The organism is Akkermansia sp. N21169, assembly GCF_029854675.1.
In the GTDB taxonomy this organism is placed as follows: domain Bacteria; phylum Verrucomicrobiota; class Verrucomicrobiia; order Verrucomicrobiales; family Akkermansiaceae; genus Akkermansia.
In genome coordinates, this window is the sequence record NZ_JARWNC010000041.1 from 1 (window position 1) to 461,373 (window position 461,373).

Annotated in this window: 325 protein-coding genes, 10 tRNA genes, 2 pseudogenes and 1 riboswitch (1 of these 338 only partly in view); of the genes and pseudogenes, 176 read left to right on the forward strand and 161 right to left on the reverse strand. The window is 53.0% G+C overall.

What is annotated here, in order from left to right; genetic code table 11:
- On the reverse strand, window positions 1-2,530 hold a 2,530-nt coding region (locus tag QET40_RS10705), incomplete at its 3' end, for a hypothetical protein (protein WP_280127166.1).
- A gap of 400 nt (window positions 2,531-2,930) precedes the next feature.
- Between QET40_RS10705 and pyrE the strand changes: the two genes are divergently transcribed.
- From pyrE to QET40_RS10740, 7 genes are all read left to right on the forward strand, one after another.
- The gene (gene pyrE / locus QET40_RS10710) at window positions 2,931-3,497 is read left to right on the forward strand and encodes an orotate phosphoribosyltransferase (protein ID WP_280127167.1); all 567 of its coding nucleotides are present in this window, start codon (window positions 2,931-2,933) and stop codon (window positions 3,495-3,497) included.
- A gap of 22 nt (window positions 3,498-3,519) precedes the next feature.
- Window positions 3,520-3,894 (forward strand): VOC family protein, encoded by a 375-nt coding sequence (locus QET40_RS10715; protein WP_280127168.1) that lies wholly within the window; start codon window positions 3,520-3,522, stop codon window positions 3,892-3,894.
- 13 nt (window positions 3,895-3,907) lie between these two features.
- Window positions 3,908-4,972: a beta-N-acetylhexosaminidase gene (gene nagZ / locus QET40_RS10720; protein ID WP_280127169.1), complete on the forward strand. Its 1,065-nt coding sequence runs from the start codon at window positions 3,908-3,910 to the stop codon at window positions 4,970-4,972.
- A 115-nt stretch (window positions 4,973-5,087) separates the two neighbouring features.
- Window positions 5,088-5,162, forward strand: a tRNA-His gene (locus QET40_RS10725).
- Between the two features lie 809 nt (window positions 5,163-5,971).
- Window positions 5,972-8,551 carry a glycoside hydrolase family 3 N-terminal domain-containing protein gene (locus QET40_RS10730; protein WP_280127170.1) on the forward strand — a complete coding sequence of 860 codons (2,580 nt, stop codon included), beginning with the start codon at window positions 5,972-5,974 and terminating at the stop codon, window positions 8,549-8,551.
- A gap of 136 nt (window positions 8,552-8,687) precedes the next feature.
- Window positions 8,688-10,376, forward strand: a complete 1,689-nt coding sequence (gene rpiB, locus QET40_RS10735) for a ribose 5-phosphate isomerase B (protein WP_280127171.1) — start codon at window positions 8,688-8,690, stop codon at window positions 10,374-10,376.
- Between the two features lie 182 nt (window positions 10,377-10,558).
- Window positions 10,559-11,629: a hypothetical protein gene (locus QET40_RS10740; protein WP_280127172.1), complete on the forward strand. Its 1,071-nt coding sequence runs from the start codon at window positions 10,559-10,561 to the stop codon at window positions 11,627-11,629.
- An 83-nt stretch (window positions 11,630-11,712) separates the two neighbouring features.
- Here QET40_RS10740 and QET40_RS10745 read toward each other — a convergent pair whose 3' ends face one another.
- From QET40_RS10745 to QET40_RS10760, 4 genes are all read right to left on the reverse strand, one after another.
- Window positions 11,713-12,015: a hypothetical protein gene (locus QET40_RS10745; protein ID WP_280127173.1), complete on the reverse strand. Its 303-nt coding sequence runs from the start codon at window positions 12,013-12,015 to the stop codon at window positions 11,713-11,715.
- Between the two features lie 108 nt (window positions 12,016-12,123).
- The gene (locus QET40_RS10750) at window positions 12,124-14,178 is read right to left on the reverse strand and encodes a polysaccharide lyase family 8 super-sandwich domain-containing protein (RefSeq protein WP_280127174.1); all 2,055 of its coding nucleotides are present in this window, start codon (window positions 14,176-14,178) and stop codon (window positions 12,124-12,126) included.
- A 136-nt stretch (window positions 14,179-14,314) separates the two neighbouring features.
- Window positions 14,315-15,412 carry a glycoside hydrolase family 88 protein gene (locus tag QET40_RS10755; protein ID WP_345783078.1) on the reverse strand — a complete coding sequence of 366 codons (1,098 nt, stop codon included), beginning with the start codon at window positions 15,410-15,412 and terminating at the stop codon, window positions 14,315-14,317.
- A 275-nt stretch (window positions 15,413-15,687) separates the two neighbouring features.
- A complete protein-coding gene (locus tag QET40_RS10760; RefSeq protein ID WP_345783079.1) occupies window positions 15,688-17,340 on the reverse strand; it encodes a fumarate hydratase in 1,653 nt (550 codons plus the stop codon).
- 155 nt (window positions 17,341-17,495) lie between these two features.
- Here QET40_RS10760 and pgsA point away from each other — a divergent pair, with 155 nt between their 5' ends.
- From pgsA to QET40_RS10805, 9 genes are all read left to right on the forward strand, one after another.
- Window positions 17,496-18,110: a CDP-diacylglycerol--glycerol-3-phosphate 3-phosphatidyltransferase gene (gene pgsA / locus QET40_RS10765; protein ID WP_280127177.1), complete on the forward strand. Its 615-nt coding sequence runs from the start codon at window positions 17,496-17,498 to the stop codon at window positions 18,108-18,110.
- Window positions 18,107-19,825 (forward strand): hypothetical protein, encoded by a 1,719-nt coding sequence (locus QET40_RS10770; RefSeq protein WP_280127178.1) that lies wholly within the window; start codon window positions 18,107-18,109, stop codon window positions 19,823-19,825. Before pgsA ends, QET40_RS10770 begins: the two co-directional genes overlap by 4 nt.
- A 73-nt stretch (window positions 19,826-19,898) precedes the next feature.
- Window positions 19,899-20,492 carry a sigma-70 family RNA polymerase sigma factor gene (locus QET40_RS10775; protein ID WP_280127179.1) on the forward strand — a complete coding sequence of 198 codons (594 nt, stop codon included), beginning with the start codon at window positions 19,899-19,901 and terminating at the stop codon, window positions 20,490-20,492.
- 131 nt (window positions 20,493-20,623) lie between these two features.
- Window positions 20,624-24,112, forward strand: a complete 3,489-nt coding sequence (locus QET40_RS10780; protein ID WP_280127180.1) for a protein kinase — start codon at window positions 20,624-20,626, stop codon at window positions 24,110-24,112.
- Between the two features lie 44 nt (window positions 24,113-24,156).
- Window positions 24,157-25,368 carry a hypothetical protein gene (locus tag QET40_RS10785; protein WP_280127181.1) on the forward strand — a complete coding sequence of 404 codons (1,212 nt, stop codon included), beginning with the start codon at window positions 24,157-24,159 and terminating at the stop codon, window positions 25,366-25,368.
- A 45-nt stretch (window positions 25,369-25,413) separates the two neighbouring features.
- Complete coding sequence (locus QET40_RS10790; RefSeq protein WP_280127182.1) at window positions 25,414-26,418, forward strand: phosphotransferase; 1,005 nt, start codon at window positions 25,414-25,416, stop codon at window positions 26,416-26,418.
- Window positions 26,412-27,890, forward strand: a complete 1,479-nt coding sequence (locus QET40_RS10795) for a hypothetical protein (RefSeq protein WP_280127183.1) — start codon at window positions 26,412-26,414, stop codon at window positions 27,888-27,890. Before QET40_RS10790 ends, QET40_RS10795 begins: the two co-directional genes overlap by 7 nt.
- A gap of 29 nt (window positions 27,891-27,919) precedes the next feature.
- A complete protein-coding gene (locus tag QET40_RS10800; RefSeq protein WP_280127184.1) occupies window positions 27,920-28,378 on the forward strand; it encodes a hypothetical protein in 459 nt (152 codons plus the stop codon).
- A 111-nt stretch (window positions 28,379-28,489) separates the two neighbouring features.
- A complete protein-coding gene (locus tag QET40_RS10805) occupies window positions 28,490-29,815 on the forward strand; it encodes a hypothetical protein (RefSeq protein ID WP_280127185.1) in 1,326 nt (441 codons plus the stop codon).
- A 110-nt stretch (window positions 29,816-29,925) separates the two neighbouring features.
- Here QET40_RS10805 and QET40_RS10810 read toward each other — a convergent pair whose 3' ends face one another.
- Window positions 29,926-31,137, reverse strand: a complete 1,212-nt coding sequence (locus QET40_RS10810; protein ID WP_280127186.1) for an endonuclease/exonuclease/phosphatase family protein — start codon at window positions 31,135-31,137, stop codon at window positions 29,926-29,928.
- 34 nt (window positions 31,138-31,171) lie between these two features.
- Here QET40_RS10810 and QET40_RS10815 point away from each other — a divergent pair, with 34 nt between their 5' ends.
- Entirely contained in the window at window positions 31,172-33,736 is a 2,565-nt protein-coding gene (locus tag QET40_RS10815) for an alpha-N-acetylglucosaminidase (RefSeq protein WP_280127187.1), read from the forward strand.
- Window positions 33,737-33,822: 86 nt separating this feature from the next.
- Here the strand turns inward: QET40_RS10815 and QET40_RS10820 are convergent, their stop codons facing one another.
- Genes QET40_RS10820 through QET40_RS10830 form a run of 3 tightly spaced genes read right to left on the reverse strand, consistent with a single transcriptional unit; the run spans window position 33,823 to window position 44,237 of the window.
- On the reverse strand, window positions 33,823-42,657 hold the full coding sequence (locus tag QET40_RS10820) for an autotransporter-associated beta strand repeat-containing protein (protein WP_280127188.1): 8,835 nt from the start codon (window positions 42,655-42,657) through the stop codon (window positions 33,823-33,825).
- Window positions 42,608-43,264, reverse strand: coding sequence for a hypothetical protein (locus QET40_RS10825; protein ID WP_280127189.1), 657 nt, complete (start codon window positions 43,262-43,264; stop codon window positions 42,608-42,610). Before QET40_RS10825 ends, QET40_RS10820 begins: the two co-directional genes overlap by 50 nt.
- Before the next feature lie 31 nt (window positions 43,265-43,295).
- Window positions 43,296-44,237: a metallophosphoesterase gene (locus QET40_RS10830; RefSeq protein WP_280127190.1), complete on the reverse strand. Its 942-nt coding sequence runs from the start codon at window positions 44,235-44,237 to the stop codon at window positions 43,296-43,298.
- A 209-nt stretch (window positions 44,238-44,446) separates the two neighbouring features.
- Between QET40_RS10830 and QET40_RS10835 the strand changes: the two genes are divergently transcribed.
- Together QET40_RS10835 and QET40_RS10840 are read left to right on the forward strand one after the other, a co-directional pair.
- Entirely contained in the window at window positions 44,447-45,442 is a 996-nt protein-coding gene (locus QET40_RS10835) for a hypothetical protein (protein WP_280127191.1), read from the forward strand.
- Window positions 45,439-46,500, forward strand: a complete 1,062-nt coding sequence (locus QET40_RS10840) for a hypothetical protein (RefSeq protein WP_280127192.1) — start codon at window positions 45,439-45,441, stop codon at window positions 46,498-46,500. Before QET40_RS10835 ends, QET40_RS10840 begins: the two co-directional genes overlap by 4 nt.
- Window positions 46,501-46,518: 18 nt before the next feature.
- On the opposite strand, the gene QET40_RS10845 is transcribed toward QET40_RS10840, so the two are convergent.
- The 14 genes from QET40_RS10845 to QET40_RS10910 all read right to left on the reverse strand — a co-directional run bounded on the left by QET40_RS10845 (window position 46,519) and on the right by QET40_RS10910 (window position 60,886).
- Window positions 46,519-47,799, reverse strand: coding sequence for a hypothetical protein (locus QET40_RS10845; protein ID WP_280127193.1), 1,281 nt, complete (start codon window positions 47,797-47,799; stop codon window positions 46,519-46,521).
- A gap of 87 nt (window positions 47,800-47,886) precedes the next feature.
- The gene (locus QET40_RS10850; protein ID WP_280127194.1) at window positions 47,887-49,023 is read right to left on the reverse strand and encodes a hypothetical protein; all 1,137 of its coding nucleotides are present in this window, start codon (window positions 49,021-49,023) and stop codon (window positions 47,887-47,889) included.
- Complete coding sequence (locus QET40_RS10855; protein WP_280127195.1) at window positions 48,986-49,618, reverse strand: ATP-binding cassette domain-containing protein; 633 nt, start codon at window positions 49,616-49,618, stop codon at window positions 48,986-48,988. The genes QET40_RS10850 and QET40_RS10855 overlap by 38 nt, the downstream gene beginning before the upstream one ends.
- Entirely contained in the window at window positions 49,615-50,655 is a 1,041-nt protein-coding gene (locus QET40_RS10860; RefSeq protein ID WP_280127196.1) for a hypothetical protein, read from the reverse strand. Before QET40_RS10860 ends, QET40_RS10855 begins: the two co-directional genes overlap by 4 nt.
- 141 nt (window positions 50,656-50,796) lie before the next feature.
- Complete coding sequence (locus tag QET40_RS10865; protein WP_280127197.1) at window positions 50,797-51,339, reverse strand: hypothetical protein; 543 nt, start codon at window positions 51,337-51,339, stop codon at window positions 50,797-50,799.
- A gap of 143 nt (window positions 51,340-51,482) precedes the next feature.
- On the reverse strand, window positions 51,483-53,561 hold the full coding sequence (feoB, locus tag QET40_RS10870; protein ID WP_280127198.1) for a ferrous iron transport protein B: 2,079 nt from the start codon (window positions 53,559-53,561) through the stop codon (window positions 51,483-51,485).
- A gap of 23 nt (window positions 53,562-53,584) precedes the next feature.
- Window positions 53,585-53,947 (reverse strand): FeoA family protein, encoded by a 363-nt coding sequence (locus tag QET40_RS10875; protein ID WP_322189990.1) that lies wholly within the window; start codon window positions 53,945-53,947, stop codon window positions 53,585-53,587.
- A gap of 71 nt (window positions 53,948-54,018) precedes the next feature.
- Complete coding sequence (locus QET40_RS10880; RefSeq protein ID WP_280127200.1) at window positions 54,019-54,693, reverse strand: DtxR family transcriptional regulator; 675 nt, start codon at window positions 54,691-54,693, stop codon at window positions 54,019-54,021.
- A 72-nt stretch (window positions 54,694-54,765) separates the two neighbouring features.
- Window positions 54,766-56,106, reverse strand: a complete 1,341-nt coding sequence (locus QET40_RS10885) for a LemA family protein (protein ID WP_280127201.1) — start codon at window positions 56,104-56,106, stop codon at window positions 54,766-54,768.
- A gap of 43 nt (window positions 56,107-56,149) precedes the next feature.
- Window positions 56,150-56,740 (reverse strand): LemA family protein, encoded by a 591-nt coding sequence (locus tag QET40_RS10890; protein WP_280127202.1) that lies wholly within the window; start codon window positions 56,738-56,740, stop codon window positions 56,150-56,152.
- A gap of 21 nt (window positions 56,741-56,761) precedes the next feature.
- Entirely contained in the window at window positions 56,762-57,196 is a 435-nt protein-coding gene (locus tag QET40_RS10895; RefSeq protein WP_280127203.1) for a DUF4870 domain-containing protein, read from the reverse strand.
- A 159-nt stretch (window positions 57,197-57,355) separates the two neighbouring features.
- On the reverse strand, window positions 57,356-58,174 hold the full coding sequence (locus QET40_RS10900; RefSeq protein WP_280127204.1) for an HAD hydrolase family protein: 819 nt from the start codon (window positions 58,172-58,174) through the stop codon (window positions 57,356-57,358).
- 43 nt (window positions 58,175-58,217) lie between these two features.
- The gene (locus QET40_RS10905) at window positions 58,218-59,822 is read right to left on the reverse strand and encodes an OmpA family protein (RefSeq protein ID WP_280127205.1); all 1,605 of its coding nucleotides are present in this window, start codon (window positions 59,820-59,822) and stop codon (window positions 58,218-58,220) included.
- An 11-nt stretch (window positions 59,823-59,833) separates the two neighbouring features.
- Window positions 59,834-60,886, reverse strand: coding sequence for a hypothetical protein (locus QET40_RS10910; RefSeq protein ID WP_280127206.1), 1,053 nt, complete (start codon window positions 60,884-60,886; stop codon window positions 59,834-59,836).
- Window positions 60,887-61,087: 201 nt separating this feature from the next.
- On the opposite strand from QET40_RS10910, the gene QET40_RS10915 reads away from it, so the two are divergent.
- Together QET40_RS10915 and QET40_RS10920 are read left to right on the forward strand one after the other, a co-directional pair.
- Complete coding sequence (locus QET40_RS10915; RefSeq protein ID WP_280127207.1) at window positions 61,088-61,456, forward strand: hypothetical protein; 369 nt, start codon at window positions 61,088-61,090, stop codon at window positions 61,454-61,456.
- 6 nt (window positions 61,457-61,462) lie between these two features.
- On the forward strand, window positions 61,463-62,347 hold the full coding sequence (locus tag QET40_RS10920) for a 4-hydroxythreonine-4-phosphate dehydrogenase PdxA (RefSeq protein ID WP_280127208.1): 885 nt from the start codon (window positions 61,463-61,465) through the stop codon (window positions 62,345-62,347).
- 28 nt (window positions 62,348-62,375) lie between these two features.
- Here QET40_RS10920 and QET40_RS10925 read toward each other — a convergent pair whose 3' ends face one another.
- Both QET40_RS10925 and QET40_RS10930 read right to left on the reverse strand, forming a co-directional pair.
- The gene (locus QET40_RS10925; RefSeq protein WP_280127209.1) at window positions 62,376-63,794 is read right to left on the reverse strand and encodes an MBL fold metallo-hydrolase; all 1,419 of its coding nucleotides are present in this window, start codon (window positions 63,792-63,794) and stop codon (window positions 62,376-62,378) included.
- Window positions 63,795-63,866: 72 nt separating this feature from the next.
- Window positions 63,867-64,382, reverse strand: a complete 516-nt coding sequence (locus QET40_RS10930; RefSeq protein WP_280127210.1) for a hypothetical protein — start codon at window positions 64,380-64,382, stop codon at window positions 63,867-63,869.
- A gap of 224 nt (window positions 64,383-64,606) precedes the next feature.
- Here QET40_RS10930 and QET40_RS10935 point away from each other — a divergent pair, with 224 nt between their 5' ends.
- From QET40_RS10935 to QET40_RS10955, 5 genes are all read left to right on the forward strand, one after another.
- Entirely contained in the window at window positions 64,607-66,022 is a 1,416-nt protein-coding gene (locus QET40_RS10935) for an LptF/LptG family permease (protein WP_280127211.1), read from the forward strand.
- A complete protein-coding gene (locus tag QET40_RS10940; RefSeq protein WP_280127212.1) occupies window positions 66,019-66,699 on the forward strand; it encodes an HAD-IA family hydrolase in 681 nt (226 codons plus the stop codon). Before QET40_RS10935 ends, QET40_RS10940 begins: the two co-directional genes overlap by 4 nt.
- Before the next feature lie 168 nt (window positions 66,700-66,867).
- Window positions 66,868-69,564 (forward strand): 2-oxoglutarate dehydrogenase E1 component, encoded by a 2,697-nt coding sequence (locus QET40_RS10945; RefSeq protein ID WP_280127213.1) that lies wholly within the window; start codon window positions 66,868-66,870, stop codon window positions 69,562-69,564.
- Window positions 69,565-69,585: 21 nt separating this feature from the next.
- Window positions 69,586-70,638, forward strand: coding sequence for a 2-oxo acid dehydrogenase subunit E2 (locus QET40_RS10950; protein WP_280127214.1), 1,053 nt, complete (start codon window positions 69,586-69,588; stop codon window positions 70,636-70,638).
- 19 nt (window positions 70,639-70,657) lie between these two features.
- The gene (locus QET40_RS10955; protein ID WP_280127215.1) at window positions 70,658-71,206 is read left to right on the forward strand and encodes a DUF4328 domain-containing protein; all 549 of its coding nucleotides are present in this window, start codon (window positions 70,658-70,660) and stop codon (window positions 71,204-71,206) included.
- A gap of 24 nt (window positions 71,207-71,230) precedes the next feature.
- Here the strand turns inward: QET40_RS10955 and QET40_RS10960 are convergent, their stop codons facing one another.
- From QET40_RS10960 to QET40_RS10985, 6 genes are all read right to left on the reverse strand, one after another.
- Entirely contained in the window at window positions 71,231-73,228 is a 1,998-nt protein-coding gene (locus QET40_RS10960) for a prolipoprotein diacylglyceryl transferase family protein (protein ID WP_280127216.1), read from the reverse strand.
- Window positions 73,225-74,037, reverse strand: coding sequence for a hypothetical protein (locus QET40_RS10965; protein WP_280127217.1), 813 nt, complete (start codon window positions 74,035-74,037; stop codon window positions 73,225-73,227). Before QET40_RS10965 ends, QET40_RS10960 begins: the two co-directional genes overlap by 4 nt.
- Window positions 74,038-74,377: 340 nt before the next feature.
- Window positions 74,378-75,025, reverse strand: coding sequence for an ankyrin repeat domain-containing protein (locus QET40_RS10970; protein WP_280127218.1), 648 nt, complete (start codon window positions 75,023-75,025; stop codon window positions 74,378-74,380).
- Window positions 75,026-75,040: 15 nt separating this feature from the next.
- Window positions 75,041-75,199: a hypothetical protein gene (locus QET40_RS10975; protein WP_280127219.1), complete on the reverse strand. Its 159-nt coding sequence runs from the start codon at window positions 75,197-75,199 to the stop codon at window positions 75,041-75,043.
- A gap of 306 nt (window positions 75,200-75,505) precedes the next feature.
- A complete protein-coding gene (locus QET40_RS10980) occupies window positions 75,506-77,737 on the reverse strand; it encodes a TIM-barrel domain-containing protein (RefSeq protein WP_280127220.1) in 2,232 nt (743 codons plus the stop codon).
- A 141-nt stretch (window positions 77,738-77,878) separates the two neighbouring features.
- Window positions 77,879-78,499 (reverse strand): N-acetyltransferase, encoded by a 621-nt coding sequence (locus tag QET40_RS10985; protein WP_280127221.1) that lies wholly within the window; start codon window positions 78,497-78,499, stop codon window positions 77,879-77,881.
- Window positions 78,500-78,718: 219 nt separating this feature from the next.
- On the opposite strand from QET40_RS10985, the gene QET40_RS10990 reads away from it, so the two are divergent.
- Complete coding sequence (locus tag QET40_RS10990) at window positions 78,719-79,216, forward strand: hypothetical protein (protein ID WP_280127222.1); 498 nt, start codon at window positions 78,719-78,721, stop codon at window positions 79,214-79,216.
- 49 nt (window positions 79,217-79,265) lie between these two features.
- Here QET40_RS10990 and QET40_RS10995 read toward each other — a convergent pair whose 3' ends face one another.
- The 6 genes from QET40_RS10995 to QET40_RS11020 all read right to left on the reverse strand — a co-directional run bounded on the left by QET40_RS10995 (window position 79,266) and on the right by QET40_RS11020 (window position 90,510).
- A complete protein-coding gene (locus tag QET40_RS10995; RefSeq protein WP_280127223.1) occupies window positions 79,266-80,285 on the reverse strand; it encodes a chorismate-binding protein in 1,020 nt (339 codons plus the stop codon).
- Between the two features lie 96 nt (window positions 80,286-80,381).
- Window positions 80,382-81,656: a glutamate-5-semialdehyde dehydrogenase gene (locus QET40_RS11000; RefSeq protein WP_280127224.1), complete on the reverse strand. Its 1,275-nt coding sequence runs from the start codon at window positions 81,654-81,656 to the stop codon at window positions 80,382-80,384.
- Window positions 81,656-82,411 carry a glutamate 5-kinase gene (gene proB / locus QET40_RS11005; protein ID WP_280127225.1) on the reverse strand — a complete coding sequence of 252 codons (756 nt, stop codon included), beginning with the start codon at window positions 82,409-82,411 and terminating at the stop codon, window positions 81,656-81,658. The genes QET40_RS11000 and proB overlap by 1 nt, the downstream gene beginning before the upstream one ends.
- 85 nt (window positions 82,412-82,496) lie before the next feature.
- Window positions 82,497-83,432, reverse strand: coding sequence for an HlyD family efflux transporter periplasmic adaptor subunit (locus QET40_RS11010; RefSeq protein WP_280127226.1), 936 nt, complete (start codon window positions 83,430-83,432; stop codon window positions 82,497-82,499).
- Window positions 83,433-83,578: 146 nt separating this feature from the next.
- The gene (locus QET40_RS11015; protein ID WP_280127227.1) at window positions 83,579-84,031 is read right to left on the reverse strand and encodes a YbjN domain-containing protein; all 453 of its coding nucleotides are present in this window, start codon (window positions 84,029-84,031) and stop codon (window positions 83,579-83,581) included.
- A gap of 236 nt (window positions 84,032-84,267) precedes the next feature.
- On the reverse strand, window positions 84,268-90,510 hold the full coding sequence (locus QET40_RS11020; RefSeq protein ID WP_280127228.1) for an autotransporter domain-containing protein: 6,243 nt from the start codon (window positions 90,508-90,510) through the stop codon (window positions 84,268-84,270).
- A gap of 397 nt (window positions 90,511-90,907) precedes the next feature.
- Here QET40_RS11020 and QET40_RS11025 point away from each other — a divergent pair, with 397 nt between their 5' ends.
- Window positions 90,908-91,474 (forward strand): shikimate kinase, encoded by a 567-nt coding sequence (locus tag QET40_RS11025; RefSeq protein WP_280127229.1) that lies wholly within the window; start codon window positions 90,908-90,910, stop codon window positions 91,472-91,474.
- Between the two features lie 44 nt (window positions 91,475-91,518).
- Here the strand turns inward: QET40_RS11025 and QET40_RS11030 are convergent.
- The 10 genes from QET40_RS11030 to dnaG form a co-directional block, all read right to left on the reverse strand.
- Window positions 91,519-91,593: transfer RNA gene (locus QET40_RS11030), tRNA-Arg, on the reverse strand.
- Between the two features lie 258 nt (window positions 91,594-91,851).
- Window positions 91,852-93,498, reverse strand: a complete 1,647-nt coding sequence (gene groL / locus QET40_RS11035) for a chaperonin GroEL (protein ID WP_280127512.1) — start codon at window positions 93,496-93,498, stop codon at window positions 91,852-91,854.
- A 52-nt stretch (window positions 93,499-93,550) separates the two neighbouring features.
- The gene (groES, locus tag QET40_RS11040) at window positions 93,551-93,841 is read right to left on the reverse strand and encodes a co-chaperone GroES (RefSeq protein WP_280127230.1); all 291 of its coding nucleotides are present in this window, start codon (window positions 93,839-93,841) and stop codon (window positions 93,551-93,553) included.
- A 123-nt stretch (window positions 93,842-93,964) separates the two neighbouring features.
- Window positions 93,965-95,893, reverse strand: coding sequence for a molecular chaperone DnaK (gene dnaK / locus QET40_RS11045; protein WP_280127231.1), 1,929 nt, complete (start codon window positions 95,891-95,893; stop codon window positions 93,965-93,967).
- 249 nt (window positions 95,894-96,142) lie between these two features.
- Window positions 96,143-98,047, reverse strand: a complete 1,905-nt coding sequence (locus QET40_RS11050) for a metallophosphoesterase (protein ID WP_280127232.1) — start codon at window positions 98,045-98,047, stop codon at window positions 96,143-96,145.
- 84 nt (window positions 98,048-98,131) lie between these two features.
- A complete protein-coding gene (locus tag QET40_RS11055; protein ID WP_280127233.1) occupies window positions 98,132-98,836 on the reverse strand; it encodes a riboflavin synthase in 705 nt (234 codons plus the stop codon).
- Window positions 98,837-98,851: 15 nt separating this feature from the next.
- Window positions 98,852-100,474 (reverse strand): putative Na+/H+ antiporter, encoded by a 1,623-nt coding sequence (locus QET40_RS11060; protein ID WP_280127234.1) that lies wholly within the window; start codon window positions 100,472-100,474, stop codon window positions 98,852-98,854.
- A gap of 95 nt (window positions 100,475-100,569) precedes the next feature.
- A complete protein-coding gene (locus QET40_RS11065) occupies window positions 100,570-101,352 on the reverse strand; it encodes a M15 family metallopeptidase (RefSeq protein WP_280127235.1) in 783 nt (260 codons plus the stop codon).
- A gap of 76 nt (window positions 101,353-101,428) precedes the next feature.
- Window positions 101,429-103,687 carry an RNA polymerase sigma factor RpoD gene (rpoD, locus tag QET40_RS12555; RefSeq protein WP_322189999.1) on the reverse strand — a complete coding sequence of 753 codons (2,259 nt, stop codon included), beginning with the start codon at window positions 103,685-103,687 and terminating at the stop codon, window positions 101,429-101,431.
- Between the two features lie 43 nt (window positions 103,688-103,730).
- Window positions 103,731-105,620, reverse strand: a complete 1,890-nt coding sequence (dnaG, locus tag QET40_RS11080; protein ID WP_280127236.1) for a DNA primase — start codon at window positions 105,618-105,620, stop codon at window positions 103,731-103,733.
- A 65-nt stretch (window positions 105,621-105,685) separates the two neighbouring features.
- Here dnaG and QET40_RS11085 point away from each other — a divergent pair, with 65 nt between their 5' ends.
- On the forward strand, window positions 105,686-106,261 hold the full coding sequence (locus QET40_RS11085; protein ID WP_280127237.1) for a hypothetical protein: 576 nt from the start codon (window positions 105,686-105,688) through the stop codon (window positions 106,259-106,261).
- Between the two features lie 24 nt (window positions 106,262-106,285).
- Here the strand turns inward: QET40_RS11085 and QET40_RS11090 are convergent, their stop codons facing one another.
- From QET40_RS11090 to QET40_RS11110, 5 genes are all read right to left on the reverse strand, one after another.
- The gene (locus QET40_RS11090; protein ID WP_280127238.1) at window positions 106,286-107,194 is read right to left on the reverse strand and encodes a hypothetical protein; all 909 of its coding nucleotides are present in this window, start codon (window positions 107,192-107,194) and stop codon (window positions 106,286-106,288) included.
- 173 nt (window positions 107,195-107,367) lie between these two features.
- Complete coding sequence (gene proS / locus QET40_RS11095) at window positions 107,368-108,888, reverse strand: proline--tRNA ligase (RefSeq protein ID WP_280127239.1); 1,521 nt, start codon at window positions 108,886-108,888, stop codon at window positions 107,368-107,370.
- A gap of 23 nt (window positions 108,889-108,911) precedes the next feature.
- Complete coding sequence (locus tag QET40_RS11100; RefSeq protein ID WP_280127240.1) at window positions 108,912-109,634, reverse strand: site-2 protease family protein; 723 nt, start codon at window positions 109,632-109,634, stop codon at window positions 108,912-108,914.
- Between the two features lie 220 nt (window positions 109,635-109,854).
- Complete coding sequence (locus QET40_RS11105; protein WP_280127241.1) at window positions 109,855-111,042, reverse strand: glycoside hydrolase family 57 protein; 1,188 nt, start codon at window positions 111,040-111,042, stop codon at window positions 109,855-109,857.
- A gap of 49 nt (window positions 111,043-111,091) precedes the next feature.
- Entirely contained in the window at window positions 111,092-112,393 is a 1,302-nt protein-coding gene (locus tag QET40_RS11110; protein ID WP_280127242.1) for a glycosyltransferase, read from the reverse strand.
- 210 nt (window positions 112,394-112,603) lie between these two features.
- Here QET40_RS11110 and QET40_RS11115 point away from each other — a divergent pair, with 210 nt between their 5' ends.
- The 12 genes from QET40_RS11115 to QET40_RS11170 all read left to right on the forward strand — a co-directional run bounded on the left by QET40_RS11115 (window position 112,604) and on the right by QET40_RS11170 (window position 130,150).
- The gene (locus QET40_RS11115; protein ID WP_280127243.1) at window positions 112,604-115,048 is read left to right on the forward strand and encodes a TIM-barrel domain-containing protein; all 2,445 of its coding nucleotides are present in this window, start codon (window positions 112,604-112,606) and stop codon (window positions 115,046-115,048) included.
- 45 nt (window positions 115,049-115,093) lie between these two features.
- Window positions 115,094-115,270, forward strand: a complete 177-nt coding sequence (locus QET40_RS11120; protein WP_280127244.1) for a hypothetical protein — start codon at window positions 115,094-115,096, stop codon at window positions 115,268-115,270.
- A 1-nt stretch (window position 115,271) separates the two neighbouring features.
- The gene (locus QET40_RS11125) at window positions 115,272-117,017 is read left to right on the forward strand and encodes a trypsin-like peptidase domain-containing protein (RefSeq protein ID WP_280127245.1); all 1,746 of its coding nucleotides are present in this window, start codon (window positions 115,272-115,274) and stop codon (window positions 117,015-117,017) included.
- Window positions 117,014-119,014: an alpha amylase C-terminal domain-containing protein gene (locus QET40_RS11130; protein WP_280127246.1), complete on the forward strand. Its 2,001-nt coding sequence runs from the start codon at window positions 117,014-117,016 to the stop codon at window positions 119,012-119,014. Before QET40_RS11125 ends, QET40_RS11130 begins: the two co-directional genes overlap by 4 nt.
- Window positions 119,015-119,112: 98 nt before the next feature.
- A riboswitch (cobalamin riboswitch) is annotated at window positions 119,113-119,314 on the forward strand.
- Between the two features lie 233 nt (window positions 119,315-119,547).
- A complete protein-coding gene (locus tag QET40_RS11135) occupies window positions 119,548-120,459 on the forward strand; it encodes a sirohydrochlorin cobaltochelatase (protein ID WP_280127247.1) in 912 nt (303 codons plus the stop codon).
- 6 nt (window positions 120,460-120,465) lie between these two features.
- Entirely contained in the window at window positions 120,466-121,170 is a 705-nt protein-coding gene (gene cobI / locus QET40_RS11140) for a precorrin-2 C(20)-methyltransferase (protein WP_280127248.1), read from the forward strand.
- On the forward strand, window positions 121,167-122,432 hold the full coding sequence (locus QET40_RS11145; protein WP_280127249.1) for a hypothetical protein: 1,266 nt from the start codon (window positions 121,167-121,169) through the stop codon (window positions 122,430-122,432). Before cobI ends, QET40_RS11145 begins: the two co-directional genes overlap by 4 nt.
- Before the next feature lie 15 nt (window positions 122,433-122,447).
- A complete protein-coding gene (locus QET40_RS11150; RefSeq protein ID WP_280127250.1) occupies window positions 122,448-123,113 on the forward strand; it encodes a precorrin-8X methylmutase in 666 nt (221 codons plus the stop codon).
- A gap of 29 nt (window positions 123,114-123,142) precedes the next feature.
- Complete coding sequence (cbiD, locus tag QET40_RS11155; protein ID WP_280127251.1) at window positions 123,143-124,285, forward strand: cobalt-precorrin-5B (C(1))-methyltransferase CbiD; 1,143 nt, start codon at window positions 123,143-123,145, stop codon at window positions 124,283-124,285.
- Window positions 124,273-125,499: a precorrin-6Y C5,15-methyltransferase (decarboxylating) subunit CbiT gene (gene cbiT / locus QET40_RS11160; protein WP_280127252.1), complete on the forward strand. Its 1,227-nt coding sequence runs from the start codon at window positions 124,273-124,275 to the stop codon at window positions 125,497-125,499. The genes cbiD and cbiT overlap by 13 nt, the downstream gene beginning before the upstream one ends.
- A complete protein-coding gene (gene cobM, locus QET40_RS11165; protein ID WP_280127253.1) occupies window positions 125,496-128,117 on the forward strand; it encodes a precorrin-4 C(11)-methyltransferase in 2,622 nt (873 codons plus the stop codon). The genes cbiT and cobM overlap by 4 nt, the downstream gene beginning before the upstream one ends.
- Before the next feature lie 41 nt (window positions 128,118-128,158).
- Complete coding sequence (locus QET40_RS11170; protein ID WP_280127254.1) at window positions 128,159-130,150, forward strand: cobyrinate a,c-diamide synthase; 1,992 nt, start codon at window positions 128,159-128,161, stop codon at window positions 130,148-130,150.
- Window positions 130,151-130,185: 35 nt separating this feature from the next.
- On the opposite strand, the gene QET40_RS11175 is transcribed toward QET40_RS11170, so the two are convergent.
- The 8 genes from QET40_RS11175 to bamA all read right to left on the reverse strand — a co-directional run bounded on the left by QET40_RS11175 (window position 130,186) and on the right by bamA (window position 140,543).
- Complete coding sequence (locus QET40_RS11175) at window positions 130,186-130,722, reverse strand: cob(I)yrinic acid a,c-diamide adenosyltransferase (RefSeq protein WP_280127255.1); 537 nt, start codon at window positions 130,720-130,722, stop codon at window positions 130,186-130,188.
- Window positions 130,723-130,985: 263 nt separating this feature from the next.
- Window positions 130,986-131,336, reverse strand: a complete 351-nt coding sequence (locus QET40_RS11180; RefSeq protein WP_280127256.1) for a hypothetical protein — start codon at window positions 131,334-131,336, stop codon at window positions 130,986-130,988.
- A gap of 433 nt (window positions 131,337-131,769) precedes the next feature.
- Window positions 131,770-134,340 carry a DNA translocase FtsK gene (locus QET40_RS11185; RefSeq protein WP_280127257.1) on the reverse strand — a complete coding sequence of 857 codons (2,571 nt, stop codon included), beginning with the start codon at window positions 134,338-134,340 and terminating at the stop codon, window positions 131,770-131,772.
- A gap of 83 nt (window positions 134,341-134,423) precedes the next feature.
- A complete protein-coding gene (locus tag QET40_RS11190; RefSeq protein WP_280127258.1) occupies window positions 134,424-135,269 on the reverse strand; it encodes a hypothetical protein in 846 nt (281 codons plus the stop codon).
- 174 nt (window positions 135,270-135,443) lie between these two features.
- The gene (locus tag QET40_RS11195) at window positions 135,444-136,238 is read right to left on the reverse strand and encodes a tetratricopeptide repeat protein (protein WP_280127259.1); all 795 of its coding nucleotides are present in this window, start codon (window positions 136,236-136,238) and stop codon (window positions 135,444-135,446) included.
- Window positions 136,239-136,294: 56 nt separating this feature from the next.
- Entirely contained in the window at window positions 136,295-137,227 is a 933-nt protein-coding gene (metF, locus tag QET40_RS11200) for a methylenetetrahydrofolate reductase [NAD(P)H] (RefSeq protein ID WP_280127260.1), read from the reverse strand.
- Between the two features lie 12 nt (window positions 137,228-137,239).
- On the reverse strand, window positions 137,240-138,016 hold the full coding sequence (locus tag QET40_RS11205; RefSeq protein WP_280127261.1) for a hypothetical protein: 777 nt from the start codon (window positions 138,014-138,016) through the stop codon (window positions 137,240-137,242).
- An 82-nt stretch (window positions 138,017-138,098) separates the two neighbouring features.
- Entirely contained in the window at window positions 138,099-140,543 is a 2,445-nt protein-coding gene (gene bamA / locus QET40_RS11210) for an outer membrane protein assembly factor BamA (protein ID WP_280127262.1), read from the reverse strand.
- Between the two features lie 240 nt (window positions 140,544-140,783).
- On the opposite strand from bamA, the gene tig reads away from it, so the two are divergent.
- From tig to rpoC, 15 genes are all read left to right on the forward strand, one after another.
- Window positions 140,784-142,103, forward strand: a complete 1,320-nt coding sequence (gene tig, locus QET40_RS11215; protein ID WP_280127263.1) for a trigger factor — start codon at window positions 140,784-140,786, stop codon at window positions 142,101-142,103.
- Window positions 142,104-142,215: 112 nt separating this feature from the next.
- The gene (locus QET40_RS11220) at window positions 142,216-142,839 is read left to right on the forward strand and encodes an ATP-dependent Clp protease proteolytic subunit (RefSeq protein WP_280127264.1); all 624 of its coding nucleotides are present in this window, start codon (window positions 142,216-142,218) and stop codon (window positions 142,837-142,839) included.
- A gap of 43 nt (window positions 142,840-142,882) precedes the next feature.
- The gene (clpX, locus tag QET40_RS11225) at window positions 142,883-144,265 is read left to right on the forward strand and encodes an ATP-dependent Clp protease ATP-binding subunit ClpX (protein ID WP_280127265.1); all 1,383 of its coding nucleotides are present in this window, start codon (window positions 142,883-142,885) and stop codon (window positions 144,263-144,265) included.
- Window positions 144,266-144,288: 23 nt separating this feature from the next.
- On the forward strand, window positions 144,289-145,386 hold the full coding sequence (gene tsaD, locus QET40_RS11230) for a tRNA (adenosine(37)-N6)-threonylcarbamoyltransferase complex transferase subunit TsaD (protein WP_280127266.1): 1,098 nt from the start codon (window positions 144,289-144,291) through the stop codon (window positions 145,384-145,386).
- Window positions 145,387-145,579: 193 nt separating this feature from the next.
- A tRNA-Thr gene (locus QET40_RS11235) sits at window positions 145,580-145,654 on the forward strand.
- 44 nt (window positions 145,655-145,698) lie between these two features.
- Window positions 145,699-146,886: an elongation factor Tu gene (gene tuf / locus QET40_RS11240; RefSeq protein WP_280127267.1), complete on the forward strand. Its 1,188-nt coding sequence runs from the start codon at window positions 145,699-145,701 to the stop codon at window positions 146,884-146,886.
- 103 nt (window positions 146,887-146,989) lie between these two features.
- Window positions 146,990-147,065, forward strand: a tRNA-Trp gene (locus QET40_RS11245).
- 26 nt (window positions 147,066-147,091) lie between these two features.
- On the forward strand, window positions 147,092-147,319 hold the full coding sequence (locus tag QET40_RS11250; RefSeq protein WP_280127268.1) for a preprotein translocase subunit SecE: 228 nt from the start codon (window positions 147,092-147,094) through the stop codon (window positions 147,317-147,319).
- Window positions 147,320-147,367: 48 nt separating this feature from the next.
- Window positions 147,368-147,937 carry a transcription termination/antitermination protein NusG gene (nusG, locus tag QET40_RS11255; protein ID WP_280127269.1) on the forward strand — a complete coding sequence of 190 codons (570 nt, stop codon included), beginning with the start codon at window positions 147,368-147,370 and terminating at the stop codon, window positions 147,935-147,937.
- Between the two features lie 43 nt (window positions 147,938-147,980).
- Window positions 147,981-148,409 (forward strand): 50S ribosomal protein L11, encoded by a 429-nt coding sequence (gene rplK / locus QET40_RS11260; RefSeq protein ID WP_280127270.1) that lies wholly within the window; start codon window positions 147,981-147,983, stop codon window positions 148,407-148,409.
- A 57-nt stretch (window positions 148,410-148,466) separates the two neighbouring features.
- Window positions 148,467-149,168, forward strand: a complete 702-nt coding sequence (gene rplA / locus QET40_RS11265) for a 50S ribosomal protein L1 (protein ID WP_280127271.1) — start codon at window positions 148,467-148,469, stop codon at window positions 149,166-149,168.
- Window positions 149,169-149,191: 23 nt separating this feature from the next.
- Window positions 149,192-149,695: a 50S ribosomal protein L10 gene (gene rplJ, locus QET40_RS11270; protein WP_280127272.1), complete on the forward strand. Its 504-nt coding sequence runs from the start codon at window positions 149,192-149,194 to the stop codon at window positions 149,693-149,695.
- 149 nt (window positions 149,696-149,844) lie between these two features.
- Window positions 149,845-150,219 (forward strand): 50S ribosomal protein L7/L12, encoded by a 375-nt coding sequence (gene rplL, locus QET40_RS11275; protein WP_280127273.1) that lies wholly within the window; start codon window positions 149,845-149,847, stop codon window positions 150,217-150,219.
- Window positions 150,220-150,425: 206 nt separating this feature from the next.
- Complete coding sequence (gene rpoB / locus QET40_RS11280) at window positions 150,426-154,358, forward strand: DNA-directed RNA polymerase subunit beta (RefSeq protein ID WP_280127274.1); 3,933 nt, start codon at window positions 150,426-150,428, stop codon at window positions 154,356-154,358.
- 97 nt (window positions 154,359-154,455) lie between these two features.
- Window positions 154,456-158,646, forward strand: a complete 4,191-nt coding sequence (rpoC, locus tag QET40_RS11285) for a DNA-directed RNA polymerase subunit beta' (RefSeq protein WP_280127275.1) — start codon at window positions 154,456-154,458, stop codon at window positions 158,644-158,646.
- Between the two features lie 99 nt (window positions 158,647-158,745).
- Here rpoC and QET40_RS11290 read toward each other — a convergent pair whose 3' ends face one another.
- The 4 genes from QET40_RS11290 to QET40_RS11305 all read right to left on the reverse strand — a co-directional run bounded on the left by QET40_RS11290 (window position 158,746) and on the right by QET40_RS11305 (window position 164,632).
- Window positions 158,746-159,561 carry an alpha/beta fold hydrolase gene (locus QET40_RS11290; RefSeq protein WP_280127276.1) on the reverse strand — a complete coding sequence of 272 codons (816 nt, stop codon included), beginning with the start codon at window positions 159,559-159,561 and terminating at the stop codon, window positions 158,746-158,748.
- A gap of 207 nt (window positions 159,562-159,768) precedes the next feature.
- Entirely contained in the window at window positions 159,769-162,177 is a 2,409-nt protein-coding gene (locus QET40_RS11295) for a glycoside hydrolase family 88 protein (RefSeq protein ID WP_280127277.1), read from the reverse strand.
- Between the two features lie 25 nt (window positions 162,178-162,202).
- Window positions 162,203-163,327 carry a hypothetical protein gene (locus QET40_RS11300; RefSeq protein WP_280127278.1) on the reverse strand — a complete coding sequence of 375 codons (1,125 nt, stop codon included), beginning with the start codon at window positions 163,325-163,327 and terminating at the stop codon, window positions 162,203-162,205.
- 129 nt (window positions 163,328-163,456) lie between these two features.
- The gene (locus tag QET40_RS11305) at window positions 163,457-164,632 is read right to left on the reverse strand and encodes an FN3 domain-containing metallophosphoesterase family protein (RefSeq protein WP_280127279.1); all 1,176 of its coding nucleotides are present in this window, start codon (window positions 164,630-164,632) and stop codon (window positions 163,457-163,459) included.
- Between the two features lie 164 nt (window positions 164,633-164,796).
- On the opposite strand from QET40_RS11305, the gene QET40_RS11310 reads away from it, so the two are divergent.
- The 3 genes from QET40_RS11310 to QET40_RS11320 are packed head-to-tail and all read left to right on the forward strand — an operon-like array spanning window position 164,797 to window position 170,924.
- Entirely contained in the window at window positions 164,797-167,067 is a 2,271-nt protein-coding gene (locus QET40_RS11310; protein WP_280127280.1) for a GH92 family glycosyl hydrolase, read from the forward strand.
- 9 nt (window positions 167,068-167,076) lie between these two features.
- Entirely contained in the window at window positions 167,077-169,740 is a 2,664-nt protein-coding gene (locus QET40_RS11315) for a glycoside hydrolase family 2 TIM barrel-domain containing protein (RefSeq protein WP_280127281.1), read from the forward strand.
- Window positions 169,737-170,924: a transglutaminase-like domain-containing protein gene (locus QET40_RS11320; protein ID WP_280127282.1), complete on the forward strand. Its 1,188-nt coding sequence runs from the start codon at window positions 169,737-169,739 to the stop codon at window positions 170,922-170,924. The genes QET40_RS11315 and QET40_RS11320 overlap by 4 nt, the downstream gene beginning before the upstream one ends.
- 6 nt (window positions 170,925-170,930) lie before the next feature.
- On the opposite strand, the gene QET40_RS11325 is transcribed toward QET40_RS11320, so the two are convergent.
- From QET40_RS11325 to QET40_RS11335, 3 genes are read right to left on the reverse strand one after another with little or no spacing between them, the layout of a single operon-like run.
- The gene (locus tag QET40_RS11325) at window positions 170,931-172,052 is read right to left on the reverse strand and encodes an ROK family protein (RefSeq protein WP_280127283.1); all 1,122 of its coding nucleotides are present in this window, start codon (window positions 172,050-172,052) and stop codon (window positions 170,931-170,933) included.
- Window positions 172,045-173,253: an MFS transporter gene (locus QET40_RS11330; protein ID WP_280127284.1), complete on the reverse strand. Its 1,209-nt coding sequence runs from the start codon at window positions 173,251-173,253 to the stop codon at window positions 172,045-172,047. Before QET40_RS11330 ends, QET40_RS11325 begins: the two co-directional genes overlap by 8 nt.
- Window positions 173,254-173,282: 29 nt before the next feature.
- Window positions 173,283-174,776 carry a glycoside hydrolase family 125 protein gene (locus QET40_RS11335; protein WP_280127285.1) on the reverse strand — a complete coding sequence of 498 codons (1,494 nt, stop codon included), beginning with the start codon at window positions 174,774-174,776 and terminating at the stop codon, window positions 173,283-173,285.
- A gap of 303 nt (window positions 174,777-175,079) precedes the next feature.
- Here QET40_RS11335 and lepA point away from each other — a divergent pair, with 303 nt between their 5' ends.
- The 8 genes from lepA to QET40_RS11375 all read left to right on the forward strand — a co-directional run bounded on the left by lepA (window position 175,080) and on the right by QET40_RS11375 (window position 185,265).
- Window positions 175,080-176,879: a translation elongation factor 4 gene (gene lepA / locus QET40_RS11340; RefSeq protein ID WP_280127286.1), complete on the forward strand. Its 1,800-nt coding sequence runs from the start codon at window positions 175,080-175,082 to the stop codon at window positions 176,877-176,879.
- Between the two features lie 109 nt (window positions 176,880-176,988).
- Window positions 176,989-177,975 (forward strand): thioredoxin family protein, encoded by a 987-nt coding sequence (locus QET40_RS11345; RefSeq protein WP_280127287.1) that lies wholly within the window; start codon window positions 176,989-176,991, stop codon window positions 177,973-177,975.
- An 88-nt stretch (window positions 177,976-178,063) separates the two neighbouring features.
- Window positions 178,064-178,498, forward strand: coding sequence for a hypothetical protein (locus QET40_RS11350; RefSeq protein WP_280127288.1), 435 nt, complete (start codon window positions 178,064-178,066; stop codon window positions 178,496-178,498).
- Between the two features lie 79 nt (window positions 178,499-178,577).
- Window positions 178,578-179,999 carry a cysteine--tRNA ligase gene (cysS, locus tag QET40_RS11355; RefSeq protein ID WP_280127289.1) on the forward strand — a complete coding sequence of 474 codons (1,422 nt, stop codon included), beginning with the start codon at window positions 178,578-178,580 and terminating at the stop codon, window positions 179,997-179,999.
- A gap of 80 nt (window positions 180,000-180,079) precedes the next feature.
- Entirely contained in the window at window positions 180,080-181,171 is a 1,092-nt protein-coding gene (locus tag QET40_RS11360) for an LptF/LptG family permease (protein ID WP_280127290.1), read from the forward strand.
- A gap of 67 nt (window positions 181,172-181,238) precedes the next feature.
- A complete protein-coding gene (gene der, locus QET40_RS11365; protein WP_280127291.1) occupies window positions 181,239-182,648 on the forward strand; it encodes a ribosome biogenesis GTPase Der in 1,410 nt (469 codons plus the stop codon).
- A 37-nt stretch (window positions 182,649-182,685) separates the two neighbouring features.
- Window positions 182,686-183,666: an ABC transporter ATP-binding protein gene (locus QET40_RS11370; protein WP_280127292.1), complete on the forward strand. Its 981-nt coding sequence runs from the start codon at window positions 182,686-182,688 to the stop codon at window positions 183,664-183,666.
- 105 nt (window positions 183,667-183,771) lie between these two features.
- Window positions 183,772-185,265: an arylsulfatase gene (locus QET40_RS11375; RefSeq protein ID WP_280127293.1), complete on the forward strand. Its 1,494-nt coding sequence runs from the start codon at window positions 183,772-183,774 to the stop codon at window positions 185,263-185,265.
- 733 nt (window positions 185,266-185,998) lie between these two features.
- On the opposite strand, the gene QET40_RS11380 is transcribed toward QET40_RS11375, so the two are convergent.
- The 4 genes from QET40_RS11380 to QET40_RS11395 form a co-directional block, all read right to left on the reverse strand.
- Window positions 185,999-188,092 carry a family 20 glycosylhydrolase gene (locus QET40_RS11380; protein WP_280127294.1) on the reverse strand — a complete coding sequence of 698 codons (2,094 nt, stop codon included), beginning with the start codon at window positions 188,090-188,092 and terminating at the stop codon, window positions 185,999-186,001.
- Window positions 188,093-188,129: 37 nt separating this feature from the next.
- Window positions 188,130-191,429 (reverse strand): discoidin domain-containing protein, encoded by a 3,300-nt coding sequence (locus QET40_RS11385; protein ID WP_280127295.1) that lies wholly within the window; start codon window positions 191,427-191,429, stop codon window positions 188,130-188,132.
- Between the two features lie 69 nt (window positions 191,430-191,498).
- Window positions 191,499-191,828 (reverse strand): cupin domain-containing protein, encoded by a 330-nt coding sequence (locus QET40_RS11390; protein WP_280127296.1) that lies wholly within the window; start codon window positions 191,826-191,828, stop codon window positions 191,499-191,501.
- Window positions 191,829-191,894: 66 nt separating this feature from the next.
- A tRNA-Ser gene (locus QET40_RS11395) sits at window positions 191,895-191,987 on the reverse strand.
- Between the two features lie 252 nt (window positions 191,988-192,239).
- On the opposite strand from QET40_RS11395, the gene QET40_RS11400 reads away from it, so the two are divergent.
- The 6 genes from QET40_RS11400 to QET40_RS11425 all read left to right on the forward strand — a co-directional run bounded on the left by QET40_RS11400 (window position 192,240) and on the right by QET40_RS11425 (window position 210,338).
- Window positions 192,240-194,843: a mechanosensitive ion channel family protein gene (locus QET40_RS11400; protein WP_280127297.1), complete on the forward strand. Its 2,604-nt coding sequence runs from the start codon at window positions 192,240-192,242 to the stop codon at window positions 194,841-194,843.
- Window positions 194,844-194,901: 58 nt separating this feature from the next.
- Window positions 194,902-195,312 (forward strand): preQ(1) synthase, encoded by a 411-nt coding sequence (queF, locus tag QET40_RS11405; RefSeq protein WP_280127298.1) that lies wholly within the window; start codon window positions 194,902-194,904, stop codon window positions 195,310-195,312.
- A gap of 18 nt (window positions 195,313-195,330) precedes the next feature.
- Window positions 195,331-195,996: a 7-cyano-7-deazaguanine synthase QueC gene (queC, locus tag QET40_RS11410; protein ID WP_280127299.1), complete on the forward strand. Its 666-nt coding sequence runs from the start codon at window positions 195,331-195,333 to the stop codon at window positions 195,994-195,996.
- A gap of 227 nt (window positions 195,997-196,223) precedes the next feature.
- Window positions 196,224-198,713 (forward strand): hypothetical protein, encoded by a 2,490-nt coding sequence (locus QET40_RS11415; RefSeq protein WP_280127300.1) that lies wholly within the window; start codon window positions 196,224-196,226, stop codon window positions 198,711-198,713.
- 214 nt (window positions 198,714-198,927) lie between these two features.
- A complete protein-coding gene (locus QET40_RS11420) occupies window positions 198,928-208,881 on the forward strand; it encodes an autotransporter domain-containing protein (protein WP_280127301.1) in 9,954 nt (3,317 codons plus the stop codon).
- A gap of 326 nt (window positions 208,882-209,207) precedes the next feature.
- Window positions 209,208-210,338 carry a PA14 domain-containing protein gene (locus tag QET40_RS11425; protein WP_280127302.1) on the forward strand — a complete coding sequence of 377 codons (1,131 nt, stop codon included), beginning with the start codon at window positions 209,208-209,210 and terminating at the stop codon, window positions 210,336-210,338.
- Window positions 210,339-210,457: 119 nt separating this feature from the next.
- On the opposite strand, the gene QET40_RS11430 is transcribed toward QET40_RS11425, so the two are convergent.
- A tRNA-Gly gene (locus QET40_RS11430) sits at window positions 210,458-210,531 on the reverse strand.
- A 133-nt stretch (window positions 210,532-210,664) separates the two neighbouring features.
- On the opposite strand from QET40_RS11430, the gene QET40_RS11435 reads away from it, so the two are divergent.
- Window positions 210,665-210,738, forward strand: a tRNA-Gly gene (locus tag QET40_RS11435).
- A gap of 89 nt (window positions 210,739-210,827) precedes the next feature.
- Here QET40_RS11435 and QET40_RS11440 read toward each other — a convergent pair.
- The gene (locus tag QET40_RS11440) at window positions 210,828-211,274 is read right to left on the reverse strand and encodes a PepSY domain-containing protein (protein ID WP_280127303.1); all 447 of its coding nucleotides are present in this window, start codon (window positions 211,272-211,274) and stop codon (window positions 210,828-210,830) included.
- Window positions 211,275-211,548: 274 nt separating this feature from the next.
- On the opposite strand from QET40_RS11440, the gene QET40_RS11445 reads away from it, so the two are divergent.
- Together QET40_RS11445 and QET40_RS11450 are read left to right on the forward strand one after the other, a co-directional pair.
- On the forward strand, window positions 211,549-214,770 hold the full coding sequence (locus QET40_RS11445) for a S41 family peptidase (RefSeq protein ID WP_280127304.1): 3,222 nt from the start codon (window positions 211,549-211,551) through the stop codon (window positions 214,768-214,770).
- 442 nt (window positions 214,771-215,212) lie between these two features.
- Entirely contained in the window at window positions 215,213-216,292 is a 1,080-nt protein-coding gene (locus tag QET40_RS11450; RefSeq protein WP_280127305.1) for a hypothetical protein, read from the forward strand.
- A 39-nt stretch (window positions 216,293-216,331) separates the two neighbouring features.
- Here QET40_RS11450 and QET40_RS11455 read toward each other — a convergent pair whose 3' ends face one another.
- Window positions 216,332-217,006, reverse strand: coding sequence for a metallophosphoesterase (locus QET40_RS11455; protein WP_280127306.1), 675 nt, complete (start codon window positions 217,004-217,006; stop codon window positions 216,332-216,334).
- A gap of 770 nt (window positions 217,007-217,776) precedes the next feature.
- On the opposite strand from QET40_RS11455, the gene QET40_RS11460 reads away from it, so the two are divergent.
- The 5 genes and pseudogenes from QET40_RS11460 to eda all read left to right on the forward strand — a co-directional run bounded on the left by QET40_RS11460 (window position 217,777) and on the right by eda (window position 222,947).
- Window positions 217,777-218,871: a sugar kinase gene (locus QET40_RS11460; RefSeq protein WP_280127307.1), complete on the forward strand. Its 1,095-nt coding sequence runs from the start codon at window positions 217,777-217,779 to the stop codon at window positions 218,869-218,871.
- Between the two features lie 15 nt (window positions 218,872-218,886).
- Window positions 218,887-220,044: pseudogene (gene uxuA, locus QET40_RS12560) on the forward strand (mannonate dehydratase); the annotation flags it as partial.
- On the forward strand, window positions 220,033-220,890 hold the full coding sequence (locus QET40_RS12565; protein WP_345783080.1) for an SDR family oxidoreductase: 858 nt from the start codon (window positions 220,033-220,035) through the stop codon (window positions 220,888-220,890). The pseudogene uxuA and the gene QET40_RS12565, both read left to right, overlap by 12 nt.
- Before the next feature lie 26 nt (window positions 220,891-220,916).
- Window positions 220,917-222,311, forward strand: a complete 1,395-nt coding sequence (gene uxaC, locus QET40_RS11470) for a glucuronate isomerase (protein WP_280127309.1) — start codon at window positions 220,917-220,919, stop codon at window positions 222,309-222,311.
- Window positions 222,312-222,314: 3 nt separating this feature from the next.
- The gene (gene eda, locus QET40_RS11475; protein WP_280127310.1) at window positions 222,315-222,947 is read left to right on the forward strand and encodes a bifunctional 4-hydroxy-2-oxoglutarate aldolase/2-dehydro-3-deoxy-phosphogluconate aldolase; all 633 of its coding nucleotides are present in this window, start codon (window positions 222,315-222,317) and stop codon (window positions 222,945-222,947) included.
- A 98-nt stretch (window positions 222,948-223,045) separates the two neighbouring features.
- Here eda and QET40_RS11480 read toward each other — a convergent pair whose 3' ends face one another.
- The 3 genes from QET40_RS11480 to QET40_RS11490 all read right to left on the reverse strand — a co-directional run bounded on the left by QET40_RS11480 (window position 223,046) and on the right by QET40_RS11490 (window position 226,804).
- Window positions 223,046-224,998 carry a M60 family metallopeptidase gene (locus QET40_RS11480; RefSeq protein WP_280127311.1) on the reverse strand — a complete coding sequence of 651 codons (1,953 nt, stop codon included), beginning with the start codon at window positions 224,996-224,998 and terminating at the stop codon, window positions 223,046-223,048.
- A gap of 242 nt (window positions 224,999-225,240) precedes the next feature.
- Window positions 225,241-225,651, reverse strand: coding sequence for a 50S ribosomal protein L17 (gene rplQ, locus QET40_RS11485; RefSeq protein ID WP_280127312.1), 411 nt, complete (start codon window positions 225,649-225,651; stop codon window positions 225,241-225,243).
- Between the two features lie 37 nt (window positions 225,652-225,688).
- Window positions 225,689-226,804, reverse strand: coding sequence for a DNA-directed RNA polymerase subunit alpha (locus QET40_RS11490; RefSeq protein ID WP_280127313.1), 1,116 nt, complete (start codon window positions 226,802-226,804; stop codon window positions 225,689-225,691).
- Between the two features lie 221 nt (window positions 226,805-227,025).
- On the opposite strand from QET40_RS11490, the gene QET40_RS11495 reads away from it, so the two are divergent.
- Window positions 227,026-228,123: a TIGR00730 family Rossman fold protein gene (locus QET40_RS11495; protein ID WP_280127314.1), complete on the forward strand. Its 1,098-nt coding sequence runs from the start codon at window positions 227,026-227,028 to the stop codon at window positions 228,121-228,123.
- A gap of 31 nt (window positions 228,124-228,154) precedes the next feature.
- The gene (locus tag QET40_RS11500; protein WP_280127315.1) at window positions 228,155-229,267 is read left to right on the forward strand and encodes a prepilin peptidase; all 1,113 of its coding nucleotides are present in this window, start codon (window positions 228,155-228,157) and stop codon (window positions 229,265-229,267) included.
- A gap of 35 nt (window positions 229,268-229,302) precedes the next feature.
- Here the strand turns inward: QET40_RS11500 and QET40_RS11505 are convergent, their stop codons facing one another.
- The 3 genes from QET40_RS11505 to QET40_RS11515 form a co-directional block, all read right to left on the reverse strand.
- Entirely contained in the window at window positions 229,303-230,178 is an 876-nt protein-coding gene (locus tag QET40_RS11505) for an ABC transporter ATP-binding protein (protein WP_280127316.1), read from the reverse strand.
- Window positions 230,179-230,211: 33 nt separating this feature from the next.
- On the reverse strand, window positions 230,212-231,555 hold the full coding sequence (locus QET40_RS11510) for a dipeptidase (protein WP_280127317.1): 1,344 nt from the start codon (window positions 231,553-231,555) through the stop codon (window positions 230,212-230,214).
- A gap of 171 nt (window positions 231,556-231,726) precedes the next feature.
- Window positions 231,727-240,075, reverse strand: a complete 8,349-nt coding sequence (locus tag QET40_RS11515; RefSeq protein WP_280127318.1) for an autotransporter domain-containing protein — start codon at window positions 240,073-240,075, stop codon at window positions 231,727-231,729.
- A gap of 293 nt (window positions 240,076-240,368) precedes the next feature.
- Between QET40_RS11515 and QET40_RS11520 the strand changes: the two genes are divergently transcribed.
- Both QET40_RS11520 and QET40_RS11525 read left to right on the forward strand, forming a co-directional pair.
- A complete protein-coding gene (locus QET40_RS11520; RefSeq protein ID WP_280127319.1) occupies window positions 240,369-241,829 on the forward strand; it encodes a Gfo/Idh/MocA family oxidoreductase in 1,461 nt (486 codons plus the stop codon).
- Window positions 241,830-242,511: 682 nt separating this feature from the next.
- Window positions 242,512-245,280: an autotransporter outer membrane beta-barrel domain-containing protein gene (locus tag QET40_RS11525; RefSeq protein WP_280127320.1), complete on the forward strand. Its 2,769-nt coding sequence runs from the start codon at window positions 242,512-242,514 to the stop codon at window positions 245,278-245,280.
- A 377-nt stretch (window positions 245,281-245,657) separates the two neighbouring features.
- On the opposite strand, the gene QET40_RS11530 is transcribed toward QET40_RS11525, so the two are convergent.
- Window positions 245,658-245,954 (reverse strand): KH domain-containing protein, encoded by a 297-nt coding sequence (locus tag QET40_RS11530; protein ID WP_280127321.1) that lies wholly within the window; start codon window positions 245,952-245,954, stop codon window positions 245,658-245,660.
- A 200-nt stretch (window positions 245,955-246,154) separates the two neighbouring features.
- On the opposite strand from QET40_RS11530, the gene QET40_RS11535 reads away from it, so the two are divergent.
- From QET40_RS11535 to QET40_RS11545, 3 genes are read left to right on the forward strand one after another with little or no spacing between them, the layout of a single operon-like run.
- The gene (locus tag QET40_RS11535; protein WP_280127322.1) at window positions 246,155-247,642 is read left to right on the forward strand and encodes a Gfo/Idh/MocA family oxidoreductase; all 1,488 of its coding nucleotides are present in this window, start codon (window positions 246,155-246,157) and stop codon (window positions 247,640-247,642) included.
- Window positions 247,643-247,691: 49 nt separating this feature from the next.
- Complete coding sequence (locus tag QET40_RS11540; protein ID WP_280127323.1) at window positions 247,692-248,552, forward strand: DUF1080 domain-containing protein; 861 nt, start codon at window positions 247,692-247,694, stop codon at window positions 248,550-248,552.
- Between the two features lie 31 nt (window positions 248,553-248,583).
- The gene (locus tag QET40_RS11545) at window positions 248,584-249,546 is read left to right on the forward strand and encodes a sugar phosphate isomerase/epimerase (RefSeq protein WP_280127324.1); all 963 of its coding nucleotides are present in this window, start codon (window positions 248,584-248,586) and stop codon (window positions 249,544-249,546) included.
- A gap of 1,290 nt (window positions 249,547-250,836) precedes the next feature.
- On the opposite strand, the gene QET40_RS11550 is transcribed toward QET40_RS11545, so the two are convergent.
- Window positions 250,837-250,911: transfer RNA gene (locus QET40_RS11550), tRNA-Gln, on the reverse strand.
- A 150-nt stretch (window positions 250,912-251,061) separates the two neighbouring features.
- Between QET40_RS11550 and QET40_RS11555 the strand changes: the two genes are divergently transcribed.
- The 7 genes from QET40_RS11555 to QET40_RS11585 are packed head-to-tail and all read left to right on the forward strand — an operon-like array spanning window position 251,062 to window position 261,476.
- Window positions 251,062-252,087: a MoxR family ATPase gene (locus QET40_RS11555; RefSeq protein ID WP_280127325.1), complete on the forward strand. Its 1,026-nt coding sequence runs from the start codon at window positions 251,062-251,064 to the stop codon at window positions 252,085-252,087.
- Between the two features lie 35 nt (window positions 252,088-252,122).
- A complete protein-coding gene (locus tag QET40_RS11560) occupies window positions 252,123-253,787 on the forward strand; it encodes a hypothetical protein (protein ID WP_280127326.1) in 1,665 nt (554 codons plus the stop codon).
- A 5-nt stretch (window positions 253,788-253,792) separates the two neighbouring features.
- Window positions 253,793-254,809 (forward strand): ABC transporter ATP-binding protein, encoded by a 1,017-nt coding sequence (locus tag QET40_RS11565; RefSeq protein WP_280127327.1) that lies wholly within the window; start codon window positions 253,793-253,795, stop codon window positions 254,807-254,809.
- Window positions 254,806-256,254 carry a hypothetical protein gene (locus tag QET40_RS11570; RefSeq protein WP_280127328.1) on the forward strand — a complete coding sequence of 483 codons (1,449 nt, stop codon included), beginning with the start codon at window positions 254,806-254,808 and terminating at the stop codon, window positions 256,252-256,254. Before QET40_RS11565 ends, QET40_RS11570 begins: the two co-directional genes overlap by 4 nt.
- Window positions 256,251-257,123 carry a DUF58 domain-containing protein gene (locus tag QET40_RS11575; RefSeq protein WP_280127329.1) on the forward strand — a complete coding sequence of 291 codons (873 nt, stop codon included), beginning with the start codon at window positions 256,251-256,253 and terminating at the stop codon, window positions 257,121-257,123. The genes QET40_RS11570 and QET40_RS11575 overlap by 4 nt, the downstream gene beginning before the upstream one ends.
- A gap of 34 nt (window positions 257,124-257,157) precedes the next feature.
- Entirely contained in the window at window positions 257,158-258,897 is a 1,740-nt protein-coding gene (locus tag QET40_RS11580) for a BatA domain-containing protein (RefSeq protein WP_280127330.1), read from the forward strand.
- On the forward strand, window positions 258,897-261,476 hold the full coding sequence (locus tag QET40_RS11585; RefSeq protein WP_280127331.1) for a VWA domain-containing protein: 2,580 nt from the start codon (window positions 258,897-258,899) through the stop codon (window positions 261,474-261,476). The genes QET40_RS11580 and QET40_RS11585 overlap by 1 nt, the downstream gene beginning before the upstream one ends.
- A gap of 17 nt (window positions 261,477-261,493) precedes the next feature.
- On the opposite strand, the gene QET40_RS11590 is transcribed toward QET40_RS11585, so the two are convergent.
- Window positions 261,494-262,717: a hypothetical protein gene (locus QET40_RS11590; RefSeq protein ID WP_280127332.1), complete on the reverse strand. Its 1,224-nt coding sequence runs from the start codon at window positions 262,715-262,717 to the stop codon at window positions 261,494-261,496.
- A gap of 90 nt (window positions 262,718-262,807) precedes the next feature.
- Between QET40_RS11590 and QET40_RS11595 the strand changes: the two genes are divergently transcribed.
- Entirely contained in the window at window positions 262,808-263,215 is a 408-nt protein-coding gene (locus tag QET40_RS11595; RefSeq protein WP_280127333.1) for a hypothetical protein, read from the forward strand.
- A 45-nt stretch (window positions 263,216-263,260) separates the two neighbouring features.
- Here QET40_RS11595 and QET40_RS11600 read toward each other — a convergent pair whose 3' ends face one another.
- Window positions 263,261-264,169: an aspartyl protease family protein gene (locus tag QET40_RS11600; protein ID WP_280127334.1), complete on the reverse strand. Its 909-nt coding sequence runs from the start codon at window positions 264,167-264,169 to the stop codon at window positions 263,261-263,263.
- Window positions 264,170-264,272: 103 nt separating this feature from the next.
- Between QET40_RS11600 and gcvT the strand changes: the two genes are divergently transcribed.
- From gcvT to QET40_RS11625, 5 genes are all read left to right on the forward strand, one after another.
- Window positions 264,273-265,358 (forward strand): glycine cleavage system aminomethyltransferase GcvT, encoded by a 1,086-nt coding sequence (gene gcvT / locus QET40_RS11605; protein WP_280127335.1) that lies wholly within the window; start codon window positions 264,273-264,275, stop codon window positions 265,356-265,358.
- 66 nt (window positions 265,359-265,424) lie between these two features.
- Complete coding sequence (gcvH, locus tag QET40_RS11610) at window positions 265,425-265,805, forward strand: glycine cleavage system protein GcvH (RefSeq protein WP_280127336.1); 381 nt, start codon at window positions 265,425-265,427, stop codon at window positions 265,803-265,805.
- Window positions 265,806-265,890: 85 nt separating this feature from the next.
- Window positions 265,891-268,734, forward strand: coding sequence for an aminomethyl-transferring glycine dehydrogenase (gene gcvP / locus QET40_RS11615; protein ID WP_280127337.1), 2,844 nt, complete (start codon window positions 265,891-265,893; stop codon window positions 268,732-268,734).
- 131 nt (window positions 268,735-268,865) lie between these two features.
- Window positions 268,866-271,523, forward strand: coding sequence for a glycoside hydrolase family 2 TIM barrel-domain containing protein (locus QET40_RS11620; RefSeq protein WP_280127338.1), 2,658 nt, complete (start codon window positions 268,866-268,868; stop codon window positions 271,521-271,523).
- A 282-nt stretch (window positions 271,524-271,805) separates the two neighbouring features.
- Complete coding sequence (locus tag QET40_RS11625; protein WP_280127339.1) at window positions 271,806-273,674, forward strand: OPT family oligopeptide transporter; 1,869 nt, start codon at window positions 271,806-271,808, stop codon at window positions 273,672-273,674.
- 68 nt (window positions 273,675-273,742) lie between these two features.
- Here QET40_RS11625 and QET40_RS11630 read toward each other — a convergent pair whose 3' ends face one another.
- Both QET40_RS11630 and QET40_RS11635 read right to left on the reverse strand, forming a co-directional pair.
- Window positions 273,743-274,780: a YeiH family protein gene (locus tag QET40_RS11630; RefSeq protein WP_280127340.1), complete on the reverse strand. Its 1,038-nt coding sequence runs from the start codon at window positions 274,778-274,780 to the stop codon at window positions 273,743-273,745.
- A gap of 81 nt (window positions 274,781-274,861) precedes the next feature.
- Entirely contained in the window at window positions 274,862-275,761 is a 900-nt protein-coding gene (locus QET40_RS11635) for a LysR substrate-binding domain-containing protein (protein WP_280127341.1), read from the reverse strand.
- Between the two features lie 141 nt (window positions 275,762-275,902).
- Here QET40_RS11635 and QET40_RS11640 point away from each other — a divergent pair.
- Window positions 275,903-275,978, forward strand: a tRNA-Glu gene (locus QET40_RS11640).
- A gap of 141 nt (window positions 275,979-276,119) precedes the next feature.
- Window positions 276,120-277,988: a DNA mismatch repair endonuclease MutL gene (mutL, locus tag QET40_RS11645; RefSeq protein ID WP_280127342.1), complete on the forward strand. Its 1,869-nt coding sequence runs from the start codon at window positions 276,120-276,122 to the stop codon at window positions 277,986-277,988.
- 15 nt (window positions 277,989-278,003) lie between these two features.
- Here the strand turns inward: mutL and hemC are convergent, their stop codons facing one another.
- The 7 genes from hemC to QET40_RS11680 all read right to left on the reverse strand — a co-directional run bounded on the left by hemC (window position 278,004) and on the right by QET40_RS11680 (window position 282,720).
- A complete protein-coding gene (gene hemC / locus QET40_RS11650) occupies window positions 278,004-278,933 on the reverse strand; it encodes a hydroxymethylbilane synthase (RefSeq protein WP_280127343.1) in 930 nt (309 codons plus the stop codon).
- Window positions 278,930-279,946 carry a glutamyl-tRNA reductase gene (gene hemA / locus QET40_RS11655; RefSeq protein ID WP_280127344.1) on the reverse strand — a complete coding sequence of 339 codons (1,017 nt, stop codon included), beginning with the start codon at window positions 279,944-279,946 and terminating at the stop codon, window positions 278,930-278,932. Before hemA ends, hemC begins: the two co-directional genes overlap by 4 nt.
- Entirely contained in the window at window positions 279,943-280,704 is a 762-nt protein-coding gene (ccsA, locus tag QET40_RS11660; protein ID WP_280127345.1) for a cytochrome c biogenesis protein CcsA, read from the reverse strand. The genes hemA and ccsA overlap by 4 nt, the downstream gene beginning before the upstream one ends.
- A gap of 9 nt (window positions 280,705-280,713) precedes the next feature.
- Entirely contained in the window at window positions 280,714-281,517 is an 804-nt protein-coding gene (gene folE2, locus QET40_RS11665; protein WP_280127346.1) for a GTP cyclohydrolase FolE2, read from the reverse strand.
- A gap of 92 nt (window positions 281,518-281,609) precedes the next feature.
- Window positions 281,610-281,855, reverse strand: a complete 246-nt coding sequence (gene rpsR, locus QET40_RS11670) for a 30S ribosomal protein S18 (protein ID WP_280127347.1) — start codon at window positions 281,853-281,855, stop codon at window positions 281,610-281,612.
- 36 nt (window positions 281,856-281,891) lie between these two features.
- Entirely contained in the window at window positions 281,892-282,065 is a 174-nt protein-coding gene (rpmG, locus tag QET40_RS11675; protein WP_280127348.1) for a 50S ribosomal protein L33, read from the reverse strand.
- A 34-nt stretch (window positions 282,066-282,099) separates the two neighbouring features.
- A complete protein-coding gene (locus QET40_RS11680; RefSeq protein ID WP_280127349.1) occupies window positions 282,100-282,720 on the reverse strand; it encodes a TraR/DksA C4-type zinc finger protein in 621 nt (206 codons plus the stop codon).
- Between the two features lie 280 nt (window positions 282,721-283,000).
- On the opposite strand from QET40_RS11680, the gene QET40_RS11685 reads away from it, so the two are divergent.
- The 5 genes from QET40_RS11685 (at window position 283,001) to QET40_RS11705 (ending at window position 298,262) form a co-directional block, all read left to right on the forward strand.
- A complete protein-coding gene (locus QET40_RS11685; RefSeq protein ID WP_280127350.1) occupies window positions 283,001-283,957 on the forward strand; it encodes an ROK family protein in 957 nt (318 codons plus the stop codon).
- A gap of 7 nt (window positions 283,958-283,964) precedes the next feature.
- Complete coding sequence (locus QET40_RS11690) at window positions 283,965-284,948, forward strand: RsmB/NOP family class I SAM-dependent RNA methyltransferase (protein WP_280127351.1); 984 nt, start codon at window positions 283,965-283,967, stop codon at window positions 284,946-284,948.
- A 9-nt stretch (window positions 284,949-284,957) separates the two neighbouring features.
- Window positions 284,958-285,464 (forward strand): metallophosphoesterase family protein, encoded by a 507-nt coding sequence (locus QET40_RS11695; RefSeq protein WP_280127352.1) that lies wholly within the window; start codon window positions 284,958-284,960, stop codon window positions 285,462-285,464.
- The gene (locus QET40_RS11700) at window positions 285,461-285,862 is read left to right on the forward strand and encodes a (deoxy)nucleoside triphosphate pyrophosphohydrolase (protein ID WP_280127353.1); all 402 of its coding nucleotides are present in this window, start codon (window positions 285,461-285,463) and stop codon (window positions 285,860-285,862) included. The genes QET40_RS11695 and QET40_RS11700 overlap by 4 nt, the downstream gene beginning before the upstream one ends.
- Window positions 285,863-286,853: 991 nt before the next feature.
- Window positions 286,854-298,262, forward strand: coding sequence for an autotransporter-associated beta strand repeat-containing protein (locus QET40_RS11705; protein ID WP_280127354.1), 11,409 nt, complete (start codon window positions 286,854-286,856; stop codon window positions 298,260-298,262).
- Between the two features lie 104 nt (window positions 298,263-298,366).
- Here the strand turns inward: QET40_RS11705 and QET40_RS11710 are convergent, their stop codons facing one another.
- Complete coding sequence (locus QET40_RS11710; RefSeq protein ID WP_280127355.1) at window positions 298,367-299,605, reverse strand: competence/damage-inducible protein A; 1,239 nt, start codon at window positions 299,603-299,605, stop codon at window positions 298,367-298,369.
- A 137-nt stretch (window positions 299,606-299,742) separates the two neighbouring features.
- Here QET40_RS11710 and pyk point away from each other — a divergent pair, with 137 nt between their 5' ends.
- Complete coding sequence (gene pyk / locus QET40_RS11715) at window positions 299,743-301,167, forward strand: pyruvate kinase (protein WP_280127356.1); 1,425 nt, start codon at window positions 299,743-299,745, stop codon at window positions 301,165-301,167.
- Between the two features lie 99 nt (window positions 301,168-301,266).
- Here pyk and QET40_RS11720 read toward each other — a convergent pair whose 3' ends face one another.
- The 3 genes from QET40_RS11720 to QET40_RS11730 form a co-directional block, all read right to left on the reverse strand.
- Window positions 301,267-303,537, reverse strand: a complete 2,271-nt coding sequence (locus QET40_RS11720) for a carboxy terminal-processing peptidase (protein ID WP_280127357.1) — start codon at window positions 303,535-303,537, stop codon at window positions 301,267-301,269.
- 178 nt (window positions 303,538-303,715) lie between these two features.
- A complete protein-coding gene (locus QET40_RS11725) occupies window positions 303,716-305,989 on the reverse strand; it encodes a carboxy terminal-processing peptidase (RefSeq protein WP_280127358.1) in 2,274 nt (757 codons plus the stop codon).
- A 25-nt stretch (window positions 305,990-306,014) separates the two neighbouring features.
- Window positions 306,015-308,252, reverse strand: a complete 2,238-nt coding sequence (locus tag QET40_RS11730) for a carboxy terminal-processing peptidase (protein ID WP_280127359.1) — start codon at window positions 308,250-308,252, stop codon at window positions 306,015-306,017.
- 176 nt (window positions 308,253-308,428) lie between these two features.
- Between QET40_RS11730 and QET40_RS11735 the strand changes: the two genes are divergently transcribed.
- The 11 genes from QET40_RS11735 to QET40_RS11785 all read left to right on the forward strand — a co-directional run bounded on the left by QET40_RS11735 (window position 308,429) and on the right by QET40_RS11785 (window position 320,887).
- Window positions 308,429-309,058, forward strand: a complete 630-nt coding sequence (locus QET40_RS11735; RefSeq protein ID WP_280127360.1) for an MBL fold metallo-hydrolase — start codon at window positions 308,429-308,431, stop codon at window positions 309,056-309,058.
- A gap of 54 nt (window positions 309,059-309,112) precedes the next feature.
- The gene (locus QET40_RS11740; protein ID WP_280127361.1) at window positions 309,113-310,318 is read left to right on the forward strand and encodes a DEAD/DEAH box helicase; all 1,206 of its coding nucleotides are present in this window, start codon (window positions 309,113-309,115) and stop codon (window positions 310,316-310,318) included.
- 40 nt (window positions 310,319-310,358) lie between these two features.
- On the forward strand, window positions 310,359-310,865 hold the full coding sequence (gene ruvC, locus QET40_RS11745; RefSeq protein WP_280127362.1) for a crossover junction endodeoxyribonuclease RuvC: 507 nt from the start codon (window positions 310,359-310,361) through the stop codon (window positions 310,863-310,865).
- A 554-nt stretch (window positions 310,866-311,419) separates the two neighbouring features.
- Entirely contained in the window at window positions 311,420-312,721 is a 1,302-nt protein-coding gene (locus tag QET40_RS11750; protein ID WP_280127363.1) for a Gfo/Idh/MocA family oxidoreductase, read from the forward strand.
- A gap of 52 nt (window positions 312,722-312,773) precedes the next feature.
- The gene (locus tag QET40_RS11755; RefSeq protein ID WP_280127364.1) at window positions 312,774-315,509 is read left to right on the forward strand and encodes a family 16 glycoside hydrolase; all 2,736 of its coding nucleotides are present in this window, start codon (window positions 312,774-312,776) and stop codon (window positions 315,507-315,509) included.
- Window positions 315,510-315,526: 17 nt separating this feature from the next.
- On the forward strand, window positions 315,527-316,759 hold the full coding sequence (locus tag QET40_RS11760) for a Gfo/Idh/MocA family oxidoreductase (protein ID WP_280127365.1): 1,233 nt from the start codon (window positions 315,527-315,529) through the stop codon (window positions 316,757-316,759).
- Window positions 316,760-316,802: 43 nt separating this feature from the next.
- On the forward strand, window positions 316,803-318,077 hold the full coding sequence (locus tag QET40_RS11765; RefSeq protein WP_280127366.1) for a DUF1080 domain-containing protein: 1,275 nt from the start codon (window positions 316,803-316,805) through the stop codon (window positions 318,075-318,077).
- Between the two features lie 684 nt (window positions 318,078-318,761).
- Window positions 318,762-318,974 (forward strand): hypothetical protein, encoded by a 213-nt coding sequence (locus QET40_RS11770; RefSeq protein ID WP_280127367.1) that lies wholly within the window; start codon window positions 318,762-318,764, stop codon window positions 318,972-318,974.
- A 15-nt stretch (window positions 318,975-318,989) separates the two neighbouring features.
- The gene (locus QET40_RS11775; RefSeq protein WP_280127368.1) at window positions 318,990-319,472 is read left to right on the forward strand and encodes a DUF6714 family protein; all 483 of its coding nucleotides are present in this window, start codon (window positions 318,990-318,992) and stop codon (window positions 319,470-319,472) included.
- A 205-nt stretch (window positions 319,473-319,677) separates the two neighbouring features.
- Window positions 319,678-320,145, forward strand: coding sequence for a hypothetical protein (locus QET40_RS11780; protein WP_280127369.1), 468 nt, complete (start codon window positions 319,678-319,680; stop codon window positions 320,143-320,145).
- A gap of 136 nt (window positions 320,146-320,281) precedes the next feature.
- On the forward strand, window positions 320,282-320,887 hold the full coding sequence (locus QET40_RS11785) for a hypothetical protein (protein WP_280127370.1): 606 nt from the start codon (window positions 320,282-320,284) through the stop codon (window positions 320,885-320,887).
- Window positions 320,888-321,391: 504 nt separating this feature from the next.
- On the opposite strand, the gene QET40_RS11790 is transcribed toward QET40_RS11785, so the two are convergent.
- Window positions 321,392-321,796 (reverse strand): hypothetical protein, encoded by a 405-nt coding sequence (locus tag QET40_RS11790; RefSeq protein WP_280127371.1) that lies wholly within the window; start codon window positions 321,794-321,796, stop codon window positions 321,392-321,394.
- Between QET40_RS11790 and QET40_RS11795 the strand changes: the two genes are divergently transcribed.
- The 4 genes from QET40_RS11795 to QET40_RS11810 all read left to right on the forward strand — a co-directional run bounded on the left by QET40_RS11795 (window position 321,791) and on the right by QET40_RS11810 (window position 325,853).
- Window positions 321,791-322,405 carry a hypothetical protein gene (locus QET40_RS11795; protein WP_280127372.1) on the forward strand — a complete coding sequence of 205 codons (615 nt, stop codon included), beginning with the start codon at window positions 321,791-321,793 and terminating at the stop codon, window positions 322,403-322,405. The two genes, QET40_RS11790 and QET40_RS11795, sit on opposite strands and share 6 nt — an antisense overlap.
- A 428-nt stretch (window positions 322,406-322,833) precedes the next feature.
- On the forward strand, window positions 322,834-323,415 hold the full coding sequence (locus QET40_RS11800) for a hypothetical protein (RefSeq protein WP_280127373.1): 582 nt from the start codon (window positions 322,834-322,836) through the stop codon (window positions 323,413-323,415).
- A 355-nt stretch (window positions 323,416-323,770) separates the two neighbouring features.
- Entirely contained in the window at window positions 323,771-324,238 is a 468-nt protein-coding gene (locus QET40_RS11805) for a hypothetical protein (protein WP_280127374.1), read from the forward strand.
- A 766-nt stretch (window positions 324,239-325,004) separates the two neighbouring features.
- The gene (locus QET40_RS11810) at window positions 325,005-325,853 is read left to right on the forward strand and encodes a hypothetical protein (protein ID WP_280127375.1); all 849 of its coding nucleotides are present in this window, start codon (window positions 325,005-325,007) and stop codon (window positions 325,851-325,853) included.
- A gap of 551 nt (window positions 325,854-326,404) precedes the next feature.
- Here QET40_RS11810 and QET40_RS11815 read toward each other — a convergent pair.
- Together QET40_RS11815 and QET40_RS11820 are read right to left on the reverse strand one after the other, a co-directional pair.
- On the reverse strand, window positions 326,405-326,767 hold the full coding sequence (locus QET40_RS11815) for an RNA-binding protein (RefSeq protein ID WP_280127376.1): 363 nt from the start codon (window positions 326,765-326,767) through the stop codon (window positions 326,405-326,407).
- Window positions 326,768-327,243: 476 nt separating this feature from the next.
- Window positions 327,244-329,055 (reverse strand): lysophospholipid acyltransferase family protein, encoded by a 1,812-nt coding sequence (locus QET40_RS11820; RefSeq protein ID WP_280127377.1) that lies wholly within the window; start codon window positions 329,053-329,055, stop codon window positions 327,244-327,246.
- Window positions 329,056-329,206: 151 nt separating this feature from the next.
- Between QET40_RS11820 and QET40_RS11825 the strand changes: the two genes are divergently transcribed.
- From QET40_RS11825 to rnc, 5 genes are read left to right on the forward strand one after another with little or no spacing between them, the layout of a single operon-like run.
- Window positions 329,207-331,285, forward strand: coding sequence for an enterotoxin (locus QET40_RS11825; protein WP_280127378.1), 2,079 nt, complete (start codon window positions 329,207-329,209; stop codon window positions 331,283-331,285).
- Window positions 331,286-331,328: 43 nt separating this feature from the next.
- Entirely contained in the window at window positions 331,329-331,970 is a 642-nt protein-coding gene (gene cmk, locus QET40_RS11830; RefSeq protein ID WP_280127379.1) for a (d)CMP kinase, read from the forward strand.
- Entirely contained in the window at window positions 331,967-332,581 is a 615-nt protein-coding gene (locus QET40_RS11835; RefSeq protein WP_280127380.1) for a lysophospholipid acyltransferase family protein, read from the forward strand. The genes cmk and QET40_RS11835 overlap by 4 nt, the downstream gene beginning before the upstream one ends.
- 9 nt (window positions 332,582-332,590) lie before the next feature.
- Entirely contained in the window at window positions 332,591-333,655 is a 1,065-nt protein-coding gene (recF, locus tag QET40_RS11840) for a DNA replication and repair protein RecF (protein WP_280127381.1), read from the forward strand.
- A gap of 31 nt (window positions 333,656-333,686) precedes the next feature.
- Window positions 333,687-334,388 (forward strand): ribonuclease III, encoded by a 702-nt coding sequence (gene rnc / locus QET40_RS11845; RefSeq protein WP_280127382.1) that lies wholly within the window; start codon window positions 333,687-333,689, stop codon window positions 334,386-334,388.
- Between the two features lie 18 nt (window positions 334,389-334,406).
- Here rnc and QET40_RS11850 read toward each other — a convergent pair whose 3' ends face one another.
- On the reverse strand, window positions 334,407-334,877 hold the full coding sequence (locus tag QET40_RS11850) for a MauE/DoxX family redox-associated membrane protein (protein WP_280127383.1): 471 nt from the start codon (window positions 334,875-334,877) through the stop codon (window positions 334,407-334,409).
- 333 nt (window positions 334,878-335,210) lie between these two features.
- On the opposite strand from QET40_RS11850, the gene QET40_RS11855 reads away from it, so the two are divergent.
- From QET40_RS11855 to QET40_RS11870, 4 genes are all read left to right on the forward strand, one after another.
- Window positions 335,211-336,239, forward strand: coding sequence for a rod shape-determining protein (locus QET40_RS11855; protein ID WP_280127384.1), 1,029 nt, complete (start codon window positions 335,211-335,213; stop codon window positions 336,237-336,239).
- Window positions 336,240-336,424: 185 nt separating this feature from the next.
- Window positions 336,425-338,017, forward strand: a complete 1,593-nt coding sequence (locus QET40_RS11860) for an Rne/Rng family ribonuclease (protein ID WP_280127385.1) — start codon at window positions 336,425-336,427, stop codon at window positions 338,015-338,017.
- Between the two features lie 80 nt (window positions 338,018-338,097).
- On the forward strand, window positions 338,098-338,841 hold the full coding sequence (locus QET40_RS11865) for an MBL fold metallo-hydrolase (protein WP_280127386.1): 744 nt from the start codon (window positions 338,098-338,100) through the stop codon (window positions 338,839-338,841).
- Between the two features lie 86 nt (window positions 338,842-338,927).
- Complete coding sequence (locus QET40_RS11870; protein WP_280127387.1) at window positions 338,928-340,031, forward strand: Lrp/AsnC family transcriptional regulator; 1,104 nt, start codon at window positions 338,928-338,930, stop codon at window positions 340,029-340,031.
- 100 nt (window positions 340,032-340,131) lie between these two features.
- Here the strand turns inward: QET40_RS11870 and QET40_RS11875 are convergent, their stop codons facing one another.
- From QET40_RS11875 to QET40_RS11905, 7 genes are all read right to left on the reverse strand, one after another.
- Window positions 340,132-341,220: a hypothetical protein gene (locus tag QET40_RS11875; protein WP_280127388.1), complete on the reverse strand. Its 1,089-nt coding sequence runs from the start codon at window positions 341,218-341,220 to the stop codon at window positions 340,132-340,134.
- 33 nt (window positions 341,221-341,253) lie between these two features.
- On the reverse strand, window positions 341,254-344,376 hold the full coding sequence (locus tag QET40_RS11880; RefSeq protein ID WP_280127389.1) for a tetratricopeptide repeat protein: 3,123 nt from the start codon (window positions 344,374-344,376) through the stop codon (window positions 341,254-341,256).
- A gap of 275 nt (window positions 344,377-344,651) precedes the next feature.
- The gene (locus QET40_RS11885; RefSeq protein WP_280127390.1) at window positions 344,652-345,122 is read right to left on the reverse strand and encodes a biopolymer transporter ExbD; all 471 of its coding nucleotides are present in this window, start codon (window positions 345,120-345,122) and stop codon (window positions 344,652-344,654) included.
- A gap of 49 nt (window positions 345,123-345,171) precedes the next feature.
- A complete protein-coding gene (locus QET40_RS11890) occupies window positions 345,172-345,642 on the reverse strand; it encodes a biopolymer transporter ExbD (RefSeq protein WP_280127391.1) in 471 nt (156 codons plus the stop codon).
- 83 nt (window positions 345,643-345,725) lie between these two features.
- On the reverse strand, window positions 345,726-346,526 hold the full coding sequence (locus QET40_RS11895; protein WP_280127392.1) for a MotA/TolQ/ExbB proton channel family protein: 801 nt from the start codon (window positions 346,524-346,526) through the stop codon (window positions 345,726-345,728).
- Window positions 346,527-346,632: 106 nt separating this feature from the next.
- Entirely contained in the window at window positions 346,633-347,256 is a 624-nt protein-coding gene (gene nth, locus QET40_RS11900) for an endonuclease III (protein ID WP_280127393.1), read from the reverse strand.
- An 83-nt stretch (window positions 347,257-347,339) separates the two neighbouring features.
- Window positions 347,340-348,011: a 3D domain-containing protein gene (locus QET40_RS11905; protein WP_280127394.1), complete on the reverse strand. Its 672-nt coding sequence runs from the start codon at window positions 348,009-348,011 to the stop codon at window positions 347,340-347,342.
- A gap of 234 nt (window positions 348,012-348,245) precedes the next feature.
- Here QET40_RS11905 and QET40_RS11910 point away from each other — a divergent pair, with 234 nt between their 5' ends.
- The 3 genes from QET40_RS11910 to QET40_RS11920 are packed head-to-tail and all read left to right on the forward strand — an operon-like array spanning window position 348,246 to window position 351,507.
- Entirely contained in the window at window positions 348,246-349,211 is a 966-nt protein-coding gene (locus QET40_RS11910; protein WP_280127395.1) for a uracil-DNA glycosylase, read from the forward strand.
- 12 nt (window positions 349,212-349,223) lie between these two features.
- Complete coding sequence (locus QET40_RS11915) at window positions 349,224-350,033, forward strand: indole-3-glycerol-phosphate synthase (RefSeq protein WP_280127396.1); 810 nt, start codon at window positions 349,224-349,226, stop codon at window positions 350,031-350,033.
- A 58-nt stretch (window positions 350,034-350,091) separates the two neighbouring features.
- A complete protein-coding gene (locus tag QET40_RS11920; RefSeq protein ID WP_280127397.1) occupies window positions 350,092-351,507 on the forward strand; it encodes a sulfatase-like hydrolase/transferase in 1,416 nt (471 codons plus the stop codon).
- A 67-nt stretch (window positions 351,508-351,574) separates the two neighbouring features.
- Here QET40_RS11920 and QET40_RS11925 read toward each other — a convergent pair whose 3' ends face one another.
- The 5 genes from QET40_RS11925 to rpsN form a co-directional block, all read right to left on the reverse strand.
- Window positions 351,575-351,979 (reverse strand): YraN family protein, encoded by a 405-nt coding sequence (locus QET40_RS11925; protein ID WP_280127398.1) that lies wholly within the window; start codon window positions 351,977-351,979, stop codon window positions 351,575-351,577.
- A 16-nt stretch (window positions 351,980-351,995) separates the two neighbouring features.
- Complete coding sequence (locus QET40_RS11930) at window positions 351,996-352,637, reverse strand: ribonuclease HII (protein ID WP_280127399.1); 642 nt, start codon at window positions 352,635-352,637, stop codon at window positions 351,996-351,998.
- A 40-nt stretch (window positions 352,638-352,677) separates the two neighbouring features.
- Window positions 352,678-354,090, reverse strand: coding sequence for a hemolysin family protein (locus QET40_RS11935; RefSeq protein WP_280127400.1), 1,413 nt, complete (start codon window positions 354,088-354,090; stop codon window positions 352,678-352,680).
- Window positions 354,091-354,168: 78 nt separating this feature from the next.
- Window positions 354,169-354,429: a zinc ribbon domain-containing protein gene (locus tag QET40_RS11940; RefSeq protein WP_280127401.1), complete on the reverse strand. Its 261-nt coding sequence runs from the start codon at window positions 354,427-354,429 to the stop codon at window positions 354,169-354,171.
- Window positions 354,430-354,513: 84 nt separating this feature from the next.
- Window positions 354,514-354,783: a 30S ribosomal protein S14 gene (gene rpsN, locus QET40_RS11945; RefSeq protein WP_280127402.1), complete on the reverse strand. Its 270-nt coding sequence runs from the start codon at window positions 354,781-354,783 to the stop codon at window positions 354,514-354,516.
- Window positions 354,784-354,998: 215 nt separating this feature from the next.
- Between rpsN and QET40_RS11950 the strand changes: the two genes are divergently transcribed.
- From QET40_RS11950 to QET40_RS11990, 9 genes are all read left to right on the forward strand, one after another.
- Window positions 354,999-355,172 (forward strand): hypothetical protein, encoded by a 174-nt coding sequence (locus QET40_RS11950; RefSeq protein ID WP_280127403.1) that lies wholly within the window; start codon window positions 354,999-355,001, stop codon window positions 355,170-355,172.
- Window positions 355,173-355,285: 113 nt separating this feature from the next.
- A complete protein-coding gene (locus tag QET40_RS11955) occupies window positions 355,286-356,050 on the forward strand; it encodes a hypothetical protein (RefSeq protein WP_280127404.1) in 765 nt (254 codons plus the stop codon).
- A 141-nt stretch (window positions 356,051-356,191) separates the two neighbouring features.
- A complete protein-coding gene (locus QET40_RS11960) occupies window positions 356,192-357,484 on the forward strand; it encodes an argininosuccinate synthase (RefSeq protein ID WP_280127405.1) in 1,293 nt (430 codons plus the stop codon).
- A gap of 132 nt (window positions 357,485-357,616) precedes the next feature.
- Window positions 357,617-359,185, forward strand: coding sequence for a sulfatase-like hydrolase/transferase (locus tag QET40_RS11965; protein ID WP_280127406.1), 1,569 nt, complete (start codon window positions 357,617-357,619; stop codon window positions 359,183-359,185).
- A 101-nt stretch (window positions 359,186-359,286) separates the two neighbouring features.
- Window positions 359,287-360,522 carry a 16S rRNA (cytosine(967)-C(5))-methyltransferase RsmB gene (gene rsmB, locus QET40_RS11970; RefSeq protein WP_280127407.1) on the forward strand — a complete coding sequence of 412 codons (1,236 nt, stop codon included), beginning with the start codon at window positions 359,287-359,289 and terminating at the stop codon, window positions 360,520-360,522.
- A gap of 46 nt (window positions 360,523-360,568) precedes the next feature.
- Window positions 360,569-361,333 carry a triose-phosphate isomerase gene (tpiA, locus tag QET40_RS11975; RefSeq protein ID WP_280127408.1) on the forward strand — a complete coding sequence of 255 codons (765 nt, stop codon included), beginning with the start codon at window positions 360,569-360,571 and terminating at the stop codon, window positions 361,331-361,333.
- Between the two features lie 312 nt (window positions 361,334-361,645).
- Window positions 361,646-362,137, forward strand: a complete 492-nt coding sequence (gene nrdR / locus QET40_RS11980) for a transcriptional regulator NrdR (protein WP_280127409.1) — start codon at window positions 361,646-361,648, stop codon at window positions 362,135-362,137.
- Window positions 362,138-362,176: 39 nt separating this feature from the next.
- The gene (locus QET40_RS11985; RefSeq protein ID WP_280127410.1) at window positions 362,177-362,689 is read left to right on the forward strand and encodes a hypothetical protein; all 513 of its coding nucleotides are present in this window, start codon (window positions 362,177-362,179) and stop codon (window positions 362,687-362,689) included.
- A 246-nt stretch (window positions 362,690-362,935) separates the two neighbouring features.
- Complete coding sequence (locus QET40_RS11990) at window positions 362,936-364,168, forward strand: DEAD/DEAH box helicase (protein WP_280127411.1); 1,233 nt, start codon at window positions 362,936-362,938, stop codon at window positions 364,166-364,168.
- Between the two features lie 83 nt (window positions 364,169-364,251).
- On the opposite strand, the gene ispF is transcribed toward QET40_RS11990, so the two are convergent.
- The 6 genes from ispF to QET40_RS12020 are packed head-to-tail and all read right to left on the reverse strand — an operon-like array spanning window position 364,252 to window position 371,221.
- Complete coding sequence (gene ispF, locus QET40_RS11995) at window positions 364,252-364,770, reverse strand: 2-C-methyl-D-erythritol 2,4-cyclodiphosphate synthase (protein WP_280127412.1); 519 nt, start codon at window positions 364,768-364,770, stop codon at window positions 364,252-364,254.
- A 21-nt stretch (window positions 364,771-364,791) separates the two neighbouring features.
- A complete protein-coding gene (locus tag QET40_RS12000) occupies window positions 364,792-365,559 on the reverse strand; it encodes an inositol monophosphatase family protein (RefSeq protein WP_280127413.1) in 768 nt (255 codons plus the stop codon).
- Window positions 365,560-365,580: 21 nt separating this feature from the next.
- Window positions 365,581-367,455 carry a transglycosylase domain-containing protein gene (locus QET40_RS12005; RefSeq protein WP_280127414.1) on the reverse strand — a complete coding sequence of 625 codons (1,875 nt, stop codon included), beginning with the start codon at window positions 367,453-367,455 and terminating at the stop codon, window positions 365,581-365,583.
- Between the two features lie 28 nt (window positions 367,456-367,483).
- Complete coding sequence (locus QET40_RS12010; RefSeq protein ID WP_280127415.1) at window positions 367,484-369,937, reverse strand: tetratricopeptide repeat protein; 2,454 nt, start codon at window positions 369,935-369,937, stop codon at window positions 367,484-367,486.
- Window positions 369,934-370,386, reverse strand: a complete 453-nt coding sequence (locus QET40_RS12015; protein ID WP_280127416.1) for a biopolymer transporter ExbD — start codon at window positions 370,384-370,386, stop codon at window positions 369,934-369,936. The genes QET40_RS12010 and QET40_RS12015 overlap by 4 nt, the downstream gene beginning before the upstream one ends.
- A 37-nt stretch (window positions 370,387-370,423) precedes the next feature.
- Complete coding sequence (locus QET40_RS12020; protein ID WP_280127417.1) at window positions 370,424-371,221, reverse strand: MotA/TolQ/ExbB proton channel family protein; 798 nt, start codon at window positions 371,219-371,221, stop codon at window positions 370,424-370,426.
- Between the two features lie 123 nt (window positions 371,222-371,344).
- On the opposite strand from QET40_RS12020, the gene QET40_RS12025 reads away from it, so the two are divergent.
- Together QET40_RS12025 and QET40_RS12030 are read left to right on the forward strand one after the other, a co-directional pair.
- On the forward strand, window positions 371,345-372,895 hold the full coding sequence (locus QET40_RS12025) for an excinuclease ABC subunit UvrC (protein ID WP_345783076.1): 1,551 nt from the start codon (window positions 371,345-371,347) through the stop codon (window positions 372,893-372,895).
- A gap of 13 nt (window positions 372,896-372,908) precedes the next feature.
- The gene (locus QET40_RS12030) at window positions 372,909-373,346 is read left to right on the forward strand and encodes a 23S rRNA (pseudouridine(1915)-N(3))-methyltransferase RlmH (RefSeq protein WP_280127419.1); all 438 of its coding nucleotides are present in this window, start codon (window positions 372,909-372,911) and stop codon (window positions 373,344-373,346) included.
- A 126-nt stretch (window positions 373,347-373,472) separates the two neighbouring features.
- Here the strand turns inward: QET40_RS12030 and rpsI are convergent, their stop codons facing one another.
- Together rpsI and rplM are read right to left on the reverse strand one after the other, a co-directional pair.
- Window positions 373,473-373,868, reverse strand: a complete 396-nt coding sequence (gene rpsI, locus QET40_RS12035; protein WP_280127420.1) for a 30S ribosomal protein S9 — start codon at window positions 373,866-373,868, stop codon at window positions 373,473-373,475.
- 8 nt (window positions 373,869-373,876) lie between these two features.
- On the reverse strand, window positions 373,877-374,308 hold the full coding sequence (rplM, locus tag QET40_RS12040) for a 50S ribosomal protein L13 (RefSeq protein WP_280127421.1): 432 nt from the start codon (window positions 374,306-374,308) through the stop codon (window positions 373,877-373,879).
- Between the two features lie 620 nt (window positions 374,309-374,928).
- Here rplM and infA point away from each other — a divergent pair.
- The 3 genes from infA to radC all read left to right on the forward strand — a co-directional run bounded on the left by infA (window position 374,929) and on the right by radC (window position 377,449).
- A complete protein-coding gene (gene infA, locus QET40_RS12045) occupies window positions 374,929-375,129 on the forward strand; it encodes a translation initiation factor IF-1 (RefSeq protein WP_280127513.1) in 201 nt (66 codons plus the stop codon).
- Between the two features lie 104 nt (window positions 375,130-375,233).
- Entirely contained in the window at window positions 375,234-376,733 is a 1,500-nt protein-coding gene (locus QET40_RS12050; protein ID WP_280127422.1) for an NAD(P)H-hydrate dehydratase, read from the forward strand.
- Window positions 376,730-377,449 (forward strand): DNA repair protein RadC, encoded by a 720-nt coding sequence (radC, locus tag QET40_RS12055; protein WP_280127423.1) that lies wholly within the window; start codon window positions 376,730-376,732, stop codon window positions 377,447-377,449. Before QET40_RS12050 ends, radC begins: the two co-directional genes overlap by 4 nt.
- Window positions 377,450-377,548: 99 nt before the next feature.
- On the opposite strand, the gene QET40_RS12060 is transcribed toward radC, so the two are convergent.
- Together QET40_RS12060 and QET40_RS12065 are read right to left on the reverse strand one after the other, a co-directional pair.
- Entirely contained in the window at window positions 377,549-377,800 is a 252-nt protein-coding gene (locus QET40_RS12060) for a hypothetical protein (protein WP_280127424.1), read from the reverse strand.
- Window positions 377,801-377,925: 125 nt separating this feature from the next.
- Window positions 377,926-378,016 (reverse strand) — tRNA-Ser (locus QET40_RS12065).
- Window positions 378,017-378,224: 208 nt separating this feature from the next.
- On the opposite strand from QET40_RS12065, the gene QET40_RS12070 reads away from it, so the two are divergent.
- Window positions 378,225-380,444 carry an alpha-N-acetylglucosaminidase gene (locus tag QET40_RS12070; protein ID WP_280127425.1) on the forward strand — a complete coding sequence of 740 codons (2,220 nt, stop codon included), beginning with the start codon at window positions 378,225-378,227 and terminating at the stop codon, window positions 380,442-380,444.
- A 95-nt stretch (window positions 380,445-380,539) separates the two neighbouring features.
- Here the strand turns inward: QET40_RS12070 and QET40_RS12075 are convergent, their stop codons facing one another.
- The 3 genes from QET40_RS12075 to QET40_RS12085 form a co-directional block, all read right to left on the reverse strand.
- Window positions 380,540-380,758, reverse strand: coding sequence for a hypothetical protein (locus QET40_RS12075; RefSeq protein ID WP_280127426.1), 219 nt, complete (start codon window positions 380,756-380,758; stop codon window positions 380,540-380,542).
- Between the two features lie 435 nt (window positions 380,759-381,193).
- On the reverse strand, window positions 381,194-381,976 hold the full coding sequence (locus QET40_RS12080; RefSeq protein ID WP_280127427.1) for a hypothetical protein: 783 nt from the start codon (window positions 381,974-381,976) through the stop codon (window positions 381,194-381,196).
- Between the two features lie 35 nt (window positions 381,977-382,011).
- Window positions 382,012-382,785 carry a hypothetical protein gene (locus QET40_RS12085; RefSeq protein WP_280127428.1) on the reverse strand — a complete coding sequence of 258 codons (774 nt, stop codon included), beginning with the start codon at window positions 382,783-382,785 and terminating at the stop codon, window positions 382,012-382,014.
- A 135-nt stretch (window positions 382,786-382,920) separates the two neighbouring features.
- Between QET40_RS12085 and QET40_RS12090 the strand changes: the two genes are divergently transcribed.
- The 4 genes from QET40_RS12090 to QET40_RS12105 all read left to right on the forward strand — a co-directional run bounded on the left by QET40_RS12090 (window position 382,921) and on the right by QET40_RS12105 (window position 388,454).
- A complete protein-coding gene (locus QET40_RS12090; protein WP_280127514.1) occupies window positions 382,921-384,654 on the forward strand; it encodes an ABC transporter ATP-binding protein in 1,734 nt (577 codons plus the stop codon).
- 205 nt (window positions 384,655-384,859) lie between these two features.
- Window positions 384,860-387,025, forward strand: a complete 2,166-nt coding sequence (dnaX, locus tag QET40_RS12095; RefSeq protein ID WP_280127429.1) for a DNA polymerase III subunit gamma/tau — start codon at window positions 384,860-384,862, stop codon at window positions 387,023-387,025.
- Window positions 387,026-387,078: 53 nt separating this feature from the next.
- Window positions 387,079-387,393 carry a YbaB/EbfC family nucleoid-associated protein gene (locus tag QET40_RS12100; RefSeq protein WP_280127430.1) on the forward strand — a complete coding sequence of 105 codons (315 nt, stop codon included), beginning with the start codon at window positions 387,079-387,081 and terminating at the stop codon, window positions 387,391-387,393.
- Window positions 387,394-387,608: 215 nt separating this feature from the next.
- Window positions 387,609-388,454 (forward strand): endonuclease/exonuclease/phosphatase family protein, encoded by an 846-nt coding sequence (locus tag QET40_RS12105; protein ID WP_280127431.1) that lies wholly within the window; start codon window positions 387,609-387,611, stop codon window positions 388,452-388,454.
- Between the two features lie 33 nt (window positions 388,455-388,487).
- Here QET40_RS12105 and QET40_RS12110 read toward each other — a convergent pair whose 3' ends face one another.
- From QET40_RS12110 to QET40_RS12185, 16 genes are all read right to left on the reverse strand, one after another.
- Complete coding sequence (locus tag QET40_RS12110) at window positions 388,488-390,494, reverse strand: UvrD-helicase domain-containing protein (RefSeq protein WP_280127432.1); 2,007 nt, start codon at window positions 390,492-390,494, stop codon at window positions 388,488-388,490.
- Window positions 390,495-390,504: 10 nt separating this feature from the next.
- Window positions 390,505-391,467: a methionyl-tRNA formyltransferase gene (fmt, locus tag QET40_RS12115; RefSeq protein ID WP_280127433.1), complete on the reverse strand. Its 963-nt coding sequence runs from the start codon at window positions 391,465-391,467 to the stop codon at window positions 390,505-390,507.
- Between the two features lie 62 nt (window positions 391,468-391,529).
- Window positions 391,530-392,453: an FtsQ-type POTRA domain-containing protein gene (locus QET40_RS12120; protein WP_280127434.1), complete on the reverse strand. Its 924-nt coding sequence runs from the start codon at window positions 392,451-392,453 to the stop codon at window positions 391,530-391,532.
- Window positions 392,454-392,489: 36 nt separating this feature from the next.
- Window positions 392,490-393,422 carry a D-alanine--D-alanine ligase gene (locus QET40_RS12125; RefSeq protein WP_280127435.1) on the reverse strand — a complete coding sequence of 311 codons (933 nt, stop codon included), beginning with the start codon at window positions 393,420-393,422 and terminating at the stop codon, window positions 392,490-392,492.
- An 18-nt stretch (window positions 393,423-393,440) separates the two neighbouring features.
- Complete coding sequence (gene murC / locus QET40_RS12130) at window positions 393,441-395,759, reverse strand: UDP-N-acetylmuramate--L-alanine ligase (protein ID WP_280127436.1); 2,319 nt, start codon at window positions 395,757-395,759, stop codon at window positions 393,441-393,443.
- Window positions 395,737-396,855, reverse strand: coding sequence for an undecaprenyldiphospho-muramoylpentapeptide beta-N-acetylglucosaminyltransferase (gene murG / locus QET40_RS12135; protein ID WP_280127437.1), 1,119 nt, complete (start codon window positions 396,853-396,855; stop codon window positions 395,737-395,739). Before murG ends, murC begins: the two co-directional genes overlap by 23 nt.
- Window positions 396,852-397,994: a putative peptidoglycan glycosyltransferase FtsW gene (locus QET40_RS12140; RefSeq protein WP_280127438.1), complete on the reverse strand. Its 1,143-nt coding sequence runs from the start codon at window positions 397,992-397,994 to the stop codon at window positions 396,852-396,854. Before QET40_RS12140 ends, murG begins: the two co-directional genes overlap by 4 nt.
- A 24-nt stretch (window positions 397,995-398,018) precedes the next feature.
- Complete coding sequence (locus QET40_RS12145) at window positions 398,019-398,879, reverse strand: LysM peptidoglycan-binding domain-containing protein (protein WP_280127439.1); 861 nt, start codon at window positions 398,877-398,879, stop codon at window positions 398,019-398,021.
- 82 nt (window positions 398,880-398,961) lie between these two features.
- On the reverse strand, window positions 398,962-400,269 hold the full coding sequence (gene murD / locus QET40_RS12150) for a UDP-N-acetylmuramoyl-L-alanine--D-glutamate ligase (RefSeq protein WP_280127440.1): 1,308 nt from the start codon (window positions 400,267-400,269) through the stop codon (window positions 398,962-398,964).
- A gap of 4 nt (window positions 400,270-400,273) precedes the next feature.
- Window positions 400,274-401,377 carry a phospho-N-acetylmuramoyl-pentapeptide-transferase gene (gene mraY / locus QET40_RS12155; RefSeq protein ID WP_280127441.1) on the reverse strand — a complete coding sequence of 368 codons (1,104 nt, stop codon included), beginning with the start codon at window positions 401,375-401,377 and terminating at the stop codon, window positions 400,274-400,276.
- Window positions 401,374-402,753, reverse strand: a complete 1,380-nt coding sequence (murF, locus tag QET40_RS12160; RefSeq protein WP_280127442.1) for a UDP-N-acetylmuramoyl-tripeptide--D-alanyl-D-alanine ligase — start codon at window positions 402,751-402,753, stop codon at window positions 401,374-401,376. The genes mraY and murF overlap by 4 nt, the downstream gene beginning before the upstream one ends.
- 22 nt (window positions 402,754-402,775) lie before the next feature.
- Window positions 402,776-404,269: a UDP-N-acetylmuramoyl-L-alanyl-D-glutamate--2,6-diaminopimelate ligase gene (locus tag QET40_RS12165; protein WP_280127443.1), complete on the reverse strand. Its 1,494-nt coding sequence runs from the start codon at window positions 404,267-404,269 to the stop codon at window positions 402,776-402,778.
- Entirely contained in the window at window positions 404,266-406,392 is a 2,127-nt protein-coding gene (locus tag QET40_RS12170; protein ID WP_280127515.1) for a penicillin-binding protein 2, read from the reverse strand. The genes QET40_RS12165 and QET40_RS12170 overlap by 4 nt, the downstream gene beginning before the upstream one ends.
- Window positions 406,393-406,509: 117 nt before the next feature.
- Window positions 406,510-406,851: a hypothetical protein gene (locus QET40_RS12175; protein ID WP_280127444.1), complete on the reverse strand. Its 342-nt coding sequence runs from the start codon at window positions 406,849-406,851 to the stop codon at window positions 406,510-406,512.
- 10 nt (window positions 406,852-406,861) lie between these two features.
- Window positions 406,862-408,412, reverse strand: coding sequence for a 16S rRNA (cytosine(1402)-N(4))-methyltransferase RsmH (gene rsmH / locus QET40_RS12180; protein ID WP_280127445.1), 1,551 nt, complete (start codon window positions 408,410-408,412; stop codon window positions 406,862-406,864).
- Window positions 408,409-408,867: a division/cell wall cluster transcriptional repressor MraZ gene (locus QET40_RS12185; protein WP_280127446.1), complete on the reverse strand. Its 459-nt coding sequence runs from the start codon at window positions 408,865-408,867 to the stop codon at window positions 408,409-408,411. The genes rsmH and QET40_RS12185 overlap by 4 nt, the downstream gene beginning before the upstream one ends.
- 154 nt (window positions 408,868-409,021) lie before the next feature.
- On the opposite strand from QET40_RS12185, the gene QET40_RS12190 reads away from it, so the two are divergent.
- The 4 genes from QET40_RS12190 to QET40_RS12205 all read left to right on the forward strand — a co-directional run bounded on the left by QET40_RS12190 (window position 409,022) and on the right by QET40_RS12205 (window position 413,388).
- Window positions 409,022-409,801: an MBL fold metallo-hydrolase gene (locus tag QET40_RS12190; RefSeq protein ID WP_280127447.1), complete on the forward strand. Its 780-nt coding sequence runs from the start codon at window positions 409,022-409,024 to the stop codon at window positions 409,799-409,801.
- Window positions 409,802-409,836: 35 nt separating this feature from the next.
- Window positions 409,837-410,496, forward strand: a complete 660-nt coding sequence (locus QET40_RS12195) for a trimeric intracellular cation channel family protein (protein ID WP_280127448.1) — start codon at window positions 409,837-409,839, stop codon at window positions 410,494-410,496.
- A gap of 79 nt (window positions 410,497-410,575) precedes the next feature.
- Window positions 410,576-412,720, forward strand: a complete 2,145-nt coding sequence (locus tag QET40_RS12200; protein WP_280127449.1) for a glycoside hydrolase domain-containing protein — start codon at window positions 410,576-410,578, stop codon at window positions 412,718-412,720.
- A 200-nt stretch (window positions 412,721-412,920) separates the two neighbouring features.
- Window positions 412,921-413,388, forward strand: coding sequence for a hypothetical protein (locus tag QET40_RS12205; protein WP_280127450.1), 468 nt, complete (start codon window positions 412,921-412,923; stop codon window positions 413,386-413,388).
- Between the two features lie 88 nt (window positions 413,389-413,476).
- Here QET40_RS12205 and QET40_RS12210 read toward each other — a convergent pair whose 3' ends face one another.
- From QET40_RS12210 to QET40_RS12240, 7 genes are all read right to left on the reverse strand, one after another.
- Window positions 413,477-415,417, reverse strand: coding sequence for a beta-galactosidase (locus QET40_RS12210; protein WP_280127451.1), 1,941 nt, complete (start codon window positions 415,415-415,417; stop codon window positions 413,477-413,479).
- Window positions 415,418-415,517: 100 nt separating this feature from the next.
- A complete protein-coding gene (gene tkt / locus QET40_RS12215) occupies window positions 415,518-417,521 on the reverse strand; it encodes a transketolase (protein ID WP_280127452.1) in 2,004 nt (667 codons plus the stop codon).
- Window positions 417,522-417,656: 135 nt separating this feature from the next.
- The gene (gene cysE / locus QET40_RS12220; RefSeq protein ID WP_280127453.1) at window positions 417,657-418,505 is read right to left on the reverse strand and encodes a serine O-acetyltransferase; all 849 of its coding nucleotides are present in this window, start codon (window positions 418,503-418,505) and stop codon (window positions 417,657-417,659) included.
- 49 nt (window positions 418,506-418,554) lie between these two features.
- Window positions 418,555-419,814 carry a terpene cyclase/mutase family protein gene (locus QET40_RS12225; protein WP_280127454.1) on the reverse strand — a complete coding sequence of 420 codons (1,260 nt, stop codon included), beginning with the start codon at window positions 419,812-419,814 and terminating at the stop codon, window positions 418,555-418,557.
- The gene (locus tag QET40_RS12230) at window positions 419,811-420,629 is read right to left on the reverse strand and encodes a YdjY domain-containing protein (protein WP_280127455.1); all 819 of its coding nucleotides are present in this window, start codon (window positions 420,627-420,629) and stop codon (window positions 419,811-419,813) included. The genes QET40_RS12225 and QET40_RS12230 overlap by 4 nt, the downstream gene beginning before the upstream one ends.
- A 62-nt stretch (window positions 420,630-420,691) precedes the next feature.
- On the reverse strand, window positions 420,692-422,404 hold the full coding sequence (locus QET40_RS12235) for a cation:proton antiporter (protein WP_280127456.1): 1,713 nt from the start codon (window positions 422,402-422,404) through the stop codon (window positions 420,692-420,694).
- Between the two features lie 34 nt (window positions 422,405-422,438).
- Window positions 422,439-423,548, reverse strand: a complete 1,110-nt coding sequence (locus tag QET40_RS12240) for an aminopeptidase (protein WP_280127457.1) — start codon at window positions 423,546-423,548, stop codon at window positions 422,439-422,441.
- Between the two features lie 83 nt (window positions 423,549-423,631).
- Between QET40_RS12240 and purN the strand changes: the two genes are divergently transcribed.
- From purN to QET40_RS12260, 4 genes are all read left to right on the forward strand, one after another.
- Window positions 423,632-424,234: a phosphoribosylglycinamide formyltransferase gene (gene purN / locus QET40_RS12245; protein WP_280127458.1), complete on the forward strand. Its 603-nt coding sequence runs from the start codon at window positions 423,632-423,634 to the stop codon at window positions 424,232-424,234.
- Between the two features lie 85 nt (window positions 424,235-424,319).
- Window positions 424,320-425,162, forward strand: a complete 843-nt coding sequence (locus QET40_RS12250) for an FKBP-type peptidyl-prolyl cis-trans isomerase N-terminal domain-containing protein (RefSeq protein WP_280127459.1) — start codon at window positions 424,320-424,322, stop codon at window positions 425,160-425,162.
- Between the two features lie 161 nt (window positions 425,163-425,323).
- Window positions 425,324-426,568 (forward strand): galactokinase, encoded by a 1,245-nt coding sequence (galK, locus tag QET40_RS12255; protein WP_280127460.1) that lies wholly within the window; start codon window positions 425,324-425,326, stop codon window positions 426,566-426,568.
- A gap of 26 nt (window positions 426,569-426,594) precedes the next feature.
- The gene (locus tag QET40_RS12260) at window positions 426,595-428,937 is read left to right on the forward strand and encodes a sodium/solute symporter (RefSeq protein WP_345783081.1); all 2,343 of its coding nucleotides are present in this window, start codon (window positions 426,595-426,597) and stop codon (window positions 428,935-428,937) included.
- A gap of 208 nt (window positions 428,938-429,145) precedes the next feature.
- Here the strand turns inward: QET40_RS12260 and QET40_RS12265 are convergent.
- Window positions 429,146-429,553: pseudogene (locus QET40_RS12265) on the reverse strand (methionine-R-sulfoxide reductase); the annotation flags it as partial.
- 170 nt (window positions 429,554-429,723) lie between these two features.
- Between QET40_RS12265 and QET40_RS12270 the strand changes: the two are divergent.
- The gene (locus tag QET40_RS12270; protein ID WP_280127463.1) at window positions 429,724-430,326 is read left to right on the forward strand and encodes a hypothetical protein; all 603 of its coding nucleotides are present in this window, start codon (window positions 429,724-429,726) and stop codon (window positions 430,324-430,326) included.
- Between the two features lie 36 nt (window positions 430,327-430,362).
- On the opposite strand, the gene QET40_RS12275 is transcribed toward QET40_RS12270, so the two are convergent.
- Together QET40_RS12275 and QET40_RS12280 are read right to left on the reverse strand one after the other, a co-directional pair.
- Window positions 430,363-431,559 carry a PDZ domain-containing protein gene (locus QET40_RS12275; protein WP_280127464.1) on the reverse strand — a complete coding sequence of 399 codons (1,197 nt, stop codon included), beginning with the start codon at window positions 431,557-431,559 and terminating at the stop codon, window positions 430,363-430,365.
- A gap of 16 nt (window positions 431,560-431,575) precedes the next feature.
- Complete coding sequence (locus tag QET40_RS12280; protein WP_280127465.1) at window positions 431,576-432,580, reverse strand: trypsin-like peptidase domain-containing protein; 1,005 nt, start codon at window positions 432,578-432,580, stop codon at window positions 431,576-431,578.
- A 148-nt stretch (window positions 432,581-432,728) separates the two neighbouring features.
- On the opposite strand from QET40_RS12280, the gene QET40_RS12285 reads away from it, so the two are divergent.
- The gene (locus QET40_RS12285; protein ID WP_280127466.1) at window positions 432,729-435,467 is read left to right on the forward strand and encodes a transglycosylase domain-containing protein; all 2,739 of its coding nucleotides are present in this window, start codon (window positions 432,729-432,731) and stop codon (window positions 435,465-435,467) included.
- 35 nt (window positions 435,468-435,502) lie between these two features.
- On the opposite strand, the gene QET40_RS12290 is transcribed toward QET40_RS12285, so the two are convergent.
- Window positions 435,503-438,859, reverse strand: coding sequence for a glycoside hydrolase family 2 TIM barrel-domain containing protein (locus QET40_RS12290; RefSeq protein WP_280127467.1), 3,357 nt, complete (start codon window positions 438,857-438,859; stop codon window positions 435,503-435,505).
- 202 nt (window positions 438,860-439,061) lie between these two features.
- Between QET40_RS12290 and QET40_RS12295 the strand changes: the two genes are divergently transcribed.
- The 5 genes from QET40_RS12295 (at window position 439,062) to QET40_RS12315 (ending at window position 445,709) form a co-directional block, all read left to right on the forward strand.
- A complete protein-coding gene (locus tag QET40_RS12295; RefSeq protein ID WP_280127468.1) occupies window positions 439,062-440,363 on the forward strand; it encodes a DNA recombination protein RmuC in 1,302 nt (433 codons plus the stop codon).
- Between the two features lie 11 nt (window positions 440,364-440,374).
- A complete protein-coding gene (locus tag QET40_RS12300; RefSeq protein WP_280127516.1) occupies window positions 440,375-440,500 on the forward strand; it encodes a CD225/dispanin family protein in 126 nt (41 codons plus the stop codon).
- Window positions 440,501-441,074: 574 nt separating this feature from the next.
- Complete coding sequence (gene mutS, locus QET40_RS12305; protein ID WP_280127469.1) at window positions 441,075-443,582, forward strand: DNA mismatch repair protein MutS; 2,508 nt, start codon at window positions 441,075-441,077, stop codon at window positions 443,580-443,582.
- Window positions 443,583-443,606: 24 nt separating this feature from the next.
- Entirely contained in the window at window positions 443,607-444,203 is a 597-nt protein-coding gene (locus QET40_RS12310; RefSeq protein WP_280127470.1) for a 3'-5' exonuclease, read from the forward strand.
- A gap of 84 nt (window positions 444,204-444,287) precedes the next feature.
- Entirely contained in the window at window positions 444,288-445,709 is a 1,422-nt protein-coding gene (locus tag QET40_RS12315) for a trehalase family glycosidase (RefSeq protein ID WP_280127471.1), read from the forward strand.
- Window positions 445,710-445,780: 71 nt separating this feature from the next.
- Here QET40_RS12315 and QET40_RS12320 read toward each other — a convergent pair whose 3' ends face one another.
- Window positions 445,781-447,403 (reverse strand): hypothetical protein, encoded by a 1,623-nt coding sequence (locus QET40_RS12320; RefSeq protein WP_280127472.1) that lies wholly within the window; start codon window positions 447,401-447,403, stop codon window positions 445,781-445,783.
- Between the two features lie 46 nt (window positions 447,404-447,449).
- Window positions 447,450-448,709, reverse strand: a complete 1,260-nt coding sequence (gene ftsA / locus QET40_RS12325) for a cell division protein FtsA (RefSeq protein ID WP_322190014.1) — start codon at window positions 448,707-448,709, stop codon at window positions 447,450-447,452.
- Between the two features lie 125 nt (window positions 448,710-448,834).
- Between ftsA and QET40_RS12330 the strand changes: the two genes are divergently transcribed.
- Window positions 448,835-449,995, forward strand: coding sequence for an iron-containing alcohol dehydrogenase (locus QET40_RS12330; protein ID WP_280127474.1), 1,161 nt, complete (start codon window positions 448,835-448,837; stop codon window positions 449,993-449,995).
- A 56-nt stretch (window positions 449,996-450,051) separates the two neighbouring features.
- Window positions 450,052-450,987 (forward strand): PfkB family carbohydrate kinase, encoded by a 936-nt coding sequence (locus QET40_RS12335; protein WP_280127475.1) that lies wholly within the window; start codon window positions 450,052-450,054, stop codon window positions 450,985-450,987.
- Window positions 450,988-451,086: 99 nt separating this feature from the next.
- Here the strand turns inward: QET40_RS12335 and QET40_RS12340 are convergent, their stop codons facing one another.
- The 4 genes from QET40_RS12340 to QET40_RS12355 form a co-directional block, all read right to left on the reverse strand.
- Window positions 451,087-453,207 carry an alpha-L-fucosidase gene (locus QET40_RS12340; RefSeq protein WP_280127476.1) on the reverse strand — a complete coding sequence of 707 codons (2,121 nt, stop codon included), beginning with the start codon at window positions 453,205-453,207 and terminating at the stop codon, window positions 451,087-451,089.
- Between the two features lie 62 nt (window positions 453,208-453,269).
- Window positions 453,270-454,244 carry a cysteine synthase A gene (cysK, locus tag QET40_RS12345; RefSeq protein WP_280127477.1) on the reverse strand — a complete coding sequence of 325 codons (975 nt, stop codon included), beginning with the start codon at window positions 454,242-454,244 and terminating at the stop codon, window positions 453,270-453,272.
- A gap of 102 nt (window positions 454,245-454,346) precedes the next feature.
- Complete coding sequence (locus tag QET40_RS12350) at window positions 454,347-454,805, reverse strand: nucleoside-diphosphate kinase (protein WP_280127478.1); 459 nt, start codon at window positions 454,803-454,805, stop codon at window positions 454,347-454,349.
- 95 nt (window positions 454,806-454,900) lie between these two features.
- Complete coding sequence (locus tag QET40_RS12355; RefSeq protein WP_280127479.1) at window positions 454,901-455,677, reverse strand: hypothetical protein; 777 nt, start codon at window positions 455,675-455,677, stop codon at window positions 454,901-454,903.
- Window positions 455,678-455,816: 139 nt separating this feature from the next.
- Here QET40_RS12355 and QET40_RS12360 point away from each other — a divergent pair, with 139 nt between their 5' ends.
- Entirely contained in the window at window positions 455,817-457,001 is a 1,185-nt protein-coding gene (locus QET40_RS12360) for a multidrug effflux MFS transporter (protein ID WP_280127480.1), read from the forward strand.
- Between the two features lie 84 nt (window positions 457,002-457,085).
- Here the strand turns inward: QET40_RS12360 and QET40_RS12365 are convergent, their stop codons facing one another.
- Window positions 457,086-459,257, reverse strand: coding sequence for a sulfatase-like hydrolase/transferase (locus QET40_RS12365; RefSeq protein ID WP_280127481.1), 2,172 nt, complete (start codon window positions 459,255-459,257; stop codon window positions 457,086-457,088).
- A gap of 105 nt (window positions 459,258-459,362) precedes the next feature.
- A complete protein-coding gene (locus QET40_RS12370) occupies window positions 459,363-459,875 on the reverse strand; it encodes a hypothetical protein (RefSeq protein ID WP_280127482.1) in 513 nt (170 codons plus the stop codon).
- On the opposite strand from QET40_RS12370, the gene QET40_RS12375 reads away from it, so the two are divergent.
- The 3 genes from QET40_RS12375 to QET40_RS12385 all read left to right on the forward strand — a co-directional run.
- Window positions 459,874-460,149 (forward strand): hypothetical protein, encoded by a 276-nt coding sequence (locus QET40_RS12375; RefSeq protein ID WP_280127483.1) that lies wholly within the window; start codon window positions 459,874-459,876, stop codon window positions 460,147-460,149. The two genes, QET40_RS12370 and QET40_RS12375, sit on opposite strands and share 2 nt — an antisense overlap.
- A 274-nt stretch (window positions 460,150-460,423) precedes the next feature.
- Window positions 460,424-461,098 carry a tRNA (adenosine(37)-N6)-threonylcarbamoyltransferase complex dimerization subunit type 1 TsaB gene (tsaB, locus tag QET40_RS12380; RefSeq protein ID WP_280127484.1) on the forward strand — a complete coding sequence of 225 codons (675 nt, stop codon included), beginning with the start codon at window positions 460,424-460,426 and terminating at the stop codon, window positions 461,096-461,098.
- 76 nt (window positions 461,099-461,174) lie between these two features.
- On the forward strand, window positions 461,175-461,373 hold the 5' portion of the coding sequence (locus QET40_RS12385) for a citrate/2-methylcitrate synthase (RefSeq protein WP_280127485.1). Its footprint extends 944 nt past the window's final position; the window shows 199 of its 1,143 coding nt (coding positions 1-199); it begins with the start codon at window positions 461,175-461,177; its stop codon lies beyond the right edge, outside the window.

The following is a 461,373-nucleotide window of genomic DNA, read 5'->3' on the forward strand; positions in this document are numbered from 1 at the left end:
AATCCCCTCCCCCCATGTTGAGAGAGGAGACGAGCAGGAACCCCGCGTTACTCCCGTCCTCAATCGTAAATGTCCCTGTGGTTTCGTTAAAAGACAAAGTTTCTTTAACATTCAGAGTGACTCCGTTCAACGTCAATGTATCATTATTAGGATCATCGGCCAGCGTATCCACAATCAAGCGTTTCATCGTATACGATGTTTCGCCGTTTGATTTGACAGCCAGAGTTTCCCCGCCAATGCGGTTGTAAACAAGAGAATCTCCGGACGGGCTGTCCTGCACCAATGCCGACTGAATGGAAAACACCAAATGTCCGTCTTTATAAGTACAGGAGTAAAGTTCTGTCCCGTACTTGGCCATTATGGAATTGCCAAGCCAGGAGGGAACACTGCCTCCGACGAATGACGCTGTAATATCCAGATTCGTAATTTCGTTAGAATCATTTTTCAGAACCGTTCCATCAAGAAGAAGGGAAAGAGTGGATCCGGTATTGTCCAGGCTGATCGTTCCCAAGCCAAAAGTAGAGGTGGAAGCATCCAGCATCAGGTTGATCTGCGAAGTTCCGGACAAATTAGTCGATGCAAAACTCTTACCGACGATTCCTTCCACTTCCCCTCCATCCAGAAGCGTCAGATTGGAACCAACCGCCGAAACTGTTCCCAACTTCACGATACCTCCGGCATGCAGAGATCCACCGTTACCGATATGCACTTGAGTTGCCAATGAATCGGTCTTAATCACAAGGGCACCGCCATTCACGGTCCAGTCCTTGTCAACGGCTGACAAATCCCCGCTGAAGGTCTGTTTTCCCGCTCCCGTCTTGACAATACTCACGTTTGCTCCGACAGCGCTCGTAAAATCATTGTTTGCAGAAGCAGCTGCGTTGATCGTCAATGTCCGTTGCGTATCATTGGAACGCACCAAATTGTAAGCAGTTTCACTTTTCAGACCACCGATCGTCGTATCATTTAGAACCAGATCCAACACGCTGGAGCCATATGTCCCCGCGCTATTGTTGACACCATAAAGACTGATCGTCGCATACTGGGCAGCCTTGGCACTGTTCAACTGGAGGACTTGGGTTTTCCCTCCGTTACTGGAATTGCACATGCTGCCGACCCGTATTGTTCCCGCAAAATCATTGTCACCATTCAGCACAACGGTCGAGATGGCCGGATTACCATAGTCACGACTCAATGTCAGAACTGAATCCGCCTTCCCGCCAGACAAGGAACCGACAGTAAACGTCACATTGCCTCCCCGGATCAGAATCTCCGAAGAAGCGGCAGCCGGATCAAGCGTAATGGAAGAGACATTGACCTTGCCCGTACCGGGGAATCTAAGAATCCCACCGTCACCGAGTTCTATTTTAACATTGGAGATGTCTTTCCCGGTTCCCTCCTTGTGCAGATCAATGATACCATTGGAAGCTTTCAGCAATTTGAGATCTTTCAGATCATAATCAACGCCCAACGTAATATTCCCGCCCTCGGCAATCAAACGGCCGGCAAACCCATTCAAACCGCCGGCACCATTGATCGTCATGGTACCGCCATTCGAGATGACGTCGCAACCAAGGGAATCCCCGGACAAAGAGGTTGCAATAGAAAATGTTCCACCTGTTTTTGAAACAAGATTACCCTTGAATCCGGACAAATCCAGGTCCGCATTCAATTTGATTGTTCCTCCTCCAACAACAAGATTGCCGGAATAACCGGTCATAATTACCCCTTTTTGGAATTCTATACTCCCTTGCTTACTTACAATACTTCCCTTGAATTGACTAAAATCAGCAGTGTATGTCTTCCCGTCCTCGGAGCGGGTTGTTATATCGAAACGAATCGGCCCAGTTCCATTTTTTTCAAAATCTCCATTCCCGGAAAAAACACTGTAAATATTGATATAATAGGAGCCACCACCTCTATTATTAATCAACGTGCCTGAATCTAAAATGTGGACTCTTCCTCCCCATTGCATCGTATGCTGGCTACTATAGGATGCGCCATCACTCCAGGTACTCCTGCCAAAAATCATGTCATTCCCAATCCATCCGCCACCAGATAAACTACCGGAAGATTGAGGCAAATACATACGTCCCCCGTCAATGATCAAGACACCTGCGTTGGATAGATTATTCGTAAAAACGTTAAACGATCCGGAGGCCAACCATAACGAAGAAGACAAAGCATCCGTTCCCACTTGATAGGCCGCAGTTTCCCTTCCTGTTAGTTTAATATGATTATCTGCTCCGGAAAAAACAATATTTGCCGTTCCTGCATAATCCAAAACAAAATTTGTATCTTCCGTAACGATTCCCGCCTGTCCGGCAGCTGTTATCGTTTGAGAAGCATAGTCGATATTTAGATATTGCTCATACCATTCCGCCGCATAGGCCGGAGACATCATGGAGGAAACGATCAGCACACAAGCGCCTGTGGCAAATGTACCGGTAGCAACGGTGGTGCACACGGATACGGAAGATATGCATGCGACAACAGCCGCACGCAACAACGAGGGTAATCGAAGTTTCATAGAATGAAAAAGAGAAAGAATTGACGCTCTGAACATATCGTATTCAAAATCCGTCATAAATGATTCATAATGTTCTAATTATAAATATTTTATAATTATTTTGAAATCAATTTTTTGTGAAAAAATACCATCACGGATATCTTTTTCCAGAAAGGGTAAATTTCTTCTTGATAGCGGATTTTGAAATCGCTACTCCACCTCAAGAACAGAATGAAAGAAAACAAAAAATAATCACCATAAATCATTGATAATTAAAGGATATAAATATTCCCAACAAGAGGAATGCCTTTGTAATATTTATTGTACAAATGTTCAAAAAATCACGATCTTCCGCATTGCTTTGAACAACAGTTATGCTATAAACTATGTATATTCAGTTTTTCAACTCCAGTAGACGATCATGCAATCCCCTCAGGAACATCTCAAATCCATTCTCCTCCAGAAATCTGTACGTACCGGCACTTTTACTCTCGCATCCGGCAAAGTCTCCGATCTGTACGTAGACTGCCGAGTGACGGCGCTTGATCCCGTGGGGGCAACATTGATCGGCAGTATCGGCTGGGACTTGGTCGAAGGAGAAATTCTCCGTCAGTTCCCCGAGATTTGTGCCATTGGCGGCATGACAATGGGAGCCGACCCTATTTCCTTGGCGATCGGAATGACCGGAGCCCTACGAAAAGCCGACAAAATGCTTCAGGTGTTCACCGTCCGCAAGGAAGCCAAAGACCATGGGCGCGGACGCCGCATCGAAGGTAACTTCAATAGCGGCGACACTGTCCTCGTCGTAGACGACGTCATCACGACAGGCGGATCCACGCTGAAAGCAATTGACGCTATTGAGGCAGAAGGCGGCAAGGTAGCGGCAGCGCTCGTGCTGGTCGACCGCGAAGAAGGCGGACGCCAGGCAATCGAAGCTCGCGGCATTCCCGTTTTCCCCCTGTTCTCGCGATCGAGCCTCCTGGGATAACTCTCTCACTCCTTTTCCCGTTATGATGAAATTCCTCCATACCCGCATTCGAGTAGCCGACATGGAAGCCACGATTGCATTCTACACGAAGCTCGGCTTCGAGCTGGCAAGGCAATCCGTCTCCCCCCAGGGCAACAAGCTTGCCTATTTGAACGTCCCCGGCGCCGAACATCAATTGGAACTCTGCTGGAGTCCCGAATACGAAGTCAAGGTTCCGGAGGATTTGATGCATACGTGCATCGGAGTCGATGATATCGTCTCCTACTGTGCAGAGCTAGAAACACAAGGCATCGACATCTGGCCCGGCGATTGGAAGGAATCTTTCACCCAGGGAGGGCTGAAGATGGCATTCGTCACCGATCCCGACGGCTATGAGGTGGAAATTCTGGAAAACTAATCCCGTTCCCCCTATGCTCCCCGTTCTCATGGGGATAGGCGGACTCCGCCTTACCCCCGGAGAAGAAGACTTGATCCGCCGGTGCCAGCCGGCGGGATTTGTTTTGTTCTCCCGCAATATCGCCAACGCCCGGCAAACCAGGGAACTGACCGATTCCCTCCGGGCTCTGTGCCGCCATGTCCCGGTCATCGCCGTCGACCAGGAAGGGGGTCGTGTCGTCCGAACAACTGCACTTGGACTGGAACTTCCGGCCGCTAGCCAAATCCGCCGATCAGGCAATATCCCCGCCCTCGTCAAAATGGCAGAAAATATCGCCATCTCGCTGCGCCTGCTCGGATTCAACATGGATCTTGCACCTGTGCTGGATATCTGCCACGATGAAACCGTTCGCAACGCATTGCCCAGCCGGTGCTGGGGCATAACTCCGGACGAAGTCGTCTCCATGGGAGGCATGTTCAACCGCAACCTGCGCCACTACGGAATAACCACCTGTGCCAAGCACTTCCCCGGCATGGGACTTGCCCAAAGCGATCCGCACGCCGATCTGCCCACAATCGACGCATCGCGAGAAGAATTGCTGCAATCCTCTCTCATTCCCTTCATGGCGCTGGAGCCGGAACTGCCCGCTATCATGTCCGCCCACATTCTCGTTCCTCACCTGGATGCCAACCTGCCCGCCACTCTGTCACATACAATCATGACAGGCCTGCTCCGCTTCCAGCTCGGTTACAAGGGCGTCATCATGACGGACGACCTCTGCATGGGTGCTATCACCAACAACTACGGAGTCCCGCAGGCCGCGGACATGGCACTGGAGGCCGGTTGCGACCTCGTACTGATCTGTCATCATGCCGAGGAACATCTCAATGAATGGCATCCCCGCCCTTCCCCGCAAAACGGCACGGACAGAGATGAATCGCTTCTTCGTCTGGAACGCTTTTCACGCGACCTCGTCCCCCCTCTCCGGTGGGATGACCGACTATGGGAACAATGTCTCCATTCGGCACAAAATCTTGTCGAAGAAATGCAGCCATTCTCTTCTCCGGCCTCCCCTTCTTCACCGGTTCAGCACATGTAGTTTGCCCCGGAATCCCGGTTTTGACATCATTATCGAAAATTTTTCCGTTCATCCAAAAATTCTCTTGTACAATCGCGGCGTACCGTGTAGATTGCGTCCGCATTTCTACCAAATGGTACAGGTAGTTCAATGGTAGAGCCCCAGATTGTGGTTCTGGTTGTTGCGGGTTCGAGTCCCGTCCTGTACCCCATCTTTTCATCAAAGCCATTCCCTTCCGAGAGAATGGCTTTGATCTTTTACAAGTCCCCCCATTCCCGTGGCAGGCATGTCATGCATACTTAAAAAGCAGCGCTGCAACTTCGCGAAAAGCTGCAGCGCCACATTCACCTGCAATTAATTTAACTCACTTGGAATTATGTTATGCACCTTAAATCCGTCACGGGTTCACCCCCGTCAGCATGGCCTCCGACCCGTACAAAACGGAAAACATGCCGTTGTGAATGATTGTTATGGCTATTCACAAAAAGGGATGAAATGAGGAAATCCTATCGTTTCTACATGCCGGCATCCGCTTGGCGCGATGCGGCATCCGTTCTCTTCGCCGCCTGAGGCGAACAAGAAGAAGAACACAAACCACATGCACCTCCACAACATCCGCGGCAGCACGACGAGGCAGGACACGACGCGTCAACATTTCCGCGATTCATGAGAAATGTTTCCGACAACAATTTCTTGAATCGCGACCGAATGCCTGGCGAAGTTCTCCGTCCTTGGGGTTGAGGATTTTTCATCTCGAAAGAAAGTTAGATAAAACTAACATTGATTGCAAGACTATTTTTATAAAAGTCGAAAATCAGGTAATTTTTCATGTCCTCTCCGAGGGAGGGAATCCGTTCTCCTCCCCCAGGGAAAGAGTCTTTCCAAGTCCGAAATGAACAGACCAAGAGAAGGAGGAGAAGATGAAATATGTGTTTGACGCCTACGAATGGAATGAGCATAGTATGCGGTATTGTATAATTGACGATTATTCAGGACAAATAGCCCTCCTGCCTTTCTCTTATGACTTTCTCCACCCTCACTCGTTGTTCCTGTTTTTGCGTGATCGCGACAGGAATTGGTTCTTCTGTTCTCCAAGCAGCGGACAGCCTTCTCCACAAGCCCTCCTATGACGAATGCATGGAACAAAACGTCCCCGTCATCACGCGGCACGACATCTACCGGGAAGGATGGATCGATCTCAACAAAAACGGGAAAAAGGACATCTACGAAGACCCCGGGCAACCGACGGAAAAACGCGTTGCCGACCTCGTCTCACAAATGACCCTTGACGAAAAAACCGCGCAACTGGCCACGCTCTACGGCTACAAGCGCGTCCTCCCCGATGCCCTTCCCATGCAATCCTGGACAACACGGCTTTGGAAAGACGGCATCGGCAATATCGACGAACATCTCAACGGCCTACGGAACAACGAATGGGTTTTCCCCGCCTCCAAACATGCATGGGCTATCAATGAAATCCAGCGTTTCTTCATTGAAGATACCCGTCTTGGCATTCCCGCCGACTTCACCAATGAAGCGGTCGGAGGCCTCAACTATCTGAAGTCTACCAACTTCCCCTATCCTCTGGCCCTTGGCTGTACCTGGGACCGGGATCTCGTCCGTCAAGTAGGAGAAGTCATGGGCAAGGAAGCAGCGGCAATCGGCTACACAAACATCTACGCACCTCTCCTCGACGTCATCCGTGATCCGCGCTGGGGGCGCTGCCCCGAAGACTTCGGCGAAAGCCCCTACCTTGTTTCCGAACTGGGCATAGGCATGGTACGCGGCATCCGCAAGGCGGGAGTAGCCTCCACGCTCAAGCATTTTGCCATCCACTCCAACAACAAGGGAGCCCGCGAAGGAGAAGCCCGGCTTGACCCGCAATGCAGCCCCTCAGAAGCGGAAGCCATCCACCTGTGGCCCTTTGCGCGCGTCATCCGCGAAGCACAGCCGGAAGGCATCATGAGTTCGTACAACGACTATTCCGGTGACGTTGTCCAGTCGAGCCGCCATTTCCTGCATGACATCCTTCGGGAACGCATGGGATTCAACGGCTACATTGTCAGCGACAGCAACGCCGTGGAATGGCAGCACACGACGCGGCGCACGGCCAGGGACCAGAAAGATGCCGTTCGGCAATCCATCCTAGCCGGATTGAACGTCCGAACCAACTTCACCATGCCGGACAAGTATGTCCTGCCCCTGCGGGAGCTCGTCCGGGAAGGAGCCGTCCCGATGGAGGTCATCGACCAACGGGTTGCCGATGTCTTGAAAGTCAAATTCAATCTGGGACTCTTCGACCAGCCCTATAAAGATATCAGCCAAGCCGACCGGGCCGTGCGTTCTCCCGAAAACCTGGAACTGGCCAGAAAAGCCGCCAGGGAATCCATCGTCCTGCTCAAGAACGACAACAACACCCTGCCTCTCGACATCAACGCACTCAAGACCATCGCTGTCTGCGGGCCAAACGCCGACACCCCCGCCCTGGCTGTCAACCGCTACGGGACCATCGATTCCAAGGGAGTCGTCACCTTGCGGAAAACCATTGAGGAAAAAGCAGCGGCCCACAATGTCAAAGTCCTTTATACCAAAGGCTGCAATCACCGCGACGAACGCTGGCCGGAAACGGAAATCATGAGGGAAGCTCCCACGGACAAAGAACAGAAAATGATCGATGAAGCCGTCGAACAAGCTCGCCAGGCAGACGTCGCCATCATCGCCGTAGGAGATTTGATCGCCTCAACCGTCGGAGAAGGAGCTTCCCGCACCGGACTCGACCTCCCGGGTAGACAGGACGACCTGATCCGCGCCGTAGCCGCCACCGGCAAACCGGTCGTCATCATCCACAACAGCGGACGAGCCAACAGCATCAACTGGGCCAACAAGCTCTCCCCGGCAATCATCCAGGCATTCTTCCCCGGAGCCTATGGCGACACTGCCATAGCCGAAGTCATCTTTGGAGACATCAACCCCGGAGGCAAGCTCACCACCACCTTCCCTAAATCAGTCGGCCAGCTTCCCTTCAATTTTCCCAGCATCTCGGCGTCCCAACTCGAACTGAAGGGAGCCTCCGTTTCCGGTACGTTGTGGAAATTCGGTCACGGTCTCAGTTACACTACATTCCAATTCAGCAATATGAAGATGGATTGGAACGGCAGGAGCGAAGGGAAAGCCCCATCCGTCACGGATACCATCACCGTCTCCTGCACCGTGACCAACACAGGCCAACGAGCCGGAGACGAAGTCGTCCAACTCTACACACATCGCCTGCTTTCCCCCGTCGTTACCTACGACCAAAACCTCCGGGGTTTTGAACGCATCCATCTGGCTCCCGGAGAAGGCCGTACCGTGACATTCAAACTCACGCCGGAACTCCTGGCCCTCGTCGACGCCAACCAGCAATGGATCAACCCTCCCGGCCCTGTTGAAATACAACTGGGCAATGCTTCGGCCTTCATCCCTAATTCCAAGAATAAAAAACAAAACAGGGCTGACCGCACAGGTATCGATATTCCTACCGGTTCATCCACAGCCGACCAGGAACCGACCGGACAACCTACCTGCGGCATCCAACTCAGGCAGACGCTGGTGCTGGAATAATGACCGGGGCAACCACTCCTCATTTCACCACCACAAGTCCAACCGGAACCGCTCCTCGGGAAATTCAAACGCAGAAGGAGCTTGCTTGTTAAGCCGAAACTGACAGAATACGGGTGCGATATTATCACTTGTAACCATGGACGCAAAATACAGAATAGCCATCGGCTCCGACCACGCCGGAGTAGACTTGAAGGAAACTGTCATCGAATTCCTCCGCGGCTGGGGTCATGAAGTCACGGACAAAGGCACATACACCAAGGCCTCCTGCGATTACGCCGATTATGCCAATGCCGTTGCAAGTTCCGTCGCAGACGGTTCCAGTGACAAAGGCATTCTGATCTGCCGCACCGGTATCGGAATGAACATTGCGGCCAACCGCTGGATCGGCGTCCGCGCCGCTACCTGCCGCACAGCTCCGGCCGCCGCGCTATCCCGTCAGCACAACAACTCCAACATCCTCTGCATGGGATCCGCCTACGTTGATTCCGAAGCCGTGGAAGATGTTCTGGAAGCCTGGCTTGCCGCAGAATTTGAAGGAGGACGCCACGAACGCCGCGTCATCAAATCTTCTGGCAGTCCGCTGCTGATGAGCGATCCCGTCCTGGCTGCCCTGATCCAGGAAGAAGGCCAGCGCCAACGCAACAACATCGAATTGATCGCTTCCGAAAATTTCGCTTCACGGGCCGTCCGCGAAGCCCAGGGATCCCTCCTGACCAACAAATATGCTGAAGGCTATCCCGGCCGCCGCTGGTACGGAGGATGTGAATTTGTCGACATGGTCGAACAACTCGCCATCGACCGGGTCCTGCAAATCTTCGGCGGAGACCACGCCAATGTCCAACCTCACTCGGGTTCCCAGGCCAACATGGCCGTCTACTTTTCCGTTCTCAAACCGGGCGATACCATCCTGACGATGGATCTCGCCCATGGCGGCCACCTGACCCACGGTCACAAGGCCAACTTCTCCGGCAAGCTTTACAATGTCGTCCACTACGGTGTTTCCCAAGAAACCGAAACCATCGACTACGATGCTCTGGAAAAGGTTGCCATGGAACTCAAGCCTAACATGATCACGGCCGGAGCCAGTGCCTACTCCCGCATCATCGACTTTGAACGCATGGGACAAATCGCCAAGTCCTGCGGAGCCTACCTCTTCGTGGACATGGCTCACATCGCCGGCCTCGTTGCCGCAGGAGAGCACCCGAATCCCGTCCCCTACGCCGATTTCGTCACATCCACGACTCACAAGTCCCTGCGCGGTCCACGCGGCGGCTTCATCATCTGCCGCGAAGAATTCGCCAAGAAAATCGATTCCACCGTATTCCCCGGCGTCCAGGGGGGACCTCTCATGCACGTCATCGCCGCCAAGGCAGCCTGTTTCGGAGAGGCCTTGAAGCCCGAATTCAAGACTTATGCCAAGCAGATCGTCGCCAATGCCAGCGCGATGTCCAACAAGCTAAAGGAACTCGGCTTCCGCATTGTGGCCAATGGCACCGACAACCATGTTTTCATGGTAGATCTGCGGTCCAAGGGAATGAATGGAGCCGATGCCCAAATCACCCTTGACCGGGTCGGCATCACCGTCAACAAGAACGCTATCCCCTATGACACCGGTTCCCCGGCAAAACCCTCCGGCATCCGCATCGGCACACCCGCCGTCACAACGCGCGGCATGCTGGAAAAAGATGTGGAAAAAGTGGCTGAATTCATTTCTCGTGCCCTGGCCCTTCACGCCGCCGAACAGGTTCATCCCGATCCGGCCGCCTTCGAAGCTCTCCGTGAGGAAGTTTACGAATTCAACCGTGCATTCCCCCTGCCCCTCTAACGGGTAAATAGAGCGGACTCAAATCCGTCAAACACACTATTAAAACGGAGCCATTCCCTCGTAAGGAAAGGCTCCGTTGCCTTTTGTTTTCAAAGGTTAGAAAATATAAACAACAATTTATTTTTTACTTGCAACCAATACGCACTACCGGTGTTTTAATAAATAACCCCTTCCTCTACAAAATGAACACCCCATATCATTCCAGATCATTTCCCCGGCTATGCTGGATCATTGCAGCCGCATCTATCGGGATCTCCATCGCTCCCGCGCAGGAAAAACTGACGGACGCCCAACGCCAGGAAGCTGCAACATGGCTTGAACAAGCGAAAAACAGCTTCAACACTCTCAGCTCCTCCCGTTTGAAAAAAGCGGAAGCAGCCATCACTGCAGCAACCGCCAGCGAAAATGCCGCTATGGATCTCTACTTGAAAGCCATGAAGGATTCTTTCACAAATACGGAGAGCATGACTTCACGTATTCTGGGTGCCTCTCGCGGAGGAGGCGGACGTTTCTTCATGATGGGAGGCAGAGGCGGAGCAGGCAACAACAGAGCCCAATCGCCAGCCAGTGCCTTCAATGACTGGAAAAAGCAAATGACCGGATCCAACACCAAGCCCGGTTTCAAAAAAGCCCTGCAGATCCAGTTGAAATGGATGCTCGTCTGTCTGAAAAAGGCTGCTGCCGAAAGGCAGGAAACGGAATTGGATGTCTCGTCCAGCGCACAGTCCCTTCTGAATGAAATCGGCTCCAACTCCAAGGACATAGCCGATCAGATCTTCTCCGTCGGCGGCGCTTCCAACGCCATCCGCCAATACCTCGACATATCGGACTTCCGGTCCAGGGAAATCCCGGACAACATCGGCGATATCGGCGGTATCTATGAGCGTGTGATCCTGAAGCCATACATCGACAAAGGCGATTTTGAAAATTACAGGACACAATACCAGCGCCGTATCTTCCTGGAATCCGCCCTGGTCGCAGCTTCCGGAGACGACAAAAAGACATCCGAAGCTTCCGCTGCCAAGTTACGCCTCAAGCGCCAGTGGGAAATGGAAAAAGCCTGCTTCAACCTCGGCGACGAAGTTCGTGCCTTGAATAACATGAAGAAGGCCATCAGCGCGCTACAGGACCCCAATGACAAAAACCAGGCTCTGCGCGATCTGGAGGCACTCCTCTCCCCCAAGACATCCAATTCGGATTCCCCGTCGTCTGCCACTGCCGGACGCAATCCCAGAAGAGGCAATCGTTCCTAATCCCGTCAATCAAACTACCTGATTTCAACAATACCGGCGGCAAGCAATTTGCCCGCCGGTATTTTCATGTCCTCTACAGGCGTCTAATTCTCGCATCCACCATCGGCATCATCATCATCCTCTACGCCGGTCGCCTTACCGACAACCCACATTTTCCAGAATCCATACATCGCCAACATAATAAATGACGCGATAGCAACCATCTCGCCAAAATGCTTTTCAATAAAACATGTCGCACCAATCAGCGCGAACACTCCAAGAGCCATGATGGAATAGAAAACCTTTTTACAAAACTGGCAAGACCGTTTCCGAGCCGCATACTCGACTATTTCGCAAGCAAGACCGAACAGCATGAATGGCAAAATAAGGTATAAGATAATGTCCATATCTTACTTATTCCTGACATATGTTCTCTCCAAAATCAAGAAAATGAGTTACTTCCTCCTAATCTTGTCATTTTGGGAACATCTGTACGGTCACCATAGTTCCCTGTTTCAGGATTCCAGAGGCACACGCATTTCCCGTCCATCCAGAATCAACAGGCATGTTCCGTTCTTACCGGTCGCATCACCTTGCGGAAGAGCCGCCGTCATTCCCCCTCGGGCATCCACGCACACCAAACAAGGAATCTGCGACGCAAGAATCTTACCATTTGGAAGCTTGCACTCAGCTGGCTTAAAAAAGGCAATACGCACTTCTCCATCACGGGCAACAGCGTGGACGGACTCCGTATTGCAAACAATCTTCACTCCATTCCAAAGGGCATCCGGAGAATTCTTTCCAGTCAATCCTCCTCCTGGAAGCACCTGGTAGGCATACCCGGCACCGGACGGTTGCGTACCGTGATCGACGGCCAACAAGAAAACCATCTTAGAGACAGGATCACCCTGACTCACAGAACGGATATCCTTCCACGATCCTCGCCGTTCCGCCTTTTCGATCACCAATTGAGTATCGGAAGGAAACAAATAGAGACATCCGCCATGGGAAACTCCCTTCGTGACGCTCCCATTCAACCGGGCAATCCGTCCGTTTTTTTCATTAAGAAGATTTTGTTCTACACTCGTCAGAATCGGATTATCCGTTTTGCCGGCATGGGAACCGGGCTCCACGGAGATGCCGCTTCCCAGGCATACGACACGATCCGGGTAAAAAAACCACGATTTGTTGGCTTTCAATCCAAAACGTTCCAGCGTCATCGCTGCGGTACCGGCATTCATCACGGCAGCAAAGTCACTTCCCCCTCTCTTGCCGCTCCAAGTTTTAAAACCAGGAAGGAAACCGCGACGAGCAGTCGTACCTGGAATGCAGGTCCAGTCCCACACCGGAAAAATCCCTTCATATTCCCCTCCAGTTCCATATGTCAGCATACATCCATCGGAAAGATAGGCCCCTTTCAAGTTATCGCCATTGCATTCTTCGCCTACCAGGGTTCTTTTGGAAGACATGCGAACGCTCGCCATAAAGCCGGGAGCCCGATGGACAATGTAATCGGAGAAAGGAAATGCACGGGTTCCCAACAGAGATTCTTCCTTTAATGGCGCCGCCCCCCTCTTAACGGACAAGCTGCGGGTTAAAGCGTCTATCTCCTGTTTCCGGGAAGAGCCAGCCGCAGACAACATCCGGCAAACATGGACAAGATCCGGTCCCTGAACGCGGTCATTGTAAGAAATCTGACGTCCCCATACGCTGTAATCCAGAAGCTCGCCCCAGCACATCCAGCGAGTTCCATCAAGAAGGAAATTTTGCACGATAACTTCCTTTTCCGGCCTGGCACAGGACAACCCGGATGTCACAGCCACCAGTTTACCGGCTGAATGAAGATAATGCCGTCCATAATTCCCCTGATACAACTGGCTTCCATGTTGATGAAAAGACATATCCGGCTGAATTCCCTCGTCTCCCTTGGCAGCAATGCGAATCGTTTCATGCAATGCATGAAGAGCCTTCTCCACACGTTCCTCGTCGCGTTCTACCAATCCTGCCAGAAAAGAATTCCAGCTTTTCCACAACCTGTTCTGTCCTGTCATGGAAGGATGGATTTTCTTGACGATTTCCCGGAATGCGGCCAGTCGCCCGGGCGTCATGTCCTGTTGATCCAGTAGGAGAGAGATATTACCCAGCATCATGGGCACATACACATCGTTATTCCACCAGTTGGGGTTGACGGGCCTTTTCTGAAGCCACCAGTCGAACGACTTCAAGCATGTCTCCCTGACCTTGTATTTTTTCAGGACATGTTCCGGAAAAACATGCAGGGCAATAGCCAGCGTACGGCAATTGTCCAGATGCTGTAAGGCATCCCAGGCGGAGCGATCCTTCTTCTGATAATCAATCCCTTCGAAAGATCCGTCAGGACGCATGTTTTTACGGATCGCAGCCAGATCCTTCTCGGAAACAGCCGGGGCTTCATCCACTCCAAAACAATTCTCCACATGATGCCTGAGAACTCGAGCATGCAGAGTGGGAGCCGCCTCCAGCTTCACAATACGGTCGCGGAACTCCCGCCAAGAACCCTCGTCCATCCCCAAACCCTGGCAAATTCCCACGACCATCGAAAGGCAAAATAAACCATTTAATTTCGATTTCAAGTTCATATATCCACTCAATAATTAATACTCATTCAACAGGCCAATGAAGAAGGGGAAGGATCCCTCCTTCCCCTTCCTATCCACTCTGTTTCTATTATTTGGACAACTTGTAAACTTCCGCCGCTGTCAGCAAAAAGGCACCGACTCCGTATACTTCCGTATTCTGTTTGTCCACATGCTTGGGATCCGCCCCGACGGGTTGTACCCAATAAAGCTTGCCATCCGGTCCAACTGAATTGACAAGGGCTTTCCAACCCTTTTCCACGGCAGGCAAGAACTGGTCTCGGGGAAGAATTCCCTGTTCGACACCATACGCCATGCCATAGGTAATAAACCCGGTCGCACTCGTCTCCGGGGAAGGGTAACTTTCCGGATCAAGCAGGCTTGCCCTCCAGAAACCGTCCTTGCACTGCAACTTGAGAAGGCGGGAACAAAGCGTCACAAATAACTTTTCATAGAAAGGCCGGTAGGTTTTATCGTCTTGAGGAAGCTCCTTGAGCATCTCCGCCAAACCGCCTACGACCCATCCGTTGCCGCGTCCCCAGAAAATCTTTTTGCCATTGGCTTCCTTTTTGCCAAAATAGGTACTGTCCCGGAAGAAAAGATTTTCTTCCTTGTCGAACAATTTATCATACGTCGCCTTATATTCCTTATCGGCAAAATCCATGAACTTCCTGTCTCCGGTCAAGGCATACATGCGGGCATAAACCGGAGGAGCCATGAAAAGGGCATCGCACCATGACCAGCGTTCCAAAGAAGAAGGTTTGCCGTAATTCAAGTCCATGCTTCCTTGGGAAGGGTGGTTGACTACCCACTCCGTGCGGGCCTGTGTCGGCCACAGCATGGTTTCCTTTTTATGCTTGCGATACATGTCCAAGTAAGTCTGGCAGACAGCCACGTCATCGGCATGGTACATGCGCGGAGCCGGTCTCCATTTGAAACTGTTGAACTTCTTCATCAGCCAATCGTCGATTTTCTTGTCTCCCGTCAGGTCGGCCCAGTCCATCATGCCGAGGTACAGGGCACCGTTCAGCCAGCTTTCAGGGAAAGAAGAAGACTTCATCTTCGAAAAGTTCTCCATTTGCCATTCGGCAACACTATTGCCGACTTTAAGGACATCGGCCTTGTTGAACGCAGAAGAAAAAGTCTGGGAAGACTCCTCGGAGAGAACGACATTCTCCTCCTCTGCCATGGAAGAAACTCCGGCAAGGACAAGACATCCGATAGAGGCAAGAGAAAGTACGGAAATGCGCAATGTATGTGTCATATTCGTTTGATTGAGGATTGAGAAGAAACAAAGGGATCCCATTCAGGTCTCCGACACGGAAATACGTAACAATTCCTATCAATCTATCGGGAATTTTACTTTTTTAACATTTTCCTAATCATCACACACAAGCGCAAAAAGGGGATGCAGCCAAAACCGCATCCCCTCTGGAGAATCAATTATGCCTGAGAAAGCAAGGATCAATGGCCGCAACCACCGCAGGCCCAAGGCCAGTTGGCGCGGATCTGGTCAAAGAAATCATTGCCCTTGTCATCCACAAGAATAAAGGCGGGGAAGTCTTCCACTTCAATCTTCCAAATGGCTTCCATGCCCAATTCAGGGTACTCAAGAAGTTCTACCTTCTTGATACTATCCTTGGCAAGGATGGCAGCAGGACCGCCGATGGAGCCGAGATAGAAACCGCCATGCTTCTTGCATGCATCCGTCACTGCCTGGGAACGGTTACCCTTGGCAATCATGATCAAGGAGCCGCCGTTTTCCTGAAAAAGATCCACGTAGGAATCCATGCGCCCGGCCGTCGTCGGGCCGAAGGAACCGGAAGCGTAGTTTTCGGGAGTCTTGGCAGGACCAGCGTAATATACGGGATGATCCTTGATGTAATCCGGCAAGCCTTCTCCAGCATCAATGCGTTCCTTGAGCTTGGCATGGGCAATGTCACGAGCTACTACGATCGTACCGTTGAGGCTGAGGCGGGTCGTTACGGGGTACTGGGAAAGTTCCGCAAGGACATCCTTCATCGGACGATTGAGGTCGATCTTGACGGCATCGGCAGAAACCGTACGGAGTCTCTCCGGAATAAAACGGCCGGGGTTGCGTTCCAGTTCTTCCAGGAAAATGCCTTCAGGAGTAATCTTCGCTTTGGCATTGCGGTCGGCGGAGCAGGAGACGGCCAGCCCAACCGGACAGGAAGCGCCGTGGCGGGGCAGACGGATAACGCGCACGTCCAAGGCGTACCACTTGCCTCCGAACTGGGCTCCGAGACCGAGTTTCTTGGCTTCTTCATGCAGTTCGGTTTCCAGTTCCACATCGCGGAAGGCACGGCCGAATTCGTTGCCGGAAGTCGGCAATTCATCGTAATAGCGGGTAGAGGCCAGTTTGGCGGTCTTGAGACAAAGCTCGGCAGATGTTCCGCCGACGACGAAAGCCACGTGGTAGGGAGGACAAGCGGCAGTACCAAGCGTACTCATTTTTTCCACGAGGAATTTCTTGAGGGTAGCAGGATTGAGCAGAGCCTTCGTTTCCTGATAAAGATAGGTCTTGTTGGCAGAGCCGCCTCCTTTGGCAACGAAGAGGAAACTGTACTTCATGCCTTCCGTGGCAAACACGTCGATCTGAGCAGGAAGATTGGTCCCGGTATTCTTCTCCTTATACATGTCCAAAGCAACCGTCTGGGAATAGCGGAGATTGTTCTGGGTATACGCATCGTACACGCCATGGGAAAGATATTCCGTATCGTCACACCCCGTCCAGACCTGCTGGCCCTTCTTGCCGACGATATTGGCCGTGCCCGTATCCTGGCAGAACGGCAGAACGCCCGCACTGGATACTTCCGCATTGCGAAGCAGAGTAAGAGCAACACTTTTGTCATTGGCGCTCGCTTCCGGGTCGTCAAGGATCGCCGCCACTTTTTCCAAATGGGAGGCGCGCAGGAAAAAAGCAATATCGTGAAAAGCCTCAGCCGCCAACAGGCGCAGCCCTTCGGGCTCTACCTTCAGGATAGGTTTTCCTTCAAATTCGCTCACGCTGACATAGTCGCTGGTAACAAGACGGTATTTCGTTTCGTCCTTCGCCAGCGGGAACATTTCCTGGTAATGAAATTCGGGGGTTGCCATAACTGAGGTCAACATACGCCTGAACTTCTTCCGTTTCGAGGAAAAAAACGAAGATATGATTCCCTGCCATTCATAGGGTCAATCTGCCGGAAAACCTCGTTCGTCTACAGATTATTCTTGCCGATGAACAGAAAGTCGCCCTAATAGGAGAAACGATGCTTAACCTCCCCAATTCCATCACTCTGACACGCATCGCACTCGTTGTCGTTTTTACTATTGCCATCTCCGTGACTCCCGATTACAGAGTTGGTTATCCTGTCGCCCTGCTCGCTTTTCTCCTTGCCGCTTTCAGCGACTGGCTGGACGGCTACCTGGCACGTAAATTGCAGGAGGTAACCACATTCGGTAAATTGATCGATCCACTGGCGGACAAAATCGCCGTATCCGCCGCGTTCATCTACTTGACATCGGTCGATGCCTGCCCTGCCTGGGCCACCATTCTAATAATTACGAGAGAATTCCTGGTCACCGGTATCCGGCAAATTGCCCAGGAACATGGTATCATTATTGCAGCCGACCGAACGGGCAAATGGAAAACAGCTTTTCAGCTCGCCTTTTGTACCGGAACCCTGCTCTATCTAACGGTAAAATCCTATCCCAATGTCGCGGCTCCGCTTGTCTGGCTGGCCGAACTCTGTGCCCCGTCCGGTTCTCATGCATGGCTCTACCCGCTCCTGCTCTGGGGGGCAATCATCCTGACGGCCTGGTCCGGCATCGCCTACTGCATCGGTGCCAGGAAATTTCTTTTCCGAGAACGCCAGCAACCATGAACCTATCCACTCTGGCAGCCGGCTTCGGCTGGTGCGCTCCGGTTGCCGTCACAGCACTAGGCCTCCTGGCGGCACTTCCCGGAAGTGCCGACGAGCAAAAAATAGTCCCTCCGCCCGTCATCAATGCTCCGGAGCAACTTCCCTCCCGGAAGCAGCCGCCCCTCGGCAGCGCTGCCAAGGAACAGGATGACATTCCGATTGATGAAAAAAGCGTACCTTCCGATGCATCGGATGCTCCGGCGGACAGACCGGCAAGAGTCACGAAAGAAGGTAAAATCATTGAACCCGCCCGCCCTGCAGTAACCGATACCGACGGAAAAGAAGCCCCGGGAAAAGACATGTCTGCCATCCCGACGGCCCAGCCCATCTCCCCCGCCGCTTTGGATAACTCCCAGCCAGTTCATCAACCCAACCAGACATTCACCAGTTTATCCGCATCCAAACAGTTCATCGTGCGCGGTAAGGACGTCAATCTGACATCGGCTATCAGCACCAGGGCAGATGAAATACGCTCCGGCCTCCTCTCTCTGATGAAACTTCCCAATACATGGAAAGACAACATCTTTATCAACCTCCACGGAAATCCCGGAACCCCTCCCCCGGCCAACCCGATCCGCATGGGAATCGACCTCATCGAAACCAAGCCCAATTACTACATCAACCTGCATGTGGGACGCGGCATTGATCTGGATGCCCTCTACAACGCCGTCACCACCATGTTGCTCTATGAAATCATGCTCCGCGACATCAACCCGGACGGGCTCCCGGAACGCATCTCCCTTCCCCAGTGGCTCCTGACCGGCATTGAGCAAGCCGTTCAATGGAAGAACGACCAAGCAGACCGCAACCTCTACGCCACTTTGTTTGAACGGGGGGAAATCCTCTCTCCCAAAGCCATCCTCTCCATCAAGGACCCCTGGAAGGAATTGGACGCTACCAGCCTGCTCGCCTACAAGGCTTCCTGCGGTTCCATCGTTCTTTGTCTGCTCAATCAGAAAGCCGGCGAAGAAGCCATGTTCAGACTTCTCAACGAAGCCATCCTTGGATCAGACGATCCGGAAAACCTCATCAAGCGCAACTTCCCCAGGCTCAACCTCACACCTACTTCGTTGCATAAATGGTGGAGCCTCCAACTCTCCACCATGGCTACTCCGGCCGTTACGGAAGCTCTCTCCCTGCAGAATACGGAGAAGAAACTGGACGAATTGCTCGTCCTACTGAAATACGATCCGGAAACACGCATCTCCACCCGCATCTCCCTTTCCAATCTGGAGGAAGCCCTCAAAATACCGAATGTTTACGAACAATTGTCCGCCACCCTCAACAATCTCAGTTACCTGCACATCCGCAGCTTTCCTACGTACAAGCCTCTGATCACCGACTACATCAAAATTATTGTCCTGCTGAAAAACAGCCGGGTTACCAAGGAACCTTTAGATAAAAAATCCCTCCAGGAGAGACTGGACAAACTGGCTAAATTCCGGGCTCTTTCCATGCAGGCGGCCATACGGGCCCGCGACTACATGGACTGGTACGAAATCAACTCCCGGCACACACTTTCCAACACATTTTCCTCCTACATATCTACCATCAACATGCTGAGAAATCCAGCCAAGTCATCACCTACCCCCCTCAGCCGGTATCTGGACGATATAGAAGCTCTGTACCTCCTTCCGGCCCAGGCACCCACCCCCGACCTTTCCGCAGACAAATAGGAAAGTCTGACGCGAAAAAAGAAGACAAATAACGGCAACCGGAGCGCTTCTCCGGTGTTAATTGTACGAACGGATGAGTGACGAACAGGAAAGCCTTACTGAAGACAACCTCGACGCACATCTCATGTTGCGGATTCGGGGAGGGGATTCACAGGCCATGGAAGAATTGATCCGCCGTCACCAAAACTCCGTCTACGCCACCGTAGCCAGCATGCTGCGCCATGGAGGAGACGTGGAAGACATCTCCCAGCAGGTTTTCATCCGCATTTGGAAGGGAGCCGCCACATACGAGCCCTCTTCCAAATTCACGACTTGGATGTACACGATCGTCCGCAATCTCGTTTTTAATGAACTGCGTCGCCAAAAGCGAAAACCCGTCCTTTCCGCCGATGCTATTGAGGAAGAACACGGCCAAATTCTCTCAATCGACACCGCTCCGTCTCCGGATTCCTCCCTGGAACACAAAGAGCTCACGCAAGCTGTGGAAGACGCCATCGCCAGCCTCCCGGAACAAGCCTCCCTCGCCATCCAGCTGCGCCGCTATGAAAATCTTTCTTATGAGGAAATCTCCCAGGTTCTCGGCATCAGCGTCTCCGCTACCAAAAGCCTTCTTTTCCGGGCACGCAACACGTTAAAGGAACAACTGTCCGGATTTCTCGGACAATAAATATTTTCTCTTCCGCCATTCGAAACAGGAGCATCCGGTTGCCCATCCCCTCCTGTTCTCAAGTTTATGCTTGCGGACAAGAAGGATTCATGAATGATACTGGGCACGTCTCATTCCAAGCAGGTAAAACCATGACCAACGATACTTCCTCCACAAGCATCCATCTAAACCCCGGAGCCATGTTGCTTTCCTACAGGATCGAAAGGATCCTTGGAGCAGGAGGGTTCGGAGTTACCTACCTGGCAACAGACACGTCAACGGAACACCAAGTCGTTATCAAAGAAAATTTTCCCCGCGCATTCGCTGTCCGCGATACCGTCAGCGGTACCATTCATCCCCTGTCCGACAATACGAAAGACAACTTCCTCAAAACGCAAAAAAACTTTCTGGAAGAATCCCGCAAGCTCGCCTCCATCCATCATCCGAATATTGTCGAAATACTCAATGTCTTCGAAGCTAACGGCACAGCATACTTCACCATGCCCTACCTCGGTGCCAATAATCTGCAGAGATACGGCTTCAAGGAACACGGCAAAAGGATTCCGGAAAAACAATGCCGGATCCTCCTCAAGGGCATCCTGGATGCTCTGACCTGCCTTCATTCCCAAAACATACTCCACCGTGACATCAAGCCGGCCAATATCCTGATCACCGACAGCGGTGTCCCTGTCCTGATCGACTTTGGTTGCATGCGGAGCATGGACATGCCGCAAACGACCGCAGCCCAGGCTACTGAAGACTTCGTCGCACCAGAACTCATGCTGGGACTTACTAACAAACTCGGTCCCTGGACGGATTTGTACAGCCTTGGTGCTTCTATTTACTATCTGCTCACCGGTACCATGCCGCAGAGAGGAGATACCCGCCTGTTCAACGACACACTCGTTCCTCTGGCTTCCATAGAGGATCTCACACGGGAATACTCCCGCGCATTCCTGGCAACAATCGACAAGGCCATGGCTCCGGACTTATCCACAAGGTACCAGTCCGCCGAAGCATGGGGGATGGACATAGAGCACCCTGAACATGCTCAGCGGGTTTCTGCCGCTCCTAAAAAACCAGCCTCCTCCGCAACAAAATCTCCCAGACCCGCGCATCCATCCTCACGGCAGAAGAGCAGGAAAAAAGGTTCCGGTGCCCGAGCCCTCACCGGACTCATCCTTCTGGCCGCCCTGATTGGCGGCGGTTGGTATGCCTACGACAATGGCATGATTCCCCTTCTTGACCGCATGCTGCAGAGCAAAGAAGCAGCGGGCAAAACATCCGGAACATCCACGGCTCCACCCACCGGCGAGATCGTCAAGGCCACACCTCGCCCTGCAGATACCGTCAGCAAGGTTCCTTCGGGCCCCTCCGTTGCCAAAAATACACAGGCTGTCTCCCCTGTTCCGTCTCAAGACAATGCCACGGAACAACAAGAGATCAAGGCTGACTCCGTCCCCCAGATAGAACATGTTAAAAAGCCGATTCCTCCCGTTCCGGCTCTCGACATCCGCAAATCGCGCCTTCCTTCTGCATTTCTTTCCAAAATCGCGTCAGGCGACTATGCCGGCCTTCAAAAAGCGGTTCTGGACGGCATCAAAGCCATGAGCGACAAAAGCGACGATCCCATGGCCGATCCCCGGTACAGCCATCTCCTGTCCGTTGCTGAACTGATCAATGCCACCACACCTTCGGAACTGATCAAATACCATCGTTCTTCCCCTCAAGCCCAGGCATTCATGAAAGAATTCCTCAATGATCCGGAATGGCTGGAACTCTACCTCGGCGCCGGATTAATCCCTGAAAAAACGACCAAAGGACTTGAGGTTCTGGAAGAAATCTGGAAGTTTGACGGCAAATCCCCCGACTTCCGTACATATCTTCCTCTGGCTACCGGCATTGCCAATATCTGGAGCGTCGGCCCTACAGCTGAGAACATGGAACGGAATGATGACGTCTGCAACCCGCTTAACCGCTACAAATTCTTTAAGACTTATCACAAGCAGGGACGTCTCCACCCCGACTTTCTGAAGCTCCGCCCGTGGGAAATTCGCTTCGTCGCCGGACATCCTTGGGACGACGAATCGTACGAATGGGCCATGCAAAACGTCAATATCCCCTGGAGACGTTATACAGACGCCTGCTGGTTTGCCGACTACACGGGAACCAATACCTTCGGGGACACGATTCAAGGTCCCCTCTTCTACGCTCCATGGCGCGACATGTACGGTCAGGCGGAAAATACCAAACTTCACGGAGGTGTCTGCGGAGGTCTTTCCACTTTCGGCAGTCTCTGTGCCGCCGCACACGGCATGCCAACCTACACGGTCGGACAGCCCGGCCACTGCGCCTACGCCGTGCGGGCCAAACGCAACGACTGGCAAGGCGGTTTCGGCGGTCCGGACGGAGGGATGCACAACCACATTTTCGGTTCCCAGGCTCCTACTTCGTATATGCTGATGGAAACGGTATTCGGCGACGACAAAACAATCGACCACGCCTACCGGTATGCCCGCCAGGCCTCCGCCCTGCAGCAAGCCGGAGACAAGGACAAAGCCTTGGAAGCCATTGACAAAGCCATTTCCTACTCTCCCGTTCAGCCGGTCTTCCGCCAACTCCAGCAGAAACAGCTCATCGAAAAAGGAGGAATGACCCCTCAGGACTGGCTTGAATACGCAGAAGAAGCCTTGCCCTACTACGAAGGCAACGGCTATGCTGCTCTGGAAGCTCTGCGGCCCGCCGAAGAGCAATTCATCGCTGCCATCCCGGAACAAGACCGCTTGAAATGGTACCGGGGAGTCCACGACATCCTGGCCGGAACCCGTACCTCGTGGGCAGTCAAAATCGACTCCATCCTCGATTCCCAGCTCGCCAACATCGACTCAGACCAAGGGAGGGAACAATTCCTGGAAGCAGTCTTCTCACGCCACCTCAATGCCAAGGACACCACCAACTTCGGACAGGTCCTGGAATGGGCGGTCAAAACATTTGTCAACGGTCAGCAGGATGCCCTTTTCAACAAGGCTTTCACGGTTGCTGCGGCTTCTGCCGCCCAATCCAAGTCCGCTCAGGACGAAAAGAGTACCAAATCTCTCAAGGAAGCCTACAGCAAAGCGATTTTTGCGGCTGAACAGGCTCATTCCATTCCTGCTTTCCAGGCCTTGACAAAGGCAGCTCTCATGCTTACTCCACCCAAGGCTGAAGAGAGGACATACAAATCCGAGCCGCTGCCAGGCAAACTCGTACCGCCGTCCGGCATGATCCGCGTGTCATCCACCAGCGGCTGGGACAGACCTTGGGAGCACATGGACATGTTGAAACCATGCGGTGGCTTCAATCATACCGACAAAGAAAGCCAGCCTTACGTCATCGCCGAACTTCCGAACACAGTTAATCTCTCAGGCGTCATTGTCAGCAAGGCGGATGGTTCGCAGGACCGCATCAAGAAGGCAAAAGTATCAACATCCGTGGACGGAGCCACATGGTTCCCAATGGGAGAAACGGACAACATGCAGTCCGAATGGCGGCTCGAAGCTCCAGCAGAAGGTCGCAAGGCCAAATGGATACGGTTTGAGGCCATCAACGACACTGAACCCAACTTCCTGCATCTGAAGCACTTCCTCATCTTCGCCAAATAGCCGGGCGTTCCTTTTCATCATTTCACACAAACCACCTTCCGCATATGCACATCTTCCAAGGATTCCTGACCCTATTGGCAGCTACAGCACTTCTCTGCCAAGCGGAACTTGCATCTTTCCCCGACGCACTCGAAACAGGCAAGAAGGAAAATAAAAACATCGTTGTCGTCTGGAACGGTTCCGATTGGTCCAAACTGGCTCCGAAAGTCGTCGAAGAAGTAGAAAAAAAGTCTAAAACCACAACGACCGATGCCGTTTGGGCCGTTTACGACGACAAAGGCACCATGACTCCGGAAGAACAGGAAGCCGACAAAAAGAGCAGGCCTCCCGTCAATGTCTGGAACATTCCAGCCATCCAGGTATACACACCGGATAAACAGCTTCTCTTCTCATCGGATGGAGTTAACCTGAAAAACCTGCAAAACGTTCTCTCCAATATTCCGAAAGCCATTAAAAATGGTAAGGAGGCAGAAGAATTGTTCAAGAAGGCGGAAGAAAGCAAATCTCCCGATGAAGCCCTCGCTTTATACGACAAAGGATTGAGCCTTTTCCCGCGCTCCGTCGCCAAAACGCGCCGCGATATACTGGATAAAATCCGCAATCTGGACAAAGACGATACCAAGGGATTCCGCTTCAAGCATGAAAGCAGTTTCCTCGGTTTTATCGAAAAAGTCTGCCACCTCGTCTTTGATGAGAAAAAGCCGGAAGAAGCCAAAAAGCTCATCGAACAACGTTTATCCATTCCCGGACTTACCCCGGAAGAGCGCCAAAAAATCATGGCCGGCTACTTCGTCCTCGCCCGAGGAGACAATAACAATAAACAAGCCATGCTCTCCTCCCTCCAGAATATCGTCAAGGTCGATCCCAAAACGGATATGGGACGCGGAGCCATGGCTTACTACAACTATTTTGCCAAACCCGTCATCATGAAGAACAACCGACTGAACGGCAAATTGTTGCGACCGGAATTCTCTCCTCTTGTACTCAATGTCCGCGACAAAGTCAAAGTCGCCGGAACATACCGCATCGAATGCAAAGTCAAGCGGGGAGGGGCTGATTTCCGTAACGCCCGGTTCATGTCCGGCAATCGCGTTCTGGCCGAAATCACCTCCGAACAAAAGGACAAGAACCGGAGAGACTTCATGTTGACGCTGGCAGATCATAACGTTCCCTCGAACATCACACTCGTCATCGACACGAAAGGTTCCGGCTGGTTTGACCTTGATGGGGAAATCATCATCACCCAGCTTTTCTGAGTTCTCCCTATCTTCCTGCGCCGTTTCCACTTCCGGCATCAATCCATGATTTCCGTCCTTCCATCCGACACCATCGCACCGGAAAAAATCCTTGCAGAAATGGCCGGAGCATATTACAGGAATTCACCGGAATGCCTGGCTTTGTACCCCATTACCCAGGGAGCTTCCGGGAGGACAATTGTCCGCATCGTCCCACCGGAAGGTCAGACATCCTGCATCGGCATTCACTGGACGGGAGTTCGCCCCGACAACGCAGCGTTCATCACAGCAGCCCGTTTCTTGAAATCGCATGGTCTGAGAGTACCGGCCCTGCTGACCGCTACAGAACAACCCACGGGTTCCGGAGCCGCCTTGGCGGAAGATCTGGGCGATCAAAACCTACTGGGACTCAAATCCGCCCATTGGGCAACAAAATCGGCCGCTTATGGTTCAGCCATGGAACAAGTTCATCTCCTGCACAGTCTGGATGCAGCCGCAGTCCCTACCCTCCAGCAGCCCTTCGATGCATCTCTCTACCTTTGGGAACAGGAATACTTTGCCGAACATGTCATCGCCTCCATGTGCGGACAAAATCCCTCTTTCTTTCTCGAGAACCCGGCCAGACGTCAATTAGCCGAAGACCTGGCCTCCCTCCCCCGCTGTTTGATCCATCGCGATTTCCAGTCGCAGAATATCCACATCATCCATGGCAAGGCCTGGCTCATCGACTTTCAAGGAATGCGGTATGGCTTGGCGGAATACGACCTTGCTTCCCTCATTTACGATCCCTACGCCGGACTTTCCGCAACCGAGAGGGATATCCTTCTCTCGCACTGGGAACGCATCACGGGCGCCTCAGTCAACCGAACTCTTCTCCAACTGTGCGCCTTGCAAAGAATCATGCAAGCTACGGCAGCCTTCGCCCGTTACGGTCTCGCCGGACACCCATGGTATGCGGCCCAGTTAAAGCCAGCTCTTGACATTCTCAGGGAACTCTCCCAATCTTCGCCGCTGGAGCACCTGCTTGTCCCGGCCATTCACTCAGCATACGACCATCTGCCTTCATGCTAAGTTTCCGTTCATTTATTTATCTGGCTATCTTCCACGTAGCCATCGGCATCAGCCTCCTGGCCGGGTACTTCTCGGATTCCATGCATGCATGGATGTACCAGGCTCCCATCCAATGGATGTATGGAGGAGATTACATCAATCTGCGCATGGATGGCCTCGATAAGCAGGGTAATTACAAGGCAACCCCGTTCGACTACGACACCCCGCCTGAAGTCCCTGTCGTCACCCTCTACAAGGATGCCGTCGCCGACACCTTTGCGAGTTACCCCCCCGCCCCCATGGACATGGCAGTGCTCTTTTACCAGCTTCATTGCCAGGGAGTCGGCAAACTTGCGCTAATGAGTCCTCTTTACTGGGAACAAAACCCGGACGTCTTTGTCAAAGACGCCGTCATGCATGAGCTGGCGTCGTACAAGACCCTGGCAGTCGGTCGGGCACTTACCCTGTCCGCCCGGGAAGAAGCTCTGCCCGAGAATTGGAAATCACTCATTATCAAGCCCGGACAAATAGCCGGTTCCACCAGTCAGCTACCACCGGCCAACAAACTCGTCGGAGAAACTCCTCAGCTTCCGATCCAGAAATGGAGCGTACCCTCGGTCATTGAAAACGATGCCCTGTTCCGAGAAATGGGGGCAGGAGGCAAGTCATCCCCGTTGTTTGTCCGCTGGGGAGAAGCCGTTCTCCCCACTCTGCCTCTAATGGCGGCCCTGGATGTCTTGAACCTGAAGCTGGAAGACATCCATGTCCACCTGGGAGGACAACTTCGTTTAGGCGACAAAAAGAACATTCCTATCGACACGGCAGGCCGCATCCGCCTCAGACCGGATACCAATGGCATTCCGATCAGCCTGGCCGATATCATCACCATTGACGGACTCCCCCGGAATTCCCTCACCATGGAGAAAACAGCAATCTCCAAACTCCTCAAGAAAGCGGCCTGTACCCTCGTGGAAGAACCGTCAACCATTGCAACCGGCCCCTCGAAAGAAGCCCTCCTTTCCGCCCAGACCATTCGTAATCTCCTCTCCGGCATCACGGAACAGCCACCGCTGCTCTTCCCACAATCCAGTCAATTAACACAATGGATCCTGCTGATTGATATTCTCATTATCGCCATTTTCGCCCTGCATTTTTCCGGTCCCATCAGGAAAACCCTTCTCGGGATTTCCATTGCCATTCCGATTTTGGCAGCCATCATTTTGTTCCTGCACGATTATGAATGGTTTCCCTTCATTCCTGCTACCATCGCCTGCCTGTTCGTCGCCGCCTGCTCTTTCTTCGTGAAACCGGCTATCGTCCCGCATCCAGCAGGCGCGGTTTCGCCTTCGGAAAATGCCGAGCCGGATGAACAGGAAGAGAACGCTCCGGAAATGCCCATGGAGGAACCGGAGTTCCACGAACCGGAAGAAATCCCCATTCCCCATCGTTCCCAAGAAGAAAAAGAGGATCAGGGCAACAAGACAAAACGCTGACTTCTACCACTTCCAGACATCTTCTCTCCATGTCACATCCCTCCTTCCACAAAGTTCTCTTCGTCTGTACGGGCAACACATGCAGAAGTCCCATGGCAGAAGGACTATTCCGCATAAAAACCGCAAAGTATCCCGAATGGACCGCCGCTTCGGCCGGATTAGCCGCTTGCGACGGGGCTCCAGTCAGCCGGGAAACACGACAGATTCTCCTCGAACGCGCCCCATGGCTCACCATCCCTTCCAGCCGTAAAATAACGGAATCCATGCTTCGTGAGTCCACAGACATCCTTTGCCTTACCCGGGAACATCTCGTCATCCTGGGACACCATTTCCCCGAATATATCCATAAAATGCACCTTGTCACCGCCTGGGCGGACAACAAAGACATCCCCGATCCCATCGGAAGGGGGGCGGCGGCCTACAGGCAGGTAGGAGATATGCTTGATCGGGCTCTTGATGCTCTCATTGCCCACTGGGCAGATTGCTGAACGGAGATTAAGGTTCTCTCTCGAACGTTTCCCCGGAAGAAGTGAAAATAATCCACTCTTCCCGCATTTCCCCCTTGCTTCCACAGGAGCATATCTCTAATATCTTACACTATGAAATTCGGCCCATGCCTTCTTGCGCTTTGCCTCCTCACTTCCGGGTTCGTCCATGCCGAAGGCCTGTCGGAAGAGGATAAGCAAAAACTCCTTGATACTCTGGAAAATATTCTCCAGGGGAATGAATCCGCCGAAGACAAAAATGTCCGAGAGGCGTTGAAAGTACTCGCCGCTGCCGCCATGGATGAAAACGCAGCATCCGACCTCTACGAAAAATCCTACAAGAAAATCAACTTCGAGGACAAAGAGAGGAAAGACAAAGACTGGAGAGAATGGAAGGACAAAAACAAAGACCGTCTTACCAGTTCCGCTTTCAAGCGCATTCTGAAATACCAGTGCCAATGGGCCGTTCTCACCCTTCAGGCAGCTAAAAACAAATCCGAGAACCCCGACTTCTCCCAATACTCCAGCCAGGCATTGAGCATGCTCAATACAATTGCTGCAGACTATAAGGATTTGAAGAAATTCCGGGGAGACATGCAGGGCAGTATCCTGAGCGGTCCCGTTGGACGTGTTTTAAAGGTCAACGGTATCCAGGCAGCCAGATGGCCCACGTCCATTTTCGACGTCAATGCAGTCTTTGAACAGATCATTTTTCCGCAATACCGTAATGCCGCCAACATCTCGGGATTGAGAAGTGCATGGAACAAGAGGATCTCACTCGAACTGGCCTTCTCCAACACCAAAGAGGAAGAAGCAGCAACCTTCCTGGGGATTGGAGATGACAGAAGGAAGAAAACAACCGGTTCCAAGCATACCCAGGGAGGTACTCCGGCCAAAAACGACATCGCCGAAGCATCCATGAAAGCTATCAATTCACTGAGATGGAACTGCGAAGTGGATTGTTACAAAATAGGCGACGAAGCAACAGCCAGCGCCAATATGCTTTCCATGATCCGGGCAATCAAAGATACACGGGAACAGAATAATAAAATCCAGGAACTGACTGCTATCCTTTCCGGAGAAAATACAGATGGAGAAACCGATTCTTTAGCCATGACCTCCGGCAATTCTTCCTCTGCTTCAGTGCCTTCAACGCCACCTGTCCCCCGGCAGATACCGAAGCATGACGATTCCGATTTCGTTTACGACGGTCCTCTTCCACCCAGAAATGCACCTTCGTCCGAAACCTCCAAAAATGCGGGCAAGCCATCTGCTCCGAAGGTGGTGGAAATCACCGATGAAGTTTCGGAGACTCCGGTTCCCGCCCAGCAGCCCAAGCCCCCGGTCGAAATCACTGGCCAGGAGACCAAGCAGGACGATCCAGGAAAATCCGGAGCCACCCCTCCCAAGAAGGCCGACGACGACTTCTTCGGAGACTGATCAATTTTCTCTCAACAGCGCCAACACTACTACCGGCGAACCGGGCTGCACCTCATCATGGGAGGCAGTCCGGTTTTTTCTGATCCCAATCCTCGAACAATGATACGCTTTCAACGCAAATCGACCCAGATGGCGCGATGGTCGCTTGCCTCCGCAGATTCCGGGATATCGACAATCCCCAGGGAACCGGAACGCCCCATTCGTTTCTTCTGGATCTTGTTGATCAGGATATGATCATAGGCATGGTAACTATCACCTTCGTCATGGAATATCGTCCATGACGTCCCTCGGGAATCGACGGGTTTCAAAAGCTGCATGCCGGACGGACTGTTTTGAGACCCGCGGACCAGATAAACAGCTGCTTCCGCCGTGCCGTCGTTGAAATCCCCGGCAACGACAACCGGTTCATCCGAATCACCCTTCATGATCGAGTCAAGATACAGGCGCAAAGCCATCGCCTCTCTCCGGCGTAACGCCAAAGCCCTGTCGTCTTCATTAAATTTTGATTTGAGATGTACTTCCAAAATCCGGAATTCCCGCCCATCATCCACTCGAACCACCACATCCAGAATTCCGCGGAGCATCATGCCTCCCGTACCGCCGCCGCCAGGCAACGGCACGTCACGCCGGGAAGCATTTTTCGTGATGGGATAGACAGACAACACCCCCAGGCCGCGCGGTTCGCCGGGACGTTCCAGAACAACAGCATACGGGTATTCCCTGCCCCGGGCCTCCAGGCGTTTTTTCAAATCCTCCAAAGCATGACTTCCGCCGATTTCGCACAATCCCACAATATCCGGTTCCGCAGAAGCAATCACGGATGCAACGGCATCCCGGGCAACATCCGGTTTCTCGGAAATCTTATACCGGCTTCTTACCGGTTCCCCGGCTACAAAGTAATTCTGAACATTCATGTGAAGGAAGCGGACGGGGCTGTTTTTTCCCGTCACCGCCTTTCGCGATGAATGCCCGGATCCGTTCCTTCGCACCGGAGTTGTTTTGGGAGAATCCTCCCGGAGCACACCTGAAACAGGCGGAGTCTCTTCCGTCCAGCCGGAACTGCTGTCTTCCAGGTAGAACGGAAGAACAATCAAGGCAAGAATCAGAAAGACAATCGTAGACAAGTCCGCCCGGAGTTTCCTCCGTCGACCCGGTTTCTTGCGGTGGTTTGGGGACAACATCATCTCATCAGCTCTCAGGACTCCAGAATCCCTTCCTTCCCCCAGTTCTACAGATTCGGAAGAAACAACACAACCCCATTCACGGCAGTATGACCGCCATCCTTCCAGATTGACATTGCAGACAGAGCAACTTTTGCCCATATATAGGGCAGATTATCCCAGCGAAAGCTCTTTTATGTCTTATTCCCTGCTTACTTCATGTTTTCTTGCGGCTTCCGCAGTCACTCCGGTCATAGCTTCCGCAGCCGCCGTTCCCGCCTCCGTCTCTGCACTCATTGCCCGCACAACACCGCAATTGGCCAAGCAATTCAAGTTACAAATCGATCCTTCCATGAATGGATTCAGAATCACTCCATCCACCGGAGGATTCGTTTCCATCACCGCCGGCAATGTCAACGAACTGACTGCCGGATACGGCTACTACCTCCGTCATGTCCTCGGAGTCCACTGGTCGTGGAACGGCAACAGGATGGACATCCCGAACAAGGCCATTATGCCACAAACCCCCATCGAGGTCAAAAGCCCGTGGAAATGGCGCTACGCTTACAATTACTGCACGCTCTCCTACACCATGGGCTTCTGGGGGCCGAAGGAATGGCAGGCGGAAATCGACCGAATGGCTCTCAACGGCGTCAATATAGCTCTCGTCCAGGCCGGACTGGAAAAAGTTTGGCAGCTCACTCTGCGCGATCTAGGCTATCCTGAGGATAAAATCAGAGCTTTCATCCCGAATCCGTCCGCAGCCGCCTGGTGGAATATGGGCAATCTGGAAGGCATGAGCGGCCCCATCAGCCAGGATGTCATTGATCGTGAGGCCCAGCTCGGCAAAGCTATCGTCTCCGCCATGGAATCCTATGGAATGACGCCCGTATTGCAAGGCTTTGTCGGACTCGTCCCCCACGACCTGGAGCAGTACCTCCATGGGAAAGACGCTCATTATATTCCCCAGGGAGAATGGTGCGGACAGACGCGTCCCATCGTTCTCGACCCCACTTGCCCGGCATTCGCCAAAGTTGCCTCCATCTGGTACAAAAACCTGCAAAAAGTGTACGGTATCTCCCCCAAAGCCCTGGGTGGAGACCTCTTCCACGAAGGAGGCAATTCCGGTGGAGTTGACATTCAAAATGCCGCGACAGCCGTCCAGAAAAGCATGCATGCCTCCTGCCCGCAAAGTATCTGGCTCCTCCAGGCATGGGGTGGCAATCCCCGCAAGGAACTGATGGATGGCCTGAATCAAAAATACGTCCTCGTTCTTGCGCTGGACCGCGATATGAGCTCCCCTTTCCGGGAAGGTTCCACCAATGCCTACAAGAATGCACCGTGGATATGGACGGAACTTCTCAACTTCGGTGGCAATCACGGACTCTACGGCAGCCTGAAAAAAATCGCATCTCTCGGCGCCATGCAGCAGTTTGCCAACAAGGATAACCTGCAAGGGCTCGGCCTAATCTCGGAAGGCGTCGAAACCAACCCGATGTACTACGAGTTCTTCTTCCAACGCTTGTGGTCCCCCAAAGAACAAGTGCAGACAGCCGATGAAATTTCCTCATGGATGAAGACCTATGCCCAAAACCGTTACGGCAGCGCTCCGGAGCCTGTCCTGAAAGGGCTGCAACTTCTGGAACGTTCCGTCTATTCCCCCCAGCGCATGCAGGAAGGTTGTACGGAATCAATCCTTTGCGCCCGCCCCGGCCGCAATGTTCAAAAAGCTTCGACATGGTCTTCGGGACAGATCTATTACAATACGGAAGACGTTATCAACGCCGCGGCCGCCTATCTGCAGGCGGCCAGAGAAAACCCCGAACTCCTGCGCCAGGAAACCTTCCGCTACGATCTCATCGATATTCTCCGCCAAATGATTTCCGATATGGCAAGACCTCTGCTGGCAGAAGCCATGCAGGCTTATGACTCCGGCGACAAAAAAGAATTTGAAGCCAAAGCTTCTCTCTTCCTGGATTTGATCAACAACACGGATCAACTCCTCGGCACCTACCCGCAGTGGCGATTCGGGCAAATGTACGAACGAGCCATCGCCAAAGGCCGGACACCGGAAGAAAAAAACAATATGGCTATGGCATGCAAACGCCTCGTCACAACCTGGAGCGGTCACATCGACGGGCTCAACGACTATTCCCATCGCCAGCTGGCAGGCTTGATGAAGGATTTCTACGGAAAACGGTGGCAACTCTTCTTCGATTCCTATCGCCAGGGGTTGGAAGGCAAACTGGACAAAAAGGCCGTGGACGGCGATTTCAGAACCCGCGACCACGCATTCGAGCTCGGATGGGAAAAACAGCCCGCATCCTACTCCTCCAAACCGGAAGGAAATCTGGCTCAAATAGCTCAACAGGTTTTCGACAAATTCGAAAAACCCGCCCGTCAACTTGCCAAAAGCTACTCCAAACTCCACAATGCGCCCAAATGGACATTGAAAGACGGAGCCACGACTCTAACATTCGACGTCTCGGGCATCATCACCGCTCCGGGAACTTACAAAGCGACATTCCTGTGGAAAAGCGGTAACAGCGCTCTCGAAATCAGCAAAGTTACCCTGTACGAAGGCAGCAAGATCGTTGCCGTAGACGAACATCCGGGATGGACCGGGATCGAAAACAAGCGGAATACTTACACCCTGCCTGTTGAAAAACTGAGAACCAACCTCGATTCGTACACCATCAAAGCCGAGGTCAAAGGAGCCAGCGGCACGGATTCTTCCGGGGTCTTCATCTTCGACAACTAACCCGCCACCATCCTCAATATCAGGGGCCGTCCTTCCACCCGGAAAGACGGCCCCCTTTCTTGCGACTTCTCTTTTGCTTCTTCTTATCAGAAGTTATACCGGTAGCCGAGGCTGCCGTTCGCGGAAGTGGCCCCGCTGCGGATATCCGCATTGGCTTCCACAAAAATCGTTCCATTGGTGCCTGTCGGCAAGCTGAGTCCGGCCCCGACCTGTAAGCCGGTCTTTCCGATGTCGGCCCCCTTCACTGTACGTCCATATCCCGGATTACCCAGGAAGGAGACATCGGATTCTCCACGGTCGTCACCTATGTCCTGGGCCACCTGCACACGGAGTTCACCCAACGTTTCACGTCCGAACACGTTGCTGCCAATCAACCCCAACAGGCGGGAACCGACGGCAATAGTTGCCGTAGTCCATTTCATGTCCCCTACTTTCAATCCGGCGTTACCGGCACCGGATTCCTCGTAGGCATCAATGCCGGCGTATGCGACACTCACATTGACCAGGGGCTGAAGGAGGGATGAGTGATTCTCATCTAAAGCGATGTCGTATGTCACCTCGTACATGGCCCCCCAGCTGCTGCCGTTCGTATCGCCAGTCCCTTCGTAGGAATCTGCTCCGAAACGGACGCTTCGGGTCACCGAGATATCATTTTGACCGCAGGTAGCCATGAAGTTGTGTCCCCAGTTCTTGTGCTGATAGCGGGCGAACAGGTTGACATAGAAACTATCCAGATTTCCGGTAAGGGAGTCCGCTCCCGTGGAATCCAGGTCTCCATAGGATGCCGTAAAGGCAGCTCCAAACGTCAGCTCTCCGGAGACGCTGACATCCACGCCGGCCGTTCCTCCCCAGGTATTGAGCTGGTACCCGGCAAAATCCCCATCACCATTAAGCGTGTTATAAGAGCCGTTGCCTTGGATCCATGCATTGAATAGGGGGAGTTCCCCCTCGTAATTGTAATCCGGATTCAGTCCCATGGTCGTCATCCTGTTGCGGATAAGCATCTGCTGGTATCGGAAGTCCGCCATCTGCGCCGCGTTCATGGACGTAACAGTACTGCCTGCTGAAGCAGCCATGGAGCGGCTGGCCGAGGTACCATTGCCGCCTTTAATATCATCCATAATGGAGGAGAGCAGATTGTCCAGATTGGAGCCTCCCGCCTGAATGCCCGCGAACCAAAGCATGTTGGCTCCGGCCAGGGCCGTGTCGCTCTTGGCATATTGCTCCAGAGTATTGACCTTGTTGAATACCGGAGTTGCCATCAGGGACTTGCCGTCGGCTCCGACATGGATATTGGCGGACGAGTAGAAAAGGGAAATGCTCTTTTCCAACGTTACCTTCCAATCGGAAAAACCTGTTCCAGCCAGTAGAGCCTCACCTCCGGCGTTGATCAATCCTTCTCCGGCCATCATGACCACAAGGTCATCCGCTGTAGCAATACTGCCTGATCCGTTATTGACAAGGTTGACAGTCATGCTGTTCGGCAAAGTAATCGTACCCGTTGCCGCGACGCCGCCTTTCTCATTGGGAACAATCGTGCTCAGGGAGGAACCTTCTTCAAATACGGCATTGCCATCCACAAACAGAGAGACGGGAGCATATTGCCTGTCGGCATCGGCATCCCCCAGAGTCAGGACGCCATGATTCCGGACGACAAGTTCGGTTGCCTTGGTATCCGTACGAAGGAGGAGTTCCGCATGTCCGTCATCCAGAGGGCCGACACTTAACCTGTCAAATGCCGGCATGCTTTCAGTGACGTTCTTTCGATTGATTTCCATCACTCCATTGCGGGTATCAAGGCTCAGTCCCTTGGCGGAGACGCGCAGGATTTGCCGACTCCCGCCTGTCTTGACGATACTGCCCAAGCTGTCGGCATCCAGGGTACCGGTAAATTCGGCATCCTTGTCTCCTGCAAGCGTCACGACGGATTCATTGGAAATTGACAAGGTATTGTCACCGTCAAGCCCGGATATTGAAATATCCGAATCGGCACGAAGAGTCCAATTCCGGCCCAGCTCAAAGATAATGCCGGCATCGATAGACGAACCGCCCGATACGGTCAGAGAACTGCCATTGGCAAGGATCAAAGAACCACTGCCGGAAATGGATGTCCCGGAACCGATCACATTGCTGCCGGCTTCATCGTGCAGGATGATATCGGCCTGGTGGAGGGAAATCTTCCCATTGCCGGTCAATCGGAGACTGCCGGAATCCAGATTACCGCCCAAAACAAGCGAAGCATCGCGACCGACCTCTGTTGTCCCCGTCACGCTCGCCGCGCCTCCTATTGAGAGGGAAACCGGTTTGCCGGCCATGGACGACGCTACCGTCAATTCATCCGTGGAAAATAAACCGCCTATAGAAAGTTTCCCTTCCCGAATATCGACGGCCCCTCCATTGGCAGAGACATTGCCTCCAATGGCAAGGGAATTGCCTCCCGTTTTGACGATACTGCCGGAACCGGTTATACTGCCTGCATAGCTCGTATCAAGCCCGTCATTGCTTAATACGACGGTAATAGAGGAATCGGCCCCCAAATCAATCCATGCCTCTGTCGCCCAGGAATCGCTCTGCAGTTTTTTGAAAACAATTTCCTGATCGGGTTTGATCCTTATATGGAGTTTGCCATTCACAAACAAGGAAGGATACCGTTCCAGAGAAATAGGGTTTTTGATGGTCTTTTCTTCGTCGGAAAGGACGGAAAAGGGAGTATCAACCGTGCGGCCGTCGATGGAAACGTAGCCGCCGCTCACCTCGAGAAGGTCGTATCCCAGATCGGCAAGATAAGGGGTAAAGGCAATGTTATCCGTATCTTCGGCAACCGCTCCGGCCAGGGTACCGTTCGTAACAAGAACCTTGTACTCATCGCGGTGATCCTTGAGGAAAGACTCAATCGAGACTACATCCAGAGTCAACCGGTCTAGCGTCAGCGTACTGTCGGTCTGGTTAAACTCAACGGCAGCTATCCCGGAATGGGATATACTATCCATATTCTCCTCACCAATACCAATGGTTGCCGATCCGAGGGAGATATTTCCGTTGATGTTGGAAATGATGCCCGCCGAACTCGTCAGGCTCTTGATCATGCTGCCGTCAATGCCTCCCATGTCCACATGCCCGGTCGCGTCGATATGGAGGTTGGTTGCGTGCCCGGCATTGGCAAGGATACCATGCACCATGGTAATGGCATTGCTATAGGCCTGATCGCCAAGATCCAGCGTTCCTCCTCCGGACACAGATACATGACCCGTATAATCTCCGGGAGAAGCCGTATGGATAGAGAGAACGCCGCTGCCGCCATGGACAAGGTTCAGACCGCCGGAGATTTGGGACAGATCCAGTGACTGGGAATTCAATACGGTCAATTCTCCGTTTCCGGTCATCGCTCCAGCCCAGGAGGCGCCATCGGCAAGCACAGCACGGGTATCCACCGTGAGTGTTCCGGACGAAGTACAGGCTCCTGTCAGAGTGAGAACTCCATTCCCGGCCTGGCGCAAGGCAGCAGTACCCGAGACAATGGATCCCAGACTGGCATCATTGGAGTAGTCCAACACAAAGGCACCATCTCCGTACAGACTCGCGGCCCGGGTCAGGAATCCATCTTCCGTCAATGCGGCATCATGACCATCGCCCAAGAGGATCATACATCCCGTTCCGGAGGCAATGGAACCATTGAAACGGCTGATGTCTCCCGCCAATGCCAACTGGTTGATTCCTCCGTCCGCAGCAAAAAATACGGATCCGGTTCCGCTCAGGCTTCCCGTCAATTTGTAACTCTGACCGCTATTACCGTCAAAGGCAACCCCGCCGGGCTGAATGAGCATATCCGCTCCGATTACTATTTCACCAGAACCTTCCACATAAAGGTTGGAGCCATCGACTTCGATGCCGGACACGTGATCAAACAGGCTTGTATTGCTGAATTGATAACGGTTGTTCCGCGTCAGGGGATCCTGTCCGATGAGGACGAGTTTACCGGAAAAGCCACTGTAATCACCGGCAAAAACCGTACTCCTGCTACTCCCCGTATTCCGGGATTCGAGCATCAACGTCCCGCTTCCCGATACGGCCCCCGATAAAGTGCCTGCTCCATCCACGGAAATCTTGAGCGTTCCTGCTCCGATGGTAAGTCCGGAAGACAAACTCCCGGTCACGGCAATATTAAGCTGCCCGGCGGATTGTCCTTCTTCAAGACCGTTATTGAGGATCAAATCCCTGCCGATCGCATTCCATGCGGCGGACCAGGATACGCTATGCGGAGATGTCCCGTTCTGAAGGACATGCACCCGGACGGCATCCGTGGACATATCAAGGTCAATCAAGGACGATGTATCTTGAGCGGATCCCGCCGAATAGACTAACGTACCTCCCTGGAACGCCAGCTTATTGCCGGATGTCAGGATTTCTCCCGCCCGGTCAAGTACCAGGTTTCCATCGTGAAGGGCAACGCCCCCCGTTCCCAGGCCTCCCACAGATTGAAGCACGATGGCCCCTCCCTCCAGCGTCGTACCGCCGGAAAAAGTATTGGCCTGACCCTGATTGATCGTCAATGTTGAGCTGCCACTCTTTCGCAGAGTCGTCACGTGATCAGGGTGGTCACCGATGGCTCCGGCGCCCTGCCAGGTATAGTCCGTTCCGTCCGATGAAACGGCGATGCTCGCCGGGTTGACAACCAGTTTGCCTTCACTGCCAATGGTAATCACCGAGTGGCTTGATTCCATATCGGTAAACGTGACAGCCTTGTTATTGACGTATTCAATACTGCCATCCATCCAGCCTGTCGTACCGTTGGACCAGGTACCGTTGCCCGTTATCTCATCGCCCACCCAGACGACGGACGTCAGCCCCATGATGGAGAGATAGAGTTTTCCATCGATATTCTGGAACGAATAGAAACGCGCAATATCGGGGGCAAGCTGCGTCTTCCAGGATATGCTGTCCGTCGACAAATTGTTCCCCGCATTGGAAAGGATCACATACTTGCCATCCACATCCGGGATGAGCTTCCCACCGGAGTTATCGATCGTCAGGGAAAACGTACCGGGATCAGTCGTCAAATTGCCGCTGACAGTCAGAGCCGCAAATCCGGAAGCCAATGCCGTGGAATCCACAATCAGCCCCCCGGTTCCGAGTGCAAGATCTCCGGAAATCACTTGCCCGCCGGAACTGATATACAGATTGCCTCCTCCCGTTGTCAGCGATCCCCCGAAATTCCTGGAGGCAGATCCGAGCGTTACATGGGCATTGTTCACGTTCAACGACCCCGTGAAAGCGGTATTGTCACCAGTAAGTTCCAATTGGCTGGTCATGGCGCTACCTTCCGCCGGAGCCTTGAGCGTAATGTCCAACACGCCTCCACCGGACAGGCCCCCTTCCATCTTCAGGGCATTGCCGGCCGTAATTTCCGTCGTGTTAGTACCGTCCGTCGTGATGGAGATCATTCCTCCCAATGTAGCAATTCCATTGCCCATCATCTTGAGGGAGGCCTTGCCGCCAAATGCTCGCAGAGTCACGTTGTTATTGATTCTGTAGACCGTAGTCTCGGTAGTCGTTGCGGACAGAGTTACGGGAGTGGGGCTTGTATCGGCAGTCTCCCAGTCGGCCACAGTTCTGTCGATGCCGATCGTGACATCACCCGTCCCCCAGGGAGTCAGGATGCCGCTTCCCGGTACTGCACCTGAATAGGTCAAGTTGGTTGCATCCCCCCCTCCTTCCGAAGTACCAATATAGGTATTGCCCACGTATGTATTGTTTAAGGGCAAGGTCAGAATGTTGGACCAGCCGCTCATATTGTTTACCTGCAAATTACCCTGGCCGGAAATGGCTTTGCCAACCGTTGTCCCGCCACTGACTGTTCCGTCAATATTGGCGATTCCATCCGTTCCGGTATTGAGTTGAATGCCCATTCCAAACGTCGTTCCCCAATAATTGCCATTCCAAAGGATAAGCCTGGATCCGGCACCCATGGTCAGTTTGCCATTCACATTGCCAATCGATTCTCCCGCATCCCCAAGTTTCAATGTGGCACCGGGACCACTAAGATTGATATTGAAGGAACCGGAAGAAACATTTCCCTTCAACACAAGTTCTCCTTCACGAACATCAAAATTCAGATTTTGGGAATTGCTGAATGTCCTTGAGTCTATCGTCAACGAACCGCTGCCCGTCTTGGCAATATTGCCGGAAAGAACGACCGTATTGGAAATCGTTGTTGCAGCATTGGTGTTCAGGATAATGGTGCCGTCTCCCGTGCTGGTCAACTTGCCGGAGTAGGCTGTTTCATTGAGGACCAGGGAACCGTCCCCCGACTTGACCAGGTTTCTATCAGCCAGGGATGCATTGCCGGAAGCCCAGGAAAAACTGTTGTTTCCGTCGACGACGATCTTTACGTCCACCCCTTCAATGGTTGAAACGGCAACATTGTCGACACCAAGGACAAGCGATCCCCCGTTGAATTTCAATGTTCCGGTTCCCAACGCATTGACATGTCCGGCTACGAGAAAACCTTCTTTCAGATCAATCGTCCCGGACATTCCGGAATTGTCTGTGGCAAGAGTCACCGAGGCGGAACCTTTTTTGACGATGCCGAACGTTCCGCTCAGAACCCCTGACGCACTTCCCTGAGTCAGGACATAGTGATCCTTCGAGTTGGAAAATTCAATGTAGCCGGGAGAAAGCTTTCCCTCCAGATTCACCGTCAGAGTCGTTCCCGTATCTCCAACCGTCAAATCCCGGAAGACAACGGAATTACCCGGATTGTAGGTTGAGGCCGTTCCCCCTCGATTTACCCAAATAGCTTCTCCTCCATCCTTCCAAACGCCGGAATCGGCCTTGTTCCAGTACAAAATCCCTTCCTTGGACGTTACGTTCAACACTAACTTTCCATCGCTTTTGGAAACCGCATAGGAATAATAGGGCGAGATTTCAACATCCAGATAGGCCGATGCCAACGCACCGTCTGACCAGGTGCCGAAAGTTCCAGTCGCCAGGATATATTCCCCGGAAAGATCGGCCACTCCACTACCATCGAAATTCACCAAAGAAAACTGCGAAGAGCCGGACGATGTCAACGTCCCTGTCACAGCCAGCAACGGAGTATCGGTTCCGGCAAGACCAACGAGAGCTCCGCAATCGACCGTAAAAACACCACCTTCATTGATATTGAGACCCATTGTCAAATTGGCGCTGCCGGACGTCCCGGCTCCGACTCCAATCCCCTTGCCCCCGGCCAAAGTCAGGGCGGCATCGGCAAAGGAATCTTCAGCCTTCAATGTGGCTCCACGGGAAATCGTACTGATCCCCGTCCCCAAGGCATCCATCGAGCTGATGGAGAGGATGCCGGACTTGACAACAGTCCCCCCGGAATGAGTGTTAGTACCCGTTAATACGAGAGAACCGGCCCCTTCTGTTGCAATTTTACCGACTCCGGACAAATTCCCCGAAATAGTGATTTTCTTTCCTTCGTTTCCCTTGGTATAGGCCAGCGTATCGTCATCAATCGTATAGCCGGTCGTATCGAATGTTACGGAACCGCCGATGTTGGCAGGAACGGACAAATCCCAATCAGCCGAAGCTCCAAGTGTACCTCCGTTTAAATTGACGGAAAGCGTTATCGCCGTATCACCGGAACCGCTCATTCGAATTCCGATACCTCCCAGAATCATTGTACCACCGTCAAGAGTCAATGTGGACGATGTTGCTGCATTACGCACCATATTGATCCCCTCTGCCCCCAGGAATCCACCCTTTTGCACAAAAGCCCCCGTACCACTCTGAGCAACCGTCAGCTGTTTTTTTAGAAGAATATTCCCTTTTTCCTGAGTAAAAGTCGTCGTTTTCCCCCAATCGGACAATTGCATGGAAAAATCTGTTGAATCGTAGTTGCCCCCTCCCTTGACAAGCAAAGTGCCCCCTGTCATCAAAATCGTATTGGTTCCGGAACTGTTCATTCCAACATCGAATTTATCGTTAATCACAATCTTGGTATCATCTCCGGATATGGTCAGTTGCCCACGTGTCATATTCACCATGTTCGTAAGCTCCCAAATTCCACTCAATTCCATAGCGGTATTGTCGCTGGCAGCATTGAAATGAATACCCGAAATTGTCCCTTGGGAATCGGTCGCCCCATGTATGGAACCTCCTGTCACCAGCAGTTCTCCCATCGAAGCTCCATCTCCCAATCGAATAGTTCCCGACATGCCCGCCTTGAGAGTAAAATCTCCAAATCCTGCGGCATTCAGATTGAGCGTACCTTGATTCAAGCTCAAATTACCGAGAGTCAGCGTCGCGTTTGTAACACTCACAGAACCTGTAATTTTATTAACGTTCGAAAACGTTACATGTGTGGGGATATCGTCGGAACCACTGATGTACAGGCCTCCGGCCAAATTGATCATCGAGTCGGCATCAGCGGAGACAAACGTATACTCGCCTCCGGTTACCTTCATCAGAGACGGGGACAATACCCCTTCTATCGTAACCGTCCCTTCGTGACCGACATCAAACAGGGCAATTTTTCCATCGGAGAAACTCACCTCGGCTCCAGTATGATCAGCCCAGTTGGTTCCCGTCGAATTCCAGGAAGCGGTACCACCCATCCACGTCATCACCATCTCGGAGACTTCATTGCCGATCGTCGTCGCATAGTCTACATAAAAACCGCCATCCGTTCCACGGTACAGGTAGAATTTGTTCAAGGAACTCTCCGAGGCAGTCAAGGCAGTTGACGAGGCCGTCAAGGCAATATCTCCATCCGTCAGGTTGAAGAAATTTTCCGTTCCGAAGGTTCCCCCCAGAGAGACTCGATCAGCAACGGACCAAAGACGACGGGAATAGACGATATAATTGGAATCTCCATCCATGGAAACATCATTGACGGAAATACTGCCCGGCGTTGCTCTTAAACCCTTCTTCACCATACCGGAGAAGTGTCGTATTATGAAACGTGTAGGTCATGTTTCCACCGCTCTGACTAGCATCCGAATGGATACTACCCAGCGTTCCCAGAGAAATATTCGCGGCCCCGCCATATCTCTTCCATCCCTGTTTGAAGACGAGCCCCTCGTAGGGTAGAACCGACATATTAAATACGGAATCGACACCATTCCCGGGCATATTCATGTCCCATACCAATTTGGAATTCTCCCCGATATCAATGCCAGTATTCGGTCCCTGTAATTTCTGAATCGTCCCTTTCAGATTGATTCTGGCTCCGTTAAGGACGGCTATTTTAAAATCCCATCCTTCCAAATCCAGATTTTCAAACGATAGCGATCCTTCTTTATTAAAGCGAACCGTTGATCCCCAATTACCGCTGCTTCTCCAGTTCGGGCCCATTTCTATATCCGCAGGAACCGCTCCATCCGCATAATTCCAATGGTTCTTGTCCTGCCATCCCGATGCTTCGGCGAATGTACCGTCGGCGTCGCCCTGCCACGTCCAAAAAGTCTCTTCGGCGGAATGCCCCTCAGAATGATAACAATAAAGGACAGCCGAGAGGAGTGTAAGAGGGAGTCGTAATTTCATATAATAAATTGGTTGATGTTGATCTAGGTAGTTAATAGTGGATTCTTCTATTTTTGATACAGGGGAAGATTTTATCGGCATTCGGACACGTTTTCCCATTGGGGACCGGCGGTTTGAACTTGCTTTGTTCTCCTTTGATCGAGATAGATCTGTTGGCGGGATCCAGAGTCACGAAGGCAAAAAGCGGATCCTTGTATTCCGCCATGTGTCCGTTGGAAAACCCCTGAGCCTCCTCCACCCAATAATAGGAGGCGCTGTTGATCTGGACGTAGTGAACGTCTTCAATGACCATGTGGTGGTCCACGTGATGGTGGCCGCAGAAGCAGGCAATCACTTTCTTCCCACCTCCGCCATTCGCTTCCCGGATCACTTGGCGAACATCCATTTTGCTGGGAGAAGTCTCTCCCTGCCAGACATCGTCAAACGCTTCATGAGAAAACAGAATGGACGGTTTGACCGCCTTGCGCAGATCTTCCCGCAACCATTCCAGCTCCTCCGGACTGACCATGTCGCGTTTCTCGGCACTATAGTAATTGCCATGGTTGTTGTCGTACATCTTTCCGTCTTTCACACAGTGGTTTGCATCCAGAACGACGAAATGATACCCACCCCGGTCATAAGAATAGTATGGACCGGACATACCCTGTTCCCGGACGACATCAGCCTTGCTCATATGGTCCATATCGTGGTTGCCGAGAACATGGAACCTATCCCCGGGAAAACGATTCCATATCTCCAGCATATCCTTCATCCCGGGACCATGGTGCAAATCTCCCAACTGGATGATGAAATCCGGTTTCACCCGCATGCAACGTTCCATGAAAATTTCCAATCTCTGTTTCGCGTCCGGCTGCAAATCAGCATGCACATCGGAGATAATTCCGAACGTTATCTTGCCTCCAGAAACGCCGGACCGGGCAAAAGACATAGGAGAAGAAAGCAAAACAACCCCGCCCATTCCGAGGCCTTTCATAAAATTCCGCCGGGAAAGAAAATGAAATTTTTCCCCCGGAGAATTCAATTTTTCTAAATTCTTGTCCTTCATGCGAGTATCTTCATATGTAAAGATCCGGCAATTTTGTTTCAAGTATGATTAACGATAAAAAAACGTTAAATACAGAGATAATTAATGTGCCAGAGACAAATATGCTAAGGGGGATCAACCGTTTTCCTTTACCGCCCATGCCACCGTCTCCTCCATCCCTGCTCAATTCTTCCTGGCCCGATGCTCACTGGGACGTATCGGGAATCTTTTCCAATGACCTCGAATTGGCGCATATTCACGACTATTTTCTGAAGTACTTTGGAATCCAATTATTTACACTCGTCCACGGTTCCCCTCTCTTGCTCTGGAACAGCGGACGCGTCCTCCCTCATTTGATCCGTTCGGCCCGGGAAATCGAACAATGTCTGAACACATGGTTCCGGAGAAACGTAGCCATCGATTTAACGTTTTCCAACCCCTATATTCATGAGGATCATCTCAAGCTTCCTCTGGGCAACGACTTGCTGCAAATCGTAGAAGCCAACAACCCGACCGGTAATAATGGCGTTATCATGTCCTCCGATCTGTTTTATGAATACGTTCGGACGAAATACCCCGGCCTCAAAACAGTCTCTTCCATCCTGAAAGTGACCATGGAACGAGGAGGCGGCAAGCTGGATTATTACCTCCGCCTTGCCGATCAATACGACAAAGTCATGGTACATCCGGATGACAATACCAATTACGACCTGCTGGAAAAGCTGGAAGATAAAAGCAAATTTGAAATCCTCGTCAACGAGAACTGTACCCGCCAATGCCCCATCCGGCGCAAGCATTATGATTCTTTGTCAAAGACATCCCTCAATTTCCTGGGATACGGCGACAGCTTCGAGGAACTCCGCCTCAACAACGCCTGTTCGCATCTGGATGTTCTGATGGGCAATGGCCCTCACTGTACGACCCAGCTCTCACGCCAGGAGATGAGGCGACTCTACGAAATGGGATTCCGCCAGTTTAAAATCCAGGGACGCGGCCTCAGTCATTCCGGGGCTCAAATCCTGGATATCCTGAGACTGATGCTGAATGACGACAGAAGTACGCCCGATACCATGGCCTATGCCGTCATGAAATGCCTGGAATCCTTCGGCGCCATGCCTCCCCATGAGACTTTATCCCAGCCCTCCATGCCATGAAGTTCGAATTCAATCTGTCCGGTTCCCCGGAACCCGTCACTCCTCGTCCACTCTCAGAGCTGCTCCATCCGTCACTTCCCCCGGCGTCCTGGACAATCGGGGGTACCGGTATCTGGGATTCATTAATGGAAATGTGTCTGGCAATGATCAACACGATCTCCTCCCCCGAAGGCGCAAAACCGGATTTCATCCTGACTCCGTCCTGCCTATGGACGCTGGAGCCGTTTGACCCCGGGAAGAATACTTCCCTTGACCGCATCGAATCGATCCTGAACTTATACTCGGAAGAAAACGCCGGCGTGTTCCTGAATTTCGACAATCCGCGGCTCCAGCAACGGGATTTGGAAGATTCGTATGGGAACGCCCTGTTTGAATTACTGCTCTCCGCCAATGCCCGCCATCTCCACGGAGTCTATGTTGCCAGCGACCTTCTAGCCCGGCATCTGCGGCAGAAATGCCCCGGCCTCAATATTCGTCTTGGAATGAACCGTCTGCTGATGGAAAAAAAACGCGATGCCGGATTTTACAATATGCTGGCCACTAAATTCAACCGCGTTGCCATAGATCCGAGGGATACTCTGGATGCAAAATTACTCTCCCGCCTTCGAGAGAAGAAAAAATTCGAGATCACGGTCAATGATCCCGGCATTTTTCCCATGGCGGGGCGGGAAGCTTTCTGGGAGGCTGTCTGCAAGCTGAAGCGCGAACCATGGAACATGGATCTGGTTTCCAAATGCAAGAATTTGTTCTCTAAATGGACAGGAGGCTGCTCTCCGTTGTTACCGCCGGGATGCAGGCCGCTCTGCCTCTCCCAACAGGAAATCGACACATTAATTCACATGGGATTTCGCCATTTCAGAATTCAGTCGGAAACCATCCGCAGCGAACTTGCCATGGCCTGGGCCATTACACGCTGGTTTCTAAACCCGGATTCTTCTCTGAGTCATCGAAAAGCCGTCATCGAATATGGAATTCTCGGCCATCGCCCCGGGGAGGCTCACAAACTCCCGACAGGAACCGGAAACTATTTTTTCCGAAATTCCGAAATGCAAACATAATCGCTGCAAAAAGAACCATCAGTAGGTCAGGAAACCATATTCCATAATCAAGGCCGCTTCCGTTTGCAGATTTTTTTCACGATTGGAATAGAGATCCCGGTACATTTTGCTGACCTCCTGCTGGTTGTTCTTGTATTCCTCCACAGACAATGGCTGGGTAGCGTCCAGAAAAGCAGCCCGTTTTTTGATATAAGACGCCCACGCTTCAAAGTCTTCCCGACTCTTCATCAACTTCTTCACTTTGTCCTTGCGCTCCAACGCCCTCATGAAAACCTCTTTTTCCAGGATGGCATGGGATGCCTTGGCCGACTGAAGGTTATCCCACACGCTCAGCTTGGTATCCAACTGCAGGGAAAGGTTCATATTCACATACATATCCCCGCTGTCGGCAAAAAAGCCGCCATACGTACCACCGGTGTTCGTAAAAAGAGAAGGGCTGTAAAAATTGACATTCAACTCGGGAAAATACCTCATCTTGATCCCCAAAACATTCAGGCGGGATGCCTCCAACTCCATGGCCATCATCGCCAGAACGAGATGATCCAACTTACCGGATGCCGCCTTATAACGGTCCCAGGAAACTTTGGGTACGGTTTTTTCATCAATTTGCCAGCGGTAATGCGTGTCGCCCATCAGGGAAATCAGTTCCATTGCCAGGGTACGGGATTTTTCACGCCACTCATGGTCGACATTGGAAACCGTTCCGTCACTCCGTTCCTTAATGTCCGATTCCTGTTTGGAGAGTTCATACCGGGCTCTGGCAATTTCCAGACTGCGGACATTTTTATACAATTTGGAAATGAGTTCCCTCTTCTTCATTTCCATGGATTTATTAGCCCGGAACACGGATGCTTTAGCCGTATAGTAGGTAATGGGAATCTGTGTCAGGGACGGGAGATTGAAGAGGATGTTCGTATGGAAACCGATGTCATCGCTGGACACGCTCCCCAGGTTTCCGATGTCTTTCGTCATCAGGGCATCCAGGTTCACGCCGGGGATCATATCCATGTACACGCGGCGCACTCTCCGTTCGGCATCGTCGATCGACAACTGCCCCTGTTTGATTTCCAAATTGTTTTTCAGGGCAAAAGCTACAGCGTCATTCCACGAAACCTTGCGCACGGGCAGTTGATCCAGGTCAGGTTGCCTTTCCACCTCGGCAGAAAGCGCCTCTACACGCTTCTGTACCATCTTTTCGACAGAACAGGAGGTCACGGCCAGCATCATACCGCCCGCCGCCACAATACGCCAGAACCCGGAAGGCATGTTCAAAAGATTCAACACGTTCATACAGTTCATGGCAAACGGAAATAAATAGGAAAAGCGACAAGAGTTTATACCATTCCGGACTCACTGCCCAACATATTTTTAGTATTTCGGATACGATTATTTCAAAACGCGGCCAATCTCACGGTAAGCCGATACCATAATCGGAACGGATGAGACCAGGACACAGACAACGAGAGAGGCGGAAAGAAGGATGATTTCCGGGAGGAGTTCCTGGATTCCAAGCAGAGGATTGGCTCCTTTGAAGAATTCCCTGAGGAGCATGTCCTGCACCCGGATAAACACCACGACGGCCAGGACGAAAGCCCCCAATACCACGAAAAGGTTCTCTGCAATAAAGGTCATGACCAGCATGAATGGCTGGACGCCAAAGCTCTTCATCAATGTGTACACATACTCGTTCTGCCGGAATTCCATCGATGCCAAAGCCGTCAGCAGAATCCCTACAATGAAGGCGATTCCCAAGGAGAACCCGGCACGGCACTCCGTCTGGTTATCCAGCAGGGATTCCAGCTTCTTCAGAATAGAGGCGCTGCTTCGGGCGTGGGTTGTCGTTCCGTCGAGACGGCCGATGTTATTCAATGTATCCTCAACCAACTTGAGCGTCACATAGCTCATTTCCTTGACGCGTACCAAAAAGTTGCGATGCACCATCGCGTTGCTGCCGGACAAATCCACAACGCCTTCCGGCACGAGAATAACGCCTCGGCTATACACATGCGCCAATACATGTCCGGAAGGCATTTCCCTCACAACAATGGGAAAGGAAAAATCTTCCACCGTCAATTTGGACGGAGCCGGAAGCACGCCTTCGCTTCGAGGCATAAGTGCCAGATAGGGGAATTCCTGGAGGGGCAAATCTTTCAGCCCGGACAAGGATTCGTCACTGTAAGCGACAATAGGGATTTTCTTCCCTTCAATGTCACCGACGGACAATTCGCTGACAATCACCATCTCGGCATCGCAAAGGGAGGAAAGGCTTTCTTTCATCAACCTGGTTTTCCCCGGATCCGCCTTGGTCTCAAAATCGGACATGATAACCATGTCCCCCCCATTCTTCCGCACTTCATTTCTCAAAGTCTGAGTCGAAATCACATACGTGGCCAAGACGGACAAGGCACACACAGACAGGAAAAACACCACGAGAATACGCGACAACAGACTGGAAGGACGTTCCTTCCAGCGGTACAACGTATCCTTAAAGAGATACAGGCTGGTTAAAATCAATGACTTCATCTGCTATCTCCAGAAGCCGGGCATCGTGTGTACTCACGATGCAAATCTTGTTGGCGGCATCACTTACAATCAGGTTTTTAATAATGTTGGTGTTAAAGTCGTCCAAGCCCGATGTCGGCTCGTCCAATAACAAAATCGGGGAATCCTTCATGAGGGTTCTGGCAAGAGCCGCCCTCTGCGCCTGTCCACCGGAGAGGCTGTTCGCTTTTTTGTTCCGCAGGTCTTTCAATCCCAGGGCTTCCGTCAAATCGTCCGCACGCTTTTTCCACTTTGAAGACGGCATCATTGCCATTTCGGCACATAATCTCAAATTACGGCTCACCGTAGCCAGAGGAAGGAGGTTAATCCCCTGGAACATGTAGCTCACGTATTTCCGGCGAAACGCAAGGCTGTTGATCGAACAGCCATTGGGCGTCACAATGCGACCGGAGGAAATTTTCAAATATCCCGCCAGGATTTTCAACAGAGTTGTTTTCCCGCACCCGGAATATCCCTTCAAGACGGTAATCCCCGCTGAAAACGTCTTCGTATAACGATCGAAAACTTTTTTCCCGCGGACGTATTCAAACGTTACGGCATCACATTCAAGTTTCATTTCTTGCGGGCGAAAAGTTGAGTTTCCCCGATCAAAATCAATTCGTAATCGGGAGCCACCTGCTTGATGATTTCCTGCCAATCAATTGCGGCGGAAGCTAAAGGCAGACGGGCGAGATCCATCTTCCCGAACACGCGGATATCGTCATCAACCTTGAAGTAAAGTTTGGCCACACAATTGGCTCCCAGCATGGAATAGAGGATATCATGATCCTTGGGATCGACCTTAAAGTAGAACACAAGCATGTCCATGTTCCCTCCCCCGGACTGATTCTTCTCCACTCTCTTGTGGGAAAAATGGCCGTCAATCACACAGGAATTATTCACTTCCAGACTCAATTTCAATTTATCGGAAGGAATATTCGCAATTTCCGGATTGGAAATAACCACTGTCAGATAAAATGCCGAATCATCGCAGACGGCAGCAATTTCCTTCCCGGTTTCCAGGAATGCTCCTTCCTGGTCACTGGAATCATTTTTCTGAAATTGGTACTGAAGACGACCGTCATAAGGCATCTTTACTACGTAGGATTCCTCTTTCTTCGCGAATTCCGCACGTTTTTGAGAATCAAGCAGCTCAATTTGCCGCTGCGCCAGTTCAATCTTTTCGTCAATGGTTTTCAGGACTTCCTTGGAGGAATTGACATTCTTCCCGCTCTGGTCATAGAACTGACGTTCCTTGCGGGGCAGAGAACTGATGAATTCGATTTCTTCACGTTCCTTGCGCAATTTCTGAATTTCGTCTTTGCGAGCAACCCGTTCCTTGAGGATTTCCATCTCCATGGTCTTGCGATCCAGTTCCAAGTCCTCCTTGTTAACGCGGGCAATGATTGTTCCTTTTGCAATGCGCTTATCCGACGCCACCAGATCCGTCACAACACCCTGTGCCGGCATCATAAAGACGCGAGCCCGTTCCGGAGCTATTTTAGTACGGTACTGTCCGACATAAAACCACTCTTTCCGGACGGCATCGGAAGTCCCGGTCTGTTCGCCGGAGGCATACGACAATTCGCCCAACGTCCCAAACAAGACACACAAAATCCCAATCCAATACTTGAGCAACGAGATCATCCTTCCTTCCATCGCTGAAAAAATAAGCGCAACCTCCTCAAAGGTCACGCTTATTCATCTAAGTTCTGTGTACTACGCGGTATTCTCGCAGACAACTATCCCCGGAGGTTAATTATTGGCATTATAGTTGATCCCATAAATACCGGTCCCTTTGTATGTCTTTTTCTCCGTTGCGGTTTCTTCGTGACCATCAAGGGTTACCTCATAATCGCAATTACCGGAAAGATAGGTAGGAAGCTTACCGGATTCCTCCACCTTGTCTCCAAGATCCAACGTAGCCTGAACACCCGCCTGCATATACAAAACATGAATGACAGGCCCGGGATACGTAATATAGGACTCATCTACATACCTGAAAGACGTTGTAAATATGGCTCTGGTGCCGGTTCTCTGGAAAGAGAACGCAACATTAGTGGCGGGATCTTTGCCTTTAAACGTCATTTGCCCGACATTGTTATTGGTAACAACGCAGGTCAGGAACAGTGGGGCATCGCTAGACTCGTTCATATTCAAGTCCAGTCTGGAACCGACAGGAAGCGAATCCCACGCACTCGTATTGTTACTCCCGCTACCACCGCAGGATACGAAGTTGAACGCTACAAGAGCAAGCGCGAAGAGAGAGGCTGATTTTTTAACAGAAGGAAATCTCATACCAGGAATAGTGCAGTGTTCCTAACTATAGGAGATAGGGTGTTCGAGTCAATGAATAATTCATACAACTTGCAAGAGTATTGAAAGAAAGCGGTTTCCAGAGACGAGACATCCTCTCTTCTTCCCATTCCACTCCGATTTTCCTACAGTCTCAGACCGATCTGATATACCAGTATTGCGAGGAACAGACCCATAAAGTCCAGGAAAAGTACATTCCCGAGTGTGAACAACCACGAGCCGGACTCCTTCTTCATCGTTGCGACCGTCGCCATGCATGGCATGGCAATCAGACAGACAAGCATGAGGCAAATCCCCTGCAGGGGAGAATAATGGGTACTGATCTCCCGGCGCAAAAGCGCCTGTTTTTCTCCGGAATCATCTTGAGTTCCCTCCGGTACGGCGTACAGGATACCGAGCTGGGCCACGAAAATTTCCTTGGCGGCAAAAGCTCCGATCAATGCGGAATTGGTCTTCCAATCCATCCCGGCATACTGGGTCAACGGCTCGAAAAAGCGTCCGATGGATGCCGAGTAGGAATGTTCCAAGACCTGGGCCGATGCGACGGCGCCCCCATCTTCCTGACGAACGGTTTCGTCTTCAGATCCCGGATGCGTGTTGAGAAACCAAAGGATTACGGATGCGAAAAGAATCATCCCTCCGGCTTTCTTTAAATACATCAAAGCCCGCTGCCACATGACCATCATAAGGTTGCATGACGACGGCATCCTGTATGGAGGCAACTCCATGATGAACAATTCATCCCCACCCTTGAACAAAGTAGACTTCAACACACGTGCCGTGCAGACAGCCAGAAGAATCCCTATCAAATAGAAACACCACAGAATCTCGGCTTGATAACCTTCCGGAAACAAAGCCGTAATGAAGAGAACGAAAATAGGAAGCCGCGCTCCGCAACTCATCAAGGGAAGCACGAAAATAGTCGCCAAGCGGTCGCGGCGAGACTCAATGCTGCGCGTTGCCATCATGGCCGGCACCGTACAGCCGAAACCGATAAGCATGGGAATGAAACTCTTGCCATGCAACCCCATCTTATGCATGAACCTGTCCATGATGAAGGCGGCACGAGCCATATAACCGCTCTCTTCCAGCAAGGCGATGAATAAGAACAAAATCAGAATCGTCGGAATAAAGGACAGAACCCCTCCAACACCACCCAACACTCCGTCACACACGAGAGATTGTAATTGAGGGGAATCCGATAAGAGGCTACCCGCCTTCGCCCCCAACCACTCGAAAAAGGTCTCGGTCCATCCCACAAGAGGATCCCCCAAAGTAAACGTCACGTAAAAAACAACGTACATGGCCACCAGAAACAGCGGTATGCCGAACCAGCGGTGAGTTGCTACGGAATCCAGACGATCCGTCCAGAGAAGACGCTCCCGACGATTTTCCAACAACACCTCGCGGACAAGACCGGAAATATAACCGTACCGCCTGTCGGCAAAAACGACCGGAGCCGGGAGATTGTCCCTCTCGGTCAACACACGGCGGAGAAGAGCAGCCTTTTCAACGGCGGCCCTGCCCTCATTCCCTCGTTGCTCGAAACGTGAGACTATTTCCTGATCCCCTTCCAAAAGCTTTTCCGCCAAATAGGATTCAGGCTCGGGATCCCTGCCGGAAACGGCATTTCGGAGAGACTCCTTCATTTCCTCGATGACAGCTTCCTCGGTCACCCCGTAGGGCATGGGTTTCGGATGCTCATAGCCACCCGGTTTGAAGGCGACGGAAGCAATCATGCGCTTCAAGGTCTCAATCCCTTCGCCACGGGAACCCGAAGTCCGGACGATGCGCACTCCCAGCAGTTTCTCCAGCAGTTCCACATCAAACAAAAGGCCCTGGGATTCCGCCTCATCCGTCATATTCATCACAAGGATTACGGGAAGAGAAAAATGCCAGAGTTGAAGCGTCAAATACAGATGGCGATCCAGATTGGTACTGTCTACCACATTGACAATCAAATCAATATCTTTTCCTGAAAGACTTTCCGTCACGACCCGTTCCTCGGGAGCGCCTCCGCCCAGGCGATATACCCCAGGAAGATCTACCGCAAGCACATCCCCCCTCTCCGTATGGATCACGCCACTCTTACTCTCCACCGTCACTCCAGGGTAATTGCCAACGTGCTGCCGGGCGCCGGTCAGAGCATTGAAAATCGTCGTCTTGCCGCAATTGGGGTTTCCCAGCAAGGCCACTTTGGGCATGTGTTCTTTCATTGAACCTGTTTTTATACTTCAGCCTGAACTTCGATGCGCGAAGCCTCGTGAGGACGCAGAGCCAGCACGGAACCGCGTACCCGGATCAGCAAAGGACCGCCAAAAGGCGCCTTCTCCTGGATTTCTACCACGACGCCGGGCGTAATTCCCATGTCGGCCAGCTTGTACATGCCCAGTCTGTCCATCCGGACCGATATGATCCTGACGGAATGCCTGATCCGAACCCGATCCAAAGTTCTCGGTTCACCCATTCTGCGGCCATTTTCGCAATTGCCAAAAAAACGACGAAATCTTCTCCACAAAAACCGCCTCCTCACATGTCTCCCGCGTTTCTTGCAATGGCACAGGCAGTTCTCTTCTCCGTGGTTCCTCATAGTGCGGAAGTAATGTTAGAAGAATCTAAGTCACTGTCAATGTCCGACTGCATGTAAAGTTGCCTTGAACATTACTTTTTACCGTCATCAAGGATTCTGACGGTAACGGACATTCCCTCATCCTTGCGAAACACAATACATGAGCCGCGGAGGCGAATGCTGATGGGATCCCCCATCGGAGCCGAACCGATTACGTAAATTTCCGCTCCCGGCACCAGTCCCAAATCCGCCATTCTGGCAATTCCTTTCATCTGCGGATCCACAGACTTGATGATACACCGCTGACCGGTACGCACCCGGTCAAGCGTTACTACCTGATCCTCATTATCGGATAGTTGTCCGACATCGATAAAACCTTTCAACAGAGGAGCATGAGCCGTCACACAGGCCGTCAATTCCGCAATGCGTTCGATTTCCTCCTGAGTCATGACGTGCTCCACCTGGCAGGCTATCTCATCCGCACGGCTATCCGGCAATTGCAGAATATCCCTAAAGAATGCATGAAGAGTCCTGTGACACTGGATAATTCTGTCAGCCAGTTTAGCCCCCTTCTTTGTTAACCTGACAGGAGCATACTGGACATATTCCACCAGGCCCAGTTCCGCCAGTTGGCGTACAGCCGAGGTAACTGAAGGCATTTTCACATTCATCACCGTGGCAATATCCCTGACCTGGGCAATGCCACGTTCACGAACGAGAAGTCCTATCGCTTCCAAATAATCTTCATTGCTCTTGGTCAATTCCATGGCATAGAGGAAATATGATAGTCATATACGCTAAAACGGCAAGACTTAACTTTCCTTCACATCTCAAGAACATCATTCCCCCTTGACGCAGGAATCATCCCGAAATACCCCTTCAACCAAATTGACGCATTTTACACCAAACATATTCCCGATTACTCCGTCGGGGAACACAGCCAAACGCGTATTCAGATGCGTGGCAATTGTATTGTAATACTCCCGCGCCATGGCAATGCGCAACTCGGTATCGGAAAGTTCCTGCATGAGTTGTTCATACAGGGGAGCCGCTTTCAAACCGGGATATGCCTCCTGCAGAGCATTGATACTTTCGTGATCCAATTGCTGCCGGCGTCGCAAACGGGCAACCAGGAACATGGCTTCACTCTCATGCCGCGTATATTCCTCAACCACCCGGCACAGAGAGGGGATCAATTCATAACGTCTCTGTAAAAGAACCTCTACCTGGGCCCATCCCTGCCGCACACGGTTACGGATATCGACAAGGCTGTTATACACCGTCCACATCCACGACACCAGCCAAGCCAGCACATAAATGCCTCCGGCAACAATCCACAAGGGCCACGCACTGCCATCGGCGGAGTCAATTCCGTAGATCCCGGATCTCAGGAAATAGGAGCCTCCCGCCAAAATCCCCAGTCCCAGTATGGCAAAACACCATGCTTTAACCCCTTTCGTTCTCCTGATGGCTTCCTCATCGCGAGTAGAAATGATAAACTCTTCCCCATCCTGGCCGGAGGCGATTTCGGCAGCAACTCTATCCCGGCATTCACGGGACGGTCCTACCAGATAAATCCTCGTTCCTATGGGAACGGCCTCCTCGGTGAAGCGACGTTCAAATGTACTATTGGCAATACTCCCCTGCGGTCCTTTGGCATAGTAGGCATCATCGGAAGGAGTACTGAAGAAAGAGGCCACTCGCATCGGTTCTATATCCGCACCTTGGGGATGAACGGCAATTTCCCCCGTATCGTCCCGCAGGAAAAATGACTTCAGTCTTCCACCCTCTGCCACAGTCGACCATCCCGACCTCACCACCGTACGGGTACGCCTTTTACCGTTCTCAACGACGGTTCTCACCTCCACCCTCCTCCAATGTTCCTCCACCGTGTAGCTGTACCACACGCATGGTTTTTCAGCGATGAACGATACCAGAGGATCGGCGCATTCCGCCGTCCCTTTCAACTCCACCAATCCAATGAACACTCCACGCACACTGGATGTGGGCAGGGCATCCATCAAGCGCCTCAACCGGTTGGCGCGGTGGCTTCCCCTCAACAACACCCAGGGACAAAGCAGCCAGCATCCGGCAACAAGGACACTAAGAACAAAAGCCATGTATTCTCCCGATGACAAATAGCCTTCCAATGAATCGGAAAGGAAGAGAAGCTCCTGCATGGATCATCAAGGGAAAAACGCTGGAATCCAGCGCCGGCTCTTTCTATTGGAAACTTACCTTCGGTGCCTGCCGGGCCGTTTCGGTCTCCACCTTGAACATCTCCGACGGCTGGAAGTTGAACACCGATGCAATAACATTCGTCGGGAACACCTCCCGCTTCGTATTGTATTTCATCACGGCGTTGTTATACGTCTGCCGGGCATAGGCAACACTATCCTCCGTCTCACGCAATTCCTGCATCAATCTGGACATTTGACTATCCGCCTTCAAGTCGGGATAGGATTCCGACAGGGCAAACAGACGCTCCATGACACCGCCAAGAGAGTTTTCCGCAGCAACCAGAGCCTTAACCGATTCCGGATTCGCCGGATCAATCACTGCTTTTTCAGAGGCTTTGCATGCCACATTACGTGCCGCAATCACAGCCTCCAGCGTCTCGCGTTCATGTTCCATGTATTTTTTTGCAACTTCAACGAGATTGGGGATGAGATCATACCGGCGTTGAAGTTGCACGTCGATACCTGCAAAAGCATTCCGAACGGCATTGCGCAACGTCACCAAACCGTTGTAACCGGAAGCCACCATGCCTCCGGCAACGATAATAACCGCCAAACAAACAATAGTTGCAAACATAGTCAGAAAATATGATGGGTATTAGTCCTTGAAAAATCGGATCGTCAATGGAGGAACATAGTCGGGACGAGAATTGGCCCGGACTAGCATGATGATTGTAAATACAAGAAAAACAATCATATACGCTATTACAAGAAGAACCCACAACAAGACTGGAACCCAAAATATTGCCACACCTGGCTCCCTCGCATGACCAGCAGCAGTCAGGAAAAATCCAACACCCGCTATCAACATTAAAATGATGCATCCAACAATCAACCAGATAGTCCATGAAATCTGGAAATTCAACACTCTCTTGAAGAAAGGAACCGCTTGCGGAGTCGTATCCTTGAAACACAGGAAAAGAATGGCCGGCACTATAATATTACAAAAATATAGATTCAGCAGAAGAGCCAACAAAGGAGACAACGCCGCCCACATGCGTATGGAATACAATCTTCTCAACTCGGGGGACATGGCTGTCTCACCGGAAAAGGGAGGGGGTGATGTCTGATTTTCCATTGCCTATCACGATCCTATCGCAGTTCTATTTTGTCAAACTCAAAATTACCCCAAGTTACATCAAGGCTCAAACAATCGATCACTGGGATACATTGCCGGAACGGGAATAAGCGTTCATTCCATCCAAGGGATAACAGACTGCACCAAGGCATCCATTACACCTTCAGGCCCAGGAAAAGGACTTTCATAACCGGCTCGGGCAGCCACAAGGTGACGAACGGAATCTACGGCATTGGAAGGACAACAGCAAAACGCCTGAGGATTTTCTTTCATCGCATCCAGATCATTGAAACTGTCCCCGAAAATACAGATGCGCTCTCCCGGAATCCCGAGCAGTTCCGCCACATGGGCCAGTGCACTTCCTTTGTTGTAATCGGCATGGCAGAATCGCAGATAAGGACCTGCCCGCTGGAAGGATATTTCAGGATGTTCGGCGATAGCAGGCATAATGAGTCGCTCCGCCCAATCGAGATCCGCCGGATCAGCCATTTCCAGAGAGTAAGGATCCTCTTTCTGCAACCACCAATCCACATGGGCGCAATGAGCTTCCAAATCACGGAGCAAATCCGTAAAAAACTTGCGGTAATGCCGGAACAACTTGGCATGTGCTTCATCGCAGGCATCATTCCACGGTACATAGGGCCTGATATGAAGGCCCTGATCTGCAAGATGGATGTCGCGCTCGCGCGTCACTAAAAAATCCGGGGCAAAAGGCGCCCGGGAATCGCGTTCATAACCTTCCGCCAGGTAGTCCAGACTTCTGCCCGTGTTGATCCCCCACATGATTCCGTAGTCGGTACGCAACCTGCGTATCAGAGAAAAGAAATCCGGTGGCACGCCATGGGCGGAACGCGCATCGTACAACGTATCGTCGAAATCAAAGGACAATAACCATCCCGGCCGATCCGGAGGAGGAAGCGCTTGCAATCTCATATGCCCCACCGTACCTGAAGCATTACCGCATGGCAACCCATTCTCAGGGCAGGAGAGGCTCCTGAAAAGCCGGTTCCTGAGGACTATTCCCGCCCTTCTCCGGTTTTCCGGCAGGATCGGCTCCGGAACCGTGTACCGGTTCCGCCACGGGAATAGCGGCAGGAATATCATCGTGAACAGGCTGGGCAACAGGAATATCATCCTCCTTGCCAACGACGCGGGCAGGTAAATCTTCCAAATCGACCTCCTCATCGTCAACCACCGGCGCTTCCTGGTTGGAGCCGGAAACTACAGGAGGCCGGGCTCCCTGACGAACGAAAGAACCGGTTGCAGTCCCCTGCCCTTGACCGGGTGCCGGAACGACAACCGGAGACGGCTGGCGAACATTCCCCGCCGCCGGAGTAGGCGTTGCGGGACGAACAGCAGCAGGGGAAGTGACCGGAGGCACCGAAGGGACAACCGGTTTGGCAGGAACAACGGGAGCTACAGGACGCCCCTGATCCGAAGAAGGAACAGGCAAAGCCCCAGTCCCTTGCTTCATCGCGGCAATCTGACGTGCGATCGGAGTTTCCATATCCACTTTGTATGAGATCGGCAAGGCATCCGCCGGGAGATCTTCACCCTTCTTGCGCATGTGGATTTCCACACGTCTGTTGGCGGCCTGGGCTCTGCGGTCACCGGTAATCGGCACAACGGGACGTTCATTCCCGCATGCCCTGATGTACACATGCGTCATGTCGATCCCATTGGCCTGGAGCCACAACCGGACGGCATTGGCGCGCATGAGGGAAAGGAGTTTGTTGTACTCCCGGGAACCAAAACTGTCCGTATGGCCCTCGATAATGAATGAAGTTTGGGGATTCTTGCAGATCAATGCCGCGAGCTGAAGCAAGCCGATTCTGGCGGAATTCTTCATAACCGCTTTGTCATATTCAAACAACAGGTCTGCACCGATCAATCCATGACCGCTCTTCTTCCCGAGTGAATTGGATGGCTGAGCCAACAGGTCAGTCAAGGATTTCGTACCGCTCGGTAAGTTGGCATCGCTGACTCCTTTATTGCCCGTCAGATTTTCCCTGTTCCATACATCAGGGTCGATTTCCGGCAGTCCGTCCGACTTGACAACCTTGAGCGGATTGGACGTAATCGCCAATGCCTCGCTCATGCCCGGTTCCGGGCTGCCGGCAGAGCCAACCGAATCAGCCAATTGCTCCATCTGCGAAGCAAGAGCCTGGGATTCCGTAGAATCCATGCTTTCCAGTCCAATGGACGTCTCTCCGGGGGCAATACTCACATCCTCCAGTTCCATATCAACCGGATCCGGAGTCTGAATATCCTCCACAGGCAAATTGTCCGGGTCGGCAGTAGGCAATTCATCAGGTATTTCCTCTCGCTCTTCTTCGTCACTTTGCAAGACGACGGGTCGAAGAATTTCCTCTTTGCTATTTGGTGGCAACTGGCCTTCCACAGGAGAAAGAGTCATCCCCACCCCGGTTACGCGCAAGACAAAATAACCCAATAAATGGACCAGAATGGCACTTGTCAGGGCACCGAGGACAATCGCCCAGAAATGCCTCTGGCTCCGCAAAGCAAATCTGGATTTGCGGCGCTGATTTTGGACGATGTGAGTGTTTTCCGATCCTGTCATGCGAAAATGAATCAAATTTTACGAGTCGATCCCGGGATTTCACCAGGCAGCACCTTAGGTTTGGGCAGACGGTTATTGTCCTGAATCCACTCAGCAACGGAAGCCATCAAATCGTCTTCCCCGTCATACACGTGGATTTGATAACGTTCCTCGAACTTTTCCCCCTTTTTACCCTCCACCATCTGCACATGTTCCCGGGTTTTTGTACCGTACGGTTCTCCGTCCGCCCGGCCATTGTACACAACCTTGTTCTCCGAAGTGACAGCAGAATACAAAGTCAGCGTATCCTTCATATCCGAAAAGAACAACTCATCCGTACAAACCAGCATCGCGGGAACCGTCAAATCACGGGCGGCATCGACGGGAACGACATCGTAGCTGCTATACCCGGCACGCGTACATATCCCCAATTCCGCCAACCAGAACGCGGCGTAACATGTCGGCTTGCCCATGTCATCCTCCATGGCCCGCATGATGGCGGACTTTAAGATGCAAAAACTGTCCATGGCCACCACACAGCGGATGCGCGGTTCCCTGACGGCGGACTGCATCAGCAACGCCGCACCAAATCCCTGCCCCACGGCCGCAACGGGAGCAGTATCTCCCAATTCCTTCTCCACGGCATCAAGCAGCAATGGCACATCCGCCGATTCATAATAACCATACGAACAATAAGGCCTCACCTGGTCTCTTCCCCGGGAATTCCACAACACGCAGGTATAGCCGGCACTGGCTAGACTCTCTGCATAGTTCATGGAATTCTCAATTCCATGATTCCAAGTCGTACTGATCAGGACAATGCCGGGCTGTCGTTCCAGATTGGATAACTTCCCTCGATTTCTCAAAAGGTCCCTCATGCGGCTCAGGCGGGGAGTCGTTTCTCCTCCCTGGTTTTTCATGGACACAATACAGGCATCTACCTTCACGCCGTCCGCTCCGTCAAACTCCAGGAAACGAAGGTCCAATCCTTCCGCCCGGCGTATATCGCCGGCGGGACGGGTATAGGGCACGAGAACCGGTGTCGAGGCATACCACGCATACCACGCCATCAATATAACCAACACCGCAACAAGCCAAAGAAACAGCTTGAAGGCTTTCGATAAGATCTGTTGGAAAAAGCGCACAGCACACAGGAAGATTTACATATCATGCATCCCGAACAGCATGATTACAGACGGATTTATACATGGAGTATGTACTGATTCAAAGAGGAAATTCTTTCAATCTGACTTGAATGAACGGCATTTCGGCTTCATGCTGTCGGCATGAGATCCTGCCTTGGTTCCATCCTTCTGTTTATCGTTATCGTCATGCTAGCCGCAACAGCTTTCTATCAATGGAATACCAATGCCAAAATAGAATTCTCTGTGAGGAACCCGGAAGATCCCATGATCACAACGAAGCGGTATTCCATTGATTCTCTCCACCCCGATCAAAAACCTCTATCCAACAAGCAGGATTCCCCGAATCAGGCGCATGACCCCTACTCTATTTCCGATAACGTCATGCCCGTCAAGCCAGTTCCGGTCTCCCAGCCGGAAGAAGACATCCCGACAGCAGAACCAGTCTCCGATTCCGAGGATATCCCTACCGCGGAACCCGTTCAATCTCCGGAACAAAACGAAATCCGATAATCATAGATGTCCCAGATCACAATCGGCTATACACTCGGAGACCAAGCCGGCATCGGGCCGGAAGTCATCGCCCAAGCCCTGGCTTCTCCCGATTTGCCCCGAAACGTCCAATACACGCTCATCGGAGAAAAAATCAATGCCGTTCCCGGTTCTCCATCGCGCGAGTCCGCCCAAGCCGCCTTCGACCATCTGGAACTGGCTGTCCAGGCTTTGCGCCATGGAACTATCGATGCCATCGTCACAGCACCCGTCTCCAAGGAAGCACTCCACGAAGTCGGTTTCGCCTGGCCGGGGCAGACGGAATTCTTTGCCGCCCGCCTTGGAGAACCCAACTTTGCCATGTGCCTTTCCGGAGTCCACCTGACCGTGGCACTGGCTACCACCCACGTTGCGATCAAAGATGTTCCTTCCCTTCTGAAGACCTCGGAACTCGTTCGCATCGGCAAGCTGCTGGCCGATTTCTGCCTGTGCCGCACATGCAAACGTCCGCAAATCGCCCTCGCCGCCCTCAACCCCCATGCCGGTGAACACGGAGCTTTCGGCAGCGAAGACATGCGTATCATCGCTCCTGCCGTCGGCATTCTCAACAAGGAATGCCCCGACGCCGACTTCTACGGTCCCGAAGTACCGGACACCGTCTACCGCGATGCCCTGCAAGGCCGTTTCGACGGCATCCTGGCTCCTTATCATGACCAAGGGCTCATTCCATTGAAGATGCTCGACTTCAACACAGCCGTTAACATCACCCTCGGTCTGCCCCGGCCACGCGTCAGCCCAGATCACGGCACGGCATTCGGAATCGCCGGCAAAGGCATCGCCGACCCATCCAGTACCTTGCAGGCCTTCCGGGTCGCCGTTCAGGTTGCCTCGCACAGCAGGCTCCAATTCTGAACCTGCCAGCCCCCTCTGGTCGATCGCATCACACCGGATATTCCATTCCAAGCTCCGCGATCACAAGATCGCGTCCGTCGTCGGGGAACTCCTCCTGCAAGGCATCATACATCGCCTGGGAAGCTTTCGGTTCACCGTGGACAAGGAAGACAGTAGAGCGAGAGCCCCCCATTTCCTTGAAATAACTAAGCAATTCATCGTGGTCGGCATGTCCCGAGAACGAATCCATCTCTTCGATTGCCGCCCGAACCGTGTACTGCTTGCCCAGAATAGGCACATCTTTCCAACCGTCCATAATCTTGCGCCCCAACGTAGATGGAGCACAATAACCCACAAATAAGACCGTATTGCGGGGATTACCGATATTATTGGCCAGATGATGCAGAATGCGTCCAGCTTCGCACATGCCCGAAGCGGAAATAATAATCCCCTGTTCCTTCATTTTGTTCAGGGCTTGGGATTCCTCAACAGAACGGATCAGCCGCAAATGTTCAAACCCGAACGGATCTTTCTCCCGGAACAGGAACTCATACGCCTCGGAGTTGAAACATTCGGGATGGAGCCTGTAAATCTCCGTGGCACTTACCGCCATCGGGCTATCCACATACACGGTAAGCTGCGGCAGCTTACCTTCCTGAAAAGCTTTGTGAAGCAAATACAGGAGCTGCTGAGTACGTTCCACGGCAAAAGCGGGAATATAAATGCTGCCGCCTCGTTCCAATGATCGTTCAATACAGGCACAAAACGTCTCGTCATCCCTTGGAGGAGACTCATGGTGACGTCCTCCGTACGTCGATTCCATAATGAGGATATCCACATCCGGTACTGGGACGGGATCCCTCAGCAGTTCGTTATTTCCGCGACCCACGTCACCGGAAAATACCAATCTTTTCTTCCGTCCTCCGTCATCCTCGTCAACAATATCCAGGCAAACCTGGGCTGCACCGAGAATGTGGCCCGCATCATAGAAAGACAACGTGACGCCGGGAGCAATCATCTGAGGGCGTTCGTAGTTAATATTCATGAACAGGCGCGTACACATCTCGGCATCTTGAGGCGTATAATTCGGCACGGCAAGAGGGCCGCGAATACCATTACGGGCATTAATCTTGTTAATGAACGCACAATCGTGTTCCTGAATGCGGGCGGCATCGGCCAGCATGATCAGACACAGGTCTCGCGTCGCCGGCGTACAATAAATATTGCCGTCAAAGCCCTTTTTCACCAAATTCGGCAGGTTTCCGGAGTGGTCGATATGCGCATGAGACAGAACGACACAATCAATCCCCTTCGGATCAAAATACGGAAACTCTCGGTTAATCCTCAGGGATTCCTCACGCCGGCCCTGAAACATCCCGCAATCCAGCAGGATACGAGCGCCGTTCACTTCCAGCAAATGTTGGGACCCAGTCGTCGTCCCTGCTGCACCGCAGAATTTGATTTTCATATGGAACCTACTTTTAATGCAAAAACATCCGGAAATCAAGGAGACTCTTCTTCCCCCCGGCAACAAGAGGTACTACGATTCCACCGTTCCCGGTTCCTGACGGACCTCGGATGGGACAGGAGCAATCCCCAACACCCGGCGCTGAGGGGAAGATACCCCGCCGTGAGTCACATACAAATGAGCCCATGACAGTTCGACCATATCCCCTTTCTTCAGCCCGCGGATTGCTGCCAGGACGGCAGGAGACTGGGGATCTTCTCTGTCATTCTCTTTCATATTCACAAAAAATACCTCCTGCTCGGCATCGCCATACTTACCGAAACACCCGTAATTCAAATAACGGACAACCTTGAAACGCGCCACGTCACGTGCATGTCCGCACTTGTCCGGACACAGCGAAGTCCGAAACATGCAGGGTTTATGCTCCACGCCTTCAAAGCTCGCTACGACGCGGTTGAAAGCCAGGAGTTCCACGCGGGCGGGAGAGTCCCCCTCCTCCAGTGGTTTTTCTTCAGCCCCGGACTGCAACACGACGGCACATCCCAGCATGAACACGGACAACAAACACTTTGCAATTTTTACATTCATATCCAAATCGTGCTAGCTCTCCGCAAATATGTCAAGATACCACGGCGGCACACATCCTACCTCATGCGTCATTCATACAGCAAAGCCACCTCTCCAGGATCATTCCATCCCCCAACCCGGTACCTGGTAAAAAAGAGAAAGACAAGGAAACGCAAACTTACCGGGTGAAGGCAAAATTCAGGCTTCCGTTCCCTGAGCGGGTTATTATAATGCGCTCCGTCCCCATGAGTTCAGCCTCTGCACAGCTCCGTCGATTTCTGCCATTTATCCTGACTTTGGGGATCGGCAGCGTGCTGGCCTTCTATTTGATGAACCGCGAGTGGTCGCAGATGCAATGGGAAATCCCCGGCACGCGGGCAGAGTATCCACTTGCCCAGTCATTACGGCCCTGGCTGATATCCATCGGGTGTTTCCTGCCGGCAGTCGGAGCATTGATCTATGCTTTCATCGATATCATGGATCGGTACATTACCCGGATGTTCCTGTCATCTTTCCTGTTATGTACGGGCATCCTCTCCCTGATCTTCATTCTGGGGGACTTCGCAGAGAATGTGGGAGAATTCGGGGAATTTGACGATCCCATTCTATCTACCGTCCATTTCTACTTGCTGCAGATGCCGATGATTCTCAATCTCGTGCTTCCCTACACGCTGCTGCTCGGCGTATTGTGGGCACTCAGCAAGTTGTCCGGATCTTCGGAAATCACCGGAATGCTGCAATCCGGGCGTTCCCTTCTGCGCATCACGGCGCCCATTATTGTAGGTTCTTGCTTCGTGGCGGCGTATTTCGGAATTTTCGGGTTCCACTGGGCGCCCAATTCCACGCTATACCGCAAGCTCCTGTTTGCATCCATATCCGACAGCCGGAATATGGAAAACAACCCTTTTGCCAAAGCCTGCCGATATAAAAACGAAGTAGCCGGGCGCATTTGGAATATTCGCATCCCTCCTGAAATCGATTCTCCGGGTGCGCCTCTTATCGATGTTCATATCGAACAATTCTCCGCTCCCGGTGTGTTGAATTACGAAATTTTCGCAGATTCTGCTTCTTGGAACCATGCCACACGAGTCTGGACGTTCAAGAATGCCGTTTACCGCAAACACAATGAAACTCCGAAAAACTTGGAAATCGTCCCGGAATTCGAAAAAAAGATTCATCCTACCCTGGTAACCGAATTCCCGGAAACGCCCTGGCAGTTGATTTCGCCGTCGTTTCGTGTTGATACGCAAGGAACGCCAACCATCAAAAGCATTATCGACAATCGCTCCGTCAATCCCAAGATGTCCCGGGCTTTGCATACGGAATGGCATGTCCGTATTGCTAAAATCTTCTCCTGCATCCTGCTGGGCATCATCGCTATCCCTTCAGCCATTACATTCCAGAGGCGTTCCCCAATGGCGGGCATCGGCATTGCCATTTTCCTGGCTGCCGCCATGCTGTTCCTCTACGAATTTTTTCCGACACTGGCATCTGCCGGTTACTTCCCTTCCTGGCTGGGAGCCTGGCTGCCTAATATCATCTACGCCATCATTGCCGTATACCTTTTCAAGAAGCGCCTTGCCATGCGTTCGTTCCAAGAGTGGTTCGCCCAGTTTAAAGCCGAACGGGCAGCCTCCCGTAATCCCCATATCCCCTCATGATCGAATCGCCCGTTCCCTTCTCCAAAGCTGTTCTTTTTGACTTCGACGGTGTCCTTGTCGACACGGAATGGGCCATTTATCAATCCTGGGAACGCGTGTTCCGGGCTCATGGGCATGCCCTGCCTTTGGACTGCTTCAACCAATGCCTCGGAAGCGGATACACGCACTGGAATCCGGCCGACCATCTGGAAAGCCTCACGGGTAAAACATACGACTGGGAGACCATCAATGCCGAACGCCAAAAACGCATCCATGCCGATCTGGCCCATTCCGGGCTAATGACCGGTGCCTTGGAACTGCTAAACTGGTGCCGGAAACAAGCCCTGCCATTGGCCGTAGCCTCCAGTTCATCCCATCGATGGGTGGACGGATGGTTGGAAAAACTGGGGATTCGCGACCGCTTTGTCTCCGTCCTCTGCCGAGACGACGGGCTACCCGTCAAACCGGATCCTGCCTTGTACGTTGAATCGGCACGGCGACTGTCCCTGCCCCCTGCGGACTGCCTCGTCATCGAAGACTCCGAAAACGGCACAACAGCCGCCCATCGCGCAGGAATCCCGGTCATTGCCGTTCCGAACAGAATCACCGAATGCGCCAATTTTGAACTGGCGACCTGCCGTGTCTCCTCCTTGCATAAGGTTCTGGAACTGTTGCAGCATTCCCCATTGGCTCGCTAGTCGATTCCACCGGAAAATCGCATCTACCTCAAACTTTTAAGTACAAGTCTATTGTGCGATATGACAAAAGACATTGATATTGCATGACACTTTTTCCGACTCTTTCCGGGATTTTGAATTTTGATTTTACAGTTTCAAGTTCTAGGGTGTAAGAGAATCAAGAATCTCATGAGCTCCTCTATCTTCGCTCGCTTAAATCCAACTGAAATCGAACTGCTTTACCAATCTTGGAACAATGACCCCACATCCGTGGATCCCGTCTGGGCCGCCTACTTTGAAGGCTATGCCCTCGGTTCCGGCAAAGAAGCCGCACCTTCAAGGCCGACATCCAGGTTGCCTTTTGTTCCTGTGGAAACCGTTCAAGAAATCGTCTCAGCCGATCCGTCTACCTACTTCCGCCGCAACGGTCACCATTTTGCGGACATCAACCCGCTCTATCCCATTTCCAGGGAAGAACGCCTTGCCTCCCTGCCGGAGGGCATTTGCGCCGATGCGGAAACAATCTGCCGATTGTTCGACTTGTATTGCGACAAGACGGGTTACGAATACACCCACATTGATTCCCCGGAAATCGTCAACTGGATCAAGGCCAGAATCGAATCCAGCGATCAGGAAGTTCTCAATACACCGGAAAAACGTATCTCCGCTCTGGAAAAACTCCTCCAGTCGGAACAATTTGAAGAATTTCTGGGCAAAAAATTCCTTGGTGAAAAACGCTTCTCCCTCGAAGGCGGAGAAGGCTTGATCGTCCTCCTCCAAAGTATCTTGGACAACTGCCCCGCCAACGAAATCTCCCATGTGGAACTAGGAATGGCCCACCGCGGACGCCTGAATGTCCTGGCCAATATCTTGCACAAATCCCTTCGCAATATCTTCTACGAATTCACGCCCGACTACATGCCGGACAACCCCGAAGGAGGAAGCGACGTCAAATACCACCTCGGTTACGCTACCACCCTCACCTTCCCGGATGGGCAGTCGCTGGACGTCACCCTTTCCGCCAATCCTAGCCACCTCGAAGCCGTCGACCCCATCGTGGAAGGCCGCGCCCGTGCCGTCCAGCATGAAATCGGTGACAATGCCCGCAAGAAAGTCCTGCCCATCCTCATCCACGGAGATGCCGCATTTGCCGGGCAAGGCCTCGTCAGCGAAGTGCTGAACCTATCCCAACTGCGGGGGTACAAGACCGGCGGTACCATCCATATCATCGTCAACAACCAGATCGGCTTCACAACCGATCCGGGAGAAGCGCGTTCCAGCCGTTATGCAACGGATATGGCCAAGATGGTGCAGGCTCCTATTCTTCATGTCAACGGAGAGTCTCCCGAAGCCCTTGTCAAGGCCGCCCTTTTTGCCCTCGACTTCCGCCAGAAATTCGCCTTCGACATCGTGCTGGACATCTATTGCTACCGCAAGCTCGGTCACAATGAAACCGACCAGTCCTCCTTCACCAATCCCATGCTGGCGGCTACAATCGCCAACCACCCCGGAGCCGTTGCCAGCTATTCCCGCGAACTCATCGAGCGCGGCGACCTGACCGAAGCCGGCTTCAAGGAAATAGCAGACCGCCAGTGGCAAGCTATGGAAGAACAGCTCCAGCAGCTCTCTGTCATGTCTGTCCACTCCATCATGCCGCCCCTCTCCTCGACCCGCGGCCACGGCGTCCTGCCATACTCGCACGACATTATCAACACCGGCATCACGCCGAATATGTACCGCTTCGTCGGAGAAGGCATCACCCGCCTTCCGGAAGGATTCCACCTTCACCCCACTCTGGAAAAGCGCGTATTTGCCCGTCGCAAAGCCGCCTTCGAAAACGGGACTCCTCTCGATTGGGGCATGGGAGAAGCCCTCGCCTGGGGTTCACTAATGATGGAAGGCACTCCCGTCCGCATTAGCGGACAAGACTGCCAGCGAGGCACGTTCTCGCACCGTCACGCCGTCGTCCACGATCAGGAAACGGGAGCCATTCACATCCCGCTGGAACACCTCTCCCCAGACCAGGCTCCCTTCCGCATCTTCAATTCCTCCCTGTCGGAAGCCTCCATCCTTGGCTTCGAATACGGATACTCCCTCGGTTCTCCGGATACACTCACCATGTGGGAAGCCCAGTTCGGCGATTTTGCCAACGGAGCACAGGTTATCATTGATCAGTTTATCGCAGCGGCGGAAGCCAAGTGGCGCCAGGGCTCCAGCATTACCCTACTCCTGCCCCACGGATACGAAGGAGCCGGTTCGGAACACTCCAGCGCGAGAATCGAACGCTACCTGCAACTCTGTGCCCAGCGCAACATGCAAATTCTGAACCTGACGACTCCCGCCCAGCTCTTCCATGCCCTCCGCCGCCAAATCAAGCAGAAGGCAGCCAAGCCGATGGTAATCTTCACCCCCAAGAGCCTGCTCTCCCTGCCGGACGCCGTCTCCCCCATGAAGGACTTCCTCTCCCCATCCGGGTTCCAGGAAATCCTCCCCGACCCGGAATCTCCGACCCCTCGGGAGTGCAGACGCGTCATCCTATGTTCCGGCAAGGTCTTCTACGACCTCATGAACTATCGCCGGGAACACGGTATCACAGACACTCTTATCGTCCGGATCGAACAGCTCTACCCCATCTACGACGAACTGCTCACCTACACCTTGGCCCCCTACGAACACATCCGGGATTACTGCTGGTGCCAGGAAGAACCGGAAAACATGGGACCGTGGAATCACATCCGTCCCCGTCTCAACAGGATACTCTCCGCCTCCTTCCGATACGCCGGACGTCTCGCCATGGCGTGCCCCGCAGAAGGTGCCAAATCCCTGCATAAGGCCGCCCAAAAGCGCCTTCTCAGCTCCGCATTCAACACCCGTGAAACCCTCTAACCTCTTACCATCTTTTCTCTCATGAGCGATATCATCATCCCCAACTTCGGTGAATCCGTCACATCGGCCACCATCTCTACCTGGAACGTTGAATCCGGAGCCCGAGTCAACGCAGGAGACGTACTCGTCACTCTGGAAACGGACAAAGTAGCATCCGAACTGGAAGCACAGGAAAACGGCATCCTTGAGATCCTCGTCCCCGAAGGCAATGACGTCGGCATCGGAGATGTTATTGGACGCATCTCCGCAACATCCGCCGGGACAGTCCCTTCTCCCGTTGCATCCAAGGTAGCCCAACCGGCACCCCGCCCCGCTCCGGTAGAAGAAAAACCCGCAGCCGCATCCATCCCTGTTCCCGCAGTCTCCCCCCAGTCACCTGTGGAAGAAACGCGCTACTCACGCACCCGCATGTCCCCCTTGAGGCGTACGATTGCAGCAAAACTCGTTGAAGTCCAACACCAGTCTGCCCTATTGACGACATTCAACGAATGCGACATGAGCGCCATCATGGAATTACGGCGCCAGTTCAAAAGCATGCCCAACCCCACCGGAGCACGCCTCGGCTTCATGAGCTTTTTCATCAAGGCCGTCGTCGGAGCACTTCAGGAAGTCCCCCAGGTCAATGCCCGCATCGACGGTGACGACATCATCACCAACCACTATTATGACATCTCCATTGCCGTCGGTACGGACAAGGGCCTCACCGTCCCCGTCCTGCGAAACTGCGACGAGAAAAACCACCTCCAACTGGAACAGGAACTGGCCGAACTCTCCGAAAAAGCCCGCACCAACCGCCTGGGCTGGGAAGACCTCCAGGGGGGAGTCTTCACCATCACCAACGGCGGCGTGTATGGCTCCATGCTCTCCACTCCCATCCCCAATCCGCCTCAAAGCGCCATCCTCGGCATGCACGCTATCATGGAACGCCCCGTCGCCAAGGACGGTCAAATCGTCATCCGCCCGATGATGTACCTGGCCCTTTCCTACGACCACCGGCTTATCGACGGCAAACAGGCAGTCACCTTCCTCGTCAAGATCAAGGAGCTTCTGGAAAACCCCGTCTTCCAGCTCTAACTGTCGTCACCAGGACACCATGCTCTCCCGGCTTACCCGGAAATGTATCTTCCTGATGTCCGCAGCCCTCGCCGTCCGGCTGGTAGCGGACATCAGGTATACCATGGAAAGAGACCTGTACCTCTGCGGCATTCAGGATACCCTGACCAGTTCCCTCATGGCTCTGGACGTCTTCCTGTTCTTCCTGGCTACAGCCGTCTTCCTCACTTGGCTCTACAAATCAGTGGAGATGTTATCCGCCCAGGGAGGACAGTTCCCCATCCGATACACGCCGGGAGCCGCCGTCGCCGGATGCCTGATTCCGCCGCTCTTTCTATATCGACCCTGCCTCGTCCTGATGGATATCCGCCGGGCGACGGCTCCAGACAAATCCATAGCGCCCGTCTTCATATGGTGGGGGTTGCTATGGGGAGGCATCGCCACCAGCATCATAGCCAGTTGCCTGGGATTCTCGCTCACCCCTTCCGAAGCATGGGCCTTCTCCCTCATCTCCCAAAGCGCCGTCATCATATCGACGGGAACCCTCTTCGTCGTCATGAACGGCATTGTCTCAGTCAAAGCACAATAAATTCATACAAAAACGTCAACCCTCTCAGGAAGTCAGACGAGAAAAACGCTTGTTGGAATCCGGAAAATCCATACTCATGCAAAACGCATAAAGTACCCCGAGCAACCCACCCGGAACAAGAGCTTCCGAATTCCACGACGGCAACGGTACGGGCACCATTGCCGAAGGAATATTCCAGAAGACAAAAGCCAGGCACACAAAGCCGACGGCCAGCCACTGGTAATCGGACAATCCCCCATGCCTCCCGGTCTGAGGTTCACCTCGATAGGACTCCTCGACAAAACGGGACAATCCGGCCAAGACAAAATACAGCCCAATCAACAATCCGGCAGGCAATCCCGTACACCAAAGACGCACCAACACCCAGCCGCTCACAATATTAAAACCGATGGAATACAGCGCCGTCGCATGCAGCGGCACACCTGCCCACTCCGTCAATCGGCACACACGAGAAGCCGGGTTGGTATGGACAATGCCCCAATGCCTACAGCAATCGCCAACGGGATGACCGTGGCAACATCCTTGTACCAGGCAACGCAAACGTCCTATCGCCTGAATCCACGGCGACGCTACAGCCATCGCGGCAAACAGGACCCAGCCACTAAACCCGTTCCCACCGTCCGACGCTGGATGAAGCAGAGCCGCTCCTGCGACGCCAACCAGCCCCCCAAGGATAGCTCCATAATAACCGAACGGTCGAAGCAGCCGGGCGGAACCTTCCACGACCTGGGCCCAGACACCGGCTCCAAGCAGAGAGCAGACCGCAACTACGGCAATACCAATCCGATATTCTCTCCCTGCCAGAGACACTGCCAGAACATACCCAAGAAACGCAGCCAGAAACACGTAGGCACCATGGTTGATTATACGCAATGGACCAATCCGGCACGCTCTCCAGGAATTGGCCAGCCTTTCCGCCAATTCCAGCGCAGCCCGGGCAAGAGGCCGCGCGCCGGCAACCACAAAAAAAACCGCCAAGGCCCCCAACACATCCAGCCAGCCGTGCATCCCCGTCTCCACGCAACTCCAAGCCAAGGCACAAGCCCACACGACGGCAGCTGCAATCAGCCACCGGGGTACATACCGCCAGGCGAACCCTGCTACCATCAACGCCCACAATACATGGAACGACGGGAACGCAATACAATAATCGGGTAGACCCTCGCGATCCATCTGCAAACAAAAATCCGCCAGCGTTACCGGATAAAAATCATCCAGGGGACATGACAGAGGAAACATCAGAAACATAAGCACCCCCAACCCGAAACATCCGTATGCCCACAACTCCATACACCTCAGCTTTGCATTGGTATTCAGAGAAAAAACAAGCACAAGCGGTACAATCAGATAAATACTTTGGTAAATCCAAATCGCGGCATCAGAAATATCCGCCGCCGCATCTTCGCCAAAAATCCGGCAATCGGGGGCACTCTCCGCCACCCCGGTCAACGCCCCTCCATAATAAGCCAGAGCCCACACAACGCCAATCATCGCCACCCCGGCGAAACGCTTCACCCAGCCGGGACGCTCTCCATTGGCGAGAGGCAGCCCTAAAAGAGTCGGCGGAGCCGATGAACCAAAACGCCGGATCAAATCCTGGCGCTCATAACCCCAGACAATCGCCGCACACCCCAACATGCTCAACGGCGTCATTACATACAAGCCGGCCGACGACCCCGTCAGCAACGAAACACCGGCACACGACAGGCAAAATCCCCAATAAATAGGATGGGGCACAATCCCGTAAAAACCCGTCGAAACAAACTTAGGCGGAGGAAACGCATTCATCGGAAGACCGCCCCCCTTCACCTTCAGCGCAACCATAGCCCCCGCCATCAGGCAAACGCCGAAAAACAGGGACAAACCTCCAAGCCACACAGAATGGATAGCCTCCAGCTTCACCCAAGGTTCCCATACAAGGGTTCCATTCCACAATAGGCAGGGAATCAAGACACAAAAAGCAAACCCATAAAAAAACCGCCCCCTCACCAAGAGACTCAGACCCCGAACAATAGTATTCATGGTTTAAAACGAACAACCTCGTGAATGGCATACCCATTTTCAGGAGCTCCCAACCCGGGAGCAACCAAAGAAGCAGGCCCCCCCCATTTGGTTTCCTTCAAGTGCAGGATAGAATCGGGAAGCAGGCGTCTCAAAACCATGGGGCTACGAGTCAACACCGTCTCGGAAATATCACCGGAACGCAGGACGCGCTCGCAACTCAGATCCAGACTGCAACCCGCAAAATCCAATCCCTCCCCTGACGGTCTCGTCTTAATCCCTCCCGGCAAAGAAATCGGTTTCCCATTCTCCAGCATAATCGACAAGGGATGGTCCCCCTCCCATACAATCCACGTTAGAGCCCGTCCATTATCCGCATGAAACCGCCCCCAATGCAAGGAATCCAAAGGTAAACTCCACGGTTCCAAATTCATGGTCAGGCATTCCATATACCCGGTACCCTCCAGACGCCATCCCTTTGTAGACATCCAAACCTTGGCTCGGGGCGCCAGGCATTGCCATGAAACATTCCTCCATGGCCCCGATCCATACAAGCTGATCGGGGCGGCAGTCGGCACCACCGGTGTCCACGATCCCTGAATGGAAAGAGGCCAGCATCTCCACTGCCACTTGCCACGCACAAACTCCGGCAACATCCCCCGGATAAACGACTGCCGGGACACAACCATCCCGTCAATATCAACAATCAACAGAGAAGAATGCTTCACATGGACACTCCCCAGAGTAAGATCGGAAGCATAAGCAAGAACAACCGTGCCATCCTCGGTTACACAATCCATATAGTATTTGGTTAAAGAAAATCCTCTCACGTGTATCAACAGTCTTTTTGATAAAGTATAAAATCAATCGCACTTTGGCAATCTAATCCACCCCTGAACTACCAAGCCTTCCCCGTCCCCTTCCCGCCCTGTCTGCTGCCTTTCCAAAAAACGATCATTTTTTGCATTCCGTTTCTTTTCACCAACTCCAAGGGAGGATCGGCATGATCATCGGAAGAAAGAAGAAGAGCCCCGCCCAGAGAAGCAGCACTATCATAGTCATATTGTCCTATTCCACAGCAACATGCAGAAAAGGCCTTTTCGCACCATTACATACATCCACGTCGGCTCCGGTTTCAATCAAAGACTCCACAGACCATATTTTCACCCCTCAGTCACCGCATCCATCAAAAGAATCCCCATTCTTCTCTCTCAGCTCATCGCCCTTGAGCATAGCCTCGGACAAAAAATCCAAACAGCGATCCAATTCATCATGATCACCATTTTGAGCCAAATCCAGAGGAGTTTTCCCTTTTTTATCAAGCGCAAACACATTGCTCCCGGCTTGCAGCAGCATATCTACAATAAAATCATGCCGGTAATAAGCAGCAACATGCAAAGGAGTTCTGCCTTCGTCATCACAAACATTCACGTCCGCGCCCAAAAACAATAAAATCTCCACTTTCATTTCTTCGTTATATTCGGTCGCAAGATGCAATGCAGTTTGTCCGCGATTATCACAGGCATTAATGTCCGCACCGCCGGCAACCAAAATATCTACGACATACGAGTTAGACAGATGCAGAGGAGTTCGCCCCTCCACGTCCCGTGCATGAATATCAGCCCCGAGAGCCAACAAAGACAGAATAGAATTATCATCAAAACAAAATTGAACAGCCTCATGCAAGGGAGTCCTCCCCTGGCTATCCCGAACATGAACATTCATTCCTTCTCGGATCAGCTCTTCTTCATTAAAAAAATCCTGTTCGTCCTCCTCTTTACCAGGGACATTTTCCCGATCTTCATTCTCACTACTCATCGTTTCATTCTCATTTTATTCACTATAAAAAATCAACTGCCCTTTGGCAATCAGATCAAACACACTGACAACGGCTGAAACAAATTCCCTCTCACTGACAAATGTGTAATCCATGGACATCATTTCGACACGGAAGAAGAAAGGAATCATGTCGCGCACCGGAAATTGTATCATGAAGGTCGAATTCCATCTTTCCTATGTGTAAGACGAACTTCCGTCCATACAAGTCCGGAAACTGGAAGATTAAAACAAAATCTACCGGAAAACCAGTGAATCGACATAGCAGCAAGAGCCTCTGTCGATCAAGAAGGTTTGTAAGATTCCCGGCCCCCCGGGACTGAATCTATATCGGGATAAACCGGGGGCACCAATCCCCCGCAGAACCGAAACGGCAGCCACAAGAACACAGGGGGAATATTCGACCCGTCCATCCCTTCACCTGTGTGAAAGAATGGACGGGCAAAAAAGTAACGATAGGAGTTATTTGGCGCTGAAACGCAGCGTTACTTTCTCCCGGATATCGGTTTCGGGGACTTCAACGGTAAAGCCTTGGAGGGATTCATCCGGAGTAACCTGGACGTCTTTTCCATTGACCGTTGCCCGGATGTCAGCCGAGGTCGAGGGAAGTTCAAAGCGGTAACTGCGGGCTTTCACCTGTCCCTGGTAGGAACCTTCGGCGGGGTTGACAGTGATTTCCGTCACACCGTCCTTCAGGGAATAATCCAGTCTGGTTGAAGCGCATTTGCCTTGTTCGTAGTCTCGGGTCATTCCATCGTCTTCGTACAGGGAGAAGCTGTTGGAAGCACCTTCGGAGCCGGGATAGCAACGGACGACCAGTGTCTTCAAGTCGGCGGATGTCATACGGTCGGTGTATGGCTGCATCGGCATGGGATAACCTCCCTTGACAAAGAGGGGGAAAGAGTTGATGTCGCAGCTTTCCGTCACGTATTGACCGCCGCCATACTTCTTGCCACTGTAGAACTGGTACCAGACGTCATGCGGGGGCAGCCACACGCGTTGTTCGGCCACTTTGGCATCGCCTTTGCCAGCTGTCGTGATCGGAGCCCCCAGCAACAAGTCTCCGAAGAGAAATTCCTGCGGATTTTTATAGGCATCTTCTTCTCCCGGGTACTCGATGTACATGGCACGGTTCAGCGGCAGCATGTCCGTATGGCACTGGCGCACGGAAGAATAGATGTAAGGCATCAAGCGGGAACGCAAATGATAAACGGAACGCATGGAGTTTTCCGCCTGTTCCCCCCACTTCCACGGACGGCGATCGGGATTGCCGACGGAATGCAGGCGGAGCGACGAGTTCAACAGACCGAACTGGATCCAGCGAGCCATCAGTTCCGCATCTTCGCCGCCGTAGAATCCGCCCAGATCATGGGCCCAGAAGAAACATCCGGCGTTACCGCTTGTAGCGGTCAATTCGATTTCGAACTTCAACATGTTCCAATTGCCTCCGGAATCGCCGGAAAACTGGATCGGGTGACGGTGGTCTCCCCAACCGCCCCAACGGCTGAATCCGGCACCGCGCAGATTGTCTTGCTTGGAATAGTTGAAGTAAAGATGATTGAGCCAGGGAAGATGTTTCATGTTGGTGCCGCGAACGACGGGATAAACGTAGTCCTGCTGCCAGTCCAGCCACCAGAAAGCCACGCCCATCTTATCCGACTCTTCATGGGCATGTTTCATAAAGGCATCCATGTACTTTTTGTCCCCGGCGTCGAAGACAATATTCTTTCCTTGAACCGGTTCCTGGCCCATTTCTTTCATGAAGGCGGGGTACATGTCCTCGTGGTCGCGGATGCCGTCGTGAGGGTGTTCGTTCAGGACTACGCTGATATTGTCCTTCTTGAACTCTGCGATCAGTCCCGCCGGATCGGGGATCAATTGACGATTCCAGGAATACCCCGTCCATCCGCGAGTACCTGCATGAGCCGTACCCACCCGTCCATCCTTCCGGTGCCAGTCCATGTCAAAAACCATGATATCCAGCGGGAAGTCATGTTCCTTGTACTCCTTGACCAGCTGGCGGTAATCATCAGCCGTATAACTCCACCAGCGGCAGTACCACGAGCCATGGACATACTTGCGCGGCATCGGGGCCGCTCCGCTGACCGCTTTCAAGGACTGAAGCGCGGCCTTGTAATCGTTCCCGTACACGAAAAGGTATAAATCCTGAACGTGATCCCTATCGCGCAGAGTTACCCAGTCATTTTTCAGGACTTCCTTGTTCGAGTCCTGGATCAAATACCAGCCGTCACGGCTCAACAGGCCTTCTTCGAGGGGAACAGGCCCACCGATGCCATCCAACGTTGCGATGGCGCCCTTCAGATTGCGCCTCTGGGAACTGGCCATCCCCCATCCGCAATCCTTGCCGTCCATTTTGAAACTGGCCTTTATGTTCGACTGGCCGAACGGGAACCCGTCATTCTGATACTCAAGCCGCATGGCCGGAGTCGTAAATACATAGCGGTTGTTATCTTTTTTTTCGACCTGAACGCCATCGAACAAGATGTCCCGGTTTTGTGCAAACAAGGTCTTGTCATCCAAAAATTTCCCTTTGTTCGCATATTCCATGCGGACAAGATTGGGTGTAATGAAGGTAAACCGGCAATTATCGATGACGATGGGATTTCCATGGGCATCCGTCCATGCGACTGAGGCAATACCAGCTACGGCAAGCATTTTGGTAAGAGAAGTCATGTCCCCATATACGAAAATGAAACAGAATTTGTTTCACTCCCCTTTGCCTTTTCTCCATCATCTCCTCCTTTTTCAGGCAAAAATACCGGATTGAGACTATTTCTCCCTCCTTCCCACATGTGGCTGGATTCCGGAGTATCTCTACGGAAGTTGGGTATCCGTAATGTGTTTTTCACGGAATGGGAAACGCCTGTCGAATTCCTCCACCTCTTCACTTCCTACTTCAAAAGCCGGGTCGGTATGGAATTCTCCCTCCACACTACTCATGCTTCCGGGCTGCAACTCCAGAAGCATGAGTTCATCAATCATGCCAATGCCCGGCAAACCGATTTGCCAGGGGCGGGTACACTGAAACCCGAAACGTCCGTAGTACTCCGGATGTCCGACAAGGACGACAGCAAGAAACCCGAGTTCCTTTGCCCGGGACACAATCGCCCGTATCAACACCCCTCCCACTCCCTGCTTCCGGCAATCAGGAGCAACGCTCAATGGGCCAAGACACAGGATCCGGTCTTCATCCCGCCTGCCGGGAGACACGATTTTGGCCCTCGTCGCCATTCCATGCCCAATAATGCGCCCTTCCCTCTCGGCCACCAAGTTCAGTTCCGGAATCATCCCGGAAGCCGATCTCAGACGGTGAAGGATCAGATGTTCGCTGCACCCGGGATGGTAAACATCCCAAAATGCGTCTCTTGTCAGGGTTTCGGTTGTGTTGCGGTCCTGTTCCGTTTCCGGACGGATGATCAATTGTGTATCATTCATGATTGTAACATCGAAAGGGGCGCTCCTCTCAGCACCACCGAGGAAGACATGCCGTTTTAATTTATCAAAGGTGTAGCATACCGGTCAACCAGGATCCATTCGCGGCTTCTAACTGGAAGAGGGCGACCTGTCGATCACAAATTTCGTATTTCATGGACGTCAACACGGTCATCTCCCTATTGACCTGGCAGCATTCGTGCAGTATCTTCAAGTCAAACCATGAGAAGTCCACTCCACAACCTGATTCCGCTTCTCGGAGCCACCCTGGCGCTGACAGCCTGTACCGTGGAAGAACCCCTTCTCCGGGCGGAACCCTATTCCACCCCGAAGAGCTTCTTCGACAACTGGCAGCGTGTGGACGCCATGGTCAAATCGGGAACCACCAATCTGCCGGATGCAGAAGCCTCCTTCCGCAAACTCTACGGCGGGCGCCTGACAACTCTCAGAAGCTACCCCTTTGACAACGAATGCATCATCCATGATCCGCCCACGGAACTGATCCTGCTGCATATCCGTACAAAACAACAATTCGAGAGTTTCCTGCGCCATCTCATCAGCGACAACGACTTCATCGATCAGGCACTGACGCACTTCAAAGGTCCTATTCTTGCTCTCGGCAGCGATGCCAGTTCCTGGGTTCTCCTCTTTTTTGATCGTAACGGCATGCTTATCGAAGCCTTTGGAAGAGCCGCTCCGGATGAAGCCAGACCCAGGTAGTATTCCACGGCACTAGGGATATCGCTTCAGGCAACCGTATCGTATCCTCCTATAACCCGAGGGAATGGAGAATCGTGCGGCGCTTCAAAGCCAGTTCACGCCATTCATGGATCAGGCCCGATCCCCGTACGACTCCGCATCCGGCAGTCAGGGCAATATGATCGCCCTCCCAATGGAGGGAACGGATGGCCACCAGCAGGATCGCCTTGCCGTCCACGGAAATGCCGAAGGGGGCTCCGAACTGACGTGGGCAAAGCATGCGATCCCTCCACTCCTGAAGCTGCCGCAGGGTTTCCGGAGTACGGGGCTTGGATCCCAGAGCAGGCGTCGGATGCAAGAGGTTGATCCAAAATCCGGGAGACTTGGCATCCCGCGTTTCCAAATGGATGGAGGAATACATGTGGATCAACGTATCCAGATTCAAAATCCCGCGTGGAGAACGCGTCAGGCGTCCATACGGGGCCAGTCTGCTCATCAGTGTACCGGCCACGATCTCGTGTTCCCGGATTTCCTTGGAATCATGGATGAAAACATTTTCGTCTTCCGGACGGGCCGTTCCGGCCAATGCCATGGTTTCCAGAGTGCGTCCCTCCTGAATAAAGAGATACTCCGGAGTCACTCCGCAAAACCCTTCCCCGCCCGCCCAAAAACCGTACGGATACAATTTCGGAGACGCCTCCAGACACCTAACCATCAATTCCGCCACATCGCCAGGCCGATGCAGCACCCCGGATTCAGCCAAAGCCGGAACTGTTTTTTCGAGGCGTCCGGCTTCGATTTCGGCCATCATCTCGGAAAAAACCTGGGCAAAAGAATCGGGCGCGGGAGCCTCCCAGGAAATATCCACTTCCTTCGTCACCCTGCCGACAGGAGAAGATGTTTCTTCCACCCGTGCAGGAATCTTCCACGGTAGCGGATCCGACAAATCGAACGAGTTAATATAGAAAGCCACACCTTCGCCAGGAGGTTCCGCCGCTTCGGAAAACGGCCCGATCCCCCACAAGACGCGACCACCGTCGAGGCGGACAAACGCTCCGGAATGGATATCTGGGGGCAGAGGCAAATTCACGATACCGATGAATATAGCCCCCTCCCCTGCCGGAATCCAGCGCGATTTGGCATCATGCCCGCCTTCCCATTAGGATGAAGTGGCTGAAAGGCGTTTTCATTCCATCCCCCTGACTCTGTCATGATCCTTCAGCTGCCCGGAGCCTTCGATCTCGTACTTATACGTCGTCAACTCCCGGAGCCCCATAGGCCCCCGAGCATGGAGTTTACCCGTACCAATGCCGATTTCCGCGCCAAAGCCGAACTCTTCCCCATCACTGAACCGAGTCGAGCAATTATGGTAAACGCATGCACTATCCACCATCGTCATGAAAAGCTTCACCGCTCCGGCATCCTCCGTGACAATGGCATCACTGTGGTGAGAACCGTAACGGTTGATATGACTTATGGCGGCATCCAGTCCATCAACAATACAAACGGAAAGAATCAAATCCTCGTACTCCGTCCTCCAATCCTCTTCACTGGCCGGAGAAGCCGTATTACCCAGCAAAGGAAGGCTCTCCGGACACCCACGCAGCTCCACTCCCCGCCGCTCCATTCTGGCCGCCAGACGAGGCAGGAATTCCGAAGCAATATTGCGGCAGACCAGGAGGGTCTCCATCGCGTTGCAAACGCCCGGACGCTGGGTCTTGGCATCGTCACAAATATCCAGGGCCATCTCCAACCGCGCCGAGGCATCAACGTAAGTATGGCAAATACCGTCCAGGTGCTTTAAGACAGGCATGCGCGCATACTGGCTTACAGCAGAAACTAGTCCCTTGCCTCCCCGGGGAATCAGAACATGGACATAGTCTTCCAACTCGCACAACTGGCGGACTTCGTCACGGCCGCCGCCGGCCACCAATTGAACGGCATCCTCAGGCAATCCGCTTTCCACCAAAGCACGCCGGATAGCTCCGATCATCACTTCATTCGTCCTGCGGGACTCCTTCCCTCCGCGAAGAATCACGGCATTACCCGCCTTCACGCACAAAGACGCCGCATCGCACGTCACCGTGCCCCGGCTCTCGTAAATAAACCCGATTACTCCGATCGGTACACTTACCTTTCTGATGATAAGCCCATTGGGACGGTTCCACTCCTCCAGTATCCGCCCCGAAGGATCAGGCAGGGAAGCAACCTTGCGGACACAGGCCACCACTTGGCGCATGCGCCCGGCATCCAGCATCAGCCGGTCGATAAACGCCGCATTGCGTCCCTCTTCACAAGCCATACGGACATCCGCTGCATTAGCCTGCAGGATGGCCGGAGTTTCTTCCTCCAGCAAAGCAGCCATGCGTTCCAAGGCCTCGTTCTTGCGGGCAGTACCCAGCCCCTGCATGGCAATGGCTGCGTCACGGGCGCGTTCTCCATAAACGGTCAAGGGATTCATCACCGTACAGGTTTGAAATAAGTTCCTATTCCGCGGCCTTCCATCAACTCCCCGATGCGTTCCGGGCAGTATCCATTGACGATCCATGTGCCGATCCCCGATTCAACGGCGCGTTTGACGGCACGGAGCTTGGCATGCATACCTCCCATGGAAAACTTCCCGTGGTCCTCTCCTGCAAATCCCAGCACATCATCCACATTCTCCACTTCGGAGATAATCGTCTTGCGTTCCTCGTCCGGCGGGTACAAGCCATCCACCCCGGTCAGGAGGAACAACCTGTCAGCCTGGATCAATTCCGCCATCAGAACGGAAAGAATATCGTTATCTCCGAACTTCAATTCCTGGACAGCAACCGTGTCGTTCTCATTGATAATAGGAATGATATTGCCGCGTTTCGCCAGGCAATCCAGCGTTGCATGCACATAATCCCGTCTGTCCCGCAAGTCGTCGGCCGTCAACAGGAGCTGGGCGGCATTAATCCCGAAGTGCTGGAAAAGGTTGTCGTAAATATGCATCAGGCGGGTCTGTCCGACGGCAGCACAAGCCTGCCTGACCGAGAGTTCGGACGGATAGGCTGAAAGCCCCATCACATTCACCCCGGCCCCCACCGCGCCGGAACTGACGAGAAAGACTTGATGACCGTCCTCCATCAACGAGGCCAATGCACTCACGAGATGCACGATGGAAGCTTCGTCCAAAGTGCCGGATTCCTGTTTGGTCAGAACGCCTGTCCCGACTTTTACAACTATTTTCATATCATTGTTCGCATGGTTATCGATTAGTAAAAACAAAAAAGGAACGACCATCCGGTCATTCCCTCCTGAAGCAGAATCAAACAAATCAGGCTGCAACTCCCGGAGGGGCGGAGGCAGGCATTGGAGGACAAGGTTCTCCCGCAGGTCGCTCTTCTTGCTTCAATACGGGAACGCCATCGGCACCATCACCGGCTACACCGGACGGCAACAACTCGACGCGGACAGACAATCCAACCGGCGCCACACGCAAATTAACCGGATTCGCCTCATTGGCATCCATACGGGCCACCAGCATCAAATCAGCCGATTTGGGATCCACCCGTCCCTCCAGCCGATCCACCTTCCCTTCCCATTGGTAGCGAAGTTCCCCCACCTGGATATAGGCATACACACGGGCATTGGTATTTCCCTCGGAGTTCCACCCCAGTTGTTCAAGATTTTTGACAGGAACGGCAACGCGCACCACCCGCTCATCCAAGGAAAACAACGAAGCAACAGGAGTACCATCCTGCACCCGGCTTCCCTTGTCGACCAAGCGGGAGCCGATCACGCAATCGTATGGGGCCACAACCGTAGTTCTCTCAAGCGCTTGCTCCGCAATTTTGACTTCCGCCTCCATAGCCTCGACACGAGCAGCCAAAGCCCGGCGATGCGGAAGCCTGACAAGCAGTTCGGATGAACTTCCCTGCTTGTGCGATTTATCTCCCACCCAGGAACCCACCGAATTAATAGCCTGGGCTTTTTCTTCGACCATTTCCAGGCGAGTTTGTTCCAAATCCGCCTTGGCTTGGGACAAGCGAGCCAAATACTCCAACTTGCCCACCTTGAGCATTTCCTGCCCTTTGCGAAACTTGCCTCCCGGAGTCAATTCCGGACTGATCCATTCGACGAATCCCGTAACACCGGAGGTCAGTTCCGTCTCATGCAGGGCTTCCACCGTGCCAAACACGCACACCGGTTCCGGCGCCGCTTGCTGCTTTTCCTCCAACGGAGGGAGAAGCTGGTTTGCGGGAGAATTCATGGAAACCTCGCATTCAAGAGGTTCCGATTTCCGGAGACCGACAAAACAGAGAATGCCTATTTGCAACACGAGAATAGCAATGAGCACCCATTGCGTTCCCTTATGAGCATCCGGTTTCATGAAATGGCTCGCCGAGAATTCGCCCTTTAACCGGGGAATTCGGTTTCCAGCGTTTGCGCATATGTTTCAGCCGTATCCAATCCGATTCGTTCCAGATTGAAGATAAGCTGATTAAACTGTTCTGCGGAAAGATTCAGTTTTTCAACCACAACGGACTGGCGGAAATACACATACCCGCTATTGAGATCCAGACGGAAATCGCCGCACATTTGGTCTTCATTCAATTTACCGAGGATCAGGCTCATTTCCACATGTCTGTCCTGCGGAACTTTGGCAGCAAAGAGCACATCCAGAATCAGTGTCTGGGGATTGGACGCCTCCGTGAAAAGGAAGCTCGTCGGAATCATGGTATCATATTGGACGTAGGCAATGCCCGTCTTCGTGGATAAATCCCCCGATTCGGAAATCCATTCAAATTCATCTCCACGCTGAACAAGAATACTGCAAACGCGATCAAGCAGACTTGGTTTTGTTTCCATAAGTTAAAATCGACTACGGTGTAGAACAGCCTATCCTCCACGGGAATCATCTCAGCCATCCTGTGTAACCAGATTAACCTTCCCCGTAGGAGAGTCAAGACATAGCTGAGGGCTTTGAACACTCTCCTGCAGAAAACTGCGACAGTAGAAAAGAGAACAATCCGTCCATAAAAAATCCCCAGCCCGGAACAACCCGGACAGGGGATGAAAGGATTTGTACCGATAAAACCGGGATTTTACAGTTGCACGCGATAACCAAGGCTGGCATCAAGAGCAATCTGGCGGCTGCGGGCATCCAAGTTAAAGTCGAGGTAGATGGCAGCATCCACACCCACCGGCACGGCCATGCCGGCACCGGCCTGGATAGCTGTCGTCCCTGCTTCCGATGCACGCACCTTCTGTGAGAACCCGGCATTGCCAAGCAAGTTCACCTTCGCTTCGCTGCGAGTGTCTCCAAAATCCTGGGCCACGTTCAACCGCAGATGGAAGATCGATCCACGGCCAAACATGTTTTCTCCGCCAACCGTCACCACACGGCCGCCGAGAGCCAGCGTTGCGAGCGTACCGCTCAGGTCACGAACATCCAATCCGGCATCACCTGCACTGTTTTCGCAGAAGTCGTTCAGATTGGCCCGGATTACCGATGCGTTGAACAGAGGCTGCCAGACCGTATTGCCATTGTCGTCTCCCGGGATGTCGTAGGTCAATTCATACATGGCGCCGAATCCGAAGCCCGTCGGCTTGGCCTTTGCCGTATAACTGCCGCCATCGTAGGCAACGGTACGATCCATGTCCGCATTGTTCCAGCCGCCGGTTAAGATCAGCGTATGCCCCCAGGCCTTGCTCTGGTAACGTCCGAACATACTCAGGTAGTAGTACTCCGTATCGGCCGACAAGTGATCCACGTCGTTCGAAGTAAAGTCTCCGTAGGAGACAGTCAAAGCCGCGCCGAGAGTCAGGTTCCTCGTCACGTCGCAATCCATGCCGAGCATGCCGCCCCAGGAGTTCATCTTGTAGCCGCTATCGTCACCATCGGCATCCAGCTGACTATAATTGCCGGTTGCCTGTACCCACATGTTGTAGTAGGGGAGATCCTTGGTTTCGAATCCCTGCGATGTTCCCATGAAGACCGTCCGGTTCCGTAATTGCGACAATTGTGTGCGCAGCATATCCTTCTGGGCAGTCAACAAGCTCGGGATGGAGCTGCCGGCCATGGCTGCCAACGATTTGGAAACAGTAGACGAATCGGCGGAATACACTGAATCGGCCATCGCCGCCAGGGCGCTTCCCAGGACGGAAGATTCACTAACCGCCATACGGGCATCCCAGGCAAGTTCGGCACCGGCCCGGGCATTGGAGGACTGGGCAACGCGCAGGAAGATGTTGTCATCCTGCTGACGCCCTGTCAGAACAATTGAACCGGCACCGTCATTAACAAGCGCAAGATCGGTGTAATACACCAGGAAGAGTCCTTTGCCTTCTACCGTCACATGATCCCCCAGGCTCGCCTGAGATCCCTTGAAGAGAACCATGGAAAGGTCTGAGAAGCTTTCCGGATTCTTGTACTCTTCCCCACAGCCCAGTACAAACAATGAACCGGAGCCGACAGATACGTTCCCCTGGGTCGTCACGACGGGGCCCGCCATACCGGCGCGTACAAGCGGAATCACGGACAATTCGACACGCGTGTTGTTAGCAAGCTCCAAATTACCGGACCCCAGGTCCATCGACATATTGGAGGAACCATCCGCACCGGGAGCCAGCTTCAAGGTCGTCCCCGAAGCCGTAGACAGCCCGGCATAGGCAACATGTCCGTCAGGAGAGCCGGACAGGGCCAGAATACCTTTGTTCAGGGATAAAGCGATACCGGAGGTACCGGCAGTTTTCAAAGAAAGAGAACCGCTGCCATCCTTGGCAACCGTACCGTTTCCGGACAATTGACCGGAAAAGACATCGCTGCCGTCTGTTGCCACCGTCAGCCGGCCTCCCTCGCCCTTCAAGGTACCATCGCCGTTAAACGATGACACGGAGTGCGTTTCCGCCCCCATATTGAAAACGGCATTCTCGCGGACTTCCAATTCCTGCCCGGATAATCGGCTGCCTTCCCCCATCTTGAGGTTGGCATTGCCCTTCAGCATCCATGTTGTTTTTCCGGAAACAGTCACGCCGGACAAGACGGATTCGGAACCATCCGTCCCGGTAAGAGTAAGCACTTTACCGTCCTGGATCGTCAAGGAACCGTCCGTACCGCCCAGGGCGCCAGTCGTAATGGAGTTGGCAATATCCAGAACACCGCCGTCCAGCAGGATACTGCCGGTCGTGACGGATTTGCTGTTCAAGATCAACGTTCCATCACCAGCAATCAAAGCGCCGTCCGTGTTGATGTCTCCGTCAACAACCGTCGTACCCTCTCCGGTCTTGCGAAAATCAACACCGTTTTTCCCGGACAAATCAGCGGAAACAATCAAGCCTCCGTTCTGCGAAATTTCGCTGTTGATATCCACAAGAGCATTCCCGGTTCCCGCCGTATTGGTCACAAGGATGTGGGAGCCTTCATCCGCAATCAGGTTTTTCAGTTCCAGGCCACGGCCTTCACGATCCGCTTCAGGAGCCCCTGGGAAGTTGATCTTCAGGGTCTGTCCTCCTTCCACAGCAATGGATTCAAACGGCTCCATGGTTCCATAAGCTTCGATCACATGTGAATTGGTTGTGTCCGCATCATCCGTCACCAAATAAACCTTGCCGGTGTAACCGCTCATATAGAAGCAACCGTCATCCTTCCAGCCCAAGGCCGCATCGTCTTTGCCGATAGCGGCAAAACCGAGATACCCCAGGAGAGGAGACGCACTGACATCATTAATATTGCCCGTAACAACCAGTTTTCCATTCGTCACGGCAATCCCGGCAACACCATGATCATTCTGGCTGCGCAAGTCCTTCAGCAAAGAAATCGTCGCTTCATTATTCAGATTGAAGGACAATTTGGATGCCGCCACCGTAACCGTATCAACAGAATCTTTCAATTGGACAAGATTGACCGCCTCGGCCCGGTCGGAAGCAAGATCCAGCACTTCCGGATTGGAAGCAATGTAAATGTTGCCGGCCCGGACAGTCAGGGCCAGTTTGTCCAAAGACATTCCTCCGGTGATGCCGGATATAACCGGCCCGGAATCCGTAGCGGAATTAACAGCGGAAGTATCAATGGATTTCAGGGCAGAACCGCCCATACCGCCAAGAGACATGTCTCCAGCTCCGGACGTCATCTTCACCGTTACATTTTTAACGCCGTTAAACTGTTCTGCCTGAAGAACGCTACCTTTTTCCAAAAGCATCTCGTTACCCATGGTTTTACCACCGAGATCCAGGATACCGTCGGTAAGTATGAATTTGCCTGTACCGAAAGATCCATCCTTCGTAGCCGTCAGCGTACCGCCTCCAGACACAATTGTATTGCCTTGATACGTATTGTCGCCGTTCAGCGTCACATTCCCCGATCCGGCATGAGTGATCCCTCCGTTTCCGGAGATATTGCTGTTCACCGCCATGTTGGTTGAGCCAAGGGAGAACTTCAACGCGCCATTATTGGCAATGCTCGTCGAGGTCAGTTGGGTCACGCCAGCGCCCAGGGTAAGAGTACCGCCCTCGATCGTAACATTCGCAATTGTCACGTCTTTCGTCAATGTCATGGCATTCGTTCCCTTTTTGATCAGGGTTCCCGTACCGGCGTAGGCATTAGCGGATTGAACATCATTGACATAATTGTAAACGACATGACCGGCAGACGTAATCGTACCCGTACCGGAAACGTGATTCAGATTGCCCATGGCAAAAACGGCTCCGTCCGGCCCTCCAAAGACAATCTTGTTGTCATAGTTCGAAGAGTAATCAGGAAGGAAAGTCATGTTTCCTGCGAATCCCGACATATCGCCGGAGAAAATATAGGAGTCTTTGATGGTCGCAGAATTTCTTGTGAAATTGCCGTCCCCCGTCCAAGTTCCGGTAAACTGGTAAATGGAAGAGGAATAACCATTTTTAAGACTTAACCCACCGTTCGCAAGTTCAATATTCTGCTCAAAAACACAGATTCCCTCCTGAACCTTCTTAAAATAGCGATCTGTATCCGAAGCACAATTATCGAACACGACCGTTGCATTCTTTCCAAGTTGCGTCAGATCCAGATTTTTTTCGAAATAATTGTCGAAAATCCATTTCCCGGTAAATTCTTCCTGGGCTTCCAAAGAGACAGGTACGCCCGTGGAGGACAGAATCAAGCCTTCCGTACCACCCGACAACCGGACGGCTCCTTCCCCCTTCAATGCCGCTGGCACCGTAAATGCACCATCCGACATATTCAACACCCATTCCGTACCCTTGCCCAATGTCAAAGTTCCGCTCGGGAGAGTCGAGGTCTTCAACGCACCCACGGTATCCGTGTTGGAATTGGACAGCGTGACATCCGTCAGCCAGTCGGTACTGTTCTTCGCCTGAGCCGTCCACGTAACCTTATTGCCATTCAAATCCAAACGCATTACGCCGCTGACACGGGTGGACAAGTCATCGACAGTCGTTTCGAAAGCGGGTGCAATTCCATCTCCGTATTTCAACTGACCGCTCGTCGCACCAAAAGCCAATTTACCGGTACCGCCTAGAGCACCAACATTGTTCAGCACAAGCGTACCTCCGTTGAGAAGGATATCGCCATTGATCGTATTTGCATTGGAAAGCGTCAATGTCGAAGCACCGTACTTGGTCAATTTCGTTGCCGTGGCAGCCCCGCCCTCCAACGTATAATTGGAATTCTTTCCGGCAACAACCGTTATGTCGCCGGCCGTCACACCATCATCGGCAACTGTCACCGTATGGGTCGTCGGCACCGTATCGTCAGCTAGATCATGGAAACGAACAGCCGAATTATTCGTGAAGTTGCCATCTGTCTCCGTGTCTCCAATTGTCCAACCATCAGCACCATCCGCCCAAGTAACCTCGGCGGTATTTTTCCACACGGCTTCCGCGGCAGAAATCGACAATTTATTGAGTAGCAATCCTGTATCTGATAAATCCACCCAGAAGTCAGCCTTCTGCAAAGTTTCAGGCTCAGCTAGAACGGCAAAAGAAGAATCCTTCAAACCGGAAAAACCTTTCGCAGCGGTCAACACATAATTAACACCATCCGATGCCGTTGATCCATCGATATAATAGGTTTCATCAAGAGAGCCAACCAAAGCTCCCCCGATCTGGATGCGTACATCATCCGGCGTAGACGACGACACACCAATCGTGTTTCCGTACCCCTCCTCACTGTTCGCATCACCTTTGAGTACCATGTCTCCTCCCGTTGTCAGGCGCCCCTGACCCTCCATCCAGAGATTGCCGGCCAAATTGAGCTTCCCGTCAAAGGAAAGCGACGAAGTATCTGAAACTTGAATATCACGCAAAGTCACTTCACCAGCCTCAAAAGCCAACTTGGATTGATGGCTCACCATCGTAAAACCGGTGTATCTGGGAGCATTCACCAATGTAACATCCGCCTCATAAACGGATACGGACAACACGTTGTCCGGATTGTCTTCAAAAGTGATACGGTTATTGGCAATCTTCCTCTTGTTATCGGATAAAACGCCTGAGTAAGTCGTCGATTCCATACCGGAAAGATTCAAACGCTGCTTTCCCTGGGCTGCAATAACACCGCCGCCACTCAAGGAACCTGTCACAGTCGTAATCCCCATAGGCAAATTATTACCAATGTCTACAACGTCTCTAGCCAAAATAACTTCCGATCCATCGCCATCCAACGCCATGGAGCGAATGGCAAAGTTTTCATAAAACGTTCCATCTTGATTGTCGGTATAATCCCCTACTCCACCAAGGACAAGACGATTCATCTTGGCGGAATGGGGATTGCTGCCGGTAGCCCCACCAACGGAAGTAACGATAAGATCCGCACTACTGTTTTGTATGGTTCCCGTTGTACCAAGAACAGTCTCACTCCATATCCCCGCTCTTTCAGGTGCGGCAATATTAATCGCACCATCCTGGGCCCAGAGAAACCTCACCACAGTACGGCTCTCTGTCATATTCTTGATCGTCAGAGGCGTTGCCTTTGGATCCCCTTGATCATCAATATTAGTTGTTACCGTTAGAGTATCAATCAACAAGTCACTCGCATCCGTATTGCCGTTTTGAATCGTATTGCTACCCGTTGAGCTGAGACTCGGCATGATCGATGTACTGCCGCTCGTAACGAGTTTGGAGCCATTGCCGCCTAAGCTGATACGGGAATTATTCTGTATATTCAGCAACTCGACATTATTCAAAGTCAAAATACCTCCATTAATAACCAAAATAGGATACATACCCGTAGTTTCGGCGGAAATCGTCGTGTTTTCCCCAGCATCAATAATTGTAATTGCGAATGAGGAACACACGGAACACGCAGCAACAACGGCTGCCAATAACTTGGTTGGTAATCTAAGTTTCATGGAATCAAAGAGAGAATTTTTTCGCAGGAATTTTCGGTAATAAACAGAGAGTTGCCTTCTCCTGTACCGGGAGGAAACATGTAGAAATCTATCAACAGATATTGACTTCATTCCCCAGAGGACGCAGAGAAACCACTTGTTTCAGATTACCTGCTCATCGAAAGATAGCAAGATAGTTTCTACAAAAAATAACAAAAAAAATAACTGCCTTTATAACTCGTTCCAATCCATACATTACCACATCTTGTCCATTCTATCGGAGAAGCATTCTCCCCTCTTTTTCCTTTTCCCAAAGGATTTATTAAAAATCATTCAAAAAAAAATATTGTCCACTAAACTCCATGCTTCGGAACAATTTCATTGCCCAGAAGACGGGGGTTCTCTAAAGTCATGTCAGATGCAGACCTCCACCTCCGACTCCTCGACACCGCTCCACATCGTCCTGATTGGATTGATGGGGTGTGGCAAGACAACGGTCGGAAGGGAACTCCACCGTACCATGAATCTTCCTTTCCTCGATACGGATGCCGTTATTGAGAAAGATCAGAACACGACGATCCCGGAGATCTTTGCAGGTCAGGGGGAAGATTATTTCCGGGGCTTGGAAACAAGCCTTCTCCGGCGCATTTTGACAACTCCGGAAAACGGATCCATGGTTATTTCGACAGGGGGCGGCATCGTCATCCGTCCGGAAAACCGGGAATTGCTCCGTTCCCTCGGCTACGTCATCTGGCTCCATGCCGATGTCGATACCCTGCTGCAACGCGTATCCCGTTGTTCCAACCGTCCCCTGCTCCGTACCCCAAATCCACGTAAAACACTCTCCGACCTGACAGCCGAACGAACTCCGTGGTACAAGGAGAGTTCACATCTCTCCATCAACACTTCCAATTTAACCGTTTCGGAAATCGTCTTCGGCATTATGGAATCCGCCCATGTCTTCATGAGCCAACGCAAGATCTGACACATCTCCTCACCAGCAAACAAACCGCTCCTCATATTTACAAGTGGCGGCCCCGACGAGAATCGAACTCATATCTACCCTTTAGGAGAGGGTCGTTCTATCCATTGAACTACGGGGCCGTTAACGGGGCAAAAGTATAGAGAATTGACGAAGGGGAGACAAGCGGGATTTTGCAGCATGGCAGATGTAATTCATAAGATCTGATGGTGAGTCCCTTGTAGGAAAAGACTTTTCCTGTTTTCCTTCCTTTCCTGAATTCCATACCGAATCCCGGTAGGGAATCCTGCCCGGCCGAGACAAAAAACGAGAGCCGCCCCCCGATCAAGGGAGCGGCTCCGAGAGTCAAATTCCGGTATTGGTTTGACTGGAGGGGATGATTACATCATGCCGCCCATGCCACCCATTCCGCCCATGTCGGGAGCGCCGCCACCGCAGCTGCACTTCTTCTCGGGAAGGTCAGCGATGAGGCATTCCGTGGTAAGCAGGAGGCCGGAGATGGAGGCAGCATGCTGAAGAGCGGAGCGGGTCACCTTGGTCGGGTCGACGACACCGGCGGCAAGCAGATCTTCATACTTGTCAGTCACGACGTTGTAACCCATGTTCGCCTGGTCCATCTTCTTGACGTTGGCAACGATGAGAGCGCCTTCGCGGCCGGCATTGGAAGCAAGCTGGCGAAGCGGTGCTTCGATAGCACGATACACAATCTGGGCACCGGTCGCTTCGTCACCTTCGAGCGTCAGTTTTTCAATCGCGCTTTGGGCACGGATGAGGGCAACGCCGCCGCCGGGAACAATACCTTCTTCCACGGCTGCGCGGGTAGCATGCAGAGCATCGTCCACACGGGCCTTCTTTTCCTTCATTTCGGTTTCGGTAGCGGCACCCACATGGATGACGGCTACGCCGCCGGCCAGTTTGGCAAGGCGTTCCTGAAGTTTTTCGCGGTCGTAATCGGAGGTTGTATCTTCGATCTGACGGCGAATCTGGGACACACGAGCGGAGATGGCTTCGGAAGAACCGCTGCCTTCCACAATCACGGTGTCATCCTTGGAGACAACGATGCGCTTGGCCTGTCCGAGATCTTCGAGTCCGACATTTTCCAGCTTGAGACCGAGGTCTTCGGTGATGCACTTGCCACCGGTAAGGATGGCGATGTCTTCAAGCATGGCCTTGCGGCGGTCGCCGAAGCCGGGAGCCTTGACAGCGCAGATATTGAGGACGCCGCGGAGGCGGTTCACAACGAGAGTTGCGAGGGCTTCGCCTTCAATGTCTTCGGCAATGACGAGGAACGGACGGCCGGTCTTGGCAACCTTTTCCAGAAGAGGAAGGAAATCCTTGAGGTTGGTGATCTTCTTCTCATGGATGAGAATGTAGGGATTTTCCAAAATGGCTTCCATCGTTTCCGCATTGGTCACGAAATAGGGAGACAGGTACCCCTTGTCGAACTGCATGCCTTCCACCACGTCAAGCGTGGTTTCGATGCCTTTGGCTTCTTCTACAGTGATCGTGCCATCCTTGCCGACCTTGTCCATGGCTTCGGCGATAATCTGGCCGATTTCAGCGTCCCAGTTAGCGGAAACGGTCGCGACCTGGGCAACTTCCTTGGCGGAATCGACAGGCTTGCTGATCACCTTGAGTTCTTCCACGATGGCATCGGCAGCTTTCATGATGCCGCGCTGCAGGGAGATCGGGTTGGCTCCGGCAGTCACGTTGCGGAGACCTTCGCGGTAGATGCTTTCGGCAAGCACGGTCGCAGTCGTCGTTCCGTCGCCGGCGATGTCGTTGGTCTTGGAGGAAACTTCGCGAACAAGCTGGGCGCCCATGTTTTCATAGGGATCTTCCAGTTCGATTTCCTTGGCCACGGTAACACCATCCTTGGTAATCATGGGAGAGCCGAACTTCTTGTCGATCACGACATTGCGTCCGGCAGGCCCGAGCGTGCTCTTGACAGCCTTGGCGATTTTTTCCACGCCGCGAAGAAGGGACTGGCGTGCGGGTTCTTCAAATTCAATTTGTTTAGCCATAATAATGTGTCTTGGTAATTGTTAAATAAGTGTCCTGGATTTCAGGGAAAATGTTTTAGCCGATGATGCCGAGAATATCGGTTTCGGAGATGATCACATAATCAACGCCATCAATCTTGACGTCCGTGCCACCGTAACGGGAGGTCAGAACGCGGTCGCCAACTTTGACAGTGAATTCGATCAGCTTACCCTGGTCGTCACGACCGCCGGTACCTACGGCGATCACTTCTGCTTCCTGGGGCTTTTCCTTGGCAGTGTCCGGCAGGAAAAGACCGCCAGCCGTTTTCTGTTCAGCTTCGATGCGTTTGATAAGAACGCGCTGTCCGAGTGGTTTGATTGTAGCCATATGTTTTAGTTATTATGTATGTTGGTTTGTTCTACCGTTTTGTAGAAATGCGTCTTGTTATTCAAGAATCGGAGGTCCGCACGGAATGTCCATTTCCCGGACATCCCGTGCAGACGATGAGGGTTATTTGTCGTCGTCAACGATTTCAGCGTCGACAACACGGCCTTTAGCCTTGCGGGGCTCGCCGGAGTCTTCCGGAGCATCGGCAGGAGAGGCTCCCGGCATGGGGCCGGCACCTGCACCCTGAGCAGCCTGGGCGGCACGGTTAAGATCTTCGAGCTTGCGTTCGAGAGCTTCCTTGGCGCTCTTGGCGGCGTCCACATCCTTCTTCTCAACAGCTTCGCGGAGAGTCTTGATGCGGGCTTCCAGATCGCTCTTGAGGTCGGCGGGCACCTTGTCTCCAAGGTCCTTGAGCTGACGTTCCACGGAGAAGGCGAGGGAATCGGCCTGGTTGATGACTTCGATGTTTTCGGCACGCTTCTTGTCTTCTTCGGCGTGGGCTTCGGCATCACGTTTGGCACGTTCGATTTCATCCTTGGAAAGGCCGCTGGATCCCTGGATGGAGATCTGCTGTTCCTTGCCCGTCCCCTTGTCCTTGGCGGACACGTGGAGAATGCCGTTGGCATCGATATCGAACGTCACTTCGATCTGGGGCACTCCACGCGGAGCGGGGGCAATGCCATCAAGCTTGAAGTTGCCCAAAAGCTTGTTGTCTTCGAACATCTTGCGTTCACCCTGGCAGATACGGATGTCCACAGCAGGCTGGTTGTCGGCCGCCGTCGAGAACACCTGGCTCTTGCGAACCGGGATGGTCGTGTTGCGGTCGATCATCGGCGTTGCGATACCGCCCATCGTTTCGATGGAAAGCGTCAGAGGAGTCACGTCGAGTAGAAGGACGTCATTCACGTCTCCCTGGAGAACACCGCCCTGAATGGCGGCGCCGACCGCGACGACTTCGTCCGGATTCACCCCCTTGTGAGGTTCCTTACCTGCGAGGCGATGGGCCATTTCCTGAACGGCCGGCATACGGGTCATGCCACCGACGAGCACGAGTTCATTGATGTCGGACTTGGAAATACCGGCTTCCTGAATAGCTCCTTCGGTCGGGCGCTTCGTGCGATCCAGCAGATTTTCTGTAAGCTGTTCGAGCTTGCTGCGGGTCAGCGTCAGCTGGATGTGCTTCGGTCCCGTGGCATCGGCCGTAATGAACGGCAGGCTGATATCGTAGGACTGGGTGGACGAAAGGGCAATCTTGGCCTTTTCGGCTTCTTCCTTAATACGCTGGATAGCGTCGGCCTGCTTGGAAATATCCATGCCGTTGGCAGCCTGGAACTCGTCCAGTATCCACTTGACGATGGCATTATCCCAGTCATCGCCGCCAAGGTGGGTATCACCATCGGAAGCCATTACTTCGAATACACCGTCGCCGATGTCAAGGACGGACACGTCGAAAGTGCCGCCGCCGAGGTCATAGACGGCAATCTTTTCATTGCTCTTCTTGTCGAGTCCGTAGGCCAACGCGGCAGCCGTCGGTTCATTAATGATACGGCGTACTTTCAGGCCGGCGATTTCACCGGCGGCTTTCGTCGCATTACGCTGGGCGTCGTTGAAGTAGGCTGGCACGGTGATCACGGCTTCCGTAATCGTTTCGCCAAGCTTGGCTTCAGCGTCGGACTTCAGTTTACCGAGCACCATCGCTCCGATTTCCTGGGGAGAAAATACCTTCTTCTCTCCGGCAATTTCCACTTCGATGTGGGCATCGCCATTAGGGGCTTCAACGATAGCGTAAGGAACGTTTTTGTCTTCCGCGCTCAGTTCGCTGAACTTGCGCCCGATCAAGCGCTTGGCCGAGAAAATCGTGTTTCTGGGGTTAGTGACGGCCTGGCGTTTGGCTGCCTGGCCGACGATGCGTTCGCCGCTCTTGGTGAACGCGACGATGGAAGGAGTCGTACGGGCTCCTTCGCTGTTTTCAAGGACGGTCGCCTGACCGCCTTCCATGACGGCCATACAGGAATTGGTCGTCCCAAGGTCAATACCGAGAATCTTGCTCATAATTGTTTTATTCCTCTCTTGATTTTATTTGTTAGTAGATCATGGATGCTCCCCCTCCGGAAGCAATCCTCACTTGTTTCGATACTTTCTTTAGTGCAAATGTCGTGCCAATTTTTCGACACAGGACTTCAAATACATATAACTATCTTATTATCAACAATATTTTAATTGGAAAAACAAAACGCTCTACAATTGATATCTCCTATTCCTGGTCGGAATACCCACAATAAGTGTGACATTTTAACCCACCTAGGACATTTCGTCGCACTCATGTGTGACAGAATGCTCCACCGTCAGACGCCTCATCCACTCGTCGTACTGGATGAGATTGAGACGACCGTCCGATTCCTCAATAATAGCCGTCATGGACTCGACCCAGTCTCCGCAGTTCATGTAATGGATATTACCGATCCATTTGTCTGCGCCATGGTGGATGTGTCCGGCAATCATGCCGTCGCAGCGGCTCCTTCTTGCCATGTTTTCGAGCTGTTTCTCATAATCTCCGATAAAGTTGACAGCACTTTTAACCTTCTGTTTGATGGCTTTGGAAACGGAATAATATTCCTTGCCGCGCCATGCACGGAACCTGTTATAAAAACGGTTGATCCACAGAAGAACATCGTATCCCAGGGAACCGAGGAGAGCCAGCCACCGGAAATGGGAGCATACGTTGTCAAACCCGTCCCCATGAATACATAAATAAGTCCTTCCGCTGCGCGTCGTATGGACGTATTCGCCGGCCAGACGAAGCTTGCCCAACGTCATAGGCATGAACTTCTCCATCACCTCGTCGTGGTTCCCGCGGAGATAGACAATCTCAGTCTGTTCCCGGTCCATTTTCCTCAACAAGGCACGAACGAGCCTGCCGTGCTTGTTGCGCCAAACGGACCCGCGAGACAAGGCCCATGCGTCAATGATGTCTCCGACCAATACGATCTTGTCTGCCCGGATATGTTTCAGGAACCTCCGGCATTCATCCGCTTTACAATCCTTGGTTCCGAGATGGATATCGGAAAGAAACACCGTCCGGCACGTATGCACGGCATCCCGGGGAGCCCGACCGGAACCGCGTATTTCCGGTTGTAGAAGACACAGACGGAGCAGTTGTTCCACTTCTCCATGAATTCGTCGGGAATCCATGGGAAACGTCATTTCCCGGGCATTCCGCCGCATGGAATCATCCGTTCCCGCAGAACCGGCCAGAGCGTCCAGTATCTTCATACAGGAGTAATCGTCATCGGACTCGAAACAATGCACAGGCGAGGCATCGCCTTCGTTCATACTATCTGCACAATCCCCCGTACAAGGACAAACAACAGGAGTCCCGCTGCTCAAAGCCTCGCGGAAAGTTTGTCCAGAAACACAGGACGGATCCGTACATAACAACACGTCTATGGAAGCAAATACCCGAGACTTGGCATCCCGGGATTTCACAGGATGGATCACGACATCCGGAAATTCATCCCTGATTGCCGGCAGGAGCCTTCCCTCTCCAGCCACAACCAGGGCAACACGGGGCCCCCAATGGAGCTTCAAACGCCGGAAACGGTCCAACATGGCATAACACCGGGCATCAGGCTCGAACCTGCCAGCCATCCCGAAAACGACCGTATTCGCAGAAATTCCCCAGGATGCCCGCAGGGTGTCATCCCTGCGTCCCGGATGGAACATCCGCCTGTCCACCCCCTGATCGAGAAGCGATACACGGAAAATTCCCAAAGAGCTCAGCAAGGCCGCAAACGACTCATCCTGAATAATGACGTGCAACCCATGATGGTTGATCTCGGCTACTTCCGCAGCCAGCCTGTCGAATGTCTCTTCTCCGTCCAGCCATGCCCTAAGATCCAGCACTACCGGGATTTCCAGGCTGCGTGCCAGGCGCACGGAAGACGTGGTAATTGTCCGCGTAAGCGCCAGATAGACAATATCCGGTCTTTTCTTGCTCCAGCGAGATTTAAAATCCACGCCTGACACATCATCGTCCGGGTCGGCAACAAACGCCAACTCACTTTCCACCAGCTTGCAACCCGTGTCCACGTCCCGGGAGGACACCCGGTGCCCCCTCAGTTTAAACGAATCAACCAACTGCCGGAAAACCACGGCAGAGCCACATGTCGAAGACGGACCAACATCCGTCAGAAAATCAATTCTCATGTACCGCCAGTCTAGACGACACCCCTCTCACAGCAACGGAAAGAGGGTGGCAAAATCGTCACTCTCCCCCAGCCGGAGACAACATCATGCATCTTCCCGGGACATTTCCGGAAACGACAAAGGAATATTCTCATTCTTCTCCATGTCTTCCGGCAGAGAGTGCTGTTCCGTTGCCTGTCCGGGAAGACCAGCCGCCGCCAAAGTCGCGCCAAACAGGCGTTCCACATACTTGGCCAGCATATCCACTTCAACGTCCACAGGATCCCCCACAGACATCGCCTGCAAATTAGTTCGATCGAACGTATGGGGAGTAATCCAGAATTCAAGTCGGTTCCTTCCATTGATATTGGCAATCGTCAACGAGATTCCGTCAATCGTGATTGATCCCTTATCAATGCAATAGCGCATGTACTCCATGGGAATCTCCACTTCAAGGCGGTGATCCTGCCCAACGGGTTCCAAAGCCGTCACCCGTCCGCAGGCATCCACATGCCCCATGACAAAATGCCCGCCCAAGCGGTCGGAAGCCCGCATGGCGCGTTCCAAATTGACCGTGCCGCCCTCCTTCAAAAAGCCGAGGCTGGTTACCTTCAAAGTTTGGGACAAAAGGTCAAAGCTCACCCAGTGTCCATCCAGAGCATCCACCGTCAGGCAGCAACCATTGACGGCCACGGAATCTCCAAGGCTCAACTCCCCGGAAAAAGGGATATCCAGCGTCAACCTGGCCCCACCCGCTATGGGAAGGATACGGTTGACTTTGCCGGTTGTTTCAACAAGTCCAGTAAACATGGTTTCTTATTCTATTCAATGTCCGAAGCAGGTGTAGAACACATACACGACCGCCGTCGGGAAAATGGCAAACACAAACAGCCAAAGAGGATTGATCCCCTTGAAATACTTGCCGAGGATCGCCTGCCCGGCCGGATTCGGAGCATTTGCAATTACCGTCAAGCCGCCCCCCGTCACAGCACCGGCCACCACGGCATATTTAACGCCCTCGCTCAGGTTCGGCACCGTCGAGGCCAGGAAAGTCACGGCGGCATTGTCATTGAAAGCCGTCAACATAGTCGCCCCCAGCATGACGTCGTCCGCATTCAGCCCCATCAGCACGGGCTGCAGCCACCAAGCCTGTACGCCACCGAGAATCACAAGACCGGCCAGGAAGAAGGCCACCATCATCGGCACCTTGATCGTCATATTGTTCTGGAACTGGGGCGTTGCCAGCGTAAAGCCCATATAGAACAGGAAACCGCCGATGAACAACACCGGAACATGCGAAAAATACACCGTCCATGCCAGGAAAAGCACATGTGCCACCGTCACCCAGACCGGGATACTGTCCTTGCGATCCTCCCAGGCCAGGGGAATGGCATCTCCAAACTCGGAAGCGGCTTCGCTCTCTGCGGTCAAACGCCGGAATTCCTTCCGGAACGCCATATAATACACGATATTGGAAATGATAATGGCCGCCACGGCCTTCCATCCGAAATGAATCACCATGTGGGACATCCCCCAGCCCCATTTTTCGGCCACCATCACTACGGGAGGAGCAGCGAAGGAAGACAGTGTCCCGCCAATGGAAATATTCACGAATAAAAGCGCCAGCGTCGCATACATCAGAGGACGGCTCGGCTTAAGGTCGTAAAAGCGTTTGGCCAGCAAAAGAGCTCCAATCGTCATCGCGGCAGGCTCCGTAATCAGGGACCCGAGAAGAGGAGCCAGGCACATGACAGACAGCCACCAGGCAGCAGGAGTCGCCCCGCCAAGCCTCGCCCCCATGTGAAGAACGGATTCCGCCAAACGAAACACCGGACGGGAGGAAGCAATGATCATAACGACCATCACAAACAACGGCTCCGTAAACGAGCAATCGTAATTCAAATACAGCTTGAAATCTTCAAAACTGTAGTAATTGTTACAGACGATCAGAAACGGGATGATCCACAAACCGAATACCGCCTCCACTTCACCTAAAAAGTGGAACACGACGGACAGGAACGACACGGGGGGGCGCTCCTCCGGATGCATCACCCGGTACCCGGACTTCTGAAGTTTGGCCTTGTGCCTCTGGGCCAGACGATGGGAAATCCGTTCAAATTTGGCAGCCATGAACGTATGGATAATCGCCCCAAGGAAAACCAGGGTCACAGCCAGATTGAAGGGATCCTTCTGGACGCGGAACACAAGCTGGTCCCACACCCCCGAAATACCTGCCGCCTTTTCCTCCTGTTCATAAACGCTCAAAGGTACGGGGAAATGGCTGAACTGGGGTTTTACCCCTTCGTCCTCAGCATGGTACGCGGGCGTCACCGAATGCGAACCGGCAGCGGCTGCATCCTGCGGAGCTACTGCGACCATGCCGGAAAACACCATAATCAACAGGCATAGCAAACGCAGGAATCTCTTTCTGAAGCAATCTTCAATCATGGTTCTGGCGGGAAGATACAGCGATGAAAAAGGCTTGCCCAGCAAAATCGGCGTCATCCTTCCGGGAATCGGATTCGAGAAAGAGGCTTGGTTCCCTAAGATTTTGCCGGAGTTTCCGGAGAAACCGTCTCTTTCCGCATCCCATCCCAAACGGGGAAGTAGTAGTAGGCAGTCATATCCGGTTCGGGGGAAAGGCGGTAATGCCACCATTCCGGTTCGTAATTGACGAATCCCCTCCTTGCCATGGCTTGCTTGAGAAGCTGGCGGTTCTTTTGCCGGGCTGGAGTCACAAGATTGGTATCCGTTGCCGAGGTCGGATCCAGAAAGTCATGGTGCCCTCCCATATCGACAGGCTTGCGGGATCCGCGCTTCACCAGTGTAATATCCACGGCAACGCCACGGGAATGCTCCGAACAATCGCGGATGTACTTGTCCTCGAAAATCTGTTTCTTCTCAATACCGGGATAGAATTTCCGTTTCATCTTCTGGTCGGACAGATCCCTGCCCCAGTTATTGATGTCGATCATCGCAATATGGGGGCGGTAGGCATCGTAAATCAGCAACTGGTATCCCTGAGACCACAAATCGTCGGAAACCTGCTTCAACGCTTCCGCCGCCTGCGTCCGTAGAATGGGTCTTTTTCCCCGGTAGCCAGCCATCGGCCTCCCAATGAAATTATCGTTTCCAGCGTATTTCAGATCGGCAAGAACGCGGGGAGCCACTTCATCGACATAGGTAAAGCCATGGGGCATAACCGGCGCATTCGGCTGCTCCAAAGAAGGCTGAACGGGAGAAGAAGATGTAGTACATCCCGCCATCCCCAGCGTCAGAAAAGCAAAGGACAGGCAGGCAAGACATTTCAAATTATGGGAGATCATATACTGTCGACAGTTATAAAAACGGGAATGAGCGGCAATCGCCCATTCCCGGTATGGAAAAAGATGAGATTCCGGATCAGGACTCCGTCATTTCCAGGAACCCTCTAATCTTGTTCAGACGAATGGGGTGACGGAGCTTACGGAGAGCCTTGGCCTCAATCTGGCGGATACGTTCGCGCGTCACATTGAACTGGCGTCCGACTTCTTCCAGCGTACGGGGACTGCCATCGCGGAGGCCAAAACGTTGTTCGATCACTTCGCGTTCGCGTTCGGTCAAGGTATCCAGCACGTCCTTGATCTTCTCTTTCAGGAAAGAGAACGATGCCTCTTCCATCGGGTTTTCAGCCGCCTTGTCTTCGATGAAGTCGCCGAAGGAGGTATCGTCGGAATCACCGACCGGAGCCTGCAGAGAAATAGGCTGCTGAGCCATTTTGAGGACGGAACGAACCCGTTCGACCGGCAGGTTGATTTCTTCCGCAATTTCCTCGGGGGAGGGTTCACGGCCGAATTCCTGCACCAACTGCTTCTGCACGCGCATCAGCTTGTTGATCGTTTCAATCATGTGGACGGGAATACGGATCGTACGGGCCTGGTCGGCAATCGAACGCGTAATCGCCTGGCGAATCCACCACGTCGCATACGTGGAAAACTTATAGCCACGGCGGTATTCGAACTTTTCCACGGCCTTCATGAGCCCCATGTTGCCTTCCTGAATCAAGTCCAGGAACGAAAGACCGCGGTTCGTGTACTTCTTGGCAATGGAGATAACAAGACGGAGGTTGGCTTCCACCATTTCATCCTTGGCCCGGCGGGCTTCACGAATCCATTTGCGAAGTTCCTTGTAGGCAACTCCCATTTCTTCATGCGTCATCCACATCCGCATTTCATATTCCAGAAGCTTTTCCTGAACAGCGGATTTTTCATCCGGAGTTTCTGTCGGGGAATCAATCTTCTTGACGGCACGAACCACGCTTTCCTTGGCTTCGTCGATCATTGTACAAAAATCTTCAATGATCTTGTGCTTGAAATACAGGCGACCATACAGTTTCACCAGCGAGGAGTGAATTTTCTGAAACTCGGCTTCGCGCGCCTTCGTTGTCTTGCCGGACTTACGCGTCTGATGAAGCTTCTTATAAGCGACTTCGGCGTCGGCATGTGCCTGTACGATCTGATTGCACAGATGGGGCAAAGCTTTCATGTAGCGGTCGCGAGAATCGATCTTCTTGTCGAGAATCACGCGATCGAAGCGTTCTTCCCCTTCATTCAGGTGGAAAGCCACTTTCAGATAAGCTCTGGCAATGAAGCCGAACTTATGGGCACAGCGCTGAACATTCTGTTCGGCGGTTTCGATACGCTTGGAGATTTCAACTTCCTGCTCGCGGGTCAGCAGGGGAACCTGCCCCATCTGCTTGAGGTACATGCGGACGGGATCGTCCAGAATGTCCATTTTGGCTTCCAGCTTTTCCTCCTCGTCCTCTTCCTCGGTATCGCGAATGCGGATGCGATCCGTATAAGTATCTACTTCGGAGGCATCAATGATATCGAATGCCATGCTACGCAGGCGTTCCATGATGCTCTCGTAATCCTGGGGATCGACGATGTCGTTGGGAAGAGCGTCATTGATGTCGTCGAAAGTCAGGTAGCCTTGCTCCTTGGCAAGTTTGATCAAATCACGGATCTTTTCCTGAATTTCCGGAGCATCGATCGGGCTGTTCACCTTGCGGCGGGCAGCGCGGGCACGATCCTCCTCGAGGAGTTCACTGATCTTTTTAATGCGTTCCCCTTCTTTTTGAGCAGCAGTCTTTTCCTCGGAAGTCTTGGATGACTTGGACGCAGATTTCTTAGCCGCCGGCTGCTTGACCGGGGCCTGTTTCGTTTCGGCATCCGGAGAGGATTTGGCAGCCTTGGCAGGTTTTACGACCGGCTTAGCGGCTGGCTTGGCTGGAGCTTTGCCCGTCGCTTTGGCTGGAGCTTTTTTGGCAGGAGTTTTTTCCGCAGCAGGTTGTTTAGCCGGGGCTGAAGAAGCGGCGGGAGCCTTGGTTGCAGCTTTCTTTTTAGGAGCAGCCGGCTTGGATGCCGGAGCGGATTTGGAGGATTTGGCGGATTTGTCAGCCTTCCCGGAAGCCGGGTTTGCCGATTTGGTCGTTGGAGATACCTTCGGTTCACCGGGTTTTACCGGTGTCTTTTTGACAGCAGGGGCTTTAGCCCCGGTGCCGGAGGCTGCCTTGGAGGCAGTTTTTTTGGCATCAGCCTTGGACGCGGAAGAAGATTTGACCTTCTTGGCGGAAGAATCCTTGGCTGAAGACGAAGACGATGAATCACCGGATTTGGACATAAGAAAAAATTCTGGGCACTATGCAACCATTATACAAGCCCTCCTAGGGCGTGTGGGTGAAAATACTAAAGAGGAGGTTCTTCAAGTCAATACTTTTTTGTATCAGCTCCATGCGTTTTTCAACCGGCAAATTTTCATCCTGCAACTCCGCCAGGACGGCATCCTTCTGGCGTTCCAGGGAAATGCGGATAAGGCCGGAACAAGCTTCGGCTGCAGCCCGTTCCGGGTCAGACATGGGAGGAGTGTTCATATTCATCTGCAACAGGGCGGCGCTTTCTTCAGGAGGCAGGGAGTGAATGAACGCCTGGATAGCTGCCGGATCTTCGGGACATGGAGCCTTGTTCAGGATTTTCCTCAACACCTCTCCGCCGGGCACCCAGTTCATGGCTTCCCAAATATCCTCAATGCGTTCTACGAGGTAGGACTGAGCCTTCGCATCGTTCAAAGCCATCTCGCACAGCACGACGACGGAACGGTCCACACGGATAGGTTCTATCCTCTCTTCATCCCGGGCGTTCTCCTTCTCGTTTCTGGAAGAGTTCGATGCCTGCTCGTACCGAAATGAGCGGACGGCCTTCTGCACCTCGCGCTTCGTTTCTTCAAATCCCATGCGCATGCGCGTAGCCATGTCCGATGCAGCAAGATCCCGTGCAACGGCATCTTTGATACATCCCATCAGACTGATCATATCGCGGGAAAATGCCATCCGGGACGAAGAATCGTTCAACAGTCCCTGGTTTCTGGCCCGGTTCACCCGGGCTTCAAAGAAGGGGCGCGCCCCGTCCAGAAGAACGGCGAACGCCTCGGCCCCCTCGCGTTTGATGAAAGAATCCGGATCATCGCCTGCCGGAAGATCTACCAATTCCACATCCAGCCCCGCCGGAGCGAGAATACGAAAAGCCTTATCCGCAGCCGACATCCCGGCGCGATCGGCATCAAAGCATAACAACACCTTCTTCGGCCTGTACCGTAATAACAACGGTACATGATCGTTGGTAAAAGCGGTACCCAGGGGAGCCACGACGCATGTTTGCCCTGCCTCATGGCAGGCGATCACATCCAGCTGCCCCTCGCAAAGTACGACTCGCCCCATCTTGTCGAACGACTTTTTGGCACGGTCCAGCCCAAACAAAATGTCCCGCTTTCGGAACAATTGCGTTTCCGGGCTATTCACATATTTACCCGTATTTACAGCCTGCCCCAAAACGCGCCCGGAAAAAGCCACACACTCGCCCCGGTCATTGCAGATGGGAAACATCAGACGATCCCGGAAGCGGCAGTACATGTCATTTCTTTCCCCGATACTCGCCAAACCGGAATCGATCAAATACCGGGCGGGAATATTCTTCGACTGAGCCCAGCGCAAAAACGAGGACGATTGGTCGGGAGCCCACCCCACCTTCCACCGGGCGGCCATGTCCGAACCAAATCCCCTGGATTTCATGTACTCTCTCGCATGATCCGCCTTCTTCGATTTCATCAAAAGGTTGTGGAAATACTCCATTGCCATCCGGTTCACCTCCAACAGCCCCGTTCTTTGCTTGCGGCGTCGGTCTTCTTCCGGACTGCTCTGCTCCTCAATCAGCGGAATCCCGGCTCGTTCCGCCAGCTTCCGCACAGCATCGGCAAAGGGCAGATTCTCATACTTCATCACGAAGCTCAAGGCATCCCCCCCCGTCTGGCAGGCAAAGCACATGAAGCTCTGGCGCACGGGACTGACGGTCATCGAAGGATGCGTATCGTTATGAAACGGGCAGACACCTTTCCAACTGGCTCCCGCCTTCTTCAACGGGATATAGGAATTGATCAGGTCCACGATATCCGTGGCCCCAAGAACGCGCTTGATGCTTTCCTCCGAGATCTTTCCCATGGGCGTGGGGCATCCTATCACTTCTCCGGCAGGATTCACGGTTTTTTCTCGTCCTTTCGTCATGCTCGGCCTCCAAGTCTTGCAAATCAGCGGAACTTGTTCCAAATTACTGGAAGGATTAGAAAATCATGAGTACAAGCCCCATCAACTTCCGTTTGGTCATCCCCTGTGGCATGGCTCTCCTGCTGCCATGGGCATTCACCTCATGCTCGGATTGCCTCTGCTCCGGCAAAGGCGTCGGCACCATCGCCAAAGTTTCCCTGAAACACGACGACCAGCCCTGGTACCGCTGCGTCACCATTGATCAGAAAACCATGTACATGACCGGCACCCGCGTCAGTTGGACATTCCAGCACGAACTGGGGTACTGGGAAGCCTTCGACACCCGGAACAAGAAACTCTGCATGACGGCTCGCGGCAAAACCTTCACCATCGAACCGGGCTACGTCTGGGACGGAGCAACCGAAGGCCCCACCACAGCCAAATTGCTCACCCCCACCCTCTTCCACGACGCCATGCTGCATGCCATCATGAACGGAGCACCACTCGGACGCGATCAGGCCGACGGAGCATTCTACCAACTGATGAAGGCCGAAAACTTCACGATGGCCCGCCCTTACTACGAACTCGTCCGTAACTTCGGTGAAGCCTACCTCAACCGCCAAAATCCCCCTACCCTCACCATCAAGGCAATCAAAAGATAAACACCCGGCGATCTATCGGAATATTTATTGAGCCGCCGAAGCCTTCGCAGCTTGGGCGGCCTTTTTCTTGAGCAACTTATCGTTCTCCTGACGGTGCTTCCCGCGATACAGGAAGTCCGTTGACGCATCCCTTCCTACCGTCCGGTCAATCAATCCGGGAATTTCGTCTTCCGTGTATCCCGCCTTCAATAGGTATTCCTTCACATCGTTATACCTGCCAGGAAAAACATGCACAAGCGTTCTCATAAATTGCGGTTCCATCCATGGAGTCACAGTCTCCACAAAACTATTCCTTTTATTGATAAATGAATTTGTAAAACCTGTCTTCTGCATTTCTTCCGGCATCTGTCGAAATACGACCTCAATTCCAAGGCGCAACCGATCTTTCCTTGGCCTACCCCAAGGATTCGTTTCATGCGCATTCTTGAACTGATTGAGGATGCAAGCATAGTAGGAAAGAATAGTCCGCGTCAATATTTGCTTCTTCAATGATTCCTTAATTTTATTAGAATCATGAAGGTTCATATTAGCGATTGCAAGCGAAGGTGTAGATTGCAATTTAAGCCACAAATCAAAAATTGCATTAAATTCATGATAGTGATAAGTTTCCGATTCTGTTTCCATATATAATTTCGAATCAAACACAGGAAGGCTAGCCAGAAAATAGCAATACCATACAAAATTACGAAATTCCTCATCAATATCCTTATCAGAAGTTATCTTCCGAGGATTTTTAGCACCAAATTCACGCAGTTCCTTGTAATACGATTTATACTTTTTCTCTTTTAATAGATCCAAAAGTTTATCAATAGCGGGATTCTTGACCCGCAATTGAGGAATGCACGCCGGGGATTCCGGGCACACCTCGGCACGCGAAACATAGGCGCCAATTCCTGATAATAAAGCAATCACAAGGATTAATATATTTCTCATTATACTCACCGAATCAGTTCTTCATGCATAATTTCCTGATCATGTATTCCTACGGCAACGGTTCCGTAAAAGTTTCCCATGAAAACCTCGCTCTACATTCCCTAGCAAAAACCCCCATCCATTACCAGAGAACAGATGGGGGTTTTAGAAAATAAAAACAGGGAAAGCGAGGATCAATAACTACGAGCCCAGATCACGCGGCGCGTCGTCGGCTTGCCGGTCAGGATGCACGGGGCTTCCTCTCCTGTCCCCATGGAACCGACAGGAATGCAGCGGATCGAGATACGGAGACGCTTGGCCAGTTCTTCTTCCTGTTCGGGGGAACCGTCCCACGGCACAAGAAGCCAGTCGGCATCCTGTTCTCCGGAGAAGTTGGCTTCCAGCTCCGCCATGCTTGAAGCCCGGCGGATATGAGAATCGCGAAATTCGGTGGCTTTACGGAGCAGGTTCTGCTGGATGTCATCCAACAGGGCCACCATGCCGTCAACGACTTCAGCTTCCGGTTTGAAAACCTTTTCCGACGTGGATTGGTCACGGCGTTGCAAGCAAACCGAACCTTTTTCCAAATCGCGAGGGCCGATTTCAAGGCGGACCGGAACCCCTTTCTTCACCCATTCCCACTTCTTCGTACCACCGCTCAAGTCGCGCTTGTCAACAACAACGCGCAGAGGCTCGCCATGGAAACTTTGGGAGCGCAGCCTGGCCGCCAATTCTTCGCAATGGGCAATCACGGCATCGGCGGTGTCGGCCTTGGGCGTGACCGGGATAATCACCACCTGCTGAGGAGCAACGCGAGGAGGGCAAACGAGGCCATCGTCGTCGGAGTGCGTCATGATCAGGGCGCCGATCATGCGGGTAGAAACGCCCCAGGAGCTCGTCCAGGCAAACTGAACCGTGTTGTCGCGTCCGGTGAAGCTGATGTTCTGAGCCTTGGAGAAATTCTGCCCTAGGAAGTGAGACGTGCCCGCCTGAATGGCCTTGCGATCCTGCACCATCGCTTCCACCGTCAAAGTCATTTCTGCCCCCGGGAAGCGTTCTGCCTCCGTTTTTTCACCGGGAATCGTCGGGATAGCCAGCACGTCGCGCTGGAAATCCTCATACACTTTGTGCATCATCCTGGCTTCGCCGATGGCCTCATCGCGCGTTTCGTGAGCCGTATGCCCTTCTTGCCAAAGGAATTCCGCCGTCCGGAGGAAAATGCGGGGGCGCATCTCCCAGCGCATGACGTTGCACCACTGGTTGATCTTGAGAGGCAAATCACGGTAGCTGGATGTCCAGCGGGCGAAAGCAGCGCCAATGACAGTTTCCGAAGTCGGGCGAATGACAAATTTTTCAGTCAGTTCTCCTTCCGGAATCATGCGGGTTTTACCCGTCGCGGGATCCTTCCGGGCCTGAAGGCGGTGATGAGTCACTACGGCGCATTCCGTGGCGAAACCCTCTGCATGTTCGGCCTCCTTCTCCAAATAGGAGATAGGGATCAACAGCGGGAAATAGGCATTGCTGTGCCCGGTTTCTTTAAACCGACGGTCAAGATCCTTCTGGATCAATTCCCAGATGGCATAGCCCCACGGTTTGATGACCATGCAGCCGCGGACTTCGGAATTTTCCGCCATGTCGGCGGCCTTAATGACTTGCTGATACCATTCCGGGAAATCCTGGGCCCGGGTAGGAGTGATGGCAGTTTGTTGGGACATAGGTGTGTGTGATGGAAAAAGAGTTAAAACGGAGCCCGTTTCATGCCCTGATAATTTTCAAAGGCGAACATAATCATGAAAAAGCCCAGGAGCATGGCTCCCATGTAAAGGAAGGAGAAAGCCCCCAAAATGACGGAAAGAGCCAAGCCAACCTGGTGAAGACGCCTGGGAGACTTCATGTATTCTCCCAGGAACTGGCCGCCGTCGAGAGGATAGATCGGCAACACATTCAACACGGTCCACCAAAAGGATGTAAAAAGGAGACATCCCAGAAAGTACAGTTGAATGCCAACTTGGTCGTCAAAACCCAGGGGTTCAGCCAATTGGAACCCATGCCACGGGGAAAGCGACAAGGCTACTGTGGAAACCCACCAGGCCAACATATTGCCTCCGGTATAAAAAAACAAGATCAGAGCAGCAAGAATACCGGGAATCAGCGACGCCAAAGGACCGGCCAGTATGGACAAGGCCCGGCCATGCTTCCCAAACCGAGGATGAAAATATTGCGTATAGGCTCCGAGGAAAACCATTTCGATCGCCGCAGACGCATTCCCCAACCAACGTCCTGCCAAAGCATGACCCAGTTCATGAATGAGGATCGTCAGGGTTCCGGCAATCATGAACAAGGCGACCATCATCAGATCCGATGAATTGGTAATCCGCAACGCTCCACCCAAAAAAGCCATCCCCAGCCAAAATATGGGCCGGATGCGAATAGGAAAGCCAAAAAGAGTGAATTCAATCATGGGCAGAAATTATCCGAACTCCCACCCCTTTGCCAAGCATGGAACAAGACAGCCGCTCCGACTTCTGCCTCAGGGTGGCATCGAATCACGTTCTGTACCCCGGAATACCGACAAAAAAACAAGATTAGTTCTTTCCGATGCCTCCAACGAAAAAGGGAGGAGACCGTCAGGCCCCCTCCCTTCGTTGCATGATGAATCGGATAAACCGGATGCGTGGAAATCAGACCAGCCGTTCGTTCTTTTTCGCCGCAAGCAGGGCCGCCGTCCTCTTGACGCGGATCTGAAGGTCGGAAAGAGCGTTCATATAATAAATATAGGCATCGAAGGGTGATGCGTACGGCGTAAAGGAATTGCCTTTTTCCATATAATGGAAGTGGTCGGCACTCTGAAGCTTTCTCCAGACATGGGTCAGATCGGCGTCATTGGCCGCTTTGACTGCGCCTTCAAGCCGATAAATTTTCTTAATCGCTTCATCCTGCATGACGTTGCCGTTCCAGTGCGACATGGAACCGAATGTCGAACAAGTCATCTCCCTCGTGCAATTGCAAACTCCGGCAGGTTTGATTTTTTCCGCTACTTCCGTGGGTGTCATAAACGTATTGCCGCGTTCCACACAGTTAAGGATCATCGTCCTCCAGAATTCAAACACTCCTGTAGCGGCATTTTGCCGTTCTCCAAGAGTTTCGTAGTCCATGGAAAGCGTGGTCACAGAACCGGGCTGGTTCGAGAGCCAGTCGGTAAACGTCAACGGGGAAAGAGGATATTCCGACCAGGAGGAATCCGTTCTGCGGTTAGCCAGATCATTGGAAAGCGTCCTATTCCGGAAAATGGTCGTCGTCCGAAACACCTGGGGAGCCAGGAAAACCTCGTTATCCCAGAAATTCTGAAGAACCGTCGGATTGCCATCCGCCAGTATGCCCTTGAATCCCAAGGTTTCCGCCTGTGAGGCAATGGCATTGGAATAGAGCATGCCCGTATTGACCAGAACGGAAGATTCCGTCCCGAAGAGTTTTTTCAACAGATCCCGGTGTTCCTGTACCTGGTCGGCAAATTCCTGGGGAGAATAAACGGAAGCCAGGGAATTGTAATACGGCATGATCATGAACTCCACGCATCCCGTATCGGCCAATTCACGCAAGGATTCGACCAGATCGGGGCGATGGTAGGTGGCCTGTTCCAGAACCACGCCGCTCAAAGCCAGCCCGAATCTGAATTTCCCTTCCGTAAATTCAATGAGCTGCTTCATCAAACGGTTGGCAGGTAAGTAGCAGCGCTCGGAAACAGCGCTCAGAACGCGGCCGTTCAACGCATCGTCTTCATAGAAAGCGTGTTCGCCAATCTTGAAGAAGTCATAAGGAATAAGCCTGTTGGGCTGGTGGGCGGTGAATGTCAGGCAGATGTTGCTCATGGAAGTAGTATCAATAATGAGTTAAGTTCTATGGAAGAAGGAAAAGCTCTCAATCCCGGTGTAACACCTTGTTATAAACCTTGATCACCTTGTCGGCCGCAGCATCCCAGGTGGAAGCCTGAATATCGGCTGCCCCCTGGCGGACGACCTTGTCATAAAGCTCGTCATCCGTAATCAGGGATACGATATGCTGAGCCATCATGTTCACATCCCAGAAATCGGCTTTCAACGCCCCCTTCATCACTTCGGCCACACCGGATTGCTTGGAAATAACGGCAGGAATGTTGAACTGGGCCGCCTCCAGAGCAGACAGGCCGAACGGCTCGGATACGGACGGCATACAGTAAACATCCGTGATGGAAAGCAGGTCGTTGACACGCTTTTTGTTGAGGAAACCCGTAAAATGGAAACGGTCCCCAACTCCCTTGAAAGCTCCCGTTTCAATTAGCTGGCGGAGTTTCTCTCCAGTGCCGGCCATGACGAAACGCACGTTATCCGTCTGTTCCAAAACCTTGGCCGCAATCTGCAGGAAAAATTCCGGCCCTTTCTGCGCGGTCAAACGCCCCAGGAACAAAACCAGTTTTTCAGGAAATTTCTTTTTCCCTCGGAACGCGCATACGGGATCCGCCCCGTTGTGTACCGGGAAAATCTTGCGCGGGTTAATGGCATAATGCCCGCTGACGACCGTACCCGTATATTTACTGACGGGAATCACGGCATCCGCCTGCTCCATGCCGTACTTTTCAATATCGTAAATCCAGCCCCGGGCATCGGCTCCGGCCCGGTCGAACTGCGAGGCATGCACATGAACAACCAGCGGCTTGCCGGTCGCTTTTTTGATTTCTACACCGGCAAGATAGGTCAGCCAGTCGTGTGCGTGGACAACGTCAAAATCATGTTTCAAGGCCAATTTGGCGGCAATCTTGGAAAACTCAATCACCTTCCGAGCCAAATCGCCCGCATACAAATCCTCGGATGACTGGAACAGTCCCAAATCCTCGCGGCTGGTCCTGGAAAAATTGATTTTCCCCTCTTGAGTAAAAACGATGCGATCCTTGGAACCTTCCACCGTCGTGTACGGATCAAGCGCGATCGGAGCGCGCTCCACAAGAGCAAAACTTTCATAAGCATACCGGCGTTCCACGTTTTCCACATCCTCCAGGCTGATGTTATTGATACCCGTCAGTTGGAATCCCTGATAATGAGTCATGAGATCCGCCTTCGGAACAATCACGCTCAACTCAACTTTGGACGCCAATGCCTTGGACAAGCCCAAACAGGCCACACCCAATCCCCCGTTGACCATCGGGGGAAATTCCCAGCCGAGCTCTAATACTCTAATTTTACTCATGGGATCTGTTTTCCTTTTCTTTCTTGGTTTATCTAGGGAAGGCTCATGCAACGCCCACCCTCTTCGAGATTGTATCTAGGATAAAGCAAAGACAACTCTCAGTCTAGCCGTTATTCAAAAAAACTTCAATATGCCGCAATAACTTAATATTCACTAAAACCTTCTTGTCTTCGCAAATTGGAACCAGTAGAATGAGAGAGCGTACCTATTATGTTTTCTTTCTCACAAATCCCCAGAAAGAAACGGACAACCACTACCGCCGCCTCTCTCCTGGACAGTCCGGCCAACGGTGGGGAGATCCGTGACTTTGAGTCGGCCGGCGGTGAATATTCCCTCAGACTCAACATTCTGGAAAGCGGAATCATCCGCATCCGCTATGTTGTCGGCAACCTGCTCGAAGCCTGGCCCAGTTATGCAGTCGATCCCGGATACGTCTCCCAGCCCCTCTCCTTGGAAGAACAGTCCAACAAGACATACCACAGGATATCCACCGGAGATCTCAGAATCACCATCGACAAGGAAACGCTGAAGCTCGCTTTCTATTCCCAGCATGACGGCAAACTCCTCCAGAAAGACGAGTATGGATTCGGCTACGAAATCAACGCCTGGACGGGAGGAAAGAAAAACTGGGTCAGAAAAACCATCCGCCCCAAAGAGTATTTCTTCGGACTAGGAGACAAACCCTGCGATCTTAATCTTCGGGGCAGACGCCTGGAAATGTGGGGAGCCGACCACTACGCCTTCCATGAACACTCCGACCCTCTTTATAAAAACATCCCATTTTTCCTGGGGCTCAGTGAAGGATCCTGCTACGGAATTTTCTACGACAATACGGCAAGGACCTACTTCGACTTCGGAGCAACGGAAGAAAACATCCTTCTCTTCGGCGCCGATCGCGGAATGATGGACTACTACTTTATCCATGCAAAGTCCCCCATCGGCATCATCGCCGCCTATACCCGCTTGACAGGACTTCCCGCCATGCCTCCTTTATGGGCATTAGGCTATCACCAGTCCAAATGGAGTTACTATCCTGAAGACACCGTCATCGAATTGGCAGACAAACTCCGTACAGACAGCATCCCGTGCGATGCCATCCACCTGGACATCCACCACATGGACAAATACGAGAGTTTTTCCTGGGATCCGTCCATGTTTCCCAATCCCGGCCAGCTCATCAATCATCTGGAAGAGGAAGGGATTAAAACCGTCACCATCGTCAACCCCGGCATCAAAATCGACCATCATGCATCTATCTGGCGCTCCGGCTACCAGTTCAACTGTTTCTGCCGGAGACACGACGGTTCCCTGCTGGAAGGCGTTGCGTGGCCGGGGCTGTGCAACTTCCCCGACTATACGGACCCCTACGTCAGGGACTGGTGGGCCGACCTGTTCGAACACGATGTATCGCGACTCGGTATCAGGGGAATATGGACGGACATGAACGAACCGGTCATTTTCCCGGACAAAACATTCCCCGAAGACACCCGGCATTTCTATGACGGCAGGCCGTGCTCGCACACCAAGGCCCACAACGTGTACGGCCATTGCATGGCCATGGCTACCCGCGAAGGCATGTTGCGCTTTGGAGGTAACAGGAGGCCCTTCGTCCTTACCCGTTCCGGGTATGCAGGAATGCAGCGATTCGCCGCAACATGGACAGGCGACAACTGCTCCACGTGGGAACATCTGAAAATGGCTAATTTCCAATGCCAGCGTCTGGCAGCTTCCGGAGTCTCCTTTGCCGGATCCGATACAGGAGGCTTCCTGGAACATCCGTCAGGAGAACTGTTTTGCCGATGGATCCAGCTGGCTGCCTTCCACGTCTTCTTCCGCAACCACTCTTCAGGAGAATACGGAGGTCAGGAACCATGGTGTTTCGGTGAAGAAATCGAAAATTATGTCCGGACAGCCATCGAAGGCCGCTACCGCCTCCTGCCCTATTTCTATACCCAGTTCTACCTGTTCGCCAAGAAGGGCCTGCCCATCATCCGTTCCCTTCCCTTGCAATGTTACCACGATCCGGACACCTATTGGCGCGGGGTCGAATTCTTCGTAGGGGAACACATGTATGTCGTCCCCGTCCTCAATCCTCAAACAGGCGGCTGTTCCCTCTATGTTCCGCCCGGCCACTGGTATTCCTACCGGGACGATGCCAGCCTGGACGGAGTCAAGTCCGATTCATGGCTATCCTGCGACCTGTCCACCATTCCAGTTTTCGTCCGCGGAGGCGCCGTAATCCCGCACTGGCCCGTTCAGCAATTCGTCGGCGAGTTCGAACGCCCGGATTCTCTCCTGGATCTTTGGTGGGCTCCCCATACGGAATGCGAAAGCCACCTGTACGAAGACTCGGGAGACGGATTCGAACACCTGGAAGGCAACTTCACCTTTAGCACATTTTCCTACCGTTCCGAGGCTGACGGATTCAAACTCATCCGCCACCGGGAAGGGGAAGGGAGCGGTTTCCATGCCAGCCAGACCCTCCTCGTCCATGCTCTGCCAGGCATCGCAGGAGAACTCGGTTGCGAAATCGACGGCATACCGGTACCTGTTGCCCATCGTCAGAATGGAGTCGCAGCAATCACCCTGCCGGAAAACTTCTCGGAGCTAACCCTTTCCTGGAAACCTTCCGCAAAAGACGGGGATCATGCATAGAAATCACTGGCATGTTCCCGGTAAATTCATACACTGGCATCAACCATGAGAGATATCATCATCGTCGTCGTAACCTTGGCTGGAATTTTTGCAGGAATTCATTTCTATGACGACCTGATTGCCGCAATAGGCATCCAGGAAAATACGGAGGCCGTAACAACGCTTCCGGACGAACCATCTGCCCCCCCAGCAGAAGATGCGACTCCGGCAGACGTCCAGTAACATGTTTCCCTTTCCCGGCATGCGCTTTCCCTTCCGGCTATTCCTCTGCGCCTGCTGCCTCATCTTGTCCACGGGTGCCCCGGCAGCCGACCAGGCACCGAAGCCCCGGAGTGTTCTTCCCGCAGGAACGCCCGCCGACATAGAGGAATTGAAAACCATCCAGAAAGCCCTACGGGACGCTCTCCCGAAAATCCTCCCTTCCATTGTGGAAATCTACGCTGCCGGCAATCATGGCAGCGGCGTTTTCGTCAACCGCGACGGTTGCATCTACTCAGCAGCCCACGTCACACGCCAACCGGGCACCAAACTCCAGATCACCCTGTCAGGATCAGAACGAATCGAAGGCAGAACCATCATTCAGGATACGGAGACAGACGCCGGGATCGCATTCCTCCCCCCCCCGTTCACTACTTCACGCCCGGCTGTTCCCATCGCGTCGGCTCCACCTGTCGTCGGCGAATGGGTCTTTGCCCTGGGACACCCCGGCGGTTATGATGCCGCCCGTGGCCCGGTCGTCCGTCTGGGGCGTGTCGTGTCCGTCAAGGACGGCATGCTGCAGACGGATTGCAAGGTCATCGGAGGAGACTCCGGAGGCCCCCTCTTCAATATGAAAGGAGAACTCGTCGGCATTCACAGTAAAGTAGGCACCGGACTGGAAGACAACGTCCACATCCCCATAGCCGTCTTTACCGCTTTGCAGGAACAGGCCTCCTCCGAGCCATCGGCTGTCCAGGACTCGACCGGGCTTGAATTCGACAAACGCCTCAATGGTCGCGAAGTTCTCGCTTCCGTCGCTCCCGTGCGGCAGGACATACAAAACGCCAGTGTGGTCTTCTACGACGACCACGACTCCATCGCCTACGGTATCCCCGTCAGCAGTGACGGGGACGTCACGACCAAATCCTCCGAAGTCCCGGAAGGTAAAACCTACCTGGTCCGGGCAGGTAATCAAAGTTACGCCGAAGCTATCTGCATCGCCCGGGATCCCTCCACCGACCTGGCCCTGTTCCATATTCCCGGCATGCAAATGCCGCAGCCCCGTTTCCGGGAAGAACCTCCCCCCATCGGCACGATCGTCGTCAGCAACGGCTCCACAACCAGAAAAGACCGCCGTATCCGCCTCGGCACGGTCGGCGCCACCACGCGTTCCATTCCCCGGAAATCTGATCTGGTCCCTTACATGGGAATTGCTTTCGAACCGCCTTGCAGCATTGCCGAAGTCGTCTCCGGAACCCCCGCCGACCAAGCCGGACTAAAGCCTGGGGATACCGTCATCAGCCTGGCTGGCCATCCCGTCTCCTCTCTGGAAGATCTCGGCCCCGCCATGCAGGACAAAAAGCCGGGAGACGCCCTCCCCATCTCCGTTTCCCGCAAGGGCGCCCGCATTGATGCTACCATGCACCTGGCGGCAAGATCTGCTTTCGTGAAAGACGAAGACGCCCCTGATCCCAACGAAGACATCAACGGACGGGTCAGTTCTCGCCGTGATAATTTTCCGATGGTCATCCAGCACGACACCCCTCTGCAACCCTCCATGGCAGGAGGCCCTCTGATGGACCTCGACGGCAATATCATCGGTCTCAACATCGCCCGTGCCAACCGGGCGGAAACCTTCGCCCTCCCCATCCGCCTCGTTCTGGCAACATACCGGCGCATGAAGCAACAGGCAAAAACTCCATCAAATTCCCCATCGGACGGGATAAGTTCATCGACAAATCCATCTCCACTCCCTACACTGAAACAATGAGAAGACCTCCAATTCCCGGACTCGTCATGGCCGATGGCTGGCTGGCACCCTTCACCCGCCAAATCAAGGACAGACAACGCATGTTCGACTTCCGCCTCAAAGGGATCAGGGAACATTTCGGCACTCTGGAGGAATGTGCCAACGCATACAGGTATTACGGATTCAACCGCGATCCTGAGACCGGAGAATGGATTTATCGCGAATGGGCTCCCGGTGCGAGGGAACTTTATCTCATCGGTGACTTCAACGGCTGGAACCGCACTTCCCACCCGATGACACGCAACAACCGCGGTGTCTGGGAAATCCGCCTGCCCTCCGATTCCCTGATCCACGAACAGAGAGTCAAAGTCCATGTCATCGGAGCCGACGGAGAGAACAAGGACCGTATCCCCGCGTGGATCCATAGAGCCGTTCAAAACCCGGATACCTATGACTTTTCCGGCCAGATATGGGATCCGTCAACACCATACGACTGGCAAACTCCCCAGTTCGACCCCTCGCGCATCGACACACCCATAATCTATGAGGCCCATGTCGGCATGTCGGGGGAAGAAGAACGCATCCACAGCTACCGTGAATTTGCCGACCATGTCCTTCCGCGCATCTCCGACGGCGGGTATAACACCATCCAGCTGATGGCTATCCAGGAACACCCGTATTACGGTTCCTTCGGCTACCATGTCTCCTCCTTTTTCGCACCTTCTTCCAGATTCGGTACACCGGACGATCTCAAGTACCTCATCGACAAGGCACACGGCCTTGGCATTGCCGTCCTCCTCGACATTGTTCACTCCCACGCCGTCAAGAATGAGGCCGAAGGGCTCAGCAACTTCGACGGTTCCGGCGGACAATATTTCCTCTCCGGTCAACGCGGACACCACCCTGACTGGGACTCGTGCTGTTTCGATTACGGACGCAACGAAGTCATTCAGTTCCTCCTCTCCAATGCACGGTGGTGGCTGGATGAATTCCACTTCGACGGATTCCGTTTCGACGGAATCACCTCCATGCTCTACTTCCACCGAGGACATGAACCATTCGACAACCTAGGAGCCTACTTCGGCCCCTCCGTCGACCACGATGCCGTAGCCTACCTTCAACTCGCCAACACCCTCATCCAGTCCGTCAAGCCGGGAGCAATCGTCATCGCGGAAGACATGTCCGGCATGCCCGGACTCTGCCGCCCCATCGACGAAGGAGGCATCGGCTTCACCCATCGCCTCGCCATGGGCATCCCCGACTACTGGATCAAACTCATCAAAGAAAAGAAGGATGAAGAGTGGCGCATGGGCGATATGTGGTACACCCTCTCCAACCGCCGCCATGGCGAACCTCATATCGCCTACTGCGAAAGCCATGACCAGGCCCTTGTCGGCGACAAGACCCTTGCCTTCCGCCTCATGGATGCCGACATGTACTGGTCCATGAGCAAAGATCAGAAAAGCATCGTCGTCGACCGCGGCATCGCCCTGCACAAAATGATCCGCCTCGTTTCCCTCGCCGCCGGCGGTGAAGGCTGGCTCACCTTCATGGGCAATGAATTCGGCCACCCGGAATGGATCGACTTCCCTCGGGAAGGCAACAACTGGTCCTACCAATACTGCCGCCGCCAATGGACGCTTGTCGACAATCCCTCTCTGAAATTCGACTTCCTCCGGGAATTCGATAAAGCCATGGTGCATATGGCGGAACAGAGTCGCCTGCTGACCGTTTCCAACGCCTACCCTCTCAACATCGACGAAACCAACCAAGTGCTCGCCTTCCGCCGGGGCAAATTGATCTTCATCTTCAACTGGTCCGGCGACAAGGCCCTGCCCGACTATCTCCTGCCCGTTGATGAAGAAGGAGAATGGCGCATCATCCTTGACACCGATGATCTCCGCTTTGGCGGATTCGGGCGTCAGGATAACGCCATCCACCACTTCACCGCCAACGGTAAGCTCTCTCTCTACCTCCTTCCGCGCACCGCCATCGTCCTCCAGCGAACGGGAAGGTAAAAACATCTTTGCTCCGAATCATCACCAACCGTCTCAAATGGTTTTCATCATTTGAGACGGCTTTGTTTTTCCTGTAAAGAAGAAAATACCATCCAACACAGTTGACTTGGAGGCATGATTTCTCTATCACTTTCGCCAAGCAACGGGGAATTCCGTGAGAACCGGAAACAGTCGCGCTGCGGTATCGGGTTACGACTCTTCAAGGCGGTCACACGCTTAAGCCAGTCCCGCAAGGGGTGAAGGCGAAGAGAAGAAATGAAGCCCGGAGTCCGAATATCCGTTATGACCACATAGACTATTCAACGCATGATTGATCCAAACACTCTTCTGAAGAAGGGCTTACCTCCTTGTTTCGCCCTGTCGCCGTCACCCTGGGCACAGACTCTACCGCCATCGCTGACGAACCTTGCCGTTGTTGGTTAAGGGCTTTTGCAACCGACATTTTTTTGCTGGGTCTTCACCTCATGATTGAGGGGTTGCCTTGTCTGATTTCTTTATTCGTAAAACACCCGTTCTTTGAATCCCATTTTACCATGATCCTCCGCTTCTTCAAAACCCTTTGCATCCTCGCCACCGCCAGCCTTGGTACTTCCATGCTCCCCGCCCAGACTCCAATCGACCGGGACGGTCTCCTCATCGTCGCCTTCGGAACAAGCCATCAAAAAGCTTTGACGTCCTACACCAGTACGGAGAAAACACTCACAACCTGTTTCCCGGCAGATAAAACATCCTGGGCTTACACCTCCGACATCATCCGCCACAAGATCGCCAAAGAAGGCCGCCCTGTTCCGTCTATCCAGGAAAGCCTTAAAATGCTCTCGGACAAAGGCGTCAAAACCCTCTGCGTCCAGTCGCTCCACATGGCAGCCGGAGAAGAATTCTCCCAAATGGAACGCACGATTCAGCGTTATCTGGAGCACAATCCCGGGGCATTTGAAAAAGTTTTGATCGGTCGCCCCCTGCTGGAAAGCAACCGCGATATGCAGGAAGTGGTCACCGCCATCCTCACGGAGTTCCCTCAGGAACGCAAGGCAGACGAAGCCATTGTTCTGATGGGGCACGGTCAGAAGGAAGGCCGCGCCGACCTCGTGTTCGCTGCCGTGCAAACCGAGCTTCACCGGAAGGATCCCAAGGCATTCCTGGCCACAGTCGAAGGAACAACGGGGTTCGATTCCATCCTTGCCGAACTGAAGAAGCTCCAGAAACAGGGGCTCAAAACCGTATGGCTGGCACCTTTCATGATCGTTGCTGGCGACCACGCCACGAATGACCTCGCCGGAGACGAAGAAGACTCCTGGGCAAGCGTCCTGAAGAAGGAGGGCTTCGAAGTCAAATTGAACCTCAAGGGACTGGGCGAACTGCAAGGCATCCGTAATGTCTTCCTGCGCCACGCCCGCGAAACGACGGACAACATCCTGGTCGTCAAAAAAGGAATGAAAGAATAAACATCTATGCAACTCGGCACATTTTACGGCGTGGGCATCGGCCCCGGAAACCCAGAGTACCTGACGCTTCGCGCCGCAAGGGTTCTCGCGGAAGTAGACATCATCTTCACAGTAACGGGGCCCAACACGGAAACCAGCATTTCGTCCTCCGTTGTCGAATCGCTGGGAGCCATCAAGGGCACCATCGTCCCCCTGCTCTTCTCCATGTCGCGCGACAAGACGGATCGCGAGCTTCACATCGCTGCCAACGCCATGATTATTGCCCAACAGCTGGAGGAAGGCAAAAACTGTGCCTTTGCCACGCTGGGCGACGCCATGACCTACAGCACATTCGGATATATCCTCAAGTTGTTGCAGACACAAATGCCCGGATTGAAGACGGAGGTCGTACCGGGCATTACCTCGTATTGCACGCTCTCTTCACTCTCCCAAACGGTGCTTGTGGAGAATGGTGAAAGCCTGCGCGTCATCCCGGCATTCCGTGCGGAAATGGTCGATCAGCTCGACTTCCCGCCCAATTCAACCACGGTGCTGATGAAAACCTACCGGAGCCGCAATGCTCTCATCCGCAGGGTACTCAATGAACCCGGCACCCGGATCGTCTATGGCGAACGCCTTGGCATGCCCGGACAATTCATCTCCCACAATGGTGAAGAAATCCTGGAACGTCCCGAAGAATACCTCTCCCTGATGATGGTGAAAAAGGCATGAAAAAAGCCTCTCATCTACCCCCCTGGAAACGTCCGTGGCAGTGGTTCTGGCTCGTGCTGGCACTGGCTTCTTCGCTGATTCTGATCCAGACGATGCCGCCCGGCAACAACATGAGGGGAGATGAAATGGACATGCCTTCGCCTGCCGCAGCATCCACAGCGGATTCTCCCAACGTCACCCCCAAAAGGCATGGAAAGGCGGCCTCCAATACCATCGCCACCCCTGCCTCCCCAAAAGCTGAAGGCAGTGAAGGCGGCATGATGAAGAAGCGGCACAGCACCTCTACTACCAACAAAGGATGGTGGAGCAAGGTCGAGCGCAAAGCCTCCGTTATTGGCAAGCTCCTGTTGATGGTGTCTATCGCCGCCATGGTCGGCAGCATTGCGGAAGCACGCAAGTGGCATTTGATTTTCGGCTACATCCTCGGGAGATTCTCGCGCCTGATGCGCCTGCCCGCCATCGTCAGCATCGCCATGCCCACCGCCCTGTATTCCAACACGGCAGCCAACAGCATGCTCGTCAGCAGCCATGCCGAAGGCAAAATCGAACACTCGACGCTGATAGCCGGCGGCATGGCCAACAGCTACCTCTCCTACCTGTCGCACTCCCTGCGCGTTATGTACCCGGTTCTCGGAGCCGTGGGCATCCCCGGCGCACTTTATTTTGGCGGGCAATTCAGCTTCGGCTTCCTCTTCATTCTGGGGGTTCTTCTCTGGCACAGACGCAGGATGGCCGGGAAATCGAATACGGATTCCGATGAAGTAGGCACCACGGATAGCCCCTACGAAGCCCCTCTTTCCTGGGGACAAACCGGGATCAAGACCATCCAGCGCGTCTGTACCCTCCTGTTCCGCATGATGATTCTGACGGTGCCCTTGATGCTCCTGGTAGAATGGATGATGAAAAAAGGCCTGTTCGACTTCTGGGAACAACTCGTGCCTGACTGGGTCAATCGCATCTTCCCGCCCGAATTGATGAGCATCGTCGCCACGCAAATGGGCGGACTCGTCCAGGCCGCCGCCGTCGCCGCCAACCTGCGCGACCACGGAGCCGTAACCAACGCCCAAATCCTGCTGGCCATGTTCGTAGGCAGTGCCATCGGCAACCCCTTCCGCGCCTTGCGCCGCAATCTCCCCTCCGCGCTGGGCATCTTCCCGGCCAGGGAAGCCGTAACGATTGTCGTAGGCATGCAGCTTTCCCGCATCATCGGCGTCATCATCCTCATTGTGGTGACAGCTCTGTTCATCCATTACACCCATTAGTCCATTTCACATACCATGCCTGATTCTCCCCAAGACTACCCGCCCCTGCGTTGGAACCTCAGTGCCACGGAAATCGAAGAGGAAAGTTTCCGCACGATTGAAAGCGAATGCCCGGAAGCGGTCTCCATGCCCCAGCCTCAATGGCGCGTTGCACGCCGCTTGATCCACACGACGGCGGATATGGAGATCATCCGCACGCTGGCATTCCGCCACGCCCCCATCGAATGTGCGCTGGAGGCACTCAAACGCCGTGCCCCCATATTTTGCGACACCAACATGATCCGCGCCGGTATCTCGGTTGATCGCCTCCGACGCCTCAATCCCGCTTATGAACGGGAAGACATCCATTGCTATATCAGCGATCCCGATGTCGTTGCCAAGGCGCGAGCTGCCAACCAGCCCCGCGCCCTCAGTGCCGCCCAAAAAGCCCTGCCTCTGCTGGATGGCGGCATCGTCCTCGTCGGCAATGCTCCGCTATGCCTCGCACGCATCGCACGTTACATTCTGGAGGAAAAGGTGCGTCCAGCCCTCGTCATCGGCATGCCTGTAGGCTTCGTCAATGTCGTGGAGTCCAAGCAGTTGCTCGCCATGTGCGAGGTCCCGCAAATCGTCCTCGAAGGTCGCCGTGGAGGCAGTGCCCTGGCCGTTGCCACACTGCATGCCATTATTGAAAGTGCCTGAAAAGCATTGCTTGCCTATTATCGCCAGTCATGCCTTCTTCGCCAACACGCCGCCACCTGAGACAGGGCTACTCCACGGGAGCCTGCGTCACGGCTGTCATCATGGCGGCATGGGAATCCCTGTGTTCCGGTTTGTGTCGGCATGCCGCCGAAAGGGTGATTCTCTTTCCGGATGGCAAACACCGCGTTCTGATTATGAAGGATCAGAACCCCGGTTTTGCCGCGACCATCAAGGATGGAGGCGACGATCCCGACTGCACGCACCTTGCTAAAATTTACGCCCGCGTCCGGCGGGGCACTCCCGACGAAGCCGGAGAACACGACTACGTGCTCCATGCAGGAGAAGGCATGCTCATTCTCCGCGCCGTGGAAGGAATAGGACTCTGCACACGCCCGGGGTTGGATTGCGAACAAAATCGCTGGGCGATCAACATCGGTCCACGTCGCATGATCGCCGATAATCTGGCAGAAGCTTCCGCGTTCTCCGCTTGTTTCATCGCGGAAATCGGCGTCAAAAACGGCGAACAACTGGCGACAAAAACCCTCAATGCCCAGCTCGGCATCCTCGGCGGGATTTCGATTCTCGGGACGACGGGCATCGTCCGCCCCTTCAGCCACGAAGCCTACATCGAAACCATCCGCATCTGCATGAGGTCGGCCCGCCTGTCCGGATTCGACGAAGTCATCCTCTGCACCGGAGGCCGCACTCAAAGCAGAGCAAAACGCCACCTTCCCGGCATCCCGGATGCCAGTTTCGTCTGCATGGGGGACTTCATTGCCGACAGCCTCCATGCCGCCCGTGAGCAAGGATTGCGTCGTCTCACCATCGCCTGCATGCCCGGCAAACTGTGCAAATATGCCGCCGGGTTCGACAACACGCACGCCCACCGCGTCCGCCAGGACATCGACCTCTTCCTCGATACGCTGGAACAATTCCACTCCCCCACTGCCGAGGATAAACAGGCCATCGCCGCATGTGCCTCCGTCCGGCAGGCACTCGAACACATCCCTGCCGATTGTCGGCTACCCCTTTACAGACGGCTATGCACACTGGCCTTCCGCCAATTTGCCCGTCGGGCTCCCTTGCTTGAATTCCGGCTTTTGATCTGCGATTTTGACGGAAGCCTCCTGCTGGACACCACTTCACAAGATTCCCTGCCATGCCTCCCCTGACCCTCCTCTCCTGCGGCGTTGAATCCGAATCCCGCCTGCCCCGTTCCACCCAATGGGAACTCTGGGCCGAGTGGGCGGATTGTGTGTACGGTTCCGCCAAATTGCTGGCTCTATTCCCCGGATTTCAAGCCAAGGGAATTGTCCTCGGCGCCGATGCCCGCGCCAAAGCACAGGAAGCTCTGGAGGCCTCGCGCAACGGAAAGCGAGTGCTGATTCTGGGCTCGGGCGACGTCCTGTTCCACGGTATCGGGGGCACGCTTTACGATCTGGCTGGAGATGAAGATGAATTGTGCTTCATCCCGGCAGAAACCGCCTTCCAGACGCTCTTCCACCGCCTGGGGCTTCCCTGGGACAAGGCACGAGTCTTCAGCGCCCATGCAACGGAGAACATCCCGTTGGGCGAAATCCTCTCCTGTCCGCTGGCCGTCGTGTATGGTGGAACGCGCCTCACGGCGGCGAGGTTGGCTCAACGATGCGTTGAGTTCCTGCCATCCTGTGCCGGACGTCATGCCATTCTCGCGGAGAATCTCGGCACGCCCGACGAACGCATTTGTGCCGCCAGCCTGCATGAACTTTCGGGGCAGGAATGCTCGCCAACTTCGATGCTGTTGCTACTCCCCACGGGTGACGCACGGATGGCGCCAACTCTGCCTCTGGGCTCCGACAACGTCCGTTTCGTGAAGGAAAACAATCTCATCACTGGAGAGGAAGTCCGCGCCATCGCTCTCTCCAAACTGCGCTTGCCCGCCTGGGGCGTTCTCTGGGATGTCGGCGCAGGCAGTGGTTCGGTTGGGCTGGAAGCCGCCGCTCTCCGCCCCGGGCTACGCGTCCATGGCGTGGAGAAGAACGAATCCCGATTGGAACTCATCCTTGCCAACCAGCTACAGATGGCTCTCCCCAACTACACTCTGCATGCCGGGGCCGCCCCCGAAGCGCTGGCAGACCTGCCCCGACCCGACCGCATTTTCATCGGAGGCGGCGGCGATAATCTGGAGGTCATTCTGGACGCCTGTTTTGAGGCACTCGCGCCCTGGGGCATCATCGTCGCCACCTCGGTGACGCTGGAGAGCACGCACAAACTCCGCAACTGGCACCCGGAATACCGCACGGGATGCCAGGAAATTTCCATCGCCGAAGAATGCCGCATCGCCGGCAAATATCACCACTTCCAACAGCAACACCGCATCACCCTCGTCACCTTCAGCAAGCCATGATCCAAGATTTCTCCTCCCCCCTCGTTTATTTCGTTGGTGCCGGTCCCGGCGCGGAAGACCTCATCACGCAACGGGGCGCGCGCCTTCTGGAAACGGCTGACGTCGTCGTTTATGCGGGTTCCCTCGTCAACCCGGCTCACCTTGCTCGATGCCAGGAAGGCTGTATCTGCCACGACAGCGCCAAACTCAGCCTTGAGGAACAGGTGAGCATCCTGTCCGAACACGCCCTTGCCGGGAAGAAAGTTGTCCGTCTCCACACGGGCGATCCCTCGATGTATGGCGCAATCGCCGAGCAAATTGAAGGCCTGCGACAGCGCGGAGTCGAGCCGGAAGTCGTCCCGGGAGTCAGCAGCGTCTTTGCCGCCGCCGCCGCACTCAAAACCGAACTCACCTACCCCGGACTCAGCCAAAGCCTCGTACTGACGCGCACTGCCGGGCGTACACCGATGCCCGCTGGAGAAAACCCGACCGCCTTCGCAAAAACGGGAGCCACGCTCGCCTTCTTCCTGAGCATGGGCAACATTCGTCCCCTCGCGGACGAACTCATGACGGCAGGACTGGAGGACTCCACGCCCGCCGCCATCGTCTATCGCGCGTCCTGGCCCGATGAACGGGTCATTCGCGGAACACTCGGCACCATTGCCGGGCTGGCCGAGGAATCCGGTATCGGGCGACAGGCCCTCATTCTCGTCGGGAAGGCACTGGAAGGCAGCGGAGCCCAGTCGAAGCTCTACGATCACAAGTTCAGCCACGGTTACCGCAACCACCTTCCCCAAGAACAATTCGACGGCACATGCGCTATCTACGCCTTCACGGACAAGGGGGTATCGAAGGCGCGCGAACTCTCTTCAGCCATGGAGGGAAGCCGCATCTTCACGACGCGCCCGGGACAGCCCGGAGAAATCAGGGACGGCATCCAACTGGTAGCATCGGCGGATTTTGATGCTCTGCTGGCCCGCCAATGGAAGTACTACGACGCCCATATTTTCATCGGAGCCACCGGCATCGCCGTCCGCAAAACAGCCCCCCTGCTCGTCTCGAAGGCAGGAGACCCGGCCGTCGTTTCCTGCACGGAAGACGGTGGATGGGTCATCAGCCTCGTCTCCGGCCATCTGGGAGGAGCCAACCGCCTCAGCCGCAAGATCGCCCGCATCACCGGAGGTCAGGCCGTCATCAGCACGGCGACCGACACCCGCGGCATAACGGCATTCGACGAAGCTGCCGCCCTCGAAGGCGCATGCGTCAGCAATCCGGAAGCGATCAAGACCGCCAATGCCGCCCTGCTGGATGGCAGTCCCATCCTCTTTGACGGTCCCGTGGACTTGTACGATCGATACTGGAAGAGCCTTCCCCATGTTCGCCACGGACTTGCGGCGGACAAAATGCCGGAAGACATCCTCGTTGTCTGGGGTCATGCCGAGATAGAAGTTCCCGGCGCGCTCGTCATCCGTCCGGCGGCTTCCTACATACTGGGGATTGGCTGTAAACGCGGTACGACCTGTGAGCTTCTGCAACAATCCGTTGCGGACTTCCTGAGCAGCAACACCATCGCCCCCCGTCAGGTGGTAGGGCTGGCAAGTTGCGAGATCAAGGCGGATGAACCCGCCCTGCTGGAATTGTCCCGTCATCTGGAGTTGCCCGTGAGTTATTTTTCTGCGGAACAACTCGCCGAGGTAGAGACGCCCACGCCATCCGACATCGTCCGGGAGAAGACGGGCACGCCGTCCGTTTCCGAAGCATCCGCCATCCTTGCCTCAGGCGGCCCCATCAAGGTTTGCAAGACGAAGTACGAGGGCATCACTCTGGCACTCGCTCAGGTACCGCACGGTGCGAGCAAGCCCAACCAGGGTACAAAACGCGGAAGCATCGTCGTCGTCGGACTCGGTTCCGGCTCGCCGTCGCACATTACGCCGGAGGTATCAGAAGCCATCGAACGCTGTGACCAGATTGCCGGGTACACCAAATACATCGACTTCATCCGCAACCGCATTGGCGACAAGCCCTTGATCCAGACGGGCATGCTCGGCGAAGTCTCGCGCTGTCGTGCCGCCCTGCAATCGGCAGCCGAAGGGCGCGAGGTCTGCATGGTTTGCTCCGGAGACCCCGGCATCCTCGCCATGGCGGGCTTGCTCTACGAAATGCAGGAAAAGAGCCCCGAATTTTCGGAAGTCGCCATCCGCGTGCTGCCCGGCATCACCTCCGCCAACATCGCGGCGGCAAGTCTCGGAGCCCCGCTACAGAATGGTTTTTGCCTCATCAGCCTGTCCGACCTCCTCGTCCCTGCCGACGAAGTACGCACCAACCTGCGCAACGCCGCGCAAACCGAACTGCCCGTTGTGCTCTACAACCCCGCCGGACGCAAACGCCGTCACCTGCTGGAAGAAGCCCTGGACTTGTTCGCCTCGGTGCGCGGAAACGAAACGCTCTCGGCTATTGTTCGCCATGCGGGACGCCCCGCCGAGGAAAAGTGGGTGGGCACTCTCGCCGAGTTCCCGCGTGATCGCGTGGATATGTCGTCGCTGGTGCTCATTGGCGGCCATCGCACTCGCCGCCATGGGGAAACCCTCTACGAAGCTCGCGGGTACGACGACAAGTACGACGTTTCACCCGGCGAATAACAAAGCTCAAAGCTACCCCCAGCCCACCCTCTCACACAGCCATGTCGCAAGCCCCCGAAGCCTCTCAGGGTTCCCCATCATCCTCGCGCCCTTTCCATGCCTTCTGCCTCGCAGCTCCGCATTCCGGGGGCGGCAAAACGACGATTGCCCTGATGCTGATGCGGGCCTTCCGCAACCGGGGAATGCGCGTGCAGGGGTTCAAATGCGGGCCGGATTACATCGATCCCTCCTTCCACCGTCAGGCAACAGGCAATCCCTCGTTCAACCTCGACACCTGGATGATGGGGCATGAAGGCGTCCGCGCCGTCTGGCAAAAGCACGCGGCACAAGCCGACATCACCATCTGTGAGGGCGTCATGGGACTGTTCGATTCTCGCCAGCCGGGAGACATGGCGGGCAGCACCGCAGACTGTGCGCTGGCTCTCGACATCCCGGTCATCCTCGTCGTCCCGGCCAAAGGCATGGCGGGCTCGATCGCCCCACTCGTCGCCGGGTTCCGCGACTTCCATCCCAGGGTTCACATCGCGGGAGTCATCGCCAATGGTGTCGGCAGCATCAAACACGCGCGCCTTCTCGCAGAAGCCCTGAAGCAGGAAGGCCTCCCGCCGCTCGTCGGAGCACTGACCAATCAGGAGCAATGGAAATTGCCCGAACGTCAACTGGGACTCGTTCCGGCGGAAGAATACGACCAGCTCGAATCATGGTTCGATGCTTTGGACGGCGAGTGGAACACAAAATGGTTCGAGTTCGACACCATTCTGGAACTCACGCGGACAAACTCCCCGGAGCAACTCGCCAAGGGCGGCGCCACGCCCCCACTTGGCGGCAAAGGACGCATCGGCATCGCCCGCGATGAAGCCTTCTGCTTCTACTACGACGAAAACCTCGACCACCTCACCCGACAGGGCTGGGAACTCGTCCCCTTCTCCCCCCTCAACGATACCTCCCTGCCCGATCATCTGGACATGCTCTACCTCGGCGGCGGTTACCCGGAAGTCTTCGCCAAAGAACTGTCCGGAAATGTCTCCATGAGGGAATCCATCCGCGCCTTTGCCGCCACCGGGAAACGCATCTTTGCCGAATGCGGCGGCTACATGTACCTTGGCACGACTCTCATCACCGCACAGGGAGACGCCTACCCCATGTGCAGCCTGATCAACGGCACCTGCCACATGGGAACAAAACTCCGTTCTCTGGGCTACCGGGAAGTGGAGCTGGCTCCTGGCTCTCTCCCATGGCACCCCGGAGTCACGAGCCTGCGCGGGCACGAATTCCACTGGTCGGACATGGAACTGCACGAATCCTATCCCCCCCTGTACAGCTACCGTGACCTCCGCGGCAACGAATGCCGCGACGGTGTCGTCCACAACAACATCCGCGCCGGGTACATTCACCTCTACTGGGCTCACACGCCGGAAACCGCCCTTCCCCAGAGCTCCGTTCCACGCCACGCGGGCAGGGTTCTGCTCCTGAACGGAGCCTCCAGTTCCGGCAAAACCAGTCTGGCGCATGCCTTTCGCCAGCATTGCCTCTTCCCCGTCATGATCTTCTCTATCGACAGCTTTTTGCCCATCTGCGGCAGTGCCGGGCAATCCGTTGCCGAAGCCGTCGATGATACACGGCTTCCCCTGATCGAAGCCTTCCACGCCGGAATAGCCGCTTCCGCCCGCGCCGGAGCCTTCGTCGTCGTCGATCACGTCATCGGAGAAAGCGCCGCTTGGGTGCGCGACCTCAACATGCGCCTCGGTTCCCTCCCCCTCCAAACAATTCAGGTTCATTGTGACCAAGACATGCTCATTGCCCGCGAAAACTCCCGCACCGACCGCCAACCGGACATTCCCCACGCCCTCCGGCAAGCCAGCACCATCCACCAGTGCATGGACTACAAGCTCGACATCGACACCACGCACCAATCCGCCGATGCTTGCGCGCTCGAACTCCTCAAGGCTCTAGAAAGCATCCCCGGATTCCTCCCTTCTTCCGCTGTGGATACACCAGGACAAGACAGCCCCGGCACATCGCCGAGGCCATAAGCAGAAAGAGTTGGAGAAATTAGAAAAACAACGCGTCAGAACTCCACATTCTCCTGTGCCTCCACGCCCGATTGCAAGGCGTGTTTGACGCATTCCACCCGGCTGACCGTATCAGCCAAAGCCACCAATTCCTCCGGAGCACCGCGCCCCGTCATCACCAGCACACGACCACCGCCGGACTGTTGAAACTCCCGTACGGCATCCAGCGCATCTTCAAGGGCGATGTGGCCGTACTTGATCGGATAGAACACCTCATCGAGAACCAGTGTCCGAATCGCCTCGTCACGCATCCTCTCCAAGGCACAACGCCAACCACCGCGAGCGGCATCGGCATGGCGTTCCCATTGCGCAGAATCCTCATGGCGCGGAGTAAAACCCAGCCCGGAACAAATTACCTCTGCCCCAGGCAAGAGCCTCAAAGCCTCCACCTCGCCATACCCTCCATCATGCTTGATGAATTGCACCACCGCCGCCCTCTGCCCGTGCCCCAAGGCACGCAAAGCCATCCCGAAAGCCGACGTCGTCTTCCCCTTGCCATCCCCCGTCACAATCAACACGCGATTCTGTTCCATGCCCCCATTCTCTCCTCATCCCCGTGCCTCGTCAAAAACATTCTCCAAGGTTTGAGACCGGAAATTTCCCCCCACAAGCCCCTGCATTCCATTCCTCCGCCTACTTCTGATTATTCAAAAGCTGAGCCTCCACTACCGATGGGTTGACATGGTACTCCCTCGCTTTTTCGCCAGGGAAGCCAGTCACCAGAACAAGCAACTCCCGTATGCACAGCATGATTGGGGATACGGGAGCGATAGTTTCGGTGACGAAGGGAATGAAATCAATCAAAGGCTACCATATCGTCCAGATACGGGCGGGAAACACTGACGATTGTTCCTCGACCCATTTCGGCATTTTTCTCAGTATCAAATTCTACATCGATTTTGATCATGGGGCATGCCTTGAACACATAAGTTGCGACTTTGCCGGGAGCTACCAGCCCCCCGGCAGGCATGAACAATCTATTGAGATCAGCTATGCTTGATCCTGCCTTGATCGTTTTGATCAGCGGGATACTCTTCCTCAACCACGATTCCACCTGAAGAGCAGATTCATCTCTCGGCACCGACACAGTATCTGCCAATGTCTGAGGTACACCCAGCATCATTGTCGATGCTGCCAATAATATCATGATTTTTAATGCTTTCATATTTTCATGCTTCTGGGGCTAGTCAATTGCAAAGGATTTGTTCAAATCAGCAACCGCATGTCCTGCTTGATCTCTTCCGATCAGGAAAATGTGTTGCTGGAATCAGGTGGAGGTGATTTCCGCCGCAAGTTCAGTGCTACTCACCTTATCAGGGGACTTGGAGTCTCCGAACCAAAAACTCCCCCGGAGTTGCAAGCACAATGTGATTCCATTGTTTCAATATAAAAGGAGTTTGGAGTACGTATTAATCTAAAAAATGCGATCCATACTCATAGCAACTAGCATATCCCCGACAATGTACAATCTATTTCAGAAGAGAAATTTTCATTCATAAAAACAGGATATCCACTCACCCTCTATCGCTTTCAATACAAAAGCCACAAAGGGTAAACGACGATTCCTCTCTATACTTCTCTTATTCTTCGTGCGGCTTAATCAGAACCTCGCGGGGACGATTGGTTCCATCGGAGGGAGCGATGACGCGGCGAGCTTCAAGAAGTTCCATCATCCGGGCAGCCTTGCTGTAACCTATGCGAAGACGGCGCTGCAGAAGCGAGGTGCTGGCCTTGCGTTCGGCTCGGACGACTTCAACGCATTTTTCGAAGGTTTCTTCATCGGCGGGATCGACCCCGCCTTCTTCTTCAGGCGAATCGCCACCAAGTTCGACGGTTTGCTGGGCATCAAGCAGGAACTGTTGTTTGGCCTGCTTGCTGCAGTGCGCCACGATGGCTTCAACTTCCTCATCGGAAACGAAAGCCCCCTGGGCGCGTTCCAACTTGGCGGAACCGGGAGGAAGAAAAAGCAAATCTCCCTTGCCGACGAGATTTTCCGCACCGCCCTGATCGAGGATAATGCGACTATCGAGAGAGCTGGATACCTGAAAAGCGATACGGCTCGGAATGTTGGCCTTGATCAGGCCGGTCACGACATTGGAACGCGGAGTCTGTGTCGCGACGATCAAGTGGATGCCGGCGGCTCTTGCTTTCTGAGTCAGGCGACCGATGTAGCCTTCCGTATCGGCGGGCGCGGTCTGCATCAAGTCGGCCAACTCGTCGATAATCACGACGATATATGGAAGACGATCGGGGATTTCGTCTTCATCGGATCCGGGGTCATCATCTTCGGCTTCCCACACAGAAGCAGGAGATTCTCCCTGGGATTCAAACTCACGAGCAATAGAATCGGCCAGGAGTTCATCGGCAAACGGTTCTTCCTCCTCTTCTTCTTCCGGCAAGGGGGCATCTTTGGGCCGACTGTTAAAGGATTCGAAGTTGCGGACATGGACGCGTTTGAAAAGGCCATATCGATGCTCCATTTCATTGACACACCAGCGGAGGGCGCCAACAACCTTTTTGGGATCCGTCACAACGGGAACGATCAGGTGAGGCAGGCGGGAATAGGGTTCCATTTCCACGACTTTCGGGTCCACGAGAATAAACTTGAGTTCGTCGGGGCGGAAACGGTAGAGGATGGAGGTAATGATGCTGTTGATGCAGACGGATTTACCCGAACCGGTCGTCCCGGCCACCAGCAAGTGGGGCATGGCGGCCAGATCTCCAATGACGGTATTACCGTAGACGTCTTTTCCCAACGCGATGGGGATTTTTTTCTTGGATGAAGTAAAGCCCGGATCTTCCAGCAGAGTACGGAGCGAAACGGGCACTTTCTTGTCATTGGCGATTTCGATACCGACAGTGTCCTTGCCGGGAATAGGAGCCAGGATATTGATGAAAACGGCCTTGACGGCGCGGGCAAGGTCGTCCTTCAGGTTGGTAATCCTGTTCACACGCAGACCGGGAGCCGGATAGACCTCGTAACGGGTAATCGTCGGCCCCTTGGTGATGTTGCCCGGCGTCACGGAGAGCCCGAAAGATTTGAGCGTTTCGACAATAACGTTCTGGGTATTGACGAGTTCCTGGCTTTCCGAGGCTGTTTGTTCCTTCGGGATCTCCACCTTCTTCATCAATTCATAAGGAGGAAAGACATAATTCTCCAAATTCCCCTGTGCGGGAAACAAGGAAGACGCAGGTCTGGCAGGTGGAGTCGCCGTAGGCCTTACCATCTGGTTGGAATCAAAAATCTTGGGAGTATAGGTCAGGGGCAGCTGTTGCTGGGCCATCTCCTTCTCGACTTCTTCCTCAAGAATTTCCAGAGGATCTCCCGTTCTCTTGCGCGGACGAGGCACAACGGGAGCGTCCGTATCAATGACCGCAGGTTTCTTTTCGTGCGAAAAGATCTCTTCTTTCAATTCCTGTTTGAGCTCGGAAAATTTCTTGCGACTTCGTTCGCGTTTTTCCTCTTCTTCCAGAGCTTTCTTCTTCTCAGCCAGACTCCAGGCCGCTTCGCGTTTAGAGCGGCGGCGTTTCCTGAAGGCAACGTATTCCGCAGCAAGACCTTTCCATATGGCCTTGGGCGTCAAAGCGACAGCATAAATAAAAGCCAGGCTATAAACCACGAAGGACAAAGCAAGAGTCCCCCCGGTCCCCATCAGGTTCCGCAGACATTTGACACCCAGAAGATACCCCCATGCACCACCGGGACCATAGACGGCATGGGTTTCCGCCCAGGCTCTTCCGGCCCAAGGCTGAACGGCAATGAAAATGCAAGCGCAGGTTACGGCGACACCCCCCGCATACCACATGAATTTGATCCGGTCACCTCCACGTAAAATACGATAAAAACCAATCCACTCCAACAATACCGCCAAAAACCATGTTCCGATGCCAAAACACCAATACAACAATCCGGCCAGATAGAGGCCAAAAACACCTAATACATTGGTGTTCAGGTCAACAACAATTCCTGTTTCATTCAAAAAGTCCCAACTGATTTCCTCCAGACGAAACGAGGATAGGCAAACGATCAGCAACAAACCGCAGGCCATCGGAATACATCCCCACAGGCGATCGGTCCAATGGGATCGGGGGACTTCCCTCCCAATGGGTTCATCAACATCGTATCGGCTTTGACTTTTCCGAAGCGCCATGCCCAGACATTAGATGAGAAATGCCTCCGCCTCAAGTTCAAAGGAGAACATGAGGGGAGGCTTTCGTCAGGATGTCTTAAAAATCAGAAAGAGTAAACTGCCTGGACACCGGCCACAAGCTGGAAAGAGTCGATCACCCGCACTCCACAAGCGCGATTGACTTCACCCCGGGTATCGCCGGCCCACAAAGCCTGAATAAACGGAACAACTTTAAACCCGTGGTCGAAACTTGCCGAATTGATTTTGAATGGTAAAGCGGCTTTCACATTAAGCTGGTCGCATCCATGGACGCCTCCCGCCCAGAATCCGTAGGAAAGCCCGGTTCCGGCACTCACCTCAAGATCCGCCTGGGAGTGCAGAAATCCCTGCCAGCGCTTGCCGGCTTCCAGTTCAAAACGCCAGCCGGTCAAGCCGTAAAATCCGCCATAGAGTTTTGCCGAGGCAAAAAGCCCACGTCCGGGATCATCATAGCTGAGGTAACCCTTAAAGTCCTGAGCCAGGGAATGGGGAGCCTTGCCGCAGATCTTGGCCACATAACCGGGCAGGCCGCCGTAGTTCAAGTCGTATCCCGCACCTGCTTTCAAATTAGGGAAGATTTCCGTATCCGCCGTCCAATTGGCCTGGAACACGTCCCGGTCGGACAAACGACCATCCAGAACGGCTCCGTACGTCGCACCGATATGTTGCTGCATCCGCATCAAAGGAAGATTCACCAAGCCGGAAACATTGAATACGCCGGACTTGTTCAGCCATGAAGATGCTGCGATGTCCTGATAAGTATACCGGGAGTTGTAACCGATGGAAGCGCTCCCGGACAAATTGTTCTGGTAATAGCTTACAGGCCGGGGACTATCCAGTGCTTCCATATACGTATAGGCACTGGCGGCAGTCGCCGCCATAAGCAATGTTGCTACGGCTGATTTCATCATGGTATACTAACTACCTTTCTGCCTTTTCCAATGCAAGCCTTATTTAAGAAATCCTAATTATCTCCAAAATTCGAGCTTTGCCCACCGCCCAGGAAACAGGACAAAAAAGGAACCGGCAATCGCAGAACTGCCGGTTCCTCATTGGAAAATCAATCATTTCTGTAAATCCGGGGTCTACTTGGTCTCCCCGGAAAGCTCCGATCCCGCCGAAACCGGGGGAACAGAAGCATCTTTTTCTCCAGCAGGTGCGGGAGCAGGAGAAACCGGAGGAGCCACTTTTTCAGGAGCCGTAATATCCAAAAGATCTTCGCGGGAAGAAACACCGAATTCATTCGTGCCAAACGCACCGTCCGGAAATCTCTGGGCAATGTTATCATAATACTGCTGTGCAGTTTTGAAATCGCCCTTGGCACGCGCCATATCGCCCAGGCAGAGATAAGCCAGAGGGGTATAAATCCCTTCCTGTGAATCAATGACAGTTTCGAACTGGCGAATGGCATCCTCCGTTTGTCCCATCCTCATGTACTGGCATCCAAGAACGGCCAAAGCCTGGTTGGAAAACTCGGCAGAAGGAGCGTTCTTGATGAATTCTTCCATACGGGCACATCCTTCCTTATCCTTGCCTTGGTTCCATAAGGCGATAGCTTCCAGATAACCGGCTGTTACAGATGCAGCCGTACCGGAATAATTGGCAGGAATAGCCTGCAGCTTGGCAAGATCCAACTGCCCCTCCTTGTCGAAGGAAGCCACAAGCGCAGCGCCTGCACTATGTTCCCGATCTTCGGAAATGCCGTTGTAGACAATCAGTCCGCCAAAAACAAGTCCGGCAGCCAGGACAATCAAGGTAATTTTTTTATAATTTTTATCAAGGAACTGCTCGTGCTTGGCGGGACCAACTTCAATTTCGGCCACGGGGCGGACGCCTTCCGCGGCGAACAGATCATCGACGTTCTGAGGATTTTTCTTCATAGAGGTGCTTGGGGAAAATAACTAACTGGAATAGGACGGCAAATCAATGACGTTTTTCATGCACTGCCACCTTCTTTCTGCAATTGCCTGGAATCTTTGAGTCCGAGGTTACGATAAATACGCCGCGTCGCCCCGGATTGATTCAGGGTGTAGAAATGAATGCCGTCCACCCCGTTGTCCAATAATTCGGCACACTGAGACGAAGCGTACTGAATGCCGACCTCGCGGATAGCGTCGGGATCTCCTCCGGCACGGTTGAGCGCCTTGAGCAAGCGGGCCGGAAAACAGGTACCGCCCGAAAGCTCCGCCATCCTTTTCATCCCGGAAAGACTGGTAATGGGCATGATGCCCGCAATGATGGGAACCTTGATCCCTGCCAAGGCGCAACGCTCGCGGTAATCAAAAAAGGCATGGTTGTCAAAAAACAGTTGCGTACAAATATAATCGGCTCCGGCATCGATTTTCGCTTTCAAAAAATCCATCTCCAGCAGGCGGTTGGGCATCTCCGGATGGCCTTCCGGGAAACCGGCTACGCCGACGGCAAAACCGCGTTTGTCCGGATGCATTCCGGACTCGTTATACTCGCGGATGAACGAGACAAGCTCCGAAGCATGTTGGAACGCATCCGAAGAACGGTCATACCGGGTTTCTCCACGAGGTGGATCTCCGCGCAAAGCCAGTACGGCACTGACGCCCGCCCGGGCATAGCGACTCAGGATAGAGATGATTTCATCCCGGGAATGACCGACGCAGGTCAAATGAGGTACAGTAGGCAGCATGGACTGCTCCTGGATTCTCATGACAACGTCACGAGTCAGTTCACGAGTGGAACCGCCGGCACCGTAGGTAACACTGACAAAAGTTGGCTTGTATTCCTCAAGCTCTTTAATAGTCCGATAAAGTTGTTTGGCCGCCTCTTCGTTTTTGGGAGGAAAAAACTCAAAAGAAAAGGTCGGCCCCGACAGGGAGATCAGGTCTAGCAGATGCACGGCAAAGGATAATTACGAAGCAGGCGCAAAGTCCGGCTCCATCGGAATGGGAGGAAGTTTTGTATTGAGCTGATTCGTCTTGAGATCGGGCAAATCAAGCTCAAGTTCCTTGGGTGCAATAATGACTTCATCACCAACGATCAAGGAATCTTCCTTGTTGGAATCGTAGAGTTCATTCCTTTTCACCTCTGCCGAATAATTGCCCGTCTGGGGATCCAGCTCTTCAATAATAAGAGTGACGAAAATGGCTCCGCGTCTACGGACGGCAAGTTCCTCGCCATTTTTCAGAATCGGCTGACCGACAGGCTGAAGGATCACCAGATTATTCTCCCGGTCATAGAAGGTCACTTTGCCGACAAGGCGAGCATCCATAACTTGATTGACCTCCTTGAGAGAGGCATTGTTCTTCTCGGCATCCTTGGTGGCGAACAGGGTTTTTTCCTCCGCTTCAAGTGCTTGTTTGTTTTTAATGCGCTCTTCTTCAGCCTTCTGGCGACTGGCGATGGAATCCTGCAGTTGATTAGACGAAGCAGTCGTTCCTCCGGCGGCGGGTCGCGAAACATCTGTTGCTGTGTCCGTACCGGAAGACGCACCTTCAAAGGGGGATGCGTTCTTCTTACGGAGCATGGCAAGCTCCTGCTCTTGTTTGGCGAATTTACTATCCAGAGCCTGCTGTTCCTGCATACGCTGGAGCTCATCGAACTTCTGTGCATTCATCAGATACAAGCCTCCGAGCCCGACGAGACACAGGAGCAGGACAGCTAAAATGGCAATTTGTGTTTTGTTCATGTTGCGGATGAGGGGTACGGAAAAGGACGGCAGGAGAGAACAAGGCCTCAGCCCGGATCCAGACGTCCCAGACCTGATGATTTTAATAGGAATAGTTCAAATAGAACTGGAACTGACCACCTCTGTCAATTGCATTCCCCGTCTGAATCGGAATGGCATAGTCCACGGCAAGCGGGCCGATCGGCAAATTCAGACGAAGACCGATACCGTAATCGGACACTACATTCTTGCCCTTGAAGTCAAAAGCGTCTTCATGAACGAAACCGATGTCGTAGAAGAAGGCCACGCGGACTTCCTCAATGACCGGAACGGACAATTCAAACTGACAAAAGGCAGACGTCTTTCCGCCCATCGTTTCATCTCCCGTAAGTTCTTCGGAATGAATACCGACATCGCGGAAACGGAAACCGCGCATATTGTAAGGACCGCCAAGGTATTCACGTTCGAAGATAGGAACATTTTTGTTATTGTCCGTTCCTTCGACGGTTGCAAGGCCGCCGTTAATGCTGAAAATGGTATCCCATTTGAGATTCCAATAATAGGCGGCATTAATGCCGAAATTGTACGTCTTGACATCACCTCCCAAACCGGAATAACCGCCAATGGCTTCAAACTTGCCGCCCTTGCGAGGGAATATCTGGGCATCCCGGCTGTCATAAAGGTAAGACAGCTCAATATGACTGCGAAGATAGCTGCCGTCCTGGGAACGGAAATAAGCAGGCGCACCACCTTTGGCATCAATATCGAAGTTTTCGACTCTATATTCCAGTTTGACGGATTCAAGGTCACCCAACGGTTTACGAAGGAAAACGGAAACACCGTAGTTCTGCTGGTCGTAGAAATCGGAGAAATACGTCGAATTGCTATAGAAGATTTCCGTACCCAGAGACAATTTGCGATCCATGAACCAGGGGTCAACCCAGGAAATGGAAGCATCCTGTGTTTCCGTACCCAGTTTTCCGTTAATAGCAAACCGCTGGCCGCCACCGACAAAGGAACGCCAGTCGTAAAGGTCAAAGTTGGACTGCGTCACACCTGCAAACAGATAAACGCTTTCAATCGACGAGAACGCCACACCGATGTTCAGCATTCCCGTGCGCCGTTCCATCACTTCGATATTCACGTCGCGGTAGCCGGGACGGGACGAAGCCAGCTGGCTGATGTCCACCATGTCGTAGTAGCCCAGGTTCATCAAACGCTTCTGAGCGGTTTCCAAATCGACGGAATTAAGAGGATCGTTCGACTGGAGGGGAAGTTCCCGGCGAATCACATAGTCTTTGGACTTGCTGTTGCCCGTGATGCTGATATTGCCGACGCGGTAGGGATCCCCTTCCTTGACGCGGTAGACGATGTCGATCAAACCGTAGCCGTTGGCATCCGTTCCCACTTCCTGAATGTCTGGGGCAACCTGGGCATCGGCGTATCCGCGGGAACCGTAATAACGGCGAATCATCGTCACGTCGTCAGCCACCTTCTGACCGGAGTAGGCATCGCCGTTGTACATGCTCAACCCGGGGACGAGCTCTTCCGCTGTGAATACCTTCGTCGGCCCGAAGGCTACACGATTAACCTTATAGCGTTTTCCTTCGTCAATTGTAATTTTGAATGTAACAAGCTGTTTGTTGCCGGAACCCCGGACAAATTGTTCCACCTTGGCAAGACGGGCGCGAAGGTAACCGTGGTTACGGTAGAAAGTAATTAAGGCAGCCAGGTCGTCCTCCCAAATTTCGCGATCAAGACGGCCCGATTTGGTGATCCATGTCAACCAGCCGCGTTCTTTTGTCTTAAGAACTTCGCGAAGCTGGCGGGAATCAAAATGTTGATTGCCGACGAAATCGATGTCAATTACATTAATATGCTTCCCTTCCTGAATGTCGAAGATCAAGTCGACGAAGCCCGGACGTTCCGTCGGTACAAAACGGTAGTGTATTGACACATCGGGATAACGGGAATCCTGATAATAGGAACGCAGCTTAGTCAACGCGTCGCTGATGGCACGATCACTCAACACCTGGCCGCCGACGAGCTTCGTTTCTTCCGCCAGCTCCTGATTGTCGAATTCGGCATTGCCGGTAAACCCGACCCCCCCCAAAAGCTTCTGGGAAGACACTTCGAAAACAATCTGGACGGAATTGGGGCCCGTAGGTTCCACGGCAATCGTTGTATCGCCCGTTACAAGTCCGTCATTGACGAGGCGCTCCAAATCATGATTCACCACTTCGGAAGAATACTTGCCCCCTTTCTTCGTGGAAATACGGTCCAACAAGCGGGCTTTGTCCACCATTTCACCGGCCCCTTTATAGCGAATACCTACATTGGATACCGTAAACCCGTCATAGGCCTGGTCACCGGCAAAAAGACCCGTTCCCGGCCCCAGTTCCTTCATCACCTGTTCCGCTGTCATAATTTCCCCTGTAAATGGAGAATTCTGGGGAGGGAGAGCATCCTGTGCTGTTGCGCCGCCGGCAAAAATGGGAGCAGTTGCCAGAACCGTACATGCCTTTTTGTAGTAGTTGTTCAGGGACATATGAAATTATTGGACGGGATCAGTGTCGGTGTATTGAGGACTTTTCCTTCTATCTAGTCAAGGCACTAAATAGGGTGTGATGCTTTTTAGAGGAACAATCGTGTCATTTCCATTCAAGATTCTTGCCAAGAGATACAATGAAGCCTAACTTCTCCCAGCCGGGATTCCCCGTTTTCCCCGTTTCCCCTGGGACCGAACACACCTATCCCGTTGCATCATTTTACTCAACACTCTACATTCATGGACATCACTGTCGAGACACAGCCCGATTGCACAGCAACGCTGAAAGCAACCGTATCCGCCGCCGATACCGCCTCACGCCGCAAGGCCATCGTCGCCACCTACGCCAGCCGCGTGAAGCTCCCGGGTTTCCGCCCCGGCAAAGCCCCCGCTTCCACCGTTGAAAAACGCTTCAACAAGGAAATCACCGCTGAACTCTCCGATTCCCTTTTTCAAGACATCTGCTCCGAAGCCCTCGAAAAGAATCCCAAACTCAAAGTGCTCGACTTTGGCAAACCCGTAGAATCCTACGAACAGGATGGCGCTTTCACCGTAACGTCCAGCCTTACCATCGTCCCCGACTTCACCTTGCCCGAATACAAGGGTATCGAAGTTACAGTCCCTTCGGAAGAAGTAACGGAAGACGACATTGAGAAAGCCCTCTCCGACTTGGCCAACCGCCTTGCCGAATACAACACCGTCGAAAAAGCTGCCGCCGAAGGCGACGTCACCATTATCGACTTCACAACCACGCTCGACGGCAAGCCCGTCGCCGAAGCACTCGGCAAACCCGCCGGCTTCCTGGAAGGTCGTGAAGGCCAGTGGATGAAGGTAGAAGAAGACGGTTTCATCCCCGGTTTCTCCAAGGGGCTTGAAGGCACTAAAGCCGGAGATACCAAGGATATCCCCGTTACCTTGTCCGATTCCTTCCCCTTCACCGAATTGCGTAACAAGGAAGTCGTCTTCCACGTTACCATCAAGGAAGTCAAGGAACAGGTCGTCCCCGCTATCGACGAAGCCTTCGCGGAACGTCTGATGCCCGGCAAGAGCCTGGAAGAAGTCAAAGTCATGCTCAAGGAAGACCTCATCAAGCGCAAGAAGAACGAGATCGACAACATCAAGGCCGACCAGATTACGGAAAAACTCGCCGATGCTCTCGACTTCGAACTGCCGGCAGCCTTGATTGAGCGCGAATCCTACGGCATCACCCAGCAAAAAATGCAGGAACTCATGTACTCCGGTCAGGTTACCACCCCCGAAGATATGGAAAGCCGCATGGAATCTGTCCGTGAAGAAGCCACCAAAGATGCTAAACGCAATCTGAAAGTCTACTTCATGCTTCAGGAAATTGCCCGAGAAGAAAAAATTGACGTCACTGACCAGGAGTTGACTGCCGAAATCTTCCAGCAAGCCCAGCGTTCCAAGCAAAATCCAAAAACATATATTCGCCAGCTTCGGCGCGAAGGCCGCATCCACGGCATCCGTATGAGCCTGCTGACGGCAAAGGTTCTCGACTCTCTCGTCAAGAATGCTACCGTCAAGGTGAGCGAAGACAAGTAAGGGTAACACCTTCTTTTCCATCCCCCGGGGAGATGGGAGCTCAAGCTCCTTTCTCCCCCTTTTTTTCTTCTTTAACCAATAAAAGACAACAATGTTTTCCAATCTGAATTCCATGAATCCTACCCCCGTACGCAACTACGTCCCCATCGTCATTGAACAGGATGGACGCGGAGAACGTTCCTTCGACATCTACTCACGCCTGTTGAAGGATCGCGTCATATTCATCGGTACCGCCATTGACGACTTTGTCGCCAACTCCGTCATCGCCCAGCTTCTGTTCCTCCAGATGGCCGACCCCAAAAAGGACATCCACATCTACATCAACTCCCCCGGCGGCTCCGTCACATCCGGCCTTGCCATCTATGACACCATGCAATTCGTCTCCTGCGACGTCAACACCTACTGCCTCGGCATTGCCGCCTCCATGGGCTCCGTCCTCCTGGCTGCCGGCACAAAAGGTAAACGCTTCTGTCTACCCAACTCCCATGTCATGATCCATCAGGTTTCCGGCGGAGCACAAGGCACAGCCTCCGATGTGGAACGCACCGTCGGATTCATGTTCAACCTGAAAAAACGTCTCAACGGCATCCTGGCCAAACACACCGGAAAAACCGTCGAACAAATTGAACATGACGCCGATCGCGACAATTATATGACCGCCGAAGAAGCAGCTGCCTACGGTCTGGTCGACAAAGTCCTGGAACACAACAAAGCGACCACAGACAAAAAGGACTAATTCTCCTCCCTTCTCAGCCCGCCCACTCACTACCAAAGACTCCATGAGCACATCCGACCAGAACAACCTCCTCCGTTGTTCCTTCTGCCTCAAAACAGAAAAAGACGTTCCGAAAATCATTCGGGCCACGGAAACCATCAACATCTGCAGCAATTGCGGAGAAGCCTGTGCGGCTGTCTTCCTGCGCGAATTGGGTGAAAACGAGGGAGACCGCATCCTGAACCTCGTCGCGAGATTCCGCCCGGAATCCCTCGCAAAAGCCATCCAGCGCTCCATGCCCACTCCGCTGGAAGGCACCGCACAACCCGAACCCGAGACGAACATTGGCGACGACGACTTTGCTACGCGCAAGCTCCCGACGCCGGCGGAACTCTGCAAAGCGCTTGACGGATATGTCGTCGGACAGGCTCGCGCAAAAAAAGTGCTTTCCGTCGCCGTTTACAACCACTACCAGCGCCTTCGGCAGAACAAGATATCTATTGACGGCTCCATGGATGATGTGGAAATCGAAAAATCCAACATCCTCATGGCCGGCCCGACAGGATCCGGAAAAACTCTTCTTGCCAGAACCCTCGCACGAATTCTCGACGTACCTTTCTGCATTGTTGATGCCACCACACTGACAGAAGCCGGCTACGTGGGCGAAGACGTCGAAAATGTCGTTCAACGCCTCCTTCAAGCAGCCAACTTCGACGTTGCCAAAGCTGAACGAGGCATTATCTATATCGACGAGATCGACAAAATCGGTCGCAAAACGCAGAACGTCTCCGTCACACGCGACGTATCGGGAGAAGGCGTCCAGCAAGCCCTCCTGAAAATTGTCGAAGGGACCATTTGCAACGTCCCTCCTTCCGGAGGGCGCAAACATCCTCAACAAGAATACATCAAGGTCAACACGGAAAAAATCCTCTTCATCTGCGGCGGAGCCTTCGTCGGATTGGAGGACATCATCCGCAAACGCCTCGGAGCCAGCCAAATGGGATTCGCAGCCATCGACTCCGAACGCAACCGCCAGGAAATTTCCGAAGAAGAAGTCCTCAGCCAGGCCATGCCGGAAGACTTCTTCTCTTTCGGTATGATTCCCGAATTTGTAGGCCGCTTCCCGATCTTTACCGCCCTGACCACCCTGGACGAAGACCAGCTTGTCCGCTTGCTTACCGAGCCGCGCAATGCCCTCGTCAAGCAGTATACAAAATTACTGGCCCTATCAGGTGCCGTGCTCAACATCCAGCCGGGAGCCCTGAAAGCCATGGCCAAAAAAGCCATTGAACGCGGTACGGGAGCCCGTGCCCTCCGCGCCATTTTCGAGGATCTCATGCTCGACGTCATGTTCGACATCCCCAGCATGAAAGACGTCGAATCCGTCACTATCACCAAAGATGTTGTCGCTAAGGGTAAAAAACCTGTCATAGCCACCAAATCCTAAAACTCAGCCGATCATATCCGGACATGAAGGAAATCACCGTACTCGGTATCGAATCCTCTTGTGACGAAACGGCCGTAGCCATTTTGTGTGCACCGGCATCCACTGGCGCACGCAAAGTCCCCACTCTTCTCTCCTCTGTCATCTCTACCCAGATCGCCCTGCACAGGCAGCACGGAGGCGTCGTCCCGGAACTTGCCTCGCGTAACCACTCGGTCGATCTTCCGCGCGTCATCCGCGAAGCCTGCCGGCAGGCCGGCATAGAGCCCGGCCAAGCGGACGCATACGCCGCCACCTCCGGTCCCGGCCTCGTCGCAGCCCTGCTCGTCGGCAACACCACCGCCAAGGCTCTTGCCTTGACAACAGGTAAACCATTCATCGCCGTCAACCACCTCGAAGGGCACATGCTTTCCCCCTTCATTACTTCGGACGAAGGCATCATCCCCCACCTCGCTCTTGTCGTCTCCGGCGGTCACACCCTCTACATCGACGTTCAAAGCTTCGGTAATTACCGTCTCCTCGGCCGTTCGCTGGACGATGCAGCCGGAGAAGCATTCGATAAAGTCGGTAAAATGCTCGGCCTCCCCTACCCCGGAGGCCCGGAAATCGACAAACTCGCTGCGCAAGGCGATTCGGGTGCCTTTAACCTACCCCGGGCTCTCCTCAAAGACCCCGGCATGAACGTCAGTTTCTCCGGCCTGAAAACAGCCGTTCTCTACACCCTCCCCAAACTGACACCATCCGGAAACCCGGCCGATCTTCCGGAACAAACGCTTTGCGACCTTTGCGCCTCTTTTCAACAAGCGGTTATCGACACCCTGATTACCAAAGCCCTTCGCGGCCTTCGCTCAACCGGTCACCAGTCTCTTGCACTTTCCGGAGGAGTCTCTTGCAACCAGGCGTTAAGAAACCAATTGCAAGCAACATGCAATCTCCACGGCATACGACTCATCCTTCCTTCTCCTGCATTTACAACAGATAATGCAGCCATGATCGCATTCGCCGGCCTGCATCACGCATTACACGGGCATCACCACCCTCTGGATTGTGACGTCGACCCCAACCTCAAACTGACAGACGAATCCAACCGTTCAAAACAGGATAAATACATTGGAAATCACTGATTTATATGATAACAAAAATATAAAAAAGAAAAATATTTGCCTTTATCATTGACAGAACACCACTGTAACACTAAACTGTTTTCCGCTTTTCGTCAGGCGCCATACGGGAGGATGAGCATCCGCTAGAACCGAAGGTTTGGGCGGGCTACCGGCCCCGGTATAAGCTCCAGCGAAAAGCAAAAGGAAAGAGAACGCTTCTGTAGCTCAGGGGTAGAGCGCATCCTTGGTAAGGATGAGGTCGCGGGTTCAATTCCCGCCAGAAGCTCCACTTTTTCCCGCTAGACCAAAGCAGCCCAAACCATTCAAAAAATCATGGCCAAAGAGCAATTCCAGCGCAACAAGCCCCACGTCAACGTGGGCACGATCGGTCACGTCGACCACGGTAAAACCTCCCTTACCGCCGCTATCACCACCGTACTCGCCAAGCAGGGCTTCAACGCAACCGCTAAGAAGTACGACGAAATTGACGCCGCCCCCGAAGAACGCGAACGCGGCATCACGATTTCCACGGCTCACGTCGAATACGAAACCGCGAAACGTCACTATGCACACGTCGACTGCCCCGGACACGCCGACTACGTGAAGAACATGATCACGGGTGCCGCCCAGATGGACGGAGCCATTCTCGTTGTTTCCGCCGCCGACGGCCCCATGCCGCAGACTCGCGAACACATCCTTCTTGCCCGCCAGGTAGGTGTGCCCGCCGTTGTTGTTTTCATGAACAAGTGCGACCTCGTCGACGATCCTGAACTCATCGAACTCGTGGAAATGGAAATCCGCGAACTCCTTTCCTCCTACGAATTCCCGGGCGACGACATTCCGATCGTTTCCGGTTCCGCCGTCAAAGCTCTTGAAGGCGTTGCCGAATACGAGCAGAAGATCCTCGACCTCATGGACGCAGTTGACTCCTACATCCCGGAACCCGAACGTCCCGTGGATCAGCCCTTCCTCATGCCCGTCGAAGACGTGTTCTCCATTTCCGGTCGTGGTACCGTTGCTACCGGCCGTATCGAACGCGGTATCATCAAGAAGATGGAAGAAGTCGAAATCGTCGGCATCAAGGACACCCAGAAGACCGCCGTTACGGACATCGAAATGTTCCGCAAATTGCTCGACGAAGGTCGTGCCGGTGACAACGTCGGCCTGCTTCTCCGTGGCCTCAAGAAGGAAGACATCGAACGCGGCCAGGTGATTGCCAAGCCGGGTTCCGTCAAGCCTCACAAGAAGTTCACGGCTGAAGTATACGTCCTTTCCAAGGATGAAGGCGGTCGTCACACCCCGTTCTTCAATAACTATCGTCCTCAGTTCTACTTCCGTACGACGGACGTGACCGGTTGCGTCACCCTGCCCGAAGGAACGGAAATGGTTATGCCTGGCGACAACGTCTCCATGACCATCGAACTCATCACGCCCATCGCCATGGAAAAAACCATGCGTTTCGCTATCCGTGAAGGTGGACGTACCGTGGGTGCCGGCCGTGTTGCCGACATTCTCGACTAAGCATCCTAATACTGGGCTGCAGTAGATCTGCACCCTTGGTCATGTTGAGGGTGCCTCCGGATGGGGCACCCTCAATATACCGAACAATAAGAAAAGTTATCACAGGGTAGTAGTTCAATTGGTAGAGCAGCGGTCTCCAAAACCGCAAGTTGTGGGTTCGAGCCCCTCCTACCCTGCCACTTTTCATCAGATGATCCCTTGAAGCATGTTTCGCAAGATTTTCCAATACATCGCCGAGATTAAAGGCGAACTTAAAAAAACAACTTGGCCTTGGGACAGCGATCCGAAAGCTAAAGGCTTTAAAAAGTATCGCGAACTCTGGGGATCCACATTGGTCGTTCTGATCGCAATGGTACTGCTAGGCGCTTATGTGGCGTCTTTTGACGTCATCCTTGCCTTTGTCGTTAACTGGATCATCAGTGTCGCCAGTTAATCCGCCTGCAATTTTTTTAATCCATCCCACCCGATACGCAATACTTCCATGTCCAGTATCCCTGAGCCCAAGAATCAATGGTATGTGATGCACGTTCTTTCCGGCCAGGAAGGACGTGTCCGTGACCGTATTCTCCGCAAAGTCTGCGCCGAAGAGATGGGTGAATATATCTTCGACATCCTTGTGCCGACCGAAATGGTTTCCGAAATCCGCAACGGAAAGAAAATGGAAACCAAGCGCAAGTTCTTCCCTGGATACGTCCTGGCCAATATGGCGCTCCTCCAGCCCGACGGTTCATTGAACAAGAACGTCTGGTATTTCGTCCTTCAGACCGATGGAGTTATCGGCTTTGCCGGTTCCAGAGACAAGCCCATGCCTATGCGCGAACGAGAAGTGGAAGACATGCTTGCCCAAATCCAGGAACGTTCCGAAGGTACCCGTCCGAAAATTCAATTTGAAGTGGGCGATACCGTCCGTGTGGCGGAAGGTCCCTTCCAGAGCCAGGAAGGCATCATTGAGGAAATTGATCCTGAACGAGGCAAACTTCGCGTCAGCGTTTCCATTTTCGGACGTTCCACTCCCGTTGATCTGGAATTCTGGCAGGTTGAAAAAGCCTGAGTCTCCACGTCACCCCCCCTTTCCCCGCTAACAAAGTAAAACCATGGCAAAAGAAGTAACAAAAATCATCAAGCTCCAGATCTCTGCCGGCGCGGCAAATCCGTCGCCGCCCGTGGGTCCCGCCCTCGGTCAGGCTGGTGTCAACATCATGGCGTTTTGCAAGGAATTCAACGCAGCCACACAGAAGCAGGCTGGCGATATCCTTCCCGTCGTGATCACCGTCTATAAGGACAAATCCTTCTCCTTCATCACCAAGCAGCCCCCGGGTGCCGTTCTTCTCAAGAAGGCTGCCGGTATTGCTTCCGGTTCTGGAGAACCGAACAAGAAAACGGTCGCCACGATCTCCAAGGCCAAGCTTATGGAAGTCGTCAACACCAAGCTCCCTGACATGAATACTCAGGATCCAGAAAAGGCCGCCCTCATCCTGGCTGGCCAGGCCCGTCAAATGGGTATCCAAATCGAAGGTATGTAATTTCCATCCGCAGGAGGATCCCCCCTCAAGGATCCGAACGCACTGCCCAACACACACATGTCCAAAAAACGCAGCAAGCGATATCAAGAAGCAGCCAAGCTCGTTACCCCCGGTAAGAGCTACAGCATCCCGGAAGCCGTGGAAACGATGAAGTCTTTCCCCGCTCCCAAATTCGACCCCACCGTCACCGTCTCGTTCCACCTGACGGTAGACCCCCGCAAGTCCGACCAGATGGTTCGCGGGAGCGTTTCCCTTCCCCATGGTACCGGTAAGAACGTACGCGTTCTCGTCTTTGCCAAGGGTGATGCTGCAAAAGCAGCAGAAGAAGCAGGAGCCGAATACGTTGGTTTCGAAGATCTCATCAAGAAAGTCCAGGAAGGATTCACCGACTTTGACTCGGCCATTGCCACCCCCGACGCCATGACGGAGGTTCGCAAGGTTGCCCGTGTCCTCGGTCCCCGCGGCCTGATGCCCAACCCGAAGACCGGAACGGTTACCGACGACACAGCCAAGGCTGTTCGCGAAGTCAAGGCCGGTCGTGTCGACTACAAGGTCGACAAAAACGCCAACATCTCTGCCGCTGTCGGCAAGCTCTCCTTCGATAACGAAAAAATCGCTGAAAACGCCAAGGCATTCATCGATTCCGTCGTCAAGGCTCGTCCCTCCTCCGCGAAGGGCGCCTACATCGAATCCGCCACAATTTCCTGCGCTATGTGCCCCGGTCTGACCGTTGACTCCGCAGAACTCGGCAAACTGTAAACACAAACCGGAACACAATACATATGAATCCTGATAAGCGCATCATCATCGACGACTTGATCGCCCGCGTCAACGGGTCTCCGTTCCTGATTGTTATCGACTACACGAAGGTTACCGTCCCCGAATTTACCGGTCTTCGCGCCAAGCTCTCCGAGTCCGGCGCCCAGTGCCACGTCGTGAAGAACAACTTCATGCACAAAGCTTTGACAGAAGCAGGCCTTCCGGACATCGGAGAATACCTCACCGGACAAACCGCATTCATCACCGGTTCTTCCGACATTATCGGAGCGGCCAAAGTCATGAACGCCTTCAACAAGACCTCTAAAAAAGGTGCCTACAAAGTGGCCCTGGTTGATGGTTCCGTTCTTGATGCCGCCGCTATCCAAGCCCTCGGCGAACTTCCCTCCCGTGAAGCCCTCCTTGCCAAACTCCTCGGAACTATCAACGCTGCCGGCTCCGCCCTCGCTCGCGTTATCCAGGCTTATGTGGACAAGGAAAACGGATCGGACGAAGCCCCTGCCGCCTAATCACTTGACCAGATGGCTCGGTTGCATTATAACATCCAACCCAACCGAGCCTGAATCTCCAGAATGGTTCCTTTGTCGGAACTCCGGCCGGAGAACTGAAATGCCGGGGAGCCCCCCGGCGCGACTTGAACCTAAACTAATACAATACAATGGCTGATATTAATAAAATCGCAGAAGACCTCGGCACGCTGACCATCCTTGAAGCTGCTGAACTCGTCAAGCTCCTCGAAGAAAAGTGGGGCGTTTCCGCCGCTGCTCCCGTAGCCGCCGCCGGTGCCGCTGCCGCTCCCGCCGAAGCTGCTGAAGAAAAAACCGAATTCAACCTCGTCATCGCTGAAGGTGGTCCCAACAAGATTGCCGTCATTAAGGTTGTCCGCGAAGTCAAGGCCGGTCTCGGACTTGCCGATGCCAAGAAGCTTGTGGAAAGCGCTCCCGCTGTCCTGCTTGAAGGTGTCTCCAAGGATGAAGCTGAAGCTGGCAAAGCCAAGCTGGAAGCTGCCGGTGCCAAGGCTGAAATCAAGTAAGCTTTTTCTCCCCTGCGCAGCAGGAGAGGGCGCAAATCCTTCTCCTGCTGCGTTCGCGTGCATCCATTCGGGATGCCCCCCATGACATGATCGACCGGAGTTCGCCGGATTGAACCTGCGGGTTCCGGTCGGTTCTGTCTAAAACGAACCAAGCCCAGCATCCGGGCGCAAGGATGCAACCAGTAACATCTCCTCTACAGCAGCCCATGTCACAGCGACTCTACTTCGGGAACATTAAGGAAGTCATCGAACCGCCAAATTTGATTGAGATTCAACTTCAATCATACTTTGATTTTCTCCAGAAAGACACTCCCGCAGCAGAGCGGAAGGATATCGGTCTTCAAGGAGTGATGAAGGAAATCTTCCCCATCAAGAGCTACGACGAAAACATTGAACTGGACTTCGTTTCCTATGAAATTGAAGATCCCAAAGTCAGTGATTACGAAGCTATCCGCTCCGGCGAAACTTATGGTGCTGCCCTACAGGTCAATTTCCGTCTGAAATCCGAAAATGAATCCAAGACGGAAACCGTTTACATGGGAGAAATTCCCATGATGACCAATCGCGGCACATTCGTTATCAACGGCGCGGAACGCGTCATCGTCTCCCAGTTGCACCGTTCTCCGGGTATTTGCTTTGAAAGTACCCAGCACCTCAACGGGAAGATGCTTCATTCCTTCCGCATCATCCCCGATCGCGGTTCCTGGCTTGAAGTCCAGTTCGACACGAACGATCTCCTTTACGTTTACCTTGACCGCCGCCGCCGCCGCCGCAAGTTTCTTGCCACAACGTTCATGCGTTACCTCGGGTTCACGTCCGACCGGGATATCGTCAAGCAATTCTACGATATCAAGAAACTGGACTTGAACGAAGATCTCACCGAAGAGGAACTCACCAACCTCGTCGTCGTCGAGTCCGTCATTCGCGACGAAAAGACCATCGTCAAGGCATTCGACGCCGTCACCAAGGGGGTCGTTCTCCAGCTTCTCCAATTCGGAGTTAAAGAAATCGAAGTCATCGACCAGTCTCAGGAAGAAGTCCTTATCAAGACCCTCAAGAAGGATCCTGCCAAGGATGAAGATTCCGCCTTGAAGGAAATCTACAAGCGTCTCCGCCCCGGCGATCCCGCTACGGCAACGCAAGCCCGCACTTTGCTCAACCGTCTCTTCAATGATCCGAAGAAGTACGACCTGACCCGTGTCGGACGTTACAAGATCAACCAAAAGCTCGGTCTCACGACCAGCCTCGACCAGCGTCTGATGACTGCCGAGGACTTTCTCAGTTCCCTCAAGTACCTTCTCAAACTCAAGAAGGGCGAAGGTGTGGTCGACGATATCGACCACCTTGGTAGCCGCCGTGTACGTGCCGTTGGCGAACTGATGGCCAATCAGTGCCGCGTGGGTCTTGCTCGTACGGAACGCCTGGTTAAGGAACGCATGACCCTCATCGACCAGAACATCGAAGGAGTCACCCCCAGCAAGCTCATCAATCCGAAGGCACTCAGCGCCGTTGTCCGCGATTTCTTCGGACGTTCCCAGTTGAGCCAGTTCATGGATCAGATCAATCCCCTGGCCGAACTGACTCACAAGCGCCGTCTCTCCGCCCTCGGACCGGGTGGTCTGAACCGCGACCGCGCCGGATTCGAAGTTCGAGACGTACATCCTTCCCACTACGGACGCATCTGCCCGATCGAAACGCCGGAAGGTCCCAACATCGGCCTCATCAACTCGATGTGTACTTATGCACGCATCAATGAATTCGGTTTCATCGAAACGCCCTACCGTAAAGTCATCAACGGTCGTGTCTCCAACGAAATCGAGTACATCACCGCCGACCAGGAAGAAGGACACCTCGTTGCCCAGGCGAACAACAAAATCGACGACGAAGGCAACTTCCTCACGGCAAACGTGACCGCCCGTCTCGGAGGCGACTTCATCGAAGTCGACCCGATGGACGTCACCTACATGGACGTTTCACCCAAGCAACTCGTTTCCATCGCCGCAGGCCTCATCCCGTTCCTCGAACACGATGACGCCAACCGTGCACTCATGGGTTCGAACATGCAGCGCCAAGGTGTGCCTCTCATGGTCGCCGAATCTCCCCTCGTCGGTACCGGTCTCGAAGGCAAGTCGGCCCGCGATTCGCGTTCCGTCGTACTCGCAGAAGCCGATGGTATCGTCGCCTCCGCGTCGGCCGAAGTCATCATCACCACCCCCGATGGTCAGTTGCCCGTCCGTCCCGAAGTCTTCCTTTCCGATCCGGAAAGCGTCAAGACCGATCGCGACAACGGCATCTACGTCTATCCTCTTCGCAAGTTCATGCGTTCCAATGCAGGCACCTGCATCAACCAGAGACCTATCGTCCGTCGCGGACAGGCCGTTAAGACCGGAGATGTCCTGGCTGACGGCCCGAACACCGACGGAGGAGAACTCGCCCTCGGACGCAATGTTCTCGTGGCTTACATGCCTTGGAACGGATACAACTTCGAAGACGCCATTGTCATCTCCCAGCGTGTCGTCATGAACGACACCTACACATCGATTCACATCTCTGAATTCGAAGTACAGGCTCGCGATACCAAGCTGGGACCGGAAGAAATCACCCGGGACATTCCGAATGCCGGCGACGAAGCCCTCAAAAACCTCGACCACGACGGTGTCATCCGCATCGGTGCCGAAGTGAAACCCGGCGATATTCTCGTTGGCAAGATCACTCCGAAGTCCGAAACGGAACTCGCTCCCGAAGAACGCCTCCTGCGAGCCATCTTCGGTGAGAAGGCAGCCGAAGTGAAAGATACTTCCCTGCGCGTACCTTCCGGTTGTACAGGTATCGTAATGGATGTCCGCACGTCGTCCCACAGTTCCACCCGCGGTCATGACGATCTGATCGTCGACACAGCCGAGAAGAAGAAGCAATTCAAGAAGATTAACGACGAGCACAAGAAGAAGATCGACCAATTGATCGATCAGCTTACCAAGAAGCTCTCCGACATCCTGCTGGGTGAAAAAATCCCGCTCGACGTTGTCAATGCCCAGACGGGTGAAATCATCATTCCTGCCAATCGCAAGATCACCAAGACCCTACTTCGCAAGCTCGCCCTCGTCCACGACCACATCGAAATCGACCCGAGCCCGATCCGCAACAAAATCTTTGAAATCATCACCTCCTTCGAAGGACGCTTCACCGAACTCGATGAAGAACGCGAACATCGCCTCGACCTCATGGAATCAGGAGATGAATCCGAACCTGGCGGAATCAAAGAAGTCAAGGTTTACATCGCAGCCAAGCGTAAGCTCGGCGTCGGTGACAAGATGGCAGGCCGCCACGGAAACAAAGGCGTCGTCGCCAAGATTGTTCCCGAAGCCGACATGCCCTTCCTCTCGGACGGAACTCCGGTTGACATCGTGCTGAACCCCCTGGGCGTGCCTTCTCGAATGAATGTCGGCCAGGTGCTTGAAGCTCACTTGGGCGTCGCAGCCAAGGCTCTCGGTTTCAAGGTAGCCACCCCCGTTTTCGACGGCATTCACGAATCCAAGATCTGGGATTACATGTCCCAAGCTAAAAAGATCGACGGTTTCACCTGGATTGGCGACGGGAAAGACGGCACAGTGGCCGGCAAGAGCACTCTTTACGACGGTCTCACCGGCGAACCGTTCCACAACCCGGTCGTGGTCGGTTATACCTACATGCTCAAGTTGAACCACTTGGTTGCAGACAAGATCCACGCCCGTGCAGTCGGTCCCTACAGCCTCGTGACTCAGCAACCCCTCGGCGGCAAAGCCCAATACGGCGGTCAGCGCTTCGGGGAAATGGAAGTGTGGGCACTGGAAGCATACGGCGCAGCGTACACGCTGCAGGAACTCCTTACCGTCAAATCCGACGACGTTCAGGGCCGTACGCGTATCTACGAATCCATCGTCAAGGGGGACAACTCCCTGGAAGCCGGTACCCCGGAATCCTTTAACGTGTTGATCAAGGAAATGCAGTCCCTTGGCCTGGATGTCCGTCCCGGCAGCAAGGAAGACCTCGCGAAGTCCCGCGACGAGCTGGACGAACTGGGTGACCTCGACCTTTCCTTCGACATGTCCGCCGATATGTCCGACATCTCCTCTGATGACGACATCCTCGGTGACCTGTAACCATATCCTCGTCCAACCAGAACACACACAGTTCAAAATCCGCCTTGCGTCTTCAGGGGCGCAAGGCAAAACCCCACCACTCCAAGCTTAATCAGATATGTCTGAAGCCCCTTCCATCCGGGAACTCCATGGATATAACGACAAGCCCAAGTCGTTCGATCAAGTATCCATCACCGTTGCCAATCCCGACGCCATCCGCGCCTGGTCCTTCGGTGAGGTTACCAATCCAGAGACAATCAATTACCGTACGTTCAAGCCAGAAAAAGGCGGCTTGTTCTGCGAACGCATTTTCGGACCGACGCGCGATATGGAATGCGCCTGCGGCAAGTACAAGAGAGTCAAGCACAAGGGTGTCGTCTGCGACCGTTGCGGCGTAGAAGTTACCAACTCCCGAGTCCGCCGTGAACGCATGGGACACATTGAATTGGCCGTCCCCGTCTCCCACATTTGGTTCTACAAGTGCATGCCCAGCCGCATCGGCCTGATGCTGGACATGACGGCACGCCATCTGGAACGCGTCATCTACTACGAAGATTACATCGTCATCGATCCTCTGGACACGCCCCTGGAAAAGGGACAGATCCTCACTGAGGATGAATTCCGCAGTTATGAAGACGAATACGGTGACGACGCATTCAAGGCAGGAATGGGAGCCGACGCCATCCAGGAAATGCTTAAAAACATTGATCTGGAAGCTCTTATCGCCCAACTGCAGGAGGAAATGGAAAACACCAATTCCAAGCAGAACAAGCGTAAAATCGCCAAGCGTCTGAAACTCGCCCAGGGATTCCTCCAGTCCAATACCCGCCCGGAATGGATGATCATGAATGTCCTGCCGGTTATTCCTCCCGACCTCCGTCCTCTCGTTCCCCTCGAAGGCGGACGCTTCGCTACCTCCGACCTCAACGATCTGTACCGCCGCGTCATCAATCGCAACAACCGATTGAAGACCCTGCTTCAGCTCAAGACGCCGGAAGTCATCATTCGCAACGAAAAGCGCATGCTTCAGGAAGCCGTTGACGCCCTGTTCGACAATGGTCGCCATGGTCGGGCCGTAACCGGAGCTGGTAATCGTCCCCTCAAGTCCCTGTCCGACATGCTTAAGGGCAAAGGAGGCCGCTTCCGTCAGAACCTCCTCGGCAAACGCGTCGACTACTCGGGACGATCCGTCATCGTGATTGGACCGGAACTGAAGATGAGCCAATGCGGTCTTCCCAAGAAGATGGCCCTCGTCCTCTTCGAACCCTTCATCATCCACCGCCTCAAGGAACTCGGATACGTCCATACCGTACGCTCCGCCAAGAAACTCATCGACCGCAAGACGCCTGAAGTATGGGACATCCTTGAAGAGGTCACCAAGGGACATCCGGTCATGCTGAACCGCGCCCCGACCCTTCACCGCCTGTCCATTCAGGCATTTGAACCGGTTCTGATCGAAGGTTCTGCAATCCGCTTGCATCCGCTTGTTTGCAATGCCTACAATGCTGACTTCGACGGAGACCAGATGGCCGTGCACGTTCCTCTTTCCGTGGAAGCCCAGCTCGAAGCAAGGCAGCTCATGTTGTCCACCAACAACATTTTCTCCCCGGCCTCCGGCAAGCCCATCACCACGCCTACGCAGGACATTATTCTCGGCGCCTACTTCCTCACGCACACCCGTGCCGTGGAAATCAAGAACCAACAAGATAATCCCCACCTTCTTCCCCTCTTCGAGTCTATCGGAGAAGTGGAATACGCCATTGCCGCCCGCAAGATCGGCTACCACAACTGGATTCGTCTCCGCAACCCCGACTACGGTAAAAAGCCCGAAGAAGTCGTCTACGGAGACGTCACCAAAAAGGTGCTTATCACTACGGCCGGACGTGTCCGTTTTAATGAAATCTGGCCAGAGGAAATCGGTTACATCAACCGTAACGTCGGCAAGAAGCAAATGGGGGATATCATTTGGCGCTGCTACCAGACGGTAGGCAAGGAACGTACCGTTCAAACCCTTGACGCTCTCAAAAACCTCGGTTTCAAGGAAGCTACGCGTTCCGGGTGCTCCATCGGTATTGTCGACATGGTCGTTCCCTCCCAGAAGAAGGAAGAAATCGACAAGGCCTACAAAGCCGTCGAAAAAGTCACCAAGCAGTACAAGAACGGTATCATCACCGATGGCGAACGCTATCAGAAGATCGTCGACATCTGGACTCAGACCACCGACATCATCCAGAAAGCCCTCTACTCCAAACTGGAACACAACGAAGGTTCCGCCATGGCCAGCCCGCTCTATATGATGGTTGACTCCGGCGCCCGCGGTAACAAGGCCCAGGTCAAGCAGCTCTCCGGCATGCGCGGTCTTATGGCCAAGCCCAGTGGTGAAATTATCGAACGCCCGATTACGTCCAACTTCCGAGAAGGCCTCTCCGTGCTGGAATACTTCATTTCCACCCACGGCGCCCGCAAGGGGTTGGCTGACACCGCTTTGAAGACGGCAGACTCCGGGTACATGACCCGCAAGCTCGTCGATGTAGCCCAGGATGTCATCGTCTTCGCCGACGATTGCCACACATCCAACGGGATCACCGTTCATGCCATCTATGACGGTGAAGACGAAGTAGCCTCCCTCGCCAGCCGCATTTACGGACGCGTTTCCTGTGAACGTATCGTGGATCCGGTCTCCGGCGAAGTCATTGTGGACGTCAACCAGCTCATTGATGAAAAGCAGGCCGACAAGCTTGAAAAAATCGGTGTGGAACAGCTCAAGATCCGTTCTGTCCTCACCTGCGACCTCAAGCGCGGCTGCTGTGCCAAATGCTATGGTCTCAACCTCGCTACCGGCCTCGAAGTAAAAATCGGCGAAGCCGTCGGCATCATTGCCGCCCAGTCCATCGGTGAACCCGGTACGCAGCTCACCATGCGTACGTTCCACGTCGGCGGTACGGCGACCACAGCATTCAAACAGCCTATCATTAAGGTCAAGAATCCCGGTAAAGTCGTCTACCCCGAAGACCTCACCGTCGTCGAAGACGCCAATGGCAACCACGTTGTCCTCAACAAACAGGGCTCCGTATCCATCGTCAACGACAAGGGACGCGAAATTGATTCCTACCAGATCATCCTCGGTACCGTTCTCTATGTGCCAAACGGCGGTACAATCAACAAGGACGATACCCTCGCCACTTGGGATCCGTACAACGTACCTGTCATTTCGCAATTCTCCGGTAAAGTAGAATTCAAGGACATCATTGTCGGCATCACCGTTTCCAAGGAAAAGGACAATCAGACCGGCACCTCTTCCATGGTCGTCATTGAGCACAAACAGGAACTCCATCCGCAGGTCGTTATCAAGGATTCCAAGACCCACGAAATCCTGGCTTCCTACGCCATTCCCTCTGGAGCCAATATCTCCGTCAAGGAAGGTGAAAACATCACCGCAGGTACCATGCTGGCCAGAACGCCCCGCAAAGCGTCCAAGACGAAGGATATTACTGGTGGTCTTCCCCGCGTTGCCGAACTCTTTGAAGCTCGCAAGCCCAAAGATGCCTGCACGATCGCCCGTATCGACGGTACGGTCAAAATGGACGGAGTTCCCAACTCCCGCGGCAAGAAGAATATTATCGTCGTCGATCCCTCCACGGGAGAAGAAGTCGATCACCTCGTCCCGCTCAATAAGCATATCGTCGTCCACGAAGGCGACCACGTGCATCAAGGCGATCAACTGACGGAAGGCTCAGTCTCCCCGGATGAAATCCTCGACGTCTGCGGCAAGGAAAAACTTCAGGAACACCTCGTCAACGAAGTTCAGGAAGTCTATCGTCTCCAAGGGGTGGAAATTAACGACAAGCACGTCGAAATCATCATTCGGCAGATGCTGCGTAAAGTCGTCATCATCGAACCCGGCAACACCGAGTTCCTGTGGGGCGACCAGGTCGACAAAACCACCTTTGACCGCGTCAACGAAGAAACAGTCGCCAAAGGCGGTACTCCCGCCATTGCCCGACCGGTTCTCCTCGGTATCACGAAAGCATCCCTCGAAACGGAATCCTTTATCTCCGCCGCTTCCTTCCAAGATACGACACGCGTCCTGACGGAAGCCTCTACTCTCGGCAAGACCGATATGCTGGAAGGCTTCAAGGAAAACGTCATCATGGGGCACCTCATTCCCGCCGGCACGGGCTTTTCGACCTACCGTAACATTGAAGTACATCCCGCCGACGGAGTCGAAGAGATCATACCTACCCCCGAAACTCCGGACGACGGAGAAGGAGGAATCGAAGATTCCATCAACTTCGGTGAAGACCGCTAAGTCATCCCGAAGCCGATAGAATCCCCTTCCAAAACTTCAGAGGCTGTTCCGCATGTTCGGAACAGCCTCTTTTGCTTATCAATAATACGGTATCCGCACTCACAACGGAGCACAGGCATGTTCTTTCAAGGAACGTCGGGCTTCTGGTCTCGCCCAAATCGCTTCATGCCCTCCAGGGAATTCCTCATAGGAAACATCCGCAAATCTGTCTCGAAGCCTGCGGGCCTGTTCTACCGGAATCTGCCGGTCATGCGTCGCGGCCAGGATGACGACCGGCACCTTGATCCGGGGAGCATACAAGTCGGAACGGAATATTCCACCCACCAGCACGGACACCATCCAATCCGGGGCATACATCCGGGCACATGCTCCGAAACTGTCGAACGGCACACAGAGGATCAATCTTCCTACGGAGCGCCGGGCTGCTATGTGCGTTGCTACTCCGGTTCCCAACGAGTTACCTACCAGAACCACCTGTGACCAATTCCGGCCCGTCTCCTGCAAAATAGTTTCCACAACACGGATCATATCGTCCACTACTGTTTCCTCCGACGGCCATCCGGAACTTCTCCCGGAACCACGGTAATTCACTAGGAGCTTTGCCACAGGCCAGGAATCGACAGCACTTAGATAACTGGCAACATCACGCCCTCTTCCCGGGCAAAAAACGATCAAAGGCGCTCCAGGTTTCTCTTGAAACCATCCATCCAGTTGTTCTCCCCCCACCTCAAAACTCCGTTTGCTCTCCGACCATGCGGCATAACGCCGGGCATAAGTATTCGCATCCTTCATCGGTTGCGGATTGAATACTACAAGCCCCCTTCCCCACATCACCCATGCCACCCAGCAAGCCGCCAGCAAGACAAGCACAATCCCCCCCAGGATACACACTCTTTTTCCCGTACCCCGTAACATTCCTTTACTTGTTGAATTTCTCAAACATCGAATCATTACTTACGTTCCATTCTGCATTCTCCGTTGAAAGATGCAATTGAACTCTCAATTATTCTCATCCATGATTTTATCTTCAGGAAAACAGAACTTGAAACACAGCCAACAATATACGGAGCTTCGGAGTCATCCCTCCAAAGCCCCGTTGAATATCGATAATTTTAGAAACTGCTAATCCGATAGCTTGTACACCTCCGCGGCGCTCATCAGGAACGCGCCAGTGCCGTACACTTCAGTATTGCTTTTCTGCACCTGTTTCGGATCGGCTCCAACGGGTTGCACCCAGCAGAGTTTGCCTTCTGTATCGACAGAGTTCACCAGAGCCTTCCATCCCTTTTGGACAATGGGAAGAAAACGCTTCTTCGGTAACAATCCCGCATTGATACCGTAAGCCATGGCATAGGTCATAAAGCCTGTCGCACTAGTTTCCGGAGCGGGATAACTGGCTGGATCCAACAGGCTGGCGTGCCAGCATCCGTCTTCCTGCTGGAGTCCGGCAAGACGGTCACACATTTCCACGAAAAGCTTTTCATAGAAGGGTCTGTACCTCTTGTCATCGGCAGGCAGTGCCTTGAGTATCTCTGCCAAGCCCCCCATCACCCATCCATTGCCACGCCCCCAGAAAACCTTCTGCCCGTTGGCTTCCTTTTTATTGATGTACGAGGCATCGCGAAAGAACAGGCGTTCCTCAACATCGTAGAGTTTGTCATAGGTTGCCTTGTATTCACTGGAGGCAAACTCCATATACTTTTCATCCCCCGTCAAGGTATAAAGCCGGGCATAGACAGGAGGCGCCATAAACAGGGCATCGCACCACGACCAGCGTTCATACTGCCCGGAGGTGCCATGAATCATCTTGGCTGGATCCATGCAGCGATTGGCAATCACCCAGTCGGCCCGCGCCTGCGTCGGCATCTTCATCAGCTTCTTCCCATGCTTGGCATACATGTCCAGATATGCCTGACCGACACAAATATCGTCGGCATGATACATGTAAGGCCCCACCTGCCATATCATACGGTTAAAGAGCTTCTGGAGCCACTGATCATATTTTTTATCGCCGCTCAATTCCGCCCAGTCGAACATGCCTACATACAGGGCACCATTGAGCCAGCTCTGCGGAGACCGGGACGAGGGTTGATCCGGAAAGTACGAAATTTGCCAATCAGCCACTTTGCGTGCAATATTCAGCACATCCTGCTTCCGGAAGTCCGAAGCATATGACCGTGCCGGGGCATTCATGCGAATGGCTGTTTCAAAAGCACGAAATCCCGGATATTTATAGTTGTACATCCACAGAAGATTGGACTTACCCTGGGTTCCACTTACCACAAATGGTCGGACATTGTCCCTCCGGGACGATGCCGTCACTGGTTCCGATTTCCATGTTTTACCCTTATCGGATGTTTCCCAGCGCTCAATTTCGAAAATGTCCTTCACCGGGCGCGAAGCATAGACAACATCGGGATTATCATGGTCGAGGTACACCCCTCCGGAATAATTACATTCGTATTCCGACTGTTCTTTGGGGTAGACGTTTCTTTGGAACCACCGACCGGCCTTTGTGATCTTGTGATTGTTCCACTTCGAGCCATCCCAGCGAGCATACCAGTAGGAATGTTCCGTCAGGACATTGCTAAATCGGGCATATACAAGGACTGGATACTCGTTTTCATCGAAAGCCACATCCCAGATCCACGCTTTCTCCAACGTTTTGCCAGCATCATAGACCTTGTCGCATCGGGAAGGAGGCACCGCTCCGCCATCCGCCAACTTGCCAATGAGACGTCCATCAGCTCCCCAGAGGGAGCCATCCCGGTACATGGCGAAGTAGATGGAGTTTGTCGGTTCATTCCTTGGATGTCCATCTGTGAAAGCCAGAAAGATCTTATCCTTCCCGTTGTTGGTGGCCTTCAGATAGGGTCGTACGGAATTGTTCGTCTTTTCATCCTGAATCAAGGTCTGTGCCGGACTCCACGTCTTCAAATCGTCCGTATACACCATGTTCGGTTTGAAATTCGGTCCCCGGAACAAGAGGTAAATCCTGCCGTTTTCTCCAGTCAGCAAAGCCGGATTGGTATAGCAAACCCCCATCGGACCTTTAACATCGGGTCTGATACTTAGTTCTTCATCCCATTCCGATATATCGCCGGGCTTTTTAGTTACACGGTAATAGATCGGAGAATTCTTCGTCCCTCCATGAGCGGAATAAAATGCTGCCACACGCTTGTCAGGAAGAACCAGGAAAGAAGGATTGGCGTGGTCGTCATAATCCAGCTTGTCATGAAGCTTAAACGATTTCTTCTCCCCGGAGGTAGGATTCATAGAAAAAGCCCGGATACTGCCCTCCCTGTCTACCGCTCCGCCAATGATCACACTGTCCACATACACAGCGCGTGGATCGGAAAACCAGCACCAGGCACCGTCATCGGCTACAACCTCGCAGTCTTCCGCATAAGGAGGCATGGAAGGAGGTGATGCCAAAACGGTTCCAACTCCAGAGTACCACAAAAGAGATGCGCACGCTACCGTACGCAGGTGAGAAAGCCCTCCTGACAAAAGCTTCATTCTTTTCTTCATATCAGCAGAGGAGGAATGGTGATTATTACTTATCAAGTTTGATCACGGACAAGCCGATAGGGAGGTCATGCTTGGTATTCTTCATCCCGGGAAATGGCATGTCAAAGTTGACGATGATGAGCTCGTCCCCGATCACAAGAGGTTCACAAGGCTGGTCAAGTTTGCCTCCGGCACCGGTTGTATTGCCGTTTTCGCTGATGATCCGGAAGGTAGACTTATCCACATCATACATATGGATCGAATTTCGTTTCGAATTTGTCACGTAGATTTTGTTGGTATCCCGGTCACACACGATGCCATCACAGCAATTGATCGAAGGATCATCGACAATGATTTCCTGCTTAATAGGTTTGCCACTGGCGGAAAAAGTCGTCCGGGAAATCACACCGTCACCGAATCGTCCACTGTACATGCGCCCCTGATTATCGAACGTAACGCCATCGGCTCCGTCGGTTTCCGCTTGGGGATCTGCAGACGGTTTGGCATCATACTGGGCTACCAGATGAGGATCGGAAGCATTGGGAAGCAGCTTCACTTCGCCCTTCTTCATCTCATCGAGGGAAATGGCATAAACCCCGCTCTGATTCGGCTTGCCGGGAAGATCGAAATGGGTATCGCTGACATATGCCTTTCCATTATGCCAACGCACGGCATTGGCCAGTTTAAAGCCGGATGCCGCCACTTCACACCGTATGGGCTTCCCGTTTTCCACAACAATACGAAGAAGGCGAGATTTGTAGTTTTTGTCGTTAAAATACTGATTATCGGCAATGTACAGATTACCGTCGGGTCCAAATTCAATGCCCATGGGGTGTACCTTGCCCGTGTCCGGATGAGGAGTCAGTTTATCGAACCAAATACTTACATTCCTGTTTTTATCGATACGGAACAATTTGGATCCACCTACCTTCTCATAGTCGATGTAATTCGGGGCGGAAAGAATAATGCTTCCGTCAGCCGCCACAGACATGCCGTCGGGTACCGAACAAGTAGCGGGATCCAAATTGACAAACATCTGCGGTTTCAAAGAAAGCGGAGGGAGGACCTGGGTTGAAGCGACGGCATTCGTCGATTCCGGTAAACTGGAACAACCAGCAGAAACAAGAACAGCACCAAGCGCCGACACTAAGAGGAGATATTGGTTTTTCATAAAAAATTGTGTGATACGAGAAATACGACTATCTCTGACACAATCTTTCATCAATAAAAACACGGGCGGCTCCGTTCCTTGAGAACGTTAAGCCGCCCGAGCAGGCCATTCAAAAAGCCAAGGTATATTTTAACGTTTGGTCGGGAATTTTTTCTCAATCAACGTCTTGCCATCCGTATCAAAGGCGCGCATTTTAATGCCGCTCCTGTCAATATCCAGTCTGGCTCCGCTGTGGTTGCTACCGACCAGAAGAGGATAGTTCCTCTTTCCTCGTACCGGTTCATGGAAGTCATACCTATGCGTATGCCCGGCAATCATCAGATCAATCCCAGCCTTATTCAGCATATTGAGCATCTTGGAGCTGATGTCGTTCATTCCATGTTCCTTGTTATATTGCTCAATTTCAGAAATCGGGAAATGGGACATCACAATGCGATGGCGTGCCTTTTTGAAATCCGGACTTTGCAGAACACCCTTCAACCACTCGGCCTGTTCCGTCCTGTAATGATCAAAATCCGTCAATCCGGCATAAACAGGATGCGTATCGGGTTTATCCTCTCCACAATCCAGAAATATGACAAACGTATCTCCAATCGTTTGCGTTCCGTATATATTCCCGCTCTCTTGAGGAACATAGCCAGAATAGTCGCGAGCCAAAGCCCCTCTCGTTTCATGGTTGCCGCGGACAAGAATAAAGGGCTTTTCTTTGGCAAACATATTGACGCACAAATCAATGTAGCTCTTGTAAGGTTGTCCCGCAGACGTACAGTAGCTTGTAATATCCCCCACGAGGAACATGGCGTCGCAAGAACCATAGTCTCCAAGCTCCAGTAATTTTTTCAGTTTGCCGGGGTCATCGTGAATATCGCTGGCCGCAAACAGAGAACATTTGTCAATTCTCGGTGAAAAGGTTTTGAAATCATACCACGGAGACTGGATCTCCTTGCCATACACCACCTTGTAAGGTTGAAAAGTGGTAATCTCCTTAGAACAAAGCCGGTACTGGTAGGCTGTACCCGGTTCCAAATCGTGAACGCGAATGGCATTGAATGTATTGTTGGCTTCCTTCAACCCGTCTCGACGAGAATAATAAACTTTGGCATCACTGTCGGGAGCGCCTTGTTTCTTCACTTCAACCCAGGAAAATCCTTTCCCCGTTGTCGTAAACAGGAAGGAAACCCCCTTATTGCCGACTTCCTGCAAATAGGGACCGTGGTCAAATGAATATTCGTCCCCGGCCAAGGCCGGGTTTGCGTAAAAGCTCAAACTCAACAGAGCTGCAGCTACTAATAACTTGATTTTCATGGTATCGTACAATGGTAGATGAATAAATTCTGTACATGACCACTTACGTTCCTGTAAGGATAAAAATTTCCTTTATCCTGATTTTTTCTGAAAAATTCATTCCCATTCATCCGGAAATATCTTTTCCATGAAAGATTGCCTCTCCTCCGGGCGTAGGTGATTGTATGAGTTTTTCCTTTCTCACCTCTTGGAGGGCATTCATGCTCCTGGCTGTAACATTCCTGCCATGTTTGTCCGAATCAAAGGGAGAGGAGCTCCCCCGCCCGGCACCTTCCTCATTCGTCGATCCCCACATTGGAACGGGAGGGCACGGACACGTTTTTGTGGGAGCCAGCGTGCCTTTCGGACTCGTCCAGCTTGGTCCTACCAATGTTTCCCAAGGCTGGGACTGGTGTTCCGGATACCACATATCGGACGCAAGTATCATCGGCTTCAGCCACACGCATCTGAGCGGTACAGGATGCCACGATCTTGGAGATATCTCCCTCATGCCAGTCATCGGAGAAGTTCCCTTGTCCCGCGGTTCCAAGGATAATCTGCTTTCCGGAGTCGGATCATCCTTCGACCATTCCTCGGAACAAGTTCGACCCGGATACTATGCCGTCCATCTGGACCGATTCGGGATTGATGTGAAATTAACAGCCACACAGAGAACAGGTTTCCACAAATACACGTTTCCCAAGACTGAAGACGCACGAATCATCGTAGACCTGAAACATGGGGTCGGCAGTGGAAATCAAACCGAAGTCCAATTCCACCGGGAGAGCAATACCGTCATATCGGGATTCCGCCACACCAAAGGCTGGGCAAACAATCGGAAGCTCTTCTTCGTCATAGAATTTTCTCGTCCGATGAAACAATGGATGGAATCCGAAGGCTCACATCCGTCGACAAACTGTCCCGGCAAGCCTTTCGGACAGGCTGTCTTCGATACAAGGGACGAGAACCCCGTCTTCGTCAAAGTCGCTATCTCACTGGTGAGCGTGGAAAATGCCAAGGCCAACATGCAAGCCGAACTACCCGGTTGGGATTTCAACAAAACCGTGATCCAAGCCGATCAGGCCTGGAACCGCGAACTCTCCAAAATTTCCATTTCCACTCGTAACGACAAAGTACGCCGCATCTTCTACACCGCCTTGTACCATACCATGATCTACCCTGCCGTCTGTTCCGATGTCAACGGGGACTATCGCGGGGCGGACGGCAACATCCACAAAAGCTCTCATCTCCAGTACACGGGATTTTCTCTTTGGGATACCTACCGTGCAGCCCATCCCCTGATGACTCTCATCCAACCTGAAAAAGTACCCGACCTGATCAACTCCATGCTGGACATCTACCAAAAGCAGGGGAAATTGCCCGTCTGGCACCTGATGGCCTGTGAAACAGACTGCATGGTAGGCAATCCGGCCGTTTGCGTCGTCGCAGATGCCGTAATGAAAAATTTTGAGGGGATATCAGCCGAAAAGGCATTCACAGCCATGAAGGAATCCTCCCTTTTAGACGAACGCGGACTCAAGTACCTCAAGGAATACGGCTATATTCCCTATGACAAGGAAGGAGAAGGTCTTTCCAAATGCATGGAATACGCCGTCGCCGACTGGAGTCTTGCCCAGGTTGCGGACAAACTCGGAAAAACCCAGGATCACGATTACTTCCTGAAACGGAGTAAATCCTATAAGCATTACTTCGACCCGAAAACGGAATTCGTCCGGGGATTATCCTCGGAAGGAGTGTTCGGAAAAAACTTCGACCCGTTTGTCTCCGTCCACCGGAACAATGATTATACCGAAGGCAATGCATGGCAATACACCTGGCTGGTACCGCACGACATAAAAGGACTTGTCGAATTGTTCGGGAATACGGAAAAGTTCCTGGCCAAACTAGACGGGCTATTTACGGCACAGGGAGATCTAGGCAAAGACGCCTCCCCCGACATCTCCGGAATGATCGGGCAGTATGCGCATGGCAACGAGCCCAGCCACCACGTCGCCTACATGTACACTTGCGTCGACAAACCATGGAAAACAGCGGATAAAGTCCGGGAAATACTTTCCACCATGTATGACGACACGCCGGAGGGACTCTGCGGCAATGAAGACATGGGACAAATGTCCGCCTGGTACATCCTTTCCGCCCTCGGATTTTACCAAGTAGAGCCGGCAGGAGGCAAATTCGTATTCGGCAGTCCGATTGTCGATGGAGCGGAACTCCAGGTCGGGAACGGGAAAACATTCCGTATCATCGTCCGCGACAATAGCCCCGAACGTAAATATATCGGAAAAATTCTCTTGAACGGAAGACCGCATTCACTGAAGTTTATCGACTTCAAGGACATTGCAGCCGGAGGAACACTGGAAATCCAGATGACCGGGGATTCCTCCCTCTGCTGGCTGCCGTCCTGCAATGAGTCCTCCATGGCTTCCAATCCCTGACATTCCGCTATGTTCTTCAAATTCCTGATTCCGCTCATCCTCCTTGCCGCCGGCATTCCGGCTCTTGCCATGGATGATCATTATGAATTGAAAACGGACTGGAAATGTCTTCCCTCCACGCAAACAACCGCCTCCGGAGAAACAATTTCCAATCCTTCGTTCGCTCTGGACAACTGGAAACCCGCTGTTGTGCCCGGAACCGTCCTGACCACGCAGCTGGCCAATGGAGAAATTCCCGATCCGTTCTACGGCATGAACAATGAAAAGATCCCGGACATCCATGCCACGGGCCGAGAATACTATACCTACTGGTTCGTCAAGGACTTCCGGGAACTTCCTCCCAAGGAAGGAGGGCAGGTATGGCTAACGTTTCGAGGCATCAATTATTCCTGTGATATTTTCCTGAATGGTCACAAGGTCAACGCCAAACCCTATCGGGGAATGTTCCTGAGGAAAACGTTCAACATCACAGACTTATTGAAGCCCGACGGAGTGAACCGTCTGGCCGTAATCGTCTATCCCCCGGATCATGTCGGCAATCCGAACGGGGGCCAGGGAGGAGATGGACGCATCGCCCGTAACCTGACGCATCAATATGTGGCCGGATGGGACTGGATCCAACCTATCCGAGATCGTAACACCGGCATATGGGACAAGGTCATTCTGGAAAAAACCGGACGTATCCGCATCAAGGAACCGCATATCGTCACCCGCGTCCCCGGGGTCAGGAAACCATCATCTCCCCAGGAAAATGCCTTTATGAACCTTTCTGCCGAACTGGAAAACCCCACCGGGCAAACAGTTCGCGGTACGCTTGCCTGTCTCCTCGGCAATAAACAGACAGAATGCCGTGTGGAAATCCCTCCGAACTCCACTGTCCAAGCAAAACTACCAGAGATCGTTCTGGAGAATCCCAAACTCTGGTGGCCAACCGGTTACGGTCCCCAGAATATGTACACCCTTCGCCTTGAATTCAGGGAGAACGGACAGCTATCCGCTTCGGATGTTCATTCCATCAACTTCGGTGTCAGAGAACTCGACACGGCATGGAACGAACGGACCCGCAGCCGGGAAATGTTCGTCAACGGGCAACGGCTTTTCATTCGAGGCGGCAACTGGATTATTTCCGACGCCATGCTCAGGTTCTCCCCGGAACGCTACGATGCCGAAATCCGCTACCACCGGGACATGAACCTGAACCTCATCCGCATTTGGGGAGGGGCTCTGACGGAACGTCCGGAATTCTATGAAGCCTGCGATCGCTACGGTCTGCTCGTCATGCAGGATTTCTGGTTTTCCGGCGATTGCAACGGTCGCTGGCGCGATGCACTAAAAGCGGATGATCAATGGACTCGCAGGAAGTATCCCGACGATCATGCCCTCGTACTGGAAGCTGCGGAAGACATGGTCAAAATGATCCGTAACCATCCTTCTCTTGCAGCTTGGTGCGGCGGCAATGAAATCCCCCCTCCGTCCGGGATTCTGGATGCCCTCAGAAACCGCATCCTGCCCAGCCTGGATGGAACCCGCTGGTTCATCGACTACTCCAACTCCTGCGAGATGTCCTACAATTCTCTGGGAGGAAATGGGGACGGTCCATACAGAATCCAGCCGATATCGACTTTCTGGCAGGAAAAAACCTGGCCGTTCAACTCGGAAATAGGCTCGATCGGAGTTGGCGACTATGAATCCCTCGAACGATTCATCCCCGAAGATTCCATGATCGTCCCTACCCTTGATCCAACCGAACCTTTCGGAGAAAAGGTCAACGATGTCTGGACCTACCACAAATACACGGGAGTCGGATACGAAGACCATTTGATCCCCTATGGTCCCCCTTCCGATGTGCGGGACTTTACCCGCAAGGCTCAACTCGTCAACTATGAGCAATACCGGGCAATTATGGAAGGATTTTCCTCCCATATGTGGGACTGGTACACAGGATTTATCATCTGGAAAACACAAAATCCATGGACGGCCATGCGGGGACAAATGTACGACTACTATTTGGACCCCAACGCCTGCCTCTTCGGGACCCGCAAGGGTGGCGAACCCCTCCATGCCATGTGCAACCCTGTTACGGGAGAAGTCATGGTCGTCAACAACGGACTGGAGCCGGCCCGGGATGTCATGCTCGTCGTCCGTTTGTTCAACACGGAAGGCAAAGAGAAAAAGAACGACCAGGTATTCTGCTACGTCAATGCCTCCAATTGTCTGAAGATCATGTCCCTGTCTGCAAGAATCAAGGATGTATGCCGGGACAAGGGAGGCTTCCTTCTGCTCCAGCTAATGGACGCCGATGGGAAACTCATCAGTGACAATTTCTATTGGTTTCCGAATCAGGACGGACAATATTCCGGACTCCGCTCCATGAGCAAAGCCGATCTGCAGGTAACAGCCACCTCTCCGAAACCGGGAACAGTCATCGTCCGACTTACCGCCCCGAAAGAGGGAGGGATAGCATTCTTCAACCGCATCTCCCTGGTGGACGCCAAATCGGGTAAACGTATCATGCCTGCCTTCTACCAGGACAACTATGTCTCCCTCGTTCCCGGCTCCACCCGGGAAATTCCTATCGACTATATTCCCGGAGACAACGGAATTCCGGCGGTCACCGTCGAAGGCTGGAATGTCGATCAACAAACTATTCTCCCCACTTCACCACAACTATGAATCGAATACTCATCCCCTGCGTCTGCATGGCGCTGGCAACCGGATCCTTTGGCGGCCAAGGAGCTACTTCATCAACATCAGGCCTGGAACAAGCCCTCTCCAAAGCCGGTTCCAATGCCCGTCCCCTGCAAGACTTGTTATCCGAACTGCCTGCCGAACAAAAAGCCGGAGCGGCTTTTCTCATCGAACACATGCCGGAACGGGATTTGACCAGTATCGACAAAGCACTCCTCTCCTCCAACATCGCCCTGGCCTATCAAGCGAAAGCATCCTTCCCTTGGGGCCGTGACATCCCTGAAGACATCTTCCTCAACGATGTCCTCCCCTATGCCGTCGTAGATGAAACCCGTGAAAACTGGCGTCAGGGATTCTTCGACCTCTTTGGGAAACTCGTTCACGACAGCAAATCCATCCGGGATGCAGTGCTCTCCATCAACTCAAAAATAGGCAAACTGACGGGGGTGGACTATAATACGCTCCGGGAGAAGCCCAACCAATCCCCTTCGGAGTCTATCCGCCAGCATATGGCATCATGTACCGGATTGGCCATTCTGCTAGTGGATGCCTTTCGGTCAGTCGGCATTCCGGCCCGGTTCGCCGGAACGGCTTCATGGCACGACGATCGCGGCAATCATAGCTGGGTAGAAGTATGGATGGACGGCAAATGGTACATCACGGAATACTATATGCCCCGCCAGCTCAATCACCCGTGGTTCCTGGCAAACGCCGGCAAGGCTAACCCGGACAATCGCCAATATGCCATTTACGCCACTTCCTTCAAACAAACGGGAGAATCCTTCCCCATGGTCTGGAACGATCAATCCCAGGAAGTCCACGCCGTCAACGTTTCGCAGAGATACATCGACACCTGCGAGGCCATGGAAGAACAAGCCGTCTCCCAAGGCACGCATGTCCCAGTCTCCATCCGCATCTTTAAAAATTCCGGCAGCAACTCGAATTCCGGAGACAGAGTCGCCGTCAACGTCGATGTCTTCGACGGTCAGCTCCAAATGGACGGAGGCCGTACTTCCGGCCCCTTACAGGACATGAACGATGTCTTGACGTTCCTTCTGGAAAAGAACAAAACCTACACCTTCCGCTATCAGGATGCCTCCGGAAACACGAAAGACATCACAGCCACCGTCAAAGACAGTCCTATGACTGTGGATGCTACTTTTGAATAAGCATCATCATCGCATTGCACAGTCAATGGCTCTCAGGGCGTAGGCATACGCCCCGACGGCCACGGCTTCGCTGGTTCCCAATCGCGTGATACCGATGCCGATTCTCTTCCGAGGATCGTAAATGACTTCCCGTCCGGAACCCGGTACGATCAACCGGCGTTCGTCTCCCAACAGGAAGTTTTCCATCTGAGATGGATCTTCCAGATCAAAAGCCTTCTGAACCAATCGTGGCAATTCCCGTCCATCGTAACTTCTGATTGTCCCGTTCATTTCCTCCAGAACGCTGTCCATGAAAAGCCTGTGTCCGTAGGCCAGACCTCCGCCGATCACAATCAAGGTATCGAACAACGTCGCAGCCGTTGCAAAAACATCGCCAAGCAGGCGTCCCATTTCACGATACGCCTCACGGGCGGCGCGAGAATCCCCCTCACGCTTACCGAGGGCAATCTCCTCAATGTCCCGGGCAGATAAATGAGTGGCCTCCGGCAGCCCTGCTTCTCGTGCATACGTTTTCTGAATCGCACGGATGCACGCTCCCTCTTCCGCAAAAGTCCCCGGATGAAGCTTATTGTTCATCAGCCACACTTCCAGGGCATTGGAGTTATCGCCTATATACAACTGCCCATTCATCACAAGCCCCCCGCCGAATCCGGTCCCCAGAGTCACACCAAACAAATTGCGGAACTTCTTCGGGCTACCCGCCTTCGCCAGCGCCTCATTAACCTGGGGCAGCAATCCGGCCACGGCTTCGCCATAGACAAACAAATCGCCGTCGTTGTTAATGAAAACGGGCACACCAAACTCATCTTGGAGGATATCCGCCAAGGGAACGCCCCCTGCATAGGCCGGAAGATTGCCAACATTGTCAATAATACCCCTGGGATAATCGGCCGGTCCCGGAAATGCAAAACTGATGGCGGCAGGCGCCTGCCCCGTTTCTTCAATCAGGGCTCTGAACCCTTTTTTGATATTCTCCAGGGAACGTTCTAAATTCCGGGCTTCCGAAGCAAGCCGAACCGGAGTTCCAATACGGCGGTTCCCTTGCATGGCGGCAAAAACGAAATTCGTCCCCCCCGCATCCAAAGTCAGAACAATACGGTCATCACGGTCGGAGTCCACCTCAGGCATCCCTCCCTTCTTTCTTTTCGGATTTCATTACCAACCCGACCCCCAATATGTAGAGCACGGCCACAAGAGGTACAACAAAACCGTAGAAAAGATTGCCGGAGGCATCGCCGATCCACCCCATGAGGGGCAACAGGAAAGCCCCTCCGCAAATAGCGGATACCATCAATCCTGACAACTCGTTCGCCTTGTCGGGCAACCTGTCGATCGCCATGGAAAACACAAGGGGGAAAATGTTGGCAAACCCAAGAGCCAGCACGACAAGAGACGCCGTCGTCACAATCTCACGGGCATCGGGAGAAGCAATCAGCCCGACCGCGTTGCTACCCAAGACCAGAAGAATAAATCCAGCCAGAGATACATAGCATGTCGCCACCAGAAAACGTCCCGGCCGTACTTTACGTAGCAGCATCGCCCCCAGAAAACGCCCGATCATGATCGTCACGAAAAAATACATCACAAACTTGGTCGCCAAGGATTGATTGATTCCGAATTGCTCGGAAAAATACACGGGCATGCCGGATGCCATACAAACTTCGGCTCCCACATACACGAAAATGGCAAGGACGGAAAACGCCACGGACGGATCCCCCAGAAGGCGGATGCACGACCCCAGAGAAGCCGTCTTGCCCGCATCAGACTTTTCCTGAACCTTCAACGTAGCAACGGAAATAATAGATACCGCGACGGCCACTGCAAAAATAGGGAACAGAACATTCCAGCTCTGAGTCTCGGTATAACCCATCTTGCCCGCCATGAAAAAAACGAGCGGAGCCGTAAAGGAACCAATAGCCTTGGTAAACTGCCCCAGGGAAAGATTGCTGGAATACCTTCCCTCATCCGACACGTCACGCATGATCGGGTTGCCGGCTACCTGAAGGATCGTAGCTCCGCCTCCCAGAAGAAGGATGGAAAGCAGGAAGACAGCATACCTGTCTAACCCGAACAACATCACAGTCAGAATACCTATCAGAGCAACGATCAACCCTGTCAGCAACGTCTTTTTGCGACCGCATTTGTCCTGGAAAAGCCCCATTGGCACCGAGAGCAGGCCGAACATGATAAACCCCGCCGATGCAATGAAACTGGATTCGAATGTCGTCAGAGAAAAATGATCTTTTGCCACTCCCACAAAGGTATTGACGGCATCGCCAAACCCCATACATAGGAACGAAAGGAAAACAGGTAGTGTCTTGCTGTTCATAATCGTATAATAATCAGTTAAAAAATAAGTCAGGGGAGACGATTCAGAAGATCGGTCTTTCCTTCACCGACCAGTTTCAGGATGAGCTCTCCAAAAAGCGTATTCTGCCATGCGAACCACTCGCGGGTAAACTTGCCGGCATCGTCCTTGTGGAAAGATTCATGGATGAACCCGGTTCCGGCATCGGTTTCCAGCAGCATCCTGATACAAGCAGCCGTCTCTTCATCGTCACGGCTCGTAAACGCCTTCATCATGATGCTCATCGGCCAAATCATGTTCATCGAAACATGGGACACATGAGGTCCTCCGATTCCCTCGCCTGCCCTTCCCTTGAAAAAGTAGGGATTATGCTCGCTCCACACCAGGCGGCGCGTATTCAAATAAACCGGATCGTCCGCCGGGACATCCCCCAGATAAGGCATGGCAAGCAAACTCGGTACATTGGCATCGTCCATAAACAGGTGATTACCGTACCCGTCCACCTCATAAGCGTACACACGACCAAATACAGGATGCTCCACGACCGCGTATTTCTTTAACGCCGCTTCGACCTCGTCAGCCAAAGCCAGGCATTCGCTCGCCAGTTCTTCATCATGATTGACCGATTGCAGGATTTCCGCCGCCTTGCGCAACGAGGACACGGCAAAGAAATTCGACGGCACCAAGAAAGGAAACGTCGTTGCATCGTCTGACGGACGAAATACGGAGGCAATCAGGCCCACCGGTTTACAGGGATTGCCCCATCCGTCATTCATGACCGTGTCGGAGGCCTTTTCCGTCTTGCGCTGGAATTTGTAAGGCCCGGGATTCTCTTTCCTCTGCTGTTCTCGGAAAGTTGCCACGATACGCCGGACAGCCGAGCTCCATTCCGCACCGAACACGGAATCGTCCTTCGTCGTCTTCCAATAACGGTAGGCCAACCGTATGGGGTAACACAAGGAATCGATTTCCCACTTACGCTCATGGAGTTCCGGTTTCATATCCGTAAGGTCGGACTCCCACTCGCTACCAGTCGGCCCGTCATTAAACGCATTGGCATAGGGGTCAATATTGATGCATTTCATCTGACGGAGGATCACCCCCGCCAGCATCTTCCTCAACTTCTCATCCTTGTTAGCCAGTGGAACATACGGCCACACCTGAGCCGCGGAATCGCGCAACCACATGGCGGCAATATCCCCGGTATAGACAAACGTATCATCCACTCCGTCCTTCTCACGGTAATGCACCGTCGTATCCAGAGTATTGGGAAAACAGTTCTCGAACATCCAGCGTAACTTCGGATGGGTCAACATCCCTTTGACGCGTGCAATTTCTTCATCAATACTTCGAGAAATAAACAACCGCTCTTCCACGGGAGGACGTTTCGTCTTCGTGTAAACATCCCGTGCTACATCCGGCTGGATATTCTGATCCTGAGGCGTCCGAGACCAACAAAATCCCCCAAACAAAAGAAGAACAACTCCGTACCCGACAAGCACTTTTCTTCCTTTTTCCATCATGAACAAACCGGATATTTGCATAAATTTAAGTAATGCTATGGAATTCACCGATGCAACTCAACCATTAATTTACAGCCTTTCGCATTTTAATTCCCCAACATTTGGCTCCTCTACCACCCGTCGAATTCCACTTCCGAATACGTAAAACGTTCTTGTCTCAATACCCCCAGCCAGTAAGAACATACCGATGTATGGAACAGGACGATCCGCAAGTCTTGCAAAACCAACCGAAACCATGCACAGACAGTCTCTTCGCTTGACGCTCATACTTCGTACTATTAGCATTCGCCGGAATTTTTTACCCTCGGAAGGCCGGTATCCATTATGAGCATTGAGCAGAAACGCAACTTTTCCATCATCGCCCACATCGACCACGGAAAGACGACTCTTTCCGATCGTCTGTTGGAATACACCAACACGATTTCCGACCGTGAGAAACAAGACCAGCTTCTGGACGCCATGGATCTGGAACGGGAAAAAGGCATTACCATCAAATCCCACCCCGTAACCATGCGCTACAAGGCGCGCAACGGACAAACCTACGAACTGAATTTGCTGGATACCCCGGGCCACGTGGACTTCTCTTACGAAGTATCCCGTTCTCTGGCTGCTTGCGAAGGTGCGCTCCTCATCGTCGATGCCGCTCAAGGAGTTGAAGCCCAGACATTAGCCAACATGCACCTGGCTATGGACCAAAAACTGGCTATCGTGCCGGTCATCAACAAGATCGACCTTCCCAGCGCCAATCTCCCGAAAGTCTTCAAACAACTTGAAGACATCATCTGCATCCCCCACGAAGAAGCCATCCAGGCATCCGCCAAAGCCGGTATCGGCATCGAAGACATTCTGGAAGCTGTCGTCGAACGAATTCCTCCTCCCAAGGATAGCCCCGACGGCTTGCTGCGCGCCCTTGTATTCGACTCCGTGTACGACTCGTACCGGGGCGTCGTCTCCTACGTACGCATCGTTTCCGGCTCCGTCAAGCGCGGCATGCGCGTCAAGCTCTTCGCCACGGACGAAGTATATGAAGTCAAGGAGGTCGGCATTTTCACTCCCAAAATGACCAAGTCCGACGAACTCAGCACCGGAGACGTCGGCTACATCATCGCCAATATGAAGGCAGCCTCCGATGTCAAAATAGGCGATACCTATACCGACGTCGTCCACCCATGCGACAAGCCCTTGCCCGGCTTCAAGGAAATACGTCCCATGGTCTTTTCAGGCATCTACCCCGTCGATTCCTCCGACTTTGAAGCCTTGAAAGCAGCCATGGCCAAGCTTCAGATCAACGATGCCGCCTTCACCTTCATGGCGGAATCGTCTATCGCTCTCGGATTCGGTTTCCGCTGCGGTTTTCTCGGGCTGCTGCATATGGAAATCGTCCAGGAACGTCTGCGGCGAGAATTCAACATGGATGTCATTTCCACCTACCCGTCCGTCATCTACGAGGTCACCAAGACCAACGGAGAAGAGCTCTTGGTAGACAACCCGAGCCTTCTGCCCGAACCACAGGAAATCAAGGAAATCCGTGAACCCATCGTCAAGGTTTTCATCATGCTTCCCGGCGACTACATCGGCGACATCATGCAACTGGTTCTGGAAAAACGCGGTAATGTCGTCAACACCGAGACTATCGATGACATGCGCGTCATGCTCACCGCCACTCTTCCTCTCGCCGAAATCCTCGTCGATTTCAACGACAAGCTCAAATCCATGACGCGCGGCTACGGTTCCATGGACTACGAACATGACGGTTACGCCCCTGCCAATCTGATCAAGATGGACATGATGATCGCCGGAGAACCCGTCGACGCCTTCTCCATGATCGTTCACCGCGAAAAGGCAGAATCCCGTGGACGCGATCTGGCATCCCGCCTTAAGGAAGTCATCCCCCGGCAATTGTTCACTGTTGCCATCCAGGCTTGTATCGGCGGTAAAATCATCGCACGGGAAAGCATCTCTCCCATGCGTAAGAACGTAACTGCCAAATGCTACGGAGGCGACGTCACCCGTAAACGCAAACTTCTCGAAAAGCAAAAAGAAGGGAAAAAACGTATGAAGGCCATCGGCCGGGTCAACATCCCTCAGGAAGCCTTCATCCGCGTTCTCAAATCCGGGGATTGATTCGGCAAAGGGCCCGAACATCGGTTATTTTCTTACGGAGAGCCATGAAATCCGGGGGCTTCCCGTTTGGAGATTGAGACTGGCGGCTCTTTATGCTACAAATCGGAACATGAGAAAGTCGTTGCTGCAAATTTCGATCATTGCGGTTGCCTCCGTATTGCTGGTGTCCTGTGCCACAACGGATCCGGCAGAAGACAAGCCGGATAGCAAGGAGGCCCAATCCAAGGGATTCCTCTCCCAATTGACGGAAGAAACACAGGGATTCAGCAATCCCGACGGATTCATGCCGCCGGGACTCATGAGCGGTGGGAACAGGAAGCAACTCAAGGAACTGGAAACCAAAAGCACGCAAGACCTCCTGACTCTCAAGGCAGATGAAGACATCATCTTCACCGACCCGGACAATCCCTATGCCGACATCAAGGAATTGGATGAAGCGTTCTCCCTCCAAAGCGAACGTTCCAAACAATGGCAGCAAAGCTATTCCAAGGCTCTACGAGATGCCCGCCGTTCCGGCAAACCGATTCTCATCTGGTTCCATGACAGCAAATATAGCCCGGCCAGCCAGAAAATAAGTGCGGAATTGTTCAAATCCGATGCATTTGAGGACTGGGCCAAAGACAACCTGATCCGCGTCTGCTACGACAAATCAGCCGAGTACGACACAACCGCCCCCAACAAGGATCAGAACGTCATTATCGGCAATCTCGCTACCAAAAAGAAGGAATACGTCATGAGAGCCTTCTCCCATTATGGAGTAAAGGGAACTCCCAACGTTATTATTCTCACACCGGATGGACGCCAGGTCGCCTCGTGGAAGGGATATTCCGGAGGAAATTCCAAAAATGTCATGGACCGCATCCGCCAGGATGTTGAAACAGCCAACAAACAATTCTCCGATTTCAAAAAACATCTCAGCTCCGCCGGATATCGTGATTGGACAGGCAAAAACGGCACCAAAATATTCGCTAAATTCGTCCGTTACGATCCCAAGAAAAACATGGTATGGCTTAAGGAATTCGACGGGACTCAATTCAGTTCGTCTCTGAACCTGCTCAGTGACGAAGACCGGGCCTATGTCGATAAAAGACAATGATCTGACTCTTGTTCTATTGAACATTCTTCGTTCAGAACGAATCATATCCCATACAGGACATTCCAGTCCGGGCAAACCAACTTCTATCATGAAAATTACTTTCATCCCCATTTTGCTTCTGTTCGGCCTCTTGGTCGCATCCTGTTCGACAACTCCGCAAGAACGCATCGACGCCAACTTGCCGGCCTTCCAGAAACTAGCTCCACGAGAACAATACCTCGTTCTTGCCGGGCAAATCTCTCTCGGCATGACTCCGGAAGCCGTCAAACTGGCCTGGGGAGATCCGGACTCCATTTCCCGCGGCAATTTGGACGGAATCCCCTCGGAACGATGGATCTACCAGAAAGGCGGCAGCGGGTTCTCCTTCGGCGTCGGCGGAGGAGTCGGTCATTACCATAACGGATCCTCCATGATCGGTACGGGCATCGGTACGACATTCCCCATCTCGACCATTCCTCCGAACACTTCCTACGTCCTCTTCAGCAAAGGCAAAGTAACGGCTTGGGAAGGTTCGGGACACTGAAAAAATACCTGCCCGAACATTTCCTCTGACGTGCTGGCGGCTTGACCACCCGCCTGTTTTATTCTGCAATGGGCAGACCATGTTGCATCTTTACGACACGCAAAGCAGAACCATCAGGGAATTGTCACCAATCGACGGCAAACGGTTCCGGTTTTACTGTTGCGGTCCGACGGTGTACGGTCCGGCTCATATTGGCAACTTCAGGACCTTTGTTCTTCAAGATGTCTTTCGCCGTGTCTTGGAGCTCGGCGGAGTCACGACCATGCATGTCCGCAATCTCACCGACGTAGACGACAAAACGATCCGGGACTCTCAAAAAGCCGGTATGAGCCTGGCGGATTTCACTCAGGGATGGACGGACAAATTCCATGCCGATTGCGCAGCTCTAAACTGCCTCCCTCCCCATATCGAACCTTCCGCTGTCAGCCATATTCCGGAACAAATCCGCATGGTGGAAGACCTCATGACCAAGGGTCATGCCTACGCATCGGAAGATGGCTCCGTGTATTTCAAAATTTCCTCTTTCGGAGAATACGGCCAGCTTTCCCATCTCGACAAAAGGGAACTCGACTTGGGAAAAACCGCCAATGAACGTTCCAATGCCGACGAATACGAAAAGGATTCCGTTGCGGACTTCGTCCTCTGGAAGGCCCGCCGCCCCGAAGACGGGCCGAACTACTGGCAATCGCCATGGGGAGAAGGCCGTCCGGGCTGGCATCTTGAATGCTCGGCGATGATCAACAAATACTTCGGTCCGGATTTCGACCTCCACTCCGGAGGAGTCGACCTCGTCTTCCCGCACCATGAAAACGAAGTAGCGCAATCACGCTGTGCCTGCGGAGGCCATTTTGCCCGCAATTGGTTTCATATCACCCACTTGTTGGTTGACGGAGGCAAAATGTCCAAATCCCTGGGCAACATGTACACGCTGGAAGATCTCTCCCGTCTCGGACACATCCCGGAAGCCGTCCGCTATGTTCTGGCCGGAGGCTACTACCGCCGCCCTCTCAACTTTACGCTGGACTCCCTCAACGATGCTCGAGCCTCACTCGCCCGCCTCTCTAAATTCGACATGCAACTGGCCGAACGCTCCGGCAATGCAGCTATCCCGCCCTACAAGCAACTCTGCCGGAAAACGCCGGATCTCGGAGAATTCCAGGCTGCCTGGGACAGTCTCAATGACGATCTCAACACGCCCGAAGCACTCGGCCACGTGTACAGCGCCATCAAGCGCATCAATGTCCAGGAACTTTCACAGGAACAAGCCCATGCCGTCCGGATCGCCTTCCACTTCATCCTGTCCGCATTCGGCATCACGCCAGTAGCCAAGGAACAGTCACAGGAAGAAGCACCGGAAGATGTCAAAGCCCTGGCAGAACAACGCTGGATCGCCAAGCAGAACAAGGACTGGACCGCAGCCGATACCCTACGAGGCCAGGTCGCCGACCTGGGCTGGACAATCAAAGACCGTAAAGACGGCTTCGACCTGATCCGCTCATAACCCGCTTACCGCAAACCGGACGGACATTCGGAAGAATGCGAGCCCGGTAATCTCCACACAGGAACACAGGCCGTCTCTTCATGAAAATTCTGGATCGTTATATCGCCAGGCAAATTCTGGGAGTCACCCTCATCGGGGTTATGGCCCTCAGTGCCCTGCTTTTGCTTGGTAACCTGTTCAAGGAATTACGGCCACTCCTGTTGGACAGCGGGGCTCCGACCAGTATCGTCGTGGAATTCATCTTCCAGGTCATCCCCTTCTCCCTGATGTTTTCCATCCCGTGGGGATTCCTCACGGCTGTCCTGCTCGTATACGGCAGGCTGGCTGCCGACAACGAACTGACTTCCATGCGCATGGCGGGACAAAGTCTCCTCCGTCTCAGCGCTCCGGCCATCGTCATCGCTTGCATTCTCTCCGCCTTTTGTTACTGGGTCAACATCGACATCACCCCCAAAGCCAAACAGGCTATCACGGAAATCATCGTCAAAGCTGCTGCCATCGATCCCAAGGGACTTCTGAACGAAGGCCAGGCCATTACTAAATTCGACGATCAGGAAATCTACATCGACAAACGCCAAGGAGACACCATCTACGGCATGCACGTTTACCAGCACGATGATGCAACCGGTAAATCCAAAGCCATGCATGCAAAAAAAGTCGATGTCGACTTCGATGATCAAGAGAAGATTCTCCACTTCATCTTGCACAATACCTTTGTGGAAATGTCCCAACCGAACGGCAAAAGCCAAGTCATGCTCGTCGAACGCATGCCGTGGATGATTCGCGTCAACCAGATCAAGTCCCGTAAAATACGAGCCAACAGATTCACCAACGATGAAATCCATGAGGCGCTAGAGACGCCCGGCTACCTGAATGAACGCCAGAAGCTGGAGTTTGAAACGGAACTCCCGCGGAGGGCATCGTTCTCCATGGCCTGTATCGTCTTCGCTTTGATCGGCGTCCCGCTGGCCATCAGCGCCCGCCGCAGAGATACCTCGACGGGATTCGTCCTGGGCATTATCATTGCCGCCTTGTACTTTGTTGCACTCGTTTTCGCCGACCTCTCAAGAAAAACGCCCGGTCCCCTGCCCTACATCCTGCTGTGGACACCCAACATCATCGGTTTTGCCGTCGCTTGGTACCTTCACAGGAAAGCACTCAACAGGGGCTGACGCATGCCTCAGGGAAAACCACGGGAAAAGGCTTTCCCGGTCAACGGATTTGGTGCATGATGTCTTTATGCGCGACATCCCCACCATTGCTATCGTCGGAAGACCCAATGTAGGCAAATCCGCCCTCTTCAACAGGATGGTCGGACGACGCATCGCCATCGTCCATGACGAACCAGGCGTTACGCGAGACCGTCTCAGCGCCCCCTGCACCATCACCGACTATGCCTGCGAAGTCGTAGATACCGGAGGGATTGGTGCCACGCTCAACGATACCTTTGCCGATGCCGTCGCCGCGGAAGCGGACATTGCCATGCAGACAGCCAATCTGATCCTCTTTGTCCTCGACAGCCGTGATCACGTCACTCCCATCGATCTTTCTATCGCCGCCCAGCTGCACAAGTCGCAAGTTCCCGTCATCATGATCCTCAACAAAGCGGATCATGAAACCCAGGAACTCAATATCGGCGAATTCGCCGGCCTCGGCATCGAAGAGCACGTTTTCGTCTCCTCCGCCCATGGAAGGGGCTTCCAAAAACTGGCGGAACTTCTCGACACCAGACTAAAAGCCATAGGCGCCCCCACCCGCGAAGAAATCGAAGCTGCCGTCCCTCAGGAGGATGAAGAAGAGCAAAACGGCGAACGCCCCGTCAAAGTAGCCGTCGTAGGACGCCCCAATGCCGGTAAATCCTCCCTCATCAATGCCATCCTCAACGACAAGCGAACGATCGTCTCGGACATAGCCGGTACCACGCGCGATGCCATCGATATCCCCTACACCCACGGGGACAAACCCTACATGCTCATCGACACGGCAGGCATGCGTCCTCGCTCCAAAAGAGATACCTCCGTCGAGGTCTTTTCCGCCATGCGCAGCGAAAAAGCCATCCGTCGTTCGGATATCTGCCTTCTGGTCATCGACATCGCTCTGGGAATCACCCAGCAGGATCGCCGCATCGCCGGAATCATCGCCGAAGAAGGCAAGCCCTGTATCATCGTCGTCAATAAATTCGACCTCTACCATCCCACCGCTCCTTTCAAAGCCAGACGAGAAGAAGCCAAGGAACATATCCGGACCGAGCTTTTCTTCCTGGACTACGCGCCCTTCGTTACAGTCTCCGCCCTGAAAGGCAATGGCATCGACGACATTTTCCGCCAGATCGACACCATTCGAGAAATCGCCCAGAACTACCCCTCCACCGGCAAGCTCAACCGCATCCTGCAAAAAGCCATGGAGAGCAATCCTCCCAAAGTTGCCAAATCCGGACACAAGCGCCTGCGTCTCTACTATGCTACAGCAGCAGTCGATCCCAAATACGACATCATTCCCGTCCCGAAGTACGTCCTGTTCGTCAACGACAAGAACCTCCTCACGGACAGCTACTCTCAATATCTGCGCAACGCTCTCCGCCAGAGCACACCCGGTTTAGGCATCCCAATCCTCTTCTCTCCGCGTTCACGCATCAGAACCTCCGATTGACACGAACAGTTGGAAACCACACCTCCTCTCCGACATCATGCTTCTGGATGTCCGCCATCTCACAACACATTTCCGCACGAGAGCCGGTATCGTCCGCGCCGTCGAAGATGTGTCGTTTACCCTTAATCCCGGAGAAACACTGGGGATCGTCGGGGAATCCGGATCCGGCAAATCCGTTACCTGCTACTCGCTGATGAGGCTCATTCCCATGCCTCCCGGAAAAATAGAATCCGGTCAGGCCCTCTTTAACGGAACTGATCTGCTTCATTGTACAGAAGCAGTGATGCGCCGCATCCGGGGCAAACGCATTTCCATGATCTTCCAGGATCCGATGACATCGCTCAATCCTTATCTGCGCATTGGAGAACAGGTTGCGGAACCCCTTGTCATTCACGAAAAGATGTCTCGAAAACAAGCTCTGAGCCGAGCCATTGAAGAATTGGCTCTCGTCGGCATCCCTGATCCGGAACAGAGGGCAATGGCCTATCCGCACGAATTTTCCGGAGGCATGCGCCAGCGCGTGATGATTGCCATGGCCTTAATCACCCGACCGGAAATCCTCATCGCCGACGAACCTACGACCGCCCTTGATGTCACCGTCCAAAAACAGGTGCTGGACCTCATCAAACAGCGCCAGCAGGAACTCGGCACAGCCGTCATTCTCATCACGCACGACCTCGGCGTTGTTCGCCAGTATGCGGATCGTATCAACGTCATGTATGCCGGAGGCCTCGTTGAGAGCGCCCCAGCAGGCGATCTCCTCCTCCATCCAAGGCACGCGTACACCCGTGCCCTCCTCCGTTCCATCCCCGGCATGCAGTCCAAGGGCACTCCTTTGTACACGATTCCCGGCCTCCCTCCTAACTTGATATCCCCTCCGTCCGGCTGTACTTTCCGCCCCAGAAACACGCTGGGCACTCCGGAGCTCTGCCTCAGAGACCGCATCCCGGAACTCATCGAAATCCAACCCGGCCACTGGGTGCGCAATTGTCCCGGCTGCCTGGCTGATGCTCCCTGATCCCGCCGTCTTCCGATTAATAGGTTTCGAATTCTTACCCATTTTTTTTTGACTTGGGAATGGAAGTAATTACTATGAGTTAGTTTTAATTTTTTCTTCCTTCCCATGAAAATTCCAATTTTTTTCGTTGCGGCGGCGTACGCCTTATGCTGCTTTGCCAGTCAGGGGGCCAAACCCAATATCGTACTCATCAATGCCGATGACCTGGGATGGGCGGAAGTCGGTTGCTACGGGCAAAAAAAGATCAAAACGCCCAATATTGACAAGCTTGCCACCCAAGGGCAGAAATGGACTTATTTCTACTCCGGAGCTCCCGTCTGCTCTCCATCCCGCAACGTTCTGATGACCGGACGCCACACCGGAGTCAATGACGTTCAGGACTTGAAACGCGTCGATCCGGGAGAAAGCTGGGACGATCTGCGTGCCGGAGACTGGCCTATAGCCAAAGAAGCCTACACCCTTCCCGAAGCCTTGAAAAAGGCCGGATATGCTACAGCCATTTTTGGAAAATGGGGCATTGGAGAATTCGGGACAACAGGTGCTCCGGACAAGCACGGAGTCGACCGCTTCTACGGCTACACCGACCAGAAAGCCTGCCACTCCTACTACCCTCCCTTCATCTGGGACAACGGGAAAAAAGTCGCTCTGAACAAAAAAAATCCTCCCGCCACAATTGGTCATATTTTCGGTCCCCTCCCCAAGGGAGAAATCAACGCGGACGACTACCGGGGAGAGGTTCATTCCTCTGATTTGATCGCAGATAAGATGCTCGAATTCGTCAAGGCCCACTCCGATCACAAGCAACCCTTTTTCCTCTACTACGCCCCACTAGAACCGCACGTTCCATTGCAGCCCACGCAAAAATGGATCGACGAATACCCGACGAAATGGGATCCTACCCCCTTCCGAGGAAATGGTTACCTGCCCCATCCCCGCCCCAAGGCCGCCTATGCCGCCATGATCTCCCAGATGGACCACAATGTCGGGCGTCTGCTGGATACCTTGAAGGCTTGCGGACTGGAAAATAACACCATCGTCATCTTCACCAGCGATAACGGCACTACGCACGATGTCGGAGGCGTCGACCATAAATTCTTTAATTCGGTGGCCGGATTGCGTGGATTGAAAGGTCAACTCTATGAAGGCGGCATCCGCGTACCCGGAATCATCAAATGGCCGGGAAAGGTGACACCCGGTACAATCATCGACCAGCCGGCCTACCACGCCGACATCATGCCGACACTCTGCGCCATCGTCGGAGCAAAACCCGGCAAACCGTTGGGGACCGATCTCACCCCCGTCATTCTCGGCAAGAAAAAATCCCTCCCCAACCGTAACCCCATGGTCTGGGCCGGAGGCGGATATGGAGGACAGGTTGCCGTACGCCTCGGAGACATGAAAGTCGTCCGGCGCAACCTTTTCCCCAAGAAAAAACCGGATAATTGGGAAGTCTATGACATCTCCAAGGATCCTTTCGAAAAAAATAACCTTGCAGCTCAGCACCGCGACTTGATCGACAAAGCCATTGCCATTCTGGACCGGGAATACCGCCCCTCACCCGGTTTCCCCTCCCTCCAATACAAGGCAAAAGAATCCTGAGCTTTTCCGTTGGGATCTACATACTTAACTAACCATACTATTTTCTAAAATTTTCGTCATCAAAAATCAGGTTGATGATTTGACAATCTTTTATCCTGATATATACTAACACCAGATTTGACCATCAAATCACCAACCTGACTCTGCGAGTTATACAACTCCTTCTGTCTACATTTCCCATTTCAATCGAAACCTCAAAAATAGAAAGAAATGTGAATATGCTGATAATCGTTGTAAATGTAGTTATTAACTTCTTAAATTTATTAATTGATTTATTAACAGGAGGAACAGGGGTTGTGGGGAAGTTGTTTAGACATGGGTTGTATAACTCCTGAAAGTCAGGATAACCCTCAAGGTTAACCAAACCTTGCTTCTCCTCATACCTTAATTTTTATTATATAACATGATTTTATTATCATGTTTTTCTATTTTTCTAAAGTGCTAATTTTGAATACAAAAAAGGTCAACCAGATGAACGGTTGACCTTTCAAATATGCTGATAAGTGGAATCTATCTCATCTCAAATACAGCTTTTGCTGGGAATTGTCCTCCTGATTGATTCATTGTACCATCAGCAATCACTTGAGTACCTGAAAAATTCAAATTCAGAGTAAAACCATATGAAGTGTATAGTTACCGCAACTCAAGAATAGGTCTGTTTTTTCAAAAATCAATAGCAAAATGGTCTACTTGGTTAGTCAAGTATGTAGGCCCCTTTCCGCCTTATCCGGGCTCAAGGAAGAGCTGATACCCATTTATCCCCGGACTTGCGAACGGGGATAAATGTTACCGTCCAGTTCTGCTGAGGCACGGTAAACGGATTTTCAATCACGATCATATTGGTGCCCTTTTTAACGGGGATAGCCACAGGTTCGCGCGTCCACCAGAATTCCTCATCAGTAAAAGGGAGTTCATTGGGAGGCCGGAACCACGTGTTTTCCCGGTATCCGCGGCTACCGGGCATTTGCCAGTTCGGGCCTTTAATCTCTTGCCCGTTTACCCAAATCCGTGATCCGAAGGACGACCACTCTCCATTCCGGGGAATCCCGGAACAACGGCGGTTAGAACGCGCCGGGGCATCGAACCCGATCACTACATATTGAATCCCGTCGGCAGGAGACTCCAGTTCGGTACGGCACCAGACGGTCACCCCTGGAGACTCTTTTGCAAAAATTCCGCAGGGATCGACTCTGGTTTTCAGAGCCAGATACCCTCCATCCGCCTGCTTCGTCAAAGGAGAGAGTTCTCCGGAAACAATGAGACGTCTCATCGCTTCCACCTTGCTTCCATCCTTCACCGGCACAGGATCAGTCACCCTCCAGGAAACACCGCACTGGGGCCAATACGGAAAGGGACGCCCCAATCCTATTCCCAGTTTTTCCAAGCGTTGCTCAAACAATTCGAAAGCCTGAAAAGCCTCGCTGTCCCGGGGAGGCAACACTCCTTTGTAAAACGTTGCATCAATTGAAGAACCTTTCCAACTTCTCTCCGCAAAAGTCATGATTCCGGGCCACATGGGATTCTGCCGTTCGATCTGCTCGGGGTTATCGGCCCGGACATCATTCCACAGGCAAACAATTCCCCCCAAGGCTTTGTCATCTCCCCGTTCCTGCCCGCACATTTGCCGGAAAAACTGCTTCCTGACCATAACGGTTGGATCCAGAACATTGATATATCCTGCAGTAGAATCTATATACGCTCCCTTCTCCCGGCTGGGAATAACGGAAATTCCCTCATCATTCCACAATTGAGCCACCGCTCCATCCGCTACGGGTAACCCCGGTTTCCACTGCATCGGCCTTCTGCCGAGAGAGACTACTTTACCCGCCATGCGTTTGGCAAACTTCACCGGATTGGGAACATGGCACTCGTCTGTTCCGATATGAAGCCAGGGACACATCTCCCGGGGAATTTCCCGACAGAATTCATCCAGCAGCTTTTCCAAAACATCCATGCCCTGAGGGCTTTCCATAGGAAAACCAAAAGCCTTTTTGAAGTAATCGCTATGTCCTGGCATGTCCAACTCCGGAACCACCATCACATGTCTCTTGCGAGCGTAAGCAATCAAATCACGGATCTCGTCGTAAGTATAAAAAGCCCCGGGATCACGCCCCTTTACCTGGAATTGAGGATCGTTCAGCCGGGGAAAAGACTTGCACTCCACACGCCAGGAGGGACTGTCCGTCAAATGCCAGTGGAAGAGATTGATTTTGAAGCGCGACATGAGATCGATGTGCTTCTTCAACGTATCGATCGGCATAAAATTCCGTCCGACATCGAGCAGGAATCCCCGGTGAGGAAATGCCGGCATATCCCGAATCTCAGCGGAGGCAAGAACCTCCTGTCCCTGGTCGTTTTTCCCAAGAACCAACTGACGCAAGGTCTGGAGTCCATAAAACAAGCCTGCTTCCGTTGCTGCCTCCAACTCAAAACGATCCGGCCATGTCCGGAGAACATAACCCTCAGAACCCGTAGCAAGTTTACCGTTCAAACGCACGGAGGAGATTCCCTTTCCCGGTTCCCCTTTGACTACACGGATACCGGGGAAAATTTCCTTCAATGCCCACAGGGTAGAACCACCGGAAAAGGCACAGGCTGCAATACCCGGAGATGAAGCTACACAATCCGTCTGTTTTCCCCAGGCAAGCTCGCAAGGGAATGGAAGCAACGCCACCGGAGCCTTTCTCTCAAGATCCAATGGATGGGGAGAACGCCATGCCGGCAGAGTCTCCGCCCCGGCAGACAGGGACAGCGCTGCCGGGCACATCACCCCGGACAGACTCAACATACCAACAGCACAAAAACGAAGCAAAGTGGGAGTCTTCATTGCTATATTCTCAAATATTATCGCTTAAAATCAATAATTATATCCCGGGCTGGCGGTATAGAATCCATTCCGCCATTCCGATCTTGTTAACGCCAGCCCCGGAATTCACCTGCGTAAGCGTCACCCGGACATAACGGACATTCTTTACGGGAACCGGGAAAAACTCCGGCTTGAAATACTGCCCCGCCACCTGACGCTGGTCCATCACCTTGTTCCAGTTTTTTCCATCGGAGGAAACCTCCATGTCGTAAGTGTATTGGGAACTGTCCTTTTCCCAATAAATCCGGCTGCCAGTCAAAGTCTGCGGCGATTTGAACTCCATCGTCACCGACTGGGGACATTCGGATGAAGCCGACAACCAGCCGGAACCGATCACCGTTTCTCCATCACGGAGCTTATCCGTTCCTCGATCCGGTTCAGAAGGGGCTGAAGCAGTCAAGCACACTACATCGGCATTGGGAACAGGTTCCCCAGGAGACAGTTCCTCCCCTTCTCCTAGGGGACGAACGCGAATTTCCCGGATGGAGGCCCAACCCGCCTCGCCTTCAACTCCCGTCACTACCACTCGGACATAACGGGCATGAGTACGCACCGGACTCAAGCTGCGCCCCTGGACTGCTTTGCCTTCTGCAGCAGGGAACCATGTTTTTCCATCTCCGGATGTTTCCAGACGAAAGACATAGGCAAGAGGATTCTCCCAGATGATCTCAACGGCCGACATGGATGCAGGAGCCTTCAGATCTATCTCCACCGTCTGGGGGAATGAACCATCCGAGGCAGCCCAACGGGATCCTTCGTCTTCATCCGTCACCGCAGCAGCAGGATTTTGCTCCTGAGCGGAAGAAATCGTTACAGGACACCCCGCCGCCAAATTGAGGAACAATTCAGCCTTGTCTTCCAAATCGGCCTCGCTGCGCGTCCACCGGGGCTCCTGTCCCGGTACAAAACGTCCTGTAAACGGGAGGGATTCCACAACCGCTTCGCCAGCTTCCAGCCCATCGGACGAAGCTTTCAAAATAAGTTTTCCTGGAGAGTTCCCCGTCTTTGCAAAGAAAAAGCCGATTCCGCCATCGGGCTGCTGGTTCTCCACCCGGATGCGCGGCATCTTTCCTCCGACGAGGGCCCCTGCCCCTTCCACACCAACCCGGACATTCCCTTTGAAACCGGGAACTACCGTCCCTTCGGCATCTACGACTTTGACATGCACGGGGATCAGGTCGGACCCATCCGCTACAGGAGCAATCCCTTTCAAATCCGGCTCCACAACCACGCGGGCGGGATTGCCGGGAGTGGACACGGCATGCGTTTTGACAAGCTTCCCGTCCAGATAGGCTTCGGCCTTCAGTTCACCAGCCTCATAACCGGACAGAGAAAACCGGAAAATCGGACTGCCTCCCTTTTCTCCAATATGCGGACATGCCTTCAAGGCTTCTTCACGCGTTTGTTCACCGACGAATTTTCCATTACGGTAGAATTTGACACTGTCACAATTGGAAAAGACATCGACATCCAGAGAAGAATCGGGCGAATTAGTACTGGCAACAAATACTTTCGGTCCATACTGGGGATCCCTCGCCGGCTGCATCGTCTCCAGCCAATACGCGCTATACTTGCCGAAACGGTCAATATCCACTGCTCCGCTGCCAAGTGTGACAGAAGCCGAGCCGCGTGCATAATCGTTCCAACTCCACAAACAATAACCGGCGATACGCTTGTTGGCATCCAGCCCGCCCCAATCGGGATAACCGCGACCATTGAGCTGATCCTGCCGGGCATGAACCTGGTCCAACATAAGAGCTTCCCCTTGCTTCCGCAAAGACTGATGTCCCCAATCTCCCCATTCACGTGTCAGGAAAGGCTTGTCGGGATTAAAATCCTTCTGCACGCCATCCAGAGAACAATCCACCACCTTGTAGCAGGCATCGTAATACTTTCCGTGATAGCCATAGTCCGCCGCCGTATACATCTGGTTCCCCGGGTACTCGGCATGGGCAATCTCGGTAGACTCACGAGCCCACTGCTCGGAATACCCCGTTTCATTGAGGGACGTCTCCCAAAGAATGACGCTGGGACGATTACGATCCCGGCGGATCATCTCACGCGTATCCCGGTGAGTCCTGTCGTAAAACGTCCGGGATTTCCCGAAAAACTGCCACCCGGGCTGACACTCGATCACCAAAAGCCCGAGCTCGTCGCAGGCATCCAGAAAAGCGGGATCCTGGGGATAGTGCGTCGCACGGACAAAATTGAACCCATTGTCCCTGATCTGCAAGGCATCCCTGCGCTGCATGGAATTCGGGGCTGCATCCCCGACATTCTGGTAGCTTTGATGCCTGTTGGCGCCGCGCAAATACAACTTTTTCCCATTCAAGTAAAAACCATCCGGCTTAAAGGCAATCGTACGGATCCCGATACGGGTTTCCACCACATCTACTGGCCGCCCATCGACGACAATTTCACTCACCAGCGTATAGAGGTAGGGGGATTTCGTATCCCACAAATGAGGATGAGGTACATCAAGCTTTTGTTCGAAATGACGGTCGTCTCCGGAAGAAAGGGAACTCGCCGGGGTCTCCCCACGTGCAACAATCCGTCCGTCCGCATCTTTCAATAAAGTGCGGACCTTCAACCCGGCTGCCGCCTCCCGGTCGTTTTTAACATGGGTTCGGACATGAACCGTCGCCACTTCTTCGGAGACACTCGGGTACGTCACAAATACGCCGCCACCCGCCACGCGATCCGCCGACAGGGGATCCGTAATATGCAGTTTATCCGTCACCTTCATGGCAACGTCCCGGTAAATACCTCCGTAATAATGGAAATCCAGATTCGCCAGAGGCTTTCCAGGAGGAGTATCCGGATTGTCCCTGTTGGATACGCGCACGGCCAGCACATTAGATTCCCCCCATTTGATTTTGTCCGTAATATCCAGGGAAAATCCGATATATCCTCCGTTTCTGGTACCGATTTCTTCTCCGTTCAAATAGTACGTACTGTCAATCATCACCCCTTCGAAATCCAGCACAACACGCTGGTTGCGAAATTCATCCGGTACCGTAAAATAACGTCTGTACCAGCCAATGCCCTGATAAACATTGGCCACTCCGCCGCAATGCTTGGTTTCCAGGCGCATCGTATGGGGGAGAGTTATCCGGGCAAATCCGGAATCATCGTACCCCGGCTTCTCGGCACCCGGTTTTTCTCCGCGCCAAAACCCCCAATCACTATTGAAATTCAAAAGTGTCCGAGCCTCGGCAATAGACATGACAGCCACTCCGACCGGAACCATAGCCGCAAACACGGCCCATCCATACAATCTGCTTCTCGAACTTCTCATAAGCGATGCAAAAGATACGCTCAAGAGGGAAGCGATCTTACAGCAGCTTTGTCACCTCCGCCATTCTCTTCAGGAAAGGAAATCCATACGGCAGGGCGTAAATACATCCAGTAACCTCCCTGCCTCCAGACAACGGGTACCATGCATCACCATCGATGAAAAATGCAGGGAGTCACCCTTGCCGACCAGGCGGGTCTCATCGCCGATCGTAAATTCAAAAAGTCCCTCCAGCACATAACAAACCTGTTCATGCTCATGATTGTGGAGTGCCCCGACAGCCCCCGCGTCGAAAGATACCTCCACCATCATCAGTTTCTCGTCATGAGCCAGTATCTTCCGTACAACGCCATCCCCTAAATCCTGTCCGGATACGGAATTGTAAAACACAAATGAACTCATGACCAACAATAGTAAAACATGCAAATAAAAAAGCTCCCTATTGCCGGGAGCCTCATATCAACCTGATGGCGGAGCGGGTGGGATTCGAACCCACGGTACCGGTTGTGCCAGTACGCTCATTTAGCAAACGAGTGCTTTCGGCCACTCAGCCACCGCTCCGTTAACAAGGTTGTGGGCAGGAAATTACCACTTTCCCCTTATACCTGTCAATACCGGAATTGGTGATTTTTCTCTTCCTAGGAAACCGTAATGTATCAAGCCAATTTGGATAGCCGTAAGCTTGAGTTATGATGCAGTCGCTGTCCCGATCACGTCAAATTTCCTCATTTTTGTCCGGAATCATGCTCTGCAACCGGGAGTCCTCACTTGACCGAAAGGATGAAAGAACATAGAACTAGCGCGTACATCTCCATGATATCCCGCCTTTACCTATTGATTCTCTTGCTCCTTGCATTTTGGGCCAATCCAATGCAATTGGAGGCGGTCGAAAAGGAAGCCACCGTTGATCAAACAATTCAGGCCCTCTCTGCCGAATTGTCCAACCGCTTAGACACGCTCCCCAGGGAGATGACTCGCTTCGACTCCCTCAGGAACGACTATATGAACCAAAGGACGCGCCTGAAAAGCAGTTTGGATGAACTGGCCGTTGTCCTCTATTCGCAAAGTTACGCCAACTTTTTCTCACTCACCTATTATTGCCAGAGAGTCGCCGACATCAACACCACATTCCACGGAAAGCATTTTCCATTCAACCGTTTCAGGAGCTTCATCCTCAGCGAACAGCAAAAACTATCCCAGCTCAAGCTGGCATTGGAGAACATCGATCCCTCCTCTCTTTCCTCTGCCGGGAAATCCGCCCGGGAAAAAGCCATCGGATCATGCGATGAGCTCAACAGCAGTATCAAAGCATTTGACGAACAAGTCCAAGCGGACGAAAAATTGTTCATCCAACTTGGAAAAGAAATTGAAGAACTTAACACTTACGCCAACGGAAACACCAATTCCGTCAATATCAAAAAATTATCCCTTCCTCAAAAGGTACAGGCTCCTTCCTCGGAAACAGAGCAAGTGGAAACGAAAACAGACAGTATTCTACCTGCTCCAGTCGCAAAAATCCTGGATACGGCAATCGATACGGTCTCCACGGCCCCGCATCCAGCCCCTGAAAACCAAAATGGTTCCATTGGAAATGACGGTCAAATGTATGAAATGATGAATCAGGCTTTCTGGCAGCCCATACCCATTATTTCAAATTTCAAAGACAACTGGCCATCTTTCATTGATGCCCTCCGTACAACTTACACCAAGGACACCGGAACCATCAAAAACAAAGAGCTTCGCCTATTGGGCATTTCGTTTTTCATCTTTTTGGTCGTATGTTACCTAGTCTCCAGACTCATCTTCCGAGTCTTCCTCAAATCCTTGATGACCAAAAGAAACGCTCTTCCTAAAATACCGTTCTATACGCTGGCAGGCACTTTCATCCTCCTGGCCCTCTGCTTTATCGCCGTCAATACCTTCCAAAATCTGGACGTCATGGCAAGCATCACCCTTCTGGGTACGGAGTTTTTCTTCATTGTCGCCGCCATCATCCTTTCCCTGACAATACGACTGCCTCATGAAAAAATGTGGGCCGGATTGCGTCTTTATTCTCCGATGGTTGTCCTGTGCGCCATTTTCGTTTCTTTCCGCATTTGCATGGTGCCCAACATCATCATCAACTTTTCCCTTCCTTTCATCTTCCTGATCATGGCTTTCCTCAACGCCCTGCTGGTCAGAAAAACGGAAAAAAGCCTCCCCATGATCGATCGTGCCTTGAGCACCGTCTCCCTGCTTGTCACCATCGCCGGAACCATCGCCTGTTTCAAAGGATATTGCTTCATGAGTTTCCTCTGTACTCTCATCTGGATCATGCTCATGAGCAGCCTCTTGTTCCTGTCGGCAATTTCCCAGCTCCTGCATCAGTTTCAGGCCCGCCTCAACAAAAAGAGCCCGACAAACAATACATCATGGTTTCAGATACTCGTCACCAAGCTGGCTCTCCCCCTGATGAGCGTCATCCTGATCATTTACAGTTTCCTGTGGCCTGCGGATATTTTCGACATGACTCACATGCTCACGGACTGGTCTTCCAAAGCCTACTCCATCAACGATGTTATCAAAGAGCTCTCTGTCAATAACATCATAATCATTATCGTCATAGGAATCATCCTCCACTACTTGATCTCCCTGGGTAAGCACACCCTTCATGAAATCTATAAGGACCAGTACGAAACGGGTGCCATCCCCACCTTCATCACCCTTTCATCCTTCGCCTTGTGGGGAATTTTCATCTTCACGGCACTCACCATCGTCCATGCCGACTATCACGGTCTCCTCATGGTCATGGGCGGCATGAGCATGGGTATCGGCTTTGCCTTGAAAGATACCATCGACAACATTATCTGCGGACTCTCCCTTATGTTCGGGCGGTTGCGCCAAGGAGACATCGTAGAATGCGACGGCATCCGCGGCAAAGTTTCATCTATCGGCTACCGCACCACTTTCATCGAAACAACAGACGGCTCCATTATCGCATTCCAAAACAACCAGTTATTCAACAAGAACTTCCGCAACCTTACACGCAACCACCTCTACGAATGCATCAAGGTCGAAGTCGGTATCTCCTACGGCACCAATGTCGAATTCGCCCGTCAATTGATCCTTGATGCAACGCGGAAAATCGATGTCCTCTCCAAAATCAAGAATACCCTGGTCGTCCTGGACAATTTCGGGGACAGCTCCGTCAACCTCGGAGTCTGGGTCTGGGTTCCAGTCCGAGCCAAAGCATCCGCCCTCTCACGAGTCCGCGAAGCCATCTACCATACATTCAATGACAATGGCATCGAAATTCCTTTCCCACAACAGGACATTTACGTCAAATCCTTTCCTGAGCAACCCCAGGAACAATCTTCTGCCTCGACAAAAGACATCCCCCCTACAGCCTCTCCGCCAGTAACTCCGTCCGTTTCCTGAACCGACTACTTCGCTTTTCCAACCTGACCCGTTCAACTTTTCATTCATCTCCAATACCATGAGCAACGATCTGTCCCTACTCGGAGCACAAAGCTCCTTCTATACCAATCCTGACGATGCCAAACTGGAAGCATTCCCCAACAGAACGCCCGGACGCCCCTATGTCATCACGCTTGATACACACGAGTTTTCCTCGCTATGCCCCGTCACCGGCCAACCCGATTACTGCCACATGACCATCACCTATGTCCCGGCTGAAAAATGCGTAGAGACGAAATCCCTTAAATACTATCTTGCTTCCTTCCGTAACTACCCGTCCTTCAACGAGCAAATAGTCAACCGCATCGTGGACGACCTCGTTGCCGCCATCCAGCCACAATGGCTGAAAGTAGAAGGCCGTTTCTCGCCCCGCGGCGGCATCCAGCTTACAACCACGGCCGAGCACTGTCCGGAAAACCGCCCCCTTTAATCCAGACCTCCACACATAATGGACCGTCAACAAGTCACAGTCCTGCTCAGCGGCGGTCTGGATTCATCCGTAGCCCTTCACTGGGCATCCCGATACCATAACGTCCGGTTGGCTCTCAGTTTCCACTACGGATCCAAGCATGCCGTCCATGAGCTCGAATGCGCCCGCCTTCAAGCAGACTCCCTGGACATCGAACACCGGGTGATCGACATTTCCGCTATCTCCCGCCACCTCAAGTCCGCTCTTCTGGAAGGGGGGGATCCTATTCCAGACGGCAATTACGACGAATCCAACATGATCCAGACCGTTGTCCCCTTCCGCAACGGGATTTTCCTCTCCATAGCCGCCGGAATTGCGGAAAGCATGGAATCGACCGCTCTCGTTATTGCCGCCCATGCCGGAGATCACACAATCTATCCGGATTGCCGGGAAGAATTCATGAAAGCCATGTCCGACGCGATCCGCTTGGGCACCTATGCCGGAATGGAAATTCTCCGCCCCTTCATCGAATACAGCAAAAGAGACATCGTCCGTACCGGCCACGATCTCGGCGTCGATTTTTCCAAAACCTACTCCTGTTACAAGGGAGGAGATATCCATTGCGGCACTTGCGGTACCTGTATGGAACGCAAGGAAGCATTCCGGAATGCCGGACTTCAAGATCCGACCAATTATCTCCGATAACCGGAAAATTCAGATTTCCGGAAGAGTTACTCCTTCCGATCTAATCCAAATCTAATTCTTTCATTGTCAAAAGGCATGCCTTCTTTCAGGGCATGCCTTTTCGTTTTCTCTCATCTACTCTTTGGTCTGGTGGTACTCCTGTTTCAGAGACATTCAAAATGTTCAAAATCCAACAAAGTTGTAAAATGAACGACAAAAGAGTATAAAATCATTATATAGTGAAGAGTATGAGTTTGAAAAAACTGCTTCTCTCCTTCTTCCTGACTGCCATTCCCATTGCTCACGCCCACACCAACATTGAGCAAATCAGCAATTGGGTCACTATTTCCAATGCAAAGAACACGCTCTCCTTTAACCTATCCGATGGATTTTACTACATGTTGGATGAAAAAGGGGAAAAAGCTATCGACTATGCCTACTTTCAACTCGGAGCTCTCCATTCCAAGGACAAGGAAGCCACACGAACCTACTCCGCGGCAGATGTCAACGATGATTTAGGAACAGGTAAATGTCTGACGGTCAATGTTAATTTCCAGAATGACGTCAATATCATCTGGCAAGTCTTCATGTATGATGACGCTCCGTATGTCGTGTTCAACATGGGAGTCGAAAACGATACCCGGCAAGATTACCGCCTCGCCGTATTCCATCCTCTTACCAGCCGTAGTTCTTATGCAGGAAACGACAACACGGATCATTTCAAGGCCCTGGACGGTCACGGAGGCGGTGCCCGTACTCTTGTGAGCGACAATACCGGTATCGGATCCTTCAACAACCTTCTTTTCCGTTTCGGGACCGGAAACGCTCTCCGCATCTTTGTTGCGGGAGGATTGACTTACAAAGAATTCGAGAAATTCGTCACAGTCAACCGACAGAATAAAAAGATGTGTGTTGATATCTATGCAGAAGATCCCGTCGGAAAGGGCGTCCCTGCCGGCAGTCGGTATTTGCCGGACGAACGATTCTACGTCTGTCTTAATAATCCCAATCCGTTTGAGGCGCTGGAACTTTACGGGAAAACGCTCAAAACCGCCCAAGCCATCAAGTTGAATTACTATGATTTCCCCACAGAATGCCTCTGGTATGCCAGCTTCTACAACCGGGACAAAAATCGTCCGCGTTTCAATGACTCCAAGGGAGCCGTTGAAGAAATGAACCGTGCCATACAATCCGGAGTCACCCGCTACACCCGCGTAGCCATACGGCTTGTCCCGGATGCCTACGGTCCGGATAATCAGCAAGGATGGTGGGACGACGAACATTGGGCCAGATACGGAGAACCCATGTCTTCCGAAGGCCCCCACTACGTCGCTCCTTACTTGACGACCAAAAGCTGGGCCGGAGAAATCCTCTCCAAAGGAGGTATTCCCATAACTTACTTCCAAGGCACGCGACGCTCGGAGGACTATGCGAAAGAGCATCCCGACCACATGCTGTTCAATACGGTACGAAAAGTCATGAACCAGCCGGAACGTTTGAGGTACAAGGTCACTCCGGGACCGGAGTATGGAGATACCAACCAATTCGAACTCTCCGGAGGCTACTATAGTCACTGGTGGACTGATAAAATGGTGTGGAGCTATGACTTGACCGATCCCGGATTCGTCCAACACATGCAGGATGTATATCGAAACCTCCACGATGCCGGTATCGCCGGGATTATGTACGACTACCCGGATCTGACAGGATGGGCCTACGAAGGAGGATTCGAGGACAAAAATGCCACTACAGCCCACGCTTACCGGGAAATTTACCGACTCGCCTACGAGGGACTCGGCGACAAATGTTATCTGGATGAACGCAATCTTCTACGCGGTTCCGACATTACGCTGGGACTGGTCGCCTCCCAGCGAGTCTGGACGGATACAGATATCATCACCCCCGAAATGGTCACACGCTGCGGTCTGCGCTGGTACAAGAACCGCGTCGTCGTCAACTACGATATGGATGCCAAAGACCCCGTCAATGTCGCACCCCTGGAAAATCGCGATGGTAATAAAGCCATGTTAACCATGTGTTACGTCACCAGCGGACGTTTCCTGATGGGACGGGGATTCGCTCAACTTTCACCGGAAGAAATGAGGGATTTCTCCCGCACCTTTCCCTATCACACGTCCCCCCAAAGCGCACGCCCTCTTGATGCTTTTCACAGCCGAGACAACTTCTGCCGCGTGTATGACTTTGCTGTAACGCCCGACTGGCATCAATTAACCTTCTACAATCCCGATACCCAAAAACCGGATACCCTGAGCATTGCCCTCGGTGCCTCACTCAACGAGGGTGGTATGGAGCTTGCCCCCCAGGCATCCTATCATGTGTACGACTTTTGGAACGATTGCTACATGGGACTCATCCAGGGAACGGATGTACTGACCCAGACGCTCCGCCCCGGGGAAGCACGCATGCTCTCCATCCGCAAAAAACAGACAGTTCCCCAGTATCTGTCCACCAATCGGCACCTGATGCAGGGCTATATCGATATGAAATCCTGCACATGGGACAAATCGCAACACAAATTGAAGGGATGTTCCCTCGTCGTTGCAAACGAACCATACGAAATCATCGTGGCGACAAATGGAATGACGCCTGACAAAGCCGAGGCAGAAGGCGCCGATATTACCATCAACTCCATTCCCGGACACAAGGATTTAATCAAACTGATCCTCACTTCATCTCGCGGAGGCGAAACCACATGGAATCTTTCATTCAACAGCTAACATCCCATTTATAGACAATACATTCCAGAAATAAAACAACTATTATTTACCCCAGGATTCATCCGAATAGAGATCAAACAGCGACCGCACTCTATTCCCGACAAAACAATCATTGGAACACACGATTCCTCCCTCACAGTAACCCCGCTACTCCTCCCCAGCCGACATGACATCCTCCATCTAACAACAAATTAAAAAATACTACTTCGCCACTATGAAACTCAGACTCCCCCTCCAACTGGCGGCGGCCATTTTGGCTTGCTTCGCCCAATTATCACCCTCCTCCGCCTCCGATACGTTGAGTATCAAATTCGGAGAGAATGGCACCAATATGGCCGGATCTCTCATCTTCGGAGAAGGAGGTTCTTCAGACCTTTTCTTTGGTAACACATCCATCGGTATGGAGGCTGTTTCCGGAAAAGACTGGTTCCTCTGCACGGATACGACCGGTTCCAAAAAAATGGCGAATGGCCCGACTGTCGCCTGGAATTCCTTGTGCGACTGGTATGTTGATGCCGGCAACGACTTCCTCGACCGTTGGCTGGGAGAAAGCAAAGATATCCCAACGACCATCAATGTCAGCGGCATCGACATGCTGCAATACACGGTCTACATTGTTTATTCTACCGACAATGGCAGCAAATGGTTTGCACCCCTTGTCAACGGACAGTACTACTCCTACGATGAAGCTGGAAATCTGGTCGAATCCGATGCTGCATGGGGACAAGCCGGAAGCAGGAATGATATCGTTCTGAAGGAAAATACCATCGCCATCGGAGGTCTCACCGGAGACCTCTCCATCATTGGAGGCTACAACAGTGGCGGCAACCGTGGCGGCATCGCCGGCATTCAAATCGTCGATTCTTACGAAGGAACGGTTCTCCACCGTATCACACCTGCTGGGACAGCTGCGTGGACAGCAGCCGAATGGTCCGATACCAGCGGAAGTACGGGCTCTCTGGCGTGGGGAACGGGGAAGCAGGCAGCTTTCATCTATGCCCATGCCGAGGGCTCTACACTAACTTTGGATGGAACCATTTCTACGGATGGGCTCATTCTTAAATCAGGTTCCCTGGCTCTCTCCGGAGGAAGGCTCAATATGACCGGGCCTTCCATGCTGCAAACGGCAGAAGGAACCACCCTGGACCTCAGTGCCACAACCTTTAACAATGAGCTAGTCCTGTCCGGAAACGGCTCCGTGATTATCGACACCATTTCCAGCACGATCAAGGTCACCGGAGGAACGCTTAAACCGGGAACTCTCCACGACGGTTCCCAAATCACAATAACCGGATTAGGAAGTCTTGGGGGAGACTCAGTCAAACTGGAATCCGGAGCAAAAATCATCCTCTCCGACAACAATTCCAATGCTTTCACTTTCAACAATATTTCGGGCGATGGCACTCTCCTGCTCATTGGCGCTATCGTCGGTTCATGGGCTACGGACAACAGACTGACCAATACACGCACTGAAATCAGAGACAGAGAAAGCGTCTGGCTACCCGGAGGTTCTTTTGACGCTGAAAAAACATATTCCCTGGGCAGAAACCTTTACATTTACTCCGGAAGCTCCCTGAAGCTTAAATTCCCGGCAGTCAATGACAATGCCCATACCATATCTTCCGTTCTTACTCTGCAGGAAGGAGGCACCCTGTACGGAGGCGTTGGTTGGGCGGACGATCAGGGAGGCGGTGCCAACATGGCAAATATCAATTTCATCAATGGCATCACAATTGAAGCAACGGCAGCGGCTGATGACATCGCTTTGATCTACCTTTCCTCGGGACAGCGTGGCCTGTTAACCTCCAAACTCAATGGCTCCGGCACCATCAAACTTGAACGTGTCGGCGGAATATCCTACGGCGGCAGTATGGTTCCGGAATCAAGCCTAGTGATCACCGGGGCGGATGACGATGCAACTCGCCGGTTTTCCGGGAAAATACAGCTTACAGGAGTTGATGGAGAAAAGAAAACCCACTTGATTCTCAATCATCAATTGGCAGCTGAAAAAGCTCTCATCTCATTGCAGGGAGCCTTCTCCGGACTCTCCCTGGGTGTCTCGGAGAGTACCATTGCCGGTCTGGAATCCGTCCTGACCGGAGCAGAACACATCACTGTAGGAATTACCAGTGGGTCAACACTAACTGACAGTGCTCTGACTATCAATTATTCCGGTAAAGACACCCTGACATATGCCGGAACTGTACTGGCCGGAATCAGTATCAATAAAACAGGTACCGGCACACAAGTTTTAAGTGGAGACATGAGCGCCTTCAACGGCACGCTGACTGCTAGCGAAGGTGAGTTGATCCTTAACAATTTCACGGGAAGAGGCATGCTTGCCGCCAATGGGGGAAAACTGATTTTGGATGGTTCGGGCACCTTCAACGCGAATGCGACTGGCACAAAAGAAGGTACCTTCGTGTTCAGAAATGGTTCGTGGAAGCTCTACATCAGCAGCAATAAAACATTCGATGCCGGAACATTCCATATCGAGGAAGGAGCCATGTTCCGCACGACATCACTGTGGAAACATCACCTGAATTTTGGGTCAGAATCCAAATGGACGGGAACCGGAACCTTCCGTTTTGACGTCCCGGAAACACAAGGCCAATACGATGGTTTCCGCAATCTGACTCTCCAGGGAAGCACGGCCGGATTCACGGGCACACTCGAATTGCTCGGAACCGACTGGGATGCAAACCAATATGCCTACCGTACCATGCTTTATCTGGATTCTGCCGATAACACTTTTGGAGGAATTATCAAAACCGTCGGCATCAGTAAATCGGAAGGAGGCGATACCAGCATCATTGATGACAGCGTCACCCCCAACTCCGTACAAATCATCGTTCAGAGGGATATGAGTGTCGCCGGCCTGGAAGGACAAGGAGGCCTTGTCACTGGAGATGAAACCATCGGTACCGTTGATCTGATCGTGGGGGATGCCGCCAACCATACATTCGGCGGAAGCATCGGCACGCTCGTCAACATTGTGAAAGCCGGTGAAGGAACCCATTTCTTCACCGGAGATATGTCCTCCTTCAATGGGATATGGGAAGCTCGGGCTGGAATTCTGGACATTAGCGGAGCCACTCATCTGGGAACAGCCGCTACGGAATACCGCCTTGCCGGAGGGCAATTGAAAGTCGGAGACTCCTTCACTTTATCTGCCGCATCAACCTTGTCGGGCAGCGCGGCTTCCGCAGGCAGCCTGATTGGCAATATGGTACTCGACGGAGGTACTGTCACCGTCCTGAATGACACGACGGAAACTCCACAGTACATCATTGACGGCAATCTGACTTTGGGTACGGGAACAGCCCCCAAAGTCGTTCTCGACCTCAACTCCCTCTTCTCGTTGGCAGCCAGCAATACCCCTTATGTGTTCACCTTGTTCCAGAGCAACAACAACTTCACGGGATTAACGCTCGACGACATCGAAACAAAAGGCCTGATTGTGGACAATACATCGCGTGACTCCCTCTCCTTCGCTCAAGGCACACTCGGAGGCAAATACATCACGACCATGTCGCTTACCAAATCCGCTCCAGTCACCTTGACATGGACTGGCAATGGAAGCCTCTGGCAGACGAAAAACGGGCAATCCTCGTGGACGGCAGACATCGCTTCCGCCGATACCGGCTTCTTCACGGGAGACAAAGTCATCTTTACTGCCGACGCCAGCAACAAATCCGTATCTATCACTGGTACTGTCAAGCCGCGAGCCATGGAAATTCAGGGTGGAGACTACGTCTTCAATGCCGGGACCGAGGGAACGATCACCGGAGACGGAGCCCTGACTCTCAACAGTGGAAGCCTCAGCATAAACCTAGCCAATGCCGGATGGAAAGGATCCATCGACGTCAAGGCAGGCGAACTGAAATTCGCACAAGATGGCCTAGGAACGGGCAAAATCACCCTGAATAACGGAACAATGCTGAGCTGGCTTGCCGGCAACCAGCAGGATGTCTCCTCGCGTCTGAACTGGGAGGAAGACTCCCATATCACCCTGAACATTGCCGGAGCCGATGACAAAGTGACCTTCGGAACATCCATTTCCAACAATGCCCATGTCACCAAGCTGGGCAACGGAACCATGATCCTGAATGGAAGCGCCCGAATCACAGGCTCCCTGACCATCGGAACCAAAAATCTTAGCGGAGGCATCGTCTCCATGACGGGGGGAGGCAGCACGACTCCCGCTGCCGTCAAGGGAGCTATCGACGTCGTCAATGGCATTCTCAGCCTGGACGCCGTCAGCATGACAGGATGGGGGGAAGCCGCCAACAATGTCTCTTCCCTGGCAATCCGAGAAAACGGGGAAGTCAGATTCACCACAAGCGACAACCAGACATTCACGGATCTGACTGTCACCATGGAGGGCGGTACGCTTTCCGGCAGTACGGGACGCGTTGATTTCTACGGACAGACAACTCAGGTAAAGACTCTGGCTTCATCGAAAGAATCCATTATATCCACCCAAGTTTCTTTGCGGCAGGATGATAACATCTTTGACATCGCCGATGGAGTTGCCGCCAATGACCTTCTGGTTTCGGGCAATTTCATTACAACCGGCGGAGAGGCTGTCACCCGCACATTGATCAAGCTGGGCGCCGGAACAATGAATATCTCCGGGCAGTACAACATCGCCAAAGGCATCGAAGTCCGAACCGGGAAACTCATTCTGAGCAATGCCGATGCCAAACTGGCCGCCACGGAAATCTCCATCCACAAGGATGCCGTACTCACCTTCAATACCATGAAGGCAGAGGGTTACAACTACGGAGGAATCCTGTCGGCACAAGGAGCCGATGCAACTGAAGCGGGAACAGTCGAAACCGCCGCAGGAACCAAACTCGCCTTGTCGGGCAACAACTCCGCATTCAATGGAACTTTACAGATAGCCAACAACGCAGCACTGACTCTTCTTGGAGATATGGGCGCGGCCAATTTACGTGGTGACGGCGCCTTGCTCGTCCAGAGAGGAACAACCGTCATTTCCGGCAACAATGATGGGGATTCGCTCTTCAGCGGCACCATTACCATAACAAACGGTACACTTCGTGCCGGGACGGACACTGCCTTGGGCAATGGAGACATCAACCTTCAGGGAGGCACGCTGGATCTCACAGACAAAGCCCTCGCCAACAAGATTATTGCCACAGGAGGAACAATCTCCGGAAACGCGTCTGCTTCGATTGGCGATGTAGTCGCCCGCCGGGCATTTTCCACAACAGGGACATTATCAGTGGCGTCACTGTCCATGGATGCAGGGATCACGGTCTCGACAGCCAATCTGACGTCCCGTGGCGGCCTCACACTCGGTACCGGAGCCCTGCTTGCCACAACAGGCAATCTCACTCTGGCAGAAGGAACAACCATCAGTATCGATGCTCTTAACCTGACTCGGGATGATGCCTCCATAACGGTATCCGGCAATCTCTCAGTCAGTGGTAATGGTAGCGTATCCATCAAACTCGGAGACGACTTCATGTCCAACAATATCAGCGAAGGTAACTACACCATTCTGAGTGTCTCAGGCGGACTGGACCCGAACTGCTTTGTGGCAGGAACCACGCTCGGGGGCACACTTTGGGATGACGTTTCCGATGTCTACGAATTCAATTTGGTGCTTTCCGACGATAAAACAAAACTCTACCTCCATGCCGGCATCGACAACAACAAAGCCTGGCAGTGGAAGGGCGCTTCATCGGGGACATGGTCAAACACCTCGGCTGAAGATTGGAAGGACAAGGAAACAGGCCCCGAAGGAAAAGCTGTTTTCTTCGGAGCTGAATCCCCATTGGATCAAACAATTCACATTGATGAGACAGGAGTCAACCCCGTCTTCGTCCAGATACAATCCAATGCTTCCTACACCTTCACGGGAGGGGCCATCTCAGACTACACGGGAGCGGGCAACACGAAGCCAACCGCCTTGATGATGGCCGGAACAGGAACCGTCATCCTCCAGAATGCCAATACATTCTCCGGGGATGTCACACTGAACAAAGGAACCGTCGTCATTCAGAATGCAAATGCCTTGGGCAAGAACGGAGCCATCATTTTCAATAACGGCACTTTGGAATTCGGCAACAATGCCACGGATATTTCATCACGCTTCATCGTTAACGAAAACAAACTGAAACTGGCTGTTTCCGAAAATGTCAGTATCACTCTCGCCAATCTGGCGACCGGAATCAGGGACAACGCTCAAATGCTCCTGACCAAGTCCGGAGCCGGAAATTTAACTCTCGCACAAAGCTTTGCGGGAGACATGCACATCACCGATGCCGCTACGGAAGAGGCCGGCATACGCATCCGACGCTCGGATTCCGGAGGAAGCCTGACTCTTCAGGGCGCTTCCTACAAGTCGGTAACCATCGATTCCCTCAACACCCTTATCATCGACGGATCAAGCAATAACTCCCTGACTCTGGCAAATATGGCTCAGGGAGACGGCCGAATTCTGATCAATGCCGGGAAAAAACTCTCTATTGCAAGCGCTGGCCGTTGGGACGGCAAATTGGAACTTCGCAATGGAGCCACCCTCAGCCTGACCGGATCGGCCAATACGCTATCCGGAGGAGTCACTGTCAACGCTGATGGTGGTCAAGCCACGATCAACGCCGGAGGCTCCACCATCGGCATCGCGGGCAAAATTGGAGGTCTTGCAGAAGTCGACAGCCAGCCAGGAAGCCTCATGCTCCATCATGGCACGTTCGATCTTTCCGCTTCCACCGTTGAGGACAATGTCCACATCATCCTGGGCAATGGCACGAATCCAAGCCAGCTTCTTCTGGGGACGGAAGCGGACTCCACCTTGCGACTTGCCAACTTCACGTCTTCAGTGGGAAGTACCGTCTCCGGTACTGAAGGGCAAACTCTGGAATTGGTGGAGGCCGAACTCTCCGGTACCCTCACCGGCGGGTTTACGATTCGGGTAGATGGCGAAGGGTTGGGAAAAACATCCGTCATTCTCAAGGAAGGTATCAGCATCGGGGAGTATATCGGATTCGTCGTCTCCGGCGGGACTCTGGATCTGGCGGGACTCGCTCTTCAAAACGACATCACTCTGTATTCCGGTAGTCTCACCAACGCTTCCAACTGGGACAGCCATGTCAGTATTGACACTTCGGCAGGCCCAGACTGCATCGCCCTGGGAGACATCAAGGCAAGTGCCATCAAGAAGATTGTGACGAGCGACGGTTCTACAGTACAGGGAATCGGCCACGGAACAATTGAGCTTGATACCGCCAACCTCACACTGGGTGTCTCCAACACGAAAACATACACAGCATCAACGGACGCTATCACTGGAGCCGGAATCACCGTAATCAACTTCGGATCAAGGCAATCGGATGCCCAGGCAGATGATCGCATCACCCTGAGCGAAGGGACAAAGCTGTGCCTGAATCTCGGAGACGACCTGAAGGAAAATGTGCTCGACCAATTTGCCGTCAACTTCGATAAGGAAGAGCTCCTGCCCGACTATGGAGACTCTGGCGACAAAATCAACAGACTCTACTTCACCATTACCAATGGCAGACTCGATGTAGATCCCAAGCGGATCGACTTTGATCCCCTCCTCAAAATATGGGGGCTCAAGGTCGCCGGAATTGATGGAGGAAGCATCATCGCCGACGGCAATCTCTCCGTCTGGAGAACATCGAAAGAAGGGCACGTTAGCGGTTATGAAGACATAAACGACTACCGTGCCGTTTATCTGGACAGAGATATGAATATCACTCTGCCCGGCAGCGATGATCAGGTACTCACCATCAAGTACGCCAGCGGGAAGAAAGGTTGCGATCTCACCATCAACAGCGATGGAACAGGAACAGCGCGCGTCCAGTTCTACAATAATCGCGACCGCGATGGCAATCTGGTGCATTCCACCATCGCAGGCAAGCTCCAATCCGATGAGCACACGGCCATCTCCAAAACGGGTGAAGCCACTCTCAGCATCGGAGGAGATATTTCTATCGCAGGTAGCCTGAGCATCGAAGAAGGCGGCATGGCATTCACTCGCAATGACGGGGAACACACCATCGGCAGACTCTCCATCAGCAAGGAAGGCAAACTGACCATCTCCGGAGCCGAAAGCATCATCACCGTCAACACCCTGGAAAGCTCCGCCGGCACCATTCAACTGGGAGGAGATTCCATCCTGAGAATTACCAGCGGCAGCATCATCACCGGCTCCATTCAAGCCATCGGAGACAAGGACGAAACCGGAACGCTCGAATTGGGTGAAGGCACCATCCTCCTTCGCTCCCAAAATGCACTCGCCGGAATCAACCTCACCACAGCTTACGGAACCAACCTTGATCTGGATACCAAAGAGGCCTGCGCCACCATCAACAATTGGAACGGGCTTGGCACCCTCGCCGGAGAAGGATCACTCACCATCACCGGGCAAGCCAGCTATCGGGGTACTCTCGACGACTTCTCGGGCCAAATTGCAGTTGATCGTGGAGAACTCACCCTCGGCAATATAGGCAACAAGGCAGCCAGCCTGTCCGCTACAGGTGGAGCAAGCCTCACCTTGGACTACACCGAAGGTGAAGCCGCCTACGCCAACATCACCATCGGTGAAGCCTCCCGGCTAACCCTCATCGCAGGTAACGGCTCCGGTACCAACAACACACTCACCCTGACACGTGGCGGCAGCATCATCGGAGACTCCACACTCGGTTTCGTACTGAACACCGAAGCAGACGGAAGCCTGAGCCCCTCCAAACCGCTTGTCACCACCGGAGGCCAGGAACACCTCACCATGGGCGATGGAGCCACCATCCATATCGCCGCCGGTGACAACCAACACGTCATCAACGGAACCATGCCGATGCAAATCGCTCTGGCATCCCACGTCATTCAACAGGGCGGAGTCCAGATCGTCTTTGACGAACTCTTCGGCAAATACTTCGACCCAACCCAATCGCATGTCGAAACCATCAATGGCACCATGATCCTCACAACCACAGCCAGCAGCAAAGGATTCTACATCCACCATGCCAAGACTGAAGTTGCACAGGCGGGCGCCCAACTCATGGACATGGCTCTCATCACCATCAACCCGCAAACATCCGACAAGACCAGTACCCTGGCAGCCCTCCTAAACACCGTAGATGCCTCCATCAAGGCACACGATGCTGCTGGAGCCAGCCGTGCCATGGCAGCCTCGGCAGGCAGCACAGTCACCAGCCTTCTGGGGTCTCTACAATCTGATTTCCGCTACCAGCAGACCCTGCTCCGCAATCGCATGACCACCATGGGATTGCCCTCGGGATATAGCTATGGCGGCGACCTGCCTCTGTGGAACACCTGGATGCAAGCCACCGGCTCCTACAACTGCCTCAATGGCGATGGAGACAATGCCGGGTACCAATACAACACCTGGGGAGGTACCTTTGGCGTCGATGCCAACTTCACGCCCGGATTCACCGCAGGTATTGCCATGACAGCCAGTTATGGAAAATTGACATCCAACTCGGCAGATAGTCTCAGTGGAGACATGGACAACTATTACGTCAATCTCTTCGGCCGTTACCAGCGCGGCAAGTGGGGACACAACTTCATCCTCACCGCCGGATGGAGCCAGGGAGATGCCGAACGCACCGTTCCCCTGGGGCAATATAGCTACGCCGGACACAGTGAAACCAGCGGCAACACCTGGGGCGCCATGTACGAAGCCACCTACGACATCTCCCTCGACGAAAACAACAGCTCCATCCTCCAACCACTCGTCAACATCTCCCTCCACAAGAGCAGCATTGACGACTACAACGAAACCGGTGCAGGAAACGCCGGACTCGCCGTCAGAGACATGGACGCGACAACAGCCACCATATCGGCAGGCATCCGCTGGATGGGCCTCATGGGAGGAAACCTCTTTGGCAGAGAATCCCTGGCTGAGCTTCGCATGCAGGTTTCCCAGGATATGGGTGACACACAGAATGAAGCCCGCGTTGGATTCCAGGGGAATCCCGGTTTCAGCCAAAACGTCAAAGGAAGCAAAATGGGAACAACCGGCCTTCAAATCGGAGCCGGAATCAGCATCCCATCCGGAGAACAAGGCACAGTCTTTATGGAAGCCAATGCTGACATCCGCAGCCGCATGACCTCGGCTAGCGGCAGCATCGGTTACAGGTACAACTTCTGATAAAAACGGAAGACGGAATAAAAGAGAAAAACAGCGGGGCGGCTCCTCCACACGCAAGGAGGAGCCGCCCTCAACAAAACCAATTGGCATCACCGAATGCACCTCTAGCCACTTCCCCTACCGAAACATAAAAACAATCGAACCGCAGCCCGGAAACGGAAAATTCCGGGTTCCCTACCTCTTCACATCATGAAAAACATATGAGCCTTCATATTAGGATGACCCGAGAAGCCGACCTGGCTATCCACAGGATGAAAACATATAACTTCCTGACAGCTTTGGTCTCAGCCATATTATCTTTTTGCTTGTTCGGCTTAACTCTGTATATGGTTACAATCGTTGTATCAAAACCGGAAATACCGGAAATAGTTGCCTATGCCGCAAGCAACGAAGAAGGGGCTCCCCTGGATACTCCATTGACACCGGAACGAGTCATCACCCGACCGACTGCGAGCATTCAAAATCACGCCAGCATCATCACTTCCGACGCAGTAAGCGATGTAGCAATTAGCTCGGTAGACATCGACACTCCGGAATTTTCCGATCTGGGCCAAAGTCTCGAACTGGGCGTCGATTTCGGTACAGGAGTAGGTGACGATCCCGGTACGGAAGGAGGAGGTTTCGGCACGGACTCTCCAGCAGGAAGTTCCCTGGTTGGTACATTCTACGATCTCAAACAAACAGCATCCCGGAAACCGCTCAAAGAAGACTTGAGCTACGAAGAACACACGAACATCTTAAAAAGATTCGTTCAATCGAGATGGAAGGAAAGCACACTGGCCAAATACTACAAAGCACCGAGGAAATTGTACAACTCACACATTTTCATCTCCCACAGATCAGCCGAGGAAGCACCGAAAGCCTTCGGTTGTGAAAACACAGTCAAGCCCAAACACTGGGTGGCCATCTACCGAGGAAAAATCGTTGCTCCCAAAACCGGGAAATTCCGTTTCGTAGGACTCGCGGACGATATCATGACCGTCCGTCTGAACGGCAAGGAAGTATATGATCACGGCTACTTCTACATGACAATGGGAGGCAGGTATATGGAAAGCGAAGAGATCTTTCTCGTCATGGAAGGCAAAGCCAAAAATGCCATTCTCAAACGAGAAATCCAGAGATCGGGCATCTACCACATCCCTGCCAAATTCTATAAATACAGTACCATGGGGCACTACAACAGTCGCTTGAATGGAATGATTGTCGGCCCTGAATTCTCTGTCACAGCCAATGAAATATATCCCATTGAAATTATGATCTCAGAAGTACCCGGGGCCGGATTTTCCGCCTTTTTGTTAATAGAAGAAATTGGTGCCGTCTATGCTAAAAAAGACCCCAGCGGCACTCCGATACTGCCCCTATTCCGAACCAATTACTCCCTTCCCGATCCATCATTCAATCAAGGGACCAGACCTCCATTCGACCCCATTGGCCCGGTTTGGCCATGCGTCAAATAAAGTTTCGCCTGCTTACTCTCCGCATGCAAGCCACAGGCAGTATCTATCCGGGAATACTCTGTTCCGGAATAAAAATAAGGCTTCTCCGTAACATTTTGCGGAGAAGCCTTAAGAAAAGTTGGAGCGGGTAACGGGAATCGAACCCGTATGATCAGCTTGGAAGGCTGGAGCTTTACCACTAAGCTATACCCGCGTGACGTGAGGAAAATCTACATTTTCCTCACCAGAAGTCAAGATGTAATTCATTTTTTTCCTTCTATTATCTGCAAACAATATGATTGACACCCCTCAGAAAACAGCGTAAGCATTTCTCCACATAGCGTCATGCGGGTGTCGTTCAATGGTAGGACACGAGCTTCCCAAGCTTGTGACGTGGGTTCGATTCCCATCACCCGTACCAATTCGCCTTTTCCTCCCCCTTGCAGAATACCTTAATTCGCAAGGGTTTCTCATTTCTATCCAGCATATACCAGAAGTCACGAGTCCGGATCAGCGTTCTGTACGAAGGACTTTGCCGTCGGCAGAAATCAGCAGGTCGTAATCTTCGGTGTCAGTAACCACTTCTATGTCGTAACTGACAGTCTGACCTTCGGTGATTTTTTTAACTTCCTTGATTCTTCCCTGAGGATAGTCTTTCAAAGCTGCTGTTCGGACAATTTCCGGAGTGAGGGCTGGATCGATTTCCTCTTTGACACGAACTATCTTACCGTCCGAAGTAAGCTTCACTTCGACGTCAAAGCCGTTGATGCGAAATTCCGCTTCGTACTGTTTGGTACGATTATTGAAATCCCACTCGATTTTGCGCACCTGGGCGTAAGCGGATTTCACTCCGGAAACGACCTCCGCCGGAACGGATGTTTCAGGAATATCGGCAAAAGCCGGAACAACCCATAAAATGGCGGCAGCAAAGGACAAAATACTCTTCGTTTTCATCATATGTGGTATGATTCTAAAATAGGATAAAGTGTTCAATTCAATCCCAGTCAGGAGCCATCGCTTTCCTCTCCTCATTCACACGTCGAAGTTAATTTCACAACCGATGCTATGACAAATTCCAGTAGTGTCTCTCTCAAAAATCACGCTCATGACATATTATTTTGACAGACTTCTCCCTTCTTGAACGTAGAGTGAATAAAATAGAGAAGTAGTTTCGTATCATAGTCCGGTCATTTCCTGACTCAACACAACGCTTCTCTTTCTCTAAACAGACATGAAACACTTTTTCCTTTTATTTTCCCTGGTTCTCTCGTGTTCGGCCCTGGAAGCCGCACCTCTGTGGATGCGTTATCCTTCCATTTCCCCCGACGGCAAGTCCATCGCATTCACTTATAAAGGCGACATTTATACCGTTCCCTCCGAAGGAGGCAAAGCTCAACGCCTGACCACTGATCCCGCCCATGACTTTGCCCCGGTGTGGTCACCCGATAGCAGCAAGATTGCCTTCGCCAGCGACAGATACGGTAATTTCGATGTCTATCTCGTCGACGCACAAGGTGGGGCTCCGCAAAGACTCACCACGCATTCCGGAGCGGAAATCCCCTACTGCTTTACCAATGACGGACGCAACATCCTGTTTGGCGCATCAATTGCCGATCCTGCCTCCAGTATGCTCCATCCCCACTCATCGATGAAAGAATTGTACTCCGTTTCTATCAACGGAGGACGTCCGGAACAAATTCTGGCTGTTCCCGCCGAACGGGTCTCTTTCTCTCATTCCGGAACCCTCCTTCTCTACCAGGATAAAAAAGGCGGTGAAAACGAGTGGCGCAAGCATCACCAGTCCTCCATCACACGCGACATCTGGCTCTACGATACCGTCAAAAATCGCCACACCCGATTGACAAGCTTCGCCGGGGAAGACCGGGATCCCCGCTTCAGTCCGGATGACGGATACATCTATTATCTCAGCGAAAGGGGCAGTACTTTCAATGTCTGGCGCTTTGTCCTCAACAACAAACAGCAAGCTCCGGAACAAGTCACAAATTTCAAAACCCATCCCGTCCGCTTTCTCTCCATCGCCAATAACGGAACTCTCTGTTACGGATATAACGGAAACATTTATATCCAACCCCAGGGTGCTGCCGCCCAACCAGTCAAGGTATCCATTACCGGAGACATTTCCCAGGAAGAGAAGGAAACACTCTCCGTAGGAATGAAGAACGGTACCGTCTCGGAAGACGGAAAACAGATAGCTTTCGTCAACCGCGGAGACATCTTCGTCACATCCGCTTCTTATCCCACGACCAAGCAGATCACCACAACTCCAGAACAGGAAAGTTCACCCGCCTTCTCTCCCGATGCCCGGACGCTTGCCTATACCTCGGAGCGCGACGGTAGCAGGAATATTTACCTAGCCAAAATTGCCCGCAAGGAAGACCCCGACTTCCCCAACGCGATGGTCATTCATGAAAAACCGCTCATTAACAATAATAAACATGAACGGGAACTCCCTCAATTCTCCCCAGACGGCAAGGAAGTAGCCTTCATTGAAGACCGAAGCCGCCTGATGGTCATGAATCTCAAGACGGGAAACGTCCGCCAGATCACGGATGGAGCGACCACCTATTCCACCAGCGGACAAATCGACTATGAATGGTCTCCCGACGGTAAATGGTTTACCCTGGCCTACACCAGCAATCACCATGACCCCTACACCGATATTGGCATCGTCAGTGCCGATGGAGGAGGGAAAGTGATCAACCTCACCAATAGCGGCTACACGGACACCAACCCCCGATGGGTCCTCGGCGGAAACGCCATCCTGTTCCATTCCGAACGCTACGGCATGCGCAACCATGCCTCCTGGGGATCCCTGACTGACGCCATCCTGATTTTCCTGAATCAGGAAGCTTACGAGCAATTCAATATGAGCAAGGAGGAAAAAGAACTTTTACTGGGTTCTGACAAGGAATCCGAGTCAAAGGAAAAGAAGAAAAAAACTGTCGCTCCTATCAAGATCGAGCTGAAAGATCTTGACGAAAGACTCGTCCGTCTCACCCCCGCATCCAGTCAGTTGGGGGACGCCATCCTCGATAAAAAAGGAGAACAACTCTACTACATTTGTGCTTTCCAAAAAGGCTTCGATCTATGGCAGTTGGATCTTCGAAACCGTTCGGCAAAAATCATTCGTCCGGACGTTTCCCCGTCTTCCCTGCAATGGGACAAAAAAATGTCCATGCTTTTTATCCTTGGAACAAAACCCGCTTGGATGAAGGCGGAAAACAATGCCTTCACATCCATTTCAGCCAAGGCTGAACGAGCCATCGACATGGCAGCCGAACGTTCCGCCATGTTCAAACATGTCTGCCGGGAAGAACAAAAACGGTTCTACACGGAAAACATGCACGGAGTCGATTGGAAAGCCATGCAAGCCAATTACGCCCGATTCCTGCCTCATATCAACAACAACTACGATTTTGCGGAAATGGTCAGCGAACTCCTCGGTGAGTTAAACGTATCCCACACGGGATGCTCCTACAGAAAGCCCTCCAGCCTGAGTAACGACGAAACGGCGGAACTCGGACTCTTTATCGATCAGGATTACACGGGAGACGGGCTTCGCATTCAGGAAGTTATCCGCCAGGGGCCTTTTGATAAATCACACCTCGATGTTCGTCCCGGAGATATTTTGGAAACAATTAACGGTACCTTTATCCCATCAGGCATGGACTACTTCCCGCTCCTGAACCACAAAGCAGGGAAAAAGGTTCTGGTTTCCCTTTACCGTCCGGAAACGCAGGAACGCTTTGAGGAAGTCATCATTCCCATTTCCCGCAGCAAGCAGAATTCCCTTCTCTACTCCCGCTGGGTCAAACAGTGTGAAGAAGAAGTGGACCGCCTCTCCGGCGGGCGTCTCGGCTACGTTCATATCCAGGCCATGGGAGATCCCAGTTTCCGTTCCATTTACTCCGCAATCCTCGGTAAGTACAATGACCGCGAAGGTATTGTCATCGATACCCGGTTCAACGGAGGAGGGCGGTTGCACGAAGATATCGAGGTGCTTTTCAGCGGAAAGAAATACTTCACTCAAGTCATTCGCGGCAAGGAAGCATGCGACATGCCCAGCCGCCGCTGGAACAAACCCTCGATCATGCTGACCTGCGAAGCAAACTACTCCAATGCCCATGGTACTCCTTGGGTTTACCGCCACCAAGGCATTGGCAAACTCGTCGGCATGCCCGTACCCGGAACCATGACCAGTGTCTGCTGGGAGCATCTGCAAGACTCCTCGCTCGTGTACGGTATTCCTATCATCGGTTACCGGCTTGACGACGGTTCCTATCTTGAAAATACTCAGCTCGAACCCGATATCAAAGTCGCCAACTCTCCTGAAAAAATCGTTGCCGGCAGAGACGAACAACTGGAAATCGCCGTGAAGGCTCTCCTTCAAGATATCGACAAGCCCAAACAACGACAGGGCAAACTCCCCTAAACCGGATTCTTCCGACTGGCATTGTTCCCTTTCTTCCGCGCCTGAACGAATTCTACGTCGTTCAGGCGCCATTGTTCCTTGCCACATCATGATTTCATCCAAGCCTCAAGATGGGATTCAATTAATTTTTTAATTATTTTTTGGAAGAACATCTTTGACTTTATCTTTTAGAGGACTTAATGGTAATTTCATGTTTGAGAAAAATCGCAAACTCATCGTTGGAGTGTGTATTTTTGTGAGCGTTATCATCATTAGCTCTCTCTGCCTGATCCTCAGAGAGAACAATTTAATCTATTTGGAGCAACAGAGAGCGCTATGGAACGAACTCAACTCTCTCATACCTCTCCACTACAGAATCGATACGGATAAATCACATTATATGTATTCTTTCACTCAACGAAACATCAGGCTGGAGCACAACCTATCATCTATGCCTGCGTTCATGAAAAACAACTATGAGTACAATCAAAAGGTAAACGATATATCGAAGCGCCTTACTGACAACAACACAACACTGGCAGACAAGGCAACATCCTTCTCCATTATCATCCCGGATACTCCATCCCCGTCACTTCCCCTCTCCGGATTAACAGAGCATGAATTGGAGAAATTAACTTTGGAGGGTAATCGAGAAGCCAGCCTGATTATCATCGCCCGCAAATCCCCTCCCACAAGCTCTATTCAGACTCATATCGTCAAAAATTCACTTCACATCAACCGACTTGTACCCGGACAAAATCCGGAGAAAAATTTCTTCTCTCATTTACAACAAGCAATCATCCAGATCAATGATCTTTCGTCCACACAAAAAACACGTTCATCTGGAGACAAGTTCTCTCAAGTTAATTACAAAAATCTCCCCGGTTATTCAACCTTCCAGGAAAAACTGAGAGAAGGGGATTTATTATCCTATCTCGCGTTCAAGAGCATTCTCTCCCCAGTTACATACACCATGGCAAGCCATGATGAAATCATGCAGGAAGAAAAAATGCTCATGGAAAGCCTGAGAGCTCGGAGCCAGGACAAATACGATTTGGCCTCCGCTCTCTTACTATGCAGAAATTCCCCAATGGGCTTTTATGGGATGAAAATTGATGATGAATTTAACAATAGACTAAGAATATACAAACAAATCGTAATGGATTATCCGGCATTGGCTGGAAGTATCATTCAAAATATCGTCTCCTTTCTGTTTTTCGATTACAGCAGTGCCACTTCCGTTAAAAAATTCCGGCAAGCTTCCGAGGCTCTGAGAAAAGCAGCCAGACAAGGAAACATGGAAGCCATGTTTCTTTGGCTCACCCGAGGAATCACTTCCCTGGATCGTTTCACCCGCGAAGACTGGGAGGAAATCGACACGTACCGCAAAGTGCTTTTGAAGGCCGGATACGCACCTTACCTTGAAACATTTATCAACAAACAAGAAACTCTTGATATCAACCTGTTCAAATCCATCTATCCAGACACCACATACCGATCCATCAGCAAACGCTGCCAGAAAGTATTGGAAGCAAGAAATTGATTATCTTGCTCCCACTCCACTCTTTGCCTCTCTCTTATTTTATATTTCGACAATTTCGTCGATTTTCAGAGCCCGGCACCTCGTCTTCTCATTGACCTGCCAGGTTGCGGACACATGGAAATGAGCGAAATACCATTCGGAAGGCTGGAGCTTTTCCATCAGATCCATCAGTAAATTGCGTTCCTTGGGCAGATCAAACCTTAAATCCGGATCACGATCCAAGAGTCCCGGATTCGCTTCCTTCAACGAGGGTTCGGATGGAGGCAACAACCCGACGTGAGTCAGAAGGATATCTATCTTGCCGGCATGAGCAGCCACAAACTCCCCATTCCATGGAATCACCTCATCCTCCCACCAACCTCTACCCGGAGCGCGGAATGACCGATCCACACTAACGCCTCCGCCCACGGCCAGAGCCCGACGTCCATTCAACAGCAGTTCAGAATAATCCGACAGAAGATGAAAGTATTCTCCAACCGGAGGATTGCGAAACATGGCAGGATCGTCATGATTTCCACGAAGACAGTACACATGATTGCCGGTCTCCCTAGCCATTTCTTCCAGCACTTCCCGGTAACGGGGCACAAATCCAAAACCGCAATCTCCCAGCTGGATCAGGCTGATGCCCGTCCGTGAGCGTAAGAATTTCTCCAGAGCTTCCGGCTTCCCATGAATATCTCCCATGAGAAAGCAGGGAGTATCAATAATCATCATAAGCGTTCCCTTTCGGAACATCCTACCCGAATCAGTCAAACATGGAAAGAATGCTTTCAATCTATTTTCTTCCTCGTCAGAAAATTCATTTCCATACACCCCCAGCCAACAGGAACGAACAGGAGAACACGAAGCTGCGAAAAATCACCCAGGTCGGCATTCCTGGCATCTGTAATCTAGGTACACCCCGGCGCATCCCCCTCGAAAGCCATCGGAGCTCACAGCAAAACTCTCCTTGAGTCGGATTTGTTTTCAATTTTGGAACATTTACCCGGTAAGAAATAACGTGCGATATTAACTTCTCCTTCTCCGTCATCTCGGATCCCGTATTCCTATCCACCAACAAATAACGGTGAAAGGTTCCGAAAACATGATCCTTTGATTCATCGAATTCAAGAGTTCTTCATTTCATTCCGCACCATTAGCTACAACTCCTCCGAATTATCTCTCCAAAACGGTAAAAACAGTGAAATACTAAAGTATTTTTTTAACGTAATTTTAGATCCTGTTTGTCGGTTTTCTCTACAACGGATCAAATGTTTGTAAAAAAAAGTTACAATTCCAATAAATCAAATAGTTTTGCACATTTGACATCTCACTCATCACACCAATTAACAGTTAACAATAAATGTATTATGTAAAAACAAAACAGAACACGAACACATCGATATTACACAAAGTTATTCTTTAGCTCGCCAGATTCTGTTTTTTTTCGTAAGAAGTAGGAAATCACACCGTACTAAGATACGATCATTTTACATAACACACTTATGAGCTTATCTATCAAACCCGCCAGCGCCTGCCGCTGGGACATCGTTTCCCTCGGAGAAGTCATGTTGCGCCTTGATCCCGGAGAAGGCCGCATTCACACGACTCGCACGTTTAAAGTTTGGGAAGGAGGAGGCGAATATAACGTAGCCAGGGGACTCCGCCGCTGCTTCGGTTTAAGAGGCGCCGTCGTCACTGCCATTTGCGATAATCCCGTCGGTCGCCTGCTGGAAGATTGCATGCTCCAGGGGGGGCTTGACCTGGATTATGTTGCCTGGACGCCCTTCGACGGCATTGGCCGTGATTGCCGCGTCGGCCTCAACTTCACGGAACGCGGCTACGGAGTCCGCGCTGCAGTCGGATGTTCCGACCGAGGCCTGAGCGCTGCGAGCCAGATGAAGCCGGGCGATGTGGATTGGGACAAGCTTTTCGGAGAAGAAGGAGTCCGTTGGTTCCATACGGGCGGGATTTATGCCGGACTTTCCGAAACGACGAGTGCCGTCGTTCTGGAAGCCGTCCAAGCCGCCCGTAGACACGGCACTATCGTTTCCTACGACCTCAACTACCGTCCTTCTCTCTGGAAGAGTATCGGCGGCCAGGCCCGCGCCCAGGAAGTCAACCGCGCCATCGCCCCTTTTGTTGACGTCATGATCGGCAATGAAGAAGACTTCCAGGCATCGCTCGGTCTCACGATTGAGGGCTCCACGGATGATTTCGCCCATATCGACCAGAATGCCTACCAAAAAATGATCCGCCTGGCCGTCAAGGAATTCGGATTCAAGGCGGCAGCCACCACCCTGCGCGTCGCCCGTACGGCAACCTTTAACGATTGGGCTGCCATGCTATACTACGATGGCGAATTCTACGACTCCATTTCCCTTCCGAATCTGGAAATCCTCGATCGCGTCGGAGGCGGAGACTCCTTTGCTTCAGGCCTCATTTACGGTTTCCTGGCCGACAAAGGCCCCCAATACGCCGTCAATTGCGGCTGCGCTCACGGAGCCCTGGCCATGACCACTCCCGGCGATACATCGACGGCATCGCTCTCCGAAGTCGAACGAGTCATGAAAGGCGGCACAGCCCGCGTCAACCGCTAACCCATTCCTACGACCATGATTGAAAGTTGGAGATGGTACGGACCATCAGACCCCATCACGCTACGCGACATCAGGCAGGCCGGCATTTCCGGCATCGTCAACGCTCTCCACGAAGTCCGCTGCGGTGACTTGTGGACGGAAGAGGCTGTTGCCGAACGCGTTAAAATGATTGAAGCAGCCGGTATGAAATGGGTTGTAGCGGAAAGCATCGCCGTCCATGAGGATATCAAAACCCGTTCCGGCAACTGGCAACACTACATTGAAGTTTACAAGCAAAGTCTTCGCAACCTCGCCAAGGGAGGAGTCAAAGTCGTATGCTACAACTTCATGCCTGTCCTGGACTGGACGCGTACCGATCTCGTCTGGCAATTGCCGGACGGCAGTAGCGTCCTGAAGTGCGATGCCGATGAAGTTGCAGTTTTCGACATCTTTATCCTGAAACGGGCAGGCGCAGAAAAGGACTACGATCAAGACACGCTGGCACGTGCGCAAAGCCGCTTCGAATCAATGACGGACGAGCAGAAAAAACAACTCAGTGATTCCATCCTGCTCGGACTCCCCGGTACTGTAGACGACCTGACGCCGGATCAATTCAAGGAAATGCTGGCTCGTTACGAAGGGATCGACGATGCCCGTCTCCGCCGCAATCTGTACGATTTCCTCAACGAAACCATACCAGTCTGTGAAGAGACCGGAATTCGCATGGCTATCCATCCGGACGATCCGCCCCGTCCGATCTTCGGATTGCCGCGCATCATGAGCGATGAGGCAGACATGGAACAACTTATCCGGGAAGTCCCGTCCATGCACTCGGGCTTCACTCTCTGTACGGGTTCGCTGGGAGGTCTCCGCAGCAATGCCCCGCACTTGCTAATGGAAAAATTCGCCGACCGCGTCTATTTTGCCCACTTCCGCAACACTGTCTATGACGGAGAGAATCCCGATACCTTCCGCGAATCGGGGACCCATCTTTGCGGTCACACGGACATGGCCTATGCCATGCAGTGCCTGATCAACGAAGAAGCCCGCAGGCGCGAAACCGGCGAAGAATGTGCGGAAATTCCCGTCCGCCCGGACCATGGCAAGCTCATGGACATCGATCTGGAAAAACACTGCTACGCCGGATATTCGTACGGCGGACGCGTCATCGGCATAGCCGAATTGCGAGGCCTGGCTTTTGGACTGGCATCCAGCCGTCCCCTGGTCGGTAAAGTAGCCGTTGTCACGGGAGCCGCCGGAGTCCTCTGCTCCGTCATGGCCCGCAGTCTCCTGAAGGCGGGAGCCAAGGTAGCCCTTCTTGGCAGGACAGAATCCAAACTCGTCGCACTCCAGCAACAACTGGCGGAAGAAGGCCTGACTCAGACGATCATCCTCGCAGCAGACGTCCTTGACAAGGCGGCCTTGGAACAGGCTTGCGACAAATTGGTTGCCGCCTGGGGCAAACTCGACATCCTTCTCAACGGAGCCGGAGGCAACGATCCGCGCGGGACTACACCCGCCGAACAATGCACCCCGGACACTCCGGAAAAGGACGGATTCTTCGGCATGGATATGGAAGGCTTCGAGTACGTTAACCGCCTGAACATGATCGGGACGATCCTGCCCTCGCAGATCTTCGGCAAACTGTTGACGAAGACCCAAGGTACCATCGTCAACATCTCCTCCATGGCCGCCTTCCTGCCCCTCACCAAAGTCGGTGCCTACGGTTCCGCCAAAGCTGCCGTAGAGAACTTCACCAAGTGGCTTGCCACACATCTGGCCCCCATGGGCATCCGCGTCAATGCCATTGCTCCCGGTTTCTTCATCACCAACCAGAATCGCTTCCTGATGATGGAACAGGATGGAGTTACTCCTACGGCCCGAGGTAAAAAAGTAATCGCCAAAACACCGATGCGCCGTTTCGGTGAACCGGAAGACCTGTGCGGTGCCCTCAAGTTCCTCGTGTCCAATGAAGCCGGATTCATCACCGGCATTACCATCCCCGTCGACGGCGGGTTCCTCGCCTTCTCCGGCGTTTAACAGCATTCCCCTCCTGTATTTATATCATGATCACAGACAATTTCCTGCTTGATACGCCGCAGGCTCGCACCCTCTTCCACGAGTATGCGGAAAACCTGCCTATTATCGACTACCATTCACACCTGGACCCCGTAGCTATTGCAGAAAACAAACAGTTTTCCAACATCGCCCAGATCTGGCTGGATGGAGACCACTATAAATGGCGAGCCATGCGTACCAACGGCATTCTGGAACAATTCTGTTCCGGCAATGCGTCCGACCGGGAAAAATACAATGCCTGGGCAAAAACCGTTCCCCTTCTCATTCGCAACCCCCTTTATCACTGGACACATCTGGAACTTCGCCGTCCCTTCGGCATCACCGGAGTCCTCTTCGGGCCGGATACAGCCGACGCGATCTGGGACCAAACAGCCGCCATGCTCCAAGCCGGAGACATGGGTGTCCGGGACATTCTGCGTACGATGAAAGTCGAAACCGTCTGTACGACGGACGATCCTGCCGATAACCTGGAGGCTCATGCCCGCATCGCAGCATCAGACTGCTCCACCAAAGTCCTGCCGACCTTCCGCCCGGACAAGGCAAGAGCACTCAAGGACGTCAAGACATGGAATACCTGGACGGGACGCCTCGAACAAGCTGCCGGCAAAGAGCTCGACTCGCTGGAAGCCTTCAAACAAGCCCTCTCCGACAGGCACGACTATTTCGCCGCCCACGGTTGTAAGCTCTCCGACCATTCCCTCGAATTCATGGATGAAGAATCGCTGTCCGACGAGGAAGCGGCCGCTATCTTCTCCGCAGCACGCCAAGGACAGGAAATCGCCGTCAAAGACGCCGAACGTTTCTCCAACTATATGATTGACTTCTTCGCCGATCTGGATGCCCGTTCCGGCTGGGTGCGCCAGCTCCACATCGGAGCCTTGCGCAACCCGAACGGAGAAGCCCTCCGAACGCTTGGTCCGGATACCGGGTTCGACAGTATCGCCGATTTCAACTACGCCTCTCCCCTTGCCAAAATCCTGGATCGTTCCGCGCAAAAAGGAGCCCTGCCCCGTACCATCCTATACAACCTCAATCCACGGGACAATGCCCTCATGGCTGCTCTCTGCGGTAGTTTCCAGGACGGTTCCAGCCCCTGCAAAATGCAATACGGAGCCGCCTGGTGGTTCCTGGACCAAATGGACGGCATGATCAACCACCTCGAAACTCTTAGCCAACTTGGGACTCTCTCCCGCTTCGTCGGCATGCTGACGGACAGCCGGAGTTTCCTCAGCTACACGCGCCACGAATACTTCCGCCGCATTCTATGCCGCGTTCTCGGGCGCGACATGGCCGGAGGACTCATTCCGGACGATATGGAGCTCATCGGCACCATGGTCAGTGATATTTCTTACTTTAACGCTAAAAACTATTTTAACTTCTAAATCATGAAAACTATTATCGAGGCTCTCTCCTCTCTCAAACTCGTTCCCGTCGTTGTTCTCAACGATCCGGATAAAGCCGTCCCTCTGGCACGTACGCTTGTGGACAACGGATGCAACGGCATCGAAATTACCTTCCGCACGGAAGCTGCCGAAGAATCCATTGCCCGCATCGCCCGGGAAGTCCCTGAAATGCTGATCGGAGCAGGTACCCTGCTCACTCCCGATCAAGTCGTCCGAGCCAAAAAAGCCGGAGCCACCTTCGGCGTTTCTCCCGGTTTCGATCCCGTCGTCGTCAAGGCAGCCCAGGAAGACGGACTGCCTTTTGCCCCCGGCATTGCCACAGCATCGGAAATCTGCCAGGCCCTCACAATGGGGTGCCTTTTCCAGAAGTTCTTCCCGGCGGAACCGGCGGGCGGTCCCAAAATGCTGAAGGCCATCCTGGCCGCCGTACGCCACACGGGCATCCGCATCATGCCGACGGGAGGGATCAATGCCAACAACATCGCCAACTGGCTTTCCATTCCGGAAGTTGTCGCCTGCGGCGGTTCCTGGATCTGTGAAGCATCCCTGATTGATACCTCCAACTGGGAAGAAATAGGACGACGCACACGAGAAGCCCTCGCTGCCATCCGCTAAACTTTCTCTGTATTATTTTAGGGGCTGTTCCGCACAAACAAGCGGAGCAGCCCCTTTTCGTTTATCATTTATTTCAAAGATCGCATCCTGAATTCGGCCTATTCGGAAGGAGTTTCGCCCTCATCAAGTCCGAGGTAGCACCCGGGATAGTTCTTGGTCGGCTGCCAATGTTCCCATTTTTTCAACTGGCCCTTGGTAGAATTATTGATAGGAAGTTTCCAGGTTTCAAAGAAGAGGGTCAAATCCTTCTGAAGCACTTTACCGAAATTCTTCATCACCCAGTTCCACTTTTCATCATCCGATGTCTTGTCGTTCTTGTAGGGACGCTTGATGTAAGCCTTGTTCACTTCACGGAACGATTCACAGCCGAAATGATACATAATTTCACCCCATAGGAACAACTGGGTCCCGTTTTCGGCATCATTATATCCGGCCTTCTTGTCCGTCAAATACGTACACATGTTCGGAGCCATCACATCCGGAGACATGCCACGAACAACATAGGGTTTCTTTCCGACACCCATCACCTCGCATACGAGCGAGAAGATGTTGACGGATACCTCCGTCTGACCTTCCATCGCAAAGGGTGCTCCCTGATGGTTATGCCCCAGTTCATGCCAAAGCCCCCAACTCCCTTCCGTCAAAATGGAACCGTCCGCTACGGCATCCGCCCAGCTCATATACCCCATGGCAGGATAACCCGAATGTCCGAAACCTACGGAAATCTGCCGGTCGACGACAAAACGCATGGGAGTACGAATACGGTCGGTCATATCATCCCAGCCGGCCACCCAGTCCTCAAGAGCCATGCATTTCTGAAGAAGTTCCGCAACTTCCTTGATCTTGACGCATTCCTTTAATTTTTTCGTCGGCATGGTGAAAACCAACCGGGGCATGCGGATTTCTCCCCAGGGAGCCTTTGTCTGAGCAACCTGTTCCTGCCATTGTTCGGGGGTCGTTTCTCCCATGATGTAGAGAGGAGCGGGAATTGCTCCGGAAATTTTCACCTTGAACGTCTTGGCTTGTTTGTTGCGTTTATTCACGCAGACATACACCAAGCCGCCGCTGGGATCAGCCAAATGCACTCTGGCCTTGTTGACGCCCGTACTGTTGCCGATAATTGGCAGACGCGCCCATTCCGTCGTCTTCTCATTCATCAGGTTGTCCGTATGACAACCGATACGGACACTCAACTGCCCCTTGGGAGCACTACCGGAAAACGAGAAGGTTACCTTGGCCCCGGGAGGAGCATACAATCCCGTACTGTGCCAACCACCGATGGAAGAATCGATTTCCACTGTTCTCGTCACCAATTCGGCTCCTTCATCGGGCAACCCGGGAAAATCCTTGGCGGACGGACTCGCCTTAATCCGAGAATCCTGTCCTCTCCATTTCTGATAAGTTTCCACCATTTCCGCCGCTTTGGAACGATCCTTCCACTTTGAAGACTCCGTCGGGAAATCGGTCAATTCCGTATATTTATCGGCGGATTCCCAAGACCACGTCCCGATCACCTTGTCTTCATTCATGGGAATCTTGTCCGCGGATTTGGGGTAAAACTTGCTCAAATCGGGCATCTTATTCTCGAAAGGCTTGGGAAAATCCGACTTGCGAAGCGCATCAAAGTCCGGTTCCTCCTGGCTGCCTTCATCTTGTTCTGCCTTGCGTGCAGCATCTTCTTCGGCCTGGCGGCGGGCTTCTTCCTCCTCCGCTTTCCTGCGGGCCTCTTCCTCCTGTTGTTTTTTCAGAGCTTCCTTCTTGGCTTCATCAGCCTTGCGGCGTGCTTCCTCGCTCATTTTCCTCTGGCGTTCCAGCTTCTCCTTGCGGCGTGCTTCCGCCTGCTGGGCAATACGCAGGTTTTCCTGACGCACTTTTTCCTGCTGGGCTTTTTTCTTTTCCGCCTGTTCAATGCGGGCTGCCCTATCCCTCTCCTGTTTATTCTGGTAGACATAATAAGCTCCCCACAGGATAGCACCAATCATAACGATCACCAAAAAGGAGGCGATGGCGCCTCCCCGGAACACGTGGCGGGAAAAGGATCTGTTCTTCATACTAGCAAATAAGGGAACCCGTTAATACATGGCATATTGAGGCCCTCCTGTCAAATTGAATCCTCGCCCGCAAATCCGGCAACTACTTCTAGATGAAAGCATCGCTCTTTGACTGCCTTGTCAGAACGATTTCTTCCAAATGCCTCCTGTATGGCATATTCCTCACAAAAAAACCTCCCCTCTGCAACATGCAGAAAGGAGGTTGTAGAAAAGAAATCCGGCTTATTCGACCGGAAGGATACTTATGCAGTAGCCGTCGTCGCAGTAGCGGCAACTTCTTCCGTCTTCTCTTCACGGGGAAGATCGATAATTTCGATCATACCCATGGGAGCGGAGTCGCTCATGCGCTGTCCCAGCTTGACGATGCGGCAGTAACCGCCGGAACGTTCGGCACAGGCCGTAGCAACGGCGCCGAAAAGCACCTTGACGGCTTCCGTGTTGTGAATCGTACCGATGGCCAGGCGGCGGGCATGCAGGTCGCCGCGCTTGCCGAGCGTAATCAGCTTTTCAACATAGGGCCGCAGGGCCTTGGCCTTGGCAAGCGTCGTCGTAATGCGGCCATGCAGGATCAGGCTGACTGCCTGATTGGCAAGCAGAGCGCGACGGTGGGAAGCATTGCGCTGAAGTTTGGAGATTTTACGTCCGTGTCTCATGGTAATGTGTTTCTGTTAGGTTTTGCGTTAAGTTTAATTAATCTTCGTCGTCTTCGATATTCTGGGCAATCAGGTCGGCAAGGCCTACGGGACTTTCCTCTTCGACTCCGATACGGGTCTTGGCCTGCGGAGCAGGTCCGTTCAGGAGGGAAGGATCAACCTGGACGCCAAGAGACAAACCGAGGTCTGCGAGCTTTTCCTTGATTTCGTTGAGGGATTTTTTACCGAAGTTGCGGTACTTGAGCATTTCGCTTTCGCTCTTCATGGCCAGCTGTCCAACCGTTGTGATGTTGGCATTGTTGAGGCAGTTGGCGGCACGAACGGAAAGTTCAATTTCGTTGACGCTCATATTAAGAAGCTTGCGGAGGCGAGCGGTTTCTTCGTCCTGCACGGCGGCGGGAGCTTCTTCGAAGCTAACCTTGCTATCGTCGTAATTGACGAACACGTCCAGGTGGTGGCGAAGAATCGCGGAAGCCTGAAGCATAGCGTCGGCAGGAGAAATGCGGCCGTCCGTCCAGACTTCCAGCGTCAGCTTGTCAAAGTCGGTCATGTGGCCGACACGCGTATTCATGACGGAATATTTCACGCGGGTCACGGGGGAGAAGATCGAGTCGATCGGAATCACGCCGATGGGCATGTCGGGCTGCTTGTTTTCTTCACCTGTCTTGAAGCCGCGGCTGACGCGCACTTCGAATTCGCAATCGAAAAGAGTGTTTTGGTCCAGGTGGCAAATGACCTGTTCGGGGTTAACGACCTTGTAAACGGTATCGTCGGAGATGTCACCGGCAGTGACGACCCCTTCCTTCTGGACCTTGAGGGTCAAGAGTCGGGGTTCCTTGCTCGTGTGGCTGAAGCGGACCTTCTTGAGGTTGAGGATGATTTCCGTCACATCTTCCACAACGCCGGGAAGAGAGGAAAATTCATGCTGCGCACCGGCGATGCGAACGGACGTAATGGCAGCGCCTTCCAGCGAGCCGAGAAGTACGCGGCGCAGGGAGTTGCCGAGAGTATGCCCGAATCCGTTTTCAAACGGTTCGGCAACGAAGGTCAGACGGTTGGGGTTTTCGGGGTCTTCGATCTTTTCGAGATGGCTAGGCACTTCGAAACGGCTCAAAACCGTCACTTCATCCTGTATGTTTTCTTGATCCGACATGGTCGTATTGGGTTTACCGGGTTTCCCTCCTGGCGAGCTGACCGGGAATGAATTAACCTCTTCCCTGGGAGGACCTACGGCAAGTTTTAATGACAACTCGCGTGGCGGAAACTCTAGCCTGACACGGAAAACAATCAACACTTTTTCTCTCTGTATAAAAAAAATCTGTGACTTACCGCCCTGTTTAGGGCATTTATAGAGGGAGAATAGATCACTCCTTTATGAAACAACCCCAATTCCTGAATGAACGAGACATCCTCTGCGTACGAGCCACCGCCCTGGAAGAAAAGGGCCTTACGACAGGCGTCGATGAGCTCGATGAAGAAATCAGAAAATTTTCGGAAAGGGTATCAACCACTTTCGATCCCCGCTACCTGCAGTCCCTGATCACCTTGGGCGCCGTCATGGCACAGTCCGACCTTCCCCAGCATGACTACGCCCTCATGGTCCGCACAGTATATGAAATGTTGAAAGCCGACCAGGTATTCGCCCCCTACCGTCATATCCGTAAAATCACGGTATTCGGCTCCGCACGCATCAAATTCGAAGAACCGGCCTATCGAACCGCCCTGGATTTTTCCAGAGAAGCGGCGGAACACGGCTACATGGTCATCTCGGGGGGAGGACCGGGCATCATGCAGGCCTGCAATGAAGGAGCCGGCGTAACGCGTTCTTTCGGACTGAACATCAAGCTTCCCTTCGAGCAGCATTCCAACCACATTGTCAAAGACAGCGAGAGGCTCGTCAACTTCCACTATTTCTTTACGAGGAAACTCAATTTCGTATCGCAGGCCGATGCCATGGTAGCTTTCCCCGGCGGATTCGGTACCATGGACGAAGTCTTTGAAACCCTGACGCTCATCCAAACAGGCAAGGCGTCCATCTTCCCTCTCGTCCTCCTGGATTCACCAGGCAAGACATTCTGGATCAACTGGTTGCGATTTATCCGAGTAGAATTGCTCGAATCCGGCCTGATTTCCAACGATGACATGGACTTCATCTATCTGACCAAGAGCCCTCAAGATGCCATCGACCACATTGACCAGTTCTACAAAATATTCCACTCGTACCGTTTCATCGGCGACATCATCAGCATCCGCCTCAACACCCCCATCAGCCAGGAATGGATATCCAGACTCCAGCTTGAGTTTGCGGACATCATCCAGGATGGTTCCATCACGCTCTGCGACGCCCTTCCGGAAGAAGACGACGAACCTCTCATTTTCAACATGCCCCGGCTTGTTTTCACCTTCAACCGTTCCAGCTACGGACGCCTCCGCACATTGATCGACCGCATCAACGAATACCCCGAAGCCTAAAGAGCCTCCTCCGCAATCATCCCCCTCCATCATGCCGGACTACCTTCCCTGCTGGTTCCTGCCCGCCGCCTGCGCCTTGATCGGCGCATGCATCGGGTCGTTTCTCAATGTCGTCATCTACCGGCTGCCCAGGAACCTCTCCATCAACGAACCGAAGCGCTCCTTCTGTCCGGCCTGTAAAAAGTCCATCCCCTGGTACCGGAACATTCCCGTCGCCAGCTGGCTCATCCTGCGCGGAAAATGCGCCAACTGCCATAGCCGGATCTCCTTCCGGTACTGGATAGTCGAAGTTATGACGGCACTGCTCTTTGCAGCGGCCGCCTATGTCTGCCGGGACGAATCCCCTCTGCTCCTCGTCCCCCTGCTGGGATGGACAGCCATGGGAATCGCCATCGCCTTCATCGACGCCGAACACATGATCGTCTTCCCAAGAGATACGGTCATCGCCGGACTTCTGGGAGTGTCTGCCGCTCTGCTCTCTCCCCCCTGGATGGAAGAACTTCCTTTCCTGACCGAACGTCTCGAAGCCTCATTCATCGGAGCAGCCGCTGGCTATATCGGAATTCGTCTCGTCATTGAACTGGGGAAAAAGCTCTTCGGCACATGGAAGCGGGACTTTCCAGTCGGGAGCCGGTGGGAACTCCGCGAGCCGTCCACCGACGAAGAAGAACTCACGCTGGTGCTTCCCGACGGGGACTACACCTGGTCCGATCTCTTCTCCCGCGACAGCGACCGGGCCATTTTCACGGTAGCGCAGTTGGAAATTGACGGATCTTCCGTTCCCGGGGATACATTCACCCTGTACCAGAACCGCATCGTCTCCGGTGACGGGACAATCTTCCTCATTGAATCCATCAAGTCCGCCTCCGGCACGCTGGAACACATTCAAGCCAACCGGGAAGCCATGGGCTACGGAGATGCGTGGATCATGATGATGATCGGTGCACTTTGCGGATGGGAGGGAGTCCTCTTCTGCCTCGTTGCCGGAAGCCTCACCGGTATCATTGCCGGTCTGGCAGGGCGCATCGGATTCGGGAAACCGATCCCCTTCGGGCCCTGCCTGCTATTCGCCGCCGCCATCTGGATTCTGGGCGGCTACGAGCTGTGGGCATGGTATTGCGAATGGCTGCTCGTGCCCCTGTAAGGAAAGGAGGAAACGAGATATCCTGGGGAGTCCTCCTATTCGGAGTCCTTTTTCTCAGAATTTTTGATCCACTTGGCAAGGCTCGCAAAAAACACTTGCTCCAGAGAATTGCGAGGATGTCCCGTACTCTCCAGAGTCACGGAAGGATCCTCGGCCACCAGCCGCTTGATCCCGTCGATCAATTCAGGCGACGCATGATCCAGAAGAATCTCCGTCCGGGAAGAATCGCGCGTCAGTTCATCGACGGAACCTTCCGCAATCATCACCCCCTTGTAAATGATACCGACGCGGTCGCATACCTCCTGCACCTGCTCCAAAAGGTGAGAGCAGAGGAACACCGACATTCCGCGCTTCTTCAAATTCAGGATAATGTCGCGGATCGCACGGGAGCCGATCGGGTCGACACCGGCAGTCGGCTCATCCAGCACCACCAACCGGGGGTCCTGCACAAGAGCCTGAGCCAGTCCTATGCGCTGAAGCATCCCTTTGGAATACCCACCAAGACGCCTGTCGGCCGCATCTTCCAGCCCGACCAGATCAAGCAGTTCCGCAACCTTCTCCTTCAAGGCGATTCCCTTCAATCCGCACAGCTTCCCGTAGAAAGCCACAGTCTCGGCTCCTGTCAGAAACTTGTAGAAATACGGATTCTCAGGCAGGAATCCCACCTTGTTGCGGCTGTCCGGATCCGCACCGGGAATGCCGAATATCGAGCAGGTTCCCTCCGTCGGCTTGACCAATCCCAGCAAGGCCTTCATCAATGTCGATTTCCCGGAGCCGTTGGGGCCGATCAAACCGTACACATCTCCCTCGCCGACATCCAGGGAAACCCCCTTGAGGGCATAGACTCCCGGTCTGCCCCATGGGGTCAGGAATTGTTTATGCAGATTGGTGACGCGGACAGCAGGAATCATCGTGATGGGAAAGGGATCAGATTGCAGAATAACTCACGACAGTTGCACTTGGGCAAGGCGGCGCAACAGGCACTTGCTCATCTCCACGCCCTTGTTGAACAGTTCAACGGGCATATTCTCGTTCGGAGAATGGATGCGGGCGTCAGGCAGGCACAAGCCGATCAGCAAACTATCCACGCCGAGGATGTCCTTGAACTCCGTGATACTTCCGATGCTGCCCCCTTCGCGCACGAGGACGGGTTTCACTCCAAAACTCTCCTCCAAAGCCTCCTGCGCGGCGCGACTGAATGAAGACTTGGGATCGCACAAATACGGAGTACTGACGTGCTGGCGGCGGAACTCAAGCTTGACCGAAGGAGGAGTCAGGCGGCGGAAATGGGCTTCCAATAGATCCTGGATACGCGCGCCATCCTGTCCCGGAACAGTACGGCAAGTAATTTTGGCAAAAGCGGACGAGGGAATAATCGTCTTGCTGCCCTCACCCTGGTACCCACTTCCGAGACCATTGATTTCAAGAGTCGGCCGGGCGTAAATGCACTCGGTCCCCGTATAGCCGGTTTCCGGCATCAGCGTTTCCACACCGACAAGCCGTGCGATATCGGCATTGGACATGCCCTGGACATTGCCCCACATGTTCCTCTCCCAGTTTTCCAGTGCAGCCACACCATCGTAAAAACCTTCGACAGCCACACGACCGTCGGCATCATGACACGAGTCGATCAAATGGCAGAGCACCGTTGCGGGATTGGAAACGGCTCCTCCAAAAATACCGGAATGGAGATCGGCCTCCGGCCCGTGCACGACAATTTCCACCCCCGTTACTCCGCGCAAACCATAGGACAGCGTAGGCAGATTCTGAGCTACCATCCCCGTATCGGAAACGACAACCACGTCACAAGCCAATTCATCGCGGTGTTCCTGCAAAAACGCAGAAAGATTGACGCTTCCGACTTCTTCCTCTCCTTCAAAGATAAATTTAACATTGAGAGGAAGCGTCCCCCCTTCCTGAGCCATCAATTCCTCCACTCCCAGAATGTGGGCCATGATTTCTCCCTTGTCGTCGGACACCCCGCGTGCATACAGGCGCTCTCCGCGGATTTCCGGTTCAAACGGATCGGATTTCCATTCGTCAAGCGGATCCACCGGCTGGACGTCATAGTGTCCGTAGATCAACACAGTCGGCCTGCCCGGAACTTTCGGGCCTTCCGCTACGACAACCGGATGCAGGGGAGTCGCATATTTGCGGGCGGCAAATCCCATGGAAGATAATTTATCCACCAGCCAGTCAGCGCAATCACTCACATCCGAAGCATGAACGTTCTGGGCGGAAATACTCGGAAAGCTCAAAAAGGCGGTCAGTTGATCCAATCGTTTCATGAAAGCATTATGTGCCGCATTGCCTCGATCAATCAATGAGAATGTATTTCATCCCGACAATTTATAATCCGGCTTCTTCGCACCGGGACGGCCGGTATTGCCCATAAAAATCGGGCCGGTCCGCAAAAGAGCGAACCGGCCCGGAAATGTTCTCACGGCAATCTACCCGGATTAGAACGTGTAGCGGAAACCGATGTTACCCGAGAACCCGCTCTGGCGGCTGCGGATATCGCAGTCAACGTCACCGTAAACGGAACTCTGCTGACCAACCGGAATCGCCAGGCCTGCGCCAAATTGAAGACCGGTGCGGCCCACCTTGGAACCTTCGATATTCATCGGAACAGCCGGCATGCCAAGGGCGGATACCGTAGCCTTATTGGTTTCGTCGCCAAAGTCCTGAACAACCTGGACACGGACTTCACCCAGGGCATCGCGGCCGAAGATGTTGTCGCCGATAAGCCCCATCAGGCGGGCGCCGAGAGCGGCACGTCCGTAGGTTGCATCCTGGCCGTCAACCTTCAGGGACGCATCGCCGGCACCCGTTTCGGTGTAGCCGTCCATCTTGGTCGAATACAGGCCGAGGCTGGCCAGAGGCTGAAGGATCGTACCCTTTTCCTCGTTCATCTTGATGTCGTACGTGGCTTCATAGAAGAGGCCGAAGCTGCTGCCGGAGGTAGAACCCTGCGTATGGATCGGATCCAGTCCCGGCACGTTCATCGTGCGGTTCATCGTCGCATCATTCCAGCCGGTAGTGAAGATCAGGGTATGGCCCCAGGCCTTCTTCTGCCCGCGAAGGAAGAGGTTGAAATACGTACCATCATTGTCTCCGGATCCATTGTCATAGCCGGAAGTGGACAGATTGGAACGATTTGCCGTCAACGCGCCGCCAACCGTGAGGTGGGAGTTGATGTCAACATCGCAACCGAGAGTTGCACCCCAGGTGTCCATCGTGTAACCGGCCTTGTCTCCGCTGGAGGAGAGCTTCCCGTAACCGCCGTTGGCCTGAACCCAGGCATTGACGTAGGGAGCGGAATCATAGTTCACGTCCGGATTAAGCCCCATTTGAGCAACGCGGTTGCGAACCCACTTGACCTGCTGCAGGAGGTCATCGTGCTGAGATCCCACCAGAGCCGTCACGGAACTCCCGGCAACGGCGGACAGTGTCGCGGTAGCCTGGTCGGCTGTCATGCCGTACTTCGTTTCGGCGGCGATCACGGCGTCGATGATGTTGCTAAGCGTCGTGCCGCCGTTCAAGGCGTAACGAGCCGCCCACAGAGCCTGTGCGGCCTGGGTGGAGTTGTTCGAATTGGCATAGTGGAGAATCCCGTTCCTGCCGCTGGAAACAACCTTCACCTGAACGGTCTTGCCATCCTTGAGCGTCACGCCGGAAATGAAGTATTCCAAATTCTTGTTCCCCAGCAGACCGGACATCGTCACGTCAATCTGGGAGAGAGAACCTTCGGTCAATCCGCTTTCGGCCGTCATCAGATTAATCGTATATTCCGATCCCTTCCAGTCGAACTGGCTGCCCAGCGTGTTCAGGTTGAGTTCCGTCAAACCGTTGGCCGGAAGATGCATTTCCTTCACGTTCAGGATCGTCGACGAGGTCTGAGCCAGAGTATCGATCTGAGCCTTGTCCATCGCCAGAGAAACCGTACCGCCACGTTCCATCGTCAACTTGTCCGTGGTCAGCTGGCCCTTGATCAAGCTCGGATAGGGGTTGTTTTCGTATTTTTCATTGCCGATGGAAAGCACGCCATTCTTGGCAACCGTTGTTTCGGGAGTCTGGAGAGAACCTTCGACAATCAACGTATTGGCTACATTGTTCGCTGCATCGCCAACAGAGAGGGCACGATAATTCATCGTCGAATGCGCATTGCTCAGGATAAGCGTATTCGTCTTGTCCTTGGCATCGCCCATTTCAATGGCAACCATTTCATTACCGTTCCCGGTAATCTTCTGCGTTCCGACACCCGTCTTGCGAATCACGCCGGAACCCACGATATTGCCCGAGTAATCGCCGCCGTCACCGCTGATCAACAAGGTGGAGCCTTGAAGTTCGACAGAACCGAGACCGCTCAATCCCCGGAAGTCCGGCATCGTAGCCGTCTTCACAATCATGGAGGAAGTGCCGTTCTTGAGATTCACCAGGAACTGCCCGGCTTCGATATTTTCAGGATTGGTAAGCACGCCATCGTTAACCGTCAACGTACCCGTGCCTTGGATGGAACCGAGCAGATCAACGGATCCGCTCACGGCCAGATTACCCTGGTTCACCGTAATAACAGACTCCTCAGTCATCGTCAGCATGCCGACATTCGCATTGGCGGCAAGACCGAGATTCATGGAAGCCTTGCCTGCCATCGTCAGGTTGCCTACATTGTTTTCAGAGCCATTGAGATTCAGCTTGGCATCGTTATTGATGGTTGTGATATTGGAATCCATGCGGGTCTGAACAGTCAATTCCGTACCCTCCTGCAAGCCGGTCGTACCGGAAACATTCAGGGAACCGCCTATCAACATGGATCCTTCCTTCACGGTCAGCGCGGAACCGGAGACGTCCCCACCGACATGGAACAACCCGTCGCCGATTTTGGCAAGTTGAGCCTTGCCAAGGATGGAACCCGCAAATACGGACTTCTGATCAGCCTTTTTCTCGAAAGAAATCAAGCTATTGGCATTCGCATCGGAATCGCCCGTCTTCACCAGGGCATTTGCGCTACCCGCTTCAAGATCGCGGATAATCAAGCCATCCGCATTGGGCGGAGCTTGCGTAATATTGATGGAAAGAACGGAATCTCCCATCAGCGTCACACCCGTAAAGGCATCAATCTGGCCATAGGAAGTAATATCGTAACGGTACTGATTGCCTTCATGAAGCACGAGGCGGGTCGTCTCTTCTGCAAAAATCAGCTGCAGAGATCCATCGGACATCGTCTTGGTTCCACGGTAAATATCGTTGAACAAGCCGAAGTTCGCATTAAAGACCGTATTGCCGGAGTACACCAGGCCGCCGGAGACAAGACGAATATAGTAATCGTTGCGCGGGCTGGCCAGATAGGCATTAAGCAGAACATTCTCGGCTTCCATCGTCAGGTCAAGAGTCAAGTCGCCATTGATCGTCACGGTAGAACCGGAGGAAACATGCAATGCCGCATTCGAAGCGGGAGGAGCGACGGTATTGCCTACCATCTTGGACGATACGCCGAAACGCGTCGTACCCTTGCCGTTGTAATTCAAGGTCACATTGCCTTCAATACCGGAAATGACGGAAGCTTCATCGATAGCGGAGTTAACCCCTACGTTAACCGACGTCAACTTCGACCCGTCGAATCCGGGCAACTTATACATGACCGCGTTATGAACATAGTTTCCATTAGCATCGGGAAGCTGGTCAATCGTCAAACTACCTTTGAAATTCTTGTAGCCGGTGAAATCGCCATGATCCCAATTGACCACGCAATTGGCGGTCTTGTCGTTCAAACTCAGATTGCCTCCGTTAATCACCACAGTGGCTCCTCCGGAGAACACATTGTCAATGCCGGCGACAATTGTTCCGGATTCGAGATTCCACGTTCCGGTAAACACCGACGAATTGTTAATCGTCAACGTTCCGGCTCCGGTATACAACACTGTGCCTCTACCGGAAAGAGTACCGACATATGTACGATTCTCATCCCACGCGAACTCGACCGTTGAGGAATCGGAAATACTGATGTTGCCTCCCCAGACGCCACCGTCAATGAACTTGATGTAGCCCCCGTCGGAAATTGTCAAATTTCCGGCTCCGGACGCCAATTCTCCGTTGTTCCAGAAGGAAACGTTATTCCCAGCAATCGTAAAGACGGGCACCTTTTCACCGGCTGGCACTCCACTGGTCAGAGTCAGATTAATGATGTGGGTGTTATCGTTGGCTTCACCGATATAGACGCGCCCGGACCATGTCGTATCTTCCGTCAGCAACAAGTCGACCGTCGTCTGTACTTTCGAATCATTATTTTCCCTGAAAGAAATAACGCCGGTACCTTCGAGTTTGTTCAAGTAAAGAGTCTTCCCATTCATGGCATTGGAAAGATCCAAGCCGTTCCCGGGGTTGGTTGCCTGAATGTTCAAACCGAAACGGGTCGTGGCCGTATTGGCAGAGTCCAGAGTCAAACAGAATGTCGTACCGCCGCCTACAACGGGACCGACTGTCAAATTCCCCGTAAATGCAGGAATACCCGTCTTCGCATCCCCCTGGATTGAACCGATGGTCAACTTGCCTGTCAAATTCGTCGTAAAGTCGCCGTTACCTCCAATGGAATCAAGTTCTCCGGAAGTCTGCAAGACGACATTAGTTCCTTCGCCGTTGGAAATAATGTTGGCCACGCTGCTGATATTAGAAATCGTCAGAGACCCCTTGCTGTCCTTCCCTGCAGAATCCGAAATATTGTACGTCTTGTTGAAACTGGATTCGTACGAATTCGCCCAGGTAACGTTATTACCGTTAATATCGACATTCACGAACCCTGTCCCCTGATACAGTCTGTCGGACAAGTCCGTACCAACACCGTCTCCGTAAACGAGAGAGCCGCCGTCAAACGTAATAGGCCCTGAACCAAGAGCGTCACGGGCATCTAGAATAATACGACCGCCGCTAATAACCGTACCGCCAGTGTAGGAGTTGTCCGTCTTGATCGTCAAATCACCGGAACCTTCCTTGTAAAGGGTTCCCTTGCCAATGATTGATCCTGTACCACCAAAAACATAACCGTCGCCAGTCACTCGGATGGCGTTCGGAACGACATTGCCAACAATTTCAACGTTTCTTTCGCCAGTGGAGCCAAAAATCACGCTGTCATTCTGGTAAAACTGGTTATCGTTACCAGCCCCTCCGGTCCATGGTGTATTGTTATCTACTCCCCCTTTCGTGATCCACTGGTTATTCCCGGACGTACCAACCCAAGTCAATTCCGACGACGAACCCGTTGTCTGCATATGTACCTGGATTGCATTATTCTCTCCGGACAATACCAAAGTACCGCTAGCTCCTCGGCTTTGAAAATCGAGCTTGATATCGTTGATATTAGAAAACGAGCCAGTCGTTCTCATGACCGTATAGTTCGTTCCTGTTTGAGTGTTGAAACAGGAAAGGCCGAGCACAAAACCTTGACCGCCAAAATCGACACTCTGATTCAAATTCAGCTGATCCTGAATTGAACCGATGTCCATAACAATACCGGTTCCGCCCGCAAAAGTCAGCCCGTCTGCAGCAACTTCCAGAGAACCAGCCGTACCGATTCCGGAAATATTTAAATGACCAGACTGCAAATTCAACGTTTTCACCGTGTAACTACTGCCGGTTGTTGACATACCGAAAGTAGACTGCATTTGGTTACCTCCAGCAACCGTCAGGTTCAATGTCCCCATGGCACCGAGAGAATCGAACATGCCCAAAAACACAGAACCGTTCTTAAGTGTCAGATTTCCATCGAACGTTGTATTGGAACTACCGATGGTCAGCACGCCGGAACCATCCTTGACAAGGGAAATTTTACTTCCGATCGTACCGTTGAATTTACTGCCGTATTTGGCATTGATCGTCAATGTTGCTGATTTATCCGCAAGAGACGGAACATTAAAGGCAAGCAGAGTCGTAGTCGCCTGCGTCCCATTACGAAGAATTTTTGCTGTCGTATTGCTGTCAAGCCCACCGATCGTTGCATTCTCCGTAGCCAAAACCAACAAAGCCGGTCCATTGGCGGAACCTTGCAGATTGATCGTTGCAGAATTAAGAGCTTGGTCCGTTTGCAACACAAGTTCCGTACGATGAGTATCAGCAGCCGTTCCTCCCGTAGGACCATTCACGGTAATCGTACCGGCATAACCGCTCGTACCACTATCTGCTATATAGAAATCCGGGTTGGCAGATTCCGAGGTTGATCCATAGAGACTCAAGTTTGCCAGGGAATCCCCAGAAAGCTTCCGCAGCCACACCTGCTGTTTGGACCAGTTCATAGTCATTTTTGCAGAGCCATCAACATGGAGTGTATCTGTAAAATCAACCATGCCATCCTGGACATGAAGCGTTGCTCCATTAGCCAGATTGATAGCATTGGGAACCAGAACACGATCCGTATACGAACCTTTCGTTCCGCCAAAGTGAATATACAAAGTAGCACTGTTCGCGATAGAAATCGCTCCCGTACCAAGCCTGTAAGTAGGAGCACCAGTCGTAGCTTGAGAACCAGATCCCCACATCAGGCGCCCGGAATTGATCCATGTACCGCCAGTATAGGTATAATTATTACCTGTGATCAATGCTGCCGTCTTGATATTCAAATCGCTTGTACCACTATAAATAAGAGCAAGATTTCCCGTCAGTCCTTTATTGTAATTTGTAGCCGCACTGGCAGCGCCCTTGCCGAATTCAAGGACACCTCCATCGTTCTCTCCACCGAGGATCGTATACTCGAAGGTTCCGTTGGCATTGACGAGAAGCTTGCCGCCATTGATGGTAATATCACCCGTCCCGAGAGCATCCAATGCCGAAATGGAAAGGGTACCTTTCTCAATCGTTGTCCCTCCCGCATAGGTTTTGGAGCCGTCTACCGTGACAACCTTGTTCTGGGAATCCATGGCGACCGTCATGGAACCATCCCCCGTCACTGTACTGGAAAGCTGGATATCGCCACCTCCGATGAGATACAGCTTCGATCCGGCGTCTTTAAGAGTGATGTTGTTGGCCAACGTTCCGTCTCCACCGATCTTCACAGCACCCGTCCCGGAGACGGAAATACTGCCCGTACCCAGCCCGGAAAGATTGTTGCTGATCACTGTACCGCCGGAAATCACCGTTCCTCCCGTATATTTATTGGCCGTATTGATCGTCAATGTTCCGGAGCCGCTCTTTTCAAGACTTGTCGATCCGATAATGGCTCCGTTGCCGCTAAACGTGTAGTTCGTCGTTTCAGCATCGACAGTTACTTGAGCAGGCGCCACATTCGACGTAATTCGCACATCGGAAATGCCTCCCGGAGCCAAATCGCCGAACGTTACACCGGAACCATCCACATAAATGGCAGCCCCACCACCGGGAATCGTCCAATCGGCACCGGAAGAAGTACTCCAAATAGAACCGGTCCCTCCCCACTGAAGGGAAGTCTTCAACAAAGTCAATTTGAAGGAAATGCTCCCTGTCGTACTCCACACAGTAGGAACATACCCGCTCAGGTTGTAATTGATCAGCCCCAGATTGCTGGGATTGAAACCAGGCAACGATCCGGCACGTATCAATTCGTATTCTCGGTCGGCAACCAGACTACCACCTTTGAAATCAACGAGGTTCACAGTCGCCGGGCCGTCAAATGCCACCGATCCGGTGATAGTCAAAAGATCGGCCAGCCTGATATTGGAAGCGGAGGCAAACGCAACGTTACCCTGGATGGACGCCGTTCCCGTCGTCGTCAAAGAAGCCGGAGCGAGAAGATTTGCATCAATCCCGACAGTCAAATAGGCCCCGGTTTGCAATGTAATATTCTTGAAAGCATCCGATACCCCTTGGATAGTACCGCGTCCGGAGACAGTCAACTTGCCGTTCGTACCGAGTGCACCGGCCACATTGGCAACCAGAGTCCCTTCCTGCAAGGTGAAACCGTTCGTCAAAGACGTCATGGCATTCACGAGGGTCAGGGTACCGGCACCGGATTTGATGACAGTAGTACCGTTGCTGTTACCACTGTTGTCAAAAGAGTATATCGAGGCGTTACCGCCATTGATCACGCTGATTTCGTCCCACTCCTTGAAAAGAACTGTCTTAAACTGGTCCTCATTGTTCGTTCCGTCAAGCGTCAGCTTCTTATGATCGGCCGTGCCGATAAATGCAGCCTCATACCCTCCTCCGGAAATAATGAATCCCGTAGCGGAAAATACCGGTGCTGCACCGATCGTAAAATTAACGTTCTTGACATGCTCCTTGGAAGAACCACCCGAACGGCCAAGACCATATAGGCCCTGGTTGTTCCCGGTAAACGAACCTCCCCTCACAATCAAGTTGGCGGTTCCGATTTCTATCGGCTTGCCCGTCGATGCCGAACTCCAGCCTCCGAGAGAAACACGGGATGAGAACGTTCCTCCCTCAATGGTAATGTTCGAACTCCCCACTTCGTAGGAACCGCTGCTCACCGTATAATTGCCGGTCCCAAAAATAGCAGCGGTGAACGTACCCGCTTTAAAAGTCAAATTTGACGATGTGACCTTGGACGTATAATTGCCGGCAAGATAGTTACCTCCCTTGATTTCCTTGTCCCACGTCTTGCCGGCAAAGTCCAGCGTCAGATTGGTGGTAATGCCCTCCGTCATATTGGCAGATACATTTTTTCCTGCGCATAACTCTCCCAGATCCGCCTTCATGGCGTCAAAGTTCGAGGCATTAATGGTCGTAGTAACGCCATCCAGGAATTTATTGGCGGCAAAGGACTCCATTTGAGAGAAGCAGGCCATAACGGCAGCTGCCAGCATGAGAGGTAGTCTGAGTTTCATATTGGAAGAGATCTGATCAGTAGGTTGTGAAAGAGGGGGAAAATGAATTCAGTGCCCAGTATCTTAGCAATTCCCCGAATGGAGACAACAAAAATCCGCACAATCGCTTTTTTTCTGAATCAAGCGGTCACAATGAATGGAAAAAGCCGGTAGACAATCAAGAGGTCCAAGAGAGAGTTCCCTTCCATTTTTTTGAAAAGAATAAGTCATTTTGCCCAATTTCACGAAAGATCCTTCCATTCCCGATCGTTTTATGTTATGAGACCCACTCACACATATTCTAATAGCCAACTATGGATACATCTTCATCTCGCCGTCGATTCCTCCAGACTCTCGGTCTGGCATCAGGAGCCATTGCCGCAGGAGGCCTCATCACTCCTGCAAGAGCCCAGGAATCCGCCGCCGGCCAAATCGTTGTCCCCAATCCCGACATGATCGGGCCCTCCACCGATTGGACACCCCGTCCCGCCGGTTCCAAATATATGGGAGGCTTCCGCGCTCCCAAGCTTGACGTCGTCAAGGTAGCCTTCGTCGGCGTTGGCGAACGCGGTTCAATGCACGTCAGCCAAATGTGCTCGATCGAAGGAGCCGAAGTCGTCGGCATTTGCGACCTTTACGAAGCCCGTTGCGAACACAACGCAGCCACCGTTGAAAAGAAGACCGGCAAACGCCCCCCCATCTTCTGCAAAGGCGACCAGGACTACCTCCGCATGTTCAAGGAAGTCAAGCCGGATGCCGTCATCATCTGCCCCAGCTGGGAATGGCACGCCCGCATCACCTGCGACGCGATGAAGAACCACATCCACGCATTCACGGAAGTCCCCATCGCCATCAAGATGGACGAACTCTGGGACATCGTCAACACCTGCGAAGCCTGCCAGGTTCACTGCATGCAGATGGAAAACGTCAACTATGGGCGTGAAGAGCTCATGTTCCTCAACATGGTTCGCCAAGGCGTCATCGGCGACCTTCTGCACGGCGAAGCCGCCTACATCCATGAACTCCGCGGACAAATGTATCAGGACACCCCCGGTAAAGGCAATGCCGGCACCGGTTCATGGAGAACCTACCACTACGCCGAACACAATGGCAACCTGTACCCGACACACGGTCTCGGCCCCGTTGCCCAGTACATGAACCTCGCGCGTACGGATGATAACTTCGGCCGCCTCGTCTCCTTCTCAAGCCCCTCCATCGGACGCGCCCTGTTCGCCAAGAAGAACTTCCCCGCCGATCACAAGTGGAACAAGCTTGACTTCAAGGGCGGCGATATGAACACATCCATCATCAAGACCACGATGGGACGCACTATCCTCGTAGAATGGGATGAAACCAGTCCGCGCCCCTACTCCCGCATGAACCTCATCCAGGGCGTCCTGGGTACGCTTGCCGGATTCCCGACCCGCGTAGCCGGTGAAAAACTGGGGAACGGCAACTACCATGCATGGATCGAAGGCAACGAAGCCCTTGCTCCGATTTACGAAAAATACGATCACCCCCTCTGGAAGCGCCTCGGCGACCTCGCCAAAAAAATGGGCGGACACGGCGGCATGGACTTCATCATGCTCTACCGCATGATCGAATGCCTCCGCAAGGGTGAACCCATGGATCAAAACGTCTACGAAGGCGCCTTCTGGTCTGCCGTAACCCCGCTTTCCGAAACCTCCGTTGCCCAAGGCGGCATGCCGCAGGTTTTCCCGGATTTCACCCGCGGCGACTGGAAGACGACCGCCCCCCTCGGCATCGTTCAATAATCTCACCCGGGAAGGTTTCCCTTCTCCTGAAAGAAATTCATCCAAGGGTTGTCCCGTCTCATGCGGGGCAACCCTTTTTCATATTCTCTTCCAGAAACGAGAGTACTCCGGAAGGGAAACTTATATTGATCTTCCGTTTGTAAAAAATCCGACCCTCCGTCAAAATGAAGTTGATTTGGCGCAGAGCCTATGGATACCGGAACTCTGCCAATATTGTACCACGCACTCGTTGAATGTTCGAGTTGCATCCTCCAAATTACAGTTCCCATCCATTTTGACGTTGAGCCATATGGCTCCTGAATTCAGGCAACGAGAAAAAGACGGAACCGTACGTCTCTGAACGATTATCGTTCTCTCGATCGACAAAGACAGAGAGAAACACACTATCTCTAGAGTCTGTTCATCAGTATGTTAGCACTATTACGACAAGATTCATCAAATAGTCAAAAATAGAAATTGCTATCTATTTGCTACGGATTTCAAAACCGTGCACAAGTATTTTTTTTCTCGTTAATATCTTTTTTATTATCAGTTGCGATTCGGCTCCAGTCACGAATCCTAAAGCGGTACATCCATAGAGTCCGCGCATTGTAATATCACTAACAATAAGCTAATTATAGAAATTTTAGCGGTTTTGAAATCCGCTAATTCTCCATTACCCATAAACAACAAATATGTCCCAATGAACATTAAATATCTACCTCTCCTTGCCTGTGCTCCTTTTGCATACATCTCCGATGCGCAAGAGGTCATTGATTCTCTTGAATCCTGGGCTAATGCCGTCAACAATAATAGCGGATCCAACAGTTATATCCTGACGGCCAACCTCAAGACAACATCTTCAGTTTCACTCAACAACGGAGATCTTCTAATCGATCTTGAGGGCCATCAGATTACTTTCGGAAAAACAGGAAGCTCGGTTTCCGACAAACTCCAATGGGGTATCCAAATCAAAGAGTCTTCTACGTTAACACTCATGAATGGAACTCTCCAAGGGAAGTATTACGATACCATTGGCAAGGGAATTGTCACCAACCACGGGAAAGCAACCTTGGATCGCGTCACTATTTCCGACAGTGTCGGAACAGGATACGGGCTGGCAATTTATAATTCCGACTCTTTTAGCTCTTCCATGCCGGAACTCACCCTCACCGACAGCGTCATTAAAAACAATACCATGATTTTTAAAGGAGGAAGAGGCTTTGGAGCCGGCCTGTACAATGGAGCATCCTCCGGAGGCAACCTCTTGGTACAGGGTGCTCTCGCCCATCTGGACAATGTCCAGTTTATCAACAACCGCAATCACGGAGGATTTGGGGGCGCCATTGCCAACGGAAGTACATCTGATGTTGGAACACTTTACATCAAAAACAGCCTGTTCTGGGGCAATGACGCCGTAGAGGATATGGAATATCCCAATTCAAACGAGACTTCGGTGGGAGGAGGGGCCATAGCCAATATGGCCGGAACAGTCCAAATCATTGACTCGGACTTCTACAGCAACCGTTCCGATCTAGGGGGAGCCATCATCAACCGACACATCCTGACCATACGAGCTGATCAGAAGGATGTGTTTTTCTCCAATAATACGATGCACAGTCATTTTGGCGATGAACACAATGGAGCGGATTATATCGAAGGTCCCAACGATATTTATCTGAACTCCATCTTCAACTTTGAAGAAATACCGTCTAATCTACATGGATATTTGAACCACAATTACCTGGAAGCCAAGGAAGGACGTACCATCTACTTTGGTGGGGGCATTCGCGGCCTCAACATTAGGAAATCAGAAGATGGCACATACTACGAATCCGTATCCTCCCGCGACAACGTTGTCTGGATCAACAAGGATGGAGAAAATGGAGAAAAATATGCCGGAGCTATTTATTTCGCGAAAACCGCGATTGTCCAATCCGTCAATATCACATTATACAACGGGACCATGAGCGTCGAAGACGGCGACGTATTCTACAGCGACCGCGATCGATTCGATCCCATACGAGACCGGACCCACCTGCGTCACCGTAACAACTTTTCCCTCCAGGGGGGGAAACTGGATCTCTCCCGTCTATTGACCGGAACCTTCTCCATTGAGAACCTGCTCCTCACCCGGGGAAGCGTCCAATTCGCCACCATGCGCGAACATCCTCTCCAATCCCTGATCATTGGAACTTCCGGCTGGAGTGCCGGCAATCCGGAAACCATTACGTTCGCAGTCGACTGCCTGGGCGATTACAATAAAAAGTACGACTATACGCTGCTGGACTACGTGAACGAGAACCTCACGGATGATGACCTCCGGCATTTTGAACTGCAGGTCGACCACTATGGAGAAGGCTGGGCATTGCGCGTTGTCGATGGGGATCTCGTCATTCACTGGGAAGGTGATGATGAAGGAACATGTCCGCCTTGCGATTTGCCGCATTATCCCGAATGCCCCGAAGTCCCCACATCTCCAGAATCTTCCATATGTCCGGGGTTGCCTGAAATCACCTCCGAACGTAAAGGAGAACTTGTCGAAAATTCTCTCTGGGGGCTTGATACGAACCTGAACGCCATGGGGAACGGAGCCTTGGAGCAGATGAATCCCTACCGCATGGTCGCCGGTCCCTGCCGCAACTTGTGGGTTCAGGGTATCGGAGACTTTGCCAATCAGAAATCCCGTGGAGGAATTGACGGATTTGATTACGCGGGCGGCGGATATGCCGCCGGCATGGATGGACGCTTGTGCGGCAACGCCGGATTTCTGGGTGTCGCCATAGGGCAAATCTGGGGAACACTGCAAAGCCGGGACTATGCCTCGCAAATCGACCAGGACACGATCATGGGAACCGTCTATTGGGGTAACATATTGAAAGCCACCGAGGATCGAGCCTGGCTTCTCAAAGGAGCCCTGACATTCGGCCAGTCGGAAAACCACCTGAGCACCTACCACTCGGACGGTTCGTCCAGTACGGGTAAATGGGACAACAACGGCTGGCTGTTGCAGATGGAGGCCTCCTACCGTTTGAAGATGAATGAAACATGGACATGGGCTCCCTTTGCCGGACTGGAATATGCGGAAGGCAAACGCGACGCCTTCCGGACGAGAGGAAACAATACTCCCGATGCCATCTACGAAAAATCCCGTTTGCAGAGGTTGACCGTACCTGTCGGGATACAGATAGACAGACTCGGTTCGCTTTGGGAAAAGCCTTGGATGAATACTCTGAAGCTATCCTACGCCTTCGATGTCTCCCGCTCCAATCCGGATTCACTCGCGACAATGGAAGGCTTCCGACCGTGGAAGGTCGGCAGTGCGGACCCGTCCCGCCATGCTTTCCGTGCGGATTTCAACACCATGCTTGATCTAAACGACAAGTGGCGTGTATTTGCCGGATATCTTCTGGAAGTCAGGGGATCGGGCGTATACCACCAGATCAACGCCGGAGTCAGCCTTGGCTTTTGAGAAGACAGGCAGCGATTCGAATAGATAATATCACTCATTCTTTACAATCACGTTTATGAAAACAACAATCATTCTTGTTCTTTCCGTTTTCGCGGCCGGCATTCTATCATCCTGCTGCTGCGAGGATCAAAATGCCCCGGCCTCAGTTCCTCCTCCGGTAGTGATTCAGTCCAAGAAGTAATCTTCTCCCCTCATTAAGACTGAATTCTCAAACCACACCCGGTATTGTCCGGGCGTGGTTTTTTAACAGAGCATAAGATATAACTCTTTGTCAAAATGAGTAGAGATGAACTTAACTATCGTCTCTTAATACTCGTTGCATACTCAGGCTATATTCTCAAAATAACAGTTCCCACTCATTTTAACGTTGACCCGTTTTACCCCTGCTGGCCGGCAGCTTCCGCCGCGGCTTCCTCATGGGAAAGCATGTGCACAATCACCTTGAGTCCGTTTTTCTCTCCGGTAGCTTTGGCCAATGAACGGATCGCCGAAGCAGTCATGCCATTCCTGCCAATCAAGCGGGCAACGTCCGACTTCTCCAAAATCAAGCGGAAACGGACAATATTACTGTCCGGCACCTCGGCCACGCGTAATTCCGCCATTTGCGGATTCTTGACAAACTGCATGGCAACCAATTGAAGATACTGACGGATTTGGGCAACAGCGGGACTCATAGCAATACAAACAAAGGGTTCAACAACAGTTTCATTATAGAAACATCCCACCCTTTGGCAACTTCCTTTTTACCGGTTCCAAACCTATCGCCGCTTCACCAACCAAAACGGTTCCTAATAGACCCCCAATATTCTCTTGTAAGAATTTTCCTCCCCGAAACGTACCAAATAAGTACGCAACCAATTTTCAGCGTAAAATCATGAAAACGAACATATCAAGACGACACTTCCTCAGTACGGGGAGCAAGGCGGCCGTGGGACTCTCGGTTATCCCGACCATATTGGGTACAAGTTTCGGGGCAGAAGCGGAAAATGTTTCCAAATCACCCAATGAGAAACTAAACATCATTGCGATAGGTATCGGTGGTCGTGGATCAGCAGTTATCCGCGGATTGGAAAGCCAGAACATCATTGGTCTGTGTGATGTTGACAAAAAATACAGTAACCATGTCTTCAAGCGTTATCCTAAAGCAAAACAATACTGCGATTACCGGAAAATGTATGAAGAACTCGGTAACGAGGCAGATGCGGTAGTCATCGCAACACCAGACCACACCCATGCTATCATGGCTGCAGAAGCCATCACCATGGGTAAACACGTCTATTGTGAAAAGCCATTGACTCACAGTGTTTATGAATCCAGATTACTCACCAAACTAGCCGCAAAATACAAAGTAGCTACTCAAATGGGTAACCAAGGAGCTTCCGGTCCGGGTGTCCGTAAAATATGTGAATGGATTTGGAACGGAGAAATCGGTGAAATTCGCAAAGTGGAAGCCTTTACCGACAGACCCATTTGGCCTCAGGGATTAAATCGTCCCGCAGGAGGTTCCCCTGTACCGGACACTTTAAACTGGGATTTATTCCTCGGTCCGGCACCGTACAGAGATTATGCTCCGGTATACACTCCGTGGAACTGGCGCGGATGGTGGGATTTCGGGACAGGTGCTTTGGGAGACATGGCCTGTCACATTCTACACCCTGTCTTCAAAGCTCTTCATCTGGGTTACCCCACCAAAGTTCAAGGAAGTTCCACGTTGTTACTAACGGACTGTGCGCCTCAGGCACAAACTGTCCGGTTCATTTTCCCGTCTCGTGACAATTTATCCAAAGTCAGCATGCCGGAAGTCGAAGTTGTCTGGTATGACGGTGGACTTAGGCCGTCCCTGCCCGAAGGATTTCCCTCGGGCAAAGATCTCAACGATGGTGGTGGATGTGTCATCTTTCACGGAACGAAAGATACATTGATTTGCGGATGTTACGGCAAAGATCCGTGGTTATTATCGGGCAGAGTTCCCCATGTTCCTAAGGTTCTGAGAGAAGTCACCACTTCTCATGAAATGGACTGGGTTCGAGCTTGTAAGGAAAGTGCTTCAAACCGGACGGAAACGGCTTCACCCTTCTCGGAAGCCGGGCCTCTCAACGAAATGGTCGTCATGGGTGTTCTCGCTATACGTCTCCAGGCCCTCAATCAGGAATTACACTGGGACGGCGAAAACATGAAATTCACCAACATCCCTACCGATGCAAAAATCAGGACGGTTATCGAAGACGGTTTCCAGATCAAAGATGGTCACCCGACTTTTTCGAAAAAATGGACGGATCCTGTCAATGCCATCGCATTTGCCAACGAATTGATCAAGCACACCTATCGTGACGGATGGAAACTTCCGGAAATGCCACACTAAGTGCATGATTAAAAAACATTGAAACACAACAATATCATCTATTATTGAAATGAAATACATCATCCCAGTATTGAGCAGTTGTCTGACATTAGGCTCACTGTTAAACGCTAAAGAAGCCTCTGTCAAAACGGTCAACACAGAAGACAATCAAACTATTGAATATAAGGAATTGGAAAAGCCTTCCGTCGATTTAAGTCAATTTGCCAAAGATGAGGACGGATACATCCACATCTTTGACGGGAAGACACTCAAAGGTTGGAGAGGATACGGAAAAGATGCCGTTCCCAGCAAGTGGACCATTGACAACGGAGCCATCAAATTCAACGGTACGGGAGGAGGAGAAGCCCAAACCAAAGAAGGCGGAGACCTTATTTTTGCCCATAAATTCAAGAATTTCGAACTTGAATTGGAATGGAAAGTTTCCAAGGGAGGCAATTCTGGAATTTTCTATCTGGCAAGAGAAATTCAATCCAAGGACACCAAAACCAACACATGGAGAATGGAACCCATTTACATTTCTTCCCCAGAAGCACAGGTTTTGGATAATGATAATCACCCGGATGCAAGACTAGGCAAGAAAGGCAACAGAAAGTCGATGTCGCTTTACGACATGATTCCCGCCAATCCTCAGAATGCCAAGCCTTCCGGAGAATGGAACAAGGCCAAAATCCTTGTATACAAAGGAACAGTTGTCCACTCCCAGAACGACGAAAATGTCCTAGAATATCACCTTTGGACTCAACAATGGACAGACATGTTGCAGGCCAGCAAGTTCAGCAAGTCGAAATGGCCGTTGGCTTTTGAATTGTTAAACAATTGCGGGGGAGAGACCAAAGAAGGCTACATCGGCCTCCAAGACCATGGAGACGATGTCTGGTACAGAAACATCAAGATCAAAGTCCTCGACTAAGATTCGGCATTCACTCTAACAACCATGGCCTGTGTTCCGTTTTGACTACGAACACAGGCCATTTATGCACTTTCGTCAAAAAATGAACTCAAAAAAAGCATTTCTTTCAGGAATTATGTGTATCCTGTTCTCAGCGCTTTGTTTCGACCGACAACAAGTCTTCGCAGAAGTCAATGCCCTTCCTCAAAAAAATATTGCTCTGCAACTTTACAGCGTCAGGCATGACCTGCAAAAGGATTACAAACATACTATTCAACAAGTCAGGGAAACGGGGTACACAATGGTGGAAGCTGCTAATTATAGAGATGGAAAATTCTACGGCCTGACTCCGGAGGACTTCAAAAAAAATCTTAAAGAAGTAGGACTTCGTCCTTTATCTTCACATGTAGGAAAAGAATTGAGCAGAAATGAATTACAGTCTGGAGATTTCAGAGAATCGTTGAAATGGTGGAACGCCTGTATTGACGACCACAAAACAGCAGGTATTACCTACATCATCGTCCCATGGCTATCCGTTCCCAATACATTGAAAGATTTGCAAACTTACTGTAACTACTTCAATGAAATAGGAAAAAAATGCAGGGAAAGGGGACTTTCGTTCGGATACCACAATCATTCCCACGAATTTTCTAAAGTTGAAGGACAATTGATGTATGATTACATGATTGAACATACTGACCCAAAATACGTTTTTTTCCAAATGGATGTCTATTGGATGGTCATTGCTCAACAAAGCCCCGTTGATTATTTTCACAAGTACAAAGGGCGTTTTGAACTGTTGCACATCAAGGACAAACGAGAAATAGGACAAAGTGGAATGGTGGGATTTGATGCCATTTTCCGTAACACCGATACAGCCGGGACAAAGTACCTGATCGTCGAACAGGAACACTTTAGCCAGAACTCTTTTCATGGAATCAAACAAAGTTTAAACTATTTGCAAGAATGTCCCCTGGTCAAAGAACATTACGGCATTTCTTCATCCAAAAAATAACCTGTTTTTGATTGTTTAAATAACTCGATTTCAAGACTTTTCGCACAAAAATCAAACAATTCAAATATCTGATCGCGAAAGCATCTTTAGATATATATAGTCAATCTTATTTGCATATGATTTTTCTTATCTTGTAGCCTTACAGAAACTACTTGACACAACAAATAGTAAATATATTTATATATCAACAAATAAGCATTATCACCCGAAAGATCATATTTAATATTTCATTTTTTGAGTTCATTTAAGTATTTTGAATCAATATCAAAATGGGAGAAAATCGTTATTTTTAAAGCTATAACAAGAGCATTCAACAAGACCTCGGAGACGATAGTTCCAAAGTTTCGTTATCCATAGGTTCTTCTCTGAATCAGTTTCATTTTCCATTGGTAACTTTTCGTTATTCCATTATTTTTGTATATCCCCCACATGCGTATGATCGGCAGGAACCAATCACTTAAGTTATCAGCCAATTTCACAAACTTCTCGGATACCTCGTACCACAAGATGGCTATCAGTCCCTTAAGATGACGGATGTTTCTCTTGCAGGATTCCTGAGCCTGATCCGTCTTGTTTAAAAGCTTACAGAACTCTTCTTGAACATGTAGGCTGATTCAATCACTTCATACGCTTCAAGACACCTCTTCAGTTCCTTCGCCTGGCGTTCTGTGACATTCTTTCCATGCTTACGAAGAATGCATGTCACTTGATTGACGAGTCCATTTGATCTCATCCTTTCTTTTCTGGAAGAACTCCATGAATTTCTCAACGTCCAGGCGGATGACGTGGAATCTGTCTGCCAGAAGTTGGAAATTCCTTTACTGAATTGTTGGTCAATATGTTGATGCTGGGTTTCACTGCTGCGTTTTTCCCTCTGAGATCTCCAATCTTTTGTCTGAAGACGCTTCTAAAAACCGGACATTTGAATCGTCTTGCCTTGATAAACACAGTCCTCCACGCCGCGTCGTATGCCCTCCATGCTTGAGTTCCCCCCTATCTATCTACTACCCATTATTCAGGGAAAGCCGACTTCATCAATAAAGTTGAAGTCAGATTTACCTTGCTGCTAATCGCTAAATATCAAGGCTGCTCCACCTCTTCAGATAGCTTATAGAGAAGTACCTCTCCAAGAAGCGTAACAGTAAATAATTCTGCAAAGCCAGGCTCTACGTCAGAATCGATGGATGAGTCCATCTCGCCCTCCCCCCAGCAATCCACCCCCAACTCCAATACCATCAACCCCTAACGCAAAAGGAGCCGTCCCAGCCGGGAGGCTCCTTTGAAAGTTTTTGGTAGGCCTGCCAGGACTCGAACCTGAAACAACGGAGCCAGAATCCGTCGTGTTGCCAATTACACCACAGGCCTTTTTGCTGTAACGGGGGTTCTTCTATCACCGGGTTCCGGGCAAGTAAAGAGAAAATTGATGCGGGGAGGAAAAAATATTTCCCTTTGCCGACTTGATTTGACTTGTAGATTTTCCGGAATATTTCTATAGAATAACTTATTTGAGTTTCTATGACTGAACCATCCTTTCCCACCCAAGATGAACTCTCCCTGGCCGTCACCCGACTCCAGGCACTTGCCGCAGAACTGAATCAGGTTTTGTACGGAAAGGAAGAGCTCATCAATCTGACAATCATCGGCGTTCTCGCCCGTGGCCACATCCTTTTGGAAGGCCTGCCGGGGCTGGGAAAAACGGAATTGGTCAAAGGCCTCTCCAAAGCCCTCGGCATCACGGCCCGGCGCGTGCAATTCACCCCGGACCTTCTGCCGGGCGATATCACCGGCAATCCCATCCTGCAAGAACAGGATGGCAAAAGGGATTTCGTCTTCCAACCCGGACCAGTCTTTACCAATATTCTTCTGGCTGATGAAATCAACCGAGCCTCCCCCAAGACGCAGTCCTCCCTTCTGGAGGCTATGCAGGAACGCCGCGTCACCGTCATGGGAGAAACCCATTCCCTTCCCAACCCCTTTTTCGTCCTCGCCACGCAAAACCCGATTGAACTGGAAGGCACTTACCCGTTACCGGAAGCGCAGCTCGACCGTTTCCTGTTCAAGATCCGCGTGGACCGCAACCCGGCCGATGTCCTTGCCAAAATCGTCCTGAATCGAGAAATCGGAGTCGAACCGACTGTAAAATCCGTTCTGGATGCCGAAACCCTCCTCCAGCTCATGGACCTTGTTTCACGCATCGGCATTCCGGAAGTCGTTGCCAACTACATCGGCCGTCTTGTCAATGCAACCCATCCCGGAGAATCGAAAGCTTCCCAAGGCGTCAAATACGGCTCGAGCCCCCGCGCCGCCCTCGCCCTCGCATCAGCGGGCAAGGCCCGGGCTCTAAGTCAGGGAAGATCCTTCTGCTCGTTTGAGGATGTCCAGTATGTACTCCATCCTGTCCTGGAACATCGCATCCTGCTCAACCACATGGTTCGTCTGGAAGGAACTACTCCCTCCGATATTGTCGACAGGATTCTTGAGGAAATCCCCGCCCAGGAAAAATCGCTTCCCGATTCCCTGAGCGCGGCCAAAGTCAAATAATCCCTTTCTCCGATCATCCTTCTCTCCCCCCCTTCATGAATACTCCGGCATTACTCCGCCGAGGCGCCTTCCTGCTGTGCACATTGTGTACCCTGGCCCTTGCCCTGGTTTCCGACGCTAAAACCATCCCCATCCCGACGGCTAAAAACAGCGGGATCACCATCCAGATGACACCCGCCTTCGACGAATGGAACGGCAATGGGTTCATGCCGGTGCTCATCGAAATCTCCAATTCCACCCCCTATCAAGGGAATTGGGAGGTATCTATCTTTAGCAAAACACAACTGCCGTACCGATTTTCCGTCCCTCCCGGAGGCACTCTCCGGGAAATCATCTACCTCAACCAGAACCTGGGAGAAGATTACCGCGATATCAGGACAAGCTGGGAGGGCACTGCCATCGAACGTAAAGCAGCCTCCTCCATCTCTCTGACGGACAACCCAGGCTGGCGTACCCGGGAAGAATACTCCTACATCGGAGAAAAATCCCTCCCGGCCAAGCAGGCAACGTCCTTCGAAGACGCGATCAAGGACAATGGCAATTGGAACGCCTCCTTCTCGATCATGGACTGGCCTGCCGACCCGCGGGTCTACACCAGTAAGGAAATCCTTATCGTCCCGGAGGAAACTTTTACCAACCGTATTGATACCCCCCATCGGCAAGCCATCCTGGACTGGGTTGCCACAGGTGGCGTTCTCTGGCTGGTCACCAATGACAAGAATCTGAAAAAGCCCATCCAAAACCATCAATTCGGCAGGATCCTCCATCTTCCCGACATTGAAGAACTTTCCTTGAAGGAACGGAAGGACTTCCTCGACACACTCATTAAAGACACCCGTAAAAATCTGCAAAAAATGCCCAATTGCCAGCCAACGATCACCAATCAGGAAGCTCTGGCTTACAAGCTCGGAGAACCCTCCATGTTTCTTGGCTTCCTTCTTTTTGTTTTCGCTCTCCTTGCCGGGCCGGTCAGCTTGAAATACTGGGCACCCGTAGGCAAACGGCAAAGGCTGTTCGTCATCATCCCTTCTCTGGCACTCGTCTTTTCGTCCATCCTGGCAGTCGCTATCCTGTTCTCCGAGGGAATAGGCGGGCAAGGCATCCGGAAAACCCGGATTCTCCTCTTCCCCGATTCGCATTCCGCTTTCATCTGCCAGAACCAAATCTGCCGGACCGGGGTCATCATCGGACAGTCTTTTCCCCTGGATGAAAAAGTCGACATGAAATCATCTCGTATCACCAATATCACCGAGACTTCCATGGGCATGGAACATGAGGGGAATTATGTACGCAACAGAAGCACGGCATCCGGCAATTGGTTCCCGGACCGGTCCATGCTCAAGCAAAGCCTCGGCACTTTCACTCAAACACGCGCCAGAGTGACTCTTCTGCCTGAGAGCAGAGACGGAGCTCCCGTTCTGCTAAGCACATTCCCAACCAGCCTCAGCAACGTGATTTTCAGGGATGAACACGGTCAATTCTGGAAGATACCCAATCTTCCTACCGGAACCAAGGTTTCGGCCCAACCCGTGGAAAAGCCGAACCAGCAGTACAAGGACATGCAGGAAAACACCTTCTTAGCCGATGCCGAGAAGAATGATAAACTCGGTCCCATCCCTTCGCACCCGGATATCCATTGGAACCAGGATACAATCCAGGTTACCGGACCCGTCTCCATCCAACCTTCCACAACCCGCTGACAAGCATGACTTCTTCCCCTTTGCTTACCGTCCGAAATCTCTCCCGTTCATTCGGGAAGCTCAAGGCGGTTGACAACATTTCCTTCCAGCTGGAGCGAGGCAAAGTCATCGGCCTCATCGGCGCCAACGGCGCCGGCAAGACAACCACCATGCGCATGCTGGCTACGTTGGACTTCCCCGACTCCGGAGAAATCATCATCAATGGAACCAACGCTGTCGATTACCCGGAAAAAGTACGCAGTCTCATCGGCTGGATGCCGGATGCATTCGTCCCGTATAAAAACACCAGCGTCCTGGAATACATCGACTTTTTCGCCAGAGCCTACGACATTCCCTCGGATAAAATCGGCAATGCCCTGGAAGACGTTATCAACTTCACGGAACTGGGAAGTCTGCTCGACCGCATGGTCGACAAGCTATCCAAGGGCCAGACACAACGTCTGTGCCTTGCCCGCACGCTTATCAGCAAACCCGAATTGCTGATTCTCGACGAACCGGCCGCTGGATTGGATCCCAAAGCCCGCCTCGAATTCAAAAACCTTGTCCATTTGCTGAAGGACATGGGAAAAACCATTCTCATCAGCTCTCACATCCTTTCCGAACTCGGAGAAATGTGCGATTCGCTCATCTTCATGGATGCAGGAACCATCATCCATGACGGCAACAAGGAAGATCTGCTCCATACGCATGATGAGCAAAGCGGATGGCCATTCGAAATCGAACTTGCCGACGCTGATACGGACAAGCTCTCCATGTGGCTTTCCCTCCGTCCCGGCTGGAAATTCCGGGAACAACGGAAGAAGGGAGCCCTCGCCTCCTTCCATAGCAATTCTCCGGACGCCATCGCCGCCGAGCTCCGGGAGATGGTCAAGGACATTCCCGTCTGCGGATTCCGCCAATGTGAACGGAGGCTGGAAGAAGCCTTTGTCGACATTCTGAAACAACAGCCTGCTACCGAAGCAGCTATGCTTTCCACTCCCTCCGAAGTCCAGACGAATACCCCACCTTCCTCCGCCATATGAATACCATCTTTTCTTCCCGCGACTTCCCCCTCTGGATTCCTCCGGCTCTGGTCAAAGAACTGCGCCAGTGCATGCGAACCCCGGCCTTTATGAACATGCTGACGATTGTCCCCTGTTCTCTCGCCATCATATTCCTGCTCAGCCTTATCCACACGCCAGACGGTGATACGATCATCGGCCAGAGCAGCCTCAACAACTGGTTCTGGGGTATCCTCGTTCTCTGTATGACCATTCTCGTCCCCAACTGGGCTCTCGGTTCCATGCGGGTCGACATCGCAGACAAAAGCGGAGACCTGATCATGCTCACACGGCTGACTCCACGCCGCACGGTTTGGGGAAAGTGGGTTGCCTACATGGCATTGGCAGCCCTGATCATCTGTTCCCTCCTGCCCTTTGCCATCATTCGCTACTTCGGAGGCCAGATCAGCCTGGCCAACGACTTGTTCCTTCTGTTTTGTACCTATCTTGCCTGTTCCATCCTGACGGCGGGAGCCATCTGGATATCCGGCATGCCCATCATCCTGAGGGCGCTTTTTTCACTGGGAACCGGTATTTTCTCCATCACGTTACTCTCTTCCTTCTTCGTGCCTATGGAGACCGCCAGGCTTATTGACGCTCTGGACGTACCAGCCACGCTGACCATCATGGTAACGGACAGTATTATCCTCATCGCCGGATTCCTGTTGTTGTCGGCGCGCTGGCTTTCCCCACCTTCCATCAACACCGCGACCTTGCTCCGCTGTCTCCCCCTGCTGTCCATCATCCCCTCATGCGTGCTGACGATGAATTCATCCTGGGAAAACCTCATTCCTTTCCAAATCGTTTTCATCTCGTTTTTCGTCACCCTGATCGTCATTCTGGAACTAACGACACCGACAACGTTTTTACCCATCCATATCATTAATGCTTCGAAAAAACGATTCAGTCTGATCCGGAAGATTTTCTTCATGCCCGGCCTTCCCTCCGCTGCGGCATTCACCCTGCTGGTTTTCTTCCTCTACTCCACCGCCGCCTCTTTCCTGTTACCGGAAGATTTTGAGAAGATGCCCAAAATCATGTTCTTCTTCCTGACTCTTGCAGCCTGGTACTCTACCATCGTACCGGCATTGCTCCTGTATCCGTTCCAGAAAAAACTCGGGATAGCCACTCCCATCATTTATGTTATCCTCTTCTACATCTTCCTGGGAATATGCGGCATTTTCACCATGATGAAGGCTGACTTCCTGACCGCACTGATCCCCAACGGCAGCGTCATCGTCTTGCTGAAGGACGCCGGAACCGGCAGCGAATCCATTCTCATCATATGGTCCAGTATCCTCTCGTCCGTTTTTGCCGCCCTCTGGCTGATCTACCTCACCCAACCCTGGTTCCGGGTATGGAAGAAGGGATCGGCAATCGCAGCGGCACTCCATAAAAAATCCGAGGGTCATCCTACCGAACCATGACCGAGCCCGACAATACATCCGCCGAAGCCTACCGGGAAGCCGTCCACGCCTCCCGGCGCTTCAGCCTGCCCTTCTCCCGCCAGTCGTGGCAGGGGCGTCAAGGTGGCTGGAAAGGTAACGATACGGGCAGTTCCATCGACTTCCAGGATCATCGCGACTATCAGTGGGGCGACGATCCCCGGGCCATCCACTGGGCAGCCTACGCCAGAACCGGGCAACTCACCATGAAGTTGTACCGGGCGGAAGTATCCCCCATTGTAGAAATTGTCCTAGATGCCTCGCCCTCAATGTTCATGACCGAAACCAAAGCCATTCGCACAGAATCCCTTTTGCTCTTCTGCCTCGAATCCGCCCTCGGCAACGGTTCCCCCGTCCGCTTCCATGCCGTCTGCGGCAACCGCATTATCCCGCTGGAAATCGATGCCGTCCGCTCCGGTTCCTGGAAAGAACTCATACATGGCCTGGGCGCCGATGAAACGATGCCAGTCATTCCCGTCTGGAAGGGAGACGGTATGAAAGTCCTGATTTCGGACCTTCTTTATCCGGGTGACCCCATCACCCTGCTTGGAGCCATGAATGCCGGTGGAGGTACATCCGTCATCCTGGCTCCCGCCCTCGCGGAAGAAGCAGCATTCAATCACATCGGCAACATCCGTCTGAAAAACTGTGAAACCGGCCAGACCCGAATCCAGCGAATCACCCCCTCGCTGGCGGCGAAATATGAACGCGCCTACGAACGCCACTTTTCCCTCTGGCGGGAAACCTGCCGCCGCTTCTCCGCATCAATGGCCAGAATCCCGGCGGAAGGCTCCCTGAGCAATGCCCTGTGCGGCGATGCCCTCAAACAGGAAACCGTCGAAATGCGTTAACCACCACCTCCCACAAGCCACCGAATCCATCTTCATGCTACCCCATCTTTCCAACATGATCGGCCTCTGGGGATTACTGGGTATTCCCCTCATTGTCGCGATCCACTTTCTCCGGCACAAGACGAAGGAACAGCTTACCTCCACCATGTTCCTGCTGGAAGTTCTCTCTCCCGAGGATCGTACGGGGAGGTTCTGGGACAGGCTGCGAACCTCCCGGACATTCTGGCTTCAAATCCTATGTGTCCTTCTGTTGACGTGGGTGCTGGTTTCTCCGCAATGGGTTCGAGAAAACACGTCCCGTCCGGTTATTTTCGTCGTGGATGATTCCATCTCCATGAGCCCGTTCCGCCAGGAGGCAATCCAGGCCGTCGCCAAGCGAATGGGAGAACTGGACGCTTCGGGAATTCCCTCGATTTGGACGATTATGCCCAGTTCGTCCCGCAACACGTCGATATACAGGGGAACAAATGCCCGAGAAGCTCTCACCGCGCTCGGCTCCTGGGAACCGCGATCCGGTACCCACGATCCCGCCCCCGCCCTCCGCACGGCCGAAGCTGTTGCCGGTAAAATAGGAATCACCCATTTCATCACTAATAACAGGGAGATGGTACCTCCGGCGCAGTCGGCCACCGGTATCGGGAAACCGCTGGACAACACCGGATTCGCCGGGATTACGCCTCAGGAACAAAGCGCCATGCCCAAATGGCGCATCGCCGTCAGGAACAATGCCGCCACCCCCCAGGAACGGGAACTGACTGTCCGCATCCCGGGCAAAGAAAGCAAACCGTCCACCCGGACACTCAAACTCAACCCGCAATCCGTCGTCGAGTTCGATATGGTACTGCCCAACGGAGTCGATTCCATGGAGCTGACCCTGACTCCCGATGCCTTTCCGGAAGACGATTCCCTGACCCTGGTGCGCCCTCAGCCTCATCCGGTCGCCTTCTCGATCAACCTGAAAGACCAAGCTGCCGCCAATTCCATCCTCAAACTGGCGCAAGGCATTCCCGGATTCCGGAAGGCATCCCCGACAGAGAAGCCGCAACTCAGCATTATCTCCGGTTCCCAATACAAGCCGCAACAGGCCCCCGAACCGGCTATCGTACTGGCAGCCAACTCCATGTCCGCCCCTCCGCAAGGTTCCATCACCCCGGAAAAACATCCGTTGACCGAAGGTCTCGGCTGGGGATCTCTCCTCATTGCCGCCCCGGGAGATCTCACGCCGGAACCCATGGACACCATCCTTCTCTGGCATGGAGAAACACCCCTGGCATGGCTCCATGGCAACAGGCTCGTCTTGAACTGGCAGTGGGAAAAATCCAATGCCGACCGAATTCCCGCCCCCTTGCTGGCTATCCGCAGATTCATGGGAAACGTTCAGGACAAAGCTCCCGGAACACTCCAGGACAATGTCCCATCCGGGACCCGGCTGGACTTTCCCCACGGTTCCCGGATGACCGTCACAAGAAAAGACGGAAGTGTGCGCCACGATATCTTCAAGGGCACTACCCCGGGGGAATCCTGTCTCATCCGGATAGATCCGTCCGGGGATGACGCCCAGCCCCTTTTCAAAGGATCCGTCTGGTTCGCCGACACCAGGCAGAGCGATTTTACCCGTTGTTGCAGTTTTGAACAAATCATCGATAAGAATGCCTCTCTCTTGGAACAAATGTTTGAACCCGATCCATTCGTTCTCTTCTGGATCTTCCTGGCCGGCTGCTGCATGCTGGGATCCTGGTTTACCCCCGCTTCGGAAAGGAGGAATCAAGCATAATGATGCTCCGCCTCCTCGCTCCTGAATGGCTTTTCCTCCTGCCCCTGCTAGCCCTCGCAGGTTGGAAATACAGTTTCCTGCGCCTCCATGCACCCGTACGTGCAGCAGCCCTGATTGCCTTTATCCTTGCCTTGGCACACCCCGTTTTCAACAAGGGAGGCAGTGAAATGGACCTATGGGTCATGGTGGACCAATCCAATTCCACCGGAGGCATACCGGCCAACCAATCCACAGAGTTGCAGGCCATTCTGGAAAAAGCCAAGCGGCCCGGCGACCGCGTCCGCCTCGTAGACTTTGCCGGAGAAGCCATCCTCCGCGGCAAAGGGGATCCCGTCTTCTCCAGCATGATCCCGGGGACGCGAATGGAAGATGCCATCTCCTACATTCTGGCGCAGATGGATAGGACGCGGACCAATCGTATCCTCATGCTGACGGACGGTTATTCCACCCAGCCTCTTGACGTCATCACGGCCAGGCTTATCGAAGAAAAAGTTCCTCTGGACTACCGCTTGGCCGCCCCGGACATGTCGGACGACATTCGCATCGGCGATATTCAGCGCCCGCCGCGCATCCGCCCCGGCGAAGCAGCCACACTGACGTTCGACATTATCGGCAATCCCGCCCAAAACACCACAGTCCCCTGGAAAGTCGTCAAGAACGGAGGGTCTACCATTTCCGGCACGGCCACTCTCGACAAAGGCCGGGCTACCGTCCGCCTGACCGACCGCAGCGCCACTCCGGGCGTAGCCTCCTATGACATTTCCGTCCTACCCGCCAACGATACCGTCACTCTTAACAACACGGCGGAATGCGTCATGGAAATCACCGGTGGCAATAAAATCCTCCTCCTCAGTCCGTTCGAATCGGATCCCATGGAGCCCTTCCTCCGGGCTCAGGGATTCGACATCCTCCGTCCAAACGATCCGCTCCGGCTGAACGCCAACTCACTGACGGGTGTCGGACTCGTCATCGTCAACAATGTCTCTGCGGCGGAGGTCTCCCCGGACTTCCTCAAAGGGCTTGATTTCTACGTCAGAGAACAAGGCGGAGGATTCCTCATATGCGGCGGTTCCAATTCATTCGGATCCGGCGGGTACTTCAACTCGCCGGTCGATGAACTTCTGCCCGTTTCCATGGAGTTGAAAAACGATAAAATCAAACTGATGACAGCCATGAGCATCGTGCTGGACCGCTCCGGTTCCATGGCTATGTCAGCGGGAAGCGGTGGCAAAACGAAAATGGATCTGGCCAACTCAGGAGTTGTCCAGGCGATCAAACTTCTGGGACAGGAAGACTACGTCTCCGTCCATGCCATCGACAGTTCTCCGCATGCCATCGTCTCCATGTGCAACGTCGGAGCCAACAGAGACAAAATGCTCAGTGTCGTTCCACGAATCGAATCCATGGGGGGAGGCATCTTCATCGGAGAAGCCCTCCGAGCGGGCTGGCGCCAGTTGAAGCAAACCGACTTCGGCAACCGCCACCTCATCCTGTTTGCCGATGCCGCCGACTCGGAAGAACCGGACGATTACAAAAAAACGCTGGCCGACATGCGCAAAAACGGAGCCACCGTCAGCGTCATCGCACTCGGAACGCCGAAAGACGGCGATGCAAACCTGCTCAAGGAAATCGCCAAACTGGGAGAAGGCCGCATCTTTTTCTGCGACAATCCCAAAGATATTCCGCACGTCTTCGCCCAGGAAACCGTCTCTGTCGCCCGCGCTACCTTTATCCGGGAAAACACCCCTCTGCATTCCGTCGCCGGATGGAATCAGATATCACCCGCCCGCATGGAATGGCCCACCTCCGTCAACGCTTACAACCTATGCTACCTGAGGGACGGTGCCACGGCCGCCTGCATCACCGGCGATACCTACAAAGCACCCCTCGTCGCCTTCTGGAACCGCGGATCGGGCAGATCGGCAGCCATCACCTTCCCCACGGGCGGCAAATATGCAGCCAACGTCCTGACATGGAAAAATTACGGAGATTTCATCCAAACCTTTGCCCGCTGGCTTATCCGCCGAGACATGCCGGAGGGATTCTCCGTCCGGGCCACGATGCGCGGAGAACGGCTTGATGTGGAACTTCTCTACTCGGACGAAGCCGTTCTGCAAATGGCTAAACGCATGCCGGAGCTCACCATGAATGTTACCGGCAAGCAAATGTCGAAAACCGTCAAGGGAGTCTGGGAACATATCCGTCCGGGAGTTTTCCGCTGTTCCTTCCCGGCGGCTCATGGAGAAACCTGGAGAGGAGCTATCCGCATCGGCGATCGCAACATCCCCTTCGGCCCCATCAGCATGTCCATGGATCCGGAATGGACCATGACGCCGGAAAGCAAATTGGATTTCCTCTCCATGGTGCGTCAATCAGGAGGGCAGGAACGCATTGATCTAACCTCCATCATGCAATCCCCGCGCAACATATCCTCTCTGGATACGCGCAACGGCCTCATCTGGGCATTCCTGATCCTGATGCTGGCCGATGCTTTGCTCACTCGCCTCAATATATCCCTGCTCCCCGGAAAAAAGAACGGAAGGCAGGATCACGACGACATTCGCACCGAAACCGTCTGAAAAACAACCGCATCCGATTACTTGAAAAAAGAGCGCATCGCTTCACGTTCGGCAGGATCCAGATCATCCTTCCAGATAGAATCACCGCCCTTGGCCGGAGTAGCGGCCTTCCCGCCGTTTCTACCGGCAGCTTCCTGTTCCTGATCCATCGAAGGAGCCGAGGATTCCGTCCCCGTCATGGAACCGAGAGCCGCATGGGACATATCCGTATTGCTAACTCCTGTACGCGAGCCGTCCTGCAACTGCTGGTTGGAATCGCCGAAGGCTAAAGGAGCATCGCCCCTGCCGCGGGAAATTCCGCCTCTCCCCCATTTTTCCCCATTCCCGTTCCCATCCTTGCAAAGGGAGGGAAAATCATCGGGATTGACGACGGACGACATGCCACTCCCCGGATTATCGCATAAATCATTCAACTGGTTGGATGCATTGCGGAGTTGCTCCGCCAGCTTGCGAAGCTGGTCGGGCGACAAGGAACTCATCCCGGCTGCAGCCATCGCATCCATACGTGCCGCCAAGTCTCCGCTGGGACGTAATGTTCCCTGTTCCATCCCCTTAAGAGCTTCTTTCAAGTTTTGCAGGGCATCAGAGGCATTCCCCCCCTGCATGCTTTGCTGGATAGCCGCCTCCACGCTGGATAAATTACCGGCCATTTCGTTCATCGCCGCCATCGTCCGCGAAGCCAGGGTATCAGCAGCCTCCAACCCGGCATGAGAGTACATGTCCTCCCCGGTCATTTTCTGCAATTCCTCCATCTCCTTTTTCAGTTCCTCCGTCGATTCAGGCGCGATTTCCTCCATCTCATCCAACTTCTCCATCCATTCCTCCACCTGGGCAAGAGCGGGCGATTTCTCAGAATATTGAGGCAAGGCATTCTTCATTTCCGGCAAAGGCATCAGCCACCCTGCCAGCAGAATCGCCACACCGCCTGCCAGCCACCCCAGGACAGGAGCCGCTTTGACATTCAGAATTGAACGCGCAGGAATATCGCTTATGCGAACGTGAATTCCCCATTCCTCTTCCGCGCTTAAAGCCGCATTCAACCCCAAGCGTTCATCCATCAACGCCAGAGTGTCCCGGCGCGAAAACAAACGGGACGAACATCCCTTCCAGGCCCAAACAACCAAACCGGCGGCAACCAGTCCGGCTACCAAAGGCACAAACCACGGCCATATGTCCACACGACGGTTCCAATACACCAAAGCCGCTATCACCGTACATGCGACAAAAACAGGGATCGCCACCGTCTCTAACAAAATACAGGCATTAATGCACAACTTAATGCGGGAAACGCAAGAATTTCTAATTGAGGCCTCACCTGATGACATGTCTGCATGCTGAACCATTCATCGCCTTTTGGGAAGATAAAAATCATTGCTCTTGACCTCATCTCCGGGCAAATCTACGTTTCCTGCATCATGCAGTACAGCAACGCTCTTACATTCTTCCGCACCGATCCCTACCGCTACAATTGCGCCCAATCCATCTGTGCCGCATTCGGCCGGGACGACCTTCTGGAATCACTCTCCTCCTGTGGCGGAGGTAAAGCTCCGGACGGTCTTTGCGGTGCCCTGTACGGAGCCCTCCAAATCATCCCCGCTCATCGTCACGAAGCCGTAAAAGAAGCATTCCTCCAAGCTGCCGGTTCTACGTATTGCCTCCAACTCAAAAAGGAATGCAAAGTTCCCTGCCGGCAATGCGTCACCATCGCTCAAGAACTTGCCGCACGGGAACTTGATTAATTCTCCCTCTGTTTCCCTTGAGGGAGCGGGCTGCATCAAGTCGTATCAATTTCTCGGAATCCACCAAGCCTGCCGGGATCTCAAGTCAAGCAGGATTCTGCCCCGTGAGAGGATATCCGCCCCGACAACCCCCAGATCCGAACCGAGCATGATCTGGATACCGGAAAGTTCCAGTCCGCCCCACCGAACGGATGCGACTTCCACAATACTGGTGGAGGTGAAACGTGTTTTCCCGTTGACATCCAGCCAGACGACATCGCCCTTTCTTTCCTTGACCTCTCCTTTCCAATCCCGGGAAGGAAGGCACGTTTGCGTTGCTCCCGTGTCGATGACCAGACGCACGGCAGTCCCGTCCAACGACATCAAAGCCTGCATATGACCATTGCGGACGGAAACGGGAAGAGGAGTGGCGTGGAGGCGCTCCAGCAAATCGTCCGCGGGCACCCCCAGCAAAAAGGTCAACGTATTCTCCTGCAAATCGACAAGAAGGGGAAACATGCCCATCACATTCATTCCCAACAGACCATCCACGGGTTTTCCTCTGCAATTTCCCAACTGAGGCATATCCATGACAAGCAGGTTCATGCCGTAAACGCTCAGACCTCCGACAGCTAACGAACGGACAAACGCCATATCGACATCCCTGCGGATATTGCTTCCTTCCCCGGGATTCACCGGAACCGTCTTCCGCTTCGACCAGTTGCGGCGGAAGGAATCCCTGCGCAACACCGTTGCATTGGCTCCCGTATCCACCACCATATGGCACTCCTTTCCGTCGATTTTCACCGGCACGACAATCAACCCATGATAATCCTCCCCCGTCACCGTTGTAATGCCCACACTGCCCAAAGCCTCCCGCACAGCGTCGTTTCCATCCCCTCCCGGACGGGTAGAACACATCGGAAGCAGCCCGAATATGGCGAGCAGCAAGAGAATGGAAGTCCAACGACGCATATGGCAGAGATATTCTCCTAATCTTTGTTAAAATCAATCACTAATCCATTGACTTTCCGCTTCTGCATTGTCAGGATTATGGACGTTCAATTTCATCCCCTCTATGAGCGACGACCCAATCAAATCAACACCTCTGGCTTCCAAGCACATTGAACTTGGTGCCAAAATGGTTCCCTTCGCAGGCTGGAACATGCCAGTCCAATACACCGGTATTATTGACGAGCACAAGGCAGTGCGCGAATCCTGCGGCATTTTCGATATCTCCCATATGGGGCAATTCATCGTCTCCGGGCAGGGTGCAGCAGCATGGCTGAATTCCATGCTGACCAACAACATCGACAAGCTGGGCATCAACCAGGGGCAATACACCATCATGCTCAATGAAAAAGCCGGAGTTATCGACGACTTGATCATTTACCGCTGCGGAGAAGACACCTATTTCGTCGTCGTCAATGCTTCCAAGATCGACGAAGACTACGCATGGCTGTCCTCCCACAAACCGGAAGGGATCACCCTTGAAAACCATTCCGACCGCTACGCCGGCATGGCCATTCAGGGACCTCTCTGCCAGGATGTGTTCGCCAAGGTCTTCCCCGGCCTCGAACTCCCTGTCCGCAACGGTATCGCCACCCACGAAATCAAGGGACAACAGCTTTGGTTCTGCCGCACCGGATACACTGGAGAAGACGGATTCGAATTCTTCTGCCCCGCCGAACACGGCATCGAATGGCTCGAAGCCTTCGTTGCCGCCGGAGCCAAACCATGCGGTCTCGGCGCACGCGACAGCCTGCGCCTGGAAATGTGCTATCCCCTCAACGGCTCCGATCTTGATCCGGATCACACCCCGATCGAAGCCGGACTCGGCTTCTTCTGCGCCCTCGATACCGAATTCACCGGTGCGGAAATCCTTCGCGGACAAAAGGCCGACAGCCCCAAAGTCCGCCTCGTCGCCATCGAATACACGGGCAAGGGCGCACCGCCCCGCTCTCACTACTCCGTCTTCTCCGCTTCCGGGGAAGAATTGGGACAACTCACCAGCGGAGTTCTCTCTCCATCCCTGATGAAGGGAATCGCCATGGCTTACGTCCCCGTGGAATACGCCAAGGTCGGAACGGAGCTCCAAATCGACGTACGCGGCAAGAAATTCCCTGCTGTCGTCGTCAAAAAGCCATTCTACAAGAAAGGCTAATGATTTCTAAAAAAAAGAAACTGACAAATCGGAATATTTCTCTCATTTTAACTCCACATTCAAGCTATGCATAACGTACCTGAAAACCTGCTGTACTCCAAAGACCACGAATGGGTCGAAGTCAACGGTGATATTGCCACGATCGGCATCACGGACCACGCCCAGGCAGAACTGTCCGACGTTGTTTTTGTTGATCTGCCCACTGTCGGAGATTCCATCTCTGCCGGTGACGCCGTAACCGTCGTTGAATCCGTCAAGGCCGCCAGCGATGTGTACACGCCCATCTCCGGCGAAATTCTCGAAGTGAACGAAGAACTCTCCAATGATCCCGCACTGATCAACTCCGACCCGTACGCAGCCGGCTGGATCTACAAGGTGCGCATTGAGCTTCCCTCAGAATTGGACGATCTCATGAACGCCGCCGATTACGAAAGCTTCTGTTCCTGAAGCATTCTTCTCCCCGCCCCGGCGAGTCCAGTCTCACCGGGGCTCTTTTATTTTCATTCACAATCTTCATCCCCTATTTTTCATCATGCCCGCCATTACGGACTTCCACAACCGCCACATCGGCCCCTTGGGCGCCGACCGCCAAGCTATGCTTGATTTCCTCGGCTATAAAACGCTGGACGATCTCATGGACGACGTCGTTCCTGCGAACATTCGCCTGAAAGCCCCTCTGGACCTTCCCGCTCCGTTATCCGACAACGAAGCCCTCGACCAGCTTCGCGCCATGCTCGGCAAAAACAAAATTCTCAATTCCTACATCGGCCAAGGCTACTACGGCACCCTAACGCCTAATGTCATCCTCCGCAATGTTCTGGAAAACCCGAGCTGGTACACGGCCTATACTCCCTACCAGCCGGAAATCTCCCAGGGACGCCTGGAAATGCTGATGAATTATCAGACGATGGTTTCCTCCCTGACGGGACTGCCCATCGCCAATGCCTCCCTTCTTGACGAAGGCACAGCAGCAGCCGAAGCCGTCTTCCTCTGCATGGGTTCCAAGTCCAAATCCACTACTTTCTTCGTTTCCGATGCCTGCCATCCGCAGACAATTGAAGTCATCAAGACCCGTTGCGCTCCGTTAAACTACCAAGTCATCGTTGGTGACTGGAAGACGTTCGACCCCGCCTCCTGTGAAGGCCTTGCCGGCGTCCTCGTCCAGTATCCCGATACGTACGGTACAGTTGAATGTTACGCCTCCTTCTTTGAAAAAGTTCATGCAGTCAAGGCGCTTTGCGTTGTCGCCACCGATCTGTTGGCTCTGACAATGCTGAAAGAGCCCGGTTCCTTCGGTGCCGACATCTGCGTGGGCAACTCCCAGCGTTTCGGCGTACCGATGGGCTTCGGCGGTCCCCATGCCGCATTCATGTCGGTCAGGGACGATCTCAAACGCCGCATGCCAGGCCGCCTGATCGGCATGTCCGTAGATTCACATGGCAAGCCCTGCTACCGCCTGTCCCTCCAGACGCGCGAACAACATATCCGCCGCGACAAAGCCACCTCCAATATTTGCACGGCCCAGGTACTCCTGGCCCTCATGGCGGCCTTCTATGCCATTTACCATGGTTCCAAAGGCCTCCTTCGCATCGCCGAAACCGTCCATGCCCACACGAAAACGCTGGCAGCCGCCGTCAAAGCAGCCGGACTGACCATGTACACGGGCGACTTTTTCGACACCATCGTCTTCGGAGCCCCCGGTAAAGCCGACGATCTCGTGGCTGCCGCGCTGAAAGCCGGTTACAACATCCGCCTGATCGACGCGGATCGGGTCGGCGTTTCACTTGATGAAACAACAACCAGCGAAGATGTCGAAGCCCTCGCCCAAGCCCTGACGGGAACAACTGCCCCCTCCCCAGCGGAAGGCCGCCCCGCCTGGTGCGAATGCTTCGACCGCAAAACACCGTTCTGCACGGAGACCGTGTTCAATTCCTACTACTCGGAAACGGACATGATGCGCTACATCCACCATCTCGAAACCCGGGATCTGGCCCTCAACGAAGCCATGATTCCCCTGGGATCCTGCACAATGAAGCTCAACTCCGCCACGATCATGACCCCGATCACCTGGCCAACCGCATGCGCCCTGCACCCCTTCGTGCCCGCAGACCAGTCCGAAGGCATCAGGGAAATGCTCGCCGATCTGGAAAAACGCCTCTGCACCATCACCGGATTCGACGCCTTCAGCATGCAACCCAATTCCGGGGCAGCCGGTGAATACTCTGGTCTGATGACCATTCGCAACTATCTGGAAAGCATCGGCCAGGGAATGCGCAACATCTGCCTCATCCCCACATCCGCCCACGGCACCAATCCCGCATCCGCCGCCATGGCCGGATTCAAGATCGTCGGCATCAAATGCGATGAAGGCGGCAACATCGACATAGAAGATCTCCGCAAGCAGGCCGAGACCCACAAAGATGTCCTTGCCTGCATCATGGTTACCTACCCGTCCACACACGGTGTCTATGAACCCACTATTGTCGAGCTCTGCGACATCGTCCACCAGAACGGAGGCCAGGTTTACATGGACGGCGCCAACATGAACGCCCAGGTGGCCTGGACCAATCCCGGATTCATCGGAGCCGATGTCTGCCACCTCAACCTGCATAAAACCTTTGCCATGCCTCACGGCGGAGGCGGCCCAGGCATCGGATGCATCGGATGCCGTTCCCACCTGGCCCCCCACCTGCCCGGGCATCTCAGCCTGGACAAAAAACAGGGAGCCGTGGCATCTGCCGCGTGGGGCAGCGCTTCCATCGCTCCGATCTGCTGGACCTACCTCGCCACCATGGGAGAACCCGGACTCAAGGAAGCGACTGCCGTCGCTATTCTCAATGCCAATTACATTGCCAAAAAGCTCAACGGTCTCTACCCGGTTCTTTACTCCGGCAACAAGGGACTCGTCGCCCATGAGTGCATTCTGGATACCCGGCCCATTGACGATGCCGCCCACCTCACCGTGGATGACATTGCCAAACGTCTTATGGACTACGGTTTCCATGCTCCGACCATGTCCTTCCCCGTACCGGGAACGCTCATGATTGAACCTACGGAATCCGAACCCAAGCGCGAACTTGATCGCTTCATCGAAGCCATGACCTGCATCCATGCTGAAATCCAGGCCATCATCGACGGCAAGGCAGACAAGGATGACAACGTCATGAAGAACGCTCCGCATACTGCGGAAGCCGTCTGCTCCGACAACTGGACGCATCCCTATACTCGTTCCGAAGCCGCCTATCCGGTCAAAGAACTCCGTGTCCACAAATTCTGGCCCTACTGCGGCCGTGTGGACAATGTCTATGGAGACCGCAATCTCGTCTGCTCCTGCGACACCGTAGAAGCCTACGAAAAAATGACGGGGCAGGAATAATCTCCTCCCTGTTTGACGCCAATTAAGCTCCAACACCCGCGCTCCGCACAGTCGGCAGCGCGGGTGTCTTGTCTGGGGGCATCGGTCATTTCATGATAGAATTCGAGTTGTTCATTCGTATATTAACGTCAATGAAAACGACTCCCATCCTCATTGCTTCTTTGCTGTTAAGTTCTTTCCCCGGAATTTCAAATACACCTCCCAATCCTCGTCCCGTTCCGGAATTTGCAAGTGCCGGATTCTTCAACACTCAGGGCAGCCCACGTCAGGCTCACGATTTCAATGTGGGATGGCGCTTCGTTAAGGGAGATCCCAAGGGGGCACAGGAAATCAGCTTCGATGATTCAGCGTGGGAAATTGTCAACACCCCGCATGGGCTGGAGCTCGTTCCGGAAGAAGCCAGCGGATGTTCCAATTACCAAGGTCCGGCCTGGTACCGCAAGCATTTCACAGCTCCGGAATCGCTGCGAGGTAAAAAGGTCACCCTGTATTTCGAAGCCCTCATGGGAAAAGCCGACATTTACGTCAACGGCCGGAAAATACAAACCCATCTTGGAGGTTATCTGCCCGCCATTGTCGACGTAACGGATATCCTCATCCCCGGGCAGGAAAACATCGTCGCCGTCCGCGTCGATAACAAAAACGATCCATCCTATCCGCCAGGCAAACCCCAGGAAACACTGGACTTCGTGTACTTCGGCGGCATCTACCGCGATGTTTACCTCATTGACACCGATCCGGTACACATCACCGATGCCAACGTAGCCGGTCAGGAAGCCGGAGGCGGAATCTTTTTCCGAACTCTGTCCGCCACCGACGACCAAGCCCGAGTCGGAGCCAAAGTCCATGTCGCCAATGAAAGCAACCGTGAGCGTAGCCTGTTTGTTGAGACCGTCCTGACCGATTTACGAGGCAACAAAAAGGGCGGCTACAAATCTCCCCTCAAGCTGAAGCCGGGAGCATCCGCACATGTGGATGGAGAATGGGATATCAAATCCCCTGACTTGTGGTCACCCGACTTTCCCCGGTTATCGCGCCTCACCGTCAATGTCATTGAAAATGGTAAAGTCCTGGATTCCCAAACCATCAAAGTCGGCATCCGCCACTTCGTCATGAACGACCAGGGATTTATCCTCAACGGGAAGCCTTTCCCCGGCAAGCTGATCGGCGGCAACCGCCACCAGGATTTCGCCTACCTCGGCAATGCCCTTCCCAACATCGGACAGTGGCGCGACGCGAAAAAACTCCGCGACGCCGGTTTGCGAGTCGTCCGTTCCGCCCACTACCCTCAGGATCCCGCCTTCATGGACGCAGCCGACGAACTGGGGCTCTTCGTGATCGTCGCTACTCCCGGCTGGCAGTTCTGGAACAAAAACCCGCAGTTCGGAGAACTCGTCTACGACAATATACGTCAGATGATCCGGCGTGACCGCAACCACCCCAGCGTCTGGGTCTGGGAACCCATCCTGAATGAAACGCCCTACCCCGGCGAATTCGCGCAAAAAGCATACGAGACCACGCACAAAGAATACCCATATCCTTCATGCTATGCCGGATGCGATGACAGGGAAGCTGGTGCCAACAAATACGATCTGATTTACAGCCACCCTGCCACCGTCACGGAAAACACGGTCAGCGCAGCCGGTCCCCTCAACGACTCGCGCCGCTTCAAAGGCAAAGCCTACTTCACCCGTGAATGGGGCGACAATGTCGATGACTGGGGTTCCCACAATTCGTCGAGCCGCGTTGCCCGCGAATGGGGCGAAATCCCCATGTTGATTCAGGCCAATCATTACACCAATCCCAACTACAATTACACCTGTTGGGAAACCCTGTCCCAGGCTCCCGCTTACCACATCGGCGGTGCCCTCTGGCACCCCTTCGACCACCAGCGTGGCTACCACCCCGACCCTTTCTACGGTGGGATCATGGATACCTTCCGCCAGCCGAAAACATCCTGGTACGCCTTCCAGGCACAACGCCCGGCGGATACCAGTGCTTCGTCCATGGCCAGCGGCCCCGTCGTGCACATCGCCAATGACATGGATCCCTTCTCGCCCCAGGACGTCACCGTCTTCACTAATTGCGACGAAGTGCGTCTCACGGCATTCGAGCGCGAACCCGTCACCCTGAAAGTACGTAAGGAAGGCCAAATGCGCCCTGGATCGACGGTACTCTTCCCCAAGGCATTTGATTTCATGACTCTCAAATCATTGACGCGCGAAGGCAAAGGGCAGCAATGCTACATGCTGGCCGAGGGGCTGATCGACGGTAAAGTCGTCGCCTCGCACCGGGTAGCTCCCGCCAGACGCCCATCCCTGATCACGCTAACGCCGGACAACGAAGGAATCCCCCTTCGCGCCAACGGTACGGACATGATGGTTGTCATCGCATCCATTACCGACAAGGATGGTAACGTCAAACGCCTCAATAACGAAATGATCGAATTCTCCATCGAAGGAGAAGGAACCATCGTCGGCGATGCCTCAATCGGAGCCAATCCCCGCGCCGTCCAGTGGGGTACGGCTCCCGTCATAATCCGCAGTACAACCAAATCCGGTAAGATCAAGCTCATGGCCAAAGTCCTCCATCCCGGAGCCCAAAAGCCCGCCTCTGCCGTACTGGAACTGGAAACACTTCCGCCCCAGGAAAGCCTCATCTACAAGGAAGTACCCGGTCACAAGGAATCCGGCAACTCGGTTCATAACCTGGAACAGGAAAAGCAGCTCAAGGAAGCGGCCCTCAAGAAAATCGACGAAGTCAAAAAGCAACAATCCGCTTCAGAATAAATACCCCCCGGGAAACTTTGCATGACACAAGGTCTCCCGGACATTTGAACAAATCCCGTTTCCAAGAGGTCTTACCCTTATCAGTCAGGTGTGGAAGAAGGAGAGAGCTTCCCACTACTTCTCCAAGAAGCAGTACTGAGTCACAAAAGGTAGTAAGTTGGTAAAGAAGCCCATGTACAGAAGTACATGGGTTTCTTACTTTAAGATGATTTCCTATTATCGGTCTTTTCATAGCTCTTCCTTCTTCCCATGTTCTTTTTTCTATGGTAGTTTGTCTCCCGTATGCTGGAAAATGTTGACGAAACGAAGCCAACCCCTCTCTCTTGTCTAGACAAACCCCTGCCGTTGGACGGCTTTAAGGGAACACCTGATGAAATTGAACAACAATGGTATGACCAGGTTTACCGCGGTTCCGGAGACACGATCAAACAATTGACTGTCCGCGCTGTCGTTGTCGGCATGCTGCTCGGTTCCATCCTATCGCTGACCAACCTGTACGCCAACCTGAAAATGGGATGGTCTTTCGGTGTAGCCCTGACGGCCGGCATCATTTCCTTCGCTCTGTGGAATGCCTTCGTCAAAATCGGGATTTCCAAAAACCCGATGACCATTCTTGAAAACACGTGCATGCAGTCCGCTGCCAGTTCCGCCGGTTATTCTACCGGGGGCACGCTAACCTCCGCCGTCGCCGCCCTCCTTCTGCTGACTGGGCAGCACATGCCTCTAGGTGTCACGTTCGGCTGGATTTTCTTCATCGCTGTCCTGGGTGTCACAATGGCCATTCCGATGAAACGGCAAATGATCAATATCGAACAAATCCGCTTCCCCGACAGCATCGCAACGGCAGAAACTCTCAAAGTTTTATACTCCGAAGGTAAAAAGGCAGCCGGCCAAGCCAAGGCCCTGCTCTATTCCGCCCTCTTCGCATCCGCCAATGCCATTGCCATGGCCTGTGGCGGGGAAAAATGGCTTGGTCATATCCAGCAACAAATCATCGGTAACTGGTATCAAAGAACCGTCTTCTTCAAATGGGACCTCATGTTTGTCGGCGCCGGCGCCCTCGTCGGGATGAAAACATCCCTGAGTTTGTTCATCGGAGGGACGGTATGCTGGATTCTGTATGTACCGTGGCTCGAAAGCCAGGGGCTTCTCGCCGTCGGCGCCGGTTACCGCGATTGCGTCGGATGGACCCTCTGGGGAGGAACAGCCTGTATGGTTGTCGCCAGTCTCGTTTCCTTCCTCTTTCAATGGAAGAGCATTGCCCGTTCCTTCTCTTCTCTGGGAGCCATGTTCTCCTTCGGGAAAAAGCGAGAACTGACAGATGTGGAAAAAATCGAGACGCCGATGACCTGGTTCCTGACTGGCCAGCTCATCTCCCTGATCGCCTTGAGCTATCTCGCCCACACCACGTTCGACATTCCCTACTGGATGAGTTGCATCGCCGTCTTCATTTCCTTCTTCCTGGCTCTCGTCGTCTGCCGCATCACCGGCGAGGCCAACATTACGCCGACAGGTGCCATGGGCAAGGTTACCCAGCTCATTTTCGGAGGCATCGCTCCGGGACACGTCACAGCCAACCTCATGGCCGCCAACATCACTTCGGGAGCCTCCAGCGCCTCCGCAGACTTGCTCGTAGACCTGAAAGTAGGCTACCTCCTCGGAGCCAATCCCAGACAGCAATTCATCGCCCAGTTCTCCGGCATCTTCCTGGGAACACTGGTCTCCGTTCTCGCTTTCCGCTCTCTCGTACCCGATGTCGATGCCTTGCAAGCCTTCAATGCGCCCGGAGCGAGAACTTGGGCAGCCACGGCGGAGGCCCTCGGCATGGGATTCAGCCACCTGCACAGCATCAAAGTACTGTCTATCATCATAGGCGGCATTCTGGGGATTATTCTCGTCCTTGCGCCCCGCTATATTCCCGCCACGGCTAAATGGCTTCCCACGCCCATAGGATTCGGACTGGCATGGGCCATCCAATGGAATGATTCCCTCCTGTTCTTCCTGGGTGCCGTCCTCGGCTGGGTTGCCGACCGTTTCATCAGCGGTAAATCCAAAGAGTTCAAAATCCCGACCGCATCCGGCATCATCGCCGGTGCAGCATTAACGGGCATGGCTATCCTGCTCTTTAGCGTTTATCAAGCCAGCAAATAAAAAGCCGGATATTTCCTCTGGAGCCATTCATTCCCCATCGTTCTCTTGAACGACGGGGAATATTTTTTTCAGTCCGACAGGGAAGTCCCGTACTTCACCAAAGCATAGCCGCCCGCAACCAGCCATACATACAAAATAGCGGCCAGAAGGAAGGGTTTGGCTCCGGCCTTTTTAAACTTGTCAAAACTTGTTTCCGTTCCCAGTGCCGTCATAGCCATTGTCAGCAGGAAAGTATCCAGGCTGTTAATTCCCTGGACGAGGGAAACCGGGAGAAGATCCAGCGAATTGATTCCGATCACGGCTAGAAAGCCGAAGGCGAACCAAGGGATGGTAATGACCGTCTTCTCCGCTCCCTGCGCCGAACTTGCCCGGGCCACGCGACGTGCCAGAAATATGCTCAACACCAGCAGCACGGGAGCCAGCATCATGACACGGATCATCTTCACGATCACCGCCGGATCTGAAATTTCAGTACCCATGGCATTGCCTGCACCAACGACATGAGCCACTTCATGGAGAGTCGCCCCCGTGAACAATCCCATCTGTTCCGGAGTCAGGTCAAACAACCCGGCCCGGTAACAGGCTGGATACAGGAACATGGACAAAGTTCCGAAAATGACAACCGTCGATACGGCCACTGCTGTCTTGTGCGGCTGGCACTTCACCACCGGTTCGGCGCCAAGCACGGCTGCGGCACCACAGATGGAACTGCCCACCGCCGTCATCAGAGCCGTATCGCGGTCCATCTTCAAGAGGCGGCCGGCCAGTACGCCGAGAATAATCGTTGAGACAACGATTACGGCATCAACGGCAATCGCCGGAATCCCGATTGCCATCACACTCTGAAAGGTTAGACGAAATCCGTACAGGACAATCCCCAAACGCAAAATCCTCTTCGTGCAGAACAAGATACCCGGCACCCAGGTCTCCGGCAACTGGTTCCTCAGGCTGTTCGCATAGATCATCCCTAAAATAATGCCGACAATCAAGGGGCTGAAAGACAAACTTTTGACGAACGGTATGTCGGCAATATAAAAAGCAGAACAGGAGAACAGGACAATCAGGAGAATGCCATGGAGGATGTTACCGTGTTTTTGAATAAACATATTAAATGGGAAAAGATGCAGAACGGATGGTCTTATACGCCTCTTTCATCAAAATATCTAATAATAACATCTTATGATCAATTACATTTTGTTATAATAATCCAGGCAAAATCGAATCATCAACCCGCTGAGACGGCTCTGTTCTCCATGCGGAGTCACAAATCGGAATACCCTTGTCACATCAAAATTCCGGACGGGGACACGCACCAAAGCTCCCCGTTCCAATTCCTCCCGTACGGCAAAAAGAGACAGGAACGCGCAAGCATTCGACTTCGATAAATAGCGTTTGATACTCTCACTGCTACCCAGACGCATGGACACGCTCAGTTCATTTTCCAGAATCCCTTTCTCACCAAGGGCCTTCCTGACAACAGCCTGTGTTCCGGATCCCGCCTCCCGCAGCACCAAAGGAAGCTCCCTCAATTGCTCCACCGTCCATTCCCGACGGACCAGAGCCGGATTGGACACTGCCGTTACCAGCACGATCTCATCCCGGATAAAGGATCGGTAATGGAGATCGGCATGCTCGCCGCTGCCCTCGATAAGTCCCAGTTGGACAACTTCGCCGACAACTGCCGCCTCAATACATTCCGTGTTTCCATCCATCAAATCAACCCGGATATCAGGATACATACGGTGAAACAATGCCAGGATGGGCGGCAGGACATACTGGGTCAGCGTCGTACTGGCCCCCATGTGCAGATACCCCTGCAGACGGGAAGAATCCCCTGCCATAACCTCATTCAGCAGAGCATACTCCTTCAAAATGCGTCTGGCAGGCACCAGGAGTTTCTCCCCCTCCTCCGTCAGCGCCACTTTACGTCCGCTCCTCTTGAACAACCTGCACCCGAACTGTTGTTCCAGCTCCCGGATGTGACGCGTCACGGCAGGCTGCGTAATAAACAACTCCTCCGAAGCCCGTGTAAAGCTTAACCTCCGTGCAACCGTTTCAAAAACTTTGAGACGAAAATCAGTCAGCATAAAATCGCCTTATTATACTCCCGGAAAAACTGAAACTCAACCGTATTGCGCACTCGACACCATTTCTGATACCGAAAATCGTTGAAATTTCTTGCCAGAATTTTAGCGCTATGATTAAATCCCGCCGCGCAAACGGTCAACGACCAGTTCGTCTAGCGGTCCAGGACTCTCGCCTTTCACGCGAGCAACACGGGTTCGATTCCCGTACTGGTTGCCAGTTTGCAAAAGCCGCCTCCGGGCGGTCTTTTTGTTTTCAGCGGAAGAGGACAGGCAATCTGCTCGCCAAACTCTCCTGTTCATGGTATGAAAAAAACGATTTTCCACACGGCAATTCGTACCCCTTTCCCATCTCCAAACCATGAGCAACATTCACGTCATGTCCGATATTCTGGCGAGCCAGGTCGCCGCTGGAGAAGTCGTGGAACGTCCCGCTTCCGTCATCAAGGAACTCGTGGAAAACAGCCTCGATGCCGGTGCACGCACCATCACCGTAGAAATCACCAGGGGCGGCACCTCCCTCATCAAGGTCACGGATGACGGATCGGGCATGTCCCGAGAAGATGCCCTGCTCTGCCTCCAGAGACATGCGACAAGCAAACTGATGGACCTTGACGGTCTTTTCGCCATCCATCATCTGGGATTCCGGGGAGAAGCCCTCCCCAGTATCGCCAGCGTATCGCGCCTCAAGCTCTCCACACGGGAAAAAGACGCCCTCGAAGGCTGTGAACTCAACATCCATGCCGGAATTCCGGAAGAGCCGAAATCCTCGGGGATCTCACCGGGAACCTGCATTGAAGTCCACGAACTCTTTTACAACACGCCCGCCCGCCGGAAGTTCCTGAAATCCCAGGAAACGGAATCAGCCCATGTCGAACACCAGCTCCGCCTGCACGCCCTCGCGTTCCCGGAAGTCCGGTTCATCTTCCGCAAGGACGGTCAGACAGTTTTCGACCTCCCCGGTACGCACGATCTGCAGGCACGCATCGCAGCCTTGACAGACCACCGCACGGCGGATGCCCTGATCACCATCCCGGAAACCATCGGTACAGGCGTCACCGCTACCGGCTATCTCCTGCCACTCTCTGAAGCACGACGCAACAAAAAGGGACAATTCGTTTTCCTCAACCATCGCCCTATCGACGACCAACTTGTCGGTCGCGCCATCCGCGACGGCTTCGGTGGTTTCCCCTCCGGCCTCCATCCCGCTCTGTACCTGTATCTGGAAGTAGAGCCTGCCCTCGTCGATGTCAATGTCCACCCGGCAAAAAAAGAAGTCCGTTTCCGGAGACCATCGGACATTGTCTCCTGCGTCATCGAGGCTATCTCCAGTGCCCTGTCTTCCCATGCCCGAGCCGATCGCGATCCGGAAATTTCAGAGTCGATAAAGCCTCCCAAAGCTGCGGAAGAAATACAGGAGCCCCCCCCCGCCCCTCCTCATCAACAACCTGTTGCCGTACTTCAGGCAGAACCTGTACCCGGTAAAAAAATACCGACCCCGCTTTCGAAAAAGGAACCAAGCATCCCCTCCTCTGCCCACAGTCTCCAGCCTCCTCCCCGAGCCGCCTCTCCGGCAGGTGCGTTGCGACCTCTGCCTGCAGCACAATCCCATCTGCCCCTGGAAAGACCACAACCAGCGCCCCTGCGAAAAAGCGCCGACTTTCACTATCTGGGATCCCTCAACGCCACCTACGCCCTCTTTGAAAACAACGATGGACTCGTCCTCCTCCACCCCAGGGCGGCAAGAGAACGCATCATTTTCGAAGAGCTCATGAAACATGCACGCCAAGGCATCAAAAGCCAGGCTTTGCTGGATCCCGTCATGCTGGAACTCGATCCGCGCGACTTCGCCGTCCTGAACGAGCTTGCCCCTCACTTCGAACAAGCGGGCATCAACATGTCTCCCTTCGGACAACGCACCATGCGCGTCGAATCCCTGCCCGCCATGCTACATCCGGAAAACGCCCGTTCCTTCATTCTGGAACTCATCGACCGCATCACAGACACCGAATCCGGAAAAAAAGCGGGCAGGTTGACCTTCGAAGCGTTTTCTACAGAACTGGCACAAAAATCGTCCCGTTCGGAAAAAATCAATTTTTCCCTTTCTCCCGACCTTCTGGAGCGCCTTCTCAATTGCGAAGTTCCTTACTGCACCCCGTCCGGCAAGCCAACCATGACGATGTTCTCCATGGCGGAACTTGCCCGGAAATTCAACCTTCCCGGCCGTTAAGCAAAAGCCTTTTCCTTACAAACGCTTCCAAAGGCGTTCGGCAAGAATTTCCGGCTCGTCAGCCAAGCCTTCGAGGGAATCGGCAAACGGAGGCAAGCCTTCACTGTCGCGGAATAAAAGGGCTCGCAAATTCATCCTGCCCCCCGGCAAAAGTTCCGCATGTACGCCGACAGGCGTCGAACAGTCTGCTCCCAGCAACCTGAGGAACTCACGTTCCGCCCGCGCTTGCAAATGAGTTTCGGCATGGTCGATCGCGGAGAGAATCGCGCGCATTCCCGCATCTTCCTTCCGGATTTCCAGGCCCACAATCCCCTGACCCGCAGCCGGGACAAACACGTCTCCCGGAAGCAGTTCCATGCGAAGGGACACACCGTCGCAGCAAGATTCCGATGCAAACAACCCAAGGCGTTCCAACCCGGCACGAGCCAGGATAATGCCGTCAAGCGCCGGATTAGCCGCCAGCTTGGCCAGACGCGTCGGTACATTACCCCTCAAATCTTCAAATTTCGTTTTCTCCCCCCAAAAGACCTCCCCCATCCTGCGACGACGGACACTTCCCGTTGCAATGCGGCGACAAAACCGGGAATTTTGCCCCTTGAACACCAGTACATCATCCACATGAGCCCGCGGCAAAACGGCAGCTAGCTCAAACTGGGCATCCAATTCGCTGGGCATATCCTTCAGACTGTGGACGGCAAAATCGATTTCTCCGTTTTCCAGCGCCTGCTCGATCTCCTTCAGGAAAATCCCCTTGTCCGCAATACCCGCTACACGAGCCACCTGGGAAAGAGGTACATCCGTCCTCCGATCTCCCGTCGTGGAAATAATCTTCACAGTCACGCCAAGATCCGGCCAGGCACGGGACAAAGCCTCCTTCACCATATCCGTCTGCTTGAGGGCCAGAGCGCTGCCGCGCGTACCGAGAATGATGCTGGAACGGGTCATAACTGGTCGAGTGTGGGAAAATGTTTCATCATGTCCTGTTCGATAATATCCTCGCAGTGCCGGATTTCCCTCGCTCGTGAACGGCGAGCTTCATCCGCGAGAAGTCTCAGGGTATCGATGTCGTACACATAAACTTCATCAATATCTGCCGTAGCAGGATCAATGTTACGGGGAACGGAAATATCAATCAGGAAGAGGGAACGGAACTTTCTTGCCTCACGCAGGGGCAGGAGCAGATCCCGGGTAATCACATAATGCGGGGCCGATGTCGCAGCAATGACAATGTCGATATGCTTGAGATATTCGCACCACTGTTCATAACGGATCGCTTCGCCTTCCACCATGCGGGCAAGTTCTTCAGCGCGTTCATGCGTACGATTGGCTACGAAAATACTTTTAGCACCGCGAGATTTCAGGGATTGGGCCGTTACCCGGCTCATTTCCCCCGCACCAAGAATCAAGACCTGGGAACCCTTCAATTCGCCAAAAATCTGCCCGGCCAAATCCACGGCAACAGAGCCGATTGAAGTCGCTCCCACGTTGATTTTCGTCTCACGGCGCACCTTCTTTCCAATGCTGAACGCCTTCTGGAACACCTTGTTCAAAATCCCCCCCGTCATCCCGGCGGACAAAGCGATGCGGTAGGCTTCCTTGACCTGTCCGAAAATTTCCGTTTCTCCCAGAACCATGGAATCCAACCCGCTCAATACGCGGCACAAGTGCCTCATGGCATCTACTCCCGAGCATTGGTAAAAATACCCGTCCCGGCACTCGATATTTTCCCGGGAACCCGTGAAATACTCCCGGATAGCCTTGGCAGCCAGCTCATGGTCATCCGCACAGAAATAAATTTCCATACGGTTACAGGTAGAAAGCACGACACATTGGTCAATCGGAGTTTGCTCCAAAAGCTCCGCCTCTGCTTTGGCAAGGCGAGGTCTGGCAATGGCAAAGCATTCCCTGATTTCCACCGGAGCCGTCCGGTAATTCAATCCCAAACACGACAAACTCATTGCAAAACAAGGAAAATACTCAAAGACAACACATACAGTCCGATCGACCACCACGCCAGCACCTTTCCGGGCAAGCCACGCAGATACGTTACGGAGATCAACAGCAAATACCCTACGCTTACGGCCGCAGCCACAACGCACTTCGCAACGGGAATCGCCATCCAGGCTTGCAATCCGCATATCTGGGCCAGCATGAGGAGAAGAAATCCCGCATCAATCAACCGGATCATGCATGATTGCAAAGTTCTCACCGGAGGAAGATTGCGGCTCAACCCCGTCAAACGCCCGGCCTTCATCAAGGAATTTTGAATCAGGAATACGACTGCCGACAGAGCCGACAGGCCCAGCGCCCCATATCCCAGCATTGCCAGGCCAATGTGCCATGTCAGCCAGCCCTGCCCGACAAGAGATTGAACCACCGGATCGTAAAACAATACTGCCAGTAAGGATAAAACAGCTACCAACGGTGCCGTAAACGCACCGATCACCGACATCCGGTAGGGACGCCCCAGAACAAGGTAAAAGGCATTCAAAGCCCATCCCAGGAAAAACAACACTTCGGAACGTCCGCGGATCGGACATGTCGCCCCCAAAGCGCTGCGCTCCATCAAAGCAACGGATTGAATCAGCATCAATACCAGCATCAATACCCACACAAGGCGTCTGCTCCGGCCGGGATGGAACAGGCTTAGCGCACCGGATCCGGACACACAGAGAGCCCAGACAACCGCGGCGATCATCCAGTATTGATCGTTCATGACCGCAGTTTACTTCTTTTCCAACACTCTTTCAATCACGGCGTACGCCTGATGATTATGGATGGACTCGAAATTTTCAGCTTCCACCCGATACCAGCTGAATGCGGAGTGCTGTTCCGTTTTCATAGCCACATTGCGCACAAGGTCTTCCACGAATACAGGATTTTCATAGGCGTGATCCGTCACCCACTTTTCATCGGGGCGCTTCAAAATGCTGAACACGCCGCAACTGGCACAGGATTCCACCAATTCAATCAAATCTTCGATCCAGATCGGCTGCGACGCAAAACGCACGGAATAGGTTACAATCCCGCGCTGGTTGTGCGCACCGCGTTCACTCATCGCCTTGGAACAAGGGCAGAGCGTCGTCACGGGAACGCGGACAGTCAGGATGAAATCGATCAAGCGATCCCTGACGGCTTCCATCTCAAAACAGACTTCATAATCCATCAACCCGGGAATCCCCGTGACGGGAGCATTCTTGCTCTTGAAAAACGGGAAGCACATTTCCACATGGGAACGGCTCGCCGACAACCGGGTCAGCAGTTCTTTCGGCAGGGAAACGGCTGAATGAACATCCATTTGGGGACCGCGATTATGCAACACTTCCAGGAAGCGGCTCATGTGCGTTCCCTTGAATTCCTGAGGGAGATCGACAGCCAGGGAAAGAGTCGCCACGGTCGACTGGGTTCTGTTTTCCTTGTCCTTGATGACAATGGGATACCGAACTCCCTTCACTCCCACCCGGTCAATGGAGATATTGCGGGAATCTCTTTCCGCCTGGGTATCCCTAAGATTTTGAATCGGACTCATCGAAAGGAAATACAACGAGAGTCTGCCCGGATGATTCGGACAGACTCCCGCCTTAAAGACAAATAATTCTACCGAAAGATCACCGAAAAAGATTAGGGGAGCAGATTGACTGCCCGGGATCTCCTGATCTCACGAGTGATCTTGCGATGCATTTTGGCGGAAACGCCAGTCACGCGACGGGGCAGGATCTTGCCCGTTTCCGACGTGAACTTGGAAAGAAATTCCGGGTTCAGAAAATTGATTTGGTCAACGGGAATATCGTGGCGACGGCGCGGCATCGTGCGGTTGCAACGACGAAAACGAATACGGCGTTCGACAGTCTTAGGTTCTGTAGACATAGTAAAAATGATTGGGGTAAACCGGAAGGAATACGATTAGCGCATTTCGCGGTGAAGAGTGCGGCGCTTCAGGAAAGGATTATACTTAATCTTTTCCAGACGGTTAGGCGTACGCAGGCTCTTTTTGTTACGCGTGGTGACGTAGCGGGACGTCGGCTTTCCTTCGGCTTTGGCCTCGGTGCATTCGAGGATGATGATGTCTCTAGGCATGATGAATATAAGTTTCGGGAAAAAGGCTTTTACACTATTCCTCGTCTTCGTCAAGAGAAACTGTAAAGTCCGGATCATTTTGCATGCCTGCGAAGCCCAGGGCATCGCGGGTCGTGAACTTGACGGCGCGGCCTTTTTCTTTTTCCCATTTTGCCTGGCATTCAACTGTTAACCGGGCAAAAGGAATGGCTTTCAGACGCAAAATCGGGATCTGTTTGTAGGACATTTCGCAAATTCCATACGTTCCGACTTCGATGCGCTTGAGGGCTTCTTCAATCTCGGACAGGGCGTTTTGATCCTTGGCAAGAAGGCTCAGTGCGAAATCACGGTCATAGGCATCACTGCCGGCATCGGCCTGGTGTTCTCCGGAACCGGAAGCCTCGCTTCCTTCGGGATGCGTTTTAAGAGCTTCCCGGGCAACGCCATTCATGGAATCCAGAATATTATCCCGAAGATCCAGAAGATGCTGCTTCTGGCTTTCAACGAACTTCATCCACTTGGCGTCCTTTTTCAGATCGTCCATAGCTTTGATCATCGCCGGAGAAAGGGCTTTCTTAACCGTAGCGGCCGTTACGGCCTCAACGGGTGGAGCGGCGGCAACCGAATTCTTTTTCCCGCCGTGGGCGGAAGAAGACTGGGGAGTTTCTTTTTTCATAGTGTGTTCATTCGCGGCCGATGAAACGGCGTTTTTCCAGAAGTTGTTTTTTGGGAGGAACCAGCCTGGGCGCCGGATTCCTGAAGGATGGATGCACGGGAACGGAGCTCTCCGTAACCCAGCTTTGAGAAGGATATATGTTTTTTTTGCTCCGGTTCAAGAAGAATCGTTATGATCTCTGCCAGCCTGCCGGTCTATTCCACGGAGAATGCGGCAAAGCCGGCAGCATTTCTTTTTTCGGCTTTCCTTCCCGGCATATTTTTTGGTATGGAAAAAAGAAATGAGCCAAAATGAAATTCCAACCATCGGTATCGACTTTGGAGGCACCTCTATTAAATTAGGAGTCGTCCTCGGAAGCCAGGTGATCGCCCAGGCACCTTCCATCGCCACTCAGGAGTATGAAACCCCGGAGGAATTGATTCAGGCCATTTCTCAGTTCGTCGGCATGCTTCGCGCCAGCCATCCGGAAGCCTCGGCTATCGGCATGGGCATGCCCGGCTTCGTCAACCATTATGAAGGAACGGTCTTTACGCTTACCAATGTCGCAGGATGGGACAATATCCCTGTCCGCGATCTGCTCCAGGCCGCTACCGGCCTTCCTGTCTGTGTAGAAAACGACGCCAATTGCATGGCCTACGCCGAATGGCAGCTCGGTGCGGCTCGCGGCAAAAAACACGCCATCTGTCTAACCCTGGGTACCGGAGTCGGCAGCGGCATCATCGTTAACGGGGCTCTCCTGCGCGGAGCAACCTGTTCCGCCGGAGAACTGGGACAAACCAGCATCGACTACAATGGACGGCTCGGTCACTATGGCAACCGCGGATCCCTCGAAGATTACATCGGCAACAAGGAGCTCGCCGCCGATGCCCGTTCCATGTACGCCTCTCACGGCCAGGACAAAACCATTGTGGACTGCAATCCGATTACTCTGGAAAAAGCCGCTCTCAACGGAGACCAAATCGCCCTGAAGATCTGGAACGACATCGCCCGCAAACTCGCCTGCTCTCTTATCAACTGCTGCTACCTTTTCAATCCGGAAGTCATCGTCATCGGCGGAGGCGTTTCCAAGGCCAAGGCTCTTCTGTTCGATCCCCTGCAAACATTTATGCGCGAGCAAATGCCGGAACCGCTCATCAAGCACCTGCAGATCATCCCCGCCATGTTCGGCACGGAAGCCGGCATCATCGGGGCAGCGCGCCTGGCCCGCGACACATTCTCCGGGGAAACAAACGCCTGACCCTTCCATGGGACAAGACGCCCCCACCCCGGAGGACCGCCTCATCTCCCGCCTGGGAATCCCCCCGGATGAGGCAAAAGCTTTGAAGGTCTGCCTGACACAAGGGCAATCCTCCCGTCGAGCGCTCGTCCTGACTCCGCGAGCCCCGGAAGGCTATATTCCTCCCGGTGCCCAAACAGGCTCCGGGGAAATCCCCCCCTGGATAGGCGAAGGTATCTACCCCGTGAATGAAACGGTTCCCTGCGACGAAGATTCCTGCGGTGCGCCCGGCGATTATGCCGAAGGCTACTATTACCCGCTGGATCTTTCCTCCGTCTGGGAAACCGCCCCACTCTCACAACTCCCTTCCCCGCAAAGATGCCTGGACATGTGCGCCGCTCCGGGCGGAAAAAGCATCCTGGCTCAGGCAAGACTCCGCCCCGGTCTGCACATTTCGAACGAAATCCATCCCAAACGCCTGGGCATCATGCGCCACAATCTATCTCGCTGCGGGTTCTTCCACATGTTCACCCAGCGCCTCCGGCCAGACCAATGGGCGGCACAGGCTCCGGAATGTTTCGACCTCATTCTGGTCGATGCCCCATGCAGCGGGCACTCCATGCTCGCCAAAGGCATCCCCAATCCGGGTTGTTTCCATACATCCACGATCAGCGGCAACGCCAAACGCCAGAGAGGAATTCTTCTGTGTGCCTTGAAAACACTTTCTCCGGGGGGGCATCTGCTTTACACAACTTGTACATACGCCCCGGAAGAAAATGAAAAAACCGTCGCCTGGCTCCTGAAGCGCAACCAGGACATGTACGCCGTCGAAACCCCGGCACTGGCCCGCTTCCAAGTACCATCAGCCCCTTTCCCCTGTTACCGTCTTCTACCTACGGCAGGCCTGGGAGCAGGGGGATTCACCTGCCTTCTCGCCAAAAAAGGTTCCATTCCTTCCCGGCTTCCGGAAATTCCCGAAGAGTTACTTGCCTGGCCCGTCAGAGAACGCTAGCATGGCAACATGCTCATTGCAGCCATCAGCGACATCCACGACCACACGGTCAATTTGGCTCTGATTCTGGAAGAAATTCGGGAACGCAACTGCGGCCGCATCGTCTGCATGGGGGACATCTGCGAACCTTCCACCCTGCATGAACTGATCGAATCAACCCGGGGGATTCCCGTCGACATTGCCTATGGCAACAACGACGAAGCATACGGGCTTCAAATGGTCGCATCCAAGGCCGCCCACATCACCCTTCAGGGATCAGTCGGCAAACTTACCTCGGGTAACTTCAAACTTGCCTTTACCCACTACCCCCACCATGCAGGGAAACTGGCAGCAAGCGGCATGTACGATGCCGTTCTCTACGGTCACGATCACCGGGCGGCCGTTTCACGCATCGGCTCCTGCATCCTGGCCAATCCCGGTGAAGTCGTCGGCAACCGATCGGGCAAATCCTCCTACGGCATTCTCGACACGGAGGCAAAAACCTTCACCATCCATCCCCTGACCTTCCATCCATGATCGACGTCTGCTGCGCCCTCCTCGAAATCCATACGGAAATCGGCGGCACTATTACCATGGCTGCCCGCAAAGGCAGCAATTCCCATCTCGCCGGGCTTTGGGAATTCCCCGGAGGCAAATTGGAACCGGGCGAATGTGCCGAAGAAGCGATCATCCGGGAAATCCGGGAAGAACTCGGATGCGAAATCTCAGAGCTCATTCCATTGCCTCCCCACGAGCATGATTACGAAACCCATGCCGTCCGCCTTTTCCCCTTTATTTGCAAGTTGGCCCCCAATTCACCCTTCCCGGCCTGCCGTGAACACGCGGCTCTTGCCCTCCTCTCCCCGCAGCACCTGGCAACTCTGCCATGGGCTCCCGCCGATCGGCCCGTCCTTGATGACTACCTCGGAATCTAATCCAAATTCACCGGAAAATCATTCACCGGAAACCGCACCCTTGCACAAAAAATCGTATTTAAAAACGTTAAAATAACATATTTTCACGTTGCAAAAGAACACACGAGCACACCGATAAGCACATTAAGTATTATCGTTTATTATTTACAATAAGCATATTATATTATTTTTTACACCACCGTGACATTCTGATCCACAGAAAAAAAATATTCACATAAAATACTTTTTTATCTTGACGATAAGAAAAGAATTCACTAGTAGTAGGCCAACTCCCTAACACAGCAATGATGTCTGGCTTTTATCGCTCGCGTCTACGCTGCAGGATATTGGGCGTTCTGTGATTCATTCGCGGTTACGCCCAATATCCCGGTAGCGAAGCAAGAAGGAAGAAACCGGTTCCCATTGTTAACCCCAGTCATCATCATGTCACCGTGGTAACAAACAGGGGAAACCTTTATTCTTGATCTGAGCCGCACGGCTCTCAGGAACAGGTTTTAGGAAACTGTAGGAGCTTCCCGTATACAAAACGGAAAAGCAGACTACCGACCCACTTCTGAAACCAGAAGAAACAAAGAAAAGAGAAAGAGAAAGACAGGGGGCTGTTCCGTCGGGAGACGGAGCAGTCCCTATTTCTTTGTTCCATTTCTTCCCTTGTGAAATCCCTTATTTTATTCAACCACATTTTTGATTGATATTAAGCATATTATCATCAATCAAAATAGTATTTCCCGACCAAACATCAAACCAAAACCCACCTTATTTATCTACGCAATATATTGTATTTCAATATTTTATATCAAATCAAAACAGGAGTTCACCTCTTAATAAAAAGACCACCCCCAAACAAACGCGGAAAACAATCCAATAAACATCTGATTATAAGTTGATTATATATACAATCAAAGAGTGTTCCAGCCAATTTGAGTGATCAGGGTTTACATTGACACCCCGCCAGTGAACGTGCAACTGTACGTTCACTCCCAATAAAACCATGAAACTCCGCCTCCCTCTTTTACTCGCGTCCATGCTATTGAATGCAATGGTATTCAACGCCTACTCAGCCACCACGTCCCCCTCTCCCGGCAATATCGTATTTGTCGGAGATTCCATCACACAAGGCGGCCACTGGCAAGGCGTAGACCATACGCCCGGATCACCCAGTTACCGCTATTCCCTGTTCAAAAATTTTGTCGATAACGGCGTGGCCTATACCCCCATGGGAATAGGAGAAGTAACCTCGACAGGAACCGGGGCAAATGTCGTATCCGCCCCCTACCGAAACCAAAACTTCGATCCTACACACGAAGCTGCCGCCAGCGCCAGAACTTATACATGGTCCGGTATTCCAGAAGATAATAGGGGATACAACAACAATCCCGGCACACGTCCCTACGAAGCACCGGTCTGGAACCTCCTCGGACTCGACAACCCCCATACAGGCAGTCCAACCACCTTTTACAACGGTGGAAACCTTCAAACATACGCGGGACCGACGTATGCTTCCAAATATGGTGATAATAAACCGGACACTGTCTGCCTGATGATCGGGATCAACGACCTGATTGCAGTCAAAAACGGAACCGCTATTTCCCGGCCCGACGGCAACACGAGCGCCTATACCAATGCCGACGTCATCGGGAACATCCACTCGATCGTCCAGGCCTACCAAGAGTACAATCCGAACGTTAACGTCCTGGTCATGGGACTTCTGCCGACCGCGTCCAACAACGGGACCTACGGACTGAGCGACGGGTTCAATGCCGAACTGGCAGAAGCCCTCAAGACCTGGTCGACCGAAACATCCAACGTTTCCTACGGCAATGTCGGAAGCGGGGTCAGCACGTCAAGCAGCGTCCACTACGACAACGCAGGAGCACATCCCAATAAACAGGGAGAACTCATCGTCGCCGGCAACCTTGCGAGAGCTCTCGGCATCGGGCAACGAACCCTGGGTTTGGAAAGCAAGGCGGCAACCACCTTTAGCCACCGGATGACTGCTACTCTCGACCATCAGGAGCATTTCACAATTTCGGGAGCAGAGCAATGGCAAGCATATAGCGATCCCGATTCCGGACTTTCCGGACTTCTTATCAATGCCGGGTACAAATCTACCGCTTCCCTGACGGCAACCGGCTGGGAGGTCGCGGCCTCTACAGGCTTCACCGTCGAAGCCAGCATGCAGCTCTATTCCGTCTCCGGCAACGGCATGGTCATGTCCTTGGGGGACGGGGAAACCGGCAACGGTTTCCTGACGATCACAAACACGGGCATCTACTGGGGAAGCAACAACACACTGCTTTATTCCAGCAGCCAGGGCAACGAGAATCTCGATCTCCGCATTACATACATGGCCGACGGCAATACTCAGGGAGTCGATGCTGGGTACTACGTCTGGCGCAACGGCCAACTCATCGGGGAAGCCCTTGCCGGGGGGGGGGGGACCACCCTGACGGACGCCTTTTCCGTCGGAAGCATCGACGGGTTGCTCTCCTACGGCTTCCTGTCCAACCTCTCCTGGAACACGGGAAGCTACGCCCCTACGCAGGACGGCTCCCTCTACGGTACCGCCACCCTGCCCTCCCTGCCTTCCCTGACCGGTGATGCTATTATCAAAGCCAATAACGTCACTTCCCTGAACAACGCAGACTCCTGGGAAGGAGGTACTGTCCCTGACGCAACCAATACGATCCGTTTCTCCGGGACATTTTCCCAGGAAGCCGCCATCACACAGGAAGCTTCTTTAGCCGTTTACAGGCTGGAACTGGACAATTCCAACGAGACCAACGCATTGGTGCGTATTGTCACGAACGAATCCGGCGCGGCAAACAGCAGCAATGCACTCAAAATCGGAGAGGGGGGGATTGTTCTCTCGCAATTCAGTAACGGAGCCATCATCCAAAGCCTGATGGTCACCGCAAGCCAGACATGGGACATTGCCGCCAGCAAGATATTGCGCATCGGCATTTCGACAAACGCCAACAGGGGCTATTTCGGCAGCGAAGGAACCAATACCATCACCCTGACGGGCGGAGGCCTCGCCATCCTCGATACCGCGTCAGGCGCCATCCCTTCCGTCAATTGGATCATTACTGAAAATTCCTCTCTGTATGCCCTCTGGAATACAGCGCCTGGGAGCAATACCGGAGGCATCGGTTCCGGCTCCGTCACTCTGGACGGAGGTACGCTGGGCGTCAACTACGGCACCGAAGGAGGAGGCAAGACATCATCCGGCACCTGGACGTGGGGCAACAAACTCCTCATCGGACCCAACGGCGGCATCATCCTTCAAAATAATAATGCGAACGGACGAACTCTTACCTTAACCGGCAGCATAGCCAACGCCGCCGGAGCGGGAACGGATGCCACCCTGACTTTCCGTAATAAATCGGGAGGCACCAACCAAGCTTATATCCTGACAGGAGACAATACCGCCTTTACCGGCACCATCCTGATCGAAAGAGAGGTCAATCTCAAAATCACCGGAAACGGCACGCTGCATACCGGCATTCTCCAAAACGACGGTACACTGAACCTGCTCCACACCAATTCATGGGACATCAGCGCCGTCCTTGCCGGCGGAGGTACCCTCAACATCGGAGAAAACACGGATGCCTCCAAAACGCAAACCGTCACCTTCTCCGGCGATAATACCTATACCTCCGCAACCAATATCCTCGGAGGCACACTCAAGCTCAACCATGCCAATGCCCTGGGCAGTACTTCCCGGGTCAACATCGGAGCAAAAGGCACGCTCGACCTCAACGGTCAGGAAATTTCCAAGACTCTGGCCTTCACGGCAGGCGGCATCCTGACCAACTCGTCGGACACCACCGCCCAAATCAGTGTCGCCGGGCCTGGCCTCGGCATCAAATTCTGGAGTGGAGGCATCTTGTCCATCGACCAGGGAAAGACGCTTCGGCTCAATCTTACAGGGAACCACGGTGCGTTGGATGCCAAACTCACCGGATCCGGAACCTTTGAAAAAGTACAGAACGGTGGCCATCACCTGCAACTGTCTTCGACAAATAATACCTTCGACGGAACCATCAAAGTCAGCCAAGGTTATCTCATCCTTATCCCTGGAGCAGACGCATCCAACTTTGCAGACGGTTACCGTCCGGACGTGATTATCGAAAGCGGAGCCAGCCTGACCATGGACAACTACACGGAGGGTAATGCCCTGAAGATAGGTAATTTAACAGGTTCAGGAAACGTTACCGCTGACTACGGCACTGGCCCATTCTGGATTGATGTCCAAATCGACAAGGAAGGAGGTGCCATCTTCGCGGGTCAATTCCAAAGGAGTACTACTCTGAACCGAAACTACAATGTCGTCAAACGCGGCACGGAAGACTGGATCCTGACGGGAAACAGCACCGCCACAGGTGTATTGAAAATTGAGGAAGGCAAAGTCCAACTGGGCGACGGAGGCACCACGGGATCCTGGGCAGGCTCCATCACGGGCACGGGAGGACTCATCATCAACCGTACCGGCGAGGTCACTATTTCCACTGACAACTCGTTCTCCGGCGACATGGTCGTCAAGGCAGGAACCGTCATCGCGGGCCATGCCAACGCCTTTGGGGCAGACGCCAATACAATCACGCTGGCGGGAGGCAGCGTCAATTTTGCCGGCAACTACAAGAAGAGCCAGTCGATCAGCGTCATCGCCGGAGGCAGCGGCACTGCTACCGTCGCTTCGGGCAATTTTGATGGAAACCTGACCATCGGCAAGGGAGCCGCCTTGAGCCTGATCAGCGGGGCTGATGCCGCTACTTATTCTCTGGGTACCGGGATTACGCTCATGGCCGACACAGGGGCAACCCTCACCGGCAACATGGTTTTGGACGGCGGGACAATCGTCCTGAATTCGACGGACGCCCTGGCCAATACCACCACGACACTCACTCTCGGAGGTTCCCTGAGTCTTGCTTCCGAGGGAAGTACAGTCACTCTCAACCTGTCCGACTTCGCATCGTTCGGGCAGGGAACCTACACACTCCTGACAAGTAATACATCACTGACACAAGGCCTTCTGGATGCCTTCTCCGTATCCGGATTGGCGTCAGATTCCTACGAGTTGCTATTCGGAGGCACGAACAATACGAGCCTGATTCTTTCCATCCTGGAGACATCCGGAACTTCTTCCATCACCTGGAACGGCGGAGCCGTCGGCATCTGGAGTGCTGCCAGCGGCAACACGGGGTGGACAGGCGCCGGCTCCAACAGCTTTAAGGATGGAAACGAAGTCTCCTTTCTGGACATACCCGACATAACCGCTTCCGAAATCACTCTCGAAGGTACCGTCAGACCGTCGCAGATCATTGTCAATAACACGGCGACATCCTTCACATGGAAAGGTACCGGCATCATCGCCGATTCCGAAGAATCCACCACGACAACTCTGCTCAAGGAAGGATCCGGAGAACTCACCATCGCCAATGGCGCCAATACCTTCTCCGGAGGCACTACCATCAGCGGAGGGACCATCAAGCTTCAAGCCGTCCAAGGCCTCGGGACCGGCACAATCACTCTGTCCGGCGCCAATGCAACGCTCCTGCTGGATGCGGAAGGAGATTTGTTAAAATCAGAAAACAAGTTGATTTTCAATGGCGGAACTCTCTCTTACGGGGATACGGCCAATCAGGATATTTCCACCTTGATCAGCGACTCCTCCACGGCGAACGTTGCGATCAATCTAGGGGCAGCACAAGTCTCATGGGGAACAGCCATCAACAAAAACCTGACGATTGACGGTACAACAGGAATACTGACTCTCAACTCCGCCAGTGCTATCGGCGCCAATTCCCTCACCATTCAAGGAGGTACCGTACAGATCACATCTGCCGATACCCTTACCTCGGCAACTTCCATCACCCTAAGCGGGACAGGCACACTGGATCTGAATGGACAGACTATCTCCAATGCCCTGACATTCTCCAACGGAGGCATCCTGACCAACTCGTCGGACACCACCGCCCAAATCAGTGTCGCCGGGCCTGGCCTCTTCAGCAAATTCTGGAGTGGAGGCATCTTGTCCATCGACCAGGGAAAGACGCTTCAGCTCAATCTTACAGGGAACCATGGTGGATTAGATGCCAAACTCACCGGAACCGGAACCTTCGAAAAAATACAGAACGGTGGCCGTCACCTGCTCCTGACATCGACTGAAAATACATTCAGCGGAACCATCAAAGTTAGCCAAGGTTATTTCCTGTTCCAACCCGGAACGGCCAATGCCCAAAACTTTGCCGACGGCTACCGCCCGGATTTGATCATCGGAGCCGACGGCAAGGTTGGGATGGACAATTCATTCAAATCGGAAGCGAATGCCCTGAAGCTCGGCAATCTTACCGGAAGTGGAAACTTTCAGGGAGACTACGGGACAGGACCATTCTGGGTTGACGTCGAAATCGACCAACAGGGAGGAGCCACCTTCGGAGGTCAATTTGTGCGTACCAACGACGCGAGAAACTACAATGTCGTCAAACGCGGCACGGAAGACTGGATCCTGACGGGAGACAGCACCGCCACAGGTGTATTGAAAATCGAGGGAGGCAAAGTCCAACTGGGCGACGGAGGAACAACCGGTTCCTGGGCAGGCTCCATCACCGGAACGGGCCAACTCATCCTCAACCGTACAGGCGACGTCACCATTTCCACTGACAACTCGTTCTCCGGCGGCATGGTCGTCAAGGCGGGAACCGTCATCGCGGGCCATGCCAACGCCTTTGGGGCAGATGCCAATACAATCACGCTGGCGGGAGGCAGCGTCAATTTTGCCGGCAACTACAAGCAAGGCCAGTCTCTCGTCATCACCGGGGGAATCACAGGTACGGCATCCATCGCTTCAGGGGCCTTCAACGGTAACATTACGATGGACAAAGATGCTGTGCTGACACTGGCCAGTGAAGGCAACACCGCCACCTATTCCCTGGCGAACAACATCAGCCTGACAGCTAATACGGGAGCCAGTCTCACGGCCAATGTGGAACTGCTCGGAGGTACCATCAGGCTGGGAGCCGACGATTTCACCGCAGGCAGCAGTACGGCACTCACGATTAACGGCACCCTGAATACGGAAACGGGAAGTAGCGCCACTCTCGATCTCTCCGCCTTCAACGGTCTCGACAAGGCCACCTACACCCTGCTCACCACCGATACGTCTCTGACGCAGGACTGGATCGACGGAACCTTCACCGTCACAGGCCTCGATTCCTCGACACTTTACACCCTCACCATGGGCGGCACGGACGGCAAATCCCTGCTCTTTATGCTGGGAACGGCTCCCGGCCTGGAATGGCATGGAGGAGCCACTGGCACATGGAGCACTAACGATACCTACACCGGCTGGGGAAGCAACGGCAGCAAGGCTTATTCAGATCCTTCCGCCGTCACCTTCCTGGATCTCTCCGGCATCGCCTCCTCGACGCTCACCATCGAAGGCACAGTCGCCCCCGGAGCCATCACCGTCAGCAACTCGGCGGGAAGCAACGGAACAAGCTATACCTGGCAGGGCTCCGGCACCATTGCCGATGCTCCCAATACACAGACAACCCTTGTCAAAAACGATTCGGGAGAGCTCGTCATCTCCAATGGATCCAACACCTTCTCCGGAGGCTCTACCATCAACGGCGGCACCGTCACCTTGCGTACAACGCAGGGGCTCGGCACCGGAGCCGTGAATCTCGCTTCGGCTTCCGGCATCCTGAAACTGGATGCATCCGGCGACCTTCTGGTATCCGGAAACAAGCTTGTGTTCAACGGCGGTACCCTTGCCTACGGCAACGAAGCTTCCCAGGATATTTCCGATTTGATTGACGCCTCTTCCACTGCCGCCGTCAAAGTCGACCTCGGAGACAACCATGTGTCCTGGGCCAATGCCTTACAGAAAAGCCTCGTTGTCAACGGGACAGGTTCCCTGACCCTCGGACAGAGCGGATCGGTCAATGGCAATGCGGAAGCCCTCACTATCAATGGAGGTACGGTTGTTCTCGCATCCGGAAACGCACTTAAAATTGCTACGTCCGTACAAACGCAGATCTCCATGACAGGAGGTACGCTGGACTTGAACGGCAACTCCGCCGGCTACTACAAATCAACCGCTCTCCTGCTGGGTAAAACCCTGCAAGCCGGAGGCACCGGAGAAAACATGCTGATCACAAACTCCGGCGAAGGCAATACGAACTCTCTGGGCTTCTTCTTCACCACGAATGGAAGTACGGCTCTTTCCTACGATGGTTCGCAAGGCGCCGGGAAATTGGTTATTGACGCCGATATTTCCCATTTCGGTACCAGCAACGAATACTCGTACACATTCCATGTGACTTCCTCTACGAAGAACATTGCCGATGCTGAAGCTGAACTGGCCGGACAGATATCCCGCATGGACGATCCGAATAATGACGGCACCAAATTTACCCTCAAAAAGACGGGCGATGGCCGTTTGATGATCAGCGGCGCCAATTACCTGCCCGGACTCAATATTGCCGAAGGAACATTGATCGCCAACCACACCCAGGCATTGGGCGTAGATCGTGCCCATTCCAATCAGCTGGCAATTGGTGACAACGGAACACTCGACCTTTGGGAAAACAATACCGTCTCCATCCTTTCCGGAACGGGAAGAATCACCAACAGCTCCGATTCCGCCACTGTCCTGACGATCGGACGCACAAACGCTGCTTCCTCCTTCTCCGGCATCATCTCCGGCAATGTCGGCCTGACTATTGATCAGGGATCAACCTTCACACTGACCGGCAGCCCGGATTCCGGCAACACGCATACCGGCCCCACAACAGTCCAAAACGGATCAACCCTCATCCTCGGTAATGCCACGGCCCTGGGCAGCCAATCCGCCTTGGCCGTCAATGGCGCCAGTTCCCAAGCCGCCCTCAAGTTCGACGGAACCGTCTCCAACGCGATCTCCGGTGATGGTATCCTTAACCTCGGAACAGAGGATACGACCGTCCGTCTTCGTCTGGAAAACCTCGACGATTTCACCGGGACTGTGAACCTCGCCCACACCGATTCCTCCTTAACAATAGCAGGACAGGCAGCCTCACTCGCAGGTCTTTCCCTGCACGGAGGCTCCATGACCGTCGACGGTGCCTCCCTCAGCATCGCTTCCACCACCTCGGGATCGGGTACCGGAGCTCTGACTGTCACGAACAACGGATCGCTCGATATGGGCGGCAACTCCATGGACGGAACCGTCACCATGCATTCCGGCTCTCTCCGGCAAATCGGGGAAGGAACGACCGTTTCCGTCATCGCCGACGGAGATGTCGCGCTAAACGGCATCCTGGGAGAGCGAATTTCCCACTTGGAAACCGTTGCAGGAGCTACGGTCTCGGGCATTAACGGAACTGTCAGCCTGGATTCCGTTTCCCTGACCCTCTCCATGGACAACCTTTTCCAGCAAGGAACATCCATGGAAGGCAAGAAATACGCGGTTCTGTTCCAGGACGGTACCACTGACCAACTGTCCATTTCGGGACATCTTCAACTGGGAATCGCCAGCATGAAGGACTTTTTGATGGATCAGAAGGAAAACAACTACACGTATGACTTCCTCGTCACCAACGGAAACCTGAATGTCGACACCACCAGGATTGATTTCAATCCGTTGTTGAAGGCTATCGGCTACACGTTGGAAGGCATCCGTCAAGGCGTCATCACTATCGGAGCAGTGGATCCCAACATGCCGTACATCATCGAGGAAGAAGAACAAGTCACATTCACCACCGGACAGGAACTGGATTCCTTCCCCTTCATCGAAGTGGACGGAACGCTGAACATAGAGCTTTCTTCCAATACCTCCATGACGCTCAAAGATCTCCGAGGCGAAACCACAAGCGCCATGATCCAGACAGGGGACGATTCTTCAGTAACGCTCCTTCTGGAGAAATCCATCATGGATGATACCTACGCCGGCAGCATTTCCGGAGGTGCTTCCATCGAAAAAAAAGGAAAGTACACTCAAACAATCGGCGGTAATGTCGCCACCTCGGCAGGGTTTACGACCATTACCGAAGGGGACATGATCATCAATGGTTCCCTTACCACGGCCCGCCTCCACCTTGCGGGAGGCAATCTCTCCGTCGGACAAGGACTCAAGGCGACTTCCGTCATCGTTGATTACAACAACGGAGATCCCGGCAAGGCAACACTTGCCGTCACCGGCGATGCGGCTATTTCCGGAGGAATCCATCTGCAGAAAGGTTCCATGTCGGTAAGCGGCAACATAGGAGCCGGATCTCTATCCATGGATCAAGGAACGGAACTCAACTTCGGAGGAGATTTCATCTCCCTCTCCGATGGAGAAAGCATCCTGGCGGAAGGTTCCGTCCTGAACGGTAACGGTATCATCTTCGTCGACAAAGGAGCAACCTTCACCAACAACGGTGTTCTGTTCCAGGGAGATATTCTTGTTTCCATGTCGGGAACAGGCAGCGCTTCCATCGCCGCGGATACCACGTTCCAGGAACTTTCCGGGGCGGGCAACCTGACGCTGGATGGGAATTCACCAACTGCCACGCTTGCCGGCGACAGGCAAGCCACCTTCTCCGGCCAGCTTCTGGGAGCGGGAACCCTGCTCAAAACAGGCCGGGGCGTTCAGTTCCTGAATACATCCGGAAACAGGAATTTCAACATTGATATCCAAAACGGAGTCATGGTCGTCAACGCGCCGGAAACAGGCAGCAACGCGATCGAGTACGCCCATATCAATGTCGGACAACCGGACGGCAACCCGGCGCTTCGTACGGCAGATGCCACAACGACGGAATTGCATATTCTTGCCGATACCTATGCCGGAAGCCTGACTGTCAACCGGGGAGCCGCCCTCGTCCTGGGATCGAATTCGGCAGCTATCGTTTCCGATCCCGTCAGCTTGACTCTAGAAGGAAATGCCGTTTTCGCAGAAGGTTCGTCTATCAGTACCATCGTTCCCAACTCCGAAGGCGGCGTCGTATCCATGGGTACCATCACCCTGCCGAAGACATTGTCCGTCACGCTGGTCAATTACAAATCTGACGGCTGGGAAGCCCCATTGCCCGATCTCCTTGTCATGCATGCGGATCAAGGTTTCCTGAATGCCAACGGGACAATCATAGGTAAGGAAACAACGATGAGCGACTGGAATGTGACTCTAGAAAAGAGCATCGCCCTTTTCTACACCACCGCAACGCTCCACCTTGATACCAGCGGCAAAAAGCTTGTCGCCACTCCGACCGGAAGCCGGCAAGACAACCTGCTTCAACAATACGCCCAATCGGAAACGGCCGCGGCCGGAGCCGACATGCTCTGGAATGCCGGATTACAAACAAGCGGATCCAATCTGGACCGCATCCTCGCCTTCACGATGGATGCCATCCAGGCTGGTCAGACCGGAACCGCCAGCCGGGCAATGGCAGCCAGCGCAGGGAATACCCTGACAAGCCTCATGGGAGCCCAGAAGGCCGACTACCGATACCAGCAAACGCTGATCCGCAATAGAATGACTATCATGGGACTTCCCGAAGGATACGACTTCGACAACGAGCTCCCCTTATGGAATACCTGGATCCAGGCAAACGGCACCTACAATAACCTGGACGGCTCCGGAGACGCGGCCGGCTTCAGGTTCAATACATGGGGAGGCACCTTTGGCATTGATGCAAACGTCAGTGAAAAACTCACGCTGGGCATGGCCATCACAGCCAGCTATGGCAAACTGACTGCAGATGCCGCCGATCATCTCAGCGGAGACATGGATACCTATTATGCCAACCTCTTCGCCCGCTACCAAAGCGGGAAATGGGGACACAATTTCATCGTCACCGCAGGAAGAAGCGATGCAAAGGTCAGCCGTACCGTATGCTTCGGAAATGACAGCTACATCGCCTCAAGTACCACTAACGGCCTGACTTGGGGAGCCATGTACGAGGCAACCTACGATATCGCACTCAATGATAATCATTCCGCCATTTTCCAACCGCTGCTCAACGTTTCCGTCATGAAGAACAAACTTGACAGCTTCGCGGAATCGGGAGCGGACAATGCCGGACTGCATGTCAGCGATCTCGAAGGAACAACAGCGACCTTCTCCCTCGGGGGACGCCTGATGGGACTTGTCGGAAGCAACTTCTTCGGGCGTGAATCCCTGGGAGAAGTGAGACTTCAAATCGCCCAGGACTGCGGAGATACGCGGAATGAGGGCACTGTCGGCTTCCTCGCATCCCCCGCTTACGGACGCACCGTCAAGGGAAGCAAAGCGGGTACGACAGCCATTCAATGCGGTACAAGCCTGAGTATCCCGACCGGAGATCAGGGAAGTATTTTCATGGAAGCCAACGCTGATATCCGGACCCGGATGACAACGATCAACGGCAGCATAGGCTACCGGTACAACTTCTGATATCGGAAGCAATAAAGAGAAAGACCGGGGGCTGCTCTGTCGGGAGACAGGGCAGCCTCCACATTCTTCCAGCCCTTCCTTCGAGACATTGCGCTAGAAAGGCCCTAGCCCTCCCGCAGGATTCTCAACAGGCCCACCAATGCCGTTTGAGCTACATATTGCCGGAAAAAATCGCGGTCTCCCGGGAAATGACGCGTCTCTACCAGGGTTTCCCCGCCCCGGCGAGCCCAGGCCAGACACACGGTACCAACCGGTTTTTCCGGAGTTCCTCCACCGGGACCGGCAATACCGCTAACGGCAACCGCCAAATCGGCGTGAGACTGATGCAGAGCTCCTTCGGCCATTGCTCCGGCAACAGGTTCGCTCACGGCACCGAAGGCTTTTAACAACTGACAGGAAACCCCCAATTCTTTTTCCTTTGCCTCATTGGCATAGGTCACCCAGCCGAAATGAAACACCCCCGATGCCCCGGAAACATCGGTCAAGCGCTTCGCAATCAAACCGCCCGTACAGCTTTCCGCCGTCGCTACGGTTCTTCCCTTCGCAGCCAGTTCCCGCACCAGGACCTCCTCAAGACATGCCCCGTCATCAGATACAATATATTCTCCGGATCGCAGTTGCAAAACCTCCGAAGCAGAAGCCAACGCAGATTCCGGCCCGATCAGACGGACATCCACCTCCCCGGCACGGGCGCAATATCCCCATTCCAACCCGGGAACGGCAGCCAGTCCTCCATCCACCAGTTCATGTAAATCGCTTTCTCCGATCCCGGCCGTCTTTACATTGATCATGCGCTCATGCGCCCCCCCCGAACGGGCTTTCAGGCGAGGCAATACATATTCCTCCATCATAAAAAACAATTCACGTGGGGGACCGGGCAAAAGCACCACATCGGGCAGGGATGATTCCGGCTTGCCCGGCATCCATAATCCGGGAGCCGTTCCATGGGAATTCCAAAGGACTTCCGCCCCTTCCGGCACCATGGCCTGCCGGAGGTTGCCTGGAGCCATGTCCCGATTCCGGGAAGCAAAATAGTCCTGCAACCTCCGGACAACCTCGCCATCCTCCTTCATTCCCACGCCGAACAATGCAGCCAGAGCATCACGGGTCACATCGTCGCTCGTCGGCCCCAGCCCCCCGGTCACAAGTACCACACAAGACCGGGCAGACGCCTCGCGCAAGGCAGATAAAATGGCATCTCCATCCGGTACCACCGTCTGGCGGGAAACACGCCACCCGATCGAAAACAACTTCTGCCCCAGCCAGGCGGCATTCGTATTCACAACATTGCCCAGCAACAACTCCGTGCCGGTATTCACCAATTCTACGGTACATGTTCCCATACCGACACTATGCACGCCAGAATCGCAGGTGGCAACAGCTTCAACCGACCGAAATGGAAAAATTAAATCTTTATCCTCGCCTTGTCCTGGGCCATAATCCGAGTGAAGGAAACTTTGACCTTCACTACTTCGCCATCATGAACACCATTTCCGACAAACGCTCCACAAAAATTATCTGCACCATTGGACCAGCCACCGAATCGCGCGACATGCTCGGCCAGCTCATTGATGCGGGAGCCAACGTTTTCCGTCTCAACATGAGCCACAGCAAGCACGAGTGGGTGCGCAACCTCATCCGCGCCATCCGTCTGGAAGCGGAACGGCATCAGGCAAACATAGCTATTCTTGTCGACCTGCAAGGGCCCTCCATCCGTACGGGAGAACTGCCAGAACCCTATCACCTCAAGGAAAACGACCAGCTCGAAATCCGCCTGACTTCCGCCGCCCCCGGGATGCCCTACTCTACAACCGTCAACTACGACGGCCTTCTGGAAGATGTTCAGGAAGGCAACACTATCGTCGTCGATAACGGAGCACTCCTGATGCGAGTCGACCACATCATGCCGGACCGCATTGTCTGCACCGTTATGACGGAAGGCGTTTTCGGTTCCCGCCGCCACATCAACCTCCCCGGAGTAGCCCTTCGCCTCCCCGCCCTGACGGAGAAAGACCTCGCCGACCTGGAACTGGCTGTCGAATGCGACGTCGATTACGTAGCCATGTCTTTCGTTCGCAACGCCGCACACATCGCCGAACTCCGGGATCACATTGAACGCCTGGGAGGAAACGCCCAGATTATCGCTAAAATCGAAGACCAGCAGGCCATCCGCCACATTGACGACATCATCAGTGCCAGCGACGTCATCATGGTAGCCCGCGGGGACCTCGGCATCGAAGTCAATATCCAGGAACTGCCCGTCATCCAGCGAGACATCGTCCGGCAATGCCACAGGCTCGGCAAACGCAGCATCATCGCCACGCACATGCTGGAATCCATGATCACACAGCCGACCCCGACACGAGCCGAAGTCACGGACGTTTCCAATGCCATCTTCGAACAGGCCGATGCCGTCATGCTCTCCGGAGAAACTTCCGTCGGTCTCTATCCCGTCCGCTGCGTCCAAATGCTCGACTCCATCGCCCGCCGCATGGAGCGGGAGGAAGATAGCCACTTCTCCTCGGAAGCCATCCTGAAAAACGACCGTCAGAAGACGCTACGCGCCGCTATCGACCTGGCCGACTCTATCGACGAAGCCAACCTCGTCATCTTCACCCGCCGAGGAATCATGGCCATCGACGCCGCCGTGCTCAGGCCAGAGAAAGCCTCGATCTTCGCCTTCTGCAACGACCCCATCGTCGTCCGGCGCCTAGCCCTGGCCCGCGACGTCACTGCCTTCCCTCTCGTTTTCTTCAAAGATCCATCCCTCATGGTCCACCAAGCCATCGACATTCTGAAAAAAGAAGGTTACGTGCAGGACGGTCAGCCGCTGGTCATCGTCGGAGATTCCCTGCAGGGTGAACTCATCGTCGATTCCATCATCTACATGCGCGTCGGGCAATAATCCCGGTAAAACGCACCACCAACGGTAATTCAAAAAAAGCTTGTTCCGCACGGTTGACGGAACAAGCTTTTGATTGGTCGGGATCGGTAAAACGAATGATTACTTCCCTGCGGCGGGTTCTTGTTCCAATTTACTGAGGGATTCCCCCTTCTTCATATCTACCATATCGGCTACGATATTCAGGCTTTCGCGAAGTTCGGGATCCAGACCGGAGGGATACTTCGGAGAATCGTCCAGCTGATCCGTCGGGTTTTCCGCCATCTTCATGAACTGTTCGTTGTCCTTCTCCGGATCGGCCTGCGGCAGTTTGCCCGCATTGACATCATCCAAAGTCAAACGGTAGATCTTATAACGCGAGGCATCATTTTTCGCCATTTCGGCAAACCGCGTTTTACGTTCCTCATTGATGGACTTCCGGCGAGCCAGAAGTTCGCTGCTTTCCTTCTCTCTTTCTTCCTTATTGATAGAAAGTTTATTTTCTGCGAGACGCTTCTTCACCATCTCGATCTCTTCCTTCATGATCTGAAGGTCACGGTCACGGGACACGCGGATTTCGCTCCTTTCCCGGAGTTTCGGGAGGACGGAGTCTATCCATTTGTCCTTGACGTAATCCTTGGATTTGGCGATCTGATCATACGGCATGGCGTAGTCCTGTTTGTCCTCGCCCACTTCAAAAGCGGCTGTCGCACTGGGCAGTACAATATCGCTGACGACTCCCTTAAGCTGGGTCGATCCGCCCGCTACACGGTAGAATTTCTGCGTCGTCAGTTTCAAAATCCCGGCACGGCTACGGTCGGAAAAGTACGGCAGGAAACGCCCCAATTCGATCGGCTGCTGGACAGTACCCTTCCCGAAGGTGGATGTGTCGCCGACAATGACGGCACGCCCGTAATCCTGCAGGGCCGCCGCCAGAATTTCCGAGGCGGATGCCGAGAGTTTGTTGGTCAGAACAACGATTTCACCCTTGAAAAGGGGATTCTTGTTCCACACGTCCTTGGTTGCCTCTTCACCGCGGGAATCCTTGATTTTCACCACCGGGCCACTGCCCGTAAAGAAACCGGTCATCAGGCGGACTTCTTCCAACGAACCGCCGCCATTGTTACGCAAGTCGATCACCAGCCCTTCGACCCCTTCTTTCACCATGCGCTGGAGAATCTTCTTCACATCCGTAGCACAACGACGGTCACCTCCGTCCATGTCGGCGTAAAACGACGGGAGCGTCAACACCCCCATCTTGATGATCTTGCCGTCGTCCTGCTTCATTTCCAGGATTTCGCCCTTGGCCAGTTCGTCACGGAGCTCGACCTTGGAACGCTTCAACGTCACGATCTTGGCCTGGCCGGGATTGCTGGCAGGCTCCACCTTCATGCGAATCGTAGACCCTTCCTTGCCCCGGATCATGTCAACAACCTTGTCCAGACGCATAAAGAGTATATCCGTCATCTCTCCCGTGTTGTTGCTGTCGACGGCCACAATACGGTCATTCAGTTTGAGTTCCCCGCTCTTGTCCGCAGGCCCCCCGACGACGATACCATTGATTTTGACGGCACCGTCGTCCTCCTGACCGAGGAGGGCGCCGATTCCCGTCAGAGATCCACCCATCGAAGACTTGAAGCGATCTGTTTCACGGGCGCTCATGTACTCCGTATGAGGATCATAGACCAAGGCTACGGCACTAAGCAAAGCATTGGCCACATCTTCCTCATCGGAAGATTCCTTGAGGTTTCTCAGGATACGGTCATAGCGGAGGGAAAGCTTTTCCTTGGGGGATTTCTCAGAAGCCGCCGGGTCGGGCTTGTTCTGTTCCTTGGCGAGGCGGGCGATCGTTTCACGCCGCATGATTTCGGAGAGGAGTTGCTCCTCCACCATGTCGCGCCACACTTTATTCATCTCTTCTTCGTCCTTGGGCCATTCTACCTTGCGGCGTGAACGGGCAACGTATTCCTTGCGGTCAAACTTGAAGTCATCTTTTTTCAAAAGTTCTTCGGCGTACTTGATACGCTGCTCTACCCGCTGACAATACAACGTATACAACGGCAAGGCCGCCTTCATCACTTCACCGGAAAGCAAATAATCATCCAGCTCCTTGCCGTACCGGGAACGCAGGGAATCCACATCCTCCTTCGTAAAGAAGATGCGGGAGGGATCCAGACGCTTCAGGTACATATCCAAAAAGTCATTGGAAAGCTTGTCGCTGAACTCCTTCTTGGAAAAATGGAGGCTCTGTAAAAGAATGGACATTCGTTTACCGACATCATTAAAATCCGTTGCCCCCTGAGCGCAGGACGACACCATGAGGCCGACGAGAACCACCCCAGCCACCTTGCGAACCCAATTCTTGAGCTGTATCTTCATTGTGGGAAAAACCATGCTTGTATCTTGTTGCTGCCGACGCCACGCGCGGCTATCATAACGTTTACAAGGCAGGTTTATGTATTTACGGTCCTTTGTCTATTCTTTTTCGAGTTCATGTCCTGTCATTAAACCCGTCATGCGGAAGGGAGGAAAAACTCCGGGCCGCGACAAGACACTTCACACTCTAAGAATATCACGATCCTTTTGACAGAGAATCATCAACAGAAGGCAGGGGTTCCAGGCGAGACGGAGCAACTCCCTTCTTCAAATCCACCATATCCACCAGAATGTTCATCCCCTCCCGCAGCACGGGATCAAGACCGGAAGGATAGCCTTCCGGACTGATTAATTCTTTGTGGAATCTTTCCCTCATCTCCATTCGTTGTACTCCGGATTGTTTTTCCGTAAGCAGAGGGAGCTGTCTGGCATCGACATCCTTTAAGGACAACCGGTACATGCGGTAACGTTCCGACTCTTTCTTTTTCATCGCCTTATAGCGAGCAGCCCTTTCTTCTTCAATGGATTTGATCCGCGTCATTTCCTCCTTCATCTCCCGCATCCGTTCTTCAAGATTCAACGAAAGAACATTGTCCTTTTTTTCTTGTTGCATGCGTTCCGCCTCTGCGGCAATGAGCCGGAAATCCATATCCCCGGCAGAACGTCTGCTACTCCGTTCGCGAAGGCGGGGGAGAATGCTCCCGAGCCATTTGTCCTTCACATAATCGCCGCAAGGGGGAACCTCATCGTACGGCAAGGCATAGTCCATGCCGTCCTCGCTCATCCCGTAATACGTCGTCAGACCGGGCAATACAATGTCGCTTTCCACTCCTTTCAACTGGGTCGAACCTCCGGAAACACGATAGAATTTGGATATCGTCACCTTCAAACACCCGGCCCGAGAACGATCCGAATAGGCCGACATCAGGTGCCCCAGCATAATCACTCCCTGGACGGAACCCTTGCCGAATGTTGCCTTTTCACCCACAATCAGGGCCCGCCCATAATCCTGCAAGGCAGCGGCCATCAGCTCAGAGGCAGAGGCAGACCATTTGTCGGTCAACACGACAAGAGGGCCTTTGAACAACGGTTCTTTCCTGTCGGAAATGCGCTGTTCCACCTTTCCATCCCCATCACGTACCTGGACAACAGGCCCGGCTCCGGTCAGCAATCCGATCATATGCACCACTTCGTCCAGTGAACCTCCTCCATTGTGCCGGAGATCAATCACTGCGCCATCCACTTTTTCCCGAACCATTCTAGCTAGAATTTTTTCGACATCGGTTCCGGACCGATGCCCCTTCTCTCCGGGAGAAACACTGTAAAATCCCGGAAGAGTCAAAATCCCCAGTTTGACATTCTTCCTTCCCGGAGTGCGGAGAACATCGACAACCCGGCCTCGGGCAAACTCGTCCTCCAGTTCCAGCAAGACACACTCCAGTATCACGATCCGGGACTCTTGAGGATTGTCTGCTGGCTCCAGTTTCAAACGAATGACCGTACCCTCGGCACCGCTCAGGAGATCAATCACCTTGGATTGATTCATGTACCGGATATCCACCAGCTTGCCCGTGTTGCCGGAATCCACGGCAATCAAACGATCTCCCCGGTGAATTTTCCCGCAGGTATCCGCCGGAGTACCGGGCAGAACTTCCGCCACCCGGAACACGCCGTCGTCATCCATCCGTACCCCCAGGCCGATACTCGTACACTCTCCGCTCGCCGAAGACATGAAAAAGCCCTGCTGCTTCACCCCCATATACGAAGTATGCGGGTCGTACACCATGGCAACGGCATTCAGCAAAGCCTCGGCAACATCTTCAGCAGCGGTCAATTCCTTCAGATCGCGAATCTTCCGTTCGTAACGAAGGGAAATATTCTTCCGGGCGTTTCGCAGGGCCTCTTCAGAGGGAGCTACATACTCCTTGCCGTCGATTTTCCCCTGTTGCAGGACTTCCTGCAGCAGTTCCATCTCGATCCTGTCCCTCCAGACCTTCTTCATTTCCTCATCGTTGCGGGGCCACTCCATATACCTCCGGGAACGCGGCACGCCCTCCTGACGGTCGAACTTGAATTCTTCCTTAGCCAGCAATTCTCGCGCGTACTCCGTTCTCTGAGCGACGCGAGCCATGTACTGCATGAATAGGGGGCGGGCCACCTGCATGGCCTCTCCATCACGGATATAATCATCCAGATCCGTAGCGAATTTAGCACGCAGCCTGTTCACGTCCTGGAGCGTAAAGTAGATTTTGGACGGATCCAGGCTCTTCAGGTACATCTCCAGAGCCCGTTCCGAGGCATCATCGTCAAAGGCGCGGCGGGAAATGTGTTCCTTCTTCAAAATCCGGAACATCAGCTTTCCCGCCTCATCGTAGTTCACGGCACCCTGCCCCAACGGCAGCAATACGACCAGTACGATCAGAACAAACCAAACCGGACGGGAAAAAAACAATGAGACAGCCTTTTTCATCTTCCTCGGCAAAGTTCCTTTCCTATTAGGAGTTACTGGAGGCAAGAGGGGCGCCTTTCTTCAGATTCACCATATCCGCCACGATATTCAGACTTTCCCGAAGTTCGGGGTCCAGACCGGAAGGATATTCGGGAGAATCGTCCAGTTCATCATCCGGATTCTCCACAATCTTAATGAACTGTTCGTTGTCTTTCTCCGGATCGGCCTGCGGCAGTTTGTCCGCATTGACATCATCCAGCGTCAAACGGTAAATCTTGTAGCGTTCGGCATCATTCTTCGCCATTTCGGCAAATCGCACCCTGCGTTCCTCATTGATGGCTTTGCGCCGTTCCAAGAGCTTGCGATTTTCCCTTTCGCGTTCCTCCTTGTTAAGAGAGAGTTTGTTTTCATCCTGCCGCTTCTTCATCTCCAAGGCGTCCTCCTCCATGATACGGAAGTCGCGGTCACGGGACACGCGTTTCCCGCTTCTCTCCCGGAGCGTCGGCAGCACCGTGCCGATCCATCTGTCCTTCCGGTATTTCTCGCATCCGGGTATCTGGTCGTAAGGCATCACATAATCGAACGATTCTTCCCCAAGCTCATAGGAGGCCAGCGCACTAGGAAGTACCACATCGCTTTCTACGCCTTTCTTCTGAGTTGATCCGCCAGCCACCCGGTAAAATTTCTGGACGGTCAGCTTGAGCGTCCCTGCCCGCGAACTATCGGAGAAATAGGGAAGGAAACGATTCAGCTCAATGGGGCTCTGGACGGTACCCTTTCCAAAAGTCGACTTATCGCCGACGATCACCGCACGACCGTAATCCTGAAGAGCCGCTGCCAGAATTTCCGAGGCGGATGCCGACAATTTGTTGGTCAGCACAACCATCTGTCCCTTGAACAAAGGTTCCTTGTTCCAGACCTCCAGTACGGATACATTGCCTCTGGAATCCTTAACCTGAACCACGGGGCCGTCACCGATGAAGAAACCGGTCATCAAGCGGACTTCTTCCAACGAACCGCCGCCATTGTCGCGCAAGTCGAGGACCAGACCTTCCACCCCCTCCTTGACCATGCGTTTGAGAATCTTCTTCACATCCGCGGCACAGCTTCGAGAACCGCCATCCATGTCCACATAAAATGAGGGCAGCGTCAGAATCCCCAGTTTGGCGATCCTGCCGTCATCCTGCTTCATCTCCATAATCTCCCCTCGGCACAGCTCCGCCTTGGTCTCTACCTTGGCGCGCGTCAGCACAACCTCTTTGATATGTCCGGGGGTAGACGCCGGTTCCACCTTGAGGCGAACGCGCGTACCTTCCTTTCCGCGGACCAACTCCACAACCTTGTCCGCACGCATATAAAGAACATCCGTCATCACATGCGAATCGTTCGGCGACACGCCGAGAATGCGATCATTCAATTTCAACTCGCCGCTTTTGTCCGCAGGGCCGCCGACAACAATACCGCTGATCTTGACGGAGCCATCGTCCTCAGCTCCCAAAAGGGCACCGATACCGCTGATACTCATATCCATGGAACTCCTGAATTCATCCGTTTCCCGGGCATCCATATACTCCGTATGCGGGTCATAAGCCAAAGCCACAGCCGATAACAACGCGCTGGCCACATCCTCCTCGTCCGAGGATTCCTTAACATTCCTCAGAAGGCGTTCGTAGCGCAGGGAGAGCTTCTCCTTGGGGGATTTTTCGGAAGCCGCCGGATCGGGCTTGTTCTGCTCCCTGGCGAGGCGGGCCATTGTCTCGCGCCGCAAAATTTCAGACAAAAGCTGCTCCTCCACCATATCGCGCCACACTTTGTTCATCTCCTCTTCATCCTTGGGCCAGTTTACCTTGCGACGGGACAGAGGCACATATTCCTTGCGGTCGAACTGGAAGTTCTCCTTCTCCAGCAACTCCCGGGCATATCCGACTCTCTGCTCCACTCTCCGGCAATACAAAGTGTACATGGGAACAGCCGCATTCATCAGCTTGCCGGTAAACATGTAATAACCCAGATTGGTACCGTAGTTAGACTTGAGCGTATCCACATCCTGCTGCGTAAAAAAAATCCGGGACGGATCCAAACGCTTCAAATACATGTCCAGGCAATCCCCGGAAACCTTATCGTTCAGCTCCTTCCGGGAAAAATGCATATTCTGCAAAAGAATTGCCGTCATTTTGCCGACATCATCAAAGTTCGTCGCTCCCTGTACGCAGGAGACAAGCATCATGGAGGCAAATGCCCAGCAGACCATGTTGCGGAACCATTTGGGAGACTCAATATGCATAAAAAAATCTATTAATAAGATGAAAAGGCCGCACCATCCTGAACCTGGCCGATACAGTAAGATTTACGTATTTAAGCGACCATGTCTATCCCTTTTCAAGTCCATGTTTCGAGAACGCACCGGATAGTACGAGATTTGCGCTCGCCAATCCGGCAGAATCGCCTATCATTTTTCCCATGAATCGGATTCGTGTTTATACGGGTGGCGCTGTGGCTGGCAACGGGTACCTCTTCAAAACCGGAGAAAATACCTACATCGCCATCGATGCACCCGAAGGCTTTGCTGACTGGATCAAATCCAAAAACCCAAAAGCCGTGATCACAGATCTCCTCATTACGCACCAGCACTTCGACCACGTGCAGGATGCCGCCCGCATGAAAGAAGTGTTCGGATGCGCCATTCACGCGGGTGCCGCGTATTCCGATCAACTCTCCCTCGTCGACATGGCCGCCAAAGAGTGGAACATGGACATCGAAGTTCCTCCCTACGACGTGGACGACCTCATCGACGACAACAAAAAAGCAGCCACCTGGGGAGGCCTCATCTGGCACCTCTACCACGTCCCCGGACACTCTCCCGACAGCATCGTCTACCAGTTGCCGGACGAAGACATCCTCTTCTCCGGAGACACCATCTTTGCCGGTTCCATCGGCAGAACCGACCTCCCCGGAGGCAACACCAAACTCCTGCTCAAAGGATTGGAAAACACGATCCTCAGCCAGCCCCTTTCCACAACCATTTTTCCGGGCCACGGCCCTTACACGACCGTCCGCAACGAAAAACAGACCAATCCCTATCTTTACTGATCCACCCTCGCGGCGCGGCTCCACTCCCTCTCGTACCCTATCATTATCAGACACATGTTATTCTCAGAACTTGGACTTTCAGAATCCGTCCTCAAAGCCGTCGAAGCCTGCGGCTACGACCACCCCACCCCCATCCAGGAACAAGCCATTCCCAAAATCCTGGAAGGATGCGACATCATCGGCGCGTCCCAGACCGGTACCGGAAAAACCGCCGCATTCGCCCTCCCCCTTCTCAGCAAGCTGGAACCGACGGGCAAACCACAAATCCTCGTTCTGGAACCCACCCGCGAACTCGCCGACCAAGTGGCGGAATCCTTCCGCGAATACGCCCAGTTCACCGGGTTCAAGGTAGCTCTCCTCTACGGAGGCGTCGGCTATGGACAACAAACCGAAGACCTGAAAAACGGAGCCGACATCGTCGTCGCCACCCCCGGACGCCTCATCGACCATTTCTACCGCGCCACCATGCGATTCGGCGGCATCAAAACCCTCGTCCTCGACGAAGTGGACCGCATGCTCGACATGGGGTTTCTGCCCACCGTCCGCAAGATCGTCAGCCTCTGCCCCTGGGAAGGCCGCCAGACGCTCTTCTTCTCCGCCACCATGCCGGAAATTATCTCCAGCTTCGCCCGCTGGTGCCTGCACGACCCCATCGAAATCACCATCGCACGCCAGGAAGTCGCCGCCACCATCAGCCACGCCTTCTACCCCGTCGCCATGGACCAGCGCGACGAACTCCTCATCAACCTCCTCAAAAAGACAGACTTCCACTCCGTCATGATCTTCACCCGAACGCGGCGCGAAGCGGACAGCGTCTGCTCCATGCTCGAACGCAACGGCTACCGCGACAACGCCGCCGTCATGCACTCCGACATCTCCCAAAAGGACCGTATGGAAGCACTCAAGGGATTCAAGAGCGGCAAATACGCCATCCTCGTCGCCACCGATGTCGCCGCCCGCGGTATCGACGTCAGCGGCGTCACCCACGTCATCAACTACCGCGTCCCGGAAAACCCCGAAGATTACGTCCACCGCATCGGCCGCACCGGCCGCGCCGAAGCTACCGGAGAAGCCTTCACCATCCTCACCGCCGACGAACTCGACTTCGCCAAAGCCGTCGAAGAATTCGTCAACCAGAAGATCGAACGCAAAAAGCTTGAAGGCTTCGACTACGCCTACAGTGCCATCCTCGACGACCAGCCCATCCGCCCCGTCCGGAAACCGAAGCCCCCCATGCCCAAGCGCGGACGAAGAAGGTAACCCCTCTCCACGGTACGCGCCGCACAAACCTCCCCCTTTTATGCGAGTCCTCGCCATCGACCCGGCCATTCGCAATACCGGTTACGCCGTTATTGAAGGGGATCATGTCCGGGACGCTCACGCCGTCGACTACGGCACCATTTCACTGCCCTCCAAACTGGCCCAGTCCGCCTGCCTCCTCGCGATCAAAGACCACATCTCCGCCCTCATTCAAAAGTGGGAGCCGGAAGAAGTTGCCGTCGAGCGCATCATCTTCGTCCAATCCCACCAGACGGCCATCATCATGGGCTCCGCCCGGGCGGCCGTCATCCTGGCCGCCGCTGAAAACGGTCTCAAAGTCGTCGAATACTCGCCTACCAGCGTCAAACTTGCCGCCGTCGGCAAAGGCACCGCCCGCAAAGAACAAGTAGCCTTCATGATGCGGGCTCTTCTCCAACTCCGGGAAACACCCCAGTCCGATGCAGCGGATGCCCTCGCCATCGCCTTCGCACACCTCACCGCCAGCGACCCCGCCAAAGCCCTCGTCATCGAGCGCAAATACATCTGATGCCCGTCAATACGGGAACCCGGATTGAGTTCTCCGGCATCCGCACCTTGAGGAATTGAACAGGAATTGTGGACTACGGCTTCTCGTCCGCAATTGGTATCGCCGATTGTTTTGCCTTGATGTGGTCAAGCAGCATGCGGTGGATTTCCTCCATAGTCTTCAGCTTGTCCGGCTTGTTATTCGCTTTCGCCTCAGCCAATTTCTTCTCGCAATAGAGGAGCGCATTATTCCCGGATTTGTCCTTCAATAATGGATCCGCTCCATGATCCGGAAAGAATCGGACATATAAAATCGCTCTGTACCAGTCGGAGGTACATCCAAATAACATCGCGAATCACATCAAGAAGTGCATGGAAATTTTCCAAATTTCATCAGAATTCGCTTATCATAAAAACTAAAGATAATATTTTCCAATCTGGTCGACGGGTACCACATATTTACCAAAAATGGATCAACTGAAAGAATGAAATACCCCTAACCGTACAAAGAGTATACGGGTATATCCTCATCTACGGGCATTAATCCCTTGATACTCTCGAACAACCACTAAAACCATGAACAACAACAGACGCAGCTTTATCAAAAAAGCAGCTATTGGTGCCGCTGCATTCACTATTTTACCAAGACACGTTTTGGGTGCTATGGGGGGAGATAAATACATCGGCCCCAACGATCAGCTAACGCGTGCTATCATTGGAGTAGGCGGTATCGGTACAGGACCGCTTCACATGACGAGCGACCAAACCTGTCGGCTGGTAGGCGTTTGCGATGTCGATTCCAATCACTTGAAAAACGGAGTCAATATGGCCAAACAGAAGTTCAATCAACAGGTCAAAGCATACCACGACTTCCGGGAATTGATCCACGACCCCAATGTTGACATCGTTCATATCGCAACCCCACCGCACTGGCACGGCATTATGGCCGTCGAAGCAGCCCGTGCAGGCAAGGATATTTTCTGTGAAAAGCCGATGACTCGTACCATTGGAGAAGGCAAACGCATCTTACAGGCAGTCAAGGGACATGGTCGTATTTTCCGCATCAATACGTGGTTCCGATTCAAAGATACATTCTACGGACTTGGAACCGAAACGCGACCTTTGAAGAAGCTCGTCGACAGCGGTTTGCTGGGCTGGCCACTTACCGTGAGAATCTCCGGCGCCACGGGATTTGCATGGAAATTCTTCTGGACGGGACGGGACAAACTGACCCCGGAACCCGTCCCGGCTAACCTGGATTACGACATGTGGCTTGGGCCGGCTCCGTACAAGCCCTACAATGCCCACAGAACGCACCAGACCTTCCGCGGGTATTGGGATTACGATGGCGGTGGCTTGGGCGACATGGGCCAGCATTATATCGACCCCGTTCAATACATCCTGGGGAAAGACGATACCTTCCCCATCAAGGTGGAAGTCGATGCCCCTCAACAGCACCCGGACGCCATCGGCATCTGGAGAAAAATCGTCTTCACCTACGAAGACGGCTGCAAGATTATTCTGGAAGGTGAAGGCTTCGAAAGCCCGGGTAAAGTTCCCTATATCGAAGGGCCGAACGGCAAAGTTTATAAGGGATTCGAATGCACCATCCCAAATGTCATGGAAAAAATTGCTGCGATGCCCGATCCGGAAATCCGCAACACGGACTTCCTGGAATGCGTGAGAACGCGTCAACAATTCGCCCTCGACGAAGATAAGTCTTACCACAGTTGTACCATCGTCAATATGGGAGTCTGTGCCTTGAGATTGAATCGCACGCTGCATTTTGATCCGAAGACCCAGCTCTTCATTAACGATGATGCGGCAAACCGGCTCATCGACCAACCCATGCGCGGCTCGTGGGGCAGATACATGTAATACAAACACAACAACCATAATCCCAGAATATCCAATGAAAGGTTTATACCTTATGTCGTTATTGGCTGTATCTCCCCTGTTCGCTCAGTCTACAGGTAGCCAGCAACGCACAATTGAAACGGTCGTCATGGACGTATTGGCTCAGCTCCCCGCTGATTCTCAAGCCAAACAGCAACAGCGTATGCAGGACTTCCTGAAGGAACCACAGCAGATCGTGGAAATCCTCGGCAGCATGCTGACCGACCCAGCCAAAGGACAGAACGCCAAGGTCGAATACGCCATCAGCGGTCTGGTCTCTCACGTGACTGCCGCTGGTCAGGATCAGGCGCTCGCCAGCGTCCGAGCCGGCCTGCGAAACGCCATTCAGAAATGCCCCTTCAACGATGGCAAGGCATTCTTAATGTACCAGTTGCAATGGTGCAGCGGCCCGGAAGATTCCGACGCCCTCACTGCTTATCTTCAGGACAAAGAACTTGCCTCGCCAGCGATAAATGCCCTCATCCAGACACCGGGGACAGATAACTTGATTATCAAGATGCTGAACGAGCAGAAGTTCGATCGTAATCTCCTTGCCTATGCCGTTAAGGAAAAGGCTCTCGCCGAAGCCGAAACAAGTTTGCTGGCCTGGTTGAAGGACGAAGCGGATGCCTCGACAAAAGCAATGATCTGCTCGGCTTTGGCCTCCTGCGGCAGCAAAGCATCTCTGGACGCCTTGGCACCCATCTCGATGGTGGATTACCTGAACTTGCTCCAGAAACTATCGAAAGCAGCACCGTCGGATGATATCAAACAGCGTGCCCGCGCCCTGCTCACAGACCAGCCGACCCAGGTTCGCACGGCAGCCATGCAAGCAGTCATCAACATGGAAGCCGACATCCAGCCGATTCTTCAGGAAACGCTCAAGGATCCCGATTCGGAATACAGAAATGCCGTTCTCAAAATGTTGTCGCCACGCATGACAGCAGAGATTACAACATGTCTCCCGGCTCTTTATCCTGCGTTGACGGATGCAGCTAAAATTGACCTCGTCAACTGGCTGGGCAACACCCATGCCGAAGACCGCATGGACATCATGGAGACAGCCGTTCAGAAAGGAAAACCTGCCCTGAGCCAATCAGCCTTGATTGCCGCCAGTAAACTGAAGACCGAACGCGCCGCTCAACTCCTCGTCTCGCAGCTTTCTGGCCCCAACCGCCAAGTGGCTGCCCAGGCTATTCTGGCCAGCAAGACCAACCTGGTCGACAAATTGGCGGCCTTGCTGGATGCTCCCGACAAGGAAGTGAAGCAACAGGTCTTGTCGATTGTATCTCAGCGACGCATGAAGCAGGTCGCCGACAAAGTCTTCAACTTGCTGGATTCCCCGGATGCCCAGTTGCGCCAAGCTGCCTACAATGCACTCAACGGCGTCGTGTCGGAAACCGATCTGAACCGTCTCATTGAGATGCTCAAGAAGCCTGATGGAACCGACCTCCCCAAGTTGCAGGAAGCCATCAAGATGGCCATGTTGGCCATGAGCCCGGACAAGAAGTTGCAGACCATTTCGGACTGGATGGCGAACGCGCCCCGCCCAGAGATCTATTATTCGTTGCTGGCCTCTGCGGGTACGGATGCGGCAGCCACACGCCTGATTGAGGAATACAACAGTGGCAAATCAGCCGACAAGGCTTTGGCTGAACTACTGAAGATGTCCAATCCTCCGGTCTTGAAGTTCCTGTGGACCCTGATTGCTCAGGATAAGGCTACGGAACCCGTGATTGCCCGTTTCATTGCTTTATCCCAAAGCAGTAAGGGCAATCTCAAAGAACGTTGCGGCCAGTATGGAAAACTCCTTCAATCCAATATCTCTACAGCTATCAAGAAGAGCCTTGTCTCCGCGCTGTCCACAGTACCTACGGGCGATGCCTTCACATTGGCTGCCAAGTATTTAGATGATCCGGATTCCGCGTACGAAGCCGCCAATACCGTCAAATCCATTGCCTCCAACAAATCGGTTCCCATCGACAATAAAGAACTGCTCCCGGCGCTCAACAAAGCCATAGCAATTCTCAAGGAGACGGGCAATGCTGATGACGGCTACGCTGTGGACGCCATCAAGAAGTTGCTCACCGAATTGAAACCCGTAGAGCCTTTTGTCCTTTCCGATGACGAGAAGAAGCAGGGATTCGAACTTTTGTTCGACGGGACGGATCTTTCCAAGTGGCAGGATAATGCCACGGGATACAAAGTTGCCAACGGAGCCATCCACGTCGTCGAGGATTACGGTCACAACCTGTACACCAGGAAGGAATACCAGGACTTCGTCATGCGCTTCAGCTTCTGCTTTGCCCGCCCAGGCGTCAACAACGGCATCGGAGTCAGAACTCCTGTAGGTGTCGATGCAGCATACGACGGCATGTGCGAATTGCAGATCATCGACAATGACGCCCCTGAGTATGCCCACCTCGCCGATTACCAGTACCATGGCTCGGTGTATGGCATCATACCGGCTCGCCGCATCAAACTCAAACCCATCGGACAGTGGAATGAAGAAGAAATCAAGGTCGTGGGCGATCACATTACGGTCACAGTCAATGGCGAAGTCATCCTGGATGCCAATGTGCGGGAAGCCTGCCAGGGCCACAATGTGTCGCCGAAAGCAGGTGAAAAGAATCCCTACACAATGGACAAGCGGGATCACCCGGGCATGTTCAATAAGAAGGGATTTATTTCGTATTGCGGTCACGGGGCCGGATTCATGCTCAAAAATATCCGCGTCCTGGATTTAAGTGCTCAAGCTGCTCAAAAGTAACATTCATAGATATACAAATGTCTGACAAGCCTGTTCGCGTGGCTGCCATCGGATATGGCAACCGGTCACGCAAATATCTGCAATACGTCGAAGAGTACCCCGACCAGGTTCAACTTGCAGCCGTAGTGGATTCCAATCCCCTGCGGCTGCACGAAGCCCAAAAGAAATTCGGATTGGATGACCAATACTGCTTCTCCAGCATCGATGATTTCTTCGCTCAGCCTCTGCCCATCGACGGCGTTGTTATTGGCACGCCCGACCACCTCCACTACGGGCCCTGCATGGCAGCGCTGGATATGGGGTACCGCGTTCTATTAGAAAAACCTGTTTCCCAAACGCTCGAAGAATGCGAACAAATCCTGCTTCGCTCGGAAGAGCGGCAGATCCCGGTAACAGTCTGTTACGTCCTTCGCTACCACCCTTATTTCAAGAAGCTCAAGTCCATACTGGCCCGGGGAGACCTGGGGCGCCTCATCTCCATCAATCACACGGTCAATGTCGGCATCGACAGGACGACGCATTCGTATGTACGCGGGCTGTGGAATAATTCAAATACCTCCACCCCCATCATGTTGGCGAAGTGTTGCCACGACATCGACCTGATCAACTGGTACTCAGGCAGCCGACCCAAGCGCGTCTTTTCCTCTGGTTCTCTCACGTGGTTTCACGGAAAAAACGCGCCGAAGGATAGTGCCCGGAGATGCTGCGACTGCCCGTGTGAGGAATCGTGCCCGTTTTCGGCCATTGACCTCTACCTGCGGCGTGGCGAATGGACGAAGAACTTTACAGTGCCGAATGGCATGACGCTCCATGATGTCCTTTGGGAAGAAATGCGGCACGGCCCTTACGGCAGGTGCGTGTACCACTGTGACAACAATGTAGCCGACCACCAGATCCTCTCAATGGAGATGGAAAACGGCGTCCTCGTGAACCTGACCATGAATTGCTTCACCCTCAATGACGGACGCCTGATCGAACTAAAATGCGCCTTCGGCGAAATCGTCGCTAACGAGCATTCCATCATCGTCACGAACTTCAAAACGCAGAAGAGCGAAGTCCACGATTTTGACTCGACCAACCAGCCGTCGCTTCACGTGACTGCCGACATCGGCACCATGAAAGAATTCATCGCCTCGTTCAACCACACCTGTGATGAAGACATCCCTTCGTTGCAATCGGCAATCGACAGCCACAAGACCTGCTTCGCCACCGAAGAAAGTCGTCTGACCGGGCGCGCCATCGAACTCTAAGTTTTCAACCCACACCATCAAACACCATACCAACGCTAAGATCATGAACAAAACCACTTGGATCGCATTGACCTGCGGAGTCCTGTCCCTAGCAGGCAATGCATGGGCAGACACCGTTCACAATACCCTGACACCCCAAGAAAAAGCCGACGGCTGGGTTCTCCTCTTCGATGGGGAAACCCTCAAGGGCTGGAAAGACTATAACGACAGCAAATTGACAGTACCGTGGCACGTCGTCGATGGCTGCATCCAGACCAAGGGAACTGGTAGCGACGCCACCGGATACATCGTCACTGACAAAGAATACGAAAACTTCGAACTCTCCTGGGATTGGAAACTCTCCAAAGGAGGAAACAGCGGCATGCTCTACCACGTCGTCGAAAACCCGCTTTTCAAGGTTCCTTACGTAACCGGGCCTGAATACCAATTGATCGACGAACCCAACTTCCCGGAACCCCTCGAAGAATGGCAGAAAACCGGTGTCGACTACGCCATGCACCTGCCGGATCGCTCGAAAATGAAGATCAACCCGTACGGCGAATGGAATAACGCCAGAATCGTGTTCGACAACGGCCATGTCGAACATTGGCTGAATGGTCAAAAAATCCTTCAATTCGAAGCATGGACCGATGATTGGTTCGCTAAAAAGAACAGCGGCAAATGGCAGAACGCCCCAGAGTACGGCTTGGCGCGTAAAGGTGTCATCTGCTTGCAGGACCATGGCTACCCCGCATCGTTCCGCAACATCAAAATTAAAGAACTCCCCAGAAAGCCCGGCAAAGAAGTTGCACTCTTCAATGGCAAGAATCTCGACGGCTGGCAAGCCTACGGCACGGAAAAGTGGTATGTCGATAACGGAGAACTGGTCTGTGAAAGCGGCCAAGACAAACAATACGGTTACCTGGCTACCCGGGAGTACTACGACGACTTCGATCTGAGTCTGGACTTCAAGCAGGAAACTGATGGCAACTCCGGCGTCTTCATTCGCTCCTTCATCGAAAGCGGAGTCAAGATCAACGGATGGCAGGTCGAAATCGCCCCACCAGGAAAAGATTCTGGCGGAATCTACGAATCCTACGGACGCGGTTGGCTGATTCAAATCCCCGAGGAAAAAGAAAACATCCTCAAATATGGACAATGGAACACCATGCGAATCAAAGCACAAGGGAACAATATCCAAACCTGGCTCAACGGCCAGCCCATGGTGAACTTCAATGACGATAAAATCGGTCGCGGCAAAGGACGCATCGCCCTCCAAATCCACTCCGGAGACAATGTCAAAGTCCGCTGGAAAAATATCAAAATCACCCGCCTGTAATCCCCCTTGCTCCATGCCGTCCAACAACCATCATTAACACCAAAACGCAAACGGCACCATACCTCATCCAAGGCAGTAACACGGGCTCGAGTCTAGCAAACTCGAGCCTTTTTCGTCCGCCCGTACATCGTGAATTGAACAAAAACGGTTCTCTTTGTATGCTAACGGATAGCTGCAGATTCTGAAAAACTCCTCATTCCAGAAGCCCACAACAACATCTTCAGCCGTCAGCATTGACCAATCATCAGGAGCATGAATATGTACTCCTCTCTTTACCATATCCAAATAAAAAGCCTCCTTCTGAAAACCACCATTCGTCGGGATCAGATGAACTTCTACCCCCATGTGCAATCAGACAAGAATCTGGTGATACTATTCCGTTCCAGCTCCGCCGTAAGGGCCAAAAATCCATTGATATAAAGTCGCTTATTAGACATATCCACGCATAAATAAGTTCTCTACCCCATCAAAGAAGCATCGTTATTCCTAGCATTTCAGCTTTTTCCTGACAACAGAAAATGATTTTTTTGCCCATATATTTTTTTGAAACCATTGCAAAATATTGAAATATTATTTTTCTCAACTTATTTCTTGCCGAAGAGTTTTCCCATGTTATTTTGGAAAGGATAGATGAGAACACGATTCTCGCTTTTTTTTATTCTCGTCTCGCCCCTCTTTGCCCCCATGGAACACAACATTGATTCAGCATTTACGGGTAGTGACATTGTTTCACAGTCTTCGCCATCCAGCAGTTCCTCGTCATCCTCATCTTCGAGCGCCCCCATCGAAGAAGGTTGGCCTTGCGACTGTGATTGCGATGAAGAACCCACCCCAGATGATTACAACAACAAGAAGCTGCAACAGCATGGGAAAAAGTTGGAGAGTGTGAACGAATAATCAAAGCGAAATGTAATGATTAATATTTTAATAGATAATTTATATGAAATTTTCCCTTTATTTCCTATTCCTGACCCTCAAGGAATTATTTTTCCTAACGATTGGGAAGCGGATCAGGATTGTGCTATACTAAGGGGAAGACCATGGGATCAAATACAAGCTGAAGAATTTCAGTTACATTGGAACGTATTATCGTGGCTTAATGCCGATTACTTTCATTATTATCTGCCTTCAGTTATATTACTCTCACTATATGAAATTAAAAAAAATAGTGAACTATCAAAGATGGAATTAGCCGTTGATTCTGCATTTTATTATATTGCATTAGGAGATATTTTTGATGCAAAATGGAAATCATTCTCTCGGCAGCAGATGGAATTTGTAAAAAAGTGGCACTCACTTATCCTAACTCAAGAAAATAATCCAGAAATAAAATGGCATACAAAAAATATGGAAAATTTGATTCGTAGACTTCATCCTGACTTAACTGAGGGATAAATTCACCATGATGATTTTCATTTTGGGTTCTTGTCCTGTATTGCGATAAAGAGTCTATGTTTTAAAAATAAATATGACTCACAAGAATATATTTTTCAATGATTTCAAAAAATAATAAATTTATTCTTTCCAAAATTATCTATTGTTCCTAAAGTAAATTTTAATACTATTAGTCAATCGTCTCGAGGAAAACATCTTTGTTAATATGGTGACCTATTCCAAATTTTATTTTCAGGAAGAAGCCCCATTGAGGTCTTTTTGTGATACGCCATCCAGTTCGGACTGTAACTCCGATAGTTCAAATTGTGTTCCCGAAAGTTTTTCATCGTCTTCATCTTCGAGCACTCCTATCGAAGAAGGTTATCCCTGTCCTTGCAACTGTGATTGCAATGAAGAACCCGCCCCCGACGACTGCAACAAAAATGGAGGTGGTAATTCCGCCGGCAACTTCCCCATCGGATCCAATCCGGACAATCCCGATGATCGTGAAGGGGAATTGGGCGTCGGTGGTGAAGGCAACAACTCCGGAGGCGACAGGAATGCTTTCGCAGCCTTTAGCTTCCGGACCGTACCGGAAAGTACCATCGGTGTCCGTTACAAGCCCCCTCTGGAATGGACAGCAGTCTGGAATGCCTCGGAGCGGGACGTGACCGTCATGCACCCCCCCCGGTAGCGCTATCAGCTTTCATGCAGACACCGGCAGCGCGGAAGCCGTTCCCGTCGGTGCCTCCCGTAAGCTCAACTACCGCGTCCGGCTGGTCTCGGAGGACGGACAGCCATGTCTCTCGGGTTCCCCCGCTTTTCTGGACATGGTGCAAAGCAATGGACGAATCCCGCGTATTCTGGATAGCATCGGTCGCCCGGAAAGAGGAACCAATAGGCGACAGAATGAAGCAATCAGAGACGATTCATTCCGTTACAATACACGGAATGAACTGGTCCATGCCGCATTGGGGGAAACCTTATTCCAATATGAATACGACAACATTGGCAACAGAGAGCAGGCACTCGAAGAACTCACACAGACGGACTATGTAAGCAACAGTCTCAACCAGTACACCAGTATCGAGCCGTCCGATGAGACCTCGTTCATACCTGCCTACGATGCAGACGGCAACCAAACGCGTATCCGAACAACGACAGGCATTTGGAACGTCGCCTACGACGCCAACAACCGTCCCGTCCAGCTGACAAGTGAAGATGGAAAAACAGTCATCGAATGCCGCTACGATTATATGGGACGCCGTTTGACCAAGAAAGTGACAGTCCAGGGAGCAGTCATCCTGCATGAAGGCTACCACTATCTGGATTACCTCCAGATCGCAGCAGTCAACCTCCTCGCAGACCATGAAATCCTCCACATTACCCTCTGGAATCCTGTCGAACCCGTCGCAACACGCCCCACGAGGCAATGATGCCTATTACACTGTCCACGATTTCGTCAAGAATGTGACGGAATGGATTGATGATCATGGAGCCATCGCCGCAAGCTTCGACTACACCCCCACAGGACATGTATTCCAGAAGTCGGGAGATACAAGTCTGAATATGATCGGCTACTCAAGCGAAATCATGGATCATGAACTGGGGCTTGTGTACTATAATTACCGGCACCTTAATCCCCTTGATGGAAGGTGGATCAGTCGAGATTTCATTTTTTATTATGGAAGTTACGGGTCTTATAATTACATTAACAATAGAACTCAAAATAACATAGACATATTAGGATTGTTTTTTTAAAGAAAAAAACATTTATGTAAACGCAACATCAGACGACTATTTTTCAGAAATAATTCCAAGCATGGCTGGAGATTCATTCCAAACTTTAATTGATTATATAGATAAACAATTAGGCATGTGTGATTGTGTAAAAAATTAACACTAATAATTCATGGCGATGAAAATTCCATGATAATAAATCATAATAATGATCCGCTCTTTCCTACACCTCCATGTATGAAAGATATGGAAGATGGTTTACCTGCTGATGGAATACCAATTGCGCAAAATCCTAATGACCCCAATGATGCTAACATTGTAGATGATAATAATGCATCTTCATTATTTGGCGCACTGAGTAGCCAGGTTTCATTTTGTAAAAATTGCATAATATATTTGTTATCATGCAATACAGGATTAAGACAAAATTCATTTGTCCAACAATTATCAAATTCTACAGGCTGTACCGTATATGCTCCTAAAGGATTTTGTGCTCCTAATGTAGCTAATCCACTTATGTCAGGCGTCTCTAAAGAAGAAAATTCTCCTTGTTCATATTCACCAAATAATTTTTCCAAATACAAACCAAAGCCATAGTCATGCATCTTGCGAATTTTATAATACTATCACTTGCCTTGACTAGTTGTTATTCTCCATGCGGAAGCGTGATTTGGCCAGAGGGAGATTCATATGCTAACCTATCCTGGGCACCTGGACTCAATAATGGACATAGTGAAGAAAGAAAAAAAGATATCAGAAAAGAATTAATGCATAAATCAAAAACAATAAATACATGCTTCTTTGCTTATTCAGAACATAATTATATCGTAGCCCCAGATAAAATAATAATACAAAATTTGGTAAAGGAAAAACCGCAAGAACCACCGCGAATTCTTTCAATTTGGTCACCATTAGGTTATTTTATTTTGAATGGAAAATCCTATTGTTGGCATGGTTGGGGATGGATTTCTACCGATAACAATGAATACTATATGATCCCTCGATTTTCATTGGGCATTCCATCTGAGATGAAAAACAAGAAAAAATTTTCCACGTTTTGTTTTAATCATCCTGTATTTATTGATATTTTTTTAAAAACACAACGACCTCAATGCGATAGAGACAAATATTTTCCAGATCTACTAAATGTAAAAAAATCAGAGTCAGATAAAATGTTTATTGATTTATTTAATATTTTATCAAACAACGAATAACCATATTTACAAAACCAACATTATTTTCAATAACTTACCCATCGAACTTAGATACTATCCTATCACAGTTTTTGTACTCATCAAGAATATGTTACAATACACTTGAAGTCACTCATCTAGTCATAAGACATAATAAATTATGAAAAAAATATCATTTATTTTTTATATCGACGTCATTTTCTTCTTGTTAATAGATTTTTAATCATTCGGCAAGAAGATTAACCGCACACCTGAAGAACATAACTTTTATTTATCCAGAAAAAAATATCAGACTTACCAAAAGATTATGAAACGTCAATAATGGGACCTCATACACGCTCTATTAGCAAGGTAGGGATTAAACCGCGACACATAGCACAAATATTTTCACTAGCAGATATATTTGGAAAGGAGCTAAAAGATTGCAACTTCAAAATCAAAGAAGACAAATGACTATTAAAATCACATTATTCCTAGTAATCTCTCTAGTAATTTCGTCTTGTTCAAATACTCAACGATGCCCATTGAATAACGACTGGTCTATTATCACAATTGTTAACAGATCTTCCCTGCATTGGGAAGACGGAAAGAGAACAAACCTTGTATACTCCATCAGAAAAGACAAAGATCAATATACATTAACAGAATCAAGCGTAGCAGTCCATCTTGGCATATCGTATTTTAAAGAACTTGGTAAGATTTCCAAAAAAGATATCGATAGGTTATTACCCATAATATCGGATATATGCGATCGTGCAACGTGCTACAACTATCAAGATAGTTCTTTAAATTTTTTTGAAATTAGCGAGCTCGGACTAGCTTTGCGACTTGGTATTTCGGGTAATTGTTATTCTATAGACTATATATCTGAAAAGGATACGTTGTATATTTTTAAGCACCTCTTCTCCAGCATCCGAAAAATTGCAAGCGAAATGCAACCTATCGTACCAGTAGAAGGAGAATATCCGGAATATGGAGATAAAAACATAAAATTGAATGAAGAATTCTTAGATAAAAACGAACCAAAATGAAATCGATAATAGAAAAACATTTTAAACAACATGAAATGAATAATTGATTTTATCTGCCCACATACAAGTATCGCCCCAGAAGATAAGATCTCTTTTGCATCATATTATAAACATACTAAATATAATGTAAAAATTACATTATTCATGGAGATGAGCAATCTAAGAAAAAACCTGTTTATGTGAAGGAGTTAAACGGAGAGCCTATTGGAATAGAAATAGAATTATGGTCCCTTGAGCAAGGAATAAAATCACAACAAACTATACGCAAAGAAGATTAAGTATGTTTCAAATGATTTATTTTCAGCGATTTTAGAAAAAATATTCAAATAATACAAGATACTAAAATTATTGAAAAATGAAAACAAAAACAATAATCATACTTACATTGTCCACATCTTTGTTTTTATTCACAACCAAACTATTTAGCATTGCACACACCAATCATACAGCAGAATCTTACTTCAATAAATTATCAAATGAAATCAATTTCAATGAAATAAAGAAAAATAACCCCGAATTTGATTGTATTGAATCAAATGAAAGAAAAATACTGATATTGGAATTTGAAAATTCATACAATCCATTTAACGCAAACAACTTGGTTATAATTGTAGATGGAAATATGCACATTTTAATATATGATTCTTCCAGAAAAAAATGGCACAGAAAAGCAAAGGACTTATTATCATTGTTTTATACTAAAAAATGCAACGAAAGACACAAAAACCTTTCTATTGAATTTATAATGTCGCTAGAAGGATATACTAAAATAAGAGACAGTAAGGTTAATCAGCCCTCTGAAAATAGTTTTACAAACAAATAAAGTTAGGAATGGAAACATCCCTATAGAAATAATACCGTTCTCAGGAATATATATTATAACTCCATTGCCATTATTTGAATTTTAAATTTCAACCACATCCGTTACCGCAATGACAAAAAAAATAATCGGATTCCTAACATTTATATTCCTATTTATATATATGCATAGAATGTCGGGTATTATATACAATACGTATATTGCCGATTATTATCTTGATAAATTATCAAATGAAATAAATTTCAGCGAAGCAAGAAAAAACAATCCAGAATTTGTTTTTTTGAATCAAATGGTAAAAAAATATTAATACTCGAATGTGATAATTTCATTAACCCATTTAAACCAAGAAATTTAGCTGTTTTGGTAGATGAAGACATGCACATTTTAATATACGACACATCACAAAAAATCAAAGACGCAAACGTCAAAAAATTATTATCTGTATTTTACACAAAAGAAAATATTAAAAAATATGATTTTTTCACGATAGATCACGTAATGCTTTATGGAAAATTCACCAAAATTAGAGACAGCGATTGGTGTAAAATAGATCATAAAAAATAGATCTGTTATATATGTAATCTATGCTGCAGATAAATTAGAATAATATAAGAAAGGATCCCGTATCATGAAAGAAACAATAGGATATATAGCGGTCGCAAGAGGATATAGACCATCAAAATGCAAAGAAACAATATGGAATTCATGATCCATCATACCATCATCTATCACCAGATAGGCTGGCTAGTAACAAATTCGGAAAATCATTATGAAAATAGCTCTCTGTACAATCGCGACGGGAAAAGACCCCATTTATTTTGAATCCGTAAAACGCTATCTTCCTTATAACAGGGAGTATTTTATGAATGGGCGGGATGTGGATTTTCTACTATTTACCGATCAATCTGAGGCTATTGATGGCGTTCAAAGCCATCCTTACCAGGGTATCCTGTGGCCTTACAGCCCGATGTTGAAAAACAACGTCATCGGAGAGCATTTTGATCAATTCAATTTATGGGATCAATATGATTACATTTATTTTATCGACGCTGATTTCGCCATTGGTGATTACTACGATTTCTTTCAGCATGAGTTTGTGATGATCAATGTCAGCTGGGGAGAAGAGCTTGGCGGGGGAGGATTTTATGGAGGGAAAAGCAGTATTTTCAGAGAACTCTACGAAACTTACCGAGAAGAAATTGCTACTATTTGCAACAATAAACTATCGGTTCCTCTCCATTTGGATGAATTCTATCTGGGTCTTTTCCGAAAAAGCCATTCCGAACACATCCACATGATCAGTATGGATGATGAGCATACCTTATTTTTCTATGACTCGGAAGATCTTGATACAAGAATCAAGGCAGAAGGAAGACGAAAACTTTTCATGTTTCCTCAAAAAACAAGAGGCCGGGCCAATACTGTTACAATCACACATCCCAATTGGAAGCAGGAATCTGTTATCAACTTGAAAGAAGGATATCTGTTCATCGTCTATCACCATGACATAGGACATCTTCTAAAAATCACTGACAGATACTACCGAATTCTATGGCTCAAGCATCCATCTTCTCGTGAAATTCTGGATGTAGAAACAAATACAATTATCTGTAACTAAGTATGAAGGGAGGGAAGGAAGGACAAAATGATCCATGTGTTATATATCGCATTGCTCCCAGTTTCATCTTATGGAACTAGAGTCTAGGTTTATTGTTTAAAAAGAGACCTATAAACCATCCAGGAAAATGAACTTCAGTACATTGGCTCCATTCCTCTGTTCCCTGAAATAAATAATGCCATCCGAGGCATCACCTTGATCGCCAAACCGGATTCCTCATCATCTACATCAGGCAATCCTGGCATCCGCAACTCAAAATGATCGTCTACGTCCGTCCTCAACAGCGACCAGGGAAAAAGCCTGAATTATGCCAAGGAGATTTCAAGAGGAGCCCGACAGTTTATTTATAACCAGCGGAATCCAAAAAGCATACATGCTCATCGATAACGACGGAATTTTCACCGTCTCCTGCGGAATTCTCTCTTCCTGATTGTCCGAGTATCAATCGCAACAGTGGATATAAAATGAGGCCGAGTACTTGAATGTACTCAACCTCATGAAAAAGATAGAAGCAAGGGCAACATTCATACCCTTGCGCAGCAGAAATGCTCTTAGCGGCGTCCACCGCGTCCGCCACGGCCATAGCCGTTGTCATCACGACGTCCGGCACCGCGGTATCCGCCGCCGCCGTTACCGCGATCACGGTAACCGCCGCCGCCATTGCTGACCTGCGGTTTTGCTTCGTTGACAATCAGGGCGCGGCCCATGTATTCCTGACCATTCAGAGTTTCGATGGCAGCGTTCATGCCATCTGCCGACTCCATGGAGACAAAAGCAAATCCTCTGGGACGACCGGAGTCGCGATCCGTGGGCATAAATACTTCCGTTACTTCACCATGAGCGCCGAACAAATCTCTCAAGTCTTCTTCAGCTGCATCAAAGGACAAATTCCCTACATACATTTTTGTGTTCATATTTTCATTCGACAGGCATTCTGAATTTTCTTAAATGTGCTCCCGAAGATCCGGGATTAGAATTACCCAATTTCGAATAAAACAGACACCGTTGTCTGGGAGACAGACTACACCCATCGGAATAAAACACCAAGAGTATTTTTCCTCATTGCCAAATATTTTTATTTTCTCCACACAAAACAACTTGTTTCAGGGCTTCGCCCCGCCGGGCTCCGAACCGGACTATCCTCCGTTATCCTCAGAGAGAGAATAGGAAAACATCTTGTCTCCCTCAGAAAAGATATACATTCTGCGGGAGGCATCTTCCCCGAGTGTCCGAAAAGATCGCTTCCTGCTTCACCGATCCGAACGAGGAGCTTGTCAATGCCGGGGGTGTCCGCTCCACGCTTCGAACCGCTTCGCGTAACGGTCTTGTGCAATCATTCCGGACGAGCTTGGAAACCTTACTCTTTATCGATTACAATCGATCCCACTTATCACCCTTCCTCTTGCGCTTCATTGATGAATGGAAGAAGTTCCTCGTACGTTTCCTTGCCCATGTAGCGCTTGATCGAGCGCTCGGGCGTTTTGTATATATCGACGAGTATCAGGCAATCCAGCACATCTCCAAAAGATTTGTCGATGCTGAAGGACAGGATTTTGCCGTTCAAACGCAGGTACTGCCGCAGCAGGACAGGTATCCCCTTGCCATCCTGTTCGATATCGGAAACAAGCTGGGACAAACCCTGGGGATCGGTCAATCCCACGGGGAGAATTTTCAATTCGGGGCCTTTCAAACGAAGGCGATGCGGCGGATGAAAAGCCTTAACCCCCGTGCTCAACTGGGAATCCATTTCTCGGGCTTCCAAATAGGAAACGATGAGAGAACGGGAGAGATTCGTATAGTCGCGGGAAATGCTTACCGTACCGTATAAATACCTGTACCGGGGATTATGCACCATGAACTGCCCGATCCCGACCCAGATAAGTCCCAGGGCAAGGGGTTTACGCTGATATTCCGGCGTAATAAACGCTCTCCCCATTTCCAGCCCTTTCCTTAAGACTTGCTGAATGTCGGGAGAAAACTGGAAAAAGCCTCCGTTATAAAGGCCTTTCGTTCCGAAACGGTCAAAAATTTCATCAGTCAACCCCATCCGGTAGGCTCCAGCCACCTTGCCGTTGGTTTTATCCCACAGGAAAAGGTGCAGGTAATGTCCGTCGAATTCATCCAGGTCGCAGGACAAGCCGGAACCCTCTCCCGCCTCGCGGAACGTCCATTCGCGCAAGCGACCTATTTCCTTCAAAAGATTAGGAATGCGGCTGGCTTCCGCCACATACACAGACCAGTCTCCGTCCTCCTGATGAACGAGCCTGCATTCGTCAGGCAAAGCCGCGACTTCGCGTTCCAGTTCCTCGCGCGGCACAGGCGGAATCAACGGAGCAAGACGCCTCTTGCGGGAACCATGCTTGGCGATATACGGCTTGCGGGATTTCTCGTAATTCCGCCCCATCAGGTACGTCCTGAGGCGCAGGTGGGACATAAGGGCCTCATCTGACTCGTACTGGCTTAGCGAAGAGCCGGACAGAGGCTTCCCGATGACGATTTTATGAACGCGCCGGCTGTCGCGCCCGACTTCGCGAGCCAGAAAGGGCACACGGGCTTCCTTGTTAATCAGGGTAATCCCCTGAAAAAACAGGCTCGTCCTGCCGGGAATGTACAGCGGCACCACCGTCGCATTGGTACGTCGGATAATTGAGGCAATGTTGCGGTTCCATTCGTCGTCGGTCACCCGCTTGTCGGGGATGGAATAACTAGATGCCGTCCCCGCAGGGAAAAGAGCGATCAAACCACCCTGGCCCAACCATGAGAGCATCTTTTTGATTCCGGCCATATTCCTCCTCCGAGCTTCGGGACCATCATACACATCGACAGTAATCATCCAGGGTTCCAGATGCTTGCAAAGCGTCAACTGTTCGTTGGCAACCAGACGGACATCATTTCGGACGCGGGTCAGCAACTGCCCGATCATCAAACCGTCGGACAAACCATGCGGATGGTTGGCCACCACGACGACGGGGCCCTTTTTCGGAATGCGCTCCAGCTCTCCCGGCCTGAGCTGGTATTTCAGATTCAGGTGTTTGATGGACAAATCAAAGAAATTATCGGTCGTTCCTTCCTTGGCAAGATCCCGGGATATCTTATCATAGGCAATGTTCAGCCGTTCCAGACCCAGCAACTTTTCAGCGGAAGAAAGCACAAGCGAAGGAACGCGGACGTTATCGCCAAGGAGATCTTTCAAATCCACCATTTTTTGACTCGCAGCCTCAGGCATAGGGCACTATTTACCTTATTGCCGAACAAAAGGAAACCTCTTTTTATCCAAGAGGACAGAACCCTCGCTTGCTTTTTCGCCTCATTGATCCATAGTGTGAACGACAATTGGCTTATGCCTCAACGCCATGAAAAAATTTTTCCTCTATTCCATTTTAGGGCTTAGTCTCGGTCTTCCGGCCGCATTCGCACAAAACTCTCTTGAGACATCCCACCTCGTTTCCAAAATCGAGCCGGCAGTTCACGGGCAAACTCTCATCCTCTCCAACAACCATGTCGCCCTGAAGGTGACCATCGCCGACAATACAGTTACCGGAGGAGAATTCATCGATAAGGTCAACGGCGCCACCTATGATCTGAAACCCAATCTTTTCCGTCTCGGCATCGACACAGAAGCCGAGGATCCGGTCGAAAGCAAGGCACTCATCAAGCCCGATCCGACGACAAAGAACAAATTCGTCTATCTGTCCCCCGCTGATTTCATCCCGGAAGGCTTCGAAATCACGCCCATCGCCGCCACCCCCCAGGCCCGTCGCCTTGTAGACCGCAAGCCCGGAGTGCAAGTTACGATGAAATTCGCCATTGCCGACAACGGTCTTCAGCCGGAGTGGAAGGCGGAATTGCGGGAAGACGCTCCCTACGTCCGTATTTTCGTCACCGTACACTGCCGCCACCAGGGACATTCCGTCCGGGAAATCCGGGTACTGGACTTCTCGGCTCCCGATCCGATTGTCCGCGGCTCCGTCAAGGGTTCTCCGATTACCGCTTCCAACGAGAAACTTTTCACCGGCATCGAATCCCCTCTGGGCAATAACTACGTCGAAGGAGATGACCGCATCGTCTGCGCCATTAACAAGCAACTCGACCTCCCCGGACACTCCTCCACAGAAGTCTCCGCCGTCCTCGGCGTCGCCGCTCCCGGGCAGCTCCGCCGTACCTTCCAGCTCTCCTACATCAATGAGGAACGCGCCAGGCCCTACTCTCTCTACCTGAACTACAACACTTGGTACGACCTGGGGTTCTTCAACCGTTACAGTGAAAAGGAAGCCATTGAAACGATTAAGAAATTCGGCGATGAACTCGTCAAGAAACGCGGCGTCAAGTTGGACTCCATGCTGATGGACGACGGATGGGACGACGTCTCTACCCTTTGGGGCTTCCACAAGGGATGGCCAGAGGAATTCAGAAACGTTCGCAAAGCCGCCGAAGAAATCGGTTCCGGCCCCGGCGTCTGGTTCTCCCCGTGGGGAGGTTACGGCGGTCCCAAGGATAGCCGCATCAATGCAGCCAAAGACAAGGGATTCGAAGTTGTCAAAGAAGGATTCTGCCTCGCCGGCCCCAAGTACTACAACCACTTTAAGAACATGTGCCTGAAGATGATCCGCGAAAACGGCATCAACCACTTCAAGCTCGACGGGACCTCCACCAAAGAACGCAACCTGCCCGGCAGCAGGTTTACCAGCGACTTCCAGGCCGTAATCTCCCTGATTGAAGAACTCCGCAAGGAACGTCCGGACATCTACATCAACCTCACGACAGGAACCTGGCCTTCGCCCTTCTGGTTCAGCATTGCGGATTCCATCTGGCGCGACGGCTGGGATCACGAATTCGTAGGCGTCGGCTCCAACCGCAACAAGTGGATGACCTTCCGCGACGCCAATATCTACAACAACAATGTCGTCAAGGCTCCGCTCTTCCCGATCAATTCTCTGATGACCCACGGCATCATCTATGCCACCAAAGCCCGCCAGCTCAATACCGACCCCGGTAACGACCTCGCCAACGAAATCTGGTCCGGAATGGCCTACGGCACCCAAATGCAGGAAATCTACATCAGCCCGTCCCTGATGACGGACAAGAACTGGGATGACCTCGCCAACGCCGTCAAATGGGCCCGCGCCAATGAAGCCACCCTCGTCGACACCCACTGGATCGGCGGCAACCCGGCCAAACTGGACGTGTACGGCTGGGCCTCCTGGTCTCCGAAGCAGGGCATTGTCGGCCTCCGCAACCCGTCCGCCCAGGTTCAGACATTCTCGTTTGATCCGGCAGCCGTTTTCGAACTTCCTGCCGGAGCCGTAACGACATTTTCCGTTTCCTCACCCAACGGAAGCAACACCGGCATCACATCCATGAAGGCCGGAGAAACCGTCACGCTGACCCTCCAGCCCTTCCAGGTCATTGTCCTGGATGCCAAGCCCCAATAAGACTTCCCGATCTCCCCGCACTCTGCATTTCCAACACCCTGCCATGTTCCCCGCCATAGCTATCGACGGTCCCGCCGCTTCAGGCAAGTCGACCGTCGCCCGAATCGTCGCCGAAAAACTGGGATACACATTCATTAACACCGGAGCCATGTACCGCGCCATGACGTGGTACGTCCTCTCACGGGGAATTTCCCCAGCCAATACCCAAGCCGTCATTGCCTTGCTGCCGGAAGCTCCCCTGGAATTCGGGAAGAAGGGCGCCGTTTCCATCGTCCTCTACAACGGCAGGGAATTGACGGACGAACTCACAGGCACGGAAGTCAACAGCAACGTTTCCGCCATCGCCGCCATTCCGGAAGTCCGGGAACTCCTCGTCAACCGCCAGCGGGAATACAACACCCGCGAAGCCGTTGTCATGGAAGGGCGCGACATCGGAACCGTCGTTTTTCCTTCCACTCCCTTCAAATACTTCGTCACTGCTTCGGAAGAAGTCAGGCAGGCACGGAGGGCAGCCCAGGGACAGCAGGATTCCATCGCCGAAAGAGACCGCAAGGATTCTTCCCGGGCGGCATCTCCGCTGACGCAGGCTCCGGATGCCCGCCTGATCGACACCTCCGACTTGACGATTGACCAAGTCGTCGCCATGATCGTCGACGATATCCGCACCAAAACGGCCCTTCTATGAACTCCTTCTACTGGTTCTTCTATACTCTCTTCAAGTCGGCATCGCGCGCGTTCTTCTCCCACAAGGTTATCCACCGGGAAAAACTCATCGAAGAAGGCCCGGTTCTCATCGTTTCCAACCACGAGAGCTTCGTCGACCCCCCCATGCTGGGAATCTGCTACGAAGAAGGCATCTACTTCTTCGCCCGGAAAACGCTTTTCAAAAGCATTTTCAAATGGGGGCTTCCCCTGTGCCAGGCTATTCCCATCGACCAGGATAATCCGGACCCCAAAAGCATCAAACAAGTCATCGGACTCCTGAAAGCCGGCAACCGCGTCCTCGTCTTCCCCGAAGGCGCGCGCACGGAAGACGGTTCCATCCATGAAGGAATGGCCGGAGTCGGCCTCATTCTCAGCAAAACGAAAGTTCCCGTCCAGCCTCTGCGCATCCATGGCGCCCGGGAGATCCTGCCGGCCGGATCCGCCAGGATGAAGTTCCATCCCGTCAGTATTACGATCGGAGACCCGATCGACTTCACCGCTGAAGAACTCAATGCCAAGGGCAAACAAGCATACACCCACCTCGCCCAGCGAATGATGGACGCCATCCGCGCCCTTCCCGTTGAGGAATAGTTTCCCGCCATGATCCTGTCGCGGCTCCGTTTGCTTGATTTCCGCTGCTACGCTGATTTTCAATGGGATGTTCCGTCCCAAGGAGCCATCGTCATCGGCAATAACGCCGAAGGGAAAACGAGTCTTCTGGAAGCAGTCTGCTTCCTCTTCCGCCTCGTCTCACCCCGCACGGGGCGTCCATCCGTCATGATGCGCCAGGGAGCGGAACGCCTGGGCGTACGCGGCACCATCGGTACGCAAACACGCCGTATCGTCTGGAGCCGCAGCGAGCACGATCTGCAAGTAGACGGGTGCCGCCGTACCGACCAGCGCAGTTACCTGGAAGACAGCTTCCCCGTCGTCTGGTTCGGCAACAGGGACATGGAACTCGTGCGAGCCAGTGCGGATGCCCGACGCAAATACCTTGATGCTATCGGTACGCAATGGCACCCTGCCTACCGGGAAGAGCTCTTCCGGTACAACCGCGTGCTGAAAACGAGGAATCACCTCCTCAAGCACCGCCCTGCCGATACGGCCCAGAGGGAGGTTTATTCCGCCGCTCTCGTCAACCATGGAACCAGGCTCGGCACACTCCGGGCGGAGCTCATCGACCTCTTGCGCCCGCACATCATCCAGGCCTGCCACGGAATCACCCGGACAGCGGAAAAGATTGAGATCGCCTATGCTCCGTCGGTTCGCAGGGATTTTGCAGAAGAACTCGCCGCCACCCTTCGCTCCGACCTCCGTACCGGACAAACCCAGACAGGCCCACACCGGGACGACATTCTCATCACTCTCAACGGCATGCGTGCCGCGGAATTTGCCTCCGAGGGACAGCAACGCACCATCGCCATCGCCCTGAAAATGGCGCAGTCCTCCCTTCTGAAGGAAGAAACGGGCATGTCGCCCATCCACTTGATCGACGATGTCTTCGGAGAACTTGATACCACACGTCGCAACGCCCTGATGAACTCTCTGCCGGCCGATTCCCAGAGTATCATCACCACCACCACCCTCGGCTGGATGGATACCGCCGCACCGCCGCTCCCCGTCCTTAAACTCTCGGGACAGCATCTGGAAACTTTCCAGGCTTGAGTCCTTCGCGAACCTGCCCTACGCTTGAGCCATGGATTACGCAGATCTGGAAGCAAAACTGGGATATACCTTCAACAATCCCTCCCTGCTTGTCCAGGCAATGATGCACCCCAGCGCCTCGGCCAACCCGAAGACGCGCATCACATATGAACGCCTGGAATTTCTTGGAGACGCAGTACTGGAACTTGCCGTCAGTCGGGAACTTTTCGACGCCCTGCCCGAGGCCCCCGAAGGAGTCCTGACGCACATGCGTTCCCGCATCGTCAGCCGCCAGCATTTCTACCGCATGGCGTTAAAACTGGAAATTGACAAATACATCATTCTCGGCAAAGGAGAAGAACGCACCGGGGGACGCGTCCGGCTCTCCAACCTCGCCAATACCTTTGAAACCGTTTTCGGCGCCATCGTTCTGGATTCCGATTATGAAACAGCCCGGACTATAGCTCTGCGTATTCTTCAGGAAGCCATCCGCACCGCTTCCTCCGACCTCCGAGAACACAATCCCAAAGGCGAACTGCAAAGCACCCTGCAAACCATCTTCCCCGAGTCCCCTTCCTATGAAACGAAGGAACTCAACCAAACAGACGGAGATCCCCGCCGCTTCTCCTCCACCGCTCTCTGGCGCGGCATACCGATCGGCTCCGGTTTCGGAGCCAGCAAGCGCAAGGCTGAAGTAGCCGCTGCAACCGATGCTCTGCAACAGCGGGCATGGCTTCGGGAAATACCATCGTAAACAGGAAGACTTCTCCCGTCAGATATCGCTAAAATCCAGCCGGACAGGCTTGAAGTACACTTTCTCTCGATGGTTGGCGTCCCAGAACAGCAAGAGCATCACGCCAAGCAGCAGCACGCGCCACGTCACCTCAAACGGATAATTATCCACCTCGCGCTGGACTCCCAGGCAACTGCAGGACAAAGATAACCCGCGTATCCACCCCTGCACGAAAATAGCGACAAACCCCCCGGTCAAAGCTACACCCAAAGCCGTAGCCCCCATATACATCCTCTTGAACAGAAGGCATCCGCCCACGATAAGCTCCACTGCAATACCCAGGCAGGCCATCGGCCAGGCCCAGTCATGGGGAACAATATCAAAACGGTCGATGTCCGCTTCCAAGCGATCCAGGTGCATGGCCTTCATCCCGCCCACCGTCAGGAAAAACACCCCCGTCCCCACTCGGAGGATCCAAAAGAAAATATTGATGAACTTATCCCTGTACATAATGTTATGGGCGGCTTTGTCGCAGAACGTATTTCATTCCATGACGACGGAAAGATTCAAGCATATTTTCCGTCCCGGAAGACAATTCCCGGCGGCTCGGAATCCCATTCCCGTCCAATGATTTGTTCCACCCCGGTAAAAACCGCCCGATCATCCTGTCATTTGTCATCTTCGGCTTGACCTGCGGCCCGTCTCTTTTCATAGTTTTGACGTCTGAAACGGTTTAATCACCGTTACAAGCAATTTCCCGGCTTCCCGACAAGTCCCTTGAAACGGAATCACTCCGGAAGCCGGATATTCCAGACGTCGAGAATTTTTATCTATCAATACTTTATGCCTTCTTTTCTACAAAAGCTCACCAATTTCTTTTCCTATGACATAGGGATTGATTTGGGGACGGCCAATACCCTGGTCAATGTCAAGGACCAGGGCATCGTGATGAGGGAGCCTTCCGTCGTCGCCGTCAAGGGAGACAGGGTGCTTGCCGTCGGTGATGACGCCAAGCGCATGCTCGGCAGAACGCCCGGGTCCGTCACCGCCATCCGTCCCCTGAAGGACGGCGTCATTGCCGATTTCTACATCACGGAGGAAATGCTCCGTTATTTCATCAAAAAAGCGGCAACTCGCCACAGCTTCCTTCGTCCCCGCGTCCTCATCGCCATTCCATCCGGCATCACGGAGGTAGAACGCAGGGCCGTCATCGAATCCGCCCTGGCAGCCGGCGCCCGCAAGGTTCATCTCATTGAAGAGCCCATGGCAGCAGCCATCGGAGTTGGCCTTCCCGTTCAGGAAGCCGCCGGCAACATGATCGTCGACATCGGCGGAGGAACCACCGAAGTCGCGCTCATTTCCCTCTCCGGCATCGTTTACAGCCGTTCCGTCCGCTGTGCGGGCGACGAACTCGACGACGCCATTATTTCCCACATGAAACGGCAGTACAACCTCATGATCGGGGAACGTACCGCCGAAGACATCAAAATCCGCATCGGGTCTGCCTATCCCCTGGCCAAGGAATTGTCCATGGAAGTCAAAGGCCGCGACCTCGTAGCGGGACTTCCGAAGACCGTGGTCATCACATCCGAGGAAATACGCGAAGCACTTGCCGATCAATTGAATACGATTGTCAACGCCGTCCGTACGACACTGGAACGCTGCCCCCCCGAACTGGCAGCCGACCTGGTTGACAGAGGTATCGTACTGGCTGGCGGAGGAGGTTTGCTCCGCGGCCTGGATGAACTCTTGCACGTTCAGACAGGACTCCCCATCCACATCGCTGAAGATCCCCTCAGTGCCGTCGCCGAAGGTACCGGCAAGGCCCTGCAGGAACTGGACTTCTTCACCAATGTGACGGAAACCCAATAGAATCCTATCATCTCATCTTATAGTTTCATCGCACACTCCCGTGAAGCGGTAGTGGCATGAGTTGGATTCCCAGTCCGCTTTGCCCTGCGGTTACCAATCCTCCATCACGGCGACAACGCCCATGGACCGCATAACGGGATACCTGCATACAACCAGCATATATCCTTACAACTGTGCTTTTCAAAATGCTTAAAAAAATTAAACGCGCCTTCGGCTTTGGATCCTGTGATCCCAAAGAAGGTGTTACCATTGTCATCAATGCGGAAAAACTGGAACGCCGCGTCGCCCTTCTCGAAAACGGAATCCTTGAAGAATACACCCTGGAACGCGAAGGAGAAGACAACATCGTCGGCGGCATCTTCAAAGGAAAGGTCAAGAATATCGAACCCGGTCTGAAGGCCATGTTCGTCGATATCGGCCAAGACAAAAACGCATTCCTCCACTTCTGGGACGCCCTGCCCGCCGCACTTGATTCCGGACTCGAAGAAATCGAACGAGAAGGCCGCCCCAAGAAACAACATAAAAAAATCACATCCAAGGACATCCCGGACATCTATCCGATCGGCTCGGAAATCATGGTTCAGGTCACCAAAGGCCCCATTGGCACCAAGGGACCGCGAGTCACCACGAATATTTCCCTGGCAGGACGCTACCTCGTCCTGATGCCCTATACGGACCAGTTCGGCATTTCCCGCAAGATCGAAGATCCCAAAGAACGCCTCCGCCTGCGTCAAATCATGCAGAAGCTCAATGTCCCCGATGGCATGGGCATCATCATGCGCACGGTGGCCCAAGGCCAGCGCTACCGCCACTTCGTCCGCGATCTGGCCATGCTCATGGAACAGTGGCATGAGGTAGAAGCCAAGCGCGATGCCAACCCGGCACCCGTCAATGTCTACCGGGAACCGGACCTGATCGAGCGTACCGCCCGCGATTTCCTGACCGATGCCGTGGACAACATCGTCTGCGACGATCTCGAAACCACTGAAAACATGCGCGCCATCGCCGGCAAAATCTCCCGCCGTGCCAAGCGCCACATCCAGCACTTCCCCGTTCGCCTGCCGATCTTCGAAGAACTCGGCATCCAGAAACAGATCAATGAAGCCTTCCAGCGCCAGGTACTCCTGCCCTGCGGCGGCTATCTCGTCATCGACGAGACGGAAGCCCTCATTGCCATCGACGTCAACACCGGCCGCAACAAAGGTTCCAAGGACCTGGACAAGACCATTCTGGAAACCAACCTCGAAGCCGCCTCCGAAATCGCCCGCCAACTACGCCTGCGCAATATCGGCGGCCTCGTCGTCGTGGACTTCATCGACATGCGCCACCGCAAGGACCAGATGGCCGTTTACAAGATGATGAAGGACCGCATGAAGCGCGACAAAGCCAAAACCCAGGTTCTTCAAATGTCTCCCATCGGCCTGATGGAAATGACCCGCCAGCGCCTCAACGAAAGCCTCCGGGAATACGTCCACGATCCTTGTCCCTACTGCAACGGACGCGGCCGTATCAGATCCGTCATGACGATGAGCGTGGAAATCCAGCGACAAATCAATGCCGCTATCCAGAAATACCACGACACGGTCGGCGACATGGTTATCGTCGTCAATTCCGAAGTTCTCTCGCGCTTCAAGAACGAAGACTCGGAGCTCCTCATGGAGCTGGAGCGCAAGCACAGCGGACGCCTCATCTTCCGCAGCGATCCCACGCTTCACCGGGAGAAGTTTGCCATCTACGACGCCAGGTACGACAATAAAGCCCTCTACCAGGCGGGATAACAACACCTCCCCCTCATCTCAACCCGGACATTCGTTCAATGTCCGGGTTTTTCATTCCCGTCCCATTCTCATTCCCCGCCATGACAGAACCCGACGAACTCCTGCCTCTGGAAGACACGCGGAAAGATGTGATTGCCAAAGCCCTGTCACACATGGCGATTAACCGCAAAGAACTCCCCAAGACTCCAGAAGAATGGCCGAACTTTCTTTCCTCCCGCCTTCATCTGGATCCACAAGCATTCCTGACCATGCCCGATGCCATTCCTCCCATTCCTCTGCCCGATGGCCTGGAGAGACACATTCTACCCTTTGGAGAATGGACACTCAACATCTGGACACTTCCGGCCAACGGAGGACTCGTCGTTATTGATACGGGACTCTCTCCGGATCAACTTATAGCAGCAACCCGAGGGCACACTCCGGCGGCCATTCTCATCACCCACTTTCACAGAGATCACACCGGAGGCACGGATGCCTATTCCCAAGTCCCTGTCCATGACCCAGCCAATACACGCCCCGATCCCCAGCCTCGGCAAATAGCCGGGCTGGAATGGACTGTTCTCGACCTTGCCGGCCACACTCCGGACGGTATCGGCTGGTTCACTATCTACCGGGGTACTCCTCTCTTCTTCCCTGGAGATTCCATCTTTGCCTGCTCCATTGGCAAATACCGAGGAAACGAACAGCAAACCATGCACAACATCCTCGCCGCCATGAGAAGCCTTCCGCCAGAAACTATCATCTGCCCGGGACATGGCCCCGCCACAACCATTGCTCTGGAATGGCAACGAAATCCTTTTATCGCTCCATTCAGACGTACATAGGCAAAAGATAAAGATTCATTCACAAATTTGGAATTAATCTAAAAACAACTTGACAAATTCATCTCTCGCAGGAAGAGTATCCAACCGTGAACTCCATCCCAGTCAGCCCCGAAGATCCGGTTAACATGGCCTTGCTTTCCGTCGCCGAAGATAGAATCGACGGATTCCGTCGCCATCCCTTTCATGCCATCGCCCGCCAAAGCGGACTGGAACTGCCCGTCGTCCTGGAACGTCTCAAAGCCATGAAAAAGGCTGGCGTCGTGCGCCGTATCAGACAAACTCTGCTGGCAACCAAACTAGCCCAGGGAGCACTTGTCGCCTGGGATATCCCCGAAGAACGTCTCCATGATGCATTCGACTGGCTTATGCACGAAGACCCTTTTACAGGGCACGTTGTTCTCCGAACAACGGACGCACCGACTCCCGGAAGCAACTTCAGACTCTGGACTACTCTCAAAGTTCCCGTCGGTTGCAACACGCTGGAAGGACATTGCTCCGTTCTCTCCCGTCACATCGGTGCACGGGAATTCGTCCTATTACCCGCCCGCGGCATCTTTGCCCTGGGCGTAGGTCACATGAGACGCCGCAGTCTCAAACCCGGAGACAAGACTCCCGAACCCGCCGCCATGGAAGAAACCCGTCACGCCTCCCTCACTCCGGAGGAATGGAGAGTCCTGCTCGTGCTCAAGGAAGAACTCCTCGATGAAGAAATCACCGAAGAACCATGGGAACGCCGGGCAGCTTCCCTGGGCATGACGACGGAACACTTTTGCTCCATTGCTGAAAAACTGGACCATCAAAAAGTCATCGGCCGCTTCGCAACCTTCCTGGAACACATGCAACAGAAAGTCTCGGACGGCCCCGTGACGCGTTATAACGGCCTTTTCCACTGGACTGTCCCGGAAGGCATGGAAGCCCGGGCAGGAGCCGAATGCGGTCGTCATATCTGCATGACCCACTGCTATTGGAGAACCGGAGGCGCACCGTTCGCCGGAGCCCAGATCATGGGCGTCGTCCATGGAATGGAAAAAGACATCGTCCTGGTCCATAAGAACGCAATTGACGCCCACCTGGAAGCATGCGGCATCCCCGTTCTGCATACAGCTGTTTTCTGGAGTATCCGGTCGGAAATCAAGCCTTCGGAGATTTCTCCCGATATCTATGCCGCCTGGCTTGCACAAATGGCCTAGCGTTTTCTTCTTTGCTCATCATTGAACCTCCCCCAATTAAACAGGGCCGCCTCTCCTCTCCGGAGAAACGGCCCTGATACCATTTAATCAGATCGGGAATTTATTTCTTCTTGTTACCGCTATTCTTCTTAGCGGGAGCCTTAGCCGGAGCTGCGATTTTGGCATCCTTGGCGGGAGCGGCAGGCTTGCCGGCTTCCTTGGGAGTCTCCTCCTTTTGGGGTTTGGGACGCACACCTTCACGGGCAACACGTTCCGTAGGAGTTTCATACCCATTCAGGAACGCATCGTACTTCGGATCCATTTTAATCTCGGGGAAAAGAACATTCTTGTGGAGATACACAAAAGCGGCTGCATCGCGAAACGCCTGCGGAGCCTTGGCAAAGTTGCTCTTTTGGGGTTCATGTTTCATGAATTCAACAACTTTCGGATCTGCGGCAAGAATATCCACCGACTGCAACAACGCAGCAGAAGCCAGAGGAGAATAGGCTCCGTGTTCAGCGACAATCGTGCGTGCAAACTCGTCCAAGGCTTCCTGGGGCTTGCCTGTTGCCGCCAAAGCAACGCCTCTGGCATAGGCAATGCGGGCCGAATCCTTCAGACTCCACTTGTTCTTCTGCTTCTGCATTGTTCCTGTAGCGGAAATCACATCGGCCCATGCTTTGGCATCCAGCTTGGAAAGAGGTTCTATGGCCTCAAGAGACACAATCATTTCCGCCGGAGGAGTCGCCTGCCGTGGGAACGCCTTGTACAGTGCAGCTACGGCAGGCCAGTCCTGCATCTCAATGGCACATTCCAATTCCAGGAACGCAGCCTTCTGGACATAGTTGTCCGGAACGGCGAGGATCGCTTTGTATTTATCCTTGAATGCAGCAAACTTGGCGCGAGCTTCCTGCAATTTGTTATTCTGGAAAGATTCCAAAGCAGATAAATATTCGGGCGGTTCCATCATGTAGAAGTACTCGAATTTGTTGAAAGGCAACTGCATCGGATCCACCTGAACGGTATTGAGTTTATAAAGGATCGTCCCCCGGTTGCCACCAACGACGAAAATATCCGTGGCTCCGCCGCTAGGCAGATCGGAGGACTTGACGCGCGTTCTCAAAGAAGGCTGTTGTTCGGCCGCTTGTCCGAACGCAAGTCCGGACAAGGAAAAGGCGCCAGCCAACAGGAGAATGGAAAAACGTTTCATATCTGTTATGCTTTCTAGTAAGTATTTGACCATTTATTTACCCTGGGACGCCTTGATGGCAGCCTTGCGAGCTTCGTAATCACGGTGTTCTTCCATGACGGAGGGATCCGCACCGTACTTCTTCACAAGATCTTCGACCTTGCGCCACTTGTTACGTTCATCCACCGACATCTTCATAAAATTCGGCTTGGTAACGGAGATGTAATTCGTACCGTTCTGCCATGCGATATAGCGGTCGGACTGTTTTTCGTAACCGACTCGGGGATTATTCCTCTGCCAGAATGCCTTCATCAGCTCTTCCTGAGCCGGAGCAGACCACTTGATCATGCCCTTATAGTTATTCACCAGGTTGAGGAAGGCCGCAATAGCCTGGTCCATCTTGCCCTGCTTGACATTGGCAATACCAAGGTTGAACATGACCTCAGGCTTGAACTTGTTGTAGGATTTGTCAGCCAGATAGCGTTCCGCTTCTTCAGCAGCCTTGGGATAATCTTCCTTGCCCAACTGGAAACGCACCATGTACATCTGGGCTTCTTCCATGGACTTGCGGTCCGGCTGAGGTTTGGCGCGTTCGGCGACAAGCTCATCATTCATCAGCTTAACCGCTTCGTCGATCTTGCCCTTGTCACTGCTTCGTCCCATGGCTATAGCCTTGCCGAAGTTGGCTTCCTTCTTGTAACCCTTGTTGCGCTTCAGAATCTCATCGTAGTATGCTAAAGCCTCAAGAGGCTGATCGGTCTGACCGATATACGTCCCGAGCTTCAGGAGAATGTAAGGCGTCAAATCCGACGGTTTATAGTCATTCTTGAGCTCCTTGAAGAAAGCACTGATAATCCCTTCCAAGATGGCCTTTTTCTCCGATTCTTCAGGCTTGAGCTGTGCCAGTTCATCCTGATACACGCCAATCACGGCCGTGCGCAAAATCGTCTTGAGGGAAATATCGTCCTTGCTGACTCCGGGGAAGTTGTAGAAATGTTCCTTCACCTGGTCGAGGGTCAATTCCTTGCCCATAGCCTTATGCGCATCCAGATAGAACTTCGTGTAGCTGCCGACGGCTTGCTCCACCTTGAGGTTCTTGGAATCCAGCTGGCCTTCGCGAACAATGATGTCGGCAAGCTTCTTGCGGGCAGCTTCAAAAGCTTCCGGCTTCTTGCCGTCCTTGTAGAGCCCCATACCGGCCACGGCTGTCTGGAGAGCAAAGGGATTCTTCTCCGCATCGCAGTCGGCCCAGAAGATATCGTAGTACTTCTTCGCCAGCTCTTCGTTATGGTGAGAGCCGTCACCGGCATAGTTGGCGACAAGATTATACACGGCTTCGGACATGCAACGCTTGTTACCGATCTTCTTGGCCGCTTCATAGCTCTTGACATAGAATTCATTCGCCTCATCCATCTTGGACGGCTCGGAAGAATAAATATTACCCATCAGCAAAAGAGCCAGAGGATACACCTTCGATTCGGGGAGATTGTCAATGATCGTCTTGCAATCCTTCAAGGCAAGGGCATCGTTTTCCTTTGTCTGGAGCTGGAGATTGTTGAACGCACGGTCATAGAGCATATTTCCGATGAAGGGGTTATCCTTGAAATCGGGATACTTCTCGATATAAGCCGAATCCGCTTCAATAGCTTCCTTCCAGCGTCCCAGGGATGTCAGAGAAGACGCCAGATAGAATAACGACTGCTGAGTGTAACTGCCGTTATCCGGATACTTCTTGATGAATTCTTCAAACAGGGGAACGGCCTCCTTATACTTCTTCAACTGGAAGTAGGCCACAGGTTCGCAATAACTGGCAAGAATATAGAATTTACCCGTCGGATCATCGGCATTAAGTTCCTTGACCTTGACAGCCTGTTGGATACATTCGTCGTATTTGCCTTCCTTGAGGAGTTTTTCAAGGGACATTGTATTGAGTACTTTAGCATACTTGGAATTAGGGAATTCCTTGATATGCTGTTCCACCAGCTCGGAAGCTCTCTTGACATCGCCAAGCGTCCAGGTGGTCATAGCCAACTGGTAAAGATTAGTCTCACGCTCTTTAAGCATGGGATACTGTTCTTCAAGAATCTTGTAAATGGCATTGGCGGCACGCACCGAACCATAGTTCAAATACGAGGAAGCAAGCCCCATCAAGGCATAACCGTCCAAGACAACCTTCTGATCGGCCAGCTTATCGTACGTCTTGGTAACCGCATCAAGCGTCTTCTGGCTATATATCGTGGCCGTATCGGCTATGCCTCCACGTTCCTTGAACGGTTCGATCCTCTTGGAAATAGCGGCTACATCCGCCTTCACGTCGCCCATGTTCGGGACAAATCCGTACAAATCCAAGGCAAGGCGAGCATAGGCCAAAGCCAGATCGGCCTTCCCTGCATCCTGGGCATCCCCCATGCGGACGGCGGCACTGGAAGCGAGTTTCAACAACTCGGGTCCATAGGGAGCAACACGAGCTGCTCCCATATTAATAATGGAAGGATACTCATTCAGGAAATCAACTACAGGCTGGGGATTCTCTTGATCGATCCCGGCACGAACCATGGTCAGGAACGCGTTGACGAGATAATCGTCGGAAATCCCCTGTCCCCTGTAACGATTGACAACGCATTTGGATACCGCGTCAATCCCCTTCTCGAATGAAGGCTTGGATCCCAGAAAATAGCACTGGGCCATAATGCTGAATATCTGACCGGCGTTTACCCTGGCATCCATCCCGGTATTGCGGCGTTCCTTCAGGAATTTTTCCAGAGTTACAATGGCTTCGTCATACTTTTTAGCCAAAAACTGACATTCACCCATTCTGTACAGGGAAACGCGAAGGAATTCGTTTTTGTCCCCGGGAAACTTGGTATAGCAATCCGTAAAAGCCTGGATAGCCTTGTCATATTCCTTCATTTTCATCAGGCAAACGCCCTTCTGGAAGTAGAACCAGCCGAATTCGTCCCCGAATCCGAGCGATTTGGCACGAGGACCATACGTTTCCAGGCACTTGTCAATAGGTACAAGAGCGGCCTGCCATTGTCCCTTTTTCATAGCTTCAATGGCATCTTTCTGATATGTGGGAGGGCCGCCGCCCTGTGCCATTGCAGACTCCGTCAGCGTCATCCCCATCAAAGCAAGGGTAAGCGCTGAAAGCGTTGAAATGTATTTCGATCTCTTCATGGTTTTTTAAGTCACTATTAGTATGAGGCAGGAGAAGGAAGGAGGTCAAGCGCCATCTGGGAAATACGATGCCACAACCTGCCATCCGTGGATCCTGAAAAAATTCTTTTCCGAATTGTCAGTCCGGAGCGAGTTGACAAACTGCGGGTTCCTCGCAACACCCGCTTAAATGGGGAGGCGGCCCCGGCACGGTATCCAGCACGCACTCGCATACATACTTTCATCCGAGGCCCGGGCCGCCAGCCTTGTTGGATTTTATTGTTGGAAACGGTCTCTTATTTATCTTCCGGCACGTTCGTCAAAGCGACGGACTTGATACCGGCTTTGGAAAGAGCGTTCAGGACGTCAATCACGCGTTGGTGCTTGCCGCCATTTTCAACAAACAACTGGACAACAGGCTTGGAGCCGACAGCTTCGGCCGCTTGCTTAAGGTTCGTCAGGGAATCGACAAGAGTCGGCAACTCATGGTTATCCGGATCGGAATCAACAATCACCTGGGAGTCCTGCTTGCCCCAGTAGATCACGCCGTTGTTGTCAACGCGCACCAAGCCCGGTTCAACAGCATTCGGTGTTGTCGATACAGAGTTCGTGTTGCCCGGCATGCTCATATCGAGTTTGCGTTCCTGAACAATCGACGTAGCAACGATGAAGTAAATCAACAGAAGAAAGCAACAGTCGATCAGGGACGAAATATCCATCTTGGGATCTTCATCCTCGGCTGGCTCCATCTTTTTGTGTCTGGCCATCTTGTGTATTTAAACTGGTTAGTGGTAAGTCTGCCTGGAAAACATTATCTCAATTATGGGTCGGCAATACACCGAACACAATGTCGGAAATACCTTCCGTACCTGCTACGCGGATAATCGTCCGGGCATTCTTGAACAAAGAGACCTTGTCGCCGCGAAGATAAATCTTCAACGGATAATTGTCCTTTTTGAACAATTCCGCTTTCCCGTGAATATATTCGCGAACATCTCCTTCAGTCGGAAGAGCCTTGCCGGAATCGTCGCCCCAAAGAATGTCGCTTGACATGCCATCCGGGCGGCTTTCACCGTAAACGTTAATGACGATACAACCATTGGCGGATTTCAACTCGCCGGAATTGGATGCAACCGGCACGGAAACGGCCTTGTCACGTTTGACGGTAATGGCGGTAGCGTTTACGACGAAGAAAATGAGAAGAAGGAACACCATGTCAATCATGGGAGACATGTCCATCTGGCCATCCTCTTCGGGAGGCTGCATCATTCCTTTCAGTTTACTCATATAAATCTTCTAGAATTTTAGAGTTCTTGCAGCTCTGCTCTCTTACAAACAGAGCTGCCCCTCGAAAACGAGCCCTTGCTGGCTTAGGCCAAACCTTCCGGGATACGGGCCAGCTGAGCTTCAGCATTAACCACGTTGATGGAGGTGTTGACCATTTCCTGAACGGTACCGACGCATTCGGCAACATTACTGTTGGCGATGTTCTTCTGGAAGAAGAAGAAGGGCGTCGCAATAATAGCGTTGATCAAGCCCCAGAAGGTCGTCAACAGAGCCACGGAAATGGAACCGGCCAACTGGGTGGGGTCTGCCTGACCGGTTGCAGCCAGCACGCCGAAAGCTTCAACCATGCCCTGCACCGTACCGAACAAACCGAGCATTGGGGAAATCTGGGCACAAAGAGAAAGCATGTTGATCCACTTGAAAAGGGAACGACTCTCATTGGCGGTAAAGTCGGCGATAGCGTCTTCTACGGCGTCACGTCCCAGATCTTCCGGACGAGTAGCGTCCACATTAGGCAGAGCATAGGCAACCAGGCGGCCCAGATAGGTGGGACTGCCGGCAGCTACTTCGATCGCGGAACGCACTCGGCATTCGGCCATCAACTGAAGCAGGGTCGTCTTCAAATCTTCAGGACAGAACTTGTCCTTGCGAAGAGCGATAATGTTATAAACGGCCAGGAAAAGAATGGCCGCCAGCAAGAGAATGATCGGAATCATGGTCCAGCCCCCGTCGACAATCCACTTGTCGAGCATGTTCTTCTCCACAACTCCGCCCGTAGCAGCCTCTTCGGCGGCATCCTGAGCAAAAGCTGACATTGAGAAAGACGCGAGAGCCACAGAGGTGAAGGCGGCAACACGATAACCCATCGTAAAGAGGTGCTTCATAGTATTGGAATCTTGTTAATTCGAAAGATAGGTAAGTATTTAGCCTTTCTTCCCCCCGTCTGGCAAGCTTCGAATTCACAAGGGGGTAGATTTTTCCAAGAAAAGATTATCCATTCAATTCCAGCCGCCGGCACACAGGACAGGGGGGACGGCATCCGCGGGCCGGACAAAAACTTCTGCCATACAGCACCATCTGCAGATGCAATCTGCCCCATTTCTCCTTCGGATAGAGCTTTTTGAGATCGCTTTCGACTTTTTCCACTGTGCCGCCCTTGCTCAATCCCCATCGGCGAGCAAGACGAAAAATGTGGGTATCCACAGGAAAAGCCGGAATGTGAAACGCTTGCTCCATCACCACCGAGGCCGTTTTATGTCCTACTCCCGGCAGGCTTTCCAAAGCCTCGAAACTGTCGGGGACATTTCCTCCGTATTGTTCGACCAGAATCTTACTCAGCTCGACAATCGAATTGGCCTTACGATCGGAGAGACCGCACGAACGTATGATTTCCCGTACGGTTTCAGGAGACTGACGCGCCATATCATACGGATTGCCGGCCAGGGCAAACAATTCGGGGGTTACAAGATTGACCCTGGCATCCGTGCATTGGGCGGATAACAAGACGGCCACCAGAAGCGTATAAGGATCCCTGTGCTTCAGTGGGATTTGAGGGTCGGGAACCGATAGTTCCAGTTCTTCTTCAACAATGCGGGCGCGGTCTTTCTTGTTCATGGGAAATGAAAAACGGGAGAAGATCTCCTTCTCCCGTTAAAATTGTGCATCGTACCGGCAACGGAACACCGTCCGTCACTCCGTTACTCGGCCTTCGCGTACAATCCCCGGGCATTCCTTTGCTGCAAGGCCGCATACATGCTTCTGCAATGACGGTATCCCCTGCGCTTGGCCAGTACTTCCATGCTGGATTCGGGGCTGCCCCACTGTACAACGGTGATCTCGACATAGCGGCGACCCCACTTTTTCATCAAAGACTTGCTAGGCTGGTAAATATCAATCGTACCGGTTCCGACGAGAGCACTGCCGTAATCATCGACAACGTACAGATAAGGCTGTCCTTTGACTCGGAACTTTGTGCCAAGAGGATAGACGGACCAGTCGGCAGCAGCGCTACGCACACTCGACGTATATTTCAAGGACGTCCCGACGGCATTACGCGGGCCATAGGCTACGTGATCGCGTTCGGAATGCGTATAAGCAGTCGTCCGTACCACGCGAGTTCTCTGGTTCGGATGGTAGTAGGGCATCTTGTGACGATCAGCCCCCATCTTGGGGTACTTGGAAGAAGGCTTGGCCGAAGGGCTGGGAGCAAGAGGTTCCACAAACCCCTTATCCACGTTCCCGGACTTGGCAAACATCATACCGGAATCACTGGAACTGAACAGCCCCACCCCAGACGTGGAAGAACAACTTGTAAGAAGACAGGTAGCACACGCTGTCACGCAGAAGAGAATTTTTTCTATCAGACTCATGAGATCGAATGTTTCCCGAAGCATCGCATTAGCAACCGACATCCGGGGGGGATCATATAGGTTTGCAGCCGGTCTCCGCCGGCAACATTGCGCTACTTCTACGTCATCGAGCTCCACTCGGCAATCTTTTTTTCTCCTACTGATACGATTCAATGTCCAAAATTCTTTCAATAGTTATTTTTTACCGATAAAGTTGCAATCTCCTTTTTGTATTCGTAGAATGCGTTTGCTTCCATGGCCTCTACTTTTCCAGATCTTGTCGTCAGCTATCTGAAATCCCTTGAAAACAGGGGGATCGTCCAAATCCCGATCGACGACGAAGCCCGTTCCGTCTTAAGGAAATGGGTCATTTCCGCGCGTGCGGCGAAAGCTTCGATCTCTCCAACTCTGGCCAAGCTTCCCCCCAGGCCAATTCCGGATCCCCCCCCTTCATCAAACGAAGCAAACGACGAATTATCCGATACATCCCGGAACACCATTTCATCTCTGCGAGCTCTTCTTACGGAAACACCGCAAGAAATGCCTGAGGAAAATAATCAACCGAACTTAACTATCCCCGAATTGGCAGGTAATTCTCTGGAAGAAAATCTGACCGCGCTCAGATTAATTGCCGAACGATGGCAACCAGCGAGAATACTGGGAACACTCAGGGAAACCATGGTCTTCGCCACGGGCAATCCTCACACGGATCTCATGTTGATCGGAGAAGCTCCCGGATTTCAGGAAGAACGTCTTCGGGAACCTTTTGTCGGACCGGCCGGAGAAAAACTCAACGCTATCCTAAAAGCCATGGGGCGGTCCCGTGATTCCATTTATATCAGCAATATCGTCAAATTCAGACCATCCCTGCCTCACCAGACCACCAATAACAGAGCCCCCAACGAGCGGGAAATCGCCTACTGCCTTCCGATCATTGCCAAAGAAATCGAATTGATCCGCCCCAAAGTCATCGTCGCCCTCGGCGCAACGGCAGCCAAAGGCCTACTCGGAACAACTTCTCCGCTTTCCACCCTCCGTGGGCGTTTCCATTACTTCCGCGGCGTTCCTGTCCGGGTTACCTACCATCCCAGTTACCTGCTCAGAAACGAAGAACTCTCGGAACGTCGCAAAGTGTGGGAGGACATGCTGGCCGTCATGGAACTGCTGGGAATGCCCATCTCCGACAAGCAGAGAGAATATTTCCGTCCCAAACAACACTGATTTCCTCCAGTCATGGATTATCTCGACACTCTTCTGGAACATCACAAAATTCGTCTTAAAAAACTGCTTCCTCTGGAAGGGAAGCTCCGTGCCGCCGCTATCCTGCGCAATGAGTACGCTGGATTCAAAACAGCTGTCGACCTTGGAGAAGACAGACTTTCCGTCGTCGCACAGCTTGCCCGTACTCTTCCAAAGTCCGATGCCGGCACCGGGAGCGAACCGATCCAGACAGTGGCAGGAAGAATGTTTGAAGGAGGTATACAGGGTATTTCCATCGTAACGGAAAGTACGTTGTTCGACGGCAGCCTAGTCGACCTCTCCACTATTTCCCGCATCAGCCCGGTTCCGGTACTGGCCCGCGGAATCTGGACACATCCGGCGGAAATCTGCCAGGCGATCGTCAGTGGAGCGGATGCCGTCAACCTCGTAGCCGGAGCACTCGGACAAACCGATCTCCGCGACTTATATTCCCTGGCAACCGGACTCGGCCTGGACGCCATGGTGGAAGTCCACTCCTTGGAAGATGTAGAACAAGCCCTGGACCTGAACGCCGACCTGATCTGCATCAATCATCGGAATCTCCACACATGGGAAACCGATCCCGACCTCACCGAATTCCTGATTGACGAGTTTCCCTCCTCGACGGTCGTCCTGGCTACCGGAGGCATCGGCACCGTCGAAGATGCCAGGCGTCTCCTGGAAGCCGGTTGCAATGGAGTCATCATTGGAGAAACCCTGATGCGTCAAAACATTCCTCAGGATCTCATCGCCGCCATCCGCAACGTACGTCTTTCCGGTGCTGAAAGTACAGACGGGAACTAACGGCTTGACATGACTGAATAATCAGATCAAAAGACTTGGGAATTAATTGATCTTTCCTATGTCTTTTCTTCAAAAATTATTGCCTCTCTGCATACTCGGAGCTGCTATTCCCGCCATGCCGGCCATGGGGCGAGCACCTTTGGACAAGCCGAATGTTGTCATTGTCTATCTGGACGATTCCGGGTACGGCGATTTCGAATTTACCGGCAACAAGAACGTCAAAACACCCCATCTGAACAAGATGAAGGACGAGGGTCTCTTCATGAGCCATTTTTACAGCGGTTCTCCCGCCTGCACGGCCAGCCGCTATGCATTGATGACGGGTAAAAGTCCGGCGCGCTCAGGCTTAAAACGCTGGGTCCTTTCTCCCCAGAATGCCGAATATATCAAGCCCGAAGAACAAACCGTGCCCGAAACCATGAAACAGGCAGGCTACGTCACGGGAATGATTGGCAAATGGCATCTGGGCGTTACGAACAAGGCCAACGGTATGGATACCAAGTCCCTGCCATGCGCTCACGGGTTCGACACCTACATCGGCATCCCCTACTCCAATGACATGACGCCGACCCCACTTATCCAGCAACCGGGAGACTCCAAGGCATATCCTTCGGCCAAGGTTCTGGAAAACCCCGTCGAACAAGACAAACTCACCCAGTACTACTTCAACCTGGCATGCGACTTCGTCAAAAAGAACAAAAACCGCCCGTTCTTTCTCTACCTTGCCACATCCATGCCGCACTACCCTCTGCATCCCGGTAAGGACTTCCGCGGCAAATCTTCTTCCGGAAGAATCTATGACGATGTCATCGAGGAAATTGATCATTGCATGGGACAACTGCTCGGAACGATCGACAAAGCCGGTATCGGCAGAAACACTCTGGTCATTTTTTCCTCCGACAACGGTCCCTGGCTCATCAAAGGGGATCAGGGAGGCACCGCCCTGCCATTCCGCGACGGCAAAGGCTCCAACTTCGAAGGCGGTGTCCGCGTCCCGGGAATCTTCCGCTGGACGGGCGTCATCTCACCCGGACAAACGAATGATTCCATTGCCAGCGTTCTGGATATTCATCCCACCCTCTGCACGCTGACCAAACAGGAGTTCAAACCCCACGGCCATGCGGACGGACACAGTATAGCTCACATCCTGAATCCCAAATTCGGAGGAAAAACAATCGAAGACGACGATTACGTCCTAATCCAAACCGGCAAGGGAACCAACAAAGCCATGGCCGTCCACTGGAAAAACTGGAAACTCCACATTGATACATTCTCTCAACTCTGGGGACAAAAGAAAATCACCGACCACAATTCCCCGCCTGTCAAAGCAACTATGGACAAGCCCCTGCTCTACGACCTCTCCACGGACATTGCCGAAACAACCAATGTTGCCGACAAACACCCCGAAATCGTTGAGTTCATGAAAAAGAAGATCAAGGAATTCAACGCTTCTCTCAAAGACGAGGCCCCGTAAACGGTATTCCCCATCTCCCTCATCATTTCCGGCCCGGGCAAGGACTTCCTTTCCCGGGTCCGTTCGTTCAAATACGAATAGCAGGTAGTCTCAGACATTGCTGTCGCAATCTCCAAACGCGGCCCGGATCCAATGGATCTCCGGCTTTTCCCCTTCGCATAAATAAATAAATCTCCATCACATCGTACCTGTATGGCACGTCGCGGTCATTGAGCAGCCGGAGCCAGGCATGCGCTCCGGAACGGATCAACTCCCGCTTTTTTTTATCAACGGAGCGCATAGCTTCCCACACAGAATGGGAGGTTCGCGTTTTGACCTCCACAAATACCAACGTGTCTCCATCCCGGCAGACAACATCCAACTCACCGGCGGAACCGATCTTCCAGTTCTTCCGGAGAATAGAACATTTTCCGGCACGCAAGCGGGATTCCGCCACCATCTCGCCGTACAATCCGATGGAAGATGAAGACATGGTTTGCCCGGAGGAATCAGACAAACGGCAGTTCCAATTGTGCAACCGGCCCAAACGAGCGGCGATGCAACGGGCAAGGCCCATGCCTGAGCAACGCTTCCAAATGCTGTTTCGTCCCATATCCTTTGTGTTTGGCAAATCCGTACAAGGGGTATTCCCTGTCCGCTTCCTCCATCATATGGTCCCTCGTCACCTTGGCAAGAATACTTGCTGCAGCAATCGACAAACTAATTGAGTCGCCTTTGACGATAGCACGGTGCAAATAAGGGAACCCCGGCACGGGCAATCCATCAATCAGACAAAAATCCACCGCTACGCCCAATGCTTCTACGGCACGGGCCATAGCCAGATGGGTCGCCTTTAGAATATTGATCCGGTCAATTTCCTCGACAGTCGCCAAACCGACCCCATGCACAACTCCGGAGCTCTCCAACAATTCGGCAAACAGACGCTCCCTTCGAACCGGCGTCAGCTTCTTGGAATCGTCCAATCCGGCAGGCACCGCACATCCCGGAGGTAAAATCACAGCTCCTGCCACAACGGGACCAGCCAGGGGACCCCGCCCCGCCTCATCCACGCCGGCAATACAAGCATAACCTTCGACCCGGGCTTCATGTTCGGGCCGAAGAGTCGGATAAGTGTGGGCACGTTTTTCCATGAACGGGATTGAACCCGGTTCAAGACTTGAATGCAAGGCTTCAGATATCGCCGTCTTCGTTCTCTTTGCAAACCTTCTTCAGTCTTACCTGCGTCACACGCCGTCCGTCCGTCCCCGTAACCCGAGCAAGATAGCGGCCAATTTGCACTTCCTCCCCTTCCTCGGGGATATGTCCTTGTTCGTGGGTAATATAGCCGCCGAACGTCGTCACACCGGGACACTCAAGATCCAAATCGGGTAAATAATCCGCCAGATCAAACAGCGTCACGGCACCGCTGACCACATAGTCATCCGGGCCGGTCTGGACAAATTCACGCATATCGTCCTGATCGAATTCATCCTGAATATCCTCCCCGACAATTTGTTCCAGCACATCGTCAAGAAACACAAGTCCCAGGGAATCGCCAAACTCATCGACCACAAGAGCAAAGTGGGTCCTCTCCCGGAGGAAAAAGGTCAGCAGCGTATCCAGAGGCATCGTATCCGGCACAACCTTCAATTCGCGGCGGATGCTCATCAAATCCGGATTGGCCTGCCCCACCTGTTTCAAGAGATCCTTCACATGCACCCATCCTTTGACATCGTCCAGATGATTCCCATGCACCAGAGGGAAACGCGTATGGCGGGATGTCCGGGCAATTTCCCAATTCGCCTCATAGCTCTCTTCCAGATCAAGCACATCGACTTCACTCCGCGGAGTCAAAATGTCCTTGGCGCACATCTCATTCAATTCCAATGCGTTTTTCGATATCTCCGCCTCCGTAGGAGTCACTTCCTGAGAGCGTTCGCTCTCCGCCACCAGCAAAGCCAGTTCATCGGAACTGTGAACGGTGTGTCTGATCTCATCGGGATTGATGTTCAGGAAATACTTGAGAATAAAATTGGCCGTGCCATTGAATGCAGACACCACGAATTTGAATGCGATGTAAAAACCATGAAGAATCGGTGCCGTAAACAGAGCCGTTTGGTACGTATAACGAATCGCCACCGACTTGGGCACAAGTTCCCCAAGTACGACATGGGCAAAAGTAAACAGTGCATACGCTACCGCCATTGAAATCATGCGGATCATCGTATCGCTCATCCACCCCGTCATTTTCAACGTCGGCGCCAACAATTTCACCACAAGAGGTTCGCCCAGGAAACCTAAGGCAAGAGATGCCAGCGTAATGCCAACCTGCGTCGCGGAAAGGTAGGAATCCAGATGCCGGACGACACTCAGCGCGGTCGACAGCTTGTGGCGTATCTGCTTTGCCTCCGAGTCATCCGATTGCAACTGGCTTTCCCGTACTTTGACAATGGAAAATTCGCTTGCCACAAAGAAAGCATTCAGCAACAAGAAGAATGCAATGCCGGCGAGAACCAGCAGAATTTCACCCAACCCCGGAAACGTATCCGGAATTTCAGCGTCCCCAATGGACGCAAGAATACTCAGAGGGTCTATATCTGTCATGTGTTGTGTTCTTGAATTGGAGAAAACGCCATGGTGCCATCAAGCAGGGACAGGAAACCGGGATAACTCCGACCTCCGTCACAGCTTTTCATAAACACCTTTGTCCCGTTTTTCCAAAACAGTAAATCCTGCCGCCTTCGCATCGGAAACGGACAGGGGTTTGGTGATGCTGGGGACATTGACCCTGCTGATCACCTTACGCACCGGATGCTTGCACATCGGGCACTGTTCAAGCGGGGCACGATCCACAGGCCGTCTCAGTTCGAAACCGCGACGACATACCGGACAGGACATGTCCGGATCTTCGGCGTGCTCGGAAATATATTCGTAAATAGGCATAATAAGACGCGAGGCTAGTATACACCCGCCCCGCGCCATGAAAATATTTTTTTCGTACCAAGTAAGGCTGAAATTGTCAGCGTCTTACCAAGAAGACTTGGTCACACCGGGAATCATACCGGCGTTGGCCAGCTCGCGGAACGCGATACGGGACAATTTAAAACGACGGATAAATGCACGACGACGACCGGAAACGAGACAACGGTTGACAAGTCGGGTCGGACTGGCGTTGCGGGGCAACATGGTCAAACCAACATAATCCTTCTCGGCCTTCAACTGCGCACGCAGCTCGGCGTAACGCTTGACGGTCTCTTCCTTCTTCTTATTTCTTTCAATCCAGCTCTTCTTAGCCATAGTTCGGGGGGCTTAGATAGGCAGATTCGGTCCCAATTGCAAGCGATTTTTTCCTCAACACGATAATTTTTTGTTTTTCACGGACTTGAACCGGGCGTCGCAAGGGGGCTTATTTCCGTTTTTCCGACTTGAGTTTTGGAACAATTTTTGCATATTATTGTTCACTGTATTCCCGATTCACTGGGCGGCAACCCTATTACTCCAAATCCCCCATTATGAAAGGATTTCCAGCTTCCATCATCCTTCTTACCGTATGGTCTATTGCCGCTCGGGCGGTCTACCCCGACACTTCCGAGAACGACAAGGAAACGGAGGCGCAAGCTTCATTCTCGAAGACGCCCTGCCATGGAAACTCACCGCCCACTGCCACATTGTGCCCCGCATTGTAAAAACCGTGTAAAATAATCGATTTTACTAAAAAAAGTTTACCTCCCGTGACGGTGTATCGTCAAAGTCCCTGCAACTCGTCTACCCCATCATCCATCTTTTTCAAGGATCCGCCATGTTCCACCGCTACCTCCTCCCACTCGTTGCCCTGTTGGCATTGTTTCTGGCATCCTGCACCCACCAATCACCCGATTCCCTGCGCCAGACTGCCATAGGGTTGCAATGCGACAGGCGGCATGATGAAGCCGCGCGCGTTTACGTCCAACTGTTGGCAACCGTCGATGATGCCCAGAGTGGGGAAGATCTTCTGAATCCTTTCAAAATCATCAACTACTTCCCGGAAGGCATGGACGCCTCATTCCTCTGCCCCGGTCAGAATGCCGCACCGAAAAACGAGCTCCCCAACCAGGCACTGACCCTGGAAGGCGGGGAAAGCTACGGAGGGGAGGTTCCCGAGATAATCGTCGAGGATATCACATTCGGCATGCTCGTCCGATCATGGTTCCCGCATCACGACAAAAACATTCACTTCCGAACGGCTCTGGCAAAGTGGCAATATGAACATGCCGGAAGCACTCTCATCCACAAAGACGCCATGATCCAATTTGCCGGGATTCCTGAACCCGATTCTGGTTGGAAAAAATACTACCAACTGGAAGCCCTGCACCGTCTCCACCAACTGACCATCCTCGCCTTCAACGGGAAAATGCCTCCAGAGGAACAGTTCGTGGTGTACAAAACGCTGATCGACGTACTCCTCGACCGCATCAACATGGATTCCGGTGAACGGCTCAACCGCAAGTTCGTCAAAACGCCCTTCGACTCCGCTCCCGATGCCCGGGAATCATCGCTGAAAATCGACGAATCATCCCATGAATAAGTCCGCCTCCCGAAGAACAAATGCCTCGCGGCGGGACGAGGAAGAATGTCATTCTGCGAAAAACGTTCAGTTTTGTGCAGTTTGGGCTTTCCCCGGCCATGAAAATGATGCAGAGTCCCCAAGGACTATTTCCGATCAATTATGAAAATCGTCGTTGCTTACTCTGGTGGTCTTGACACTTCCGTTTTGCTGAAGTGGCTCAAGGAAAAATATAACGCCGAAATCATCGCCTATTGCGCAGACGTAGGTCAGGAAGAAGAACTCGACGGCCTCGAAGAAAAGGCCCTCAAGACCGGCGCTTCCAAGTGCTACATCGACGACCTGAAGGAAGACTTCGCCAAGAACTACATCTTCCCGATGTTCCAGGCCAACGCCCTCTACGAAGGCCGTTACCTGCTTGGTACCTCGATCGCCCGCCCCTGCATCACGCGCAACATGCTCGACATCGCCATCAAGGAAGGTGCCGATGCCATTGCACACGGTGCCACCGGCAAGGGCAATGACCAGGTTCGCTTTGAACTTGCAGCCAATGCACTGGCACCCAACATCAAGGTCATCGCTCCGTGGCGCGACGCTGAATTCCGCAAGCAGTTCCCCGGGCGTACGGAAATGATCGCCTACGCCGAAGAGCACAACATCCCGATCCGCCAGTCCCTCAAGAAGCCCTACTCCATGGACCGCAACCTGCTTCATATTTCCTTTGAAGCCGGCATGCTTGAAGACACCTGGTACGACGGCACCACGGAAGTGGACAAAAACATGTACGTCCTCTCCGTCGCTCCGGAAGACGCACCCGACAAGCCCGAGTACATCCAGTGCCTCTTTGAAAAGGGAAATATCGTCGGCATCCAGTGCGAAGGAATGGCTGAAATCCTGGCCAAGCACAATGTGAAGCCCCTGGGCGAACGCGACGGTTACACCCTCCTTTCCCCGCTCGGCGTCATGTACGTCCTCAACGAACTGGGTGGTCGCAACGGCATCGGTCGCGTCGACATCGTCGAAAACCGCTTTGTCGGCATGAAAAGCCGCGGTATCTACGAAACCCCCGGAGGTACAATCATCCTCGCCGCACACCGCGATATTGAAACCCTGACCATGGACCGCGAAGCCCAGAAAGTGCGCGACTCCCTGATCCCGGACTACGCCTCCGCCGTGTACAACGGCTTCTGGTTCTCCCCGGAACGCGAAGCTATTCAGGCTCTTGTCACCAAGACTCAGGAAACCGTTAACGGTGAAGTCCGTCTCAAGCTCTACAAGGGCAACGTCATGTTCGCCGGACGCCGATCCGCCAACACACTTTACTCCGAAGACATCGCCACAATGGAAGGCGGTCACGAAGAACTGTACAACCAAGATGACGCTACGGGATTCATCTCTCTTAACGGACTTCGTCTTAAGCAGTTCAGTCGAGCTAACAAGCCTTACGGCAACTAAGGTTTTTCATATCCACAGCACTTTTTGCATCCAACCGTCCGGGACTCCATCCCGGGCGGTTTTGTTTTCCTGGCAAGATTGACAGATTTCAGTCTGTGAAAGACATCCCCTTCCTGTTACGTATACATAGTGATGAGACTCCCCATTCTCCTTTTCCTCTTTCTGCTCCTGGTCGCAGGCAGCCTTCAATCCCATAGCGCTTCACCGCGGCAACCCAACATTGTCTTCATCTATGCAGATGACCTTGGCATGGGAATGCTCGGGTGCTACGGTCAGCAAATCGTCAAGACTCCAAACATTGATCGTCTCGCAGACCAGGGCATCACTTTTACGCGCGTATACAGCAGCCAGTACTGTTGTCCGGCGCGGGCCAGCCTGTTGATGGGCGTCCACGACAGCCATGCCAATTCCTACACGCAAACCCGGGGCGGACTTGTCACAGCCATGGAACAAAACAAGTGGTCGCCGGAGGAATTTTCTCAAAAAGCGGAGTCCGCTTCTACCATTAAGCCCTCGCCCAATGAAGTTTTCCTGCCTCAACTCCTGAAGAAAGCCGGCTACGTCACCGGGCAGTTCGGCAAGCTCGACTGGGGGTTTACCACTTGGCCCGGCGAACTCAAACGCCATGGATGGGACCATTACACCGGCTACATGGATCATGAACGCGCCCATGGTTTCTACCCGACTTTTCTCTGGAAAGACGGAGGTATCCTCCCCCTACCCGGCAACACGCGCATCGATGCCGGAGTTACTCCAGAACAATATGCCGAAGGAGCCACGGCTAAACGCCGCGGAAACCGAAAAGGTAAAGAAACCTACGCTCCCGACGTCATGCTGAAGGAAGCTCTCAACTTCATGGAGGCAAACCGGAGAAAACCCATCTTCCTGTTTTTTTCCACCAACCTCCCCCATGGCCCTGTCGACATCCCGCCCCATGAAAACATCTACCGCGACAACACCGTCATCCGGGATGCCTATGCAAGTGCCTCCGGCAACAATCGCGAATGCGCCGCTGCTGCCGAAGAATACGCATCCATGGTCGCCAAGCTCGACAACCAGGTAGGAGCCCTCGTCAACAAAGCCAAGCAACTCGGTATCGCGGATCATACCATCTTCATCTTCGCTGCCGACAACGGTCACGAAATCTACTACCGAACCGATAAGGGACGAGGGCGAGGACTGAACTATCATGGCGGTATTCTTGATGCCACGGGAGAAGTACTTGACGTTTTCCGAGCCAACAGGGGAACCATCGGACTGAACGGGAAAATGGTCGATTTGGCCGGGCTCAAGTGGACCAATCACGAAGGAGGCATCCGGATTCCTCTCATTGTCTCCTGTCCCGGTACTATCCCCCAGGGTAAAGTCTGCCGTAGTATGATTGCTAACTACGACCACATGGCGACATTCGCGGAACTTGCCGGCATTCCGATGCCGGCAGGCAAGGATTCCGTCTCCTATGCCCCTGTCCTGCAGGGCAAACCGATCAAGAAAGAACACCAGCATGTCGTCATCGACCACAGCGTTATCACCAGAGATGGCTGGAAACTGACCAGAAAAGGCAACGACTGGCTTCTCTTCAACCTCACCAAAGATCCGGGAGAACGTCGTAATCTTGCCACGGAACAACCGGACAAGCTCCGGCATATGCAAGATCTGTACAAACGTGAAGTCGGCAGCCCGCGTCAGGATAAATCCTGAATTGCGCTGCCACCGGAATTTCCCGCTACTTCCTTGATTCTTCCCTATCTGCTCCGGATTCTGCTTTGTACATTCCCGGTCCCTGTGATACCCTCGCGCCAGTGGAAAAGAACCCTACACCCCGTCAAGTCGCCCTGCAATGCCTCCAGAAATGGGAAGCAGGTAATGCCTTTGCGGAGACAATCATCGATCAGACGGCCGACAAAGCCAGACTGGCTACAAGCGACCGCAACCTCATGCAGGCCGTCGTCTTCGGCGTTCTGCGCAACAAAACATGGCTCGACTATGTTCTGGGGAATCTCAGACAAGGCAGACTCGATCAGCAAACGCGCATCATCCTGGAAATCGGCCTTTGTCAAATCTTTCTCATGCGCCTCGCCAAACACGCAGCCGTCTTCGAAACTGTCAATATCGCTCCCGAAAAAACGCGCGGTCTCGTCAACGCCATTCTCCGCAACGCCCTCCGTCGCGAAGAAGAACTCCTGGCCGAACGGAACACCCTCCCCCTCGACATCCGTTTTTCTACCCCCAAATGGCTCGTCTCCCGCTGGATTGAGGCCTTCGGAGAGAGAGATACGATTGCCATGCTGGAACTTAATAACCAGCCGCCCTCTTTCTATGTCCGCCGCAACCCCTTGATCGAACTGGCGGACGATCCCCGTTCCCTCGTCCCGCTTGACAACATTCCCGGCTGGTATTCCGTCAACGGTCCTCTGCCCCTGGACGACATCCGTTCCGGAGCCCTCTATGTCGCCGACCCTTCCACGCGCTATGCCGTAGAGCTTCTGGATCCCAAACCCGGGGAACGTATCCTGGACGCCTGCGCAGCCCCCGGCGGCAAATCCGCAGCCATCATTGCCGCCACTCACGGGCAAGCCCTTCTCACAGCCACCGACATGCATGCGCACCGCCTGCCTGTCCTCTTCGATAACCTTCGACGCCAAGGTTCCGATCTCGTGGAAACCGCCCAGGCCGACTGGACACAGCCCTGTCCTCCCTGCTGGAAGGGTTACTTCGACGCCGTTCTTCTTGATGTCCCCTGTTCCAATACCGGGGTCATCCAGAGAAGAGTCGATGTCCGCTGGAGACTCACACCCAAGGAAATATCCCGTCTTGCCGACATCCAGCTCCTCATTCTGGAGCAAGCGGCCGCCTCCGTCAAAGCCGGAGGACGCCTTGTGTACTCCACCTGTTCCATCGATCGAGAAGAAGACCGGGACGTCATCGACCGATTCCTGGCCGTCCATCCCGACTTCACCTTCCAAAAGGAACAACTCGCCCTACCTTTCCGCGAAATGTCTGACGGGGCCTATGCAGCCCTGCTCATCCGTGCTTGACCTTCCGCCGATTTCGGCAACAATCACCCCCAACTCAATATCAACCATGTCCCGCAAACCCATCATTGCAGCCAACTGGAAAATGAACGTCGGCCCGGCTGAAGCCACCGCCTTCATCGATAAATTCCTCAAGAACATCGACGGCAAGCAGCTCTCCTGCGACGTTGTGATCGCCCCTCCCTTCGTCACTATTCCCACCGTCGTTGCCGAGCTCAAGGGTAATCCGGTCGTCGGAGTCTCCGCCCAGAACGTTTCCGATAAGGACAACGGCGCTTTCACCGGTGAAATCTCCACCACGATGCTCAAGGAACTTGGCGTTTCCTACATCATTCTCGGCCACAGCGAACGTCGCCAGTACTACGGTGAAACCGATGCCATCATCAACTCCAAGATCAAGAAGGCCATCGCCGATGGCTTCACTCCCATCTTCTGCATCGGTGAGACCAAGGACGAACGCCTCGGCAACAGACTCGAAGAAGTCCTTACCACACAGCTCACCGGCGGTCTGAAAGACATCCCTGCCGAACAGGCAGCCAACATCGTCATTGCCTACGAACCCGTCTGGGCTATCGGCACCGGCCTCACCGCTACCTCCAAGGAAGCCCAGGAAGCCCATGCTTTCATCCGCAAAGTCCTCGCCGACATCTATTGCCCCGTCACGGCCGACAAGGTCCGTATCCAGTACGGCGGTTCCGTCAAGCCTGACAACGTCAAGGAACTCATGGCCCAGCCCGACATCGACGGAGCTCTCGTTGGCGGGGCCGCCCTGAAGCCCGATTCCTTCACGGCTCTCGTCGAATTCGACAAATAAGCCCACTCAGGCTCACACCATTTATCCAAAGCCCGGACGGTTCATCCCTGCCCGGGCTTTTTCGTTTCAGGAGACCGCATGTTCCTCCAAGATCCTGCATGTCGTACCGAAAAAAGATATTCACAATGCCATCGTGGCCTCTTGCCTTGCAAAGCAAGGATTCCCTTCTTCTGCTATGAATATCCTCCCGGAACTTCTTCACAATCGAAGGCGGGTTATTCACTTTGGATAACTTGAATATTTACCTTTGTGTACAATATTTGCTATATAAAATGATTAGACAATACCCTATGTTGTACATATAGTATCATCATGCGATGCGTACAATGCGGATATCTTGAAGACAAGGTAATCGACTCGCGAATGTCGAAGGACGGCACGACCATCCGTCGCCGTCGTGTCTGCCTGAAGTGCGATTACCGTTATACGACCTACGAACAGATTGAACGAACCGAACTTCGAGTCGTGAAGCGCGATAACCTGCGAGAAGCCTTGAACCGCGAGAAAATCCTCCGGGGCATGGTAAAAGCGTGCGAAAAACGGCCGGTCAGCATGGACCAGCTCGACCGCGCAGCCGATGAGATCGTTTCCGAGCTTCATCGCGACCACCTGCGCGAAGTACCCTCGAACGAGATTGGGAAGAAGGTCATCGAAAAACTCTACGCTATCGATCCGGTGGCCTACATCCGCTATGTGTCTGTATACCGTCAGTTCCAGAATGTAGAGGAATTCATTCAGGAAATCAGCCAGATGCAGCATCACAGCACCAATGATCCCCTCCAGCGCAAGCTCCCTATCCTGTAATACGGCAACAACCCCGGACTCCCTACCCTCCCTTCTTCCATGATCTGCTTTAAAAGCAAACGTCCTATCCTCCGTATTGGAGACTGCCTCATTTCCGACTACAACTTCGGATGGCTGGCCGATGCCCTCGATGCAGCGGCTGACGAATTGGAAATGGAACTTCCCTTCCGTGACGATCTTGTCGCCGCCGTCCTAACGTATCTGGAGGAAAGCTGCCCCTGGGAAGTGATGCCCATCGACATGCTCTACAAAAGAATCCGTTCCATGCTGCAAGAGGTAGGTATGGAAAAGCTGGCTGCACACCTGCCGGAGATGTCCCCCCCCGTAAGCGTCAACATCGACGAGATTGCACGGCGCAACCCTCTGCTCCTTTTTTTCGCCAACGATTTGAACCGCGAACTCTCCACCCTGCGCAGCAAGGGCCTCACCCACTACCGCTTCACCGGAGAACGCGAATGTGTGCTGGAAATCCAGGGAAGCCGCCACTGGAACAAGCGCTCCGAAGCCCTGCTCGAAGAAATCCACTTTATCCTTTCCCGTTATCGGGAGTAAGGACCGCTGTCACGGAAATCGTATATTTACAGTGACAGGTCTCTGCCCGTGTGGTTTATTTTCCACCGTACCCGGTTTTAACCGAGAAAACGGCTATCGCTTGCGATGCCTCTTCACAATCCGGGTACGGGCGTTCACTTCATCTGGTTTATTCCACAGAGAAAAACCTGGTTTGCTTTTCGGCGCATTCGCGCCATCGTTGAGCATTGCTTGTCGCAAACGCCGCTCATCATATCCACCATCTACATGGCATCTATTACATCATTCGAGGAGCTCGGTTTGCGCGCTCCCATCCTCGCCGCCCTGACCGGGCTCGGCTATAAGACACCCACCCCCATCCAGGCGGCCTGCATCCCGCTCCTGCTGGAAAGCAGGGACATCATCGGTCTCGCTCAGACAGGCACCGGCAAAACGGCTGCTTTCGCCCTGCCCCTGATCCAACGCTTCTCAATGCAACGTGTACCGTTGCGCAAAGGCAAAATCCGCTCGCTCATCCTGAGCCCGACCCGCGAGCTTGCCCAGCAGATCTACGATAACATCATCTCCTATTCCCGCGGCCTTTCCATCACATCCTCAGTCATGTTCGGCGGCGTCGGCTATAGCCCGCAAACAAAGGCTCTGTCCCGCGGACTCGACATTCTGGTCGCCACCCCCGGACGCCTGATGGACCACATGGAGCGCGGCAATGTCAACCTGTCGGAGGTCGAAGTCCTCGTTCTCGACGAAGCCGACCGCATGCTGGACATGGGGTTTGCCCCGGCCATCAAAAAGATTGCCGCCAAGTTGCCGCCGCAACGGCACACCCAGCTTTTCTCTGCTACCATGCCGCCAAAAATCCGCATGCTGGCCGAACAAATGCTCCGGAATCCCGAAACGGTAGCCGTCACCCCTCCCACGATGACGGCCGACAAGATTGAGCAAAGCATCTACCATGTCGATACCCAGGCCGACAAAAAGAACTATATTCTGACTCTCCTTCAGGAAACCCATCAGAACGACGACCGAGTCCTGATCTTTACACGTACCAAGCATGGCGCCGACCGTCTAGCCAAATTCCTGACGAAAAACGAGTTTCCCTCCTCCGCCATCCATGGAGACAAAACCCAGGGAGCGCGCGAACGCATGCTGAAAGCATTCAAAACGGGAGACACTCCCATCCTGATCGCCACCGATCTCGCCTCACGCGGCATCGATGTCAAGGGAATCAACCTCGTCATCAACCACGATCTGCCGAATGAACCGGAAGTATACATCCACCGCATCGGCCGCACAGCAAGAGCCGGAGCAGAAGGACAGGCTCTGTCTTTTTGCTCACCGGATGAAGTTCCCTACTGCCGGGACATTCAGAAGCTAATCGGCAAAAGACTGCCCCTGCATAAAAACAGCGGGCCGGAACCTAGGCCTCTTGTAAAAGAGCCCTCCGTCCCCGCCTCAAAATCTCGTAGCAGGAGACGCGACTTCTCCCGTAGACGCGGTTGATCACACCCTTTTGAAACAAAACAAACGCAGCCGGCAAAGTTTCCTACCCTGCCGGCTGTTCACATTCGGGTAAAGAAGGAAAATCAATCAAGATCCCGTACTTCCGGGAGCATAATGGAGGCCACTGCGAACGCCGCTATACCTTCTCCACGGCCAATGCAACCGAGTCGTTCGTTCGTCGTCGCCTTGATGCCGACACGAACCGTCGGCAAGACGAGGACAGAGGCAAGTTGCTGTTTCATCGCTTCCAGATACGGAGCAATTTTCGGAGCCTCGGCAATGATAGAGGAATCCACGTTGACAATGCGACCTCCCTGTCTACGAACTTCGTCTACCGCTTTGGAAACAATCTCCAAAGAGCAGATATCCTTGCAGGAGGGATCCCCGGGAGGAAACCAGAAACCGATGTCGGGCAATCCGGCGGCACCAAGAATGGCATCGGCGATGGCATGGCAAAGTACATCCGCATCGGAATGTCCATCCAGTCCCTTCCCTTCCGGGATATGAACGCCTCCCAGCATCAGGGGACGGGGTTGTTCGGCGAAACGGTGGATATCATAACCGATTCCCGACAGATGAAGCATGGTCTGCGCGCTACTCATAATGAATGGTATTGGTTTAAATTATTCTTCGAGGGATTCTACAATAGGAATATGGCCGTTCCAGGCAATGATGGCGAATTGCTCCGGATTTTCCGGTTTCGGATCCAGGATCACCGTACCGCCCGCTGCTTCCACAAGAATCTTGCCTGCCGCAATGTCCCAGATGGAGATGACGCTTTCCACATAAGCATCAAAACGCCCGCAAGCAATGTACGCCATAGCGAGGGCGGCGGAACCGTTGTTGCGTACCTTGCGTACCTTCCAGGCGACTTTCGCAAAGCGTTCGATGCCCTTTTCCTTCGAACCGTCCGTTTTACCGTGTCCAACAAAGACAACGGCTTCCGCCATCTTTGTCCGGGAACTACAGGAAATAACTTTCCCGTTCTTACAGGCGGGTCCGCCCTTTTCCGCATGCCAGCATTCATCCATCATGGGGTCGTAAATAACACCCAGGACAATTTCACCCCGACGGCGCAAAGCAATGGAAACGCAAAACCACGGAATACCGTAATAATAGTTCACCGTCCCGTCGATGGGATCCACGATCCACTCACAATCGGAACCGCTATTCCCCGCACGGCCTTCTTCTCCCAAAACGGAGTGTTCGGGAAAAGCACCGAGGATGATTCCCGTAATCAAATTCTGAGAGAGTTTGTCCAGCTCGATCTTGATGTCATTCTGACTCTCTTCATCCACCTTCTTGGTATCGTCAAAATGTTCTTTGAGGAAAGCACCTGCCGATTTTGCTGCCTGAATGGCAACAGCCATCTCCGGAGAATATGTAATCATAGTAGTTAGAGTAATTGAGAATTAAGACTGTTGACCGGAAGACGCATTTGCCTCTCCATCTGAATGAGAGGAAGAGTCGGCAGGCGGGATATCCCGGTTATCCGTAACTTCCTGTTCCTTTTGCATCTGCCCCTTTTTCCTGGCTTCCGCCTGCTTATAGCGATCCATCATCGCCGTATAAAGTTTCATCGACAAACGGGAAGAGAGAGAAGACATAGAGGAGGCAACACCCTTCTTTGATTCATAAACCGCACCGTCGCGATCAAACCCGACCCAGACAAACACCGAACGCCTCCCTCCCATGCGGGCGGAAAAAAAACCTCCTCCATCAGGTAACCGGCCTTGCAGGGAAAGCAGCTTCGTCCGTATATTCAGGGAAAAAGGAGGCAATCCCGAAACGATACGGGCGGCCTCGCGAGGGAGAATCTCCCGACCTTCGTCTTCGTGATTCTGATCCGAAGAAAAAACGAGGGCCTTCCTGCCGGTCGCTACCTTCATAATAGCGTTCAATGGCACATTACGACCCTTTTGTTGAATAACCATCAAGGACCGAACGGCATCTGCCATCATCATGTCGAACTGACCGCTATATAAATCGTCGCTATCCGGCATCTCCGCCCGGATCCCCGCCATCTCGGCAATTTCCTTGGTTCTGCGATAACCGACGGCGCGACCGGTAGCTACAGGCGCATTCCGTATAATATTCCTTCCCCGGTCCGCAGCTCCGAGATTCACGAGAGGAACGAACAGGAAACCTGCCTTTCTCTTCGCATGCCAGCGGTCCACACCGTCGAGGGGGCAGCGGCCGCCAACGACGGCCAGAATATGCCCCGTTGAAGACTCCACACACATAGCCGCTACCTGAATACATCCTTCGGCCTTGGCATCTACCCGCTTGGGGAGATCCTTCCAGACGGGACTTGCCTCCAGTTCCCTCAATTCGTTTTCACAGGAACGTTCCAGTTCACGTTGTTCTTCGAGATCCAAAGAAGTCAAGACGATGAGGCTGGATGTCTCTTCCTCCCTTTCCTCCTGAAGATGTTCCATTTCTCCGGCAATCCACATGGCGGGATAGGACATCATGAAATCGTCTCCGGTCTTGCGTAATTCCATCGGAGCTCCTTTGGCTTCTTCGCATTCCTCGGGAGAAATAAAACCGCAGGCTTCCATGCGATCCAGCGTATCGTTGCGCTCCCGAATAGAAGCCGCTTTGTCCGTAACTGGGTTGAAAATTGAGGGACCGCGCACCAGGCCGGCCAAGGTTGCACACTCGGCGAGATTAAGATCGGATACCTTTTTGCCGAAATAAGTTCTCGCCGCCTGGGCCACGCCATAACAACGCTGACCGAAATAGATCCTGTTCAAATAGGATGTCAGGATCGTATCCTTGTCAAACCTGGATTCAATCCGGCGAGACAAGGCCATTTCCAGAATCTTGCGGTCAATGGTCTTATCTTTCAACTCATAGCAGTTCCGTGCAAGCTGCATGGTAATAGTAGAGCCACCCTGGGCATAGGACATGGACGTCAGATTGCGCAACATGGAGCGAATCATGGACGTATAGACAATACCGCCATGATCAAAAAAATCCTCATCTTCACGTGCAATGAAAGCATGGACGAGACATTCAGGCAAATCCTCCCGGGACACATTGACACGCGCTTCCGTGGAAAGCGGACCAATCAGTTTCCCCTGACTATCATAGGCGAGGCAATTTTCGAGCCGGGTCGTAATTTCGTCAAGATCGAAGCTGTTGGCACGATAGGCATAAACTCCCAGAATGATCGCAATACCCAGCGGGATGAGACCGAGAAACAACAGTAAACGAACTACGCGAGCCGGGAAGAAACCCAGCCAGTCGTACCATCGCTTTTTCCTGTTCCCTTCCTCAAACATGGCGGATCATTGCACGATACGCCCGGAGCTAGCGGGCCTGACCAGGCAATTCCTGGTTTTCATTGGGTTTCCAGCCCGGGAATTCCTTATCCAGCGTACTCCTGAACTGACCGGCTTCCTGAGACCGACCGGCTTTTTCCAAAGCGGCGGCGGCTTTGTAGAGAGCCTGGGGCTTCAGCTCCTTGTCGGAAACGAACAACTCTGCCGTCGTCCCATAGTACTTGGCAGCTTCATCAAACTTCTTTTCCGCGTAACAAATATCGCCCAAAACAATTTTGAGGGACGCCATCAGAGGGCCTTCCACACCAAGGGTTAGAGCATCTTCCGCTACTTTACGGGCTTCATCGTACTTGGTCATGCCCAGCAGGATGGACGCCTTGTCCAACAAGGCATCCGCCTTACGATAAGGCATGGTCTCCTCGGCAAGATACATGTCGACGGCAACCAGGGCACGGTCATAGCGTTTCAGGGCAAGACGTGCTTTAGCCAGGTTTTTCCAGATCACACGCTTGGCATCCTTGAATTCGTCGTTGCGAGTCGCAATCGTCAGGTACTTGTCGGCAATACGGTAGTCCTTGCTACTGTATGCCTGCAAACCCAGCCAGGCGGGAATAGCCTCCGGGATGGAAAGGAGGGATTTGGGATATTTGTCGCTGAGAGCCTCCAGGGAAGCTCGAAGCTGGGTTGCATTTTGAAGCTGATAATACGTCAGAACAAGAAGGACTCCAACCTGCTCCCCGTATTTTTCAGGATTCAGCGTCCGGGCTTCCTCAAGATTAGGAATAGCCTTGTCGTAATCCTTCTTGTCGAAATATCCTCGTCCTACCATAAAACGAGCCTCGGCAAGAGCCGCCGGCATGGCTTTCGGAAAATTCTTGAGCAACCCTTCATAATGGTCGATCATCTTGGTCATGTCCTGGCGACGCATGTAAATCTGAGCAGCCTTCTGCCAGGAAGCGGCGGCAGCTTCATGCCGGGGCCATCTTTTGATCACTTCTTCAAAGTCATCCAAGGCTTGGGCCTCGTTGTTCAACAACATCTGCATGTCACCGCGAAAGGCAATCGCCGTCGGAATACGGGGGTCCTTCGGATTATCCGCAATAAACTGATTGCAAAGTTTTACGGCATCGGCACGACTACCGGCCATTCCAAGCGCCCAGGCACTCTTGTAAAAGATGTCGGCATGCATCTTGACGGGAAGCTTTTCCGTGTGGATAGCTGCGTAGTACTTGGCGGCTTCTCCCGGGTTCTTGTCGAATAGATTTTCCGCCACCATCAGGCGCACCATTTCCGGCCACACGCTCGTAGGAAATGCAGACGCATAGGCCGAAAGAAACGACTGGGCGGCAGGAGGAAGGGAAGCTTGATCAAGTTCATTGATACAGAGCAATTTTCGATATCCTGCCTCCATCGCCAGCTCCGTATTCGGATAAACGTGTTCCGCTCCGGCAAAAAGAATCCGGGCTCGGTCATAGTCCTTCTGCTGGAAATAGGCCAAACCGACCAGCATCTTGCGCTTCGCCTCCTGGGCTTTATCCTCGAAGTCGTGCGTCCCCTGCTCGTGCATGTCGGTAATATCCTTGTACTTGCCAGCCTTGTACAGGCCGGTCAGGATCCCGATTAACGCGGAATTCGCCTGTCCGGCCAATTCGGGGGTCCGGAGGATCGTGTTGTAATACGCCTTGGCTTCGTTGCTCTTGTTCAATTTGGAAGCGAGAGTCGCCGCCTGGACAAGGACAGTACCTCGAACCTTGGAATCAAGGCCTTCCATCTTCAAAAGATTCTTGTAGAGGTCATAGGCCTCCGTATATTTTCCCTCTTCGCTCAAAAGCCCGGCAAGAGCCATGGCTGAGGACTGGCGAAATTCCGGCCTGGCCTGGGTATCGTCGCTCACCGCGCGGAATTGGGCTTCAGCCTCGGCTTTTTTACCTAGTTCCTGATACACGCGCCCCAGGCGGTACATGGCATCCACCTTCAATTCCGGGCGATCGGCATTCTTGATCACGGCTTCGTAGAAACGCTGGGCATTAGCCCAGTCGGCCCCCTTGTAGGCTTCCGTAGCCAGACGATAGGCCGCAGCAGCGGCAATCGTACCCTGATACCGCTGCAGAATGGATGCGAACGTCTGGAACGCGTCCGCACGGCGGTCCGCCTCCATCAGGCAATTGGCCAAACGGTACATGGCAAGAGGAGCTTCTTGAGCGTCGGGGAAACGGCGGACAAATTCCGAGTAGCGCTCAGCCGCCAGCAACATGCTCCGTTTGTATTCTTCGGGATTTCTCCGCATTTCCGGAGTTTGGGCCTGGGCATACAGGATGTCGCCGAGTTTGAGGAGATCCGCCTTTTCATCAACCTTCAAGGTAGCATTTTCATCTTCGACGGGCAGCGCGGCAGGAATTTCTTCCTGAGCAAGGAGAAAAGGCGCGGCAAACGCGGCGGAACAGGAAGCAAAAATAGTTTTGGACAGTAGGGAGAACTTCATGATCCTGAGGATTTGGACTGTTCGGGACCCGTGTAGGATCCGGGTTTTCTGGTTGAGAAAGACATATTCCAGATACCGGCCTTCAGACAGGTATCCATCACGTCAACAATATGCTGGTAAGGTGCTTCGGCATCGCCACGAATGCGTACGGGCTGGTTTTCCGCCAGTTTGGCGATCGTCACCAGTTTAGGATAAAGTTGTTCGAGCGTGTAGACCTGGCGATTGATCGTCACACGACCATCTTTGTGAACATTGAGGATAATCTCATTGATTGCCCGGGAATCTTTCTTCTCCGCATGCTCGGCGGAAGGCACTTTCACCTTGAGATCCTGCTCCGTCAGGGAAATCGTCTGCGTCACCACGAAGAAAATCAACAGCAGGAATACAATATCCAGCATGGGAGCCAGCTGGAACCCGACAGGAGCCGGCATGGTGTAGCGGAATTTCATGGGCAGGCAGTATCTTCCTTGTTCGTTAATTCATTTATTACAAACCGCGTACATCTCTCAAAGAAGCCGCGTCGACTTCCATATTGGGGAGATCCTGTTCCACAATGCCACGGCCCGTATCATTGTACAATCTGCGACGCTGATTCTGAATAGAAATAACCGTCAAATCGTGCGTCACGGCAGCTTCCATATCACCGATGCGCTTGTTGACACGACTACGGAAATACACGTAGGCAACCAATGCTGGAATGCCCAGCATCAAACCGCCGGCCGTCGTAATCAGAGCTTCAGCCACACCTCCGGCCATTTCCATTTGCTTGACTCCTTCAAAGTTGCCATTGGAAATCTCAAAAAACGTCCTCATCATCCCGACAACCGTACCGAGAAGCCCCAGCATCGGAGCCAGGGCGCCGATGTCGGAAAGCCAGGAAATCTGACGAGTCAACATCCCGGCCTGGCGGCCACCCTCTGCAGAGGCGACTTCACGGATTTCGTCAATGGACGCATCGGGATTGCGTTCTATGAATTCCGCCGTAGCCAGCATAATTCTGGAAAAGCAGGAGTCGCGCGAGGCACACAGGACACTCAAGCCCCTGATGTCACGCTTGCGGATGAGGGATTCCGTCTTTTCCACCATGCCGCCCGGCAGGACAGCACGAGAGCTCGTTGTCACGACGACAAGAACAACGACAAGAACGGCAATAATTGAAAGAATGAGAATGGGCCACATGATGAATCCGCCCATATTGAAAAGTTCAATGATGGTATAGGATTTGTCACCGGCAACGAAATCGGTGAGCGAGGTCCCGGTTTGAGCTAGCAGGGAAAAATTCATATTGGTTGTGTGTGATTATACCTATTTCATGCGCAGAGGCAAGGATCGCCCATGAAATATTATGGTAAGTTACGATGCAATGTTCCCTTTTCTTGCCGATTGTGACACATTGCTTCCGTAATCATGCCGGAAAGTTCGCCAAAAGACCTGTGGAGGAAGACTCCGCATTCCCCAGGAGTGTACATCATGAAAGACTCCATGGGAGGAATTATCTACGTCGGCAAGGCCCGCGACCTCAAAAGGAGACTCGCCAACTACTTCTCCCCATCGTCGGCAACCCTTTCCAACCACAAGACCAGGGCACTCATCCATGCCATCGCTTCCTTCGATTACTACGAGACGCGCAACGAACAAGAAGCCCTCCTTCTGGAAAGCAAGTTGATCAAAGACTACCGTCCCCGCTACAACATCCAAATGAAGGATGACAAACGATATCCGCTGATCCGCGTTCCCAAAGGAGAAAATTTTCCCAGATTCCAGCTTACCCGTCTCCGTCGCGACGACGGAGCCCGCTATTTCGGTCCCTTCGCCCATGCAAACGCCTTGTCCGAAACCATCGAATGGCTTAACCGCAAATTCGGACTCCGCATCTGCAAGGCCCGCAACCCCGGCGAAAACGAATTCCGCCATTGCCACGCCGACATTATCCGCAACTGTTCCGCGCCATGCATCGGCCGCATCACCAAGGAAGACTATGCCGAACGATTCCAAACTGCCGCCAGCCTTCTCGAAGGTACCGGACGCAAGGCCATCCTTGACGAACTTGAGCAGGAAATGATGGAAGCCTCAGACCAGCTGCGCTTTGAAGATGCGGCCACTTTGCGCGACATCCGTGACAATCTCGTCAAAACACTGGAACCGGCCCGGAGATTCATGAAAGGTTCTCCCGACCTTCCCGGCACCGTCAAGCCCCGAGAAGACATGGAAGAACTCGGTCGCTTGCTCGGTATGGACCACCCTCCGGAAATTATGGAGTGCTTTGACATCTCCAACGTCTCGTCCAACCACATCGTCGCCTCCATGGTGAGATTCACCCATGGCCGCCCGGATAACCAGGCCTACCGCCGCTACCGGATCAAAAGCGTAGAAGGACAGAACGACTTTGCCTCCATGTCGGAAGTTATCCGCCGGCGTTATTCCCGTATTCTCGGAGAGAGCCAGGCTATCCATCAATGTCCCGATGGAATGTCCCTCTACGCGTGGCTCAAGCAACTTGGTGCGGAAGGCAAAGCTCCCATCAAAGTACCGGATCTCGTCGTCGTCGACGGAGGCAAAGGACAATTGTCCAACGCTCTCCGGGAGCTGGAAAGAATCGGCCTTCAAGACATGCCCGTCGTCGGCCTAGCCAAACAGCGGGAAGAAATTTTCTTCCCCCACCAAAGCGAACCCCTCACCATCTCCCATGACCGGGGCGCACTGAAACTCATGCAGCGGATCCGCGACGAATCCCACCGCTTTGCCAACAAATACAACGAACTCCTCCTTCGCAAACGTATGCGTGAAAGTATCCTCGACGACTGTCCCGGAATGACACCTCACCGCAAGCAAATGCTACTGGAACACTTCGGCACCGTTGCCAAACTCAAAAAAGCTGATGCCGAAGAGATCGCCTCCATCAAAGGTATCTCCAAAAACTGGGCGGCATCACTCCTCACCTGGCTCCGTAGCAATTAAAAATCTCCCTCACATGCAATATCTTATCATTACAGCCGGTAAACCCGCCCTGGCCTACGCAAAGGAAGGAGTCCGCCTCTATACGGAACGTCTGCGCCCCTTCGGCAGAACGGAGCTGAAAATCGTTAAAGACGGCAGCTCGGAAGACGTCTCCGCCCGCCTGCTTGCAGCCAGCGAAGGATGCCTGCGCATCGCCATGGACGAGCGCGGAGAACTCTGGTCCACCGCCCAATTCGTCATGCACACGCAACAGTGGCAGCTCCATTCGATCAAGAAAGTAGCCTTCCTCATCGGGGCATCCGACGGACATACCCAGGCACTTCGTTCCCGCTGCGATCACATTCTGGCCCTCAGTAAATTAACCCTTCAACACGAACTCGCCCTCGTCGTCCTCATGGAGCAACTCTACCGGGTTTACACCATCCTCGCCGGTATGCCCTATCACAGATAAATACAGTCCATCATCCTTCTCCAGATTTCTCTTTCAAGAGCATAAAACCGTAAACCAAAAAGAGCGTTCCGTGCAGCACGGAACGCTCTTGCCTTGGAAGAAGAACTCCTTCTTGGAGACCAAGCTTTAGCGCTTGGAGAACTGATAACGCTTACGAGCGCCGGGACGACCAGCCTTCTTGCGTTCCTTCATACGGGAATCGCGGGTCAACAGACCGTATTCACGGAGCTGGGCACGCAACGTTTCATCAACCTGCACCAGAGAGCGGGAAATAGCGAGGCGGATCGCTCCGACCTGACCATGAATACCGCCGCCTTTGGTCACAACCTTCACATCGAACTTATTCATTGTGTTGGTCACCTGGAAAGGCTGAAGAGTAGAATTCTGAAGCTGTACAGTCGGAAGATATTCTTCAAATGTACGGCCATTGATCATAATACGACCGGAACCTTCCGTCAGCCAGGCATGAGCGATGGCGGTTTTACGGCGGCCCGTAGCATTGTAGGGGGTAGTCTGACTCATGATAGCAATTAGTCGATGTTGTAAACGATGGGCTGCTGGGCTTCATGCGGATGTTCGGCACCGGCATAAACCTTCAGTTTAGAAGCCTGGGCACGCCCCAAACGGGTATGGGGCACCATACCAGTAATAGCAAGCTCCAAAAGAAGTTCCGGGCGACGGGCGCGAATCTTTTTCGGCGTCTCTACTTTCTGCCCGCCAACATAACCCGAGAAACGGGTATAAATCTTGGCGTTTTCCTTATTGCCGGTCAGGACAACCTTATCGGCATTGATGACGATGACGTAATCGCCGCAGTCAACGTTCGGGGTGAAAATCGTTTTGTTTTTGCCACGCAGGATGTTAGCCGCTTCCACGGCTACGCGACCAAGCACTTTGCCGGCAGCGTCAATTACATACCACTTGCGCTCTACTTCTTGCGGTTTGGCTGAGAAGGTCTTCATGGTTTCGTTATTCGTTCTCGTTTTCGGCTTCTTGCCGTTTCTTCCAATCAGGGGTGAAGTTACCTAATGTTATTCGGGACTTATGTCAATCGAATTTTCATCTTATCCTGTTTTTTCTCTCATTTCCCGCCCCACTCCATTCTCGAGAGAACGAGCAAACGGGTAAGAAAAATCCTTCTTCGGCACAAGATGCTTGTCTATCGGAATTTATCATCTATACTAGATCGCGTGCGCGATTTCGCACACAATAGTAACTCAACAAGGAGATCATTATTATTCCCAGTAATTCATCACCCGGCCGGCCCTCAGGGAACGGCAACCGTCCTGCAGGAAAGCCCGGCAACACTTCCGGACCGCGTCAGGGAGCTCCCGGATCGCGACCTGCCGGTACATCCGGACCGCGCCAAGGAACCCCCGGTTCCCGTCCGGGAGCAGCAAAACCAGGCACTGGCGCTGCAAAGCCAGGAACAGGAGTACCCGCTGGCAGATCGACAGCAGGCGGCGGTAGATCCGGCCCGGGACATCCTAAAAGAAGAGGAGGTTCAAGATCCGGAGGCAGACACAATCAGAACAATTGGAAAAAGTCTGAGCCCAAGGATGAAAACGATGCCGAAGAACAAATCGAACTCGAAGGCGTCATCAGTTCCGTACTTGCAGGCACTATGTTCCGCGTCAAATTGCCAAGTGGCCACGAAGTCCTCGCCCACATCTCCGGCAAAATGCGCAAGCGTTTTATCCGTCTCGTCGTCGGAGATAAAGTCCGCATGGAAATGTCTCCCTATGACACGACGAAAGCCCGTATTACGTTCCGAATCGGTTAATTCCCTTCTCCTTGCCTATTTCCCTGATCTTTCCGAAACGTCCGCATCACACTGCGGGCGTTTTTTTGTAGATTTTCCCAGACTTTTCTGCATGATCGGAAACGATGAAAGTATGTAGTTGCCAAGAAATGCAGGTCGCCGAACAACAATTGATCGCGTCAGGCACACCCGCGCTGGATCTCATGAACCAGGCCGCACGAAACATCGCCGAAGCCATCATCCGTTTCTATCCCCAACCCGGCCTATGCATCGCCTTCACCGGAAAAGGCAATAACGGAGGCGATGCCATCGCCGTATTGAACATTCTGCAACAATGCGGATGGGAAGCCGATATCGCCCATCCCTACCCCACCGAAGAATGGGGAGAACTCGCACGGCTCCAGCTTTCGCGCCTATCCCGTCCTTTGTGGAAGAAGGAAACCCATCCCTCCGGCCGGGAATTCCCCCATATCCTCCTGCTGGACGGCCTTCTAGGACTGGGAGCCAAAGGAGACTTACGGCCTGAAATTGCCGCCTGCTGCCGTACCATCAACCGCATGAGACAATCCTCCAACGCCTTCCACACCTGGGCTATCGACCTTCCCACGGGAATCGATGGCGACACCGGTGAAGTCTCGGATGACGCCGTTGTCGCAGACCATACATCAGTCATCGGAGGAGTTAAACAGGGACTCCTCGCCGACAGTGCCACATCGTACGCCGGGCGTCTCGTTTCCATCCCCATGGACGGGCTGGAACTCCCGGACTCCTGCAGCGAACGTATCCTGATTGACTCCTATCTGCTACGCCGATTCCCGATCCACCGTCCCTACGAACTCTTTAAAAACCAGGCAGGACATGTTGCCGTCATCGCCGGATCGTACAGCATGCCGGGTGCCGCCAGACTGTGTTCCGAAGCAGCTCTGCGGGCAGGAGCCGGACTCGTAACCCTCTTCGTCACGGAAGAACTTTACCCGATTCTCGCCCCGGCACTTCCTCCGGAAATCATGATCAAGCCAGTCTCCGGTTTCGATCAATGCGAACCGGATCATTACCAAACACTTCTCATCGGCCCCGGATTGGGAACTATTTCCGAAAAAAACGCCCGGATCATCCACGGCTTCATCCGAGAATTCCAAGGAACCATCGTTCTGGATGCCGATGGCCTCAACTGTGCCGCACGGGAAAACTGGACGCTCGGCCCCAATGTCCTGGCAACCCCGCATCCCGGTGAAATGAAACGCCTGCTTCATACAGACACCTCCTGCCTCACCCGGGAAGAAATTGCCCGGGAATTCACCCGACGTCACGAAGCAGCCCTTATTTATAAAGGAGCCCGCTCCATTGTCACTGCATCCGGAGCCCCTGTTTTCTACAACTCGTCAGGCGGACCGGCCATGGCAACAGCCGGACAGGGCGATGTCCTGGCAGGAGTCTGCGCCGGGTGGTGCGCACAGGGCCTGGCACCCGTCCAATCCGCCCTGCTCTCCACCTACCTCTGCGGATGCGCTTCGGAAATCCTCCTGGCAACCGGGCGGCAAACCGAGCAAACCCTTTGTGCGGGCGACACCCTCCGCGCCCTGCCCCTTGCCATCCGTTCCATCTCCGAAGCCTCCCTGCCATGAGTCCTAAACTTCAAGACCTCCCCGACGAATTCCTACCTCGGGAAAAACTTGTCCGCCATGGAAGAGAATCCCTCTCCGCATCCGAACTCATCGCCATTCTTTTGCGGACCGGCACGGCCGGATGCAACGTTCTCGATGTCTCGGCAGAGCTCATCCGCCAAGCGGGATCGCTCGATGCCCTCGCACGCATGGAAGCTTCAGACATCAGCGGGCTAATCAAAGGCATCGGTTCAGCCAAGGCAGCCACCCTGGCCGCCGCCTTCGAGCTGGGAGCTCGGGCCATCCAGGAAGCTTCCAGCCGCATCCCCCTATCCAGCCCCGATGCAGTCTATGACTACCTCATCAAAGATACCCGCCGCCTGGATCAGGAAGGGGTTTTCGTCCTCCTGCTCGACACTCGCTCGTGCATCATCCGGAAATGTACCATCTCCCTCGGCTCCCTCAACGAATCCATCGCACACCCGCGTGACATCCTCCGCCCCGCCATTGTTCATCAGGCCCACGCATTCATTCTCGCCCACAACCACCCAAGCGGCAATCCGGCTCCCAGCAGAGCCGACGACCAGACAACAACCCGTATCGCCGATGCCGCCCAACTACTCGGTATTCAATTCTACGACCACATCATCATGGGAACCCCCACTTCGCTAATGCCCCGCAATTATTATAGTTACAAAGCCAGCGGCATGCTCGGCAAGCATACTTCCCGACATTGAAAATTCATTGCCGCCTCGGTTACAAAACAAAAAAAACTCTATCTACCAGCAACAAAAAGGGCCGGTCTTTCACCCGGCCCGGATCGCTAGCGGATTTGATCACTTTCCAACCAGCAAGGGGACAAGATGATCCTTGTCATTCATGAAAGTAACCTTGCTCGGATATTTGGCAATGAAGGCATCGTATTTATCTGCTACAATGACAAAATTGAACTGATTCGGACCGGTAAATTGGATACGTCCCCCTGTCGTATAATAGGCAGACACTTCCGATGGCATCTCGACTCCTCCCACAATTCCTTCAAGGATACCTGCCGTTAATTCGTTTTTGTTGTCTGTATTGTTGTTCATAGTATGTATGAGCAAATGGGGTTTATGTCATAGCGTAACGAATCAAGAAGGGAAAAGTTACTCCTTGGCATTACAGAAAAACCCCTTGCAGTATCTAGCATTTGCAAGGGGTTTCTCAAGTATTTTGGCGGAGAGAGAGGGATTCGAACCCTCGGTACGGTCTCCCGCACGTTCGATTTCGAGTCGAGTGCCTTAAACCAACTCAGCCATCTCTCCGCGTAACGGCAAGTTACCTACTATAAAGTTCGGCACGTGTAAAGCACCTATTCACAGGGAATGGACGAATCGTAAGATCATGTCCGGATTTCTGCATGATTTTGAAATATTTCCATGAAAAACAACGTATTCGTATACCGTGAAATCTATTCTCTTTTCTTCGCTTATGATTCCAGCCTTTCTCTGTGTCTCTCCATTGGGGCATACTATGGAACAGGCACCCGCCTCTGCAATCACCATGCCGGAAAAAACGCCCCTGACTGCAGCGCAAGCACTTATTCAACGCGTTTTACCTCAACATGCAACATCGTTCATTTGCGAACTGATTCCCGATGAAGGAGGCATGGATGCCTTTGAAGTCGATGTCCGCAACAACAAAATTGTCCTCCGCGGCAATAACGGGATCAGTCTGGCAATGGCCTTCAACTGGTACCTACGCTACAATGCCATGACCAGTTATGATTGGCAGGCCATTAAGCCCCTGGAAGTCAAGGGGCCTCTGCCTTTGCCTCACGAAAAAACACGCCACGTCTGCAAAGCCAAAGAGCGTTTTTTCCTGAATTATTGTACCTACGGCTATACTTTCCCTTACACGGATGCTGCCGGCTGGCAGCGTTTTTTGGACTGGATGGCGATGAACGGAGTAAATCGCCCTCTGATTCACGGAGGACAGGAAGCGACCTGGCTACGCGTCTGGAAATCGTACGGGTTGACGGAAAAGCAGATTCTTTCCTTCTTTACGGCTCCCGCCCACCTGCCATGGCATCGAATGGCCAATATCGATAAGTGGGGTGGTCCGCTACCCATGGCCTATATTGAGGGACAGCAAAAAATCCAGGAACAAATTCTGCGAGAAGCCCGTGCTCTGGGCATGAAACCCATTCTGGCCGGGTTTGCCGGCCATGTCCCGGAAGCCCTGAAAACAATACGTCCCGATGCAAAAATTACTTCTATCCACCCTTGGGGTGGTTTCAAAAAATACAATACCTGGTTCCTTGATGCTACGGATCCCCTCTTCAACGATATTCAGAAACGTTTCCTGAACGAACAAACAGCTATGTACGGTACAGACCACCTCTATGCCGCCGATCCTTTCAATGAAATCACTCCGCCAAGCTGGGAGGCGGATTATATTGCAGGTGTCGCACAAAGTATCAGCAAGGGTATGCAAGAGGCCGATCCACAAGCCGTCTGGTACCAAATGGGATGGACATTCGATTTCATGCCCCGGTGGCAGGAGAAAAACAAGGACGGCAAAACACCTCTGGACGGCATGCTCTCCTCCCTTCCTTCAGGTAAAATGGTTCTTCTGGAATACATGGGTGAAGAACGGGAACTCTACCGTAAGACGGATCGCTTCAAGAACGCTCCCTTCATTTGGAACTTCCTGGCCAACTTCGGGGGTAATACTTATCAATATGCTCCACTGCAAAAAATTGCCGGAAGCATTGCCTCTGCCATGAAAGTGCCCAACTGCACGGGCGTCGGGTCTACTCTGGAAGGGATCGCCGCCTATCCGGTCGGCTTCGAATACACTCTGGAAGCTCCCTGGCACGCCGATGCCGCTCCGGACATGAAGGTGTGGTACGATGCCTATGCCCGCCGCAGAGCCGGCAGTAATGATCCGGCTGTCGTCAAGGGATGGAATATCCTGATCAATGAGGTCTTCAATCGTTATCCCGTCTCATACCGGGACAGAAGTTCCGTCTGCACCCGTCGGCCCGTTTTCGATCAGAAAAGCTTTGCTCAACTGCCGGATACGGCTCTCGGGGAACTCCCTCAAGTCCGGAACAAGGAGATGATGCGCAGCATGGTTCACGCTCTCCGTTCCATGCTCCAGGCTACGCAGGAAAGCAAGAACAATGATGCCTTCCGCTATGATGTCGTCAACCTGTTACGCCAGATTATTGCCTATGAAACGGACAATACGCAACCGGCTTTACTGAGCGCTTTCAAACGGGGAGACAAGGTCGAATTTGACCGTCAGGCCGACAAAATGCTCAATCTGATCCGAGACCTTGATCGACTGGTCGGCACGCGTCATGAATTCCTGACCGGAGCGTGGATCGATAAGGCGAGAACCTGGGGCAACACCCCGGAAGAAAAAGATTATTACGAAAAGAATGCTCGCCAAATTCTCACGACATGGGGAGCTCCGGGAGCCGGACTCACCGACTATGCGAAGCGTGAATGGCAAGGATTGCTCAAGGATTATTATCTCCCCCGCTGGGAAGAATTCATCAGCCGACTCCGTTCCACGATCGGAACGGACAAATCATTTGATTCCAGGGCCTTCACCAAATGGTGTATCCAGCATGAAGGACAATGGGTCGAACGAAACGGCAACGGATACCCGACAGTACCGCAAGGGGACTCCGTGCAAATAGCTACGGATATTCTGAACAAGTATTATCCGGTCCAAAACTGAGTTATTCCTGTTTTTTACTCCATTTACGCAAAAGCCGTACCCTTTCCATCTGGAAAAGAGGTACGGCTTTCAAAATTCAACGCAGTTTTTGCGTATCAACGGCGAGGTTTCGCCAGCGGGCCAAGAGTAGCTTCCGCTTCAAATCGCTGAGATTCATTCCAAGGTTTCTGCCTGGAGGTCGTACCGGGAGGAGGCTGAGGAATGCGTTCTCCTTTTTCTCCCGCATCGTTCATAATATATGTGCATGAGGAAAACGTCGCAGCAAGGAATCCCAGGCACAGGGCCGTCATTAGATGTTTGATTGCTTGGGTCATAACTTAATTGTTGATATTCCCTACCACCGCCTTCCCATGACGGCAAGACAAATCCATGAACCTGGGGACGGTAAGTCAAACAGAACTCCGGAAAGTTTAACGACGAGGAGAAACCAAGGGACCAAAAGCAGCCTTTTGTTCAAAATTCTGAATTTGATTAATCGGTTTCATCCTCTCCGTCGTTCCGGAAGGAGGTTGGGGAACGCGATCTCTATCCAAAGGATTGTCCTGACCTGTACACGATGAAAAGGCCATGCCAACAAGCCCAACGCTCAACAACATCATCAGATTCTTCATAATTAACAATTATGATTCGCTCCCGGCATATTGCAAGGAGGATCTCGCCCTCCTCTCTCGTGCTTCCAACAAAAAACCCGGCATTCTTTGCGAATGCCGGGCCGGAGAAAATATTTACGAAAACCTTGCAGAAAGATATCAGCTCTGTGGGGCAAGAAGGAACACGCGATCTCCTTCTTCCACACGGTTGCCTTTGGCCAGGGTACCGGGAACGATGTCAGCCACAGTCTGGCTTCTTTCCTTGGAAGTTACTTTCAGTTTGGCAATGTTTTTACCATTCCGCGTTACCAGAAGGATCGTGTTGGGTTCAAGCGTGCTGCTTTCGCCCGCATTGAGAACAACAAAGCCCCACTGGGGATCGACCGCCGTCACCATGTACTCCTTGGAATTCGTAGCAAACTTAGCCTTGTAAAGTTCCTGAGATTTCTGCAGATTGGCAAGCTGGAGTTCCTTTTGGGCAGCCTTCTTGCCGGAAGCTTCGATGAGGGTGTTCATTTCCTCAAGAGCGCCATTGAGTTCTTCAGTCTTCTTTTTGGCTTCTTCCATCATGGTAACCACTTCCTGCGGATCTTTCACACCGTAAGAGGCAAGCTCATCTTCTACCTGCTTGTAGAGAGCTTTTTTCTCGGTCAATTCCTTGGCAATGGCTTCCTGCTTTGTTGTCAATTCGTTGGCAATGTCCTGCTGTTTGGCGACCTCAGCCTGTCTTTCACTGCGGCTCTTCAGCCACTGATCTCTTTCTTTTTCAGCAGCTTCACGCTGGCCTTCCCTTTGGATATGCAATGCGGACTGTGTCTTGTTTTCATTAACAAGTTCCAATTTATTCTCAATCGTAGCCGTGAGTTCAGCCTTTTGATTCAGAGAGAAGTAGGTACCGGCGCCTCCAACAAGGAGCAAGAGTATTAAGAGAGCGGGTTTCATGGAAGTATGATAAAGGTAAATAGTATTAGGAAAAATTACTGGGGACGAACGGCCACTACCTGATCACCGGGGCGAATCTGAATGCCTTCAGTGAGAGAAGAGGGAATGATATCTGCAGAGGACTTACCGGTTTCTACATTGCTAACGGAGAGTTCGGCAATCTTGTTACCATCGCGAAGCACTGCCAGACGAGAACCAAGAACGATACCGGCATTGGCACCGGAATCCAGTACGACAAAGCCCCATGTATCATAGACGTTGCGGATAGAAGTCTTCAAAGAAGCCGGAGAAACATGAGCGCGCTGGTCAGACTCCAATTTGTTAAGAGCGGCAATGCCGCTGTCTATCTGACCAATCCTGGCAACGAGAGCATCACGTTTGGCAGAGGCAGCATCGACCTGAGCCTTCAATTTAGCGTTGTCTTCCTTCATGCGGTCAATCTCACGCATTGTCTCGGCAACGTTAGCCATATCCTTGCTCTTGGCCTTGATCGAGTCAAGCTGGGCAGTCATGTTTTTGAGTTCTTCTTCCTTGGGCCCCATGGCCTTGGTCATGGCGTCATTGGAAGCGATCAGTTCGTCCAGTTTTTGCTGGAGAGCCTTGCAGTCGGCTTCATAAGAATTCCTCTTCTGCGTTGCATCAGCCAATTTAGCTTCTTCGTCTGCAAGAAGCTCATTGGTCTGAGCAAGGGTTGCTTTGGCAGTATCACGTGCCTGAATTTCTGCGTTAAGGGCCTCATTATTCTTGTAGGCGAAAAAGCCACCAGCAAGCATAACGACAACGGCTGCGATTGAGATTTTGGTCCACATAGGATGAAAGAGCGTATATAGGTTTCGTAAACTCCTTACAAACTGTCATGTTGATTGGACGATTTCAACACCAAAATACAGGGGAACGATTTTTTCTTTCCTCCCGTCACTTTCGGCAGTAACAAAAAAAGTGTGATGCATCCCCTTCTCAGAGTATTCTCCTATCTGCGCAAATACCCTATTTTAGCGAGTTTACAGCTATTTTGCGCCATCATGATGACTTTGGCTCTCGTCATTTTCCCGGAAGTGACACGTTACATCACCAACACGATCGTACCTGGAAAAAAGTGGGACGAACTCTGGTTTTGGTCCGGTCTGGCACTCGGAGGCTTCCTGATCCGTGACGCATGCAACATGTGCCGCATCCTTCTCAACAATACATTTGAGCAAAAAGTCATCTTTGATCTCAGGAGCGATCTGCACGGAAAAATACAGAGGCTTCCTCTTTCCTGGTTCGATTCCCGCAGGACGGGGGACATCATGTCGCGCATCATGGAAGACGTCACCTCGATGGAGCGAGTCTTGATTGACGGGGTGGAACAAGGGCTTGTAGCATCCATTCAGGTAATCGCCATGGCGGCGGCTCTGTTTTACATCAATCCGTCGGTTGCCGTCTGGGCTACGCTCCCTCTTCCTCTGCTTCTGGCCGGTTCTCTGTTCTACTCCCGCGACAGCCACGGCAGATTCCGTGCCGAACGCGAAGCTACAGGCAATCTCAATGCCCTGCTGCACGATAATATAGCGGGAATACGCCAGGTAAAAGCCTACGCCGCAGAAGAGGAAGAGCACCGTATCTTCCGCCAGTTTTCTTCAGTCCTCAAATCCGCCACGCTACGAATCATGCGTTGCTGGGCCGTGTTCAACCCGGGTATGAGTTTCATCAGTTCCCTCGGTTTCGTCGCCGTTCTTGCCTTCGGAGGACAAGCTGTCATGAAGGGAAATCTGGACATGGGAGAATGGCTGCAATTCTTCCTGATGATGGGATTCCTCTACGAACCCCTTGCCAGACTCCACCAGCTTAACCACATCCTTCTCGGAGGCAGGGCAGCCGCCATCCGCGTCTTTGAAATTCTGGATGAAAAGGAAGAGGAAAATTCGAATGAAGGGAACCATCTTCAAATGCCTGTTCGCGGCGAAATTCTTTTCGACAACGTTTCCTTCAATTATGTGCCGGGAGTCCCTACTTTGCACCATATCAATCTTTCCATCAGGCCGGGACAAATGGTGGCCCTGGTCGGAGCTACCGGAGCCGGTAAATCAACCCTGCTTTCCCTGCTCACCCGTTTTTACGAATGCACGGACGGAGAGATCTATCTGGACGGGCAACCCCTCTCCCTTTTATCCAAAGCCAGCCTCCGCACCGCCCTGGGATACGTCACGCAGGAATCTTTCCTCTTCAACGGTACGGTACGCGAAAACATGCTCTTGGGAAAACGGAATGCCACCGACGATGAGATTTTTCAAGCGCTTGCAGCCGCCCATGCAGACGAATTCGTCCAGGCTCTGCCCGAAGGACTGGATACCAATGTCGGTGAACGCGGAATCAAACTTTCAGGCGGCGAAAAGCAACGTATTTCCATCGCCCGGGCGCTCCTGAAAAATCCCCCGATCCTTCTGCTGGACGAGGCTACAGCCAGCGTCGACACCCATACGGAAAAGCAAATCCAGCAGGCACTGGACACCCTCATGAAAGGCAGAACCTCCTTTGTCATCGCCCACAGACTTTCCACGATACGCCATGCAGACATCATCTGCGTTCTGGAACAGGGTGAAATTGTCGAACAAGGAACCCATGACGAACTTATTGCCCTCGACGGTACATATGCCTCCCTGTCGCGGAAGTCATTCCTTTCCGAACACAACACATGATTACGCATCTTCTGACAGATAGCCCCGCCGACACACTCGCCCGGTTCAACTGCCTGATTTACGATCGTAACGCCGTTTCAATCATTCCTATTGCCTGCAATAGTAACCCATGAAGAAAAACCAACGCATCCGAAATATCTTCGCAGACCCAAATAATTTGTAATTTGCTTTCCTCTTCCCGGGCTTTTCATTAACCTTGCTCACCGTGAGCTATCAGGTCTTTGCCAGAAAATACCGTCCCCTGACCTTCGACGACGTTTTGGGTCAGGATCATGTTGTCCGTACCCTGCGCAACGCCATTGAGCAGAACCGCCTGGCGCATGCCTACCTGTTCGTCGGCCCTCGCGGAACGGGGAAAACATCCACTGCACGCATCTTCGCCAAAGCGCTCAATTGTACCGGCGGTCCCCGCGTTGATTTTGATCCCAACGAGGATATTTGCCGGGAAATAGCCGAAGGGCGCAGCCTGGATGTATTGGAGATTGACGGAGCATCCAATCGCGGGATCGACCATATCCGCGACTTGCGCGACAATGTACGCTTTGCTCCTTCGCGCGGCACATTCCGCATTGTGTACATCGATGAAGTCCACATGCTCACCAAAGAATCTTTCAATGCTCTGCTGAAAACGTTGGAAGAACCTCCTCCCCACGTCAAATTTATCTTTGCAACAACCGAACCGCACAAAATTCTCCCAACAATTCTGTCCCGTTGTCAGCGTTTCGACCTACGTCCCATCCCGGCGGAAATTATCGCCGAACACCTCCTGCATATCTGTGACCTGGAGCACGTCAAACTCTCTCGCGAAGCTGCATTCGCCATTGCGAAAGTAGCCGACGGGGGGATGCGCGACGCCCAGTCCATGCTCGACCAGCTCGTCTCATTCTGCGGTAATTCCATTGAGGAAGCCCAAGTTTTGAACATTTTCGGGATCACGTCCCGCGAAACCGTCGCCACGGGCCTGGCTTTGATTTTGGAAAAGAACCTGCCTGCCCTGCTCCGCCTCGTTCAGGAACAGGCGGAAGCCGGCAGGGATATGGGACAGCTCCTCTCGGAAATCATCTCTACCGTCCGCGAAGTACTTGTCAGCAAGGTCGATACTTCCGCCTCCATCGCCTCTATTCCTCCGGAACTTCAGGAGCGCATCTCCGCCATCGTCGTAAAAACCAGGACGGACAAAATCCTTCGTCTCGTCGAGATCCTCTCTGACACGGAAGATAAGATGAGGTGGTCCACTCAGAAACGCTTGCATCTGGAAATGGGTCTCATCAAGGCAGTCCATGCCATGGCCGAAGCCAGCATCAGCGATATCATCAAAGCCATTGAAGGAGCGCCGATTCCCCACACTCCGATCGAAGTATCCTCCCCCCCCTCCTTTTCCGCTACCCAGATTCCGGCTCCCGCCCAGTCTCAGCCCGCCCCGATTGTTCCGGAGAACCGGGATGAAGATTCCCGGATACCCCAGACTCCCCAAGCGATAGATAGCCAGCTATCCCCGGTCAAACCTACTCCGGAAGAACAGACTCCTTCCATTCCGGAACAGGAGATTTCCGCTCCCGAGTCCAATAAGACAGAAGCACCGGAACCGACCAGAGAAACAATCCCGCAGGAAACCATCCCCTCTTCCGAAGATACCGCTCCCGAGCCCAATCTTTCCGAAGGGAAAACCGATAACACTCCCGACTCTCAGCCAGAAGAACCGGCAGAACCCATGCCGAAGTCATCGTCCATACCCGAACCTCTCTCGGCCTTGTCCCCAGACCCCGTCCGTCCTCCTGAAACAGATTCGATGGACGAGTCTGAAGAATTTTTGCAGGAAGATACCGGGACGGAATGCTTCATGAACAACCTGTTCACGGGAGAACCGGAACCTCTCCCCGCCAAAGAGGAGACTACTCAACCGGAAATTGAAGACACCTCTGATCGGAACGAGGACGAAGCTGCCTGGAAAGAGACCATTGTTCGCCTTTCCTCCACTTCTCCCCTCAAGGCGGGATTCATCCAGTATTCGGCTTTCCTCAGTCGCCAAGGCGGCTTCTACACCGTCGGCGTACACCCTACCGACAGCCAGGCAAGGGACACCCTGCAGCACCCCAGCCTGAAAGAACAGGCAGAAACAATCCTGACCGAATTGCTGCACTGTCCCATCACTCTCCGCGTTGAAATGAGTTCCCTCGTCCCGGAACCTCCCGAACCGGAACCCATCCCCGAACCGGAACAAAAACCCAAACCCAAGCCGCTTCCCCCGGCTCCGGAACCTCCCGTTGAAGCACCCAAGCTAGTCGACGAAGAAAAGCAGGCCGAGGACTACTACAAAGATCCCTTTATTGAAAAAGCCCTGGCCATCTTCAAAGCACGTATCATCTCCTGAAATGGTGTGCCCACCATTTTCTCCCTCCTCAATACATATCCTAACAGACCACCATGAATATCATGAAATTGATGAAACAAGCCCAGGAAATGCAGGCCGGGCTTGCCGCCGCTCAAGAAAAGCTCGCCACCGAAACTGTTGAATCGGAAGGAGCCGCCGGTAAAATCAAAGTAACGGCCACCTGCGACGGCACAATTACCTCTCTCACAATCGATCCTTCCATTCTGGATCCCAACGATGCTGAATTCCTTCAAGAACTTCTGCTTGCAACCATCCAGAACGCCATCAGCAAAGGTAAGGAAAAGGCCGCATCGGAAATGAAAAAGCTGACTGGCGGCATGGAATTGCCTCCCGGCTTCGGCATGTAAGCACCAGTTTCCCTACTGTGCCAGCTCTCTCCTCCATACCCCGCAAGAAGCACAGTAATTCAGCCTACCGCAATCTGGGGCTCCAGTGCGGCAGGCTTATGGCCTTTTTTTCTCTGTGCGGGCTGTTTCTTATCTCTTTTTCCTTTTACAAAGGATCCGACATAACAGCAATCATATCCACTATTCCCCAGTGGATATGGGCCTCAGTCCTGGGCATGCCCGCAGTCCTCGCCTGGATCTTCTTCCGTTCGAAAATCGGGTTGGTCGTTTTCCTCCTCTGGACATTGTACGGCATCACCACTCTGGATTCCCTTCCCTCCATCGCCAGAACGGGAATGAACCAGTACAAACTGCCATCTCACCCCGGCCTCCAATCGTGGCGCATCGTCACCATTGATTGCCGAGGCATGAAAAACATACCCACAGCCGCCCTGGCCAAGCTCAATGCCGATGTCATTTTCCTCCAAGGGGCCAGAGACCCGAATCAAACAGTCGAAATGGCCCTGACCCTGTTCGGCAACTCCGCCCGTGCCCGCCAAATCGGCACATGCGCCATTATTTGTTCCAACGGGGAACTCTCCCAAGTAGCGCCTATCCCCGATACGGAAAGTCTGATGGTTGACTGGATTCCCCGCCATTCCAACCTTCCTATCCGTCTAGTCAATATCAGCCTGGCCCATCGTCAGACGAAGATGAACTTCCTTCTTCCCGAACACTGGAAATACTATTCCAAACTCCGTTCTTTCCACCGGCTTGAAATCGACAACATCTTAAATGCGTTGAAAGACCAGGGAAACAAAGTCGGCAACATGCCCATCATTATGGCTGGAAACTTCAATGCGGCCCCTTCATCTTCCACATTCAAATCCATCGGCAGCAATTTTTTGGATGTTTACCGGGAAACGGGAACGGGGTTCGGAGCAACGACTCCGGCACAATTTCCCATCCTGCGCCAAAACAGGATTTTCACGACGTCCCCTCTGCTGCCTATCCATTCAGACACGGTCACCATCCCCGGAGCCATCCACAAAGCCGTTGTTTCCGATATCTCCAAACATTGACAAGGATAACACGCGGTTTCCTTCACCAACCGTTCAGTCTTCGTCGATAATCATGCTCCGGAGAGAGGAAATAAAGTCGGACTCTTCCTCGGGAGTTATCTCTTGCTCCATGATCTCCTCCCAGGTTTCGTAAATGTAGAGATCTTCCGGGATTTCTCCGATAAATGATGAACGACGACACGGCATGCGATCTCCATACCGGAGGCGAGTCGAACAAAAAGTCATCATCAGGCGTTCCTGGGCACGCGTAATACCGACGTAAAGAAGGCGTCTCTCTTCATCGCAATTTCCGTCTTCAAGAGAACGTTTGTGAGGCAGAATCCCTTCTTCGAGACCAACAAGGTAGACAATCGGAAATTCGAGACCCTTGGAGGCATGCATGGTAATCAGGCATACACCGGCCTTGTTTTCTACATCGTCATCATCATCGTCCTGATCAAGAGAGACCTTGGCCAGATAGTCGGTCAGGTTTTTACCGGGCTCCCAGTAGCGTCTGAGGTCGGCCTTGACGTCCCCGATCCCTATGAGACGTTTCTGCTCCTCGTTCTCCGTCTTGCAACTGCGGCAAACATAACCTTCATAGCCGGTCTCCTCAATCAATTCCGCAAGAAGATCGCCAAAGTCCTGTTCGCTAGCGGCAAACAAGGTTGCATATTTATCAACCAGACGACAGAATTCCTGGACGCTGTTACGCACGCGAGTCGAAAACTGCGACAACAGTTCTTCATCATTCAAGGCTTCCCAGACGCTCTGTTCGTGTTCCCGGCTCCAGTCGATTGCAAGATGTGCCGTCGTTTCACTGATGCCGCGTGGCGGAGTATTGAGAACGCGCAGGAGGTGCAAATCCGCCTTAGGATTGTCCATCAACCCCAGATAGGCAATCAAATCCTTCACCTCTTTGCGGTCGAAGAAGCTTTGGGTGCCCACCATTCTATACGGGATTTTATGTTCTCGAAGGGTTTGCTCGATAATACGGCTCTGTGTATTGGCCCTGAAAAGGATGGCAAAATCCTCCCAGTTCCTGTTCTCGCGGCGGCGTATCGTTTCGAGATCCGTGACAATAAATTCCGCTTCTTCCGCATCCCCCGGCATGGAAATGAGCCTGACAGGTTCACCATTGCCCTTGTGGGCGTACAAGGTTTTCTCACGGCGCCCGAGGTTATGCTTGATCAAAGCATTTGCAGCATTAAGAATCGGCGCCGTACAACGGTAATTCTCCTCCAGCTTGATCACGGTAGGATTGGGGAAGAAACGTTCGAAATCCAGAATATTACTGATCTGCGCACCGCGCCACCCGTAGATGGATTGGTCGTCGTCCCCCACGACGCAAACGTTATGTTCCGGTCCGACAAGCTGCTTGAGAAGGCTCATTTGCAGGCTGTTGGTATCCTGGAATTCGTCCACCGTAATGTAGCGGAACCTGCTCCTCCAGGCTTCACGGACATCGGGATATTCCCGCAGGATCTTCTCCGCCATAATCAACAGGTCGTCAAAGTCCACCGCATTCTGGGCAATCAGTTCCCGCTGGTACGAAGATGCAATCGTCGCCAGCAAATCATCCTTGATAGAATCGATATTGAGACCGGCATTCTTCACTGAGCTCATGGCTGCCAGTACATCCTTGGGCTCCACCTTTTCTTTTCTCCCGCCATGCCTCACGATCAACTGGCGCAACAGCCCCACCTGATCGCTACCGGCATAAATCGTAAAATTTTCCTTATAGCCCAGTTTCCCGATATCCTCGCGCAGGATACGCGTACACAGGGAGTGGAACGTGCTGATCATCATGGCTCGGGCGGCTTTGCGCGCGACCATCTGGCCAATGCGTTCACGCATTTCATTGGCAGCCTTGTTTGTAAACGTAACAGCCAGGATATTGCGTCCCGGAATACCATGTTCCACCATATGAGAGATACGGCACGTCACCGTACGCGTCTTGCCGGTACCGGCTCCGGCAAGAATAAGCACCGGGCCATTTAACGTAACGACGGCCTGTCTTTGCGCCCGGTTCAAGCTGTCGAGAGAAAATGACGATGCCATGGTATTTCAATTATCCGTTTCGGTCTTCAACAGGATTAAAAATCATTCCCGGATCAAGGGGGCGACCTGCAGCAAATTGCGCCACCGACATACGCTTGCCGCCATCCGGCTGGACGGCAGGCACCAAAAGTGCCCCTTCCGCACAAGCAACGAGGAGACCATGCTCTCCAATCGAGAGGATCTCACCTGGCACGCCACGGCTTTCCTTTTTGACTTTTGCACAGGGGAAAAGTTTCAATGTCTTGATCCTGCCCTTGCGATCCCTGAACAAGGTGTACGTACCCGGCCAGGGATCATATGCACGCATGGCGCGTTCAATTTCCACGGCCGACAGATTCCAGTCAATCAATCCGTCAGATCTCTGCAATTTGGGAGCATACGTCGCCAGATATTCGTTCTGGCGCGTTCGCGTAGCCGTTCCGGATTCGATAGAATGGATCACGTCCATCAGCACATCGGGGGCCAGATTCGCGAGAACATCATGCATCATCCCGCAGGTTTCCTTGCCCATCAGAGGAAGCGACACGGACTTGATGATATCCCCGGCGTCCAGTTTGCGAACCATATGCATAATCGTCACCCCCGTGGAGGAGTCTCCTTCCTTAATGGCGGCGGCGATACAGGACGCGCCACGGTGCCGCGGCAAGATCGATGCATGGGCATTGATGCAGCCCAGAGGGGGCATGGAGATCACTTCCTCGGAGAGAATCTGTCCATAAGCCATCACAACGATAAGGTCCGGCTTCAACTCCGCCAGCGCTTGGACAGCCTCCGGCTTTCGAAGCGATTCTGGTTGCAAGACAGGAACATCCGCATCCTCGGCCATCACTTTGAGTGCAGGCGGAGTCATGACCTGATGCCGTCCGACAGGACGATCCGGCTGCGTCACGAGACCAACGACATTGGACTTGTTCAATAACCGGCGGAATGAAGGCAATGCGATATTGCCAGTTCCCATGAATACGATGCGCATGAGGGTGAGATTGCCGTGTGACCCAACATTGGTCAACGGCTAAGTCGCAAAGACAGTCATTTTTACTCGGTCACCGGCTCGGCAATCGGGATATTCTCGTAGTTTCTGTCGTATTCGACCGGAACATTCCGTTCCTGAATCAAGTTGATTTTTCTTATCTTACGGTGCGTCTTCCGGGCATTTTGCTGGATCATCAGGAAATTTTCCACCTGTCGTTCCGTATCATACACCCCGAAAACCGCTTCACATCCATCTTCGAACTCAACCAGATAAGACCATTCGTTACGAATGCTGATTCTACTGAGCTTGGAGATGAATTCGGACTTTTCACGACGGATCAACACGATCAAATCCACGGCACGGTCCAGAATTTCCACCTTTTCTCCCGGAGAAATCTCACCTTCGTCCGGCGTCGGCACGGACAGTATCGGGCAATCCATATAGTCTTTGTGAATTTCCTTATGGCAAGGAAACACCACACCATCGGCATCCACAAACATACCGTGTTCAACATCATGGGAACGGATGCCCAGCTTGGGGCAGTCAAGCCAGGCAATAGGCACCCGGGCATCGATCTCCACACACAATGTAGACGGGAGTTCCCGGCGGACGGTCGCCTTTCTGATGGCAGGAAAAGCCATCAGTTTCTGTTCCAAGGCATCCACATCCAACGATAGCAGCACCTCCTTGCCCTGCAGCCCCATCAGCTGCAGTACTTGATCCTCAAGAATAACCCCATTTGTTTTGAGTTCCAGTTCCTTAAAGGAAAGTCCATCATACCTGGAGATATAATTGGACCACAGGAACCTAATACTCCATGCCAAGGCAAAGAAAATCACCAGAAGCGTCAGCACAGAAACGAGCCGACGGCCAAAACGCTTCCAAAAACGCGGACGAAAGCCTTTTTTAATCAACTCCTTTTCCAAAGCCCGCATTTCCTCGCGCTTGCTTCCCGGTTGGATACAAGTTGTGGATTTGCGGGCCATGGATCAAAGTAGAATGGTATAAGGCAACGGATCGGGTCACCCCCGGCTTGTCGCCAGTGAAATTTCTGCGATACGCTCACAAAGAGCCTCATAGGACAATCCGATCTCACCAGCGGCCTTAGGCAGAAGGCTGGAGGAAGTCATCCCCGGAATCGTGTTGATTTCCAGCACAAAAGGCTTCTGGTCTGAATCGCGCAACATCACATCGACCCTGCCATAAACTTCCACTCCTACCGCTTTGTATGCGGCCAGGGCGGCCTCCTGTACGGCAAGCGTAGCCTCCTTGGAAATATCGGCCGGACAAATGTAATCCGTACCGCCTCCCATATTCATCCACGGATACTTGTTCTTCAGATCATAAAACCCGGAACGCGGACAGATGTGGACGACAGGCAGAGCCACGCCGTCCAGGATACCTACCGTCAGTTCCTTGCCCTGGATAAATTCTTCCACGAGGATGGCCGTACCATGCTGAACGACTTCTTCCATCGCCGGCAGCAAATCCTCCTGCTTATGGACAATATGAACACCTACGCTGGATCCTTCGCAAGCCGGCTTGATCACCAGGGGTAATGGAAGAGTAGGCAACACAAGCCCATCGGAACAATCCAGAATCTCACAAGCGGGGGTCGGAACTCCCGCTTCCATGAAAACCTCCTTGGATTTCACCTTGTCGAAGGCAATCTCACTAGTTCTGACACCCGCTCCCGTGTAAGGCATTCCTCTGGCTTCCAATGTTCTTTGCAACGAACCGTCTTCGCCGAAAGTCCCGTGGATCACGTTGTAAGCCAGCTCCGTCCCTTCGGGCAGGACAAAGTCCGGCGTCCGGACATCCACTTCCGTCACGTGCGTAAACCCGCCATCCCGCAAAGCACCCGCCACAGCCCGGCCGGAAACGAGGGAAACTTCCCGTTCAGCTCCCGGACCGCCAATCAGGACAGCAATTCTTGTATCTTTCGAAAGATTCATAACCGTAGTATTTATACGCTAAAATTGTGGTTCTCTATCGCCGATGACCTGGGCTTCGCTTTTCAATTCGATTCCACGTTCCTCTTTGGCTTTCGCACGAATCAGATCAATCAGTTCCGTCACATCAGTCGCCAGGGCATGCCCCCGGTTGACGATAAAGTTGGCATGGACATCAGATACGCAGGCATCACCTACGCAGGCCCCCTTGAGGCCGAGTTCTTCAATCAGACGACCGGCAGGGATTCCCTCCGGGTTCTTGAACACGCACCCTGCGCTAGCACCGAGAGGCTGTGAGATTTTCCTCTTTTCACGGTTTTTTTCAACCATCTTTTGCATAGCCTCCGTATCCGGACCTGTCGTTCCCCGGAAGGTCGCCTGCAGAACAAGGCTCGTCACAAACTCGGGAATCATTCTGTACTCGGCCACCATGTCTTCCTTCCTGTGCTCCCGGATTTCTCCGTCGTCATCCAGGCAGATGGCAGACACGAATCTGCTCCACATGTCGGCCCCCATAGCTCCAGCGTTCATGCGAAGACTACCCCCGACACTACCTGGAATGCCATCCATCCACTCAAATCCGGAAATACCGGCCTGGATGGCTACGGTTGCCAGCTTTTTCAAACGCACACCGACACCGGCGGTAATCGTCTTGTCCGGGTTCAGAGCAATAGCATCGAATTCCCCCCCGAAGGGATGAATGACGGCTCCACGGATTCCTCCTTCGCGCACAATGACATTGGAGCCGCGCCCCAGCATGCGAACAGGGATACTCCGTTCACGGCAATAGTTGACGACTTCGCGCATAGCAGTCACACTCTCCGGTTCCATCCAATACTGGGCGCATCCGCCAACTCCCATCGTAGTATGACGACGCATAGGCTCATACAGACAACCATGGATATCCGGGCCTCCAAAACGTAACATATCTTCCAGAATGGCCAGGTCCGCAGCAATTCTCGTACCGCATTCATGGACATTGCCGGCCCCCAAAGTAATCAGAAGATCCCCGGGCCGGAGGAAGTTGCCCACGGCATGGTGAGCCGTCGCCAGATCTGGAAGGAACTCCGTACCTGTCGGCCCGTTACGGTGGATAGCATCCACGATCGTCTGACCGCTAATACCTTCGATCGGAAGTTCGCTCGCGGGGTAGACATCGGCTACGAATACTTGGTCGGCATTCTGCAGAACCTTCCCGAAATCATCATGAAGCATCTTCGTACGCGAATAACGATGAGGCTGGAACAACACGACAAGACGCTTGGGATTCAGAGAGCGGGCTGTCTGCAAAGTCGCGGCAATCTCCGTGGGGTGATGACCGTAATCGTCCACAATGCGGTAGGAAGGGGACAGATACTTGGTCTCAAACCTTCTCTTAGCCCCTGCAAATGAGGCAAGACCGCGCGTGATCGAATCAAAATCCACACCGGCCTCACGTGCAAATGCAATCGCGGCCAAAGCATTGAGGACATTATGTCTTCCTGGAATGCCCAACTCAACACGACCGATTACCTCACCTCGGAACTCGACGGTAAAGGCCGTATGTCCGCGCATTTCATGGACATCGGTCGCAATGTAATCCGCATCCGACCATCCATATCCGATCGCATTCGGATACTTGGAACATACGCTGCGGGCGCCGGCATCTGCGGCACAATAAAAAATACATCCCCTCGTTTGTCGGCACAAGCGATCAAACACGCTCTTAATGTGATCCAAATCGCGGTAAAAGTCGAGGTGCTCGGCTTCCACATTCAAAACGATAGAATGTTCGGGAATGTAATTGACGAGAGTTCCGTCGCTTTCATCTCCTTCAGCGACAAGGTATTCGCTGTTTTCATTCCAGTGGGCATTGGCACCCAGAACGGGGATTTCTGCTCCGACGTAATGGCAGGGCCTCATGCGCCCCTCGCGAAGCAAATGGGCAGATAATGAAGAAGTCGTCGTTTTCCCGTGCGTACCGGAAACGATGACGCCTTTCTTGGCATTCAAGACAGCGGCCAGGCATTCGGCACGGCGGTAACAAGGAATGCCTTTCTCCCGGGCAGCGCTGAATGTAGCATTTTCCGGGCGGATAGCACTGGAGTAGATAACCATTTCCACTCCGTCGAGAACAACTGACGTATGAGGAGTCGAGAAAATCAGCCCCAAACCTTGGAGACGTTCCGTTTCCGCACTGGTTACCCTATCGGAACCACTCACCTGATGCCCCATCTCCAGAAGGATCAAAGCCAGACCGGACATACCGGATCCGGCTACGCCAATCAAGTGGATCCGGGCGGGATGATCACGATCCAAAAGCCTTTTTCTCAATTCATCAATCATTCTTCTCTGGGGCATTATTGTTTTCAACCACGGCAACGATGCGGTCGGCGGCATCGGGAACATCAAGCCGCTTTGCGGCGGACTCCATCTCGCACAGGAGCTTGTCATCCGTCAACAATTCTTTCAAAAATCCGACAATCGTTTCACTCGTCAGCGATTCTTCACGACAAACACGAGCAGCCTTGTGGGATGAAAAGACCCGGGCATTATGAGCCTGGTGGTCATCAGCGGCAAATGGATACGGAACCAGCAGGGATGTTTTTCCGATATGGGCCAGTTCCGTTAAACTGGAAGCCCCCGAACGCGAAATCACCACATCCGCCGCGCTATACGCCGCCCCCATGCAGGAACAGAAGGCCATCAGGTGAACATTGTCCAATCCCGCACACATTTCCTTGACCCGTTCATAATCAGACGTCCCCGTAATCACGAGAAATTCGCACAAATCACGGCATTCTCCGGCAGCTTCAATCGTCAAGGTATTGAGATTGCGTGCCCCCTGGGAACCGCCCATCGCCAAAACGAGTTTCCCCTTGGGACGAAAACCGAGTTGTTCGTAAGCTTGTTCCCTGGGAAGGACTTTTTCCAGTTCCATTCTGACGGGAGTACCCGTCACGATAGATTTTCCTTTGTCGAAATAGTGACACGCCTCCTCCATCCCCAGCAGGACATTGTCACACCACCGGGAGGTCATCCGGTTCGCTTTTCCGGGCAGGGCATTGGAATCGTGGACATACGTCCTCAATCCCATTCTCTTACCAATCACGACCGGAGGCATAGAAGTAAAACCGCCCATGCCGACGACGACATCTGCCTGCACTTCCTTCAATATAGCCTTACAACTGCGCCATGTCTTCCACATGAGGAAGAAAAACTTGAACATGCCGATCGAAGGGATCTTAGGCATGGCGACGGCTTCCACCGTCTTGAAATCCAAATCCCCATATTGTTCCGTCGCCTGGGCATCGACTTTCTTGCGGGAAATGAGCAGAGTCACCCGATATCCCTTCTTTTTCAGTATCTGCGCGACGGCAATACCAGGGAACAGATGGCCCCCGGTTCCTCCGCAGGCTATCACGACACTTAGATTTTTTCCTTGGCTCTCATTCATAATCTTAGGTCTACGGATCTGTCATCTCTTCTCGAAAATTCATACGCAGGAGGCGGCGTATAAGAATGCCTCTGGATACTCGTCAACATACCGATGGCTCCCAGTGTAAAAATCAAGTTCGTCCCGCCAAAACTGATAAATGGCAAAGGAAGGCCGGAATTGGGCAAGGCAGCCGTCACCACAGCGATATTCAACATGGCCGGACAAAAAACAAGAGCAACAATGCCCACCGCCAGCAAGCGACCGTAACGGTCGTTCGTCTGCATGGCCACGGACATGCCGGCAAAAGCAAACAGGGAAAAACACAACAGCACGGTCATCGTGCCGATCAACCCGAATTCCTCGCCCAAAGGAGCAAAAATAAAATCGGTATGAGCAAAAGGAAGTGTTCCATGCTTTTCCACGCTATTACCAAGACCAATCCCTTCAATACCACCGCGCTGCATTCCCAGCATCGCCCGGAATTGCTGAAGTCCCGCTCCGTCACTATAAGCGGCCAAATCCGTCCAGGCTCTAATACGCTCCAACCGGTTGGCGTTGGTCTGCACCATGTAGTAAAGACCTCCGAATCCGACTACAATTGTCCCCAACAGATACCAGACATTGGCTCCAGCGGCAAACATGACGCATAATCCGGCAACTCCCAAAGCCGAGGCAGTCCCCATATCCTTTTCAAAAAAGATCAACAACAAGGGAATACCGAATAGAATGCCCGGCTTGATGAACCCGCCAATAAACTTGGAAGCGACATCCCGGTGCAAGGCATACCAGTGAGCCAGTAGCATCATCGTACAGATCTTAGCACATTCACTCGGCTGGAACTGGATGCCGAGGTTAATCCAGCGGCGTTCCCCGTTAATCTCCCGACCAATGCCGGGGACATAGCACAATGCCAGCAACAAGCAGGCAAATCCGATAATTAGCCAGATATATTTGCGGAAGAACTCATAATTCATGCGAGCCAACAGAAGAGCTCCAATCAAACCGAAACCGGAGAAGAGCATCTGTTTGTACAACATTCCGTATTGATCGTCCTCGGGTTCAACCCAAACTCCCGTACTGGCAACCATCACCAGTCCTACCACAAGCAGGACAATGACAGAAAACCAAACAAGAATAATGCTGACCTTGGATGACATGAAAAAGTTCCGTAAAACAGTTTTTTATTGCTTGGGGATTTTAATCTCCTGTCCAATCTTCACCTTGCGGGGATCGGTAATGTTGTTGTATTTTTGGAGAGAAGCCACGCTCACCTTGTACTGCCGGGCAACCTTGGACAAAGTATCGCCTCTTTTCATGACATAAACGACATCGGCATTGCGAATTGCTTCTTCCTGACGCGCTTGGATCACTTTTTCACGTTCTCCCGGCTTCATGGGAATCACAAGAGTTGCTCCACTTGCGAGAACAGCACCGGGGTTGACGGTTTTGAGGCCTTCAACCGTGCAGTTATTATCCCTGGCAATACTTTCCCAGGTATCCCCCGTTGCGATGATATGACGGGCAGGGCCAGGTTCGATCACGGCAACCGAACCGGACGAAACCGGCTGATCATTCCGAGGAACAGTTGGAGCCGACACTGCCGGACGATTCGAGGCAACGGACGGCTGAACCACCTGTCCGCCCGATGTTCCATCCACGGGCAGGGCAAGAGGGATTTGCTCTTGTCCGGAGGAAGAATGCGGCTGGGATACGGCAGGAGGAACTTCCGCCATAGAATTCTTATCTGTGATCAGAGGTGCCCCGGTCGGAGTTTGCGTCTGGGCTGTCGTCTGTTGCTGCTGAAGCGGCTGGTTTTGCTGAGGCTGCTCCTGCGTCTGGGTAGCCGTATTCTGGGCAACGGGAATATTGACCCGGGTTTCGGCTTCGTCTTTCTTCAAGGAACCGCGCAACCAGACGCCGCCGATCACGATCAAGTGGATGAGCAACACGCCCACCAGAATACGCACAATCGTGCTGCTGGGAGTATCGTCCTCAAACTCGGAAATACGGCTTCGGTAACGGGTTACCTTGCCCTGAAACATTTTGGAAAATCCCCTTTTCGGGGGAACCCTTTTAACAACAGTCCTATCTTTGGATGTGTTCTTGTGCATGGAAATCGTGTTTCTACTGTTGAGAGGTTAATGCTAATACGGCGGTCCGGAATACCTGTCCGCGTTGGACGTATCCGGTAAACATATCAAATGAAGAGGTTCCCGGGGAAAACAAAACAATGTCTCCCGGCTGTGCAAGTTTCTGAGCCCGCCGGACGCAGGCTTCGACATCGCTTTCCCGGTAAGTAGGAACGACCGGAGAAAACTCAGAATACAACTGTTCCCGGATCTGCCCGAATACAACTGCCGCACGGACTTTTTCACGGAGTAAGGGGAGCAGCGACACATAATCCAGCCCCTTGTCTTTGCCTCCGGCAATCAACACCACAGGCGCTTTCTGCGACTTGATCGCCGCCACAAGAGCATGCAGATTGGTCGCCTTGGAATCATTCAGCCACATCACTCCGTCCAGATAACGAACCAATTCGCAACGGTGTCCAGGAGGTGTAAATCCGCGGATGGCGGCAAGGATAACGTCCTCATCCACACCCAGCGCACGGCAGGCCAGAAAGGCAGCCATCACGTTCTCCGTGTTGTGCGTCTGATTCATCAGGGTTTCCGTAAGATCCACGACAATGGAATCGCTTTCCATAACGACACCGTCGCGGCAGGTCAGCGTTGCAGGCAAACCTTCCGTAGAGAAAGTCAGCGTACGGGCTTTCAGTGCCGGGAGATTTTCTCCGGCACGGACGACAGCCCAGTCGGCTTCCGTCTGATTATCGAATATGTGCAATTTGTCGTTGCGGTAATCCTCAACGGATCGATACCGGTCCATGTGGTCCGGAGCAAAATTCAGCCAGACGGCCACATCGGGGTGGAAATCGCGGATACCGGCCAACTGGAACGAACTCGATTCCAATGCCAGAACTTCCGGTATTTCGTCCCGCAAAAGCAATTCCGAAACCGGGATCCCGTAGTTACCGCAAGCTACGGCTTTCAACCCGGCGGAAAGCAGAATTTTCTCAATCAGCGCCGTCGTCGTCGTTTTGCCATTCGTACCGGTAATGGCAATAATGCGGCCTTGGTAAAAACGGGCGGAAAATTCAAATTCTCCAATACATTCTCCGGCACGGCTGGAAAAAGCCAAGGCAAATGGGCAGTCGGGTTCCACTCCGGGAGACATGACCACCAAATCAGCGCCAAAGCGTTCGGCGTCCTCATTTCCGGCATGTTCGACCAACGGTACAATTTCATGCCACTCACTCACGGAAGCAGAATCAAAAACGCACACATCCGCACCCCGGCTCTTGGCCAGAAGTGCGGCGGCTTTTCCACTACGGCCCGCGCCGAGCACGGCAACCTTTAACGATTGAAGATTCATGGAATTATTGAATAACGATACAAGTTAAACCGATTATGGCCAGAATCAGCCCGATCATCCAGAAGCGGACGATAACCTGCGTTTCCTTCCAGCCTCCCAATTCGAAGTGATGATGGATAGGAGCCATCCTGAAAATGCGTTTCCCACGCGATTTGAAGCTGGCCACCTGCAAAACGACGGATGTGGCTTCCATCACAAAAACCCCGCCAATAACAACAAACAACAATTCCTGAGCCGTACAAATGGCCGCCATACCCAATGCACCTCCAATCGCAAGAGATCCCGTATCTCCCATGAAAACCCTGGCCGGATAACAGTTATACCACAGAAAGCCCAGGCAAGCTCCGACAAGAGCCATCATCATCACGCTCATTTCCAGCACCATCGGGTGATTTGGCAAGTGGGAAAACGATGCAGCCAGAGGAGGATACCCCACAATAACGGCAATCATGGCATAGGCAACGCCCGCCGTAACCGCACAACCTGATGCCAATCCGTCCAAACCATCCGTGAGATTGACAGCGTTGGATGCCGATACCAGTACCAGGGCGCAAAACGGTATGCAAAGCCAGCCCATGTCGATAGCTCCGTAAAACGGGATATAGAGCTGACTGATCAGTTCGGGATAAGGGAGACGGGAACCGGCATCGGGCCAGACATACAGGAAAGCGGCAGCTAGTAAACTCACACCCCACTGGTATGCCAGCTTCACCCGGGCGGAAACACCGTCCGAGTTCTTCTTCTTAACCTTCATGTAATCATCCCAAAATCCCAATCCACCCAAAGCCAGCATCACCGCCATACTGGTGCCCAACACACTGTTCCATTCCGCACACAGAATAGTTGCCAGCAGGGTTCCTCCCAGAATCAGGACACCGCCCATTGTCGGAGTCCCGGCTTTGGCCCCGTGCAATTCCGCCAGTTTATGAACTTCTTCCGCCGTACGGATCGGTTGTCCGACCTTCAGGGAAATTAACTCGCGTATGACGCGAGGACCGACGAGGATGACGAACAAGAAAGAAATCGCACAAGCCAGCAAAGAACGAGTCAGAGGACTTCCCATGAAGTCCGATCCGGCAAAAGTGATTTGAATGAGAGATGAAGTCATGGTTGGTCACTGAAAATTTGGTTCATTACAAGTTCCATGCTGGAAGAGCGGCTCCCTTTGAACAAAACGGTATCCCCAGGTAAGATTTGGTCTTTCAGCCACGCGGCGGCGGCTTCACGGGTATCGAACTGTACGGACACGGGCATATCACGGGCGGCTTCCGCCATGCCGGACATTTCCGGACCGACGCAAACCAATGCGTCCAAACCACATTGTGCAGCATGCTCGCCGACACGGCGGTGGGCTTCATCGGCAAAGTCGCCCAACTCTCCCATCCTGCCAAGAACAGCCCAGCGGCGTCCCTTCACCCCATTCATCATAGACAGGGTATCCAAGGCGGCAACCATGGATTCCGGATTGGCATTGTAGGTGTCATCCACGACAAGAACCCCGCGGTCGACAAAACATCTCAGGCGCCCTCCTGTCAATGAGGCTTCGGCAAGCCCTCTGGCAATCGCATCCGCCTCCATTCCGAGAAACCAACCCGTTGCCGCAGCCAGCAGAGAATTGGACACCATATGGCGGCCATGGACATTCAACCGCACTTCCCGGCGGCAGAATCCGTCAATAACCAAGGTATAGCGCGACCCATGTTCATCAAAGGAAACATTTTCCGCCCGGACATCGCCCATTCCTATCCCGACGGCAATGCAACGAGCCTTCGTCGAGGAACGAATCAACCGGGCATAATCGCAATCCGCCGGATAAATCATGGCACCGTCTTCAGGCAAGCTCCGCGCCAACGTACATTTTTCTTCCGCAATGGCGTCCCGGGAACCGAGAAATTCAATATGGGCCGAACCAATCGACGAAATCAAGCCGACGAAGGGGCGGGTCATCGCACACAAAGGAGACAATTCCCCTGCGTGGTTCATCCCCATCTCCCAAATGGCGGCGGTATCCTGAGGAGATCCCTTCAAAATGCTGAGAGGAACGCCGATATGGTTGTTGAAATTACCCTTCGTCGCCGTCACCCGGAAAGCCTGGGAAAGGACTCCAAGAGTCAGATCTTTCGTCGATGTTTTACCACTGGAACCTGTCACGCCGACGACCACCAGCGAAGACAGGCAATCCCGCCACCAACCGGCCAGTTGTTGCAAGGCAACCAGCGTATCTTCCACCACAATCACCGCGCAGTCCGAGGAATCCACTTCGACGGGACGGCTTACCACAACGGCCGAAGCCCCCCTGGATGCAGCCTCGGAAGCAAATGCGTTACCGTCGAACTTCTCTCCGCTCAAGGCAAAAAAGATCATTCCCTTCTCCACAACCCGGCTATCCGTACCAACCGTACCGCCAAGGACGCAATCTCCCGCTCCCGAGAACAAAGTTCCCTGGATGATGCAGGCCAATTGCGAGGAGGTCAGGTTATACATAAATGGGAAAAGGGAGGGATCATTATTGCTCCAGAGTCCCGGTTTCGGGCATCAGAGCACGGCGGATATGGACAAAATCGTTGAAGTCAATTCGTCCATCGGCAAATTCCTGATAGGTTTCATGTCCCTTGCCGGCGATCAGGATAATATCGCTTTTGGCAGCCAGTGCCGCAGCTTGCTTGATGGCTTCGGCACGATCGGCAATCGCGACAACGCCCTTCTCCGGCATGCCGGAAATGATGTCGCGGATGATGTCCTCCGGAGTCTCGCTCCGGGGATTGTCGGAAGTCACAATACAAAAATCCGAATAGCGGGCAGCCACAGCTCCCATCCGGGGACGTTTGCCCTTGTCGCGGTCGCCTCCGCACCCGAACACGGTAATCAACTTACCGGTGCAAAGTTCCTTGAGCGTCTTACAGACATTCTCCAAAGCATCAGGCGTATGGGCATAATCGACAAACGCATGTACGTTTTCGCGGTTGCCGGCAAGCTCCATTCTTCCTGGAACCTGCGGACAGTCGACCAAAGCTGCAACCGCTTCGCGAACAGGGATTCCGGCACAAACGGCTCCGGCAAGAGCAGCCAGGCCATTGTACATGTTAAACCGTCCGATCAAAGGCAAACGCACCAAATAGGACCTGTTTTTGTAAACCAGTTCGAATTCGCTGCCCCTTGCGGAAATATGATGAGGAATCATCCGGAAATCGGCAGCAAAAGACGAACCGAATGTTTTAACCGTCAGTCTGGAAGAAAACATCTCAACCAGTCTGCGACCATAGGCGTCATCCACATTGACCAAGGCAACAGGTTTTTTCCGACCGCCCTGGGATGCCATTTGTTCGAAAAGGGACGCTTTCGCCATAAAGTAATCCTCCATAGTCTTGTGGTAGTCCAAATGATCCTGGGTCAAATTGGTGAAAATGCCTATATCGAATTCCACTCCGGCCACACGCTGCTGGCTTAAGGCATGGGAAGAAACTTCCATGACAACGCCGCGACACCCGTTATCCACCATCTGTTCCATCATGTCCGCAAGTTCCAGGGGACCGGGAGTCGTCTGCACGGAAGGATAGCGTTCGCAGCCATTGTCGCACACGACAGTACCGATCAATCCGGCACGGTCCCAGCACTTGCGGAACAAGGCCTGCACCATATAAGAAGTTGTCGTTTTTCCGTTCGTTCCCGTCACTCCGACTACCTTCATAGCTCGAGAGGGGAATTTATGCCAAGCCGCGGCAAGCACGCCTGCCGCCCTGTGGGCATCCGTGACACGAACCCAAGAGACCTTGGCATCCAAATCGGCAGGAGCCGCTTTTTCGGAAATGACGGCACGGGCTCCCTGGCGTACTGCCGCAGGGATAAAATCCGCCCCGTTCACCCTGGTTCCCGGTATGGCAATATAGCATGTTCCCGGCTGAACCTTGCGGCTGTCCACTTCAACGCGTGAAATGTTGACTTCTTCGGAACCGACAACCCGGCAACCCGGCAGGGATTTTAACAATGTCTTCAGTTTCATGCGCTACGTTTCTTGGTACGGGGTGAGGGAGATAAGGTTTTTTTAACTTTTTTTCTGTTGGAAGAAGCTACTGTTTTTTTCAACTGCCGTTTCTTCACAGGAGGAGGCGTAACCGCCGGCGTTGCCGGAGGAGCATCCGTCCGGGCCATTCGGCCCGTGCCTTGTATAGGGGTGGTTTGAGGAACATTCAATGCCGCAGCCAATCTTCCTGCAACATTTTTGAAAATCGGAGCACAAACAGTACCGCCGCCCGGGTGGCAATCCGTCGGATGCGGATCATCTACAACGACAAGACAGACGAATGCCGGATCAGCGGCAGGCAGCAATCCTACAAAAGAAACCGTATAGCGGTTGTCATAATACCCCCCATGTTCCTTAACCTTGTGGGCAGTCCCCGTCTTTCCGCCGATCTGGTATCCGGGTACGTTTCCGCGATGGGCGGTTCCCCCCTCCCCTGCAACGCGGGCAAGGGCATCTCTCATGGCGCGAGAAGTCGATTCCTTCATCACCCGCCTTACTTCCTCCGGCTGGCGGCGTTCGACAATAGTACCGTCGCTATCGTAAATGACATCCACAAGCCGCGGTTTCATTAAAACGCCACCGTTAGCCACGGCCGCATAAGCCATAGCAACCTGAAGCGGAGTCACCATGACGGAATAACCGTAGGTAATTCGGGAGAAGTTGGAGAAGTTATTTCCATCCTGACACTGGCTCTGTGCTTCCGAAGGCAATTCGATTCCCGTTTTCTTGCGGAACCCGAATGCTTCCAGATACTTCTTATACACATTCCAGCCACCTGCCCGGCACCCGATGCGGAAAGCACCGGGGTTACTGGATTTCTTCAAAACGTCCGCCACAGACAACATGCCATAATGCCGGGGAGCATCCGATACGGGTTTCGATCCCGGTACGGGCGCCGTCGAACAATCAATCATCGAATTAAACGTCAACTTACCCGTATCCACTGCAGAAGTAACTGAAACGAGCTTGAAAGTCGAACCCGGTTCATACAGTCCCTGGACAGCAAAATTGAGCGCCCCTTCCTGCATGTTCTCCTTGGTATTGAGGTTGAACTGGGGACGGCTGGCCATGGCGAGAATATTTCCCGTGTGCGGTTCTACAACGATGATCGTACCCCGGGGAGCATGGTAATAAGCAAGTCCCTTATCCAATTCCTCCTCAACGATCGTCTGAAGTTCCATATTGATGGTCAGCTTGATGTTCAGTCCATCGACCGGAGGTTTGAACCTGTCATCCTTGGAGGGAATAATCTGTCCGCGGTTGTTACGGCGGGATTCGCGAAACCCCTTCTGTCCCACCAGGTAGGGATCCATCGTCTTTTCCAGTCCGGCAACACCGTTCAGCAAGGGAGAACCTTCCGTCAATTGACCAACATAACCGAGAATATGCGTCAAACACGTCGGAGCGACGTAAACGCGCTTCCAGATCGTCTCGCATTTGAATCCCTGCACGCGTGCATCCTGAAGGGCTTGCTTGATCAACTCGGCTTTTTCTTCCGGCAGATTCTGAGCAATAACCAGACGCATCTGCTGTTTTCCGACATTATCCTGCCTCAACTTGGCAAATAGTTCCTCATATGTAACACCCTCCAGAAAGGGCGCAATCACGGCAGCGGCATAACTCATATGCTCCCGGATATAGGACTCGGCAATATCGCAGTCATACAATTTCTCAAGCCGTTCATGAATCGTCGTTTTGACATCCTCCGCTTTTACGATGGAATTGGCCTTGGAGTCGTCGGAAAGAAGTAATTGGGCAAGCTTATATTCCGGATCTCCATCTTTTTTCGTAGCAGCCTGGGCAAGCAGGCGGGAACGGTATTTGGAGACCAGTTTCTCGCGACCGGCTTCATCCAGCGTCGCCCACTTGTCCGAATGGACCGCCTTGGAGTAGGCCAGCCCCCATGTGATGAGCCTGGGGTCGTTCAAATGATAAACATCGGCAACCAACTCCGATGTCTGGACGTTGGTCGTCAGAACTTCCTCCTGGGAATCCATGATCAATCCCCTCCTCGCAGGAAATTCTTCTATTTCAGCAAGTCTGCGGCCATAATACGGACCATTATCCGAGGCATGGACAATCTGAATATCCACCAACTTCATCCCCAACAACGAAACGATCCCCCCGGCCACGCAACAAAGGACGAGGCAACGATTCGCAAAAAAGGACTTTGTCGGAGAAGGCACGAATAGGAGAACAAAGGGGAAAAGGAATTGTACTTATTTAGCGGCCATAGCCGGCTGGCTGTTGTCGCGGCGGATGGACTCAATCTGCCCAGGTTGGATTTCCTGCAGAATGGATTTGTTCTGAGCAAGCCGGTCACGTATCGCCCAACGACTTGTATTCGTAGCGATTTTGGCCCGGTAATGATTCATGTTCAGTTCACAGGAAGTTATTTCAACATTCATGCGTTCAATATCGCGCTGGGTATCTATCTGTTCGTTTTTTAACACGCCGATACATACTCCTGCGGAACATAACATAACGGCAAAACAAACCAGCCAGACGATGAAACCCAGACTTACCTGGTGGTCTTTGCGACGGGAATTGAAGCGGCTCATAATAAATAAATTAGTCGGTTGTTTTTTCTACACCGCGCAACTTGGCGCTGCGGGATCGGGGGTTAAGAGATAATTCCCGTTCATCCGCCACAATCGGGCGACGGGTCAACAATTGAAAACAGTAATCGGGATTGGGCCTTGGTTCCGGCCATTCCTTGCGGTCGATTTCACGGCGGCTGTGCAGATCGAAGAACTGCTTGACACGGCGGTCTTCCAGACTGTGGAAGGTGATGACAGCCATCTTCCCCCCTTTCCGGAGAAGTTTGACGGAAGCATCCAGTAAATCGTCCAGTGCGCCTAACTCGTCGTTGACTGCAATGCGCAATGCCTGGAATGTGCGTGTGGCAGGATGCTGCTTGCCCTTGCGAGGCAATACGGAAGAAACAATACCGGCAAGCTGGAGCGTCGTCGTGATCGGAGCTGCGGAACGGGCTTTGACAATGGCCCGTGCGATCGCGCGGGAAGCGCGTTCCTCGCCGTATTCCCACAGGATTCCGGCGATTTCTTCTTCAGGAGCGGAGTTGACGATATCCGCAGCGGATTTTCTCAACTCCGGCCCCATACGCATATCAAGCGGCCCATCTTCCCGGAAAGAAAAGCCGCGTTCAGCCGTGTCCACTTGATGAGAGGATATACCGAGGTCGGCAATAATACCGTCTACCTTGTCCACTCCCTGTTCGGCCAACAAAGCTTCCATATCCCGGAAATTGCCGGCCAAAGTCTTGAATCTGCCGCCGAAGCGTGCCAAGCGCAGAGTTGCCGCGCGCCGGGCATCCGGATCCTGATCAATGCCCCAGACGGTAGCGCCTCGTTCCAGCATCAACTCCGTATGGCCTCCACCGCCAAGAGTCGCATCAACAATCAACTTTCCTTCCTCCGGATCAACAAGATTGACAGTCTCCTCCAAAAGTACGGTTACATGACTGAAAGCAAGTTCTTTACTGGAGAATTCGTGCCCATCCTGCACAGCAGGAGCAATCACTTCTCCGGCTTCGGAAAGCAATGAGTCTATGAACCGCTTCTGTTCTTCCGGACGAACGGAACGTCCATAGAAGTTCTCACCCATAGCGGGAGCAGCCAGCCTCCACATGCGCACGCATGCGTCGATGCCGCATTCCCCGGTCAATCCCATCAACACATGAGCATGATTCCCGAACATGCCTGCGGCAATCAACTGATAGCCTTCTCCGGCTTCCAGAGCCTCCAGAAGAGCCAGGCGTTCAGAGGGGGACTCCACTCCATGGCGGCCTTCCGCCAGTACGCGTTCCACAATCGTCTCAAACGTTCCGTTCAAGCGTTCCCCCAATTCGGCAAGTTTCCCGTAGGCTCCTTTCTGTCCAGCCCGACTCATTTCCTCAGCATTGGCAGCCTTGGCGGCATTCCAAGCCGAGACATCTTCAGGAGCAAGAGCACCATCCGTCCAGAACGTCACCAGATATCCCGGAGTTTCCAGCTCGTTTCCCGTCACGATGCAAATGCCATCCGCCCCCACGATCCACCCGGGACGCTGAAATAATTCCGCGTCCTGAAGGGACATCGTTTTGTATTCGGGGGTCTTCATTGGAAAATTCCAAATTCTGCACTGAACTCTTCCAGCCTGGCTTTTTCAAGACATTCAAATTCGTCGTAAATATCCGGTCTCCAGATTTCGAAGTAGGATCCGCGACCGACAAGTCTGACTTCTCCGGACAAATTCGCCTGTTCGCACATTTTTTTAGGAATCAGCATTTTGCCTTGGGCACTAATCACCGTCTCAACACATTCGGCATACAGGCGCCCGATCACCATTTCTTTGATTGCGGGAGTCTTGTCCGAACTACGTACCATCGCCACATACTCGTCGAACTTCGCGTGAGTCAGGGCCTTGATCATCTTCAGTCCTTCCTTCTTGGCTTCCAGCAACAGCAAGGGGCACCCCTCGCCCGGCTCCCATTCAGAGGGAATCGCAACGCGATTCTTGGGGTCGAGTTTGTGGATAAACTTGCTACGCAGTTCACTGGAAATACCTTTAAGCATCACATGAGATACACTTCAGTGCATTTCAATACACTTCAATACCTGTCAAAAGTCAATCACGCATGTTAAAAAAGAGAGGTTTTAGGCAAAAAAAAATCCGGGAAGAACGATTTGGGCGCTTGCGACTCCGCAAAGCTCTGCTAAAATCGCGCCCATGTTGGATTTCTGTGTATTGGGCAGCGGTAGTTCCGGGAACGCCTCCGTCATTCGTACCCAAAACACAATGATACTGATTGATGCCGGTTTCAGCGCCCTTCGTCTGAAAAAGAAGTTGGAAGAATTACGTATCGGCCTAGAGAGAATCAGTGCCATCCTTCTGACTCACGAACACACCGATCACAGCCAGGCCCTCGGACAGATTACTAAAAAGTATAAAATTCCCGTCATGGGAACGCGGCACACATGCATGTACTTGAAGGAAAAAGCCCCGAACGCTTCGTGGATCAATTTTGAAAAGGGCTCCAGCTTCCAGATCGGCGACATCACCGTCATGCCATTCGCCACATCACACGATGCCGTAGATCCGGTCGGGTTCAGAATGGCAACCACGGACGGTACACTCGGATTCCTCTCCGACACAGGCTGCTGCAATACAACCATTGCCCGCAGCCTGGAACATGTCGATGCACTCTACATCGAATCCAACTACGATCCCCATCTTCTTGAAACTACACCCAAGCGTCCCTGGCCTCTCAAACAGCGCATTGCATCACGCCACGGCCACCTCTCCAATCAGCAAGCCGCCGAGTTCGTTGAACAAATTGCTCATGGCGGACTTCGCCACATCATCCTGGGACATTTGAGCGGCGAAAGCAACACGGAGGAAATCGCCATGGAAACCATGGCGCGAACCATAACCAGGACAGGATTCTCCGATACTACCCTCAGTTGTTCCCGCCAACACGAAATCCTTCCCTGGATTTCCGTCGGGTAATCAGCCCTTTTACTTTTCCTCCTTCCTTTTTCCAGATGTTCCTGAGCTCTTGCGAAATCATCAGCACGATTGTTGCAGCCATCGCCGGCTCCATTGCATCGTCACGCGTCAAAATGGATCTGTTCGGCGTCATTGTCACAGGAACCATAGCCGCTCTGGGAGGAGGTACCATCCGTGACATTTTACTCGGATTGCCCGTTTACTGGACTGTGCCCACGGGTGAAAATTTCCTGCTTATTTCCGGCGTCACATGTTTCATCACCTTCTTCACCGCCCAGAAATATCCTCCTCCCCTGGGCACCATCCGCATTGCAGACGCCATCGTCCTGGCCCTCTTCGGCGTTATCGGGACGGAAAAATCCATTCTGAACGGTTTCGGTCCGGCTGTTTCCATCGTCATGGGTATCTGTACGGGGATAGCCGGGGGGCTTCTGCGAGATGCCCTCACGGGCAATGTGCCGTACGTCTTCCGTCCCGGCGAACTGTACGCCACGGCCGCCTTCCTGGGATCGGCCACCTATGTATTGCTGGACATGTTCAACGTCGATAATTCCGTCTGTTTCATCACCGGTTTCTGGATCACCCTGCTCGTACGCCTTGCCTCCATCCATTGGAATTGGAACCTGCCATCCCATCAGCCGATGTTCCGGACAGTCACCAGGAAAAGCCCCCCTCTCCCGCCCCAGTCCGAGTGAGGATTCCTCTCCTCATAAACAGCATCCCCCCCAAGTTCCACTGAAAGAAAGCAAGTTTCTTCACGTACTAGTAATTACCATGAATCCCAAGAGTTTTCTGATCACGTATGCCGCAGTTTCCCTGTCGCTTCTAAGTGCGGCCGCCTACTCTCCCAATCGCCATCCTGTCCCGGAACCTACACTGCCCCAGACAAATAATTCCCTCTCGACCAACCTTTTCCAGCATGCCAAAGTTACGGCGAGCGGAGTTTACAAAGATTTTCTTCCGGAACTGGCCGTCGACGGCAATGCATCCGACAGCGGCAAATACTGGGGCTGCGAAAACCTTCCTGTTTGGCTTCAGGTCGATATGGGGAAACCCCAATCTCTTTCCTCCATCCGATTCTGGCCTTATTGGGCCGACGGACGCATCTACCAATTTAAAATCGAAGGTTCCAAAGACGGTAAAGTTTGGAAAACACTCGTCGACCAAAGCGCCAATTCCATTTCCGGTACGGCGGACGGCAGTACCTACACTTTCCCTGCCACTACTGTCCGGTACGTCCGCACGACAATCACCAACAACTCCGCCGGCAAACAATCCGGCGGACATATCGTCGAAATTCAAGGCTTTGCCGAATCCGATCACGCCGGACTACAGGCTATTCCCATCTCAGCCGACGAACGCCAACCGGGAGATCGTCCAATCGACCCTTCCCGTATCCAGCCGGGTATCATCGACACGGCCTGGAGGGGAGAACGAGTCAATGGACAAATTGCCATCTCCGGAGACGGAGGGTTACAACAAGTTCGCCTCTCGACACAGCCTCTTATCGGACCGGATGGAACTCAAATTCCTGTTTCCGCCTCATTCGTGCGCTTCACCGGAGCCGACAAAGATGCTATCGCCGACATTATTGATCCGGATTGGGACAGAATCGACATCCCGGCCGGGCAAATCCGCTCTGTATGGGTCCAGGCCGATATTCCGGTTCAAACAGTTCCCGGTGCATATAAAGGCGTCGTTTCCGTCCATTCCCAAGGGCAGAAATCCATTGACATCCCCATCAAGATCAATGTCATGAAGGCGGCACTTCCGCCAGCCAAAGACTGGACTATGCACCTTGATCTCTGGCAGCACCCGGAAGCAGTCGCCCGCTGGCATGACGTCAAACCATGGTCCAAGGAACATTTCGATCTGATGCGACCTCTCATGAAGCGCCTGGCGGATGCCGGGCAAAAGACCATCACCTGTTCCCTGATCCATGAAGCATGGAACGAGCAAACCTACGACTGGTGGCCCTCCATGATCGAATGGATCAAAAATACAGACGGCACCATGAGCTACGACTACACCAATTTCGACAAGTGGGTCGACTTCATGAGCAACGACATCGGCATGAAAGACTCCTTCATCAACTGCTACACCATGGTTCCCTGGTCGATGAAACTCCGCTATCTCGACAAGGCCAGCGGTGAATACAAGGAACAACCACTCAACCCCGACAATGCCGAATACGAAGCCATTTGGGGACCATTTCTCACCGATTTCGTCAAACATCTCAAACAGAAAGGCTGGCTGGAACGTACCTGCATCGGCCTTGATGAACGCCCCGACAAAATGGTCGCCGCAGCTCAGAAACTGCTTGATCAATACACCCCGGGCATGCGTATGGTTTCCGCCTTCAACCACCCTACCTCCATGACGGATAGGGTTTATGATCTCTCCATCAGTATCACCCATGCGGATACCGTCGGCAAAGTACTTGAAGCCCGGAAGAAGAAAGGCCAAAAGACGACTTTTTATATCTGCTGCTCGCCAGCCAAGCCCAATACTTTCACTAAATCCTCACTAGCCGAATCGGAATGGCTCGGTATCTTCGCCGCCGCCAACAATCTGGACGGCATCCTGAGATGGGCTTATAATTCCTGGGGCAGAAACCCCTTGGAAACCACCGATTTCGGCAATTGGAAGCCTGGCGACTGTTACCTCGTCTATCCAGGAAACCGCAGTTCTCTGCGTTTTGAAAAACTCCGTGACGGTCTCGAAGATTTCGAGAAAATCACAATCCTCAGAAAGCAGGCAGCATCTCCCAAGGCCAGCGCCGAATTCAAAAAGGCTGTTTCAGACATGAACGTTCTTCTCAAGGAACTCTTCACCGTCAAACGCAGCTCCGGCAACCAGCACAAGGACGATATCATCCGTGCCCGCGCCGCCATTAACAAAGCATCCGCCTTAAGCTAACGGAATCGCATTCAATCTCTCCGATCACGGGCAATCTCCTCTCGCCAGGCGGTTGCCCGTGATGTTTTCAAGGGATAATCTCCTTTACTCCATGACGGGATTTCCTTACTCATTTGAGAATCGAATATGGGGAAAAGCGAAAATTCGAATTGGGTCTCAGTCTTACATTGTTAACTATCCCGTTTTATTTCAAGGGGAATATGGGGTCGCAACTGGATTTTCATCCGTCATGGAACGAGGCAGAACGAACTCAAATCCAGCAATGCTACAACAGATTCATCACAACCGCCGACCTCATCACCCCTGAGGCGAGCAGGGAGTTCGTCCAATATTATTTCGATAGCAAATGGGGCAATACTGTATTGTTGGGAATTTACGACATCCTGTATCCTTTCTCACATCAAGTTGTGCAAGAATACCTGACAGGAGACACGCGAAAAATGATTAAGTCAACAGCAGAAACCGGCAATGCCAGTCTGACGGACGAAAATAATTCCTCCCTGCTCATATTCTCCCTCGCTATGGGAGAATATGAACTCGCTCAATCCCTTGTCAAACGCGGTGCAGATGTCAATCTGCACTCACGGGTTCCCTTCATAATAGACATGCCGGGCGATACTCCTTTATCGTGGGCCGTCTCCACCAGAATCTGCGACCAAGCAACTTGAGAAAATGAATCCATAGAACATCAAAGAGCCGCTCCCGAAGAAGCGGCTCTGATGGAAGTGTCTAACGTATCCGGATTCGTCTACTTGATTACCATTCGTTATTCAGGTTTTTCGTCTCGACCTTGCCGGGTTCCTTATTGCGTTCGGTCATGCCGCGTACGGGCTGAGGTTCGGTTTCAACAAGATCAAGGATGTCGATCTGGTTCTTGCCGGAACGCAGAACCGTAGCCGGAACATACAAGCGAAGCTGAGGCCCGATGTTCCAGTAACGCCCCATGTTGTGGCCATTGACCCAGAGGTAGCCTTTGGTGTACTTCGACATGTCGAGGAAAGTATCCTGCGGTTTTTCAAGATTGATCACAGCACGGAAATGAGCTCCCTTGCGGGCTCCGGTCCCCTTTTTGGTAGCAGGAGCATTCACGATGGTTTCTGGAGCCAAAGGCATGGGTTTGACGATCCAGCCTGTCAACTTTTTATCGCCCAGCTTGACATCGCCATGAAGCCCCTTGCGGTCCTTTTCCATACCAATGGTAAAGTTGACGTGCCCCATGGCTTCCACAAGGATTTCCAGAGTGGCCGTCTTCTTACGTGCAGGGATTTCCAGAGATTTTTTACCTTCGCGCCTGTCGAGGGTACCCACCGGTTTGCCGTCGAGGTACACCATGGCGTAATCGTTGGCATGATCCAGCGTCAGGGTTTCGGCAGGGCCTGCCGGGATAGTCGTTTTGTAGATAGCCATCCCTTGATTCTGTCCCCACATTTCAAAATAGGGAGGAGTATCATACTTTTTCGCAAATGCCCTGGGTTGATTATCCCAGAGTCCGGCATGGAAGACGGGCTTGAATTCCGGAATTTCCATGGACGGGATTTCAGCAGGAACCTCGGGAATGCCGGCTTCCTTCGGCACCTTGGAAATAATGATATCGCGGATCTTCGTGTAGAATTCGTTGGGTCTGCCGTGTTCATCAATGGGAGATCCGTAGTCGTAACTGGTCAGATCGGGTTCATATTGTCCCGGCCCCCCGGTATTTGCACCTGCGGTCAGCCCAAAATTGGTTCCGCCATGTACGACAAACAGGCTAAAGGAACGCCCCTTGTCCATGAACCATCGGACATTGTCCACAATGCCGGGGGTGGGAGACCAATTGCCTTCTCCCCAGTGGCGAAGCCAACCGGGATAAGTTTCCGATGAAAAGACGGGAACACCGGGATTACACTTATTGGCTACATTCCAGGCAGCATCGTTAAGTCCGGGATCCAGACCGACAGCCACTCCGGGCAAGACGACTCCACGCAAAAAGCCTTCGCCGGCGCCATCGGATGTATAGAATGGGGCAAAGCCTTTCTTCGTCCAGAAATCCTTAAGCCATTCCATGTACTTGCGATCCTTGCGCTGGTAGCTGCCATACTCGTTTTCCAACTGGGTCATGAGAATGGGGCCGCCGTTCTTGGCCAGATACGGTTCTGCCACTTTGGCTATGGCATTCAGATAACGCTCCTGGGCCTTCATGAAATGGGCGTCCTCCGTCGTACGGATCTTCGCATTCGGATCCTTCAGCAAATAGGCAGGCAAACCGCCCAGATCCCATTCGCCACACACGTACGGCCCCGGACGGAAGAGAACCCACATGCCTTCTTCCTGACAAATTTTGAGGAATTCGCCAATGTCGCGGTTTCCCGTTTTGAAGTCGAACGTACCATCGGGCTTTTCCAGATCATTCCAGAACACGTAAAAAGCAATCGTGTTGAGCCCCATAGCCTTGGCCATCTGAACTCTGTGACGCCAGTACTCCTTGGGGATACGCTGGGGGTGCATTTCGCCGCCACGAATCTGGAACGGTTTGCCGTTCAACATGAATTCACTATTGTCAGCCCCTCCGAATCCAAACTGAACGGGAGCACCTTTCGTGGGCGCCGGGCGCTCGACATTGTTGGGAGCCTCTGGACCAGCCCACGAAGATGCTGCAAAGACAGCTCCCATTCCTACGGTCAGTGCGAGTTTCCCCGCATATTGATGAAACCGATACATAGGCCTGACTATATACCTTTTTCTTGATGAGGAAGACAAGCAAAAAGGCTGTTCCTGTACATGGCAGGAACAGCCCTAGGAAAGTCCGATTTCGGAATCCTCAACGGGCAAGCACACGCTTGGCGGCATCCACGACGGAATCCACCGTCATGCCCAGTCCTTCGAGGACCTGGTTTCCGGGAGCGGAGAAGCCGAAGCGGTCGATTCCGATGACTTCACCTTCCAGTCCGACATACTTCCACCAAAGGGATGTTACACCGGCTTCAATGGATATCCGCTTCTCACAGGAGGCAGGCAGAACACTCTCACGATATGCGGGACTCTGAGCATCAAAGCGGTAGAAACTCGGCATGGAAACGACGCGAATGCCATCTCCCAAACGATCCGCCGCCTGAAGAGCGAGGGAAAGTTCAGAACCGGAAGAGAGCAGGATAGCCTTAAGGACTCCCTTTTCCTTGCGGACAATGTATCCGCCTTTGAGCACACCCTGCCGACGCATCTCAACAGGAAGATCGTTAAGAGTCGCCACCTTCTGACGGGTAAGAATCAGAGCTGTCGGTCCTGTGTGGCGTTCCATGGCTGCCATCCAGGCACCTGCCGTTTCTTCAGGATCAGCGGGTCGAATGACATCAAGGTTCGGTACCACGCGGAGACTGCTGTAGGTTTCAGTCGGCTGGTGGGTCGGACCGTCTTCACCGACAGCGACGGAATCGTGAGTCAGCACGTATGTCACAGGCAATCCGCTCAAGGCGGCCACACGGATTGATCCGCGCATGTAGTCCACAAACACCAGGAAGGTTGCGGCACTCACACGGAACAGACCGTCATAAGCAATGCCGTTGCAAATAGCGCCCATGGCATGTTCGCGGATGCCAATCCAGAAATTACGTCCGGTGGGATTTTCCGGAGAGTAGTCTCCCGCATCCTTGAGATAGTTCTTATTGGAGCTGTACAAGTCGGCGCTGGTCGTCAGGAAGAAGGGATCGGCCTTGGCTATGTCGTTAATTACCTTGGCTCCGGCGGAACGCGTCGCATCGGCAAAAGACGGGTCGAACGCAGGAATAGCCTTGTCCGTTTCCCCGGCGGGGATCCCTTCGGCACATGCCTTCATCCCGGCAGACAATTCGGCAGCAAGATCAGGGTTGGCCTTGCTCCATGCATCGAAGGTGGCGTGCCACGCCCGACATGCTTCTTCACGCCTGGCACGCAGAGATGCCATGTAGGAGCGAACTTCCTCCGAAACGTAGAATCGTTCATCAGAGGGCAGTCCCCAATTGGCGTGAGCTTCCGGCCAGAATTTGGCCCCGCCTTCGCCGTGTCCCTTGGTCGTACCGGCAACTTCCGGCACGCCCTTGGCAATGATCGTTTTGGCGATGATAAGCTTGGGTTTGCCGTTCTTGCTGGAACGGAGCCGGGCAACGGTGTCGGCAATCAAGGAGATATTGTGTCCGTCAATCGTGCTGACTTCCCAGCCCAGGCTGGAGTATAAACCATCCACATCGGAAAGCTGGGTTTTATCAGCCGGAGCATCCAGCGTAATGTCATTAGAATCGTAGATAACGACGAGATTGTCCAATTTCAGCACGGCAGCCAAGGCCATGGCTTCGCGGCAGACCCCTTCCTGCATACAGCCATCGCCGGCCAGGCAGTATACCATCTGGTTGAAAATCGTATGTTCGGGAGTATTGAATCTCGCTGCGGCACGTTTGGCGGACAAAGCGAAGCCGACTGAATTGGCAACGCCCTGCCCCAATGGTCCGGTCGTACATTCCACTCCGGGCGTATCGCCGAATTCCGGGTGTCCGGGTGTTTTGGAACCTTTTTTACGGAAGGCTCTGAGATCGTCGAGGCTCAGGTCGAATCCCGTCAAATGCAACCATGAATACAGGAACATGGAGCCGTGACCGCCGGACAGAATAAAACGATCGCGATTCAGCCAGCGAGGCTCGGAAGGATTAATATTCAGTAGGTCTCCGAAGAGAACCGCACCAATTTCAGCGCATCCCAGGGGGAGTCCCATATGACCGGACGAACATTCGTACACGGCATCAATGGCAAGTCCTCTGGCCTGGTTGGCAGCTTTCTGGAGAATGTCGAGATTCATGCGCGGCGAGTATGGCGACTCCAGATTCAAAATAAAAGCCTAAAGTCACACCCGAATCTCCAGCATTGCGTCGTCAATACGCAATCCCCATCCCATATTGCCGATTCCACCTTCAAATTTCCCGAACAAGCCTCATCATCGGCACAGATCCTGCTTCATGTCCAAAGCCGGGGTAAATTCTGTCACATCGCCGACGACCGTGGCCGGAACGCCAGCAACCGTCGTATGAGGAGGGACGTCGGACAATACCACGGAACTGGCTGCTACTTTGGCGCACTGTCCAATAGTCACGCGCCCCAGTATTTTAGCACCAGCACCGATCAAAACACCCGATTCGACAATGGGATGGCGGTCTCCTTCTTCCTTGCCCGTACCACCGAGAGTTACTTCATGCAGAATGGAAACGTTATCTTTCACAATAGCCGTTTCACCGACGACAAAGCTTGTAGCATGGTCCAGCAGGATGCCGGATCCAATGCTGGCAGCCGGGTGGATATCCACAGCAAACACTTCACTGGCAACGCTCTGGAATTGCAAGGCAATCAAGTGGCGGCCCTGAGACCACAACCAATGGGCGATACGGTATGTCGAGATGGCATGGAAACCTTTGAAAAAGAGCAAAGGCTCCAGCGGTGAATGGCAAGCGGGGTCACGATCCACGATGGCAACCAGGTCATGCGCCATCTGCGCTATGATGGCAGGATCGCTTTCCAGGGCATCGCGAATGACAGGTTCCAGTTCCTCGCGTACCATATCGCGGCGCGACAACTTGCGGGCCAGGCGGGCAACAATGGCTTCCACCAAACACGTACGTGTCAGGCATACATCATTAAGCAGACTCAGCATGGACGGCTCTTCAACAAGAGCCTTCTTCGCCTCATCAATGATCCAGCTCCACACTTCCGCCACCAAGCATGCACAACTTTCACATGCCCGAATCCTCTTCCTTTTATTGCTGTCCGTCATGCGTGCGGATGCTCTCACGGGACTTGGACGCATACAAGTGAAAAAGATGCGCCCAATCCTTAACTCATTATTTCTGAATAGGGATAGAGTTGTACAACTGCTCCAGGGCCAATACCGTATAAGCGGTCACGAGGACGGGGTCCGCCTCCCACCAACGGTTGTTGGTGTTCACCCAGGAACCATCCGGTTTCTGGATGCTTACAAGTTTGGTCGCCAGATTGTCGCGCCAGTCCACTTCATCTCCGCCTTTCAATTTCAGAAAGTCGATACCCGCTGCCGACAACGCCTTGGCCATCGACTGGTAATAGTAATAAAGCCCCTGAATACCGACTCCCGGGTTCTCATCCACGGAATAATTGTTGGACAGCCAATCCAGCGCCGCCTTAACGCGCGGATCGTCTTTTCCCATGTTGGCATAGATCAAAGATTGCATGCCGGCATACGTCATGCTGCCGTAGGCATGGGCATAATCTTCCGCCATGGCTTTTCCTCCGCCCATGCCGCCGCGGCCACCTCGTCCGCCTCTGCTTCCTCTGGCGGAGGCATCGGTTCCGGGTTTGCCGGAAGGAGCTGCCTGTTTTTGCGGAGCTTGCCGTTCCGATCCGGCAGGACGGTACATGAATCCGCCTGCCTGGGAAGGATCGGAAGTCGTGTCTGGATCCTTCTGGCACCGGGAGACAAACTCGGCAGCAGCCTGCCAGTCCAATTCCGGTTGTTCACCGTACTTGCCGTCTTGGGCCAGTTTTTTGGAATAATAAACGGCTTCCAGAGCCAAAGACGTATTGGACAAGTCTGCGATGGGAGGAGCATCGGCTCCGCCATAACCGATCCCTCCATGATAGGGACTATCCGGAGCAAAATGTTCCTGCTGGCGAATCAGGTAGGCCCGGGCTTTCAACAACGGCTTGTCATAGGCGTCATTATCGGCGGCCAGAAGGGCCAGCATGCATACGGAGGTATTGTACGAGGCCAGCCCCCTGTTGAAAATACTGCCGTCTTCCTTCTGCGACTTCAGTAGGAATTCATAACTCTTCTTCAGATACTCGGGCACGGGTTTCCCTTTCTGATCCGGAGCTCTCATGGCTGCAGTCACAGCCAGAGCCGTCAAAGCCGGATAGCTAGGATCTCCCCAGGTGCCGTCCTCTGCCTGGTGAGCTTTGAGGTAGGCATTGCCTTTGTCGATCGAGTGCAGGATTTCCTGGCGAATAGAGGCATACCGGGCTATAGCAGGATCCGCAGGCGAGGCAACGGATGTCTGGGCAACCGCCGGAAGGGCTTGAAGGCCTGTCAACAGGCAAAGAACCGGAATAAAACGATTTAGAATCATGGTGCTGGTTGGATGTGTGGTTTTGAAGATTCCCGAACGGAACGGAACGGCTGAGTAATCACGATTTCGACAGGATCCCCCGGTTTCAACGGATGTTTGGAATGGACGATCCATCCCGCCTCGTTATCCCCTTCATTGTAATCGCCGATGTAATTGATCATGGACGAACGGTCGGCAAAAATCGCAATGGCGTTGCCGCACAAACTGCATTGATAGGCTCCACTGTAAAAAAAGGAATTGGTATAGAGCCACTTGTCCGCCGGAAAGGGTTGTTTGGTCCGGGCATTGATTACAAGATCCGACAGATCCGACTCCCGGTCAACCTTCCCATCCTTCCACTTCAGCTTCAACGACACATAGGCATCGGCAAAATCACGAGGTTCGGGAGGAGTAAACGGCAGCCACTCAAGGTTTTCGTCCCGAACCGGGAAGAAATTTTCAAATGCCTTGAACCCTAGCATTTTCATTGCCAGACTCATGTGGAAAGGATCCGCATCCGTCACCAGAAGAGATTCATGGAGTTTGCCGTTCGGCAAGCACAACACATACTCAATCAACCCTTCCTCCATATTGACAAGGGCAGGAACAATAACCTGTTTTCGGGCGGGATCGACGATGACTTTGCCAATTCCAATGCGACCTCCGTCCAGTTTTTCAAACGGAGGTACGCTTCTTCCGTCCGGGGATTTGAAATCGGCGAAGGCCGGGGCAGGTTCTTCCTGCTCGACATCGGCCCCTACCGGCAAGATTCCGGCGGCAAGAACGGCAAAAACGGACAGGATGGACGGTCGTACCTTCATTCGCCTTGATTCCATATGACAAAACAGGCGTCTTGTCCAAGGAAGAATGCGTACTCATCCTGCACGGGACCTCCGGACTACGCCTGCGTCTCTTCCGGGATGATATCAAAAATCTGATGAGCCTTGCGAATAGCGGCGCCCCCTGTTTCCACTTCATCGTGAATGACGCTGGCAATTCCTTCGATTTTCAGGCGAGCCACCTCCGAGGGGAATTTAGCGCGCGCAATCACATGGATATCCGGATTCACACTCATCAACACCGGATATGTCGAAAGCGCCGGTGCAATATCCGGAAACGTAAAGGCTATCAGCCGGGCCTTGGCAACTCCCGCCAAATCCATGGTGACGGAATGCTGGATATCCCCAAGAATAGCCGTTACCCCTTGGTTGAGCAGCCTTTTGACCGTATCGGCGTTCAGATCGACGATAATGCAGGCAATGCCGTATTTTTCAAGATCGTGGTGCAGTCGCTGCCCAACCGGGCCATAACCGCAAATGATCGCATGATCCTGAATCGTAGCAAGTTTACTGGTCAGCGTTTCCGTAGTCATTTTTCGTCGGGAACCACCGAAACCGGGCACCCGTGTCAGGACGGGAGCCAACCGGGAAGCTATTTTCATGAAAACGGGAGTCAAACCCATCGACACGGCGGCAATGGCAAAAAGGTTATTGGTAATCGCCGGGGCCACCGGTTCGATCCTGTTCATGAACGGAAGCAGAACCAGGGAGAATTCCCCCACATTCATCAGCGATGTAGAAGCCATGATCCCCATGCGCCCGGGAACATTCAACGCCCACGAAGCCACGAGGCAGGAAGCCAGCTTAATGACGAGCACGCTGACGGTAATCAGCGTCACAGTCCCCAAATGTTCCCACAACTCGTTCACATTGATCAACAAACCGGCCGACACAAAGAAAATCGTCAGAAAAATGTCGCGGAACGGCAGGATCTCACTCAACACGCGGTGGCTATAATACGACCCACTCACCACCAACCCGGCAATGAAGGCGCCGAGAGCCAGACTCAGCCCCAGCAAACTAGCCATCATGGCAATGCCGGAACAGATAGCCAGCACGGTCATCGTGAATAATTCGCGGCTTTTCGTCCGTGACACTGCCAGCATCAGACGGGGCAAAATATATTTGCCAATCAACCATGCACCAATCAGGAACACGACTCCTTTGCCTGCGGCTACACCCACATTTGCAAAGGTCCCCATCACGGTTTCCCCGGGTGCAAAAATCTGAGGCATCACCGCGACCAGCATTACGGCAAAAATATCCTGAAACAAGGCTATCCCCAAAGCCATGCGTGCCCCGGACGTGCCCGAAAGTCCGAATTCGTGGAACGACTTGAGGGAAACAGCTGTCGATGACAACCCGATGATTGCGCCGATCACCAAGGCATCCGCCAGGGGAAGTTTCATGAGGAGATGCAACCCGAAGCCGAAGAACAGCATGCAGAGTCCCATCTGGATACTGCCGCCGATGAAAGCCGTCTTGCGCAAAAGTCGCAGCTGGTCCATCGAAAATTCGATTCCCAGTGCAAACATCAGCAGGATGATCCCTATCTCTGCTAACGAATTGATGCTCTCTTCCGCCCCGGGTATCCCGGACAAAATACCGCAATTCGCCAGAATAGCTCCGCACAGAAAATATCCCCCCATCATCGATTGGCGAAACCGCGCCAATAACAGGGACAAGCCGACGACGGTCAAGAAAACCAACGTCAACAAAACAAAAAACGGAGGAATAAGATTCGGCGAAGAATGAGCGAGCAGGGCAAGCATGGACGGAATGGAGAGAGATAAGAGAGAAAGTAGTTTAATCCTGACTCGGATTCAACGGAGCCAATTCAGGATCCGTAAAGAAACCATTCTTGCGGATCAAGACGTCGTCGAAATAGATCTCTCCTCCACCGAATTCCTCCGTCTGGATACACACGAGATCCCAGTGTACCTGGGAACTATTGCCATTGTCAGCCACATGGTAGGCCTGTCCCGGAGTCAAGTGGAAAGAACCAGCGATCTTCTCATCAAAAAGAATGTTGCACATGGCCTTGCGAATGCAGGGATTGACACCGAGTGCAAATTCCCCGAAATAACGGGCGCCCGGGTCAGAATCCAGAATCTTGTTGAGGGCAGCCGTCTTGGCTCCGGCCTCGGCTTCGACAATACGGCCGTCTTTGATACGGAAACGGATGGAATCAAAGGGAATCCCCTGAAATACTGTCGGCGTATTGTATTGAATCACACCGTTGACACTCGTACGCACCGGAGCAGTAAACACCTCGCCGTCAGGCAGATTGCATTCCCCGGCACACGGCAAAGCCGGAATATCCTTGATAGAAAACGCCAGTTCGGTTCCCGGCCCTGTAATGCGCACCCGATCCGTCCGCCGCATCATCTCCGCCAGCTTTTCCATCGCAGGAGAAAGCGCCCGATAATCCAAAAGACAGGTACGGAAATAAAAATCCTCAAATTCGCCAGTGCTCATACCGGCCTGCTGAGCCATGCCTTCCGTCGGCCAGCGCAGGACGCACCAACGCGTATGCTGGACACGCCGTTGCATCACAGGGCGCAGATGTTTCATTGCCGTTGCCATGGCATCGGCCGGGACGGAAGAAAGTTCAAAAGCGTTCATGTCACCCCGCAGCGAAATGTAAGCATCCATATCCTGCATTTCCGCCATCAGATGGCGGGCAATGGCTTCGTACTGATCATCCGTAGCCCCGGCCATCATTTCACGGTTCAAGCGCGGCCTGTTGACGCGGAGGAAAGGGAGTGCTCCCGCCTTGCGGACTGCTTGGATCAAAGCGATCCCGGCTTCATCAGGAACAAGGGCCAGCTCAATCAACACCTTCTCTCCCTGACCGATATGGAGGGAATAGTTCACAATCTGGGCGGCTAATGCCTCATAACGTTCGTCATTCATGCAGACATTAGGCATACGGAAGTTCAAAATTGTCAAGCCGCAGACTTGCCACAGGAAATAATACATGGTTCAAACACTCAAGTATGAATGACGCACTGCCTCGATTGGGAATCCTGGGCTCCGGCTCCGGTTCAAACTGTCAATCCATCATGGACGCCATTGATGCCGGAACATTGAAGGCGGAAGTCGCCATCGTCCTCGCCGACAACCCGGACGCCTATATTCTGGAGAGAGCCCGACAAAGAGGCATCCCCGCCCAGGTTATCGATTGCCGCGGATTCAAAAGCAAATTCCCGGAGGAATCCCAGAAGGAAGTAGCCGATGCGCTTCTCGCCCATGGAGTCGACCTCGTCTGCCTGGCCGGTTTTATGCGCCTTGTGCGCCATCCCTTGCTGGATGCTTTCCCGGCACGCATCATCAACATCCATCCCGCTCTGCTGCCCGCTTTTCCGGGGCTGGAAGCCTGGGCGCAAGCCGTCCGGGCCGGAGCCACCGAAAGCGGATGCACCGTACATTACGTAGACGACGGCATGGATACCGGCCCCATTCTCGGACAGGCCAGGGTACCCGTTCTCCCCGATGACACACCGGAATCCCTCCATGCCAGAATACAAATTGAGGAACATAAACTATATCCCGCAATGATTGTCAAGGCATTGGAAAACATCCGCCCGATACCTGCATGACATCGATTGCGTTCTCCGGGCTTGCCCTTTGAACGATTTTAGTGCCATTCTACTCCAACTCCATATTCCGAAAGAATAGAAGACAATGAAAAAGAAAACCTCCATCTCGCTGATGCTCGCAGCAGCAGCCATGACTGCCGGACTCTCCACCGCACAGGATACACCGACAGACACTCCTCCAACTCAGGAACAACTCAAAGAAGAAGCAGCCAAACCCGTGGATCCCGCCCAACTTAAAAAAGATATCAGTTATTTCCTCGGTTTCCAGAACGGGCGCCAAATGTCTTCCATCCCCACCCTCAAGATCGAAGATCTCGACATGGATATCTTCATGAAGGCTCTCGCCGAAGGGATGAAGGGTGATCCATGCCCCGTCCCCGAAGCTCAGCTTGAAAATTCGCTCAAGCAATTCCAGACCGTTATCGACGAACGCCTTGCCGCACTGGCCAAGACCAATCTTGAAGCCAGCAAGAAGTTCATGGAAGAAAACGGCAAGAAAGAAGGCATCGTCACCACGGATAGCGGCCTCCAGTACAAAGTCATCGAAAAAGGCGGCGACAAAAAATATGACGAAAAGGAATACAAGGAACCCCTTTTCACCGTGAAATACAAGGGAACGACTCCTGAAGGCGTCGTCTTTGACGACAGCGGCGACAAGGCAGTCGACTTTCCGCTACAACTTATCCCCGGTTTCACGGAAGCTCTCAAGGCTATGCCGATCGGCGCCAAGTGGCAGATTTTCATCCCTGCGGAACTCGCCTATGGCGAACAGTCTCCCAGCCCGAAGATCCAGCCCAACCAGGCTTTGATTTTTGACGTAGAACTCCAAGGCATCAAGGAAGCTCCGAAGACCTCGAACTCCCCGATGTCCCTGACGCCCGAACAGCTCCAGCAGCTCATGCAGCAGCAGCAAGGCGGACAGAAATAAGGATTGTCCCCCCGATTATCCATTTTACGCAACGCGTCCCGGTTTTATCCCCGGGGCGCGTTTTTTTCGGTAATCATTTGCCGATTTGAACTTCCTTCCAGATCGAAAAGTGACTTTATTCTTGAGGTGCCGGTCAATTTCAGGCAGAGAGTAGTGTTACTATGGATTTGGTGAAACGCGAAATCACGGCAGAAACAATCACACCGTACTTTGAAGAATATTTCGGCCACAAGCCGACGCACATCGCGGCGGCTCCCGGCCGAGTCAACCTTATTGGCGAACATACCGACTACAACAATGGTTTCGTCATGCCCATGGCCTTGGAAAATCACACCGTTGTGGCTGTTGCCCCGTCTCCTACCGGGAACCACAGGTTTTGCGGCTCCCTCGGGGACCAAATCTATGAAATTCCCGTGCAGGACGCCCTGTCTATCGGCGAACCCTTCTGGTCCAACTACGTGAGAGGAGTACTCGCCCTCCTAGACCGCCGCGGCATTAAAATCGGCCCTGTAGACATGCTGATCGACAGCAATGTCCCCCGCGGAGGTGGGCTTTCCTCCAGCGCCGCCCTTGAAGTTTCCGTCTGCACGGCCCTGGCTGCTTTCGCTGGAGTTGAAATCGACCCGAAGGAAGTGGCCCTGATCGGCCAATCCGTCGAACACGAATTCGTCAACGTCCCCTGCGGTATCATGGATCAGTTCATTTCCGCCAACGGTCGTAAAGGTCATGCTCTCAAGCTTGATTGCGCCTCGTTGAACTATGAGTTGATCCCCATGGACGACCCGGCAGTGTCCGTCCTCGTCTTCGACAGCGCCGTCAAACATTCCCTGGCCGACGGAGCTTACGGACAGCGCCGCAAACAGTGCGAAGAAGCTTCCGCCATCATGGGCGTCCCTTCTCTGCGTGAAGCCACCCTCGACATGCTTGAAGAATCCAAGGACAAACTGGGCGATGTCCGCTACCGCCGCGCCCGCCACGTCATCGGGGAAAACGTCCGTGTCGCCAGCTTTGCCCAGGCTCTTGCCGACAAGAACTGGGAGAAAGCCGGCTCCGCCATGCGCAGCAGCCATGCCTCCCTGCGCGACGATTACGAGGTGTCCTGCGCCGAAGTCGATACACTCGTTTCACTCTGCGACCGCATTCCTTCCGCTTCATCCGTGTACGGTTCCCGCATGACGGGGGGCGGATTCGGGGGATGCATCGTCGCCCTCGTCAAAACCGAAGATGTAGACAAAGTAGCCCAGGAACTCCTCCAGGCCTACCGCCAGGAAACCGGTATTGACACGACTTACCTGATTACACGGCCCGGCGATGGTGCACGGGTTCTCTTTAAACACACTCCGGAGAAGCATTCTCTGCGGCAATCGGAACATGGTAATAATGCCCAGATACTTTCCAGGGATTAGTCAATTTTCTCTCTCCACCACCTGATATTATGAAAAAATTAGCTATGATTCTCGGGGCAGGCGCCCTGATGTTATGTGGCTCATGGGCGCAGGATGCCCCCGGCGCCACACCTGCTGCAGTCGTTCAGCCGGCAGCGGCCAACGCCGTTCTGGATAGCACAGCCGCCGGGGAAACCGTTCCCGCCGCCGATCTGGATCTCCTGGTCAAAGCCGACCAACCCGGTCAAAAAGCATTGCAACCCGCTCCCATCGACACGTGGGAAGCCATCGTCTTCTGCATCGTAGTCGTCGGCGTTATTTTCCTCGGTATCTGGAAAAGCCGCGATCCGAAAGAAACGAAAGAAGAGAAAAAGGAAAAAGGCGCTTCCGACTACTTCCTTGCCGGTCGCGGTCTAACCTGGTGGCTTGTCGGTTTCTCCCTGATTGCCGCCAATATTTCGACCGAACAATTCGTCGGCATGTCCGGACAAGCAGCCGACTGGCTAGGCCTGGCTATCGCCTCGTACGAGTGGATGGCCGCCATCACGCTAGTCGTCGTCGCCTTCTGTTTCCTGCCGAAACTCCTTCGCGGAGGCGTCTATACAATCCCGGAATTCCTGGAATACCGCTACAACATCGGCGCCCGTTCCATCATGGCTATCTGCACGCTCCTGATCCTCGTCGGCGTTCCGACGGCAGGCGTTATCTTTGCAGGGGCCAAGGTCATCTCCGTCTTCTTTGCCGGTTATCACCTGGCGGGCATCGACTTCGGCAATCTCACCGTAGGCTGTATCATCATTGCCTTCTGCGCTTCCGTGTACGTATACATCGGCGGACTCAAAGCCTGCGCCTGGACGGACCTCATCTGGGGCGCCGGCCTGATCGTCGGCGGCGGCGTTGTCTGCTACCTCGTCATCCAGGGTATTGGAAGTGCCGACCCGCATCATTTGATTGAATCCGCCTCCGCAACATCCAACGCTACCGTCGATTCCCTGAAAAATGCCGATGCCATCGACCGATTCCTTCAGTTGAACTCCGGTGAAGCCGTGGACGGAGTCAACAGCGCCGGCGGTAAATTCCACATGATCCGCCCGGCCACCGATTCCGCCATTCCGTGGACGGCTCTTTGCCTCGGCCTCTGGATTCCCAACTTCTTCTACTGGGGCCTCAACCAGTACATCATGCAGCGCACGCTAGCGTCCAAGTCCCTGGCTGAAGGCCAGCTCGGCATTATCTTCGCCGCTTTCCTGAAGTTGCTCATCCCGTTCGTCGTCGTCATTCCCGGCATCCTTGCCTACAACCTCTACCGTGACGACCTCCGTGAATCCGCTTACAGCAACCAAAAAGAAGTCATCGCAAATATCGTCAATAACGGGCAGAAAGACAAGACCGTGTTCTTTATTGACGCCAGTGTTCTGATGGCTGCCGAACCTGAAGCCAAGGAAATCAAGCTTCGCGGAGAAGGCACCACAACCCAAATCGCATTTGCCGAAGAATCCATCCTCCACAACGCCAAGCTCGTGGGAATGGATCCGACCAATATCGAAGTCGCCGGGGAAAACGGAGCCAAGACGTCAATCAACCTCGTCAACGCTCTCAAGACCCTGAGGGACGACATCAACAACGAAAACACCATCAAGACGGAACGCATCCGCCTGATCAAGCCTGTCGTACAAGCCAACGAAGTCATCCTCCAGGCAGCCAAGGACAAGAAAATTGAAACATCCAAAAAGATCGTCGGTTTCGATTATGACGCCGCTTTCCCGACTCTGTTGAAGAATCTCATGCCCGGTACCGGCCTCACCTGGTTCGTGCTGGCCGCCCTGTTTGGAGCCGTAGTCTCCTCACTGGCCTCCATGTTGAACTCGGCATCGACTATTTTCACGATGGACATCTACAACAAGCTCCGCAAGGACGCTACGTCCTCGGAACTCGTCACGGTCGGCAAACTAGGCGTCCTGGGTTGCGTACTCATCGCTACCAGTCTTGCTCCGTTCCTGGACAATCCGATCTTTGGAGGTATCTTTACCTTCATTCAGGAATTCCAAGGATACCTGAGCCCGGGAGCCCTTTGCGTGTTCCTCTTCGGCTTCTTCGTGCCGAAGTGCCCGCGTATTTTCGGTTGGCTCGGGATTGCAATTAACGCGGCCATGTATGGTGCCCTGCAGTATTTCTGGCCGTCCCTGCCGTTCCTGAACCGCATGTCCATCTGCTTTGTGACCATCGTTATCATCGGCTTCATCTTCACGATCATCAATGCCTCGCGCGGCGGTGAAGCCATCGTGCTGCCCGCCAAGAACGAAGTCAGCCTCGAAAGCTCTCCCAAAGCGAAGTTCTTCGGCTGGTTCGTCATTGCCGCTACAGTCGTCCTGTACGCTATCTTCTGGTAATCTACCGGAAGCCGTACAAGCAATATCTCATTCAACCGCCATCGGGTTTTCCCCGATGGCGGTTTTGTCTTGGGGGGTCCCGAGATCTTCCCTTTCCCACCCACTTCTTTGAATCAAGAACCAATTTCTCCCAGAGAACTGTTCATCACGCAAACAGTGGAAACCAAGATAGGAAAAAGAAGCCTTACTCTTGATCTTTCTCCTTCCGTTCAGGCACGAACACCATCGACACGGAATTGACACAATGGCGCGTATTCTTCTGCGTAAAGCCTTCTCCGAGAAATACATGGCCGAGGTGAGCGCCACACCGGGCACACTGAATTTCCGTTCGCTTGCCATCGGCATCCGGAACGCGTTTCACGGCGCCGGGGATTTCATCATCGAAACTGGGCCAGCCGCAGGAAGATTTGAACTTGAACTCGGAACGGTATAACGGAGTCCCGCATTTACGGCAGATGTAAATACCTTTCTCGTTAAAATCAACGTATTTACCTGTGAAGGGTCGCTCCGTTCCCTTTTGCTCGATCACTCTCTTTTCCTCGGGAGTCAACGGTTTTTTCGACATGTCCGCCACCGGAGGAGGAATATCCACCGGTACCTCGTTACCCAAAGCCATTGCGCCTGCCATGCCGCCGGCAAGAGTCATCAGCCACGAGGCCAATCTATTCGTTTCTTTTTCCTGCATGCAGCTATGACTCCCAAACGGTTCCCCGCGCTCAAATTACAACCGTTCATGCCGAGATTCTCCTTTACCCGGAGCGCGGAATCATTAGGCTAAAACGCAACATGAACGAAGCCCCTCTCCACGCCTACCAGATGATCCCCCTGGCCGTAGCCGGCTACGTCCTCGGCACGGGTTTGATTCTGAGCCACTTGTTGGCACTTATCAACAATAAGGCGTTCATGGAATTCACCCGGAAATCCGCGCGCAACACGATGCTGGCCCAGATCACGTTGGGGATAGCCATCATCTGGTTCTTCCTTCTGATCGGTCCGGAGAACATGGGTATATTCAGCAAAATGCGCGTCAATTTGTCCGAATTCGAAAGCATCCGCTGGCTCCTTCAGCTTGCCTGTCCGGTCTTTTTCTTCCTGCTGGCCACCCAGGTAAAAGAACTGCTCTTCCCCCGGGCTCTAGGCATGCTGGGACTACTGGCTGTCAGTCCGTTCATGACAGCGGCCTTTCTCAAGGAACCGACCACGCGAATCCTTATTCCCCTGTGGGGCTATGTCGTCGTCATTCTTTGCCTGTTCTGGGTAGGCAAACCTTACCTGTACCGCGACATGATCCACTGGCTGACGGCATCCGTCAAACGGTGGAACGCTTTCTGCATTGCCGGCATCTGCTACGGCATCGCCGTATTGACCTGCGCCATCCTATTCTGGTAAAACCGCCTCGGTTCTTTCCTATTTTCAACGGTCGCTTCAATAATCCTTAGGCTGGTAGCCCTTCTTCTGCAAGGATTTGCGGATATCATCCAAGCGAGGTTGCATCGTACCGGCATCGGATTTGTCTTCATCCTCCACGGGTTCGGCCAGAGGGATGGATTCCCGTTCCGCAACCAGTCTTGCTTCTTCGAGCTGAGTAAGAATGCTCTTGGTAAGATCCTTCCAGAGCCATCCGGGCAAAATGTAGGTTTCCATGCGCCCCGCACGCGAAAGAGCCATGCCGACTACTTCACCGTTCAAGTTAATGACCGGACTGCCTGCAAATTCGGGAGCAATCGTCATGTCCGTCTGCACGACCAAAGGAAAACCATCCCGCCGGGCATTCATCCGGTTGCCCATGGAATTCATCAACTCCAGCCGCTTTTGAGGAAAACGCATCCTGTCGGTCGGCCGGGAAGCGGTACGAATGCTCGTTTTCACATTTTTGTCGCCGTGGGAATATTCCACTGGAACCGTATCGCCGGGCTTGACTCCGTTAAGTGCTTTGCGCAGGGAAAAAATACCGTCCAGTACCGTTCCGTTCACCTTCGTAATGACATCGCCACGCCCCAACCCGGCGAGATGGGAACCGCCGCCAGCCTCCACGTCCGCCACTCGAGCCCCTTTGCCTTCCCAGGAAGGATCTACGACAAGTCCCAGATAGGGGAGATCCTCTTCCCGCAGACTACGCTCGGCAACAGAGACAACACCGAAATCAGTCACTCGACCGCCGGGCATCACGGCAGCCACCAGGTCGCCTTCGTTCAACGCGGACGGTTTGTCGGCAAACTTGACCGGAGGAACCTTCAATCCCGGTACATCCAGCAGAACCAGATCATGTTCCGGAACGCGGGCCAGAGGGCGCATGTCGTACACATGCCCGGAAGCGTCCATCACGGCGAGCAAGCCGCGGGCAAGTTTCAGGTCGCTGAATTTGCTCATCACCTTTCCCGGCGCCACGACCGTACCCACCGCCACGAGGCGGTTGCCGGAAATAATGTGGACAACCGAACCGGCAAGAGGTTTGGCAAGAGTATCCCATTGCTTGAAAATCTCTCCAGCCTGACGATCAAGAACCGCCTTATCCTGTTCGGCAATCAAATCTTCGGGAGGCAGCGGACTCACAATCTCCTGGGCGAAGCAGGCAACGCCCAAAGCCAAAGGAAACATCGGAACGATTAGTTTCGAAAACATCGGTATCGCAAAAAAGTTAACGTTGTCTGTAATAAGGTTGCAAGAGATCTCCCCTCCTCCCCAGCTTCAGGGGAGCCTTGTACGTCGTCCCTTTGCGGATGACGACGAGATCGACGCTCTCTCCGGGATGGTGGCGTCCCAGCTCCCGAAGCATATCCCGGGGATTGCTGACGCGTCGTTCCCCCAAGTGAGTCACCAGATCGCCCAGTTGAAGCCCGGCTTGGTCAGCGGGAGAATCGGCCACGATGCCATCCACGATGACACCGTCCACTCCCTGCATATAGGCCATGGAAAAGCCCAGGACAGGCGTATCCGGGTCGGCCATGGGGTGCAAGCCCAAAACCCCCCATTGTTCGCCTTTGAGGAGGCGTTTCCAGTCTTGTTTGAACACATTGACCGGAACATGGTTATTGACCTTCAGAAGCGGACCTATGGACGAATGGATACCTACCAGCCTGCCCTGCATATTGAAAAGGGGACCGCCGGAATCACCGCCAATCAGCGTGCATTCCGAAATCATGAAGCGTTGCTTGCCGTCCGTGTTCATCCTGCCGAGGCGGATGGGTGCTCGGCGAGCCGGGTCATAACCTTTGGCATGCCCCAGGGCGACAACAAAATCCCCGACGCTGATGGAATCCGAATCGCCCAATTCCACAAAAGGCAGGTTCTTTCCGTCTTCGATCTGCACCATGGCCGCGTCACGCGTGTAATTGGCGCCCAATACGCGAGCCTTGCCCATACGACCGTCAGGAAAAATAACCCGCATCACCTCATCCCCCTGGACAACGTGGGCTGCAGTCAGAACGAGGCCGTCACGGCTAACAATAACCCCGCTGCCCGTATCGCCACGATCGGAAAGCAGGGCCACCGTTGCCGGTGTCACTTTGCGTTCCACCCGGTGGACTTCCTCCTGAATCTGCTTCAACTCCGCCAGCGACCCGGCGGGTACAGACCAAGCCGAAGGAACCATCAGGCACCCCAGTAATGCGAGCGTCAATAAATAAGGGAAACGAAACGTCATGGATAGTTTATCAGACAGTTGCTTTTTCTTTGGACTACGTGTCTGTTTAATATGTTCATGCAAAAATGCGCCCGTGTCATACCAGGAATTCGGGCGCACATTCTTTTTCTTAGACCCACCTGTCAAGATATGGTACATACATGCCTGCATGGCCAGCAAGCGTCCACAGGGCAATTCGGGAAGTTCCCGCCGCAACAGCAATGGAGAACTGGACTGGTCCCATGTTCGTCCCCGTAAAAAGAAGCCCGGAGATCTTGATCCCGACTCTGACGAATACGCCGAAGCCTCGCCCTCCAGAAGATCGCCTCGCCGCAGCACTCCACCCCGGAACGAAGACAACGACTACGACGACGAACGCCCTCCTGTCTCCCGCAGAAGGAAAAGCTACTATGACGAGGAAGAATTCGATGCCCCTCCTCCTCGTTCCCGCAGACGTACGGCCCCGCGCCAGATCTCCGAACCTCCCCCGCGACAGCCGGAACCCAGGCTCCGTTTTGAAGACGAACCTCTGCTCCCAGAATCCCTGCCCCGCAGAAAAGGTAAAAAATTCTCACTGTTCGGAATCATCCTGTTTCTCATATGGAGCCTGGTCTCCCTGCCCTTCCGGATCATCTACAAAATCACGCGCAATGCCAAATGGTTCCTCATATGGCCGTTGCGCATCCTGCTAAGCGTCTGTTTCGTCGCCTGTTTCGCCGGAGGCATCCTCGTATTTCTCTACGGTACCATCGCCAACCGCTACGACATTTCCGAAGTTCAGAAAATGCCGGAACGTACCATCGTCCTCGACCGGAAAAACCGGGAAATCGGCAGGCTTCATGGAGAAAACCGCGTCCGCGTCAAGTTAAGTGAAGTCCCCCCGATCTTCATTCAGGCCCTGCTTGCCCGTGAAGACAGCCGTTTCTACTCGCACGGAGGGGTAGACTGGATCGGTGTCGGACGAGCCTTCCAGCAACTGATCAAGCACAAACGTGCCACGCAGGGAGCCTCCACCCTGACCATGCAGCTGGCCAAGACAACCTTTAACCACCAGAAGCGCGACATCAATACCAAGCTGGTGGAAATAGCCCTCGCCAAACGCATCGAAGCAACCTACTCCAAGGACGAGATTCTGGAAGCCTACATCAACCGTATTTTCTGGGGACATACCTTCATGGGCATTGCCGCCGCCTCCCGAGGCTACTTCGACAAGGTACCATCCCAACTCACCCTGTCGGAATGCGCACTTCTCGCCGGTATCATCTATGGTCCCAATGAGTTTTCTCCCTACAAAAATCCCAAAGGCGCCGAAGAAGTACGCAACATCGTCCTACGGTTGTTAAAAGATCATGGTAAAATCACGGAAGACGACTACCAGAGCGCATTGAAGGAACCTATCGTCACCCGGCGGCCCCAATCCCGTTCCGAAGAGAATTACGCCATGGAACTGATCCGCCGGGAGCTCGACAACATTCTGGAAGATGAAAACATCCGCCTCGGAGGACTCATCGTCCGCACCACTCTGGATCTTGACCTTCAGAACACCGCCATCGATTCCATCAACAAACACCTCGGAAAACTAGAAACCGCCAAAGGATACAAAAATCCTACACGGGCCCAATACCTTGCCCTGCCGAAGGAAACCCGGGAGAAAACCCGGCCCGACTACGTCCAGGCCGCTTGCGTCACGATCGACAATGCCAACGGCGCACTTCTCGTCGTCGTCGGAGGGCGTGATGCGGAAGAATCGCGCTTCAACCGTGCCGTTCAATCCCGTCGTCAGGTCGGTTCCCTGTTCAAACCGTTTGTCTACACGACATTCTTTGAAAAAGGGTATTCGCCATCAACCGTCGTTTCCGACGGTCCGATTCGTCCCGGAGAAATCCCCGGGGCCGGGAAGTGGTCGCCCCGCAATTCGGACAACTCCTTCCGCGGTATGCAGCCGGCCTCCTACGGCCTGATCAAATCACGCAACACCATGTCCGTGCGCATCGGTCACATGGCCAGTCTCCGCAATGTCATCGACCATGCCCGTCTCGCAGGATTCCAGGGAAAAATTGCCGTAACTCCCGCCACTTACCTGGGCACGTGGGAGGCATCCCCACTGGATGTAGCCAGTGCCTACACCGTCTTTGCCAATGGAGGCATTCGTCCTACTCCCTACATCATTGAGACGATTTCCGACTCGGAGGATCAGACTCTGTTTTACTCGCGCAAGACGAGTCGCAGAGCCTTTTCCCAGAGAGCCGCCAACATGACGTCCGCTCTGCTCCAGCAGGTGACACAGCCGGGAGGCACCGCCGGACAACTCAAAACGCTTGGTTTCAAAGCCCCGTGCGGCGGTAAAACAGGTACGACCAACAAGTACATGAACGCCTGGTTCGCCGGATACACATCCAGTCTCACCGCCTGTGTCTGGGTGGGATTCGACCGCCAGAGAACCATCGTCGACCGCGGCTACGGCGGCACGCTGGCTCTCCCCATCTGGGCGGATATCATGATCCATGCAGAAAAGGAAGGCTACCCATGCGGAAAAATCCGCACGTCCCCCGGTTCCCACAATCGCGCCGTCCAGCTCTGCCGGGAATCCGGGCAGATTGCCCATTCGGGGTGCATCGCAGCCAGAACCGCCTATTACGAGACTATGCCGGGCGTCACTCCTCCCTCGAAAATGTGTACCAAGCATATTCCCCTGGCTATACCTCTGGAGGAAGAGTCCATCCCTTCGGCGCTGCCGGCCGGCAACGCCTCTCCCAATGAGGAAGAACCGCCTTTGGCTCTTCCCGTCGGGCCATCCGGTCAAGGAGGAGACGAGGACATCCCACAGGCGATTCCTCTGGATGAAGATGAAGGGGACTATGATGAAAACAACAACGCCACCCGCATTCCCCTCGCCCTGCCTGTCTGACGAAAAGAATCTGCGGGTGGAACAAAGCAGGAAAATCAATCTTTTTGCTTCAGACCGATCATGAATTCCGACGAAATAGTATCGCCTTTCTTGATATTTTTGTATTCATTCTGATAATGGATCCAGAAGAATCTGTCGGAACCTCCCGTCGTAAAGCCAGATACCAGCACACGGGTTTTCCCCTTGTCCTTCCAGGCACGTACGGATTGCCTGGGTCCTCCGGACACAGGTACAATGACTAGGGAACCACCTTCCGGCGACTTCATACGACAATAATTGATGTCGAGTTTTGTTCCGCGAAAATCGTTACTCCCCAATTCATTGGAATCATCCTTCCACAAAGCGGCAGGCGGGCCGGACGGCCTGCTTCCCCGATCGGGAGCCGTAACATTGGCACGAGCCTCTCCGCAGGCACGCCCGATGTGACCATCCGGATACCATGCCCAATGAGGATTGCGATCCCATTCGATCGTATCGAAAGAATCCGGCAAAGTGAACACCACGCCCCATTGTCTGGGGTTGACATCAATGGGAACGGTCAATTCGTACTTAACCTTCACCATCCCGTTATCTTCCGGAGTCAGAAACAGAGTCCCCGCCCCCATGTCTCCCGTTCCTTCGAAACGGTGAGTTTTGCCGGAAACAGCATGTCCCGTCCATGTCCAGTCCCCCAAATCGGTCAGGGGAGTAATCTTTTGTCCAACCAGTTGGGTACCGCCTTCTCCATTGACACTCTGGACCAACGGTACCGGCAAAGACAATTCCGGGATCACAGGCGAAACAATATTTTTCCCGTCCGGGTCAATGCGTCCGGCAACGAGATTGTCCACGATCTGTTCATTGACTTTCCGTTCCGGGCCTCCGGGAACCACCACGCGTTCACGAGCCAGTTCTTTTCCCTGGAGATCCCGAAGGACAATATCCACCGAAGCACCTTTCGGCAACTCCTGACCAACGACAATCTCACCCTGGGCATGCGGAGCTATATCCGCCTTCATTTCCCCTGATTTCCCCCCGCATTCCCAACGCAGGGAAAATTGATTAAGATTTTTGAAATTGAATCTGTTTTGCACATTCAAGACAAGTTTCCCCTCCTGGTTCACAGAGGAAGAAAAGAGCCTCATCGGCGTATAGGCCATCCGCATGCCGTGGTATTCCGGCTTTTCCCGCCGCCATCCGTCAATCGGCCCCCAGCTGCCGTAGCCGCATTCCGAGCCGTCGGGCAGGATGAAGATGTCGTCAATACCGCTCCAAATAGCTCCTCCGAGGCAACCTTTCTGTTTCCACATTAAGTCTACCATCCTCTGCAGAGGACGGCTCCAATCCTCGTGAATAGAAGGATCCGTCATCAGCTCACGGCGATTGTAGCACTGCAAATGGGCGTATTCTCCAAACCATAACGGTTCTTTGTGAGAACTCCATTCATCGGAATTGTGTTCTGAGGGATAGTGCTGGTTGGCAATATCCACACCCCAGATTCTGAGTTTTTCCCCCTTCATGTTTTGGTGGTGGAAAGTATAGGGACGGCTGGAGTCCAATTTTTTGTTCACATTCAAAACCCGGCCCCACCACTGATTCCAGTTCGATTCATTGGCCATCGACCAGATCACAATGCTGGGGTGGGATTTATAGGCAACGATCTGTTCCATATTGGGCAGGTGCGCATACCGGAAAAACAAGGGATCATTCACATCAAACTTCCCATACCAAACCCCATTCTGCCCAACCCAGCAAAGAGCCGATTCACATTCCACAAAAAGCCCCAGCTCATCGCAGGCATTCAAGAACTCCTCACTGGGCGGATAATGAGACGTACGCACCAAATTGACGTTGGCATCCTTGTACATCTGCGCATCCTTGCGGCACAGTTCACCCGACAAGGAACGCCCGGAAAGAGGATGGACTTCGTGCCTGTTGACACCCATCAGCTTCACTGGTTTTCCATTGACGAAGAGTTCGTTGTCCTTCACTTCGACTTCTCTGAGTCCCACTTTCACCACTTTCGAGTACGCAGGTTTGCCGTTCGTTTTGATCCGGCTTTCCAACTTATAGAGCGAAGGAGTTTCCGAAGTCCAGAGCTGCGCCTTGTCTACATCAAGACGGATATTGACCGACTTCGATTCCCCGGCCTGAAGCTCCAGATGCTCCGTTCGTTCTCCGGCAATGTTCCCTTGGGGATCCCGGAGAAGCGTCGTCAATTCCACCTTGCACGGCTGCTTGCCGGCATTCTCCAGACATGATTGGTAATGCACTGCTGCACGGCCCGCTACCGGATCGACATCCGTCTTGAACGACTCATCCACAACGCAAGTCTCCGGAATGGAAAAGATGGTCACCTTGCGCAGGATTCCCCCCACCCGATGAGCGGCATACTCGGAAATACAACTCATCGAATCGGCTACGGATTCCGACTGTACCAGGACTTCCAGCTGATTGCTTCCCACCGAAACCAGATCGGTCACATCCAGTTCAAACGGAACCATACCTCCCCGATGCTCCCCCGCTTCCCTACCATTCAACAAAACGCGGCAATCGGAATGTACGGCATCAAAACGAAGCCTAATCCGTTTCCCTTTCCAATCCTGAGGTACGGAAAACGACTTCCTGTAAACGGCCTTTGCATAGGGAGCCACATCGAATCCCTGCATCTTCCATTCCCCCGGCACCTGAATCGGGGAAAACGCCTTGCCTTCCGCAGGAGAGAATTCCCACACGCCGTTCAGACTCAGGACAGCTTGTTCCACCCCTTCCACACGGTCGGGTCTGGGTGTTATTCTGGGAGTAGGTAAAACCAGACGATCAATATCCTCATCCGACAGGCGGACAATATCCTTGCCGGTAATCATTTTCAACGCTTTGCCATCCGTCGTCAGGATTTCCAGCTTCTGCAAAACGGCATTCGGCCCAGCCATCGCGTAGACCGTCAAATTCAGGTAACCCTTGTTCAGGTATTTCCCCGGAACCGTCCACTCCCGTTCGACAACTTTTCCGGGTTCCGGCTTGAAGCAATCATCCAGAGCAATGCCGTTGGCTCCTATCAACAGGATGCGTTCCTGGTCAGACAAAAACGTAGCCCGGACGATGCAATCCTGGCCTTGGGGCAATTGGTCAAAACCAAGATTGATCATCTCCCCAAAAAACACTTTCCGGTGATCCGCCGAAGCCTGAACCTTATCCTCCCCATATTCATAAACCTGCGCCCCATTCCATGGCACCGTCCCGGAAGGAGCGTTGGCATCCAGCAAGAAAGCAGTTTGGAAGGGGACATTCGCTCCGACAACCATCCCGGTTCCGTATAAGCAACAAACAAGAGTTGCAAACCTGAAGAACCGATGGAAGCCCCCCTCGGGCATCCCCTTATTCCGACGTGTATAGCATTTTTGATGATTCATACCGTTGTTGATCGTTTAATTTTTTAAGGAGTACCTCCCAAAGACATAGATATGCCTTGTCTATTCATACGCATTTCCCACAGGCAAAATCGTCTATAATCAAACTTTGTTGAATTATGGACAAAATATCCTCCTGCACGCACTATCAACGATCTTGTCTTGAAAATACTCTCTTCTCCATTACACTTCCTCTTAATTTCCTATGCCGGATTCACTCATCTTTCAACTTCTTCCCTGGAGCCTCGTCATCCTGCTTCTTGTCCTGGCCGCCGTCCTCGCCGTGCAATTGTTCCGGACCAGGGAACGCGTCATCCGTGCCAAAGCCGAGCTGAACGCCGTCCGCGAAACCTCCGTCCAGACAGACGCCCTGCTTGCCCAGGCGCGCGAAACACTCAGGGAATCTTTTGCCGAAGTAGGCGCACGTGCCCTCAAAGCCTCCAACGAACAGTTCCTCACCCTCGCGCAAACCCATTTCCAAGCTCAACAGCAACAGGCAGTTCACGAACTCGATTCCCGAAAACAAGCCATTTCATCTCTCCTCCAGCCTGTCGGCGACACCCTGCGCCAGGTGCAAAACAAACTCGGAGACATGGAAAAAGACCGCCAGTTCACCTACGCCTCGCTCCGGGAACAAATCAAGCTTATCACTGAAAGCAACACGACGCTCCGCAAGGAAACGAGCCGACTCTCCCAGGCACTTCACAACAACAACATGCGCGGCAAATGGGGAGAACTCCAACTACGGCGCGTCGTCGAAATGGCAGGCATGGTCGAATACTGCGACTTTACCGTCCAGACAAGCCGCAGCGACGATCAGTCGTCCATCCGTCCCGACCTCGTCGTCAACCTCCCGGGTAACCGCCACATCATCGTTGATGCCAAAGCGCCGATGAACGCCTACCTGGAAGCCATGGACACCGAAGATCCCGACCAGAGGAGCAGCCTCCTCGTACGCCATGCCCGCCAGGTACGCGACCACCTGACGCGGCTGGGTTCCAAATCCTACTTTTCCCAGTTTGAGAACACGCCGGAATTTGTCGTCATGTTCCTGCCCGGGGAATCGTTCTTTCAGGCGGCCATGGAAGCGGATCCCACCCTGATCGAGACCGGAGTCGACAACCGGGTCATTCTGGCTACGCCTACGACGCTCATTGCCCTCCTGCGGGCCGTTGCCTACGGTTGGCGCCAGGAACAACTCGCCGAAAACGCCCGCGCCATCTCCAAGGCCGGAGCCGACCTCTACGACAGCTGCATTACTCTTACGGAGCATTTTTGCTCTGTCGGCCAAAGCCTCAACAGAACCGTTGCCCAATTCAACAAAGCCGCCGCTTCCTACGAAAGCCGCCTCCTTCCCCGCGCCCGAAAGCTGAGAGAACTGGGCATCCCCGCCAAAAAGGACATCCCGGAAGCCATCCCCGCCCCGGAAAGCCTCGCACGGGAACTGGCACCCGTCCCCGATGAAAGCCGGCCGGTATTTACGCCATTATCTGCGCCTCTAAAGTAGATGTCCTTCTCATCGCCGGAAAAATGCAAGAAGCAAGGGAAAAGGCCGACGAAGCCAAGAAATGGAGCATCATCAGCGCCATTATTGGGGTTGCCTGCATCGCGATCTGTATCTCCCTATTCGTTATTTCCGTCTAAGATCGGCCCAAACCTTTTGCCGAAGGACAAGATATCCCACTACTCTTTTGTTCGGGCACTTTCTCAAAACCACCGGAGATGGCGGCTGTGTACAAACACGAAAATTCCTGTGGAGTCGCAGCAAGTACTTCTTGCTCCTGACAGGGTTGGCACTTTTTGCCTTCACTTTCTTTATCGTTCTCAAACACCAGAGCCCGGCAACCATTCAATGGGTACGGGATCTGGTACCCTTTTGTCCCCTGGCCCATTATACCGGACTCAAATGCCCGGGGTGTGGAGGGACGCGTGCGTATTTTGCCTGTCTGCAGGGCGATTATCTCCAAGCCATCCGGTACAATATATTTTGGATACCTGCCGCAGGAGTCCTATTGATTGAATACATACATTCTTTCCTGTATATGATCCGGGGGAATACGCAGCCCAGGTGGTGGCAACTTGTCCGGGCACGGACATACTATGGATTCGGCATGCTGACCGTTACATACATGATTGTCCGCAACATCTGGGATTTCTAAAATGGGAGGCGCGAGCCCTTGCCATCGGGAAGAGTTCGTATTACATTATTTCCCGTTCCATGACCGACCAGCCCTCCAGCGTAACTCCGATGATGGAGCAGTACCTTCGCATGAAGAAGGGCCTGCCAGAAGACGTATTCCTCTTCTACCGCATGGGAGATTTTTATGAAATGTTCTTCGAAGATGCCAAGGAAGGGGCCGGCATCCTGGGGTTGACACTCACCAAACGGCAAAGCATCCCCATGTGCGGCGTTCCTCACCATGCTGCGGAAGCCTATATCGGCAAGCTCGTCAAAGCCGGCAAACGCATTGCCATTGCCGAACAAATGAGCACACCCGTTCCCGGAAAACTCGTCGAACGCGAGATCACCCGGATCATCTCCGCCGGAACGCTGGCCGATCTCAATCTGCTGGACAGTTCGGTTCACAATTATATTGTCGCCCTCTTCAAGCACAAAAAAACGTTCGGACTTGCCTGTGCCGACCATACGACGGGGGAATTCTCGCTGGCCGAATTCGAAGACATCAATCTCCTTCTGGATGAAATCGCCCGCATCAATCCATCCGAACTCCTCATCAGCGACGAACAAAAGGACATGTTCCCCGGCGTGGCCGTCACTCTTTACTACGACGCCTATACGTTTCTGCCCACGACGGCCATCCCCGCCCTGCTGGACCACTTCGGCGTCCATTCTCTCGACGGCTACGGCTGCTCCGGCATGGATCGCGCCCTCGGTGCCGCAGGCGCCATCCTCCACTATCTTTCCTACCAGCTCCGCCGACCGACGGGGCACCTGCGCCGATTGTCCGTCCGCGCCGGTTCCGGTACCGTCCTGATCGACCAAGCCAGCCAGAGAAACCTCGACCTCGTCGATTCGCGAAACGGGGTCAAGTTGTCCCTGCTCGGCACACTGGACAGAACATCCACGCCAATGGGAGCCCGCAAACTGAGGGACTGGGTGCTGCATCCCCTCAGCGATCTGGACGAATTACACGCCCGCCAGGACATGATCGCCAACCTGCTCGCGGAACCTTTCCTGATGAGCAAACTACGGGAGAGTCTCAAGAATATCCGCGACATGGAACGTCTCACCGGCCGGCTTGCCCAGGGAACGGGCAACGCCCGCGACCTCAAGGCCCTGGGGTGCTCCCTCGCCCGCATTCCCGACGTCAGGGACGATCTTACCGCTCTGAACGGCGAGGGCATCCTGCTCCGGAAAATTCTGGAACGCCTGGGAAGTTTCGACGACCTCGTCGCCCTGCTCGACCGCGCCATTGAGGACGAACCTCCCGTCACGATCAAGGAAGGCGGCATCCTCAAAGACGGCTACCTGCCCAATCTGGACGAACTGCGCCTCGCATCGCGCGATGGCAAACTCTGGCTTGCGGAACTTCAGGAAAAAGAACGCATCCGCACGGGAATCGACTCGCTCAAAATCCGCTTCAACAATGTGTTCGGCTACTACATCGAGGTGACCAAGTCCCACTACGACAAGGTCCCCGACGATTACACCCGCAAGCAGACACTCGCCAATGCCGAACGGTTCGTCACTCCGGAACTCAAGCAGATGGAGAATACCATCCTCGGCGCCGACGAACGCTCCCGCCAACTCGAATACGAGGAATTCGTCCGTCTCCGCGAAAGCCTCTCCGCCTACATCGACCCGATCCAGTCGACCGCCGATGCTCTGGCCGAGCTGGATGTCCTCCTGGCTCTTGCGGAATGCGCCCAAAGCAACCGCTACTGCCGCCCCGTGCTGGAACAAAGCCGCCGCCTGCACATCGTCAACGGTCGCCATCCCGTCATCGAGCAGACGCTGACAAACCAGTCTTTCGTACCGAACGATACGGACATGACTCCTGAGGATTCCCGCCTCATCCTCATCACCGGCCCCAACATGGCCGGAAAAAGCACGTACATCCGCCAGGTCGCCCTGATTGCCCTCATGGCTCAGATAGGTTCCTACGTACCCGCCGATGAAGCAATTATCGGCCTGGTGGACAGAATCTTCTGCCGCGTGGGAGCTAGCGACGACCTAGCTCGCGGACAATCCACCTTCATGGTGGAAATGAGCGAAACGTCCCTCATTCTCAACAATGCCACGGAAAACTCCCTGGTCATCCTCGATGAAATCGGTCGCGGAACCGCCACATTCGACGGCCTCTCGATCGCCTGGGCTGTCGCCGAGCACCTGCACGACAAACTGCAATCCCGCACGCTCTTTGCCACTCACTATCACGAACTGACCGATCTGGAGCAATCGCGCCCGGGAGTCGCCAACTGCAATGTCGCCGTCAGGGAATGGCACGACGAGATCGTCTTCCTTCGCAAAATCATCCCGGGAGCCGCCGACAAATCATACGGCATCCAGGTCGCGCGCCTTGCCGGCATGCCTTCCTCCATCGTGGACAGGGCCAAGGCAATCCTCTCCCACCTGGAAATGAACTCCACCCGTCCGGCCAAAAAGCAGAAATCTCCCCGTCTTCAAGAGGAACCGCGCGCTAAAAATACGGATATGGACGACACGCTGCCCCGTGCCGAACAGGCCCAATTGGAATTATTCTAGCAGCCCCCACTTTCAGCCTCATTCATGCGTCTACCCTTCTCCCGCATCATTCAGGAATGCCGTTTCGCCGCCATTGATTTCGAATCGGCGGGAGCCGCCCCGGGAGAAACCGATCAGCCTGTCCAGATCGGCATTGCCCGCATCGGTGGATGGCAGGAAAAACCGCTTCTCTGGGAATCCTACATTGCAACAAACAAACCCGTCCTCTGGAGTGCCTCCAAGGTACACGGCATCACCACGGACATGCTTGCCGGGGCACCTTCCTTCCTGAGTCTCTGGAACACCATCCGAACCTATCTTGAAGGAGCCGTTGTCATCGGTCACAATCCGGCTACGGAAAGACGTTTTCTGCGGCATTTCCCCGGTCACGGGTTCGGCCCGTGGATCGACACGCTCGCGCTCGCGCGCATGTGCCTGCCCGGTCTGCCGGACTACTCCCTCCGTAGCGTAGCGGACGCACTGGGCGTCTCGGATAGCCTGGCTGCCCTCCTGCCCGGAAAAACCTGGCACAATGCCCTGTTCGACGCAGCGGCCAGCCTGTTCATTTTCCAAGTCGTCGTCCGCGAATTGCACCTCGAAGAGTCCCCTTTGGACACTCTCGGGGCGGCTATTAAACAATAAATATCCGCCAGTTCCTTTTGCCTTTTGGAAATGAAAGAAAGAAAAAACTCCTCATTCCCGTATGAATAGGAAATGAGATATTCCATGAACCCCACGGATTTCAAAATTCTGGCTTTTTGCTCCGGCCTGACCCTTGCCTCTCTGCCGCTATTGCCAGCGCATGCGGAAGGAGCAGGCGGAAGACCTGAGACTCCTCCTGCAAGTTCTCAACCCGGAGCCATCAACGACGACAATTTCACCCCGGAATTCATGAAAGCCTTTTACGAAGGCGCCTTGAAAATCGCCGACCGGAAAATTGCTCAAGTCGAGAAAGCCGACAAACAGTCTCCTCCCAAAGTGCCGCTGAAACCCCGTCTCGCCACCGGAGGCGGCTTCTCCGGTCTGTTCCTGTGGGACACGGTTTTCTGTACGCTCTGGGCCAAGCACGCACCGGATCATTTCCCCATCACGACATCGCTTGACAATTTTTACATGCTCCAGGAGCCTGACGGCTTTATCTGCCGGGAATTCCAACGCGATGGAAAGCCTTACTGGAGCCGGGAGCATCCCATCTCGTTCAATCCTCCTATTTTATGCTGGGCCGAGTGGGAACTGTTCGAATCAGGCGTTACGGACAAGGCCCGCCTCCACACAGTTTATCCTCACCTGAAAAAGCATCATGATTTCTGTTGGAAGGCTTACCGCCGGGACGACGGATTGTTTTACGGAGATGCCCTCGGCGGAGGCATGGACGACTTGCCCCGCCTTCCCAAAAAACCCGGATTTTCGATGGCCGGGGGAATCAATATTGAAGAAAAACATATTACCGCAGACAGCAAGGGCATGTGGAATGTCGTCAAAAACAATCCTCTCTACTGCTGGAACAAGCAGATGGGGTGGATCGACATTTCATCTCAAATGGCTTTCAATGCCCTGAATCTCTCCAGGATTGCGGAGATCCTCGGCAACAAGGACGACGCGGCCCGATACCGTGCCCAGCATGCCGAAATGGCCAAACTCATCAATGAAAAATGCTGGGACGAGAAGCTCGGATTCTATTGCGACTACTACCAGGGAGAAACCATTCCCCGTCTCCATGCCGGAGCATTCTGGGCACTCATTGCGGAAATCGTCCCCAAGGAACGGGTTCCGAAAATCGTTGCCACCCTGAAAGATCCCGCGACATTCAACCGCCCCGTCCCTCTGCCGACCCTGGCCGCCAATGAACCGGAATACAACCCGGAACACGGGTATTGGCACGGTTCCGTCTGGCCTCCGACAACCTATGTCGCCATCCGGGGGCTCATGAAGCTGGGCGAACGCGATCTGGCGCTGGACATTGCCCGCCGGTACTACAATGCCAATGCGCAACTGTGGCGCAAAACAGGTACTGTCTTCGAGAATATCTCCCCGGAGCAATGCGATCATCCCAAAGATAGAGCCGGCAATGATTTTTGCGGTTGGGGAGGGCTTGCTCCCATCGCCTTGTACAAGGAATTATTGCTGCCGGAAGCAAATAAAAAATAATTCCGTCCTGGGTTCTCTTCCCATCCGAAGTTAACAACAAAAGACTGAATCAGGCAGCCCACCAGGGCTGCCTATTTTTTCTTTCTCATAAAGGGGGGAAGATCGAGGTCTTCTCCGTCGACGATAAAGGCATCGACATTGGAAAACAGCCCCTTGCCGTCTTCGTCCTCCTCTTCTTCCGGAAGAAGGGGATCGATTGCCTCATCGGAAGATGTGGAGTCGCCGGAATCGCCGGCAAAAATTTCCGCGGGCGACTTTTCGACAAAAATCTCCTTGAGCTTGTCAAAGGGATCTTCCTCCTCTTCGACAGGCAGAGGCTCTGCCACCGGAGGAGTAACCGCTGGAGCCTCGACTTTCTTCTCGAAACGGGAACGGCGGGACTGGGGCGCACTGCGAGGAGAAGGAGCCATCGTCCGGTTTGACGGTTCAAAGGAAAAGGCAGGCACCTCGACATGCGGAACAGACGAAACATCGGAAGGAGGCTCGGGATCCTCTTGTCGAAGCTCCAATTCCGCACCAGGATCAATATCGGAATGAATGATTATAACCGGTTCCTGGACAGGAGATTCGGGAACAACCGGTTCATCGGCGGGGAGTTCGGCAACGACGGAGTGGGACAATGCATCTTCCGGCACTGCCGGCAGGGAAACGGGAGCAGGAACCGGAGAGACAACCTCCGTTGTTTCTGCGGAAAACGCGGATTCGGTCAATGGCTTGCGGACATGCTCGCGCATCGCCGTCGAGGCAAAGAGTACCAGCCGCAATTCATCGCCCGCTTCCGGGCACACGGATACGCCGAAGTGGACCTGCATTCTTCCGGGTAAAAGCCGTGCCATTTCGTCCATAGCCTTTCGGATGTCATCCAGCCCCAGCAATTCACCGCCCGTCACATGCACAAGGACTTCACTGACGCCACGCAAGGATTCCGCCGCGGCCAGGAAAGGTGACTCCATGACTTGGCGGGCAGCCTCGACGGCCTTATTGCCGCCGCGAGCCGTTCCGAACCCGAACAGGCAACTGCGATTTCTACCGGCCATCACCGTGCGCAAATCATCCAGTCCCAAACGGACCAGCCCCGGATTGCCATGAAGCATCGGCACAGCTTCGGCGGCACGCATCAACAGGCGGTTGGATGCATCGAACGCCCGGAGGACACTGCCGTCCGCCGAGACCAGATCCGCCATTTTTTCGTTGTCGAACGGCACCAGGATATCGGAATACAGGGCTAATTCCGCCAAAGCGGCACGAGCCTGTTCGGAACGGCGCGGGCCTTCAAAATCAAAAGGCATGGTAACGACCGACACCAAAAATACTCCCAGTTCTTTGGCAAGGCGGGCAATGACAGGAGCAGCACCGGATCCGGTACCTCCTCCAAGCCCTGCGATCATCACCGCCAGGGAACAGCCTTCCAACGCACGCACCAGCGAAGCTTCGCTTTCACGGGCAGCCTGGGCGCCTACCTGGGGATCGCCCCCGGAACCGAGCCCGTGCGTCACACTGCTGCCGAGGTGAATCTTATGAGGCGCGCCCGATGATTCCAGCAAACGGATATCCAAATTGACGGAATAGAGGGAACACCCCGGCAATTCCTTCTTTTCCATCAGGTGAAGGACATTGCTTCCCGCACCACCCAGCCCAATGATCGCAACGCGAGGGGGAGTAGTCGGTTCGTCGCTAGGAGAATAAGTCAGCATGAAATCGATAGAACTAAAGAATGGAACATTTGAAGGAGTTTGCCGTTCAACGTTTTTTCTTCATAATCAAATTTTTAAGGGATCCCAGAAAACCGGTTTTGCGAGGCAGTTCCGCATCAAGGATCTGCGCATACCGAATCAGGCCGATAGCCGTCGCATAACGTGGATCGTCCAGATAGGTAGCCGAACCCTGATCTTCGGACATGCTCGGCTGGTTAATCGGCACTCCGAACATACGGGAAGCCAATTCGCCGACGCCTCTCATCAGGCTGGCGCCTCCGCACAGGTACACCTCGCTGCAACGGTGTTTCTTGAATACATCGTCGGGCAAGCATTTCTTGAGAACCTTGAAGGTTTCCACAAGGCGGTTCTGAATCAACTCATTGAGAACCGTCCGTGAAACGGAGAAATCTTTCATGCCGGGGTCGCCGACCAAACGAGCCATATCGCTCGAACGTCCGGGACTGCCGTAGGCATCTCCTTCCGTCTTTTTAAGCAACTCCGACTTGACCCAGGGAATACCCGTGTACTGGCGGATATCATTGGTAATGTGATCTCCGCCGAGCGGCACGCAACCGGAGGCGGTAAGCTGGCCTTCGATGTACAAGGCATAATCGGTCGTACCTCCCCCCATGTCGATGAGGAGGGCTCCCGCCTGCTTGCTCTGGCGACTCAGCACGTATTGAGCCGTAGCCAGAGGCGCGAAAACGACATCCTCGACTTCCAGAGGGACTTCCCGCACGCAACGCAGGGAATTGGTGATACGAGTCTTCATGCCGTGAATAATATGGCAGTCGATGTCAAGAGTCCGTCCGGACAAGCCTTCCGGATTGCTGAGATTCTCCTGCCCGTCCACGGAGAAAAGTCCCGGCACGCGGTGCAGGACAAACTGATCCGGGCCAAGGGGACAGTCCTTGGCAATGTCCGTCACCTCATCCATATGCTCGCGGCTGATGATACTTTCATCCTCCGGAAGACGGAACGTGCCGCGGTTCGTTTTTCCCACGATGTGGGAGCCGGTCACAGAGAGGTAAACCGTCATAATGTCCACATCAGCATGATCCTGGGCAAGCACCCAGGCATCGTAAATGCTCTGGATGGCTTTTGCCGGATCGGCTATTTCGCCCTTGATCACACCGGAGCTCTTGACCTCCCCCACGCCAATGATCGTCACGGTGGCGTCGGGCTTCACTTCCCCGACGACCATGCAAGTCTTGCTAGTCCCTATTTCCAATCCTACGTGTATCTTCGTATGTCCCATGGAGCCAGTCGTTAAGTTTCCTTGCGCATTTGTGCCACAATTCATTTCCCATATCAACTACAAGACTTGTGAAATCACGATTAATCATGTCCGCATCATCCTGCACCCCCTGAACCGACCGGGCAGGCTGGCTGCTTGACGACTGCAGCAGGCCTTGCTAGGGTTGGCCCATGTTCGAAAATTTTCAATTCTTGATGCCCGCGGATATTCATTTTGGTCCCGGTTCCCTGAACAAACTTGCCGAGATCGAACTCCCCGGTACGAAAGCCATGATTGTTATCGGCGGTTCCTCCGTCAAGCGGCTCGGTTATCTCGACCGGGTGCGCGCCCTCCTCAAGGAAAACGGCGCCGACTCCATCGTATACGATAAAATCCAGCCCAACCCCATCGTGGAACACGTGATGGAAGCCGCCGCCATCGCCTGTGAGGAAAAATGCGATTTCGTCATCGGCCTCGGAGGAGGCAGCAGCATGGACTCCGCCAAATCCATCGCCGTCATGGCAACCAATCCCGGCCATTACTGGGATTACATCAGCGGAGGAAGCGGCAAGGCGCTCCCGGTTCCGAACAAACCTCTGCCCATTATTTGTATCACCACGACAGCCGGGACCGGCACGGAGTCCGACCCCTGGACGGTGATCACCAAGGAAGATACCCATGAGAAAATAGGCTTCGGCTACAAAGGTACGTTCCCGACAATATCCATTGTCGATCCGGAACTTATGACAACCGTTCCTCCGCATCTGACGGCCTACCAGGGGTTCGATGCCCTGTTCCACTCCGTTGAAGGCTACATCGTCAAAATCGCCTCTCCCATCAGCGACATGTTCGCCCTCAAAGCTATCGAATACCTTGCCAAGTATCTCCCCACGGCCGTCCGCGACGGCGGCAACATTGAAGCCCGCAGCTATGTCGCCCTGGCCAACACCTACTCCGGCATTGTAGAAACCGCGTCCTGCTGCTCGTCCGAACACTCCATCGAACATGCCCTGAGCGCCTATGATCCCTCCCTGCCCCATGGCGCCGGACTCATCATGATTTCCAAGGCTTATCATGAAACCTACGGTCCCTCCAGTCCGGAACGCTATGCCCAAATGGCTGTAGCCATGGGAGAAGAACCCTCCGTCGATGGTTTCATCCGCGCGCTAGTCGCCCTCCAAAAGGCCTGCGGAGTGGATTCCCTGAAAATGTCGGACTACAAACTGGTACCGGAAAAATTCCGTACTTATGCCAAGACGGCATTTGATACCATGGGCAGCCTGTTCGCTATCGACGTGCCCCGCTTCACCATTGATGACGTAGTGGAAATCCTCAAAAAATCCTACAAGTAATCCATTCACCAACCCGACGGGAACGGTTGCAAGCCGTTCCCGCTTTTTTTGTTTCCATGTCAGCCCGCATTCTTCTCTCCGGCACCATCGGCATTGATACGATTATTACGCCTACCGACCGGGCGGACTCCGTCCTGGGTGGTTCCGCTTGTTTCGCCGGAGTTGCGGCACGGCTCTTTGCCGACTCGGTGGACATCCTCAGTATTATCGGCAACGACTTTCCCGGAGACTGGATGGTATCCCTCGAACGGCAACACGTCAATCTCGACCATGTCGTCCGCTACCAGGGCCCGTCTTTCGCCTGGACAGGAGAATACTACGACAATATGAACAAACGGCGTACCGTGTCCGCCAAAGATGAAGTCATGGTCAACTGGGAAGTAGATGTCCCGGAAGTCCTGCGCGATCACCCGGTCATCGTCGCAAGTTGCATGGTACCCGCCCGCCAGCTCCAGTTCCTGAACCAGTGCCGTAATCCCCGACTCGTCCTGACGGACTCCATGGACAAGTGGATTACGCGTCAGCCGGAAATGCTCGACGCCGTCATGCACCTCTCCCACATTGCCCTGATGAATGAAGACGAAGCCAAAGGGTACGCCCATACCGACAGTCTTCTTGAAGCCGGAGAACACATTCTTTCCCTAGGGCCCGCATTTGCCATTATCAAGCAGGGGGAATACGGGGCAAGCCTCTTTGCCCGGAATGCACGAGGCGGATTGCGACTGTTCCGTTGCCCCGCCTGGCCTTTGAGATCCGTCGTCGATCCCACCGGAGCCGGCGACACGTTTCTCGGCGCCCTTTCCGGCTACCTTGCCTGCCTGCCGGATCTGACACCCTCCTTCGACGATGTCAAACGAGGCATCGTCCATGCCACGGTAGCAGCCTCCTTCACCTGTGAATCCTTCTCTGCCGATGCCCTGTTCACAATGGACAGAAAGTGCTTCGACGAACGCCTCACGGAATACCGCGCCATGACCCGCTGGGACTGGTAGGCAACATGCATTAGCCGTCCGAATAAATGAACCACCTTCGGATAGACAAACAGGGCTGATTCCAAACATGGAACCAGCCCTGTTGGATAAAGGTGCAAATTACCGTGCCGCTTCGACGCCGAGTTCCGCCACAACAACGTGGTTGCCATCGACGACGGATTTGGCAACAAAGCGCATGTAGCGAGCCTTAACCGGATGTTTCATCGCGATCTTCTGGCGAATAGGATTAGCCTTGATATTAGAGAATTCCCCTGTGGCGGCAGGGCGGCCCCAGTTTTTCCCATCATTGCTCAGATACACTTCGTAGTGGCTGACGATGCCACGGGTCGTACCATCCTGCCGGGGTGTATAGTACACGGCAGAAACCGGAATATCGGCCCCCATGTCGATATCAATAGCCTGTGGAGGAGCGATTTCTCCGGAACCGGCGTGCGTGTGCCACAAAGTACGTGGATTGCCATCGATGGCAGCCTTCGGATCAGAGGCGGCTTGTTCAGCGGCGATGACCTTCCAGTCTGCCGTGCTAACGGGGAGTTCTTCAGTAACGACGGAAGACATTTCTTCTCCACGGAATGCACGAGCGGCAATTTTACCGCCAAGCGGTAAATTCAGAGGTTCCTTGTATTCCGGAGACAAAGTCCCCGGTTCCGTGCCGTCGAGGGTATAACGAAGCGTCATGCCGGAGGGAGATTTCAATTCAACCTTGCCCTCGGCGTTCCGAACGACTTCCGGGGCTTTCATCACAACCGGGCGCTTCCAAAGCGAAATTTCGCTCAAGGCCGGTTCGGCATCCGCCGCATCGATGGATACGCGAACAGCTTTGGTTTTGACAAGCTTACCCTGACGCAGGGTGTGGCCGCCAATGCTGCTGCCGTCAACCCATGGCACAAACTGGCCATCCTCCAAAACGGAGACGGAGAACTTACGAATTCTCTGTCCCAGCTGAATCGGTTCCGCCAAGCGGATGACGTCGAACTCGGCCTCTTCCGGCAAATTCAATGTCACCGTACCCGTCTTGTGACCATCGGCAGCCATCCAGAAAGTCGTTCTCTTGCGATCCAATACCCGAGAAGCATCCGTTCCCGGGCGAGTGGAATCCGCCGAAACGACAGCACCGGCTGCAAAGTTGCGGGAATAAAGTTTTTTGAGGAGTGCGGCGAATCCCTTCAGAGCTACCTCATCATTTTCATGGATGCGCCCGCGGCGATCCGGCGGAACATTGAGATTGAGATTGGCTCCGCGGCCAACGCTGCAAAAGTACAGTTCCATCAGGTTTTCCGGAGTCCTGACACGTGCATTTTCAGATTCGTGCCAGAACCAGCCCGGACGAATGGAAACATCCGCCTCGGCTGGAATCCAGAATTTGCCGTTCACGTCTCCGGATGGGAGATTGCCGGAAGTGCAATGCCCGGGAGCGGCAAGGGAAGCATCAGGGCTCTTAGGTTCATACGTCGCCCAGCAGGGATAATTGGCAAAACCCGATTCATTGCCGACCCATCGGCATCCCGGTCCGACATCGGAGAAAATGACGGCTCCCGGCTGAAGCCGGTGCACGAGTTCCCAGGTTTTGGGCCAATCGTAGTAGGTACTACGGTCAATGGAACGCTTTTCCCGTTTGCCACCGTAGTAACCGTCGCCTCCATTGGCACCGTCGTGCCATACTTCAAACAAGGGACCATAATTGGTCAGCAATTCTCGAAGTTGTTCGCGGTAGACCTTGATGTATTCCGGCGTTCCGTAGGCAGGATGGTTGCGGTCCCAGGGCGAAAGATAAATGCCGAACTTCAACCCGTATTTTTTACAGGCGTTGGCGAAGTCGCGTACGACATCTCCTTTGCCGTGCTTCCACGAAGAGGAAGCTACGCTGTGCTTGGTCGTCTTTGTCGGCCACAGGCAAAAGCCGTCGTGATGCTTGGCCGTGAGGATAATCCCTTTCATGCCCCCATCGGCCATGACCTTGACGATTTGCTCCGGGTCATAATCCGTCGGGTTGAACATGTCCGGTGATTCGTCACCAAATCCCCATTCCCTTCCCGTAAACGTGTTCGTCGTAAAATGAACAAACCCGTGCATTTCCATGTCGTTCCACGCCAACTGAGCTGGCGAAGGCACCGCCCCGTACGGACGGGGGGCTTCAACGTCCATGGAAGCCGGACTACTCCACGCCAGCGCGGCAATACCGGCCAGCATGGAACAAAGGAGAGTCGAATTGTTCGTCATAGCGTAGAATATACGCTATAAAAGGGCATTCTCTTTCAAAATCTTTGATCTTACATCGTTCCCTATCGACTGATGGGAAGGTGTGTGACTTGTTCCCGGACATTCCTGACCAGCACGGTACTCATGTACCGTTCTACGGCGGAAGAGGCCACCGTCACAATACGCTTGCCCTCCATGCCGGGACGCCGGGCCAGTTCCAGAGCAGCGTACACATTGCCTCCCGTGGAAATACCGGCAGGAATCCCTTCTTCCTTGTTCAGGCGCCGGGCCATTTCGACAGCGGCCTCTCCCGGAACAGCAATGACTTCATCCAACAGGGATACGTCCAGAATAGAGGGGATAAATCCGGCTCCTATTCCCTGGATCAGATGAGCCCCCGGGGAACCTCCCGACAACACAGCGCTTTCGGACGGTTCCATGCCGACGATACGGACACCGGGACATTCTTCCTTCAAGCGGCGTCCAATACCCATAATCGTCCCGCCGGTACCGATTCCAGCAACGAACACATCCACACGACCGCCCGTCTGAGCCACAATTTCGGGGCCGGTCCCCATGTAATGGGCTTCGGCATTAGCCGGGTTGGAAAACTGATCGGGCATGAAGGCATTGTCACCGTATTTCTCCGTCAACTCCCGGGCTTTATCGATAGAACCTTTCATAGCCAGGGAACCGGGAGTCAGGACAATTTCCGCACCGAGCATGCCGAGCAAAGCCCGGCGTTCCACCGACATGGTCTCCGGCATGACCAGCAGACACCGGTACCCCAGGCTACGGGCAACGAAGGCCAGCCCGATTCCCGTATTGCCGGAGGTCGGTTCGATAATCAAGCCACCCGGTTTCAGGAGTCCCCGGCGTTCGGCATCGCGGATCATGAAAAGGGCCACCCTGTCTTTAATACTGAAAAGAGGATTGCGGAATTCGCACTTCAGTAGAATTTCAGCAGGACTGCCCTCCGTCACCTTATTCAGACGGATCATGGGCGTCCCCCCGATCGTATCAATGACGTTTGCCGCTATGCCTGAGTTAAAATCCATACCGGATATTTACTCTCTTTTCCATCTCCCGTCCACGGAGAATTTAAAAAGGGATGTCCCCCCGGGAGGACATCCCCAATCAAACAGTTGAACCATCAGGGATCAACTGAGATAATCGAACAATTCACCCGGCTTAAAGAAACGGGCAAGTTCCGTCGCTGCCGATTCGGGGCTATCGGAAGCGTGACAAATATTCATCATGCTATCGGTGCCGTAATCGCCGCGGATCGTTCCCTTGGGAGCCTTGGTGGAATTGGTAGGTCCAAGCAATTCGCGTACGCGTACGATCACGCCGGGGCCGCTCAAAGCCACAGCGACGACCGGGGAACTGGTCATGAAAGCGAGCAAACGGGGAAAGAGAGGGGTTCCGTCGATCACAAGATCAAGAATATGTGCATAGTGTTCTCTTAAAATCGCTTCATCCAGCTGGATCATTTTCAGCCCGCGAAGGCGGAATCCTTCATGCAGGAGCCGCTTCAAAATCGTACCGGAAAGGTTTTTGCGCACACAGTCGGGCTTGAACAAAATCAGAGACGTTTCTTCGTTTGTGTAAGGAGTCATTGTCAATACTCAATTATTAATGTAGGCATGCGGAGTACACTGCCCGGGAGGGGTACGTCAAGGCAAATCACACGAAAAATTGTGACGAAAACTCGTTACAAGGGGACGGCATAGGTCGCACAACGGTTCAACCAACCCTGGAGCCACCTGCGTTCGCCGCGGTCGGCAGGACTATTGGCAACGCGCCGGGAAAGGACCTTTCCGGCCGCTCGGGAAAACTCTGTAGAAGCCGCATTTCCCGCAACGACGGGCCGCATCTCCTCCAGCACCTGAAGGAGCCCCCATCCCTGGTTGCGGTACCGCTCCGCGGCGTTCACGCCCTCCCCTTTAAAATTGACATAGTCGATCAACGCATACATCCCCTGAGGAGTCGAGGCCACGGCATAATATTTCCGCGAGATATCCTCCGGATTCTTCGCTTCACGGCAAATCCTCTGCAAAGCCGATACCGAGCGTTTGATGATGAAATCCGCCTGGATTTCCGTATGGGAGGCCAGCCATGCACGCATGACATCGGCCAATCCCCCTTTTTTGTCGGAAGCCAAAAAAGCCTGCCTGTCCGCCCAGGGGGCAGTCCCGCGCGCCCAGGAAGGCACGGTAACGCCCTTGGACGCGGCAAAGCGGACAAATTCCGGGAAACTCTCCTCAAACGGCCCGCGGACACCTCGAGGGTACCAGATAAAATGCCCGATTCCCAAGGAAGGAAAGTTCTCCCCTTTGTTCCATGACACAAGGCCCTTCACGGAACCGGCACATTCGTTCTGCCAGATCTTACGGGCAATTTTATCCTTTACTCCTTCCGTAGAAGGCGCAGAGGCAGACAGGGAAACGAAGCCCAAAACAATACAAGCGCACAGCAGAAGGTATTTCATGCAACTACTGTTATCGAATCCCCTCCCCTGTCAATTCCGATCCCTCCGCATGCCGGTCATCACATCATGTAAAATAATTACCAAATAAAAACTATTATCTTGCATTATTAATTTCATTTCGATAACAAACAATCATCTCATGAGTCGCGCCTACCGTCTTTTCATCTACATTTTCCTAGCGGCACTATCGGGCTTTGCTCCCTTGCTCACGGATATGTATCTGCCGGCCCTCCCGATGATGGCAGACAGTTTCTCGACGACTCCCGTCATGGTTCAACTGAGCCTGACGACCAGCATGATCGGCCTGGCTATCGGACAGATCCTCATCGGCCCTCTCAGCGACAAATACGGGAGGCGGAATCCTCTCCGCATCTCTCTCCTTCTCTTTCTGGCATCGACAGGAGGATGCATACTGGCGTGGGACATCCATTCCTTCCTGGCATTCCGCGTGCTCCAGGGAATGGCCGGAGCAGGCGGCATCGTCCTCTCCCGTTCGATCACGACCGATTTGTTTACCGGGAAGGATCTGACACGCGCCTTCGGCATTATCATGGCCATGAACAGCCTGGCTCCGATGATCTCCCCCATCTGCGGCAGCCTGCTGCTGGAAGTGACGAACTGGAGAGGGATCTTCGTTTTCCTGTTCGCCCTGGGCATAACTATCACGATCCTATCCCTGCGGTTCAAGGAATCCCTGCCCGATGGGAAACGTCTCCAGGCATCGCCTGTTGCCTCTCTTGCTCAATTCCGTTATCTGTTCCGAAACCGCTCCTTCATGTTATACAGCTTATTGCAGGGAGCCACATTCGGGATTCTGTTTGCCTATATCTCCTCATCTCCCTATGTCCTGCAAAACCACTATGGCTTAAATCCCATGATGTTCGGAGGAGCCTTCGCTGTCAATTCCCTGGCCATGGTAGCCAGCAGCCTCGTTCTTTCTTCCTTTTCCAATGTGCGGATCGCTTTGCGGACAGGCTGTATCCTGGGTATCTTGACGACAATTTCCACAGCGGGAATTCTGCTGGCGGACGGCCCGTTATGGCTGTTTGAGGCCAGTCTGTTCCTTGCCTTGTTCTTCCTGGGATTGATCATGCCGTCTTCGACCATTCTCGCCATGAACAGCGAGAAAAAACGTGCCGGAACGGCCTCAGCCTTCCTGGGAGCCGTCCTGTTCGGCGCCGGCGGACTCGTCTCACCGCTCGTTGGCATCGGAAATATTTGCCATTCGACGGCTATCGTTTTCCTGGCAAGCAGCCTGGTTGTCGCCGTTCTCATGGGGTTCCTCCATTTCAGGACGTATCACTCCGCCGGCGACCCGGCTTGAATGCATAGGAAGGGGAAACAACGAGGCCGTTCCGATGGGTGTCGGAACGGCCTCGTTGAAAATCAGATCTGTTGAAACAGCCTCCTATCGGTTCTGATGAGCCGACACCTGGAAGAACGCATCGGCAGGCACCAGTGCCTTTTTGATCTGCGGACCTTTCCAAGAGAAATCCAGTACGGGAGCGCTTTCTCCGGCGCCATGGACGTAACCGATGGTGATCGGATGCAACCCGGCCTTCAAATGAACGGGAGTCATACCGGTCTTGGCCGGTTTGCATTCATCCGTGCCCATTGCGGCGGATGAATCCACTTCTTCTCCCGGAGTATAGGCAAAGTCCGCATCGACAAGAGCCATCCCGTCCTTGCCATGCAGGCGAACGAAGGCCTTGGAACCGGAGTTTGCATCCGTCTTGACGAAGAATTTGTAATCTCCGTCCTTCGGGATGCGGATCAACCCGGACCATTCCCCAGAGAATCCCTTTTTGTCCGATGCCAGGGAAGCGGGAAAAACCAATCCGTTGACGGATTCCGTCTTGGTCCCCTTGGGAGCGCGCGGCACCCAAGGAGCCGGTTTACTGTCGATCAATGCAAAAGCGAGACCCGGTTTGGCATCGGGAGCTTCTACCCCCGGGACGAGTTCATTGTCATACGGACGGTGGACAAGATTGCCCCGGACCGTATTATTATAATCGTATACGCGGCGAACCCGGAGGACCTTGTCCTTCATCTCCTGCTGCAACTTCGAAGCATTGGGCAGGGACGTTGCAAGATTGTTCGTTTCCTGGGGATCTTTTTCCGTGTCGAAGATTTGGAAATCGTCCGACTGATTTTTGATTCCGGTACGGACACCGATGTACTTGCCGATGTAAACAGCCTGCTGCTGACCGCGAATCGCATTCTTATGTTCATCGGCAAAATCGGCATAGGCAGGAGTCTTTCCCCCGTAATTGTATTCGAAATAAACAATACCGGGTTCCTGGCGCTCTCCATGCCCCGTCAGTGTCGGGATCAGGGAGGTGCCGTCCGTACGGGCGGGAACCGGCACGCCGGCGACTTCGGCAAATGTAGCCATCCAGTCGTGGAACTGTCCCGGATTTTGGGAAACCTGTCCGGCCGGAATGGCGGCGGGCCAACGAACCAGAGCCGGAACACGCATGCCGCCTTCCCACATGTCGCGCTTGATTCCATCAAACGGGCCATAGGAACGGAAGAAGGAGGGATTCTGGACGAACTTGTAGAAACTGCCTTCATTATGGGGGCCATTGTCGGAAGCGAACACCACCAAAGTATTTTTATCGATTTTAAGATCCTTAAGCAGGTGGAGGATATCGCCCACGCCTTCGTCAATACGGCCGATCATCGTTGCATGGCGCTTGGCGAATTCGGGCCAGTCCTGCCTTTTATATCGGGGATAGATGAAGGAATCAATCTCTCCGGAAGCGGTGTTGATAATCCGTCCGGGTTCGCCAATCCACTGAACCCCGCCCTTGAGACCTCCCCCGGAAGGATAAGCCTTGGTCGGAACTTTCAGCGCAGCATGGGGAGCAATGTAGGTCAATGCCAGGAAAAACGGCTTGCCAGGATCTTCCTTTTCATGATCCACAATCCATTTTTTTGCACGAGCTGTCAGAAGATCCGTCGAATAGGCCTTGTCGCAATCTTTCGTGATAATCTTGTCGTTGTCCCAAATAGCCGTGATGCCTCGGGGACCGGCGGCCGGATCATTTGCCGGATAATGACGATGCCCGGCAATATGGTCGAGATAACCGAAAAAGTAGTCAAATCCCCGCTTCGTGGGAAACGCTGTCGATTCATCGGGACCTCCGCCGCTTTCACGGCCTCCGCCCAGTCCCCATTTGCCGATCAGGGCCGTCGAATAACCGGCCTGCTTCAGCACGGAAGCCAGCGTATGGGAATTCTCCAGAGGCATGTCGAACGTATTGTCTCGGACAACGCGGGCATTCCCCTGATGAACGCCGGAAAACAAAGAAGCACGGGAAGGAGCGCATACAGGAGCGCCGGAATAGTGCCGGCGGAGCTGGATACCCTCCTTGCCCATCTTGTCCAGATTGGGCGTAGTAAGAACGGGTTTCCGCTCTTTATGACGGTCATTCTGGTAAAAACATCCGAGATCTCCCCACCCCATGTCATCGACAAGAATAAAAACAATATTGGGCTTGGGTGCCTTCGCCGATGCAGGAAGGCTCCATCCTGCCAGGCAAACCGGAACAATAAGCAAATAATGGAAGAAGCGCATACAGGGAAGTATTCTAATCAATATGTTTCATATATCCACAAAAAAGAGTTCATTTCCTCACAGAAAGCAACAAGACAGGTACGCCCCGGCACCCGAAAGGATTATTCAGTGCACCACCCCGGCAAACCAGACCGCCAATTCATGGAACGTATTCCACATGTCCAGGGAATTGATTTTCAGCCCGAGCCAAAACGCCTTGAATCCAACAAGTCCGCACAACATCAACATCCCTGTCAGCAGCACCAGATTGGCCAAATAAACAATCATCAGGGAAAAAAACGTTCCGTTTTCTTTTAAATCGGGCTGATCCTTGGGAATGATCCAACTCGTCCAGTACAAGTGATAGGCCCACCAGAAACCGATGCCGCCGTATAGCAGGGCCTGCCATCCGTCGAGAGGCCATATCCAATTGATCACGGCATAAATACCGGCCCAGACTAACGCCCACAAAGGAATGAAATAGGGGGACAGGGCAATAAAAAGATTGTTTTTATTCGTCTGGACATGCCCGCCATCCAGTGCCGCACGAAACCCGGACACCTTGCCGAAACTCAGGATCACGGCTACGGCATGCGTCAGTTCATGCCCCAGGACATACCAGTACAAAAACGGCGACATGCAAATGCGGATCGCCGCCAGCACGATCCACACCAAGCACCCCATGATGGAAAACCACACGGCTTCCGACAACCAGACGTCCACATTGGTCCTGGATTTCACCACCTCGCCGAAAAGCGTCATCGACAATAGAATGGCCAGCGGTAAAAACACGAAGACCCCCATCATCCGGCGCATCCACTTCCTCCACCCCGTCGGAAAAGCCAAATCCTCCACCATCCCGGCATCCCAGGAATCATCCCAGTACTCGGTCGAAGCCATCCGGGCCTTGTAGGAAACCGCTTTAGCCCTCCGATTGCACTGTGAAAGCATTTCCAAAACAGGAGGATAAAGCGGAGGCCTCGAATCATCCGCATACTTCCTCCATTGTCTTTGGGGGAAGGGATTACTTTTCTTGGCTTGCTTCTGCATGGAGGGAACTACCTGAGTTCGTAGAGAAAAAGAAGAAAAGAGTCAATTCCATTTACGACAGGGGGGGTGATTCATTTCCCCCGTCCACAACAATATTTTAATTCCCGTTACAGGCAAATTAGGGTACTCTGCACCACATGGAAGGAGATCTACTGACTATTGAAACATCGGGATCCCATGCCTCCATGGCACTTTGGAAGGGAGGACAATTCTCCGGGGAAAGATCATGGACTGCAGAACGCCATCATTCGTCCAGCATCTTCCCGCATTTGAAGACACTTCTCGGCATGCCGGGCGAATTGAGGATTTCTACCATCGTCGTGGGAGCAGGTCCCGGATCATACGGAGGAATCCGCGTTGCGTTGGCTGCAGCAGACGGCATTTCCCTAATCCACGGAAGCCGGGTCGTTTCCCTGTGTTCCTGGGAAGCCATCCCCGCCGAGGGCAAATCCGACTATCGAGTCATCTCCGATGCCCGCCGCAACGGATGGGCCGTCGCCACTTTCCGCAATCGCCGCCTACAGGGCGAGATTGCCATCATGGACACCGAGGAATTGAAATTAGCCCTTCCCGGCTGGCGGTCTCAGGGGGAAACCGTCTATTCTCCGGAGGATCCCGACGTCACGGCAACCCTGGATTTCCCGGATAGCTCCTCTGCACAAATCCCTTCCGCCCGCATTCTCGGTGAAGCATGGTTCAACCGGAACGACCAGGAACGCGTCGCCCTGCTGGAACACGCTCCGGCTCCCATTTATGTACGGCCTCCTCATATTACCGCCGCCAAACGTCCGGCATGGGCGACCCGGCAGTAGTTAAGGCTTGACTTCTGTTCTCTCATTATACTTTTATGCAGCCGCAAACAGGGAACTCCGCAAATTCCTAAAAACTATGAATGACAACAACACAACTGATGCACCCGTATATGCCAAGGGGCTGAAAGGCGTTATTGCCAACGAATCGTCTTTGAGCGACGTACGTGGCGAAGAAGGCCGTCTGCTCTATTTGGGATATGATATTGAAGATTTGGTTGAGTTATGCCATTTCGAGGAAATCATTTTCCTGCTTCTCAACAAACGCCTTCCGAACA

What these genes read in the sequence shown, in the direction of transcription:
- pyrE (WP_280127167.1), top strand. Translation starts at nt 2,931, where the DNA reads ATGCAATCCCCTCAGGAACATCTCAAATCCATTCTCCTCCAGAAATCT.
- QET40_RS10715 (WP_280127168.1), top strand. Translation starts at nt 3,520, where the DNA reads ATGATGAAATTCCTCCATACCCGCATTCGAGTAGCCGACATGGAAGCC.
- nagZ (WP_280127169.1), top strand. Translation starts at nt 3,908, where the DNA reads ATGCTCCCCGTTCTCATGGGGATAGGCGGACTCCGCCTTACCCCCGGA.
- QET40_RS10730 (WP_280127170.1), top strand. Translation starts at nt 5,972, where the DNA reads ATGACTTTCTCCACCCTCACTCGTTGTTCCTGTTTTTGCGTGATCGCG.
- rpiB (WP_280127171.1), top strand. Translation starts at nt 8,688, where the DNA reads ATGGACGCAAAATACAGAATAGCCATCGGCTCCGACCACGCCGGAGTA.
- QET40_RS10740 (WP_280127172.1), top strand. Translation starts at nt 10,559, where the DNA reads ATGAACACCCCATATCATTCCAGATCATTTCCCCGGCTATGCTGGATC.
- QET40_RS10745 (WP_280127173.1), bottom strand. Translation starts at nt 12,015, where the DNA reads ATGGACATTATCTTATACCTTATTTTGCCATTCATGCTGTTCGGTCTT.
- QET40_RS10755 (WP_345783078.1), bottom strand. Translation starts at nt 15,412, where the DNA reads ATGGCAGAGGAGGAGAATGTCGTTCTCTCCGAGGAGTCTTCCCAGACT.
- QET40_RS10760 (WP_345783079.1), bottom strand. Translation starts at nt 17,340, where the DNA reads ATGGCAACCCCCGAATTTCATTACCAGGAAATGTTCCCGCTGGCGAAG.
- pgsA (WP_280127177.1), top strand. Translation starts at nt 17,496, where the DNA reads ATGCTTAACCTCCCCAATTCCATCACTCTGACACGCATCGCACTCGTT.
- QET40_RS10770 (WP_280127178.1), top strand. Translation starts at nt 18,107, where the DNA reads ATGAACCTATCCACTCTGGCAGCCGGCTTCGGCTGGTGCGCTCCGGTT.
- QET40_RS10775 (WP_280127179.1), top strand. Translation starts at nt 19,899, where the DNA reads ATGAGTGACGAACAGGAAAGCCTTACTGAAGACAACCTCGACGCACAT.
- QET40_RS10780 (WP_280127180.1), top strand. Translation starts at nt 20,624, where the DNA reads ATGACCAACGATACTTCCTCCACAAGCATCCATCTAAACCCCGGAGCC.
- QET40_RS10785 (WP_280127181.1), top strand. Translation starts at nt 24,157, where the DNA reads ATGCACATCTTCCAAGGATTCCTGACCCTATTGGCAGCTACAGCACTT.
- QET40_RS10790 (WP_280127182.1), top strand. Translation starts at nt 25,414, where the DNA reads ATGATTTCCGTCCTTCCATCCGACACCATCGCACCGGAAAAAATCCTT.
- QET40_RS10795 (WP_280127183.1), top strand. Translation starts at nt 26,412, where the DNA reads ATGCTAAGTTTCCGTTCATTTATTTATCTGGCTATCTTCCACGTAGCC.
- QET40_RS10800 (WP_280127184.1), top strand. Translation starts at nt 27,920, where the DNA reads ATGTCACATCCCTCCTTCCACAAAGTTCTCTTCGTCTGTACGGGCAAC.
- QET40_RS10805 (WP_280127185.1), top strand. Translation starts at nt 28,490, where the DNA reads ATGAAATTCGGCCCATGCCTTCTTGCGCTTTGCCTCCTCACTTCCGGG.
- QET40_RS10810 (WP_280127186.1), bottom strand. Translation starts at nt 31,137, where the DNA reads ATGGGCAAAAGTTGCTCTGTCTGCAATGTCAATCTGGAAGGATGGCGG.
- QET40_RS10815 (WP_280127187.1), top strand. Translation starts at nt 31,172, where the DNA reads ATGTCTTATTCCCTGCTTACTTCATGTTTTCTTGCGGCTTCCGCAGTC.
- QET40_RS10820 (WP_280127188.1), bottom strand. Translation starts at nt 42,657, where the DNA reads ATGGTGAAGAAGGGTTTAAGAGCAACGCCGGGCAGTATTTCCGTCAAT.
- QET40_RS10825 (WP_280127189.1), bottom strand. Translation starts at nt 43,264, where the DNA reads ATGAAATTACGACTCCCTCTTACACTCCTCTCGGCTGTCCTTTATTGT.
- QET40_RS10830 (WP_280127190.1), bottom strand. Translation starts at nt 44,237, where the DNA reads ATGAAAGGCCTCGGAATGGGCGGGGTTGTTTTGCTTTCTTCTCCTATG.
- QET40_RS10835 (WP_280127191.1), top strand. Translation starts at nt 44,447, where the DNA reads ATGCCACCGTCTCCTCCATCCCTGCTCAATTCTTCCTGGCCCGATGCT.
- QET40_RS10840 (WP_280127192.1), top strand. Translation starts at nt 45,439, where the DNA reads ATGAAGTTCGAATTCAATCTGTCCGGTTCCCCGGAACCCGTCACTCCT.
- QET40_RS10845 (WP_280127193.1), bottom strand. Translation starts at nt 47,799, where the DNA reads ATGAACTGTATGAACGTGTTGAATCTTTTGAACATGCCTTCCGGGTTC.
- QET40_RS10850 (WP_280127194.1), bottom strand. Translation starts at nt 49,023, where the DNA reads ATGAAGTCATTGATTTTAACCAGCCTGTATCTCTTTAAGGATACGTTG.
- QET40_RS10855 (WP_280127195.1), bottom strand. Translation starts at nt 49,618, where the DNA reads ATGAAACTTGAATGTGATGCCGTAACGTTTGAATACGTCCGCGGGAAA.
- QET40_RS10865 (WP_280127197.1), bottom strand. Translation starts at nt 51,339, where the DNA reads ATGAGATTTCCTTCTGTTAAAAAATCAGCCTCTCTCTTCGCGCTTGCT.
- feoB (WP_280127198.1), bottom strand. Translation starts at nt 53,561, where the DNA reads ATGCCCAAAGTGGCCTTGCTGGGAAACCCCAATTGCGGCAAGACGACG.
- QET40_RS10875 (WP_322189990.1), bottom strand. Translation starts at nt 53,947, where the DNA reads ATGAGGAACCACGGAGAAGAGAACTGCCTGTGCCATTGCAAGAAACGC.
- QET40_RS10880 (WP_280127200.1), bottom strand. Translation starts at nt 54,693, where the DNA reads ATGGAATTGACCAAGAGCAATGAAGATTATTTGGAAGCGATAGGACTT.
- QET40_RS10885 (WP_280127201.1), bottom strand. Translation starts at nt 56,106, where the DNA reads ATGCAGGAGCTTCTCTTCCTTTCCGATTCATTGGAAGGCTATTTGTCA.
- QET40_RS10890 (WP_280127202.1), bottom strand. Translation starts at nt 56,740, where the DNA reads ATGTTTGCAACTATTGTTTGTTTGGCGGTTATTATCGTTGCCGGAGGC.
- QET40_RS10895 (WP_280127203.1), bottom strand. Translation starts at nt 57,196, where the DNA reads ATGTCCCCCGAGTTGAGAAGATTGTATTCCATACGCATGTGGGCGGCG.
- QET40_RS10900 (WP_280127204.1), bottom strand. Translation starts at nt 58,174, where the DNA reads ATGAGATTGCAAGCGCTTCCTCCTCCGGATCGGCCGGGATGGTTATTG.
- QET40_RS10905 (WP_280127205.1), bottom strand. Translation starts at nt 59,822, where the DNA reads ATGACAGGATCGGAAAACACTCACATCGTCCAAAATCAGCGCCGCAAA.
- QET40_RS10915 (WP_280127207.1), top strand. Translation starts at nt 61,088, where the DNA reads ATGAGATCCTGCCTTGGTTCCATCCTTCTGTTTATCGTTATCGTCATG.
- QET40_RS10920 (WP_280127208.1), top strand. Translation starts at nt 61,463, where the DNA reads ATGTCCCAGATCACAATCGGCTATACACTCGGAGACCAAGCCGGCATC.
- QET40_RS10925 (WP_280127209.1), bottom strand. Translation starts at nt 63,794, where the DNA reads ATGAAAATCAAATTCTGCGGTGCAGCAGGGACGACGACTGGGTCCCAA.
- QET40_RS10930 (WP_280127210.1), bottom strand. Translation starts at nt 64,382, where the DNA reads ATGAATGTAAAAATTGCAAAGTGTTTGTTGTCCGTGTTCATGCTGGGA.
- QET40_RS10935 (WP_280127211.1), top strand. Translation starts at nt 64,607, where the DNA reads ATGAGTTCAGCCTCTGCACAGCTCCGTCGATTTCTGCCATTTATCCTG.
- QET40_RS10940 (WP_280127212.1), top strand. Translation starts at nt 66,019, where the DNA reads ATGATCGAATCGCCCGTTCCCTTCTCCAAAGCTGTTCTTTTTGACTTC.
- QET40_RS10945 (WP_280127213.1), top strand. Translation starts at nt 66,868, where the DNA reads ATGAGCTCCTCTATCTTCGCTCGCTTAAATCCAACTGAAATCGAACTG.
- QET40_RS10950 (WP_280127214.1), top strand. Translation starts at nt 69,586, where the DNA reads ATGAGCGATATCATCATCCCCAACTTCGGTGAATCCGTCACATCGGCC.
- QET40_RS10955 (WP_280127215.1), top strand. Translation starts at nt 70,658, where the DNA reads ATGCTCTCCCGGCTTACCCGGAAATGTATCTTCCTGATGTCCGCAGCC.
- QET40_RS10960 (WP_280127216.1), bottom strand. Translation starts at nt 73,228, where the DNA reads ATGAATACTATTGTTCGGGGTCTGAGTCTCTTGGTGAGGGGGCGGTTT.
- QET40_RS10970 (WP_280127218.1), bottom strand. Translation starts at nt 75,025, where the DNA reads ATGAGTAGTGAGAATGAAGATCGGGAAAATGTCCCTGGTAAAGAGGAG.
- QET40_RS10975 (WP_280127219.1), bottom strand. Translation starts at nt 75,199, where the DNA reads ATGATACAATTTCCGGTGCGCGACATGATTCCTTTCTTCTTCCGTGTC.
- QET40_RS10980 (WP_280127220.1), bottom strand. Translation starts at nt 77,737, where the DNA reads ATGACTTCTCTTACCAAAATGCTTGCCGTAGCTGGTATTGCCTCAGTC.
- QET40_RS10985 (WP_280127221.1), bottom strand. Translation starts at nt 78,499, where the DNA reads ATGAATGATACACAATTGATCATCCGTCCGGAAACGGAACAGGACCGC.
- QET40_RS10990 (WP_280127222.1), top strand. Translation starts at nt 78,719, where the DNA reads ATGAGAAGTCCACTCCACAACCTGATTCCGCTTCTCGGAGCCACCCTG.
- QET40_RS11000 (WP_280127224.1), bottom strand. Translation starts at nt 81,656, where the DNA reads ATGAATCCCTTGACCGTTTATGGAGAACGCGCCCGTGACGCAGCCATT.
- proB (WP_280127225.1), bottom strand. Translation starts at nt 82,411, where the DNA reads ATGAAAATAGTTGTAAAAGTCGGGACAGGCGTTCTGACCAAACAGGAA.
- QET40_RS11010 (WP_280127226.1), bottom strand. Translation starts at nt 83,432, where the DNA reads ATGAATTCTCCCGCAAACCAGCTTCTCCCTCCGTTGGAGGAAAAGCAG.
- QET40_RS11015 (WP_280127227.1), bottom strand. Translation starts at nt 84,031, where the DNA reads ATGGAAACAAAACCAAGTCTGCTTGATCGCGTTTGCAGTATTCTTGTT.
- QET40_RS11020 (WP_280127228.1), bottom strand. Translation starts at nt 90,510, where the DNA reads ATGAAACTTAGATTACCAACCAAGTTATTGGCAGCCGTTGTTGCTGCG.
- QET40_RS11025 (WP_280127229.1), top strand. Translation starts at nt 90,908, where the DNA reads ATGCAGACCTCCACCTCCGACTCCTCGACACCGCTCCACATCGTCCTG.
- groES (WP_280127230.1), bottom strand. Translation starts at nt 93,841, where the DNA reads ATGGCTACAATCAAACCACTCGGACAGCGCGTTCTTATCAAACGCATC.
- dnaK (WP_280127231.1), bottom strand. Translation starts at nt 95,893, where the DNA reads ATGAGCAAGATTCTCGGTATTGACCTTGGGACGACCAATTCCTGTATG.
- QET40_RS11050 (WP_280127232.1), bottom strand. Translation starts at nt 98,047, where the DNA reads ATGAGAATTGATTTTCTGACGGATGTTGGTCCGTCTTCGACATGTGGC.
- QET40_RS11055 (WP_280127233.1), bottom strand. Translation starts at nt 98,836, where the DNA reads ATGTTTACTGGACTTGTTGAAACAACCGGCAAAGTCAACCGTATCCTT.
- QET40_RS11060 (WP_280127234.1), bottom strand. Translation starts at nt 100,474, where the DNA reads ATGATTGAAGATTGCTTCAGAAAGAGATTCCTGCGTTTGCTATGCCTG.
- QET40_RS11065 (WP_280127235.1), bottom strand. Translation starts at nt 101,352, where the DNA reads ATGATCTCCCATAATTTGAAATGTCTTGCCTGCCTGTCCTTTGCTTTT.
- rpoD (WP_322189999.1), bottom strand. Translation starts at nt 103,687, where the DNA reads ATGTCCAAATCCGGTGATTCATCGTCTTCGTCTTCAGCCAAGGATTCT.
- dnaG (WP_280127236.1), bottom strand. Translation starts at nt 105,620, where the DNA reads ATGACGAAAGGACGAGAAAAAACCGTGAATCCTGCCGGAGAAGTGATA.
- QET40_RS11085 (WP_280127237.1), top strand. Translation starts at nt 105,686, where the DNA reads ATGAGTACAAGCCCCATCAACTTCCGTTTGGTCATCCCCTGTGGCATG.
- QET40_RS11090 (WP_280127238.1), bottom strand. Translation starts at nt 107,194, where the DNA reads ATGAGAAATATATTAATCCTTGTGATTGCTTTATTATCAGGAATTGGC.
- proS (WP_280127239.1), bottom strand. Translation starts at nt 108,888, where the DNA reads ATGTCCCAACAAACTGCCATCACTCCTACCCGGGCCCAGGATTTCCCG.
- QET40_RS11100 (WP_280127240.1), bottom strand. Translation starts at nt 109,634, where the DNA reads ATGATTGAATTCACTCTTTTTGGCTTTCCTATTCGCATCCGGCCCATA.
- QET40_RS11105 (WP_280127241.1), bottom strand. Translation starts at nt 111,042, where the DNA reads ATGAGCAACATCTGCCTGACATTCACCGCCCACCAGCCCAACAGGCTT.
- QET40_RS11110 (WP_280127242.1), bottom strand. Translation starts at nt 112,393, where the DNA reads ATGAGTAAAATTAGAGTATTAGAGCTCGGCTGGGAATTTCCCCCGATG.
- QET40_RS11115 (WP_280127243.1), top strand. Translation starts at nt 112,604, where the DNA reads ATGTTTTCTTTCTCACAAATCCCCAGAAAGAAACGGACAACCACTACC.
- QET40_RS11120 (WP_280127244.1), top strand. Translation starts at nt 115,094, where the DNA reads ATGAGAGATATCATCATCGTCGTCGTAACCTTGGCTGGAATTTTTGCA.
- QET40_RS11125 (WP_280127245.1), top strand. Translation starts at nt 115,272, where the DNA reads ATGTTTCCCTTTCCCGGCATGCGCTTTCCCTTCCGGCTATTCCTCTGC.
- QET40_RS11130 (WP_280127246.1), top strand. Translation starts at nt 117,014, where the DNA reads ATGAGAAGACCTCCAATTCCCGGACTCGTCATGGCCGATGGCTGGCTG.
- QET40_RS11135 (WP_280127247.1), top strand. Translation starts at nt 119,548, where the DNA reads ATGATCCTCCGCTTCTTCAAAACCCTTTGCATCCTCGCCACCGCCAGC.
- cobI (WP_280127248.1), top strand. Translation starts at nt 120,466, where the DNA reads ATGCAACTCGGCACATTTTACGGCGTGGGCATCGGCCCCGGAAACCCA.
- QET40_RS11145 (WP_280127249.1), top strand. Translation starts at nt 121,167, where the DNA reads ATGAAAAAAGCCTCTCATCTACCCCCCTGGAAACGTCCGTGGCAGTGG.
- QET40_RS11150 (WP_280127250.1), top strand. Translation starts at nt 122,448, where the DNA reads ATGCCTGATTCTCCCCAAGACTACCCGCCCCTGCGTTGGAACCTCAGT.
- cbiD (WP_280127251.1), top strand. Translation starts at nt 123,143, where the DNA reads ATGCCTTCTTCGCCAACACGCCGCCACCTGAGACAGGGCTACTCCACG.
- cbiT (WP_280127252.1), top strand. Translation starts at nt 124,273, where the DNA reads ATGCCTCCCCTGACCCTCCTCTCCTGCGGCGTTGAATCCGAATCCCGC.
- cobM (WP_280127253.1), top strand. Translation starts at nt 125,496, where the DNA reads ATGATCCAAGATTTCTCCTCCCCCCTCGTTTATTTCGTTGGTGCCGGT.
- QET40_RS11170 (WP_280127254.1), top strand. Translation starts at nt 128,159, where the DNA reads ATGTCGCAAGCCCCCGAAGCCTCTCAGGGTTCCCCATCATCCTCGCGC.
- QET40_RS11175 (WP_280127255.1), bottom strand. Translation starts at nt 130,722, where the DNA reads ATGGAACAGAATCGCGTGTTGATTGTGACGGGGGATGGCAAGGGGAAG.
- QET40_RS11180 (WP_280127256.1), bottom strand. Translation starts at nt 131,336, where the DNA reads ATGATATTATTGGCAGCATCGACAATGATGCTGGGTGTACCTCAGACA.
- QET40_RS11185 (WP_280127257.1), bottom strand. Translation starts at nt 134,340, where the DNA reads ATGGCGCTTCGGAAAAGTCAAAGCCGATACGATGTTGATGAACCCATT.
- QET40_RS11190 (WP_280127258.1), bottom strand. Translation starts at nt 135,269, where the DNA reads ATGATGAAATCAGCCGTAGCAACATTGCTTATGGCGGCGACTGCCGCC.
- QET40_RS11195 (WP_280127259.1), bottom strand. Translation starts at nt 136,238, where the DNA reads ATGAAGAAAAATCCTCAGAACGTCGATGATCTGTTCGCCGCGGAAGGC.
- QET40_RS11205 (WP_280127261.1), bottom strand. Translation starts at nt 138,016, where the DNA reads ATGAACAAAACACAAATTGCCATTTTAGCTGTCCTGCTCCTGTGTCTC.
- bamA (WP_280127262.1), bottom strand. Translation starts at nt 140,543, where the DNA reads ATGTCCCTGAACAACTACTACAAAAAGGCATGTACGGTTCTGGCAACT.
- tig (WP_280127263.1), top strand. Translation starts at nt 140,784, where the DNA reads ATGGACATCACTGTCGAGACACAGCCCGATTGCACAGCAACGCTGAAA.
- QET40_RS11220 (WP_280127264.1), top strand. Translation starts at nt 142,216, where the DNA reads ATGAATCCTACCCCCGTACGCAACTACGTCCCCATCGTCATTGAACAG.
- clpX (WP_280127265.1), top strand. Translation starts at nt 142,883, where the DNA reads ATGAGCACATCCGACCAGAACAACCTCCTCCGTTGTTCCTTCTGCCTC.
- tsaD (WP_280127266.1), top strand. Translation starts at nt 144,289, where the DNA reads ATGAAGGAAATCACCGTACTCGGTATCGAATCCTCTTGTGACGAAACG.
- tuf (WP_280127267.1), top strand. Translation starts at nt 145,699, where the DNA reads ATGGCCAAAGAGCAATTCCAGCGCAACAAGCCCCACGTCAACGTGGGC.
- QET40_RS11250 (WP_280127268.1), top strand. Translation starts at nt 147,092, where the DNA reads ATGTTTCGCAAGATTTTCCAATACATCGCCGAGATTAAAGGCGAACTT.
- nusG (WP_280127269.1), top strand. Translation starts at nt 147,368, where the DNA reads ATGTCCAGTATCCCTGAGCCCAAGAATCAATGGTATGTGATGCACGTT.
- rplK (WP_280127270.1), top strand. Translation starts at nt 147,981, where the DNA reads ATGGCAAAAGAAGTAACAAAAATCATCAAGCTCCAGATCTCTGCCGGC.
- rplA (WP_280127271.1), top strand. Translation starts at nt 148,467, where the DNA reads ATGTCCAAAAAACGCAGCAAGCGATATCAAGAAGCAGCCAAGCTCGTT.
- rplJ (WP_280127272.1), top strand. Translation starts at nt 149,192, where the DNA reads ATGAATCCTGATAAGCGCATCATCATCGACGACTTGATCGCCCGCGTC.
- rplL (WP_280127273.1), top strand. Translation starts at nt 149,845, where the DNA reads ATGGCTGATATTAATAAAATCGCAGAAGACCTCGGCACGCTGACCATC.
- rpoB (WP_280127274.1), top strand. Translation starts at nt 150,426, where the DNA reads ATGTCACAGCGACTCTACTTCGGGAACATTAAGGAAGTCATCGAACCG.
- rpoC (WP_280127275.1), top strand. Translation starts at nt 154,456, where the DNA reads ATGTCTGAAGCCCCTTCCATCCGGGAACTCCATGGATATAACGACAAG.
- QET40_RS11290 (WP_280127276.1), bottom strand. Translation starts at nt 159,561, where the DNA reads ATGTTACGGGGTACGGGAAAAAGAGTGTGTATCCTGGGGGGGATTGTG.
- QET40_RS11295 (WP_280127277.1), bottom strand. Translation starts at nt 162,177, where the DNA reads ATGAAGAAAAGAATGAAGCTTTTGTCAGGAGGGCTTTCTCACCTGCGT.
- QET40_RS11300 (WP_280127278.1), bottom strand. Translation starts at nt 163,327, where the DNA reads ATGAAAAACCAATATCTCCTCTTAGTGTCGGCGCTTGGTGCTGTTCTT.
- QET40_RS11305 (WP_280127279.1), bottom strand. Translation starts at nt 164,632, where the DNA reads ATGAAAATCAAGTTATTAGTAGCTGCAGCTCTGTTGAGTTTGAGCTTT.
- QET40_RS11310 (WP_280127280.1), top strand. Translation starts at nt 164,797, where the DNA reads ATGAGTTTTTCCTTTCTCACCTCTTGGAGGGCATTCATGCTCCTGGCT.
- QET40_RS11315 (WP_280127281.1), top strand. Translation starts at nt 167,077, where the DNA reads ATGTTCTTCAAATTCCTGATTCCGCTCATCCTCCTTGCCGCCGGCATT.
- QET40_RS11320 (WP_280127282.1), top strand. Translation starts at nt 169,737, where the DNA reads ATGAATCGAATACTCATCCCCTGCGTCTGCATGGCGCTGGCAACCGGA.
- QET40_RS11325 (WP_280127283.1), bottom strand. Translation starts at nt 172,052, where the DNA reads ATGCCTGAGGTGGACTCCGACCGTGATGACCGTATTGTTCTGACTTTG.
- QET40_RS11330 (WP_280127284.1), bottom strand. Translation starts at nt 173,253, where the DNA reads ATGAACAGCAAGACACTACCTGTTTTCCTTTCGTTCCTATGTATGGGG.
- QET40_RS11335 (WP_280127285.1), bottom strand. Translation starts at nt 174,776, where the DNA reads ATGCAAATATCCGGTTTGTTCATGATGGAAAAAGGAAGAAAAGTGCTT.
- lepA (WP_280127286.1), top strand. Translation starts at nt 175,080, where the DNA reads ATGAGCATTGAGCAGAAACGCAACTTTTCCATCATCGCCCACATCGAC.
- QET40_RS11345 (WP_280127287.1), top strand. Translation starts at nt 176,989, where the DNA reads ATGAGAAAGTCGTTGCTGCAAATTTCGATCATTGCGGTTGCCTCCGTA.
- QET40_RS11350 (WP_280127288.1), top strand. Translation starts at nt 178,064, where the DNA reads ATGAAAATTACTTTCATCCCCATTTTGCTTCTGTTCGGCCTCTTGGTC.
- cysS (WP_280127289.1), top strand. Translation starts at nt 178,578, where the DNA reads ATGTTGCATCTTTACGACACGCAAAGCAGAACCATCAGGGAATTGTCA.
- QET40_RS11360 (WP_280127290.1), top strand. Translation starts at nt 180,080, where the DNA reads ATGAAAATTCTGGATCGTTATATCGCCAGGCAAATTCTGGGAGTCACC.
- der (WP_280127291.1), top strand. Translation starts at nt 181,239, where the DNA reads ATGCGCGACATCCCCACCATTGCTATCGTCGGAAGACCCAATGTAGGC.
- QET40_RS11370 (WP_280127292.1), top strand. Translation starts at nt 182,686, where the DNA reads ATGCTTCTGGATGTCCGCCATCTCACAACACATTTCCGCACGAGAGCC.
- QET40_RS11375 (WP_280127293.1), top strand. Translation starts at nt 183,772, where the DNA reads ATGAAAATTCCAATTTTTTTCGTTGCGGCGGCGTACGCCTTATGCTGC.
- QET40_RS11380 (WP_280127294.1), bottom strand. Translation starts at nt 188,092, where the DNA reads ATGAAGACTCCCACTTTGCTTCGTTTTTGTGCTGTTGGTATGTTGAGT.
- QET40_RS11385 (WP_280127295.1), bottom strand. Translation starts at nt 191,429, where the DNA reads ATGAGAAGTTCGAGAAGCAGATTGTATGGATGGGCCGTGTTTGCGGCT.
- QET40_RS11390 (WP_280127296.1), bottom strand. Translation starts at nt 191,828, where the DNA reads ATGAGTTCATTTGTGTTTTACAATTCCGTATCCGGACAGGATTTAGGG.
- QET40_RS11400 (WP_280127297.1), top strand. Translation starts at nt 192,240, where the DNA reads ATGATATCCCGCCTTTACCTATTGATTCTCTTGCTCCTTGCATTTTGG.
- queF (WP_280127298.1), top strand. Translation starts at nt 194,902, where the DNA reads ATGAGCAACGATCTGTCCCTACTCGGAGCACAAAGCTCCTTCTATACC.
- queC (WP_280127299.1), top strand. Translation starts at nt 195,331, where the DNA reads ATGGACCGTCAACAAGTCACAGTCCTGCTCAGCGGCGGTCTGGATTCA.
- QET40_RS11415 (WP_280127300.1), top strand. Translation starts at nt 196,224, where the DNA reads ATGAGTTTGAAAAAACTGCTTCTCTCCTTCTTCCTGACTGCCATTCCC.
- QET40_RS11420 (WP_280127301.1), top strand. Translation starts at nt 198,928, where the DNA reads ATGAAACTCAGACTCCCCCTCCAACTGGCGGCGGCCATTTTGGCTTGC.
- QET40_RS11425 (WP_280127302.1), top strand. Translation starts at nt 209,208, where the DNA reads ATGGTTACAATCGTTGTATCAAAACCGGAAATACCGGAAATAGTTGCC.
- QET40_RS11440 (WP_280127303.1), bottom strand. Translation starts at nt 211,274, where the DNA reads ATGATGAAAACGAAGAGTATTTTGTCCTTTGCTGCCGCCATTTTATGG.
- QET40_RS11445 (WP_280127304.1), top strand. Translation starts at nt 211,549, where the DNA reads ATGAAACACTTTTTCCTTTTATTTTCCCTGGTTCTCTCGTGTTCGGCC.
- QET40_RS11450 (WP_280127305.1), top strand. Translation starts at nt 215,213, where the DNA reads ATGAAAAACAACTATGAGTACAATCAAAAGGTAAACGATATATCGAAG.
- QET40_RS11455 (WP_280127306.1), bottom strand. Translation starts at nt 217,006, where the DNA reads ATGATGATTATTGATACTCCCTGCTTTCTCATGGGAGATATTCATGGG.
- QET40_RS11460 (WP_280127307.1), top strand. Translation starts at nt 217,777, where the DNA reads ATGAGCTTATCTATCAAACCCGCCAGCGCCTGCCGCTGGGACATCGTT.
- uxaC (WP_280127309.1), top strand. Translation starts at nt 220,917, where the DNA reads ATGATCACAGACAATTTCCTGCTTGATACGCCGCAGGCTCGCACCCTC.
- eda (WP_280127310.1), top strand. Translation starts at nt 222,315, where the DNA reads ATGAAAACTATTATCGAGGCTCTCTCCTCTCTCAAACTCGTTCCCGTC.
- QET40_RS11480 (WP_280127311.1), bottom strand. Translation starts at nt 224,998, where the DNA reads ATGAAGAACAGATCCTTTTCCCGCCACGTGTTCCGGGGAGGCGCCATC.
- rplQ (WP_280127312.1), bottom strand. Translation starts at nt 225,651, where the DNA reads ATGAGACACGGACGTAAAATCTCCAAACTTCAGCGCAATGCTTCCCAC.
- QET40_RS11490 (WP_280127313.1), bottom strand. Translation starts at nt 226,804, where the DNA reads ATGTCGGATCAAGAAAACATACAGGATGAAGTGACGGTTTTGAGCCGT.
- QET40_RS11495 (WP_280127314.1), top strand. Translation starts at nt 227,026, where the DNA reads ATGAAACAACCCCAATTCCTGAATGAACGAGACATCCTCTGCGTACGA.
- QET40_RS11500 (WP_280127315.1), top strand. Translation starts at nt 228,155, where the DNA reads ATGCCGGACTACCTTCCCTGCTGGTTCCTGCCCGCCGCCTGCGCCTTG.
- QET40_RS11505 (WP_280127316.1), bottom strand. Translation starts at nt 230,178, where the DNA reads ATGATTCCTGCTGTCCGCGTCACCAATCTGCATAAACAATTCCTGACC.
- QET40_RS11510 (WP_280127317.1), bottom strand. Translation starts at nt 231,555, where the DNA reads ATGAAACGATTGGATCAACTGACCGCCTTTTTGAGCTTTCCGAGTATT.
- QET40_RS11515 (WP_280127318.1), bottom strand. Translation starts at nt 240,075, where the DNA reads ATGAAACTCAGACTACCTCTCATGCTGGCAGCTGCCGTTATGGCCTGC.
- QET40_RS11520 (WP_280127319.1), top strand. Translation starts at nt 240,369, where the DNA reads ATGGATACATCTTCATCTCGCCGTCGATTCCTCCAGACTCTCGGTCTG.
- QET40_RS11525 (WP_280127320.1), top strand. Translation starts at nt 242,512, where the DNA reads ATGAACATTAAATATCTACCTCTCCTTGCCTGTGCTCCTTTTGCATAC.
- QET40_RS11530 (WP_280127321.1), bottom strand. Translation starts at nt 245,954, where the DNA reads ATGAGTCCCGCTGTTGCCCAAATCCGTCAGTATCTTCAATTGGTTGCC.
- QET40_RS11535 (WP_280127322.1), top strand. Translation starts at nt 246,155, where the DNA reads ATGAAAACGAACATATCAAGACGACACTTCCTCAGTACGGGGAGCAAG.
- QET40_RS11540 (WP_280127323.1), top strand. Translation starts at nt 247,692, where the DNA reads ATGAAATACATCATCCCAGTATTGAGCAGTTGTCTGACATTAGGCTCA.
- QET40_RS11555 (WP_280127325.1), top strand. Translation starts at nt 251,062, where the DNA reads ATGACTGAACCATCCTTTCCCACCCAAGATGAACTCTCCCTGGCCGTC.
- QET40_RS11560 (WP_280127326.1), top strand. Translation starts at nt 252,123, where the DNA reads ATGAATACTCCGGCATTACTCCGCCGAGGCGCCTTCCTGCTGTGCACA.
- QET40_RS11565 (WP_280127327.1), top strand. Translation starts at nt 253,793, where the DNA reads ATGACTTCTTCCCCTTTGCTTACCGTCCGAAATCTCTCCCGTTCATTC.
- QET40_RS11570 (WP_280127328.1), top strand. Translation starts at nt 254,806, where the DNA reads ATGAATACCATCTTTTCTTCCCGCGACTTCCCCCTCTGGATTCCTCCG.
- QET40_RS11575 (WP_280127329.1), top strand. Translation starts at nt 256,251, where the DNA reads ATGACCGAGCCCGACAATACATCCGCCGAAGCCTACCGGGAAGCCGTC.
- QET40_RS11580 (WP_280127330.1), top strand. Translation starts at nt 257,158, where the DNA reads ATGCTACCCCATCTTTCCAACATGATCGGCCTCTGGGGATTACTGGGT.
- QET40_RS11585 (WP_280127331.1), top strand. Translation starts at nt 258,897, where the DNA reads ATGATGCTCCGCCTCCTCGCTCCTGAATGGCTTTTCCTCCTGCCCCTG.
- QET40_RS11595 (WP_280127333.1), top strand. Translation starts at nt 262,808, where the DNA reads ATGCTGAACCATTCATCGCCTTTTGGGAAGATAAAAATCATTGCTCTT.
- QET40_RS11600 (WP_280127334.1), bottom strand. Translation starts at nt 264,169, where the DNA reads ATGCGTCGTTGGACTTCCATTCTCTTGCTGCTCGCCATATTCGGGCTG.
- gcvT (WP_280127335.1), top strand. Translation starts at nt 264,273, where the DNA reads ATGAGCGACGACCCAATCAAATCAACACCTCTGGCTTCCAAGCACATT.
- gcvH (WP_280127336.1), top strand. Translation starts at nt 265,425, where the DNA reads ATGCATAACGTACCTGAAAACCTGCTGTACTCCAAAGACCACGAATGG.
- gcvP (WP_280127337.1), top strand. Translation starts at nt 265,891, where the DNA reads ATGCCCGCCATTACGGACTTCCACAACCGCCACATCGGCCCCTTGGGC.
- QET40_RS11620 (WP_280127338.1), top strand. Translation starts at nt 268,866, where the DNA reads ATGAAAACGACTCCCATCCTCATTGCTTCTTTGCTGTTAAGTTCTTTC.
- QET40_RS11625 (WP_280127339.1), top strand. Translation starts at nt 271,806, where the DNA reads ATGCTGGAAAATGTTGACGAAACGAAGCCAACCCCTCTCTCTTGTCTA.
- QET40_RS11630 (WP_280127340.1), bottom strand. Translation starts at nt 274,780, where the DNA reads ATGTTTATTCAAAAACACGGTAACATCCTCCATGGCATTCTCCTGATT.
- QET40_RS11635 (WP_280127341.1), bottom strand. Translation starts at nt 275,761, where the DNA reads ATGCTGACTGATTTTCGTCTCAAAGTTTTTGAAACGGTTGCACGGAGG.
- mutL (WP_280127342.1), top strand. Translation starts at nt 276,120, where the DNA reads ATGAGCAACATTCACGTCATGTCCGATATTCTGGCGAGCCAGGTCGCC.
- hemC (WP_280127343.1), bottom strand. Translation starts at nt 278,933, where the DNA reads ATGACCCGTTCCAGCATCATTCTCGGTACGCGCGGCAGCGCTCTGGCC.
- hemA (WP_280127344.1), bottom strand. Translation starts at nt 279,946, where the DNA reads ATGAGTTTGTCGTGTTTGGGATTGAATTACCGGACGGCTCCGGTGGAA.
- ccsA (WP_280127345.1), bottom strand. Translation starts at nt 280,704, where the DNA reads ATGAACGATCAATACTGGATGATCGCCGCGGTTGTCTGGGCTCTCTGT.
- folE2 (WP_280127346.1), bottom strand. Translation starts at nt 281,517, where the DNA reads ATGAGTCCGATTCAAAATCTTAGGGATACCCAGGCGGAAAGAGATTCC.
- rpsR (WP_280127347.1), bottom strand. Translation starts at nt 281,855, where the DNA reads ATGTCTACAGAACCTAAGACTGTCGAACGCCGTATTCGTTTTCGTCGT.
- rpmG (WP_280127348.1), bottom strand. Translation starts at nt 282,065, where the DNA reads ATGCCTAGAGACATCATCATCCTCGAATGCACCGAGGCCAAAGCCGAA.
- QET40_RS11680 (WP_280127349.1), bottom strand. Translation starts at nt 282,720, where the DNA reads ATGAAAAAAGAAACTCCCCAGTCTTCTTCCGCCCACGGCGGGAAAAAG.
- QET40_RS11685 (WP_280127350.1), top strand. Translation starts at nt 283,001, where the DNA reads ATGAGCCAAAATGAAATTCCAACCATCGGTATCGACTTTGGAGGCACC.
- QET40_RS11690 (WP_280127351.1), top strand. Translation starts at nt 283,965, where the DNA reads ATGGGACAAGACGCCCCCACCCCGGAGGACCGCCTCATCTCCCGCCTG.
- QET40_RS11695 (WP_280127352.1), top strand. Translation starts at nt 284,958, where the DNA reads ATGCTCATTGCAGCCATCAGCGACATCCACGACCACACGGTCAATTTG.
- QET40_RS11700 (WP_280127353.1), top strand. Translation starts at nt 285,461, where the DNA reads ATGATCGACGTCTGCTGCGCCCTCCTCGAAATCCATACGGAAATCGGC.
- QET40_RS11705 (WP_280127354.1), top strand. Translation starts at nt 286,854, where the DNA reads ATGAAACTCCGCCTCCCTCTTTTACTCGCGTCCATGCTATTGAATGCA.
- QET40_RS11710 (WP_280127355.1), bottom strand. Translation starts at nt 299,605, where the DNA reads ATGGGAACATGTACCGTAGAATTGGTGAATACCGGCACGGAGTTGTTG.
- pyk (WP_280127356.1), top strand. Translation starts at nt 299,743, where the DNA reads ATGAACACCATTTCCGACAAACGCTCCACAAAAATTATCTGCACCATT.
- QET40_RS11720 (WP_280127357.1), bottom strand. Translation starts at nt 303,537, where the DNA reads ATGGTTTTTCCCACAATGAAGATACAGCTCAAGAATTGGGTTCGCAAG.
- QET40_RS11725 (WP_280127358.1), bottom strand. Translation starts at nt 305,989, where the DNA reads ATGAAAAAGGCTGTCTCATTGTTTTTTTCCCGTCCGGTTTGGTTTGTT.
- QET40_RS11730 (WP_280127359.1), bottom strand. Translation starts at nt 308,252, where the DNA reads ATGCATATTGAGTCTCCCAAATGGTTCCGCAACATGGTCTGCTGGGCA.
- QET40_RS11735 (WP_280127360.1), top strand. Translation starts at nt 308,429, where the DNA reads ATGAATCGGATTCGTGTTTATACGGGTGGCGCTGTGGCTGGCAACGGG.
- QET40_RS11740 (WP_280127361.1), top strand. Translation starts at nt 309,113, where the DNA reads ATGTTATTCTCAGAACTTGGACTTTCAGAATCCGTCCTCAAAGCCGTC.
- ruvC (WP_280127362.1), top strand. Translation starts at nt 310,359, where the DNA reads ATGCGAGTCCTCGCCATCGACCCGGCCATTCGCAATACCGGTTACGCC.
- QET40_RS11750 (WP_280127363.1), top strand. Translation starts at nt 311,420, where the DNA reads ATGAACAACAACAGACGCAGCTTTATCAAAAAAGCAGCTATTGGTGCC.
- QET40_RS11755 (WP_280127364.1), top strand. Translation starts at nt 312,774, where the DNA reads ATGTCGTTATTGGCTGTATCTCCCCTGTTCGCTCAGTCTACAGGTAGC.
- QET40_RS11760 (WP_280127365.1), top strand. Translation starts at nt 315,527, where the DNA reads ATGTCTGACAAGCCTGTTCGCGTGGCTGCCATCGGATATGGCAACCGG.
- QET40_RS11765 (WP_280127366.1), top strand. Translation starts at nt 316,803, where the DNA reads ATGAACAAAACCACTTGGATCGCATTGACCTGCGGAGTCCTGTCCCTA.
- QET40_RS11770 (WP_280127367.1), top strand. Translation starts at nt 318,762, where the DNA reads ATGGAACACAACATTGATTCAGCATTTACGGGTAGTGACATTGTTTCA.
- QET40_RS11775 (WP_280127368.1), top strand. Translation starts at nt 318,990, where the DNA reads ATGATTAATATTTTAATAGATAATTTATATGAAATTTTCCCTTTATTT.
- QET40_RS11780 (WP_280127369.1), top strand. Translation starts at nt 319,678, where the DNA reads ATGGTGACCTATTCCAAATTTTATTTTCAGGAAGAAGCCCCATTGAGG.
- QET40_RS11785 (WP_280127370.1), top strand. Translation starts at nt 320,282, where the DNA reads ATGGTGCAAAGCAATGGACGAATCCCGCGTATTCTGGATAGCATCGGT.
- QET40_RS11795 (WP_280127372.1), top strand. Translation starts at nt 321,791, where the DNA reads ATGCATCTTGCGAATTTTATAATACTATCACTTGCCTTGACTAGTTGT.
- QET40_RS11790 (WP_280127371.1), bottom strand. Translation starts at nt 321,796, where the DNA reads ATGCATGACTATGGCTTTGGTTTGTATTTGGAAAAATTATTTGGTGAA.
- QET40_RS11800 (WP_280127373.1), top strand. Translation starts at nt 322,834, where the DNA reads ATGACTATTAAAATCACATTATTCCTAGTAATCTCTCTAGTAATTTCG.
- QET40_RS11805 (WP_280127374.1), top strand. Translation starts at nt 323,771, where the DNA reads ATGAAAACAAAAACAATAATCATACTTACATTGTCCACATCTTTGTTT.
- QET40_RS11810 (WP_280127375.1), top strand. Translation starts at nt 325,005, where the DNA reads ATGAAAATAGCTCTCTGTACAATCGCGACGGGAAAAGACCCCATTTAT.
- QET40_RS11815 (WP_280127376.1), bottom strand. Translation starts at nt 326,767, where the DNA reads ATGAACACAAAAATGTATGTAGGGAATTTGTCCTTTGATGCAGCTGAA.
- QET40_RS11820 (WP_280127377.1), bottom strand. Translation starts at nt 329,055, where the DNA reads ATGGTGGATTTGAAAGATCTCCTTGGCGATAACGTCCGCGTTCCTTCG.
- QET40_RS11825 (WP_280127378.1), top strand. Translation starts at nt 329,207, where the DNA reads ATGAAAAAATTTTTCCTCTATTCCATTTTAGGGCTTAGTCTCGGTCTT.
- cmk (WP_280127379.1), top strand. Translation starts at nt 331,329, where the DNA reads ATGTTCCCCGCCATAGCTATCGACGGTCCCGCCGCTTCAGGCAAGTCG.
- QET40_RS11835 (WP_280127380.1), top strand. Translation starts at nt 331,967, where the DNA reads ATGAACTCCTTCTACTGGTTCTTCTATACTCTCTTCAAGTCGGCATCG.
- recF (WP_280127381.1), top strand. Translation starts at nt 332,591, where the DNA reads ATGATCCTGTCGCGGCTCCGTTTGCTTGATTTCCGCTGCTACGCTGAT.
- rnc (WP_280127382.1), top strand. Translation starts at nt 333,687, where the DNA reads ATGGATTACGCAGATCTGGAAGCAAAACTGGGATATACCTTCAACAAT.
- QET40_RS11850 (WP_280127383.1), bottom strand. Translation starts at nt 334,877, where the DNA reads ATGTACAGGGATAAGTTCATCAATATTTTCTTTTGGATCCTCCGAGTG.
- QET40_RS11855 (WP_280127384.1), top strand. Translation starts at nt 335,211, where the DNA reads ATGCCTTCTTTTCTACAAAAGCTCACCAATTTCTTTTCCTATGACATA.
- QET40_RS11860 (WP_280127385.1), top strand. Translation starts at nt 336,425, where the DNA reads ATGCTTAAAAAAATTAAACGCGCCTTCGGCTTTGGATCCTGTGATCCC.
- QET40_RS11865 (WP_280127386.1), top strand. Translation starts at nt 338,098, where the DNA reads ATGACAGAACCCGACGAACTCCTGCCTCTGGAAGACACGCGGAAAGAT.
- QET40_RS11875 (WP_280127388.1), bottom strand. Translation starts at nt 341,220, where the DNA reads ATGAAACGTTTTTCCATTCTCCTGTTGGCTGGCGCCTTTTCCTTGTCC.
- QET40_RS11880 (WP_280127389.1), bottom strand. Translation starts at nt 344,376, where the DNA reads ATGAAGAGATCGAAATACATTTCAACGCTTTCAGCGCTTACCCTTGCT.
- QET40_RS11885 (WP_280127390.1), bottom strand. Translation starts at nt 345,122, where the DNA reads ATGGCCAGACACAAAAAGATGGAGCCAGCCGAGGATGAAGATCCCAAG.
- QET40_RS11890 (WP_280127391.1), bottom strand. Translation starts at nt 345,642, where the DNA reads ATGAGTAAACTGAAAGGAATGATGCAGCCTCCCGAAGAGGATGGCCAG.
- QET40_RS11895 (WP_280127392.1), bottom strand. Translation starts at nt 346,526, where the DNA reads ATGAAGCACCTCTTTACGATGGGTTATCGTGTTGCCGCCTTCACCTCT.
- nth (WP_280127393.1), bottom strand. Translation starts at nt 347,256, where the DNA reads ATGAACAAGAAAGACCGCGCCCGCATTGTTGAAGAAGAACTGGAACTA.
- QET40_RS11905 (WP_280127394.1), bottom strand. Translation starts at nt 348,011, where the DNA reads ATGAGTCTGATAGAAAAAATTCTCTTCTGCGTGACAGCGTGTGCTACC.
- QET40_RS11910 (WP_280127395.1), top strand. Translation starts at nt 348,246, where the DNA reads ATGGCCTCTACTTTTCCAGATCTTGTCGTCAGCTATCTGAAATCCCTT.
- QET40_RS11915 (WP_280127396.1), top strand. Translation starts at nt 349,224, where the DNA reads ATGGATTATCTCGACACTCTTCTGGAACATCACAAAATTCGTCTTAAA.
- QET40_RS11920 (WP_280127397.1), top strand. Translation starts at nt 350,092, where the DNA reads ATGTCTTTTCTTCAAAAATTATTGCCTCTCTGCATACTCGGAGCTGCT.
- QET40_RS11925 (WP_280127398.1), bottom strand. Translation starts at nt 351,979, where the DNA reads ATGTCTTCATCTTCCATCGGATTGTACGGCGAGATGGTGGCGGAATCC.
- QET40_RS11930 (WP_280127399.1), bottom strand. Translation starts at nt 352,637, where the DNA reads ATGGAAAAACGTGCCCACACTTATCCGACTCTTCGGCCCGAACATGAA.
- QET40_RS11935 (WP_280127400.1), bottom strand. Translation starts at nt 354,090, where the DNA reads ATGACAGATATAGACCCTCTGAGTATTCTTGCGTCCATTGGGGACGCT.
- QET40_RS11940 (WP_280127401.1), bottom strand. Translation starts at nt 354,429, where the DNA reads ATGCCTATTTACGAATATATTTCCGAGCACGCCGAAGATCCGGACATG.
- rpsN (WP_280127402.1), bottom strand. Translation starts at nt 354,783, where the DNA reads ATGGCTAAGAAGAGCTGGATTGAAAGAAATAAGAAGAAGGAAGAGACC.
- QET40_RS11950 (WP_280127403.1), top strand. Translation starts at nt 354,999, where the DNA reads ATGAAAGGATTTCCAGCTTCCATCATCCTTCTTACCGTATGGTCTATT.
- QET40_RS11955 (WP_280127404.1), top strand. Translation starts at nt 355,286, where the DNA reads ATGTTCCACCGCTACCTCCTCCCACTCGTTGCCCTGTTGGCATTGTTT.
- QET40_RS11960 (WP_280127405.1), top strand. Translation starts at nt 356,192, where the DNA reads ATGAAAATCGTCGTTGCTTACTCTGGTGGTCTTGACACTTCCGTTTTG.
- QET40_RS11965 (WP_280127406.1), top strand. Translation starts at nt 357,617, where the DNA reads ATGAGACTCCCCATTCTCCTTTTCCTCTTTCTGCTCCTGGTCGCAGGC.
- tpiA (WP_280127408.1), top strand. Translation starts at nt 360,569, where the DNA reads ATGTCCCGCAAACCCATCATTGCAGCCAACTGGAAAATGAACGTCGGC.
- nrdR (WP_280127409.1), top strand. Translation starts at nt 361,646, where the DNA reads ATGCGATGCGTACAATGCGGATATCTTGAAGACAAGGTAATCGACTCG.
- QET40_RS11985 (WP_280127410.1), top strand. Translation starts at nt 362,177, where the DNA reads ATGATCTGCTTTAAAAGCAAACGTCCTATCCTCCGTATTGGAGACTGC.
- QET40_RS11990 (WP_280127411.1), top strand. Translation starts at nt 362,936, where the DNA reads ATGGCATCTATTACATCATTCGAGGAGCTCGGTTTGCGCGCTCCCATC.
- ispF (WP_280127412.1), bottom strand. Translation starts at nt 364,770, where the DNA reads ATGAGTAGCGCGCAGACCATGCTTCATCTGTCGGGAATCGGTTATGAT.
- QET40_RS12000 (WP_280127413.1), bottom strand. Translation starts at nt 365,559, where the DNA reads ATGATTACATATTCTCCGGAGATGGCTGTTGCCATTCAGGCAGCAAAA.
- QET40_RS12005 (WP_280127414.1), bottom strand. Translation starts at nt 367,455, where the DNA reads ATGTTTGAGGAAGGGAACAGGAAAAAGCGATGGTACGACTGGCTGGGT.
- QET40_RS12010 (WP_280127415.1), bottom strand. Translation starts at nt 369,937, where the DNA reads ATGAAGTTCTCCCTACTGTCCAAAACTATTTTTGCTTCCTGTTCCGCC.
- QET40_RS12015 (WP_280127416.1), bottom strand. Translation starts at nt 370,386, where the DNA reads ATGAAATTCCGCTACACCATGCCGGCTCCTGTCGGGTTCCAGCTGGCT.
- QET40_RS12020 (WP_280127417.1), bottom strand. Translation starts at nt 371,221, where the DNA reads ATGAATTTTTCCCTGCTAGCTCAAACCGGGACCTCGCTCACCGATTTC.
- QET40_RS12025 (WP_345783076.1), top strand. Translation starts at nt 371,345, where the DNA reads ATGCCGGAAAGTTCGCCAAAAGACCTGTGGAGGAAGACTCCGCATTCC.
- QET40_RS12030 (WP_280127419.1), top strand. Translation starts at nt 372,909, where the DNA reads ATGCAATATCTTATCATTACAGCCGGTAAACCCGCCCTGGCCTACGCA.
- rpsI (WP_280127420.1), bottom strand. Translation starts at nt 373,868, where the DNA reads ATGAGTCAGACTACCCCCTACAATGCTACGGGCCGCCGTAAAACCGCC.
- rplM (WP_280127421.1), bottom strand. Translation starts at nt 374,308, where the DNA reads ATGAAGACCTTCTCAGCCAAACCGCAAGAAGTAGAGCGCAAGTGGTAT.
- QET40_RS12050 (WP_280127422.1), top strand. Translation starts at nt 375,234, where the DNA reads ATGAAAGTATGTAGTTGCCAAGAAATGCAGGTCGCCGAACAACAATTG.
- radC (WP_280127423.1), top strand. Translation starts at nt 376,730, where the DNA reads ATGAGTCCTAAACTTCAAGACCTCCCCGACGAATTCCTACCTCGGGAA.
- QET40_RS12060 (WP_280127424.1), bottom strand. Translation starts at nt 377,800, where the DNA reads ATGAACAACAATACAGACAACAAAAACGAATTAACGGCAGGTATCCTT.
- QET40_RS12070 (WP_280127425.1), top strand. Translation starts at nt 378,225, where the DNA reads ATGGAACAGGCACCCGCCTCTGCAATCACCATGCCGGAAAAAACGCCC.
- QET40_RS12075 (WP_280127426.1), bottom strand. Translation starts at nt 380,758, where the DNA reads ATGACCCAAGCAATCAAACATCTAATGACGGCCCTGTGCCTGGGATTC.
- QET40_RS12080 (WP_280127427.1), bottom strand. Translation starts at nt 381,976, where the DNA reads ATGAAACCCGCTCTCTTAATACTCTTGCTCCTTGTTGGAGGCGCCGGT.
- QET40_RS12085 (WP_280127428.1), bottom strand. Translation starts at nt 382,785, where the DNA reads ATGTGGACCAAAATCTCAATCGCAGCCGTTGTCGTTATGCTTGCTGGT.
- QET40_RS12090 (WP_280127514.1), top strand. Translation starts at nt 382,921, where the DNA reads ATGCATCCCCTTCTCAGAGTATTCTCCTATCTGCGCAAATACCCTATT.
- QET40_RS12100 (WP_280127430.1), top strand. Translation starts at nt 387,079, where the DNA reads ATGAATATCATGAAATTGATGAAACAAGCCCAGGAAATGCAGGCCGGG.
- QET40_RS12105 (WP_280127431.1), top strand. Translation starts at nt 387,609, where the DNA reads ATGCCCGCAGTCCTCGCCTGGATCTTCTTCCGTTCGAAAATCGGGTTG.
- QET40_RS12110 (WP_280127432.1), bottom strand. Translation starts at nt 390,494, where the DNA reads ATGGCATCGTCATTTTCTCTCGACAGCTTGAACCGGGCGCAAAGACAG.
- fmt (WP_280127433.1), bottom strand. Translation starts at nt 391,467, where the DNA reads ATGCGCATCGTATTCATGGGAACTGGCAATATCGCATTGCCTTCATTC.
- QET40_RS12120 (WP_280127434.1), bottom strand. Translation starts at nt 392,453, where the DNA reads ATGGCCCGCAAATCCACAACTTGTATCCAACCGGGAAGCAAGCGCGAG.
- QET40_RS12125 (WP_280127435.1), bottom strand. Translation starts at nt 393,422, where the DNA reads ATGAATCTTTCGAAAGATACAAGAATTGCTGTCCTGATTGGCGGTCCG.
- murC (WP_280127436.1), bottom strand. Translation starts at nt 395,759, where the DNA reads ATGCCCCAGAGAAGAATGATTGATGAATTGAGAAAAAGGCTTTTGGAT.
- murG (WP_280127437.1), bottom strand. Translation starts at nt 396,855, where the DNA reads ATGAATGAGAGCCAAGGAAAAAATCTAAGTGTCGTGATAGCCTGCGGA.
- QET40_RS12140 (WP_280127438.1), bottom strand. Translation starts at nt 397,994, where the DNA reads ATGTCATCCAAGGTCAGCATTATTCTTGTTTGGTTTTCTGTCATTGTC.
- QET40_RS12145 (WP_280127439.1), bottom strand. Translation starts at nt 398,879, where the DNA reads ATGTTTCAGGGCAAGGTAACCCGTTACCGAAGCCGTATTTCCGAGTTT.
- murD (WP_280127440.1), bottom strand. Translation starts at nt 400,269, where the DNA reads ATGAATCTTCAATCGTTAAAGGTTGCCGTGCTCGGCGCGGGCCGTAGT.
- mraY (WP_280127441.1), bottom strand. Translation starts at nt 401,377, where the DNA reads ATGACTTCATCTCTCATTCAAATCACTTTTGCCGGATCGGACTTCATG.
- murF (WP_280127442.1), bottom strand. Translation starts at nt 402,753, where the DNA reads ATGTATAACCTGACCTCCTCGCAATTGGCCTGCATCATCCAGGGAACT.
- QET40_RS12165 (WP_280127443.1), bottom strand. Translation starts at nt 404,269, where the DNA reads ATGAAACTGAAGACATTGTTAAAATCCCTGCCGGGTTGCCGGGTTGTC.
- QET40_RS12170 (WP_280127515.1), bottom strand. Translation starts at nt 406,392, where the DNA reads ATGAAGTTGGTGGATATTCAGATTGTCCATGCCTCGGATAATGGTCCG.
- QET40_RS12175 (WP_280127444.1), bottom strand. Translation starts at nt 406,851, where the DNA reads ATGAGCCGCTTCAATTCCCGTCGCAAAGACCACCAGGTAAGTCTGGGT.
- rsmH (WP_280127445.1), bottom strand. Translation starts at nt 408,412, where the DNA reads ATGAAGACCCCCGAATACAAAACGATGTCCCTTCAGGACGCGGAATTA.
- QET40_RS12185 (WP_280127446.1), bottom strand. Translation starts at nt 408,867, where the DNA reads ATGCTTAAAGGTATTTCCAGTGAACTGCGTAGCAAGTTTATCCACAAA.
- QET40_RS12190 (WP_280127447.1), top strand. Translation starts at nt 409,022, where the DNA reads ATGTTGGATTTCTGTGTATTGGGCAGCGGTAGTTCCGGGAACGCCTCC.
- QET40_RS12195 (WP_280127448.1), top strand. Translation starts at nt 409,837, where the DNA reads ATGTTCCTGAGCTCTTGCGAAATCATCAGCACGATTGTTGCAGCCATC.
- QET40_RS12200 (WP_280127449.1), top strand. Translation starts at nt 410,576, where the DNA reads ATGAATCCCAAGAGTTTTCTGATCACGTATGCCGCAGTTTCCCTGTCG.
- QET40_RS12205 (WP_280127450.1), top strand. Translation starts at nt 412,921, where the DNA reads ATGGGGTCGCAACTGGATTTTCATCCGTCATGGAACGAGGCAGAACGA.
- QET40_RS12210 (WP_280127451.1), bottom strand. Translation starts at nt 415,417, where the DNA reads ATGTATCGGTTTCATCAATATGCGGGGAAACTCGCACTGACCGTAGGA.
- tkt (WP_280127452.1), bottom strand. Translation starts at nt 417,521, where the DNA reads ATGAATCTCGACATTCTCCAGAAAGCTGCCAACCAGGCCAGAGGACTT.
- QET40_RS12225 (WP_280127454.1), bottom strand. Translation starts at nt 419,814, where the DNA reads ATGATTCTAAATCGTTTTATTCCGGTTCTTTGCCTGTTGACAGGCCTT.
- QET40_RS12230 (WP_280127455.1), bottom strand. Translation starts at nt 420,629, where the DNA reads ATGGAATCAAGGCGAATGAAGGTACGACCGTCCATCCTGTCCGTTTTT.
- QET40_RS12235 (WP_280127456.1), bottom strand. Translation starts at nt 422,404, where the DNA reads ATGCTTGCCCTGCTCGCTCATTCTTCGCCGAATCTTATTCCTCCGTTT.
- QET40_RS12240 (WP_280127457.1), bottom strand. Translation starts at nt 423,548, where the DNA reads ATGAATGACGAACGTTATGAGGCATTAGCCGCCCAGATTGTGAACTAT.
- purN (WP_280127458.1), top strand. Translation starts at nt 423,632, where the DNA reads ATGAATGACGCACTGCCTCGATTGGGAATCCTGGGCTCCGGCTCCGGT.
- QET40_RS12250 (WP_280127459.1), top strand. Translation starts at nt 424,320, where the DNA reads ATGAAAAAGAAAACCTCCATCTCGCTGATGCTCGCAGCAGCAGCCATG.
- galK (WP_280127460.1), top strand. Translation starts at nt 425,324, where the DNA reads ATGGATTTGGTGAAACGCGAAATCACGGCAGAAACAATCACACCGTAC.
- QET40_RS12270 (WP_280127463.1), top strand. Translation starts at nt 429,724, where the DNA reads ATGAACGAAGCCCCTCTCCACGCCTACCAGATGATCCCCCTGGCCGTA.
- QET40_RS12275 (WP_280127464.1), bottom strand. Translation starts at nt 431,559, where the DNA reads ATGTTTTCGAAACTAATCGTTCCGATGTTTCCTTTGGCTTTGGGCGTT.
- QET40_RS12280 (WP_280127465.1), bottom strand. Translation starts at nt 432,580, where the DNA reads ATGACGTTTCGTTTCCCTTATTTATTGACGCTCGCATTACTGGGGTGC.
- QET40_RS12285 (WP_280127466.1), top strand. Translation starts at nt 432,729, where the DNA reads ATGGCCAGCAAGCGTCCACAGGGCAATTCGGGAAGTTCCCGCCGCAAC.
- QET40_RS12290 (WP_280127467.1), bottom strand. Translation starts at nt 438,859, where the DNA reads ATGAATCATCAAAAATGCTATACACGTCGGAATAAGGGGATGCCCGAG.
- QET40_RS12295 (WP_280127468.1), top strand. Translation starts at nt 439,062, where the DNA reads ATGCCGGATTCACTCATCTTTCAACTTCTTCCCTGGAGCCTCGTCATC.
- mutS (WP_280127469.1), top strand. Translation starts at nt 441,075, where the DNA reads ATGACCGACCAGCCCTCCAGCGTAACTCCGATGATGGAGCAGTACCTT.
- QET40_RS12310 (WP_280127470.1), top strand. Translation starts at nt 443,607, where the DNA reads ATGCGTCTACCCTTCTCCCGCATCATTCAGGAATGCCGTTTCGCCGCC.
- QET40_RS12315 (WP_280127471.1), top strand. Translation starts at nt 444,288, where the DNA reads ATGAACCCCACGGATTTCAAAATTCTGGCTTTTTGCTCCGGCCTGACC.
- QET40_RS12320 (WP_280127472.1), bottom strand. Translation starts at nt 447,403, where the DNA reads ATGCTGACTTATTCTCCTAGCGACGAACCGACTACTCCCCCTCGCGTT.
- ftsA (WP_322190014.1), bottom strand. Translation starts at nt 448,709, where the DNA reads ATGAATTGTGGCACAAATGCGCAAGGAAACTTAACGACTGGCTCCATG.
- QET40_RS12330 (WP_280127474.1), top strand. Translation starts at nt 448,835, where the DNA reads ATGTTCGAAAATTTTCAATTCTTGATGCCCGCGGATATTCATTTTGGT.
- QET40_RS12335 (WP_280127475.1), top strand. Translation starts at nt 450,052, where the DNA reads ATGTCAGCCCGCATTCTTCTCTCCGGCACCATCGGCATTGATACGATT.
- QET40_RS12340 (WP_280127476.1), bottom strand. Translation starts at nt 453,207, where the DNA reads ATGACGAACAATTCGACTCTCCTTTGTTCCATGCTGGCCGGTATTGCC.
- cysK (WP_280127477.1), bottom strand. Translation starts at nt 454,244, where the DNA reads ATGGATTTTAACTCAGGCATAGCGGCAAACGTCATTGATACGATCGGG.
- QET40_RS12350 (WP_280127478.1), bottom strand. Translation starts at nt 454,805, where the DNA reads ATGACTCCTTACACAAACGAAGAAACGTCTCTGATTTTGTTCAAGCCC.
- QET40_RS12355 (WP_280127479.1), bottom strand. Translation starts at nt 455,677, where the DNA reads ATGAAATACCTTCTGCTGTGCGCTTGTATTGTTTTGGGCTTCGTTTCC.
- QET40_RS12360 (WP_280127480.1), top strand. Translation starts at nt 455,817, where the DNA reads ATGAGTCGCGCCTACCGTCTTTTCATCTACATTTTCCTAGCGGCACTA.
- QET40_RS12365 (WP_280127481.1), bottom strand. Translation starts at nt 459,257, where the DNA reads ATGCGCTTCTTCCATTATTTGCTTATTGTTCCGGTTTGCCTGGCAGGA.
- QET40_RS12375 (WP_280127483.1), top strand. Translation starts at nt 459,874, where the DNA reads ATGCAAATGCGGATCGCCGCCAGCACGATCCACACCAAGCACCCCATG.
- QET40_RS12370 (WP_280127482.1), bottom strand. Translation starts at nt 459,875, where the DNA reads ATGTCGCCGTTTTTGTACTGGTATGTCCTGGGGCATGAACTGACGCAT.
- tsaB (WP_280127484.1), top strand. Translation starts at nt 460,424, where the DNA reads ATGGAAGGAGATCTACTGACTATTGAAACATCGGGATCCCATGCCTCC.